The 461,373-nt window shown below is 70.3% G+C and carries 374 protein-coding genes, 5 tRNA genes, 3 rRNA genes, 1 other RNA gene, 8 pseudogenes and 2 riboswitches (2 of these 393 cut by a window edge); of the genes and pseudogenes, 223 read left to right on the top strand and 168 right to left on the bottom strand.

The annotated features are described in order from the left end of the window. From OG798_RS24220 to OG798_RS24195, 6 genes are all read right to left on the bottom strand, one after another. On the bottom strand, window positions 1-95 hold the 5' end (the start) of the coding sequence (locus tag OG798_RS24220; RefSeq protein ID WP_121415879.1) for a serine hydrolase domain-containing protein. Its footprint begins 1,078 nt before the window's first position; only the first 95 of its 1,173 coding nucleotides appear in the window; it begins with the start codon at window positions 93-95; the stop codon falls past the left edge of the window. A gap of 67 nt (window positions 96-162) precedes the next feature. Continuing rightward, the gene (locus OG798_RS24215; RefSeq protein WP_054233059.1) at window positions 163-624 is read right to left on the bottom strand and encodes an organic hydroperoxide resistance protein; all 462 of its coding nucleotides are present in this window, start codon (window positions 622-624) and stop codon (window positions 163-165) included. A gap of 124 nt (window positions 625-748) precedes the next feature. Beyond that, a complete protein-coding gene (locus tag OG798_RS24210) occupies window positions 749-1,228 on the bottom strand; it encodes a MarR family winged helix-turn-helix transcriptional regulator (protein WP_095854176.1) in 480 nt (159 codons plus the stop codon). Window positions 1,229-1,238: 10 nt separating this feature from the next. Beyond that, window positions 1,239-2,000 (bottom strand): energy-coupling factor ABC transporter ATP-binding protein, encoded by a 762-nt coding sequence (locus tag OG798_RS24205; RefSeq protein ID WP_095854177.1) that lies wholly within the window; start codon window positions 1,998-2,000, stop codon window positions 1,239-1,241. Further along, window positions 1,988-2,749: a cobalt ECF transporter T component CbiQ gene (gene cbiQ / locus OG798_RS24200; protein WP_095854178.1), complete on the bottom strand. Its 762-nt coding sequence runs from the start codon at window positions 2,747-2,749 to the stop codon at window positions 1,988-1,990. The genes OG798_RS24205 and cbiQ overlap by 13 nt, the downstream gene beginning before the upstream one ends. 1 nt (window position 2,750) lies before the next feature. Then, window positions 2,751-3,794, bottom strand: a complete 1,044-nt coding sequence (locus tag OG798_RS24195; protein ID WP_095854179.1) for an energy-coupling factor ABC transporter permease — start codon at window positions 3,792-3,794, stop codon at window positions 2,751-2,753. Window positions 3,795-3,998: 204 nt separating this feature from the next. Here OG798_RS24195 and OG798_RS24190 point away from each other — a divergent pair, with 204 nt between their 5' ends. Continuing rightward, a complete protein-coding gene (locus tag OG798_RS24190) occupies window positions 3,999-4,355 on the top strand; it encodes an SsgA family sporulation/cell division regulator (protein ID WP_067376306.1) in 357 nt (118 codons plus the stop codon). A 25-nt stretch (window positions 4,356-4,380) separates the two neighbouring features. Here OG798_RS24190 and OG798_RS24185 read toward each other — a convergent pair whose 3' ends face one another. The 4 genes from OG798_RS24185 to OG798_RS24170 form a co-directional block, all read right to left on the bottom strand. Continuing rightward, window positions 4,381-5,226: a DMT family transporter gene (locus OG798_RS24185; protein WP_328757655.1), complete on the bottom strand. Its 846-nt coding sequence runs from the start codon at window positions 5,224-5,226 to the stop codon at window positions 4,381-4,383. Beyond that, window positions 5,223-5,729, bottom strand: coding sequence for a YbaK/EbsC family protein (locus OG798_RS24180; RefSeq protein WP_267062089.1), 507 nt, complete (start codon window positions 5,727-5,729; stop codon window positions 5,223-5,225). The genes OG798_RS24185 and OG798_RS24180 overlap by 4 nt, the downstream gene beginning before the upstream one ends. 206 nt (window positions 5,730-5,935) lie before the next feature. Beyond that, window positions 5,936-7,606: a penicillin-binding transpeptidase domain-containing protein gene (locus OG798_RS24175; protein WP_097225625.1), complete on the bottom strand. Its 1,671-nt coding sequence runs from the start codon at window positions 7,604-7,606 to the stop codon at window positions 5,936-5,938. Window positions 7,607-7,703: 97 nt separating this feature from the next. Next, window positions 7,704-9,344 (bottom strand): penicillin-binding transpeptidase domain-containing protein, encoded by a 1,641-nt coding sequence (locus tag OG798_RS24170; RefSeq protein WP_267062088.1) that lies wholly within the window; start codon window positions 9,342-9,344, stop codon window positions 7,704-7,706. A 436-nt stretch (window positions 9,345-9,780) separates the two neighbouring features. Between OG798_RS24170 and OG798_RS24165 the strand changes: the two genes are divergently transcribed. From OG798_RS24165 to OG798_RS24145, 5 genes are all read left to right on the top strand, one after another. Next, the gene (locus OG798_RS24165; RefSeq protein ID WP_328757654.1) at window positions 9,781-12,654 is read left to right on the top strand and encodes a PKD domain-containing protein; all 2,874 of its coding nucleotides are present in this window, start codon (window positions 9,781-9,783) and stop codon (window positions 12,652-12,654) included. A gap of 159 nt (window positions 12,655-12,813) precedes the next feature. After that, a complete protein-coding gene (locus OG798_RS24160; RefSeq protein WP_095854185.1) occupies window positions 12,814-13,305 on the top strand; it encodes a DUF2975 domain-containing protein in 492 nt (163 codons plus the stop codon). Then, the gene (locus OG798_RS24155; protein ID WP_054237256.1) at window positions 13,305-13,526 is read left to right on the top strand and encodes a helix-turn-helix domain-containing protein; all 222 of its coding nucleotides are present in this window, start codon (window positions 13,305-13,307) and stop codon (window positions 13,524-13,526) included. Before OG798_RS24160 ends, OG798_RS24155 begins: the two co-directional genes overlap by 1 nt. 3 nt (window positions 13,527-13,529) lie before the next feature. After that, complete coding sequence (locus OG798_RS24150; protein WP_257039417.1) at window positions 13,530-13,934, top strand: transposase family protein; 405 nt, start codon at window positions 13,530-13,532, stop codon at window positions 13,932-13,934. Window positions 13,935-14,108: 174 nt separating this feature from the next. Further along, window positions 14,109-14,324, top strand: coding sequence for a hypothetical protein (locus OG798_RS24145; RefSeq protein WP_095854186.1), 216 nt, complete (start codon window positions 14,109-14,111; stop codon window positions 14,322-14,324). A gap of 61 nt (window positions 14,325-14,385) precedes the next feature. On the opposite strand, the gene OG798_RS24140 is transcribed toward OG798_RS24145, so the two are convergent. Continuing rightward, entirely contained in the window at window positions 14,386-16,125 is a 1,740-nt protein-coding gene (locus tag OG798_RS24140; RefSeq protein ID WP_095854187.1) for a dolichyl-phosphate-mannose--protein mannosyltransferase, read from the bottom strand. 94 nt (window positions 16,126-16,219) lie between these two features. Here OG798_RS24140 and rsmI point away from each other — a divergent pair, with 94 nt between their 5' ends. The 11 genes from rsmI (at window position 16,220) to OG798_RS24085 (ending at window position 30,612) form a co-directional block, all read left to right on the top strand. Then, window positions 16,220-17,077 (top strand): 16S rRNA (cytidine(1402)-2'-O)-methyltransferase, encoded by an 858-nt coding sequence (rsmI, locus tag OG798_RS24135; RefSeq protein WP_095854188.1) that lies wholly within the window; start codon window positions 16,220-16,222, stop codon window positions 17,075-17,077. Between the two features lie 200 nt (window positions 17,078-17,277). Further along, window positions 17,278-17,697 carry a hypothetical protein gene (locus OG798_RS24130; protein ID WP_095854189.1) on the top strand — a complete coding sequence of 140 codons (420 nt, stop codon included), beginning with the start codon at window positions 17,278-17,280 and terminating at the stop codon, window positions 17,695-17,697. Between the two features lie 68 nt (window positions 17,698-17,765). Continuing rightward, window positions 17,766-18,638, top strand: a complete 873-nt coding sequence (locus tag OG798_RS24125) for a TatD family hydrolase (RefSeq protein WP_267062063.1) — start codon at window positions 17,766-17,768, stop codon at window positions 18,636-18,638. A gap of 190 nt (window positions 18,639-18,828) precedes the next feature. Then, window positions 18,829-20,223, top strand: a complete 1,395-nt coding sequence (locus OG798_RS24120) for a ubiquitin-like domain-containing protein (RefSeq protein WP_323138730.1) — start codon at window positions 18,829-18,831, stop codon at window positions 20,221-20,223. Window positions 20,224-20,347: 124 nt separating this feature from the next. Next, window positions 20,348-21,289, top strand: a complete 942-nt coding sequence (gene rsmA, locus OG798_RS24115) for a 16S rRNA (adenine(1518)-N(6)/adenine(1519)-N(6))-dimethyltransferase RsmA (protein ID WP_121415900.1) — start codon at window positions 20,348-20,350, stop codon at window positions 21,287-21,289. Then, window positions 21,286-22,233 carry a 4-(cytidine 5'-diphospho)-2-C-methyl-D-erythritol kinase gene (locus tag OG798_RS24110; protein WP_267062060.1) on the top strand — a complete coding sequence of 316 codons (948 nt, stop codon included), beginning with the start codon at window positions 21,286-21,288 and terminating at the stop codon, window positions 22,231-22,233. Before rsmA ends, OG798_RS24110 begins: the two co-directional genes overlap by 4 nt. 121 nt (window positions 22,234-22,354) lie before the next feature. Further along, entirely contained in the window at window positions 22,355-23,752 is a 1,398-nt protein-coding gene (locus tag OG798_RS24105) for an acyltransferase family protein (RefSeq protein ID WP_267062058.1), read from the top strand. A 108-nt stretch (window positions 23,753-23,860) separates the two neighbouring features. Continuing rightward, on the top strand, window positions 23,861-25,669 hold the full coding sequence (locus tag OG798_RS24100) for an ABC-F family ATP-binding cassette domain-containing protein (RefSeq protein WP_095854193.1): 1,809 nt from the start codon (window positions 23,861-23,863) through the stop codon (window positions 25,667-25,669). A gap of 238 nt (window positions 25,670-25,907) precedes the next feature. Then, window positions 25,908-27,785, top strand: coding sequence for an outer membrane protein assembly factor BamB family protein (locus tag OG798_RS24095; protein WP_328757653.1), 1,878 nt, complete (start codon window positions 25,908-25,910; stop codon window positions 27,783-27,785). Between the two features lie 91 nt (window positions 27,786-27,876). Further along, entirely contained in the window at window positions 27,877-29,679 is a 1,803-nt protein-coding gene (locus OG798_RS24090) for an outer membrane protein assembly factor BamB family protein (RefSeq protein ID WP_121415903.1), read from the top strand. A 225-nt stretch (window positions 29,680-29,904) separates the two neighbouring features. Beyond that, complete coding sequence (locus OG798_RS24085; protein WP_121415904.1) at window positions 29,905-30,612, top strand: helix-turn-helix transcriptional regulator; 708 nt, start codon at window positions 29,905-29,907, stop codon at window positions 30,610-30,612. Window positions 30,613-30,765: 153 nt separating this feature from the next. On the opposite strand, the gene OG798_RS24080 is transcribed toward OG798_RS24085, so the two are convergent. The 3 genes from OG798_RS24080 to OG798_RS24070 form a co-directional block, all read right to left on the bottom strand. Then, entirely contained in the window at window positions 30,766-31,275 is a 510-nt protein-coding gene (locus OG798_RS24080; RefSeq protein ID WP_095854197.1) for a hypothetical protein, read from the bottom strand. A gap of 213 nt (window positions 31,276-31,488) precedes the next feature. Further along, entirely contained in the window at window positions 31,489-31,797 is a 309-nt protein-coding gene (locus OG798_RS24075; RefSeq protein WP_095854198.1) for a hypothetical protein, read from the bottom strand. Between the two features lie 20 nt (window positions 31,798-31,817). Continuing rightward, window positions 31,818-33,497, bottom strand: a complete 1,680-nt coding sequence (locus tag OG798_RS24070; protein WP_183127297.1) for a sodium:solute symporter family protein — start codon at window positions 33,495-33,497, stop codon at window positions 31,818-31,820. Between the two features lie 153 nt (window positions 33,498-33,650). Here OG798_RS24070 and galT point away from each other — a divergent pair, with 153 nt between their 5' ends. The 3 genes from galT to galK are packed head-to-tail and all read left to right on the top strand — an operon-like array spanning window position 33,651 to window position 36,825. Next, entirely contained in the window at window positions 33,651-34,715 is a 1,065-nt protein-coding gene (gene galT / locus OG798_RS24065) for a galactose-1-phosphate uridylyltransferase (protein WP_095854199.1), read from the top strand. Then, window positions 34,712-35,674, top strand: coding sequence for a UDP-glucose 4-epimerase GalE (galE, locus tag OG798_RS24060; protein WP_095854200.1), 963 nt, complete (start codon window positions 34,712-34,714; stop codon window positions 35,672-35,674). The genes galT and galE (OG798_RS24060) overlap by 4 nt, the downstream gene beginning before the upstream one ends. Window positions 35,675-35,682: 8 nt before the next feature. Further along, window positions 35,683-36,825 (top strand): galactokinase, encoded by a 1,143-nt coding sequence (galK, locus tag OG798_RS24055; RefSeq protein ID WP_121415907.1) that lies wholly within the window; start codon window positions 35,683-35,685, stop codon window positions 36,823-36,825. A gap of 100 nt (window positions 36,826-36,925) precedes the next feature. Here galK and OG798_RS24050 read toward each other — a convergent pair whose 3' ends face one another. After that, window positions 36,926-37,381, bottom strand: coding sequence for a GNAT family N-acetyltransferase (locus OG798_RS24050; RefSeq protein WP_183127299.1), 456 nt, complete (start codon window positions 37,379-37,381; stop codon window positions 36,926-36,928). A 256-nt stretch (window positions 37,382-37,637) separates the two neighbouring features. Here OG798_RS24050 and OG798_RS24045 point away from each other — a divergent pair, with 256 nt between their 5' ends. Then, entirely contained in the window at window positions 37,638-38,405 is a 768-nt protein-coding gene (locus OG798_RS24045) for a response regulator transcription factor (protein ID WP_328757652.1), read from the top strand. Here the strand turns inward: OG798_RS24045 and tamR are convergent. Then, window positions 38,364-38,861: a MarR family transcriptional regulator TamR gene (gene tamR / locus OG798_RS24040; RefSeq protein WP_060901813.1), complete on the bottom strand. Its 498-nt coding sequence runs from the start codon at window positions 38,859-38,861 to the stop codon at window positions 38,364-38,366. The genes OG798_RS24045 and tamR overlap by 42 nt on opposite strands. An 89-nt stretch (window positions 38,862-38,950) precedes the next feature. Between tamR and OG798_RS24035 the strand changes: the two genes are divergently transcribed. After that, a complete protein-coding gene (locus OG798_RS24035; RefSeq protein ID WP_328757651.1) occupies window positions 38,951-39,760 on the top strand; it encodes a trans-aconitate 2-methyltransferase in 810 nt (269 codons plus the stop codon). A 4-nt stretch (window positions 39,761-39,764) separates the two neighbouring features. Continuing rightward, window positions 39,765-40,136 carry a glyoxalase gene (locus OG798_RS24030; RefSeq protein ID WP_121415910.1) on the top strand — a complete coding sequence of 124 codons (372 nt, stop codon included), beginning with the start codon at window positions 39,765-39,767 and terminating at the stop codon, window positions 40,134-40,136. Here OG798_RS24030 and OG798_RS24025 read toward each other — a convergent pair. Continuing rightward, window positions 40,133-40,813, bottom strand: a complete 681-nt coding sequence (locus OG798_RS24025; RefSeq protein WP_054233024.1) for a TetR/AcrR family transcriptional regulator — start codon at window positions 40,811-40,813, stop codon at window positions 40,133-40,135. The two genes, OG798_RS24030 and OG798_RS24025, sit on opposite strands and share 4 nt — an antisense overlap. Then, window positions 40,810-41,820, bottom strand: a complete 1,011-nt coding sequence (locus tag OG798_RS24020) for an acyl-CoA desaturase (RefSeq protein ID WP_095858004.1) — start codon at window positions 41,818-41,820, stop codon at window positions 40,810-40,812. Before OG798_RS24020 ends, OG798_RS24025 begins: the two co-directional genes overlap by 4 nt. 341 nt (window positions 41,821-42,161) lie before the next feature. Between OG798_RS24020 and ppc the strand changes: the two genes are divergently transcribed. Then, the gene (gene ppc / locus OG798_RS24015) at window positions 42,162-44,906 is read left to right on the top strand and encodes a phosphoenolpyruvate carboxylase (protein WP_097225634.1); all 2,745 of its coding nucleotides are present in this window, start codon (window positions 42,162-42,164) and stop codon (window positions 44,904-44,906) included. A gap of 74 nt (window positions 44,907-44,980) precedes the next feature. On the opposite strand, the gene OG798_RS24010 is transcribed toward ppc, so the two are convergent. From OG798_RS24010 to OG798_RS23975, 8 genes and pseudogenes are all read right to left on the bottom strand, one after another. Next, window positions 44,981-45,478: a hypothetical protein gene (locus tag OG798_RS24010; RefSeq protein WP_328757650.1), complete on the bottom strand. Its 498-nt coding sequence runs from the start codon at window positions 45,476-45,478 to the stop codon at window positions 44,981-44,983. A gap of 130 nt (window positions 45,479-45,608) precedes the next feature. After that, window positions 45,609-46,205, bottom strand: coding sequence for an aminoacyl-tRNA hydrolase (gene pth, locus OG798_RS24005; protein ID WP_095858005.1), 597 nt, complete (start codon window positions 46,203-46,205; stop codon window positions 45,609-45,611). Between the two features lie 96 nt (window positions 46,206-46,301). After that, window positions 46,302-46,892 (bottom strand): 50S ribosomal protein L25/general stress protein Ctc, encoded by a 591-nt coding sequence (locus OG798_RS24000; RefSeq protein WP_095854207.1) that lies wholly within the window; start codon window positions 46,890-46,892, stop codon window positions 46,302-46,304. Between the two features lie 163 nt (window positions 46,893-47,055). Then, complete coding sequence (locus OG798_RS23995) at window positions 47,056-48,030, bottom strand: ribose-phosphate diphosphokinase (RefSeq protein WP_095854208.1); 975 nt, start codon at window positions 48,028-48,030, stop codon at window positions 47,056-47,058. 149 nt (window positions 48,031-48,179) lie between these two features. Further along, window positions 48,180-49,628, bottom strand: a complete 1,449-nt coding sequence (glmU, locus tag OG798_RS23990) for a bifunctional UDP-N-acetylglucosamine diphosphorylase/glucosamine-1-phosphate N-acetyltransferase GlmU (protein WP_097225636.1) — start codon at window positions 49,626-49,628, stop codon at window positions 48,180-48,182. 126 nt (window positions 49,629-49,754) lie between these two features. Then, window positions 49,755-49,830, bottom strand: a tRNA-Gln gene (locus tag OG798_RS23985). A 14-nt stretch (window positions 49,831-49,844) separates the two neighbouring features. Further along, window positions 49,845-50,234 (bottom strand): annotated as a pseudogene (locus OG798_RS23980) (hypothetical protein); the annotation flags it as partial. 192 nt (window positions 50,235-50,426) lie between these two features. Next, window positions 50,427-50,897 (bottom strand): annotated as a pseudogene (locus OG798_RS23975) (hypothetical protein); the annotation flags it as partial. A 168-nt stretch (window positions 50,898-51,065) separates the two neighbouring features. On the opposite strand from OG798_RS23975, the gene OG798_RS23970 reads away from it, so the two are divergent. Further along, a complete protein-coding gene (locus tag OG798_RS23970) occupies window positions 51,066-52,373 on the top strand; it encodes a sensor histidine kinase (RefSeq protein ID WP_121415913.1) in 1,308 nt (435 codons plus the stop codon). A gap of 209 nt (window positions 52,374-52,582) precedes the next feature. Here the strand turns inward: OG798_RS23970 and OG798_RS23965 are convergent, their stop codons facing one another. Continuing rightward, window positions 52,583-53,116 (bottom strand): SUKH-3 domain-containing protein, encoded by a 534-nt coding sequence (locus tag OG798_RS23965; RefSeq protein WP_121415914.1) that lies wholly within the window; start codon window positions 53,114-53,116, stop codon window positions 52,583-52,585. Window positions 53,117-53,198: 82 nt separating this feature from the next. Beyond that, the gene (locus tag OG798_RS23960) at window positions 53,199-53,708 is read right to left on the bottom strand and encodes a YwqJ-related putative deaminase (RefSeq protein ID WP_095854213.1); all 510 of its coding nucleotides are present in this window, start codon (window positions 53,706-53,708) and stop codon (window positions 53,199-53,201) included. 228 nt (window positions 53,709-53,936) lie between these two features. On the opposite strand from OG798_RS23960, the gene OG798_RS23955 reads away from it, so the two are divergent. The 3 genes from OG798_RS23955 (at window position 53,937) to OG798_RS23945 (ending at window position 58,771) form a co-directional block, all read left to right on the top strand. Beyond that, the gene (locus OG798_RS23955; protein ID WP_095854214.1) at window positions 53,937-54,923 is read left to right on the top strand and encodes an SMI1/KNR4 family protein; all 987 of its coding nucleotides are present in this window, start codon (window positions 53,937-53,939) and stop codon (window positions 54,921-54,923) included. Window positions 54,924-54,930: 7 nt separating this feature from the next. Beyond that, on the top strand, window positions 54,931-57,696 hold the full coding sequence (locus tag OG798_RS23950) for an SUKH-4 family immunity protein (RefSeq protein WP_328757649.1): 2,766 nt from the start codon (window positions 54,931-54,933) through the stop codon (window positions 57,694-57,696). Window positions 57,697-57,883: 187 nt separating this feature from the next. Continuing rightward, a complete protein-coding gene (locus tag OG798_RS23945; protein WP_328757648.1) occupies window positions 57,884-58,771 on the top strand; it encodes a cellulose-binding protein in 888 nt (295 codons plus the stop codon). A gap of 9 nt (window positions 58,772-58,780) precedes the next feature. Here the strand turns inward: OG798_RS23945 and OG798_RS23940 are convergent, their stop codons facing one another. The 3 genes from OG798_RS23940 to OG798_RS23930 all read right to left on the bottom strand — a co-directional run bounded on the left by OG798_RS23940 (window position 58,781) and on the right by OG798_RS23930 (window position 62,660). Beyond that, window positions 58,781-60,391, bottom strand: a complete 1,611-nt coding sequence (locus OG798_RS23940) for a sodium/solute symporter (protein WP_121418451.1) — start codon at window positions 60,389-60,391, stop codon at window positions 58,781-58,783. Window positions 60,392-60,423: 32 nt separating this feature from the next. Further along, window positions 60,424-60,921: a DUF485 domain-containing protein gene (locus OG798_RS23935; protein ID WP_121415917.1), complete on the bottom strand. Its 498-nt coding sequence runs from the start codon at window positions 60,919-60,921 to the stop codon at window positions 60,424-60,426. Between the two features lie 224 nt (window positions 60,922-61,145). Beyond that, on the bottom strand, window positions 61,146-62,660 hold the full coding sequence (locus tag OG798_RS23930; RefSeq protein ID WP_443053828.1) for an MFS transporter: 1,515 nt from the start codon (window positions 62,658-62,660) through the stop codon (window positions 61,146-61,148). A 388-nt stretch (window positions 62,661-63,048) separates the two neighbouring features. Here OG798_RS23930 and OG798_RS23925 point away from each other — a divergent pair, with 388 nt between their 5' ends. Both OG798_RS23925 and OG798_RS23920 read left to right on the top strand, forming a co-directional pair. Beyond that, entirely contained in the window at window positions 63,049-63,837 is a 789-nt protein-coding gene (locus tag OG798_RS23925) for an ABC transporter ATP-binding protein (protein WP_067376193.1), read from the top strand. Further along, entirely contained in the window at window positions 63,834-66,401 is a 2,568-nt protein-coding gene (locus tag OG798_RS23920) for an ABC transporter permease (protein ID WP_095854218.1), read from the top strand. Before OG798_RS23925 ends, OG798_RS23920 begins: the two co-directional genes overlap by 4 nt. A 109-nt stretch (window positions 66,402-66,510) precedes the next feature. Here the strand turns inward: OG798_RS23920 and OG798_RS23915 are convergent, their stop codons facing one another. Further along, the gene (locus OG798_RS23915) at window positions 66,511-67,968 is read right to left on the bottom strand and encodes a DUF2079 domain-containing protein (protein ID WP_328757647.1); all 1,458 of its coding nucleotides are present in this window, start codon (window positions 67,966-67,968) and stop codon (window positions 66,511-66,513) included. A 346-nt stretch (window positions 67,969-68,314) separates the two neighbouring features. Here OG798_RS23915 and mfd point away from each other — a divergent pair, with 346 nt between their 5' ends. Beyond that, window positions 68,315-71,845: a transcription-repair coupling factor gene (mfd, locus tag OG798_RS23910; RefSeq protein ID WP_328757646.1), complete on the top strand. Its 3,531-nt coding sequence runs from the start codon at window positions 68,315-68,317 to the stop codon at window positions 71,843-71,845. A gap of 32 nt (window positions 71,846-71,877) precedes the next feature. On the opposite strand, the gene OG798_RS23905 is transcribed toward mfd, so the two are convergent. Further along, complete coding sequence (locus tag OG798_RS23905; RefSeq protein ID WP_121415920.1) at window positions 71,878-72,462, bottom strand: TetR/AcrR family transcriptional regulator; 585 nt, start codon at window positions 72,460-72,462, stop codon at window positions 71,878-71,880. A 164-nt stretch (window positions 72,463-72,626) separates the two neighbouring features. Between OG798_RS23905 and OG798_RS23900 the strand changes: the two genes are divergently transcribed. After that, window positions 72,627-73,535 carry an SCO6745 family protein gene (locus tag OG798_RS23900; RefSeq protein WP_121415921.1) on the top strand — a complete coding sequence of 303 codons (909 nt, stop codon included), beginning with the start codon at window positions 72,627-72,629 and terminating at the stop codon, window positions 73,533-73,535. Window positions 73,536-73,679: 144 nt separating this feature from the next. On the opposite strand, the gene OG798_RS23895 is transcribed toward OG798_RS23900, so the two are convergent. After that, window positions 73,680-73,868 carry an Rv0909 family putative TA system antitoxin gene (locus OG798_RS23895; protein ID WP_121415922.1) on the bottom strand — a complete coding sequence of 63 codons (189 nt, stop codon included), beginning with the start codon at window positions 73,866-73,868 and terminating at the stop codon, window positions 73,680-73,682. 163 nt (window positions 73,869-74,031) lie between these two features. Here OG798_RS23895 and OG798_RS23890 point away from each other — a divergent pair, with 163 nt between their 5' ends. Then, complete coding sequence (locus OG798_RS23890; protein WP_121415923.1) at window positions 74,032-74,757, top strand: HNH endonuclease family protein; 726 nt, start codon at window positions 74,032-74,034, stop codon at window positions 74,755-74,757. A 143-nt stretch (window positions 74,758-74,900) separates the two neighbouring features. On the opposite strand, the gene OG798_RS23885 is transcribed toward OG798_RS23890, so the two are convergent. Together OG798_RS23885 and OG798_RS23880 are read right to left on the bottom strand one after the other, a co-directional pair. After that, window positions 74,901-75,059: a hypothetical protein gene (locus tag OG798_RS23885; RefSeq protein WP_179436544.1), complete on the bottom strand. Its 159-nt coding sequence runs from the start codon at window positions 75,057-75,059 to the stop codon at window positions 74,901-74,903. Between the two features lie 111 nt (window positions 75,060-75,170). Next, window positions 75,171-75,623, bottom strand: coding sequence for a MarR family winged helix-turn-helix transcriptional regulator (locus OG798_RS23880; protein ID WP_095854225.1), 453 nt, complete (start codon window positions 75,621-75,623; stop codon window positions 75,171-75,173). Between the two features lie 62 nt (window positions 75,624-75,685). Between OG798_RS23880 and OG798_RS23875 the strand changes: the two genes are divergently transcribed. Next, complete coding sequence (locus OG798_RS23875) at window positions 75,686-76,054, top strand: VOC family protein (RefSeq protein ID WP_020549970.1); 369 nt, start codon at window positions 75,686-75,688, stop codon at window positions 76,052-76,054. Between the two features lie 664 nt (window positions 76,055-76,718). On the opposite strand, the gene OG798_RS23870 is transcribed toward OG798_RS23875, so the two are convergent. Continuing rightward, a complete protein-coding gene (locus OG798_RS23870) occupies window positions 76,719-77,093 on the bottom strand; it encodes a GNAT family N-acetyltransferase (protein WP_328757645.1) in 375 nt (124 codons plus the stop codon). Window positions 77,094-77,308: 215 nt separating this feature from the next. On the opposite strand from OG798_RS23870, the gene OG798_RS23865 reads away from it, so the two are divergent. Then, window positions 77,309-77,818 carry a GNAT family N-acetyltransferase gene (locus OG798_RS23865; protein ID WP_267062041.1) on the top strand — a complete coding sequence of 170 codons (510 nt, stop codon included), beginning with the start codon at window positions 77,309-77,311 and terminating at the stop codon, window positions 77,816-77,818. A 373-nt stretch (window positions 77,819-78,191) separates the two neighbouring features. On the opposite strand, the gene OG798_RS23860 is transcribed toward OG798_RS23865, so the two are convergent. After that, a complete protein-coding gene (locus OG798_RS23860; RefSeq protein ID WP_254650787.1) occupies window positions 78,192-78,584 on the bottom strand; it encodes a hypothetical protein in 393 nt (130 codons plus the stop codon). A 316-nt stretch (window positions 78,585-78,900) separates the two neighbouring features. Between OG798_RS23860 and OG798_RS23855 the strand changes: the two genes are divergently transcribed. Both OG798_RS23855 and OG798_RS23850 read left to right on the top strand, forming a co-directional pair. Continuing rightward, window positions 78,901-79,854 carry a hypothetical protein gene (locus OG798_RS23855; protein WP_095854230.1) on the top strand — a complete coding sequence of 318 codons (954 nt, stop codon included), beginning with the start codon at window positions 78,901-78,903 and terminating at the stop codon, window positions 79,852-79,854. Window positions 79,855-79,887: 33 nt separating this feature from the next. Next, window positions 79,888-81,609, top strand: a complete 1,722-nt coding sequence (locus OG798_RS23850; protein WP_121415925.1) for an insulinase family protein — start codon at window positions 79,888-79,890, stop codon at window positions 81,607-81,609. 49 nt (window positions 81,610-81,658) lie between these two features. On the opposite strand, the gene OG798_RS23845 is transcribed toward OG798_RS23850, so the two are convergent. Beyond that, window positions 81,659-82,027, bottom strand: a complete 369-nt coding sequence (locus OG798_RS23845; protein ID WP_183127303.1) for a hypothetical protein — start codon at window positions 82,025-82,027, stop codon at window positions 81,659-81,661. 104 nt (window positions 82,028-82,131) lie between these two features. Then, a complete protein-coding gene (locus OG798_RS23840; RefSeq protein WP_095854232.1) occupies window positions 82,132-82,848 on the bottom strand; it encodes a hypothetical protein in 717 nt (238 codons plus the stop codon). Window positions 82,849-83,236: 388 nt separating this feature from the next. Between OG798_RS23840 and OG798_RS23835 the strand changes: the two genes are divergently transcribed. The 4 genes from OG798_RS23835 (at window position 83,237) to OG798_RS23820 (ending at window position 87,022) form a co-directional block, all read left to right on the top strand. Continuing rightward, entirely contained in the window at window positions 83,237-84,064 is an 828-nt protein-coding gene (locus OG798_RS23835; protein WP_121415926.1) for a glycoside hydrolase domain-containing protein, read from the top strand. A 226-nt stretch (window positions 84,065-84,290) separates the two neighbouring features. Beyond that, on the top strand, window positions 84,291-84,932 hold the full coding sequence (locus tag OG798_RS23830; protein WP_097225646.1) for a hypothetical protein: 642 nt from the start codon (window positions 84,291-84,293) through the stop codon (window positions 84,930-84,932). Window positions 84,933-85,213: 281 nt separating this feature from the next. Next, entirely contained in the window at window positions 85,214-85,873 is a 660-nt protein-coding gene (locus OG798_RS23825; protein ID WP_095854235.1) for a SurA N-terminal domain-containing protein, read from the top strand. Between the two features lie 162 nt (window positions 85,874-86,035). Then, window positions 86,036-87,022, top strand: a complete 987-nt coding sequence (locus OG798_RS23820; protein WP_121418454.1) for a nucleoside triphosphate pyrophosphohydrolase — start codon at window positions 86,036-86,038, stop codon at window positions 87,020-87,022. A 58-nt stretch (window positions 87,023-87,080) separates the two neighbouring features. On the opposite strand, the gene OG798_RS23815 is transcribed toward OG798_RS23820, so the two are convergent. Next, window positions 87,081-88,292, bottom strand: coding sequence for a globin domain-containing protein (locus OG798_RS23815; RefSeq protein ID WP_097225648.1), 1,212 nt, complete (start codon window positions 88,290-88,292; stop codon window positions 87,081-87,083). 146 nt (window positions 88,293-88,438) lie between these two features. Here OG798_RS23815 and OG798_RS23810 point away from each other — a divergent pair, with 146 nt between their 5' ends. The 9 genes from OG798_RS23810 (at window position 88,439) to OG798_RS23770 (ending at window position 99,556) form a co-directional block, all read left to right on the top strand. Beyond that, window positions 88,439-89,722, top strand: coding sequence for a cytochrome P450 family protein (locus OG798_RS23810; RefSeq protein ID WP_097225649.1), 1,284 nt, complete (start codon window positions 88,439-88,441; stop codon window positions 89,720-89,722). Window positions 89,723-89,959: 237 nt separating this feature from the next. Further along, window positions 89,960-90,901, top strand: coding sequence for a LysM peptidoglycan-binding domain-containing protein (locus OG798_RS23805; protein ID WP_328757644.1), 942 nt, complete (start codon window positions 89,960-89,962; stop codon window positions 90,899-90,901). A 183-nt stretch (window positions 90,902-91,084) separates the two neighbouring features. Next, window positions 91,085-91,248, top strand: a riboswitch (cyclic di-AMP (ydaO/yuaA leader). Window positions 91,249-91,252: 4 nt separating this feature from the next. Beyond that, a complete protein-coding gene (locus tag OG798_RS23800; protein ID WP_121415929.1) occupies window positions 91,253-91,963 on the top strand; it encodes a LysM peptidoglycan-binding domain-containing protein in 711 nt (236 codons plus the stop codon). Between the two features lie 337 nt (window positions 91,964-92,300). Further along, window positions 92,301-93,587 carry a phosphopyruvate hydratase gene (gene eno / locus OG798_RS23795; RefSeq protein ID WP_060897729.1) on the top strand — a complete coding sequence of 429 codons (1,287 nt, stop codon included), beginning with the start codon at window positions 92,301-92,303 and terminating at the stop codon, window positions 93,585-93,587. 101 nt (window positions 93,588-93,688) lie between these two features. Then, on the top strand, window positions 93,689-94,165 hold the full coding sequence (locus OG798_RS23790) for an FtsB family cell division protein (RefSeq protein ID WP_095854241.1): 477 nt from the start codon (window positions 93,689-93,691) through the stop codon (window positions 94,163-94,165). An 83-nt stretch (window positions 94,166-94,248) separates the two neighbouring features. After that, window positions 94,249-94,785 carry a DUF501 domain-containing protein gene (locus OG798_RS23785; protein ID WP_054237267.1) on the top strand — a complete coding sequence of 179 codons (537 nt, stop codon included), beginning with the start codon at window positions 94,249-94,251 and terminating at the stop codon, window positions 94,783-94,785. A 319-nt stretch (window positions 94,786-95,104) separates the two neighbouring features. Further along, on the top strand, window positions 95,105-96,046 hold the full coding sequence (locus tag OG798_RS23780; RefSeq protein WP_097225651.1) for a Ppx/GppA phosphatase family protein: 942 nt from the start codon (window positions 95,105-95,107) through the stop codon (window positions 96,044-96,046). 489 nt (window positions 96,047-96,535) lie between these two features. Then, on the top strand, window positions 96,536-97,936 hold the full coding sequence (locus OG798_RS23775) for an NAD(P)/FAD-dependent oxidoreductase (protein ID WP_261687652.1): 1,401 nt from the start codon (window positions 96,536-96,538) through the stop codon (window positions 97,934-97,936). Between the two features lie 318 nt (window positions 97,937-98,254). Next, window positions 98,255-99,556, top strand: coding sequence for an SAM-dependent methyltransferase (locus OG798_RS23770; RefSeq protein ID WP_095858009.1), 1,302 nt, complete (start codon window positions 98,255-98,257; stop codon window positions 99,554-99,556). 72 nt (window positions 99,557-99,628) lie between these two features. Here the strand turns inward: OG798_RS23770 and OG798_RS23765 are convergent, their stop codons facing one another. Next, window positions 99,629-102,157, bottom strand: a complete 2,529-nt coding sequence (locus tag OG798_RS23765) for an ABC transporter permease (protein ID WP_097225652.1) — start codon at window positions 102,155-102,157, stop codon at window positions 99,629-99,631. Between the two features lie 145 nt (window positions 102,158-102,302). Continuing rightward, window positions 102,303-103,073: an ABC transporter ATP-binding protein gene (locus OG798_RS23760; protein WP_054237271.1), complete on the bottom strand. Its 771-nt coding sequence runs from the start codon at window positions 103,071-103,073 to the stop codon at window positions 102,303-102,305. A gap of 413 nt (window positions 103,074-103,486) precedes the next feature. On the opposite strand from OG798_RS23760, the gene OG798_RS23755 reads away from it, so the two are divergent. From OG798_RS23755 to OG798_RS23740, 4 genes are all read left to right on the top strand, one after another. Further along, window positions 103,487-103,569: transfer RNA gene (locus OG798_RS23755), tRNA-Leu, on the top strand. A 417-nt stretch (window positions 103,570-103,986) separates the two neighbouring features. Further along, window positions 103,987-105,495: a hypothetical protein gene (locus OG798_RS23750; protein ID WP_267062032.1), complete on the top strand. Its 1,509-nt coding sequence runs from the start codon at window positions 103,987-103,989 to the stop codon at window positions 105,493-105,495. A 249-nt stretch (window positions 105,496-105,744) separates the two neighbouring features. Beyond that, window positions 105,745-106,929 carry a 4-hydroxybenzoate 3-monooxygenase gene (locus OG798_RS23745; RefSeq protein ID WP_328757643.1) on the top strand — a complete coding sequence of 395 codons (1,185 nt, stop codon included), beginning with the start codon at window positions 105,745-105,747 and terminating at the stop codon, window positions 106,927-106,929. A gap of 197 nt (window positions 106,930-107,126) precedes the next feature. Next, a complete protein-coding gene (locus tag OG798_RS23740) occupies window positions 107,127-108,005 on the top strand; it encodes a Bax inhibitor-1/YccA family protein (RefSeq protein ID WP_328757642.1) in 879 nt (292 codons plus the stop codon). Window positions 108,006-108,112: 107 nt separating this feature from the next. Here OG798_RS23740 and OG798_RS23735 read toward each other — a convergent pair whose 3' ends face one another. After that, window positions 108,113-108,343, bottom strand: a complete 231-nt coding sequence (locus OG798_RS23735; protein WP_054237274.1) for a DUF4287 domain-containing protein — start codon at window positions 108,341-108,343, stop codon at window positions 108,113-108,115. Window positions 108,344-108,446: 103 nt separating this feature from the next. On the opposite strand from OG798_RS23735, the gene OG798_RS23730 reads away from it, so the two are divergent. Next, on the top strand, window positions 108,447-108,758 hold the full coding sequence (locus OG798_RS23730; RefSeq protein ID WP_079065410.1) for a hypothetical protein: 312 nt from the start codon (window positions 108,447-108,449) through the stop codon (window positions 108,756-108,758). A 75-nt stretch (window positions 108,759-108,833) separates the two neighbouring features. On the opposite strand, the gene OG798_RS23725 is transcribed toward OG798_RS23730, so the two are convergent. The 3 genes from OG798_RS23725 to OG798_RS23715 all read right to left on the bottom strand — a co-directional run bounded on the left by OG798_RS23725 (window position 108,834) and on the right by OG798_RS23715 (window position 112,502). Next, window positions 108,834-109,619 carry a hypothetical protein gene (locus OG798_RS23725; protein WP_095858011.1) on the bottom strand — a complete coding sequence of 262 codons (786 nt, stop codon included), beginning with the start codon at window positions 109,617-109,619 and terminating at the stop codon, window positions 108,834-108,836. A gap of 285 nt (window positions 109,620-109,904) precedes the next feature. Next, a complete protein-coding gene (locus OG798_RS23720) occupies window positions 109,905-111,125 on the bottom strand; it encodes an acetyl-CoA C-acetyltransferase (protein ID WP_075027325.1) in 1,221 nt (406 codons plus the stop codon). A 351-nt stretch (window positions 111,126-111,476) separates the two neighbouring features. Further along, complete coding sequence (locus OG798_RS23715; RefSeq protein WP_177324017.1) at window positions 111,477-112,502, bottom strand: SGNH/GDSL hydrolase family protein; 1,026 nt, start codon at window positions 112,500-112,502, stop codon at window positions 111,477-111,479. Window positions 112,503-112,645: 143 nt separating this feature from the next. On the opposite strand from OG798_RS23715, the gene OG798_RS23710 reads away from it, so the two are divergent. Further along, on the top strand, window positions 112,646-114,040 hold the full coding sequence (locus tag OG798_RS23710) for a cystathionine beta-synthase (RefSeq protein WP_054237278.1): 1,395 nt from the start codon (window positions 112,646-112,648) through the stop codon (window positions 114,038-114,040). A gap of 459 nt (window positions 114,041-114,499) precedes the next feature. On the opposite strand, the gene OG798_RS23705 is transcribed toward OG798_RS23710, so the two are convergent. The 4 genes from OG798_RS23705 to OG798_RS23690 all read right to left on the bottom strand — a co-directional run bounded on the left by OG798_RS23705 (window position 114,500) and on the right by OG798_RS23690 (window position 117,244). Further along, the gene (locus tag OG798_RS23705; RefSeq protein ID WP_095854247.1) at window positions 114,500-114,937 is read right to left on the bottom strand and encodes a hypothetical protein; all 438 of its coding nucleotides are present in this window, start codon (window positions 114,935-114,937) and stop codon (window positions 114,500-114,502) included. Between the two features lie 98 nt (window positions 114,938-115,035). Then, window positions 115,036-115,704: a carbonic anhydrase gene (locus OG798_RS23700; protein ID WP_095854248.1), complete on the bottom strand. Its 669-nt coding sequence runs from the start codon at window positions 115,702-115,704 to the stop codon at window positions 115,036-115,038. Between the two features lie 131 nt (window positions 115,705-115,835). Continuing rightward, window positions 115,836-116,348 carry a cysteine dioxygenase gene (locus OG798_RS23695; protein ID WP_095854249.1) on the bottom strand — a complete coding sequence of 171 codons (513 nt, stop codon included), beginning with the start codon at window positions 116,346-116,348 and terminating at the stop codon, window positions 115,836-115,838. After that, a complete protein-coding gene (locus OG798_RS23690) occupies window positions 116,345-117,244 on the bottom strand; it encodes an amidohydrolase (RefSeq protein WP_267062029.1) in 900 nt (299 codons plus the stop codon). The genes OG798_RS23695 and OG798_RS23690 overlap by 4 nt, the downstream gene beginning before the upstream one ends. 185 nt (window positions 117,245-117,429) lie before the next feature. On the opposite strand from OG798_RS23690, the gene OG798_RS23685 reads away from it, so the two are divergent. Continuing rightward, window positions 117,430-118,434, top strand: coding sequence for a LacI family DNA-binding transcriptional regulator (locus OG798_RS23685; RefSeq protein WP_095854251.1), 1,005 nt, complete (start codon window positions 117,430-117,432; stop codon window positions 118,432-118,434). Between the two features lie 411 nt (window positions 118,435-118,845). Here the strand turns inward: OG798_RS23685 and OG798_RS23680 are convergent, their stop codons facing one another. From OG798_RS23680 to OG798_RS23665, 4 genes are read right to left on the bottom strand one after another with little or no spacing between them, the layout of a single operon-like run. Next, the gene (locus OG798_RS23680) at window positions 118,846-119,778 is read right to left on the bottom strand and encodes an ABC transporter substrate-binding protein (RefSeq protein WP_095854253.1); all 933 of its coding nucleotides are present in this window, start codon (window positions 119,776-119,778) and stop codon (window positions 118,846-118,848) included. 14 nt (window positions 119,779-119,792) lie between these two features. Next, complete coding sequence (locus OG798_RS23675; RefSeq protein ID WP_075027332.1) at window positions 119,793-120,464, bottom strand: ABC transporter permease; 672 nt, start codon at window positions 120,462-120,464, stop codon at window positions 119,793-119,795. 1 nt (window position 120,465) lies between these two features. Beyond that, window positions 120,466-121,107, bottom strand: coding sequence for an ABC transporter permease (locus OG798_RS23670; RefSeq protein ID WP_095854254.1), 642 nt, complete (start codon window positions 121,105-121,107; stop codon window positions 120,466-120,468). Continuing rightward, the gene (locus OG798_RS23665) at window positions 121,104-122,153 is read right to left on the bottom strand and encodes an ABC transporter ATP-binding protein (RefSeq protein ID WP_328757641.1); all 1,050 of its coding nucleotides are present in this window, start codon (window positions 122,151-122,153) and stop codon (window positions 121,104-121,106) included. The genes OG798_RS23670 and OG798_RS23665 overlap by 4 nt, the downstream gene beginning before the upstream one ends. 142 nt (window positions 122,154-122,295) lie before the next feature. On the opposite strand from OG798_RS23665, the gene OG798_RS23660 reads away from it, so the two are divergent. From OG798_RS23660 to OG798_RS23650, 3 genes are all read left to right on the top strand, one after another. Then, window positions 122,296-123,990, top strand: a complete 1,695-nt coding sequence (locus tag OG798_RS23660; protein WP_328757640.1) for an aromatic amino acid ammonia-lyase — start codon at window positions 122,296-122,298, stop codon at window positions 123,988-123,990. A gap of 125 nt (window positions 123,991-124,115) precedes the next feature. After that, window positions 124,116-124,949 (top strand): MurR/RpiR family transcriptional regulator, encoded by an 834-nt coding sequence (locus OG798_RS23655; protein WP_261687714.1) that lies wholly within the window; start codon window positions 124,116-124,118, stop codon window positions 124,947-124,949. Between the two features lie 105 nt (window positions 124,950-125,054). Beyond that, entirely contained in the window at window positions 125,055-125,624 is a 570-nt protein-coding gene (locus OG798_RS23650) for a hypothetical protein (protein WP_097225659.1), read from the top strand. A gap of 23 nt (window positions 125,625-125,647) precedes the next feature. Here OG798_RS23650 and OG798_RS23645 read toward each other — a convergent pair whose 3' ends face one another. The 6 genes from OG798_RS23645 to OG798_RS23620 all read right to left on the bottom strand — a co-directional run bounded on the left by OG798_RS23645 (window position 125,648) and on the right by OG798_RS23620 (window position 129,789). Beyond that, a complete protein-coding gene (locus OG798_RS23645) occupies window positions 125,648-126,022 on the bottom strand; it encodes a hypothetical protein (protein WP_054231414.1) in 375 nt (124 codons plus the stop codon). A 66-nt stretch (window positions 126,023-126,088) separates the two neighbouring features. Further along, entirely contained in the window at window positions 126,089-126,598 is a 510-nt protein-coding gene (locus tag OG798_RS23640) for a roadblock/LC7 domain-containing protein (RefSeq protein ID WP_095854258.1), read from the bottom strand. Between the two features lie 38 nt (window positions 126,599-126,636). After that, window positions 126,637-127,368, bottom strand: coding sequence for a hypothetical protein (locus tag OG798_RS23635; protein ID WP_067376518.1), 732 nt, complete (start codon window positions 127,366-127,368; stop codon window positions 126,637-126,639). A gap of 125 nt (window positions 127,369-127,493) precedes the next feature. After that, window positions 127,494-127,892 carry a hypothetical protein gene (locus OG798_RS23630; protein ID WP_054236907.1) on the bottom strand — a complete coding sequence of 133 codons (399 nt, stop codon included), beginning with the start codon at window positions 127,890-127,892 and terminating at the stop codon, window positions 127,494-127,496. 318 nt (window positions 127,893-128,210) lie between these two features. Next, the gene (locus OG798_RS23625; RefSeq protein ID WP_328757639.1) at window positions 128,211-129,563 is read right to left on the bottom strand and encodes a diaminopimelate decarboxylase; all 1,353 of its coding nucleotides are present in this window, start codon (window positions 129,561-129,563) and stop codon (window positions 128,211-128,213) included. Between the two features lie 73 nt (window positions 129,564-129,636). Then, entirely contained in the window at window positions 129,637-129,789 is a 153-nt protein-coding gene (locus OG798_RS23620) for a hypothetical protein (RefSeq protein WP_267062026.1), read from the bottom strand. 112 nt (window positions 129,790-129,901) lie between these two features. On the opposite strand from OG798_RS23620, the gene hutU reads away from it, so the two are divergent. The 4 genes from hutU to hutI are packed head-to-tail and all read left to right on the top strand — an operon-like array spanning window position 129,902 to window position 135,355. Continuing rightward, entirely contained in the window at window positions 129,902-131,575 is a 1,674-nt protein-coding gene (hutU, locus tag OG798_RS23615; protein WP_095854260.1) for a urocanate hydratase, read from the top strand. Next, window positions 131,572-132,801: an allantoate amidohydrolase gene (locus OG798_RS23610; RefSeq protein ID WP_095854261.1), complete on the top strand. Its 1,230-nt coding sequence runs from the start codon at window positions 131,572-131,574 to the stop codon at window positions 132,799-132,801. The genes hutU and OG798_RS23610 overlap by 4 nt, the downstream gene beginning before the upstream one ends. Then, a complete protein-coding gene (locus tag OG798_RS23605) occupies window positions 132,792-134,132 on the top strand; it encodes a formimidoylglutamate deiminase (RefSeq protein ID WP_095858013.1) in 1,341 nt (446 codons plus the stop codon). Before OG798_RS23610 ends, OG798_RS23605 begins: the two co-directional genes overlap by 10 nt. A gap of 35 nt (window positions 134,133-134,167) precedes the next feature. Then, window positions 134,168-135,355 (top strand): imidazolonepropionase, encoded by a 1,188-nt coding sequence (gene hutI, locus OG798_RS23600; protein WP_267062025.1) that lies wholly within the window; start codon window positions 134,168-134,170, stop codon window positions 135,353-135,355. Window positions 135,356-135,419: 64 nt separating this feature from the next. On the opposite strand, the gene OG798_RS23595 is transcribed toward hutI, so the two are convergent. Together OG798_RS23595 and OG798_RS23590 are read right to left on the bottom strand one after the other, a co-directional pair. Next, window positions 135,420-136,937 (bottom strand): RICIN domain-containing protein, encoded by a 1,518-nt coding sequence (locus tag OG798_RS23595; protein WP_121415940.1) that lies wholly within the window; start codon window positions 136,935-136,937, stop codon window positions 135,420-135,422. 217 nt (window positions 136,938-137,154) lie between these two features. Continuing rightward, on the bottom strand, window positions 137,155-138,075 hold the full coding sequence (locus OG798_RS23590) for an RNA polymerase sigma factor SigF (RefSeq protein ID WP_373558983.1): 921 nt from the start codon (window positions 138,073-138,075) through the stop codon (window positions 137,155-137,157). 239 nt (window positions 138,076-138,314) lie between these two features. Here OG798_RS23590 and OG798_RS23585 point away from each other — a divergent pair, with 239 nt between their 5' ends. The 6 genes from OG798_RS23585 (at window position 138,315) to OG798_RS23560 (ending at window position 143,880) form a co-directional block, all read left to right on the top strand. Next, entirely contained in the window at window positions 138,315-138,683 is a 369-nt protein-coding gene (locus OG798_RS23585) for an STAS domain-containing protein (RefSeq protein ID WP_054236877.1), read from the top strand. 291 nt (window positions 138,684-138,974) lie between these two features. After that, window positions 138,975-139,490, top strand: coding sequence for an ATP-binding protein (locus tag OG798_RS23580; protein WP_121415941.1), 516 nt, complete (start codon window positions 138,975-138,977; stop codon window positions 139,488-139,490). Between the two features lie 181 nt (window positions 139,491-139,671). Continuing rightward, window positions 139,672-140,400: an LPXTG cell wall anchor domain-containing protein gene (locus OG798_RS23575; protein WP_267062024.1), complete on the top strand. Its 729-nt coding sequence runs from the start codon at window positions 139,672-139,674 to the stop codon at window positions 140,398-140,400. Between the two features lie 53 nt (window positions 140,401-140,453). Next, on the top strand, window positions 140,454-141,407 hold the full coding sequence (locus tag OG798_RS23570) for a COG1470 family protein (RefSeq protein WP_095854267.1): 954 nt from the start codon (window positions 140,454-140,456) through the stop codon (window positions 141,405-141,407). A 26-nt stretch (window positions 141,408-141,433) separates the two neighbouring features. Further along, entirely contained in the window at window positions 141,434-142,558 is a 1,125-nt protein-coding gene (locus OG798_RS23565) for a hypothetical protein (protein WP_267063848.1), read from the top strand. 59 nt (window positions 142,559-142,617) lie between these two features. Further along, entirely contained in the window at window positions 142,618-143,880 is a 1,263-nt protein-coding gene (locus OG798_RS23560; RefSeq protein WP_328760070.1) for a hypothetical protein, read from the top strand. Window positions 143,881-143,978: 98 nt separating this feature from the next. Here OG798_RS23560 and OG798_RS23555 read toward each other — a convergent pair whose 3' ends face one another. Beyond that, entirely contained in the window at window positions 143,979-145,475 is a 1,497-nt protein-coding gene (locus OG798_RS23555) for an oligopeptide:H+ symporter (protein ID WP_095854269.1), read from the bottom strand. Between the two features lie 492 nt (window positions 145,476-145,967). On the opposite strand from OG798_RS23555, the gene OG798_RS23550 reads away from it, so the two are divergent. Then, window positions 145,968-146,645, top strand: coding sequence for a response regulator transcription factor (locus OG798_RS23550; protein ID WP_018566970.1), 678 nt, complete (start codon window positions 145,968-145,970; stop codon window positions 146,643-146,645). A 245-nt stretch (window positions 146,646-146,890) separates the two neighbouring features. Beyond that, window positions 146,891-148,171, top strand: a complete 1,281-nt coding sequence (locus tag OG798_RS23545; protein WP_095854270.1) for an ATP-binding protein — start codon at window positions 146,891-146,893, stop codon at window positions 148,169-148,171. A gap of 25 nt (window positions 148,172-148,196) precedes the next feature. Here the strand turns inward: OG798_RS23545 and OG798_RS23540 are convergent, their stop codons facing one another. After that, entirely contained in the window at window positions 148,197-148,748 is a 552-nt protein-coding gene (locus OG798_RS23540; protein ID WP_267062023.1) for a GtrA family protein, read from the bottom strand. A gap of 252 nt (window positions 148,749-149,000) precedes the next feature. On the opposite strand from OG798_RS23540, the gene OG798_RS23535 reads away from it, so the two are divergent. Genes OG798_RS23535 through OG798_RS23525 form a run of 3 tightly spaced genes read left to right on the top strand, consistent with a single transcriptional unit; the run spans window position 149,001 to window position 151,923 of the window. After that, on the top strand, window positions 149,001-150,161 hold the full coding sequence (locus OG798_RS23535; RefSeq protein WP_095854272.1) for a 5-(carboxyamino)imidazole ribonucleotide synthase: 1,161 nt from the start codon (window positions 149,001-149,003) through the stop codon (window positions 150,159-150,161). Further along, window positions 150,158-150,688 (top strand): 5-(carboxyamino)imidazole ribonucleotide mutase, encoded by a 531-nt coding sequence (purE, locus tag OG798_RS23530; protein ID WP_075027355.1) that lies wholly within the window; start codon window positions 150,158-150,160, stop codon window positions 150,686-150,688. Before OG798_RS23535 ends, purE begins: the two co-directional genes overlap by 4 nt. 5 nt (window positions 150,689-150,693) lie before the next feature. Then, entirely contained in the window at window positions 150,694-151,923 is a 1,230-nt protein-coding gene (locus OG798_RS23525; RefSeq protein ID WP_328757638.1) for a dipeptidase, read from the top strand. Here the strand turns inward: OG798_RS23525 and OG798_RS23520 are convergent. Beyond that, window positions 151,863-153,002 carry an alkene reductase gene (locus OG798_RS23520; protein ID WP_267062021.1) on the bottom strand — a complete coding sequence of 380 codons (1,140 nt, stop codon included), beginning with the start codon at window positions 153,000-153,002 and terminating at the stop codon, window positions 151,863-151,865. The genes OG798_RS23525 and OG798_RS23520 overlap by 61 nt on opposite strands. Window positions 153,003-153,061: 59 nt before the next feature. On the opposite strand from OG798_RS23520, the gene OG798_RS23515 reads away from it, so the two are divergent. Then, a complete protein-coding gene (locus OG798_RS23515; protein ID WP_267062020.1) occupies window positions 153,062-153,421 on the top strand; it encodes a MerR family transcriptional regulator in 360 nt (119 codons plus the stop codon). Between the two features lie 60 nt (window positions 153,422-153,481). On the opposite strand, the gene OG798_RS23510 is transcribed toward OG798_RS23515, so the two are convergent. Further along, window positions 153,482-153,850 carry a VOC family protein gene (locus OG798_RS23510; RefSeq protein WP_097225667.1) on the bottom strand — a complete coding sequence of 123 codons (369 nt, stop codon included), beginning with the start codon at window positions 153,848-153,850 and terminating at the stop codon, window positions 153,482-153,484. Window positions 153,851-153,954: 104 nt separating this feature from the next. Between OG798_RS23510 and OG798_RS23505 the strand changes: the two genes are divergently transcribed. After that, complete coding sequence (locus OG798_RS23505) at window positions 153,955-154,452, top strand: CGNR zinc finger domain-containing protein (RefSeq protein WP_095854277.1); 498 nt, start codon at window positions 153,955-153,957, stop codon at window positions 154,450-154,452. A 205-nt stretch (window positions 154,453-154,657) separates the two neighbouring features. Here OG798_RS23505 and OG798_RS23500 read toward each other — a convergent pair whose 3' ends face one another. Continuing rightward, window positions 154,658-156,001 carry a UDP-glucose dehydrogenase family protein gene (locus tag OG798_RS23500; protein ID WP_095854278.1) on the bottom strand — a complete coding sequence of 448 codons (1,344 nt, stop codon included), beginning with the start codon at window positions 155,999-156,001 and terminating at the stop codon, window positions 154,658-154,660. A 175-nt stretch (window positions 156,002-156,176) separates the two neighbouring features. Between OG798_RS23500 and OG798_RS23495 the strand changes: the two genes are divergently transcribed. Next, window positions 156,177-157,334: an acyl-CoA dehydrogenase gene (locus tag OG798_RS23495; protein ID WP_054236893.1), complete on the top strand. Its 1,158-nt coding sequence runs from the start codon at window positions 156,177-156,179 to the stop codon at window positions 157,332-157,334. A gap of 92 nt (window positions 157,335-157,426) precedes the next feature. Here the strand turns inward: OG798_RS23495 and OG798_RS23490 are convergent, their stop codons facing one another. The 3 genes from OG798_RS23490 to OG798_RS23480 form a co-directional block, all read right to left on the bottom strand. Beyond that, on the bottom strand, window positions 157,427-157,987 hold the full coding sequence (locus OG798_RS23490; RefSeq protein WP_267062019.1) for an SMI1/KNR4 family protein: 561 nt from the start codon (window positions 157,985-157,987) through the stop codon (window positions 157,427-157,429). Window positions 157,988-158,035: 48 nt separating this feature from the next. Then, window positions 158,036-158,674, bottom strand: a complete 639-nt coding sequence (locus OG798_RS23485) for an HAD-IA family hydrolase (RefSeq protein ID WP_097225669.1) — start codon at window positions 158,672-158,674, stop codon at window positions 158,036-158,038. 151 nt (window positions 158,675-158,825) lie between these two features. Then, on the bottom strand, window positions 158,826-159,371 hold the full coding sequence (locus tag OG798_RS23480; RefSeq protein WP_054236896.1) for an acyl-CoA thioesterase: 546 nt from the start codon (window positions 159,369-159,371) through the stop codon (window positions 158,826-158,828). Between the two features lie 119 nt (window positions 159,372-159,490). Between OG798_RS23480 and OG798_RS23475 the strand changes: the two genes are divergently transcribed. After that, a complete protein-coding gene (locus OG798_RS23475) occupies window positions 159,491-160,777 on the top strand; it encodes an LCP family protein (RefSeq protein ID WP_328757637.1) in 1,287 nt (428 codons plus the stop codon). A 74-nt stretch (window positions 160,778-160,851) separates the two neighbouring features. Here OG798_RS23475 and OG798_RS23470 read toward each other — a convergent pair whose 3' ends face one another. Then, the gene (locus OG798_RS23470; RefSeq protein WP_435864185.1) at window positions 160,852-162,354 is read right to left on the bottom strand and encodes an LCP family protein; all 1,503 of its coding nucleotides are present in this window, start codon (window positions 162,352-162,354) and stop codon (window positions 160,852-160,854) included. Window positions 162,355-162,480: 126 nt separating this feature from the next. On the opposite strand from OG798_RS23470, the gene OG798_RS23465 reads away from it, so the two are divergent. After that, complete coding sequence (locus tag OG798_RS23465) at window positions 162,481-163,521, top strand: glycosyltransferase family 2 protein (RefSeq protein ID WP_121415949.1); 1,041 nt, start codon at window positions 162,481-162,483, stop codon at window positions 163,519-163,521. 88 nt (window positions 163,522-163,609) lie between these two features. Here the strand turns inward: OG798_RS23465 and OG798_RS23460 are convergent, their stop codons facing one another. The 4 genes from OG798_RS23460 to OG798_RS23445 all read right to left on the bottom strand — a co-directional run bounded on the left by OG798_RS23460 (window position 163,610) and on the right by OG798_RS23445 (window position 169,832). Continuing rightward, complete coding sequence (locus tag OG798_RS23460) at window positions 163,610-165,397, bottom strand: LCP family protein (RefSeq protein WP_328757636.1); 1,788 nt, start codon at window positions 165,395-165,397, stop codon at window positions 163,610-163,612. A 141-nt stretch (window positions 165,398-165,538) separates the two neighbouring features. Next, a complete protein-coding gene (locus OG798_RS23455; protein WP_095854285.1) occupies window positions 165,539-167,281 on the bottom strand; it encodes an LCP family protein in 1,743 nt (580 codons plus the stop codon). 244 nt (window positions 167,282-167,525) lie between these two features. Then, entirely contained in the window at window positions 167,526-168,848 is a 1,323-nt protein-coding gene (locus tag OG798_RS23450; RefSeq protein ID WP_267062016.1) for an LCP family protein, read from the bottom strand. 228 nt (window positions 168,849-169,076) lie between these two features. Beyond that, window positions 169,077-169,832, bottom strand: a complete 756-nt coding sequence (locus OG798_RS23445) for a TIGR03089 family protein (protein ID WP_054236903.1) — start codon at window positions 169,830-169,832, stop codon at window positions 169,077-169,079. Window positions 169,833-169,961: 129 nt separating this feature from the next. Here OG798_RS23445 and OG798_RS23440 point away from each other — a divergent pair, with 129 nt between their 5' ends. After that, window positions 169,962-171,296, top strand: a complete 1,335-nt coding sequence (locus OG798_RS23440; RefSeq protein ID WP_328757635.1) for a peptidoglycan recognition protein family protein — start codon at window positions 169,962-169,964, stop codon at window positions 171,294-171,296. A gap of 120 nt (window positions 171,297-171,416) precedes the next feature. Continuing rightward, a complete protein-coding gene (locus OG798_RS23435; RefSeq protein ID WP_121415952.1) occupies window positions 171,417-172,499 on the top strand; it encodes a sugar phosphate nucleotidyltransferase in 1,083 nt (360 codons plus the stop codon). A gap of 300 nt (window positions 172,500-172,799) precedes the next feature. Here the strand turns inward: OG798_RS23435 and OG798_RS23430 are convergent, their stop codons facing one another. From OG798_RS23430 to OG798_RS23415, 4 genes are all read right to left on the bottom strand, one after another. Continuing rightward, entirely contained in the window at window positions 172,800-173,813 is a 1,014-nt protein-coding gene (locus tag OG798_RS23430; protein WP_095854290.1) for a DNA-3-methyladenine glycosylase family protein, read from the bottom strand. Window positions 173,814-173,864: 51 nt separating this feature from the next. Next, window positions 173,865-175,364 carry a coenzyme F420-0:L-glutamate ligase gene (locus OG798_RS23425; protein WP_413253546.1) on the bottom strand — a complete coding sequence of 500 codons (1,500 nt, stop codon included), beginning with the start codon at window positions 175,362-175,364 and terminating at the stop codon, window positions 173,865-173,867. Next, window positions 175,268-176,227, bottom strand: coding sequence for a 2-phospho-L-lactate transferase (gene cofD / locus OG798_RS23420; RefSeq protein ID WP_095854292.1), 960 nt, complete (start codon window positions 176,225-176,227; stop codon window positions 175,268-175,270). The genes OG798_RS23425 and cofD overlap by 97 nt, the downstream gene beginning before the upstream one ends. A 62-nt stretch (window positions 176,228-176,289) precedes the next feature. After that, window positions 176,290-176,781 (bottom strand): cysteine dioxygenase, encoded by a 492-nt coding sequence (locus tag OG798_RS23415; RefSeq protein ID WP_054229209.1) that lies wholly within the window; start codon window positions 176,779-176,781, stop codon window positions 176,290-176,292. Between the two features lie 706 nt (window positions 176,782-177,487). On the opposite strand from OG798_RS23415, the gene OG798_RS23410 reads away from it, so the two are divergent. The 3 genes from OG798_RS23410 (at window position 177,488) to OG798_RS23400 (ending at window position 183,123) form a co-directional block, all read left to right on the top strand. Continuing rightward, entirely contained in the window at window positions 177,488-177,751 is a 264-nt protein-coding gene (locus OG798_RS23410) for a WhiB family transcriptional regulator (protein WP_003975777.1), read from the top strand. 186 nt (window positions 177,752-177,937) lie between these two features. After that, a complete protein-coding gene (locus OG798_RS23405) occupies window positions 177,938-181,615 on the top strand; it encodes a glycosyltransferase family 2 protein (RefSeq protein ID WP_328757634.1) in 3,678 nt (1,225 codons plus the stop codon). Next, entirely contained in the window at window positions 181,612-183,123 is a 1,512-nt protein-coding gene (locus OG798_RS23400) for a DUF5719 family protein (RefSeq protein WP_328757633.1), read from the top strand. Before OG798_RS23405 ends, OG798_RS23400 begins: the two co-directional genes overlap by 4 nt. 80 nt (window positions 183,124-183,203) lie before the next feature. Here OG798_RS23400 and OG798_RS23395 read toward each other — a convergent pair whose 3' ends face one another. Continuing rightward, the gene (locus OG798_RS23395) at window positions 183,204-183,653 is read right to left on the bottom strand and encodes a metallopeptidase family protein (protein ID WP_095854295.1); all 450 of its coding nucleotides are present in this window, start codon (window positions 183,651-183,653) and stop codon (window positions 183,204-183,206) included. Window positions 183,654-184,005: 352 nt separating this feature from the next. Between OG798_RS23395 and OG798_RS23390 the strand changes: the two genes are divergently transcribed. The 8 genes from OG798_RS23390 (at window position 184,006) to OG798_RS23350 (ending at window position 193,205) form a co-directional block, all read left to right on the top strand. Further along, window positions 184,006-184,380: a DUF3499 domain-containing protein gene (locus OG798_RS23390; protein WP_054229213.1), complete on the top strand. Its 375-nt coding sequence runs from the start codon at window positions 184,006-184,008 to the stop codon at window positions 184,378-184,380. Window positions 184,381-185,238: 858 nt separating this feature from the next. Further along, window positions 185,239-186,600: a phosphomannomutase/phosphoglucomutase gene (locus OG798_RS23380; RefSeq protein ID WP_095854297.1), complete on the top strand. Its 1,362-nt coding sequence runs from the start codon at window positions 185,239-185,241 to the stop codon at window positions 186,598-186,600. A 361-nt stretch (window positions 186,601-186,961) separates the two neighbouring features. Further along, window positions 186,962-187,132: a Trm112 family protein gene (locus tag OG798_RS23375; protein WP_075027380.1), complete on the top strand. Its 171-nt coding sequence runs from the start codon at window positions 186,962-186,964 to the stop codon at window positions 187,130-187,132. A 79-nt stretch (window positions 187,133-187,211) separates the two neighbouring features. Continuing rightward, window positions 187,212-188,339, top strand: a complete 1,128-nt coding sequence (locus OG798_RS23370) for an SIS domain-containing protein (RefSeq protein ID WP_095854298.1) — start codon at window positions 187,212-187,214, stop codon at window positions 188,337-188,339. Window positions 188,340-188,423: 84 nt separating this feature from the next. Beyond that, window positions 188,424-189,575, top strand: a complete 1,152-nt coding sequence (gene manA, locus OG798_RS23365) for a mannose-6-phosphate isomerase, class I (RefSeq protein WP_328757632.1) — start codon at window positions 188,424-188,426, stop codon at window positions 189,573-189,575. A gap of 141 nt (window positions 189,576-189,716) precedes the next feature. Beyond that, window positions 189,717-190,697, top strand: a complete 981-nt coding sequence (locus tag OG798_RS23360; RefSeq protein ID WP_328757631.1) for a cation diffusion facilitator family transporter — start codon at window positions 189,717-189,719, stop codon at window positions 190,695-190,697. Between the two features lie 336 nt (window positions 190,698-191,033). Beyond that, window positions 191,034-192,491, top strand: a complete 1,458-nt coding sequence (ahcY, locus tag OG798_RS23355) for an adenosylhomocysteinase (protein ID WP_054230216.1) — start codon at window positions 191,034-191,036, stop codon at window positions 192,489-192,491. Between the two features lie 99 nt (window positions 192,492-192,590). After that, window positions 192,591-193,205: a hypothetical protein gene (locus OG798_RS23350; RefSeq protein WP_328757630.1), complete on the top strand. Its 615-nt coding sequence runs from the start codon at window positions 192,591-192,593 to the stop codon at window positions 193,203-193,205. A gap of 28 nt (window positions 193,206-193,233) precedes the next feature. Here the strand turns inward: OG798_RS23350 and OG798_RS23345 are convergent, their stop codons facing one another. After that, complete coding sequence (locus tag OG798_RS23345) at window positions 193,234-194,244, bottom strand: RDD family protein (protein ID WP_328757629.1); 1,011 nt, start codon at window positions 194,242-194,244, stop codon at window positions 193,234-193,236. Window positions 194,245-194,363: 119 nt separating this feature from the next. Between OG798_RS23345 and OG798_RS23340 the strand changes: the two genes are divergently transcribed. The 4 genes from OG798_RS23340 to rrf all read left to right on the top strand — a co-directional run bounded on the left by OG798_RS23340 (window position 194,364) and on the right by rrf (window position 201,166). Continuing rightward, window positions 194,364-195,371 (top strand): stage II sporulation protein M, encoded by a 1,008-nt coding sequence (locus OG798_RS23340; RefSeq protein WP_328757628.1) that lies wholly within the window; start codon window positions 194,364-194,366, stop codon window positions 195,369-195,371. A 613-nt stretch (window positions 195,372-195,984) separates the two neighbouring features. After that, a 16S ribosomal RNA gene (locus OG798_RS23335) occupies window positions 195,985-197,510 on the top strand. 318 nt (window positions 197,511-197,828) lie between these two features. After that, window positions 197,829-200,952: ribosomal RNA gene (locus OG798_RS23330) — 23S ribosomal RNA — on the top strand. A gap of 97 nt (window positions 200,953-201,049) precedes the next feature. Further along, window positions 201,050-201,166: ribosomal RNA gene (rrf, locus tag OG798_RS23325) — 5S ribosomal RNA — on the top strand. Together the 16S, 23S and 5S rRNA genes form the textbook arrangement of a ribosomal RNA operon. Window positions 201,167-201,274: 108 nt before the next feature. Here the strand turns inward: rrf and OG798_RS23320 are convergent. From OG798_RS23320 to OG798_RS23300, 5 genes are read right to left on the bottom strand one after another with little or no spacing between them, the layout of a single operon-like run. Next, entirely contained in the window at window positions 201,275-202,585 is a 1,311-nt protein-coding gene (locus OG798_RS23320) for a DUF58 domain-containing protein (protein WP_328757627.1), read from the bottom strand. Next, a complete protein-coding gene (locus OG798_RS23315) occupies window positions 202,585-203,574 on the bottom strand; it encodes an AAA family ATPase (protein ID WP_328760069.1) in 990 nt (329 codons plus the stop codon). Before OG798_RS23315 ends, OG798_RS23320 begins: the two co-directional genes overlap by 1 nt. Then, window positions 203,574-204,764, bottom strand: a complete 1,191-nt coding sequence (locus OG798_RS23310) for a DUF4350 domain-containing protein (RefSeq protein ID WP_328757626.1) — start codon at window positions 204,762-204,764, stop codon at window positions 203,574-203,576. The genes OG798_RS23315 and OG798_RS23310 overlap by 1 nt, the downstream gene beginning before the upstream one ends. Beyond that, entirely contained in the window at window positions 204,761-205,507 is a 747-nt protein-coding gene (locus OG798_RS23305; RefSeq protein ID WP_267062008.1) for a DUF4129 domain-containing protein, read from the bottom strand. The genes OG798_RS23310 and OG798_RS23305 overlap by 4 nt, the downstream gene beginning before the upstream one ends. 4 nt (window positions 205,508-205,511) lie before the next feature. After that, window positions 205,512-206,873 carry a hypothetical protein gene (locus OG798_RS23300; protein WP_267062007.1) on the bottom strand — a complete coding sequence of 454 codons (1,362 nt, stop codon included), beginning with the start codon at window positions 206,871-206,873 and terminating at the stop codon, window positions 205,512-205,514. 140 nt (window positions 206,874-207,013) lie between these two features. On the opposite strand from OG798_RS23300, the gene mtnA reads away from it, so the two are divergent. The 7 genes from mtnA to OG798_RS23265 all read left to right on the top strand — a co-directional run bounded on the left by mtnA (window position 207,014) and on the right by OG798_RS23265 (window position 215,925). Then, entirely contained in the window at window positions 207,014-208,159 is a 1,146-nt protein-coding gene (mtnA, locus tag OG798_RS23295) for an S-methyl-5-thioribose-1-phosphate isomerase (protein WP_095854309.1), read from the top strand. An 8-nt stretch (window positions 208,160-208,167) separates the two neighbouring features. Beyond that, complete coding sequence (mtrA, locus tag OG798_RS23290) at window positions 208,168-208,857, top strand: two-component system response regulator MtrA (RefSeq protein ID WP_015659998.1); 690 nt, start codon at window positions 208,168-208,170, stop codon at window positions 208,855-208,857. Between the two features lies 1 nt (window position 208,858). Continuing rightward, a complete protein-coding gene (mtrB, locus tag OG798_RS23285; protein WP_095854310.1) occupies window positions 208,859-210,967 on the top strand; it encodes an MtrAB system histidine kinase MtrB in 2,109 nt (702 codons plus the stop codon). After that, a complete protein-coding gene (locus OG798_RS23280; RefSeq protein ID WP_095858018.1) occupies window positions 210,957-212,792 on the top strand; it encodes an LpqB family beta-propeller domain-containing protein in 1,836 nt (611 codons plus the stop codon). The genes mtrB and OG798_RS23280 overlap by 11 nt, the downstream gene beginning before the upstream one ends. A gap of 208 nt (window positions 212,793-213,000) precedes the next feature. Continuing rightward, window positions 213,001-213,966: a ComF family protein gene (locus OG798_RS23275; RefSeq protein ID WP_121415963.1), complete on the top strand. Its 966-nt coding sequence runs from the start codon at window positions 213,001-213,003 to the stop codon at window positions 213,964-213,966. A 313-nt stretch (window positions 213,967-214,279) separates the two neighbouring features. Continuing rightward, a complete protein-coding gene (hpf, locus tag OG798_RS23270) occupies window positions 214,280-214,972 on the top strand; it encodes a ribosome hibernation-promoting factor, HPF/YfiA family (RefSeq protein ID WP_373306561.1) in 693 nt (230 codons plus the stop codon). Window positions 214,973-215,178: 206 nt separating this feature from the next. Beyond that, entirely contained in the window at window positions 215,179-215,925 is a 747-nt protein-coding gene (locus tag OG798_RS23265) for a response regulator (RefSeq protein WP_095854312.1), read from the top strand. Between the two features lie 45 nt (window positions 215,926-215,970). On the opposite strand, the gene OG798_RS23260 is transcribed toward OG798_RS23265, so the two are convergent. Together OG798_RS23260 and OG798_RS23255 are read right to left on the bottom strand one after the other, a co-directional pair. After that, window positions 215,971-217,146, bottom strand: a complete 1,176-nt coding sequence (locus OG798_RS23260) for a winged helix-turn-helix domain-containing protein (protein ID WP_261687166.1) — start codon at window positions 217,144-217,146, stop codon at window positions 215,971-215,973. Window positions 217,147-217,884: 738 nt separating this feature from the next. Further along, window positions 217,885-218,463, bottom strand: a complete 579-nt coding sequence (locus OG798_RS23255) for a GNAT family N-acetyltransferase (protein ID WP_121415965.1) — start codon at window positions 218,461-218,463, stop codon at window positions 217,885-217,887. Window positions 218,464-218,707: 244 nt separating this feature from the next. Here OG798_RS23255 and secA point away from each other — a divergent pair, with 244 nt between their 5' ends. Then, on the top strand, window positions 218,708-221,524 hold the full coding sequence (gene secA / locus OG798_RS23250; protein ID WP_267062006.1) for a preprotein translocase subunit SecA: 2,817 nt from the start codon (window positions 218,708-218,710) through the stop codon (window positions 221,522-221,524). A gap of 166 nt (window positions 221,525-221,690) precedes the next feature. Here the strand turns inward: secA and OG798_RS23245 are convergent, their stop codons facing one another. Then, complete coding sequence (locus OG798_RS23245) at window positions 221,691-222,269, bottom strand: Rv3235 family protein (protein WP_097225688.1); 579 nt, start codon at window positions 222,267-222,269, stop codon at window positions 221,691-221,693. A gap of 369 nt (window positions 222,270-222,638) precedes the next feature. Between OG798_RS23245 and OG798_RS23240 the strand changes: the two genes are divergently transcribed. Together OG798_RS23240 and OG798_RS23235 are read left to right on the top strand one after the other, a co-directional pair. After that, complete coding sequence (locus OG798_RS23240) at window positions 222,639-223,154, top strand: DUF6912 family protein (RefSeq protein ID WP_054229599.1); 516 nt, start codon at window positions 222,639-222,641, stop codon at window positions 223,152-223,154. Window positions 223,155-223,202: 48 nt separating this feature from the next. Further along, window positions 223,203-223,874, top strand: coding sequence for an HAD family hydrolase (locus OG798_RS23235; protein ID WP_095854317.1), 672 nt, complete (start codon window positions 223,203-223,205; stop codon window positions 223,872-223,874). A gap of 172 nt (window positions 223,875-224,046) precedes the next feature. On the opposite strand, the gene OG798_RS23230 is transcribed toward OG798_RS23235, so the two are convergent. Next, on the bottom strand, window positions 224,047-224,613 hold the full coding sequence (locus OG798_RS23230) for a DJ-1/PfpI family protein (protein WP_054229601.1): 567 nt from the start codon (window positions 224,611-224,613) through the stop codon (window positions 224,047-224,049). Window positions 224,614-225,224: 611 nt separating this feature from the next. On the opposite strand from OG798_RS23230, the gene OG798_RS23225 reads away from it, so the two are divergent. From OG798_RS23225 to OG798_RS23210, 4 genes are all read left to right on the top strand, one after another. After that, entirely contained in the window at window positions 225,225-230,165 is a 4,941-nt protein-coding gene (locus OG798_RS23225; RefSeq protein WP_121415967.1) for an NAD-glutamate dehydrogenase, read from the top strand. 261 nt (window positions 230,166-230,426) lie between these two features. After that, the gene (locus OG798_RS23220) at window positions 230,427-230,933 is read left to right on the top strand and encodes a GtrA family protein (protein WP_097225690.1); all 507 of its coding nucleotides are present in this window, start codon (window positions 230,427-230,429) and stop codon (window positions 230,931-230,933) included. Window positions 230,934-231,038: 105 nt separating this feature from the next. Then, complete coding sequence (locus OG798_RS23215; RefSeq protein ID WP_328757625.1) at window positions 231,039-233,957, top strand: bifunctional glycosyltransferase/CDP-glycerol:glycerophosphate glycerophosphotransferase; 2,919 nt, start codon at window positions 231,039-231,041, stop codon at window positions 233,955-233,957. Further along, window positions 233,954-235,105 (top strand): glycosyltransferase, encoded by a 1,152-nt coding sequence (locus tag OG798_RS23210; protein ID WP_267062003.1) that lies wholly within the window; start codon window positions 233,954-233,956, stop codon window positions 235,103-235,105. The genes OG798_RS23215 and OG798_RS23210 overlap by 4 nt, the downstream gene beginning before the upstream one ends. Window positions 235,106-235,202: 97 nt before the next feature. Here the strand turns inward: OG798_RS23210 and OG798_RS23205 are convergent, their stop codons facing one another. Beyond that, window positions 235,203-236,027 (bottom strand): ABC transporter ATP-binding protein, encoded by an 825-nt coding sequence (locus OG798_RS23205; protein ID WP_257039678.1) that lies wholly within the window; start codon window positions 236,025-236,027, stop codon window positions 235,203-235,205. A gap of 1 nt (window position 236,028) precedes the next feature. Further along, window positions 236,029-236,940 (bottom strand): ABC transporter permease, encoded by a 912-nt coding sequence (locus OG798_RS23200; RefSeq protein WP_095854321.1) that lies wholly within the window; start codon window positions 236,938-236,940, stop codon window positions 236,029-236,031. A gap of 171 nt (window positions 236,941-237,111) precedes the next feature. Here OG798_RS23200 and OG798_RS23195 point away from each other — a divergent pair, with 171 nt between their 5' ends. The 3 genes from OG798_RS23195 to OG798_RS23185 all read left to right on the top strand — a co-directional run bounded on the left by OG798_RS23195 (window position 237,112) and on the right by OG798_RS23185 (window position 239,845). Continuing rightward, the gene (locus OG798_RS23195; protein WP_267062002.1) at window positions 237,112-237,768 is read left to right on the top strand and encodes a TetR/AcrR family transcriptional regulator; all 657 of its coding nucleotides are present in this window, start codon (window positions 237,112-237,114) and stop codon (window positions 237,766-237,768) included. Window positions 237,769-237,978: 210 nt separating this feature from the next. After that, complete coding sequence (locus OG798_RS23190; RefSeq protein ID WP_267062001.1) at window positions 237,979-239,172, top strand: sensor histidine kinase; 1,194 nt, start codon at window positions 237,979-237,981, stop codon at window positions 239,170-239,172. 25 nt (window positions 239,173-239,197) lie between these two features. Further along, the gene (locus OG798_RS23185; RefSeq protein ID WP_095854324.1) at window positions 239,198-239,845 is read left to right on the top strand and encodes a response regulator transcription factor; all 648 of its coding nucleotides are present in this window, start codon (window positions 239,198-239,200) and stop codon (window positions 239,843-239,845) included. Between the two features lie 49 nt (window positions 239,846-239,894). Here OG798_RS23185 and OG798_RS23180 read toward each other — a convergent pair whose 3' ends face one another. After that, the gene (locus OG798_RS23180) at window positions 239,895-240,827 is read right to left on the bottom strand and encodes an ADP-ribosylglycohydrolase family protein (protein ID WP_328757624.1); all 933 of its coding nucleotides are present in this window, start codon (window positions 240,825-240,827) and stop codon (window positions 239,895-239,897) included. A 4-nt stretch (window positions 240,828-240,831) separates the two neighbouring features. Then, window positions 240,832-241,446 carry a TetR/AcrR family transcriptional regulator gene (locus OG798_RS23175; RefSeq protein WP_095854325.1) on the bottom strand — a complete coding sequence of 205 codons (615 nt, stop codon included), beginning with the start codon at window positions 241,444-241,446 and terminating at the stop codon, window positions 240,832-240,834. A gap of 117 nt (window positions 241,447-241,563) precedes the next feature. On the opposite strand from OG798_RS23175, the gene OG798_RS23170 reads away from it, so the two are divergent. Further along, the gene (locus OG798_RS23170; RefSeq protein ID WP_267061997.1) at window positions 241,564-242,520 is read left to right on the top strand and encodes an oxidoreductase; all 957 of its coding nucleotides are present in this window, start codon (window positions 241,564-241,566) and stop codon (window positions 242,518-242,520) included. A 66-nt stretch (window positions 242,521-242,586) separates the two neighbouring features. Here the strand turns inward: OG798_RS23170 and galE (OG798_RS23165) are convergent, their stop codons facing one another. The 3 genes from galE (OG798_RS23165) to OG798_RS23155 form a co-directional block, all read right to left on the bottom strand. After that, window positions 242,587-243,567: a UDP-glucose 4-epimerase GalE gene (galE, locus tag OG798_RS23165; RefSeq protein WP_095854327.1), complete on the bottom strand. Its 981-nt coding sequence runs from the start codon at window positions 243,565-243,567 to the stop codon at window positions 242,587-242,589. Between the two features lie 67 nt (window positions 243,568-243,634). Further along, complete coding sequence (locus tag OG798_RS23160; protein WP_267061996.1) at window positions 243,635-245,230, bottom strand: glycosyltransferase family 2 protein; 1,596 nt, start codon at window positions 245,228-245,230, stop codon at window positions 243,635-243,637. A 55-nt stretch (window positions 245,231-245,285) separates the two neighbouring features. Then, complete coding sequence (locus OG798_RS23155) at window positions 245,286-246,566, bottom strand: glycosyltransferase 87 family protein (RefSeq protein WP_267061995.1); 1,281 nt, start codon at window positions 246,564-246,566, stop codon at window positions 245,286-245,288. A 108-nt stretch (window positions 246,567-246,674) separates the two neighbouring features. Here OG798_RS23155 and OG798_RS23150 point away from each other — a divergent pair, with 108 nt between their 5' ends. Next, window positions 246,675-248,204 carry a glycosyltransferase family 39 protein gene (locus OG798_RS23150; protein WP_267061994.1) on the top strand — a complete coding sequence of 510 codons (1,530 nt, stop codon included), beginning with the start codon at window positions 246,675-246,677 and terminating at the stop codon, window positions 248,202-248,204. A 53-nt stretch (window positions 248,205-248,257) separates the two neighbouring features. Here OG798_RS23150 and OG798_RS23145 read toward each other — a convergent pair whose 3' ends face one another. Continuing rightward, the gene (locus OG798_RS23145; RefSeq protein ID WP_121415972.1) at window positions 248,258-248,773 is read right to left on the bottom strand and encodes a MarR family winged helix-turn-helix transcriptional regulator; all 516 of its coding nucleotides are present in this window, start codon (window positions 248,771-248,773) and stop codon (window positions 248,258-248,260) included. Window positions 248,774-248,897: 124 nt separating this feature from the next. On the opposite strand from OG798_RS23145, the gene OG798_RS23140 reads away from it, so the two are divergent. Further along, the gene (locus OG798_RS23140; protein ID WP_095854330.1) at window positions 248,898-249,311 is read left to right on the top strand and encodes an organic hydroperoxide resistance protein; all 414 of its coding nucleotides are present in this window, start codon (window positions 248,898-248,900) and stop codon (window positions 249,309-249,311) included. 27 nt (window positions 249,312-249,338) lie between these two features. On the opposite strand, the gene OG798_RS23135 is transcribed toward OG798_RS23140, so the two are convergent. The 9 genes from OG798_RS23135 to OG798_RS23095 all read right to left on the bottom strand — a co-directional run bounded on the left by OG798_RS23135 (window position 249,339) and on the right by OG798_RS23095 (window position 266,726). Then, window positions 249,339-250,949: a hypothetical protein gene (locus OG798_RS23135; protein ID WP_095854331.1), complete on the bottom strand. Its 1,611-nt coding sequence runs from the start codon at window positions 250,947-250,949 to the stop codon at window positions 249,339-249,341. Window positions 250,950-250,995: 46 nt separating this feature from the next. Beyond that, window positions 250,996-252,366 carry a hypothetical protein gene (locus OG798_RS23130; RefSeq protein WP_328760068.1) on the bottom strand — a complete coding sequence of 457 codons (1,371 nt, stop codon included), beginning with the start codon at window positions 252,364-252,366 and terminating at the stop codon, window positions 250,996-250,998. A gap of 8 nt (window positions 252,367-252,374) precedes the next feature. Next, window positions 252,375-254,585, bottom strand: coding sequence for a bifunctional glycosyltransferase/CDP-glycerol:glycerophosphate glycerophosphotransferase (locus tag OG798_RS23125; protein WP_328757623.1), 2,211 nt, complete (start codon window positions 254,583-254,585; stop codon window positions 252,375-252,377). A gap of 4 nt (window positions 254,586-254,589) precedes the next feature. Then, window positions 254,590-256,827 carry a bifunctional glycosyltransferase/CDP-glycerol:glycerophosphate glycerophosphotransferase gene (locus tag OG798_RS23120; protein ID WP_267061991.1) on the bottom strand — a complete coding sequence of 746 codons (2,238 nt, stop codon included), beginning with the start codon at window positions 256,825-256,827 and terminating at the stop codon, window positions 254,590-254,592. A 163-nt stretch (window positions 256,828-256,990) separates the two neighbouring features. Continuing rightward, entirely contained in the window at window positions 256,991-259,270 is a 2,280-nt protein-coding gene (locus tag OG798_RS23115; RefSeq protein WP_267061990.1) for a bifunctional glycosyltransferase/CDP-glycerol:glycerophosphate glycerophosphotransferase, read from the bottom strand. Between the two features lie 149 nt (window positions 259,271-259,419). After that, the gene (locus OG798_RS23110) at window positions 259,420-260,328 is read right to left on the bottom strand and encodes a carbohydrate ABC transporter permease (protein WP_121415976.1); all 909 of its coding nucleotides are present in this window, start codon (window positions 260,326-260,328) and stop codon (window positions 259,420-259,422) included. After that, window positions 260,325-261,665 (bottom strand): carbohydrate ABC transporter permease, encoded by a 1,341-nt coding sequence (locus OG798_RS23105; protein WP_095854336.1) that lies wholly within the window; start codon window positions 261,663-261,665, stop codon window positions 260,325-260,327. Before OG798_RS23105 ends, OG798_RS23110 begins: the two co-directional genes overlap by 4 nt. Before the next feature lie 7 nt (window positions 261,666-261,672). After that, entirely contained in the window at window positions 261,673-263,106 is a 1,434-nt protein-coding gene (locus OG798_RS23100; protein WP_328757622.1) for an ABC transporter substrate-binding protein, read from the bottom strand. Between the two features lie 200 nt (window positions 263,107-263,306). Then, entirely contained in the window at window positions 263,307-266,726 is a 3,420-nt protein-coding gene (locus tag OG798_RS23095; RefSeq protein WP_328760067.1) for an FHA domain-containing protein, read from the bottom strand. A gap of 477 nt (window positions 266,727-267,203) precedes the next feature. On the opposite strand from OG798_RS23095, the gene OG798_RS23090 reads away from it, so the two are divergent. The 4 genes from OG798_RS23090 (at window position 267,204) to OG798_RS23075 (ending at window position 272,908) form a co-directional block, all read left to right on the top strand. Continuing rightward, window positions 267,204-268,979 carry a serine/threonine-protein kinase gene (locus OG798_RS23090; RefSeq protein WP_097225702.1) on the top strand — a complete coding sequence of 592 codons (1,776 nt, stop codon included), beginning with the start codon at window positions 267,204-267,206 and terminating at the stop codon, window positions 268,977-268,979. 135 nt (window positions 268,980-269,114) lie between these two features. Next, the gene (locus OG798_RS23085) at window positions 269,115-270,356 is read left to right on the top strand and encodes a serine/threonine-protein kinase (protein WP_267061986.1); all 1,242 of its coding nucleotides are present in this window, start codon (window positions 269,115-269,117) and stop codon (window positions 270,354-270,356) included. Between the two features lie 523 nt (window positions 270,357-270,879). After that, on the top strand, window positions 270,880-271,986 hold the full coding sequence (gene prfB, locus OG798_RS23080; RefSeq protein ID WP_099941657.1) for a peptide chain release factor 2: 1,107 nt from the start codon (window positions 270,880-270,882) through the stop codon (window positions 271,984-271,986). Between the two features lie 313 nt (window positions 271,987-272,299). Further along, window positions 272,300-272,908, top strand: coding sequence for a hypothetical protein (locus OG798_RS23075; RefSeq protein ID WP_095854341.1), 609 nt, complete (start codon window positions 272,300-272,302; stop codon window positions 272,906-272,908). Window positions 272,909-273,121: 213 nt separating this feature from the next. Here OG798_RS23075 and OG798_RS23070 read toward each other — a convergent pair whose 3' ends face one another. After that, window positions 273,122-273,313 (bottom strand): hypothetical protein, encoded by a 192-nt coding sequence (locus tag OG798_RS23070; protein ID WP_121415978.1) that lies wholly within the window; start codon window positions 273,311-273,313, stop codon window positions 273,122-273,124. A 366-nt stretch (window positions 273,314-273,679) separates the two neighbouring features. Here OG798_RS23070 and ftsE point away from each other — a divergent pair, with 366 nt between their 5' ends. The 10 genes from ftsE (at window position 273,680) to OG798_RS23020 (ending at window position 281,686) form a co-directional block, all read left to right on the top strand. Further along, window positions 273,680-274,369 (top strand): cell division ATP-binding protein FtsE, encoded by a 690-nt coding sequence (ftsE, locus tag OG798_RS23065; RefSeq protein WP_075029043.1) that lies wholly within the window; start codon window positions 273,680-273,682, stop codon window positions 274,367-274,369. Window positions 274,370-274,400: 31 nt separating this feature from the next. Then, entirely contained in the window at window positions 274,401-275,318 is a 918-nt protein-coding gene (ftsX, locus tag OG798_RS23060) for a permease-like cell division protein FtsX (RefSeq protein WP_095854343.1), read from the top strand. Between the two features lie 67 nt (window positions 275,319-275,385). Further along, window positions 275,386-276,552, top strand: coding sequence for a S41 family peptidase (locus OG798_RS23055; protein ID WP_095854344.1), 1,167 nt, complete (start codon window positions 275,386-275,388; stop codon window positions 276,550-276,552). A gap of 85 nt (window positions 276,553-276,637) precedes the next feature. Then, on the top strand, window positions 276,638-277,180 hold the full coding sequence (gene smpB / locus OG798_RS23050) for an SsrA-binding protein SmpB (protein ID WP_054229635.1): 543 nt from the start codon (window positions 276,638-276,640) through the stop codon (window positions 277,178-277,180). A gap of 105 nt (window positions 277,181-277,285) precedes the next feature. Then, window positions 277,286-277,673, top strand: a transfer-messenger RNA (tmRNA) gene (gene ssrA, locus OG798_RS23045). A 174-nt stretch (window positions 277,674-277,847) separates the two neighbouring features. Further along, a complete protein-coding gene (locus OG798_RS23040; RefSeq protein ID WP_097225703.1) occupies window positions 277,848-278,465 on the top strand; it encodes a contact-dependent growth inhibition system immunity protein in 618 nt (205 codons plus the stop codon). Between the two features lie 62 nt (window positions 278,466-278,527). After that, on the top strand, window positions 278,528-279,001 hold the full coding sequence (locus tag OG798_RS23035; RefSeq protein ID WP_267061985.1) for a hypothetical protein: 474 nt from the start codon (window positions 278,528-278,530) through the stop codon (window positions 278,999-279,001). 264 nt (window positions 279,002-279,265) lie between these two features. Next, window positions 279,266-279,454, top strand: a complete 189-nt coding sequence (locus OG798_RS23030; RefSeq protein ID WP_267061984.1) for a DUF397 domain-containing protein — start codon at window positions 279,266-279,268, stop codon at window positions 279,452-279,454. A gap of 24 nt (window positions 279,455-279,478) precedes the next feature. Beyond that, window positions 279,479-280,216: a hypothetical protein gene (locus OG798_RS23025; RefSeq protein WP_328757620.1), complete on the top strand. Its 738-nt coding sequence runs from the start codon at window positions 279,479-279,481 to the stop codon at window positions 280,214-280,216. A gap of 75 nt (window positions 280,217-280,291) precedes the next feature. After that, the gene (locus OG798_RS23020) at window positions 280,292-281,686 is read left to right on the top strand and encodes a hypothetical protein (RefSeq protein ID WP_267061982.1); all 1,395 of its coding nucleotides are present in this window, start codon (window positions 280,292-280,294) and stop codon (window positions 281,684-281,686) included. Between the two features lie 6 nt (window positions 281,687-281,692). Here OG798_RS23020 and OG798_RS23015 read toward each other — a convergent pair whose 3' ends face one another. From OG798_RS23015 to OG798_RS22985, 7 genes are all read right to left on the bottom strand, one after another. Beyond that, on the bottom strand, window positions 281,693-284,635 hold the full coding sequence (locus OG798_RS23015; RefSeq protein WP_267061981.1) for a glycoside hydrolase family 3 protein: 2,943 nt from the start codon (window positions 284,633-284,635) through the stop codon (window positions 281,693-281,695). 11 nt (window positions 284,636-284,646) lie between these two features. Beyond that, window positions 284,647-285,660, bottom strand: coding sequence for a LacI family DNA-binding transcriptional regulator (locus OG798_RS23010; RefSeq protein ID WP_095854350.1), 1,014 nt, complete (start codon window positions 285,658-285,660; stop codon window positions 284,647-284,649). Then, window positions 285,660-287,942, bottom strand: coding sequence for an alpha-xylosidase (gene yicI / locus OG798_RS23005; protein WP_121418461.1), 2,283 nt, complete (start codon window positions 287,940-287,942; stop codon window positions 285,660-285,662). The genes OG798_RS23010 and yicI overlap by 1 nt, the downstream gene beginning before the upstream one ends. 11 nt (window positions 287,943-287,953) lie before the next feature. After that, window positions 287,954-288,775, bottom strand: coding sequence for a carbohydrate ABC transporter permease (locus OG798_RS23000; RefSeq protein ID WP_121415983.1), 822 nt, complete (start codon window positions 288,773-288,775; stop codon window positions 287,954-287,956). After that, window positions 288,772-289,740, bottom strand: a complete 969-nt coding sequence (locus tag OG798_RS22995; RefSeq protein WP_267061978.1) for a carbohydrate ABC transporter permease — start codon at window positions 289,738-289,740, stop codon at window positions 288,772-288,774. The genes OG798_RS23000 and OG798_RS22995 overlap by 4 nt, the downstream gene beginning before the upstream one ends. Continuing rightward, window positions 289,737-291,032, bottom strand: a complete 1,296-nt coding sequence (locus tag OG798_RS22990) for an ABC transporter substrate-binding protein (protein ID WP_095854353.1) — start codon at window positions 291,030-291,032, stop codon at window positions 289,737-289,739. Before OG798_RS22990 ends, OG798_RS22995 begins: the two co-directional genes overlap by 4 nt. Window positions 291,033-291,152: 120 nt before the next feature. Beyond that, window positions 291,153-292,508, bottom strand: a complete 1,356-nt coding sequence (locus OG798_RS22985; protein ID WP_095854354.1) for an MFS transporter — start codon at window positions 292,506-292,508, stop codon at window positions 291,153-291,155. A gap of 83 nt (window positions 292,509-292,591) precedes the next feature. Between OG798_RS22985 and OG798_RS22980 the strand changes: the two genes are divergently transcribed. The 6 genes from OG798_RS22980 to OG798_RS22955 all read left to right on the top strand — a co-directional run bounded on the left by OG798_RS22980 (window position 292,592) and on the right by OG798_RS22955 (window position 302,265). Then, a complete protein-coding gene (locus OG798_RS22980) occupies window positions 292,592-293,620 on the top strand; it encodes a LysR family transcriptional regulator (protein ID WP_267061976.1) in 1,029 nt (342 codons plus the stop codon). Between the two features lie 1,404 nt (window positions 293,621-295,024). Further along, on the top strand, window positions 295,025-295,906 hold the full coding sequence (locus OG798_RS22975) for a hypothetical protein (RefSeq protein WP_267061975.1): 882 nt from the start codon (window positions 295,025-295,027) through the stop codon (window positions 295,904-295,906). Further along, on the top strand, window positions 295,906-298,116 hold the full coding sequence (locus tag OG798_RS22970) for a glycosyltransferase (protein ID WP_095854356.1): 2,211 nt from the start codon (window positions 295,906-295,908) through the stop codon (window positions 298,114-298,116). The genes OG798_RS22975 and OG798_RS22970 overlap by 1 nt, the downstream gene beginning before the upstream one ends. Further along, the gene (locus tag OG798_RS22965; protein ID WP_328757617.1) at window positions 298,113-299,429 is read left to right on the top strand and encodes an acyltransferase family protein; all 1,317 of its coding nucleotides are present in this window, start codon (window positions 298,113-298,115) and stop codon (window positions 299,427-299,429) included. Before OG798_RS22970 ends, OG798_RS22965 begins: the two co-directional genes overlap by 4 nt. 195 nt (window positions 299,430-299,624) lie before the next feature. After that, on the top strand, window positions 299,625-301,004 hold the full coding sequence (locus tag OG798_RS22960) for a nitrate/nitrite transporter (protein WP_095854358.1): 1,380 nt from the start codon (window positions 299,625-299,627) through the stop codon (window positions 301,002-301,004). Between the two features lie 100 nt (window positions 301,005-301,104). Continuing rightward, window positions 301,105-302,265: a uroporphyrinogen-III synthase gene (locus OG798_RS22955; RefSeq protein ID WP_267061974.1), complete on the top strand. Its 1,161-nt coding sequence runs from the start codon at window positions 301,105-301,107 to the stop codon at window positions 302,263-302,265. Here the strand turns inward: OG798_RS22955 and OG798_RS22950 are convergent. Then, window positions 302,214-302,771, bottom strand: coding sequence for an anthrone oxygenase family protein (locus OG798_RS22950; protein WP_095854360.1), 558 nt, complete (start codon window positions 302,769-302,771; stop codon window positions 302,214-302,216). The genes OG798_RS22955 and OG798_RS22950 overlap by 52 nt on opposite strands. Window positions 302,772-302,949: 178 nt before the next feature. Between OG798_RS22950 and OG798_RS22945 the strand changes: the two genes are divergently transcribed. From OG798_RS22945 to OG798_RS22920, 6 genes are all read left to right on the top strand, one after another. After that, window positions 302,950-303,537, top strand: coding sequence for a CGNR zinc finger domain-containing protein (locus OG798_RS22945; protein ID WP_095854361.1), 588 nt, complete (start codon window positions 302,950-302,952; stop codon window positions 303,535-303,537). A 313-nt stretch (window positions 303,538-303,850) separates the two neighbouring features. Continuing rightward, the gene (locus OG798_RS22940; RefSeq protein ID WP_054229655.1) at window positions 303,851-304,387 is read left to right on the top strand and encodes a sigma-70 family RNA polymerase sigma factor; all 537 of its coding nucleotides are present in this window, start codon (window positions 303,851-303,853) and stop codon (window positions 304,385-304,387) included. Window positions 304,388-304,425: 38 nt separating this feature from the next. Then, window positions 304,426-305,214 carry an anti-sigma factor family protein gene (locus tag OG798_RS22935; protein ID WP_179436550.1) on the top strand — a complete coding sequence of 263 codons (789 nt, stop codon included), beginning with the start codon at window positions 304,426-304,428 and terminating at the stop codon, window positions 305,212-305,214. A gap of 83 nt (window positions 305,215-305,297) precedes the next feature. Next, window positions 305,298-307,724 (top strand): HelD family protein, encoded by a 2,427-nt coding sequence (locus tag OG798_RS22930; RefSeq protein WP_095854363.1) that lies wholly within the window; start codon window positions 305,298-305,300, stop codon window positions 307,722-307,724. Window positions 307,725-308,148: 424 nt separating this feature from the next. Further along, on the top strand, window positions 308,149-309,570 hold the full coding sequence (locus OG798_RS22925) for an NAD-dependent malic enzyme (RefSeq protein WP_097225712.1): 1,422 nt from the start codon (window positions 308,149-308,151) through the stop codon (window positions 309,568-309,570). Window positions 309,571-310,012: 442 nt separating this feature from the next. Further along, a complete protein-coding gene (locus OG798_RS22920; RefSeq protein ID WP_007382399.1) occupies window positions 310,013-310,294 on the top strand; it encodes an HU family DNA-binding protein in 282 nt (93 codons plus the stop codon). Window positions 310,295-310,503: 209 nt separating this feature from the next. Here the strand turns inward: OG798_RS22920 and murA are convergent, their stop codons facing one another. Further along, a complete protein-coding gene (gene murA, locus OG798_RS22915; protein WP_054229659.1) occupies window positions 310,504-311,850 on the bottom strand; it encodes a UDP-N-acetylglucosamine 1-carboxyvinyltransferase in 1,347 nt (448 codons plus the stop codon). 280 nt (window positions 311,851-312,130) lie between these two features. On the opposite strand from murA, the gene OG798_RS22910 reads away from it, so the two are divergent. From OG798_RS22910 to OG798_RS22850, 13 genes are all read left to right on the top strand, one after another. Continuing rightward, window positions 312,131-312,706: a YqgE/AlgH family protein gene (locus tag OG798_RS22910; RefSeq protein ID WP_054229660.1), complete on the top strand. Its 576-nt coding sequence runs from the start codon at window positions 312,131-312,133 to the stop codon at window positions 312,704-312,706. Window positions 312,707-312,736: 30 nt separating this feature from the next. Further along, complete coding sequence (locus OG798_RS22905) at window positions 312,737-313,033, top strand: DUF3039 domain-containing protein (RefSeq protein WP_075029065.1); 297 nt, start codon at window positions 312,737-312,739, stop codon at window positions 313,031-313,033. Window positions 313,034-313,295: 262 nt separating this feature from the next. After that, on the top strand, window positions 313,296-314,615 hold the full coding sequence (locus OG798_RS22900) for an extracellular solute-binding protein (RefSeq protein ID WP_257039426.1): 1,320 nt from the start codon (window positions 313,296-313,298) through the stop codon (window positions 314,613-314,615). A gap of 4 nt (window positions 314,616-314,619) precedes the next feature. Then, window positions 314,620-315,564 (top strand): carbohydrate ABC transporter permease, encoded by a 945-nt coding sequence (locus OG798_RS22895; RefSeq protein ID WP_267061973.1) that lies wholly within the window; start codon window positions 314,620-314,622, stop codon window positions 315,562-315,564. Between the two features lie 2 nt (window positions 315,565-315,566). Then, window positions 315,567-316,415 carry a carbohydrate ABC transporter permease gene (locus OG798_RS22890; RefSeq protein ID WP_435864088.1) on the top strand — a complete coding sequence of 283 codons (849 nt, stop codon included), beginning with the start codon at window positions 315,567-315,569 and terminating at the stop codon, window positions 316,413-316,415. A gap of 1 nt (window position 316,416) precedes the next feature. After that, entirely contained in the window at window positions 316,417-318,057 is a 1,641-nt protein-coding gene (locus OG798_RS22885) for a beta-N-acetylhexosaminidase (RefSeq protein WP_328757614.1), read from the top strand. A 280-nt stretch (window positions 318,058-318,337) separates the two neighbouring features. Next, entirely contained in the window at window positions 318,338-319,231 is an 894-nt protein-coding gene (locus OG798_RS22880) for an FAD binding domain-containing protein (RefSeq protein ID WP_054229664.1), read from the top strand. Then, complete coding sequence (locus OG798_RS22875) at window positions 319,228-320,862, top strand: 2Fe-2S iron-sulfur cluster-binding protein (RefSeq protein ID WP_328757613.1); 1,635 nt, start codon at window positions 319,228-319,230, stop codon at window positions 320,860-320,862. The genes OG798_RS22880 and OG798_RS22875 overlap by 4 nt, the downstream gene beginning before the upstream one ends. Beyond that, window positions 320,859-323,165: a xanthine dehydrogenase family protein molybdopterin-binding subunit gene (locus OG798_RS22870; protein WP_095854369.1), complete on the top strand. Its 2,307-nt coding sequence runs from the start codon at window positions 320,859-320,861 to the stop codon at window positions 323,163-323,165. Before OG798_RS22875 ends, OG798_RS22870 begins: the two co-directional genes overlap by 4 nt. After that, complete coding sequence (locus OG798_RS22865) at window positions 323,162-323,329, top strand: hypothetical protein (protein WP_179436551.1); 168 nt, start codon at window positions 323,162-323,164, stop codon at window positions 323,327-323,329. Before OG798_RS22870 ends, OG798_RS22865 begins: the two co-directional genes overlap by 4 nt. 219 nt (window positions 323,330-323,548) lie before the next feature. Next, window positions 323,549-324,727, top strand: coding sequence for an SUKH-4 family immunity protein (locus tag OG798_RS22860; protein WP_095854370.1), 1,179 nt, complete (start codon window positions 323,549-323,551; stop codon window positions 324,725-324,727). A gap of 191 nt (window positions 324,728-324,918) precedes the next feature. Further along, window positions 324,919-325,428 (top strand): SigE family RNA polymerase sigma factor, encoded by a 510-nt coding sequence (locus OG798_RS22855; protein ID WP_095854371.1) that lies wholly within the window; start codon window positions 324,919-324,921, stop codon window positions 325,426-325,428. Window positions 325,429-325,489: 61 nt separating this feature from the next. Then, entirely contained in the window at window positions 325,490-326,203 is a 714-nt protein-coding gene (locus tag OG798_RS22850) for a hypothetical protein (protein ID WP_267061969.1), read from the top strand. A gap of 122 nt (window positions 326,204-326,325) precedes the next feature. Here the strand turns inward: OG798_RS22850 and OG798_RS22845 are convergent. Continuing rightward, window positions 326,326-326,397: transfer RNA gene (locus tag OG798_RS22845), tRNA-Cys, on the bottom strand. Window positions 326,398-326,615: 218 nt separating this feature from the next. Between OG798_RS22845 and OG798_RS22840 the strand changes: the two are divergent. From OG798_RS22840 to OG798_RS22830, 3 genes and pseudogenes are all read left to right on the top strand, one after another. Continuing rightward, window positions 326,616-328,090 (top strand): annotated as a pseudogene (locus tag OG798_RS22840) (MFS transporter). Between the two features lie 256 nt (window positions 328,091-328,346). After that, complete coding sequence (locus tag OG798_RS22835; protein WP_095858029.1) at window positions 328,347-330,146, top strand: DEAD/DEAH box helicase; 1,800 nt, start codon at window positions 328,347-328,349, stop codon at window positions 330,144-330,146. 431 nt (window positions 330,147-330,577) lie between these two features. Further along, window positions 330,578-331,222 carry an IclR family transcriptional regulator gene (locus tag OG798_RS22830; RefSeq protein ID WP_328757612.1) on the top strand — a complete coding sequence of 215 codons (645 nt, stop codon included), beginning with the start codon at window positions 330,578-330,580 and terminating at the stop codon, window positions 331,220-331,222. 33 nt (window positions 331,223-331,255) lie between these two features. Here OG798_RS22830 and OG798_RS22825 read toward each other — a convergent pair whose 3' ends face one another. Beyond that, on the bottom strand, window positions 331,256-332,077 hold the full coding sequence (locus tag OG798_RS22825) for an alpha/beta fold hydrolase (protein ID WP_095854375.1): 822 nt from the start codon (window positions 332,075-332,077) through the stop codon (window positions 331,256-331,258). A 57-nt stretch (window positions 332,078-332,134) separates the two neighbouring features. Here OG798_RS22825 and OG798_RS22820 point away from each other — a divergent pair, with 57 nt between their 5' ends. Both OG798_RS22820 and OG798_RS22815 read left to right on the top strand, forming a co-directional pair. After that, window positions 332,135-332,641, top strand: coding sequence for a MarR family winged helix-turn-helix transcriptional regulator (locus OG798_RS22820; protein ID WP_328757611.1), 507 nt, complete (start codon window positions 332,135-332,137; stop codon window positions 332,639-332,641). Window positions 332,642-332,932: 291 nt separating this feature from the next. Further along, on the top strand, window positions 332,933-333,721 hold the full coding sequence (locus OG798_RS22815) for a S16 family serine protease (protein WP_267061966.1): 789 nt from the start codon (window positions 332,933-332,935) through the stop codon (window positions 333,719-333,721). A 59-nt stretch (window positions 333,722-333,780) separates the two neighbouring features. Here the strand turns inward: OG798_RS22815 and OG798_RS22810 are convergent, their stop codons facing one another. From OG798_RS22810 to OG798_RS22780, 7 genes are all read right to left on the bottom strand, one after another. Next, window positions 333,781-333,969: a hypothetical protein gene (locus OG798_RS22810; RefSeq protein ID WP_095854378.1), complete on the bottom strand. Its 189-nt coding sequence runs from the start codon at window positions 333,967-333,969 to the stop codon at window positions 333,781-333,783. Next, entirely contained in the window at window positions 333,966-334,583 is a 618-nt protein-coding gene (locus tag OG798_RS22805; RefSeq protein WP_267061965.1) for an ArsR/SmtB family transcription factor, read from the bottom strand. The genes OG798_RS22810 and OG798_RS22805 overlap by 4 nt, the downstream gene beginning before the upstream one ends. A 77-nt stretch (window positions 334,584-334,660) precedes the next feature. Next, window positions 334,661-335,677 carry a glycine betaine ABC transporter substrate-binding protein gene (locus OG798_RS22800; protein ID WP_413253545.1) on the bottom strand — a complete coding sequence of 339 codons (1,017 nt, stop codon included), beginning with the start codon at window positions 335,675-335,677 and terminating at the stop codon, window positions 334,661-334,663. After that, window positions 335,674-336,615 (bottom strand): ABC transporter permease, encoded by a 942-nt coding sequence (locus OG798_RS22795; protein ID WP_121415994.1) that lies wholly within the window; start codon window positions 336,613-336,615, stop codon window positions 335,674-335,676. The genes OG798_RS22800 and OG798_RS22795 overlap by 4 nt, the downstream gene beginning before the upstream one ends. A 38-nt stretch (window positions 336,616-336,653) precedes the next feature. Next, window positions 336,654-337,931 (bottom strand): betaine/proline/choline family ABC transporter ATP-binding protein, encoded by a 1,278-nt coding sequence (locus OG798_RS22790; RefSeq protein ID WP_328757610.1) that lies wholly within the window; start codon window positions 337,929-337,931, stop codon window positions 336,654-336,656. Then, the gene (locus tag OG798_RS22785; RefSeq protein ID WP_267061963.1) at window positions 337,924-338,571 is read right to left on the bottom strand and encodes an ABC transporter permease; all 648 of its coding nucleotides are present in this window, start codon (window positions 338,569-338,571) and stop codon (window positions 337,924-337,926) included. Before OG798_RS22785 ends, OG798_RS22790 begins: the two co-directional genes overlap by 8 nt. A 20-nt stretch (window positions 338,572-338,591) precedes the next feature. Next, entirely contained in the window at window positions 338,592-339,062 is a 471-nt protein-coding gene (locus OG798_RS22780; RefSeq protein ID WP_095854383.1) for an Lrp/AsnC family transcriptional regulator, read from the bottom strand. 123 nt (window positions 339,063-339,185) lie between these two features. Here OG798_RS22780 and hppD point away from each other — a divergent pair, with 123 nt between their 5' ends. Continuing rightward, on the top strand, window positions 339,186-340,331 hold the full coding sequence (gene hppD / locus OG798_RS22775; protein WP_267061961.1) for a 4-hydroxyphenylpyruvate dioxygenase: 1,146 nt from the start codon (window positions 339,186-339,188) through the stop codon (window positions 340,329-340,331). A 20-nt stretch (window positions 340,332-340,351) separates the two neighbouring features. Here the strand turns inward: hppD and OG798_RS22770 are convergent, their stop codons facing one another. Further along, entirely contained in the window at window positions 340,352-342,007 is a 1,656-nt protein-coding gene (locus OG798_RS22770) for a tetratricopeptide repeat protein (protein ID WP_328757609.1), read from the bottom strand. 92 nt (window positions 342,008-342,099) lie between these two features. Here OG798_RS22770 and OG798_RS22765 point away from each other — a divergent pair, with 92 nt between their 5' ends. Beyond that, window positions 342,100-343,506 carry an FAD-binding oxidoreductase gene (locus tag OG798_RS22765; RefSeq protein ID WP_267061959.1) on the top strand — a complete coding sequence of 469 codons (1,407 nt, stop codon included), beginning with the start codon at window positions 342,100-342,102 and terminating at the stop codon, window positions 343,504-343,506. An 80-nt stretch (window positions 343,507-343,586) separates the two neighbouring features. Here OG798_RS22765 and OG798_RS22760 read toward each other — a convergent pair. Together OG798_RS22760 and OG798_RS22755 are read right to left on the bottom strand one after the other, a co-directional pair. Continuing rightward, window positions 343,587-343,862, bottom strand: a pseudogene (locus tag OG798_RS22760) (aldo/keto reductase); the annotation flags it as partial. Window positions 343,863-343,897: 35 nt separating this feature from the next. Further along, a complete protein-coding gene (locus OG798_RS22755; protein ID WP_097225723.1) occupies window positions 343,898-344,371 on the bottom strand; it encodes an SsgA family sporulation/cell division regulator in 474 nt (157 codons plus the stop codon). Between the two features lie 255 nt (window positions 344,372-344,626). Between OG798_RS22755 and OG798_RS22750 the strand changes: the two genes are divergently transcribed. Continuing rightward, a complete protein-coding gene (locus tag OG798_RS22750) occupies window positions 344,627-346,240 on the top strand; it encodes an RDD family protein (protein WP_328757608.1) in 1,614 nt (537 codons plus the stop codon). A gap of 129 nt (window positions 346,241-346,369) precedes the next feature. Beyond that, window positions 346,370-347,047 carry an RDD family protein gene (locus tag OG798_RS22745; protein ID WP_095854389.1) on the top strand — a complete coding sequence of 226 codons (678 nt, stop codon included), beginning with the start codon at window positions 346,370-346,372 and terminating at the stop codon, window positions 347,045-347,047. Window positions 347,048-347,110: 63 nt separating this feature from the next. On the opposite strand, the gene OG798_RS22740 is transcribed toward OG798_RS22745, so the two are convergent. Next, window positions 347,111-347,440 (bottom strand): hypothetical protein, encoded by a 330-nt coding sequence (locus OG798_RS22740; RefSeq protein ID WP_095854390.1) that lies wholly within the window; start codon window positions 347,438-347,440, stop codon window positions 347,111-347,113. 508 nt (window positions 347,441-347,948) lie between these two features. Here OG798_RS22740 and OG798_RS22735 point away from each other — a divergent pair. Both OG798_RS22735 and OG798_RS22730 read left to right on the top strand, forming a co-directional pair. Continuing rightward, entirely contained in the window at window positions 347,949-350,294 is a 2,346-nt protein-coding gene (locus OG798_RS22735) for an immune inhibitor A domain-containing protein (protein WP_328757607.1), read from the top strand. 121 nt (window positions 350,295-350,415) lie between these two features. After that, a complete protein-coding gene (locus OG798_RS22730; RefSeq protein WP_267061956.1) occupies window positions 350,416-350,757 on the top strand; it encodes a hypothetical protein in 342 nt (113 codons plus the stop codon). A 40-nt stretch (window positions 350,758-350,797) separates the two neighbouring features. Here OG798_RS22730 and OG798_RS22725 read toward each other — a convergent pair whose 3' ends face one another. Together OG798_RS22725 and OG798_RS22720 are read right to left on the bottom strand one after the other, a co-directional pair. Beyond that, on the bottom strand, window positions 350,798-351,382 hold the full coding sequence (locus OG798_RS22725; RefSeq protein WP_267061955.1) for an isochorismatase family protein: 585 nt from the start codon (window positions 351,380-351,382) through the stop codon (window positions 350,798-350,800). A gap of 274 nt (window positions 351,383-351,656) precedes the next feature. Continuing rightward, window positions 351,657-352,985 carry a nicotinate phosphoribosyltransferase gene (locus tag OG798_RS22720; RefSeq protein WP_328757606.1) on the bottom strand — a complete coding sequence of 443 codons (1,329 nt, stop codon included), beginning with the start codon at window positions 352,983-352,985 and terminating at the stop codon, window positions 351,657-351,659. A 119-nt stretch (window positions 352,986-353,104) separates the two neighbouring features. Here OG798_RS22720 and clpS point away from each other — a divergent pair, with 119 nt between their 5' ends. The 7 genes from clpS to OG798_RS22685 all read left to right on the top strand — a co-directional run bounded on the left by clpS (window position 353,105) and on the right by OG798_RS22685 (window position 358,141). Next, window positions 353,105-353,422: an ATP-dependent Clp protease adapter ClpS gene (gene clpS / locus OG798_RS22715; RefSeq protein WP_054229692.1), complete on the top strand. Its 318-nt coding sequence runs from the start codon at window positions 353,105-353,107 to the stop codon at window positions 353,420-353,422. Window positions 353,423-353,520: 98 nt separating this feature from the next. After that, the gene (locus OG798_RS22710) at window positions 353,521-354,126 is read left to right on the top strand and encodes a DUF2017 domain-containing protein (protein ID WP_067379761.1); all 606 of its coding nucleotides are present in this window, start codon (window positions 353,521-353,523) and stop codon (window positions 354,124-354,126) included. 425 nt (window positions 354,127-354,551) lie between these two features. Beyond that, a complete protein-coding gene (locus tag OG798_RS22705) occupies window positions 354,552-356,012 on the top strand; it encodes an amino acid permease (protein ID WP_095854395.1) in 1,461 nt (486 codons plus the stop codon). Window positions 356,013-356,111: 99 nt separating this feature from the next. Then, on the top strand, window positions 356,112-356,534 hold the full coding sequence (locus OG798_RS22700) for a Mov34/MPN/PAD-1 family protein (protein ID WP_095854396.1): 423 nt from the start codon (window positions 356,112-356,114) through the stop codon (window positions 356,532-356,534). Window positions 356,535-356,670: 136 nt separating this feature from the next. After that, window positions 356,671-356,772: a putative leader peptide gene (locus OG798_RS22695; RefSeq protein ID WP_312638615.1), complete on the top strand. Its 102-nt coding sequence runs from the start codon at window positions 356,671-356,673 to the stop codon at window positions 356,770-356,772. A gap of 122 nt (window positions 356,773-356,894) precedes the next feature. Further along, complete coding sequence (locus OG798_RS22690) at window positions 356,895-357,173, top strand: MoaD/ThiS family protein (protein WP_054229696.1); 279 nt, start codon at window positions 356,895-356,897, stop codon at window positions 357,171-357,173. A gap of 17 nt (window positions 357,174-357,190) precedes the next feature. Continuing rightward, window positions 357,191-358,141 (top strand): PLP-dependent cysteine synthase family protein, encoded by a 951-nt coding sequence (locus OG798_RS22685; protein WP_095854397.1) that lies wholly within the window; start codon window positions 357,191-357,193, stop codon window positions 358,139-358,141. A 301-nt stretch (window positions 358,142-358,442) separates the two neighbouring features. On the opposite strand, the gene OG798_RS22680 is transcribed toward OG798_RS22685, so the two are convergent. Continuing rightward, window positions 358,443-358,928, bottom strand: a complete 486-nt coding sequence (locus OG798_RS22680; protein ID WP_095854398.1) for a type II toxin-antitoxin system PemK/MazF family toxin — start codon at window positions 358,926-358,928, stop codon at window positions 358,443-358,445. A gap of 260 nt (window positions 358,929-359,188) precedes the next feature. Between OG798_RS22680 and OG798_RS22675 the strand changes: the two genes are divergently transcribed. Continuing rightward, window positions 359,189-359,941 carry an MBL fold metallo-hydrolase gene (locus OG798_RS22675; RefSeq protein WP_095854399.1) on the top strand — a complete coding sequence of 251 codons (753 nt, stop codon included), beginning with the start codon at window positions 359,189-359,191 and terminating at the stop codon, window positions 359,939-359,941. A 59-nt stretch (window positions 359,942-360,000) separates the two neighbouring features. Here OG798_RS22675 and OG798_RS22670 read toward each other — a convergent pair whose 3' ends face one another. From OG798_RS22670 to OG798_RS22660, 3 genes are all read right to left on the bottom strand, one after another. Then, window positions 360,001-361,065: an MBL fold metallo-hydrolase gene (locus tag OG798_RS22670; protein WP_328757605.1), complete on the bottom strand. Its 1,065-nt coding sequence runs from the start codon at window positions 361,063-361,065 to the stop codon at window positions 360,001-360,003. Window positions 361,066-361,253: 188 nt separating this feature from the next. Further along, on the bottom strand, window positions 361,254-361,649 hold the full coding sequence (locus OG798_RS22665) for a nuclear transport factor 2 family protein (protein WP_328757604.1): 396 nt from the start codon (window positions 361,647-361,649) through the stop codon (window positions 361,254-361,256). A gap of 249 nt (window positions 361,650-361,898) precedes the next feature. Then, window positions 361,899-362,345 (bottom strand): Rrf2 family transcriptional regulator, encoded by a 447-nt coding sequence (locus tag OG798_RS22660; RefSeq protein WP_095854402.1) that lies wholly within the window; start codon window positions 362,343-362,345, stop codon window positions 361,899-361,901. Window positions 362,346-362,664: 319 nt separating this feature from the next. On the opposite strand from OG798_RS22660, the gene OG798_RS22655 reads away from it, so the two are divergent. Further along, window positions 362,665-363,363: an SDR family NAD(P)-dependent oxidoreductase gene (locus OG798_RS22655; protein WP_328757603.1), complete on the top strand. Its 699-nt coding sequence runs from the start codon at window positions 362,665-362,667 to the stop codon at window positions 363,361-363,363. Window positions 363,364-363,440: 77 nt separating this feature from the next. On the opposite strand, the gene OG798_RS22650 is transcribed toward OG798_RS22655, so the two are convergent. Together OG798_RS22650 and OG798_RS22645 are read right to left on the bottom strand one after the other, a co-directional pair. Then, window positions 363,441-364,691, bottom strand: a complete 1,251-nt coding sequence (locus OG798_RS22650) for a PTS transporter subunit EIIC (RefSeq protein ID WP_267061951.1) — start codon at window positions 364,689-364,691, stop codon at window positions 363,441-363,443. A gap of 230 nt (window positions 364,692-364,921) precedes the next feature. Continuing rightward, entirely contained in the window at window positions 364,922-366,211 is a 1,290-nt protein-coding gene (locus OG798_RS22645; protein ID WP_097225730.1) for a PTS transporter subunit EIIC, read from the bottom strand. A 174-nt stretch (window positions 366,212-366,385) separates the two neighbouring features. On the opposite strand from OG798_RS22645, the gene OG798_RS22640 reads away from it, so the two are divergent. The 4 genes from OG798_RS22640 to rdgB all read left to right on the top strand — a co-directional run bounded on the left by OG798_RS22640 (window position 366,386) and on the right by rdgB (window position 368,624). Then, a complete protein-coding gene (locus OG798_RS22640; RefSeq protein ID WP_030569190.1) occupies window positions 366,386-366,619 on the top strand; it encodes a glucose PTS transporter subunit EIIB in 234 nt (77 codons plus the stop codon). A 117-nt stretch (window positions 366,620-366,736) separates the two neighbouring features. Beyond that, entirely contained in the window at window positions 366,737-367,471 is a 735-nt protein-coding gene (rph, locus tag OG798_RS22635) for a ribonuclease PH (protein ID WP_095854406.1), read from the top strand. A 123-nt stretch (window positions 367,472-367,594) separates the two neighbouring features. After that, window positions 367,595-367,987, top strand: a complete 393-nt coding sequence (locus OG798_RS22630) for a hypothetical protein (protein WP_095854407.1) — start codon at window positions 367,595-367,597, stop codon at window positions 367,985-367,987. A 34-nt stretch (window positions 367,988-368,021) separates the two neighbouring features. Further along, complete coding sequence (gene rdgB / locus OG798_RS22625) at window positions 368,022-368,624, top strand: RdgB/HAM1 family non-canonical purine NTP pyrophosphatase (RefSeq protein ID WP_121416005.1); 603 nt, start codon at window positions 368,022-368,024, stop codon at window positions 368,622-368,624. Between the two features lie 42 nt (window positions 368,625-368,666). Here rdgB and OG798_RS22620 read toward each other — a convergent pair. The 3 genes and pseudogenes from OG798_RS22620 to OG798_RS22610 form a co-directional block, all read right to left on the bottom strand. Beyond that, window positions 368,667-368,750: transfer RNA gene (locus OG798_RS22620), tRNA-Leu, on the bottom strand. Window positions 368,751-368,785: 35 nt separating this feature from the next. Further along, complete coding sequence (locus tag OG798_RS22615; RefSeq protein WP_443054194.1) at window positions 368,786-369,253, bottom strand: HNH endonuclease; 468 nt, start codon at window positions 369,251-369,253, stop codon at window positions 368,786-368,788. A gap of 15 nt (window positions 369,254-369,268) precedes the next feature. After that, a pseudogene (locus OG798_RS22610) lies at window positions 369,269-369,806 on the bottom strand (HNH endonuclease); the annotation flags it as partial. Window positions 369,807-369,856: 50 nt separating this feature from the next. Between OG798_RS22610 and OG798_RS22605 the strand changes: the two are divergent. Then, on the top strand, window positions 369,857-370,579 hold the full coding sequence (locus OG798_RS22605) for a hypothetical protein (protein ID WP_328757602.1): 723 nt from the start codon (window positions 369,857-369,859) through the stop codon (window positions 370,577-370,579). 16 nt (window positions 370,580-370,595) lie between these two features. On the opposite strand, the gene sugE is transcribed toward OG798_RS22605, so the two are convergent. The 3 genes from sugE to OG798_RS22590 form a co-directional block, all read right to left on the bottom strand. Further along, the gene (sugE, locus tag OG798_RS22600; RefSeq protein ID WP_095854410.1) at window positions 370,596-370,916 is read right to left on the bottom strand and encodes a quaternary ammonium compound efflux SMR transporter SugE; all 321 of its coding nucleotides are present in this window, start codon (window positions 370,914-370,916) and stop codon (window positions 370,596-370,598) included. A 29-nt stretch (window positions 370,917-370,945) separates the two neighbouring features. Next, window positions 370,946-371,023, bottom strand: a riboswitch (guanidine-III (ykkC-III) riboswitch). Between the two features lie 69 nt (window positions 371,024-371,092). After that, window positions 371,093-371,395: a GroES family chaperonin gene (locus OG798_RS22595; RefSeq protein WP_187285621.1), complete on the bottom strand. Its 303-nt coding sequence runs from the start codon at window positions 371,393-371,395 to the stop codon at window positions 371,093-371,095. 148 nt (window positions 371,396-371,543) lie between these two features. After that, the gene (locus OG798_RS22590) at window positions 371,544-371,882 is read right to left on the bottom strand and encodes a DUF3618 domain-containing protein (protein ID WP_121416007.1); all 339 of its coding nucleotides are present in this window, start codon (window positions 371,880-371,882) and stop codon (window positions 371,544-371,546) included. Window positions 371,883-372,029: 147 nt separating this feature from the next. On the opposite strand from OG798_RS22590, the gene bcp reads away from it, so the two are divergent. After that, complete coding sequence (bcp, locus tag OG798_RS22585) at window positions 372,030-372,497, top strand: thioredoxin-dependent thiol peroxidase (RefSeq protein ID WP_067379715.1); 468 nt, start codon at window positions 372,030-372,032, stop codon at window positions 372,495-372,497. A gap of 32 nt (window positions 372,498-372,529) precedes the next feature. On the opposite strand, the gene OG798_RS22580 is transcribed toward bcp, so the two are convergent. Further along, complete coding sequence (locus OG798_RS22580) at window positions 372,530-375,013, bottom strand: transglycosylase domain-containing protein (protein WP_328757601.1); 2,484 nt, start codon at window positions 375,011-375,013, stop codon at window positions 372,530-372,532. 209 nt (window positions 375,014-375,222) lie between these two features. Here OG798_RS22580 and OG798_RS22575 point away from each other — a divergent pair, with 209 nt between their 5' ends. The 4 genes from OG798_RS22575 (at window position 375,223) to OG798_RS22560 (ending at window position 378,839) form a co-directional block, all read left to right on the top strand. Continuing rightward, window positions 375,223-376,023, top strand: a complete 801-nt coding sequence (locus OG798_RS22575; RefSeq protein WP_179857121.1) for an ABC transporter permease — start codon at window positions 375,223-375,225, stop codon at window positions 376,021-376,023. Window positions 376,024-376,138: 115 nt separating this feature from the next. After that, window positions 376,139-376,915 carry an ABC transporter permease gene (locus tag OG798_RS22570; RefSeq protein ID WP_328760065.1) on the top strand — a complete coding sequence of 259 codons (777 nt, stop codon included), beginning with the start codon at window positions 376,139-376,141 and terminating at the stop codon, window positions 376,913-376,915. Window positions 376,916-376,921: 6 nt separating this feature from the next. After that, the gene (locus tag OG798_RS22565) at window positions 376,922-377,923 is read left to right on the top strand and encodes an ABC transporter ATP-binding protein (RefSeq protein ID WP_179436553.1); all 1,002 of its coding nucleotides are present in this window, start codon (window positions 376,922-376,924) and stop codon (window positions 377,921-377,923) included. 10 nt (window positions 377,924-377,933) lie between these two features. After that, entirely contained in the window at window positions 377,934-378,839 is a 906-nt protein-coding gene (locus tag OG798_RS22560; protein WP_095854415.1) for a DUF1707 SHOCT-like domain-containing protein, read from the top strand. A gap of 111 nt (window positions 378,840-378,950) precedes the next feature. Here OG798_RS22560 and OG798_RS22555 read toward each other — a convergent pair whose 3' ends face one another. Then, entirely contained in the window at window positions 378,951-380,285 is a 1,335-nt protein-coding gene (locus tag OG798_RS22555) for an SGNH/GDSL hydrolase family protein (RefSeq protein ID WP_328757600.1), read from the bottom strand. A 296-nt stretch (window positions 380,286-380,581) separates the two neighbouring features. Between OG798_RS22555 and OG798_RS22550 the strand changes: the two genes are divergently transcribed. The 3 genes from OG798_RS22550 (at window position 380,582) to OG798_RS22540 (ending at window position 384,227) form a co-directional block, all read left to right on the top strand. Next, window positions 380,582-382,009 (top strand): DUF445 domain-containing protein, encoded by a 1,428-nt coding sequence (locus OG798_RS22550; RefSeq protein WP_095854417.1) that lies wholly within the window; start codon window positions 380,582-380,584, stop codon window positions 382,007-382,009. Between the two features lie 94 nt (window positions 382,010-382,103). Further along, complete coding sequence (locus OG798_RS22545) at window positions 382,104-383,597, top strand: MFS transporter (RefSeq protein ID WP_328757599.1); 1,494 nt, start codon at window positions 382,104-382,106, stop codon at window positions 383,595-383,597. A gap of 123 nt (window positions 383,598-383,720) precedes the next feature. Beyond that, complete coding sequence (locus tag OG798_RS22540; protein ID WP_328757598.1) at window positions 383,721-384,227, top strand: hypothetical protein; 507 nt, start codon at window positions 383,721-383,723, stop codon at window positions 384,225-384,227. A gap of 91 nt (window positions 384,228-384,318) precedes the next feature. On the opposite strand, the gene OG798_RS22535 is transcribed toward OG798_RS22540, so the two are convergent. Together OG798_RS22535 and OG798_RS22530 are read right to left on the bottom strand one after the other, a co-directional pair. Then, window positions 384,319-384,849 (bottom strand): levansucrase, encoded by a 531-nt coding sequence (locus OG798_RS22535; RefSeq protein ID WP_095854419.1) that lies wholly within the window; start codon window positions 384,847-384,849, stop codon window positions 384,319-384,321. A 16-nt stretch (window positions 384,850-384,865) separates the two neighbouring features. After that, entirely contained in the window at window positions 384,866-385,399 is a 534-nt protein-coding gene (locus OG798_RS22530) for a DUF2269 family protein (RefSeq protein WP_328757597.1), read from the bottom strand. A 185-nt stretch (window positions 385,400-385,584) separates the two neighbouring features. On the opposite strand from OG798_RS22530, the gene OG798_RS22525 reads away from it, so the two are divergent. Then, entirely contained in the window at window positions 385,585-386,610 is a 1,026-nt protein-coding gene (locus tag OG798_RS22525; protein ID WP_328757596.1) for a GlxA family transcriptional regulator, read from the top strand. Window positions 386,611-386,672: 62 nt separating this feature from the next. Here the strand turns inward: OG798_RS22525 and OG798_RS22520 are convergent, their stop codons facing one another. Both OG798_RS22520 and OG798_RS22515 read right to left on the bottom strand, forming a co-directional pair. Next, window positions 386,673-386,975 (bottom strand): hypothetical protein, encoded by a 303-nt coding sequence (locus OG798_RS22520; protein WP_075029125.1) that lies wholly within the window; start codon window positions 386,973-386,975, stop codon window positions 386,673-386,675. Between the two features lie 98 nt (window positions 386,976-387,073). Beyond that, a complete protein-coding gene (locus tag OG798_RS22515) occupies window positions 387,074-391,183 on the bottom strand; it encodes a discoidin domain-containing protein (RefSeq protein WP_328757595.1) in 4,110 nt (1,369 codons plus the stop codon). A gap of 545 nt (window positions 391,184-391,728) precedes the next feature. Between OG798_RS22515 and OG798_RS22510 the strand changes: the two genes are divergently transcribed. Beyond that, window positions 391,729-392,904: a hypothetical protein gene (locus tag OG798_RS22510; protein ID WP_267061938.1), complete on the top strand. Its 1,176-nt coding sequence runs from the start codon at window positions 391,729-391,731 to the stop codon at window positions 392,902-392,904. Window positions 392,905-392,915: 11 nt separating this feature from the next. On the opposite strand, the gene OG798_RS22505 is transcribed toward OG798_RS22510, so the two are convergent. Next, the gene (locus OG798_RS22505) at window positions 392,916-393,149 is read right to left on the bottom strand and encodes an HNH endonuclease (RefSeq protein ID WP_267063843.1); all 234 of its coding nucleotides are present in this window, start codon (window positions 393,147-393,149) and stop codon (window positions 392,916-392,918) included. A gap of 174 nt (window positions 393,150-393,323) precedes the next feature. Between OG798_RS22505 and OG798_RS22500 the strand changes: the two are divergent. Further along, window positions 393,324-394,049, top strand: a pseudogene (locus OG798_RS22500) (NF041680 family putative transposase); the annotation flags it as partial. Between the two features lie 8 nt (window positions 394,050-394,057). On the opposite strand, the gene OG798_RS22495 reads toward OG798_RS22500, so the two are convergent. From OG798_RS22495 to OG798_RS22485, 3 genes are read right to left on the bottom strand one after another with little or no spacing between them, the layout of a single operon-like run. After that, the gene (locus tag OG798_RS22495; RefSeq protein WP_267061937.1) at window positions 394,058-394,963 is read right to left on the bottom strand and encodes a DUF6339 family protein; all 906 of its coding nucleotides are present in this window, start codon (window positions 394,961-394,963) and stop codon (window positions 394,058-394,060) included. Next, complete coding sequence (locus OG798_RS22490) at window positions 394,960-395,934, bottom strand: hypothetical protein (RefSeq protein ID WP_267061936.1); 975 nt, start codon at window positions 395,932-395,934, stop codon at window positions 394,960-394,962. Before OG798_RS22490 ends, OG798_RS22495 begins: the two co-directional genes overlap by 4 nt. Beyond that, a complete protein-coding gene (locus tag OG798_RS22485) occupies window positions 395,931-398,021 on the bottom strand; it encodes a helix-turn-helix domain-containing protein (protein WP_267061935.1) in 2,091 nt (696 codons plus the stop codon). The genes OG798_RS22490 and OG798_RS22485 overlap by 4 nt, the downstream gene beginning before the upstream one ends. 321 nt (window positions 398,022-398,342) lie before the next feature. Here OG798_RS22485 and OG798_RS22480 point away from each other — a divergent pair, with 321 nt between their 5' ends. The 5 genes from OG798_RS22480 to drmB all read left to right on the top strand — a co-directional run bounded on the left by OG798_RS22480 (window position 398,343) and on the right by drmB (window position 410,687). Further along, on the top strand, window positions 398,343-398,735 hold the full coding sequence (locus OG798_RS22480) for a hypothetical protein (RefSeq protein WP_267061934.1): 393 nt from the start codon (window positions 398,343-398,345) through the stop codon (window positions 398,733-398,735). 128 nt (window positions 398,736-398,863) lie between these two features. Further along, a complete protein-coding gene (locus tag OG798_RS22475) occupies window positions 398,864-403,663 on the top strand; it encodes a DEAD/DEAH box helicase (protein ID WP_267061933.1) in 4,800 nt (1,599 codons plus the stop codon). Then, on the top strand, window positions 403,660-405,576 hold the full coding sequence (locus OG798_RS22470; protein ID WP_267061931.1) for a UvrD-helicase domain-containing protein: 1,917 nt from the start codon (window positions 403,660-403,662) through the stop codon (window positions 405,574-405,576). The genes OG798_RS22475 and OG798_RS22470 overlap by 4 nt, the downstream gene beginning before the upstream one ends. Continuing rightward, window positions 405,573-408,827 (top strand): helicase-related protein, encoded by a 3,255-nt coding sequence (locus tag OG798_RS22465; RefSeq protein ID WP_328757594.1) that lies wholly within the window; start codon window positions 405,573-405,575, stop codon window positions 408,825-408,827. The genes OG798_RS22470 and OG798_RS22465 overlap by 4 nt, the downstream gene beginning before the upstream one ends. Before the next feature lie 3 nt (window positions 408,828-408,830). Further along, complete coding sequence (drmB, locus tag OG798_RS22460) at window positions 408,831-410,687, top strand: DUF1998 domain-containing protein (protein WP_267061929.1); 1,857 nt, start codon at window positions 408,831-408,833, stop codon at window positions 410,685-410,687. 221 nt (window positions 410,688-410,908) lie between these two features. Here the strand turns inward: drmB and OG798_RS22455 are convergent, their stop codons facing one another. The 5 genes from OG798_RS22455 to OG798_RS22435 all read right to left on the bottom strand — a co-directional run bounded on the left by OG798_RS22455 (window position 410,909) and on the right by OG798_RS22435 (window position 418,254). Beyond that, a complete protein-coding gene (locus OG798_RS22455; protein ID WP_267061928.1) occupies window positions 410,909-412,150 on the bottom strand; it encodes a DNA cytosine methyltransferase in 1,242 nt (413 codons plus the stop codon). A gap of 97 nt (window positions 412,151-412,247) precedes the next feature. Continuing rightward, a complete protein-coding gene (locus OG798_RS22450; RefSeq protein WP_267061927.1) occupies window positions 412,248-413,219 on the bottom strand; it encodes a DNA cytosine methyltransferase in 972 nt (323 codons plus the stop codon). Beyond that, complete coding sequence (locus OG798_RS22445) at window positions 413,216-413,617, bottom strand: very short patch repair endonuclease (RefSeq protein ID WP_267061926.1); 402 nt, start codon at window positions 413,615-413,617, stop codon at window positions 413,216-413,218. Before OG798_RS22445 ends, OG798_RS22450 begins: the two co-directional genes overlap by 4 nt. 54 nt (window positions 413,618-413,671) lie before the next feature. Next, window positions 413,672-416,554, bottom strand: coding sequence for a Z1 domain-containing protein (locus OG798_RS22440; protein WP_267063842.1), 2,883 nt, complete (start codon window positions 416,552-416,554; stop codon window positions 413,672-413,674). 119 nt (window positions 416,555-416,673) lie between these two features. After that, window positions 416,674-418,254, bottom strand: a complete 1,581-nt coding sequence (locus tag OG798_RS22435; protein ID WP_328757593.1) for an ATP-binding protein — start codon at window positions 418,252-418,254, stop codon at window positions 416,674-416,676. Between the two features lie 395 nt (window positions 418,255-418,649). Here OG798_RS22435 and OG798_RS22430 point away from each other — a divergent pair, with 395 nt between their 5' ends. After that, complete coding sequence (locus tag OG798_RS22430) at window positions 418,650-419,126, top strand: hypothetical protein (protein WP_328757592.1); 477 nt, start codon at window positions 418,650-418,652, stop codon at window positions 419,124-419,126. Between the two features lie 110 nt (window positions 419,127-419,236). After that, window positions 419,237-419,569 (top strand): hypothetical protein, encoded by a 333-nt coding sequence (locus OG798_RS22425; RefSeq protein ID WP_328757591.1) that lies wholly within the window; start codon window positions 419,237-419,239, stop codon window positions 419,567-419,569. Window positions 419,570-419,634: 65 nt separating this feature from the next. On the opposite strand, the gene OG798_RS22420 is transcribed toward OG798_RS22425, so the two are convergent. Both OG798_RS22420 and OG798_RS22415 read right to left on the bottom strand, forming a co-directional pair. Further along, entirely contained in the window at window positions 419,635-420,333 is a 699-nt protein-coding gene (locus OG798_RS22420) for a substrate-binding domain-containing protein (RefSeq protein ID WP_328760064.1), read from the bottom strand. 944 nt (window positions 420,334-421,277) lie between these two features. After that, window positions 421,278-422,297, bottom strand: coding sequence for an SEC-C metal-binding domain-containing protein (locus OG798_RS22415; protein WP_328757590.1), 1,020 nt, complete (start codon window positions 422,295-422,297; stop codon window positions 421,278-421,280). Window positions 422,298-422,494: 197 nt separating this feature from the next. Between OG798_RS22415 and OG798_RS22410 the strand changes: the two are divergent. After that, a pseudogene (locus tag OG798_RS22410) lies at window positions 422,495-423,357 on the top strand (class E sortase). A 170-nt stretch (window positions 423,358-423,527) separates the two neighbouring features. Here the strand turns inward: OG798_RS22410 and OG798_RS22405 are convergent. Next, window positions 423,528-424,934: an MFS transporter gene (locus tag OG798_RS22405; RefSeq protein ID WP_328757589.1), complete on the bottom strand. Its 1,407-nt coding sequence runs from the start codon at window positions 424,932-424,934 to the stop codon at window positions 423,528-423,530. Window positions 424,935-425,067: 133 nt separating this feature from the next. On the opposite strand from OG798_RS22405, the gene OG798_RS22400 reads away from it, so the two are divergent. From OG798_RS22400 to OG798_RS22385, 4 genes are all read left to right on the top strand, one after another. Then, window positions 425,068-425,595, top strand: a complete 528-nt coding sequence (locus tag OG798_RS22400) for a winged helix-turn-helix transcriptional regulator (RefSeq protein ID WP_328757588.1) — start codon at window positions 425,068-425,070, stop codon at window positions 425,593-425,595. A gap of 75 nt (window positions 425,596-425,670) precedes the next feature. Further along, complete coding sequence (locus tag OG798_RS22395) at window positions 425,671-425,988, top strand: DUF6412 domain-containing protein (protein ID WP_121416016.1); 318 nt, start codon at window positions 425,671-425,673, stop codon at window positions 425,986-425,988. A 186-nt stretch (window positions 425,989-426,174) separates the two neighbouring features. After that, window positions 426,175-426,882, top strand: a complete 708-nt coding sequence (gene yidC / locus OG798_RS22390; RefSeq protein WP_121416017.1) for a membrane protein insertase YidC — start codon at window positions 426,175-426,177, stop codon at window positions 426,880-426,882. Window positions 426,883-427,018: 136 nt separating this feature from the next. Continuing rightward, window positions 427,019-427,876: a fumarylacetoacetate hydrolase family protein gene (locus tag OG798_RS22385; protein ID WP_060898963.1), complete on the top strand. Its 858-nt coding sequence runs from the start codon at window positions 427,019-427,021 to the stop codon at window positions 427,874-427,876. Window positions 427,877-428,170: 294 nt separating this feature from the next. Here the strand turns inward: OG798_RS22385 and OG798_RS22380 are convergent, their stop codons facing one another. Beyond that, a complete protein-coding gene (locus OG798_RS22380; RefSeq protein ID WP_328757587.1) occupies window positions 428,171-428,659 on the bottom strand; it encodes a heme-degrading domain-containing protein in 489 nt (162 codons plus the stop codon). Continuing rightward, complete coding sequence (locus OG798_RS22375; RefSeq protein WP_097225749.1) at window positions 428,656-429,750, bottom strand: Gfo/Idh/MocA family oxidoreductase; 1,095 nt, start codon at window positions 429,748-429,750, stop codon at window positions 428,656-428,658. The genes OG798_RS22380 and OG798_RS22375 overlap by 4 nt, the downstream gene beginning before the upstream one ends. 48 nt (window positions 429,751-429,798) lie before the next feature. On the opposite strand from OG798_RS22375, the gene OG798_RS22370 reads away from it, so the two are divergent. The 10 genes and pseudogenes from OG798_RS22370 to OG798_RS22325 all read left to right on the top strand — a co-directional run bounded on the left by OG798_RS22370 (window position 429,799) and on the right by OG798_RS22325 (window position 439,663). Next, window positions 429,799-430,947 (top strand): ROK family transcriptional regulator, encoded by a 1,149-nt coding sequence (locus OG798_RS22370; RefSeq protein WP_097225750.1) that lies wholly within the window; start codon window positions 429,799-429,801, stop codon window positions 430,945-430,947. A 223-nt stretch (window positions 430,948-431,170) separates the two neighbouring features. Then, window positions 431,171-432,241, top strand: coding sequence for a hypothetical protein (locus OG798_RS22365; RefSeq protein ID WP_328757586.1), 1,071 nt, complete (start codon window positions 431,171-431,173; stop codon window positions 432,239-432,241). A 48-nt stretch (window positions 432,242-432,289) separates the two neighbouring features. After that, complete coding sequence (locus OG798_RS22360; RefSeq protein ID WP_095854452.1) at window positions 432,290-433,048, top strand: GntR family transcriptional regulator; 759 nt, start codon at window positions 432,290-432,292, stop codon at window positions 433,046-433,048. A 202-nt stretch (window positions 433,049-433,250) separates the two neighbouring features. Continuing rightward, entirely contained in the window at window positions 433,251-434,375 is a 1,125-nt protein-coding gene (locus OG798_RS22355) for a TIGR03364 family FAD-dependent oxidoreductase (RefSeq protein WP_095854453.1), read from the top strand. A 5-nt stretch (window positions 434,376-434,380) separates the two neighbouring features. Continuing rightward, a pseudogene (locus OG798_RS22350) lies at window positions 434,381-435,061 on the top strand (HAD family hydrolase); the annotation flags it as partial. Between the two features lie 125 nt (window positions 435,062-435,186). Then, the gene (locus OG798_RS22345) at window positions 435,187-436,080 is read left to right on the top strand and encodes an ATP-binding cassette domain-containing protein (protein ID WP_328757585.1); all 894 of its coding nucleotides are present in this window, start codon (window positions 435,187-435,189) and stop codon (window positions 436,078-436,080) included. Between the two features lie 99 nt (window positions 436,081-436,179). After that, on the top strand, window positions 436,180-436,959 hold the full coding sequence (locus OG798_RS22340) for an HAD-IIA family hydrolase (RefSeq protein ID WP_054235562.1): 780 nt from the start codon (window positions 436,180-436,182) through the stop codon (window positions 436,957-436,959). 126 nt (window positions 436,960-437,085) lie between these two features. Continuing rightward, window positions 437,086-437,682: a hypothetical protein gene (locus tag OG798_RS22335; protein ID WP_097225756.1), complete on the top strand. Its 597-nt coding sequence runs from the start codon at window positions 437,086-437,088 to the stop codon at window positions 437,680-437,682. Window positions 437,683-437,695: 13 nt separating this feature from the next. Continuing rightward, window positions 437,696-438,361 (top strand): class F sortase, encoded by a 666-nt coding sequence (locus OG798_RS22330; protein ID WP_095858042.1) that lies wholly within the window; start codon window positions 437,696-437,698, stop codon window positions 438,359-438,361. Between the two features lie 285 nt (window positions 438,362-438,646). Beyond that, a complete protein-coding gene (locus OG798_RS22325) occupies window positions 438,647-439,663 on the top strand; it encodes a glycoside hydrolase family 6 protein (protein WP_095854460.1) in 1,017 nt (338 codons plus the stop codon). Between the two features lie 94 nt (window positions 439,664-439,757). Here the strand turns inward: OG798_RS22325 and OG798_RS22320 are convergent, their stop codons facing one another. The 3 genes from OG798_RS22320 to OG798_RS22310 all read right to left on the bottom strand — a co-directional run bounded on the left by OG798_RS22320 (window position 439,758) and on the right by OG798_RS22310 (window position 444,251). Beyond that, entirely contained in the window at window positions 439,758-441,695 is a 1,938-nt protein-coding gene (locus OG798_RS22320; protein WP_121416022.1) for a kelch motif-containing protein, read from the bottom strand. Beyond that, window positions 441,692-443,686, bottom strand: coding sequence for a glycosyltransferase family 2 protein (locus OG798_RS22315; protein ID WP_267061910.1), 1,995 nt, complete (start codon window positions 443,684-443,686; stop codon window positions 441,692-441,694). Before OG798_RS22315 ends, OG798_RS22320 begins: the two co-directional genes overlap by 4 nt. A gap of 491 nt (window positions 443,687-444,177) precedes the next feature. Next, window positions 444,178-444,251, bottom strand: a tRNA-Lys gene (locus tag OG798_RS22310). A 206-nt stretch (window positions 444,252-444,457) separates the two neighbouring features. Between OG798_RS22310 and OG798_RS22305 the strand changes: the two genes are divergently transcribed. From OG798_RS22305 to OG798_RS22265, 9 genes are all read left to right on the top strand, one after another. Further along, the gene (locus OG798_RS22305; protein WP_121418474.1) at window positions 444,458-445,852 is read left to right on the top strand and encodes a peptidoglycan-binding protein; all 1,395 of its coding nucleotides are present in this window, start codon (window positions 444,458-444,460) and stop codon (window positions 445,850-445,852) included. 165 nt (window positions 445,853-446,017) lie between these two features. Beyond that, window positions 446,018-447,178: an SPFH domain-containing protein gene (locus OG798_RS22300; RefSeq protein WP_328757583.1), complete on the top strand. Its 1,161-nt coding sequence runs from the start codon at window positions 446,018-446,020 to the stop codon at window positions 447,176-447,178. A gap of 154 nt (window positions 447,179-447,332) precedes the next feature. Continuing rightward, window positions 447,333-447,986: a lytic polysaccharide monooxygenase auxiliary activity family 9 protein gene (locus OG798_RS22295; RefSeq protein ID WP_097225759.1), complete on the top strand. Its 654-nt coding sequence runs from the start codon at window positions 447,333-447,335 to the stop codon at window positions 447,984-447,986. Between the two features lie 138 nt (window positions 447,987-448,124). Beyond that, complete coding sequence (locus OG798_RS22290; RefSeq protein WP_257016783.1) at window positions 448,125-448,625, top strand: DUF3592 domain-containing protein; 501 nt, start codon at window positions 448,125-448,127, stop codon at window positions 448,623-448,625. A gap of 26 nt (window positions 448,626-448,651) precedes the next feature. Next, complete coding sequence (locus tag OG798_RS22285; protein ID WP_267061909.1) at window positions 448,652-450,316, top strand: AMP-binding protein; 1,665 nt, start codon at window positions 448,652-448,654, stop codon at window positions 450,314-450,316. Window positions 450,317-450,651: 335 nt separating this feature from the next. Continuing rightward, complete coding sequence (locus OG798_RS22280; RefSeq protein ID WP_382126315.1) at window positions 450,652-451,848, top strand: MFS transporter; 1,197 nt, start codon at window positions 450,652-450,654, stop codon at window positions 451,846-451,848. Next, complete coding sequence (locus tag OG798_RS22275) at window positions 451,802-455,008, top strand: type I polyketide synthase (protein ID WP_328757581.1); 3,207 nt, start codon at window positions 451,802-451,804, stop codon at window positions 455,006-455,008. Before OG798_RS22280 ends, OG798_RS22275 begins: the two co-directional genes overlap by 47 nt. Continuing rightward, the gene (locus tag OG798_RS22270; RefSeq protein ID WP_328757580.1) at window positions 455,005-460,689 is read left to right on the top strand and encodes a MupA/Atu3671 family FMN-dependent luciferase-like monooxygenase; all 5,685 of its coding nucleotides are present in this window, start codon (window positions 455,005-455,007) and stop codon (window positions 460,687-460,689) included. Before OG798_RS22275 ends, OG798_RS22270 begins: the two co-directional genes overlap by 4 nt. A gap of 6 nt (window positions 460,690-460,695) precedes the next feature. Continuing rightward, window positions 460,696-461,373, top strand: partial view of a M18 family aminopeptidase gene (locus OG798_RS22265; RefSeq protein WP_095854468.1) — the 5' portion only. 615 nt of this gene lie beyond the right edge of the window; the window shows 678 of its 1,293 coding nt (coding positions 1-678); the start codon lies at window positions 460,696-460,698; the stop codon falls past the right edge of the window.

The following is a 461,373-nucleotide window of genomic DNA, read 5'->3' as shown; positions in this document are numbered from 1 at the left end:
ACCGCCGCACCGCGCTCCCCGAGCGTCTCGAAGTTACGCGCGAACGCTTCCCTGACCGGCTCGAAGCCCTCGGCCACTTCGCCGTTCACGTTCACGTCCGTACTCCCTGTCGCCCGGCCACCCTCAACAGTGGTTGCAACACACACGCGGAAGGCTCGATTCCTAGCCGAGCAGGATCGTGACCTCGATGTTGTTCCGGGTCGCGTTCGAGTACGGGCAGACCTCGTGCGCCGCGTCCACGAGCTTGGTCGCGACGTCCTGGTCGAGGACGGGCAGCGAGACGCTCAGGGCGACCGCGAGGCCGTAGCCGCGCTGCTTGTTGGGTCCGATGCCGACCTTCGCGGCGACGGTGGAGCCGGTCAGGTCCAGTCCGGCGCGGCGGCCCACCAGTACCAGCGCGTTGTGGAAGCAGGCGCTGTACCCGGCCGCGAAGAGCTGCTCGGGGTTGGTGCCGTTGCCGTCACCGCCGAGCGCGGGCGGCATCGCGACCTTCAGTTCGATCTGGCCGTCCTGGCTGGTGACATAGCCGTCCCGGCCGCCGTGCGCGGTGGCCTCGGCGACGTACATGATCTTCGTCGGACGAGTGTCGACAGCGGTGTCGCCGACAGCGGTGCCATCGATCATGGCGGGACCTCCCCCAGGACGGAAAACACAGAAGCGTGCAAGTACATCGTGCACAAGGTACCGGCCGGTACGGAAGGGTGATCACCAGGGGGTAGAAACCGTCGGTAACCCCTGCCCGGGCAGGTCAGCGCCCGCGCCCCGCCGCACCCTCCGCGCGCTCGGCCAGCCCCCACAGCTCCTGCCGCAACCTGGCCACCTCGTCCCCGGCGAGGCCGGTCGACGCCAGCAGCGCCCGCGGTACGCCCGCCGCGCGCTCCCGCAGCGCCTCACCGCGCCCGGTGACCGCCACCAGCACCGACCGCTCGTCGCGCGGCGAGCGGTCACGGCGGACCAGACCGGCCGACTCCAGGCGCTTGAGCAGCGGCGACACCGTGCCGTAGTCCAGCCGCAGCGCGCCCGCCAGCTCCTTGACCGTGGTCTCGCCGCGCTCCCAGAGGAACAGCAGGACGAGGTACTGCGGGTAGGTGAGGCCCAGCTCCTCCAGCAGCGGGCGGTACGCGGCGGTCACCGCGCGCTGGGCCGCGTACAGCGCGAAGCACAACTGGTCGTCGAGGAACAGCGACCCGGCCGATCCGAAGTCCTCTTGGTCCCCTTGTTTCGTCACGCGCCCATTGTCACGGAGTACGCACAGCTGTCGAGCGCGGATCGAAACCGAAGGGCAGCTCCAGGCGGTGGGTGCGCATCAGCTCGTCGTCGGAGAGCAGCTCGCCGGTCTTCCCGTCCGCCGCGATCACGCCGTCGCTCAGGATCAGCGCCCGGGGGCACAGTTCGAGGGCGTACGGCAGGTCGTGCGTGACCATGAGGACGGTCACGTCCAACGACCGCAGGATGTCGGCGAGTTCGCGGCGCGAGGCCGGGTCGAGGTTGGAGGACGGCTCGTCGAGGACGAGGATCTCCGGCTCCATCGCGAGGACGGTCGCGACGGCCACCCGGCGTCGTTGCCCGAACGACAGATGGTGCGGGGGGCGGTCGGCGAAGTCCGCCATGCCGACCCGCTCCAGGGCCGTACGGACGCGTTCCTCCAGCTCGGCGCCCTTCAGGCCCGCCGCGGCCGGTCCGAAGGCGACATCCTCCCGCACGGACGGCATGAACAGCTGGTCGTCCGGGTCCTGGAAGACGATGCCGACCTTGCGTCGGATCTCCGCCATGTGCCGCTTGCCGACCGGGAGTCCGGCCACCGTCACGGTCCCGGCGCCGCCGGTCAGGATGCCGTTGAGATGGAGGACGAGGGTGGTCTTGCCGGCGCCGTTCGGGCCGAGCAGCGCGACGCGCTCGCCACGCCCGACGGTGAAGTCGACGCCGAAGAGGGCCTGGTGGCCGTCCGGGTAGGCGAAGGCCAGTCCGGCCACTTCCAGAGAGGGGGTCACAGGGTCCATCCCAGCAGGCAGACGACAAGGGCGGCGAACGGGAGGGCGAGGGCGTACGACCACTGCGCCCGGGACGCGGTCACCTCGTCGATGACCGGCATCGAACCGGCGTACCCCCGGCTCACCATGGCGAGATGGACGCGCTCCCCGCGCTCGTAGGAGCGGATGAACAGCGCGCCCGCCGACTTCGCGAGGACGCCCCAGTGCCGTACACCCCGGGCCTCGAAGCCCCGTGACTCCCGCGCGATCCGCATCCGCCGCATCTCGTCCGTGATGACATCGCCGTAGCGGATCATGAAGGAGGCGATCTGCACGAGGAGCGGGGGCAGCTTCAACCGCTGGAGCCCCAGCAGCAGTTCGCGCAGTTCGGTCGTCGAGGCGAGGAGCACGGAGGCGGCGACGCCGAGGGTGCCCTTGGCGAGGACGTTCCAGGCGCCCCACAGGCCGTTCACGCTGAGCGACAGACCGAGGACGTCCACCCGCTCGCCCTGCGCCACGAACGGCATGAGCACGGCGAAGGCGACGAACGGGATCTCGATCAGCAGCCGCTTGAGCAGGAAGGCGGCCGGCACCCGGGCCTGGTACGCCACCGTGGCCAGGAGCGCGGCGTACAGCGCGAAGGCCCACATCGCCTCGCGCGGGGTGGAGACGACCACGACGACGAAGGCGAAGGTCGCGGCGAGTTTGGTGTGCGGGGGCAGGGTGTGCACGGGGGAGTGCCCGTGCCGATAGAGCCGGTGGGCGTGGCCCGCGCCCACCTCAGGCCACCTGCGAGGGGGAGACGTCGGCGGTACGGCGCCTGCGCACCGCCCAGAAGATCCCGCTGCCCGCGACGACGGTGACGCCGACGCCGATCACGCCCGCGAGGCCGCCGGAGATCCGGGCGTCGGAGATGTCCTTGACGCCGTACCCGGCGAGCGGGGAGTCCTCGGTGTGGTGCTTCTTGGTGTTCTTGTCGATGCCCTGGTCCTTGGCGACCTTCTCCAGGCCGTCGGGGCTCGCGGAGGCGTAGAAGCTGACGAAGCCCGCGAGGACGAGGGAGGTGACGAGGCCGACCGCCCACACCTTGCGGCGGGAGGTCCGGGCGGCCACGGGGACGGCGGCGGGCGCGGGTGTGTCGACCAGTTCGCCGCCGACGCGCAGCTTCAGCCGCTGCTGCAGACCGCGCGCCCCGTACACGAGGTCCGGTCGTACGGCGATGACCGCGCCGACCGTGAGAGCGGTGATGGTGGCCTCGCCGATGCCGATGAGGACGTGCACGCCGATCATCGCGGTGGCGACCTTGGAGATCGGGACGTCGGTGGTGCCGCCGAGGGCGTAGATGAGGGTGAAGGCGACGGCGGCCGCCGGGACGGAGAGGAGCGCGGAGACGAAGGCCGCCACGGTGATGGAGCGCTTCTTGCGCGGCAGGACCTTCACCAGGCCCCGGAAGACGGCGTACGAGACGACCGTCGTGACGATCGCCATGTCGGTGATGTTCACACCGAGTGCGGTCAGGCCGCCGTCGGCGAAGAGGATGCCCTGCATCAGCAGGACCACGGAGACACAGAGGACCCCGGTGAAGGGGCCGACGAGTATCGCCGCGAGCGCGCCGCCCAGCAGATGTCCGCTGGTCCCGGCGGCGACCGGGAAGTTCAGCATCTGTACGGCGAAGATGAAGGCGGCGACCAGGCCGGCGAGCGGCGCGGTCTTCTCGTCGAGTTCGCGGCGGGCGCCCCGCAGGCTCACGGCGATGGCGCCGGCGGCGACCACTCCGGTGACCGCGGAGACCGGGGCATTGATGAATCCGTCAGGCACATGCACCGTTCGATGATAGTGCCTTGTTGCGAACGGCTTGCAAGAGCGAGCTGTCCATGAATAGCGGCGAGGCGGCGATGCATGGCGGGGGCTGATCCGGGAACCCGGTGAGTATGGGACTCCGTGGGCGAAATCTCCGAAATGTGCGACATTGGAGAGGTGACGGATTCATATATTCCACACAGGTAACGCAGCGCAAGGAGTCGGTTCATGTCTGCCGTCGAACAGTACGCACGCGCCCACATCGTCACCGACACGGCAGACTCCTTCGAGGACGAACACCAGGCCGTCCCGGTGGCCCTGAGCTACGACCCCGATGCTGATCCCCGCCAGGTCCACATGACGCTGCCCGGCCCCCACGAGTGGGCCTTCCCCCGGGAACTCCTCGAACGGGGACTGCGCGGTCCGGTCGAGTCCGGCGACGTACGTGTGTGGCCGTGCGGCCGGGTGCAGGCGGTCGTGGAGTTCCACTCCGCGCAAGGCGTGTCGGTGGTGCAGTTCGACTCGAAGGTTCTGATCCGCTTCCTACGCCGCACGTACACCGCGGTGACCCCGGTGGCTCACTGACGGTCGGTCCACCTCGCGCGCGGCATCAGCCCGCGTGCAGCATCAGACCGATCCCCACCACCAGCAGCCCCGCCGCCGCGATTCGCGGCGCCCCGAACCGCTCCTTGAAGAACACCGCCCCGATCGCCGCGCCGACGATGATCGAGGATTCGCGCAGGGCGGAGATGGGAGCCAGCTCCGCGCGCGTCTGTGCCCACAGCACCAGCGCGTACGCCGCCACGGACAGCACCGAGCCGAGCAGCCCCAGGGCGGCGAAGGGCCGTAGGGCGGGGATGAGCCGGGAGCGCAGGCGGTAGGCGGCGTACGCCGGGATCACGACCCCTTGCACCGCCATCAGCCAGGCGATGTACCCGAGCGAGGAACCCGAGGCGCGTACGCCGAGTCCGTCCACGACGGTGTACGCGGCGATCGACACACCGGTGGCCAACGCCGCGCCGATGGCGGCCCAGTTGGGCCGCCGCCCGCGCATCCCCCACAGCGCGACCCCCGTCAGCCCCGTGCACGACACGGCGATCCCCGCCGCCGCCCACGCGTTCGGCACCTCGTGCGCGAACACGGCCGCGAGCACGGTGACGACCAGCGGGGCGGTCCCGCGGGCGATCGGATAGGCCTGCCCGAAGTCGCCCAGCCGGAAGGAGCGCATCAGCAGGGCGTAGTACAGGACGTGGATCGCGGCCGACACGAGCAGATACGGCCACGCCCCGGCCGCCGGCACCGCCATGAACGGCATCAGCGCCACCCCGATCAGCACCCCGCCGCCCGCGATCAGCGTGAACCCGACGAGTTTGTCGGTGATGCGGTGCGCGATCGCGTTCCAACTGGCGTGGGTGACCGCGGCGAGCAGCACCGCCGCGGTGACCAGCGGGGTCACAGGTGCTGCTCGCGCACGTCCACCAGCGTGCCGCCCGCATGCGCGACCAGCGTCTTGGGGTCCATGGGGAACACGGTGTACGGGGTGCCGGCCGCGGCCCACACCACGTCGTGGTCGAGCAGCGAACGGTCCGCGAGCACCCGCGTCTTCGTACGGTGGCCGAAGGGCGGCACCCCGCCGATCGCGTACCCGGTCGTCTCCCGTACCAGCTCGACCCTGGCCCGCGTCACCTTCCCGGCCCCGAGCTCCCGCCGCACGAGCTCCAGATCGACCAGCGACGCCCCGTCCATCAGCACGAGCACCGGCACCCCGTCCGCGGCGAAGATCAGCGACTTGCAGATCTGGCTCAACTCGCACCCGATCGCGGCGGCGGCCTCTGCGGCGGTACGGGTCGCGTCCGGGAAGCGGCGGATGCGCGGCAGCAGATCAGCGAGGCCCAGCTCTCTCAGGGCCTCGGCGAAACGGGGGTGGGCTCCGGACTCTTCGGCGGCATCGGTCGTCATGGGCGGCACGCTATCGGTCGGTGTAGGAGGCACGCGAGCGAGTTCCAGCTCGACCGACATCGTTCCCTGGGCCGACCTGTTCCCCGCCCGGACAGGCCTTGGCCCACCGCCCGGACAGGCCTTGGCCCACCGCCCGGACAGGCCTTGGCCCACCGCCCGGACAGGCCTTGGCCCACCGCCCGGACAGGTGCCAGTCGCCCGCCCGGCTAGCTTCCCGCCTTCAGGAGGGCCGCCACGATTGGGCCCGCCGTGTCGCCGCCGTGGCCGCCCTGTTGGACGACGCCCGCCGCGGCGAGGTCGCCCTTCCACGCGGTGAACCAGCCGTTGGGCTTCTTCTGGCCGTCGACCTCCGCGGAGCCGGTCTTCGCGCCGTAGTCGGGGCCGAGGCCGGACATCGCCTCGGCGGCGGTGCCGTACGCCGCCGTGTACTGCATGAGTTCGCGGAGCTGGGCGAGGGTGGTGGCGGAGAGGGTGCGGGAGGCCGTCGCCAGCTTGCGGTTGTCGACCGTCGGAGACACCAGGTACGGCTGGTGGAAGGCGCCCGTCTTGACCGTGGAGGCGACCGAGGCCATGTTCAGCGGGTTCATGCGGACCCCGCCCTGGCCGATCAGCGAGGCCGCCATCTGGGCCGCCGACTGGACCGGGACCGAGCCGTCGAAGGACGGGACGCCGATGGCCCAGTTGTTCATGGACAGGCCGAAGTACTGCTGCGCCTGGTTCGTCAGGTCGGAGTTCGACAGTTTCTTGGCCTGGCTGATGAAAGCGGTGTTGCAGGAGCGCGCGAAGCTCGCCTTGAACGTGCCGCCCTTGATCTCGAACTTGTCGTCGTTCTGGAACTTCCAGCCGCCGTACGTCACGTACTTCGGGCACGGGTGCTGCTTGTCGGCCGAGGCGAGCCCCTTGTCGATGAGCAGCGACGACGTGATGACCTTCATGGTGGAGCCGGGGGCCAGCGAGCCCTGGAAGGCCGTGTTGAAGCCGTGGCTGGTGTTGGCGACCGCGAGGATCTCGCCCGTCGAGGGGCGCATCAGGACCACGGACGCCCGGTCCTTCTTGGCGACCTGCTGCTCGGCGTCGGCCTGGAGGGTCGGGCTGAGCGTGGTCTTCACGGTCCCCGGGGTGCCCTCGCTGAGGGTCACCAGGGTCTTGTCGGGGGTCTTCTGGGTGCCCTTGGTGGCGGCCTTGCGGACCACGCGCAGTTCGATGCCCGCCTTGCCGCCGGCGATCTTTCCGTACTTCTCGCGCAGCCCGTCCAGCACCGTGCCCAGCGAGGGGTACTTGGCCGTGGTGATCTCGCCGCCGTCGCGGTCGAGGGCGGTGACCGGGGGAGTGCCCGCCGGGCCGGTGACCAGGCGGTCGCCGTCCTGGAGGTCGGGGTGCACGACCGACGCCTTCCAGCCGACCAGCGCCGCACCGTCCTTGGCGCGCCGCACGACGGTCAGCTTCGAGTCGTACGCCAGGGGCTTGCTCTTGCCCTTGTACGTGACGGTGGCCTTGACGGAGAAGGGGACGGAGGACCCGGACGCCGTGCCCGGCGTGAGCTTGACGCCGGTGATGTGGGCGTCCTTGCCGTAGCCGGTCAGCAAGGTCGTCGCGGCCGCCGAGTCGTCGGTGGCCGCGGCCGCCTTCGCGACGTCACCGCTCTGCCAGGCGGTCAGGAACCGCGTGGACAGCGCCGTGACCTCGGCCGCCGACGGCGGACCGGTCTTCACGGCCTTGCGGGCGGCGGTCTCCGACGTGCGGTCCTCGGCCGACGCCCCGCCGCCGTACAGGCTGTAGGCGCCGAACGCCCCGCCGACGACGACCACCGCGATCAGCCCGCCGACCACGGCGGGCTTCGTCTTTCGTCGCTCGGCGACGCGCCTTCTGTTCCCCACAGCTCTCGATCCTCCGCCTGTTCCCCAAGTCCCCCGGCACCCTCATGCTCCTCAACGAGAACCCCCACCCTAGGGTCCCGCCCTGTCAAGGGTGACTTCAGCCGCCCGTTCGTAGCACAGCTGCGACGATCGGACCGGCCGCGTCCACCCCGTGCCCGCCTCCCTGGGTCATCGCGGCGGCCGCGATGTCGTTCCGATAGCCGGTGAACCAGCTGTTCGACTTGGACTGGGCGTCGACCTCGGCGGAGCCGGTCTTGGCGCCGATGTCGCCCCTGAGCCCCGCCATCACCTGGGCGGCGGTGCCGCTGGTCGCGGTGAGGTTCATCATCGCGCGCAGTTGCGCGGACGTACTGCTGGGCAGGCCCTTCGCCGTCGCCAGTTCCCGGTCGTCGAGCTTGGGCGAGACGATGACCGGCTGCCGGAAGGTGCCCGTCATCGCCGTCGCCGTGACCGACGCCATGTTCAGCGGGCTCATCTGGACCTGGCCCTGGCCGATCGCGTTCGCCGCGCGGTCCGGGCCGCCGGAGGCGGGGATGTTGCCGTCGAAGGAGGGGATGCCGGTCTTCCAGTTGTTCTGGCCGAGGCCGAAGCGCGTCTGTGCCTCGGTCGTCAGGGACTCGTCCGTGAGCGGCTTCTCGTCGATCAGTTTCACGAAGGCCGTGTTGCAGGACCGCATGAAGCTGTTGGCGAGGCTCGCCTTCTCGTTCGGTGCGAGGTTGGTGAGGTTGTGGAAGGTCTGGCTCTGCCAGGTCGCGGTCGGCGGGCAGGGCGCCGGGCCGTTCATGGTGGTCACGCCGTTGTCGATGAGCATCGCCGCGGTGATGATCTTCATCGTGGAGCCGGGGGCCAGGGTGCCCTGGAAGGCCGCGTTGAAGCCGTCCGCACGGTGGTTGGCGACCGCCAGCACCTCACCGCTGCTCGGCTGCACGGCCACCACGGACGACTCGGCGTACCGGGAGACCGCCTTCTCCGCCGCGGCCTGCGCGCTCGCGCTGAGGGTGGTGCGCAGCTTGCCGGCCTTGCCCTTGGCGAGGGTCACCAGGGCAGTGTCCCCCGCGCCCTCGGTCGCGTGATGGATCGCCAGCTCGACTCCGGCCGTACCGCCCGCCGTGTCGCCGTACTTCTCGCGCAGCGCGTCCAGGATCGGTCCCAGCGAGGGGTACTTCTCCTTCGTCAGGACAACGTTGTTCCGGTCCACGGCCTCGATGGGTGGGCTCGCCGACTCGCCCGTGACCAGCGTGTCTCCTTCCTGCAACTCGGGATGCACGACGGACGGCTTCCAGTCGACCAGCGCCTTCCCGGTGGTCTCGCCGCGTACGACGGTCAGCCGGGAGTCGTACGCGAAGGGCTTGGACTTCCCTTCGAACGACACCGTCGCTTTGACGGAGAACGGCACGGTGGTTCCCGTCACCGCCCCCGGGGTGATCCTCACACCGGTGACGTGTGCGTCGTCGCGGTAACCGGCCAGCAACTCCTGTGCCTTCTGGGCGAAGTTGGTGTACGCGGCGGCCTTGGCGGCGTCCCCCTGCTCCCAGGCGGCGAAGAACTTCGTCGAGGCCTCCTTGACCTCCGCGCCGCTCGGCGGCCCCGTCTTCACGGCCGCGGGTCCGCCGCTCCCCGAGCCCCCGCCCTCGCTCCCGCTGAGTGCCGACATCACGTTGAAGGCGCCGTATCCGGCACCCCCCACCATCACGGCGAACACACTGCCGATGACGGCAGCCTTTGCCCCCTTGCGCATCGCGCGAAACCCTCCCCGTGGACCCCTCTCCCGAACTTCTGAACGCGTTCAGAAAAGTCGGTCTGCAGGGCACTGTATGCGGGAGGAGTGGTGGATGGGGCGGAGATTCTCCGAATCGTTAGACCGGGCATTCAGTTACGTACGTGAACGCGGGTCAATGACCAGTACGGGCCGGTCTTGGGCAAGGCAAGGGTGGATCATGGACGTTTCTTGAGGAGGGGGCTGACACGATGGCGGCTGCGTGTCAGCGCTGGAGTGAACGACTGCGACGGCCAACTGGTGGACCTCCAGGGACCGTTCACCCTCAACCGGCATTCTCGTCACGCGCTCGGTCGGTCGACGTCGGTCGACGACTCGGCACTGCACCTCAGCACTGCACCTCAGCACGCCGCCCCGGGGCTCACCGCCCTCACCGCGAACGCTTCGTGGAGACCTCATGCATAGACCTCGCCCCGCTGTCGGGGTGTCCGTGGCCGTGCTCATCGTGGCGGGGGTGATGAGCGGCGGGGGTACCGGTAGGGCGTCGGCGGACCCGGGTTCGGCCGGGACGTTGTACGTGAACCACGACGTGGCGTGCAGCGACACGGGCGCGGGCACACAGAGCGCGCCCTTCTGCACGGTGCAGGCGGCGGCGGACGTGGTGGAACCGGGGCAGACGGTCCGGATCGAGTCGGTGGACGATCAGACGTACTCGGAGTCGGCGACCTTGACCAGGTCGGGCACCAAGGACGCCCCGATCACGTTCACCGGGGCGCCCATCAGCGCGGGCGGCTCGTGGGCGGAGCTCGCGTCCACGGGCTCCGCGCCGGCGCTGACGCTCAAAGCGGTGCACGACGTACGGGTCGAATACCTGGCGGTCCGGTACCGCGGCGGAGACGGGGTGGCGGTGACGGACTCCGAAGGCGTCGACCTCGACCGGCTGTCGTTCCCCCGCCCCGCAGTGCGGGCCCCGGGCGCGGGGACCGCGGTGACCGTGGACGGCGCCTCCTCGGACGTGACCGTGTCGCGGAACTGGATCGGCGACGGATACGCCTTCGGCGTACAGGTGGAGCCAGGAGCGGCGCGGGTCACCGCGACGACCAACGTGGTGACCACCCCGCGGCTCGGCGGGATCGCGGTGACGGGGGCGTCCGGCGCGAACGTGACGAGCAATACGGTCATCGCGCCCTGCGCCACCGGAATCTCGCTGGGCGGCGGGAGCTCCGGGGTGGTGGAGAACAACGTGGTCGCCTCCACGACGGCGAGGCAGAGTGACACGTGCCCGGCACCCACCGCTCCGCTCTACACGGTGTCGGCCGACTCGGCGGCTCAGGTCACCGGTGACTACAACGTGGCGGCGAACGGTGCGCCCGGTGGCACCCGGCCGCGCCCCGAGTACTCCTGGGCGGGCGCTCCCTACTCGACCACCGCGGCACTGCGGGACGCGACCGGGCAGGGTGCGCACGACATCGACGGGCTCAACATGCTGTCCCTGACAGCGCCGAACGAGCACTCCGTCCTCATCGACTCGGCCGACGCAGACGCGCCCGGCGAGCTCTCCACCGACATCAACGGCGCCTCGCGCATCGACGACCCGCTCGTCGCCGACACCGGCACCAGCGCGAGCACCCGCCCCGACCGGGGCGCCATTGAGCGGCAGGACACCATCTACTTCCGGGTCGGCGACACGCCGTCGCCGACGATCGGGCTCGCACCGTTCGTCACCTCGCTGAGGACCGATGGCGCCACCAGTTCGTGGGGCGAGGCATTCACGTACTCGGTCGACTTCGGCGACGGCGGCGCCCCGGCCACCGGCGCCGCGGGCGCCCCGGTCACCCACACCTACACCACGCCGGGCAGGTACACCCCGAGCATCACGGTGACTGATACCGACGGGTCGAGCCGGACAGGGCAGTACGTCCCGGTCCTGGCGGCTACGGCCACACCGCCCGCCGCGTCGCTGTCCGGCGTTGCGGACACCACGAGCGACGGGCAGGTCAACGCGGGGTATGCGCGGTTCACCGTTCCGGAACCGGCGGACGTGTGGGAGATCGCGTACCGGTCCCTGACGTTCGGCGACGGCAGCCAGCAGAACCTGGCCAACGGCGCGCAGGAGGTGCCGCACCAGTACCCCACCCCCGGCACCTACACCGCCACGCTGACGCAGACGGACCAGCTCGGCCGGACCACTACCGCCAAGGCGACCTTCCACGCCGCGGACGCCTTCGTGGCCATGACCCCCGAGTTCGACACCGAGAAGACGATCGCCGCGCACGGCGTCCTGAAGCTCTCGGCGGCCACCGTGCGGGCCGACTCCGACGGCGTGGACGCGGCTCAGCTGCAGATCGTCACCAGTGCGGCCAAGGCGAGCGGCTCTCTGACCCTCTACACCCACGGAACCACCCGCCCGGGCACCTCCAGCATCAACTTCGAGCCCGGCCGGAGCGCCCGCAACGAGGCGACCGTCAAGGTCACCCCGACCGGTTCGGTCGACATCTACAACGGCAGCTCCGGCGCGGTGACCGTCAACGTAGCCACCGTCGGTCTTCAGTCGCACGCGCAGTTCGCCGAGACCTACCACCCGGCCACGCCCGTCCGGCTGCTCGACACCCGGGGCGCCACCGGCGGCGTCACCGGACCGGTCGCCGGCGGCCACTCGGTCACGCTGACGGCCGCCGGCACCCACGGCGTCCCGACCGGGGCGAGCGCCGTGGTCCTCAACGTCGGGGCGACCACCACCAAGGCGTCCGGCAGCCTCACCGTCTCCACCCACGGCGACTCCGGCTCCAGCGTGACGGGCCCGTACTGGACCACCGGGCAGACCGCCTCCGCCCAGATCGTGCTCCCGCTGGTGGACGGCAAGGTCGTCCTGCGCAACACCAGCAGGTCGTCGGCGAACCTGATCGCGGACCTCGTCGGCTGGTACGGCCCCACCGCGAGCGGTTCGCAGTTCCAGCCGGTCACCCCGGTGCGGATCCTCAACACCCACACCGGCGCCGGAAGCGGAAGGATAGCCAGGCTCGGTGCCCACGCCACGCTGAAGCTCAAGGTCACCGGTGCGCACGGGGTCCCTGCGAGCGGTGTGAGCGCCGTGGACCTCAACCTCACGGTGCCAGCGCCGTCCGGCACCGGCTACCTCATCGCCTACGCCGACGGCACCTCCCGCCCCAGCGTGCACTCGGTCGACTTCACGACCAAACACACCGTGGCCAACCGCGCGCTGGTCAAGGTCGGCACCAACGGCGAGATCGACCTGTACAACGCCGGCTCCACCTCTGTCGACATCTACGCCGACCTCCTCGGCGACTACGCCACCCACCCGGCGGGCTGACCGCCCGACGACCACCACCAACGACGACGGCGACGACAGCGCGGCTCTCGAGGCCAGACAGAGGCAGTCGACGGCCTTTCGCGTACGTCCCGACCCAGCCCTTGTTTCACCTATCGAATTTCGATAGATTCCCATCGCAACTCGATGGGGAGATGGGTCATGGGAAAGCTGACAGTGCGCGCGCTGCGCGCCGTGCTCGTGGTGGTGCTCACCGGCACCGTGTTCGTACAGGCATTGATGGTGTGGGCGTTGGTCAGCGGGAGTGACCCGGAGGACGGGTCGCTCCCGCTGACCCCGCTGCGCGTGATCACGATCCTGGGCATCGGGGCGGCCCAGGTCGCCCTGGTCTGTGTATGGCGACTGGTAACGATGGTGCGACGCGGAACCGTGTTCTCCCACGCCGCCTTCCGGTACGTGGACGGCATCATCGGCGCGATCGTCGCGGCTGCTCTCGTGTGGTTCGCGGTCACGGCCGTCAATGCGCCCGGCCAGCGGGACGACCCGGGCGTCACCCTCATCATGGGCGGGATCGGCGTGGCCATCCTGGGAGTCGCGCTCATCGTGCTCGTGCTGCGGATGCTGCTCGCCCAGGCCGTCGCCCGCGACGTCGAAGCGGCGCAGATGCAGGCCGAGTTGGACGAGGTGATCTGATGCCGATCGCCGTCGACATCGACGTGATGCTGGCCAGGCGGAAGATGTCCGTGGGCGAGCTCGCGGACCGCGTAGGGATCACGCCCGCCAACCTGGCGGTACTCAAGAACGGCCGCGCCAAGGCGGTGCGCTTTGCGACGCTCGCCGCGCTTTGCGAGGTGCTCAAGTGCCAGCCGGGCGACCTGCTTCGCTGGGAGGCCGAGGACACCGCGGGCGAATGAACCGTGCCTGCCGACGCGTCATCGCCGATTCCGCTGGAGCGTCTGGCCGAGGTGCCCGACCCTCGCGATCCGCGCGGCGTACGGCACGCTCTGGTCGTCATGCTTGCGCTGACCGCGTGCGCGGTTCTGACCGGAGCGACCTCCCTGCCGGCGGAGGCGACGGTGCGTCGGCTGCTGGGCCGCATCGACGGTGACGCGTTGGACCGGGCGGTGGGCCGGTGGCCGGCCGACCGGCGCGCTGGCGCCGACGGCCGGCTGCGCGCAGTGGCGGTCGACGGCAAGACCCTGCGCGGAGCGGCCAGGGCCACGGGCCGCAAGATTCATCTACTCGCCGCACCAGCGACGCCATGCACACCCAGCGCGAGCACGCCGGCTACCTGCTCGGCCGAGGCGCGCAGTACATCGTGATCGCGAAAGGGAACCAGAAGAAACTCCACAAACAGCTCAAAGCCCTTCCCTGGAAGCAGATCCCGCTGCAGGGCCGGACGGCGCGGGACGGATTTGAGGGCGCCGGAAGCTACCTGGGCACCTCTCAGGCTGCTCGTTATCGTGGAGCGTCACACACTCACTCGGGGGGCGTCTGTGATCGAGCTCGGCGTGCTGTTTGGTCTGTTGGTGGCAGCGGTACTGGTCCTGCTCTTCGTGCTCCTGCGCCGAAGGAACGGCAGCACGGAGAACGTCGACGGCCGCCTGATCGAGCAAGCGCGGCGGCTGCAGGCGTACAACGACAGGGTCTCCTACAACGCCGCCTCAGTGCACAGCTCTTCGCCCACCATGACCGACCACTACCGTCCCTGACCCGATGGGGGACTACGGAGGGCGCGGCAGACTGCCGCGCCCTCTTGGTGTGTCTGTGCAGCTAGACCCAGGTGTCCAGCCACATCCGGGAGCGCCACTGGTCTATGGGGATCGCGGTGCCCGTGTACAGGGGCCAGAAGTAGATGAAGTTCCAGGCGATCAGGAGGACCAGGACGCCCGCGCTCGCCGCGCCGATGACGCGGCGGCGTTCCGTGGAGCCGGGTGGGCCGAGGATCGCGCCGATCATCATGGCGACCGCCAGGCACAGGAACGGGACGAAGATGATGGCGTAGAAGAAGAAGATCGTGCGCTCCTGGTACATGAACCAGGGGAGGTAGCCGGCCGCGATGCCGCAGGCGATCGCGCCCGCCCGCCAGTCGCGGCGGAAGGCCCAGCGCCACAGGACGTAGACGATCGCGAAGCAGGCGGCCCACCAGAGGAGGGGCGTGCCCAGGGCCAGGACCTCGCGGGCGCACTTGCCGCCCGCGTCCGCCGGGCAGCCGTCCTTGCCGGGCAGCGGGGACTCGTAGAAGTACGAGACAGGGCGGCCCAGGACGATCCAGCTCCACGGGTTCGACTGGTAGGTGTGCGGGGACGAGAGGCCGACGTGGAACTCGTACACCTCGTGCTCGTAGTGCCACAGGCTGCGCAGCCAGTCGGGCAGGAAGGCCCAGCTGCCGCCCTTGCCGTCGGTCGCGGCCCAGTTGCGGAAGTAGCCGCCCTTGCCGTTCGTGGGGGAGAGGATCCAGCCGGTCCAGGAGAGGAAGTACGTGGCGATCGCCACCGGGACCGTCGCGAGGAACGTGATGCCCGTGTCGTGCTTGAGGGCCGCCACATACGGGTGTCGGGCGCCCGCGACCCGGCGGGCGGCGACGTCCCACAGGACCGCCATCACGCAGAACGCGAAGAGGATGTACAGGCCGCTCCACTTGGTGCCGAGGGCCAGGCCCAGCATCAGACCGGCCGTCCAGCGCCAGGGGCGCCAGCCGAGGCGGGTGGACTCGGCGATGTGTGCGTCGGGGCGTACGAGACCGTCCGGGTCCGTGGGCAGGGCGGCCGCCAGTCGGGCGCGCGCGCGGTCGCGGTCCACGATCAGACAGCCGAAGGCCGCCAGCACGAAGAACATCAGCACACCGTCGAGCAGCGAGGTGCGGCTCATCACGAAGTGCAGCCCGTCCACCGCCATCAGCGCGCCCGCGAGACAGCCCAGGAACGTCGAGCGGAACATCCGGCGCCCGATCCGGCACAGCAGCAGCACCGACAGCGTGCCGAGCAGCGCCGTCATGAAACGCCAGCCGAACGGGTTGAAGCCGAACATCCATTCGCCGAGCCCGATGACGTACTTGCCGACCGGGGGATGCACCACATAGGCGGCGTCGGAGGGAATGCCGACGTGCCCGTTGTTCTGCAGGATCAGGTCATTGGCGTTCTTGTCCCAGTTGACCTCGTACCCGCGGTGGATCAGTGCCCAGGCGTCCTTGGCGTAGTACGTCTCGTCGAATATCACCGCCTTCGGGCTGCCCAGGTTCCAGAACCGCATCAGCCCCGCCATCAGGGTCACGAGCAGCGGGCCGCCCCAGCCCGACCAGCGCGTGATGCGCTCCGCGATCTCGTGGCGCAGCCCGAACGCAGCCCAGATCCGGGGGCTGGGCTCGGCGTACGGCGGCACGAGCCGATCACGCACATCGCTTCTGGGCGGCGCGTTGTATCCGAAGCGGCGCAGCCGCTGCTGCCACGACGGCCGCCGTTCTTCGGTTGCCTGGCCCTGCCGGGTGTCCGTGGAGGACGCGGTACTGGTCACCGCGCCATCGTAGGGAACAGGTCTGTGGGAGTCCCGTGCACGGGCCTAATGGGTGGATGCGGCCGCCGCCGAATGCCCCTGCGAGGATGGAACCGTGACAGGAACCCTTGTTTTGGCCGGCACCCCCATCGGCGACGTGGCCGACGCCCCGCCCCGGCTCGCCCAGGAGCTGGCGGGCGCGGACGTCGTCGCCGCCGAGGACACCCGCAGGCTGCGCCGGCTGACCCAGGCGCTGGGCGTGCAGCCCACCGGGCGCGTGGTGTCGTACTTCGAGGGGAACGAGGCCGCCCGCACGCCCGAACTCGTCGAGGCGCTGGTCGGCGGGGCGCGCGTGCTGCTGGTGACCGACGCCGGGATGCCGTCCGTCTCCGACCCCGGGTACCGGCTGGTCGCCGCGGCCGTCGAGAAGGACATCAAGGTCACCGCCGTACCCGGCCCGTCCGCCGTGCTCACCGCGCTCGCGCTGTCCGGGCTGCCCGTCGACCGGTTCTGCTTCGAGGGATTCCTGCCGAGGAAGGCGGGCGAGCGGCTGTCCCGGCTGCGGGAGGTCGAGGGCGAGCGCCGCACGATGGTCTACTTCGAGGCCCCGCACCGCCTCGACGACACCCTCGCCGCGATGGCCGAGGTCTTCGGGGACGGGCGGCGGGCCGCCGTCTGCCGCGAGCTGACCAAGACGTACGAGGAGGTCAAGCGCGGACCGCTGGGCGAGCTGGCGGCCTGGGCCGCCGAGGGCGTACGCGGGGAGATCACGGTGGTGGTCGAGGGCGCGCCGGACAAGGGCGCCGAGGAACTGGACGCGGGCGAACTGGTACGCAGGGTGCGGGTGCGGGAAGAGGCGGGAGAGCGTCGCAAGGAGGCCATCGCGGCGGTCGCGGCCGAGGCGGGGATTCCCAAGCGCGATGTCTTCGATGCGGTGGTCGCGGCAAAGAACGCGGCGCACAGCGCCCCATAGAAGAGCAAAGGGCCTGCACGGAAAGCAAAGCTCAGGCCGTGTCTCGGCGGCATTCCGACAAGGAAAGGCCAAAACGACTCCAATAGTCGACAGGCCTGATGCGTTCCCGCGCGGAGAAGCGTCCACTGGTTGAAGGGACGTACCCGTCCCTCGCCCCCGCCGACCGGGGGCGCTTGTCCAGCGGAACAGCAGGAGCTGGCATGAGTGAGATCGCAGGGCAGACCGGCAACCGCAGCGCGGCGACCGCCGTCGTCAACGAGTCGTATTCCTTCGCATGCATGCGCTGCGGGCACGGCTGGGAGCAGTCGTTCGAGATAGAGCACCACCGCGACGCCGAGGGCGGCGAGTTCGTGATGTACGTGGCGGACGGCCATGTCGTGCCGTCGCCGCTGAGCCGGCCCTCCTGCCAGAACTGCGACGGACACGTGGTGCGCATCATGCGCGCAGGGCAGGTGTCCTCCGTCCAGAACTCCATGCACCAGCACACGCACCGCCCGGTGCCGGTCCACCCCGAGCAGGCCCACGACGAGGCCGTCGACCAGCCGGCCGTGCCCAGGGAACCCCACCACTGGCACCTCTCCGACCTGCTGCACCCCTTCCACCACCGCAAGGCGGGCTGATCGCGGGAGCGCGGTGACCTCGCCCGGGTGAGGTCCGGTCCGGCATGCCCCTTTCGTAGGATCGGGGCATGTCCTCCGACAAGACCGAAGCACCTCCGCTCCCCGAGCCGCTGCGCGTCCCCGTCGCCGACTCGCACACCCACCTCGACATGCAGTCCGGCACCGTCGAGGAAGGCCTCGCCAAGGCCGCCTCGGTCGGCGTGACCACGGTCGTCCAGGTCGGCTGCGACCTGAAGGGCTCCCGCTGGGCGGCCGAGACCGCCGCCGCGTACGAGGCCGTCCACGCGACCGTCGCCCTGCACCCCAACGAGGCGCCCCGTATCGTGCACGGCGACCCCGACGGCTGGTCCCGCCAGGGCGCGCGGCAGCCCGGCGGCGACGGCGCCCTGGACGAGGCCCTCGCCGAGATCGACCGCCTCGCCGCCCTGCCCCAGGTCAAGGGCGTCGGCGAGACCGGGCTCGACTACTTCCGTACGGGCCCCGAAGGCAAGGTCGCCCAGGAGCGCTCCTTCCGCGCCCACATAGAGATCGCCAAGCGGCACGGAAAAGCCCTGGTCATCCACGACCGGGACGCACACGCCGACGTGCTGCGCGTCCTGAAGGAGGAGGGCGCGCCCGAGCGGACCGTCTTCCACTGCTACTCCGGCGACGCGGCGATGGCCGAAATCTGTGCCCAGGCCGGGTACTACATGTCCTTCGCCGGAAACATGACCTTCAAGAACGCCCAGCCACTGCGCGACGCGCTGGCCGTGGCCCCCCTGGAGCTCGTCCTCGTCGAGACCGACGCGCCCTTCCTGACCCCCGCCCCGTACCGCGGACGGCCTAACGCGCCCTATCTCGTTCCGATCACGGTGCGCGCCATGGCGGCCGTACGGGGCATCGACGAGGACACGCTGGCGACGGCGCTCGCGGCGAACACGGCGCGGGCCTTCGGTTACTGAGGGATAACACTTCCGGCCATTGTGCGAGGTCACACCTCAGGGCAGTGTCGCGACACAGCGTAGCCGCGTTGCTTTGGAGAGTGACGACCGCTCCGCTAGGTTCTGGTCGCCCACCCGTCTCCCGCCACCACCCTGAACGAGCCCTCCGGGCACCCCTCTCACTCCGCCGGATCTCCTGGAGCGTGTCGTCGTGAGCAACTCGCCCAAGTCGCAGTACGAGACGTATGGCCTGACTGGAATGTCGTTCGTGGACCGAGGAACTGGTGAGCAGCCGTCGTACGGTGCCGGAGGCCCGGACCGCGGCGGCTACGTGGACACCTACCGGCCCGCGTACGAGGCACTGGCGGTGTCCGAGGCGCCGACCGAGCCGATACTGCCCCGGCAGACGCCCACGTTGGTGCAGACGCAGGCGCTCGGGGATTCGGGGGAGGGGCCCCGGTCCGGCGGGCGGGCCGCTGCCCGGCGCGCCGCCCGGCGCCGGCGCGCCGCCGAGCGTCCCGACCCGCTGCGGCTGCTGCCCCAGGCGCTGGTCGTCGCCTTCCTCGCCGGCGGCGCCTCCGCCTTCGTCGCCAGCGACAAGGCCATCGAGCTCAGTGTCGACGGGAAGGAGCGCACGCTGCACACCTTCGCCGACGACGTGACCGAACTGCTCGCCGAGGAGGGCGTGCGCGTCGGCGAGCACGACGTGGTCGCGCCCGCCCCCGGCACCGGGCTGACCAGCGGTGACGAGATCGCGGTCCACTACGGGCGGCCCGTGCGGCTCACCCTCGACGGACAGCCGCACGAGGTGTGGACGACGGCGCACACGGTGGACGGGGCGCTCCAGCAGCTCGGGGTGCGCGCCGAGGGGGCGTACCTGTCGACCTCGCGCTCCCAGCGCATCGGCCGTCAGGGCCTCGCGCTCGACGTCCGCACCGAGCGGACGGTGACGATCATGGCGGACGGGCGGGCCCGGACGATCCGGACGAACGCGGCGACCGTCGGCGAGGCCGTCGAGGAGGCCGGGATCACCCTCCACGGCGAGGACACGACGTCCGTCCCGCCAGGGAGCTTCCCCCGGGACGGACAGACGGTCAGCGTGATGAGGATCACCGGCACCCAGGAGGTCCGCGAGGAGGCCATCCCCTTTCTGACGACACGGACGAACGACCCCTTGCTGTTCCGTGGCACCGAGGTCGTCGACCGGGCCGGGGAGCCCGGGGCCCGGCGGGTCACCTACCTGCTGCGGACCGTCAACGGGGTCAGGCAGAAGCCGCGGAGGGTCGGGGACGAGGTGGTCCGGGAGCCGCGTGGACAGGTGGTGCGGGTCGGTACGAAGCCGCGGCCCGATTCCATGCGGGATGCGGACCGTCTGAACTGGTCCGGGCTCGCGGCGTGCGAGTCCGGCGGTCGCCCCGGCGCCGTGGACCCCTCAGGCACCTACGGCGGCCTGTACCAGTTCGACACCCACACCTGGCACACGCTCGGAGGGTCCGGGCGGCCCCAGGACGCGCCGGCCGCGGAGCAGACCCGCCGGGCGAAGAAGCTGTACATCCGCCGGGGCACGAGCCCGTGGCCCCACTGCGGAGCCCATCTCCACGACTGACGGGCGCGCAGCGCCCCTTCAGGAGCGCGGGGAACTGCGCGATCGCCCCCACTCACCCGCAGTCGAACCATGCACCCGGGGTCTGGGAAAACGGCTCACGCCGTCGCACCCGTACGCTTGGGGCGTGAACAGCCCCACCCCCGACGCCCTCCTGGGCCCCGCCGACGTCCGCGAGCTCGCGGGTGCCCTCGGCGTGCGGCCCACCAAGCAGCGCGGCCAGAACTTCGTGATCGACGCCAACACCGTGCGCCGCATCGTGCGCACCGCCGGCGTGCGGGCCGACGACGTGGTCGTCGAGGTCGGCCCCGGCCTCGGCTCGCTGACCCTCGCGCTGCTGGAGGCGGCCGACCGGGTCGTCGCCGTGGAGATCGACGACGTACTCGCGGGGGCGCTCCCGGCGACCATCGCCGCCCGTATGCCGGCCCGCGCCGACCGCTTCGCACTCGTGCACTCCGACGCCATGCACGTGGACGAGCTCCCCGGCCCCGCCCCCACCGCCCTCGTCGCGAACCTCCCGTACAACGTCGCCGTCCCCGTGCTGCTGCACATGCTCGCCACCTTCCCGACCATCGAGCGCACGCTGGTGATGGTGCAGGCCGAGGTCGCCGACCGGCTCGCCGCCGACCCCGGCTCGAAGGTGTACGGCGTGCCGAGCGTCAAGGCCAACTGGTACGCCGACGTGAAGCGGGCCGGCTCCATCGGACGGAACGTCTTCTGGCCCGCGCCGAACGTCGACAGCGGCCTCGTGTCGCTCGTCAGGCGCGCCGAGCCCATCAGGACCACGGCCTCCAAGCGCGAGGTCTTCGCGGTCGTCGACGCCGCCTTCGCCCAGCGGCGCAAGACGCTGCGCGCCGCCCTCGCCGGGTGGGCCGGTTCCGCGGCCGCCGCCGAGGTCGCGCTCGTCGCCGCCGGGGTCTCACCGCAGGCCCGCGGGGAGTCGCTGACAGTGGAGGAGTTCGCCCGTATCGCCGAGAACAAGGCCGAGAACAAGGCCGAGAACAAGGCCGAGGGCAAGGCTGAGAACGCCGAGAGCAAGGCCGAGAACAAGGAGAGCGCTCAGCCGTGACGGAGTCGAAGACCGAGCCCACGACGCACACGGGCAGGGTCACGGGCACGGACGTCGTGACCGTACGTGTCCCCGCCAAGGTCAACGTCCAGCTCGCCGTCGGCGCCGCCCGCCCCGACGGCTTCCACGACCTGGCCAACGTCTTCCTCGCCGTAGGGCTGTACGACGAGGTCACCGTGACGCCGGCGGACGAGCTGCGGATCACCTGCGAGGGCCCGGACGCCGACCAGGTCCCCCTCGACGCCACGAACCTGGCGGCCCGCGCGGCCCTCGAACTCGCCCGCCGGTACGGCGTCGAACCGGGGGTCCACCTCCACATCGCCAAGGACATCCCCGTCGCGGGCGGCATGGCGGGCGGCAGCGCCGACGGCGCCGGCGCGCTGCTCGCCTGCGACACCCTGTGGGGGACGAACGCCTCCCGCGAGGAACTCCTCGACATCTGCGCCGAGTTGGGCAGTGACGTGCCGTTCAGCCTGGTGGGCGGGGCGGCGCTGGGTGTCGGACGGGGCGAGCAGCTGCGGACGCTCGAGGTCGGCGGGACCTTCCACTGGGTCTTCGCGATCGCCGAGCGCGGGCTGTCGACCCCGGCGGTCTTCCGGGAGTTCGACCGGATGAACGAGGGTGTGCGGATCCCGGAGCCTGTCGCCTCGCAGGAGCTGCTCGACGCGCTGGCCAAGGGGGACGCCGGGGCCCTCGCCCGCGCCGTCTCCAACGACCTCCAGCCCGCCGCCCTCTCCCTCTTCCCGACCCTCGCCGACACGCTCGCCGCCGGGCGGAACGCCGGTGCGCTCGCGGCCCTGGTCTCCGGCTCGGGGCCGACCACGGCCTTCCTCGCGGCGGACGCCGAGTCCGCGCGGGCGGTCGCCGACGCGCTGCGCGCCTCCGGCACCTGCCGGACGGTACGGGTCACCGACGGCCCCGCCCCCGGCGCGACGGTCGTCTGACCGCACGGGCACGTCACGGGCACCCAGTACTCAGCGGCACGTCACGGGCACCCGGTACTCAGAGGCGAATTGAGTACGGGCGCGCTGACGCCGTAGCGGCGGACGGCGCGACCGTACTCGTATGGCATCAAGCGCTCACGCCCTCGCCGCGGCCACACCCGCCTCGCGCGACAAGTACGTCGACCTGCTGCGGGTCGCCTCCCTCGGCACGGTGGTGCTCGGGCACTGGCTGATGGCCGCCGTGTCGGTGCGCGGCGACGGACGGGCCGAGGTCGGAAACCTGCTCGCCGTGGAGCCCCGCCTCCAACTGCTCACCTGGGCCCTCCAGGTCATGCCCGTCTTCTTCTTCGTCGGCGGCTTCTCGCACGCGCTGTCGTACCGCTCGCTGCGGCGCAAGGCCGGGGAACACGGAGAGAACGGAGAGAACGGGGAGCAGGGAGAGAACGGAGGAGGGGCTCTCTACTCCGTGTTCCTGCGCGCCCGGTTGCAGCGGCTGCTGCGGCCGACCGTGGTGTTCATCGGCGTGTGGGGAGCGCTCGCGCTCGCTCTGCAACTCGCGGGCAGAAAGGGCGGGTTGCTGGACGTGTCGCTGCGACTCGTCGCCCAACCGCTGTGGTTCATAGGGATCTATCTGGCGATGGTGGCCTTCACCCCGCCGCTGCTACGGCTGCACGAGCGGTACGGGTGGGGCGCGTTCGGCGGGCTCGTCGCCGCGGCCGGGCTCGTGGACCTGCTGCGGTTCGGGTTCGGGGTGCCGTACGTCGAGTTCCTGAACTTCGCCTTCGTCTGGCTCGCCGTCCACCAGCTCGGATTCCTGCGCGCGGACGGGAAGCTGCGACGCCCCTACCTCCTCGCGGGCGCCGGGCTCGCCGGGGTGGTGCTGCTGGTGGCGTACGGGCCGTATCCGCTGTCCATGGTGGGGATGCCCGGCGAGAAGATCTCCAACATGGCGCCGCCCACCTTCGCGCTGCTGTGCCACGGGCTGTGGCTGGTCGGCGGGGTGGAGTCGCTGCGGGGCCCCGCGCGGCGGTGGCTGCGCCGGCCACGGGTGTGGCGTGCGGTCGTCGCGGCGAACGGCGTGTCCATGACCGCCTTCCTGTGGCACCTCACCGCGATGCTCGGCGTGTACGGGGCGCTGCTGGCCCTCGGCGTACGGCTGCCGGAGCCCGCGACGGGGGTGTGGTGGGCCCAGGTGCCGGTGCGGGTGGTGGTGGCCGGTGGGGTGACGGCCCTGCTCGTCACCGTGTTCCGGAGGTTCGAACAGCCCTCCGCCGTGGTCCTGGGGGAGCCGGGGGTGTCGCCCGCGGGCGCGCGGCCGGCCGCCGTGCTCGGCGTGACGCTGTGCCTCTTCGGGGTGCTGGGGCTCTCCATGGTCGGGTTCGGCGGGTTGCTGGAAGGGCGTACGGCGGTACTGATCGCGGTGCGGGTGACGGCTCCGGTCGCCGTGGCGATGACACTCGTGGGGTGGCTGCTGGTGGAGCGGGCGGGACGTGGGCGGCCTGCGGCCGCGCCCGCGTAAATATGCGGGGCGGTGCGTTGTCCGCCGAAGCACCCACCCGTGTGGCTCGGGAGGTGAGGGAGCCGGACTACCCTTGAGGGTCGATCGTCCCCCTTGTTCAGGAGAGAAATGGCCGTCAACCTGGTCAATGTCGAGTCCGTCAGCAAGGTGTACGGCACCCGTGCCCTGCTCGACGGAGTCTCCCTCGGCGTCAGCGAGGGCGACCGGATCGGTGTGGTCGGGCGGAACGGCGACGGCAAGACCACCCTCATCCGCATGCTCGCCAAGCTGGAGGAGGCCGACACCGGCCGTGTCACGCACTCCGGCGGGCTGCATCTGGGAGTGCTGACCCAGCACGACTCCCTCGATCCCACCGCCACCGTCCGGCACGAGGTCATCCGTGACCTCGCCGACCACGAGTGGGCGGGCAACGCCAAGATCAGGGACGTCCTGACGGGACTGTTCGGCGGCCTTGACCTGCCGGGGTTCCCACAGGGGCTCGACACGGTGATCGGCCCGCTCTCCGGCGGTGAGCGCCGCCGTATCGCGCTCGCCAAGCTGCTCATCGAGGAGCAGGACCTGATCATCCTCGACGAGCCCACCAACCACCTGGACGTGGAGGGCATCGCCTGGCTCGCCCAGCACCTGCGGGAGCGGCGGTCGGCGCTGGTGTGCGTGACCCACGACCGGTGGTTCCTCGACCAGGTCTGCACCCGTATGTGGGACGTGCAGAAGGGCGCGGTGTACGAGTACGAGGGCGGGTACTCCGACTACGTCTTCGCGCGCGCGGAGCGTGAGCGCATCGCCGCCACCGAGGAGGTCAAGCGGCAGAACCTGGTGCGCAAGGAGCTGGCCTGGCTGCGGCGCGGCGCCCCCGCCCGTACCTCCAAGCCGCGCTTCCGCGTCGAGGCCGCCAACGAGCTGATCGCGGACGTGCCGCCGCCCCGCGACAAGAGCGAGCTGATGAAGTTCGCCAGCTCGCGCCTGGGCAAGACGGTCTTCGATCTTGAGGACGTGACGGTGCAGGCGGGCCCGAAGGTCCTGCTCAAGCACCTCACCTGGCAGCTCGGGCCCGGCGACCGGGTCGGGCTCGTGGGTGTGAACGGAGCCGGCAAGACCTCCCTTCTGCGCGCCATGGCCGAGGCCGCCCGCAGCGAGGGGGAGACGCAGCCCGTCGCCGGGCGGATCAGCACCGGCAAGACCGTCAAGCTCGCCTATCTGTCGCAGGAGGTCGCCGAGCTCGACCCGACCTGGCGGGTGCTGCAGGCCGTGCAGGCCGTCCGTGACCGGGTCGACCTGGGCACGGGACGCGAGCTGACCGCGGGGCAGCTCTGCGAGACGTTCGGCTTCAACAAGGAGAAGCAGTGGACGCCCGTCGGGGACCTCAGCGGTGGTGAGCGGCGGCGGCTTCAGCTGCTGCGGCTGCTCATGGACGAACCGAACGTCCTCTTCCTCGACGAGCCCACCAACGACCTCGACATCGAGACGCTGACCCAGCTGGAGGACCTGCTCGACGGCTGGCCCGGCTCGATGATCGTGATCTCCCACGACCGGTTCTTCATCGAGCGCACGACGGACAACGTGTTCGCGCTCCTCGGTGACGGCACCCTGCGGATGCTGCCGCGCGGGATCGACGAGTACCTGGAGCGGCGCAAGCGCATGGAGGAGGTCGCCGCGGCCGCCGTGCTCGCCGCCGCGCCCGCGCCGTCCGCCAGGGCCGCCTCCTCCGCCGACGCCCGCGCCGCGAAGAAGGAGCTGCAGAAGATCGAGCGTCAGCTCGACAAGATCTCCGAGAAGGAGAGCAAGCTCCACACCCAAATCGCCGACAACGCGACGGACTTCGAGAAGGTCGCCAAACTCGACGCCGAACTGCGTCAGTTGATCGGTGAGCGCGAGGAACTGGAGCTGCGCTGGCTGGAGCTCGCCGAGGACGCGTAAGCCCCTGGCAGGTGGCGCGCGCGTCCCGTGAAGGGGGCGTGAAGGCGCATAACGAGGGCATCACGGGCCGGTCCTCCCTTGGGAACAGGGGGAGTACCGGCCCCTTGTTCGCGGTCTCCAGAGTGATAGAAAGGTCCGTCTGAGAACAGTCTGAGAACCACCGGTGTGGCGCGAAATCGGCGCCGCCGACCGCGCCGCCGGTGGGGCGCCACATCAGTGAACTAGGGGGAACGCGCTGATGAGTCAGCCGCCGAGTGAGCCGCCGCAGGGTGGCTTCGGAGCACCGCAGGACCAGCCACCGACGCCGTCGACGCCACCGGTTCCACCGGCGGCACCGGCGCAGGGAGGGTTCGGCGCACCCCCCAACACGCCCCAGGGCACGCCTCCTCCGCCCGCCGGTCCGCCGGCACCCGGTTACGGATATCCGCAGCAGCCCGGGCCCTACGCCCAACCCGGCCCGTACGCACAACCGCCACAGCAGCCGACGGGCCCGTACGCACAACCGCCGCAGCAGCCGGGGCCGTACGCCCAGCCCGGCCCGTACGCGCAGCCCGGCCCGTACGGTCAGCAGCCCGCATACGGTCAGCAGCCCGGATATGGGTCCGGGTACGGCTACCCGGGCCAGGCGCAGTATCCCGGCGGCCCCGGCGGCCCGGGTACCCTTCCGCCTCCTCCCGGTGGTTCCAATAGTCCCTTCAAGGGCCGCCCGGCCATGGTCGTCGGCGCCGCCGTGGCCGCGCTGCTCGCCGTCGGCGGGACGGTCTGGGCCGTCAGCGGCGGGGGCGGCGACGACGGCAAGAAGCCGGTCGCCCAGGACAGCAAGGGCGGGAAGGCCTCCTCTTCCGCCGATCCGGTCAACCCCGGTGACGGCAGCGGCAACGGTGGCGGGGACCCCGAGAACCTCAACGCGGGCCGCCAGGCCGGTGAGGCGAAGGTGCTCTGGTACAAGCAGGCGCCCGACGCGCCCGGTTCCGGCGCCGACGCCCCCGGCCTGTGGATCACCGACAAGGCGGCGGTGAAGGCCGCGTACACGCAGGTGTTCGCGTACAACGTCGGGGACGGCAAGCCCAGTTGGGACCCGATCACGTTCCCGCAGCCGATCTGCGCGGTCACCCCGCAGAAGACGTCCGACGACAAGGTCGTCGTGGCGTACAAGAGCGGTGCCGGCGACAACGCCAAGTGCAACCAGCTCCAGCAGATAGACCTCGACTCCGGGGCCAAGGGCTGGAGCGGCAAGGTCGCCGACGGAGCGCTCTTCGACAGCACGCTCACCATCGAACTGTCGGTCACCGGCAAGACGCTGATGGTCGGTCGCTCGCAGTCCGGCACGGCGTACGACATCACCAGCGGCAAGAAGCTCTGGGACAAGAAGAACTACGGCCAGGCCTGCTACCCGGCCGCGTTCGCGGGCGGCGCCAAGCTGCTGTCCGTCGCCTCCTGCGGTGCCGCCACCGACACCGAGCACGACGAGGTGCAGCAGCTGGACCCGGCCACCGGCAAGGCCAAGTGGACCACGAAGATACCCAAGGGCTGGACGGTCGAGCGCACGTACTCCGCCGACCCCGTCGTCATCTACATGACCAACAAGGACCAGAAGAAGGTCAACGTCACCACGTTCAAGGACAACGGTGCCGTCCGCTCGCAGCTCAAGAGCAGCGACGCCTTCAGGCCCGAGTGCGGTTTCGCCATCCTCGACCGCGACCTGACGGGCTGTTTCGGCACCGCCGCCGACGCGAACACGCTCTATCTGCCGACCGACGCGAAGAGCGGCGCCAACGAGATCGTCGCCTTCGACCTGTCGACCGGCAAGGAGAAGTGGCGCGTCAAGTCTCCGGCCGCCGAGTCGATGCTGCCGCTGAAGATGGACGGCACGCGGCTGATCGCGTACGTCGAGCCGTCGTACGACGCCGGTGGGCAGATCGTGTCGATCCCCACTACCGGAAGCAGCCACAAGACCACCAAGCTGCTGCAGAACCCGCAGGGCACGGCGTCGGTGGAGAACGGCTTCTTCTCGAAGGCGGTCGACTACGTGGACGGGCGCTTCTACATCTCCACCACCCGGCTGACGGGCAACGACCAGTCGAAGGAGAAGTTGATGCTGGCCTACGGCAAGTGACGGACGCTCACGCCACCTTCGCCCCGTTCGCCACCTTCTTCGTCTCGCGCATCTCCGTCCCCAACGCATCCGCATCCGAGGTAGACACGTCATGAGCCAGCCGCCGCCCCCACCACCGCCGAACCAGCCGCCACAGGATGGCTTCGGCGCGCCGCAGGACCCTCCGCCGGGTGGGTTCGGTGCGCCGCAGGCTCCGCCGCCGGGTGGGTTCGGTGCGCCGCAGGCTCCGCCGCCGGGTGGGTTCGGCGCCCCGCAGCCTCCGCAGGGTCCCGGTTACGGCTACCCGCAGCAGGCACCCCCGCCGGGGCCCCCGGCCCAGCCGGGCTACGGCTACCCCGGCCAGCAGCCCGCGCAGCCCCCGGGACCCCCGTACGGCTACGGCTATCCGCAGCAGCCGCCGACCTACCCGATGCAGCCGCAGGTTCCCCAGGGCGGGGGCGGCGGGCGGAAGCCGAACAGCCAGGTGGTCATCATCGTGGCGGCCGTCGTGGCCGTCGCGCTGATCATCGGCGGCGGGGTCTGGTACGCGAGCTCCGGCAAGGACGACAGCAAGAACAACTCCTCCGGTACGAGCGGCGGCACTGGAGGCAAGGGCGGCTCGGGCGGCGACAAGACCACCGGTTCCACCGGCAAGGAGAAGGTCCCCGCCAACACCGGCTCCAAGGTCCTCTTCCAGGTCCCCGCGCCCGCCGTGCCCGCCGAGACCAGCGTGTCCACCGTCGGCTCCTGGCTCACCGACAAGGTGTACGCCAAGAGCGGCGACGCCGAGATCAATGGCTACGACCCCGACTCCGGCGCCAAGGCCTGGACGATCAAACTCCCCGGCCCGGTGTGCACCGCCAGCCGCCACACCACCGACGCCGGCCGGACCGCGATCGTCTACGAGCCCGCCATGCCGACCAAGGCGAAGCCTTCCCACGGCTGCAGCGAGGTCTCCGCCCTCGACCTCGCCGCGGGCAAGCTGCTGTGGACGAAGTCGGTCAAGTCCGGTGACCAGAAGATCAGCCTCAACAACGTCACCACCAGCGCGAACACCGTCGCCGTGGGCAGCACCAGCGGTGGCGCCGCGTTCGACATCTCCACCGGCAAGGCGCTGTGGGCACCCAAGCCCACGGACAGCTGCTACGACGCCGGGTACGGCGGCGGCGACAAGCTGGTCGCGGTCCGCAAGTGCGGCGAGTACGGCAGTACGCGGCAGTTGCACATCCAGACCATCGACCCGACGTCCGGGAAGGTGATCTCGGAGTACAAGATGTCGCCCGGCATCGAGTACGCGAGCGTCGTGTCGACCGACCCGCTGGTCGTGGCCGCCGACGTCGGCGACTCCGCCGGTGACGGCAGCGGCATCTCGGACTTCTTCTCCATCGACAACAAGACCGGCCGGCTGCGCACCAGGATCTCCGCGCCGGGCAAGACCTACGCCGCCAAGTGCGACGGCATCACCAGGATCGAGGGCTGCGCGAAACTGGTGGTCGGCAACGACAGGCTCTACATCCCGACCGAGCAGCACGACGGCGGCCAGTCCGGCCGGATCAACGAGATCGTCGCCTTCGACCTGGGCACCGGCAAGCAGACCGGCCAGCGTGCGGACGCGGGCGACGGCTACGACATCTCCCCGCTGCGCATGGACGGCGGCAACCTCCTCGCGTACAAGCGTCCGCCCTACGACAAGGGCGGTCAGATCGTGAGCATCGACGGCACCTCCTTCAAGGAGACCAAGCTCCTGGAGAACCCGGCGACCGAGGCGATCCGCGACGCGGAGACGAGCATGCTCCCGGACTACGCCGAGATCCTTTACAGCGAGGGCCACCTGTATATGTCCGCGATCTACGCCCACAAGCCGTACAGCACCTCCCAGAAGGAGTACCTGGCGATCGCGTTCGGCACGCAGTAGGTCAACTTCTTTTGACCATGGCCCCGTCCCAGCTCAGGGACGGGGCCGTTCGCTTACCCCTCATCACTCCCGAATGCGAGGAATTTCGATATTCCGGGGCACTTCTCACCAGTAGGGGAAGCGCAACGTCGAACAAGCGTGTAGCTTCCGGGGGATGGAGAGCCGGGGGGCTCCTAATCCACGGGGAACCAGTGGGGATGCTTGGGGGGACTGGGGGGTTGCTCGATGGGAGTGCGGCTCATGGTGGTCGACGACCACCGACTGCTCGCCGAGGCGTTGGCCTCGGCGTTGAAACTGCGGGGGCACCGGGTGCTTGCCGCGGCGGCGCCCGCCGCGGGAGCGGCGGAGCTGGTGATCACCAGGGCACCGGAGGTGTGCCTGATCGGCACGGCGACACCCGCCGAGCCGGGAATCTTCGACCCGGTGATCAGGATCAAGCGGGAGCGTCCGCAGGTGGCGGTCCTGGTTCTGGGGCCGGTCCCGAACCCGCGCGGCATCGCCGCCGCGTTCGCCGCGGGCGCGTCGGGCTACGTACGCCACGACGAGCGGATAGAGGGAGTCGAGCGCGCCATCATGAAGGCGAGGGCGGGTGAGGCGGCGGTCGCCCCCGCCCTGCTCCAGGGCGCCTTCAGCGAGCTGCTGAACCCCGCCGCCCAACCGGACGACGAGGGCCAGCGGCTCCTGCAGATGCTCACCCCACGCGAGGTGGAGGTCCTGGTGAGGGTCGCGGACGGGGAGGACACGAGGCTCATCGCGGCCGGTATGGGGATAGCCCCGTCGACCGCCAGGACCCATGTCCAGCGGGTGCTGATGAAGCTGGGGGTGGGGTCGCGGCTGGAGGCGGCCGCCCTGGCCGCGCGGACGGGGCTGCTGGACCGGGCGGGGCCGGTGACGGCGGTGCTGGGGAGTACGCAAGACCCTCGGCCCACGTAGTCACCCTGTCGAGGGTGTGGCGGGTCGATCGAGTGCCCAAAAAGCGTTGGGTTCGACGGTGAAGTACCGCCGAACCCAACGCCACGACGCCACACGCTCAGACCGCGATGTCAACCGTGTGAGTCACCGACACGGTGCACGGTGAACGACCGGTCACGTGCACGCCGCGGAGAGCTGCGCGTCGGTGGCGAGCACCGCGTTCAGCGCCGCGGTGATGTTGGCCGGGACGGGCGGGTTGGCCGCCAGCGCGGCGGCGAGGACCTTCAGGTCCGCCTGCAGTTGCACGGCGAGGGCCGCGCAGGTCCGCTGCGTCGGAGGCGCTTCCGGGAGGCACCCGGCGGCGCGGAGCCGTGCGACCGTTTCCCCGGCTGCGGAGACTGCCGCCTGGGCCGCGGCGACGTTGGGCGTCGGCGTGGCGGCCAGAGCCGTCGCGGCGGCCTGCAGGTGCGTGGTGAGCTCACCGCTCAGAGTGGCGCAGAGCGGCGGGGTCGTCGGGGGCGTCGTCGGAGGCTTCGGGGGCTTCGGGCCCTTGGACTCCTGGACGATGGGCGTGACGGGCTGCGGGTCCGTAGCCGCCATTGCCGCCGGGGCTATGACCAGGGACAGGGATGCCAGGGCCGCGGCCGACGCGACAGCGGATCCGAAGCGCTTGAAATGGAACATTCCACGCCTTTCTTTGTGTGTGAGTGAGGAAGCCGGGGAGGTATCCCCGAGTTCAGGAGGCCTCGCGGCGTGGCCACCGGCAACTCCATTTGTCCTATTCACTCCGGGTCGTGACGGCGGCCGAGGCCCTCGCCGGGAAGAAAGGTGCAGGTCACAGGCGCGTGGAGGAGATGATGTGAACGGGGCTGCCCTCTACTGTGAACGGGCGACCACCTAGAGCGATCGTTCCTCGTCGGACAACGGCACGGGCGGTGCCAGCGGGCGTAGCCACAGCCACAGCAGGAAGAAGATGCCGAGGGCGAGCATGCCGAGGCCGGTCCAGAGGTTGATGTTGACGCCCTGGGCCTTGGCGAGTTCGGCCTTGGAGGCGGTCAGGCCCGCGAGGGTGACGATGACGCCGTAGACGACGAACAGGCCGCCGATGATGGTGCGGATGTCGAAGAGGCGGGTCGCGGTCGCGGACTGCTGCTCCAGCTCCGTGACCTCGCGCTGGACATCACGGTCCGAATAGTGGTCGGACATGGTTGCTCAGGCCTCCTGCGTCAGAACGAGAACGGGATGTAGCAGGCCGCCGCCAGGATCAGCGCGCCCCAGCCCAGCAGTGCCGGCCTGCGGTACCACGCGTCGTCGCCCACGGCCGGCGGCTCGGCCATGCCGGGGGAGACGGTGCCGTAGACCAGGCCCTGGAGGTCCTCCGCCGGTTTGGGTGCCGTGAAGAGGGAGACCGCGACCATCACCACCGCGCCGGCCACGAAGCCCGCGATCGCCGAGACGAAGTTGGCTCCCTGGTCGGAGGGGATGGCGATGATCCCCTGCTTGTAGATGACGAAGTAATTGACCATCGCCGCCGTCGTGCCCGCCAACAGGCCCCAGAAACCCGACTTCGCCGACGCGCGCTTCCAGAACATGCCGACGATGAAGGCCACGAACATCGGCACGTTGAAGAAGGAGAAGAGGGTCTGCAGATAGGCCATGATGTTGGAGAAGGACGACGCCAGGAACGCCGTGCCGATCGACGCCAGGACGCCGATCACCGTGATCAGGCGGCCGAAGCGGACGTAGTAGGAGTCCTCCCGGTCGGTCACGACGTACCGCCGCCAGATGTCCGACGTGAACACCGTGTTGAACGACGAGACGTTGGCCGCCATGCCCGCCATGAAGGCCGCCAGGAGCCCCGTCACCGCGATGCCCAGCACGCCGTTCGGCAGCAGTTCCTGCATCAGGTACGGGACCGCGTCGTTGTACTGGAGGTTCGAGCCGTTCGTGCCGATCCTGGGCACCAGGACCGCCGCCACCAGGCCCGGGATCATCACCAGGAAGACGATGAAGATCTTGGGGAACGCCGCGATGAGCGGGGTGCGCTGGGCCGCCGACAGGTTCTTCGCCGAGAGCGCGCGCTGCACCTCCGCGAAGTTCGTCGTCCAGTAGCCGAAGGAGAGGACGAAGCCGAGTCCGAGGACGATGGTCAGCCAGTTCGCGCCCAGCGGGTTCACATGACCGATGCCCGTACCGCCCCAGGCGGTGGTGAAGTCACTGCCGTGCGTCTTGTCGAGCGAGTGGGTCAGACCGTCCCAGCCGCCGACCCGCTTCAGACCGAGCGCGGCGATGGGGATCAGGGCCGCGAGGATCACGAAGAACTGCAGCACCTCGTTGTAGATCGCCGAGGACAGGCCGCCGAGCGTGATGTACGCCAGGACGAAGAACCCCGCGATCACGATCGCCACCCACTGCGGCCAGCCGAGCAGCGCCTCGACCACGATCGCCAGTGAGTACAGGTTGACGCCCGCGATCAGGATCGCCGCGAAGGCGAACAGGATCGAACTCAGCAGGTGCGCCGCCTTGTCGAAGCGCAGGAGCAGGAACTCCGGGACCGAGCGGACCTTCGAGCCGTAGTAGAACGGCATCATCACCAGACCCAGGAACACCATGGCGGGGATCGCGCCGATCCAGTACCAGTGCACGGTGTAGACGCCGTACTGCGCGCTGTTCGCGGCCATCCCCAGGATCTCGGTCGCGCCGAGGTTGGCGGAGATGAACGCGAGGCCGGTGATCCAGGCGGGCAGTGACCGCCCGGAGAGGAAGAAGTCGAGGCTGGTTTTGACCGAGGCCTTGGCGGCGAAACCGATGCCGAGCACGACGACGAAGTAGATGCCGAGGATCGTGTAGTCGAGCCCGTTCGTGGGGAGCCGGAGCCCTGCGGCGAGGTATGTGGGGGCATGCATGCCCGTATCCATGCCCCATGAGTCCCACGATGCTGCCCAAGCTTCACAGACACCCCCCAAACCCCCGCAGGCATTGACGTCCCTGTTGCTTTGTGGTTTGTTGTGTTCGGTTCTGTTTGATGGTTGGGTGTGGTGTGGATGAGGAGTCCAGCGGTGAAGAAGACCTCGACCCGGCTTGCTGACGGTCGTGAGCTGATCTACTACGACTCGGGCGACAACACGGTGCGCGACGCGGTGGACCGACGCCCGCTGGAGCCCACCGTCACCAGCTCCCAGGTGCGCCGCGACCCGCTCCTCGGCGACTCGGTCGCGATCGCCTCGCACCGCCAGGGGCGTACCTACCACCCCCCGGCGAACGAGTGCCCCCTGTGCCCCTCGCAGGGCGGCCGGCTGAGCGAGATCCCGGACTCCTCGTACGACGTGGTCGTCTTCGAGAATCGTTTCCCCTCGCTCGCCGGCGACTCCGGACGCTGCGAGGTCGTCTGCTTCACCTCCGACCACGACTCGTCCTTCGCCGACCTCACCGAGGAGCAGGCGGGGCTCGTCCTGGAGGCGTGGACGGACCGCACGGCGGAGCTGTCCCACCTCCCCTCCGTCGAACAGGTCTTCTGTTTCGAGAACCGCGGCGAGGAGATCGGCGTCACCCTCGGCCACCCGCACGGGCAGATCTACGCCTACCCGTTCACCACCCCGCGTACGGCCCTGATGCTGCGCTCGCTGGCCGCGCACAAGGAGGCCACCGGCGGCCAGAACCTCTTCGACGACGTCGTCGCACGCGAACTGGCCGAGGGCGACCGGATCGTCCTGGAGACCGAGAGCTGGGTCGCCTTCGTGCCGTACGCCGCGCACTGGCCCTACGAGGTCCACCTCTATCCCAAGCGGCGGGTGCCCGACCTGCTCGGGCTCGACGAGGAGGCGCGCACAGAGTTCCCCCAGGTCTATCTGGAACTCTTGAGGCGCTTCGACCGGATCTTCGGTGACGGGGAGCCTCCGACGCCGTACATCGCCGCCTGGCACCAGGCGCCGTTCGGCGCGCTGGCGGAGTTCGAGGGTGTGAGCAGGGACGACTTCGCGCTTCACCTCGAGCTTTTCACCATTCGCCGCACTTCCGGCAAGCTGAAGTTCCTCGCGGGTTCCGAGTCCGGCATGAGCGTGTTCATCAACGACGTGCCGCCGGAAGCCGCGGCCCAGCGACTACGAGAGGTAGCGAGTTCATGAGTGGGAAGTATCTGGTCACGGGTGGCGCGGGTTATGTCGGCAGTGTGGTCGCGCAGCATCTGATCGAGGCCGGTCACGAGGTGACGGTCCTCGACAACCTGTCGACGGGCTTCCGCGAGGGCGTCCCGGCCGGGGCTTCCTTCATCGAGGGCGACATCCGCGACGCCGGCAAGTGGCTGGACCCCTCGTACGACGCCGTGCTGCACTTCGCCGCGTTCTCGCAGGTCGGCGAGTCCGTCGTGAAGCCCGAGAAGTACTGGGACAACAACGTCGGCGGCACCATGGCGCTGCTCGCGGCGATGCGCGAGGCGGGCGTGCGCAAGCTGGTCTTCTCCTCCACGGCCGCCACGTACGGCGAGCCGGAGCAGAGCCCGATCGTCGAGTCCGCGCCGACGAGGCCCACCAACCCCTACGGCGCCTCCAAGCTCGCCGTCGACCACATGATCACCGGCGAGGCGGCGGCCCACGGACTGGGCGCGGTGTCGCTGCGCTACTTCAACGTGGCCGGCGCGTACGGGGCGCAGGGCGAGCGCCACGACCCCGAGTCGCACCTCATCCCGCTCGTCCTCCAGGTCGCGCAGGGACGGCGGGACGCGATCTCCGTGTTCGGCGACGACTACCCGACGCCGGACGGCACCTGCGTCCGCGACTACATCCACGTGGCGGACCTGGCGGAGGCGCATTTGCTGGCCGTCGAGGCGGCCACCGCCGGTGAGCACCTCATCTGCAATCTCGGCAACGGCAACGGCTTCTCCGTCCGCGAGGTCATCGAGACCGTCCGCCAGGTCACGGGGCACCCGATCCCCGAGGTCGTGGCCCCGCGCCGGGCCGGGGACCCGGCCGTACTCGTCGCCTCGGCGGCGACCGCGCGCGAGCGGCTCGGCTGGAACCCGTCCCGCGCGGATCTCGCGGGGATCGTCGCGGACGCATGGGCGTTCGCTCAGAACAAGGAGCGGTAGGTAATTCGGTGGGCGTTCGCGAGGGGTTCGAGGAGCTGTACGGGACCGCACCGGAAGGCGTCTGGGCGGCGCCGGGGCGGGTCAACCTGATCGGCGAGTACACGGACTTCAACGAGGGGTTCGTGATGCCGCTCGCCCTGCCGCACACGGCGGTGGCGGCGGTGTCCCGGCGCACGGACGGGGTGCTGCGGCTGCACTCCGCCGACATCGAGGGCCCGGTCGTCGAACTGCACGTCGACGAGCTGGCGCCGCTGACCAACACCAGCTGGGCCGCGTATCCGGCGGGCGTGGTGTGGGCGCTGCGCGAGACGGGGCATGCGGTGACGGGCGCGGACGTGCACCTCGCCTCGACCGTGCCGACGGGGGCGGGCCTGTCCTCCTCCGCCGCTCTGGAGGTCGTGACGGCGCTGGCCCTCGACGACCTGTACGAACTCGGCCTCACCGGGCCCGAACTGGCCCGCATCGCCCAGCGCGCCGAGAACGACTTCGTCGGCGTGCCCTGCGGGATCATGGACCAGACGGCGTCCGCGTGCTGCACCGAGGGGCACGCCCTGCACCTCGACTGCCGCGATCTGTCCATCCGGCAGGTCCCCTTCGATCTGGCCTCCCAGGGGCTGGAGCTGCTGGTCGTCGACACGCGGGTGAAGCACGCGCTGGGCGACGGGGCGTATGCCGAGCGGCGCGAAGGGTGCGAGGAGGGCGCGCGGCAGCTCGGGGTCTCGCATCTGCGGGATGTCGCGTACGAGGAGCTCGACGCGGCGCTCGCGCGCCTGTCGGACGAGCGCGTACGCCGATACGTCCGCCACGTCGTCTCCGACGACCACCGGGTGGAACGGGTCATCGCGCTGCTGGACGCCGGGGATGTCCGGGCCATCGGTCCTGTCCTCACGGACGGGCACGCCTCGCTCCGGGACGACCTGCGGATCTCCTGCGAGGAACTGGATCTGGTGGTCGCCACGGCCAATGCCGCGGGGGCGCTGGGTGCGCGGATGACCGGGGGCGGCTTCGGCGGCTCGGCGATCGTGCTGGTGGAGTCGGCGGATGTGGACACGGTGACGAAGGCGGTGACCGAGGCGTTCGGCTCCGCCGGTTATACGGCTCCCCGGGTCTTTCCGGCGGTGCCCTCGGCGGGCGCCCGGCGTCTGAGCTGACCCCGGGGTGCGGTTTTCGTCTGCGGGCCGTGGGGGCTGGGCGCGCCCACGCGGCGGAGCCGCATGATGTGACAGCCCCGCGCCCCTAAAGGCAAAGGCCTCAGGGCAACTGCTTGGTCAAGGTGTATTCCGTGATCCCCGGCGGGTAGTCGGGGATCACGCATACGACCTCGTAGCCGTGTTTCCTGTAGAACTCGGGGGCCTGGAAGTCCCAGGTTTCCAGGCGGGAGTTGCGGCAGCCGCGCTCCTCGTGGGCGAGGCGCTCGGCCTCGGCGAGGAGCCGGCCGCCGAGGCCCGCGCCGCGGTGGGGCGCGTCCACCCAGAGGTACGTCACGTGCAGCCACGTCGTCCAGGTGTGTCCGACGAGCCCGCCCGCGAGCGCCCCGTCGGCGTCCAAGGCCCAGACGTGGAGCGGAAGTTCCCGTTCGGCAGGGGTGCCGCGCAGAGCGCGGAGGATCGGAGACGCCTGTGTGTTCGTGTCGCGCAGTCGCCGGCGGAGCAGATCACGCCGGTCTTTGTCGTCTCCTGTCTCCATACGAAACATACGGCTCACCATAAACGCGCTGGCCAATCAGTTCTGCAAATTGCCTTCCGCTGCCCGCCCCCGGTCGTACCCTGTGAACAGCGCCGGTGGGGGCCGGTGCTGATCAGGGGGCGAGACAGTCGGGTACGACGCCCGAAGTGGGGGTAGCAGTTCCAGCACGGCGGCGGCCGTGCGGCTGCGGCACCCCGTGTTCCGAGTTCGAGCGGGCTCGGGATCACTTCGGGTGTCGTACCTGCGCCGGTCCGTCCCCCGACCAGTGGGGGTATCAGTGGTTCGCATCCGTGTCCTGGTCGTCGACGACCACCGCATCTTCGCCGAGTCGCTCGCCGCCGCCCTGGCCGCCGAGCCCGACGTCGACGTGTCCGCCGCCGGCAGCGGCCCGGCCGCGCTGCGCTGCCTGGAGCGGGCGTCCGCGGAGGGCCGCAGATTCGACGTGCTGCTCGTCGACGCCGACCTGGGCGGCAATCTGCCCGGCGCCCGTCCTGCCGTACCGGTCCAGGAGGGCAACGAGGACGGGCTCGTCGACGGCATCTCGCTCGTCGCGGGCGTCCGTTCGGGGCAGCCGAGCGTGCGCATCGTCGTCCTCGCCGAGAAGGACGATCCGCGCCGCGCCGCCCTCGCACTGCAGGCCGGCGCCTCGGGGTGGGTCGCCAAGGACTGTTCCCTGTCGCGGCTCCTGACCGTCATACGGGGTGTGCTGCGCGACGAGACGCATCTGCCGCCCGCCCTGCTCACCGGCGTCCTGCGGGAGTTGACCGCCGCGCGCAAGCACCGCACCGAGAGCGAGCGGCTGGTCGAGTCGCTCACGCCGCGGGAGCGGGAAGTGCTGCGGTGCATGGTCGCGGGGCTGGGGCGGAAGGCCGTCGCGGAGAGGTTGTTCCTCTCCCCGCACACCGTCCGGACCCATATGCAGAACGTGCTGGGGAAGTTGGGCGTCCACTCGACGCTCGCCGCGGTCGCCGTCGCCCGCCGGGCCGGGGTCGGGCCCGTCGACCTAACCGGGGATGTTGTCGAACGGGGCGGTCAGCTGGCGTAGCAGGGACGCGAGTTCACCGCGCTGCGCCCTGCTGAGCTCGGCCAGGATCGCGCGCTCCTGGTCGAGGAGTCCGGCCAGCGCCTGGTCGGCACGGTCGCGTCCCTCGTCCGTGAGGCGCACGAGTACGCCCCGGCGGTCGCTCGGGTCCGGGAGGCGCTCCACCAGGCCCTTCTTCGTCAACCGGTCGATGCGGTTGGTCATCGTGCCGGACGTGACGAGCGTCTGTGTGAGCAGCTGGCCGGGGGAGAGCTGGTACGGGGAGCCCGCGCGCCGCAGTGCGGTCAGCACGTCGAACTCCCAGGGCTCCAGGCTGTGCTCGGAGAACGCCAGCCGTCGGGCGCGGTCCAGGTGCCGGGCGAGCCTGCTCACCCGGCTGAGTACCTCGAGCGGTTCCACGTCGAGGTCAGGGCGCTCCCGGCGCCACGCTGCGACCAGCCGATCGACCTCGTCCTCCATGACGATCAGTGTAGTGGTTGTGTCGACATGAAGTCTCTTGATATCAAGTCTCTTGACGTCGAGATAAGTGTGAGGGGAAAGTAGCAGACATGACCACTCCCACCTGGGACCCCGCCCAGTACCTGCGCCACGCCGGCCACCGCGCCCGCCCGTTCATCGACCTCCTCGCCCGGGTCCCCGACCTCCCCGGCACCCCGCCCCGCATCGCCGACCTCGGCTGCGGCCCCGGCAACGTGACCGTCCTCCTCGCCGACCGCTGGCCCACCGCGCGCATCACCGGATACGACAACTCCCCCGAGATGCTCGCCAGGACACAGCCGTACGAGGGCCCCACGGCCGGCGGCGGACGCCTCGACTTCGCCCACGCGGACGCGGCGACCTGGGCGCCCACCGAGACGTACGACCTGATCGTGTCCAACGCGGCGCTGCAGTGGGTGCCCGGGCATCTGGAACGGTTCCGCGACTGGGTCGCCGCGCTGGCGCCCGGCGGCACCTTCGCCTTCCAGGTTCCCGACAACATCGACGCGCCCCTGCACGCCCTGATGCGCGAGCTCGCCGCCTCCGCCCGCTGGAAGGACCGCCTCGAAGACGTCCTGCGACACGAGGACTCCGTCCACGAACCGCTGGTCTACCTGGACCGGCTGGCCCGCCTCGGCTGCGAGGCGGACGTCTGGCAGACGACGTACGAGCAGATCCTGACCGGTGAGGACCCGGTACTGGACTGGGTGAAGGGCACAGGGCTGCGCCCGGTGCTGACGGCCCTCGCCGACGACCCGGAGGCCCGCGACGCCTTCGTCACCGAATACCGCGACCTGCTGCGCGACGCCTACCCGACGGCCCCGTACGGCACGGTGCTGCCCTTCCGCCGCCTGTTCGCCGTGGCGCACAAGGGAGCGTGAGCGGATGCTCGCCGCCGTCGACCACGTCCAGCTCGCGGCCCCGCCCGGCTCGGAGGACTCCCTGCGCGGGTACTACATAGAGGTTCTCGGCATGACCGAGATCCCCAAACCGCCCGTCCTCGCCGCCCGCGGCGGCTGCTGGTTCCGCGCGGGGGCCGTGCAGCTGCACCTGGGGATCGAGCAGGACTTCCGGCCCGCGAAGAAGGCCCACCCCGGGCTGCGCGTCACCGGCATCGAGGCGTTCGCCGCCCGCCTGCGCGCCCACGAGGCCGAGGTCACCTGGGACGACAACCTCCCCGGCCACCGCCGCTTCTACTCCGAGGACCCCGTCGGCAACCGACTGGAGTTCCTGGAGCCACTCGGATCCGCGGCCTAGGACTTGCGATGCCCGATCAAGCGCGGCTTCGGCTCCAGACCGTCCAGGCCGTGCCAGGCCAGGTTCACCAGATGGGCCGCCACCTCCGCCTTGCGGGGCTTGCGGACGTCCAGCCACCACTGGCCCGTCAGGGCGACCATGCCGACCAGGGCCTGGGCGTAGAGGGGAGCCAGTTTCGGGTCGAAGCCGCGCAGCTTGAACTCGCGGCCCAGGATGTCCTCCACCTGGGTGGCGATGTCCGAGATCAGCGACGCGAAGGAACCCGTCGACTGGGGAATGGGCGAGTCGCGGACCAGGATCCGGAAGCCGTCCGTGTACTCCTCGATGTAGTCCAGCAGGGCGAATGCGGCCTGCTCGCACAGCTCGCGGGGGTGACCGGCGGTGAGGGAGCCGGTCACCATGTCCAGCAGACGGCGCATCTCGCGGTCCACCACCACCGCGTACAGCCCCTCCTTGCCGCCGAAGTGCTCGTAGACCACCGGTTTGGAGACGCCGGCCTTCGCCGCGATCTCCTCCACCGACGTCCCCTCGAAGCCCTTCGCCGCGAACAGGGTGCGACCGATCTCCAGCAGCTGCTGACGGCGCTCCGCACCGGTCATGCGGGTGCGGCGCGCACGCCGCGGCTTTTCACTGCTGCTCGGGGTGCTGCTGGAGTCGGTCGCCACGCCGTCAATCATGCCGCTTCAGCGGTTTCCGTCTTGCCTCGGGAGGCGGACCCGTCCGTGTTGCGCTTCGAATCGATACGCGAGCGTGACGGCCAGCGCACGTCGTACGCCCAGCCGAGCTGCTCGCACCAGCGGATGATCCGCGCCGAGGAGTCGACCTGGCCGCGCTGCACGCCGTGCCGCGCCGAGGTCGGGTCGGCGTGGTGCAGGTTGTGCCAGGACTCACCGCAGGAGAGCACGGCCAGCCACCACACGTTGCCCGAGCGGTCCCGCGACTTGAAGGGCCGCTTGCCCACCGCGTGACAGATCGAGTTGATCGACCAGGTGACGTGGTGCAGCAGCGCCACCCGGACGAGCGAACCCCAGAAGAAGCCGGTGAACGCGCCCCACCAGGACATCGTCGCCAGACCACCGATCAGCGGGGGGAGAGCGAGAGACAGCAGCGTCCAGTAGATGAACTGGCGCGAGATCGCACGGATCGCCGGGTCCTTGATCAGGTCCGGCGCGTACTTCTCCTGCGGGGTCCGCTCCTCGTCGAACATCCAGCCGATGTGCGCCCACCACAGGCCCTTCATCAGGGCCGGCACCGTCTCCCCGTAGCGCCACGGCGAGTGGGGGTCACCCTCGGCGTCGGAGAACTTGTGGTGCTTGCGGTGGTCGGCGACCCAGCGAACCACGGGGCCCTCGACCGCCAGCGAACCGGCGATCGCCAGCCCGATCCGCAGCGGACGCTTCGCCTTGAAGGAGCCGTGCGTGAAGTAGCGGTGGTAGCCGATCGTGACGCCGTGGCAACCCAGGTAGTAGAAGAAGACCAGCAGGCCGATGTCCAGCCAGCTCACCCCCCGGCCCCAGGCCAGCGGCACCGCTGCCACGAGGGCTACGAACGGAACAGCGATGAAGAGAAGCAGCGTGATCTGTTCGAGTGACCCCTTCCGCTCGCCACCCAGCGTGGCGGCGGGGAGCGAAGCGTCGTCGGGCGACCGCGGGGCGTCGTCGATCACGTCGGAACTCGTGGGCATGAGCATCCCCTTGTGGGGTTCGAGGGCGGGGGAGATGGCCGGTTACGGGATCTCAGAGTCCTCCTGCCAGCTGACGGGAGGCCCTACGCATCCGTAACTTACGGCGTCGTAAGTATGGCAGCGCGCAGCCCGGCGGCAAGAGCCCAACAGCCTGCGCGTCCGCATGGACACCTATCCTTGGATTCGGTCGGACAGCGCGGTCCGTTCTGTTTTCTTCCCGGATGCCACGTCCCTAAGCGGCACCCCGCCGCGCGACCACCATCCGGGTTCCCTCCCTGACGAGCTTCAGACGAGCTTCCACACTCTTCAGCCGAGCTTCCACACTGCAAGGAGCCGCACCTGTGAGCAGTGCCGACGACCAGACCACGACGACCAGCAGCGAGCTGCGCGCCGACATCCGCCGCCTGGGCGACCTGCTCGGTGAGACCCTCGTCCGTCAGGAGGGCCCCGAGCTCCTGGAACTGGTCGAGAAGGTCCGCCGCCTGACCCGCGAGGACGGCGAGGCAGCCGCCGAGCTGCTGCGCGGCACCGAGCTGGAGACCGCGGCCAAGCTGGTCCGCGCCTTCTCCACGTACTTCCATCTGGCGAATGTCACCGAGCAGGTGCACCGCGGCCGCGAGCTGCGCGCCAAGCGGGCCGCCGAGGGCGGACTCCTCGCCCGAACGGCGGACCGGCTCAAGGACGCCGACCCCGAACACCTGAAGCAGACCGTCAAGAACCTGAATGTCCGCCCGGTCTTCACCGCCCACCCGACGGAAGCCGCCCGCCGTTCGGTCCTCAACAAGCTGCGCCGTATCGCCGCACTCCTCGAGACCCCCGTCATCGAGGCCGACCGCCGCCGCTACGACACCCGGCTGGCCGAGAACATCGACCTGGTGTGGCAGACGGACGAACTGCGCGTGGTCCGCCCGGAGCCCGCGGACGAGGCCCGCAACGCCATCTACTACCTGGACGAACTGCACGCCGGCGCGGTCGGCGACGTCCTGGAGGATCTCACCGCGGAGCTGGAGCGCGTCGGCGTGCGGCTCCCGGACGACACCCGCCCGCTCACCTTCGGCACCTGGATCGGCGGCGACCGCGACGGCAACCCGAACGTCACCCCGGCCGTCACCTGGGACGTCCTGATCCTCCAGCACGAACACGGCATCAACGACGCCCTGGACGTCATCGACGAACTCCGCGGCTTCCTCTCCAACTCCATCCGCTACACCGGCGCCACCGAGGAACTCCTCGAATCCCTCCAGAGCGACCTGGAGCGCCTCCCCGAGATCAGCCCCCGCTACAAGCGCCTCAACGCCGAGGAGCCCTACCGGCTCAAGGCCACCTGCATCCGGCAGAAGCTGGAGAACACCAAGCAGCGCCTCGCCACCGGCACCCCGCACGACGAGGGCCGCGACTACCTCGGCACCGGCGAACTCCTGCGCGACCTCACCCTCATCCAGACCTCGCTGCGCGAGCACCGCGGCGCCCTGTTCGCCGACGGCCGGATGAACCGCACCATCCGCACCCTGGCCGCCTTCGGCCTCCAGCTCGCCACCATGGACGTACGCGAGCACGCCGACGCCCACCACCACGCCCTCGGCCAGCTGTTCGACCGCCTCGGCGAGGAATCCTGGCGCTACGTCGACATGCCCCGCGACTACCGCGCCAAGCTCCTCGCCAAGGAACTCCGCTCCCGTCGCCCGCTCGCCCCGACCCCCGCACCCCTCGACGCCGCCGGTGAGAAGACCCTCGGCGTCTTCGGAACGGTCAAGAAGGCCCTGGAGATCTTCGGACCCGAGGTCATCGAGTCGTACATCATCTCGATGTGCCAGGGCGCCGACGACGTGTTCGCCGCGGCCGTACTCGCGCGGGAGGCCGGCCTGCTCGACCTGCACGCCGGCTGGGCCAAGATCGGCATCGTCCCGCTCCTGGAGACGACGGACGAGCTGAAGGCCGCCGACACGATCCTCGAGGACATGCTCTCCGACCCCTCCTACCGCCGCCTCGTGGCGCTGCGCGGGGACGTCCAGGAGGTCATGCTCGGCTACTCCGACTCCTCGAAGTTCGGCGGCATCACGACCAGCCAGTGGGAGATCCACCGCGCCCAGCGCCGCCTGCGCGACGTCGCCCACCGCTACGGCGTACGCCTGCGTCTCTTCCACGGCCGCGGCGGCACCGTCGGCCGCGGCGGCGGCCCCTCCCACGACGCGATCCTCGCGCAGCCCTGGGGCACGCTGGAGGGCGAGATCAAGGTGACCGAGCAGGGCGAGGTCATCTCCGACAAGTACCTCGTGCCCTCGCTCGCCCGCGAGAACCTGGAACTCACGGTCGCAGCCACCCTCCAGGCCTCCGCCCTGCACACCTCCCCCCGCCAGTCCGACGAGGCACTGGCCCGCTGGGACGCGGCCATGGACGTCGTCTCCGACGCCGCCCACAACGCCTACCGACGACTCGTCGAGGACCCGGACCTCCCGGCGTACTTCTTCGCCGCCACCCCCGTCGACCAGCTCGCCGACCTGCACCTCGGCTCGCGGCCCTCCCGCCGCCCCGACAGCGGCGCCGGTCTCGACGGCCTGAGGGCCATCCCCTGGGTCTTCGGCTGGACCCAGTCACGGCAGATCGTGCCCGGCTGGTTCGGCGTCGGCTCCGGCCTCAAGGCACTGCGCGAGGCAGGCCTGCGGCAGGAAGGGGACACCGTGCTCGACGAGATGCACGAGCAGTGGCACTTCTTCCAGAACTTCCTCTCCAACGTCGAGATGACCCTCGCCAAGACCGACCTGCGGATCGCCCGCCACTACGTCGACACCCTCGTCCCCGACGACCTCAAGCACGTCTTCGCCACCATCGAGGCCGAACACGAGCTGACCGTCCGCGAGGTACTGCGCGTGACCGGCGGCAAGGAGCTCCTGGACACCAACCCGGTCCTCCAGCAGACCTTCTCCATCCGCGACGCCTACCTGGACCCGATCTCCTACCTCCAGGTCGCGCTCCTCAAGCGCCAGCGCGACGAGGCCGCGGCCGGCGCCGAGCCGGACCCGCTGCTCTCGCGCGCGCTGCTCCTGACGGTCAACGGTGTGGCGGCCGGACTGCGCAACACCGGCTGACGCCCGAGGGATACATGCAGAAGCGGTGCCCCGCGTTCGTACGAACGCGGGGCACCGCTCATTTCAAGACCAGGTCACAGAACCAGGAACGTGGCCGTCAGCTGCGCGATCCCCGCCCCCGCCAGCACCCACGCCGCCCGCCGCAGTCGCAGGCCACCCGCCACCACCACCGAGGCGAGCAACAGAGCGCCACCCAGCGGGACCCAGGCGTAGAGAACGCCCGCCGGACCACTACGGACGACATCACTGATGCCGGGTTTCACGGTCACCGTGTACGTCCGGCCCTTGCGCACCGCGACCGCCTCGTCGATGGTGACGTGCGCTCGCGCCCGCGACCCCGTCGAGGTCGGCGCGTACGTCCCCGTACAGACATCGCCGGAGCACTCGGTCACGGTCATCGTCCCCTGCTCCCGGCCCTTGCTCAGCATCACGTGCTGGGCCGTGCCCCAGGAACCCCAGACGCCCGCGATCAGGATCAGCGCCGCGACCGTACCCATCGCCGCGAGCCGCCCGAACCGCAGCGCCGGATGTGCGCTCCGACGGGAGCCTCGATGTGCGGCGACGGCAGGCATGGCGGCGATCCTTGGCCATGGCTGCGCGCCCGGTCAACTCCGGCCGGTTCCGACGGGCGACAAGTCGGCAGTTGTACGCGTACATCGACCGCCTCGGAGATCACCACGGAGGACCACCCCGGAGAACCGCTCAGGAGTTGTACGTGCCCTGTGCCCGCTCCAGCCCCTCGATGACGAGGCACTCCACGGCGTCCGAGGCCCGGTCCACGAAGTAGTCGAGTTCCTTGCGCTCCGCCGAGGAGAAGTCCTTCAGGACGAAGTCGGCGACCTGCATCCGCCCCGGAGGCCGCCCGATGCCGAACCGCACCCGGTGGTATTCGGAGCCCATCGCCTTCGTCATCGACTTCAGCCCGTTGTGGCCGTTGTCGCCACCGCCGAGCTTCAGGCGCAGGACGCCGTAGTCGATGTCCAGCTCGTCATGGATCGCGACGATGTTCGCCGTCGGCACCTTGTAGAAGTCCCGCAGCGCGGTCACCGGGCCGCCGGACAGGTTCATGTACGACATCGGCTTGGCCAGGATCACCCGACGGTTCGCCGGACCCGGCGGGCCGATGCGCCCCTCGATCACCTGCGCCTGTGCCTTGCCGGCCCGCTTGAACCTGCCGCCGATCCGCTCCGCCAGCAGGTCGGCGACCATGAAGCCCACGTTGTGCCGGTTCATGGCGTACTCGGGGCCGGGGTTGCCGAGGCCCACGATCAGCCAGGGGGCGCCCGCATCGGTCGTCATGTCGGTGTCTCCCATGTGTCCTTGATACGCGGCAGCCGCCGCTCCTGAGGGGAGCGGCGGCTGACACAGATGAAGATTCCGGGGGAATCAGGCCGATCAGGCTTCGGCGGCCTCGGTGCCCGCGGCCTCGCCCTCGGTCGGCTCCTCGGCCTGGGCGGACAGGACCTGCAGGACGACCGCGTCCTCGTCGATCGCCAGCGTGGTGCCCTTGGGCAGCGGGATGTCCTTGGCGTGGATGGAGGCACCGGCCTCCAGGCCCGCGATGGAGACGGTGACCGACTCCGGGATGTGGGTGGCCTCGGCCTCGACCGTGAGGGTGTTCAGCACGTGCTCGAGCAGGAAGCTGCCCGGGGCGAGCTCGCCCTCGGTCTGCACGAAGACCTCGACGGTGACCTTCTCGCCGCGCTTCACGAGGAGCAGGTCGACGTGCTCGAGGAAGCCCTTGATGGCGTCGCGCTGGACGGCCTTCGGGATCGCCAGCTGGGTCTTGCCCTCGATGTCCAGGGAGAGCAGGACGTTCGGGGTGCGCAGGGCGAGCAGCAGCTCGTGGCCCGGCAGCGTGATGTGGACGGGCTCGGCACCGTGACCGTAGACCACGGCGGGAACCTTGCTGTCACGGCGGATGCGGCGGGCGGCGCCCTTGCCGAACTCGGTACGGGTCTCGGCGGCGAGCTTGATCTCGGACACGTGCACTCCTCGTAGAAATCTGGGGAAGGTGGTCACCCGGCCAAACAATCGGCCTGCTACGAAGAGCGCGTCGATAACGGACCGCCGCACAAAAAAGTGCGGCCTCCCTCGCCGAGCAACTTGGGCAGTCTACTCGGCAGGGAGGCCACACCCAAAAGGATCTTTACTGCTCCTCGAACAGGCTCGTCACCGAGCCGTCCTCGAAGACCTCACGGACCGCGTTGGCGATCGTCGGCGCGATCGACAGGACCGTGATCTTGTCGAGCTCCAGCTCGCCCGGGGTCGGCAGGGTGTCCGTGAAGACGAACTCGCTGACCTTGGAGTTCTTCAGACGGTCGGCCGCCGGGCCGGAGAGCACACCGTGCGTGGCCGTGACGATGACGTCCTCCGCGCCGTGCGCGAAGAGGGCGTCGGCGGCGGCACAGATCGTGCCACCGGTGTCGATCATGTCGTCGACGAGGACACAGACGCGGCCCTTCACGTCACCGACGACCTCGTGGACGGTGACCTGGTTGGCGACGTCCTTGTCGCGGCGCTTGTGCACGATCGCCAGCGGGGCGTCCAGGCGGTCGCACCAGCGGTCGGCGACGCGCACCCGGCCGGCGTCCGGGGAGACGACGGTGAGCTTCGACTTGTCGACCTTCGCCCCCACGTAGTCCGCCAGGATCGGCAGCGCGAAGAGGTGGTCGACCGGGCCGTCGAAGAAGCCCTGGATCTGGTCGGTGTGCAGGTCGACCGTGAGGATCCGGTCGGCGCCCGCCGTCTTCATCAGATCGGCGATCAGACGCGCCGAGATCGGTTCACGTCCACGGTGCTTCTTGTCCTGCCGCGCGTAACCGTAGAAGGGCACGATGACGGTGATGCTCCGCGCGGAGGCCCGCTTCAGAGCGTCGATCATGATCAACTGCTCCATGATCCACTTGTTGATGGGAGCCGTGTGGCTCTGCATCAGGAAGCAGTCGGCGCCGCGCGCGGACTCCTGGTAGCGGACGTAGATCTCACCGTTGGCGAAGTCGAAGGCCTTCGTCGGGACAACCCCGACACCCAGCTTATGGGCGACCTCCTCGGCAAGCTCGGGGTGGGCGCGGCCGGAGAAGAACATCATCTTCTTCTCGCCGGTCGTCTTGAACCCGGTCACAGCACTGTCTCCTCAGAGGTGTCTCAGCTGGGGTGTGAGGAGTCTTCTCAACCGGAGTGCGAGAAGCCTTCTCAGCTGGGGGTACGGGTGCGCATTTATGCGGGTGTGCACTTATCACGGTACGCCGTGTCAGACGCACCTGATTCCGGTCAGGCTTCGCCCTCCGGCTCCCGGGAGGCCGCCTCGGCCGCCTTCGCGGCCGCGCTTCCGGGACGCTTGCGGGCCACCCAACCCTCGATATTCCGCTGCTGGCCACGGGCCACGGCCAGCGAACCGGGGGGTACGTCCTTGGTGATCACGGAGCCCGCCGCGGTGTACGCGCCGTCCCCGACCGTGACAGGAGCCACAAACATGTTGTCCGAACCGGTACGGCAGTGGGAGCCCACGGTGGTGTGGTGCTTCTCCTGCCCGTCGTAGTTCACGAAGACGCTCGCCGCACCGATGTTCGAGTACTCGCCGATCGTCGCGTCGCCCACGTAGGACAGGTGCGGGATCTTGGTGCCCTCGCCGATCGTGGCGTTCTTCGTCTCCACGTACGTGCCGATCTTGGCCTTCAGGCCGAGGCGCGTGCCCGGACGGAGGTACGCGAACGGGCCCACGCTCGCCTGCGGCCCGACCTCGGCCCTGTCGGCGACGGTGTTGTCGACGCGGGCCCCCGCGCCCACCGTGGTGTCCTTGAGGCGGGAGTTGGGTCCGACCTCTGCGCCCTCGGCGAGGTGCGTGGCGCCCTGGAGCTGGGTGCCCGGGTGGACGATCGCGTCCTGCTCGAAGGTGACCGTCACGTCGATCCAGGTCGAGGCGGGGTCGACGACGGTCACTCCGGCGAGCATGGCCTCGGTGAGCAGCCGGTCGTTGAGGATGCGGCGGGCCTCGGCGAGCTGGACGCGGTTGTTGATACCGGCGATCTCTCGGTGGTCGCCGGCGACGGCCGCCCCGACCCGGTGCCCGGCCTCGCGCAGGATCCCGAGGACGTCGGTCAGGTACTCCTCACCCTGGCTGTTGTCCGTCCGCACCTTCCCGAGCGCGTCCGCGAGGAGCTGCCCGTCGAAGGCGAAGACCCCGGAGTTGATCTCACGGATCGCGCGCTGCGACTCGTTCGCGTCCTTGTGCTCGACGATCGCGGTGACCGCGCCGCTGGCGCCGTCCCGCACGATGCGGCCGTAGCCGGTGGCGTCGGGGACCTCGGCGGTGAGCACCGTGACGGCATTGCCGTCGGAGGTGTGGGTGGCGGCGAGCTGCCGCAGGGTCTCGCCGCTGAGCAGCGGGGTGTCGCCGCAGACCACGACGACCGTGCCGTCGACGCCGCCGCCCAGCTCCTCCAGGCCCATCCGGACGGCGTGGCCGGTGCCGTTCTGTTCGGCCTGTACGGCCGTCCGTACGGCGGGGTCGATCTCGGCGAGGTGCGCGGTGACCTTCTCGCGGGCGTGACCCACCACGACGACCAGGTTCTCGGGCTCCAACGCGCGTGCGGCCGCGAGTACATGGCCGACGAGGGAGCGGCCGCACAGTTCGTGCAGGACCTTGGGTGTGGCCGACTTCATACGGGTGCCCTCACCCGCTGCGAGAACGACGACGGCTGCCGGAGGATTGGCGCTCACGGATATGCCCTTCGGCTTCGGATGGCTGGGGTGTGGACATCCGCAGGATACCGGGGCGTATCAGCAGTGACATGAGAGCGGGCCCTGACAGAGCTGTCAGGGCCCGAACCAAGGCCTTGTGTGCTGTGGCTCCCCCGCAAGGATTCGAACCTTGTCCTACTGGTACCAAAAACCAGTGTGCTGCCAGTTACACCACGGGGGATGGCCCTTGAGACCTTACCCGAGTCGGGTCTGAGTCTGGGCCACGATTCTGCCCCACCAACCTTCAATGCGGCAGTAGAGCTCGGCTCCCTGCAGAACCCGGACGACGAGGCAACCGCGGTACGCGTCGCCGACGTTCTTGCGGACGGTCTTGGGGTTGTGCTTCTTGAGCGTCGTCGGCTGGAGGGCGGCGGCGTCGATGTCGACGAGGTCGGCCCAGTACCGCTCGGCGGTGGCCACATCCGCGGTCTCGTGGATCATGACGCGGAAGCGCAGCCGTTCTCGTGGCACGTCCAGCAGATCCAGCCACGCGAGGTAGACCTGAATCACTCCGGGGTCGCTGTTGATGAAGATGACGGATTCCCGGCGTTGGTACGGTTTGCTCTTCTGTCCCTCGGCCCAGTAGCCCGCGACGAGGCCACGGCCCGACGGGTACGGGGGTTGCTGACCGCCGGCCTCTGACCCCACCGACGCGCCGAGGGCATGGCGGCGTCGGCAGCCGACCGTGGCCCTGGGGCTGGAAGCGGTCCCGGCGAAGGTCGAGGGGTTGCGCGGCGCCCGTCCGGCACCGCACACGCGCCCCGGACGGCGACCTTAGAGGGCGACCCCGGCCATGAACAGTTCCCGGTCGGACAGTTCTCCGATGGACTCGGCAGCCTGTCGCTTGGTTTCCTCGCGTACCCGGTCCTGCTCGGCGCGCAGTCGTGCGAGCCCCGCGTTCATGCGGGCTCGCTGTTCCTCCGGGGTGCAACGGGGTTCCGGGTGGGGCAGATCCCGCACCCACAGCGAAACCGAACTTTTCGAGCAGCCCAGCTCGGCCTGGATCTCGTTGTACGTCCAGCCCTGCCCCCGCAGCTCACGGGCCCTGTCCCGCAGGTCGTCCTTCGCGTTCGGGCGCTTGGTCCACTCCGGGGGCGGCTCGCCCGTGACGAGGCGTTGGAGGGTCTCCTTGTTGTGGACCTGAAGCTCGTCCCGGATCTGCCGGAGGCTGAGTCCCGCCCGGCGCAGCGCGATCGCTCGTTCGCGCAAGGTCTCGAAATCCGCGTACTTGTTCTGTGGATGTGCCATGGGCATACCGTCCGGGCGGAATGTGATCTTCCGTGGACGAACGGTGAGTGAATCAGCAGTTCGAGGGATATTGGTGGGTTTCGCTTCTGTTCGATTGCGGGGTGTGGTGTAGGCCAGGAGGTGAAAGTCACCGGAAATGGGGCGGGGTGCGAACGTAGGCTGGGAGGCATGACCACGACGGGGGAAGAGCACACCGCGGCCGGTACCGGGCCGTGGTGGTGGGTCAGATGGCGTAGTGCCGTGTTGGACGCGAGTCTCGCGTCGGCGTCGGCGGTGGAGTGCGCGATCGAGGGGATTCCGTTCGCGCGCGACGCGGGCGTGCCGGTTGCGGTGGGCGTGGGGTTCGGGCTGGTCGCCGGCTTCGTGCTGCTGTTGCGCCGGCGCTGGCCGATCGCGGTCGTGCTGGTGTCGATCGCCATCACGCCCGCCCAGATGGGGTTCCTGATGGGACTCGTCGGGCTGTACACGCTCGCCGCGTCCGAGCTGCCGCGCCGGATCATCGGGGCGCTCGCGGGGATGTCCTTCGCGGGGATGCTGATCGTCACGTTCGTGCGGGCGCACCAGGGCATGGTGCGCGGGGACGTGACGATGGGGGACTGGTTCGTTCCGTTCGTCTCCATCACGACCGCGATCGGGATGACCGCGCCGCCCGTCCTGCTCGGGCTGTACGTGGGGGCGCGGCGGCGGCTGATGGAGAGCCTGCGGGAGCGGGCGGACTCGTTGGAGCGGGAGTTGCAGCTGCTCGCCGAGCGGGCCGAGGAGCGGGCGGAGTGGGCGCGCAACGAGGAGCGGACGCGGATCGCGCGGGAGATGCACGACGTGGTGGCGCACCGGGTGTCGTTGATGGTGGTGCACGCGGCGGCGCTGCAGGCCGTGGCGCGGAAGGATCCCGAGAAGGCTGTGAAGAACGCCGCGCTGGTGGGGGACATGGGGCGGCAGGCGTTGACGGAGTTGCGCGAGATGTTGGGTGTGTTGCGTACGGGGGACGGGGTGTCGTCCGTGCGGGTGCGGGCGGTGCCGTTGGCGGCCGTGGGGGTGGCGGCCGCGGCGGCGGCTTCGCGGGCGGTCGATGACGGGGCCGAGGGGCCGAGTCTTGCCGAGCTGGACGAGTTGGTCGGGCAGTCGGCGGCTGCGGGGATGGTGGTGGATCTCTCGGTGGAGGGTGACACCCGGGGGTATGCGGCGGAGATCGAGCAGACGGCGTACCGGGTGGTTCAGGAGGCCCTGACCAACGTGCACAAGCATGCGGCGGGGGCGAAGACGCATGTTCGGCTCGCTCATCGGGACGCGGAGATCGCGATGCAGGTCGAGAACGAGTGTCCGCCGGAGCCGGGGTCGGCGTCGGCCATGCATCTGCCCAGCGGTGGTAACGGCCTGGTGGGTATGAAGGAGCGGGTTGCCGCGCTGGGGGGAGTGTTCGTGTCCGGGCCGACGGATTCGGGTGGGTTCCGGGTGTCGGCGGTGATCCCGGCGTAGGCCCTTCGGGGGGCGCGGTTGTTGGCTGCGGGTGGGTGGGGGTTGAGCGCGCAGTTCCCCGCGCCCCTGGGGGCGGGGCTGCGCCCCGGCCCCCCGCATCGGGCTGAACGGTCTCGTCCTCGAACGCCGGACGGGCTGAGGGCTTTTAGGGGCGCGGGGAACTGCGCGACCAGCCCCCACCGGCCCGCAGTCGAGGAACCCTCCCGCGGTCAGCCGGCCGTCAGGCGGACCGGGGCGATGCCGGACAGGAGGGTGGTGAGGGCGGAGTCGATCTCGGGGCCCAGGTACCAGTCGCCGGTGTGGTCGAGTGCGTAGACGCGGCCCTCGGAGTCGATGGCGAGCAGGGCGCGGGAGTCGGACTCCTCGCCGAGGGGGCAGACCTCGGTGTCCAGGGCGCGGCCGAGGTCGCCGAGGGTGCGGGCCATGTGGAGGCCGTGCAGGGGGTCGAAGTGGAGCGCGGTCGGCGCCAGCTGGCGGCCGGGCCCGGAGGGCTTCACGTGCAGACCGCCGAATTCCGCCCACGCCTCCACCGCCGCGGGGAACACGGCGTGCCGGTGCCCCGCGGACGACTCGTGGCCCCGCAGCGCGTCGGCCCAGTACTCGGCCTGCTTTATGTCCCAGCGCCCGGGCTGCCACCCGGCGGAGCGCAGCGCGGCGTCCACGGGTACGGGGAAACGTGGTGAGGGTCCCCCCTGCTCGAGCGGAGCCGAGAGCTTGGGGGAGGAGGAGCGGTCGGCGTGCATCTGCCCTTCGTTCGTCGAGGGTCGGGACATCGGCGCGCTGGCGGGGGCGCCGTCGTACGTACGGGTGCGGGGATGGGGGAGTTCAGGAGTCGCCGGTCGTCGCCGTCGGGTCGACGACGCGGACGCCGAAGTGGTCGCTGAGCGCCGTGCAGGCGCGGCAGGGCGCGGCGAAGCTGCCGTGCAACGGGTCGCCGTCCTCGCGGATCCGGCGTGCGGTGAGTTTGGCCTGTTTGAGGGCTTTGCGTGCCTCGCCGTTGGTCATCGGCTTGCGGGCGGCGCGTTTGCTGCGGGTGGCGTCGACGGTGGCGATGTGCCGGGAGATGAGGATCGCCTCGGCGCAGCGGCCGGTGTAGCGGTCGCGTTGCGCGCTGGTGAGGGTGTCGAGGAAGTCCTGGACCAGCGGGTGAAGGGCGGGCGGCTGGTCGCCGCGGGCGGCGGTGCCGGTGAGGGTGGCGCCGCGTACGGAGAGGGCGGCGGCGACGGTGGGAAGTATGCCGTCGCGGCGGTGCAGGAGGGTGGGTGCGTGGGCTGCCTCGGCACTGCTCCAGCCGACGCGCGGGTCCCCGGACGTGCCCGTATGTGTCGCGTTCATGATCGTTCTTCCCTCCCGTGCATCCCCCGATGCGGCTACAGACTGCCAAATGGCATGGCGGGTGCGGTAGCTGGGGCGCGCGACACGCCCGGGCTTCGTCATACCGTCACGGCGGGGTGACGGCAGGTCACGGAACCGGAGGCCCGGTGACCGGTGTCTTCCAACCGCATAGGCTGTCGATATCCGCGATCCAAACAGCTATTGAGAACGCCGCAGGGGGCAACCGCCATGACGACAGGTCGGCTCGGGCAGCAAGCCGCGCCGCCGAACGCGGCCTACGCCGGGCAGGTCGTGCATTTCCCGGATCCGGTCCGGGCCGCTCGCCACCCCAGGGGTGTACGGGTCGACGCGCACGGCTACCCCGACTTCTCACCGTACGCGCGTGCCGCCGCGGAGATCGCCGAACCCCCGGAGGGTTTCGGCGTGGACGAACTGCGGTTGACGGACTATGTGTCGGCGAACGCCGCGCTCGCCGCCGCGGGGCACGATCTGTGGGACACGATTCCGCCCGTGGCCACTCCGCATGGCTGGACCTGGCATCACGTGCGGGGCACGCGGCGCCTGGAGCTCGTCCCCGTGGAGGTCAAGGCGCTGTTGCGGCATCACGGCGGCATCGCGACGGCGGCCGTCGATCACGGCAAGCGGGGGACGCGTCCGTTGCAGGACACGCGGCCCGCGCACTTCGGGCTGCCGAAGTCGTCGGTCGCGGTGAGCGAGCAGCAGGTGCTCGGGGTCGAGGAGGATCTCGGCTATCGGCTGCCGGGTGCCTATCGGTCCTTCCTGAAGGCCGCGGGCGGGTGTGCGCCGGTCGGTGCCGCGCTCGACGCGGAGCTGGGTCTGCTGGTGGACCAGCCGTTCTTCACGGTGCGCGAGGAAGCCGCCGTGAACGACCTCGTCTACATCAACAAGTGCCTGCGCGACCATCTGACCAAGGACTATCTGTGCGTCGGATTCGTGCAGGGTGGCCTGCTCGCCGTCAAGGTGAAGGGTGACGCGATCGGGTCGGTCTGGTTCTGCGCGTACGACGATGCCCGCGACCAGGACGCCTGGCCGCCGGCCGAGCGCGTGCAGCGGCTGTTGCTGCCCTGCGGCGCCGACTTCGACCAGTTCCTGTCTCGACTCGCGGGCAATCCGCCGGAGTTGGAGACGGTGGCGAACCTGATGGTGGACGGTGGCTTCGCGCGCGCCGTTCCTGTCTCTTCCCTGGGGGAGTGAACGTCCGATGGTGACCTTCGCGCAGGCGCAGGAGCGCGCGGAAGAGTGGATCAACGGCGAGGTGCCCGGGTACCAGCACCGTGAGGTGCGGGTGCGGGAGTTCGAACTCGGGTTCGTGGTGTGGGCCGAGGACCGAGTCGACGGTCCGCGTTCCGACGGGGGCGCGCAGCGGCTCGTCATCGCGCGGGACAGCGGGGAGGCGACGCTCTGGCCCGGGCTGCCGGTCGGTGAGGTGATCCGCCGGTACGAGGAGGAGTACGGGGTGCCGCAGGCGTCCCCGGAAGTGGCCCCGGCGCCTCCGGCCCGGGTCGATCTGAACCAGACGTCGTTCTTGCTGAGCCCTCCGGAGTGGTTGCAGGAGGCGGCTGACAAGCTGGGCATTCCGGATCGGCGGGCGGGTGCGACGGCCGGCGGTGCCAACGGGGCGGGTACCGGGGCCGGCCTCGGTGCGGGTTCCGGTGCGGGTTCCCACGCGGGTTCTCATGCCAACGGGGCTTCCGCTGCCGGTGGTTCGACGACGCCTTCTCCCTCCTCTCACTCTTCTCCCTCCTCTCACTCTTCTCCCTCGCCTCACCCTTCGGTCTCGTCCCCTTCGGACGCGCCGCCGTGGCCCGCCGCCGCGGCCGGTGACGAGCGGGACGCGGGTCCGCGGGATGCCGTGGGGGCGCCGGGCGTGCCCGCTTCGGCGACTCCGTGGGCGGGGACGGACACCGCCGGGGACGGGGGCGAGGACCGTTCCGTGCCGTTGCCGGCGACGGTGTTCGCGCCGCAGCTGACCGACGCCGACGACAACGCGGGTCCGGGTGCGCCGCCCGGTGCGACCCCGGACGCCAAGACGGCTCTGATGTCGGGCGGCAGTCAACTCCCGCGCACGGCGCAGGCGCCCGCGGTCGACGACCGCACGGCCCCGCCGGCGTACGGCTATCCACAGACAGGCCCGGGTGCGCCGGGCATGCCGGGCACGCCGCCTCCGGGCGTGCCGGTTCCTGCTGGTCCGGTTCCGGGTGGTCCGGTTCCGGGCGGTCCGCAGGGCGCGCCCCCGCCCGGTGCGCCCGGGTACGGGTACCCGCAGGGGCAGGCCCCCGTCGCGCCGCCGCGGCCGCTGCCGCCGAACGCCGGTGACATCGCCGACGCCGCGACCAGCAAGGCGCAGGCGCCGCCGAGGGGCGCGCGGGGTGGTGGCGTGAGCGCGCCGCCTCCGCCGAGCGCCCCGGGCGTACCGGGTGTGCGGCCCGGGAGCGCCCCGCCGCCTCCGCCTCCGCCGCCGTCGTCCGGGCCCGGTGCTCCGGGCACCCCGGCGGGCGGGTACGTACCGACGCAGCTCGTCTCGCAACTCGGCCCGAACGGGCCCGGAGTTCCTGGTGCGCCTGCCGCCCCCGGTGCTCCGCAGCCTCCGGGTGGTACGCCTCCCGGGGGTGTTCATCACGCCGCGACCATGCTGGCGGGTCCGCCCGCGGGCGGGCCCGGCGCGCCCCAGCCTCCCGGTGCGCCCGGTGCACCTGGTGCGCCCGGTGCTCCGCAGCCTCCGGGTGGTACGCCTCCCGGGGGTGTCCATCACGCCGCCACCATGCTCGCCGGTCCTCCGGCCGGTCCTCCGGTCGGCCCTCCGGTCGCCGGTCCCGGCGTACCGCCGCCCCCGCAGGCCCCCGGCATGCCTCCGGGCGCGCCGCAGCCGATGCCGGGACAGCCCATGCCCGGTCAGCCCATGCCTGGTCAGCCCATGCCGGGACAGCCGATGCCCGGTCAGCCGATGCCCCCGGGGCAGCAGCCTCCGGCGTACGGCTACCCGCAGGCCGGTCAGCCGACCGTCGGGCCGGGGTATCAGGCCGTCCTGCGTTACCGCGCGCAGGACGGTTCCGAGCAGCAGTTGATCCGGCGCTCCGCGCCGGGGACCCCGCACCCGGAGTGGCAGATCCTGCACGAGCTGCGCGCGATGAACGTGCCGCCGCAGCAAGTCCTGGAGCTGCACACGGAGTTGGAGTCGTGCGAGCTGCCGGGCGCGTACTGCGCGCGGATGATCCGGGAGAGCTGGCCGCAGGCACGGATCACCAGCATCGCGCCGTACGGCACGGATCACGCGAGCCGTCAGCAGGGCATGCACCAGCTCCTCGCGCACCAGGGCGAGTTGCACCAGGTGGCGGACGGTCCCGCGCGTCCGGCGCCGGTGCGGGCGCCGATTCCGCCGGTGCAGCCCGCACCGCCGGTTCCGCCGGAGGCGATCGGGCAGGAGCTGGCGGCGGCGTTCGGGCCGGGTCTGTTCCGGTTCGACCAGGCCGCGGTGTCGCGGCAGGGTGTGCCGAACATCGTGGCGCACACGCTGGTGGTGGCCGGACTGCCGGTCGACATGGGCCCGTTCTTCTGGGCGCAGGCGCAGCCCGGCCGTCCGGTGCCGACGCTCGCCGAGCTGGCGCAGGAGCGTGGGGTGCAGCCGGCCGCGGACGCGGGCTCGTACCTCGTCATGGGCAGTGACTTCGGCAAGGCGATCTGTGTCCAGTACGGCACGGCGAACATCGTGGCCGTGCCGGTGGAGGCGGGCCCGGGCGGTGCCTCGGTGCCGCCGCAGTTCGTGAACACGGGGCTGCCCGAGTTCGCGCGCTGTCTGGCCCTGCTCGGCCGGATGTGGCGGCTGCGGTTCGGGCTCAACCAGGAGCAGGCGGGCCGCTGGACCGTGGACTTCCAGGCGCAGCTCGCCTCGCTCGACCCGGCGGCGCTCGGCTCGCCGGAGAGTTGGTGGTCGGTGTTGCTGGAGCAGATGTGGGACGGCTTGCTGTGATGCGCCGCTGAGTGCCCGTCAGGGAGCCGAAAGGGTTGGACCCGGTCGTATGACCGGGTCCAACCCTTTTTTTACGCGGCTGACCGCTACGAATGCGCGGAGTGTCGCGTTATGAACACTTACGCCTGATCCACCAAGATATGCGCCAAATCGTGTTGTACGTCGCACAGTGGAGAGGGGACCGGGGATGAGCAGCGCATCGGTGTCGCCGCACGGCTTCGTGGCCGTACGGGGGCGCGGTTACCGTCCCGAGCAGGTCGACGCGTACTTCGCTGCGCTCTCGCGGGTCCGCGACACCGCCTGGGAACGGGCCGCCCGGCTGACCGTCCTGGCCAAGGAGATGGACGCGGAGGTCGGGCGGCTGCGGGAGGTCGTGGCGCGGCTGGCCCCGCAGACGTACGAGACGCTCGGCGAGCGCGCCTGCCGGATTCGCGAGCTCGGTGAGGAGGAGGCCGCGGCGGTGCGCGAGAACGCGCGGAGCGCGGCCCGGCTGGCCGTCGAGGAGGCCGAGGCGGAGGGACGGCGGCTGCGTGAGGCGGCGCAGGCGTACGCCGACGAGGTGCGCGGCGAGGCCGAGGAGCGCGCCCGGCACCGTCTCCTCGCCGCCCGCGCCGAGGCCGACGAGATGCGGATCGCCGCCCGCCGCGCGGTCAAGGAGGGCCGGGGGGAGGCGCTGGCGGCACTGCGCGAGGCGCGGCAGCGCACGGAAGGCTTCCTCACCCAGCAGGAGAGGGAACACGCAGAGCGCTGGGAGGAGGCGGAGTGTGCGGCGGTGGAGCGGGCGGCCGCGCTCGACGCGCACCACGTGGAGCGAGGGGCGCGCGCCGAGGCCGCGTTGGCCGAGGCCGAGCGTGCTTTTGCCGAGGCCGAGGAATTCGCTCGGCACGGGCAGGAGGACGCGACGGCGCGGGCGGCTGAGGTGTTGGCCGAGGCTCGTGTTCGTGAGGAGCGGATCGGTCGGGAGACGGATCGGGTGCTGCGCGAGTACGGGGAGCGGTGGGACGACGTACGGGCACAGATGGAACAGGTGCGTACGAGTCTCATGACGCTGATGGGGCGGGCACCGGTGGAGTAGCGCTGCTCCTTACGGCGTTCTCCGTACCGCCCCCGCCAGGATCCACCCTTCCACCGCCTCGTACTGTCTGCGCTGTTCCTCCGCCTTGCGGCGCCCGGAGATCACCGTCCCCAGCCACCCGTAGGCGAAGCCCAGGGGAATGGACACGAGGCCGGTGGTGGTGAACGGGAACCAGTTGAAGTCGGCCTCGGGGAAGGCCGAAGTGGGGGAGCCGGAGACCAGGTTGGTGCCGGTCATGAGGATCAGGACGGTCAGCGTTCCGCCGATGAGGGTGCACAGGAGGCCCGTGCGGGTGTAGCGGCGCCAGAAGAGGCCGTAGACCAGCGCGGGCGCTATGGCCGAGGCGCCCAGGCAGAACGACAGCGTGACCAGGGGTTGCAGGCTGCGGTGCTGGACGAAGGTGGCGAGCAGGATCGCCGGTGCGCCGACCGCGAGCGCGGAGACCCGGGCGAGGGTCATCTCGCGGCGCGGGGACAGCTCCCGGATCCGCCCGGCGAACACGTCGTGGGCGAGGGAGTTGGCGCAGGCGAGGATCATCCCGGCGACCGAGGCGAGGAGCGTGAGGAAGATCGCCGTCGTCACGGTCGTGAAGAGGAGGGTCTCGGCCGTCGACACGTCCGGTCCGAACGCGGCCCTGGATCCCAGCAGGTAGGCCGTGTTGCCCTGCGGGTCGGCACCCGCGATCACGGACCGTCCGATCAGCGCCGTGGCCCCGAACCCGACGACCGTGATGACCAGTACGAACACGGCCACGCAGGGCACCGCCCAGGACATCGAGCGGCGGACCTGACGGGCGCTGCCCGCGGTGTACATGCGCATGGTGATGTGCGGCAGGCAGGCGCCGCCGAGGACCACGGTCAGCTCCGAACTGATCATGTCGATACGGGGGTTGGGTCCGCCCGCGAACTGCAGGCCGGAGTGCAGGAACGCGGTCCCGACACCGCTGTTGCGGGCGGCGGTGTCGAACAGGGCCCCGGGGTCCCAGCCGAAGCGCTGCAGGATGAGGGCGGAGACCACGGTGCCGGAGCCGAGCAGCATCACGATCTTCAGGATCTGGATGAGGGCGGTGCCCTTCATGCCGCCGATCGCCGCGTAGCTGATCATCAGTGTGCCGAGGCCGATGATGCAGCCGGTCTTGAGGGAGTCGCTGGAGAAACCGAGGATGAAGGCCAGCAGATCGCCCGCGCCGGCGAGTTGGACCAGCATCAGCGGCAGCAGGGCGACGAGGGTCGCGGCGCACGCCGTGATGCGTACCGCGCGCCCCGGCATCCGTCGTGCGAGCGCGTCGCCCATGGTGAACCGGCCCGCGTTGCGCAGTGGTTCGGCCAGCAGGAACATCAGCAGCATCAGCGACAGGGCGGTGCTGAGGGCGAGGACGACACCGTCGTACCCGGCGAGGGCGATGACGCCGCCGGTGCCGAGGACGGTCGCGGCGGAGATGTAGTCCCCGGCGATGGCGAGGCCGTTGCGCATCGGCGACAGGGAGCCGTAGCCCGTGTAGAACTCGTCGAGGTCGTCGCGGTCCGGCCCGGTCATCACGCACAGCAGCAGCGTGATCGTGGCGACGGCCGTGAACGCCACCAGGGACATGGCCCGCGCGGAACTGCTGAACCCGACCATGCTCGTCAGGGCGGTCACCTCGGACACCTGGCTCATCGGGCCGCCTCCCGCTTCGCGTCCAGCTGGGTCTGCCGGCGGATCCGGTCCGCGATCGGGTCGACGCGCCGGCGCGCGGTGTACTCGTACAGCCCGATCGCCAGGCAGGTCACCGGCACCTGGAGCAGGCCGAGCAGCAGTCCGGTCGGCAGTCCGCCGGAGACTTCGCTCGCCATCAGCCCCGGCGCGAACGCCGACAGGAGGAGGAAGAGAGTGAAGTAGCCGAGCGCGGTGAGTGTCGCGACCCGCCGTTGCCGGCGGTAGGCGCCCCGCAGGACGCGGATGTCGCTGTGCCGGCCGAGCGCGTGGTGACGCGGTTGTCTCCTTCTCTCGGGCTCGGGTGGCTGGGGCTGCGGTTGCCAGGGATAGGTGAGGTGCGAGGGGGATGTGTGGTGGGGGAACGGGTGCGGGGACGGGTGCGGCGGTGGGTAGAGCGGGTCGTACGGCGGCCGGTGCCGCCTCTGGTACTCGGGGGACGAGAACGCGTCTTGCATCCCGTGATCTCCTTGCGTGGCTCGGGCCCGGTGCGGACCGCAGGGAGTTGGGGGGTGGGCGAGGCACGCACGCTACTCGCAGGTAGCCGGTATGCGTGAGGCTTTCACCAAACTGAGCGGTCGGTATGCGCTTACTTCGGCGGTCCGGGGTGTTGTCCGCGTTTACATCGGGAGTTCACCGACAGTTCCACTCCGGCCCTGCCACCCAGGGCGGCAGGGTCTCCTCAGTCCCCGGGATTCTTGATGACCGGAAAGCGCCGCGGTGCCACGAACAGCAGGACCAGGAAGGCGAGTGCGGCGGCGCCCGCCGCGCCGAGGTAGACGGCGTGGACCGCGTCGGCGACCGCGTGGCGCACATGTTCGGCGGGCGCGCCCGAGTCCAGCGCCCGCGTCACCGCGTCCAGGTCCCCGGCGCCGCCGAGCCGCGCGGCCAGCACCCCGTTGGCGATCGCGCCGAACAGGGTCGCGCCGATGGTCTGCCCGGTCTGGCGGCAGAAGAGGACCGACGCTGTCGTCGTGCCGCGTTCCTCCCAGCCGACCGTCGACTGGACGCCGATGATCAGGGGGAGTTGGAAGAGGCCCAGGGCGCCGCCCAGCAGGAACATCAGCAGGGCCGGCTGCCAGGGCTCGCCGGGGTAGGGCAGGAAGGGGAAGGCGAGCAGGATCAGGGTCGCGGCGGCGATGCCGAGCATCGCGGTGTTGCGGAAGCCGATCCGCCCGTAGACGTGCTGGCTCAACGCCGCCGACACCGGCCAGCTCAACGTCCACACGGAGAGCACGAATCCGGCGGCGACGGGCGCGAGGCCCAGGACCGCCTGCGCGTACGTGGGCAGGAACACCGTGGGGGCGACCATGAGCAACCCCAGTGCGCCGAGCGCCAGGTTGACGGCCGCGATCGTGCGGCGCCGCCACACCCACCCGGGGATGATCGGCTCGGTCGCCCGGCGCTCGATCACGACCACGGCACCGATCAGCGCGAGTCCCGCACCGAACAGGGCGAGCGACGGGGCCGACAGCCAGTCCCAGGCGACCCCGCCCTGCACCAGCGCGGTGAGCAGCACACCGCCGCAGGCGAAGACGGCCAGCGCGCCCGCCCAGTCGATCCGGGGGCGGCGGCCGGAGGACTCCCGTACCGGCTCGTGCAGATGGCGGACGATCAGCCACAGTGCCAGCGCGCCGATCGGCAGGTTGATGAGGAAGATCCAGCGCCAGTCGGCGTACGCGGCGAGCACCCCGCCGAGGGAGGGGCCCGCGATCGCCGAGGTCGCCCACACCGTGGACAGCTTGGCCTGGATCTTGGGGCGCTCCTTGAGCGGGTAGAGGTCCGCGGCGAGCGTCTGCACCGTGCCCTGCAACGCGCCGCCGCCCAGACCCTGCACGATCCGGAAGGCGATGAGCGCGGCCATGTTCCAGGCGGTGGCGCACAGCAGCGAGCCGAGGAGGAAGACGGCGGCGCCCGCGACGAGGACCGGCTTGCGGCCGAAGGTGTCGGAGAGCTTCCCGTACACCGGCAGGGTGACCGTCACCGCGAGCAGATAGCCCGAGAACAGCCAGGAGAAGACGGAGAAGCCGCCGAGGTCGCCGACGATCTGCGGTACGGCCGTGGAGACGATGGTGGAGTCGAGCGCGGCCAGCGCCATGGAGAGCATCAGGGCGGCGACGACGGCACCCCTGCGGCTGCGCGAGGCCGGCGGGTGTTCCGTCGCCGTGGCCCGTATTCCGGTGTCCCCCTGGCCCACTGGAGCGCCTCCCCTGATCGGTTCCCCCTGCAACTATCCGCCGTCCCCCACCCTCTCACTTGACCTTCACGTAGCGGGAGGGTGGACGCTGACTGGGACCGAGGGTGGAGGCAACCCCGAGAGGGACTCCACCGAAGGGTGGACTGCCCCTAGGGGTCTCTCCCCACTAGGGCTCGGGGGGCGTTCGTACCGGCGGAGGACGAGACGGGGCGCGGCCGTCCTTAACCTGGCTTTATGCCGCTGAGGGCGGTGGACCGGACCCGCGGGGGTGGGGTTTTCCCCCGTAGAAGACTGCGCTGGGCACCAGCGCGCCGGACCACCCCTCGCCACCAGACTTACCGACGTAGCGAAGAGCACTTCATCCGCTGACCGACATAGGAGATACACCGTGACATCGGCTGTGACCATTCCCAGGCACGGGGGCACTGGAGGGCGTACGGCCGTTGCCGCACGGGCGCGGCAGGTCGTCAAGGCGTACGGGTCCGGGGAGACCCGGGTCGTCGCCCTGGACCAGGTCGACGTGGACATCGCGCGGGGGCAGTTCACCGCGATCATGGGCCCCTCGGGGTCCGGCAAGTCCACGCTGATGCACTGCCTCGCCGGACTCGACACCGTCACCTCCGGCCAGATCTACCTCGACGAGACCGAGATCACCGGGCTCAAGGACAAGAAGCTCACGCAGCTGCGCCGGGACCGGATCGGGTTCATCTTCCAGGCGTTCAACCTGCTGCCGACGCTGAACGCGATAGAGAACATCACGCTGCCGATGGACATCGCGGGCCGCAAGCCGAACAAGGGCTGGCTCGACCAGGTCGTGGAGACCGTCGGACTCGCCGACCGGCTCAAGCACCGGCCCAGCCAGCTCTCCGGCGGCCAGCAGCAGCGCGTCGCGGTGGCACGGGCACTCGCCGCGCGGCCCGAGATCATCTTCGGGGACGAGCCGACCGGAAACCTCGACTCCCGGGCGGGCGCCGAGGTGCTGGGCTTCCTGCGCCGCTCGGTGGACGAGCTCGGCCAGACCATCGTGATCGTGACGCACGACCCGGTGGCGGCCTCGTACTCGGACCGCGTGCTGTACCTCGCCGACGGCCGGATCGTCGACGAGATGTACCAGCCGACGGCCGATCAGGTCCTCGACCGCATGAAGGACTTCGACGCGCGGGGGCGTACGTCATGACCGTCCTGAAGACCTCGATGCGCAACTTCTTCGCGCACAAGGGGCGGATGGCGCTGTCGGCGGTCGCGGTCCTGCTGTCCGTGGCCTTCGTCTGCGGCACGCTGGTGTTCACCGACACCATGAATACGACGTTCGACAAGCTGTTCGCCGCCACCTCCTCCGACGTGACCGTCTCGCCGAAGACGGCCAAGAGCGACAGCACCCCGCAGAACGGCAGGCCCGACTCGCTGCCCGCCTCGGTCCTGGAGCGGGCCAAGAAGGCGGAGGGCGTCAAGTACGCCGAGGGCGCCGTCAGTTCGATGAACGTGACCGTCGTCAACAGCGCCAACAAGAACATGGGGTCGAGCACCGGGGCCCCGACGATCGCCGGCAACTGGACGCGCAACGACCTGCGTTCGATGGAGATCACCTCCGGTCACGCCCCGCGCGGGCCGACCGAGACGATGGTCGACGCCGACACCGCCGACAAGCACCACCTGAAGCTCGGCGACGAACTGCGCACCATCGCCGTCACCGGTGACTTCAAGGCCAGGATCGTCGGCATCGCCACCTTCAAGGTGACCAACCCCGGTGCCGCCGTCGTCTACTTCGACACCGCCACCGCCCAGCGCGAACTGCTCGGCACCACCGGCCGGTTCACCAACATCAACCTCTCCGCCGCCACCGGTGTCACCGACGACACGCTCAAGCAGAACGTCATCTCCTCGATCGGCGCCGGCGCGTACAAGGTGCAGACACAGAAGGAGTACTCCGACGAGAACCGCTCCGGCGTCGGCTCCTTCATGAACGTCATCAAGTACGCCATGCTCGGCTTCGCCGGGATCGCCTTCCTGGTCGGCATCTTCCTGATCATCAACACCTTCTCCATGCTGGTCGCCCAGCGCACCCGCGAGATCGGCCTGATGCGGGCGATCGGCTCGTCCCGCAAGCAGGTCAACCGGTCCGTCCTGGTCGAGGCGACCCTGCTCGGCATCTTCGGCTCGATCCTCGGCGTCGGCGCGGGCGTCGGCCTCGCGATCGGCCTGATGAAGCTCATGTCGGCGGCGGGCATGGACCTGTCCACCCGCGACCTGACCGTCAAGGCGACGACCCCGGTCATCGGACTCGTGCTCGGTGTCGTGGTCACCGTCCTCGCCGCCTATCTGCCCGCCCGCCGGGCCGGCAAGGTCTCCCCGATGGCCGCACTGCGCGACGCCGGTACACCGGCGGACGGCAAGGCCGGTCTCGTCCGCGGCATCATCGGCCTGGTCCTCACCGGCGCCGGAACCTTCGCGCTCTTCACGGCGGCCCACGCCGACAAGGCGACCGACGGCTCGCTGGTGCTGGGCGCGGGAGTCGTCCTGACCCTGATCGGGTTCGTCATCATCGGCCCGCTGCTCGCGGGCGGTGTCGTCCGGGTCATCAGCGCGGTGCTGCTGCGCTTCTTCGGCCCCGTCGGACGGATGGCGGAGCGCAACGCGCTGCGCAACCCGCGCCGCACCGGAGCCACCGGCGCGGCCCTGATGATCGGCCTCGCCCTCGTCGCCTGCCTGTCGGTCGTCGGCTCGTCCATGGTCGCCTCCGCGACCGACGAACTCGACAAGTCGGTCGGCACCGACTTCATCATCCAGGGCAACCAGCGGATCGTCCCGCAGGCGGCGAAGGCCATCGAGACGACACCCGGACTGTCCCACGTCACGCACTACCGGGACATCGAGGCCAAGCTCACCACCCCCGACGGATTCTCGGACAGCGACGGCGTCACGGCCGCCGACCCCACCTACGCGCAGGACCTGCACCGCAAGACGACGGCCGGTGAACTGACCGCCGCCTACGGCAAGGACTCCATGTCCGTCGGCTCGGAGTTCGCCACCAAGCACCACGTGAAGCTCGGCGACACCCTGACCGTCGCCTTCAAGGGCGGCAGCACGGCGAAGCTCAAGGTCGCCGCGATCACCGACGACGACGTGGTCATCGACCAGGGCGCGCGGTACCTCAGCACCCAGACCATGCGGAAATACCTCCCGGCCAACCGGATCCCGCCGGACCAGATCATGTTCGCCAGCGCCAAGGACGGCCAGGAGAAGCAGGCGTACGCGGCCCTGAAGAAGTCCATGGAGCAGTACCCGCAGTACCAGGTCCGCGACCAGACCGACTACAAGCAGGAGCTCAAGGACCAGATCGGCCAGCTCCTGAACATGGTCTACGGCCTGCTCGCCCTCGCGATCGTCGTCGCCGTCCTCGGCGTGATCAACACCCTCGCCCTGTCGGTGGTGGAGCGGACGCGCGAGATCGGCCTGATGCGCGCCATCGGGATGTCCCGCCGCCAGCTGCGCCGCATGATCCGCCTGGAGTCGGTCGTCATCGCCCTCTTCGGCGCGCTGCTCGGCCTCGGCCTGGGCATGGGCTGGGGTGCCACCGCCCAGAAGCTCCTCGCCCTGGAGGGCCTGAAGGTCCTGGAGATCCCCTGGCCGACCATCATCGGGGTCTTCATCGGCTCGGCGTTCGTGGGCCTGTTCGCCGCCCTGATCCCGGCGTTCCGGGCGGGCCGGATGAACGTACTGAACGCCATCGCCACCGACTAGCCGGCGGCAGCAGCCGCCGCGAAGCCACCGTATACGGGGGTTACGGGGGACGGGCCCGGCCCAGGAGGACATCACCTCCTGGGCCGGGCCCGCGGTCGTACGCGGCGCCTCAGGTCCGCCGCTCCAGGAGTACGTAGCCGTAGGCGGCGCCCACGACGTCGTACGCGGCGCGGGGGTGCAGACGGGCGGCGTACGCCTGGACGTCCCGGATCGCGTGGTCGGAGTCGTCGAGGGCGATGAAGTCCGGGGTGACGCCACCGGTGTCGCCCGTCCAGAAGACCCGGCAGCGCGCGACGAGCCGACTGCTCGGGCCGACGTTCGCCTCGACACTCGCCCCGTCCGGGACACGCGCCAGCAGCCGTTCCACGGCACCCACGCGCGCGGGCTTGCGATACGCGGCGGACTCGCCCAGCACCGACAGCGGGAGCGAGGTCGTCAGCGCGAGCGCGGCCGCGACCACGGCCGTGGGCAGGTGCAGCGCGTACGAGCGCAGCCACGGGCGCGGGCTCCAGCGGGCCCGGGAGAGCGCGTCGGCGAGGGCGAGGGACAGGACCGGCATCAGGACGGCGCTGTAGTGCCAGTCCGTGCCCCAGTAGTGCGGGTCCGAGGAGAGGAAACGCCAGCCCAGGGTCGGCAGGGCGACCAGGAGGAGCGGGGAGCGCAGGGCCAGCAGACCGGTGGTGGGGATCAGCAGCCAGGCGAGGGTGCGGAGTTTGGTGCCCACGCCGTCGAGGGGATCACCGCCGGCCTTGTTCCAGTAGGAGTAGGTGTCCGCGGTGTTGAAGGCAGGGATCACCACCGTGAAGGTGAGCAGCGCGGCCAGCACTCCGAGGACGGCGACCCCGAGCGCGCACAGGGCCGTACGCGGGGCGGGCTTCCGGGCCCGCACGGCCACGACCAGGGCGATCGCGGCCAGGGTGAGCCCGAGGTCCTCCTTGACGAGGACCAACGGGAACGCCCACAGCAGGGCCGCGCGCCACCGTCGCTCCAGGACCGCTTCCAGGGCGAAGGCGATCAGCGGGACGGCGAAGCAGATCTCGTGGAAGTCGAAGTCGACGGCGCGCTGGATCCCCCACGACAGCCCGTACGCGAGACCCAGCGCGAGTCCCCGGGAGCGGCCGAGGAGCCGGGCGGCGCCACGGGTGACCGGGACCGCGGACAGGGCCAGCAGCGCGGCCTGGGCGACGAGGAGGGTGACCGGGGTGGGGAAGAGACGGTACGCGGGCGCGAGGAGGGCCATGACCGGGCTGAAGTGGTCGCCGAGGAGGTTGCTGCCCGGGCCCCTGAGATCGGCGACGGGGGCGCGCAGGTGGGCGTAGGCGCGGACGGCCTGCTCGAAGATGCCGAGGTCCCAGGAACGGGTCGCCAGATGCCGCCAGCGGCAGACCGACAGGGTCGCGTACGCGGTGAAGAGCAGGACCGCCAGGAGCTGGGGGTCGCGGGGGCGTCGGTCACGGGCGGGGACTGCCGTGACCGGCGCGGGTATGGGGGCGCTGTCGGTTCCTGGGGCGGTGTCGGCGGCGGCGGTGGCGGTGTCGGTGTCGGCGGGGGTCGGGTTCGAGCTCATGCGGCTCCCGGTACGTGATCACGTGTCACGGGGTATACGCCGGGGACGTGGGATGTGGTTGACGGTTGGGGGTGGGGTGTGGTGCGGGTCACTCCCCGTGGGGTGGGCGGGGGCTGGGTTGTTTGGCTGCGGGGCGGTGGGGGCTGGTCGCGCAGTTCCTCGCGCCCCTGAGGGCGGGGCTGCGCCCCGATTCCCCCGACGGGCCGTCGAACCGGGACCGGGGCCGGGGCCCGTCCACCTCTTGCGTCTCACAGGGAGCGCGGCGCCGTCGTAGGCTGGACAACCCCGGCCCGTCGAGACGTGTCGGGCGGTTCGCGTTGCCCTCTCTCCGGGATGGAAGCCCTTCATGAGCCTGCACGGTCTGCTCGACGCCGTCGTCAAGGACGCCGCCCTCGCGGAAGCGGTGAAGGCCGCCACCGACGGCAACCGGATGCACATCGACCTGGTCGGCCCGCCCGCCGCCCGCCCCTTCGCGGTGGCGGCCCTGGCCCGCGACGCCGGCCGCCCCGTACTGGCCGTGACGGCGACGGGACGCGAGGCCGAGGACCTGGCCGCGGCGCTCAGGTCCCTCCTCCCGGCCGACACGGTCGCGGAGTACCCGTCGTGGGAGACGCTCCCGCACGAGCGGCTCTCCCCCCGCTCCGACACCGTCGGCCGCCGTCTCGCCGTGCTGCGCCGCCTCGCGCACCCGCACCCCGACGACCCCGAGACCGGCCCGGTGTCGGTCGTCGTCGCCCCCGTGCGCTCGGTGCTGCAACCGCAGGTCAAGGGCCTGGGAGATCTGGAGCCTGTCGCGCTGCGGACGGGCCAGAGCGCAGACCTGGGCGGGATCGTCGAGGCGCTCGCGGCAGCCGCGTACTCCCGGGTCGAGCTCGTCGAGAAGCGCGGCGAGTTCGCCGTACGCGGCGGCATCCTGGACGTCTTCCCGCCCACCGAGGAGCACCCCCTGAGGGTGGAGTTCTGGGGCGACGACGTCGAGGAGATCCGTTACTTCAAGGTCGCCGACCAGCGCTCCCTCGAGGTCGCCGAGCACGGACTGTGGGCGCCGCCCTGCCGCGAGCTGCTCCTGACGGACGAGGTGCGGGAGCGGGCGGCCCGGCTCGCCGAGGAACACCCCGAGCTGGGCGAACTGCTCGGCAAGATCGCCGAGGGCATCGCCGTGGAGGGAATGGAGTCACTGGCTCCGGTCCTCGTCGACGACATGGAACTGCTGATCGACGTCCTGCCCAAGGGCTCGATGGCCGTCGTCTGCGACCCGGAGCGGGTGCGGACGCGGGCCGCGGACCTGGTGGCGACCTCGCAGGAGTTCCTGCAGGCGTCCTGGGCGGCGACGGCCGGGGGCGGCGAGGCCCCCATCGACGTCGGCGCGGCCTCCCTGTGGGCCATCGCGGACGTCCGCGACCGGGCCCGCGAGCTGGACATGATGTGGTGGTCGGTGTCGCCGTTCGCGGCCGACGAGGAGCTGGACGCGGACACCCTCAAGCTCGGCATGCACGCGCCCGAGACCTACCGAGGCGACACGGCCAGGGCGCTCGCCGACACCAAGGGCTGGCTCGCGGACGGCTGGCGCACGGTGTACGTCACCGAGGCGCACGGCCCCGCCGCCCGTACCGTCGAGGTCCTCGGCGGCGAGGGCATCGCGGCCCGCCTCGACGCGGAGCTGACCGAGCTGACGCCCGCCGTGGTGCAGGTCGCCTGCGGTTCGATCGACTACGGCTTCGTGGACCCGGCGCTCAAGCTCGCCGTCCTCACGGAGACCGACCTCTCCGGCCAGAAGGCGGCCGGCAAGGACGGCGCGCGCATGCCGGCCCGCCGCCGCAAGACCATCGACCCCCTCACGCTCGAAGCGGGCGACTACATCGTGCACGAGCAGCACGGTGTCGGCCGCTACATCGAGATGGTGCAGCGGACCGTCCAGGGCGCGACGCGCGAATACCTGGTGGTGGAGTACGCCCCGGCCAAGCGCGGCCAGCCCGGCGACCGCCTCTACATCCCCACCGACCAGCTGGAACAGATCACCAAGTACGTCGGCGGCGAGGCCCCCACCCTGCACCGCCTGGGCGGCGCCGACTGGACGAAGACCAAGGCGCGCGCCAAGAAGGCGGTCAAGGAGATCGCGGCGGACCTGATCAAGCTGTACAGCGCGCGCATGGCGGCCCCCGGCCATGCCTTCGGTTCCGACACCCCTTGGCAGCGCGAACTCGAGGACGCCTTCCCGTACGCGGAGACCCCCGACCAGCTCACGACCATCGCCGAGGTCAAGGAGGACATGGAGAAGACGGTCCCGATGGACCGCCTGGTCTGCGGCGACGTCGGCTACGGCAAGACGGAGATCGCGGTCCGCGCGGCCTTCAAGGCGGTGCAGGACGGCAAGCAGGTCGCGGTCCTGGTGCCGACGACGCTGCTGGTGCAGCAGCACTTCGGGACCTTCTCCGAGCGCTACTCGCAGTTCCCGGTGAACGTCCGCGCCCTGTCCCGCTTCCAGACCGACACGGAGGCGAAGGCCGTCCTGGAGGGCTTGCGGGACGGCGCGGTGGACGTCGTCATCGGCACCCACCGGCTGTTCTCCGCCGAGACCAAGTTCAAGGACCTGGGCCTGGTCATCGTCGACGAGGAGCAGCGCTTCGGCGTCGAGCACAAGGAGCAGCTGAAGAAGCTGCGCGCCAACGTGGACGTCCTGACGATGTCCGCCACCCCCATTCCCCGTACGCTCGAAATGGCGGTGACGGGCATCCGGGAGATGTCCACGATCACCACCCCGCCGGAGGAACGGCACCCGGTGCTGACCTTCGTCGGCCCCTACGAGGAGAAGCAGATCGGCGCGGCCGTCCGCCGCGAACTGCTGCGCGAGGGCCAGGTCTTCTACATCCACAACCGGGTCGAGTCGATCGACCGGGCGGCGGCGCGGCTGCGTGAGATCATCCCCGAGGCGCGTATCGCGACGGCGCACGGCCAGATGGGCGAGCAGGCTCTGGAGCAGGTGGTCGTCGACTTCTGGGAGAAGCGGTTCGACGTGCTCGTGTCGACCACGATCGTCGAATCCGGCATCGACATCTCCAACGCCAACACGCTGATCGTGGAGCGCGGCGACAACTTCGGCCTCTCGCAGCTGCACCAGCTGCGCGGCCGGGTGGGCCGAGGCCGTGAGCGCGGCTACGCCTACTTCCTGTACCCGCCGGAGAAGCCTCTGACGGAGACCGCGCACGAGCGGCTCGCGACCATCGCCCAGCACACGGAGATGGGCGCGGGCATGTACGTGGCGATGAAGGACCTGGAGATCCGCGGCGCGGGCAATCTGCTCGGCGGCGAGCAGTCGGGTCACATCGCGGGCGTCGGCTTCGACCTGTACGTCCGTATGGTCGGCGAGGCGGTCGCGGACTACCGGGCCTCCCTGGAAGGCGGAGTCGAGGAGGAGCCGCCCCTGGAGGTCAAGATCGAGCTTCCGGTCGACGCGCACGTCCCGCACGACTACGCGCCGGGTGAGCGGCTGCGCCTGCAGGCCTACCGCGCCATCGCCTCCGCCAACACGGAGGAGGACGTCAGGGCCGTACGCGAGGAGCTCACCGACCGCTACGGCAAGCTGCCCGAGCCGGTGGAGAACCTGCTGCTGGTCGCGGGCCTGCGGATGCTCGCGCGGGCGTGCGGCGTCGGCGAGGTCGTGCTTCAGGGCAACAACATCCGCTTCGCACCGGCGGAGTTGCGCGAGTCCCAGGAACTCCGCCTCAAGCGGCTCTACCCGGGCACGGTCATCAAGCCGGCCGCCCACCAGCTCCTGGTGCCCCGCCCGAAGACGGCGAAGGTGGGCGGGAAGCCGTTGGTCGGGCGGGAGTTGCTGGGGTGGACCGGGGAGTTCCTGGCGACGATTCTCGGGTCCTAGGGAGCGAACGCCAGGCTCACGCCGACGGTGTCTCACGTCGCCGGTGGCTGGAACAGCATTCCCGTCAGGGTGCGGAAGACCTCCTCGGGGTCCTGGTCGCCGACCACGGCGTCCAGGTTGTGGCCGAGGAGCAGCGTGGCGAAGCCGTGGGCCAGGGACCAGGCGGCGACTCCGGCGAGGCGGGGGTCGGTGCCGGGTTCCGGCGCCCGGCCGGAGACGGCCTGGCGCAGGCGGTCCGCGGTCAGGGCGCGGGCCGTGGTCAGCTCCAGGTCGTTCTCGCGCAGCAGCTCCGGCGTGAACATCACCTGGAAGTGCGCGGGGTGCTCACGCGCGAAGCGTACGTAGTGGACGCCCGCGTCCCGTAGGTCCGTGGCCTCGGCGAGCCCGGCCGACAGCAGCGCGTGGCCCTCGGCCGCGATCGCCGTGAGCAGGCCGGTGCGGTCCTTGAAGTGGTGGGCCGGAGCCGCGTGCGAGACGCCTGCCCGGCGGGCCAGGTCGCGCAGACTCAGCGCGGACGGGCCTTCGGCGGCGATGACGTCGAGCGCGGCGCTCAGGATCGCGCGACGCAGATCGCCGTGGTGGTAGGGGCGTTCGGGAGTGGTCTTCGCGGTCTCCATGGTCGTCAGCGTACGCGGAATCTAGGCATTGACAAGTTTGACGGGTTCGGGCAATCTTGTCAGTGTCAAGTTGTCGCAGGGGTGGGAACGGGACGAGGGGGTTCGTCATGTCGGAGCACGGTAGTGAGGTGGCCGGGATGGTTCAGGGGGACGGGGCTGTCGGTATGGAGACCGGGATCGGGGCGGCGGTAGGGGGCGAGGTCGGGATCGAGCTCGGCGAGGTGCGTCGGCTGTGGCACCTGCTGGAGCCCCTGCACGCGGTGCTCTACTACGCGCCGGAGGTCTTCGAGGAGTCGGCCGCGCTCGGGTACGCCGGGTCGGCGGAGGACCGCTGGCCGACCTACTTCCCCTTCCGCGCCGCGCCGTTGGGGGCGGTCGGGAGCGAGCGCGTGTCGTCCGCCTTCTACAGCTTCAGCCCGCGCATGGTCGCCGCGCACATGGACTCCGCGTGGGACACCGCGAGCCCCGCGGACGTGCTGAAGGCGAGGGAGCGGGGCATGGACCGGGCGTACCGCGCGATATTCGGCGACCGCGCGGCGAGCCCCGAACTCGTCGAGGGCGCAGGGCTGTTGCGCCGTGCCGCCGAGGCCGCGAACACCGCGGGCCGGCCCATGGCCGCGGCCAACGCGGAGCCGGCGTGGCCGGCCGCCCCGCACCTCCAGCTGTGGCATGCGGCGACGATCCTGCGCGAACACCGCGGCGACGGACACCTCGCGGCGCTGCTCGTCGCCGGGCTGGACCCCGTCGAAGCGCTCGTGTCCTTCGCGGCGATCGGTGCGGCCTCCGTCGAGCGCTTCGAGAGCCGCGGCTGGAGCCCGCAGGAGTGGAGCGCCGCCCGTGAACGCCTCGTCGCGCGCGGCCTCGTGACCGAATCCGGCACCGCCACACCCGCGGGCCGCGAGCTCCGCGCCGAGGTCGAACGCCACACGGACGAACTGGCCGCCGCCCCCTGGCTCGCCCTCACCCCGGCCGAGCGGAGCCGACTGACCGAGCTGCTCGGCGAGTTCTGGGTCGCGGTGCTGGGCTCGGGGCTGCTGCCTTCGGAGTCCACGTTGGGGATCGGGAAGGTGTGAGGGGAGGGCGTGAGGATGTGCGTCGCCGGGCGACGCGCGTGAAGCCGCCCGCGGGAGTGGGGCTTCGCGGACGGCCTCGGTGTCACGGTCGATCGGTGGGCGCGTCGTGCCTCGGGCGTCTGCGCGGCTACGGCTGATCGGGGTCTACGGCCGATCGGGCCGGTCGGTCGGTTCGCGGTCCATGCCCATCGCGCCCTCGATCCTCTGCTGGGCGTCGTCGACTTGGTCCGTGTACTTGTTGCCCGTCTTCTCGTTGATCTCCCGTTCCCCGGCGTCGGACATGTCCTTGCGCTTGGACTTCGCCTGATCCTTGAATCTGTCGAAGATGCCCATGCGGGAACTCCTTCCGGAGGTATGTCACCACCGACGATACGCCCGGTGTGCACCTATTGCCCGTTGGGGGAGGGTATGGGGTGGGCATGCTCGCCGCTACCGTGGGCACCAGGGAATCGCGCCCTGTGCGGGGCGGACCCGGGGAACAAAGGGGAGGGGCGTCGTGGTGCGTCTGAGGGGTGGGGCGGCGGCTGCCGCACTGGTGCTGTGCGTCGTCGGCGCGGGGGTCAGCGGCTGCAAGAAGGAGACCACGGGCTCCGCCGGCCCGCAGGGCACGGCGGCCGGCGGCGCCGCGCTCACCGCTGTGGACTCGCTGACCGTCAAGGGGCGCGCGCCCAAGACGGGCTACAGCAGGGAGAGGTTCGGCACGGCCTGGGCCGACACGGACTCCAACAAGTGCGACACCCGCGACGACATCCTCAAGCGGGACCTGAAGCACGTGAAGTTCACCGGCGGCACCTGCAAGGTCGTCTCCGGGGCGCTCGACCCGGACCCGTACTCCGGCAAGGAAGTGACGTACAAGCGCGGTCGCAGCCTGGTGGACATAGACCACCTCGTCGCACTCTCGGACGCCTGGCAGAAGGGCGCCAAGTACTGGGACGCGAGCAAGCGGATAGCGCTGGCCAACGACCCGCTCAACCTGCTGTCCGTCGACGCGAGCACCAACCGCAGCAAGGGCGACGGCGACACTGCGACCTGGCTCCCGCCCAACAAGGGGTACCGCTGTACGTATGTGGCCGCGCAGGTGGCCGTGAAGAAGAAGTACGGGTTGTGGGTCACCGGCGGGGAGAAGGCCGCGATGAAGAAGGTGCTCTCCGAGTGCCCCGGCCAGAAGCTTCCCGCGGGCGGCAATCCGACCCAGGCGCCGAAGCGGTTCACCGCCAACTGACGCCATTTCATACCGCCCGGCGCAAGGGCGACATGATGCACCTTGTTCCCTGGCCGCGCGGATCTGGCGTGGGTCGTGGAAGCGGACCTGCCGGATACTTGCCGGTCGAGCAATTCTCAGGGTCCCGAGCGGAGGCCGCGTGATCAGTCGCTGATGTTGACGGTCGCGCACTCCTCGATACCGAGATCGGTCAACACGGCCCGAAGTCGTTTCGCCGCCGGGCCGGGGGCCAGGCCGGCCCCGATCTCCAGGTCGAGACGGCAGCCTCCCATGCCGTAGCCCGCACCCGTTATCTGGCTCATCGCAGAAGAGGGTGTAGTCGGGGTCTGTCGGTTTTCGAGGTCGCCGGTACGGATTTTCACGCTCGGCTGCACTCCTGTCCGGGCACGACGAGACGTGCGCCGGGGAACGAGCTATGCACCGTCGTTGCCATCGCGCAGGGAATGGATCATGCTCTGCAGGATCCGGAACGCGCCTGACTGCTCGGTCTCGGTCATGCCGGCCAGCATTCTGACCTCGACGGACCGGACCGCTACGGTCGCCTTCTCGAGGCTCCGTCGGCCGCGAGGCGTGAGCCGCGCGGGAAGAACCTTCCCGACGGGTGCCTCTGCGGGCCTGGTCACGTAGCCCTCTCGTTCCAGGGCCTGGAGCAGCACGTTCATGGTCTGTCGTGTCACGAACGCGCCCCGCGCGAGCTCGGAGTTCGACAAGCCCGGTCGTTGAGCCAGCAGCTCGAGACAGGAGTAGTGCGTCACGCTCATCCCGAGCGGCCGCAGCACCTCCTCCATGGCTGCGCGGAGGGCGCTCGACGCCTCTTTCAGCAGGTAGCCCAGTGACGTCTCCAGGTCCACACCGTCTTGATTCATGTCAGGATTCTGACATAGGTTGAGCTGTGTCAGAAAGCTGACACGAAAAGAGGAGCATCATCATGCCCGCCACCGGCCCCGACTTCATCTCGCTCCAGGCGCGCGACCTCGACGCTTCGCAGGCGTTCTACGAGCAGTACCTCGGCCTCGTCCGCTCGCAGGCCGGACCTCCGCACGCCGTCGTCTTCGAGACGAAGCCGATCGCGTTCGCACTCCGCGACGTCGTTCCCGGCACCGATCTCGCATCCGTTGCTCAGCCCGGCATCGGTGCCGCGATCTGGCTCCACGCCACCGACGTCCAGGCCATTCACGATGCTCTCGTCGCCGACGGTCACACCATCGTCTCCGCACCGATCGACGGCCCCTTCGGTCGGACATTCACCTTCGCCGACCCCGACGGCTACCAGGTCACTCTCCACGACCGCGCCTGACCGACCAAACGCCACCGGACGATCACCGAGGAAGCGGTGTGGGATCGGTACACGTGGGTCGAACAGTGAGCATCGCCGTGTCCGTCGGCGTCCGTCCGGTGGCCGGACTGATTGCGGCAGTAGACGGATGACGGGGGATGGTCGTGGGAGTGGGCGCGGGTATGCCTTTCTTCCCGTTCGTCGGCGTCGTTGAGAACCTCGGATTGACTCAGGTGCCGGCCGTAATGGTGAAGTCACTGGAGCCACAGGTCGATGGAGGAGTATCGACGGGGACTGACACCGGGTTCGGCTGTGCGGAGCACGTCTGGAGCAGCCAGTGCAGGGCAGTCCGGAGGAGTCGAACGCACGTTCAGTAGGCTCGTGTTGCCCGGATGCCCGGATGCCCGGATGCCCGGATGCCCGGATGCCCGGATGCCCGGACGCCCGCTGTCCGAGAGTCGAGTGATTCCATGAGCGACGACGTCCTCTCGGTCATTCCGACCAACCCGTACTGGCAGCCCGAACGGGCGGCGGCCGCCCATATCTGACCCATTCGTCACCCCGCCTCAGCGAATCTGTGTCGCTGCCCAAGGTCCCGAGGTGAGGCGGGCTCGGCGGATGGTGCCAGTGATGGGCGGCCGCGCCGAACCACCGTCCCCGCCCGGCAGGCATCCGACGCGGACGGCTACAGAGCCGCTTCCAGGGTCACCGACTGGGACGCGAAGCCGTTGCGCTCGTAGAAACGAATCGCCTCGGCGTTGCTCGCATAGGCCGTCACCTGTGCCGATCCGGCGCCCGATTCCTTTGCCCAGGACCGGAATTCGTCCACCATGCGTCTGCCGATCCGGTCGCGCCGGTATGCGGGGCGCACATACATGCTCACCAACGTCGCGACCTTCATCGGTCTCATCGCGGAGGGCTTCACCAGCGTGCCCGTGAGATGGCCGACCACTTCGCCGCCGTCGCGATCGACGACGCAGTCGGTTCGGGTCCGCCAGACCGGACGCGAAACGCTGCGGTCCGTGCTCGCGAGGCCAGTTGATGTCGACGCCCGGGTCACGGGTACCAGCGTCCTCCGCGAACAGCGCGCTGCTGCAGGCGACAAGCCCCTTGATGTCGGCTTGTTCGGCCCTGCGGACGATCACCTCATGCCGTTCATCACTCATGGGCTGTGACGCTGGCGGCGGGTACTGACATGGCTGAGTGCGTCCATGGGGGAGGGTGAGGGGCCGCGGGGAAAGGGTCTCGACCGGTTCCCTCCGCGACAATGCGTCAATGCGCCGCATCCGAGCAGTCCACATCGACGAACTGCCCCTACTCCAGGACATCGAGCGCGCCGCCGGGCGGTGTTTCGCCGACATCGGCATGCCGGAGATCGCCGACGACGAGCCCCTCCCGCTCACCGACCTCGCCCACTATCAGCAGGTCGGCCTGGCCTGGGTCGCGGTTGACGAGGTCGACAGGCCAGTGGCGTACCTCATCGCGGAACACGTCGACGACAACCTGCACATCGAGCAGGTGTCGGTGCACCCGGACAGTGCGCGGCGCGGCATCGGACGGTCGCTGCTGGACCATGTCGGTCACCGGGCCGGGGCGGACGGGATACCTGCTCTGACCCTCACCACCTTCGCCGACGTCCCCTGGAACGCGCCCTACTACGTGCGCTGCGGTTTCACGTTCCTGGATGACAGTGCGCTCGGTCCCGGGCTCCAGGACATCCGCCGACGCGAGGCCGCCCACGGTCTGGAGCGCTGGCCGCGGGTCTGCATGCGCCGGCGTCTGTGACCTCCGGGTTCGTTACGCCTCTGCGGCGAACAGTTCTTCCGCGGTGGTGGCCGTGAGGGCCCGGTCGAACCAGGTGCCCAGCAGTTCCAGGTCGGTGCAGCCGGTGATGCGCTCGCGGGCGGCCTCGGGGATGTCGATGGCGCGGAGGTCGAGGATGCGGAGGATGTCCTCGGCTCGGCCTTCTGTACGGCCTTCAGGTGCCTCCAGAATGCGCGGCTCTGGGTGTCGCCCAGGCCGACCTCGGTGTATTCCGCCCAGTCCTGCGCGGTCTCGCCTCCGATGGTGGCGAGCGCCGTCGCCTCCGGTATGAGAATGGGGTCGGTTCAGTCCCCCGGGTGAATACGCCTCGGCTCCGTGCGATGCGTGGTCGAGGTCAGCGCGTCACCGGCAGAGCCGTCGCGAACCGGTGGCCGTCGGCGCGGGTCTGGACCGGGAAGTCGACCTTGAGGGCGCCCTCCTGGCCCTCGACGGTCAGGTGGGTGACCACCTTGAGGCCGAGGAAGGTCTTCTTGGGCGCGCTCGCGGTGACGTACGGGCGCGGGAGGTTCATCAGCAACTTGCCCGGCTTGCCGCCGCGGTTGCCGTCGAAGAACAGGATCCGCTGGTTCGTCAGGACGAGGTACATCGGGCGCGGGGTGACCGTCGCCATCACCGTTCCCGCGCTGAGTACGCCGACCACCGCCGCGGTGAGGGCCTGTTTGCGCACCGAGACCGTTCCGATGCCGGCCAGACTCGTGAGTTCGACCTGCTCGCCCTGGAGCAGCAAGGGGGCCGAGGCCTCGAGCAGTTATCTGGCGCGACGGGCGTTGAGTGCCACGGGTGGGGCTCCTGGTGAGGGTGGGGCGACTGCGACGGTGAGGTGGCCGTGGCGGTGACAGGGACGGCATGGATTCTTCCAAGCCACCGGAAAGGCGGAAAGTCACCTCCCACAAGGCGAACTCAAGTTCGAGTCATGGCTCGGTCAAGATCAGTCATCGAAGGGTCAAGTCAACGCCCGTATGCACCGTTTGGGCCTTGTGTTCCCACAACCTCCCCACACCTGGGCGAAAACCGTCTCCAACCCGCCACTTACCATCCGCTCCATGTCGACCGACGCGTCCCTCCCACCCCCCGACTTCGAACTCGCCTCCGCCTTCCCCGAGGTCGGCTGGCTGCGGCAGGCCACCGCCGCGCGGGACTGGGCGGGAATCAGGAGGTACGCCGACGGACTGCCGCAGGGCACCGACCGGGCGTTCCTCGTCCGGGTCGTCGCCGAGGTGCCCGGCGTCGAGCACTTCCTGCGGGAACTCGTCGCCGCCGCCCCCGACGACGTACTGGCCCTCACCACGCTCGGGACCCGCGAGATCGAGATCGGCTGGGAGATCCGGAGCAGCGCGCGCGCCGAGCACGTCAGCCGGGAGCAGTTCCGGCAGTTGCACGAGCATCTGCGGCAGGCCGAGCGGCTGCTCATCCGGGCCACCGCCCTCGACCCGTCCCACGACGCGGCCTGGGCCGCGCGCCTGACCACGGCCATGGGACTGCAGCTCGGGCAGAACGAGGCGCGGCGAAGGTACGACCGACTGGCCGCGTACCACCCGCACCACTTGACCGGACAGGCCCGGCTGCTTCAGCAGCTGTGTCCCAAGTGGAGCGGGAGCTGGGAGGCGGCACACGGGTTCGCCCGCGAGTGCCTGCTGAATTCGCCCGAAGGGTCGCTCAGCGGTGGTCTGGTGGCGGAGGCGCACCTGGAGCGCTGGCTCGATCTGCCCTCCGCGGGGAGTGAACGGACCGACTATCTGCGCCGGCCGCACGTCCACGCCGAACTCGTCGAGGCCGCCGAACGGTCCGTCCTGCACCCGTACTACCGACCCGCGTACGGGTGGGTCACCATCCAGGGCGTCTTCGCCGCGCTCTTCTCGCTGATCGGCGACACCGCACGCGCCGCCGCGCACTTCCGCGCCCTGGGCAACCTGGCCTCCGACTACCCGTGGAGTTACCTCGGCAAGCCCGCGGACGCGTACGTCAAACACCGTTCCGCCGCCCTCGGAAGAGGCTGAGTGGATGCCGAACAAGACAGGCAGAGGCAGACGATGAGCCAGGGCATCCATCACACCGAGGTCGACGGCATACCCACCCTCTTCGCGTACGCCACCGGGCCCATGCGTGCCGGACTGGTCTTCCGCGTCGGTGTCGCCGACGAGACGCTCGCCGGGGCCGGGATCACCCACCTGGTGGAGCACCTGGCGCTGCACCGCCAAGGCCTGGCCGACTACCACTTCAACGGCGCGACCAAGGCCGCGTTCACGCACTTCCACGTGGAGGGCGCCGAGCACGAGATCGTCGCCTACCTCGACGGCGTGTGCACATCCCTCCTCGATCTGCCCATGGAGCGGCTGGAGACCGAGAAGGAGATCCTGCGCACCGAGGAGGCGAGCCGGGAGCCCGGACAACTGCCGCTGTGGCGGTACGGGGCCCAGGGGTACGGGCTGGTCAGCTATCCGGAGTGGGGCGTACGGGGGGTGCGGCCGGACGACGTACGGGAATGGGCCGGGACCTGGTTCACCCGGGACAACGCCGTGCTGTGGATCGCTGGGGAGCGGCTGCCGGCCGGGCTCTCGCTCAAACTGCCCGCCGGTCAGCGGCGCCCGATGCCCGCCGTCACCTCCGCCCTCCCCACCGCCCCCGCCTACTTCTCCGACGGCAAGGGCGGCGTCCTGCTCGACGCCGTCGTCACCGACACCACCGCCGCCCGGCTCTACGCCGGTGTCCTGGAACGCGAACTCTCCCGCTCCCTGCGTCAGGAGGGCGGCTACTCCTACACGGCGGCCAGCGACTACACCTCGCGCCGGGACGGTTTCGCGACCGTCACCGCCTTCGCGGACGCGCTGCCCGCCAAGCAGGACGCGGTCCTCGGCGGGTTCGTCGACGTGCTCGCGGGCCTCCAGGTGGGCCGGATCGCGCAGGCCGACCTGGAGGCCGTACGCGGGCGCAGCGACGCCACGCTGACCGCGCCCGACGCGGCCGTACGGCGGCTGCCGGGCGCGGCGGAGGAACTGCTCGCCCACCGTCCGCCGCGCGGGCTCGACGAACTGCGCGCCGAGCTGTGGGCGATGACACCGCAGCATGTGCACGCGGTGGCGCTGGAGGCCGCCGGGACGGCGTTGCTGCAGGCTCCCTCGGGGCACCGGGCCGACTGGGCCGGATACACGGCGGCCCCGACCACGTCGTCGTACGCCGTCACGGGCACGCGGTTCGAGGCCGTACGCAAGGACGGGCCGGCCATGGTCGTCGGGGGCGAGGGGGTCAGCCTGACGGCGGGGGGCGAGGCGGCCACCGTGCTCTATCGCGCGTGCGCCGCCCTGCTCAGCTGGCCCGACGGCGGGCGCCGGCTCATCGGCACCGACGGGCTGTCCGTGGAGGTGGAGCCGGGGGAGTACGGGATCGACGCGCACACCATGGCGACCATCGACGCGGCGGTGCCTCCGAGCGCGGTGGTGCGGCTGCCGCCCCGGCAGCAGCGGCAGCGGCAGTCGGCGGGTGCCGCTTCGGCGGGGGATGCCAGGGGATCCGCCGGTGCGGTTCAGCGGAAGACGGTGGCGCGGCGTACCGGCGGGCAGACGGCGATGCTCGTCATCTTCGGGCTCCTCGCGGGGCTGTGGTCCCTCCTGGCCCTCTCGTACACCGTCTTCGGCTTCTCGGACCCGGAGACCAGCACCGGGGAATGGGCCGCCCTCACCGTCTTCCTGTGGGCCGTCGGGGCGCTGCTGGCCTGGCCGGCCGTCAGGGTGGTGCGAAGCACCCGGCGGGGGTGAACCACCCGGCGCCTCGACCCCGTACGGGGACGCGGGTCTCCGGGTGACCTCAGCGCAGATACGGGTTGCCCGGCGCCGGACCCGGGAAGGGCCCCGGCACCAGACCCGCGTTCGCCGCGGCGTACTTCGGCGTGCGCTTGTCGAACAGCGCGAACAACAGCAGGCAGACCGCCATCGCCAGAGTGAAGATGACGACCGCGCCGAAGATGAGATCGCCCGCGTCCGACTCGATGGTCGTCCACAACAGCGTCACCAGCTCGTACAGCGCGAACGCGGAGAAGGCGCCCCAGTCCGAGCCCCGGCCGCGGCGGATCGCCACATACAGGAACGGCACCCACACCAGCAGCCCCAGCGACACGATCACCAGAACCGACCACGCGAGCCGCTGCGCCCAGCCGGCTTCCAAGCGCTTGCCCATGCCCATCACACCCCCCGAGCACTCACCAGCGCCCTACGAGCCCCCCCGAGATGTTTCCCGGGCTCCGAGAAACATCTCGGGGTGTCATGTTCCCACCCGATGGGTCATGCGTGCTGGTGTTCGCCCTTCAGGGACGTCACGATCCGGGTCGCCAGCTTCTTCGCCGTGGCGGCGCCGTTGTCGTGCCCGTCCGTGGACATGACGCTGACGACGTCGGTGCCGGCGCGCACGGCGATCAGGGTCGTGCCGTTCTCCCAGGCGCTGTCGGTCAGGGTGATGGTGTACGCGGCGTCGCCCAGGCCGGGCGTGGTGGCGCCGGTGACCTTCACCTTGGTGTGCGTGTCGGAGTCGGTGAAGGTCGCGCACGTGGTGGCGATCTTCTCCAGGTTCGTCAGCACGGTCGTTGAGGTCGTTCCGCGGAAGGTGTCGATCTCCTGGGCGATGTCCTCGGACGTGTTCTTGCTGACGTAGTCGTTCTGGGCGAAGGACACCCCCGAGTCGCCGGTGATCGTTATCCAGCTGGTGCCGCCCAGCAGGGAGCAGTCCGGCTTCGGCGCGGGGGAGGAACTCGGGGCGGTGTACGTGGTGCCGGAGTCCCGTGCACCGCTGGGGTCGACCGCGAAACCGGTGGCGAAGAAGGACGCGGGCGCCAGCGCCTTCTTGAGTTGCGCGCCTGTCAGCAGACCGGCGTTGGGGTCCTTGGCCTGCTTCGTCTTGGCGGACGAGGGCTGAGCGGTGGTTCCGGAGGAGCAGGCCGCCAGGGCGAGCGGGAGCACGGCTGCGGCGAGCAGGGCCTTGGCCGTGCGAGAGGGGTGACGCATCGGGATGTCTGAGTCCTTCTTTGAGAAGTGGTGCTGTTGAACCGAGCGGACTCTATGGGTGCACAGGCCATGCACAGCCACCGGGGTACCAAAGATCGGTAAAAGAGGGGCTCGATCGGGCCGGGGTTCCATGGACTCTCCATGTTTTGCCGTGGCTTGAGGGATTCTTGTGGCGATTGAGATACGAGGTTTCCCGATCAAGGGGGTGGCGTCGGTTACGGTGCGATCCGCCCCGCGCGCCGGGGGTCGGTCACCCTCTCTCGTCGGTGAGCCGGGATGGGCGCCGACGGGGCCCAACTGTCTTGAAGTGTCTTGATTCGATCTATATGACCGCATGTTCTGCGCGCTCCGCGCGCCGTGACGTGCGCGTGTCATGAATGGGGTGGGGATGTCCAGCCATCGGATGTCTAAGAAGGGCCGTTACATCGCTTGGGCGACGGCAGGCGCGGCCGTGGTCGCCGGGGCCGGGATCGCGGCGCAGACGTCCATGGCGGCGACCACCTGGCCCGCCCAGCGGACGTTCACGGGCCGGGCCTTCGACACCTGTGCCGCACCCTCGCTGACGGCGATGAAGGCCTGGCACACCGGCTTCTACGGAGCCGCCGCCGTCTACATCGGCGGCAAGAACCGCGGCTGCAGCCAGCCCAACCTCACCGCGTCCTGGGTGAAGTCGGTCAGCACCCTGGGCTGGAAGCTCATCCCGCTGTACGTCGGCGCCCAGCCGTCCTGCCAGACCGGCTCCAACCCGGAGAAGCTCACCGCCACCAACGCCGCCTCGCTCGGCGCCACCGACGCCGCGGACGCGGTGGCCAAGGCGTCCGCGCTGGGCATGAAGGCGGGCAGCCCGATCTACCTGGACATGGAGTCGTACGACATCACGAACGCGGCGTGCAACAAGGCCACGCTGACCTACGTACGCGCCTTCGACAAGGCGCTGCACGCCAAGACGTACCGGACCGGGTTCTACGGCTTCACCAGCTCCAGCGCCAAGGCCATCGCGACCGCGACCGACAAGACGGACCTGCCGGGCAACCTCTGGTACGCGCTGTGGGACAAGGCCAACACGACGACCTCGGACTGGCCGTGGGGTTCCACCCAGTTCACCGGCCACAGCCGCGCCCACCAGTACATGGTCAACAGCAAGGAGACCATCGGCGGTTACACGATCACCGTGGACCGCGACGCCTGGGACGCGCCGGTCGCCATCACCGGCTGACCCGAGACCACCCACGGCCTCGAGTTCGCGGACGACGTGCTCCTGATCCTGGTGTCGATGGTCGGCGCGGCGGTGCACGCCTGGACGGTCTGGCCCCGGCGCGTCGGGTACCAGCGGCGCACCGGCCGGACCGGCGGGACCGGCCGCACGGGTCGCATCGGCCGCACGGGCCGCACGAAAGCAACGGAAGCGCGGAAGACCGAAGAAGCGGAAGTACGGGAACCACGTGGTCAAGCGGGTCAGGCAGGTGCCGCAGGCGCAGCGCGCGAAGGCGGCGCGCGACGCCACGCAGGAGTCGAGGCTCGGCGCCGGTGTGCGGGCGGTACTCCAGTGGCCGCGTGTGCTGGGCGGCAGAGGTGTCGCGATGGTGGCGGGTGCCGTGATCGTCGCGGTCGCGGTCGCCGTCACCGGCTACTTCCTCTCCCGCACCGACACGAAGCGACAGGCGCCCGACACCCGGGCCCGCCACTACAAGGACGTCGACGCCTGCCTGCTGACCGGCAAGGACGGGATCACGGCCGGGACCACGGCGGCCGAGGTCTGGCAGGGCATGCAGGACGCGTCCCTCAAGACGCACGCGCGTGTGAGCTACGTCCCGGTGACCGGTGAACAGTCCGCGGCCAACGCGCGGCCCTACCTCAACGGCCTGCTCCAGCGGTCCTGCGACGTGGTCGTCGCGACCGGAAAACCCGAGGTCACGGCGGCCACGCAGACCGCCCCGCAGTACCAGAAGGTCGACTTCGTGCTGGTGGGGGACGCCGGAGCCGATTCCACGGGCGCCAAGAACATCACCGTGACGCGCGTCGGCGACGGACTGCGCGCCGAGGTCGCCGGGGTCGTCGAGCGCGAGGTCAAGACGCGCGGTTAGCCGGGGCCGGTACGACAGGACGCGATCCGCCGTACGCCCCGACGGGCCGGTCGTGCGACCGGACTTGATCGGTCGCACGAGTTGATCTGATCGGTCGTACGAGCGCATGTGAACGGTCGTACGAGCGGACGGTGGCCGTCCCGCTCGTCACGTCGGCCGCGCCGGTATCTGAAGTCTCCGCGAATCGTTGGTCGAATGGCTGGCCGAGAGCCGGGCCACTGCCTACCATCGATCACCGCAAGACTTTGTGCACCGTCGCACAATCTCCTCGGGAGGTTTCCTTGCACCGCCGCCGTCGCACCGTGTTCGTCCTCTCCGCCGCGATCGTCGCAGCGGCCCCCCTTCTCACGGCGTGCGGTGGCGAGGCGCACGCAGGCGCCGCGGCCGTCGTCGGTGGCCGTCGGATCACGGTCGCGCAGTTGGAGAGCCGGGTGAACGAGGTGCGCTCGGCACAGCGGGCCGCCGTCAAGGACGAGGCCCAGTACGAGCAGGTCGTCGCCAAGACCGGCAGCCTCGGCCGCGACACCCTGCGCACCATGGTCCTCGACCAGGTTCTCGACCGGGCCGCCAAGGACGCGGGCGTGAGCGTCACCCGCGCGGACACCCAGCGGATGCGGGCGACGCTGGAGGGCCAGGCGGGCGGTGCGAAGGCGCTGGAGACGGCCTGGCTGCAGCAGTACGGGGTGGCTCCCCAGCGTCTCGACGACAACCTCCGTACCGAGATCGAGGCCCAGAAGCTCGCCGCCGCGCTCGGTGCCGACATGAACACCACCGACGGCAAGGCCATGTTCTGGAAGGCCATGTCCGACGCGTCCAAGAAGCTGAACGTCGATCTGAACCCGCGCTACGGCGCCTGGGACGTCCAGAAGAGCAGCCGCGTCGATGTGAAGACGCCCTGGCTGCGGGAAGTCACGTCGACGGGGACGCAGCAGACGGCGTAGTAGGTCGGTAGGTCAGTAGTCAGTAGGTCGGTGAGAGCCCAGTAGGTCATGGGGCAACGCCGGGTACTGGCCTGGGGACGGGGCTGTGGATAAACGGGTCGGTCGCCTCCCGGCCTGTGGATAACTCCTGGGGGCGTCGGTGGCGTGGGTTACGTTCGTGGGGTGAACGCAACCAGCTCCGACGCCACCGCCCCGGTTCCCGACCCCGGCCGTATCGTCCTGCTCACCACCAGCCACCGCGTCGCCCCCGGGCTGCTGTCCTGGCCCGCCTGGCAGGTGCTGCGCGCCGCCGACCAGGTGCTGTGCGCGGACGGCGCACATCCGCAGCTGCCCTATCTGCGTGAGGCGGGCATCACCGTCGACGAGGCTTCCCCCGATGCCCAGGACCTGGTGGACGCCTGCGCCGGTGGCCGCACGGTGGTCGTCGTCGCCACCGGGGAGGGCGAGCCGCGCCTCACCGACGGCCTGGCCCGCCTCGCCGGCTCCGGCCGCATACAGATGCCCGACCTGGAGCTGCTCCCGGCCTCGTACGACCTGCCGGGCGCCCGCCTTCTCGACCTCGTCCAGGTCATGGACCGCATCCGCGTCGAGTGCCCGTGGTCGTCCCAGCAGACCCACAAGGGCCTCGCGAAATACGGGATCGAGGAGGCGTACGAGCTCGTCGAGGCGATCGAGGAGGGCGACCGGGACGAGCTCAGGGAAGAGCTCGGCGACGTGCTGCTCCAGGTCGTCTTCCACGCCAGGATCGCGGAGGAGGACGCCGAGGCTCCCTTCTCCATCGACGACGTGGCCGGCGGCATCGTCGCCAAGCTGATCCACCGCCACCCGCACGTGTTCGGCGACGAGACGGCCACGACCCCCGAGGAGGTCAAGGAGCACTGGCTGCGCACCAAGGCCGAGGAGAAGCGGCGGACGTCCGTGACGGAGGGGATACCGCTGGGCCAGCCGGGCCTGGCCCTCGCGGCGAAGCTGGCATCGCGCGTGCGCACGGCGGGACTTGAGGTCGAACTCCCCCGAGGCGAAGGCGTCGGCTACGAACTGCTGGCCGTGGCCGCCCACGCGGAGGCCGAGGGAGTGGACCCGGAGGCGGCCCTGCGCGCGGCGGCGCGGGCCTACCGGGACGCGATCCGGGCGACGGAGACGGGCTGAGGAAGCGGAAACGGGGTGGGAGAGGGGGAGGGGAGGGGGAGGGGGAGGGACCCCAGGGCTACGTGTGGGGGGCGCGGCTTGTCGGGTTGTGCCAGTTGGGGTGGGGGCGGTCCAGGAGCCACTCCGCGGGGCCCAGCGGGCGGGGGCGGCTGGGGTCGGCGGGTGGGAGGAGGTCGTGGAAGATCTGTTCCGGCGGGGTGCCGAGGGCGGGAAGGGCCTCGGCGATCTCTTCGACGAGCTGGGGCGGCCCGGCGAGATAGACGTCGTGGCGGGCCCAGCCTGCGCGGTTGCCCAGCGCGGTCAGCAGGCGCTCGGTGGCCTGGGCCTTGGGGCGGCCGGGTGCGGGGGTGATGAAGGTGACGCCGAGGCGGGGTAACCGGGACTGGAGTCGTTCCACGGCCGACCGGTCGTAGAGGTACGAGGTGTCGCGGGCCACGAGGAACAGCCGGGCCTCGTGCGTGGCGTCCAGTTGCTGGAGCAGCGCCTTGACGGGGGCCCATCCGGTGCCGGCCGCGATGAGGGTCAGCGGCCGTTCCACCGGCGCCCGCAGGGTCAGGGCGCCGCCGGGTGCGCCGAGCCGCAGGACATCGCCCTCCCGGGTCTGGCGGACCAGGGCGGTGGACAGCACCCCGTCCTCCACGCGGCTGACGTGCAGGTCGACGGTGTGGTCGGCGCGGGGCGCGTTGCCGAGCGAGTACGGGCGCCAGATGCCCGGCAGATGGGGGACGCTGACGCTGACGTACTGGCCGGGGGAGTAGCGCAGCCGCTGGTGCGGGCGGAGGGTCAGTACGACGAGGTCGTCGCCGTGCCGGGTCCGGGACACGACCTCGGCGTCCCACCAGGGCGGTTCACCCTCGTGCTGTGCCTCCCACGCGCCTTGGAGCATGACGTTCGTGATCGCCCCGTACGCCTCGGCCCAGGCCTTCTCCGCCTCCGCGCTCCAGGCCGACCCCGCGACGGCGGCGAACGCGGCGATCAGGCTCGCCCCCACGGCGGCGTAGTGCTCCGGCTCGGCCAGGTACTTCCGGTGGTCCCGTCCCAGCTCCCGCAGGTACCCCGGCAGCGTCGGATCCTCCAGCCGCTCCATCACATATGTGAGTGCCGCGAACAACCGGTCCCGCTGTCGCTCCATGTCCTCCGGGAAGTCCAGGGGGAAGAGCCCGCGGACATCCGGGTTGTGCCGGAAGAGATGCGAGTAGAAGTACTTGACCGCGAACTCGGCCCGTCTCTCGACGACCGCGAAGCTGGATCTGAGTATTTCGGGGTCCACGGCGCGAATTTAGGGAGGAGGCGAGCCGTGGAGTCAAACAGCAGTCGATTTCGGGATAGCCCGGGATGAATGGGGCGCGTTCTGCATCGCCCCCACACGCATACCGCCCCCACCCCGCTCCCCCTCCCTCCGGATACCGTCAGGGAGTGACCGATCAGCCGCCGCCGTTCAGCCCCGCCCCGGAACTCTTCACCTGGGAGTTCGCCAGCGACCCCTACCCCGCGTACGCCTGGCTGCGGGAGCACGCCCCCGTGCACAGGACGCGGCTGCCGAGTGGGGTGGAGGCCTGGCTGGTGACGCGGTACGCGGACGCCAAGCAGGCGCTCGCCGACACGCGGCTCAGCAAGAATCCGGCGCACCACGACGAACCCGCCCATGCGAAAGGGAAGACGGGTATTCCGGGGGAGCGCAAGGCCGAGTTGATGACGCATCTGCTGAACATCGACCCGCCGGACCACACCCGGCTGCGGCGGCTGGTCTCGAAGGCGTTCACGCCGCGACGGGTGGCCGAGTTCGCGCCGCGCGTGCAGGAGCTCACCGATCAACTGATCGACCAGTTCGCGGCGAAGGGTTCCGCGGACCTGATCCACGAGTTCGCGTTCCCGCTCCCCATTTACGCCATCTGCGACCTGCTGGGCGTGCCCCGCGAGGACCAGGACGACTTCCGGGACTGGGCGGGGATGATGATCCGGCACGGTGGCGGACCGCGGGGCGGGGTCGCGCGGTCGGTCAAGAAGATGCGCGGGTATCTGCTCGAGCTCATTCACAAGAAGCGGGAAGGCCTTCCCGACACGCCCGCGCCCGGTGAGGACCTCATCTCCGGTCTCATCCGCGCGTCCGACCACGGCGAGCACCTCACGGAGAACGAGGCCGCCGCCATGGCCTTCATCCTGCTCTTCGCCGGGTTCGAGACGACCGTCAATCTCATCGGCAACGGCACGTACGCCCTCCTCACCCACCCCGAGCAGCGCGCGCGCCTGCAGAAGTCCCTCGCCGCCCGTGAACGCGAACTCCTCGAGACCGGCGTCGAGGAACTCCTCCGATACGACGGGCCCGTGGAACTGGCCACGTGGCGGTTCGCGACCGAGGCCGTGTGCATCGGCGGTCAAGGCATCGCGCCCGGCGACCCCGTCCTCGTGGTCCTCGCGGCTGCGGACCGTGACCCCGCGCGGTTCGAACGGCCGGACACGCTCGACCTCTCCCGCCGTGACAACCAACACCTCGGCTACGGCCACGGCATCCACTACTGCCTCGGCGCCCCGCTCGCCCGCCTGGAGGGTCAGACCGCGCTCGCCACCCTCCTCACCCGTCTCCCCGACCTCCAACTCGCGGGGGATTCGGCCGATTTGCGCTGGCGCGGCGGGCTCATTATGCGCGGATTGCGCACGCTTCCAGTGGAGTTCACGCCTCCGGTACCGGTCTCGCGATAGCGGGCGACCATACACCTACGGGCGCTCAAACCTGACGCGTACTCAACTCTGTGATCTTCACGTGATCTACGCTGCATCGACTTGTGACAAGCGTTCGGGTGCGGATACGTTCACTCGTCAACGCGACTCACACGTCGCGTAGTCACCTGCTGTCACGTGAAAGGCTTCCGCATGCTCTCCGGGAACGGCCGCCATCGTCGCCCCCGTCAGGCCCCAGCCCTCATCGTCGCGGCAGGAGTGACCGGATCCGCCATCGCGATCCCGTTGCTCGGTGCCACCAGCGCGAGCGCGGCCGACGGCACCACGTGGGACCGGGTCGCCGAGTGCGAGAGCGCCGGCCAGTGGAGTGCCGACAGCGGCAACGGGTATTACGGCGGGCTCCAGATCAGCCAGGCGGACTGGGAGAAGTACGGCGGTCTCGCCTACGCGTCGAGCGCCGACGAGGCCAGCCGCTCGCAGCAGATAGCCATCGCCGAGAAGCTCCTCGACGACCGGGGCCTCAGCGCCTGGCCGACCTGCGGACCGCTCTCCGGGCTGAGCAAGCACTCGGGCGACATCCTGGTCGACACGGGCGTGGCGAACGACTCGTCCAGTACATCGGACTCATCTGGTTCATCCGATTCGTCCACTTCGTCCGCGACTTCGACTCCGTCCGGCTCTTCCGGCTCTTCCGGCTCTTCCGGCTCGTCCGGCTCGAAGTCCGATTCGTCTTCGTCCGGTTCGTCCTCGAAGGCGACCGAGAACACGACGAAGGCCGACGCCGGCGGTGACACCCAGGGGGCGGACGGCTCCGACACGGAAACGACGAAGAGCGACGACTCGGGCAACTCCGGCCAGGGCGGCGACTCTTCCGGTACGTCCGAGAACGCGACGACCGGTGCGGGGCGCCACCGTGGCGGCACCGCGGACGAGAACACCACCGACAGCGCCGTGGACGGCCGTAGCGACGACTCCTCCGGGCGGCACGCCTCGCGAGGCGCCGGCGCCTCCCGCGAGGCCGTCGACGGCTCCTACGTCGTGCGCGCCGGAGACAATCTCTGGACCATCGCGGACGCCCTTGACCTCGAAGGCGGATGGGCCGAGCTGTACGACGCGAACAAGAAGACGGTCGGCGTCGACCCGAACCTCATCCTTCCCGGTCAGAGCCTTGCAGTTGGTGCTGAATCGGGCGAAAAGTAGGGGCAGTTCGCGTCATGGTTCGCTGTGTAATGTCCGGTTTGGCGCGAGTGAGAGATGGATCTCAAAGGCCCTGATCGTCTTTGGAATTCAGCCGATCGCCTGCTTACGGTCGTCACCGCTCGCCACAGCGGGCCCCGATGGTCGTCAACGCCGAATCCTGCCAACGGCCGTACGGGAACAGTCGACGCGTCAGCGCCGTAGGCAGGAGCGGGGGACCCAAGGTATGCGCCGCGCCCGGTAGTTGACCGGGAGCGGCTTGGGGTGAAGCCGAGCGCTCAGAGCGCACGGCCGGGCACTCACCCGCCCGAACCCGACAGCTCACCTCGCAGGCGTCGGTGAGGGGATCTCTCCATGCTGTTTTCCAGCAAGGGCAAGCACCGCCGTCCGTCCAAGGCCACGCGTGTCGCCACGCTCGCCGGCGTCACCGGTGTCGCCATCGCCGCTCCGCTGATGGCGGCCGGCAACGCCTCCGCCGCCACCGCCTCCCAGTGGGACGCCGTCGCCCAGTGCGAGTCCGGCGGGAACTGGTCCATCAACACCGGCAACGGCTACTACGGCGGTCTGCAGTTCTCGGCCTCCACCTGGGCCGCGTACGGCGGCACCGCGTACGCCGCGACCGCCAACCAGGCCTCCAAGTCCCAGCAGATCACCGTCGGCGAGAAGGTCCTCGCCGCGCAGGGCAAGGGCGCCTGGCCGACCTGTGGCACGGGCCTGTCGAGCGCCGCGTACACCGGCGGTGCGAGCGCCCCGTCGACCTCGTCCTCCTCGAACAGCTCCTCGTCGAACAGCTCGCCGAGCACCAGCACCACCACCCGCTCGACGGACACCGCGGCCTCCCGTTCGGCGTCGCGCCCGGCCGCCGAGAAGACCGTCTCCACCCCGACCGGCAAGAAGGTCAAGAAGGGCGACGGCGAGTACAAGGTCGTCAAGGGTGACAGCCTCAGCTCGATCGCCGAGAAGAAGCAGGTCAAGGGCGGCTGGCAGCAGCTGTTCAAGCTGAACAAGGACATCGTCGAGGACGCCGACTTCATCTACCCGGGTCAGCGCCTGCACCTCAGCTGATGATCGGCAGCTTCACCTCGGCTGAATGACAGGTCCCGCATAAAAGGGGTCTCCACACTGGAGACCCCGGTGAGGGTCACCCCCGTCCCCACGGGCTCCCCGCTCCGGTGCGTGTTCCCCCGTACGCGCCGGAGCGGGGTCTTTCGTCTCCAGCACTTCGCGCCGAGCATTTCGTACCCGGATTTCCGTACCCGTTTTTGTTCCGTTCTGGAACAATGTGTACGTTCAGTTCTGCCCAAGGGGTGGGCGACCGGCTGGCCGATCCCCCCGGGGCGGTTAGGCTCATGTCGCGAAGCCATCACAGGCTCCGCGTACCCGCGTCACATCCCAGAAGGAGATGCTCGTGCCGTCCATCGACGTCGTCGTAGCCCGGGAAATCCTGGACTCCCGAGGCAACCCCACGGTCGAGGTCGAGGTCGGCCTCGACGACGGCAGCACGGGTCGTGCCGCCGTTCCGTCCGGCGCGTCCACCGGCGCCTTCGAGGCCATCGAGCTCCGTGACGGTGACCCCAACCGTTACGGCGGCAAGGGTGTCGAGAAGGCCGTCCTCGCCGTCATCGAGCAGATCGGCCCGGAGCTCGTCGGTTACGACGCCACCGAGCAGCGCCTGATCGACCAGGCGATGTTCGACCTGGACGCCACCGACAACAAGGGCTCGCTCGGCGCCAACGCCATCCTCGGCGTCTCGCTCGCCGTCGCGCACGCCGCCTCCGAGGCGTCCGACCTCCCCCTCTTCCGCTACCTGGGCGGCCCGAACGCGCACCTGCTGCCCGTTCCGATGATGAACATCCTGAACGGCGGCTCGCACGCCGACTCCAACGTGGACATCCAGGAGTTCATGATCGCCCCGATCGGCGCGGAGTCCTTCTCCGAGGCCCTGCGCTGGGGTGCCGAGGTCTACCACACCCTCAAGAAGGTGCTGAAGACCAAGGGCCTGTCCACCGGCCTCGGCGACGAGGGCGGCTTCGCCCCGAACCTGGAGTCGAACCGCGCCGCGCTCGACCTCATCCTCGAGGCCATCAAGCAGGCCGGTTACATCCCCGGCGAGCAGATCGCGCTCGCGCTCGACGTCGCCGCGTCCGAGTTCTACAAGGACGGCAAGTACGAGTTCGAGGGCAAGTCCCGCTCGGCCGCCGAGATGACCGAGTACTACGAGGAGCTCGTCTCCGCGTACCCGCTGGTCTCCATCGAGGACCCGCTGTACGAGGACGACTGGGCCGGCTGGAACGTCATCACCGAGAAGCTGGGCGACAAGGTCCAGATCGTCGGCGACGACCTCTTCGTCACCAACCCGGAGCGCCTGGCCCGTGGCATCGAGGAGGGCTCCGCGAACGCCCTGCTCGTCAAGGTCAACCAGATCGGCTCGCTGACCGAGACCCTGGACGCCGTCGAGATGGCCCAGCGCAACGGCTTCAAGTGCATGATGTCCCACCGCTCCGGTGAGACCGAGGACGTCACCATCGCCGACCTCGCCGTCGCGGTGAACTGCGGCCAGATCAAGACCGGCGCCCCGGCCCGCTCGGACCGCGTCGCCAAGTACAACCAGCTGCTGCGCATCGAGGAGATCCTCGACGACGCCGCGGTGTACGCCGGCCGCAGCGCGTTCCCCCGCTTCAAGGGCTGACACCCGCGGAGGGTCAAGCCTTAGCCAGTCGTACGTACGTCCCCGTACCCGGTCCCGTACCGTGTCCGGGGACGTACGCGCGTGTGAACGGGAGGCGGGACATGGCCGTGAAGGACCGGGACCGGTTCTCCACCGCGACCAGGCTGAAGCTGCTCGGCGAGCAGACGGCGGCCCGGGTCTACCGCTCGCAGACCAAGCGCCAGGCCCGCCGCTCACGCCTGACCGGCCGCGCCGCGCTGCTGGCTCTCGTACTCTGTTCTCTGATCGTGGCCCTCGCGTACCCGATAAGGCAGTACGTGTCCCAGCGCGCCGAGATCGCCGATCTGGAGCGACAGCAGGAGCAGGCCCGCGCCCGGGTCGAACAGCTGCGTGACCTCAAGGCGCGTTGGCAGGACGACGCGTACGCGAAGCAGCAGATCCGGGAACGGCTGCACTATGTGATGCCGGGCGAGACCGGATACGTCGTGATCGACCCGGACGCGGCGAAGCAGTCGCGTACGGATCTGGGGGTGGCAGCCCGCCCCTGGTACGCCAACGTCTGGGACGGCGTCGACAAGTCGGACCAGTCCGACCGGTGACCTGATGGCCGGTGACCTGACGACCGGTGACCTGACGACCGGTGAACCGGTGAATTGAAGAAGAAAGAGACTTGAGCACAGGCATGGAAACGCCCCCGCCGCCCACCCCGCGCACCGAGCCGACCGACGCGGACGTCGAGGCCTTCAAGCAACAGCTCGGCCGGCCACCGCGCGGGCTGCGGGCGATCGCGCACCGCTGTCCCTGCGGTCAGCCGGACGTGGTGGAGACGGCGCCCCGGCTGCCGGACGGTACGCCGTTCCCGACGACGTACTACCTCACGTGCCCGCGCGCGGCCTCCGCGATCGGCACGCTGGAGGCCAACGGTGTCATGAAGGAGATGACGGACCGGCTGGCGACCGATCCCGAGCTGGCCGCCGCGTACCGGGCCGCCCACGAGGACTACATCGCGCGGCGCGACGCCATCGAGGTGCTGGCGGGCTTTCCGAGCGCCGGTGGGATGCCGGACCGGGTGAAGTGTCTGCATGTGCTGGTGGCGCACTCGCTGGCCGCGGGGCCCGGGGTGAATCCGCTGGGCGACGAGGCGATCGCGATGCTGCCGGAGTGGTGGCGCAAGGGTGCGTGCGTGGTGGCGGCGGAGCCGCCGTCCGAGGGGGAGTGAAGGGGCTGCGCCCCCTCTTCCCGGTGCGTGTTCTGTCTGCGGGTGGGTGGGGGTTGAGCGCGCAGTTCCCCGCGCCCCCCAGGGCGGGGCTTCGCCCCGATACCCCGTCTGCGCCGAGTGCTTTGTCCGCGGACCGGTGGGGGCTGGGCGCGCAGTTCCCCGCGCCCCCCAGGGCGGGGCTTCGCCCCGGATCCCCATACGCCCGGAGCACTTTGTCTGCGGGCCGGTGGGGGTTGAGCGCGCCGTTCCCCGCGCCCCTGAAGGGCCGGGGCCGGTCGCGCGTCGTCGAAACGAATTCACGAGCAGGAGACAACAACCGATGACCAGGGTCGCCGCCATCGACTGCGGTACGAATTCGATCCGCCTCCTCGTCGCTGACGCGAACCCGGTGACGGGGGAACTCGTCGATCTGGACCGCCGGATGACGATCGTCCGGCTCGGCCAGGGCGTCGACCGCACCGGACGCCTCGCCCCCGAGGCCCTGGAGCGCACCTTCGCGGCCTGCCGCGAGTACGCGGCGATCATCAAGCGGCACGGCGCGGAGCGACTGCGCTTCGTGGCGACCTCCGCCTCCCGCGACGCGGAGAACCGGGACGATTTCGTACGCGGCGTGCTGGACATCCTGGGTGTCGAGCCCGAGGTCATCACCGGCGACGAGGAGGCCGAGTTCTCCTTCACCGGCGCGACCAAGGAACTGACGGGCCGGGACGACCTCGCCAGGCCCTACCTGGTCGTGGACATCGGCGGCGGGTCCACCGAACTGGTCGTCGGTGACGACCACGTGCGCGCCGCCCGCTCCGTGGACATCGGCTGCGTACGGATGACCGAGCGGCACCTCGTGCACGACGGGGTCGTCAGCGACCCGCCGACCCCCGCCGAGATCGAGGCCATCCGCGCCGACATCGAGGCGGCCCTCGACCTCGCCGAGCGGACGGTCCCGTTGCGCGAGGCCCACACGCTCGTCGGCCTCGCGGGTTCGGTCACCACGGTCGCGGCCGTCGCGCTGGAACTCGCCGCCTACGATTCGGCCGCCATCCACCACTCCCGGATCCCGTACGAGAAGGTCCGCGAGATCACCGAGCGGCTGTTGGTCTCCACCCACGCCGAGCGCGCCGCGATCCCTTCCATGCACCCGGGGCGCGTCGACGTCATCGCGGCCGGTGCCCTCGTCCTGCTCGCGATCATGGAGCGGATCGGTGCGACGGAGGTCGTGGTGAGCGAGCACGACATCCTGGACGGGATCGCGTGGTCCATCGCGTGAAGGGCTGACCGGACGGGGCCGAGGGGTGCCGTTTCCGGGTGCGGCTCTTGAGGTGAGGGAGCCTTTACTACCTGCCGGTAGCCTCCCTTGAGCAGGTCGGATAACGTATGAGCGCGCCCAGGGGGCCATTCGGGCCCTCTCGGCGACACGCCGCCGGAAAACTTCGTGAAGTTCTTCACAAGGAATTCGGGCCACTGGGGGGACGATGAGCCCCCTTGAGTGCTCTTAGGGGGCTCACCAGGCTCGGGAGGGTGCTCAACGGAGTGTTCCGGGAGTGTTTCCGGCGGGTGAAGTGGAGGGGTGGTTCGACCGGTTCGGACACCCGGAGCGGCAGCTCACGCGGTGTTGACAACGGTCGCCACTACACGGTGGTTCCCCCTCGCCGCCATGACTTGGGTCACGTGAGCGGCGCAGTGTAGCAGAGGCCCCACCCAAGCTTGTGAAGGGGCGCACGAGCGACCCTCCAGGGGCGGGTGGATACTCGATGGCATGAGCACCACGGAGCGTCCCAGGATCCTCGTAGTAGGCGGTGGGTACGTAGGCCTGTACGCAGCTCGGCGCATTCTCAAGAAGATGCGCTACGGCGAGGCGACCGTCACGGTCGTTGACCCCCGGTCGTACATGACCTACCAGCCCTTCCTCCCCGAAGCCGCCGCCGGCAGCATCTCCCCTCGGCACGTCGTCGTCCCGTTGCGACGCGTCCTGCCCAAGGCGGAGGTCCTCACCGGCCGGGTCACCACCATCGACCAGGACCGCAAGGTCGCCACGATCGCCCCCCTCGTGGGCGAGGCGTACGAGCTGCCTTTCGACTACCTCGTCATCGCGATGGGCGCGGTCTCCCGCACCTTCCCGATCCCCGGCCTCGCCGAACAGGGCATCGGTATGAAGGGCATCGAGGAGTCCATCGGCCTGCGCAACCACGTCCTCGAGCAGCTCGACAAGGCTGACTCGACCACGGACGAGGACATCCGCCGCAAGGCGCTCACCTTCGTCTTCGTGGGTGGTGGCTTCGCGGGTGCGGAGACCATCGGCGAGGTCGAGGACATGGCCCGCGACGCGTCGAAGTACTACACCAACGTGTCCCGCGAGGACATGCGCTTCATCCTCGTCGACGCCGCGGACAAGATCCTTCCCGAGGTCGGCCCCAAGCTCGGCCAGTACGGCAAGGAGCACCTGGAGAGCCGTGGCGTGGAGATCTACCTCTCCACCTCCATGGACTCCTGCGTCGACGGCCACGTCGTGCTGAAGAACGGCCTCGAGGTCGACTCCAACACCATCGTGTGGACGGCCGGCGTCAAGCCGAACCCCGTCCTCTCCCGCTTCGGTCTGCCGCTCGGCCCGCGTGGTCACGTGGACACCCAGACCACCCTCCAGGTGCAGGGCACGGACTACATCTGGGCCGCCGGCGACAACGCCCAGGTGCCGGACGTCGCCGCGCGCAAGGCCGGGGTCGAGAACGCCTGGTGCCCGCCGAACGCGCAGCACGCGCTCCGTCAGGCCAAGGTGCTCGGCGACAACGTGGTCTCCGGTATGCGGGGCTTCCCGCAGAAGGAGTACTCGCACGCCAACAAGGGCGCTGTCGCGGGTCTCGGCCTGCACAAGGGCGTCGCCATGATCGTCATGGGCAAGATGAAGATCAAGGTCAAGGGTCGCCTGGCCTGGTACATGCACCGCGGCTACCACGGGCTGGCGATGCCGACGTGGAACCGTAAGATCCGCGTCTTCGCCGACTGGACGCTCGCGATGTTCCTCAAGCGTGAGGTCGTCTCGCTCGGTGCGATCGAGACGCCTCGTGAGGAGTTCTACGAGGCCGCGAAGCCGGCTCCGGCTCCGGCTGCCGCCGCGGCTCCGGCCGTCGCCAAGACCGAGGAGAAGGCCAAGGCCTCCTGACCTCCGGTCACCTGTTCGTCCCTGAGGGACCTTCCGCCATCCGTGGTGCGGGAGGTCCCTTCGGCGTTGTTCGGCCGCGGGCCGGTGGGGGCCGGGCACGCCCACGCGGCAAAGGCGCACCATGCCTCAGCCCCGCGCCCCGGAAAGCCTCGGGGCGCCCGGCTTTCCGGAGCGTGCGACCCTCTCACCCCCTCGAAAGAACGTGGCGAGTACAAGTATTTTGCTCAGCTGTAACGCGGAAGGGGGACTGCGCGCGAGGCCAGTTGGTGTTTACGTGGTGTTGGAGCGTTCGGGAGTTTTGTCTCGGAGGTGTACGCCATGCAGGACGCCGCGCCGCGGCTGAAGAGCCTTGTCGAACAGTTGGTGGGGGCCTCGCTCCCGATCCGCATCCGCGCCTGGGACGGCTCGGAAGCGGGCCCTCCCGGCGCCCCCGCCGTCGTCGTGCGCAACCGGCGCGCCCTGCGCCGGCTGCTGTGGAAACCGGGTGAGGTGGGGCTCGCTCGGGCCTGGGTCGCCGGGGACCTGGGGGTGGAGGGCGACCTCTACACCGCGCTCGACCTGCTGTCGGGGTTCATCTGGGACCGGGGCGAGGACGCGCGGGGCCTCGCGGAGGCTCTGCGCGATCCGGAGGTACGGGCCGCCGTCCGCGGACTGGTGAAGATGGGCGGCCTCCCGTTGCCGCCCAGCCCGCCCCAGGAAGAGATGCGCAGGCGCCGCCGCCACCTCCACACCAAGCGCAGCGACCAGCGCGCCATCAGCCACCACTACGACGTGGGCAACGACTTCTACGAGATCGTCCTCGGGCCCTCGATGGTCTACTCGTGCGCCTACTGGGAGGACGGCGGCACCCTCGAGGACGCCCAGCGCGACAAGCTGGAACTCATCGCGCAGAAACTCGATCTGAGGCCGGGGCAGCGGCTCCTCGACGTCGGCTGCGGCTGGGGCTCGATGGCGATCCACGCCGCCCGCGAGCACGGCGTGAGCGTCGTCGGGGTCACGCTCTCGCACGAGCAGGCCGCGTACGCCCGTAAACGGGTCGCGGACGAGGGGCTGACCGACCGGGTGGAGATCCGGGTGCAGGACTACCGGGACGTCGCCGACGGGCCGTACGACGCGATCTCCTCCATCGGCATGGCCGAACACGTGGGCGCCGAGCGCTACCTGGAGTACGCCGAGGTGCTGTACCGCCTCCTCAAGCCGGGCGGGCGGTTGCTCAACCACCAGATCGCACGGCCGCCCCGGCGGGACGAATCGGCGTACGACGTCGACGAGTTCATCGACGCCTACGTCTTCCCGGACGGCGAGCTCGCGCCCATCGGCACGACCGTCACCCAGCTGGAACGCGCCGGGTTCGAGGTCCGCGACGTCGAGTCGATCCGCGAGCACTACGCCCTCACGCTCCGCCGCTGGGTCACCAACCTGGAGGCGCAGTGGGCGCGGGCCGTGGCGCTCACCGGTCCGGGCCGCGCCCGTGTCTGGCGTCTGTACATGGCGGCCTCCGCGGTCGCCTTCGAGCGCAACCGCATCGGCGTCAACCAGGTACTGGCGATCAGGACCCCCGAGCCGTCCGGCGCCTCCGGAATGCCCCTGCGGGCCAGAACCTGGAACCCGGCCCACTGACAGTGGCCCGCCGACGACCGGGGCCCCGTTCCGATCCGGAACGGGGCCCCGACGTTCGTAACCGGTTCTCCGCTACTCCGACTTGATCGCCGACAGCATGTTCAGGCGGGACGCCCGGCGGGCCGGCCACAGCGCGGCCAGCACGCCGACCGTCCCCGCGAGGAGCAGGAAGAGGGCCATCCGGTCCCAGGGCAGGACCAGTTCGTACGTCGACATCCTGCTGCCGACGAGCTCGCCGGCCGCCCAGCCGAAGAACACGCCCAGGCCGATGCCGAGCACGCCGCCGAAGAGCGAGATGACCAGGGACTCCAGGCGGACCATCCGCTTGATGCCCTTGCGGTCGAGGCCGATCGCGCGAAGCATCCCGATCTCCTGGGAGCGCTCGAAGACCGACATGGCCAGGGTGTTGATGACACCGAGGACGGCGACGATGACCGCCATGGCGAGCAGGCCGTAGAGCATGTTCAGGATCAGGGTGAACATCTGCGCGATGCCGTTGGAGATGTCCTTCTTGTCCTGGACCTGGACGGCCGGGTTGTTGCCGAGGGCCTTCTCCAGCTTGTTCTTGGTCGCGTCGGACGTGCCGCCGGCCGTCTTCAGCATGACCTGCATGTCGGCGACGTCCGTCAGGTGCGGGGCGAGCGTCGCGTTGTCGACCATGATGCCGTTGATCATCAGGTTGCCGTGGTAGATCCCGGCGACGGTGAGGCGCTGCTTCTTGCCGTCCTCGTAGGAGACCGCGAGGTTCGAACCGGCCTTCCAGCCGTGCGACTTGGCGGTGTCGTCGTCCACGACGACCTGCGTGCCGCCGACCTTGAAGGCGCCCTCGTCGAGCGTGAGGTCGGTGAGCTTGGCGATGGACTCGCCGTTCACGCCCGCCAGCAACTCGGACGTGCCGTCGATGCGCGAGGGGGAGGTGCGCAGGGGGCTGGTGTCGGTGACGCCGTCGAGGTCGGCGAGGGTCTTCGCGACGTTCGGGGAGAGGGGGACGCCGTTCGCCATCGACACGACGTAGTCCGCCTTGATCGCGGAGCTGGCCATCTTGTCGATCGACTTCTGCAGGCTGCCCGCCATCACCGTCATACCGGTGATCAGGGTGAGCCCGATCATCAGGGCGGAGGCGGTGGCGGCCGTACGGCGGGGGTTGCGCACCGAGTTCTGGCGGGCGAGCTTGCCGGAGACCCCGAAGACACGGAGCACCGGTGCCGCGGCCGCGATCAGGGGACGGGAGAGCAGCGGGGTCAGCACGAAGACACCGATGATGAGGAGGACCGCGCCGAGACCCATCGGGGCCTGGCCGTCCGAGCCGCTCATGGTCGTCGCGTACAGGACGACGGCCACGCCGGCCGCGGCGAACAGGGCGCCGATCGTGTTCCGTACGACCAGGGACTTCGTCGTCGCCTGTGCGTGCACGCTGCTCATCGCGGCGACCGGCGGGATCTTCGCGGCGCGACGGCCGGGCAGCCAGGCGGCCAGCATGGTGATGAGGATGCCGACGAGCAGGGCCGTGGCGATCGTGCCGGGCGAGATCACCAGCGGGCCGTCCGGGACGGTGGCGCCGAGCGAGCCCATCAGCGAGCGCATGCCCGCGCCGATGCCGATGCCCGCGAGCAGACCCGCCACCGCGGCGACCGCGCCGACGACGAAGGCCTCGACGAGCACGGAGCGGGTGACCTGGCGGCGGGAGGCGCCGACGGCGCGCAGCAGGGCCAGTTCCTTGGTGCGCTGGGCGACCAGCATGGTGAAGGTGTTGGCGATGATGAACGTACCGACGAACAGCGCGATGCCCGCGAAGACCAGCAGGCCCGTCTTCATACCGCTCATCGCGGAGGCGATCGCGCTCGCCTGGTCGTCGGCGAGCTGCTTGCCGGTGGTGGTGGAGGCGACGCCCTTCGGGATGACCTGGTCGAGGGCGGTGCGCAGGGCGGTCTGGCTGGTGCCGGACGCGGCCTTGACGTCGATCTCGTCGTACTCGCCGACGCGGTGGAAGAGCTGCTGCGCGGTCGCCGTGTCGAAGAGGGCGAGGCTGCCGCCGGCCGCGACGTTGCCGTCGTCGGTGGTGAAGACGCCGGCGACGGTGGGCTTGAGGACGGGGCCGTCGACGGACAGCCGTACGGTGTCGCCGACCTTGTAGCCCGCGCGCCTCGCGGTCTCCGAGTCGATCGCGACCTCGTTCTCGCCCTTGGGCGCGTGGCCGCTGGTCAGCGGGTAGCGGGCATCCTTGGTGCCCCAGTAGTTGCCGCCCTGCGACTGGAAGCCGCTGCCGACGAGTTTGCCGTTCTTGTCGGCTATCGCGGTGAAGCCGGTCACGACGCCCATGGTGGTGCCGGCGCCGGGGGCCTTGGAGGCCTTCTCGAGCAGTGCCTGCGTGAGCTTCTGCTCCTTGCCGACCTTGTCGCCCTTGTCGTCCTGGGTCTTGGGCTGGATGGCGACGTCGACCTGGTCGAAGCCCTTGGCGGAGCTCTTCTGGTAGGCGTCGGAGATGGTGTTGGTGAAGACCAGGGTGCCCGATACGAACGCCACGCCGAGCATTACGGCGAGCACGGTCATCAGGAGCCTGGCCTTGTGCGCGAGCACGTTGCGCAAGGCGGTTCGGAACATGGGGTTTCTCAGTCCAGGAGGGTGAGGCGGTCGGCAGGCGGAGGGTGTGGCGGTGTCTGCGGTGAGTCCGTCGGCTGCGGGCGGGTGGGGGCTGGGCGCGCAGTTCCCCGCGCCCCTTGGGAGCGCCGGCGCGCGGCCTTCTCGGTCAGCTGGTGCGGCCCTTGGCGTCGAACTGCTTCATGCGGTCCAGGACGGAGTCCGCCGTCGGTCCGTACACCTCGTCCACGATCCGTCCGTCCGCGAGGAAGACCACGCGGTCCGCGTACGCCGCCGCCACCGGGTCGTGGGTCACCATCACCACGGTCTGCCCCAACTCCCGTACCGAGTTGCGCAGGAAGCCCAACACCTCCGCACCCGAGCGCGAGTCGAGGTTCCCGGTCGGCTCGTCGCCGAAGATGATGTCGGGCCGGGAGGCGAGCGCGCGGGCGACGGCGACGCGCTGCTGCTGGCCGCCGGAGAGCTGGGAGGGCCGGTGGCTGAGGCGGTCGGAGAGACCGATCATCGTGATGACCTTGTCCAGCCACTCGCGGTCGGGCTTGCGGCCCGCGATGTCCATCGGGAGGGTGATGTTCTCCAGGGCCGTCAGCGTCGGCAGCAGGTTGAACGCCTGGAAGATGAAGCCGATCTTGTCCCGGCGGAGCTTGGTGAGCTGCTTGTCCTTGAGGGAGCCGAGCTCGGTCTCCCCGATGCGCACGGAGCCGGAGGAGAAGGTGTCGAGGCCCGCCACGCAGTGCATCAGCGTGGACTTGCCGGACCCCGAGGGGCCCATGATCGCGGTGAACTCGGCCTGCCGGAAGTCGACGGAGACCCGGTCGAGGGCGACCACCTGGGTCTCGCCCTGTCCGTAGACCTTCGACAGTTCCGTGGCGCGGGCGGCCACGGTGGTGGCCCGGTCGGCGAGGGGCGTGCTGGTCACGGGAGGGTGCTCCTGTCGGGACGACGGCGTTTCTGGGGACGTGTCCCATCCTCGCGGCCGTTCGGCGCCTCGGAGTCAGCCGCTGTTCCGGTTCCGGGGGCAGCCTCGGGTCGGACCGCGGACGGTCTTGTCATACCTGGGGATGAGGGCGCGCCCTGAGTGCTCCCTGAGTGCTTCCCGAGCGCCGTCCGGGTACGACTCCTGCGGGTGCGTCCGTTCGGACGGTGAAATTCCGTCATTCCGTATACGCGGGTCTGTGCCGCCCGAAAGGCTATTGGCAAGTGCGGATGGCCCGTACCGGGGGCTGATGCACCCTCAGACGTCAATAAAATAAGACAACATCGGTTCGCTCGCCCACTGTTCGAGGGATGCGCCCCGATAGGCTCGGATCCTCAATGCGGAGCCCATGGCCTGCCCGGATGGTGGAATGCAGACACGGCGAGCTTAAACCTCGCTGCCCCTCGCGGGCGTACCGGTTCAAGTCCGGTTCCGGGCACCTCCTCTCATATGACACCTGAACTGACAAAACGGCAGAAGGCCCCATACCTCTTTCGTGTCGCGGGAACACCGCGGGAACGCATCGCGTTCGTCCTTCACCTCGACGGCCGCCGTTTCGCGGGTTCCTGGAATCGCGTCGACCGCGACCTGGTCGCGGCGAAATGGAGCCCCCGGCGGCGAGGCGCTCCCGCTGCCGCGCGCCGTCGTCGCCAACGGCGACTTCGAGCAGTGCCGACGGTTCCACGTCCACCGTGAACACCGGCGCATCAGCGCGACGCTCTTCAGGGGCAACTCGGCATCGCGGCATGACCGTTCGAGCTTCGCCCACAGGAAAAAACACGGCCCTTATGATCTCCATCTGACATGTCATGTTCCGAACGGAGGCATACTCCGTTCATCCGATGGAAGGGTGCGTGTGGCACTCATACGGACACTCAGACCGCTGGCGGTCCTCGCGGCGACGGCAGCCCTGTTCGGCGGGCTCACGGTGCAGGCCGCGACCGCGGACGATCCCGTGGTGTCGAAACTGACCCTGGGCGCCGACCAGTTCAAGATGACCGACACGAGCTACGAGTCGGCCACGAACAACCTCTACAACAACGTCCTGACGAACCACGTCGACCTCACGGACGTCGTCACCACCGACTTCACGAAGAACTCGTCCGGGGCCACCGACACCTGGATGAATCTGCGTTCCATGCGCGCGTGCGCCGGCGACGAGACGAAGGCGCTGCCGCCGGTGACCAAGAAGGTCGCCTGGTGCTGGTCCTCGGCGCATGCCGACGACAACACGCCGCGCTGGTTCCCGCAGGGCATGAGCACCACCGGAACCGCCGACGGGGGTGACGGCGCCATCCAGGGCAAGCACGTCACAGCGGTCGCCTGGCACTACAAGACGTTCAAGACCGACTCGGCCGGCGACCTCGAGGCCAACGACGGCTGCAAGACGAACAACCTGCTCAAGCTCACCTTCATCGACAGGGACACCGGCAAGTACCGCCACGTCCTGCTCGCCGAGCCGACCAGCACCTCGTCCAGCGCCTCGAACTTCAAGTTCGTCACCGGTCACGGCGGCGGCATCGCCTGGTACGCGAACTACATCTACGTCACCGACACGGCCCACGGCATCCGGGTCTTCGACATCAACAAGATGGCGAAGGTCGACACCTATGGCTCCGGCCTCAACTCGTACGGGGTCAGCGGCGGCACGTCCAGCGCCTGCGGTTACCCGTACGTGCTGCCCGAGGTGCACTACTACCAGCAGTCGGGCACGCCGGACTCGTGCGCTACCGACGCGGGCGACGGCACGCCCGACGCGCAGCAGCTCTGCTACTCCTGGCTCTCCCTCGACAAGACCGGCGGCAGCCCCTACAAGCTGGTCACGGGCGAGTGGTACGGCTCGGCGGCAGGCGCCCGCGTGGTGCGCTACCAGCTCAACCCGACGAGCGCCTCGACCTACCCGGGGCTGCTGAACATGTCCGGCGGCAAGACCGTGATCCAGGACGCCTACACGCTCCCCGGCTACTGGGGTCTGCAGGGCGGCATGACCTGGACCGACAGCGCCGGCCTGCTGAACTTCGCCTTCAGCAAGGGCTGCGGCACCAAGCCCGCGGTGTTCTCCCACACCTGGGTGGGTGACACCCGGGCTGTGACCAGCTGCGCCTCCGGCGGCAACTGGGCGGTCGGCTCGCCGCAGGCCCTCAGCTACTGGCCAAAGCTCGACGCCACCCAGGTGGACGAGCTGTGGGGGCTGACGGAGGGCATCTGCGCCGGCACCTCGCTGCGGGCCTCGTACCCGTACGAGTTCCCGGCCGTCTCCGAGAACGGCAACGCCTGCGACGGCTACAACGGTACGGACAATCTGTCGCTCCGCTCGGTCTTCGCCGTCGGTTTCACCGACTCGGCTGTCCAGAACCTGCATTGACGTACGGCGGGCACGCCTGACGCACACCGGGGCGGGACCCGGACCCAGGCGCCGCCCGGCGCTCCGGGCCCGCTCCGGATTTCTTCGTGAACCGTTGACAGTGAGCGTGTGCGATCGGAGACTTCTGCGAAGATGGTGAAGTAAATTTCACCAGACGAACAAGCTGGGCAAGACGAGCAACAACCGTGCGGCGGAGTCGAACACCGCGAACACGTCGTGGGTTGAGCGGAACACGAAGGGGTGTGCCGGATGCGTACCACCGTCGGAATCATCGGAGCCGGGCCGGCCGGCCTGCTGCTGGCGCGGTTGCTGCACAACGCGGGGATCGACTCCGTCGTGCTGGAGAGCCGCGACCGGGCGTACGTCGAGCAGCGCCAGCGCGCCGGGATCCTGGAGCAGGGGACGGTGGACGTGCTGCGGGCCGCCGGGGCCGGTGGGCGGATGGACCGGGAGGGGCTGCGGCACGACGGGATCGAGCTGCGGTTCGCGCGGGAGCGGCACCGGGTCGACTTCCCCGCCCTGACCGGCGGCAGGTCCGTGATGGTGTACGCCCAGACGGAGGTCTGCAAGGACCTCATCGCGCTCCAGATCGAGGAGGGCGGCCCGCTGCTCTTCGAGGCCGAGGCGCTGGCGGTGGAGGGGGTGGAGAGCGAGCGGCCACGGGTCCGCTTCCGGCGCGAGGGGCACGAGGGGCACGAGGACGTGCTGGAGTGCGATTACGTCGTCGGCTGCGACGGGTTCTGGGGGGTGGCCCGGCGGGCGATACCCGCCGAGCACTCCCGTGTATTCGAACGGACGTACCCCTTCGGCTGGCTCGGGATCCTCGCCGACGTGCCGCCCTCCCACGACGAACTGGTCTACGCCCGCCACGACCGCGGCTTCGCCCTGCTCAGCATGCGCTCGCCCGCCGTCTCCCGGCTCTACCTCCAGGTGCCCGAGGGCACGGACGCCGGTTCGTGGGCGGACGAGGAGATCTGGGACGAGCTGGAGCGGCGCTTCGAGACCGCGGACGGGTGGAGTCTGGAGCGCGGAACCATCACCTCCAAGTCCGTCACCCCGATGCGCAGTCACGTCCACGAGCCCATGCGGCACGGGCGGCTCTTCCTCGCCGGGGACGCCGCCCACATCGTTCCGCCGACCGGCGCCAAGGGACTGAACCTCGCCGTCGGCGACGTGGTGACGTTCGCCCGCGCGTTGGTCCACCTGGAGGAGACCGGATCGGCGGAACGTCTCGACGCGTACTCCGAGACCTGTCTGCGCCGCGTCTGGCAGGCCGAGCGGTTCTCGTACGACATGACCACCCTGCTGCACCGCGCCCCGGACGCGACCCCCTTCGAGGACCGCGTCCAGTTGGCCCGGCTGCGCCGTATCGCCACCTCGCGGGCGGCCGAGACGGACCTGGCGGAGGGTTACACCGGGTTTCCTCTGGACTGATCGCCGCAGAGTGCCGAGACCCCGCCAGGCAGGGCGTAAGGGGCCTGTCACGGCTTGGTACCAGTGCGCGCGGGCCGGGAGACACACGCGTACCTTGGCAGCGTGAGGGAAAGATCCTCCCCAAGCAGTAGGGTCAATCCTTTGCCTACCCATTACCCTTGAGCCAAGGCTACGCACGGTGGCCATGGAGGAGTGAAATGAGGAGCAGCAACCCGGTCTTCTCGCGACGGGGGTTCAGCCGCGACAACGGCTACGCGGGATTCAACGCGGCGCCGCAGGCCGGGGGACCCGCTGTCGGCACGCAGGCCAATCCGTACGCGCAGGGTGGCAACCCCTACGCGCAGAACCCTTACGCCCCGCAGGACCTCCAGCAGGGTGCCCCGCCGCAGGCCCCGGTCTCCACCGGCCGGATGACGATGGACGACGTCGTCATGCGCTCGGCCATGACGCTCGGCACCGTCACTGTGGGCGCGATCCTCGCCTGGGCGCTGCTTCCGGTGTCCAGCACCAGCTATGGGCTCGCCATCGGCGCCGCGCTCGTCGCGTTCGTCCTCGCGATGGTGCAGTCCTTCAAGCGCACGGCCTCGCCCGCGCTGATCCTCGGTTACGCCGCCTTCGAGGGCGTCTTCCTCGGGGTCATCAGCGAGATGTACAACAGCCGGTGGAGCGGCGCGCCCTTCCAGGCCGTGCTCGGCACCATGGCGGTATCCGGAGCGACCCTCCTCGTCTACAAGGCGGGCTGGGTCCGGGTGACCGCGCGGTACGCGCGCATCGGTATGACCATCGCGATCGCCTTCGTGGTCGTCACGGCGGTCAACCTGCTGCTCGTCGTCTTCGGCGTAGCCAACGACGGCGGACTGCGCAGCATGGGCCCGCTGGGCGCGATCGTCGGCATCCTGTCGATCCTGATCGGCGCGTTCTTCCTGACCCTCGACTTCAAGCAGATCGAGGACGGCATCGCGTACGGCGCGCCGAAGGAGGAGGCCTGGCTGGCCGCGTTCGGCCTGACCATGACCCTCGTGTGGATCTACGTCGAGATGCTGCGGCTGGTCGCCATCTTCAGCGGCGACGACTAGTCGACCCCGCCGGCCGAACGGGCCGGTGACCGACCTGAAGGGCCCGCGAACCGACGGTTCGCGGGCCCTTTGCCATGGGGATGCCTGGTCCTGGTGGTGGTGCGCGCTCAGAGCAGTTTGCGCGCGGCCCTCCTCAAGTCGTACTCATGAATGATCGCCTTGGCGTGGCCGTACGCGAGGTTGTGCTCGGCGCGGAGCCAGCTGACCTTCTCCTCGAAGCGGAAGAGAGCGGGGCCTTCGTCGACGGTGCGCAGCCAGTCGGACACTTCACGACCGGTGCAGTGGGGAATGCGGGCGAGCAGATTGCGGTGGGTCTCCTGGGAGAACACTTGGGACATCGGCGCCTCCGGACGCAATGGGGTGTAAGCCGGTCCTTCACGCCACGGTGCCTGAGGGTTCGGTTGTTGGCAACAGTCCCGTCGCGGCGCGTAGTCTCGCGGCGTGCTTGATACGACGCCGCTGACCCGAGCCGTGGACCACTTCGCCGACCGGTTGCGGGCCGCACCGCAGAGCCGGCTGCAACGGGGGGCCGCCGCGGAGGCGCTGGGGCTGGCCAGGGAGTTGGCACGGTGGGCGCAGCGTGTGGAGGACCCCGCGGCTGAGCCCTTGGAGATGCCGGACGCGGGGATGTTCGCCGTCGCCGATCAAATCACCGTCGCGGCGCACGATTTGGCGGTCGTCCTGAGGGACGAGGGGGAGCTCGCGGAGGCGTTGATGTTGGTGGAGGAGGCGCAGAAGAGAGCCGGGGTGTGAAGCCGGTACAGGGCCCCGCAGGGACCTACAGGGACCTAGGGACCTAGGGACCTAGGGACCTAGGGACCTAGGGACCTACAGGGACGCTATGACCCTGTCCGCCAGGATGTAGATGCTCTCCTCGCCGCAGGCGAAGGTCAGGGCGTAGGCGCCGGAGACGCCGGAGCCGCCGAGGAGGACCGCGGATTCGCCGGCGCGCAGGGCCGCGGCCAGCCGTTCCGCGGTTTCGCGGTGGCCGGGGGTCATGCACAGGGTCGTACCGTCGGCGAAGACGTAGACGTCGAGGGTGCCGAGCGGGCCGGGGCGGACGTCCGCCAGCTCCGTGCGGGACTCGGCGAGCTCCTCCAGGCAGGACACCGTGCGCTCGTGGTCGTTCACGACGGGTGACTGGACCGGGACGAAGTCCGGGTGCGAGGGGTGACGGCGGCGGGCCGCGGCCAGTTCGGGCGAGTCACCCGCGTACTCGTCGGCGTCGAGGCCCGCCTCGGTGACCGGCTCCAGGGGTTCCAGGCTCAAGAAGTCCGCCTCGCGGGGCATGAACAGTTCGCTGTCGGGCAGACCGAGTAGCGAGGGCGCGTCCGAGGCGTCACGCGCCTCCTGGGCGGCCCAGAACGCCCGTGCCTCGGCGAGCTCCCGCTCCCGCTCCTCGGCGAGCGCCTCGGCGACGGCAGCGCGTATCTCGTCCGTGTCCGCGGCCGAGCGCGCCGCAGGTACGAGGCCGTGCGTGAGGGCCGTGGCGCGGCTCTCGGCCAGCTCGTTGTGCAGGGCCGCGATCTGCCGGCGCAGACCCTGCAGGGTGCGCAGAACGGCGACGCCCACGGCCGCGGTCGCGGCGGTGGTGAGCAGCAGAGCAATTGGCATGGCGCTCACTGACGTACTCCCGGTTCAAAGTCGACCCCCCGACTTCCTACATCAGCTTGAAGGGCGGACCATCCCGTTGTCAGTGCGTAACGTCACGAATGGGACAGGACTTTGGCCCCGGGGTTTAGTCGCGCAGTGGCTCTGACCTGCGTAAATCGCTCTCGAAGGGGAGATAGGTCACATCTTGGGGGGGATTGGATCACAAATCGGCCCAGAGTCCCGGTGGTTACTGGGCTCTGGGCCGATTCGGTCACGCTGGGCTCAGCGTTGGTCACCCGTGCGGAACTAGCTGAGGCGCTCGATGACCATCGCCATGCCCTGGCCGCCGCCCACACACATCGTCTCCAGGCCGAACTGCTTGTCGTGGAACTGGAGGGAGTTGATCAGCGTGCCGGTGATGCGGGCGCCGGTCATGCCGAAGGGGTGGCCGACGGCGATGGCGCCGCCGTTCACGTTCAGCTTCTCCAGCGGGATGTTCAGGTCGCGGTAGGAGGGGATCACCTGGGCGGCGAAGGCCTCGTTGATCTCGAAGAGGTCGATGTCGTCGACGGTCAGGCCGGCGCGCTGGAGGGCCTGCTTGCTGGCCTCCACCGGGCCGAGGCCCATGATCTCGGGCGAGAGGCCGGTGACGCCGGTCGACACGATGCGGGCGAGCGGGGTGAGGCCGAGCTCGCGGGCCTTGGTGTCGGACATGATCACGAGGGCGGCGGCGCCGTCGTTGAGGGGGCAGCAGTTGCCGGCCGTGACCATGCCGTCGGGGCGGAAGACGGGCTTGAGGCCCTGGACGCCCTCCAGCGTCACGCCCGCGCGCGGGCCGTCGTCCTTGCTGACGACCGTGCCGTCGGGGGTGGTGACCGGGGTGATCTCGCGCTCCCAGAAGCCGTTCTTGATGGCTTCCTCGGCGAGGTTCTGGGAGCGGACGCCGAACTCGTCCATGTCCTGGCGGGTGACGCCCTTGATGCGGGCGAGGTTCTCGGCGGTCTGGCCCATCGCGATGTAGGCGTCCGGGACGAGGCCGTCCTCGCGCGGGTCGTGCCAGGTCGAGCCCTCGGACTGGGCCACGGCCTCGGTGCGGGCCTCGGCCTCCGCGAAGAAGGGGTTGCGCGTGTCGGGGAGGGAGTCGGAGTTGCCCTTGGTGAAGCGGGAGACCAGCTCGACGCCGGCCGAGATGAAGACGTCGCCCTCGCCGGCCTTGATGGCGTGCAGGGCCATGCGGCTCGTCTGGAGGGACGAGGAACAGTAACGGGTGATGGTGCAGCCCGGGAGGTGGTCCATGCCCATCTGCACGGCGACGATGCGGCCGAGGTTGTTGCCCTGCTCGCCGCCGGGGAGGCCGCAGCCGAGCATCAGGTCGTCGATGTCCTTGGGGTCCAGCTCGGGGACCTTGGCGAGGGCGGCCTGAATGATCGTGGCGGTGAGGTCGTCCGGGCGGAGGTCCTTGAGGGAGCCCTTGAAAGCGCGGCCGATGGGGGAACGGGCGGTCGAGACGATCACGGCTTCGGGCATCACGGCTCCATGGGCGCTATGGGGTGGACAGGCAGGGCTGCTTGGGAAGTTACCCGCCCGTACCGCCCGGGTCACCGCTCCGACGGTGTGACTAGGACCGCATTTCTAAGCGCTTGCTTTCCTCACCTCGGTTGCTGGAGCCATCCAGAGGCACGGGATTCCGGGGCGCAGCCCCGCCCTGAGGGGCACGGGGAACTGCGCGACCAGCTCCCACCGGCCGGTAGCCGAAGAGCGTCGGGCGGACGCAAGATCCGGGCGCAGCCCGCCCTGGGGGGCGCGGGGAACTGCGCGACCAGCCCCCACGCGCCCGCAGCGGCAGGACACCCCCCTCACCCCCCGGCGCCCGCCGCCTCACGCGGACGGCGTCGGCGCGGGAGCCGGGTCCGTGGCGGGGACACGCCGGCGCCGACGGCGCTTGAGGAGGGCCCACGGGCCCCGCGGCCCCGTGGGCATGGCGGCCGTGACCTCCGTGCCCGGCTCGGACGCCGCCTCCGCCGCGGCCCGCGCGACCGGCAGGAAGCCCTCGCGACGGGAGACGTCCGGGCGTTCCTCCTCGGCCGGCCAGAGGCCCAGCGCCGCACAGACGGTGGGAAGGACGGCCATCGCCGCCGTCGCGTACCCCTCCGCCGAGGGGTGGTAGTTGTCGGGGCCGAACAGCTCGCGCGGATTCGCCTCGAACTCGGGCCCCAGCAGATCGCCCAGCGAGACCGTACGGCCGCCCTGCTCGACCGTGCCGATGGTCTGCGCGGCGGCGAGCTGGCGCGAGGCGCGGCGGGCCAGCCAGCGCAGCGGCTGCTGGACCTGCTCCACCGTGCCCAGGTCGGGGCAGGTCCCGACGACCACCTCGGCCCCCGCCGTACGCAGCCGTCGCACCGCGGCCGACAGATGGCGGACCGACCGCGTCGGCGGCATCCGATGGGTGACATCGTTGGCGCCGATCATGATCACGCAGACGTCCGGCACCCGCGAGGTGTCCGCGAGGGCGACCGCGACCTGCCGGTCGAGGTCGTCGGACTGGGCGCCGGGCAGTGCGACATTGCACATCTCCACGGGGCGCTCGGCGACCGCCGCGAGCCCGGACGCCAGCAGCGCGCCGGGCGTCTGGCGGGCCCGGTGCACGCCCTGCCCGGCCGCCGTCGAGTCACCCAGCATCGTCAGCCGCAGCGGCGGCCCGTCCTGCACGGCGTACGCGTACCCGTAGAGACCGTCGGCGCGGGGCGCGTGCGCGTGCCCGTTGCCCACATGGCGCTTCGCCAGCTGCACCTCGGCCAGTACCACTCCGACCGCCGCGGCACCCACTAACCCGATCCCGCCGCCGCCGTACGCGGCGCCCGCCGCGATCCGCCGTGCCACCCTCGCCCTCGACAAGCTCGACATACGTCGCCGCCACCTCCTTGTAGCCGTACAAACACTGCTTGCCCCGTGGAGCAGGTCGGCCAATCTCAACGGCGAGTGAACCGTCACCCAGGGCCTTAGGCTGACGGGACCATTCCTGTTAAAACGCAGCTCCGGAGACAACGGTGCAATTCCACGACTCGATGATCAGTCTCGTCGGCAACACCCCGCTGGTGAGGCTCAACAACGTGACCGCAGGCATCCAGGCGACCGTCCTGGCGAAGGTTGAGTACTTCAACCCCGGCGGGTCCGTGAAGGACCGCATCGCCCTGCGCATGATCGAGGCCGCGGAGGAGAGCGGCGCCCTCAAGCCCGGCGGCACGATCGTCGAGCCCACCAGCGGAAACACCGGGGTCGGGCTGGCCATCGTGGCCCAGCAGAAGGGCTACAAGTGCATCTTCGTCTGCCCCGACAAGGTGAGCACTGACAAGATCAACGTGCTGCGCGCGTACGGCGCCGAGGTCGTCGTCTGCCCCACGGCCGTCGACCCGGAGCACCCGGACTCGTACTACAACGTCTCCGACCGGCTGGTCCGTGAGACGCCCGGCGCCTGGAAGCCCGACCAGTACTCCAACCCGAACAACCCCCTCTCGCACTATCACTCCACCGGCCCCGAGCTGTGGGAGCAGACGGAGGGGAGGATCACCCATTTCGTGGCGGGCGTCGGCACCGGCGGCACGATCTCCGGGACCGGGCGCTATCTGAAGGACGCGAGCGACGGCAAGGTCAAGGTCGTCGGCGCCGACCCGGAGGGGTCCGTGTACTCGGGCGGGTCCGGGCGGCCGTATCTCGTCGAGGGCGTCGGTGAGGACTTCTGGCCGACAGCGTACGACCGTACGGTCGCGGACGAGATCGTGGCCGTGTCCGACAAGGACTCCTTCCAGATGACGCGGCGGCTCGCGAAGGAGGAGGGGCTGCTCGTCGGCGGCTCCTGCGGGATGGCCGTGGTCGCCGCGCTGCGGGTGGCCGAGCGGCTCGGACCCGACGACGTCGTGGTCGTGCTCCTCCCCGACAGCGGGCGCGGTTACCTCAGCAAGATCTTCAACGACGAGTGGATGGCCGACTACGGGTTCCTGGAGGACTCCGGCCCGAGCGCGCGCGTCGCGGACGTGCTCAACGACAAGGTGTCCGGCGCCATCCCCTCCCTCGTCCACATGCACCCGGACGAGACGGTCGGCGAGGCCATCGAGGTGCTGCGCGAGTACGGCGTCTCGCAGATGCCGATCGTCAAGCCGGGCGCGGGGCACCCGGACGTGATGGCCGCCGAGGTCGTCGGGTCCGTCGTCGAACGGGAGCTGCTCGACGCCCTGTTCACCCAGCGGGCCTCGTTGCAGGACCCGCTGGAGAAGCACATGTCGGCGCCGCTGCCGCAGGTCGGCTCCGGCGAACCGGTCGGCGACCTGATGTCCGTGCTCGGCAGCGCCGACGCGGCGATCGTGCTCGTCGAGGGCAAGCCCACCGGTGTCGTCAGCCGCCAGGACCTGCTGTCCTTCCTCGCCAAGGGCGGCGCCAAGCAGTAGGCGCCGACGGGCCGCCCGCGGGCAAGAAGGCGCCGGTCGGGGCGATTTCCGCAGGTGGCAGGAGGATATTTCCTGAAGTTCCCCTCCTGAGCGGGATCTTCCTGTCTTTCGGCAGGGAACTTCGCGGAAGTGGTACGAGCGCGTCACGTCCGCGCAGCACCCGCTTAACACGGGTCCGGCACATTAGTGGGTGTCGGCAGGGCGGGAGCGGCTCCCCGCCCCGGCCGACGCCAAAACGGCGCCAAGGACCTCCGGAGCGGCTCCCGGACCTCCATGGACGCCACGGACGCGCAAGCCCGGCCCTGACCCGGCCCGCGTCCCTCGCGGGGACCGCCGTCGTCCCGCCCCCCGGTAACGGGGGTGCGGCGGTCTCCGCGCAACACGTGAGAAGGGCCCGGCACCAGTCAGGTGCCGGGCCCTTTCCCGTGTGTACGCCGCGATCCACCGACGCTCCAGGCCCTAGTCCTCCCAGTCGGAGTCCGACCTGCCCCTGCGGCGGCCGAAGAAGTTCGGGGTGACGCGCGCGGCCTGGACCACGTTGACGCCCACGATGCCGGCCCAGGCGACCATCAGGCCGGGCAGATGCGCCGCGCCGCCGCCGATCGCCGACAGCGGGACCGCCAGGACCAGCGACACGATCCCGAATCCGAAGCGCTCCCCCCACGAGTCGGTAGTCCCCTGCGGGGAGCGCGTACCGCGGGCCACCACCATCTGCTGCTCGGCCAGCTGCCGCCGTACCCGGCGGTCCACCGCGCCGTCGACACGCTGTTCGACCTTCTCCAGGAACGAGTCGACGAGCGCGGACTCGTACTCCTCGCCCAACTCCCTGCGCGCGTGCAGGGTGGCGTCGAGTTCCTTCTTCAGTTCGGCGTCGCCGCCCGCTTCCCTACCGGTCATGCTGTTCACGTTACGGAGCGACGACCCCCGTGGCACTGGGGATAGCCCCCCTGTTGGGGCTGGGCTGCACCCCCGACCCGACATCCGCCGGACAGGCCCTAGGGGAGGAGAGTGACCAGGCTGGAGTCGAGGTCGAAGCGGGCGGCGGCCACATGCGCCGTGGTGAAGGCCGGATCCGCCCGGATCGCGTCCCGGACCCAGGCCGCGTGTGCCCGCACGGTGTGGTCGGCCCAGTCCCCGGGAACCGCCCGGGTACGGAGCGCCGCGGGCGTGATCTCGTCCACCAGAAGGGCGAGATGGCCGGGCACGGGTGGTGCCCCGGTACGGAGGTGTTCGAGCGTCGCCGCCACGGCCCCGCAGCGCTCGTGCCCCAGCACCAGCACGAGGGGAACGCCCAGCTCCTCCACCCCGTACTGGACGGATGCGAGGACCGCCTCGTCGAGCACCTGCCCGGCGGTCCTTATGCAGAGCAGGTCCCCGATCCCCTGGTCGAAGACCAGCTCGGGCGGGACACGGGAGTCGATGCAGCCGACGACGACCGCGAACGGGTGCTGCCCGGCGGCGAGGACATGCCGCCGGGCGCGCTCCTCGTGGGGATGACGGGGCTGCCCGGCGGCGTACCGCCGGTTGCCCGCGAGAAGTTCGTCGAGCGCCGCGCGGGCGGTCGCCGGCCGGGAGCGGGGCGCGGCGACGGCCGGGGTCGACGCGGTGGTGGTCAGTACGGAGGCGGTAGTCGCCGCCAGAAAGGCCCTGCGGTTCGGGGGCATGACGCTCCCTCAGGAGTTGTGCTTGTAACGCTCATTCACCGTACGCACACATGCACTCACCCTGAGTGTCGATTTAATGATCCTTGGTCGAATCGTCGTCGGATCATCGCTGCCGCGATACCGCCCCTTGATCAGGCGGCGGAGCTGTCCACGGGAAGGTCCAGGGGGCGCAGTTCGTCCGCGTACGAGACGGAGATCCGGCGCATCAGGCCGTCCTCGGTGATGTCGTACTGGCCCAGGCGCCACAGCGGCGGCGAGTACGCGTGGATCGACACCGCGTCGTCGGTGGCGCCGGTCAGGCGGTGGATGTGCTCGGGGCCGAAGCAGAAGGACTCGCCCGCGCCGACGGTGACGGACGGATGGCTGCCGCCGATGCGCGGGTTGGACTCGGTCAGCGAGCCCTGCACGACGCCGACCGCGCCGGAGGATATGTCGTGGTCGTGCCAGCCGGTGTCGTTGCGCCGGGTCCAGCACAGCAGCCAGACGTCGACGTACTCGTCGCGGTACAGAGACGCGTAGTGCCGCTCCTCGTCGGAGAACGCGACCTGTTCGCGCCAGAGTTCGGGGCGGGTGGCGAGGTCGTCGACGAGGGCCTGGAGCTCGCGCTTGTCGAGCGTGCGGTCCGGCAGGGCCTCGTACGTCATGGGGTGGCTCCCTTCAGGAGGCGGGCGGGGTTGACGGTGCGCAGGGCGTGGACGGCGGCGGCCGCGCCGAGGTCGGGGACGGTGGGCGAGGCGTAGGGGCGGTCGCTGCCGCTGACGACCACGTCGATGCCGACGGCCCGCACGAGCGCGTCCACGGCGCGCGTCCCGTACGAAGAGGTCTCGTAGAAGGCGTCGAAGTCGACCTCGCCCCGCCCGCCGCCGCGCGCCGCGAACCGTTCGCCGTGCAGCGGGGCGAGTCCGGCGAGGGCGGCGAAACAGACGCGCAGGCGGGGGTGGCGGGGGCGGCCGAAGGCGCGGAAGGCGAACCAGGACGCGTGCATCTGGTGGACGTACGGGACCAGCGCGGGCCACCAGGGCGGGGTGCCGGGAGTGGGCGGGGCCGTGCCCGGGTGGACGAACAGCGGCTTGTCGTGGCGGGTGAGGACATCGAGGAGGGGTGCGCAGAAGTCCCAGCCGGCCGCGTCCAGCAGGGCGGTGGCGGGGAGTTGGAGGCCTGCGCAGCCCCGGCGGAGTTCGCGCTCGACCGCGTCCGGGGCTGTTTCCGGTTCCGACAGGCAGGGTGAGGCCCAGACGCCGAAGGGGGCCGGGAGCGCGAGGGCGCCGTCGTGGAAGGCGGCGAGCAGCGGGGCGGCCTCGGCGGGCGGCAGGTGTTCGATGCCGAGCGGGCTGGAGAGGGAGACCAGGGCCAGGTCCAGGCCGTCGGCGTGGGCGAGTGCGGTGCGGGCCGCGACGTCGTGGTCGGCCGGGTCGACCTCGTACGGCGGCTCGCCCGCCAGGTGCAGGGTCCAGCCGTCGAGGTACGGCGGTGCGGTGCGGGTGCGCAGCAGCTCGACGAAGGCGGGCGGCCAGATGTGCTGGTGGACGTCGGTGGGCACGCGGCGGTCCTCGGGTCCTCGGTCTTCGGGGAGGGATGGGGTGGGCTGACTGGTCTGAGCATGGTTAACCGCTTCACTTATGCGGTTAACTTAAACGGTTAACAAGCCTTTCTGTCAACCATGCGCCCCTGGGTGGAGGGCGCCGCATGCCCACGATGCGGACGTGTCCCGGTAGGCTTCCCGGCATGGCCAGGCCCAATAAGCGCACCACCCTCCGGGAGGTGGCCGAGGCCACTGGTCTCTCCACCGCCGCCGTCTCCTACGCCCTGCGTGGCAAGCACGTCTCGAAGGAGACGGAGGAGCGGGTGCGCAAGGCCGCCGCCGAGCTCGGCTACGAGGCCGACCCCATCGCCCGCGCCCTCGCCAGCGGGCGCACCAGCATGGTCGGGGTCCTCGCGGGCGACCTCCAGGACCTCTGGCAGCAGCAGCTGATGGCCGCCATCGGCCGGGAGCTGCTGGCCGGTGACCGCTACGCGCTGATCCTCGACGCGGGCGGTGACCCCGACCGTGAGCTGAAGCTCGCCAAGCAGCTGCGCGACCAGCGTGTCGACGCGTTGCTGGTGTCGCCGGTGAATCCCTCGGCCGAGGGGTGGGCGGCGATCGCCGACGCGTTGCCGGTGGTGGCCGTCGGGGACTCGCTCAGCACGGCCCGTACCGCCGGGCAGGTCATCTTCGACAACCGGGCCGGCATCGATTCCGTCCTGGAATATCTGTACGGGCTCGGCCACCGCCGGGTGACCGTGCTGACCCCGACCCGGCCGAGCACGCCCGACCGGCCCGCCGACGTGTACGTCCGCGAGGCCGCCGAACGGCTCGGGCTGCGTGCCGAACTGGTTCCGTGCCCGCAGGAGTTGGGCGAGGCCACGGTCGTCGCCCGACGCCTTCTGGACGGGCCCCGGCCCGCGACCGCCGTCTTCTGCTTCTCCGACTCGCTGGCGTACGGGGTGTACGCCGCCGCCGCCGAGGCCTCGCTCTCCGTCGGCCGGGACGTCTCGGTGGTCGGCTTCGACGACCACCCCGTGTCCCGGGTCCTCACCCCACCGCTGACCACGGTGGACTGGGGTCTCTCGGAGATCGCCGCGGAGGCGGCACGTCTGACCGTCGCGGCGATCGAGGGGAAACGGGTCCGGAAGAAGCGGATCCTTTGCGCGCCGAGGATGAGCGAACGGGGCTCAGCGGTCCGGGTATAGCCCCACAGGGTCCTCGCCCCCGCCGCCCCTACCCGTCCCATCCCTACCTGGGGACTCCGCCCCCAGACCCCCGCACGGCCTGAACGGCCTCGTCCTCAAACGCCGGACGGGCTGAAGATGCGGACCGGGACGAGAGAGACACGACCTCCGACCTCGCCCCTGAAGGGGTGCCGGGGCGCAGCCCCGTGCCCCAGGGGCGCGGGGAACTGCGCGACCAGCCCCCGCCGGGCGGCAGCCGAACGACTACAGGCAACCGGGGATCCGGGGCGCAGCCCCGGCTCCCGGCCTCGCTCTGGAACGCCGGTCGGCCCAAGGCTTTTAGGGGCGCGGGGAACTGCGCGACCAGCCCCCGCCCACCCGCAGCCGAAGAACCCATCCACTGGGGCTGGGTCGTAGCCCCGAGGGAGGGGATCACGTCAGCTTCTTGCTCTTCAGCCAGGTGTTGGCGACCGCGTCCGGGTCCTTCTTCTCCTTGTCCACCAGGCGGTTGAGCTTGGTCAGTTCCTCGGAGGTGAGGACGTTGCCGAGGGTGGCCAGGGCCTTGCGGACCTTCGCGTCGGCCTTGCGGGAGGCGATGAGGGGGACGATGTGCTGGGAGGGGATCAGGTTGAGGGGGTCGGTGAGGACGACCCAGCCGTTCTCGATGACGTCCACGTCCGTGGTGAAGACGTTGGCGACGTCGATGTCGCCCTTCTTCAGGGCGCCCTTGACCAGCGGGCCCGAGGAGTCGAGGGACTTGAACTCCTTGAACTCCACCCCGTAGCGGTCCTTGAGGCCCACGACACCGACGACCCGCTTCTTCATCTCGGCGGCGGCACCCAGGACCAGTTTGCCGTTGGCCTTGCGCAGGTCGGCGAGGGAGGTCAGACCGTACTTGGCCGCCGTCTCCTTGGTGACGGCGAAACTGTCGCGGTCCTCGGCCGCCGCGTAGGGGAGAACCTCGAGGCCGCTGGGGAGCACGGTCGTCAGCGTGTTCTGCATCGCGCCGGCCTCGGTGTCCGTGGCCTTGTCGTCCAGGTACAGGAGCAGGCTGCCCTGGTATTCGGGGAGGAGATCGATGTCGCCGCCCTCCAGCGCGGGCACGACGATCTCGCGTGAGCCGAGGTTGGGGCGGACCTTCGTCTTGATGCCCGCGGCGCCCAGGACACCCGCGTACAGGTAGCCGAGGATCTGGTTCTCGCTGAAGTTGGCGGTGCCGATGGTCACGCCGCCGGCGCTGGATCCGGAGCCGCCGCCGCTGCCGGCGCCGGAACTGTCCAGCGAGGTGATGCCGCTGCTGCAGGCGGCCAGGGCGGGGACGGAGGCCGCGGCGAAGAGGCCGCCGAGCAGAGTCCTACGGTTCATGGTTCTTCGGCTCCTCAGTGGGCGGCGGTACGGCGGTGACGGAACAGGTAGCGCTGGAGTCCGGCCAGCGCGAGGTCGAGCACGACGGCGACGATCGCGACCAGCGCCGCCCCGCCGAGGACCTGGACGAGGTCGCGCTGCGCCAGGCCGTCGAAGACGTACCGGCCGAGGCCGCCGAAGCTGACGTACGCGGCGATCGTGGCGGTGGACACCACCTGGATGAGGGAGAGGCGCAGGCCCGTCATGATCAGGGGGAGGGCGAGCGGGATCTCGACCTGGAAGAGGACCTGGTGGCCGCGCATGCCCTGGCCCCGCGCCGCGTCCTTCACCTCCGGGTCGACGGCGCTCATGCCGGCGTAGGTGTTGGTGACGATGGCCGGTACCGCGAGGACGACCAGGGCCACGTACACCGACCACAGCGACAGGCCGCTGACCAGGAAGACCAGGACGACCAGGCCCACGGTCGGCAGCGCCCGGCCGAAGGAGGACAGGTTGATGGCGAGGAAGGCGCCCTTGCCGGTGTGACCGATCAGCAGGCCGAGCGGGAGCGCGATCGCGGCCGCGATGAGGGTGGCGAAGAGCGAGTACTCCAGGTGCTCGGCGATCCGGTGCGCGATGCCGTCGGTGCCGGCCCACTGATCGCCGCTGACCAGCCACTTGGCGAGGTTCTTGAAGAGTTCGTACATGTCAGGCTCGCCGCCTCGTCCACGGAGTGAGTACGTACTGGACCGCGACCAGCAGCGCGTCCGCGACCAGCGCGAGCAGCAGGGTCAGGACCACGCCGACGATCACCGGCGTCGGGAAGTTGCGCTGGAAGCCGTCCGTGAAGAGCTGGCCGAGTCCGCCGTCGCCGATGTAGGTGGCGACGGAGACCAGGGAGATCGACATGACCGTCGCGATCCGTACGCCCGCCATGATCACGGGGAGGGCGAGCGGGAGTTCGACGGTGAGCAGGGTCCGCAGCGGGCGGGTGCCCATCGCCTTGGCGGCTTCCTTGGTCTTCACGGGGACCGAGTCGAGGCCCTCGACCGTGTTCCGGAGCAGGACGACCAGGGTGTAGACCGTCAGGCCGATGACCGTGGTGGTGCGGGTCAGGCCGCTCACCGGGAGCAGGAGGACGAAGATCGCGATCGACGGGATCGTGAAGAGGACGTTCGAGAGGCCGAGGAGCACGCCGCGCAGGGCGCGCACCCGGTGGGCCACGACGGCCAGCGGGAGGGAGATCAGCAGGCCGAAGAAGACGGCCAGCAGCGCGGCCTGGAGGTGGGAGAGGGCGAGGGAGGTGAGGTCGTGGGTGTGGTCGCCTATCCAGGACCAGTCGACGGTCATATCGCCACGCTCGCGGTGCCGTGGGTGCCGTGCGCCTTGCTCGCGTGCTCGTGGATGTCGTCGCGGGAGGTGACGCCGGTGAGCGCGCCCTCGGTGTCTACACGTGCCACCAGTCCGGTGGGCGAGGCGATGGACTCGTTGAGCGCCGCCAGCAGGGAGTCGGTGTCCTCGAGCGGCCGTACGGGGAGTTCGGCGTCGTCCGCCGTCGCGCGCCAGTGCCGCGGCTTGCGGGCCTCGTCGAGGACGAGGGTCCAGGCGCCGCCCTCGGGGGCCGGGCCCTGCGGTACGTCGGCGAGGTGCTGGAGCGAGAGGAGCTTCAGGCCCCGCTCGGCGCCGAGGAAGTCGGCGACGAAGTCGTCCGCGGGGCGGGCGAGCAGGTCGGCCGGGGTCGCGCACTGCACCAGATGGCCGCCGGTGCGGAAGATCGCGATCTGGTCGCCGAGCCGGACGGCCTCGTCGATGTCGTGAGTGACGAAGACGATGGTCTTGTTGAGCTCCTTCTGGAGGCGGAGCAGCTCGTCCTGGAGCTGGGTGCGCACGACCGGGTCGACCGCGCCGAAGGGCTCGTCCATGAGCAGGACGGGCGGGTCGGCGGCGAGCGCGCGGGCCACGCCGACGCGCTGCTGCTGGCCGCCGGAGAGCTGGTGCGGGTAGCGCTTGCCGGCGTCGGCGGCGAGGCCGACGGTCTCCAGGAGCTCGGCCGCCCGCGCCCTGGCCTTCTTGCGGCCCCAGCCCAGCAGCAGCGGCACGGTGGCGATGTTGTCGAGCACCGTGCGGTGCGGGAAGAGGCCGGCCTGCTGGATGACGTACCCGATGGAGCGGCGCAGTTCGGCCGCGTCCTGTTCGAGGACGTCCTTGCCGCCGACGCGGATGGTGCCGGAGGTCGGATCGACCATCCGGTTGATCATCCGGAGGGTGGTGGTCTTACCGCAACCGGAAGATCCGACGAGGACGGTCACGCCGCCTTCCGGCATCTCCAGAGAGAGGTCGTGGACTGCGGTGGTGCCGTTGGGGAAGCGCTTGTGGACCGTGTCGAACTGGATCATGAGGTGTCCCTTGCCCGGTCTGCATATCGTCATGCAGAGTTCTCTGTACCTGAATAGGTTGTCAACGGTCCGGTGTTAATCGCTGGTTACTTATGGCCACCAGGCAAGATCCAATGTCCGGATTGAGGGGAGTTTTTGCTCTATGTCGTCTCGGAATGCGGACACGTCGAGTGAGGTGGTGGCCGGCCTCACCGCCGGTCTCGTGGTGCTCGACGGGTGCAGCACCGGTGTCACCGACATCGTGCGGCTCGCCGACGGGGCCGCGCGGCCCGTTCCCGGCACCGAGGCGATGAAGCGCGTCGAGCAGTCCTGGGACGCCGCCCGGCAGATCGCCGCCACCGGTCGCGTCTACGGGCGCTCCACCGGCGTCGGCGCCAACCGGAACGAGGACGTGCCGACCGAGGCCGCCGCCGAGCACGGGCTGCGCCTGCTGCGCAGCCATGCCGGTGCCATCGGCGAGGAGCTCCCCGCGCGCCAGGTCCGGGCCATGCTCGCCGTCCGCGCCAACCAGCTCCTGGCGGGCGGAGCGGGCCTGCGGCCCACCGTCGTCACGGCACTGTGCGAGGCCCTGGAGACCGGCGCGTACCCGGTCGTGAACGAGTTCGGGTCGGTGGGTACGGGGGACATCGCGGCGCTGGCCCAGCTGGGGCTGGCGCTGGTGGGGGAGCATCCCTGGCGGGGGCCGGAGCAGGGCATGCCGCCCCAGGTGCAGGCTCCGTCGGTCCAGGCCCAGGTGCAGGCTCCGTCAGCCCAGGCCCAGGCGCAGGCTCCCTCGGTCCAGCCCCAGGGGCCGTCGCCGCTCGGTCTCGGGGAGAGGGTGACGTCCTTCGGGGAGGAGGTGTCGTCCGTCGGGCGGGGCCTGCCCCCCGAACCCCAGCCCCTCGACAACAACGACGCCCTCGCCCTCATCAGCAGCAACGCCCTCACCCTCGGGCAGTCCGCGCTCGCCCTGGACGAACTGCGGGGGCTGATCGAGGCCACCCAGGTCGTCGCCGCGCTGTCCCTGCTGGCCGTCGACGGATCGCACGAGGCGTACGCGGCGCCCGTGCACGCCGCGCGCCCGCACAAGGGCTCGGCCGAAGTCGCGCGCCGGATGCGGGAGTTGATCGGAGCGGCGGACCGGCCCACCCCGCCGCTCGGGCGGATCCAGGACCCGTACGGCTTCCGGTGCGTCCCGCAGATCCACGGGCCCGCGCAGGACGCCGCGGACGCCCTTGAAGGGGTCCTGGTCATCGAGATCAACGCCGCCGCCGAGAACCCCCTCATCTCGCCCGAGGACATGGCCGCGTACCACCACGGCGGCTTCTACCAGGCCCAACTCGCCCTCGCCCTCGACCACTTCAGGCTCGCCGTCACCCAGGTGGCGCGGCTGTCGACCTCCCGGCTCTCCACCCTCAACGAACCCGCCTACACCCGCCTGCGCCCCTTCCTCGCCGACCACGAGCCCGCGTCCTCCGGCGTGATGATTCTGGAGTACGCCGCCGCGGCCGCCCTCGGCGACCTGCGCGCCTTCTCCGCGCCCGCCTCGCTCGGCCACGCTGTACTCTCCCGGGGCGTCGAGGAACAGGCGAGCTTCGCCTCGCTCGCCGCACGGCAGACACTGCGGGCGTGCGGTGCCTACCGTCTCGTCGTGGGCTGCGAACTGGTCTCCGCCGTACGGGCGCTGCGCCAGCGCGATCTGCGGCCCGACCCGGAGCTGCCGGTCGGACGGGCGATGGAACTGGCCGAGTCCGTGCTCGGCCTGGACCAGACCGACCGGCCGCTGACGGACGACGTGACGGCGGCGGCCGCGCTGCTCGACCGGTTCACGGACATCTGGAGGGGGAGCGAGTCATGAGCGTGGACAGGAGCACGGACGTGAGCGCGGAGGCCAAAGCCGGCGTGAAGGCCGACGCGAATGCCGGCATGAAGGCTGATGCGAAGGCTGATGTGAAGGCTGGCGTGAATGTCGACGAGAGCGTGATGGACAGTCCCGCCGGGCGCCTGCAGGCGCTCTTCGAGGGGCACCGGCTGACGCCCACCCAACGGCGCATCGCGCACAGCATGGTGCGCAGCGCCGCCGACGTGCCGTTCCTCTCCAGCGTCGAACTCGCCGAACTCGCCGGGGTCAGCCAGCCCTCCGTCACCCGCTTCGCGGTCGCGCTCGGCTTCGACGGCTATCCGGCGCTGCGCAAGCACCTGCGCGAGGTCGCGCCCACCGAACAGACGGCGGCCCCGGGCTCGTACAACGAGTACCAGCAGGCCGTCGAGGCCGAGATCGAGAACCTGAAGCACCTCGCCGAGGTGCTCGCCGACCCGCGCCCGGTGCAGCGCGCGGGACGGCTGCTCGCCGCCTCCCGTCCGCTCCCGGTGCTCGGGCTGCGCGCCGCCGCCTCCCAGGCGTACGGCTTCGCGTACTTCGCCGCCAAGGTCCACCCGGACGTACGGCTGCTGCACGAGGGCGGCACCATGCTGCACGACCGCATCGACGCGGCCGTCCACGCCGGAGCCACCGCCCTGCTCTGCTTCGCGCTGCCCCGCCACCCGCGCGAGGTCGTGGACTCGCTCGCCTACGCCAAGGAGGCCGGGCTGACGGTGGTGACGGTCGCGGACTCCGCGTTCGCGCCGGTCGCCAAGGTCTCGGACCTCCTCCTGCCCGCCGCCGTCGGCACCGGGCTCGCCTTCGACACGGCCTGCTCCCCGATGCTCCTCGGGCGCGTCCTGCTGGAGGCGATGTGCGACGACATCCCGGACGCCCAGACGCGGCTGGAGGAGTTCGACGCGCGGGCGGCGGCCAGGGGCCTGTTCGTGGAGTAGTCACGGTTCGGTGGAGCGGCCCCGCTTCTCAGACTCGTCTCACCTTCGCTCGTTAGCGTGCGCGCCCAAAGACGCTGAAGACGTAAGGCACGGGAGGCGGAGAACGTGGCGCGCGGAGGACAGGGGTTGGCTCGGGTGGCCGTCGTGGTGAGAGCCGGGGCGGCACCACTGTGGTGGTTCGGTGTGTTCGCGGCCGGTATCGGGGTGCTGTTGCCGGGGCTGACCGGACGCCGGATCGGGGTCATGGCCGGGGCCGCGCTGTTCATCCTCGCGGCCGTCGTGGTGGCGTACACCCGCAGGAAGCGGTACGCCGCACTCGTCCGCTCGGCCGCACGCGCGAGCAAGCAGGACGTGCTCCAGGACCGGGCCGTGACGGTACGCAACTGGCGCCGGGGCCACCGCTGGTGGCTGCTGCTCGCCTTCGTGGCCGCGCTCGGCAGCTCCTTCGCGGTGCCCGCCGCGGGCGGCATGCTGCTCGCCGGTGCGGGCGTCGGGCTGTGGCTCAAGGCCGGCTGGCTCGGGCGCCGGGAACGCGCCGAGGAGGCGCTGATCTGGGTGCGCGTCGACTGGCTCGGCCGACGTGCCGGGGCTCCGGCCGGAAAGCCGGTCAAGGCATGCCGGAGCACCGGAGTGGCGGCCGGCGACGCCGCGCCCGGCGGAGCGCGACGCCGCTGACCCGAGGCGGCGACAGGGGGTCGCTACACCTCGAGGTCCGCCTCGATCCTCTTCAGCTGGTGCCGGGCCATCGCCAGGTTGGACCGTTTGGCGTCGAGCACCAGGTACAGGAAGAGGCCGTTGCCGCCGCGCCCCTTGATCAGCCGGATCAGGTGGTACTGGTCGGACAGCGTGATCAGGATGTCCTCGATCTCGCCCTTCAGCCCGAGGTGCTCCATGGTGCGGATCTTGGCGCGGACCACGTCGGTGTTGCCCGCCGCCGCCACGGTGAGGTCGAAGCCCTTGCTGCCGCCGATCGTGCCCAGCGCCATTCCGCTGGTGTAGTCGACGAGGGCGGCTCCGGTCGCGCCCTCGATCGAGGCGAGTGCTTCCTTCAGCGCGGTTTCGGTGTTCGTCATGGTGTGGTTCTTCCTTTCGGCTTGTCGGTCCGACTTTTCGGCCCGACCTTCGGTCCGACTTTTCGGTCAGCTTTCCGATGCGGTGGGGGTGTTGGGGGCGGGGGTCGGGGGCGTTCGGGGAGTGCCGCGCGCTGTACGGGTGCGCGTCGGCATGGAGGCGGGCCGTGTGGGAGCCCGCGCCGGGGTGACCGGTTCGCCGCGCGCCGTCGCGGCCTCCACGAGCTCGCCGATCCGGGTACCGGAACGGCGCCCCTCCAGATGCAGCCGGCCGACGTTGACCCGGTCCTGGGCCAGCAGCGTCAGCACGGCGGAGCCACCCGCCGCGTAGGTCGCCACATAGCCGTCGACGCCGCGCACCAGCAGCTCGCGGAACTCGCCCTGCCCGGTGGCGTCCGCCATCCGCACGGCCACCCCCAGCGCGGCCGCGGTGAGCGCGGCCACGCCCTCGGGCTCCACTCCGGGTGTGTCGTGGGCGAGTACGAGTCCGTCGACGCTGGCCGCCAGCGCACCGGTCAGCTGGGGCACGCGGGCCCTCAACCGGTGCAGCTCGTCGAGGACTTCGGGTTCCGCCGCCATCAGCAGTCTCCTCTCGGCACGCTGTCGCAGCGCGCGGATCACAGGGCCTCCAGCGCGTCTCGGAGCCGGCGCAACAACGCGACGTCGGGATCGGCGGAAGACTGGGTGAGCACTTTGGGCAACGGCGCACGCTCCGGCGCGTTCGCCGCCGTGACGAGCCCGGCCGCGGCCAGCCGGCGGACGTCGACGAGGGTGTGGAACGCGGGCCGCCCCAGGGCGAGCGAGATGTCCGACGCCGTCCGCAGCCCGTCCACCCGGCCGAGCACGGCCCACTGGCGCAGAGGGACCGACGGTTCGGCGGCGCGCCGGGCGCGTGCCAACGGGGCGGTGTCCGTCGCCGGGTCGGGCCAGACCCGGTGCAGCAACTGGCGGCGGCGCAGCGTCTCACGCTCCACCGCGGCCACGGGCACGGGACGCACGGGGCCGAGCCAGTGCGCGGCCCCGTACCGGAACCGGGCCGGAGTGCTGCTCGGACCCAGCACGAAGTACGCCGCGTCGTACAGCGCCCCGAGATGGCACAGCTCCAGCGCGCCCTCGGCGATCCGCCCGCGCTCGACCAGGAACCGCCCGACCCGCCGCCGCGCCCCGGCCTCGGCGACTGCCTCCCGCCAGGACTCGGCCGCCAGCACTCCGCGCGCGGTGAGCAGTACGTCGAGCGAGGGGGTGGCGGGGCTCTCGGCGTGCACGACCTCTCCGTCACAGAGATAGAGCACCCCGCGCTCGCGCACCAGCACGCCGGTGGCCCGCTCGGCGGCGAGTCGGCTGAGCATGGGCGAGAGGCCGACGGGGACCGCCGCCCTGTCGTTGTCGTTGCTGCTGTCGTTGTTGCGGTCGTGGTCCTGGCCGCTGTCCTTGTGCACGGCGAGTTCGAGTGCGGGCGGTGTTCTGACCGTCGTCATCCCAGTACCAGCCGTCCGGCCATCTCGCCGAGCCGGATCCGGGCCAGCGCGAGATTGCCGTCCGCCCGGTCCAGCCACAGATGCAGGAACACGCTGCTGTCGAACGTGGTCCTGACGAACCGCAGCAGGTGGTAGCTGTCACGGTTGCTGACGATCAGGTCCTCGACCGGGGTCTCCTGCTCGGACCAGTCGGACCCGTCGGACGGGGCGAACGCCTTGTGCTCCGCGGCGAGCCGGGCGAGCTCGGCCGCCTCCGCCGCGGTCGTCTCGTGGTCACCGCCCGGGGCGTCCCCGACCGTGCCCAGGGCCAGCCCGCTGGTCCAGTCGACCACCGCGGCGCCCCGGGCACCGGGCAGTCGCATGGCTTCCAGTAGGCACTCGTCGATTCCGGGCACCACGTATCCCCTCCCGCCAAAGGGTTCGGCCGAGTGACGCCGAAGTTACGCAACGTGTGCGCGACGGGTGAGCGATCTGGCATTTTCCTGTGGAACATGCGCGCGGTGACTAAGGTGGGTCAACTGACCATATTTTCCGTCCTCTTGAGGCTGTTCGGATGCCGGTCAGGGCGTTGCGAAGGCGTGCCAGGGGGCGCTCGCAGGTCCGCAGGGGTGCGCGTCGAGGCCACGCACGCCGTGTTCTATTTCGGGGTGCCAGGTGCCAGGTGCCAGGTGCCAGGTGCCAGGTGCCAGGTGCCAGGTGCCGGGCGTCGGGGGCTACAGCGCCGTGAGTGCCGTCGGCCGCGCGCCGCCCGACTCCGCGACGATCTCCTCGACGCCCTGCTGCTCCCGTACGACCGCGAACCGCACGTCCGTACCCCCGTTGCCGTTGCCGTTGCCGTTGCCGCCCTCGACCGACGCGAAGCCGTAAACGCCCGGCCGGGCCAGGGAGTTGTACGCGTAATGGTGGGCGAAGTAGTACGCGCCCGTGTCCAACGCCGCCGCGTAGTCGCCCTGTTCGAGCAGCGGGAGCGCGCGCCCCTCGGCGAGCAGGTCGCCCGCGAAACAGGCGGGCCCCGCGATGTCCTGGACGACGTCCGGCCCCGCCTTGGGGCGCCCCAACGCGTCGTACGCGGCGATCCGCAGCGGCCAGGACCCGGGCGCGTACACCGTGCGGGTCGCGATCTGCACCCCGGCGTGCGTCACCGCGACCGGCCGGCCTCCGGCGGACTTCGCGTACTCGACCCGCGCGACCACGGTCCCGTGTTTGGCCAGCAGCGACCGCCCGAACTCGGTGACCAGTCCGTACCGCCCGTCGAAGAGCCCCGGCACCGCCTCGGCGAGCAGCCGTGCGTACTGCGCGTACGTCGGGGTCGTGACGTCGGAGCCGAAGTTGACCGGCAGTCCGCCGCCGATGTCGAGCGTGTCGATCTGCTGCCGCCCGACACGCCGGTTGATCTCCTCGGCGAGCGCGTACGTCTCCGCGATCCCCCGTGCCATCAGTGAGAGCGGGATGCCCTGCGATCCGGTGTGCGCGTGCAGCCGGGTCAGCCACGGACGGTCGGCGTACGCCTGGACGATCCACTTGCGGGCGCCCTCGTCGCGCAGCGCGACCCCGAACTTCGAGGTCGGCGTCGCCGTGGACAACGCCTCGATGGAACCCCCGCCGACCTGCGGGTTCACCCGGATTCCGATGGGGGAGCGGGGGTGCGGGGATCCCGCGGGGGCGCCGTTCGGCCCGCCCGGCAGGTCCCCTACCAGGCCGTCGATGCGGTCCAGCTCCTGCGGATTGTCCGCGTTGACGGCGATGCCCAGCGCCAGCGCCTCGCGCAGTTCGGCGATCGTCTTGGCGGGTGAGTCGAGCACGGTCTCGGAGGGTGGCACTCCGGCCGCCCGTGCCAGGGCGAGCTCGCCGGGGCTCGCGACCTCCGCGCCGATGCCGTGCTCGTGCAGCAGTCGCAGTACGGGCACCAGCGGGGTCGCCTTCACCGCGAAGGCGTGCAGCACGGGCGTGCCCGGCGCCGCCACCGCGTCGAAGGCGGCCCGCAGCTCCGCCACCGAGGCCTTGATGCCGGGAACGTCGAGGAGGGCGATGATGGGGGCCTCGGGCCCCAGCAGTCCATGCTCCACGGCGGCCCGGACGGCATCGTCGCGCCGCGCCACGCGATCGGAGCCGGACTCGCCCCCGCCCGCCGAAGGCAACTCACCCGAACGTGCCCCGCCCGCCGAAGCCCCACCCGAAGGCGCCGCCGCCGAAGGCGTCCCGGTCGACGGCGTCCCCGTCGAAGACGCCCTGGTCCCTGCTGCCCCATCGCTCACTGAATCCTCCGTCGTGTCCCTGTCTGCGCCCATACATCCCAGCCAAACATCCGCGCCACGCCCCCGCTGGCCCACTCATCTATTGACTAGCTCTATTCAAGAAGCGAGGATGTGAATATCTACTGCAACAGTCCGCTAGGAGGCAGACCATGTCAGGACCCCGCCCCGTCCGAGCGCCGCGCGGTACGGAACTGAGTGCCCTGGGATGGCAGCAGGAAGCCGCCCTGCGGATGCTGCAGAACAACCTCGACCCCGAGGTCGCCGAGCACCCCGACAAGCTCGTCGTCTACGGCGGCACCGGCAAGGCCGCCCGCGACTGGCGCTCCTTCGACGCCATGGTCCGCACGCTGCGGACCCTCAAGCAGGACGAGACGATGCTCGTCCAGTCCGGCCGTCCCGTCGGCGTGATGCAGACCCACGAGTGGGCCCCGCGCGTCCTCATCGCCAACTCCAACCTGGTCGGCGACTGGGCGAACTGGGAGGAGTTCCGCCGTCTGGAGGCCCTCGGCCTCACCATGTACGGCCAGATGACCGCCGGCTCCTGGATCTACATCGGCACCCAGGGCATCCTCCAGGGCACCTACGAGACCTTCGCCGCCGTCGCCGCCAAGAAGTTCAACGGCACGCTCGCGGGCACCATCACCCTGACCGCGGGCCTCGGCGGCATGGGCGGCGCCCAGCCGCTCGCCGTGACGATGAACGACGGCGTCGCGATCTGTATCGACGTCGACCCGCGCGCCATCGAGCGCCGCATCGAGCACCGCTACCTGGACGTGAAGGCCGACTCCCTGGAGCACGCACTCCAGCTCGCCGTCGAGGCCCGTGACCAGCGCAAGCCGCTCTCCATCGGCCTCCTGGGCAACGCCGCCGAGCTGCTGCCCCGCATGCTCGCCGAGAGCGCCCCCATCGACATCGTGACCGACCAGACCTCGGCCCACGACCCGCTGGCCTACCTCCCTATCGGCATCGACTTCGACGACATGGCTGACGCGGCCGCCAAGGACCCGGCGGGCTTCACCACCCGCGCCCGGGAGTCCATGGCCAAGCACGTCGAGGCGATGGTCGGCTTCATGGACGCGGGCGCCGAGGTCTTCGACTACGGCAACTCGATCCGCGGCGAGGCCCAGCTCGCCGGGTACGAGCGGGCGTTCGCCTTCCCCGGCTTCGTCCCCGCCTACATCCGCCCCCTCTTCTCCGAGGGCAAGGGCCCCTTCCGCTGGGCGGCCCTCTCCGGCGAGGCCTCCGACATTCACAAGACCGACAAGGCGATCCTCGACCTCTTCCCGGAGAACGAGTCCCTGCACCGCTGGATCAAGCTGGCCGGCGAGCGCGTCCACTTCCAGGGCCTGCCCGCCCGTATCTGCTGGCTCGGCTACGGCGAGCGCGACAAGGCCGGCGAGCGCTTCAACGACATGGTGGCGTCCGGCGAACTGGCCGCGCCCCTGGCCATCGGCCGCGACCACCTCGACTGCGGCTCCGTCGCCTCCCCGTACCGCGAGACCGAGGCCATGCTCGACGGCTCCGACGCGATCGCCGACTGGCCGCTGCTCAACGCCATGGTGAACGTCGCCTCCGGCGCCTCCTGGGTCTCCATCCACCACGGCGGCGGCGTCGGCATGGGCCGCTCCATCCACGCCGGCCAGGTGTCCGTCGCCGACGGCACCAAGCTGGCCGGCGAGAAGATCCGCCGCGTACTCACCAACGACCCCGGCATGGGCGTCATCCGGCACGTCGACGCCGGGTACGACATCGCCGAGTCCGTCGCCCAGGAGCGCGGCGTGCGCATCCCGATGCGCGAAGGCGACGAGGGCGGCGCCGCGTGACCTTCCACAGCATGTGGGCGGAGCTGCTGCCGATCGGCCGCAGCTCCGCCTCCGGCGGCTACCGCCGCTTCGCCTGGACCGGGGCCGACATGGACTGCCGGGCCTGGTTCCGGGCGCAGGCCGAGTCCCGCGGGCTGCGCTACGAGCTGGACCGCAACGGCAACCAGTGGGCCTGGCTCGGCGACCCCGCCGAGGGCGACGCCGTCGTCACCGGCTCCCACCTGGACTCCGTGCCCGACGGCGGGGCCTTCGACGGGCCCCTCGGCGTGGTGTCCTCCTTCGCCGCCCTGGACGAACTGCGCGCCCGGCAGGCGGAGTTCACCCGCCCCCTCGCCATCGTCAACTTCGGCGACGAGGAGGGCGCCCGGTTCGGGCTCGCCTGCGTCGGCTCCCGGCTGGCCGCCGGACAGCTCACCGTCGAGCAGGCGCACCGGCTGACCGACGGCGACGGCATCACGCTCCCGCAGGCCATGGAGCGCGCCGGATACGACCCCGACACCATCGGTCCCGACCCCGAGCGCCTCGCCCGCATCGGCGCCTTCGTCGAACTGCACGTCGAGCAGGGCCGCGCCCTCGACCTCAGCGGCGACCAGGTCGGCATCGCCAGCGCCATCTGGCCGCACGGCCGCTGGCGCTTCGACTTCCGGGGCGAGGCCAACCACGCGGGCACCACCCGGCTCGTCGACCGCCGCGACCCGATGCTGTCGTACGCCGAGACCGTGCTCGCCGCCCGCCGGGAGGCCCAGCTCGCCGGTGCCGTCGCCACCTTCGGCAAGATCTCCGTCGAGCCGAACGGCGTGAACGCCATCCCCTCCCTCGTGCGCGGCTGGCTCGACTCCCGCGCCGCCGACCAGGCGACCCTCGACACGGTCGTCACCGGCGTCGAGAAGGCCGCCCGCGAGTACGCGGAGGCCCAGGGCGTCGAACTCGACGTCGTCCGCGAGTCGTTCACCCCCGTCGTCGAGTTCGAGCACGCCCTGCGCGACGAGCTCGCCCGCATCCTGGGCAAGGACGGGAAAGAGGCTGCGGGACTCACGGTTCCCGTCCTGGGCACGGGCGCCGGACACGACGCCGGAATCCTCTCCGGGACCGTCCCGACCGCCATGCTGTTCGTACGCAACCCCACGGGTGTCTCGCACTCCCCGGCCGAGTACGCCGCCGAGGACGACTGCGTGGCCGGGGTGACCGCACTCGCCGACGTACTCGAAGGGCTGGCCTGCAGGTGACGCAGACGTACTGGCTTGAACACGCCTGGCTCGACACCCACGTCGAGCCGGGCGTGGCCCTGGACGTGAGCGACGGGCGGATCACCGCCGTCCGCGAGAACACCGCCACCCCGCCCCCCGGCGCCGAGATCCTCCGCGGACTCACCCTCCCCGGTCTCGCCAACGCCCACTCGCACGCCTTTCACCGCGCCCTGCGCGGCACCGTCCAGGTCGGCTCCGGCACCTTCTGGACCTGGCGCGAGATCATGTACTCCTTCGCGGACCGGCTGACCCCGGACACCTACCACGCGCTCGCCCGCACCGTGTACGCGGAGATGGCGCTCGCGGGCGTCACGGCCGTCGGCGAGTTCCACTACGTGCACCACGCCCCCGGCGGCACCCCGTACGCCGACCCGAACGCGATGGGCGAGGCGCTCATCGCGGCCGCGGGCGAGGCCGGCATCCGGATCACCCTCCTCGACACGGCCTACGTGTCCGCCGGCTTCGGACAGCCGCCCAACCACCACCAGCTCCGCTTCTCCGACGGCAGCGCGGAGGCCTGGGCGGAACGCTCTTCACTTCTCAAGGAACGTGATCACGCACGGATCGGTGCGGCCATCCACTCCGTACGGGCCGTGCCCGCCGGACAGCTGGCGACGGTCGCGCGCTGGGCCGAGGAGCGGCGGGCCCCGCTGCACGTGCATCTGTCGGAGCAGACGGCGGAGAACGACGCCTGCCAGGCCGCCCACGGGTGCACCCCGACGCGGCTCCTCGCCGACCACGGCGTGCTCGGCCCCCGCACGACCGGCGTCCACAACACGCACCTCACGGACGAGGACATCGCGCTGCTGGGCGACTCCCGGACGGGCACGTGCATGTGCCCGACGACGGAACGGGACCTGGCGGACGGCATCGGCCCCGCCGTCGCCCTCCAGCGAGCCGGCTCGCCCCTCTCCCTCGGCTCCGACAGCCACGCCGTCATCGACCTCCTCGAAGAGGCCCGCGCGATGGAGCTGAACGAGCGCCTGCGCACCCGCACCCGCGGTCACTGGACGGCGGCCGCCCTGCTGCGCGCCGCCTCCGCCGACGGCCACGCGGCCCTCGGCTGGCAGGACGCGGGCATCCTCGAAGCGGGCGCGCTCGCCGACTTCACGACGATCGCCCTCGACTCGGTCAGAACAGCGGGACCGGTGCCGCGCCTGGGCGCCGAGACGGCCGTATTCGCGGCGACGGCGGCCGACGTACGGCACACGGTCGTGGGTGGCCGGCACGTCGTACGCGACGGGGCGCACGCTCTTGTTCCCGATGTGCCGCAGGCCCTCGCGCAGGCAGTCGAAGCCCTGCGCGCCTAGAGACGACCGCCGAACCCCGCCCCCACGAGGACGCCATGAGCAGCACCACCGGCACGACCACCGTCATCACCAACATCGCCAGTCTGGTCACCAACGATCCCTCCCTCGGTGACGGATCCCCCCTCGGTCTGATCCAGGACGCGGCCGTCGTCATCGAAGGCGACCGCATCGCGTGGACCGGTGACTCAAGAAAAGCACCCGCCACTGACAACCGGGTCGACGCCGGTGGCCGGGCCGTGATTCCGGGCTTCGTGGACTCCCACTCGCACCTCGTCTTCGCGGGCGACCGCACCCAGGAGTTCAACGCCCGCATGTCGGGCCGCGGCTACACGGCGGGAGGCATCCGCACCACCGTCGCCGCCACCCGCGCCGCCAGTGACGAGGACCTGGAGCGCAACCTCACGCACTACCTCCACGAGGCCCTGCGCCAGGGCACCACCACCTTCGAGACCAAGTCGGGCTACGGCCTCACCGTCGAGGACGAGGCCAGGGCGCTGCGTATCGCGGCGGCGCACACCGACGAGGTCACCTACCTCGGCGCGCACATCGTCTCCCCGGACTACGCCGACGACCCTGCCGCGTACGTGGCCCTGGTGACCGGCGAGATGCTCGACGCCTGTGCCCCGTACGCCCGTTGGATCGACGTCTTCTGCGAGAAGGGCGCCTTCGACGGCGACCAGGCCCGCGCGATCCTCACCGCGGGCAAGGCGAAGGGCCTGCACCCGCGCGTCCACGCCAACCAGCTCTCGTACGGCCCCGGCGTCCAGCTCGCCGTCGAACTCGACGCGGCGAGCGCCGACCACTGCACCCACCTCACGGACGCGGACGTCGAGGCCCTGGCGAACGGCCGCACGGTCGCGACCCTGCTCCCCGGCGCCGAGTTCTCCACCCGCGCCGAGTGGCCGGACGCCCGCCGCCTCCTGGACGCGGGCGTGACCGTCGCCCTCTCCACCGACTGCAACCCGGGCTCGTCCTTCACCTCCTCCGTCCCGTTCTGCATCGCGCTGGCGGTACGGGACATGGGGATGACCCCGGACGAGGCGCTCTGGTCGGCCACGGCGGGCGGCGCGGCGGCCCTGCGCCGCACGGACATCGGCCGCCTCACCGTCGGCGCCCGCGCCGACCTCGCCCTCCTGGACGCGCCCAGCCACGTCCACCTCGCCTACCGGCCGGGCGTACCGCTGGTCACCGGCGTCTGGCGGTGCGGCGCACGCGAGGTCTGACGCCGGGGTCACGAGTCCGAGGCCGCGAGGCCGGGGTCACGGCGCCGGGGTCAGGACGCCGGGGTCACGAGGCCCCCGCCCGCCACCGCTGACTCGTGCCCCCGTCGAGCGGCAGCAGGGACAGGCCGTCCCCGCCGCTCGGCGTGACCGCGGTCTCGAGGGCGATGGACGGGCGGATCACGCCGTCGTCGTCCACGGTGAACCTCAGGTTCTGGCCGTGGCTGCCGTCGATCGAGTCGCAGTCCCAGATCCCGACGCCGTTGTCGACGGAGCCGCGGCTGTCCAGACAGAGGTCGGAGTCGGCGTACGACTGCAGGACGCCGCGCCCGGAGTCGACCCGCCACCGCTGGGTGCGGGCCGAGGTGCAGGGGGCCGTGACGACGTCCGTGCCCTGTGTCAGATCGCCGTCGCGGATGTCCAGGCACAGGCCCGAGGCGAGGTTCACGACCTGGGCGTAGTTGCTGCCCGGCGGGTAGGTCGGGGTGGGCGTGGGGGACGGCGTCGCACTGGCCGATCTCGAGGGGGAGGGGCTCCGCGTCGGGGAAGTCGGGGAAGGGGACTTGCTGGTCGCGGAGGGCAGCGGGGCCGGGGGCGAGGGGGTCGCCGAGACGGTCGCCGTCACCGTCACCTGCGGCACGCTCGACGGGGTGGTGACCGAGCCCGCCGTGTTCTGGGACGGCGAGCCGCCCGACGACAGCACGACGAACAGCAGCGGCACCAGGGCGACGCCGAGGGCCGCCGCCGAGGTGAGGACGAAACGGCGGGACGGCGGCCAGGGCCCCGACGAGGCGGTGACGCCGGGCCGGGGTTCGCCCGCCTCGCTCACGACGTACGCCGTGCCCGCCCACGGGAGCAGTCCCTCGGCCAGGGCGGTGCGCGGATGGTCGCGCAGGGCGGACAGCTCCTCGTACGCCGTCGTGCAGTGCGCGCAGTGCGCCATGTGGGCGTGCAGATCGGGGCTGGAACGGGGGTTGTCCGGCCGTAGCGACTCCTCGATCAGCCGTCGGAAGTCCCCGCAGCGCGGGTCGTCGGAGGCGGCGAGCCGGGACTTCAGACAGGCCTGGCCCAGGGCGTGCAGCGCGGGCTGCGCGCCGTACGTCACGTCCTCACGGGTGAGGCCGAGCAGGACGGCCGCCCGGTCGGCGGGTTCCTCTTCCACGACCCCGTACCAGAGCAGGCCCTGGGTGCGGGACGGGAGGGACTGGAACGGGGCGAGCATGGGCGGCACGGGCCCGCCGGGGCCGGCCGCGCTCAGCACGAGGAGCAGACCGGGGTCGAGGCCGGCGGCCCGTTCGTCCCTCGCCCACGAGGCGGCCACCTGTCCCGCCAGCAGCAGGAGCCGGTGGCGCCAGGGGACGCTCGGGTTCGAGCCGCGCGCCGTCTCCTGGGCCGCCAGGGTGAATGCCTGCGCCGCGAGCTGCCGTGCGGCCGACTCGCTGCGGGTGCACAGGCGGGCGTAGGCGAGGACGGACGGGCGGTGCCGTTCGCGGAGCTCCTGGAGGGCCGGATACGCGCTGGGGGTGTCGGCGCTCAGCAGTTCGGTGAGCCGCGTGTCGGACGCGCCCGCGTCGTCCTGAGCCATGTGCCGGCCTCCTCGTGCCCCGTGCGGTCACTCGCTCCCGTCCTGACATACCAGCCAGTTTGGAGTGCTCATAGTGACGGGGGTGGCCCTTTGAGGAAAGAGGGAGGAAGGAGGCGCATGAAAAAAAGCGGCCCGGCGCCGTCGGCGCCGGACCACTCTGAGCTGAAAAGCCGGACCACTCCGTGCTGAAAAGAGGTGCCGGAGGGGGCGGGGAGTGTCACTCCTCGACCGTCAGTCCCTTCCGCAGTCGCACCAGCGTCCGCGACAGCAGCCGCGACACATGCATCTGCGAGATCCCGAGCTCGTCACCGATCTCGGACTGGGTCATGTTGGCGACGAAGCGCAGCGAGAGGATCTGCCGGTCGCGCGAGGGGAGTTCGGCGATCAGGGGCTTGAGGGACTCCACATACTCGATGCCCTCGAGGTCGTGGTCCTCGTAGCCGATGCGGTCCGCGAGCGCGCCTTCGGAGTCGTCCTCCTCGGGCTGGGCGTCCAGCGAACTGGCCGTGTAGGCGTTCGAGGCGGCCATGCCCTCGACGACCTCGTCGTTGGTGATGCCCAGGCGCTCCGCCAACTCGCCCACCGTGGGCGCCCGGTCGAGCTGCTGGGCGAGTTCGTCGCCCGCCTTGGCCAGGTCGAGACGGAGTTCCTGCAGTCGGCGCGGTACGCGCACGGACCAGGAGGTGTCGCGGAAGAAACGCTTGATCTCGCCGATGATGGTTGGCATCGCGAAGGTGGGGAACTCGACGCCGCGGCTCAGTTCGAAGCGGTCGATCGCCTTGATCAGGCCGATCGTGCCGACCTGGATGATGTCCTCCATCGGCTCGCTGCGGGAGCGGAAGCGGGAGGCGGCGAACTTGACCAGCGCGAGGTTGAGCTCGACCAGCGTGTTGCGCACGTACGAGTAGTCGTGGGTGCCTTCTTCGAGGGACTCCAGCCGCTTGAAGAGGGTCTTGGACAGGGCCCGTGCGTCCACCGGTCCCACCTCGTCGTACGGGGGGATCTCGGGAAGTCCGTCGAGTCCGTCGAGTCCGCTGGTTCCGGTTTCGTCGAGACGCTCCGGGCGTTCCAGAGAAGGTGTCGACGTCGCCGTCTGGGTCTGCGATGCGTCGAGCCGGGGTGACATGGTGTCCTCCATCGTTCTCGGCATATGGCCGCCGATGCCAATGCGTGCACTGCGGTGTGCGGGCGCCTCCAAAGCCGGCCGTGTCGAATAGGTGTCGCTACTAGCCCTACCCGCTTTCGCGCGTCGCCCGCAAGTGCGTTGCGCGATGAAATGTCCATTTTCAGGGGGTTGTTCGGGTGTCGGGGATCGTGAGGAAGGCGTAGTGTTCGAGTGCGTACATCAGCAGTCGCGACGCTCGGGAGAGAGACGGCATGGACCGCCAGACGGTCGGCAGCGCACAGTCGGGCCGGCTTCTAGTCGAGGTGCGGGAAGAGGGCTCAAGCGCCGTCGTGACCCCCGCGGGTGAGTTGGATCACCACACGGCTGAATTGTTGCGTGAGCCACTCGAGGACTGCCTTGACAAGGGGCATTCGCGACTGGTCGTGGACTGCTCGCGACTGGAGTTCTGCGACTCCACCGGGCTGAACGTGCTGCTCGGTGCCCGGCTGAAGGCCGAGGCCGCGGGGGGCGGAGTCCATCTGGCGGGGATGTTGCCGGTGGTGGCCCGGGTCTTCGAGATCACCGGGGCCGAGGCCGTCTTCACCGTCCACGAGACGCTCGATGCGGCCCTGGCCGACTAGCCGGGGCGGTCGGGGCCCCGCCTCGGCATGCTCCGCAGTGCCCCCTGCGATCGCAGCATCGCCCGCGTCACACGATCCCCGTCGTGCAAAGGGGGTGTTCCGACGGAACGGTCGGGCAGGAGACAACCTGACTATGTCGGCAACAATCGGTGGGAACGTCGTAGGTGATCGTCGTAGATACGTAGATATTCGTCCGGACGCCCTGAGTGCGGAAGCACCCGCGGCGCGTACCACATGCTGAGTACCGAGTCTTGAATCGTGAAACTGGTGAATCGGTGAGGTGAAGCGCTGATGAGCACCACCCGGCCTTACTCGCCGGGCGACCGCGGCCCGGAGTCGGGCGACGGCGGCGCTTCCGGGATGCCTGGGGGCGGCGGCCTGGCCGTCCCGTCCGGGGGGCGTCAGGCCCGCAGACTGAGCTTCGACGACGAGAGCGGCGTCGTGCCGCTGGCCCGCGACTTCGCCCGCCAGGCGCTGCACGCGTGGGGCTGGCTGCCCGCCGCGAGCGCCGACCGGCGGGCAGCCGCCGAGGACGTCCTGCTGGTCGTCTCCGAACTCGTCACCAACGCCTGCCTGCATGCCGAGGGCCCGGACGAGCTGCGGATCTCCTGCAACAACAAGGTGCTGCGCGTCGAGGTCTCCGACCGTGGCGCGGGCCAGCCCGCCCCGCGCACCCCGCACCGCGCCGGCCGCCCCGGCGGCCACGGCATGTTCATCGTGCAGCGGCTGTGCCTGGACTGGGGGGTCGTACGCACTCCGGGGGTCACGGGCAAGACGGTGTGGGCGGAACTCGGAGCGCCCGCGTAGCCCCACCCGATCCCGGGTGCGACTCCCACCTCGGGTTACCCCCGGTTCGAACCCTTCTTCGTACGTTGCCGAACGCGCGCCGGATCTCCTCGGATCCGGCGCGCACTTTGTCTTCCCTCCACAAGGCACCGGGCGTACCTTGACGGCCGATCTGATGTTCCGTCAGGAATGAGGCCCCGAGGTGTCGTACCGGACGTACCAGAAACGAACCGCCGCGCTCGCGTTCGCCGCGGCCCTGGCCGGCTCGGCGGTGCTGATGGCCGCCCCCGTCGCCGAGGCCAACGTGGTGAACGTCAACTACCAGTGCAAGACGCCGATCGGGGACAAGAGCGCCGTCTCGCCCATCGACATCAAGAGCGTCAAGAGCGGCAGCGGCTACAAGCTCACCATGTCCTGGCAGAAGGGCGTCTCCTCCAGCCCGGTGGAGCTCGGCAAGGGCGCGATGAGCCCGAGCGCCGTGATCAAGGTGGGTGGCGCGGACACCGGCACGGTGGCCGTCAGCGGCCCCGCCAACGCGGCCGCGATCCCCGCCAACACCCCCATCAAAATCAGTGACTTGTCGGGTACGTACACGCCGGAGAAGACCGGCAAGGTCACCTTCACCGCGGGCGTACTCACGATCAAGGCGCTCGGCACGACGACCACCTGCACCCCCACGAACAACCCCGGGCCGTCGCTGACCCTCGACGTCACGGCGGCGGGCGGCGGGTCGGGAAGCGGCGGATCCAGCGGATCCAGCAGCTCGGGCGGTTCGACGGGCTCGACCGGTACCGACTCCGGCGGCCAGCTCCCGCAGACCGGCCCCGCCGACTCGGCGATCGCCCTCGGCACGCTCGGCGGCACGGTGCTGCTCGCGGGCGCGGCGGGCACGCTGTGGCTGACCCGCAGGCATCAGACGAACCGCCGCTGAGGGCGCCACGCCCCCGTACGACGGTACGACCGTACGACCAGCAGGAGCCGCCGATGCCGTACGCCCCCGTCCTCCGCTGTGCCGTCGCCGTGCTGCTGTCGGCCGCCGCCGCCCCGGTGGCCGCGGCCGACGACGGCTGGTCCCTCGCGCCGTCGGCGAGCGCGCCGGGCGGACGGCCGTACGTCTACGCGGAGGGTGCGCCCGGCACGGTGCTGCAGGACTCCGTGTCCGTGCTCAACCCGGGCGCGCGGCCCGTGACCGTGCGGCTGCGAGGCGCGGACGCCGACAACACCGCGGACGGCGACCTCACCGTGCGCGCCGCCGGGAAGTCCACGGACACGGGCGCGTGGATCGCCTTCGCGGGAGAGCGGGGCGGCCGCCGGGTCCCGGTGCGCGCGCTCTCGCTGCGGGTGCCCGCGCACACCCGGGCCGACGTGCCGTTCACCGTGAGTGTCCCGGCGGGCGCGACGCCCGGCGACCACCCCGGCGCGGTCGTGGCGGGCGCCGGCGGCCGGTCCTCGGCGGTCCGGGTCCAGCTGCGGGTCGGCGGTCCCGCGGTGTCGGCGCTCACCGTCGAGCACGTCGCCGTGCACGGCGGGCGCATCTCGTACGAGCTGGTCAACCGAGGCAACACCGTGCTCACCCCGAAACTCGCGGTACGCGCCGACGGCGTCCTCGGCCGGGCCCTGGACCGCGCCCCGCGCACCCTGCCCCTCGACCTCCTGCCCGGCCGTCGCGTCACGCTCACCGAGCCCTGGCGCGATCCCCCGGCGCTGGACGCGGTCGACGTACGACTGACGGTGACGGCGGCGGGCGGGGCACGCGCCACGGGGTCCGCGTCGGTGCGGTTCGTGCCGTGGGGCGCGCTCGCGGCCGCCGCCGGGGCGGCGCTCGCGGCGCTGGGCGCCTGGTGGGGCGTACGACGGCACAGGCGTCGTACGGCGGCGGACGGCGGGACGAGTGAACGGCCGCGTACGGAAGTCGAGTGGACGGGAGCGGTGTCGTGAGCGGTGTCCTGAGCGGCAAGGCGCGGATGTCGGCGCTGGTGGCGGCGCTCGCGCTCGTCCTGGCCCCGCTGGCGGGACCGGTGTCCCCGGCGTCCGCGGCCGGGAAACCCGGCGTGAGCCTGTCCAAGTCCGAGGCGGGGACGGGCGGTTCGATCACCGTGACCGGCAACGGATGGCGGCCGAAGACCCTGCTGATGATGCTGATCTGCGGGCAGGCCGTGCCGTCCCGCGGGGTGATCGGCGGCACCAACTCCTGCGCCAACGCCGACGGCCGGGCCGTCACCACCGACGCCCAGGGCCACTTCAGCAAGGAACTGCCGGTCACCGAGCCGCCCGAACCGTGCCCGTGCGTGGTGCACGTCGCCACGGTCACGGGGGAGAAGGCGGAGGCCGACGCGATCTTCATGGTCGCCGGGCACTCGGTCGAACCACTGCCGAAGGAGGTGGGCGGGGGACGCCTCTCGGTGCTCACCGACACCCGCCTCGACGGGTCGAGCGGGCTGCTGACCTGGTTCGGCGCGCCGCCCTCTCGCGGGCTCGTCTTCACCGTCGGCAACATCGGCACCGCCGCCGTCAAGGACCCCGTGTTCCAGATCGGCACCTCCCACGGCGTGTTCGCGCCGCAGTGGGAGGAACAGGACTGGCGCGGCACGATCGCACCCGGCAAGAAGGCGCAGATCAAGCTGCCGGTCGAGCTCGCGGCCGGGGCGCACGGCGACTACACGGTCTCGCTGCGGTACGGCGGCAAGGTCCTCGCCGAGCAGCCCTGGGGGGTGGGCCGTCCCTGGGGGGTGACCCTCTTCTGGATCCTGCTCGCCGTGGTGGTGCCGGCCGCGGTCTTCCGGGTCGGGATGGCCGTGGTGGACCGGGTGCGCCCGCACAGGTCGGCGGGGCGGGCGGGGCGCCATCGGAGCCTGCGCCTGCCCGAACTCGCCTCCCGTGTGCCGAGGCCGGCCCCGTTCCGCATGGCCGAGGCGAGCCCGTCCCGTGTGCCCGGAGCGAGCGCGTCCGCGGCCACATCCGTGCCGCCCGGCACTACTACCAACCCGACCCTGCCGTGGTTCACGCCGGACAACGTTCCGGGGACCGCGGCGAACGGTCAGCTCTCCGCACCGCACGACACCGGTCCGACGACGAAGGGGAACACGTGAACAGGCGACGGAGAGTTGTGCCCGGAGGCCGCAGAACGAGCGCGGCCGGGGTCGCGCTGATGCTCGGCGGCGCGGGCATCCTGGTGGGCGTGGCCGCGGGCCCCGCCCAGGCCGCCGAGGTGTCCTACGCGACCAGATGCGTTCCGCCTGCGGCCTCGGGTCTTGATCCCGTCGAGGGCACCACCAAGGTGGAGATCACCGCGCCCGCGACGGCGCGTGTGGGCGACGAGGTCACGGTGGTCTGGAAGTTCACCCAGGCCGCCTCCAAGAACCCCGACCTCATCGACCTCCCGGCCAACTCGGTCCAGCCGAGCGGCACCCTCAAGGCGGCCGGTGCGCAGACCGCCGACCTGGCGATGCAGGGACCTCGGGAGAACCCGGCCATCCCCAAGGGCGGGGCGATGGTGCTCTCCGACATGAAGGGCACGCTGAAGCTGACGACGCCGGGCGAGGTGACGCTGACACCGGATGCGTACAGCATCAACGCCTTCTCGACGGACACGAAGTGCGCACCGACCCAGACGGTGGGGCCCGCGGCGACCATCGAGGTCACGGGGTCGTCGACGACACCTTCGTCCACACCGACGACGACACCTTCCACCACGCCCTCGACGACTCCTACGACCACTCCCTCCACCACGCCGTCGACGCAGCCCACCGGATCGTCGTCGGCGAGTCCCAGTGACAGTGGCCAGACCGACTTCACCGGCAAGGAAGTCTCCGTCCCCTACGCGTGCAAGACGCCCATCGGGGACAAGAACGCCACCTCTCCCGTGCAGATCGACGCCAAGAAGAACGGCGGGAGTTTCGACCTCACCGTCCAGTTCAAGAAGTCCGTGATGGACAGCCCGGCCGACATCCCGGCGGACTCGGTCAAGCCGTCGATGGAGGTGGCCCTGGGCGGCTCGGACAAGGGCACGGTCCATGTCGAGGGGCCGACCAACTCCCAGGCGATCAAGTCGGGCGACCCGATCGAGATCCCCGACCTCACGGGCACGTACAAGCCGGGCGCGAGCGGGCAGTCGACGCTGTCCCCGGGCGTGCTGACGATCAAGGCCCTCGGTACGACGACGACCTGCACCCCGACCAAGTCGGAGGTCTCCCTGACCCTGGACACCACACAACAGGCGGGCGGCGCGTCGGGCGGCGACTCCTCGGGCTCCTCGGGCAGCTCTTCGGGCGGCACGTCCTCCAGCGGCGGCCTCGCGCAGACGGGCGCCGACGACCACGGCACCCTCAGGGCACTCGGCCTGGTCGCGGGGACGGTGATCCTGCTGGGCGGAGCGATCTTCACGTTCATGCCGCACCACCGCACACGCTGAGCCGGGCGGCGACGGGCCCTCCGTCCGCACCCGCCAACGCCGAAGGGCCGCCGCACCCCAAAGGATGCGGCGGCCCTCCAGTAAGCCCTGGACGTGCGTCAGTGGACGTCGCCCATCAGGACCTTGACCTTCTTGCGGTACATCCACACCGCGACACCGGCGACCACGGCGAGCGTGGCCTCCAGGGCGACGATGCCCGTCTTGTTGAGGTCGACGTTGGCGATGGACAGCAGACCCGTCGTGGCGTCACCGGCGGTGACGGCCAGGAACCAGACACCCATCATCTGGGAGGCGTACTTCGCGGGAGCCATCTTCGTGGTGACGGAGAGGCCGACCGGCGAGAGCGTCAGCTCACCGACGGTCTGCACGAAGTAGATCGCGACCAGCCACATCGCGGCCGCCTTGTGACCGCCCTCGGCGATCGTCAGCGGAGCCAGGAACAGGAAGAACGAGGCACCGATCAGGATCAGACCCGACGCGAACTTGGTGGCCGTGCTCGGCTCCTTGCCGCGCTTGTTCAGCGCCAGCCACGCCCAGGCGAACACCGGCGCGAGCGCCATGATCATGACCGGGTTGACGGACTGGTACCAGGAGACCGGGAACTCCCAGCCGAAGATCGTGTTCTCGGCGGAGGAGTCGGCGAAGATCGACATGGTCGAGCCGCCCTGGTCGTAGATCATCCAGAAGACGGCCGCGGCGACGAAGAACCAGATGTACGCAGACATCTTCGACTGCTCGGCGCGGTCGAGGTCCTTGTCCCGCTTGATCCGGGCGATGACCAGGACCGGGATGATCAGACCGGCGATGGTGATCGGGACCAGCAGCCAGTTCAGGGTGTAGTGGCCCGAGAAGCCGACGATGCAGTAGAAGACCACCGCGACGGCCGCCCACAGCGCGGACTTGCGCAGCGTCGCGGCCTTCTCCTCGGCCGACAGCGGCGTGGGGACCTCGTGCGAGCGCGGGTTCAGGTGACGGCCGCCGAGCAGGTACTGGGCCAGACCCAGCGCCATGCCGAGCGCGGCGAGCGCGAAGCCCAGGTGCCAGTTGACGTTCTCGCCGACGGTGCCGATGACCAGCGGAGCGGCGAAGGCGCCGACGTTGATGCCGATGTAGAAGAGCGTGAAGCCACCGTCACGGCGCGGGTCGTCCGGACCGTCGTAGAGGTGACCGACCATCGTGGAGATGTTGGCCTTCAGCAGACCGGAACCGATCGCGACGAGCCCGAGGCCGCCGTAGAACGTGCCGGACGACGGCAGGGCCAGCGTGAGGTGGCCCAGCATGATGATGACGCCCGCGACGGCGACCGTCTTGCGGGGGCCGAGGACACGGTCGGCGAACCAGCCACCCGGCAGGGCGAGCAGGTACACCAGCGACAGGTACACCGAGTAGATCGCGGTCGCGGTGGCCGCGCTCAGGTGCAGGCCGCCCGGTGCCACCAGGTACAGCGGGAGCAGAGCCTTCATGCCGTAGTAGGAGAATCGCTCCCACATCTCGGTCATGAAGAGAGTGGCCAGTCCGCGGGGGTGGCCGAAGAAGGTCCTCTCGGAACCGGGGGTGCCCGGAGTCGCCGAGTCCTTCGTCAGGCTGGACGCCATGGTCGTTCCTTGCTGGTCGGGACGCGCTGCTTGAGCGTTACGCGCCCGGTGGGGGGCGGCCGGCACCGGCGGGGCTCGACCGTCCTTCCCCACGCCCACGGGGAGTCCGCTCCGGATTGCGAAGCGGTGGACGGCGACCACCGGGATCCACGCCCGTCACGCATGTGATGCGCTCGGGCCCGGCCACAGGTCATTCCTTTCGAGGCTGGCGAACACCAGCCCGCACATGAAAGAGACCTTCAGCGTCAAGTACGCGCCAAAGGTCCCCTACTGGTGCTACAGGCGTCTGGTCACCATACGACATGTCAATGTGGCATATGGAAGGACTTGAGACATGGATCACAGGTAATAATGGAACCACGGACACCTATTCGAAGGTGTCAGGCAAGATCGCTTCCCACAGCCGCAGGCAAGAAACCGTACAGCCCCAGGTAAGAATTACGGTTGGCGATCACACCACAGGCGCTGTCCGCGGCGGACTACCATCACCCCATGACCCGTGTACTGCTCGCCGAGGACGACGCGTCCATCTCGGAGCCATTGGCCCGTGCCCTGCGCCGGGAGGGTTACGAGGTCGAAGTGCGCGAGGACGGACCCACCGCGCTCGACGCCGGAATGCAGGGCGGCGTCGACCTGGTCGTCCTGGACCTGGGCCTGCCCGGTATGGACGGCCTCGAAGTGGCCCGCCGCCTCCGCGCCGAAGGCCACACCGTCCCCATCCTCATCCTGACCGCGCGCGCCGACGAGGTGGACACCGTCGTCGGTCTCGACGCGGGCGCCGACGACTACGTCACCAAGCCCTTCCGCCTTGCCGAACTGCTCGCCCGTGTCCGGGCCCTCCTGCGGCGCGGCGCCGCGGAGCCGCAGCAGCCGCCCGCCACGCACGGGGTGCGCATCGACGTCGAGTCGCACCGGGCCTGGATGGGCGACGAGGAACTCCAGCTCACGGCGAAGGAGTTCGACCTGCTGCGGGTCCTCGTCCGCGATGCCGGCCGGGTCGTCACGCGTGACCAGCTGATGCGCGAGGTCTGGGACACCACGTGGTGGTCGTCCACCAAGACCCTCGACATGCACATCTCCTGGCTCCGCAAGAAGCTCGGCGACGACGCGGCGAACCCCCGCTACATCGCGACGGTACGAGGAGTCGGCTTCCGCTTCGAAAAGAGCTGAGGCCCGCGGGAGCGGGTGGCGGGGGGACAGGGGGCGGCTCCGGGCGGGCCGGGGATGCGGGGCCCCAGGGGCGCGGGGAAGTGCCCGCCCAGCCCCCACCGGCCCGCATACAGGCAACGACCCCACCGCACCTCACCCACCCGCGCCCGAAGAACTCCGGCGATACCCGAGCGCCTCCCCTGCCCCAGCCGAGCGCAGCGTCAAGGCACACTGGTCCACGTACAGCCACCCGCCCGGAGGACCCCGTGCGTCGCCGTCTCATCCAGTCCACGCTCGCCGTCGTGCTCGTCGTGATCGCCGTCTTCGGCGTGTCCCTCGTGATCGTCGAGACCCGCACGATCAGCAACAGCGCCCAGGAACGCGTGGACTCCGAGGCCCTGCGCCTGGCCAGCATCGTCGACAGCCGCATCCTCGGCGACGAGCACATCAACGCGGAGATCCTCAAGAACCAGGTCGCGGAGGACCGGTACGCCGTGATCCGCATCCCCGGCCAGGCCCCCCTCGAGCTCGGCCTCCAGCCCAGCGGTGACGTCATCCACTCCACGGCCAAGGGCGAGGAGGGCGAGACGGTCACCGTCCAGGAGCCCCGCTCGGCCGTGACGCGCGAGGTCGGCCGCACCCTCCTGATCATCGCGGCGGTCGCGCTGCTCGCGATCGTCGCCGCGGTCCTGCTGGCCGTACGGCAGGCCAACCGCCTCGCCTCCCCGCTCACCGACCTCGCGGAGACCGCGGAGCGGCTCGGCTCCGGCGACCCCCGCCCGCGCCACAAGCGCTACGGCGTCCCGGAGCTGGACCGTGTCGCCGACGTGCTGGACGGCAGCGCGGAGCGGATCGCACGGATGCTCACCGCCGAGCGCCGCCTCGCCGCGGACGCCTCCCACCAGCTCCGTACGCCGCTGACGGCCCTCTCCATGCGCCTGGAGGAAATCACCCTCACGGATGACCTGGACAACGTGAAGGAGGAGGCGACGATCGCCCTGACCCAGGTCGAGCGCCTCACGGACGTGGTGGAGCGGCTGCTCACCAACGCCCGCGATCCCCGTACCGGCTCCGCCGTCACCTTCGACCTCGACGAGGTCATCAAGCAGCAGCTGGAGGAGTGGCGCCCGGCCTACCGCAGTGCGGGCCGCGCCATCGTCAGCTCGGGCAAGCGGCATCTGCAGGCCGTCGGCACCCCGGGCGCGGTCGCCCAGGTACTGGCCGCGCTCATCGAGAACTCGCTCATGCACGGGGGTGGCACGGTCGCCCTGCGCACCCGTGTCACGGGCAACCAGGCCGTCGTGGAGGTCACGGACGAGGGCCCCGGTGTCCCCACCGACCTGGGCGCCCGCATCTTCGAGCGCACGATCAGCGGGCGCAACTCCACGGGCATCGGCCTCGCGGTCGCCCGCGACCTCGCGGAGGCGGACGGGGGCCGTCTGGAGATGCTCCAGGCACAGCCGCCGGTGTTCGGCCTGTTCCTCTCCCGCACCCCGCTGAAGAGACCACCACTGGTGGACGACGACGAGGAACGAACGGTCAGGTAGCCCCGCCGGACAGCCCCCGGAGGGCTCAGTTCGCCCGGGCTCGTGCCCGGGACCGTCGAGGCTCCGGCTCCTCGTCGAGGATCGCCTCCGCGCTCTCCAGGACCTCACGCGCCTCGTCCGGGACCGTACGGAACACCCACGTGCGGTACGACCAGAACCGGAACAGCGTGGCGACGCCGATGCCGAGGAACTTGAAGATGTTGCTCTGCAGCGGGCTGTCCCAGCCGAAGCTGTACGTCGCCACGTACAGCACACCGTTCTCGATGACCAGCCCCACCGCGCTGAACAGCACGAACAGGCCCATCTCCTTGGTGCGGCCGCCCCGGTCGCGGTCCCGGTACGTGAAGTAGCGGAACCCGATGTAGTTGAAGACGATTGAGACGATCGTGGCGATGACACTCGCCCGCACGACCTGCAGCCCGGTCGCGCTGCGCACCAGGTTGAAGGTCACCAGGTTGACGAGAAGCCCCGCTCCGCCGACTGCCCCGAACTTCGCGATCTCCCGGAACAGCTGGTCGAACCGGCGGCGAACCGCGCTGCGGGGCCGTACGTGAAGCCCCGAAGAAGCACTGCCCATGGTGTCGCCAGCCCCCGTAGGTCGGACATCGGTCGAAAAATTCAACCCAGCCACTCTAACCAGCGGGCCGCCCTCGTGCCTGTGGAGGGCCTCACGGGACCGGAAAGAGCGGGCCACAGCGAGGGAAAACCGGGCCGCGGCCGGGATCACAGTCGGGATCGCAACCGGGGCCACGCCGGGATCTCGCCGGGATCACGGCCGGACCGCAGGCGTGGAAACCGGCCCCCATGGCGCGACCGATACCCTTGCAGCGTGACGTTCCCGGTAGTCGGCATGGTCGGCGGGGGCCAGCTCGCTCGTATGACACACGAGGCGGGCATCCCGCTCGGCATCAAGTTCAAGCTCCTCAGTGACACCCCTCAGGATTCCGCGGCGCAGGTCGTCGGCGATGTCGTCATCGGCGACTACCGCGACCTCGACACGCTGCGTGAGTTCGCGCGGGGCTGCGATGTGATCACCTTCGATCACGAACACGTACCCACCGAGCATCTGCGTGCCCTGGAGGCGGACGGCATCCCCGTCCGCCCCGGCCCGGACGCGCTCGTGCACGCCCAGGACAAGGGCGTGATGCGCGCGAAGCTCGACGAGATCGGCGTGCCGTGCCCACGGCACCGGATCGTGACCGACGTCGAGGACGTCGCCGCGTTCGCGGCGGAGGGCCTCGCCGAAGGGGCCGAGGGCGATGGTTTCCCGATCATCCTCAAGACGGTCCGCGGCGGCTACGACGGCAAGGGCGTCTGGTTCGTCCGGTCGATCGAGGACGCGGCCGAGCCCTTCCGGGCCGGCGTGCCCGTCCTCGCCGAAGAGAAGGTCGACTTCGTACGGGAACTCGCGGCGAACGTCGTCCGCTCCCCGCACGGCCAGGCGGTCGCGTACCCCGTGGTCGAGTCCCAGCAGGTCAACGGGGTCTGCGACACGGTGATCGCCCCCGCGCCCGGCATACCGGACGAGCTGGCCCTGCAGGCCGAGGAGCTCGCGCTGCGCATCGCCAAGGAACTCGGTGTCGTCGGTCACCTGGCCGTCGAGCTCTTCGAGACCCCCGACGGCCGCATCCTGGTCAACGAACTGGCCATGCGCCCGCACAACTCGGGCCACTGGACCCAGGACGGCGCGATCACCTCACAGTTCGCCAACCACGTCCGCGCGGTCCTGGACCTCCCCCTCGGCGACCCGCGCCCGCGCGCCAAGTGGACGGTCATGGTCAACGTCCTGGGCGGCGACTACCCGGACATGTACTCCGCGTACCTGCACTGCATGGCCCGCGACCCCCAGCTGAAGATCCACATGTACGGCAAGGACGTGAAGCCCGGCCGCAAGGTCGGCCACGTCAACACCTACGGCGAGGACCTGGACGACGTCCTCGAGCGCGCCCGCCACGCAGCCGGTTACCTGAGAGGCACGATCACCGAATGAGCCCCGTCGTAGGCATTGTCATGGGGTCGGACTCCGACTGGCCCGTCATGGAAGCGGCCGCGCAGGCGCTGGACGAGTTCGAGATCCCCTACGAGGTGGATGTCGTCTCCGCGCACCGCATGCCGCACGAGATGATCACGTACGGCGAGCAGGCCGCGGAGCGCGGGCTCAAGGCGATCATCGCGGGCGCGGGCGGGGCGGCCCACCTGCCCGGCATGCTCGCGTCCGTGACCCCGCTGCCCGTCATCGGCGTGCCGGTCCCGCTGAAGTACCTCGACGGCATGGACTCGCTGCTGTCGATCGTGCAGATGCCGGCCGGCGTCCCGGTCGCGACCGTCTCCGTCGGCGGCGCGCGCAACGCGGGCCTGCTGGCCGCCCGGATGCTCGCCGCGCACGACGAGGAACTCCTCACCCGCATGCGGGAGTTCCAGCAGGAGCTGAACGACCAGGCCACCGAGAAGGGCAAGCGGCTGCGCGCCAAGGTCGAGGGCGCGGGCGGCGGCTTCGGCTTCGGCTCCGGGAAGTGACGCCCATGGCCTCCTCCACGTCGTCCTCCACGTCGTCCGCCACGTCCACGGCACCCCTCGCCGAGGCCCGCGCCCTCCTCGCCGACTTCCCCGTCGTCGACGGCCACAACGACCTCCCCTGGGCGCTGCGCGAACAGGTCCGCTACGACCTCGGCGCCCGCGACATCGCCGCCGACCAGAGCGCCCACCTGCACACCGACCTGGCCCGGCTGCGCGCGGGCGGCGTGGGCGCGCAGTTCTGGTCGGTGTACGTCCGCTCGGACCTGCCGGGCGCGGTCACCGCGACGCTCGAACAGATCGACTGCGTACGGCGGTTGATCGACCGTCACCCCTCCGACCTGCGGGCCGCGCTGACCGCCGCAGACATGGAGGCGGCGCGCGCGGAGGGCCGTATCGCCTCCCTGATGGGCGCGGAGGGCGGCCACTCCATCGACAACTCCCTCGCCGTGCTGCGGGGGTTGTACGCGCTGGGTGTGCGGTACATGACCCTCACCCACAACCACAACATCGCGTGGGCGGACTCGGCGACCGACGTGCCCGCCGTCGGCGGTCTGTCGGCCTTCGGCCGTGAGGTCGTGCGGGAGATGAACCGCGAGGGCATGCTGGTCGACCTCTCGCACGTCGCGGCGACGACCATGCGGGACGCGCTCGACACGAGCTCCGCGCCGGTGATCTTCTCGCACTCCTCCTCGCGCGCGGTGTGCGACCACCCGCGCAACATCCCGGACGACGTCCTGGAGCGGCTGCCCGCCAACGGGGGAGTGGCGATGGTGACGTTCGTACCGAAGTTCGTCCTCCAGGCGGCGGTCGACTGGACGGCCGCGGCCGACAAGAACATGCGCGCGAACGGCTTCCACCACCTCGACACCACCCCTGACGGCATGAAGATCCACCGCGCTTTCGAGGAGTCCCACCCGCGCCCCGTCGCCACGGTGTCGACGGTGGCGGACCACCTCGACCACATGCGCGAGGTCGCCGGCGTCGACCACCTCGGCATCGGCGGCGACTACGACGGCACGGCGTTCACCCCGGACGGCCTCGACGACGTCTCCGGCTACCCGAACCTGATCGCCGAGCTGCTGGACCGCGGCTGGTCGAAGACCGACCTCGCCAAGTTGACCTGGCAGAACGCGGTACGGGTGCTGGGTGCCGCGGAAGACGTGGCGCGCGGTCTTCAGGCCACCCGCGGTCCGTCCGTCGCGACGATCGAGTCCATCGACGGCGACGGGGCCTGAGCGTCCAGGGCGGGGTAGTCGGTGTAGCCGTCCGCCCCGCCCACGTACATCAGGTACCGGTCCCGGACCGGGTTGAGCGGGGCGCCCAGGCGCAGCCGTCGCACCAGGTCCGGGTTGGCCAGGAACGGGCGGCCGAGGGCGACCAGGTCGGCGCCGGCCGCCAGCATGTCCCGGGCGGCCCGCGTCACGGCCTCGGTGGTGAGGTCGGTCAGGACCGGGTTGCCGATCAGGACGCCGGGCCAGTCGGCGCGGATCCGCCGGTACACCGTCGTGTCCGGGTCGGCGTGCACGAGGTGCAGATAGGCGAGGTCCAGGTCCTTCAGCCGGGCCAGGAGCGCGGGGTAGAGGGCTTCGGTGTCGTCCTCCCGCACGCCGTTGACGGTGCTGCCGGGGGAGATGCGCACGCCCACCCGGTCGGCGCCGATCGCGTCGGCCACCGCCTCGGTGACCTCCGCCGTGAACCGCACCCGTCGCCCCGCCGGGCCGCCGTACCCGTCCGTCCTGCGGTTGGTGTTGCCGGCCAGGAACTGGTGCAGCAGATGCCCGTTGGCCGAGTGCACCTCGACGCCCTCGAAGCCCGCCGCGACGGCGCGGCGGGCGGCCGCGGCGAAGTCGGCTGCGGTGGCGCGGATGTCGTCGCGGGTCATCTCCCGGGGCACGACGGCGGGCCGGTGCCCCCGCGGAGTGAAGATCGTCTCCGGCAGCGGCACGGAGGAGGGCGCGACCGGGGTCAGGCCGGTGGTCGCCGGATGGCTGACCCGCCCACCGTGCTGGAGCTGCAGGAACATGTGCCCGCCCGCCGCCCGCACCGTCTCGGTGACCCGCCGCCACCCGGCCTCGTGCCGGTCGGTGTGGATCGCGGTGATGTTCGGGTACGTCTGGCCGACCGCGTTCGGTGTCGACGCCTCACCGATGAGCAGACCGGCCGTGGCGCGCTGGGTGTAGTGGGTGACCATGAGCGGCCCCGGGGTGCCGTCCGCCTCCGCGCGGTTGCGGGTGAGCGGGGCCATCACGAGGTGGTGGGGGAGCCCGAGCCGGCCGAGCCGGGCCGGGGCCAGGAAGTCCGTCGTCCGTGTCATGACCGTACGCTAGAACCCGACACTGATGTCAGATTCAAGTCCCGGACGGCGGAGGCGGCATGCGGATCGGTGAACTCGCCCGGCGCACGGGCGTGAGCGAGCGGTCGCTGCGCTACTACGAGGCCCAGGGGCTGCTGGCGTCCGAGCGCACGCCCGGCGGACACCGCGCGTACCCGGAGGCGGCCGTCGACCGGGTGGTACGGATCCAGGAGCTGTACGCGGCCGGGCTGCACAGCACGAAGATCCGGCAGCTGCTGCCGTGCATGCGCGACCAGGACGGCGGGCCCTCCGCGATCGCCACCCCGCGGCTGGTCGCCGATCTCACCGCGGAACGCGACCGCATCGACCGGATGATCGCCGACCTGGTCCGCTCCCGGGAGACGCTGGACGAGGTGATCGACGCGGCAGGGGACGCCTGACCGACGTACGTAGGCCCCCTTGGCCTTGGCGTCGGCCTCGCCCGCTTCTCCCGCTCGTCCTCAGCGGGCGCAGAGACAGAAGGGGTGCCCCGCCGGGTCGGCGTACACCCGCCAGGTGCGCGAGCGGTCCTCGGTGTCCAGCGGCTTCGCGCCCAGCGTCAGCACCTCCTTCTCGGCCGCGTCCAGATCCTCCACCACCAGGTCCAGGTGGAACTGCTGCGAGCCGTCCGGCGCCGGCCACCGCGGCGGGACGAAGCCGGCCGCCTGCTGGAAGGCGAGCGCCTGACCGCCCGGCACCTTCAGGTCCACCCACGAGCTGTCCCCGGGGTCCTCCTCCACGCTGCCGCCGAGCACCTGCGCGTAGAACCCGGCGAGCGCGCGCGGGTCGGAACAGTCCAGGACGACGACACCCAGCTTGGCGAGAGCCATGACTTCCTCCGATGGGTTACCAACGACACCGACGAGTTACCGCAAGACCTCATCAAGAGGTAACGGTTACTGCATGCTGCCGCATAGGAGGTAACGTCGCAACCATGAATGACCGTGCGCCCGCACCCGGCGGTCTGGCTCTGATCCAGTCGCTGGTGAACACCCTGGACATCGAGTCGGGCGCGGACTCGCTGGACACCGCCGACGGCCGGGCGCCCTTCGGCCTCGCGGAGGGCGACGCGGAGGCGGCCCGCGAACTGCGCGAGTCGTTGCGCGCGGTCTGCCTGGCACACGCGGGCCACCCGGCGCACCGCGCGGTGACCCCCCTCGGCGAGCTGCTGGCCCGGGCCCCGCTGCACGTGACGGTCGACCAGCACGACGGCGCGGCACGGCTCGTCCCCGCGGGCGCCTCACTCGCGTCGCGCGTCGCGGCGGCCCTCGCGGACGCGCTCGTCGAGGGCACCTGGCTGCGGCTGAAGGCCTGTGAGGCACCGACCTGCCACTGGGCGTACTACGACCGCTCCCCGGCGGGCCGCGGCCGTTGGTGCTCGATGTCGGTCTGCGGGGCGCGCGCGAAGATGCGCCGCTACCGCGCGAAATAGCCCGTCCGTACGCGCGATCCGTACGCGTGAAGTGGGACAACCGGCCGCACCGGTCGCCGGGAGCGTGGAGAATGGGTGACGACGGCGGTCCGGCCGACTGAGCCTCGGCCGGACCGCCGTCACCTGCGAAGCGCTACGGGGGTCACCCGCGAAGCCCCACCGGGGCCACTACTAGGGACTAGGGGCTACCAGGGACTGTCCGGCCCTAGGCGGTCGGGCGGCCCATCGCCCGGTACGTCCATCCGGCCCGGCGCCACACCTCGGGGTCGAGCGCGTTGCGGCCGTCCAGGAGCACCCGGGCCGAGGCGGCCTCGCCCAGCACCGCCGGGTCCAGCTCGCGGAACTCCCGCCACTCGGTCAGGTGCAGAACGACGTCGGCGCCGCGCACGGCCTCGACGGCGGAGTCGGCGTACCCGAGCGTCGGGAAGAGCCGCTTGGCGTTCGCCATGCCCTTCGGGTCGTAGACGGTGACCTGGCCGCCCTGGAGGTGGATCTGCCCGGCGACGTTCAGCGCGGGCGAGTCCCGGACGTCGTCCGAGTCGGGCTTGAAGGTCGCGCCGAGCACGGCGACCCGCTTGCCGAGGAAGGATCCGCCGCCCAACGCCTCCCGGGCCATCTCCACCATCTGGCCGCGACGGCGCATGTTGATGGAGTCGATCTCGCGCAGGAAGGTCAGCGCCTGGTCCGCGCCGAGCTCACCGGCGCGCGCCATGAAGGCGCGGATGTCCTTCGGCAGGCACCCGCCGCCGAACCCGATCCCGGCCCGCAGGAACTTCTTGCCGATCCGCTCGTCGTGCCCGATGGCCTCGGCCAGCAGGGCGACATCGCCGCCGGCGGCCTCGCAGACCTCGGCCATGGCGTTGATGAAGGAGATCTTGGTCGCGAGGAAGGAGTTCGCGGAGGTCTTCACCAGCTCGGCGGTCGGGAAGTCGGTGACGACGAAGGGCGAGCCCTCGGAGACGGGCGTCGCGTACACCTCGCGCAGGATCTTCTCGGCCCGCTCGCTGCGCACGCCGGCCACGAGACGGTCGGGGTGCAGCGTGTCCTGGACGGCGAAGCCCTCACGCAGAAACTCCGGGTTCCAGGCGAGCTCGGCGTCCTCGCCGGCGGGGGAGAGCTCGGCGAGCGTGCGCGCCAGCCGCTCCGCGGAGCCCACCGGCACGGTGGACTTGCCGACGACGAGGGCGGGGCCCAACAGATGCGGGGCGAGCGTCTCGAAGGCGGCGTCGACGTACGACATGTCGCACGCGTACTCCCCGTGCTTCTGCGGCGTGTTCACGCAGACGAAGTGGACGTCGCCGAACTCCCCGACCTCGGCCCAGTCCATGGTGAAGCGCAGCCGGCCGGTGGATCCCTCGATGCCCGCCACATGCTTGCGCAGCAGCTCCTCGAGCCCCGGCTCGTACATCGGGACCTCGCCCCGCTGCAGCATCTCGATCTTCTCGGGGACGACATCGAGCCCCAGTACCTCGAACCCGAGCTCGGCCATGGCCGCGGCGTGGGTGGCGCCGAGATAGCCGGTGCCGATCACGGTGATCTTGAGGGCCATGGGTGCTCCTGGGATGAATGGGCTCGGTGCGCTGCCCGAGCATAGTCGGGGCATGTTCGGCCCCCTCATCGGGCAGGTTCCCCCCTGTCGCCAAGCTCACGTATCCCTCCCGTGGGCGGACCCCTAAAATTTGGGTTACTTAACGGTAATTAGCGTCTTTGGAGCGTGAGAGACCTTGGCCGGATCGGCTGATTTCGACCTGTACCGCCCGTCCGAGGAGCACGACATGCTCCGTGACGCGATCCGCTCCCTGGCCGAGGCGAAGATCGCGCCGTACGCGGCCGTGGTGGACGAGGAAGCCCGTTTCCCGCAGGAGGCCCTGGACGCCCTGGTCTCCTCCGACCTGCACGCCGTGCACGTGCCGGAGTCGTACGGCGGCGCGGGCGCCGACGCGCTCGCCACGGTGATCGTGATCGAGGAGGTGGCGCGTGTCTGTGCCAGCTCCTCCCTGATCCCGGCCGTGAACAAGCTGGGCTCGCTCCCGGTGATCCTCTCCGGTTCCGAGGCTCTGAAGCAGAAGTACCTGACCCCGCTCGCCAAGGGCGACGGGATGTTCTCGTACTGCCTCTCGGAGCCGGACGCGGGCTCGGACGCCGCGGGCATGAAGACGAAGGCGGTCCGTGACGGCGACGACTATGTCCTCAACGGTGTGAAGCGCTGGATCACCAACGCGGGCGTCTCCGAGTACTACACGGTGATGGCGGTCACCGACCCCACCAAGCGCTCGAAGGGCATCTCGGCCTTCGTCGTGGAGAAGTCGGACGAGGGCGTCTCCTTCGGCGCCCCCGAGAAGAAGCTCGGCATCAAGGGCTCCCCGACGCGCGAGGTCTACCTCGACAACGTCCGCATCCCGGCCGACCGCATGATCGGCGAGGAGGGCACCGGCTTCGCCACGGCCATGAAGACCCTGGACCACACCCGCATCACGATCGCCGCGCAGGCGCTCGGCATCGCGCAGGGCGCCCTCGACTACGCCAAGGGCTATGTCCAGGAGCGCAAGCAGTTCGGCAAGGCGATCGCCGACTTCCAGGGCATCCAGTTCATGCTCGCCGACATGGCCATGAAGATCGAGGCCGCCCGCCAGCTGACGTACGCCGCGGCGGCCAAGTCCGAGCGCGGCGACAAGGACCTCACCTTCCAGGGCGCCGCGGCCAAGTGCTTCGCCTCGGACGTGGCGATGGAGGTCACCACGGACGCCGTCCAGCTCCTCGGCGGCTACGGCTACACCCGCGACTACCCGGTCGAGCGCATGATGCGCGATGCCAAGATCACCCAGATCTACGAGGGCACGAACCAGGTCCAGCGCATCGTCATGGCCCGCAACCTCCCGTAACCCACCCCGCACCACGAACTCGAGGGGCACCCCGCCGGGGTGCCCCTCGTTCTCGTCCTCGGTCGGCCGACGCACGCGCCGGTTCCGCGCCCCTACTCCGCGTCGAACCATTCCTTCTGCGCGGCCCAGTGCCCGACCCACCCCGCGAACCCCGGTGCGGAGGTCGTGAACCCGAACTCGGCGCCGAAGGGAACGGCGCCCTCCCCGGTGATGTGCCAGATGTGCCCCCGGTGCGGGCCCGTGACGACGAGATGCCAGTTCATTCCGCACCCGTCGGTGCCCAGCACGACGGACCCGTGGTCGAAGACCCGCTCGACGACCGGATCGATCTCCTCGGCCGGCCTCGGGTCGTCCTCCCACAGCCACGCCTCCGTGAGCGGGAACGGTCGGGTCAGGTCGCGCCCCTGCCCGTCGTCGCCCCAGTCCCCGGGCAGCTCGGCCAGGGACACCAACCCGTACTCCGGCGGCCCGGAGTACGACCCGTCGGTCACCTCGGCGACGAACGTCCGGTACGGCTCGGGCAGCACGATGTCGTGCGCCGACTCGAAGGCGTGCACCGCCGCCCAGCCGAGCGCCGACTCCCCGCCGTCGGCCACGTCGAACGCCCTCCGCAGCGCCGCGAGTTCCTCCGGGGTGGCCTGATCGTTGTTCATGCGGTCATGGATACCAGCCGGCTCCGACAGCGCCCGGTGCGGTCGGCCTCACAGGCCGTTCAGGGCGGTCCGCAGATCCTCCGGCGTGCGGTAGTGGACGGTCCGCATACCGAGTGCGGCGGCGGCCTCCACGTTCTCCAGGGTGTCGTCCACGAACAGGCAGCGCTCGGCCGGGACGCCGGCCCGCTCGACGGCGATGTCGTAGATGCGCCGGTCGGGCTTGGCGATGCCCACCCGCGCGCTGCTGACCACGTGGTCGGCGAGGTCCGTCAGACCCAGGGACTCCAGGTCCTCCTCCAGCTGGACCGAGGTGTTGGTGACGAGGACCAGGGGCATGTGGGTACGGGCCCGGCGCAGCAGCGCCACCACCGCCTCGTCGGCGTGGAACGGCGAGCGTGTGAGCGCCGTGCTCAGCTCCACCGCCGTCCCGTTGGCCACCAGCCCGGTCAGGCCCCGCAGGATCGACTCCGACCACTCGTTCGGTGTGATCCGGCCCAGCACCAGCGGAAGCACCGTCTCCGGTGCGAAGGCCACCTTCATGGTGGTGCCCTCGGCCAGCCCGGCGGCGCGCTCCAGCGCGTACAGGTGGGCCGGTTCGTAGACGCGGATCACGTTGTCGACATCACACAGCACCGCGTCGAAGGGGCGTCCGTCGGAAGCGGACGGGGTGGCGGGGGAGAGGGTCATGACGTCACCCTGACATCCGCCCGGGAGCTACCCTCGGCCAGGGCCACCGGCCGGGGTGACTTCCCGGCCCGGTCCTCGGACGTCCAGCATCGCCGGACCCCTGCTTGCCCAGGCCCTCGCGTCCCTACCTGTCCAGCCCCTCGCATCCCGACTAGTCCAGCCCCTCCGCCGCCCGCTTCTCCCGCAGTTCCATGATCGCCCGACGGCGTGCCAGCCGGTGGGTGCGCCGGATCTGGGCCTCCTGGTAGCGCCGCTCGTCGCGCTCGGTCTCCGGGAGGACGGGCGGCACGCGCCGCGGCTTGCCGTCGGCGTCGACCGCGGCGAAGACGAGATAGGCCGAACCGACCTGCTGGGGCGGCGTCGACTCGTTCCAGCGCTCGGCCAGCACGCGCACGCCGACCTCCATGGACGTCCGCCCCGTCCAGTTCACCTGGGCCTTCACATGGACGAGGTCACCGACGCGGACCGGCTCCAGGAAGACCATCTCGTCCATGGAGGCGGTGACGGCGGGCCCGCCGGAGTGCCGCCCGGCCACCGCGCCCGCCGCGTCGTCCACGAGCTTCATGATCACTCCGCCGTGCACCGTGCCCAGAAGGTTGGTGTCGTTGTGGGTCATGATGTGGCTGAGGGTGGTCCGGGACGCGAAGGTCGGCTTGCCCGGTATGTCGGATTCCGGGTTGGGCGCCAGGTCTGTCATGCCGTCCACCCTATGCGGGGGCGTGCGAGGGTCGCTTTGCATCAGCTCTGCAACAGGCGTGACCCAGATCTCCCCGGTCTCTTGTTAGGCACACCGTGCGGACCTGCAAACTGGTCCGCATGAACGATTGGCCCGACGGGTGGTCCGACAGCAACCGCAGCGACCGTTACGGACGCGGCAGCGCAGGCGCTCAGCCTGAGGGCGCCCGCGTCATGCGGCAGGTTCAGCGTGGCCCGGGAACGCCCGGTCCGCGCCCGTCCGCCCCGCCGTACGGCGGGGTGCCCCAGCAGCCGACGTACGACGACGGCCAGGGGTATGACAACGGGTACGACTCCGGTTACAACACCGGGCACGTCTACGGTTCGCCGGGCGGCCCCGGTGGTCCGCAGGGTCCCGGCGGTCAGGGCGGCCGTGGCCCGCGCCCGGCGCCGAACTGGCGCCGGCGGATCAAGTGGATAGCCATCACGCTGGTCACGCTGCTGGTCGTGGTCTCCGTGGGCACCTACTTCTGGGCCGACTCCAAGCTCCACCGTGACGTGGATCTCTCGCAGGTCATCGACCGGCCCGACACGGGCAAGGGCGCCAACTACCTGATCGTCGGCTCCGACAGCCGCGCCGGCATGTCGGCCGAGGAGAAGAAGAAGCTGCACACCGGGTCCGCCGAGGGCAAGCGCACGGACTCGATGATGATCCTGCACGTCGGGGACAACGGCGACACCCTGATCTCCCTCCCCCGCGACTCGAACGTGACGATCCCGACGTACAAGGGATCCGCGTCCGGCAAGACCTTCCCCGGCACGGGCCGCCAGGTGAAGCTGAACGCGGCGTACGCGGAGGACGGGCCGACGCTGCTGGTCCGCACCATCGAGTACAACACCGGCCTGCACATCGACCACTACGTGGAGATCGGTTTCGCCGGGTTCGCGAACATCGTCGACTCGGTCGGCGGTGTGGAGATGACCCTCGACCAGGGCTTCAAGGACAAGTACTCGGGCGCCGACTTCAAGGCGGGCAAGCAGACACTCAACGGTGAGCAGGCCCTCGCCTTCGTCCGTACCCGCCACGCCTTCGCGGCCTCGGACCTGCAGCGCACCAAGAACCAGCAGAAGTTCCTGTCCGCCCTGGCCCACCAGGTCGCGACCCCCGGGACCATCCTGAACCCCTTCAAGCTCTACCCGACCATGGGCTCCGGCCTCGACAGCCTCACCGTCGACAAGGACATGAGCCTGTGGGACCTCGCCAGCATGTTCTGGGCGATGAAGGGCGTGACGGGCGGCGACGGCAAGTCCATGAACATGCCGATCTCCGGTTCCACGGGCGGCAACCTCGTCTGGGACAAGGCCAAGGTCAAGACGCTGGTGGACGAGCTGAAGAACGACCAGACGGTGACGGTGTCGAGCAACTGACCCGCACCACCACGAAGGGCCCCGCCGGACGATACGGCGGGGCCCTTCGGGTGTCCCGTGGACGCGTGCGTCACCTACGTACACACCACCTGATCTCCCGTCACCACCCGGGTCTCCCCCTGGTAGGGATCCTGCACCCGGACCCGTGTGACCTCCTTGAAGTCCGCCCCGGCGATCACCTTCAGCAGCGGTCCCCGCCCTTTGACCTCGCGCAGCTCGCTGCCCGGGAGCGCGGCGGCGAGGGACTTCGCGGAGCGGTCCCAGCGCGGGTCGTAGACGATGACGCTGTGCCGGGCGCCGCGGTCCTGGGCGTTGACCGGGTGGCCCGTCGTGCGGAACCCGGTGGCGGCCAGGGCGCTGTCCATGCGTTTGCCGAGGCCGTCCGTGGGCGTCCCGTTCTCCACCTGGACCTGGATCTGCTTCGGCTCCACCTCGACGCGCACGGTCTTGGCGTGCGCGACCTTGTGCGGGGGAGCGAGCGGCTTGTCGTCGCGCAGTGACTGGAAGAGCGCGCCGGCCTTGTTGTCGTCCCACTTCAGTGTGGAGCCGATGCCCTTGACGGCGTAGGCCATCTGTCCGATCGGCACGGTCGTGAACTCGGAGGAGGAGGGGGAGAAGTTCCGCATCGCCCGGCCGAGGTCCAGCAGCTCGTCCGTGCCGAACCCCTGGTCGGCGCGGACCGAACCGAGCACGGCCCGGGTGACATCACGGAACTTCATCGGGTTCAACAGCACCCCCGACGACGTGGCCCGCTCGATCAGCGCCGCCAGGAACCGCTGCTGGCGCTGCATCCGGCCGATGTCGGAGGCGCCGTCGACATGCCGGGACCGTACGTACTGGAGTGCCTGCCCGCCGCTCAGCGTGTGCGTGCCGGCGGTCAGGTCGAGTCCGGTGTACGAGTCCTTGAGGGGCCCTGCGGTGCAGATGCTCACGCCGCCGAGCACGTCCACCGTCCGCATGAAGCTGGTGAAATCGACCTCCAAGTAGTGGTCGATCTTCACATGGGTCATGTTCTCGACGGTGCGCACGGTCAGCTGCGGGCCCCCCTCCGCGTACGCCGCGTTGAGCTTGAGCTGGTGGGGGCCGTGCTCGGCGCCGGTGGTCTGGTCGGTGTGCGCGGGCACCTCGGCGTACGAGTCGCGCGGCAGGCTCACGACGCTGGCCCGCTTCCGGTCGGCGGCGATGTGCACGATCATCATCGTGTCGGTGCAGTGGCAGGGGGCACCGCCCAGACGGTATTTCCGCCGCTCCTCCTCCGTGATCTTGTCGCGGCCGTCGGTGCCGACCAGCAGCACGTTCATGCCGTGGCCCCCCGCGGGGCGGTTCTTCATGTCCTTGAAGGGGTCGACCCGGGCGATGCCCTCGCCCAGGCTGGTGACCACCGCGTGCCCGATGCCCGCCGAGGCGAGGACCACCACCGAGATCGTGGTGACCACCCGCATGGCCCAGCGCGGCTTTTTCCTCCGTACGGGGGGCCGTACGGTGGACCGCTCCGGAGGCCGCCGGGAGCGGGGCGGCTGCGGGCGGCTCTGGGGGCGGGGCTGCGGGCGTGCGGGGGAGCGGGGCGGCGTGGGCAAGGGGGACACCTCCGCGGGGGTGAACGTGGGGATCCGTGAGCACCGTAGGGCCATACGATCTGCTGCCCGGCCCGCGGACCGGGCGGCGCGCGCCCGTGTCCCCCATTCGCGGTAACGTGACGTCCGATGAGCGAGAAGTCTGACGTGCGGCCCCCCGCCGTTTCTGTGATCATGCCCGTCCTCAACGAGGAGCGGCATCTGCGCGGGGCCGTCCAAGCGATCCTGGCGCAGGAGTACGACGGCGAGATGGAGGTGGTGATCGCCATCGGTCCGTCCTCGGACCGTACGGACGAGATCGCCGCCGAACTCGTACGCGAAGACCCGCGCGTCCACACCGTCCCGAACCCCACCGGGCGCACCCCCGCCGCGCTGAACGCGGCGATCAAGGCGTCCCGGCATCCCGTCGTCGTCCGCGTCGACGGGCACGGCATGCTCTCCCCGAACTACATCGCGACCGCCGTGCGCCTCCTGGAGGAGACCGGCGCGCAGAACGTCGGCGGCGTCATGCACGCCGAGGGCGAGAACGACTGGGAGCACGCGGTCGCCGCCGCGATGACCTCGAAGATCGGGGTCGGGAACGCCGCCTTCCACACGGGGGGCGAGGCCGGCTCCGCCGAGACCGTGTACCTCGGTGTCTTCCGGCGCGAGGCCCTGGAGCGCCAGGGCGGCTACAACGAGGAGTTCATCCGCGCCCAGGACTGGGAGCTGAACTTCCGGATCCGGGAGGCGGGCGGCCTCATCTGGTTCTCGCCCGAGCTGCGGGTGTCCTACCGGCCCCGGCCCTCGGTCAAGGCGCTCGCCAAGCAGTACAAGGACTACGGGCGCTGGCGCCATGTCGTCGCCCGCTACCACGAGGGCTCCATCAACCTGCGCTACCTCGCCCCGCCGACCGCCCTGTTCGCGATCGCGGCGGGTGTCGTGGTGGGCGTGGCGCTGACGCCCTGGGGCTTCGTGATCCCCGGCGGCTATCTCGCGGCGATAGCCGCGGGTTCGCTGCCTGCGGGCAAGGGGCTGCCCCTGAAGGCCCGCCTGCAGATCCCCGTCGCCCTCGCGACCATGCACATGTCGTGGGGCTTCGGCTTCCTCACCAGCCCGAAGGCGCTGGCGAAGAAGGTCATCGCCTCCCGCCGCCCGGCGGTACTCGGCTCCACGGAGCCCGCCAACTGAGCCCCATTCATAAGTAGTTGGGCCCCTCTCGACATCGAGAGGGGCCCAACCGCTTTCTGCCGACCGGCCTACGGCCAGGTGCGGTTTCCTACGACCAGGTGTAGTCCTTGTTGACGTGCATACAGGCGTCGGTCTTGGCGCCGTTGAGCACGTCCGCGGACTCCGGCGTCGTGTTGTCCTGTGCCTTCGCCTTGTACGCCGTGCCCTCGCGCCAGTCGGCGCCGACCACGAGCGTGACGCCCGAGACGTCCGTCGACTTCTTCACCGCGCTCAGCGGGACCCCCAGCGCCTTGGCGACCGCTTGGGCGTCGCCCTGCAGATCGGCGCTCGGGTAGCGGATCACCGTCGTCTCCTCGGCGGTGGCCGTCGAGGTGTCCGCCTCGGCCTTGGTGAAGCCCTTGCCGACGAGCAGCTGGGACACCGTGCGCGCGCGTCCGCCGACCGGGCCCAGCGCGGCCGTGCGGGTGCCGTTCTGCACGATCACACCGATCTGGTCGTCCGCGGCGGCCGGGTCCGTGGAGGCCTTCACCGCGGTCGCCGTCTTCTTCTTGTCCTTGCCGTCGAGCGCGATGTCCTCACGGACGAGACGGAACAGCTGCTCGGCCTCGACCGGCTTGGGCTCCACGCGGTTGCTGTCCGACACGGCCCACTGCCAGGGCATCGTGGTCATCGTGATGCGCTTCGGCTCGACCTTCTTGAGCTCGTTGCCGAGGTCGTAGAGCTTCAGCGGGCTGCCCAGGCCCTTGTCGACGGTCAGCGCCTTGGTGGCGGTCTCCGCGAGGCTGCGCAGCTTGCCGGGGTTGCTGATCGTGGCGTTCTCGCGCAGCTGGCGGACCATCGAGTTCATGTACTGGTGCTGGGCCTTGGTCCGGCCGATGTCCGTGTTGTCCTCGAAGCCGTACCGCGTCCGCAGCCACGCCAGGGCCTGCGTGCCCTTGACGGGGGTCGTGCCCTTCTTCAGCTTCAGCCCGGAGCCGTGGCCCTGGCTGTCCTTGGAGTAGATGTTGGCGTCCACGCAGACCGGGACGCCGCCGATCGCGTCCGCCATCGACACCACACCCGAGAAGTCGATCTTTATGAAGTGGTCGATGTGGATCTTGGTGAGCTTCTCCCAGGTGGCCACCGTGCAGCCCGGACCGCCGCGCCCGAGTGAGGTGTTGGTCATCAACAGCCCGACGGTCGCCGGGTAGACCTTCTTGGTGTCCGGGTCCGTGCACTTGGGCATCTTCAGCAGAGTGTCGCGCGGCATGCTGATCACCGACATGTTGCTGCGGTCGGCGGAGAGGTGCAGCAGCATCTGGACGTCCGCGAGCGGGGTACCGCCGAAGGTCTCCTTGGCGCCGCCGAGGGACTGGTTCTCCTTGGTGTCCCGGGCGTCCGAGCCGATCAGAAGGATGTTCAGGGGGGTCTGCCCGGCCGCGTTCGCCTTGCTCTTGGCCGCCCGGTCCTTCTCGTCGCCGAGGTTCAGGTCGTCCTTCTTGATGTTGGCGCTCAGGTGCTGGTAGTAGAGGTAACCGGCGCCCGCCGTGCCAAGTATCAGAAGCGCCAGGACCGACGCCGACCAGCGCAGTATGCGGCGTCTGCGCCGTGGGTGCCCGCCGTCGCCGCTGCCGCGCCGACGCCCGCCGCCACCGCCGTGCCGACCCTGCCCGCGCGGTTCGCCCGACGCGTCGTCGCCGTCCTTGTCGACCGGACGCCCGTCGCGTCCGGCCCCTCGGCCGTCGGCGTCGGCAGAATCGCCGCCTCTGCCGCCGGAAGCTCCGCCTCCGTCGGTGGGATCGCCGTTCTCGTCGTACAGGCTGTCGTCCCAGCCCAGATCGTCGGCCTGTCGGACACGTGGTCGAGCCCCCTCCCCACGCACACCGCTTCGCGCCATCTCCCTGCCCCTCCCCACCCTGCGCCTGACAAACGGGTCCGTCCCGCGCCCGATCGGACGCGTACGTCTGGCCGGACACCCCTTGCGTCCGGCCCGGACGCCCCCGCGCCCTGTTAGACGTCTGACAGACCCGTTAGGTCATCAACTGGCGCACACTGTCTTGTCCGCCGTGGACTTGTCGACCTCGGGCGCCTTGGTCGGAGTGGTCAACGACACCCCTGCGCCCTTGAAGTCCTTGCCCAGGGTCAGCACGATCGCGGGCAGACCCTGTGAGTTCTTCTCGCTCTTGCCAGGCTTCAACGCCGAAGCGGACAGCCCCATGAGGTCCGCCAGTTTGCGCGCCTGATCGGCCTGGTCGGGAGCGTACTCCAGGGTCGTCTTGCTCAGTGTTGCGTCGGCGTTACCGAGCTGGCTGGACTTGAGCACGCCCTCAGTATTCTGCAGCCAGTTAAGAGTCTCCTGTGCGCTGCCGGCGGGGGCGCCGCCGTTGTAGATGTCGACGCGGATGTCGGCGGCGGCGGAACGGGTGCCCTTGAGGCGGGCGGCGACCTCGGCCTTCTCCTTCTTCTCCTTCTGCTTCACGGCGGTGAAGGAGACGTCGCCCTTGATCGCGTCGAAGACCGCGGGGGCCTGCGACTGGTTGACGACGACGGTCGCCTTGACCTTCTCGGCGGGGTTGTCGAGGACCGGCACCGTGGTGAAGGTGATGTTCTTCGTGGGCACCTTCTTCAGCTCCAGGGCCACGTCCTTGAGGGTGCTGACCTTTCCTATGCCGGTGTCCACCGTCAGTGCCTTCGTGGCGGCCTCGGCCAGGCTGAACAGCTTGGCGGGGTTGCTGAGGGTGTCGCCGGAGGCCATCTTGCGCATCAGGGAGCCCAGGAACTGCTGCTGCACCTTGATGCGGTCGAGGTCGCCCTGGTTGCCGAAGCTGTGCCGGGTGCGGACGAAGGCCAGTGCCTGCTCGCCCTCGACCGTGGACTTGCCCGCGGGCAGCTTGAGGTGCGACTCCTTGTCGTTGACGGCGTGCGCCACGCACACGTCGACGCCCCCGACCGCGCTGGTCAGCGTCTTGACCGCGTTGAAGTCGGCCATCATGAAGTGGTCGACCGGGATGCCGGTGACGGCCTTGACCGTACGCATGGTGCAGCCCGGGTCGCGGCCGTCCTGTCCCAGGCTGGTGTTGAAGCGGACGTTCTGCGTACCCGGGACGACCTTGGTGGTGCCGTCGGGCTGCTTCGTAGGACAGTCCGGGACATCGACGATCAGGTCACGCGGAATGCTCAACGCGGTCGCGTTCGTACGGTCCTTGGAGACGTGCAACAGGATGTTGGTGTCGGCGTGCCCGACGCTGCCCGCGTCGCCGTACCCCTCGTTGCCCGCACCCGTGCGCTTGTCGGTGCCGATGATCAGGATGTTGAAGGCCTCGTCCTTGCTGAAGCCCTTCTTGCCCGCGCTGCCGACGTCCGTCGTGCTGACGTTGCCCTCAAGGTGCTTGAGGTAGAGATACCCCGCTGCGGAGACGGCGACCAGCACGAAGGCCATCGAGCCGCCGGTCCACAACAGTATCTTCTTCGCCTTCGACTTCTTCGGCTTCGTGCGCCCCTTGCGACGGCCGGGCGGTGGCTCGGCCGGCGCGCCACGGCGCCGCCGCGGCCCGGGCACATCGGGGCTGGGCGTCGGCGGACTCTCCCGTTCCGGCGCCCGGCGCGCGCGTGTCCCCGCTCCCGGTCCCGCGTTCGCGGGGCTGCCCCGACGCGGTCTCGGGACTCCCGACTGCGGAGCGGAAGGGGTCAGTCGCAGTTCGTATTCACCGGTGTTCGGGTTGAGTACCCACTGGTCTGCGGGGTCGATGTTGTCCGCCCGCCCACGGCCTTGCGCGTCCACGGTTGTCTGAATCCTCCGTCGGGGCCACGCGGCGCCCTTCCCCCTCAAAGAGCGCTCGGGTCTCGGTCAGCAGTGCGCGACCCCCAGGACGGACCTCGTGGCCGGGTGCACCGGATCGCTCACACTATCCGGCCGGTTCGGGGTCAAGCGACGGTGGTGACAAATTCCACGTTCCTACAACTGGGCAATCCGCCCTATTTCTCAGAGACTTCTCAGCTCCGCAGTTCCCGCCTTGGCGCACGCTTTACCCGCAGGCGTCCTCGGCTGCCGTGTTACCGCGAAAAGTCGGCGCGGATGTGGGAGCCTCGGGCCGCTTTCCCCTCGACTTCCCGTTGCCGTGCGACTCCTCTTCGTAGTCGAATGCCGAGTCGTACGTACCTTCGCGACCACCCTCGTACGAGTTCTTGCGTTTCGCAGGGGAATCCGTCGGATGGTCCGTCGGAAGACTCGTCGGAACGCCGCTCGGTGGGGCCGTCGGAAGGCCGCTCGGCGGGTCTGACGGAAGGTCCTTCGCGACCGTCACCGGAGCGTCCGCGCGCAGCAGGGCGAAGAGTTTGTCGGCCGCGGGTTTCACCAGCTGGTCGCGATTCGCGTTGTAGACGTACGACGTTCTCGGCACCGTCAGGAATTGGACACGTTCCGTGGGGATATTGCGCATGCCACGGACCAGGTCGTACAGCCCCCGCAGGCTCGCCAGATCCGGGTCCGTGGTGAGCGAGGAAGTGGCCGCGTCGAGCATGGGATAGAGCCGTGCCGGATTGAGCAGGACATCGTTGCTCTGCACCTTGTTGACGAGCGCGCCGAGGAACCGCTGCTGGCGTTCCATCCGGTCGGTGTCGCTGCCGTCGCCGATGCTCTTGCGGGCGCGGACATAGCCGAGGGCCTGTTCGCCGTCGAGCACGACCTTGCCCGCGGGCAGCTTCAGCTTGGCCGCCTTGTCGTCGATGGGCTCCTTCAGGCACACCTCCACGCCGTCCACGGCGTCGACCATGTCCTTGAACCCGTGGAAGTCGACCACCATGTGATGGTCGACACGGATGTTCGTGAGCTTCTCGACGGTCCGGATCGTGCACGCCGAACCGCCCACCTCGAAGGCGGAGTTGAACATCGCGAACATGGGCTGGGTACGGGTGCCGTCCGGACGCCGGCAGCTCGGCACGTCCACCATCAGGTCGCGGGGCAGGGAGACGGCGGTGGCGCTCCGCCGGTTCGCGGACAGGTGCAGCAGGATCGTGGTGTCGGAGCGCTCGGTCCCGGAGTCCCGGCCGTACTTCTTGTTCCCGTCCCCCGCCCGCGAGTCCGACCCGATCAGCAGGATGTTCTGCGCGTCGCGCACCAGCGCGGTGGGCCGCTCCTTCTCGTAACGGGCGAGCTCGGCGGCGGCTTCCTCGTCAGCCGTGATGTTCCGGCTCAGCTTCTCGTACGCGACCAGGCCGACGCCGACGGCACCGAGGACCACGACGGCGACACCGAGCGCCGAGTACTGCACCCAGCGTCGCCGTCGCCGTCGTGCGAGTCCGGCACCGGTGGGCGAAGCCCCCGCTCCCGGCCCTGTCCTGTCGGTCACGTCGGAGTCCACCCCTCATGGCGAGCGAGCGTGCGGTGCTCCTACGACCATGGCTCGGAGACCCTGCGACGGCGGCAGATAAGGGGCCGAACGGGTGACGGGATCCGTCAGGGGCGCGGGGCCCCGGCAGGCACGGATCCGCGGCGGGACGGCAGGCGCGACCGGCCCCCACGAGCCCGCCCCGACAGGCGACCGGCCCCACGGGCCGGCCCGGACGTTGACCGGCGACTACCGAACCGTCGAAGTCACCCGCTCACTCTCGATCCGCTTGGCCAACGCGTCCTCGCCCAGTCGCTCCAGATGACGACAGAGCACCACGGACCCCCCGGAGGCGAGCGGCGCGTACAACCCCGCGCTCAGCCCCTCCCAGGTGTCGTACGGCAGCGCGGACAGGATCCGCGACCCGGGCCCCGTCAGATCCAGCGAGGCCGCCTCCGCCCGGGCCCGCTCGACGACCTCGGCCCCCGTGTGCTCGGCCCCGGCGACGATCAGCGCGGCCTCCTCGGGGTCCACCGGCGCGTACGGCTGGAAGCGGTCGCCCTGGCTCGGCACCTCGACGGCGTAGTCGGCGTATCCGGCGGGCGGTGTCGGGAAGCGGCGTCCCAGCGGCGCGAGCGAGAGGGCGACGCGCTCACCGGAGCAGGCGAGCCCGGCCTCGAGTGCGTCGGGCCCCGCGACGACGAGGTCGGCGGCGCCGGGGTCGCCCCCGACATCCGCGACGACCCCCACCGAGGAACACGCGAGCAGCCACACCGCCGTCTGCCAGTGCGCGGGCAGCAGCAGCGCCACCCGGTCGCCGGGCTCGGCGGACAACTCACCCTGGAGGAGGTTGGCGGTCTTGGCCACCCAATTGGCGAAGGTCGCGACGGACAATTCGACACGTTCGCCCGTGGCGTCGTCGTAGAAGGTCACCAGGGGGCGCGCGGGGTCCGCGGCGAGCGCGGATCGCAGCAGGTCGGCAGGGGTGCGGTCGGTGGCGTTCACGCGCGCAAGCGTACGCGGGGGCGCCCGGCGGGACGCGGCATCCGCGCCACCGGTTCGGCCGAGCGCGACCCGACGGTCCGTCAAATCCGCAATGGACAGATATGTATGACTATGTCCACGATCGGGGGCATGCATGGAATCCTTGCTTCCTCGGTCGGCGTCACCTGCGCGGCCGCACTCACCCTTCCGCTGGCCCTGTCCGCACCGGCGCAGGCCCGACCCCAGGCGGCGAGGACCGAGCCCGTCGCGCCGGGCAGTACCCAGTCCCTCCCCCTGGTCCCGCTCTCCGGCGACCGCTCGCTCGGACCCGCCGCGCCCGAACAGGGCCTCGGCAGACGGAGCGTACGGACGTTCTCGCTGGTCGGGGTCGTCTGGGACGATCCCGACACCGAACTGCGCGGTCGCGTCCAGGTCCGTACCCGTGCCACCGGAGCCAACCGCTGGTCCGGCTGGCAGGACATCGAGACCCACAACCACGAGCACGCGGCCGACCCGGACACCGCCGAGAGCGGCTCGGGCCGGGTGCGCGGCTCCACGGCGCCCCTCTGGGTGGGCGACTCGGACGGGGTCGAGGTCCGCGTCCAGGCGCAGGTGGACGAAAGAGCCACGGCGGGCGGCGAGTCGCCGCTCCCCAGAGGCATGCACCTCGAACTCGTCGACCCCGGCGCGGAACCCGCGCCCCGGGGCGCGCTGACGGGCGACGGGAGCGCGGGCGCGGAGAGCGCCGAGACGTACGCCACCTTTGCCACCAACGCCGAGCTCGCCCCGTTCGGCGCGACGGAGATCCCGGCACTGTCCAGGGCCGAGACCGAGCGCGAGTTCGCGGCCCTCCGCAAGGGCGCGCCGCACGCGGAGCCGTACATCGGTGAACGCCCGAGCATCGTCACCCGGCGTGGCTGGGGCGCGGACGAGAGCCTGCGCGAAGGCGGCTTCGTGTACACCAAAAAGGTGAAGGCCGCCTTCGTGCACCACACGGCCTCGGGCAACAACTACAGCTGCTCCCAAGCTCCTTCGGTCATCCGCAGTATCTACCGCTACCACGTAGTGAGCAGCGGATGGCGCGACATCGGCTACAACTTCCTCGTGGACAAGTGCGGCAACATCTACGAAGGCCGCGCCGGGGGCGTGGCGAAGCCCGTCATGGGTGCCCACACCCTCGGTTTCAACAACAACACGATGGGGATCGCGGTCCTCGGCACCTTCGGCTCCACCAAGCCGTCCGCCGCCTCGGTGACCGCCATCGCGCGGCTCACGGCATGGAAACTCGGTCTCTACGGAGCCGATCCGCGCGGCAAGACATACCTGAAGTCCGGCGGTGGCAATCTCTACCCAAAAGGTAAGAACGCACGACTGAACGTGATCTCTGGTCATCGGGACGGGTTCGCCACGGACTGCCCGGGGAGTCTCCTGTACGGCAAACTCGGCTCGGCCAGAACGGCCGCGGCCAGCTACCAGGGCCGCTGAGGTCTGCGCGGAGCCATCGAGGACAACCCCACTGCCGTCGAAGGCCTCTTACCACGGACTGCATACACTGGCCGGCCGAAACATCCTTCGGCCGGTCCTGGCAGGAAGCAGAGACGACAGGTGACAGAAGCGATCCTCCTGGTCGGGGGCAAAGGCACCCGCCTGCGCCCGCTCACGGTGAACACCCCCAAGCCGATGGTCCCGGCGGCCGGGGTCCCGTTCCTCACGCACCAGCTGGCGCGGGCGAGAGCGGCGGGCGTCGAGCACATCGTCCTGGCGACCTCCTACCTGGCCGAGGTCTTCGAGCCGTACTTCGGCGACGGTTCCGGGCTGGGCCTCCACATCGAGTACGTCACCGAGGAGGAGCCCCTCGGCACGGGCGGCGCGATCCGCAACGTGGCGGCGCGCCTGCACTCCGGCCCCGACGAGCCGGTCCTGATCTTCAACGGCGACATCCTGACGGGCCTGGACATCAGGGCCCTGGTGGCGACCCACGAGACGACCGGCGCGGACGTCTCCCTCCACCTCACCCGTGTCGAGGACCCGCGGGCGTACGGCCTGGTCCCCACGGACGCGACAGGCCGCGTGACGGCCTTCCTGGAGAAGCCCCAGACCCCCGAGGAAATCGTCACCGACCAGATCAACGCCGGGGCGTACGTCTTCCGCCGTTCGGTCATCGACACGATCCCCGCAGGCCGCCCGGTCTCGGTGGAACGCGAGACCTTCCCCGACCTCCTGGCCACCGGAGCCCACCTCCAGGGCATGGTCGACTCCACCTACTGGCTCGACCTGGGCACCCCGCAGGCCTTCGTACGCGGCTCCGCGGACCTCGTCCTGGGCCGTGCCCCCTCCCCGGCGGTCCCGGGCCGCTGCGGGGACCGTCTCGTGCTGCCCACGGCCAGGGTCGCCCCCGACGCCAAGCTGACCGGCGGCACGGTCGTCGGCGAGGGCGCGCGCATCGGCGAGGGCGCCCGCATCACGGGCAGCACGATCCTGTCCGGCGCGGTCGTCGAACCCGGCGCCGTCGTCACCGACTCCCTCATCGGCACCGGCGCCCACATCGGCGAACGCACCATCCTCTCCGGGACGGTCATCGGCGACGGCGCGGTGGTCGGCCCCGACAACGAACTCCGCGAGGGCGTAAGAGTCTGGTGTGACGCCAAGATCCCGGCGGGGGCGCTCCGCTTCTCGTCGGACCAGTAGACCGTCCAGATCGGCTGCGGCTGGGTGGGGGCTGAGCGCGCAGTTCCCCGCGCCCCTGAAAGCCTCGGTCCGCACGGCGTTGCGAGGCCAGGGCCGGGGCGGGAGCCGGCCCGAAATCCAGACCCCACCCACCCCGGCCCGCTTCTTTCAGCCTGTCCGGCGTTTGAGGACGAGCCCTTCGGGCGATGCGGGGGTCCAGGGGGCGCAGCGCCCCTGGTGGGGTTGAAGGGGCGGAGCCCCTGGGGGATGGGACGGGTAGGGGCGGCGGGGGCGAGAAACTCTCGGCCCGCACCGGGACGACTACAGCCGCCCGATATCCCCCCGCGGCATCCGCGGAACCCGCCGCGCAGGCACCCGCCCCGACAACAGAATCAACCGAGCCGCCCGATGCCGCTGCCCGGCATACGGCTCCAACAGCGCAAGCATCACGGAGTCGTCCGCATCCCGATCCCCCGCCAGCGCATACCCCACGATCCCCGGCAGATGAAGATCCCCCACGGTCACCGAATCCGCCGCACCATGACTCCGCTGCACGGTCTCCGCCGAAGTCCACGGCCCAATCCCGGACACCAACTCCAACCGAGCCTGCGCAGCCCCCGGCTCCATCCCCACCGCCTCCTCAAGCCGCCCCGCCACCCGAACGGCCCGCAGAATCGTCGACGCCCGCTTGTTGTCGACCCCGGCCCGATGCCACTCCCAGGAGGGAATCAGCGCCCACGTCCGCGGCTCCGGCATGACGGACATCCGCTCCGGCGCGGGCCCCGGCGCAGGCTCCCCGAATTTCCGTACGAGCAACCGCCACGCCCGATACGCCTCGTCCGCCGTGACCTTCTGCTCAAGAACGGACGGAATGAGCGACTCCAGCACCAGCCCGGTGCGCGTCAGCCGCAACCCCGGCCGCCGATGCCGCGCGACGGCGACCAACCGATGACGAGGCTCGAAGGCATCGGGATCGTCGGCCGCGCCGAGCATCTCGGGGAGCTGTTCGAGCAGCCATTCGCTCCCCGGCCCCCACGCCTCGCCCCGCACCACCCCACCCCGCGCCGAGACCCGCAACGTCCCGGCCCCGGCGGGCGTCCGGCTGGCCCGCCACACGGCCCCGTCCGGCGTCGCACGGAAGGTCGGATCGCCGGGTCCGCGGCGCAGCGGCCCGAGCACGAGCCCGAGATCGACCGGCCAGGGCGGCGTCCAGGTGCGCGTACGCCCAGGTGCGACGGCCTGTCGAGGCACCCCGCCGGAGGCATCCGCGGGCACGGCGACATGCCCGCCGCGCACAGTCGTACGCGTCGGCCGAGGAGCGAAACGTCCAGCCACGAAAGGGGTCCTAGGAAACTCGGGGTGCCCTACGAGAGTAGGCGCTTGGTCTCACCGCACCTCGACAAACGCCCCGGCATCCCGCTCGGGCCGAGCCCGAGGCTCCTCCGCCGCATGTCCGACCGCCACGGCCCCCATCGGATCCCACCCCTCCGGCAGCTCCAGCACGTCCCGTACGACATCGCGGCAGAACATCGTCGACGACACCCATGCGGACCCGAGCCGCTCCCCGGCGAGCGCGACGAGGAAGTTCTGCACCCCCGCGCCGACGGCGACCACGAACATCTCCCGCTCGGCCCCGTCCCGCCGCGGATCGTCGTACGTGTGCGACCCGTCCATGACGAGACACGGCACCACGAGGTAGGGAGCGTTGCGCAGCACATCACCGCGCCGCACCCGCTTGGCGATCGACTCCTCGCTCTTCCCGTCCCGCCGCAGATCCGCGATCCACGCGTCGCGCATGGCGTCGAGCAGCCGCGTACGCGACTCCTCGGACTCCAGGAGCACGAACCGCCAGGGAGTGGTGTGATGCGGCGCGGGAGCGGTGACGGCCGCGGCCACGGCCCGCCGCACGGCGCCCGGATCCACCGGCTCGTCGGTGAAGGCCCGTACGGTACGCCGCTGGGTCACGGCCTCCCGTACGGCCTCCGACGTGCCGAGCCGGAACATGTCGTCGCGCGCGCCCCGCACCATCGCCCGTGTCCCCTCCCCGTCGTCCTCGGCCACCACGTGGGGCAGTCCGCGCACGACGGCGACGGGCAGCCCGGAGGCCTTGCCCTTGACCAGGTCACCGGCGGCGGCGAGCTCGTCGGCGGTGGCGACGACGGTGGCGCTCAGCGGATTGCCGTGCGCGTCGGTGCCGCCACGCAGATCGTCCAGCACCCGTACACCCGCGGCGCCGATGGCGACATCGGTGAGCCCGGTGCGCCAGGGTCGCCCGAACGTGTCGGTGATCACGACGCCGACGTCGACCCCGAGGGTGTCGCGCAGCTCGTCCCGGATGGCCCGCGCGGACGCGTCGGGATCCTCGGGCAGCAACAGGACGGTGCCCGCCGGGGTGTTGGAGGCGTCGACCCCGGCGGCGGCCATCACGAGCCCCTGCCGGTTCTCGACGATCCGCAGAGCCCCGCGGCGCGCCACGACCCGTACGGTCTCGGCGTCGATGGCGGCCTCTCGGTCGGTGGCCTCGATCAGGCGCCCCTCGGCCTTGGACACGATCTTCGAGGTGACGAGGAGAACGTCCCCGTCGACCAGCCCGGGCTCGGCGACGGCGATCAACTTGCCGAGGTCGTCACCCTGTCGCACCTCGGGGAGCCCGGGCAGCGCCCAGACCCGGTAACCGGGAGAGGCGACGGAGGCGTCCCCCTCCTGGTCGCCCGCGCGCCCTTGTCCGGGAGCACGTTCGGGAACATCGTCCGGAACTTGTTCCGGAGAAGCCGGAGAGAGCCGAGCGCTCACGACTCCCGCACCTCCTCCGCCAGCGTCAGCGCCTCGCGCGCCATCTGCGCCGCGGTGTCCAGGTCGGACATCATCAGCGGCACGGCCCGGCACCGGATCCCGGCCGCCTCGACCTGCTCCACGGCGGACGCGTCCACCGTGTCGACGAGCCAGCCGTCGAGGAGCCCCGAGCCGTAGTGCTCGGCGACCGCCGTGGCCGTGGACTCGACGCCGACCGCCGCCAGCACCTTGTCGGCCATGCCCCGCACGGGCGCGTCGCCGACGATGGGGGAGAGGCCCACGACGGGCACGCCCGCGTCGGCGATGGCCTCCCGGATGCCGGGCACGGCGAGGATCGTGCCGATGGACACGACCGGGTTGGACGGCGGGAAGAGGATGACGTCCGCCTCCGCGAGGGCTTCCAGGACACCCGGTGCGGGCTTGGCCTGCTCGGCGCCGACCGGCACCACGGCCTCGGCCGGCACGGAGGCCCGCAGCCGCACCCAGTACTCCTGGAAGTGGATCACCTTGCGCTGTCCGTCGATCTCGACGGCGACATGGGTCTCCACGCGGTCGTCGGACATGGGAATCAGCCGGACGCCCGGTTTCCAGCGGTCGCACAGGGCTTCCGTGACCGCGCTGAGCGGATAGCCCGCGCTCAGCATCTGCGTCCGCACGATGTGCGTCGCGAAGTCGCGGTCGCCGAGCCCGAACCACTCGGGCCCGACCCCGTAGGCCGCGAGCTCCTCCTTGAGGTGGAAGGTCTCGTCGGTCCGGCCCCAGCCCTGTTCCTCGTTGATGCCGCCGCCGAGCGTGTACATCACCGTGTCGAGGTCCGGGCAGACCTTCAGGCCGAAGAGATGGATGTCGTCGCCGGTGTTGCCGATGACCGTGATGTCCGCGTCCGGCACGGCCCGCTGGAGACCACGCAGGAACCGGGCACCACCGATACCGCCTGCCAGAACCACAATGCGCATGGGGTTCAGTCTGGCAGGCGGGTACGACAACGCGTGAGGCGGTTACGAGACCGCGGGCGCTCTCAGGCCGTGACGACGGCGGGGGCGCACTGGGCCGAATGCATCGGCATCTCGGTAAGACCCGGGTAGTAAACGTGCAGGCTCACGGCCGGTTCCAGGGAGTCGTTCACGACCTCGTGGATGTACCCCGGCGCGAACACCCGCTGGGATCCTGCCCCCAACGCGCGGGTGTCGCGCTCCGTGCGCTCGGTCAACGCGCCCTCCAGGACGGTGAGTACGCCGGAGGAGCGCCCGTGGTCGTGGAGTCCGCTGCCCTGTCCGGGCACCCAGGACAGCAGCCACACCTCGTAGCCGGGTCCGGTGCGCAGCCGGTGGTACCAGCGGGAGGTCGCGTCGTACTGGACGAGGTGCTCCCACTGGGAGCGGTCGGCGGCGATGGAGCGGGCCAGGCCGACGAACTCGGACACGGTGGCGGGGTGCTCGCGCGGCGGCTGGAGCAGGTGCGGTACTTCGAGGATGTCGCCGGCGATCTGGAGGTCGCTGTCGCTGTTCATGGGTGCGGTGGTTCCTCGGCGGAGAGCTGGGGTGTCGCGGGGCCATTTCCGTCCGGGTCGCGGACGGGGAGGGTGCCCTGGTACGGGCGATCGCCCCGGAAGCGGGGCGGGGATTCGCCTCAGTGGCGGCGAGGCAGCCGGAGCGCGGTACGGCTCAACAGCTGGGACAGCAACAACAGCTACAGCGAGCGCGGGCAGCACCGTGGGACCCGGCGGTGCGGGTCGAGACGAGTGCCAAGTTCGCGAGCATGCCCATAAGGACATCGGTTCACACCTCGACTGTCAACTTACTGTCCGCTATGTGGGAAATGTTTCACCTCATCCGGTTCATCTGTATGGCGAAAGGTTTGCTCTGGAGCCACCCCGGACACATGGCGCACAACCGGGCGCGCAAACCTCGATGCGATCCCGTGATCCAAATGTGATCCGGTTCGCTTCGGAGTCCGTGTCGGAACGAGATCGAACTTCTGGGCGTCCTTCCCAGTGGCGGGTCGGGAGTCCGGGCGGGCCCTTTGGGGTTGTCAGGGTTTATGCCGATTTGAACACTTTCCGCATAGCCTTGGTTCCGCAGAGTGAATAAGGGGCCCAATAGCAGATCTCGGCTTGACTGGCCCGGATCGGCACACTTGTAATTTCACTCGTGTCGTTCAGCCGAAATCGGTAACGGCAGCATCACGGGGACGCGAAAGACAGACGAGGGGCGCACATGACCGAGCTGGTGCAGCAACTGCTGGTCGACGACGCGGACGAGGAACTCGGCTGGCAGGAGCGCGCGCTGTGCGCCCAGACCGACCCCGAGTCCTTCTTCCCCGAGAAGGGCGGCTCCACCCGCGAGGCCAAGAAGGTCTGTCTCGCCTGTGAGGTCCGCTCCGAGTGCCTGGAATACGCGCTCGCCAACGACGAGCGGTTCGGCATCTGGGGCGGTCTGTCCGAGCGCGAGCGCCGCAGGCTGAAGAAGGCCGCCGTCTGACCGCACGGCGCGCACCCCTCGTACCGATACCGGCAGGTAAGAACGGCCCGTCGCAGGTGGGTTATCCACAGGCGGCGGGCCGCTGTGTTGCCCAGCCGTTAGTGTGGGCCCTCGTCCGAGACGTCCCGCTGTCCCCGCCGGACACAGGCGTCCACCGCAGTCCATCGAACCGGGGCCCGTACCTCGATGTCCGTGCACAGCCATTCGGCAGTCCCACACGACGCCGCCACACCTGAGTTTCCGCGCCACGTGGTGACCGCGGTCCTCGTCTCCCACGACGGCGCCCGCTGGCTGCCCGAAGCGCTCGCCGGGCTGCTCGGCCAGGAGCGCCCGGTGCAGAACGCCGTGGCGGCCGACACCGGCAGCGCGGACGACTCCGCCCAGCTGCTGACCGACGCACTCGGCGCCGACCGGGTGCTGCACCTCGCCCGGCGCACCGGCTTCGGCCAGGCCGTCGAGGAGGCCACCCGCGGCGCCGGCGTGCTCACCCCGGACGACCTGCCCTATCTGAAGCGCCCCAGCGGCTGGGACCCGGTCACCCGGACCTGGCGCGACGACGCCTACGACATGCCGGATCTCCCGCACGGCGAGCCGGAGCAGTGGCTCTGGCTGCTGCACGACGACAGCGCTCCCGAGCCCGACGCCCTGGCCCAGCTGCTCCGGGTCGTGGAGAGCGAGCAGGAGCTCGGCAGGGAAGTCGCCGTGGTCGGCCCCAAGCTGCGCGGCTGGTACGACCGGCGAGCGCTCCTGGAGGTCGGCGTCACCATCGCCAACTCCGGCCGCCGCTGGACGGGCCTGGACCGCCGCGAGCAGGACCAGGGCCAGCACGACCACGTCCACCCCGTGCTCGCCGTGTCCACCGCCGGCATGCTGATCCGCCGCGACGTCTACGAGGAACTCGGCGGCTTCGACCGCCGACTGCCCCTGATGCGTGACGACGTCGACCTGTGCTGGCGCGCCCAGGCCGCCGGACACCGCGTCCTCGTCGCCCCCGAAGCGGTCGTCCGGCACGCCGAGGCCGCCTCCCGCGAGCGCCGCACCGTCGACTGCGTGGGCCGCACCGCCGCCTCCCCGCACAAGGTCGACAAGGCGGGTGCCGTCTACACCCTCCTCGTCAACGCCCGTACGGCACAGCTGCCCTGGATCCTGATCCGGCTCGTCCTCGGCACCCTGCTGCGCACCGTCGCCTACCTCGTGGGCAAGGTCCCCGGACAGGCCGTCGACGAGATCCGCGGCCTGCTGGGAATCCTGCTGCGCCCCGAGCGGATCCTCGCGGGCCGCCGCAGACGCGGTCGCCTCCAGGTCGACAAGGGCGAACTGCGCCCGCTGTTCCCGCCGCCCGGCGCCACTGTGCGCGCCACGGTCGAGCAGGTCGCGGGCAACTTCATGGGCAGCGACGACCCCGACGCCACCACCGGCGCCGGACGGCACGGCGGCGCCGTCGAGTCCGGACCCGGCGGCGACGACGCCGACTTCCTGCAGATCGAGCAGTTCGCCCGGCTCAAGCGCATCGCCCGCAACCCCGGCCCGATGCTCTTCCTGGTGCTGCTGTTCGTCTCCCTCCTGGCCTGCCGCGGCCTGCTCGGCAGCGGGTCGCTCGCGGGCGGCGCGCTGCTGCCCGCGCCCGCCGACGCCTCCGAGCTGTGGTCGCGCTACGTCGACGGCTGGCACCCGGTGGGCGCCGGCGGCACGGAGACCGCGCCGCCGTACCTCGCGCTCGTCGCCCTGCTGTCCTCCCTGCTCCTCGGCTCCACCGGGCTCGCGGTCACCGTGCTCCTGGTGGCCTCCGTCCCGCTGGCCGGCTTCGCCGCGTACTTCGCCTCGCGCCCCCTCGTCGAGTCGCGCCTGCTGCGCGCCTGGGCGTCGGTGGCGTACGCCTTCCTGCCCGCCGCCGCCGGCGCCCTCGCCGGCGGCCGCATCGGCACCGCCGTCCTCGCGATCCTGCTGCCGCTCATCGCGCGCGCAGGCATCGCCGCCAGCGGGCTGGCCCACTCCTCCGGCGCGCGCGGCAGCTGGCGCGCCACCTGGGCGTACGCCCTCCTGCTGACCTTCACCACGGCGTTCACGCCGATCGTGTGGCCCATCGCGCTGGTCCTCGGAATCGCCCTCCTCGTAGTGCGCCGAAGGGAAATCACCGCCTACGGGCCGCGCTTTCTGGCCCAGCTCGGCACCCCGCTGCTGGTCCTCGCCCCCTGGTCGCTGACCCTGCTCCCGTTCGGCTTCTTCAAGGAAGCCGGGATGCCCTACGGCGCGAGCGCGGCCTCCGGGCTCGACCTGCTCGGCGCCAGCCCCGGCGGTCCCGGCACGGTCAGCGGACTGATGCTCATCGGCATCGTGCTGGCGGCACTGGCCGCCCTGATGCGCGGCGAGCGGCAGCGAGCGGCGTGGGCCGCCTGGGGCGTCGCCCTGGTGGCGCTCGTCTTCGCCGTGCTGTCCAACAAGTCGGCCTGGGCGGGACCCGCCACCCTCGTCTACGGCCTCGCACTGCTTGCCGCCGCCACCATCGGCGCCGACGGGGCACGCGCGCGGGTGGCCGAGCAGAGCTTCGGCTGGCGCCAGCCGGTCGCCGCGCTCATCGCGTTCGCCTCGGCCGCCGCCCCGCTGCTGCTGGCCGCCGGATGGGTCCTCGGCGGCGCCGACGGCCCCGTGGAGCGCCGCGACCCGGTGCAGGTACCCGCGTTCGTCGCCGAGGAGAGCGGCACCCGCGACCAGGCCCGCACCCTCGTCCTCGACAGCGACTCCGGCGCCCGCGTCGGCTACACCCTGGTCCGCGGCTCCGGCGCCCGCATGGGCGACGGCGAACTCGCGGCCGAGGGCGGCGAGAACAAGAAGCTCGACAAGGTCGTCGCCAACCTCGTCGCGGGCTCCGGCGCCGACCAGGCCGACCAGCTCGGCGGCTTCGCCGTGCGCTACGTCCTGGTCCGCAAGGGCGCGCCCCGCGAGATGAGCCGCGTCCTGGACGCCACCCCGGGCCTGACCCGGCTCAGCCAGCAGGACGGCAGCGCCCTGTGGCGCCTGGACAGCCAGGTCTCGCGCGCCTCGATCGTCCCCAAGTCCGGCGAGGCCCTGTCCATCGCCGCCGGGCCGGTCGAAGTGCACACCACCATCCCCTCCGGGGGAGAGGGCCGCGTGCTGCGCCTCGCCGACACGGCCGACGTGGGCTGGACGGCGACCCTGGACGGAAAGCCGCTCACCCGCACCAGCGTCGACGGCTGGGCGCAGGGCTTCGAACTGCCCGCGAGCGGCGGCAGGCTGGACGTCACCTTCGACGCCCCGATGAGCCACACCGGCTGGCTGTGGGCCCAGGGCGCGCTCGCCGTCGTCCTGGTGGTCCTCGCCCTGCCCGGGCGGCGCCGTGACGTCGACGACGACCTCCCCGACGAGCCGGTCGTCCCCGCCCAGGACGTCACGGGCGAGGGCCGCCGCGCCCGCCGCCTGCGCGCCCAGGCCGAGGCCGAGGCGGAGCAGTCCGACCAGGCCGTCCAGGAAGAGGGCGCCCTTCCTCCTCCGGAGGAGGAGGCCGAGCAGACGCCCGTATCGGTCCCGCAGCAGCAGGCGTACGACGAGTGGGACGCATCGACCTACCCGGGCGCCGAGTACGGCACCTACGGCGGCGAGCAGTACCAGGGCCAGCAGCAGTACCCGGCGGGCACCTACGAGCAGCAGCCGTACCAGGCGGACCCCTACCAGGCGGGCCAGTACGACCCGTACGCCTACGGGGGCACGGCACCGTACGACCCGATGCAGACCTACCAGGGCTACGACGGGACCGGCCAGGGCTACGACGCCGCCTACGACCCGAACACGCCTCCGCAGCCGCCGCACGGCACCGACAGTGAGCGCCCCGACGGGAGCCAGCAGTGAACCGCACCACCCTGTCCCTGATCGCCGGCGCGACCGCGCTCGCCGCCGTCACCGGATTCGCCTCGCTCAACGCGCCGGCCGCCTCCGGCGACAACACCGCCAAGGCGGCCACCCAGCAGCCCGTGGAGCGCACCAGCCTGCTCTGCCCGCAGCCCAGCACCTCCGAGATCGCGGAGACGTCGTACACGTCGTACACGCCCGTCACCCAGGGCGCCGCCGACAGCGGCAAGGCCGAACTGCAGGCCGCGGCCGTGGAGTCGGCGGACTCCACGAGCGGCAAGAAGACCGGCAAGAAGACCGGTAAGAAGACCGTGAAGCCCGCCCTGAAGCCGGCGGAGCCCGGCAAGCCGGCCACCGGTGAAGGCTCCGGAGCCGAGCCGCCCGCCCTCGTCGGCACCGCCGAGGGCAAGTTCGCGCCCGGCTGGACCGTCCAGGAGACCACCGCGGTCGCCGCGGGCACCGGCCGCGGTCTGCTCGGCACCAACTGCACCGCTCCGGACACCGAGTTCTGGTTCCCGGGCGTCAGCACCGCCACCGGCCGCACCGACTATGTGCACTTGACCAACCCCGACGACTCGGCGGCCGTCGTCGACGTCGAGCTGTACGGCAAGGACGGCACCCTCAAGTCCACGGTGGGCGAGGGCATCACGGTCCAGCCGCACGCCAGCGAGCCGATCCTGCTGAGCACGCTCGCGAGCGGGCAGCAGACCGACCTCACCGTCCACGTGACCGTCCGCAGCGGCCGCGTCGGCGCCGCCGTCCAGGCACTGGACGACAAGATCGGCGGGGACTGGCTGGCCGCCTCCACCGACCCGGCGGGCAGCCTCGTCATGCCGGGCATCCCCAAGGACGCCACGGCCGTACGGCTGGTCGCCTTCGCGCCCGGCGACCAGGACGCCGACCTGAAGGTCCGCCTCGCCTCGCCCTCGGGCCTGATCACACCGGCCGGGAACGAGACGCTGCACGTGAAGGCCGGCATGACCGCGGCGGCCGACCTCGGTGACGTCACGCGCGGCGAAGCGGGCTCCCTGGTGCTCACCTCCACCGGAACCTCGACGCCGGTCGTCGCGGCCCTGCAGGTGGTGCGCGGCAAGGGCAGCAAGCAGGAGATGGCGTTCATCCCGGCCACCAGCCCGGTCGGCGGGCGCGCGACGGCCGCCGACAACAGCTCCAAGGGCACCACGCTCGCCCTGTCCGCCCCCGGCCAGAGCGCCCAGGTCAAGGTCACCGCGTCCGCAGGCAGCGAGGGCGGTACGGCGGCGACGAAGACGTACACGATCAAGGGCGGTACGACCCAGGACGTCGACGCACCGGTCCCGGCCGGTCTCAAGGGGACATACGCCCTGACGGTCGAGCCCGTCTCCGGAGGCCCCGTCTACGCCTCCAGGACCCTCGCCTCCGCCCAGGAGGGCGTCCCCGGGTTCACGATCCAGACCCTCCCGGACGACCGCGGGACGGTGGCGGTACCGGAGGCGGACCAGGATCTGTCGGTACTGCTGAAGAAGTGATCCCGTACGGGTGATCCACCGGGTCCTCGAGGGGACCCGGTGGCGTCGCGACCGTGCTCCCGGAACTGCTCGGGCGGGCCTCAGTCCTCGCCGTAGCGCGGGTCCACCGTCTCCGGTGTCAGCCCCAGCAGCTCCGCGACCTGCTCCACGACGACCTCGTGCACCAGCGCCGCGCGCTCGTCGCGGCCCTTGGTGCGGATCTCGACCGGGCGACGGTAGACGACCACGCGCGCGGGATGGTCCTCGTACGCCGGGATCGTGCCTCCCAGGGGCACCGCCTCGTCGCTCCAGCCCTCGCCGGAGCCGTCGAGGCGGGGCACCTCGAGGACCATGAAGTCGATGTCGGCGAGTTGGGGCCAGCGCCGCTCCAGCCGCTCCACGGAGTCCTGCACCAGGTCCGCGAAGACCTCGGCGCGGCTCGCGGCGAGCGGCACCTGGGGCGGCGCGACGGGGCCGCGCATGCCCCTTCCGTGGCGATCACGACGGCGGGGCCCGGGTGCGGCGGCGGTGGGCGGTACGGGGGTGTCCATCACTGACGAAGAGTAGTCCCCACGAGGTCCGCGTGCCCGGCCCCCACGCGGCTGCCCGCGGCCCGGGGCAGGAAGCCCGGCGCACGTTCCGGATGTCGCAGGATGACCATTCCAGCCAAGCTTGGGCTCGATTCCGTATCCCTCCAGGACCGTCGCTCACATGGCAATTGACGTGGTTTGCGCCAAGTGGTGACCGGATTCAGGTCCGTTCGGCATCTCGCCGCGGGATGTCGCCCCAGGTCAGGACGGGCGGTCCGAAGGCTTGTGTGGGCGGCCTCACAGCACGACACGGTGGGGTGACCTGGGGGAGAGTCGTCGCGGCCCGCTCAAGAGTGCGGTACCGTCCAACGTCGTGAGCCCTGTACGTCGCTGTTCGCGAACCGCTTGCGGCCGCCCCGCCGTCGCGACGCTGACGTACGTCTACGCCGACTCGACCGCGGTCCTCGGCCCGCTCGCCACCTACGCCGAGCCCCACTGCTACGACCTGTGCGCCGAGCACTCCGAGCGCCTCACCGCGCCGCGCGGCTGGGAGGTCGTCCGGCTCGCCGACGCCTCCGCTCCCTCCCGCCCCAGCGGTGACGATCTGGAAGCGCTCGCCAACGCGGTGCGCGAGGCGGCCAGGCCGCAGCAGCGCGCCGCTGAGGCCGGTGGCGGCGCCCGCTCGGCGGACCCGATGGAGGTCGCGCGCCGCGGCCACCTACGGGTGCTGCGCTCGCCGGACAACTGAGCGCCCGCCCCCTCCGTACCCAGGGTCGCCCCCGAACTGCCTCCCTCGGCTCCACTGAGTCGTGCGCGCCCCTTGACGAGGGCTTGTCGCGGACACGACGATTCCCTCACCCGCGAGAAAACGCTTTCCGCATCGCGGAACCCTCCGCACGGCGGAATCCGGGGAGGCGCCCGTGTACGTCCAGGAACTGGAACCCGTGGCCGACTCGCCCGGCCTCTCCGCCCTCGTGGCGACCCTGCCCGTCGTGATCGTCCTCGTCCTGCTCGGCGGCGTCCGCATGAAGGCGCACCGGGCCGGGCTCATCGGCCTCCTCCGCCACCGGTCGTCACCCTCGCCCAAGTCGCCGCCCAGTTCGCCGCCTCGAACTACGTCTCCGCGCAACTCGCCGACATCGGCGCGTCCTTGGCGGGCGCCGCCGCCCTGGACGTCGTCACCCCCCGAGGGCAAGCCGGTCGGGAGGCAATGTCCTCACGCTCCCGCTCGTGTCGACCGGCGGCACCCTCGTCCTGCTCGCCGGACTGTGCACGGCCGTCGTACTCCGGGCGCACGCGCGCGTGGCGGTCGAGGAATGGGCGGCGACGGTGCGCGAGTCGGGGCCGTGACGGCGACCTGCTGCGCAAAGTGCTCCCGTGGAGCGCCGGGCTGCTGTTGATCACGTGTCTGATCGTGCTGGGCCAGAGCTCACCGGTCCTCGACTGGATGCTGCCCTGACGGCCGGATTCGAGCCCGTGCGTTACCCCCAGGTGACAGTTGGGGCTCCCAGATGACGGGTGAGCGTCCGATCGGCCCCTTCACGGCGGGCTGTCAGCCGGTACGGGTAGTTTGGGGCGACCGATGTGGACTTCTGGAAGGTTGGCCGTGACTGCTGATCTGTCGCAGCTCGTGAAGGCGTACGACGTACGCGGGGTGGTCCCGGACCAGTGGGACGAGTCGATGGCCGAGCTGTTCGGGGCGGCCTTCGTCCAGGTGACCGGAGCGGACGCCATCGTGATCGGACACGACATGCGGCCCTCGTCGCCCGGCCTGTCGCGCGCCTTCGCACGCGGGGCGGCGGCACGCGGTGTCGACGTGACCGAAATCGGCCTGTGCTCCACCGACCAGCTGTACTACGCGTCCGGTGCGTTCAACCTGCCGGGCGCCATGTTCACGGCCTCGCACAATCCCGCCCAGTACAACGGCATCAAGATGTGCCGCGCGGGCGCCGCCCCGGTCGGCCAGGACACCGGCCTGGCCGAGATCCGTGAACTCGTCGAGTCCTGGCTCGACTCGGGCCTCCCGGCCTCCGACGCGACACCGGGAACGATCACGCAGCGTGACACGTTGGAGGACTACTCGGCGTACCTCCGCTCGCTCGTCGACCTGACCGACATCCGCCCCCTGAAGGTCGTGGTCGACGCGGGCAACGGCATGGGCGGGCACACGGTGCCGACCGTCTTCGCGGGCCTTCCCCTCGACCTCGTACCCATGTACTTCGAACTGGACGGCACGTTCCCGAACCACGAGGCGAACCCGCTGGACCCGGCGAACATCGTGGACCTCCAGCACCGCGTGCGCGAGGAGAGCGCCGACATCGGCATCGCCTTCGACGGCGACGCGGACCGCTGCTTCGTCGTCGACGAGAACGGCGACCCGGTCTCCCCGTCCGCGATCACCGCCCTGGTCGCCGCCCGCGAACTCGGCAAGCACGGCGGCGGCACGGTCATCCACAACCTCATCACGTCCTGGTCGGTGCCCGAGGTCGTCCGCGAGCACGGCGGCACCCCGGTCCGCACCCGCGTCGGCCACTCCTTCATCAAGGCCGAGATGGCCCGCTCCGGCGCGATCTTCGGCGGCGAGCACTCCGCGCACTACTACTTCCGTGACTTCTGGAACGCGGACACGGGCATGCTGGCCGCCCTGCACGTCCTCGCCGCCCTCGGCGGCCAGGACGGCCAGCTCTCCCAGCTCGTCGCCGAGTACGACCGCTATGTCGGCTCCGGCGAGATCAACTCCACGGTCGACGACCAGGCGGCCCGCCTCGCCACGATCAAGGCCGCGTACGAGGGCCGCGAGGGCGTCACCATCGACGAGCTCGACGGTCTGACCGTCACCTTGGACGACTCGTGGTTCAACGTCCGCCCCTCCAACACGGAGCCCCTCCTCCGCCTGAACGCCGAGGCGAAGGACGAGCCGACGATGGCGAAGCTGCGGGACGAGATCCTGCACATCATCAGAGGCTGACCCTCCCCCCGGGTGACTGGTCGCGCAGTTCCCCGCGCCCCTAAAAGCCTCGGCCCGCACGGCGTTGCGAGGCCGGGGCCGGGGCGGGGGCCGGGTCCGAAAATCAAACCCCACCCACCCTGTCCATCCCACCCCCCGGCCCGCTTCTTTCAGCCTGTCCGGCGTTTGAGGACGAGCCCTTCGGGCGATGCGGGGGTCCGGGGGCGCAGCGCCCCTGGCGGGGTGGAAGGGGCGGAGCCCCTGGGGATGGGACGGGTAGGGGCGGCGGGGGCGAAATCACCACGTCCACACACCCCGGCACCCCACCCCCCACAGCGGTACGCTGACCAGGCCGCATCCACCCCGTTCGAAAGGACACCCCATGCCGCTCGAAGCCGGCCTCCTGGAGATCCTCGCCTGCCCGGCCTGCCACGCCCCGCTCAAGGAGCAGGAGAGCGAGTTGCTCTGCACGGGCCAGGACTGCGGCCTCGCCTACCCCGTCCGCGACGGCATCCCCGTACTCCTCGTCGACGAGGCCCGCCGCCCCGGTTAAACCCCTACCGGCGACACCCACCCCACAGGCGAATCAGGCGACAGAGGCAACACACCGGCGATCGGGAGGCTGCCGACCCATGCTCGACGAATCGCTGCTCGACGACCCAGAAGCGCTAGCCCGCGCCGACCGTCGCGAGCTGCTCCGGGGCGCCGCGGAGGCCGGCGCCCGTGTGCGTACCGCAGTCCGGCACGCCGCGGAAGCCGGAATCGCGGAACTGAAGCCGGACGGCCGCCCACGCGCCGTCCTGATCGCCGGCCCCGGCCTGGCCGCCACCGGCGTCGCCGAACTGCTCGGCACCCTCGCCGGAGCCAGCTGCCCCATCACCCGGCTCACCCCCACCGGCGTCGCCCCCGCATCCGGCGCCCTCCGCTGGGAACTGCCCGGCTGGGCAGGCCCGGTGGACCTCCTGCTGATCGCCACCCCCGACGGCAGCGAACCAGGCCTCGAACTCCTCGTCGAGCAGGCATACCGGCGAGGCTGCTCCGTCGTAGCGGTGGCCCCCGCCGGCACCCCGATCGTGGAGGAGGTGCAGGGCACGCACGGCCTGTTCGTACCGATGGCGACCGCCCCGTACGAGCCGACCGAACCCTTCGCGGCCTCCTCCCCCGGCGTCCTGTGGGCCCTGCTCACCCCGTTGCTCGTGCTGCTGGACCGCACCGGCCTGGTCTCCGCCCCGCCCGAGGCGCTGGAGAAGGTCGCCGACCGCCTGGACCGCGTCGCCGAACGCTGCGGCCCGGCCATCGCGCCCTACGGCAACCCGGCCAAGACGCTCGCCGCCGATCTTGCCGAAGTACTCCCGGTGATCTGGACGGAAGGCACCTCCGCGGGCCCCGCGGGCCGCCGTTTCACCGCCGCGCTCGCGGAACTCGCCGGCCGCCCCGCCATCACCGCGGAACTCCCCGAGGCACTCGCCGCCCACAGCGTCCTGCTCTCGGGCGCGCTGGCCGCGGCCGCCGACCCCGACGACTTCTTCCGCGACCGCGTCGAGGAGCAGCAGGTCCTCCACGCACGCGTGGTCCTCCTGCGCGACCGCCCGGCCGGCGGCCTCACCGCCGCCCCGGCCGCCCGCGAGCTCGCCCTCAGCCACGACACCGCTCTCAGCGAACTCGAACCGGAGGAGGGTCCCGAACTGGAGACCCTCGCGGAGCTGATCGCCGTCACGGATTTCGCCGCCGTTTACCTGGCGCTCGCTTCAGGGGCCTGATCTTGTAGCCAGGCATCCCGGGTCGGCCTCGGCCGACCCGGGACCCTTGACCAGCGCAGCGCACGTACGGAGAGAACGACACACATGGACCGCCTCGAAAACACCGTCCGCCCCTACGCCTGGGGCTCGACCACCGCCATCCCGCGGCTGCTCGGCGTCGAGCCGACCGGTGAACCGCAGGCGGAGATGTGGATGGGCGCCCACCCGGGCGCACCCTCCCGCACGGCGCGCGGCCCCCTCGACGAGGTCATCGCCGAGGACCCCGAGAAGGAACTCGGCCGCGCGGCCGTCGCCAAGTTCGGCCCCCGCCTGCCGTTCCTGCTCAAGATCCTCGCGGCGGGCGCGCCCCTCTCCCTCCAGGTGCACCCCAACCTCGAGCAGGCGAAGGAGGGGTACGAGGACGAGGAGCTCCGTGGCGTCCCGATATCGGCCTCGCACCGCAACTACAAGGACGCCAACCACAAGCCCGAACTGATCTGCGCCCTCACCGAGTTCGACGGCCTGTGCGGCTTCCGCAACCCCGACGAGACCGCCGAACTGCTCGCCGGCCTGGACGTCGACTCCCTCAAGCCGTACGTCGACCTCCTGCACGCCCACCCGGAGGACGCGGCGCTGCGCGAGGTCCTGACGGCGGTGCTGAGCGCGGACCCCGACGACATGGCCCACACGGTCACCGAGGTCGCGGCCGCCTGCGCCCGCCTCGGCGGCGCTTACGCCCCTTACGCCGACCTCGCCCACCACTACCCGGGCGACCCCGGCGTGATCGCCGCGATGCTCCTCAACTACGTCCAGCTCCAGCCCGGCGAGGCGTTGTTCCTCGGCGCCGGTGTCCCGCACGCCTACCTGAACGGTCTCGGCGTCGAAATCATGGCCAACAGCGACAACGTCCTGCGCTGCGGCCTGACCCCCAAGCACGTCGACGTCCCCGAACTCCTGCGCGTCGTCCGCTTCGAGGCGGGCGACCCCGGCGTCCTGCGCCCGGAGGCGTCCCCGGACGGCGAGGAGGTCTACACGACCCCCATCGACGAGTTCCGCCTCTCCCGGTACGCCCTCGCGGAGGGCGCCGCCCCGCACGACCTCACCCGCGACACCCCGCAGATCCTGCTCTGCACGTCGGGTTCCGTACGCGCCGACGGCAACATGCTCGCCCCCGGCGAGTCGGTCTTCGTACCAGCGGGCGAAAAGGCAGAGGTGTCCGGTTCCGGCACGATCTTCCGTGCGACAGTGGTGGCCTGACGAGGCGACTGTGGCGGCCAGACGTACCGCCGTCGAACCGGGCTGCAACAATGGCCCACCGCAAAGGGCGGGCAAAGCCCGGACCGGCGTACGAGCGTACGAACGGGGCCCGGACGGCGGACGAAGGGACAGCAGGAGCACATGAGCGCTTCAGGCGGCACCAGGGCGATCGTGGCGGCACTCGGCGCCAATCTCGCGATCGCGGCATCGAAGTTCGTGGCGTTCGCGTTCAGCGGTTCGTCCTCGATGCTCGCCGAGGGCGTCCACTCGCTCGCCGACTCCGGCAACCAGGCCCTGCTCCTGATCGGTGGCAAGAAGGCCCAGCGCGAGGCGACCCCCCAGCACCCCTTCGGGTACGGCCGCGAGCGCTACATCTACGCCTTCCTCGTCTCGATCGTCCTCTTCTCGGTCGGCGGCATGTTCGCCGTCTACGAGGGCTACGAGAAGATCAAGCACCCGCACGAGATCGAGCACTGGTACTGGCCGGTGGGCGTCCTGGTGTTCGCGATCATCGCCGAGGGCTTCTCCTTCCGTACGGCCATCAAGGAGTCCAACGAACTGCGGGGCACGCACTCCTGGTCGCAGTTCATCCGCCGCGCCAAGGCCCCCGAGCTGCCGGTCGTCCTCCTGGAGGACTTCGGCGCGCTCATCGGTCTGGTCCTCGCCCTCGGCGGCGTCGGCCTCGCCCTGCTCACGGGCGACGGCGTCTGGGACGGTATCGGCACGCTCTGCATCGGCATCCTGCTCATCTTGATCGCGCTGGTCCTCGCCGCCGAGACCAAGTCCCTCCTGCTGGGCGAGGCCGCGGGCATCGAAGAGGTCAAGAAGATCGAGGCCTCGATCGTCGACGGCCACACGGTCACCGGCATCATCCACATGCGCACGCTCCACCTCGGCCCGGAGGAGCTCCTGGTCGCCGCGAAGATCGCCGTCCAGCACGACGACACGGCCGCCGAGGTCGCCACCGCGATCAACGCCGCCGAGTCCCGCATCCGCGCCGCCGTCCCGATCGCCCGCGTGATCTACCTGGAGCCGGACATCTACAGCGAGGTGGAGGCCGCAAAGGGCCCGAACCCCGAAGCGACCCCCGGGGGCCCCGCCCAGACACCTTCCGAGCACTGACCCACCCGGCACTCACCCCCTGGCACTCACCCGCCCGAAGACGAGCCGCACACCTTGTCCGCAACGATCGTCGGCCGGAGGCGGACTGGGGCGGCCCGGGGCGACCGGTGTAGCTTGGGGGCTGAGCCAGACGTCGCTGCTGATGGCGGTCGGGCGGTCCCACCGCGGACCGGCCGAGGGAGAGAGGGCCTCCGACGGACTGCGCTGCGCGCACCAGGCACTCCTGTGCCCTGCTGCGGGGCACGTCCGTGCCCTGCTCGGGCATGCGTATGCCCCGCGCCGCGCAGACAGCCGTATCCACCTCGCCCCAATCCAGACCCCGAGGAGCAGCTCGTCATGACGACTGTCGACAACCGACAGGACTTCAAGGTCGCCGACCTCTCCCTGGCCGAGTTCGGCCGCAAGGAGATCACCCTCGCCGAGCACGAGATGCCCGGCCTGATGTCGATCCGCAAGGAGTACGCCGCCACGCAGCCCCTCGCGGGCGCCCGCGTCACCGGCTCCCTGCACATGACGGTGCAGACCGCCGTCCTCATCGAGACCCTCGTCGCCCTCGGCGCCGAGGTCCGCTGGGCCTCCTGCAACATCTTCTCCACCCAGGACCACGCCGCCGCCGCCATCGCGGTCGGCCCGAACGGCACGCCCGACAACCCGCAGGGCGTCCCGGTCTTCGCCTGGAAGGGCGAGACCCTGGAGGAGTACTGGTGGTGCACGGAGCAGGCTCTGACCTGGCCGAACACCCCCACCGGCGGCCCGAACATGATCCTGGACGACGGCGGTGACGCCACCCTCCTCGTCCACAAGGGCGTCGAGTACGAGAAGGACGGCAAGGTCCCGTCCGTCGACACCGCTGAGTCCGAGGAGCACCGCTTCGTCCTCGAACTCCTGCACCGCACCATCACCGACGGCTCGCAGAAGTGGACCCAGCTCGCCTCGGAGATCCGCGGCGTGACCGAGGAGACCACGACCGGTGTCCACCGTCTCTACGAGATGCACCGCGACGGCACCCTCCTGTTCCCGGCGATCAACGTGAACGACGCCGTCACCAAGTCGAAGTTCGACAACAAGTACGGCTGCCGCCACTCCCTGATCGACGGCATCAACCGCGCCACCGACGTCCTCATCGGTGGCAAGACCGCAGTCGTCCTCGGCTACGGCGACGTGGGCAAGGGCTGCGCGGAGTCCCTGCGCGGCCAGGGCGCCCGGGTGATCATCACCGAGATCGACCCGATCTGCGCCCTGCAGGCGGCGATGGACGGTTACCAGGTCACGACCCTCGACGAGGTCGTCGACAAGGGCGACATCTTCGTCACCACGACCGGCAACAAGGACATCATCATGGCCTCGGACATGGCCAAGATGAAGCACCAGGCGATCGTGGGCAACATCGGTCACTTCGACAACGAGATCGACATGGCCGGCCTCGCGAAGATCCCGGGCATCGTCAAGGACGAGGTCAAGCCGCAGGTTCACACCTGGAAGTTCCCCGACGGCAAGGTGATCATCGTTCTGTCCGAGGGCCGCCTGCTGAACCTGGGCAACGCCACCGGCCACCCCTCGTTCGTGATGTCCAACTCGTTCGCGGACCAGACCCTGGCCCAGATCGAGCTGTTCACCAAGCCCGACGAGTACCCGACCGACGTCTACGTGCTGCCCAAGCACCTCGACGAGAAGGTCGCCCGCCTCCACCTCGACGCCCTCGGCGTCAAGCTCACCACGCTCCGCCCGGAGCAGGCCGCGTACATCGGCGTAGAGGTCGAGGGCCCGTACAAGTCGGACCACTACCGCTACTGAGCACCCCGCCGAGCAGCGGTACCACCGCTCGGCGTACGGATGTCAGCAGGCCCCTGCCCCCGTGGCGGGGGCCTGTCCCCGATGAGGACCTGAACGCCCATGCCACGCGGTCGCTATTCGCTCCATGATCCGCACGATCACACCCCCCTCGCCGAAGAACACTTCCACTGCGCGCCCGGCCCCTCCGGCTGGCGCTACGTCTCGCAACTGACCACCCCCTCCGGCGACCACGCCGGCTCGGTCGACCTCGCCCTCGACGAGCTCGGCCGCCCCATCCGTCTCGAACTGCACGCCGCGAGCTGGCAGGTCCGTGGCGCCGCCCTCGACGGCGTGACCTGGGTCCGCACCGACCCCACCGGCACCGAGGCCACCGAAGGCAATGTCCGCGCCCACGCCTTCACCGGCACATCCCCCGCCTTCCTCGTCGCCACCGCCCGTCTGCTGCGCCTCACCCCCGATGCCTCCGCAACCCGCGTACGCCTCGTCGCCTTCACCGACCCGGTCCTCGCCCCGCGCACCGTCGACCAGTCCTGGGCCTTGATCTCGAGAGAAACACACGCCACTGACAACGGCCCCTTGACCGTGGACGACTACCAGGTCACAGCCCTGGACACGGGGGAGCAGCACGCCGTACACCTCGCGGGAGACGTGGTCCTGGCGGCGCCAGGCGTGGAGCTCGAGCACCTCGAATCACCGCCGTCGGTCTTCGCCTGACGACGCCGGGACACCGTTCGGAGCGGGTTCAGGCGGGCGGCGCGAATCCGGTCGACGGGCGTTCGACTGGCTCGTCCCGCGGTGCCGCGGGCGGCGGCGCCTGCCGCGCCGACGCTGCCGGGGACGCCGACGGATACGGGTCCCGCGCCGAAGCGGGCGAGGAGGCACCCGCCTGCGGATAGACCTGCGGATAGGAGTGAGCGCCTGACTGCCCCAGGACAGGGCCGCCGCCCGCGCCGGGCGTCCCTCCGACGAACCCACCCGGGCCCCCGGGCACCGCAGGAGCGCTCCCGCCGCCGAAGGCCCGCCGAGCGTCCCGCGCCTGCCGTTCCTGCACCACGGCCGCCAGATAGGCGGCCGCCGGCACCCCCTGCGGCGCCGGAGCCCCCGTACGGGCGGCCAGATCGGACGCGAGCCGCTCCGCCATCGTCCCGCCGACCTGAGGGTCCAGCTGCCGCATCCGCGTCAAGTACTGACGAATGGCCAGCCACAGGCCGTCCGGCACGGCCGACAGATCAAGTCCGGAGAACCGCCCCGCCAGCCAGGGCGGCGGCGGAGGCACGAAGGCCGTATGTCCGACGGGAATCCGTTCCCGCACGACGAGGGTCCCCGCGAACACGTCACCGAGCCGCCGCCCCCGAGCCGACACGAGCGAGGCGATGCACGCGATGATCCCGAACGTCATCAGAATCTCGACCACACCGATCGCGCCACGCACCAACGCGTGCCGGAACCGGATCGGCCCCCCGTCGTCCCGCACCACCCGCAGCCCGAAGGCCAGCTTCCCCAGCGAGCGGCCGTGACTCAGCGTCTCCACCGCGATCGGGCCGCCCACCAGCAGCAGAACGAAACTCGCGATCGACACCGCGATCCGCGCCGCATCGTCCAAGGCCGCCGTCGCGGCCAGCAGGCCGATGGTGACGATCAAATAGGCGGTCATCGACACGGCCAGATCGAGCAGCACGGCCAGCGCCCGGCTCGGCAGTTTCGCGGGGCGCAGCTCCAGCGCCACCGCCTCGCCCGTCACTAGCTCACTCACAGTCGCCGTCCTTCCCCTGACCTGCCCTGAGAACGGTCAGTCTGCCAAGCTGAGGGCGCATCGCGCCGCAGTACGACAAGCTGACACGCAGTACGAGAGGACGAGGAGCAGCAGAACCGATGGACCTCGACGTCTTCGTGTCCGCCCACCGCGCCGAGTGGGACCGTCTCGATGCTCTGCTGCGCCGCCAACGCCGGCTCACCGGAGCCGAGGCAGACGAACTCGTCGCCTTGTATCAACGTACGGCCACGCATCTCTCCCTGATCCAGTCCAGCGCGCCGGATCCGCAGCTCACCGGTCGTCTGAGCCAACTGGTGGCACGCGCGCGTGGGGCCGTGACAGGCAATCGCCGCGCCTCCTGGCGCGATGTCACCCGCTTCCTCACCCAGGGTTTCCCGGCGGCGGTATACCGCTCCCGCCACTGGTGGGTCCCCACGGCGCTCCTGTCGACCCTGGTCGGCGTCGTCCTTGGGTGGTGGATAGGCACGCACCCCGAGGTCCAGTCTTCGATCGCGGCCCCCAGCCAGCTGCGCCAGCTCACACGCCCCGGCGGCGAGTACGAGACCTACTACTCGAGCCACCCGGCCGCGTCCTTCGCGGCCCAGGTCTGGACGAACAACGCCCAGGCCGCGGCGATGTGCCTGGTCCTGGGCATTTTCCTGGGGCTACCGGTTCTCTGGATCCTCTTCCAGAACATGCTCAACCTCGGCGTGGGCATAGGCCTGATGTCGTCGGCGGGCCGCCTCGACACCTTCCTGGGCCTGATCCTTCCGCACGGCCTGGTGGAACTGACCGCTGTCTTCGTGGCCGCGGGCACCGGTCTGCGACTGGGATGGACCCTGATAGACCCGGGCCCCCGCTCGCGCCGTACGGCACTCGCCGAAGAGGGCCGCGCCGCTCTCGGCATGGCGATCGGCCTGGCTCTGATCCTCTTCGTCTCGGGCGCCATCGAAGGCTTCGTCACCCCGTCCGGTCTCCCCACCTGGGCCCGTGTCGGCATAGGCATCGCCGCTGAACTGGCCTTCCTCGCGTACGTCTATGTCCTGGGCGGTCGCGCGGTACGGGCCGGCGACACCGGTGACGTCGACGAGTCCGAGCGCAGCGCGACTCTTCCGACGGCCGCCTGATGTGCGTTCATCCCCGTTGACCTGCTAGTCTCCTCTTCGCCGCACAGGAGCCGTTGACACGGAGCCGGTGGGGAGGTAGATTCGAACAGTTGCCTAGAGCTGGACAAGTCCAGACGGTGGCAGTTAGGATCTGCCAGCTTCTTGTGAATGCAATTCCCGAGAAGCACCTCCGATTATTCAGGACTGAGTGGCCGGTAAGGCCGGTCAAAAACTTCTGATAAAGTCGGACTCGCCGAAAGAGAGCCGGAAGGCAATCAAATAGGCAAAGGCCCCTCCAACGGCCACTGGAAATGAATTCCGACCGGAAACGGAACGGAAAACGGATCTGGTAAGGTTGGAAACACCGAAGGGAAGCGCCCGGAGGAAAGCCTGAGAGAGTCTCTCGGGTGAGTACAAAGGAAGCGTCCGTTCCTTGAGAACTCAACAGCGTGCAAAAAATCAACGCCAGATATGTTGATACCCCGTCTCCGGCCGATCGGCTGGGGCGAGGTTCCTTTGAAAAAGTCCTGCCGGGCACTGCCTGGCAGGCGCACAGCGAGGACGCTGTGAACCGGGGGGATTATTCCTCTCCTCGGTTCCGCTCTCGTGGTGTCGTCCCGATTACGGGAAAACATTCACGGAGAGTTTGATCCTGGCTCAGGACGAACGCTGGCGGCGTGCTTAACACATGCAAGTCGAACGATGAAGCCCTTCGGGGTGGATTAGTGGCGAACGGGTGAGTAACACGTGGGCAATCTGCCCTTCACTCTGGGACAAGCCCTGGAAACGGGGTCTAATACCGGATAACACCTGCCCGGGCATCTGGGTGGGTTAAAAGCTCCGGCGGTGAAGGATGAGCCCGCGGCCTATCAGCTTGTTGGTGAGGTAGTGGCTCACCAAGGCGACGACGGGTAGCCGGCCTGAGAGGGCGACCGGCCACACTGGGACTGAGACACGGCCCAGACTCCTACGGGAGGCAGCAGTGGGGAATATTGCACAATGGGCGAAAGCCTGATGCAGCGACGCCGCGTGAGGGATGACGGCCTTCGGGTTGTAAACCTCTTTCAGCAGGGAAGAAGCGAAAGTGACGGTACCTGCAGAAGAAGCGCCGGCTAACTACGTGCCAGCAGCCGCGGTAATACGTAGGGCGCAAGCGTTGTCCGGAATTATTGGGCGTAAAGAGCTCGTAGGCGGCTTGTCACGTCGGGTGTGAAAGCCCGGGGCTTAACCCCGGGTCTGCATTCGATACGGGCTAGCTAGAGTGTGGTAGGGGAGATCGGAATTCCTGGTGTAGCGGTGAAATGCGCAGATATCAGGAGGAACACCGGTGGCGAAGGCGGATCTCTGGGCCATTACTGACGCTGAGGAGCGAAAGCGTGGGGAGCGAACAGGATTAGATACCCTGGTAGTCCACGCCGTAAACGGTGGGAACTAGGTGTTGGCGACATTCCACGTCGTCGGTGCCGCAGCTAACGCATTAAGTTCCCCGCCTGGGGAGTACGGCCGCAAGGCTAAAACTCAAAGGAATTGACGGGGGCCCGCACAAGCAGCGGAGCATGTGGCTTAATTCGACGCAACGCGAAGAACCTTACCAAGGCTTGACATACACCGGAAACGGCCAGAGATGGTCGCCCCCTTGTGGTCGGTGTACAGGTGGTGCATGGCTGTCGTCAGCTCGTGTCGTGAGATGTTGGGTTAAGTCCCGCAACGAGCGCAACCCTTGTTCTGTGTTGCCAGCATGCCCTTCGGGGTGATGGGGACTCACAGGAGACTGCCGGGGTCAACTCGGAGGAAGGTGGGGACGACGTCAAGTCATCATGCCCCTTATGTCTTGGGCTGCACACGTGCTACAATGGCAGGTACAATGAGCTGCGAAGCCGTGAGGCGGAGCGAATCTCAAAAAGCCTGTCTCAGTTCGGATTGGGGTCTGCAACTCGACCCCATGAAGTCGGAGTTGCTAGTAATCGCAGATCAGCATTGCTGCGGTGAATACGTTCCCGGGCCTTGTACACACCGCCCGTCACGTCACGAAAGTCGGTAACACCCGAAGCCGGTGGCCCAACCCCTTGTGGGAGGGAGCTGTCGAAGGTGGGACTGGCGATTGGGACGAAGTCGTAACAAGGTAGCCGTACCGGAAGGTGCGGCTGGATCACCTCCTTTCTAAGGAGCACTTCTTACCGATCCCTCCGGGGTGAGGTCAGAGGCCAGTACATCGGCGAATGTCTGATGCTGGTTGCTCATGGGTGGAACGTTGATTATTCGGCATCTTCAGTCATCTCAGGCTGTGAGTACTGCTCTTCGGGGCGTGGAAAGCTGATCATGAGTGGCGGGGGTGCCGGGCACGCTGTTGGGTGTCTGAAGGTACGGCCGGTTATCGGCTGCCTTCAGTGCCGGCCCCAGTGCACTCGAACCGGAAGGTTTGGGGTGATGGGTGGTTGGTCGTTGTTTGAGAACTGCACAGTGGACGCGAGCATCTGTGGCCAAGTTTTTAAGGGCGCACGGTGGATGCCTTGGCACCAGGAACCGATGAAGGACGTGGGAGGCCACGATAGTCCCCGGGGAGTCGTCAACCAGGCTTTGATCCGGGGGTTTCCGAATGGGGAAACCCGGCAGTCGTCATGGGCTGTCACCCATACCTGAACACATAGGGTATGTGGAGGGAACGCGGGGAAGTGAAACATCTCAGTACCCGCAGGAAGAGAAAACAACCGTGATTCCGGGAGTAGTGGCGAGCGAAACTGGATGAGGCCAAACCATATGCGTGTGAGACCCGGCAGGGGTTGCGTATGTGGGGTTGTGGGATTTCTCTTTCACGGTCTGCCGGCCGTGAGACGAGTCAGAAACCGTTGATGTAGGCGAAGGACATGCGAAAGGTCCGGCGTAGAGGGTAAGACCCCCGTAGTCGAAACGTCAACGGCTCGTTTGAGAAACACCCAAGTAGCACGGGGCCCGAGAAATCCCGTGTGAATCTGGCGGGACCACCCGCTAAGCCTAAATATTCCCTGGTGACCGATAGCGGATAGTACCGTGAGGGAATGGTGAAAAGTACCGCGGGAGCGGAGTGAAATAGTACCTGAAACCGTGTGCCTACAAGCCGTGGGAGCGTCGCGCATTGAGTTTACTCAGTGCGTCGTGACTGCGTGCCTTTTGAAGAATGAGCCTGCGAGTTTGCGGTGTGTTGCGAGGTTAACCCGTGTGGGGAAGCCGTAGCGAAAGCGAGTCCGAATAGGGCGATTTAGTAGCGCGCTCAAGACCCGAAGCGGAGTGATCTAGCCATGGGCAGGTTGAAGCGGCTGTAAGAGGTCGTGGAGGACCGAACCCACCAGGGTTGAAAACCTGGGGGATGACCTGTGGTTAGGGGTGAAAGGCCAATCAAACTCCGTGATAGCTGGTTCTCCCCGAAATGCATTTAGGTGCAGCGTCGTGTGTTTCTTGCCGGAGGTAGAGCACTGGATAGGCGATGGGCCCTACCGGGTTACTGACCTTAGCCAAACTCCGAATGCCGGTAAGTGAGAGCGCGGCAGTGAGACTGTGGGGGATAAGCTCCATGGTCGAGAGGGAAACAGCCCAGAGCATCGACTAAGGCCCCTAAGCGTACGCTAAGTGGGAAAGGATGTGGAGTCGCAGAGACAACCAGGAGGTTGGCTTAGAAGCAGCCACCCTTGAAAGAGTGCGTAATAGCTCACTGGTCTAGTGATTCCGCGCCGACAATGTAGCGGGGCTCAAGCGTACCGCCGAAGTCGTGTCATTGCAGCAATAGGGCCAACGCCCGCTGTGATGGGTAGGGGAGCGTCGTGTGCCGGGTGAAGCCGCGCCGGAAGGCAGTGGTGGACGGTTCACGAGTGAGAATGCAGGCATGAGTAGCGATACACACGTGAGAAACGTGTGCGCCGATTGACTAAGGGTTCCTGGGTCAAGCTGATCTGCCCAGGGTAAGTCGGGACCTAAGGCGAGGCCGACAGGCGTAGTCGATGGATAACCGGTTGATATTCCGGTACCCGCTGTGAAGCGTCAAACATTGAACCAGGCGATGCTAAGTCCGTGAAGCCGCCCCGGAGCCTTCGGGCAAAGGGGAGTGGTGGAGCCGACGGACCAGACCTGCAGTAGGTGAGTGATGGGGTGACGCAGGAAGGTAGTCCATCCCGGGCGGTGGTTGTCCCGGGGTAAGGGTGTAGGCCGTGTGATAGGTAAATCCGTCACACATTAAGGCTGAGACCTGATGCCGAGCCGATTGTGGTGAAGTGGATGATCCTATGCTGTCGAGAAAAGCCTCTAGCGAGTTTCATGGCGGCCCGTACCCTAAACCGACTCAGGTGGTCAGGTAGAGAATACCGAGGCGTTCGGGTGAACTATGGTTAAGGAACTCGGCAAAATGCCCCCGTAACTTCGGGAGAAGGGGGGCCATCACCGGTGATCGGATTTACTCCGTGAGCTGGGGGTGGCCGCAGAGACCAGCGAGAAGCGACTGTTTACTAAAAACACAGGTCCGTGCGAAGCCGTAAGGCGATGTATACGGACTGACGCCTGCCCGGTGCTGGAACGTTAAGGGGACCGGTTAGTCACTCTTCGGGGTGGCGAAGCTGAGAACTTAAGCGCCAGTAAACGGCGGTGGTAACTATAACCATCCTAAGGTAGCGAAATTCCTTGTCGGGTAAGTTCCGACCTGCACGAATGGCGTAACGACTTCTCGACTGTCTCAACCATAGGCCCGGTGAAATTGCACTACGAGTAAAGATGCTCGTTTCGCGCAGCAGGACGGAAAGACCCCGGGACCTTTACTACAGTTTGATATTGGTGTTCGGTTCGGCTTGTGTAGGATAGGTGGGAGACTTTGAACTCTGAGCGCCAGCTCAGGGGGAGTCGTCGTTGAAATACCACTCTGGTCGTGCTGGATGTCTAACCTGGGTCCGTGATCCGGATCAGGGACAGTGTCTGATGGGTAGTTTAACTGGGGCGGTTGCCTCCTAAAGAGTAACGGAGGCGCCCAAAGGTTCCCTCAGCCTGGTTGGTAATCAGGTGTTGAGTGTAAGTGCACAAGGGAGCTTGACTGTGAGACCGACGGGTCGAGCAGGGACGAAAGTCGGGACTAGTGATCCGGCGGTGGCTTGTGGAAGCGCCGTCGCTCAACGGATAAAAGGTACCCCGGGGATAACAGGCTGATCTTCCCCAAGAGTCCATATCGACGGGATGGTTTGGCACCTCGATGTCGGCTCGTCGCATCCTGGGGCTGGAGTCGGTCCCAAGGGTTGGGCTGTTCGCCCATTAAAGCGGTACGCGAGCTGGGTTTAGAACGTCGTGAGACAGTTCGGTCCCTATCCGCTGCGCGCGTAGGAATATTGAGAAGGGCTGTCCCTAGTACGAGAGGACCGGGACGGACGAACCTCTGGTGTGCCAGTTGTCCTGCCAAGGGCATGGCTGGTTGGCTACGTTCGGGAGGGATAACCGCTGAAAGCATCTAAGCGGGAAGCCTGCTTCGAGATGAGTATTCCCACCCCCTTTGAGGGGTTAAGGCTCCCAGTAGACGACTGGGTTGATAGGCCGGATCTGGAAGGCGGGTAACCGCTGGAGGTGACCGGTACTAATAGGCCGAGGGCTTGTCCTCAGTTGCTCGCGTCCACTGTGTTGGTTCTGAAACCACGAACAACCCCATTCCCAGGGCCACTGGGTTTGGTGCGGTAGTTTGACAAGTTTCATAGTGTTTCGGTGGTCATAGCGTGAGGGAAACGCCCGGTTACATTCCGAACCCGGAAGCTAAGCCTCACAGCGCCGATGGTACTGCAGGGGGGACCCTGTGGGAGAGTAGGACGCCGCCGAACTAATTGTAGGGAGAACCCCCGTACCGGGAAATCGGTACGGGGGTTTTCTGCGTTCAAGATCTTTTTTTGGGGCCTCTCGAATCGAGAGGCCCCTTTTTTTGTGCCGGCTTACAGCCGTCCTGCCGCCTTGAGTGCCAGATATGCGTCCGCGAGGGCAGGCGCCAGGTTGTCCGGAACCGCGTCGACGACGGTTACTCCGTGGCGCTGGAGTTGTTCGGCCGTGCGATGGCGTTCCGTCTGGGCCTGGGCCGCGGCTGCCGCCTCGTACACCGCCTCGGCGCTTCCCCGAGCCGTAGCCATGTGCGCGATGTATGGGTCGGCCACTGAGGCCACGAGGACTGTGTGGCGGTGGGTGAGACCGGAGAGTACGGGGAGCAGGCCCTCTTCGATGGGAGCCGCGTCGAGGCTGGTCAGCAGCACGATCAGGGAGCGGCGAGGGGCCGTGCGGAGGGCCGTGGCGGTGAGGCCGCGGCCGTCCGTTTCGACGAGCTCCGGCTCCAGGGTCGCCATCGCGTTGACCAGGGAAGGGAGGACGTCGCCGGCTGAGCGGCCCTGGACCAGGGCGCGTACTCGGCGGTCGTACGCGAGGAGGTCCACGCGGTCGCCGGCCCGGGAGGCCAGGGCGGCCAGGAGGAGTGCCGCGTCCATGGAGGCGTCCAGACGCGGGGCGTCGCCCACGCGACCGGCCGAGGTTCTGCCCGTGTCGAGGACCAGAAGGATGTGGCGGTCGCGCTCGGGACGCCAGGTGCGTACGGCGACCTTGGTCTGGCGGGCCGTGGCGCGCCAGTCGATGGAACGGGTGTCGTCACCGGGGACGTACTCGCGCAGGCTGTCGAATTCCGTCCCCTCGCCGCGGGTCAGGACGCTGGTACGGCCGTCGAGCTCGCGTAGGCGGGCCAGTTTGGAGGGGAGGTGCTTGCGGCTGGTGAAGGGTGGCAGGACTCGTACGGTCCAGGGCACCTGGAGGCTGCCTTGGCGGGAGAAGAGACCGAGGGGGCCGTACGAGCGGATGGTGACGCGGTCCGCCTGGCGGTCGCCTCGACGGGTGGGGCGCAGGCGGGTGGTCAGGCGTCGACGCTCGCCGGCGGGGACCGTCAGGCGGTGGCGGGAGCCGGCCACCTCGGTGCCCGGCTCCCAGCTGCTGGGAGGCCAGGCGTCACGGAGGCGGGCGCGCAGGAGGCGGCCGGAGGGATTGGTGACGGTCAGGGTGACATCGGCGGTCTCGCCGAGGCGTACGGAAGTGTCGCCGGAGCGGGCCAGGCCGAGGCGGCGCACGGGTGCGGCCAGGGCCGCGTCGCAGGCGCAGGCCAGGGCCAGAGGAGCGTTCACGGCGAGGATGCCCGTCCAACTGGGCTCCCAGATGCCGACGGGGAGTGTGCCGAGGGCCGCCAGCAGGGCGGCGCGTCCGGTGAGTGCCATCAGCGGGGGACGGGGACGTGAGCGAGGATCGCGTTGATGACCGAGTCGGCCGTCACGCCCTCCATCTCCGCCTCGGGGCGGAGTTGGATGCGGTGGCGGAGGGTGGGCAGGGCCAGGGCCTTCACGTCGTCGGGGATGACGTAGTCGCGGCCGGTCAGCCAGGCCCAGGCACGGGCGGTGGCGAGGAGGGCGGTCGCGCCGCGCGGGGAGACGCCGAGATTGAGGGACGGCGATTCGCGGGTGGCGCGGCAGATGTCGACGACGTAGCCGGTGATTTCGGGGGAGACCGATGTCTTGGCCACGGCAGCGCGGGCGGCTTCCAGGTGGGCCGGGCCCGCCACGGGGCGTACGCCGGCGGCGCGCAGGTCTCGCGGGTTGAAGCCCTCGGCGTGGCGGGTGAGGACGTCGATCTCGTCCTGACGGGACGGCAGAGGGATCGTCAGTTTCAGGAGGAAGCGGTCCAGTTGGGCTTCGGGCAGAGGATACGTTCCCTCGTACTCGACCGGGTTCTGGGTCGCGGCGACCAGGAACGGCTCCGGGAGCGGGCGGGGGGTGCCGTCGACCGTGACTTGACGCTCCTCCATCGCTTCGAGGAGGGACGACTGGGTCTTGGGCGGAGTGCGGTTGATCTCGTCGGCCAGCAGGAGGTTCGTGAAGACCGGGCCGGGCTGGAACGAGAACTCGGCGGTGCGGGCGTCGTAGACGAGTGAGCCGGTGATGTCGCTCGGCATCAGGTCGGGAGTGAACTGGACGCGCTTGGTGTCGAGTTCGAGCGCGGATGCGAGCGCGCGGACGAGCAACGTTTTGGCGACTCCGGGGACTCCTTCTAGTAGAACGTGTCCGCGGCAGAGGAGGGCGACGACGAGGCCGGTCACGGCGGGGTCCTGGCCGACCACGGCTTTGGCGATCTCGGCGCGCAGGGCTTCCAGGGAGGAGCGGGCGGTGCCCGGATCCCCGGCGTACCCGGCGTTGTCAGTGGTCGGGGCCATCATGGACGGCGTACCTCTCTTTCGAGGGCGTCGAGTTGGTCGGCGAGGGAGATGAGGGCCGCGTCGTCGCTGGGCGGCGGGCCGAAGAGGAGGGTGTGCAGGGCCTGTCCGTCGCCGTCGAGACGGGCGGACAGGGCGGGGAGCAGTGCCTCGGGCGCGTGCGCCTGAGCGGGGGATACACCGACGAGGGGGGCGAGTCGGGTGCGGGTGGTGGAGCGCAGAGCGGCGCCCGCGCGGTCGCGGGCGTTGGCCTTGCGGTAGAGGCGTGCGCGGCCTTCGACGGTTTCGGAGGCGCGGATCGCGACGGGGAGGCGTTCGGGTACGAGGGGGCCGAGTCGGCGTGCCCGCCACAGGGCGGCCAGGCCTGCCGCGATGAAGAGCTGAAGGGTGCCCCAGAGCCAGCCCGAGGGGAGCAGGTCGAGGAAGGTCTTTTTGCCCGCGTCGGTGGCCGAGGTGTCGGAGAGGGAGGGGAGGTACCAGACCAAGTGGGGGCGGGAACCGAGCAGTTGGAGGACGAGCGAGGCGTTGCCCTGCTTGTCGAGACGGTTGTTGTAGAGGATGTCGGGGGCGCCGATGACGACGGTGTCGCCGTTCCCGGTGGCCGCCGGGATGCGCAGCAGGGTGGGCAGGCCGTCGCTGGGGTAGCAGACGTCGGCGCCGGGGTCGCTGGTGCTGTAGCGGATGCCGCCGGTGTCGGCGCTGCCCGCGCGGCGGGCGGCGGGCAGGTCGCAGTCGGGGGCGAGCGTCGAGTGGAAGCTGATCGCGGGATCGGCGGTGGCTCCGGGGGCGAGGGTGCCGAGGGAGGGCGAGTCGGGGGCGATCAGGATCGTGCGGCCACCGGAGTTCTTGGTCGCCGCGCGGAGGCCGGCCTGCTGATGGTCGGTCAGCAGGTCCGGGGCGGCGACGAGGAGCGTGGTGTCGGCGCCGGTCGCGGCGCGGGCCTCGTCCAGGGTGGTGACCACGCGCGTGGAGACCCCGCGGTCGCCGAGGAGTTCGGCGGTGGCGCGGCTGCCGTAGGGGTCGGCGGAGCGTGGGTCGAGGCGGCCGTGCTGGGCGCCGGAGCGGATCGCGGCGATCGCGACGGCGGCCGCGAGCAGGATCACGACGGCGAGGACGATGCCTCGGGTGCGGGTCCACACCTGGCGGGCGGTGGGCGAGGCCGAGGTGGACGTGAGGGTGGCCTCGGTCATGAGGCGGCCCCCTGGCGGCTGTTGTGGTCCGTGCTCTGGGCGCTTCTGGTGAGTACGGGTTTGGTGCGCTCGAGGTCGCGGTCGAGTTCGGTGAGGCGGTGGTATGTGTCGGAGCCCGCGGACCGGCCGCCGTATGTGACCTCGTCGAAGTCCCGGGCGGCGGCGCGCAGTCGGTCCGTGTGGGAGGGCAGTGTGCGGCCCGCTTCGGCGGCGGCCTCGTCCGCGGTGCGGCCCGGGCGTGGGTCGAGCAAGGCGCGTTCCTCGAGGGAGCGCACGACGGCGCGCATGCGTTCCTGGACGGCTTGGTTCCAGTGGCCCTGGGCGGCGTGTGCTTCGGCGGCCGCGCGGTGTTCGGCGGCGCTGCGGGGGCGGTCGTCGAAGAGTGCGGCGGAGGAGGTGGGGGTGCGGTGCGGGGTGCCGAGGCGCCACCAGAGGGCGGCCACGACTGCCAGCACCGCCACCACGATGACGACAAGTCCGAGCGTGCCGCCGGGAGTCGCCGTGGAGGCGGCGCTGAACAGTTTGTCGACCCAGTCCCAGAAGGCGTTCAGAGCGCGTTGCACCGGGCTGGGGTCGTTCTCGTGGTACATCCGTTTGGACAGTTCGCGCTTGGCCGCCTCCCGCGCGGGGTCGCGCGGGATCGTCACCGGTGGTTCGTCGTCGCGCGGCAGCGCGAGTACGGCCGTGGCGCCGGTGCGTGGCAGTGCCAGTACCGCTGTGAGAACTCCCCCCGCCGGACTCACCCCATCAGCTCCCCGGAGTGGGGCCGGGGGTGGTGGAGCCGTATTCCTGGACACCGGCGGCGCGTGCCAGGTCGAGGTCGAGGGCCTCGCGGCGGATGCGCTGGTCGATGTAGAGGAGCACGGTGACGCCTGCGGAGATCGGGAAGGTGATCATGGAACCGATCACCGAACCGATTCCGCTGACGATGAGGAACGTCCAGCCGGGGCTGCCGCTGCTGCCAAGGAAACCGGCGACGCCGTCGCCGCTCAGGGCGGAGGCGATGAGCGCGAAGGGGATCACGATGATCGACGCCACGATGTTGGCGATGATCGTGGCGAGCAGCTGGATGCCGAAGACGCGCCACCAGGAGCCGCGGACGAGCTTCGCGGAGCGGCTCATCGACTTCAGGACGCCCTGCTTCTCCAGCATCAGGGCGGGCGAGGCGAGCGAGAAGCGGATCATCAGCCAGAGGGCGACGACGCCCGCGCCGAGCCCGCCGAGGACCGCGAGTGCGGCGCCCGCGCTGCTCGAGCCGGCGACGGCGATGAGCAGGCCAGGAAGAGTGCCGACGGTGATGATCGCGATGGCGATGAGCGGCAGCAGGAAGGTCAGGGCGAACAGTTTCGGCAGCCGGGGTCTGGCGTCGCGCCAGGCCTCGGCGGTGGTCACCGACTTGCCGAGCACCGCGCGGCTGGTCACGGAGGTGAGCAGGGCCGTGGCGACGATGGTGCCGAGCAGGCCGATGAGCACGACGACGCCGGAGCTCAGCAGGGTGTCGCCCAGGGCGCGGCTCAGCTCGCCGGCGGTGGCGCTCGGGTCGTTGAGGACGTCCGTGCTCGCGCTGTCGTCCAGGACCAGGCCCTGGAGCAGGATGACCGCGATCTGTGTGACGACGGCGACGGTGAGCGAGATGCCCAGGACGGTGCGCCAGTAGGTCCGCATCGTGGAGACCGCGCCGTCGAGGATCTCGCCGACGCCGAGCGGGCGCAGGGGGATCACACCGGGCTTGGCGGCGGGCGGCGGGCCGCCCCAGTTGCCGCCCCAGCCACCGGGACCTCCTGGGCCTCCGTAGCCACGGCCGGGGCCTCCCCAGCCGCCGTAGCCGCCGCCCTGGCCTCCGTAGCCTCCCGCGCCCGGGGGCTGCTGGCCGCCCCAGCCGGGGCCGGGGGGCGGTGGCGGCGGGGCCTGGCTGGGGCCCTGCGGGCTGGGAGCGGACCACTGGCCGGGCGGGGGCTGCTCCTTGGACCACTTCGAGGGCGGCTCCGGCTGGTTCGCGCCACCTTGGTCCGCGGGCTGCTCCGGGGGCTCGGCGGCGCCGGAGTTGTCCGGCTCCTGCCCGTCGGAGGGGGCAGATCCGGGCGAGGCCCAGCCCGGAGTGTCTTTCATCGTCGCTCCTTCACGGTGCCCGTCCGCGGTCGCGGCGGCAGGTTGGCAGCCATCGTGCCACGGTGTGCCCGGCATGGGACCGGCCCTCGTATGGGGTGGACACCTTCAATTGTCCGCCTGCTACGGGGCAGACTGGGCGGATGGCTGATCAGTACGCGCAATTCCGCGAGGGCGACGGGCTACTGGGGATACCGGCGATCCGCTGGGACGAGCCGCCCGAAGGGCCGGTGCTGGTCCTTCTCGACCAGACACGGTTGCCGGCCGAGGAGGTCGAGCTGGTGTGCACGGACGCTCCCGCGCTGGTGGAGGCGATCCGCACGCTGGCCGTGCGAGGGGCGCCGCTGCTGGGTATCGCCGGGGCGTACGGAGTCGCGCTCGCCGCCGTGCGCGGCTTCGACGTGGACGATGCCGCCCGGGCGCTGGCGGGCGCCCGGCCCACCGCGGTGAACCTCGCTGTCGGTGTGCGCCGGGCGCAGACGGCGTATCGTGCCGCACTCTCCGGCGGCGGTGATCAGCGGCGGGCCGCGGGGGCGGCGCTGGAGGCGGCGCGGGCGCTGCACCGGGAGGATGCCGCGGCCAGTGCTCGGATGGCCGAGCATGGGTTGGCGCTGCTCGACGAGCTGCTGCCGGGTGGCGGGCACCGGATTCTGACGCATTGCAACACCGGGGCGCTGGTGTCCGGCGGGGAGGGTACGGCCTTCGCCGTGGCCCTCGCGGCGCATAGGGCGGGGCAGCTGCGGAGGCTGTGGGTGGACGAAACGCGTCCGTTGCTGCAAGGTGCTCGCCTGACGGCTTACGAGGCGGCGCGCAACGGAATGGCGTACACCTTGCTCACGGACAACGCGGCGGGATCACTGTTCGCGGCGGGGGAGGTGGACGCGGTGCTCATCGGGGCCGATCGGATCGCTGCCGACGGTTCGGTGGCGAACAAGGTGGGGAGCTATCCGCTCGCGGTGCTGGCCCGGTATCACCATGTGCCTTTCATTGTGGTGGCGCCGGTGACGACGGTGGACCCGGACACCCCGGATGGAGCATCCATCGAGGTCGAGCAGCGTCCCGGTCATGAAGTGACCGAGGTCACAGCACCCCAGGTGCCGGTGGCGGGAGTGGAAGCGGGAGGCGGGATACCGGTGGCACCCCTGGGGACCCAGGCGTACAACCCGGCATTCGATGTGACGCCCCCCGAGTTGGTGACGGCGATCGTGACCGAAGAGGGCGCTGTGTCGCCCGTGACAGCAGAGGCACTCGCTGAGCTGTGTGACAGGTCACGCCAGGTAACGATTTAGTTAATGGGATGATGTCGTTTATGAAGGGACGAGTCCTTGTCGTCGATGACGACACCGCACTGGCCGAGATGCTCGGCATTGTGTTGCGTGGTGAAGGTTTTGAGCCGTCTTTCGTAGCCGACGGCGACAAGGCGCTGGCCGCTTTCCGTGAGACCAAGCCCGATCTGGTGCTCCTGGACCTGATGCTTCCCGGCCGGGACGGTATCGAGGTGTGCCGCCTGATCAGGGCGGAGTCCGGGGTGCCGATCGTGATGCTCACCGCGAAGAGCGACACCGTCGATGTCGTGGTCGGCCTCGAGTCCGGCGCCGACGACTACATCGTGAAGCCGTTCAAGCCAAAGGAGCTGGTGGCGCGGATCAGGGCGCGGCTGCGTCGTTCCGAGGAACCGGCGCCCGAGCAGCTGGCTATCGGCGATCTTGTGATCGATGTGGCCGGTCACTCTGTGAAGCGGGACGGGCAGTCGATCGCCCTGACGCCGCTGGAGTTCGATCTGCTCGTGGCACTGGCCCGCAAGCCGTGGCAGGTGTTCACGCGGGAGGTGCTCCTCGAGCAGGTGTGGGGCTACCGGCACGCGGCGGACACTCGGCTGGTCAACGTCCATGTCCAGCGGCTGCGCTCCAAGGTCGAGAAGGACCCGGAGCGGCCGGAGATCGTGGTGACCGTCCGTGGTGTCGGTTACAAGGCCGGACCGAGCTGACATGTCCCGGGACAGTGCCGCTTCGGCGCCCGGTGAGACGGGGGTCCGTTCGGGGCGGCCTGTCGGCCGGAAGGTGACGGGCTCCCGTTGGGGACGTTTGTTGGAGGGCGGGCTGCTGCAAGGCGGAGTCCAGGGCAGCCCGGTCCTTCGGTTGTTCATGCGCTGGGTGCGCCGTCCGTTGCTGCCCGTGATGCGGCTGTGGCGGCGCAACATCCAGCTCAAGATCGTCGTCACGACGCTGCTGATGTCGCTGGGTGTCGTGCTGCTGCTCGGCTTCGTGGTCATCGGGCAGGTGCGCAACGGACTGCTGGACGCCAAGGTCAAGGCCTCGCAGAGTCAGGCCACGGGTGGCTTCTCGGTGGCCAAGCAGAAGGCGGACGCGGCTGTCACGGCCAATGGCGACGACGGTTCGAGTACGGACGGCCGTCCGTCCAAGAACGTCAGCCAGTGGATGAACGACCTCGTCGTCTCCCTTTCCAGTGGCGGCCAGGGCGCCTTCGACGTGGTGACGCTCAGCTCCACCGTGGCCGGCAACGGCGGTGCCGGGCGGGGTCCGCGTGCCTCGGGTGACGTCGATCCGACCGTGAGCATCCCGGAGAACCTGCGCGCCCGCGTCGACAGCAACACGATGGCGGCCCAGAGCTACACCAGGGTCGTCTACAAGGACGGCAAGGAGTCGCAGGCCGCCCTGGTCATCGGCAAGCAGGTCCTCGACCCCAACGGAGACGCGTACCAGCTCTACTACCTCTTCCCGCTGACGCAGGAGGAGAAGTCGCTGAGCCTGGTCAAGGGGACGCTCGCGACGGCCGGACTGTTCGTCGTGGTGCTTCTGGGGGCCATCGCCTGGCTCGTGGTGCGCCAGGTCGTCACTCCGGTGCGGATGGCGGCCGGGATCGCCGAGCGGCTATCCGCCGGGCGCCTGCAGGAGCGGATGAAGGTCACCGGCGAGGACGACATCGCGCGGCTCGGCGAGGCCTTCAACAAGATGGCGCAGAACCTTCAACTAAAGATCCAGCAGCTGGAGGACCTGTCGCGGATGCAGCGACGGTTCGTGTCCGACGTGTCGCACGAGCTGCGTACGCCGCTCACGACCGTCCGGATGGCGGCCGACGTCATCCACGACGCGCGCGTGGACTTCGATCCGGTGACCGCTCGGTCGGCCGAGCTGCTCGCCGATCAGCTGGACCGGTTCGAGACGCTGCTCGCGGACCTGCTGGAGATCAGCCGGTTCGACGCGGGTGCGGCGGCGCTGGAGGCCGAGGCGATAGACCTCCGGGAAGTCGTACGGCGTGTCGTCAGCGGTGCCGAGCCGCTCGCCGAGCGCAAGGGCTCGCAGATACGTGTCGTCGGCGACCAGCAGCCGGTGGTCGCCGAGGCGGATCCCCGGCGGGTGGAGCGGGTGCTGCGCAATCTCGTCGTCAACGCCGTGGAGCACGGCGACGGCAAGGAAGTGGTGGTCAAGCTCGCCACAGCGGGTGGGGCGGTCGCCATCGCGGTGCGTGACTACGGCGTCGGCCTCAAGCCCGGAGAGGCGACCCGGGTCTTCAGCCGCTTCTGGCGTGCCGACCCGGCACGCGCGCGTACCACCGGCGGCACGGGGCTCGGGCTGTCCATCGCCCTGGAGGACGCCCGGCTGCACGGCGGCTGGCTGCAGGCGTGGGGTGAGCCGGGCGGCGGTTCGCAGTTCCGGCTGACGCTGCCGCGAACCGCGGACGAGCCGCTGCGGGGGTCTCCGATACCCCTGGAGCCCATGGACTCGCGGCGTAATCGTGGACTTAATGACGCGGGACTGCCCTCCGGCGGCGGCGACAAGCTCGCCACGGTGCCGATGCAGGCCGCGGGTGGGAAGGCGGCGCCGCCCATGCAGCGGACGTCCGTGGTGCCGCGACTGGCCGGGGCGTCGCCCACGGCCGATCCGACGGCGCTGCCGGGCAACGGCGCGCGTGTGGTGCCGAGGCCCTCCGGGGCCGTGCGGCGGCTGGACGACATGCCCGCCGCGGGTGGGGAACGGAGCGTGCAGGAGCGTGGCCGGGACGGCGGCGGGCCTGAAGAACTCGGACAAGCAGAGCCCGAGGAACTCGGGCAAGGGGAGGCATTTCGTGGTCGCTGACCGCGAGGGGAGCGGCCGTCGGCGTCCCGCGCGCGTGGGGGTGTACATCGGTTGCGGTGCACTGCTGCTGACCGGGTGCGCCTCGATGCCGGACAGCGGGGATCTGCGCGGGGTCGAGTCCACGCCGAGGCAGGACTCGCAGGTCCGCGTCTTCGCGCTGCCGCCCCGCGAGGACGCCCCGCCGGCGGAGATCGTGCAGGGCTTCCTGGAGGCACTGACCAGTGACGACGCGCGGTACGAGACGGCGCGCAAGTATCTGACGGCGAGCGCCCGCAAAACGTGGGATCCGTACCGCTCGACGACCGTCCTCGCGGACGGGCCCAACCCCGAGTCGGAGCACTCGGGCACCAGGGAGGGCGACGACTCGTACACGCTCTCCGGCAGCAAGGTCGCCACGGTGGACGAGCAGCACGCGTACGCGCCGGACGCCGGTTCGTACCGGACGACGGTGCACCTCACGCTGCAGAAGGACACCAAGCAGTGGCGCATCGACGCGCTGCCGCAGGGCGTGGTGATGGGTAACTCCGACTTCCAGCGCAACTACGTGTCCGTCAACAAGTACTACTTCGCCTCGAATGTGACCTCCGGATCGGGTGGACCGCTGGGGACCGTCGCCGACCCCGTCTATGTGCGGAACAAGGTGGACCCGATGACGGAGATGGTCCGGTCGCTCCTGAAGGGGCCCACGCGCTGGCTGGATCCGGTGGTGACGTCGAGCTTCCCCTCCGACACGGAGCTGAAGAAGGGCGTCACGTCGCTGTCGCCCGACGACCGCAACAGGGTGACGGTCCCGCTGAACAAGAGGGCCGACCGGGTCGGAGAGACCCAGTGCAACAAGATGGCGACCCAACTCCTCTTCACGCTCCAGGATCTGACGCCCACGGGCGTCGACGAGGTGGAGCTGCAGCGGTCGAACGGTTCGCAGTTGTGCGTGGTCACCGAGAGCCGGGCGGAGACCGTCGCTTCGCACGGCACGGCCAAGCACCCTGAGTACGAGTACTTCATCGACGCCAAGCAGCGGCTCGTACGGCTGCCCAGCGGTAACAGTGACAAGCAGCCCGAGCCGGTACCCGGTGCGCTGGGAGTGGGCGACAAGAAGCTGCGGTCGGCCGCGGTGTCGCGGAGCGAGGACAGCGCGGCCGGCGTGTCGGCCGACGGGAGTTCGCTGTACGTCGGATCGCTGGTGTCGGGCGCCTCGCTGGGAGACGCGGTGCTGCACAGCCAGGGGGCGAAGGCGGACGACCGACTGACGACGCCCAGTTGGGACGGACAGGGCGACCTGTGGGTGGCCGACCGCGATCCGAAGAACTCGCGACTGCTCCTGCTGGAGAAGGGCGCGGGTACTCCGCTGGCGGTCACCGCGCCCGGCATCGACGGCCGTGTCCAGGCGGTGCGGGTGGCCGCCGACGGGGTGCGGATCGCGCTGATCGTGCAGAAGGACGGCAAGAGCTCGCTGCAGATCGGGCGCATCCAGCGTGACACCGAGACCGGCGGACGGCCTCTCGTCTCGATCCTCGAGCTGCGCTCCGCGGCGCCGCAGCTGGAGGAGGTCACCGCCATGTCGTGGGCCGGGGACAGCCGGCTCGTCGTCGTCGGGCGCGAGTCCGGCGGGGTGCAGCAGATGCGCTACGTCCAGGTCGACGGCTCCACTCCGGTGGGCACCGCACCCTCCGCGCTGACGGGGGTGAAGGAGGTCGCCGCGTCCGAGGACGAACGGCTGCCGCTGGTGGCGCACTCGGAGGAGGACGGGATCGTGCGGCTGTCGTCCGGGGAGCAGTGGCAGAAGATCGTCAAGGACGGCACGGCACCGGTCTATCCCGGGTAGCGGCCTCTCTCTTCCACGTACGGACCTGCCGGGCCTCCCTTTTCGGGCAGGCCCGGCTGCCGTACGGGGTGGATCTGGCCGTCGTACGGGGTGGACCTGGCCGGCATTGCGCACCGGGTCCACCGGACGGGTGATGGCCGTGGAGTTGTCCACAGGCGGTTGTCCACAGGGGTGGCCGGTCGGCCCGCGCGTTGGCACAGTGGTGGGCATGCGGGGGTGGTGGCAGGACCTCACCGATCTGGTGCTGCCGGCCGAGTGCGGAGGCTGCGGAAGGCCTCGCACGGTGCTCTGCCCGGAGTGCCGTGCCGCCCTGAGCGGGGCCGCGCCGCGCCGGGTGCGACCGGATCCGGAGCCGCCCGGGCTGCCGGTCGTGCACGCGGCGGCCCCATACGAGGACGAGGTGCGCGCGACGCTCCTCGCCCACAAGGAACGGGGGGCACTGACACTTGCGAGACCTTTGGGGACGGCCCTGGCGGGGGCTGTACGGGCAGGACTGGGGCACCTGCGCCTCCCGGTCCCGGAGGGGCTGCCCACGGCCTGGGACGGGTGCCTGAGGGGCGGCAACGGACAACTGCGGCCCGGGGGTGGTCAGGCGAGCGCGCCGCTTTCCGGCACAGGTTCTCTGCTGCTTGTTCCCCTGCCGTCCTCGCGGCAGGCGGTGCGGGCGCGCGGCCATGATCCGGCGCGGCGGATCGCGCTCGCGGCGGCGGGGGAGCTGCGGCGCACGGGGACACCGGCCCGGGTGCTGGCCGTGCTGCGGCAGCGGCGCGCCGTGGCCGACCAGGCGGGGCTCAACTCGCGGCAGCGACTGGACAATCTCGCGGGCGCCCTGGAGGTGGCAGCCGGAGGTGCCCGGCTGTTGGCGGGCGGGGGCCGGGTCGTGCTCGTGGACGACCTGATGACGACGGGCGCCTCGATGACGGAGGCGGCTCGTGCTGTACGGGCGGCGGTGGCGGAGATCGATCCATACCTGGACATCCCATACCTGGACATCGATGCATGCGTCGCGGAAGCGGGGGAAGCAAGGGGGGAACGGATGACCGAGGCAACGACAGTGGATACCGACCGGACACAAGGAGCTCGGGGAATGGCGGGTGTGAGCGGAGTCGACGACATGATCTGCGCGGCTGTGGTCGCGGCCCCGCCGGACTCTTTCGAAATAAACCGGAACTGACCGGGGTCTTCCATCGTTGCAGGTAATGACCAGGTCAATTCACCTGAACGGAGGTACGCCGCAGTAGAGGGTGACGACATCCGTCCAGGCGAGATATGTTCGGTTGTGAGGCAATGGCGCAGGCCGTACCTCGCCCATCCGAATGTCGTGCTGCGGGTTTCTGAATCACCCGTAGCGATGGGGTGTAGATCTTGCCCATGGGGGAGGAGGAGGTGAAAGTCACCAAGTCCGAGGTTCCGGCACTCACCGGGGCCTGGTGCAAAAGGGAGACGCTCCGCCAGTGCAGCGGAGCAATCCGGGAACGGAGTTCTGCGTGGACATCGTCGTCAAGGGCCGCAAGACCGAGGTGCCCGAGCGGTTCCGCAAGCACGTGGCCGAGAAGCTGAAGCTGGAGAAGATCCAGAAGCTCGATGGCAAGGTGATCAGCCTCGACGTGGAGGTGTCCAAGGAGCCCAACCCTCGGCAGGCCGACCGTTGCGACCGAGTGGAGATCACGCTTCACTCCCGCGGTCCGGTGATCCGGGCGGAGGCGGCGGCAAGTGACCCGTACGCGGCACTCGACCTGGCGGCGGACAAACTCGAGGCCCGTCTGCGCAAGCAGCACGACAAGCGCTACACCCGCCGCGGCAACGGCCGGCTCTCGGCCGCGGAGGTCGCCGACCACGTCCCCGGCGCCGCGACGCTCAACGGGAACGGGACCGTCGTCCACGAGGACGACACGGACAGCGTGCCGACGAAGAAGATCGGCTCCCTCGAGGTCATGGGCGAAGGCCCCCTCATCGTTCGCGAGAAGACCCACGTGGCCGCCCCGATGACGCTCGACCAGGCGCTCTACGAGATGGAGCTGGTCGGGCACGACTTCTATCTCTTCGTCGACTCCGAGACGAAGGAACCCAGTGTCGTCTACCGGCGGCACGCGTACGACTACGGCGTCATCCACCTCAGCACGGACCCCATGGTCACCCAGGCCGGACCGGACGCGCCGGGCGGTGCGCTCGGCGGCTGATCCGCCCCGATGACGGCTGAGCCGGTGCCCCTGGAGCGCGCGTGCGCCCCCAGGGGCACCGGTGTGCGACTACTTCGCGACCCGCTCTGTCACCCCACTGTCGTCCGGGCATGGAATCATGGCCGAACCGGCCCCAATTGGTGGGTCGTTGCCTCGGATCGGCGATGGCACAGGAACGCAGGCCACGGCCTTCAGGGGGAGGAACGATGGCGGACAGCTTCGGACCGATGCGTGACGGGGATGCCGACGGCGGCGTCGTCGGCATAGGCCCGGACGCGGGCTCTTCACGCAAGGAGCCCATTCGGGTCCTCGTCGTGGACGACCATGCCCTCTTCCGCCGCGGCCTGGAGATCGTGCTCGCGGCCGAGGAGGACATCCAGGTCGTCGGCGAGGCGGGTGACGGGGCGGAGGCGGTCGACAAGGCGGCGGACCTGCTTCCCGACATCGTGCTGATGGACGTACGTATGCCGAAGCGGGGCGGCATCGAGGCGTGCACCTCCATCAAGGAGGTGGCTCCGAGCGCGAAGATCATCATGCTGACGATCAGCGACGAGGAAGCCGATCTCTACGACGCGATCAAGGCGGGCGCCACCGGTTATCTCCTCAAGGAGATCTCCACGGACGAGGTGGCCACGGCCATTCGCGCGGTGGCGGACGGACAGTCGCAGATCAGCCCGTCGATGGCGTCGAAACTTCTCACCGAGTTCAAGTCCATGATTCAGCGAACGGACGAGCGCCGACTCGTGCCCGCGCCGCGGCTCACGGATCGCGAGCTGGAGGTTCTCAAGCTCGTCGCGACCGGGATGAACAACCGGGATATCGCCAAGGAGTTGTTCATCTCCGAGAACACCGTGAAGAACCACGTGCGCAACATCCTGGAGAAGCTGCAACTGCACTCCAGGATGGAAGCGGTGGTCTACGCGATGCGGGAGAAGATCCTCGAGATCCGGTGAGTCTGCGTAAGGCTGGTCAGGTTGGCCTCGGGTTGGCCGGTCAGGTCAGGCCAGTGCGCGGGTGAGTTCCTTCGCGAGGGGCTCGCGGAGGTCCGGGGCGTCCACCCGCTCCACGCGTACGTTCGTGCAGTCCACCCAGCTCGCTGCCTCCAGGAGGGCCTGGGCCACGGCAGGGACCGCCTTGGCGCCGTCCAGCGTGACCTGTTTGGCGACCAGGGTGCGGCCCTCGCGGGCGGGGTCCACGCGGCCGACGAGCCGACCCCCGGCGAGGACCGGCATCGCGAAGTAGCCGTACACCCGCTTCGGCTTGGGCGTGTAGGCCTCGAGACGGTGGGTGAAGCCGAAGATCCGCTCCGTGCGGGCCCGCTCCCAGATGAGTGAGTCGAACGGGGACAGCAGCGTCGTACGGTGGCGGCCGCGGGGCGGTGTCTCCAGGGCGGCCGGGTCCGCCCACGCGGGCTTGCCCCAGCCCTCCACCGTCACCGGGACCAGGCCCGAGTCCGCGATCACCGCGTCGACCTGCTCGCCCTTGAGACGGTGGTAGTCGGCGATGTCCGCGCGCGTGCCGACGCCCAGGGACTTGCCGGCCAGGCCGACCAGGCGGCGCAGGCACTCCGTGTCGTCCAGCTCGTCATGGAGCAGGGCCTCGGGGACGGCGCGCTCGGCGAGGTCGTACACGCGCTTCCAGCCGCGGCGCTCCGTGCACACCACCTCGCCGTACATCAGCGCGCGCTCTACGGCCACCTTGGTGCCCGACCAGTCCCACCACTCGCTGGTCTTCTTCGCGCCGCCCAACTCCGTGGCCGTGAGGGGGCCTTCCGTGCGGAGCTGCTTGATGACCTGGTCGTAGGTGCCGTCCGGCAGGTCGTGGTTCCAGTGCGGGCGGGAGCGGTAGGCGCGGCGGCGGAAGGCGAAGTGGGGCCATTCCTCCACGGGGAGGATGCAGGCGGCGTGGGACCAGTACTCGAAGGCGTGGGTGTCGGTCCAGTAGGCCTCGTCGACGGTTTTGCGGCCTACCGCGCCCAGGCGGGCGTACGGGATGAGTTCGTGGGAGCGGGCCAGGACGGAGATCGTGTCGAGCTGGACCGCGCCGAGGTGTCGCAGGATGCCGCGGACGCCGGCCCTGCGGTCGGGGGCGCCCAGGAAGCCCTGGGCCCGTAGGGCGATGCGGCGGGCTTCTTCGGCGGAGAGGTCGGTGGTGGGACGCGGGAGGCTCGTCATGTTCCACACCGTAGGCGGTGCCACTGACAGTGGACTCGCCCCCGCCGCCCCTACCCGTCCCATCCCAGGGGCTCCGCCCCAGCCCCCGCCAGGGGCTCCGCCCCCGGACCCCGGCGGGGCTGCGCCCCTGCACCCCGCCAGGGGCTGCGGCCCTGGATTCCGGCGAGGTTGCGCCCCTGCGCCCCGGCAGGGGCTCTGGCCCCGGACCTCGGCGGGGCTCCGGCCTTGGACCTCGGCAGGGCACCGGCCTTGGACCTCGGCCGGGTTCCGCCCCTGGATTCCGGCGGGGTTGCGCCTCTGCACCCCGGCAGGGGCTCTGGCCCCGGACCTCGGCGGGGCTGCGCCCCTGTCCCCCGGCCTGGCTGCGCCCCTGTCCCCCGGCCTGGCTGCGCCCCCGCACCCCGGCAGGGCTCCGCCCCTGTCCCCCGGCAGGGCTCCGCCCCTGTACCCCGGCAGGGCTCCGCCCCCGCACCCCGGCAGGGCTCCGCCCCCGGACCCTTCGAACCGCCCGTGGGGCGTTGCCTCTGAAATCCGAGAGGGGCTGTGTTTCGTGGGCTGCGGTGGGGCTGTTGTTGCAGGTCACCGCAGGGCTTCGCGGCGCACCCTGGCAGGGGCTGCGCCCCCGCATCCCACCGGGGCTGCCTCCCCGACCTCTGCGGAGCTGGCGTCCTCGCATCGAAGGGTTTTGCCCCAGCCCCAGCCCCGCCAGGGCGGTGCACCCTTCTGGGGCGACAGTCTTTACGGGGTGACGGGTGGGGCGGGCAAGTACGGGGCCGTTGAGGCCAGGCCCAGGTCTGAGGGGAGTAGGGAGCCGATCCAGCAGTCTCGGCGTACGCCCTTGTTGTTGAGGGCGGAGCGGAGGGTGCCTTCCAGGGTGAAGCCGGCGCGTTCGGCGACCGCGCGGGAGCCCTTGTTGCCGACCTCGGCGCGCCATTCCAGGCGGTCGACGGCGAGGCTCGTGAAAGCCCAGCGGGCGGCGGTGAGGGTGGCCTCGGTGATGTAGCCGTTGCCGCGGTGCTCCTTGGCAGCCCAGAAGCCGACCTCGCCGACGCCCAGGGAACGCATGCTGATGGAGAGCATGCCCGTCAGGTGCCCCGACAGGAGGAAGGCACCGAAGGTGAACATGGAGCCGTCCGCCCAGCCGTCCGGCACTATCTGGTCCGTGAAGCCCGTCGCGTGCTCGCGGAGATAGGGCGAGGGGATCGTGGTCCAGCGCTGGATGTCGGGGTCCTGGACGGCTTCGTACACCAAGTCGGTGTCGTGCGAGTCCACGGCGCGCAGGAGCAGCCGGTCGGTGTTCAGCGTGACGGGGTCCATCGGCCGATTCTGCTAGGGCCACCGAAAGGGCGCCATTCCTTTGCGGCGAGTGACGGTTCGGTTACTTTTCGCAGCGCGGGCACGGCACCTTCCGCCACCCCTGTCCGTTGTCGTAGTGGCTGTCACTGGCAGACCTCCCGGCGCGGTGGGGTCCTCGCTTACGATGGCCGTTGCTCAAGCTGTGATTTGAATCTGACATTGAACCCGACCGTCCCAGGCCCGACCGGCAAGGAGACAAACCCCCGTGTCCGTCCTCTCGAAGATCATGCGTGCAGGCGAAGGCAAGATCCTGCGCAAGCTGCACCGCATCGCGGACCAGGTCAACTCCATCGAAGAGGACTTCGTCGACCTCTCCGACGCCGAGCTGCGCGCCCTCACTGATGAGTACAAGCAGCGGTATGCGGATGGGGAGAGCCTGGACGACCTGCTCCCCGAGGCCTTCGCCACCGTGCGTGAGGCCGCCAAGCGCGTCCTCGGACAGCGTCACTACGACGTGCAGATGATGGGTGGCGCCGCGCTCCACCTCGGCTACGTCGCGGAGATGAAGACCGGCGAGGGCAAGACCCTCGTCGGCACGCTGCCCGCGTATCTGAACGCCCTCTCCGGAGACGGCGTTCACCTGATCACGGTCAACGACTATCTGGCCGAGCGCGACTCCGAGATGATGGGTCGCGTCCACAAGTTCCTGGGTCTGAGCGTCGGCTGCATCCTCGCCAACATGACGCCGGCCCAGCGCCGCGAGCAGTACGCGTGCGACATCACGTACGGCACGAACAACGAGTTCGGCTTCGACTACCTCCGCGACAACATGGCCTGGTCGCAGGACGAACTCGTCCAGCGGGGCCACAACTTCGCGATCGTCGACGAGGTCGACTCCATCCTCGTCGACGAGGCCCGTACGCCGCTCATCATCTCCGGCCCGGCCGACCAGGCCACCAAGTGGTACGGCGACTTCGCCAAGCTGGTCACCCGGCTGAAGAAGGGCGAGGCCGGCAACCCCCTCAAGGGCCTCGAGGAGACCGGGGACTACGAGGTCGACGAGAAGAAGCGCACCGTCGCCATCCACGAACCCGGCGTCTCCAAGGTCGAGGACTGGCTGGGCATCGACAACCTGTACGAGTCGGTGAACACGCCGCTGGTGGGCTACCTGAACAACGCCATCAAGGCCAAGGAGCTCTTCAAGAAGGACAAGGACTACGTCGTCATCGACGGCGAAGTCATGATCGTCGACGAGCACACCGGCCGTATCCTTGCCGGCCGCCGCTACAACGAGGGCATGCACCAGGCGATCGAGGCGAAGGAAGGGGTGGACATCAAGGACGAGAACCAGACGCTCGCCACGATCACCCTGCAGAACTTCTTCCGCCTCTACGGCAAGCTCTCCGGCATGACCGGTACGGCGATGACCGAGGCCGCCGAGTTCCACCAGATCTACAAGCTCGGCGTCGTCCCGATCCCGACCAACAAGCCGATGGTCCGCAAGGACCAGTCGGACCTGATCTACCGCACCGAGGTCGCCAAGTTCGACGCGGTGGTCGACGACATCGCCGAGAAGCACGAGAAGGGCCAGCCGATCCTCGTCGGTACGACGTCGGTCGAGAAGTCCGAGTACCTTTCGCAGCAGCTCTCGAAGCGGGGCATCCAGCACGAGGTGCTGAACGCGAAGCAGCACGACCGTGAGGCCCCGATCATCGCCCAGGCCGGCCGCCGGGGCGCTGTGACCGTCGCCACGAACATGGCCGGTCGAGGCACGGACATCAAGCTCGGCGGCAACCCCGATGACCTCGCCGAGGCGGAGCTGCGTCAGCGTGGCCTCGACCCCGAGGAGCACATCGAGGAGTGGGCCGCAGCCCTCCCCGCCGCCCTGGAGAAGGCCGAGCAGGCCGTCAAGGCGGAGTTCGAAGAGGTCAAGGAGCTCGGCGGGCTCTACGTGCTGGGCACCGAGCGTCACGAGTCGCGTCGTATCGACAACCAGCTGCGCGGTCGTTCCGGCCGTCAGGGCGACCCGGGCGAGTCCCGCTTCTACCTGTCGCTCGGTGACGACCTGATGCGGCTGTTCAAGGCCCAGATGGTCGAGCGCGTGATGTCGATGGCCAACGTGCCGGACGACGTGCCGATCGAGAACAAGATGGTCACGCGCGCGATCGCCTCCGCCCAGTCGCAGGTCGAGCAGCAGAACTTCGAGACGCGCAAGAACGTTCTGAAGTACGACGAGGTGCTCAACCGGCAGCGTGAGGTCATCTACGGCGAGCGCCGCCGCGTCCTGGAGGGCGAGGACCTCCAGGAGCAGATCCAGCACTTCACGGACGACACGATCGACGCCTACATCGCGGCCGAGACCGCCGAGGGCTTCGCCGAGGAGTGGGATCTTGACCGGCTGTGGGGCGCCTTCAGGCAGCTCTACCCGGTGAAGGTCACCGTCGACGAGCTGGAGGAGGCGGCCGGCGACCGTGCCGGTCTGACCGCCGAGTTCATCTCCGAGTCCATCAAGGACGACATCCGCGAGCAGTACGCGGCTCGTGAGGAGCAGCTCGGCTCCGAGATCATGCGGGAGCTGGAGCGGCGGGTCGTCCTGTCGGTCCTCGACCGCAAGTGGCGCGAGCACCTCTACGAGATGGACTACCTCCAGGAGGGCATCGGCCTGCGCGCCATGGCGCAGAAGGACCCGCTGGTCGAGTACCAGCGCGAGGGCTTCGACATGTTCTCCGCCATGATGGACGGCATCAAGGAGGAGTCCGTCGGCTATCTGTTCAACCTGGAGGTTCAGGTCGAGCAGCAGGTCGAGGAGGTCCCGGTCGGGGACGCCGCGCCGTCGCTGGAGAAGAAGGAGGACGTCGTGCCCGCGGGTGCGCGTCCCGAGATCCGCGCCAAGGGGCTCGACGCCCCGCAGCGTCCCGACCGGCTGCACTTCTCCGCGCCGACCGTGGACGGTGAGGGCGGCATCGTCGAGGGCGACTTCGCCAACGACGACGACGAGCCCGTGCGTTCCGAGGCGGACGGCCTCACCCGCGCGGAGCGCCGCAAGCAGCAGAAGAGCAACGGGCGGCGCCGCAAGAAGTGACCGATCGGCTCGCGAGAGCCGATGAGAGCTGAGAAGCGGTGAAGGGCCGGGCACCTGTGGGTGTCCGGCCCTTTGCGTTGCTCAGTGGGGGCTCAGGGGCTCGTGGGAGTTGCCCGTGGGGGTTCAGGGGTCCGTGGGAGTTTGTCAGTGGGGGTTCAGGGGCTGCTCAGTCGTCGGCCGGGCGGGGCATGCGGGGGCCGCCCAGTTCCACCGCCGTGCAGCGCCAGCGGAGGTCGGGGCCCTGTTCCAGGCGGAACGCCATCGCGCGGAGCCGGTCGCCCGCGCCGATGCGGGCGAAGGCCTCGATCGCGCCGGGCCGTGCCACGTAGTAGCCGATGTCGCGGACGACCGGGCGGGTGCCGCGGGTGCGCAGGGGGCCGCGTTCGGCGAGCCAGGCCAGCTCGTCATAGGCCCGGCCCGCGGTGTGGCGCAGCATGCAGTGGACGGGGCGTTGGCCGCTGAGCACGGCGAGGAGGCGGTCGGCGAAGAGGTCGGTGGGGCGGGGCTGCGGCGGCGGCGACGGCCGTGGGTGGTCGGCCGGTGGGGGCAGGAGGAGGGTGCGGGATGCGGCCTCCGCCGGGGGTGCCTGCGGTGCAGGCGCCTGCGGTGGGCTGTCTCCTGGGGCCGGGCGGGGTGCGCCCGCGCCCGGGGTGCGCGGTGGGGTCGTGCCGGGGCGGCGGGTGTCGTGGCGGCCGGGTGGGCGGGTGCCCGGGCGGCGCTTCGTCCTGGTCATCACCTTGTTCATGCGTCGTCCCCGTTCATGCGTCGTCCCGTTCGGCGTCGGTCCCGCTCGCCGCGACCGGTTGATACCGGGCGGTAACTTCGTGTTGGGGATCTTCTACGAGGGAGGAGCGGGTCCCCGCAAGGACGCCGGGCGCGCGCCGCGGAGGCGGGAAGGTTCACCTATCAGAGTGAGCGGGAGGGGTGGGAGGCCTGGCGGTGAAGGGATGTTCCGGGTGAATCGCGGGCCGGGGGTGGACGCCGTACGGGGGAGGGACCGGGACCCGAAAGGGGACGCCCGCACGTATCCTGAAGGCCTTCCCGGGAGGCGCGGGACCGCCCTTCCGGGAGCCCTCCGACCCGGGAACCCTCCCGACTACGAAAGCGGCCAGTCATGCGCGTCTACGTCCCCCTGACCCTCTCCGGTCTCGCCGAGGCGTACAAGACGGGGGAGCTGGCGGCGGGACCGGTCGTCGCGTACGCCGTCACGCCCGCGTTGCGCGAGTGGTACCTCTCCGACGACATCGAGGAGCTCGAGTACGCGGCGCTGAACCGGGCCGCGCTGGCCTCGCTGCGGCTGCTCGCGGGGGAGCCGGGGGCCGTGCGGCGGCGGGTGGTCGTCGCGGTCGACGTTCCCGACCGGGCCGCGGTCGCCGATCCCGACCGGGGGCTCGATCCGGTGGCGCTCGGTGAGGTGCGGGTGTCGGGGCCCGTGGCCCTGTCCAAGGCGGCCGCGGTGCACGTCGACGCCGATGACGCCGGGGAGGACGTCTCGGCCGCCGTGGACGCGCTCGGGGCGGCCGATCACGGGGACGACGACGCGCAGTTCATCGTGGACGGGGCCGAGGACCACGAGTTGTTGTGGTTCGCGACGCAGGAGATTCCCAACCTGGTGGGGCTGGAGGACTGAGCCTGCGCCCCGCAGGGCGTTGTCAGTGCGGGCGGGTAGTTTCTTGGTATGGGGAAGCAGGGCGCAGCAGCGCACATCGTGTGGGACTGGAACGGGACGCTGTTCCACGACAACGCCGCGATCATCGGGGCGACGAACGCGGCGTTCGCCGAGTTGGGGTTGGAGCCGCTCACGCTCGAGCGGTACCGGGAGTTGTACTGCGTGCCGGTGCCGAAGTTCTACGAGCGGCTGATGGGGCGACTGCCGACCGATGCCGAGTGGGAGGTCATGGACGACACCTTCCATCGGTACTACGCGGAGCACCGCGTGACGTGCGAGCTCACCGAGGGGGCGTCGACGTTGCTCGCGGACTGGCGGTCGGCGGGGCGCAGCCAGTCGCTGTTGAGCATGTATGTGCATGAGGAACTGGTGCCGCTGGTCAGGGGGTTCGGGATCGAGCCGCACTTCGTGCGGGTGGAGGGGCGGATCGGGCCGTCCGGCGGCAGCAAGGCCGAGCACATGGTCCGGCACATAGGCTCGCTCGCGGGCGTGAACCCGGAGCGCACGGTGGTGATCGGGGACGCCGCCGACGACGCGGTGGCCGCGCTGCACGTGGGGGCGCGGGCCGTGCTCTACACCGGCGGTTCGCACAGTCGCGCCAGCCTCGAAGGGGTCGGCGTGCCCGTGGTGGACAGCCTGGAGGAGGCGGTCGAGGAGGCCGAGCGACTGATGGCGGCGTAGGCCTGTCGTCCGAGCTCACTGCCCGGGGTGTGCGGCGGCTCCCGGGGTGTGCGGCACCCCTCGTCGGCGCGGTGCACCTCGTCGGCGGGGCAGCCGCGTATCCGGCTCAGATCTCGCCGGTGCTGAGTCGCGTACCCGGCTCACACCTCCCACGTCACCGCCCCCGAGGCGTTCAGCCCACCGGTGCCTTCGCCCTCAGCACCTTGAGGAACTCGCGCATCCAGGCTGGGTGGTCCGGCCAGGCGCGGGCGGACACGAGGGTGCCGTCGACCACCGCCTCCGCGTCCTGGAAGGTCGCTCCGGCGGCCTGCATGTCTAGTTCCAGTGCCGGGTACGCGGTGACGCGGCGGCCACTCAGGGCGTCGGCGGCGGCCGTGAGGAGCGGGCCGTGGCAGATCTGGGCCACGGGCTTGTCGGCGTCGAAGAAGGACTTGAGGATCTTGCGGAGTTCGGGGTCGTTGCGGAGGTACTCGGGCGCGCGGCCGCCCGGGATCACCACGGCGGCGTACTGGCCGGGGTCGACCTCCGAGAACGCGAGATCGGCGGGCCAGGTGTAGCCGGGCTTCTCCGTGTACGTGTCGAAGCCGGGTTCGAAGTCGTGGACCACGAAGCGGAGCTGCTTGCGGGTGGGGGCCGCGATATGGACCTCGTAGCCCTCCTCGCGCAGGCGCTGGTAGGGATACAGGACCTCCAGTGATTCCGCCGCGTCGCCGGTGACCATCAGGATCTTCGGTGTCATGTCGGTGCCGCTCCCTTCGGTGGAGCTTGGGTGGAGCTTCAGCGGGGCCCCAGCTCTATTCCGCCTCCGCCCCGCCGTTCTCGTCAACGGGGTGCCCCAGGAGAGGGTTACCGGAGGACTGCACGTTCCCGTCCCTTTCGTCCCTGTGCATACTGTCAAAGTTCCACCCCCGGTTTTGTACACATACGGCTCATGACGGGCCCCGGGTAGGGAGCGATAGCCTGGTGGCGTGATCAGCGCGATATCTCGCGGGGGCCCAGTTGCCCCTGCCTCGCGCCCGGAGCGCACGGACGACATCCGTGACCGGGCGGCGATCGCTGATCTTCACGGGCGGGACGGAGCGGCGACCGCGGCAAGCACCAGCGGAAACGCGGGCGCAAGCGGAATCGCGAGCGTCCTCCGTAGGCCGCGGACACCCCGGGGACGGACGACGCGGAGATCAGCGTCACAGTCGCCGAGGGTGCCGAGAATGGCCGATACACCCCCGCTCATCTCTCCATGCGGCATAGCGTCGGACCAGACCGGACACCCCGCGTCACGGCGTTACGTCGGAGAAGAGACCGTACTTCCTTCTACGTCACGCAACGGCGCGCGACAGGAGCCAGAGGACAATGCAGACCAAGCTGGACGAAGCCAAGGCCGAGCTGCTCGAGAGGGCTGCCCGGGTAGCTGAGAACAGCCCGGTCGGGGGGCACCTACCGACTGGGACGACGAGCGAGGGCACTCCGGACAAGGACACCGTGCTCGCGTTCCTCCAGCGCTACTACCTGCACACAGCCCCGGAGGACCTGACCGACCGCGACCCGGTCGATGTCTTCGGAGCAGCCTTCTCCCACTACCGACTGGCCGAGAACCGCCCCCAGGGCACGGCCAACGTCCGAGTGCACACGCCCACCGTCGAGGAGAACGGCTGGACCTGCAGCCACTCCGTCGTCGAGGTCGTGACCGACGACATGCCCTTCCTCGTCGACTCGGTCACCAACGAGCTGTCCCGGCAGGGCCGCGGCATCCACCTCGTCATCCACCCGCAGTTCGTCGTACGGCGCGATCTGACCGGCGAGCTCATCGAGGTGCTGCCCGGTCGGCCCACCCTCGAGGGTCTGCCGCACGACGCGCACGTCGAGTCCTGGATCCACGTCGAGATCGACCGCGAGACCGACCGTGCCGACCTGAAGCAGATCACCGCCGATCTGCTGCGCGTCCTGTCCGACGTCCGCGAGGCCGTCGAGGACTGGGAGAAGATGCGCGACGCCGCGCTGCGCATCGCCGAGGAACTGCCCACCGAGCCGACCGCCGACGACCTGCGCGACCAGGAGGTCGAGGAGGCCCGTGAGCTGCTGCGCTGGCTCTCGGACGACCACTTCACCTTCCTGGGGTTCCGCGAGTACGAGCTGCGCGACGACGACTCGCTGGCCGCCGTCCCCGGCACCGGACTCGGCATCCTGCGCTCCGACCCGCAGCACGGCGGTGACGACAGCCACCCGGTCAGCCCGTCCTTCGAGCGGCTGCCCGCCGACGCCCGCGCCAAGGCCCGTGAGCACAAGCTGCTCGTCCTCACCAAGGCCAACAGCCGCGCCACCGTGCACCGGCCGTCCTACCTCGACTACATCGGCGTGAAGAAGTTCGACGCCGAGGGCAACGTCGTCGGTGAGCGGCGCTTCCTGGGCCTGTTCTCCTCGGCCGCGTACACCGAGTCCGTGCGCCGCGTCCCCGTGGTCCGCCGCAAGGTCGAGGAGGTCCTCAAGGGCGCGGGCTTCTCGCCCAACAGCCACGACGGCCGCGACCTGCTCCAGATCCTGGAGACCTACCCCCGCGACGAGCTCTTCCAGACGCCCGCCGACGAGCTGCGTGCCATCGTCACCAGCGTCCTCTACCTCCAGGAGCGGCGCCGGCTGCGCCTCTACCTGCGCCAGGACGAGTACGGCCGCTACTACTCGGCCCTCGTCTACCTCCCGCGCGACCGCTACACCACCGGGGTGCGCCTCAGGATCATCGACATCCTGAAGGAGGAGCTGAACGGCACCAGCGTCGACTTCACCGCCTGGAACACCGAGTCGATCCTTTCCCGGCTGCACTTCGTGGTCCGGGTCCCGCAGGGCACCGAGCTGACGCAGCTCAGCGACGCCGACAAGGACAGGCTCGAGGTGCGGCTCGTCGAGGCCGCCCGCTCCTGGGCCGACGGTTTCGCCGAGGCGCTGAACGCCGAGTGCGGCGAGGAGCGCGCGGCCGAGCTGCTGCGCCGCTACGGCAGCGCCTTCCCCGAGGGCTACAAGGCCGACCACACCCCGCGCGCCGCGGTCGCCGACCTGGTCCACCTGGAGAAGCTCACCCGCGACCGAAGCAAGGACTTCGCGCTCAGCCTGTACGAGCCGGTCGGTGCCGGTCCCGGCGAGCGTCGCTTCAAGATCTACCGCACCGGCGAGCAGGTCTCCCTCTCGGCGGTCCTGCCGGCGCTCAACCGCATGGGCGTCGAGGTCACCGACGAGCGCCCGTACGAGCTGCGCTGCTCGGACCGTACGACGGCCTGGATCTACGACTTCGGGCTGCGCCTGCCCAAGTCGCTGAACGGCAACGGCGACTACCTCGGCGACGACGGCCGTGAGCGCTTCCAGGAGGCCTTCGCCGCCACCTGGACCGGCGAGGCCGAGAACGACGGCTTCAACGCCCTCGTACTGAGCGCCGGGCTGTCCTGGCGGCAGGCGATGGTGCTGCGCGCGTACGCCAAGTACCTGCGCCAGGCGGGCTCCACCTTCAGCCAGGACTACATGGAGGACACCCTCCGAAACAATGTCCACACCACCCGGCTGCTGGTCTCCCTCTTCGAGGCGCGGATGTCGCCGGAGCGCCAGCACGCCGGTGTCGAGCTGACCGACGCGCTGATGGAGGAGCTGGACGCCGCTCTGGACCAGGTGGCCAGCCTGGACGAGGACCGGATCCTGCGCTCCTTCCTCACCCTCATCAAGGCGACCCTGCGCACCAACTTCTTCCAGGAGGCGCTGGGCGGCAAGCCGCACGAGTACGTCTCCATGAAGTTCGACCCGCAGGCCATCCCGGACCTGCCGGCGCCGCGACCGGCGTACGAGATCTGGGTGTACTCGCCGAAGGTGGAGGGCGTGCACCTGCGCTTCGGCAAGGTCGCACGCGGTGGTCTGCGCTGGTCCGACCGGCGCGAGGACTTCCGGACGGAGATCCTGGGCCTGGTCAAGGCGCAGATGGTGAAGAACACCGTCATCGTGCCCGTCGGCGCCAAGGGCGGCTTCGTCGCCAAGCAGCTGCCCGACCCGTCCGTGGACCGTGACGCCTGGCTCGCGGAGGGCATCCGCAGCTACCGAACCTTCATCTCGGCGCTGCTCGACATCACCGACAACCTGGTCGCCGGTGCGGTCGTGCCCCCGGTGGACGTGGTCCGGCACGACGGGGAGGACACCTATCTCGTCGTCGCCGCCGACAAGGGCACCGCGACCTTCTCCGACATCGCCAACGAGGTCGCCGAGAGCTACAACTTCTGGCTCGGGGACGCCTTCGCCTCCGGCGGCTCCGCCGGTTACGACCACAAGAAGATGGGCATCACCGCGCGCGGTGCCTGGGAGTCCGTGAAGCGGCACTTCCGGGAGCTGGGCGTCAACACCCAGACCGAGGACTTCACCGTCGTCGGCGTCGGTGACATGTCCGGTGACGTGTTCGGCAACGGCATGCTGCTCTCCGAGCACATCCGCGTGGTCGCCGCCTTCGATCACCGGCACATCTTCCTCGACCCGACCCCGGACGCGGAGACCTCGTACGCCGAGCGGCGTCGCCTCTTCGAGCTGCCGCGCTCGTCCTGGGCCGACTACAACACCGAGCTGATCTCGGCCGGCGGCGGAGTCTTCCCGCGGACCGCCAAGGCGATCCCGGTCAACACGCACGTCCGCGAGGCCCTCGGCATCGAGCACGGTGTCACCAAGATGACCCCGGCCGACCTGATGAAGGCGATCCTCCAGGCGCCGGTCGACCTGCTGTGGAACGGCGGCATCGGTACGTACGTCAAGGCGTCCGTCGAGTCGCACGCGGACGTCGGCGACAAGGCCAACGACGCCATCCGCGTCGACGGCGCCGACCTGCGCGTCAAGGTCGTCGGCGAGGGCGGCAACCTCGGTCTGACCCAGCTGGGCCGGATCGAGTTCGCGCAGCACGGCGGCAAGATCAACACCGACGCCATCGACAACAGCGCGGGCGTGGACACCTCCGACCACGAGGTGAACATCAAGATCCTGCTCAACGCGGTCGTGACCAACGGCGATCAGACGGTCAAGCAGCGCAACAAGCTGCTCGCCGAGATGACCGACGAGGTCGGCGCCCTGGTCCTGCGCAACAACTACGCGCAGAACGTGGCGATCGCCAACGCGCTGGCCCAGTCGCCGAGCATGCTCCATGCCCAGCAGCGCTTCCTGCGCTTCCTGGTCAGGGAGGGTCACCTCGACCGGGCGCTGGAGTTCCTGCCCAACGAGCGGCAGATCCGTGAGCGGCTCAACTCCGGGCAGGGCCTGACCGGTCCGGAGACGGCCGTGCTCCTCGCGTACACGAAGATCACGGTCTCCGACGAGCTGCTCGCCACCTCGCTGCCGGACGACCCGTACCTGCAGAGCCTGCTGTTCGCGTACTTCCCCACCGCGCTGCGTGAGAAGTTCCGCGAGCAGATCGAGGCGCACGCGCTGCGCCGCGAGATCGTGACGACCGTCCTGGTCAACGACACGGTCAACACGGGTGGTACGAGCTTCCTGCACCGCCTCCGTGAGGAGACGGGCGCGTCCCTGGAGGAGATCGTCCGGGCGCAGACGGCGGCCCGCGCGATCTTCGAGTCGAGCAAGGTGTGGGACGCGGTGGAGGCGCTCGACAATGTCGTCGCCGCCGACGTCCAGACCAGGATCCGGCTGCACTCGCGCCGTCTCGTCGAGCGGGGCACGCGCTGGCTGCTCAACAACCGGCCGCAGCCGCTCCAGCTCGCCGAGAACATCTCCTTCTTCCGCGAGGGGGTCGCGCAGGTCTGGGGCGAGCTGCCCAAGCTGCTGCGCGGTGCGGACCTGGAGTGGTACCAGCAGATCTTCGAGGAGCTGACGGGCGCCGGCGTCCCCGAGGAGCTGGCCACGCACGTGGCCGGGTTCTCCTCGGCCTTCCCGACGCTGGACATCGTCGCGGTGGCCGACCGCATGGGCAAGAACCCGATGGCCGTCGCCGAGGTGTACTACGACCTCGCCGACCGCCTGAACATCACCCAGCTCATGGACCGCATCATCGAGCTCCCGCGTGCCGACCGCTGGCAGTCCATGGCCCGCGCCTCGATCCGCGAGGACCTGTACGCGGCCCACGCGGCGCTCACCGCGGACGTGCTCGCCGTCGGCAACGGCACCTCGACCCCGGAGCAGCGCTTCAAGGCCTGGGAGGAGAAGAACGCCGCGATCCTGGGCCGCGCCCGCACCACCCTGGAGGAGATCCAGACCTCCGACTCGTTCGACCTGGCGAACCTGTCGGTGGCGATGCGCACGATGCGGACGCTTCTGCGGACGCACTCGTAGATCGCGGTGACGCACGCGTGGGTCGCTGTGACCCACGCGTAGGGCACCTCTGGGTGCGCTTGACTCACTCGTGAGTGCACTTGTTTCACTCGATCGGATGTACGTCGATGGGGGCAGCCCCGGCCGGGACGGCCGGGGCTGCCCTTGTTTGTGCAGGTAGGTGCAAGCGCCTTGGCCGCCCTCTTGCCTCGCTCTTGCGGATCTCTCGGGGAAACCGGAACTGGAATTTACCTATTGCTGATAAAAGGGACAATTGTGACTGTGAACCTCTCCGAGGGGCGGGCCCGTGTAGGCCGGCAGGCCCCCGCACCTCCCCAGCCCGCACCAGCCGCCACTCCTCCCGGGGCGATCGAAAGGACCCGGCGGATCGTCCTCGAAGTGGTGAAGTTCGGAGCCGTCGGCGGTAGCGGTATCGCAGTCAACTTCCTGGTCTTCAACCTTCTCCTGCACGGTCTGAAGTGGGCCCCGATGGCCGCCACGGTCATCGCCAGCTGTGTCGCCATGGGCAGCAACTACCTCGGCTTCCGCTTCTTCGCCTACCGTGACCGGGCCTCGCGCACCCGACGCCAGATCGCCCTGTTCTTCGCCTTCAGCGGCATCGGCGTCATCATGGAGAGCGCGCTGTTCTACATCGGCTACCACGGTCTGGGCATGGACACCCCGCTCGGCTCCAACCTGGCCAAGGCGCTGTCGATCGTGCTGGCCTCGGCGTTCCGTTTCCTCGTGTACCGCACCTGGGTGTTCGAACAGGTGAAACACAGCCGCTAGACAGCCGCTCGCACCCCTTTGCGGGCGATCGGCATCTGCCTGGGTGATACGCAAATGGACTAGATCGCCTAGGTTGAACCATCAGGAATGTCTAGCATTAATAGGATGAGTGTGGATTACCCCTGCCCGCCAGCAGAAACAGCAGCCGTGCCCGCCGTGTCCGTGGTCGTGATCGTCTACAACGACGCGTCCCGGCTGACGACGGCCGTGCGCTCCGTTCTCGACCAGACCCTGCGCAGTGTCGAGGTCGTCATCGTCGACGACCGCAGTACGGACGGCTCGTACGACGTGGCACAACGACTGGCCGCCGCGCACCCGGACCGCGTCCGGGCCTTCAGACTGCCCGAGAACAGCGGCGGCTGCGGCGCCCCCCGCAACCACGGCATCCAGCAGGCCCGCGGCGACTACGTCCTCTTCCTCGACAGTGACGACGTCCTGGGGCGCAACGCCTGCCGCAACATGCTGGAGGCCGCCGAGTCCACCGGCGCGGACCTCGTCTCGGGCCTGTGCGTGCGTGTGCACGTCGACTCGCGCACCGGCAAGGAGGTCAAGTGGTACCCCTGGCTGTACGACCGCACCCGCACCCTGGAGTCCATCTCCGAGCTGCCCGACCTGCTGGTCTTCGACACGCTGTCGACGAACAAGTGCTACCGCAGGCAGTTCCTGCTCGATGAGGGCCTCGAGTTCCCGGTCGGGATCCACTACGAGGACCTGCTGTTCTCCGCGCAGGCCTACGTGGCCGCGCAGCGCATCACGCTCATCCCGAACCGGGTGTACGACTGGCGGATCGTAGACAAACCGGTGAAGTCGGCCGCCAAGTCCATCAGCAACCGGCGTGACGAGATCGCCAACTTCACGCACCGCATGGAGATCCACCGCCGGGTCGACCAGCTCCTCGCCGACCACGGCCTGCTGGAGCTGAAGTTCGCCAAGGACGTCAAGTGGCTCAAGCACGACCTGGTGCTGCACCTGCGCGAGCTGCCCTTCCGTGACGAGACCTACCGCCAGGAGTTCGCGCAGATCGCGCGCACCTACCTGGAGTCGATCGACCGTGTCGCCTTCGACGAGATCGAGCCGATCCACGCCATCTGCGCGTACCTCCTCCACGAGGCCGACTGGGACAACCTGCTGCCCGCCGTGGACACGCTCAGCAACCGCGACAAGATCTCCTCGCCGCTCGTCGAGCACGAGGGGCGCGTGTACTGGTGCGCCGAGCACATCGAGCACGACGCCTTCGCCCGGCACGTCCTGGACGTCACCGAGCTCGGCTACCACACCAAGCCGGTCGAGAAGATGTTCCTGCGCAACGCGCTGACCGGATACGCGGAGAGCGACGGCACCGTCCGGCTGGCCGGGCGCATCACCAACCCGCTCGGCGTGATCCCGCCCGACGCCCGGCTCTCCGCGCAGCTGGAGTTCTACGCCCGCCGTCCGGGCGTGCGCTTCCAGACCTTCCGCTTCCCCGTGGCCACCGTGCGGCACGAGGGCGAGGCCATCGCCTGGGAGGCCTCGGCCGACCTCGCCAAGGGCCTGCGCCCGCTCGGCATCGTGGACGCGGTCTGGGACGTACGCCTCCACCTCGCCGTCGCCGGTGAGGGCGAAGGCGCGGGGACGGTCCGCACCACGACCCGGCTCACGGCCTCCGAGCCCGAGCTGGCCCAGGGGCACCTGCCCGTCCGGCCCCGCCTGACCCGGCTGGTCGCCGACCGCATCGAGCCCGAGGTCTCCTCCCGCGGCCACCTCTCGTTCCGGCTCGTCCCGGACAAGAAGGCCAACGAACTCGTCCAGCGCGGTGTGCAGGGCCCGACCGGGCGGCTCGCCAAGACCGGCTACCGCAAGGTCAAGGCGCTGCGCAAGGAACTCGCCTCCGGCGACACCAAGCTCCGCGTCTACCACGACGTGTTCAGCCGCCTGCCCGTCAAGAAGGGTCTCGTCGTCTTCGAGAGCCACCTGGGCCGGCAGTTCAGCGACAGCCCCAAGGCCATCTACGAGGAGATGCGCCGCCAGGGCCTCGAGTTCGAGGCCGTGTGGGCCTACGCGGACAGTCCCCAGGGCTTCCCCGACGACGCCACCCTCGTACGCCGCTGGTCGCTGCCGTATCTCAAGGCGCTCGCGCAGGCCGAGTTCTGGGTCGACAACCAGAGCTACCCGCTGAAGGTCACCAAGCGGCCCGAGACGACGTACATCCAGACCTGGCACGGTTCGGCGCTCAAGCGGATGGGCTTCGACGAGCCGGAGTGGAAGCTCAAGTCCCGTGAGGAGCAGGCCGAGCAGCAGCGCACCCTCGACCGCTTCGACCGCTTCCTGATCCGCTCCGAGCACGACGTGCGCACCCTCGCGCGGGCGTTCCGGCTCCAGGAGCGGACGCTGCTGCGGGTGGGCTACCCGCGCAACGACGCGCTCGTCCAGGCCAAGGAGCACGAGGAGGCCACCGGGCAGCGGGAACGCGGCGCACTGGCGGCCGAGTTCGGCATCCCGCAGGACAAGCAGATCCTGCTGTACGCGCCGACCTTCCGTCAGCGCGGCGGCAAGCGCCGGTTCGAGCTGCCCTTCGACGTGGAGCGCTTCGCCGACACCTTCGGCGACCGCTATGTCCTCCTGGTGCGCTCGCACTACCTCAACCACGTCGTGCTGCCGCCCTCCGTGCGCGGCCGGGTCATCGACGTGACGAACTACCACGACATGACCCCCCTGCTGGCGCTCGCCGACGGTCTGATCACCGACTACTCGTCCGTGATGTTCGACTACTCCCTTCTCGACCGCCCGATGTTCTTCTTCACGTACGACTACGACGAGTACGTGCACGAGGGCCGCGGGACCTACTTCGACCTGCTGGAGAGGGCCCCCGGCCCGGTCGTCCGCACCGAGGACGAGCTGCACGCGGTCCTGGACTCGCTGGAGGAGCAGAAGGTGAAGTACGCGGCCCCGCGCGAGCGGTTCGTCGCCGACTTCGGCGAGTTCGACCAGGGCAACGCCGCGCAGAGCATCGTCGACCAGTTCTTCTCCCAGTGGAGGCGCGCGTGACCGCGTACAGCGAGCGGGACGTCTTCTTCGTCTCCAACAGCGTCGACGAGCTCGGCGGCGTGACCAGCTGGTCGCACCAGATGGCCCGGCTGTTCACCGAGCGCGGCCACCGCGTCCACGTCATCGGCATCACCGAGCCCGCGGTCGTCCAGGAGCTCGGCGAACTCCCGTACCCCACCACGACGTTGTACGACGTCCATCCGCCGCGCGTGGGCTCCGCGCGCGGCATCAAGGGGCGGCTCAACGTCGCCGAGCGCAGGCTGCGCGCCGAACGGGCGGCGGGCATGCGCGAGCAGGCCGCCAAGCTGACCCGGCTGTTCCGGGCCGCGCGCCCCGGCGCCGTCGTGATCGTCACGCAGGTGTGGGCGATGGAGTGGGTGGAGCTCGCCGACACCACCGGCCTGACCGTCATCGGCATGAGCCACGAGTCCTTCGCGTACTCGAAGGCGACCTCGCGCTTCGGACGGGTGCAGAAGCACTACAAGGACGTCGACCGGATGCTCGCGCTCACCCGCGAGGACGCCGACCTGTGGATCCGTCAGGGCCTCGACAACGCGTCCTTCATGCCGAACCCGATCCCCTTCATGCCCGAGGTGCCCTCCTCGCGCACCGAGAACGTCGTCGTCAGCATCGGCCGGCTCTCGGACCAGAAGGGCATCGACATGCTCCTCGACACCTGGGCCGAGGTGGCGCCCCGCCATCCCGACTGGACCTTGCGGATCTTCGGCTCCGGCGAGGACGAGGAGATCCTCAAGAAGCAGTGCACCGCCCTGGGCCTCGACGACTCCGTGGAGTGGATGGGCCGCACCAGCGACGTACTCGGCGCCCTGCGCGGCGGTTCCGTCTTCGTCCTGTCCTCCCGCGGCGAGGGCTTCCCCCTCGCCCTCATGGAGGCCATGGCGACCGCGCTGCCGTGTGCCGCCTTCGACTGCGCTCCCGGCGTCCACGAGATCGTCCAGGACGGCGAGGACGGTCTCCTGGCGGCCCTGGGCAACACCGGGGAACTGGCCCGCCGCCTCGACGCCCTGATGTCCGACAAGGACCTGCGCGACCGCATGGGCGAGGCGGCCCGCGTCAACATCCAGCGCTACACGACGGACGAGATCGTCCGCAGGTGGGAAGACCTGTTCACCTTCTTGGAGAGGTGAGCGGAGGCGCCCCAAAAGGGGCGCGGGGAACTGCGCGCTCAGCCACACACAACCCGTAGCCGACAGCGCGCAGTTCCCCGCACCCCCGTAGTCGCCCCTACTTCCCCGTGAACTTCTCGTACTCCTTGAGCACGTCCTCCGTGGGCCCGTCCAAGCGAAGCTCACCGCGCTCCAGCCAGAGCACGCGGTCGCAGGTGTCCCGGATCGACTTGTTGTTGTGGCTCACCAGGAACACGGTGCCCGCGTGCTTGCGCAACTCCCGGATCCGCTCCTCGGAGCGCTTCTGGAAGGAGCGGTCCCCCGTGGCCAGGGCCTCGTCGATCATCAGCACGTCGTGGTCCTTGGCCGCCGCGATGGAGAACCGCAGCCGCGCCGCCATCCCGGAGGAGTACGTCCGCATCGGCAGGGTGATGAAGTCGCCCTTCTCGTTGATGCCCGAGAAGTCGACGATCTCCTGGTAGCGCTCCTTGACCTGCTCGCGGGACATGCCCATGGCGAGCCCGCCGAGGTAGACGTTCCGCTCACCCGTGAGGTCGCCCATCAGGGCCGCGTTGACGCCGAGCAGCGAGGGCTGACCGTCGGTGTAGATCTTGCCGTTCTCCACGGGAAGGAGGCCGGCGACCGCCTTGAGCAGGGTGGACTTGCCCGAGCCGTTGGTGCCGATCAGACCGATGGCCTCGCCGCGGTAGGCGGTGAAGGACACGTCCTTGACGGCGTGCACCTTGCGTACGCCCGCGGCCTTCTCGGTCTGCTTGCGCCGCAGCATGCGGTTGAGCGCGGCGGTGGCGCTGCCCCGTCCCGCACCGGTGCCGTTGACCCGGTAGACGATGTCCACGTGGTCGGCGACGACGGTGGGGACGAGCGCGCCGACGCTGCCGGCCGCATCCTGGGGCCGGGCGTCCTGCGTGAGGGTGTCAGCCATGTCAGCCACGTCCGTACGTCTCCTCGGCCTTCCAGAAGTAGATGAAGCCGCCGACTCCGGCGAGCAGTGCCCAGCCGGTCGCCAGCGCCCACACGTGGTGCGGCAGCTGGTGGGCGTGGAAGCTGTCGATCAGCGCGTAGCGCGTCAGGTCGATGTAGACGGCGGCCGGGTTGCTCTCCAGCGCGACCATCGCCCAGTGCGGCATGTGGCTGTGCTTGAGCGTCGAGGCGATGCTCCACATGACACCGGAGACGTACATCCAGGTGCGCAGCACGAACGGCATGAGCTGTGCGATGTCCGGCGTCTTGGCTCCCATCCGCGCCATGATCATCGCCACGCCCGCGTTGAAGACGAACTGCAGCGTCAGGATCGGCACGACGAGCAGCCACGACGCGCTCACGGGAATGCCGAAGCAGAGCAGGATGACGACCAGCGCGGCCATCGAGAACAGCAGCTGCTGGAGCTGCTGGATGGCGTACGACACCGGCAGCGCGGCCCGCGGGAAGTGCAGGGCTCGGACCAGGCCGAGGCTGCCGGAGATCGCCCGGGTGCCCGCCATGATCGAGCTCTGTGTGAAGGTCCAGATGAAGACGCCGGTGACCAGGAACGGCACGAAGTCGGGCACGCCGTGCTTGGTGCCGAGCAGCACACCGAAGATGAAGTAGTAGACCGCCGCGTTCAGCAGCGGGTTCGCCACCTGCCAGACCTGGCCGAGCTTCGCCTGGCTGTACTGGGCGGTGAGCTTGGCGGTGGCGAAGGCGGTGATGAAGTGACGCCGTGCCCAGAGCTGGCGGACGTACTCCGGCAGGGTCGGGCGGGCGCCACTGACGGCGAGGCCGTACCGGGCGGCGAGCGCCGCGGGATCGTCGGTGGGGGGAACCGACGTCGGCGGTGTGTGGAGGACCTGGCTCACATCCGCTGCTTTCGCTCGGGGGGTGGGATGCGCGGGCCGTCCTTGACGTTTCTTAACTGCCGCTTTGCCAGCTACTTACGTCGGGACGGGACCGTATCGTCGCAACGCGAGACTATGGCTTCTTGACGTCGGAACGCAACCGTTTCGTCGTAACGCCCTATGCTGGAAGGCATGACGACGAACGCCGACACCACGAGTGCCGCCGCGAACGCGGGGAGTGCCGCCGGGAAGGCCCCGCGTCGTAGGGCTCCGGCGGGGGCGGCCGTGCTGCGCGAGGACGTGACCGAGGCGATCCGGGCCGCCGTCTTCGAGGAGCTCGCGGCCGTCGGCTACGCCCGGATGTCCATCGAGGGCATCGCGCGCCGCGCGGGCGTCGGCAAGACGGCGGTGTACCGGCGATGGCGTTCGAAACTGCACCTGGTGCTCGACGTGGTCTCCGCCATAGCGGTCCAGGGGCTGCCCGTCCCCGACACGGGCTCCCTGGAGGGCGACCTGCGCCTGCTGTACGAGGTCACCTCCCGTGCGCTGCGCCACCCCGTGGCCGGCCAGATCATCCCGGACCTCCAGGCCGAGGCGGCCCGCAACCCCGACATCGCGGACGCCATGCAGAAGGCGCTGCGAGAAGGCCAGCAGGGTGTGGCGAGCGGGATCGTCGCGGCGGCGGCCGCGCGGGGCGAGGTGCGCGAGGGGATCGATCAGGAACTCGCGCTCGACCTCATGTCGGGCCCGCTGTACTGGCGGGCGGTGGTGGTCCGCGGGCCCAAGCTGCCGAAGGGGTACCTGGCGAGCCTGGCCGGGGCCACGGCGGCGGCGCTGCGGGCGTTGTGAGGACGCCTGTCCGACGGGCGGGCATGGTGCGGGCACCTGTCCGACGGGCGGGCATGGTGCGGGCACCTGTCCGACGGGCGGCGAGTTCGGGCGCCTTTCGAAGCCGCTCAGGCGGCGTGCTGGCCCTCCTCACGGCCTTTGAGAAGGGTGCTGCACATCGCCCGGTCACCTGTTCGCCTACGGGGACTGCCGTTCGCCTAACCTGTGGCCATGCGAGAGACGGTGCGGCAGGCGGCGCGGGCCACGGCCGGTCTCGTCATGTCCGCCGCGCTGGCCTTCGGCACGATCCTCTTCATCACCGTGCTGCTGATCACGGCCACGCTGACGCTCGCGGTCGTCGGCGCCGGGCTGCTGCCTGAGACGGTGCTGCTGATCCGGCGGATCGCCGGGGCCAAGCGGAACCTGGTGGCCCAGTGGACGGGCAAGGTGATCCCCGAGGCCTACCAGCCCATCGAGGGCCCGCTGCGGCAACGACTGCGCACGGCGGTCCGCGGCCCCGGCACGCTCGGCGACTTCCGCTGGATGATCTGCCACTACGTCTACGGCTTCCTCGGACTGCTCACCGTCCCGCTGTGGCTGCTGGGCCTGCCCGTCGACGGCGTACGACAGGGGCTGCTCGGCCGTTCCCCGCTCGTCCTGCCGCTGATCGGCCGGCTCGCGGACCTCGACGCCGCCTGGTCCACCGCCCTGCTCGAACCCTCCCCGGAGGCGCTGCTCGCCGTCCGGATCGAGGAGCTGACCGAGACCCGCGCCGGTGCGATCGCCGCGCATGGCGCCGAACTGCGTCGCATCGAGCGCGACCTGCACGACGGCACCCAGGCCCGGCTGGTCTCCCTGTCGATGCGCATCGGTATCGCCAAACGGGCCTACGAACGCGACCCGGAGACCGCACTCAAACTTCTCGAGGACGCGCAGAGCCAGGCCGAGGAGGCGCTGACCGAGCTGCGCCACGTCGTCCGCGGCATCCACCCGCCGATCCTCACCGACCGGGGACTGGCCGGCGCCGTACGGGCGCTCGCCGCGAGCAGCGGGCTGGACGTCACCGTCGTCGTGGACGGCTTGGAGGACGGGGCGCAGAGCGGGTCCCGGGCCCCGGCGGCGGTCGAGGCGGCGGCGTACTTCGTGGTCGCCGAATCGCTGACGAACGCCGCCAAGCACAGCGGATCCGAGCGCGCCGAGGTGCGGCTGGTGCGCAACCGGGGCGGCCTGAGCGTCCGGGTCGCCGACGAGGGACGGGGCGGAGCCGGGGGCACCTCCCAGGCTCTCGGCTCCGGCGGAGAGGCGGGTGGCTCCGGGCTGCTCGGGATGCAGCGACGCGTGGCCGCGCTCGACGGGACCCTGCTGATGACCAGCCCCGTCGGGGGGCCGACCGTGATCGAGGTGGAGCTGCCGTGCGTGTGGTGACCGGGACAGTGGAGACGAGGCCGCCGTGCGTGTGGTGATCGCCGAGGACAACGCCCTCCTGCGGGAGGGGATGGTGCTGCTGCTGACCTCCGCCGGGCACGAGGTCGTGGCCGTCGCGGGCAGCGGCCCCGAGGTGCTGCCGGCGCTTCTCGAGCACCGGCCGGACGTCGCCGTGCTGGACGTCCGGATGCCACCGGGCTTCCGCGACGAGGGCCTGCGCGCGGCCCTGGAGGCCCGCAAGGAGATGCCCGGCCTGCCGGTGCTCGTGCTCTCCCAGTACGTCGAGGAGTCGTACGCCGCCGAGCTGCTCGGCGGTGGTGCGAGCGGGGTCGGCTATCTGCTCAAGGACCGGGTGGGCCGGGTCGACGAGTTCCTCGACGCGCTCGACCGGGTCGCGACGGGCGGTACGGCTCTCGACCCCGAGGTCGTCACCGAGCTCCTCACCCGGCGTCGTGACGACCCGCTCGACACGCTCACGCCCCGCGAGCGCGAGGTCCTGAAGCTGATGGCCGAGGGCCGCGACAACACGACCATCGCCAAGACGCTGGTCGTCACGGAACGCGCCGTCAGCAAGCACATCGGCAACGTCTTCCTGAAGCTGGGCCTGCCGCCGAGCGACAGCGGCCACCGCCGGGTGCTCGCGGTACTGGCGTACCTCAACAGGGACGCGTAAGCCGTACCCGGTACACACCGGGTACGCGTCGGCTCCCGGCGGCCGGCACTCACCCCGCCAGCCGCCGGGCCAGCCCGACGAGTTCGGCCGCCCTCAGCACCCGCCCGCCGAACCCCGGCAACGGCACGTGCAGCGCCGCCACCCACGGTCCAGGAATCCCGTCCACCCCGTAGACGGCTCCGGCCAGCCCACCCGTGACGGCGGCGACGGTGTCCGTGTCGCCGCCGAGATCCACGGCGGCCCGCACGGCGTCCTCGTACGAGCCCGTGCTGCGCACCGCCCACAGGGCGGACCCGAGACAGGGCCACACCGCGCCGTTGAACTCCGTGGCCTGATCCGGGTGCCAGGCGTCGGCGAGGACGACGGCGTACCGAGCCCGGTGGTCGGGATGCACGGCCTCCAGGACGTCCGGTACGGCGGTGACCGGATCGCCGCCGTCGAGCGCGACCCGGATCAACTCGTGGAAGATCGCGGTGCCTTCCCACGCCGCGCGGTCGCCGTGGGTGAGCGCGGCGATGCGGCGGCCGGCCTCCATGGTGGCGTCCCGCCCCTGTCGCGCGAAGTACACGGCGGACGTGGCCGCCCGCATCAACGCCCCGCTCCCGGCCGCGCGTTGGCTGACCTGGAAGTGCAGGGCCGCGGCGAGGTCCCAGGGGTCTTCGCCGGTGAGCACGGCCTCGGTCTGCAGGCCGATGTCCTTGGGGTCGGCGGCGGCCCAGCGCCGGAATCTGCGGAAGATGTCTGGGAGTTCGAGGGCGTCGTGGTCCGTCAGGGACTCGCCGACGAGCACCGCCATCTGGGTGTCGTCGGTCGCCTCGCCCGGGGCCCAGCCGCCCCCTCCGCACATTTCCCCGCCTTGCCCGGCGACGGGGAAGCGGGCCGAGAACGCTCCCTCGGGCCCGAACTCGAAGGGCGCGCCGAGGGCGTCTCCCACGGCGGAGCCGAGAACGGTGCCGACGGCGCGTTCTTGAGGGCGGGGCACGGGATCAGCGCGGTGCGGGGGAGTCCGGGGCACAGCCGCGGAGGGTGTGGGCGATGACGTGTTCCAGGTCCCTGTCCAGGGTTGCGCTGGGCAGGGTGACGCTGACCGCGAGCCGCGCGAAGCCGTTGAGGGTGCTGAAGATCGGGATGGCGATGGTTTCCAGGGGTCCTTCGCGGACCTCGCCCCGGCGCTGGGCCTCCGTGATGAGTTCCGCGGCCAGGCCCCCTATGCTCTGGGCGGCCTTGACCAGGGCCTCGGACGCCTCCGGGTCGTGCTTGACGGCGAACATGAGGTCGAGGAGTTCCGCGTTGGCGGTGGCGAAGCCCACGTAGGTGCGGGCCAGGGCGCCGAGCCGGTCGGCGAAGGACTCGCCCGCGGTCTCCTGCGACGCGGTCAGGGTGGCCAGGAGCCGTTCGAAGCCGGCCAGGGCCAGCGCGTCCAGCAGGGCCTGCTTGTCCTTGAAGTGTCGGCTCGGGGCCGCGTGGCTGACGCCCAGGTCGCGGGCCAGTTCGCGCAGGGACAGGGCGCCGGGGCCCTTCTCCTCGAGGGTTTCCTCGGCGCGGGTCAGCAGTGCGGCGCGCAGGTCTCCATGGTGGTAGCGGCGAGGGCGGGTCTGCATGCCCGACAGTCTATCCGGTATGTAACCGGCGACTACATTGTTGGCGCTGTCAGCTTTGTTGGCATCGTCATCATTGTTGTCGTTGACATCATTGTTGTCGACGTCTACATTCAGGGCATGGCTACCAAGCACTCGGCTGACCAGAACAGCAAGTGGAACGCGGGCGACATCGGTGACCAGCGCGGCCGCACGGCCGTGGTCACCGGCGCCAACAGCGGGCTCGGCATCGCCACCGTCGACGCCCTCGCCCGGGCCGGCGCCCATGTCGTCCTCGCCGTGCGGGACCCCGAGCGCGGCGAGGCGGCCGCCCGCACCGTCAACGGAAGCGTCGAGGTGCGCCGACTGGACCTCGCGGACCTGGCGTCCGTGCGCGAGTTCGCCGCGTCCTGGCGGGGCGAACTCGATCTGCTGATCAACAACGCGGGCGTCATGAACATCCCCGAGGCCGGCACGAAGGACGGCTTCGAGATGCAGTTCGGGACCAACCACCTGGGGCATTTCGCCCTGACGAACCTGCTGCTGCCGCACCTCACCGACCGGGTGGTCACCGTGTCCTCGGGGGCGCACAAGATGCCCGGCACCCGTATCCACTTCGAGAACCTGAACCTGACCGGCGAGTACTCGCCCGTCGCCGCCTACAACCAGTCCAAGCTCGCCAATCTGCTGTTCACCCTGGAACTCCAGAGCCGGCTGGCCGCCGCGGGTTCGTCCGTACGGGCCCTCGCCGCGCACCCCGGCTGGGCCGCCACCTCTCTCCAGGGCCGGGACGCCAGTGTGCTGCGGCGCACGCTGATGGCGGTGGGCAACCGGTTCATCGCCCAGGACAACAGGGCCGGCGCCCTGCCGACGCTGTACGCCGCGACGCAGGACCTGCCCGGCGCCAGCTATGTGGGACCCGACGGGCTCGGCGAGATGCGCGGCGCGCCGACACTGGTCGGCCGCTCGGCCGCGGCCAGCGACCCGGTGTCCGCGGTCCGCCTGTGGGCGGCCTCCGAGGAACTGACCGGCGTCACCTTTCCCCGGCTGGAATCCGAACAGAGCCAGAGCCGGACCCCGCAGACCGTCTCCGTCTAGGTCCGGTCCGCCGGACAAGGCCTGGGCGGACAAGGCCTGGGCCGACAGGATCTGGGCCGACAGGCGCTACGAGCGCGCCGCGCCGGGGTGCAGTCGTACCCACCCCGCCCATGCCGACGTGATCATGTCCTGCACGTCGTACTTCGCCGTCCAGCCCAGTTCCACCGCGATGCGGTCGGCGGAGGCGACGACGCGCGCCGGGTCGCCGGGGCGGCGCGGTGTGGTGACCGCGGGACGGTCGTAGCCGGTGATCGCGTTGATCCGGTCGATCATCTCGCGGACGGAAACGCCTTCCCCGCGGCCGATGTTGAGGGTCAGGTCCCGCCCGGGGGAGGCCTCGAGGGCGCGGGCCGCCGCCACGTGGGCCTCCGCCAGGTCCACCACGTGGATGTAGTCCCGAACGCACGTCCCGTCGGGCGTCGGGTAGTCGTCACCGAAGATGCGCGGCGGCGCGTCCTCCGTGAGCTTCTCGAAGACCATGGGGACGAGGTTGAAGACACCGACATCGGCGAGTTCGGGGGTCGCCGCCCCCGCCACGTTGAAGTAGCGCAGCGACGCCGTGGAGAGGCCCGTGGCGCGGCCCGTCGCACGGACCAGCCACTCGCCCGCCAGCTTCGTCTCGCCGTACGGGCTCATGGGTGCGCAGGGGGTCTCCTCCGTCACCAGGTTGACGTCCGGCATCCCGTAGACCGCGGCGGAGGACGAGAACACGAAGGAGCCGACGGACGTCGCCGTCACCGCCTCCAGGAGAACCCGCAGGCCCTCGACGTTCTCGCGGTAGTAGTGCAGCGGGAGGTCGACGGACTCACCGACCTGCTTCTTCGCCGCGAGGTGGACCACGCCGGTGATCGCGTGCTCCTCGATGGTGCGGGCCAGCAGCTCGGCGTCCAGCGTCGAGCCGACCACCAGCGGTACGTCGGAGGGGACCCGCTCGGCGATGCCCGTGGACAGGTCGTCGTAGACCACGGCCTGCTCGCCCGCGTCCCGCATCGCGCGCACCACGTGCGCCCCGATGTAGCCGGCGCCGCCGGTGATCAGCCAGGTCATGAACGGTCGTCCCCTCGGGAGTGTGATCGGTGTGAGGTCGGTGTGAGATCGATGGGTCGGTGTGACATCAGTGAAGCAGGCGCTTGAGCCGGCGGCGTACCACGTCGGTCATCCCTCGTAGTCCGGGCGCCAGACGCAGCGCCAGCGCCCCCGCGTGGGTGCGGTACGGCTGCACCAGCAGGACGCCGTACCGCAGGTTGGGGATCGCGCGGCGGCGCAGCAGGCCCCCGCCGCCGACCGCGTGCGCGGTGACGTCCCGGCTCGAACCGTCACGGTAGTGGACCCGCAGCCGCAGGTCCCAGGTGCCCGAGCCCAGCGCCGACAGGTCCACCGGCAGCTCGCCCGACCAGGTGGCCCTGTCCGCGTCCGGTGTCAGCTCGACCGGCAGGCTCAGCCCGATCCGGCCCTCGTCCCGGTGCGTGAACTCCACGTCCGCCGAGGCCGGACCGGCCTCCGCGAGCCGTCCGTACAGGTCGTGCAGGCGCAGCCGCAGCCGTGCCGCACGCGCGTGGGGACGCAGTTCCGCGTCGACCGCGGCGGGCAGCACCTGCGGAGGGCGCTGCAGGTAGTGGTCCAGCGTGACCTGCGGGAGGTCGTCCGACCAGACGGGCGTGCCGTCGGCGGCGCGGGCGTACGGCGGCCGCAACTGGGCCGGGCGGGCGGCGAGTTCCTTGAGGCGCGGCAGGTCGCGGGGCTCTTCGGAGGCGAGCACGACACGGGCGATCAGCCGGCCGGGGGCGGTCGGGTTGACGGTGAAGTCGCTTGCGTCGAACGTCGACAGGTACGTGCGCGTGAGCTCCCACCAGGACCGCCGGTAGTCGGCGTCGCGCAGTTCCAACTCGCGGACGTACATGCGCAGTTCATGGTCGAGGAACTTCGCGTTGGCGGCCCGGGCGAGCTGCTTCTCACCGGCGCCGAACAGGATCTCGTAGGCCGTGCGGTGCGCCTCGGTGCGGGAGCGCCAGTTCTCGATGTCCGCGCGGTCCAGCGAGATCGACAACTGCTGGGCGCCGCGCCGCACATGCCACACGTACACCGTGTCGGGGATCAGCGCGATGCGCGGCCCGGCGGCCAGCACGCGCGCGGTGAACACGAAGTCCTCGTAGGGGTGACGGCCCTCGGGGAAGCGGATCGCGTGTTCACGAAGGAAGTCGGTTCGGTACAGCTTGTTGACGCACAGCGTGTCGTGGACCAGACGGGGCCGCTGCGTCGGGTGGGGGATCAGCGCGGGCTTCGCGTAGAGGTCGCGCTCCCAGGGGACCTCGCGGCCCGAGGGCAGTTCGCGGCGTACGCACAGACCCGCCGCGACCTCCGTGCGCTGTTCCCGCGCCGCTTCGAGCAGCGCGTCCACGGCGCCCGGCGGTAGCACGTCGTCGCTGTCCAGGAACATCACGTACGGAGCGGTCGCCGCGTCGATCCCGTCGTTGCGGGGGCTCCCGCAGCCGCCGCTGTTCTCCGAGCGGCGTATGACCTTCACGCGCGGCTCATCGGCGGCGAGGCGGTCGAGGAGGTCGGCGCTGCCGTCGGTCGAGCGGTCGTCGACGGCCAGCACCTCCCGGACGGCCGGCCCCTGAGCGAGTGCCGAACGCACCGCGTCCGTCACGTGGTCGGCGTCGTTGTAACCGATGACGACGACACAGACCTGCGGGTCGTGAGGTTTCATAGGATCCACGGGACGAAATCGTAGGACTTGACAGTAATTTTCCTTTAAGAGGTACTTAGTGTCTGGTCCGGAAGACGACAGGAATCGGGTGGGGGTGCCGTTTCTGCGCGTCGTTTTTCGGCCGATCCACCACGAGCACGGGAAGTCCGGAGTGCCAGAGTCGGGTGAAGGACAGCACCGCCGCGGCCGCCAGCAGACCGTTGCGGATGAGCATGAGCAAACAGCCCGTCCAGGTGCTGTCGATGACCTCCCCGTACAGGGCGGGGTAGGCGACGGAGCTGACCGCCGTCGCCGCGACGACGAGCGCCGCCACCGGGCGCTGTGTGGTGTGCCGCGAGGTCAGGCACACGGCGGCCAGACCGAGCAGCCACACCATGTACTGGGGGCTGATCACCCGGCTCGTCACCGTGAACATCAGCACGGCGGCGAGTGCGGCGTCGCAGGGGGTCGCCGCCGTCCAGTGCCGTGCGCGCACCCGCCACAGCAGCAGCAGCGCGAAGGACACGGCCGTCAGGGCGAGCGAGAGGGTCGCGACGGTGTGGACGTAGGGGCCCACGAACTCCATCGCGCCGTACTGGTAGCGCACGCTGCCGGGCCAGCCCGCGTGGCGCGCGAAGCCGAGCACGGTGCCGCCGAGCGACTCGATCTGCACGCCCCGGCCGCCCTGCTGGCGCAGGAAGTCGAAGGGGTCGCTGAAGGCCGTCGCGAGGACGGCGAGCAGGGTGACCGCCGCGAGCGCCGCCGACGTCCAGGCCTCCCGGGTCGTACGGCCCCGGGGCGTGCCGATGAGGGCGAGCGCGGGCCAGACCTTCACCAGGGCGCCGAGCGCGGCGAACGCGCCGCCCGCGCGCGGGGAGCGCTTCATGGCCAGCAGGGAGACGACGGCGAACGCCGTGACCTGTACGTCGTAGCGGGCGAGCGGGATGTGCAGGAGCAACGGCAGGCTCAGCGTCCACAGCGCCGCGCCGCGCAGGCTGCGGCCGGGTCTGCTGCCCGCGCGTGCCAGGGCCAGCGCGATCACGGCGTCCGCGAGGAGCGTCAGGGCCACGAAGGCCTGCAGGTACGTCAGGCCCGGCAGCAGCCCGGGCGAGAGCAGTACGGGGCCCGCGCCCGGCGGGTACTGCCACAGCCGGTCGCCCACCGGATAGGCGCCGTGCGACAGGGTCTCGTACCAGCGGAAATAGAGGTGACTCGCTTCGCGGGTGACCCCGCCGCTGCCCAGCACGGAGAGGTTGTCGTGCGCGAGCAGCCACAGCATCAGGGCGCGGGTCGCCATCCAGGCGGCGGCGAGGGGGAGCAGACGGGATCGGCCTCGGGGGCTCAGGTAAGCGCTCATCAAGCCCGGATCGTAAGCTCTCGGATGCCTCACGAGAGCCGATATGACATCAAAGGTTAACGAAGATTAGTTAATAGTAAGAAATGGGACATGGGGGTAAGCGTGTTAATGAAACGGTCCGGTGACGGCCGCCAGGAGGCTGCGGAGGCCTCGGGGGTCTCGGTCGAGCCCGTGGCGCGGGTCGTCGCCGTGGTGCTGCCCGTGCTCGTCATGCTCACGCTCGGGCTCTGGAGACTCGACCGCGGGGGCATGTGGCGCGACGAGGCGGCCACCTATCAGGTCGCGCGGCGCTCGGTTCCGCAGATCTGGCATCTGTTGCACCACGTCGACGCGGTGCACGGCCTGTACTACCTCTTCATGCATCTTGTCCTCGCCCCCGTCCCGGGCGAGGTCGCCCTGCGTCTGCCCTCGGTCGTCGGCGCCGCCGCGACCGCGGGTCTCGTCGGCGCGCTCGGGGTCCGTCTGTGCAACCCCCGTGTCGGCCTCTGGGCGGGACTGCTGTACGCGGTCACCCCCCTGACCGGGCATTTCGCCCAGGAGGGCCGCTCGTACGCCCTGGTCGCGGCCGGGGCGACGGCGGCGACCCTGCTCCTCGTGCGGGCTCTGCGCGGGGGGAGGGGCTGGTGGGCGTACGGCGTGACCGTCGCCGTCACCTGCCTGCTGCACGAGTTCGCCGTGTTCCTCCTGCTCGCGCACGGGACGACCCTGGCGCTGACGCGGATGCCGTGGCGGGTGTGGTGGCGATGGGGCGTCGCGGCGGGGGGCACGTTGCTCGTCCTGGCGCCGCTCGCGCTCGTCTCCCACCGGCAGTCGGCGCAGGTGGCATGGCTGGCGGTGCCGAACCGCAAGAGCGTGGACCACCTGACGCACGCGTTCCTCAGCCAGGCCCAACTGGTGTTCGTGCCCTACGTGTTCCTGATCGCACTCGCCCTGTGGCGCCCGTTCCCGCGGCGCGGCGAGGTGAACCTCGTGTCGGTCGCCCTGCCGCTGCTGCTGGTCCCGCCGGCGGTCCTGATCGCGGTCTCCCGCTTCCGGCCGCTGTACGACGAGCGGTATGTGCTCTACGCGCTGGCGGGGGCGCCGCTGCTGGCCGCGGCGGGGGCGGAGCGGCTGACCGGGTGGGTGTCCCGGCTGCCGAGCGCCGCGGCTCCCCGCCTCGTCGCCCTCGCCGGTGTCCTCGCCATCTCCCTCGTCCTCGCCGTCCAGTTCCCCCTGCTCCGCAAGGACCGCGACCCCGCACACCGTCCCGACAACCTCGCCGCCGTCTCCGCCGCCGCCGGCTCCGAACTACGGCCCGGCGATCCGGTGTTGTACATGCCGTCGCTCACACGTCGTTCGGCGCTGGCCTACCCGGCGGGCTTCCGCGGGGTGCGCGACGTCGCCCTGAAGACGTCCGCCATGGCGTCCGGGACGCTGTACGGGACCGAAGTGGGCCCGCGCGAACTGCGCAGCCGGCTCGAGCGGCTCGACCGGGTGTGGCTGGTCTGCGAACCGTTCGTGTTCCGGCCGAACTGGCATCCGGACACCTCGGTCGCGACCGAGGAGACCAAACGCGCCGTACTCGCCAGGGAATTCACCCTGCGCGAGCAGATCGTCCGCAGGGGTGTCACCCTTCGCCTGTACGTACGCCACCGTTAGGACCCGTCGGGTGTACATACGCCACCGCTAGGACCTGTCCCGCGGATCGGACCCTAGGGAACGTCCGCGCCGGCCGCGTCCAGGGCCGCCGGGTCGAGCACCGCCGCGTCCAGCGCCGCCGTGAGCCGGTCGAGCCGCGCCTGCAGCTCCCGGATCTCCTCGAGGTGCGCACCCGTCGCCGCGGCGATCCGGCGCGGCACGCGCAGCGCACGCTCGCGCAGGGCCGTGCCCTCGTCCGTGAGATGGACGTGCACGGAGCGCTCGTCCACCGCACTGCGCTCCCGCCGCACCAGACCGGCCGTCTCCAGCCGCTTGAGCAGCGGGGACAGCGTCCCGGAATCGAGCCGCAGATGCTCGCCGACCTTCTTCACGGGCAGCTCGCCGTGCTCCCACAGCACCAGCATCACCAGGTACTGGGGGTAGGTGAGCCCGAGGTCCTTGAGGATCACCCGGTACACGCCCCCGAAGGCGCGCGAGGCGGCGTTCAGGGAGAAGCAGATCTGCTGGTCGAGACGGAGGTAGTCCCCGTCGGACGGGGCCTGGGTGCTCGGGGTCGGCATGGCGGTCATGACTCCAGGATAGCTCTTGCCCATCATTAAATTGTGCACAATTGAATTGCGTGCTCTAATTGAGGCCGTGAGGCGGTCGGACCGGCCGCCCCGGCAAGACCTTGACTTGAGAGGGATGGTCCCCATGGACGCGCTCTACACCGCTGTCGCCACCGCCACCCACGGCCGCGAGGGCCGCGCCGTCAGCTCCGACGGCAAGCTCGACCTGCAGCTGGCCGTCCCGGTGGAGATGGGCGGCAACGGCCAGGGCACCAACCCCGAGCAGCTGTTCGCCGCCGGCTACGCCGCCTGTTTCGCCAGCGCCCTCGGCCTCGTCGGCCGCGCCGCGAAGGTCGACGTCAGCGAGGCCGCGGTGACCGGCGAGGTCGGCATCGGCAAGCAGGGTGAGGGCTTCGGCCTGGCCGTCACGCTCCGCGTCGAGCTCCCCGACTCCGTGGACGAGGCCACCGGCCGCAAGCTCGTCGAGCAGGCCCACCAGGTCTGCCCCTACTCCAACGCCACCCGCGGCAACATCCCGGTCGAGCTCGTCATCGAGTAGTACGGGATCCAGTACGGGATCTTGTGATCACGCGTGACCCCCGTGCCCCTTCAGGGGCGCGGGGGTCACGCGCGCGAGGACCTCACCCGTGCGTCGGCTCCAATCCACCACCGTCGCCTCCTGCGGCACCCGACTCCACCGCGTCAGCAACAGCCACCGCACGTGATACCGCCGCACCACCGCGGAACGCCGCGCCCGCGTCGACGCGGGGTCGAGGTACCCCCGGACGGCCGCGAGCCGCCGCACCCGCTCCCGTTCGTCCAGTCCCGCGTCCGGCCACACGGGCGCGGCGAGGTTCGGGCCGTAGCCCGGGATCAGACGGGCGGCGTAGTACCCGTCGGCGATCACCACCTCGCCGGGCTTGATGTGCCGCGCCGCCCAGTCGTACGAGGGCCAGCGCGGCGGCTGGTCGAAACTCACCGGATCGAGTGAACGCGGTACGACGGCACCGGCCTGCACCGTGAGGAAGCCGACGCAGGCGCCGACGGCCGCCACCGCCCCCAGCGCCCGCCGCCACACCGGCCACGGCCGCGCCGCCGCCAGCTCGATCGCGAGCGCGAACTGCGGCGCCAGGAGCGCGAGTCCCAGGATCCTGCCGTAGGTGTAGTGCCCGCTGACCCAGCCGTACGCCACCACCAGGCAGTCCAGCGCGAACATCAGCACCAGTGGGTCCCGCCAGGAGCGTCGCGCGCGCAGCCACAGTGCCGGTACCCCGATCAGTGCCAGCCAGAAGTGCTCGGGCACCCCCTCGTACAGCCGCCGGTGCATCGCGTCCATGCTGTGGTCCCCGGGCAGCGCGAGGACGTCGAAGTACGGCCAGAGGTGGGCGACCATCAGTGCCGCCGCCCCCATGATCGCCCACCGGGCCGCCACGGCCGCCCGCCATCCCCGCTGCCACCCGGCCACGAACGCCACCGCCCCGAGCGCCGCCGCCGACGCGGTGATCGGATGGACGAGCAGGATCAGGCCGTAGAGGACGCCGAGCCCCTTGTACCCGGACAGACTCCGCAGCCCGCTCGGGCCGACGTACCGGACCGGGCCGCAGATCCCTCCCGCGAGCGTGCCCGTGAACGCCCAGGCCCAGAAGGTGAGTCCGATGGCGAACGTCGACGGATAGCCGAGGTTGCCCGTCAACGACATCAGCCCGAGGTAGCCGCTCGACCAGGCCCGCTCGGTGCCCCACAGCAGCACCATCGCGAGCAGCGCGCACACCGGTGCCCAGGGGCGGCGGGGCGCCAGGACGCGCACGAAGCGGCCGATCCCCGTGAGCAGCACCAGCAGGTTCAGCGGCGCCGAGAGCCGGACCACCTCCCAGCCCGCGAGGCCCGTCAGCCGGGCGAAGGCGCCCTGGGCCACGGTGTACGGCGAGTAGAAGGGGCTGCCCTCGCCCGGCAGGTCCGCCGTCGGATGGGCCGGATGCAGGAGGTTCGCCTTGAGGCGCTCGACGACCGCCGCGTGCTGGCCGAAGTCGCAGCACATCGGCACCCGCCAGGAGGCGAGGCACAGCACCAGCCAGAACAGTCCGCCGAAGACCTGGTAGGGCGTGGGGCGCCAGGGGGTGCCGCCGCGCAGCGCGGTCGCGCCGCGGGCGGTCCGCCGGACGGGGAGGCCGACCTCGGCCTGAGCTGTTCGGGTCATTTGTCGTATATGCCCACCGAAGCCAATGGCTTTGCCGAACTTCACCTCATCGAGCGACTCCGGCGTCCAGCTCGGCGCCCGTCCCGGCGCCCATGGCGGTGTTCGGCCCCGCGTCCGTCCGAAGCGGGCCCGGCACCGTGTCGAGCCCCCGCACCCGCGGCCGTACGACCTGTTCCAGCAGCAGCGGAAGTCCCACCACCGGCAGCACCCACGCCAGCACGATCAGCCGGTCGCCGTAGATGTTGATGTCGGGCTGTCCGGCCTGGTCGAGGACGCCGGTGAGCGCGCCCGCGACCAGGAACACCCCGAAGGCCGGACGCTGCCGCAGCGCGCCCCAGGCCCCGGCCTGCAGGGCCGTCGGGAAGAACGGCTGCCCGAGCTCGCGACGCAGCGACTCCACCCAGAAGTTGACCTCCAGGTCCAGGAACTCCGGCCACGGGCGGCTGCGGTCGGGCCGGGAGAAGTGGGCCGTGAGCAGGTCCTGGAGGGACTCCGACTCGGACGGGTAGCCCAGCACCTTGGCCGCGAGCAGGGTGACGGCGACTCCGCAGGCCGCGACCACCCCCACCTCGCGCAACGGCCGCGCGAGCCTCCGCAGCGGTTGCCGTAGTCCGCCGCGCCGGATGCCGAGCACCGCGCAGGCGCCCGCCAGGCACAGCCCGAGGAACAGCGCCTGCGCGTGCTTGACGGCGAAGAGCGCGGCCAGGGATCCGCCGACCAGCGCGGTCGCGGCCCGCGTCCGGCCCTCCAGAGCGAGTGCGCAGCCCCACAGCGCGGCCAGTGTCAGGGCCAGCAGCAGGCCCTCGGGCATGGGCCGCATGGCGGTCGTGCCGCACGGCAGGACGTAGAAGAGGGCCTGTCCGGTCAGCGCGGCGACGGTGGGGGCGCGCAGGGTGCGCAGTACCAGGAAGGCGAGTACGCCCCCGGTGACCGTGATGAGGACACTCGACGTCCACAGGCCCCACTTCACGCCGAGGACGGTGATGAAGGGGACCAGGAAGACCGGGTAGCCGGGGCGCGCCTCGAAGATCCGTATGAAGCGCGGCGGCATGAACGGCACGGTGTGGCCCGCCGTCTGCCCGGCGCTCAGCCGCTTCGACACCCACCCCCACTGGTCGCGCCGGCACTCCTCGACGACCCGCCCGGCGGGGCTCGGCTCGCGGAAGTGGACGACGTCGACGCTCTGGTCGCGGCGCGCGAGGGACGCCCGGCCGGCGCAGGCGTAGTCGATGGTGGCCGCGGCCGCCTCGTGCTTGCTCGCGCCGCGCAGACTCAGGGCGTACGAGAGGTAGTTCTTGGTGTCGGGGGTGTCGCGGCCGGTGACGTTCGCGAGCTGGAGCAGGGCGAAGGCGGCGGCCAGGACGACCACCCAGAACCGAGGCGGGCGCGGCTTCACGAACGGGCCCACGACGGTCATGAGGGCGCTCACGACGACGTGAGGACGTGGTGTCCCGCCTGCGCGGGCACCACCGCAACCGCCACCGGGTGCGCGACGCGCTCGCCGAGCATCAGCGTCCGTACCACCCGCTCGGCCGCCCGCCCGTCGTCGAACGCGCAGAACCTCGTCCGGAACCCGGACCGCAGCCGTGCCGACTCCTCGTCCCGCCAGGCCCCGGACGCGAACAGCCACGCCAGCTCCCGGTAGGAGCGGGCCACATGGCCCGGCGCGTCGGCCGTGATGTCGAAATACGCGCCCCGGCTCGCGGCGTACGCGCCCCAGTCGTCCGCGTGGATCACGATCGGCCGGTCCAGGTTGGCGTAGTCGAACATCAGGGCCGAGTAGTCCGTGACCAGCACGTCGGAGGCGAGCATCAGGTCCTCGACGTGCGGCTCGTCGGTCGCGTCGAGCACGACCCCGCGCCGGTGCAGCTCGGACAGGCCCATCCCGCGCGAGGGGCCGTCCGTGAGCGAGGGGTGCAGCCGTACGAGGAGGGTGTGGCCCTCGCCGAGGTCGTCGGCGAACCGGGCGAGGTCGATCCGGTCGACGAGTCCGCCGCGGACGTAGTCGCGGCGCGTCGGCGCGTACAGCACCACCCGGTGGCCGGCCGGGATGCCGAGGCGGGCGCGGACCGCCGCACCGTCCTCGGGCCGGGCCCGTACGAGGACGTCGTTGCGGGGGCTGCCGGTGCGCAGCGAGGTGAAGTGGCAGGGGTAGGCGCGGTCCCAGACCAGTTCGGAGTGGCGGTTGGCGACCAGGCTGTAGTCCCAGCGGTCGGCGCGGCGCAGCATCTGCGGCACGTCGAAGCCGTGCCGGGCACCTGGCTTGTCGCGCAGGTCGGCTCCCATGTACTTCAGCGGGGTGCCCTGGTGGGTGTGCACATGGACGCTGCCCGCGCGCTTGACCAGGGTGCCGGGCCAGTTGACGTTGTTGACCAGGTACGTGGCGCGGGCGGTGACCCGGCGGTAGCCGAGCGAGTCCGGCAGGACGTACTCGACGCCGGGCGGCAGCAGCGGCGCCTGGTCCTCGCGCACCACCCACACCCCCCGGACGTGCGGGGCGAGTTCGCGCGCCGCGTGGTAGATCGCGCCCGGGTCGCCGAGCACCCCGCGGTGCGAGAACGCCGAGTACACCGCGAGGTCCGGGTCCAGCGGCCGGTGCTCGTGCGCCGCGGACCAGCCGCTCTTGACCCGGGTGGCCGCCACCTTGCGCACCTGGAGCCCGCGTCGGCCGAGTTCCGCGCCGAGTCGGCCGGACTGGCGCCGGGCGAGGTAGGTCACGTAACCGCCCTGGAGGACGCGCAGTTCGCGCGGCACCGGGCCGCCGCCCTTGTGCTTGCGGAAGAGGGCGGCCGTACGCCGGAAGAACTCGCCCTTGTCGGACGCGGGCAGCCGGTCCGGCTTGGCGAGGATGTCCAGACAGTGCTCGCCCATCTTGCGGTGCAGGAACGGGCGCCAGCTCGACAGCCGCGGGCGGGAGTCGACGAAGGCGAAGACCCGCTCGTACTGGTCGTGGATGTCGAAGTGCTTGCGGCTGGTGGTGGACAGGATGTTGCCCTGGCGGCGCTGCCGGTAGTTCAGGCAGATCCGGTCCAGGGTGGCGATCCGCTCTGCGCTGAGCAGGACCGGGAACGTCCAGGGGGTGTCCTCGTAGTAGCCGGGCGGGAAGGTGAAGCCCTCCCGCTCGACGAACGCGCGGCGGTGGACCTTGTTCCACACGACCATCAACAGGTCGAGGATCTCCGGGTGTTCGGCGGCCGTGAAGCAGCCGTCGCCGCCCTCGGCGAGCACCTGCGCGAGGACGTTGCGGCGCGTACCGCCCCACCAGTAGGTGCGCGCGTAGTCGAAGACCAGCACATCGGGGTCGGCCGTCTCGTCGAGGCGGTCGGCCATGGCACGCAGGGCGCCCGGCGTGAGGGTGTCGTCGCTGTCGAGGAAGAGGAGGTAGTCCCCCGTCGCGTACGGCATTCCGGCGTTGCGGGCGCGGCCGAGGCCCACGTTCTGCGGCAGGTGCAGCACCCGCAGGCGCGGTTCGCGGGCCGCGTACTCGTCGAGGATCGCGCCGCAGCCGTCCGGCGAGCAGTCGTCGACCGCGATCACCTCGATGTCGGTGTACGACTGATCCAGGACCGAGTCGAGGCACTCGCGCAGAAAGCCCTGCACCTTGAAGACGGGCACGATGACGCTGAAGCGGGGCACGTCGTCAGCTCCTTACGAGGGTGGACGCGGCGGGGGCCGGAAGGCGCTCGGCGAGGGGGATCACCGGGGGGATCGCCTCGGGCGGCCGGCCCAGCAGCACTCTGCGCACGACCCGCTCGGCGGCCTGCCCGTCGTCGAACTGGCAGAAGCGCTCACGGAACGCGGCCCGCAGGGCTCGCGAGGAGTCGTCCGCGTAGGAGCGGTCACGGAAGGCCCCCGCGAGCTCCGCCGGGGTGCGCACCACCGGGCCCGGCGGTGCCTCCATCAGGTCGAAGTAGACGCCCCGCGTCTCCCGGTAGACCTCCCAGTCGTCCGCGTACACGACGATCGGGCGGTCGAGGTTGGCGTAGTCGAACATGATCGACGAGTAGTCCGTGATCAGCGCGTCGGCGGCCAGACAGACGTCCTCCGAGGACCGGTGCCGGGTCACGTCGATGATCCGGCCGCTGCTTCTGCCCCTGCCCTCGTCGTAGAAGTAGTGGGCGCGCAGCAGCACGACGAACTCGTCGCCGACCTCCTCGCAGAAGGCCTCCAGGTCGAGCCGGGACTCGAAGCCGGTGCTGTAGTCGCGGTGCGTGGGCGCGTAGAGGAGGGCGGTCTTGCCCTCCGGGACGCCCAGCCGGGCGCGGACGCGGGCCACGTCCTCGGCGGTCGCCGTGTAGTAGACGTCGTTGCGCGGATAGCCGTACTCCAGGGCCTCGTACGTGCCCGGGAAGGCCCGCTCCCACATCTGGGTGGAGTGCCGGTTGGAGGAGAGGTTGTAGTCCCAGCGGTCCATCCGGGCCAGCAGCTTGGCGAAGCTGCCGGTCGCGGCGGCCACGATCGGATACGTCGACTGGTCGACGCCCATCGTCTTCAGCGGCGTGCCGTGCTGGGTCTGCAGATGCACGCTGCCGGGCCGCTTGACGACACCGTCCGCGAAATTGGCGTTGTTGACCAGGTACTTGGCGCGGGCCAGCACCTCCCAGGCGCGCGGGCTGCCGATCACCGCGTGGTCGACGCCGTCCGGTACCTGGTCCGCCGCGTCGGCCTCGACCAGGAACACCGAGCGCAGATGCGGGGCGAGTTCGAGGGCCTTGGCGTGGATCGCGGCCGGGCTGCAGGCGTAGCCGCGGCCCCAGTAGGCGCAGTACACGACGAGGTTCTCGTCGAGGGGGAGGCGCAGTTGCGCGGCGTACTGCGCGCGGGCGCTCAGCCGACGGGGGCGCGGCAACGTCCCCCAAGCTCTCGACTTCGCTCGACCGGGGGGGACCCCCATTCCCGCCCTCGCCATCCGCCGGCTGACGCCGCGCAGCGCGCGGAAGGCGCTGTACGCCCCGGCCGCCAGGAGCCGGTACTGCACCCCGATCCGGCCCGGCGGCGGCCGGAACCCGGCGGGCCGGTGGCGCCGGTAGAGCCGGCCCGCGCGCCGGAAGAAGGCCCGGCGCCGGTGCAGCGGAAGCCGCTGCGGATGGGCGGCGGACTTCAGCACCGCCGCGAAGAGGTCACCGAACAGCGCCCGCGACCGCTCCACGGACAGCTTCTCCTCGGCCGCCCGGGTGAGCACCAGGTCGACCTGGTCGAGGAGCTGGAACTGGTGCTCGCCCGGCGTGTTCAGGCGGCTGCCCTGCCGTCGCAGCCGATGCCGTACGACGACCTGGCGCAGCACCGCCAGCCGCCCGGCGGCGACCGTCACCAGGCCGCCCCAGCCGAGATCCGTGAAGTGCCCCGGGGGGAAGGCGAGGCGCCGCTCCCGCAGGAACGCCCGGCGGTAGGCCGCGCTCCACGCCGGAAGGCCCGCGCCGGTCAGCCGCGGCGCCCGGTCCGGGGTGAACACCCCCTCCGGGGCCTTCGGGAGGGGCGGTGTGCTGGTCTCGACGTCCCACCAGTGGACGCGTTCGTGTCCGAAGTAGAGGACGTCCGCCTCCTCGGGCTCCCTCTGGAGTTCGTGGTCCAGGGCGGCCAGCGCGCCCGGCACCAGGACGTCGTCGCCGTCGAGGAAGAGCAGATACGTGCCGCTCGCCGCCCCGGTCCCGGTGTTGCGCGCCCCGCTCAGTCCGTCCGCGGGCGGTGAGTGGACCGGGGCGACCCGGGAGTCCCGCGCGGCGTACCCGGCGGCGACCTCGCCCGCCGGGGAGTCCGGCCCGTCGCAGACCGGGATCAGCTCGAAGTCGCCGAAGGACTGGTCGAGGACCGAGTCCAGTGCGAGGGCCAGTCGTCCGGCGACTCCATGAGTGGGGACGATGATGCTGAAGCGGGGCATTCTGCTCTTTCTCTGCTTACTTCTCTGACTGCTTCTCTGGTTGCTTCTGGGGCTACTGCTGGGGTGCCGGTGGGTGTCAGCGCCCGGGCCGCCCGGCGGGGCGCCAGGTGACGGGTCTCGTCGGTGTGGGCCGGGAGGGGCTGGAGGGCATGCCTGCTCCGGTTCAGAGGGTCTCGGCGACGGGGACGGGGGTGCCGGGCGCGGGCGCGGGCGCGGGCACGGTGGCCAGGGGGGTCCGGGGACGGGCGGCGGCGGCCGACGGGACCGGGTGGCGCTGCGCGGGCGGCAGCACCCGCGGCCGCCCGGCGCTCTCGCCCAGCACGACATGGCGTACGACCCGCTCGGCGGCGCGCCCGTCCTCGTACGGGCAGAACCGCTCGCGGAACGCGGTCCGCAGCTGGGTCGAGCGGGAGCCGCGCCAGTGGCCGGTCGCGAAGATGTCGATCAGCTCGTCCTCGCTGCGCGCGACCGCACCCGGCGGGAAGTCCCGCAGGTCGAAGTAGGTGCCCCGGGAGGCCTGGTACGCCTCCCAGTCGTCCGCGTGGATCACGATCGGCCGGTCCAGGACCGCGTAGTCGAACATCAGGGAGGAGTAGTCGGTGACCAGCGCGTCCGAGGCCAGGCAGAGTTTCTCGATGCTCGGGTGGTCGGAGACGTCGATGAGCCGGGCCCCGGAGCGGTTGCTCAGCGCGGCGGCGTACGAGTGGTGGGCGCGGGTCAGGACGACGAACCGGGGGCCGAGCCGGCGCAGGACGCGCTCCAGGTCGAGGGCGAGCCGCTGGGTGCGGCGGTAGTCGCGGTAGGTCGGCGCGTACAGGACGGCGACCGTGCCCTCGGGGATGCCGAGGGACTGCCGCAGCCGGGTGACGTCCGTCGAGGTCGCCCGCTGGAACACGTCGTTGCGGGGGAGGCCGTACTCCAGCGTCGTGTACGCGGCGGGGAAGACGCGCTCCCAGATCAGGGTGGAGTGGCGGTTGCCCGACAGGCAGTAGTCCCACTTGTCGGCGTTGCGCAACAGCTCGGCGAAGTCGGTGTCACGGGCGGCCGCCGGGCGGTCCTGGAGGTCGAGGCCCATGTACTTGAGCGGGGTGCCGTGCTGGGTCTGGATCATGATCTGGCCGGGGCGCTTGACCAGCCGGCGGTCGAAGTTGACGTTGTTGACGAGGTACTTGGAGCGGGCGAGCGCCGTCCAGTACGCCGTCGTACCGGGCCGCAGGCGGCGCGTCGAGGCCGGGATCGTGTGGTGGTGCTCGGGGTGCGCGATCCACGCCGTACGGATGTGCGGGGCGAGTTCACGGAACGCGGACTCCAGGGCGCCCGGGTTGCAGCCGTGGCCGCGCCCCCAGTAGCTGGAGAAGACGGCGCGGTCGGCGCGCAGCGGCAGGCGGAGCTGGACGCGGTAGTGGAACTGGAGGGCGCCGCCGCGGACCTTGCGCAGCAGTCCCTTGACGCCACGCAGTGCCTTCTTGTGGGTGCTCGTGGCCAGGCCGAGCAGGCGGTACGTGCGGTGGTTGCCGAGCCGGACCAGGGCGTGCCGGAGGCGGGTGCGGGGGCGGACGGGGGCGCCCGGGGCCCGGTAACGGCGGTAGTGGGTGCGGGCCTTGCGCAGGAACTCGGCGCGGGTGCCGCGCGGCAGTCGGCCCCGCTTGGAGAACACCGTCGAGAGGTGGTCGACCATGCGGCGGAACAGGACCGGACGCCAGCGTGCCAGCTCCGGGTGCGCGTCGAGATGCGCGAAGACGCGGTCGTACTGCTCGAAGATGTCGAAGTGCTTGCGGCTGCTGGTGCCGAGGATGTTGCCCTGACGGCGCTGGCGGTAGTGCACACAGACCCGGTCGAGGGTGGCGATCGTCTCGGCGGAGATCAGCGCCGGGTAGGTCCAGGGGGTGTCCTCGTAGTAGCCGGGCGGGAAGGAGAGACCCGCGCGCTGCACGAACTCCCTTCGGTACGCCTTGTTCCAGACCACCATCAGGACCCTGAGCAGTTCCGGCCGGTCGTCGAGCCGGAAGGGCGCGGGCCCCCGCTCGCTGAGCTGCTCCGCGAAGCGGTTGCGGACGATGTCCCCGTTCCAGTAGGTGCGCGCGTAGTCGTAGACCAGGACATCCGGTTCGGAGGTCTCCTTCAGCCGGTCGGCGATCGCGTGCAGGGCGTCCGGGGTGAGGGTGTCGTCGCCGTCCAGGAAGAGCAGGTAGTCGCCGGTGGCGTGTTCGAGACCCGCGTTGCGGGCGCGGCCGAGGCCCACGTTCCCCGGCAGGCGGACGGGACGGACCCGGGAGTCACGGGCGGCGAACTCGTCGATGATCGCGCCGCAGGCGTCGGGCGAGCAGTCGTCGACGGCGATCAGTTCGAGGTCCGGATAGGACTGCTCCAGCACGGATTCGAGGCATTCGTGCAGGTACGCCTGAACCTTGTACGCGGGGACGATGACACTGAACCTGGGCAAGGGACATCCATGGGTCGGCGCGGGCATACGGCCCGGCAACGGCCGAAGGAGTGACTTGGTTACGCCAGATGTGGCATACGGGGGATTCTGGGTGAACGCCGAGGGGCGAGCCGGTGTCCGGCTCACCCCTGATGTGGTTGTTTGTCCGACTACTTCACCGCGCCCGCCATCACCCCGGACACGAACTGACGTTGGAACGCGAAGAACACGGCCAGCGGGATGACCATCGAGATGAAGGCGCCGGGCGCCAGCACGTCGATGTTGTTGCCGAACTGGCGTACCTGGGTCTGGAGCGCGACCGTGATCGGCTGGCTGCCCGCGTCGGAGAACACCAGCGCGACCAGCATGTCGTTCCACACCCACAGGAACTGGAAGATGCCGAGCGAGGCGATCGCGGGACCGCCGAGCGGCATCACGACCCTGAGGAACAGGCGCAGTTCACCCGCGCCGTCGAGCCGGGCCGCCTCCAGCAGCTCCCGGGGGATCTCCGCGAAGAAGTTCCGCAGCAGGAACACCGCGAAGGGCAGACCGAAGCCCACATGGAAGAGGATCACCCCGAAGATCGTGCCGAAGATGCCGAGCTTGCCGAAGAGTTCGGCGATCGGGATCAGCGCCACCTGCACGGGGACGACCAGCAGACCGACGACCGCGAGGAACCACCAGTCGCGGCCCGGGAACTCCATCCAGGCGAAGGCGTAGCCCGCGAGCGCGCCGATGACGACGACGAGGACGGTCGCCGGGACGGTGATCAGCACCGTGTTCCCCAGTGAACCGGTGATGTCACCGTTCTCCAGGAGCTTCTGGTAACTGTCCACGGTGAGCTGGGAGGGCTCGCTGAAGACCTTCCACCAGCCGGACGCGCTCATGTCCTGTGGTGTGCGCAGCGAGGACAGCAGCAGCCCGATCGTCGGCACCAGCCAGAACAGGCCGACGAGGAGGAGGAAGACCCGGACGATTCCGCCGCTGACACCGCTCGCGAGCCGTGAGCCGAGCGACTGCCTGGCCTTGACGCCGGTGACGGGCGCGGTCTTCGTGAGACCGCCGGCTTGGGTGGTCATCGTCGTACCTCCCGCCGCAGACGACGCACGTTGAACCACACCACGGGGATCACGAGCAGCAGCAGGAACACGGCGATCGCGCTCGCGATGCCCGGCTGGTCCTCGGAGAAGCCCTTCCGGTACAGCTCCAGGGCCAGCACGTTCGCGTCGTCCTGGGAGGAGCCCGGCGGAATGATGAAGACCAGGTCGAAGACCTTCAGCACGTTGATCATCAGCGTGACCAGGACGACGGCGAGGACGGGCGCGAGCAGCGGCACGGTGACCCTCCGGAACACCTGCCACTCGTTCGCCCCGTCCACCCGTGCCGCTTCGAGGAGTTCACGCGGCACGCCCGCGAGCCCCGCCGCGATGAGCACCATGGCGAAGCCGGCCCACATCCAGACGTACGCGCCGATCACGGCCGGGGTGACGAGCGACGGGCCGAGCCAGTCGACGCCGTTGTACGGCTCACGGAAGTTGCTCGCCGGGAGCCGCAGTTGAGCCCCGTCGGCCTTCTCGGAGAGCGTGAAGGTGCCGTCGCCCCGCACCTTCGCCGCGTCGACGACCTTGCCGTCCTTCACCGCCTCGATCTTCATGCCCGGGTAGCCGAGTTCGCCCGGGTCGACCTGGCCGAGCCTGCCGACGCCCTTGCCCCGGGTGAAGTCCTGCCAGGCGGTGCCGGTGACCTTGCCGGGCTCGGACGGTGCCTGTACGGCCTTCTTCGCGCCGCCCGGCATCTTGTCGGGGGCGACGCCGACGAGGGGAAGGGTGACGGACTGCCCGGCGTGCACGGCCTGTTGGGTGAGGAAGCCGCCCTTCTCCGGCTGGAGCGGCGACTGCCGTCCCGGGTGGGCGTTCGGGAACGCCGACGACTCGGCGAAGGTGTCGTGCACCCCCACCCAGACCGCGTTCGCGACCCCCTTGTGCGGGTCCTGGTCGTACACCAGCCGGAAGATGATCCCCGCGGCGAGCATCGAGATCGCCATCGGCATGAAGACGACCAGTTTGAACGCCGTGCCCCAGCGGACCCGTTCGGTGAGGACCGCGAAGACGAGACCGAGCGCGGTCGCGACGGTGGGCGCGAACACGACCCAGATGACGTTGTTCTTGAGGGCGGTACGGATGCCGTCGTCGGTGAACAGCGCCTTGTAGTTGTCGACCCCGGCGAAACCGTCGCCGGACTGGTTGAGGAAGCTGCGGATCAGCGAGTACCCGATCGGGTAGACCACGAGCGCGCCGAGCAGCACGAGACAGGGCAGCAGGAACAGCACCGCCACGGCCCTGCGGGTGCCGGTCACGCTCTTGCGTGTGCGGACCGGAGGAACCGGTGCGGTTCCTCCGGTCGTTGCCGACGTCATCGCCGGATCAGCTTCCGCTGCCGTACGCCGCCGCCGCGTCCTTCTCCAACGTCGCCTGGGTGCTCGCGACGTCGGTCGGGTTCTTCAGGAAGTCCTGGAGGTCCTTCCACTCACCCTTGCCGGGGGTGCCACCGAAGGCCTGCGGGGCCTGGTCGGACATGTCGAAACGGAAGTCGTCGCCCGACGCGATCAGGGACTTGGCGATCTTCTGCTGCACCGCGTTCGGGTACGCCGCGTTCGGCACGTTCTTGTTGGGGGAGAGGTAGCCGCCCAGCTTGGCCTGGATCGTCGCCGCGTCCGGGGAGGCCAGGAAGGTGGCGAGCGCCTGCGCCGCCTTGGAGTCCTTCAGGATGACGGCCGCGTCGCCGCCGGAGACCACGGGCGCCGCGCTGCCCACGGCAGGGAACGGGAACACCTTCGCGTCCGTGCCCACCTTGGCCTTGGTCTCGCCGATGTTGACCTGTGCGAAGTCGCCCTCGAAGACCATGCCCGCCTTGGGCTGGTCGCCGCCGGTGAAGGTCTGGGTGACGGAGTTCGGGAACTCCGTCTGCAGGGCACCGTTCGCGCCGCCCGCGATGTAGTTCTTCTTGCCCCAGATCCCGGCGAGGGTGGTGAGGGCCTGCTTGACGGACGGATCCGTCCACTTGATCTTGTGCTGGCTCAGCTGGTCGTACTTCTCCGGGCCCGCCTGGGAGAGATACACGTTCTCGAACCAGTCGGTGAGGGTCCAGCCGTCGGCGCCGCCGACGGAGAACGGGGTGACACCGGAGTCGTAGACCGTCTGCGCGGTCGTCAGCAGGTCCTGCCAGGTCTGCGGCTCCTTCGCGCCCGCGTTCTCGAAGACCTTGGCGTTGTACCAGATCAGCGACTTGTTGGCGGCCTTGTAATACACGCCGTACTGCTTGCCGCCCACCTTGCCGATGTCCTGCCAGCCCTGGGAGTAGTTCTTGGCGAGTTCGGCCAGGGCCTCGGGGCCGAGGGGCTTGGCCCACTTCTTGTCGACGGCCTGTTTGATGGCGCCGGGCTGCGGGAGCAGCGCGACGTCCGGCGGCTGGCCGCCCGCGATCTTCGAACCGAGGAAGTTGATGATCGGGTCCTGGGCCGCCACGAAGGTCACCTTCGCGCCGGTGCGCTTCTCGAACTCGGCGAGGACCGTCTTGAAGTTCTTCTGCTCCTCGCCGGTCCAGACGGCGGCGACTTCGAGGCTCTCGCCGTCGAGCTTGGGGAGGGCGACGGTGTCGCCGCTCGCACTGGCACTGCTCGTACCGCCGTCTTCCTTCTTGTCCTTGCCGCCTCCGCCACACGCGGTGAGGGCGAGCGCGACGGCGACGGCGGCTGCGGCGGCCTGTGCGGCCCTGTGTGATCTGCGGTGGTGTGCGGCTCTGCGTGACCTGTGCGTCGAGTGGTTGGGCGACTTGTGTGTACGAAGAGCTCTGTGCATCACTGCCCCGTTCTCGTTCTTCGTCGAACGTCCGGCGCTGTCCCGTGCGCTCTGGTCTACGCCTGGGGCATCGAGGGCGGCAAGAGCGCCTGCGCCGTCAAGTGGGTGATCGTGACTGGGTCGTGACGTCGGCGGCTGTGCGAACGCGGTGCGGACTCTGTGTGCGTGAGGGTTGAGTGGCGCGTACGGCCGTCGAAGACCTACAGCAACGACGGCATCTCCACCGCCGCCACCGACCTCGCCGCCCGCTCGAGCGCGCTGGCAAGCAGGGCCAGGTCCGTGGGGCCGTTGCCGAGTTCGCGGACCGGGCGGCGGGCCGGGGGGTCGCCCATGCGGTGCCATTCGAGCGGGACGACCGTGGGGCGGAGGGTGGCCGTGCGGGGGATGCGGCCGGTGACCCGGCCGGCCTGGAAGGGCGTGAGGCGACCGTCGGGAGTGGACAGACGGCCCCGGCCGGGGGCGGGTTCGTCCGCGCCGGGGGACACCGAATCGAGGGAGATACGGAGCGAGGCGGCGCGGCCCAGTTCGGTGGTCGCCGTGCGGCCGTCGTCCGCGGCGGCCGCCACGAGGTGCACACCGAGGCGGTCACCCTCGCGGGCGACGGCCTCGAGAGCCCGTACGACCGAACCGGCCGCCGGTCGTCCCGGGGAGCCCAGCGCGGGGGAGAGCAGCGCGTCCAGGTCGTCGATGATGACGAAGAGACGGGCCAACGGGGGGCCCGGATCCGTCCGTTCGCGGGCAGCCGCCGGGCGCAGCCGCAGGGTGGAACTGGGGGGCGTATCGAGATCCGCGGCGCCGGAGGCGGAGGGGGAGGTGGAGCCGGGCTTCGCTCCCGGGGCGGGTTTGGGGGTGCGCTGGGCGACCATCCGGCCCGACAACTCGCCGCGCGTGTGCCACTCCGCGAAGCCGAGCCGGCCCAGGAGCTCGGCCCGCCGCTTCAGTTCGGCGCTGAGTGCCTGGGCGAACTCCCGCATCCGTACGGGGTCGTTGGCGGTGAGGTGGGTGGTGACGTGGGGCAGGTCCGTACAGACCCGCAGCCCCTCCGCTCCTTGGCCGGCGCCGTGGCCCCCGGTGCTGTCCCGCCCGTCCATCAGCACGATCCCGAGCCGGTCGGGGCGCTCCGCGGCGGCCAGGGACGCGGCGATCGCGCGCAGCAGCTCCGTACGACCGCTGCCGGGCGGGCCCTCGATCAGCAGGTGCGGGCCCTCGGCGGGGAGGTCCACGGCGACCGGGCCGCGCGGGCCGGCGCCGAGGACGGCCCGGCCGCGGCCGCCGAGCGCCTCCGTGTCGTCCGCCGCGTCCGCCCAACGCGCCATGAGTGACGCCGGGGTGGCCCGGGCCAGTCCCAACTCGTCCAGCAGACGGGCCGCTTGCGGGAGCGGCGCGGACACGCGCGCGTGGCGGTCGGCGTGCGCCCCGTCCGTGCGGAGGGGGGCGAGTGCGCGTGCGAAACGCTCCGCCCAGGCCAGTGACACCGCGTCCACCGCGGCGACCGTGCCGTGCCCCACGGGCCCGTCGGAACCCACCCGCATCAGCCGCAGCGCCGTCGCCACATCCCCGCTGAGCAGCGCGACCGCCCCGCACTCCCGGAACGCCGGTGACGCCTCGCAGGCCGCCTCGTACGTCTCCGTCACCGGGGACGCGGGCGACGCCGACACGGTCTCGGCCAGACACACCACGTGTATGCCCGCCCGCGCGCCCTCGTGCGTCAGCCGCAGCACCGCCTCCCGTACGTCGGCGCCTCCGGGGTCCCCGTCCACGACGAGCACGGTGAACGGCCCCTCGAAGTCCCGGTCGACGCCCGTCGGGTCCTCGTCGCGGGCCCAGGACGGGCGCCGTGCGCCGCCCCGCGCGTCCACGGGGGAGCGATCGGCCTTGTCGTACGCGCCCCGGGCGCCGCCCGTTTCCGTCAGCTGGTCCTCGAGGCGGCGCAGGAGCTCGTCCGTGCGGGCCGTCGCCTGTTCACGGTCGTAGGCGAGGAGGAGACGGCAGTCCTGGCCGTGGGTGGGGCGCAGATGCGGGAGCCAGCCGAGCCAGGACCACTCGGCGGTGCGCTCCTCCACAGGGCGGGAGCGGTCCGCGCTGATCAGGACGATGTCGAGGGCGTCGGGGGAGTGCAGCGCGGCGAGCTGGGCGACCACCGAGCGGGCCAGCCCGGCCAGCCGCGCCCGCGGCCCCGCCAGGCCCAGCGAGCCGACCTCCCGCAAGCCCACGGTCACCGGCACCGCGGGCACCAGTCCCGAACCGTCGGGGGCCGCCCGGTCCGCCGTGCCCAGCCGCACCGTCAGCGTCTCCGGGTGGCCCGGGCCGCGCTCCCACAGCCGCGGTCCCGGACCCAGCGCGGTGAGCAACAGCGTCGCGGGATCGGGCCAGCTCTCCGGGGCCTGCGTGGGCAGGGAGGCCGCCGCCAGGAACTCCGCCGCCTCGTCATCCCCGTCCGTGTCGTACGGATCTCCCGGTCCGGTGCCCGGCAGCTCGCCCCGGCCGCCGGTCAGCCGACGCGCCCACGCGCCGAGCCCGCTCCGCTTGCGCACCCCCGGGGGTACGTCCGTGCCCCGCGTGGGCGTGCCCTTGCGGGTGCCCGGCTCCGGACCGGCCGCGGCCCGGGACGTGGCTCCGCCCCCCGACGTGTCGGGGCCGGACGGCCGCGCGGGCCTGCTCTCGATCCGGGGTGCCCGGCCCTGCTCGGGCACGACCGGGCCGTGCTCCTGTGCTCCGGGGACGCCGCCCGCGGCGCCCCACTCCGCCGATCCGAAGCCGTGATGTGTGTCACCGACGGGCGGCACGGGCAGCGCGCCGGCGCCTGAGGCGCCCCCCACGCGCGCGTGGGGCACGACAGGAGCGGAAGGACCGGCGGGGGCAGCGGGACCGGTGGGGGCGGCGGAGGACGACGAGGGGCCGGGGCCGGTGGGCGGCTCCGGGCGGGTGGCCGTACCGGTGAGGGTCGTGACCCTGACGTGGCCCTCCCCGTCGGGCGTCGTGCTCACCGGATCCGCGCCACCGGGCGGAGCCAGTCGCAGGGAGGACTCGCCGACGCGCAGCAGCGCGCCCTGCCCGAAGCGGACCGGGCGGGTGCCGACCTGGGTGCCGTCCAGCGTCGTGCCGTTCGTCGAGCCCAGGTCGGCGACCGAGACGCGGCCCTCGGGGGTGACCGTGACCGCGCAGTGCAGGCGGGAGACGTCGGGATCGTCCAGCGGGACGTCCGCGTCGGCGGAGCGGCCGATGTCGATCCGGCCGCCGTGCAGCAGGTGGACGCCGCCCGCGTCGGGGCCCGCGACGACATGGAGCCGGGCCGCGACCCCGTCCACGTCAGGACCGGGTTCGGCGGGGCAGCCCAGGGACAGCACGGCGCCGTCCGTCAGGGGCGGCTCGCCCAGCGTGCAGCGCTGGCCGTCGAGGCGCTCGGCGCCCGCGTACAGCACGACGGGACCCCCGCCGAGCTCTCGGCCGCGGTCGTGCTGGCCCGCGCCCTCACCGCCGACCGCCGAGGCCAGACCCGCCGCCACCGCTGCCAACGCCGTCCCGGCGGGAGCGGTGACCAGCACATCGCAGGCCGCGGCTCGCCCCCGCGGCTCCGAGGGCGAGCCCAGCGGGTCTACGACGGTCAGCCGGATCTGCATCGCCGCCAGCGGTCCCTTCCGCGCAGGCACCCGCGCGGAGGGCGAGGCTGTGCCGCGGTCCCCCACCGCAGATTCCCCCACCGCACACGGGCACATCGGCCAGTACTGAAGGCATCCTCGCACCTGTCACTGACAACACGCCCGTCACCTACCGGCAAGTGATCTTGATTGGTCGGCTCTGCCCGTAAAAGTGCCTGACCAGTACCCGACCGGTGCCCGCTTGAGATCGGTCACGTCGCCCCCGAGGGCGCCGATCGGCAACCAACTGCCGAATGCGAGCGTCTTTCCATCGAACATGTGCAGGAACGCGTACGTAAGCGCTTATGCGAAGCACAGGCGCTTATGGGAAGCAGTGGGAAGCACAGGAAGACGACAGTCCGGTGCCATCTGTCTCGGCACTACAGTGGGGCGGAAACCGCCGTAGCACGTTGACGACGGCGGACGGACCAGGCAAGCAAGCAACAGGGAGCGCATGACGTGCGGCCGGTAGGGAGCAAGTACCTCCTTGAGGAGCCGCTTGGGCGCGGCGCCACAGGCACTGTCTGGCGAGCCCGCCAGCGGGAGACCGCGGGCGCCGAGGCGGCCGTCGCCGGCCAGCCCGGCGAGACCGTGGCGATCAAGGTCCTCAAGGAAGAGCTCGCCAACGACGCGGACATCGTGATGCGGTTCCTCCGGGAGCGCTCCGTCCTGCTGCGCCTGACCCACCCGAACATCGTGCGGGTACGGGACCTCGTCGTCGAGGGCGACCTGCTCGCCCTGGTCATGGACCTGGTCGACGGCCCCGACCTGCACCGCTATCTGCGCGAGAACGGCCCGTTCTCGCCCGTCGCCGCCGCCCTCCTCACCGCCCAGGTCGCCGACGCGCTCGCCGCCAGCCACGCCGACGGCGTCGTGCACCGCGACCTGAAGCCCGCGAACGTCCTGCTCAAGCAGGACGGCGGCCAGATGCACCCGATGCTCACCGACTTCGGCATCGCCCGGCTCGCCGACTCCCCGGGCCTCACCCGGACCCACGAGTTCGTCGGCACGCCCGCGTATGTCGCGCCGGAGTCCGCCGAAGGACGCCCGCAGACGTCCGCCGTCGACATCTACGGCGCAGGCATCCTGCTGTACGAGCTGGTCACCGGGCGTCCCCCGTTCGCCGGCGAGTCCGCCCTCGAAGTGCTGCACCAGCACCTGAGCGCCGAGCCGCGCCGCCCCTCCACGGTCCCGGACCCCCTGTGGACCGTCATAGAGCGCTGCCTGCGCAAGAACCCGGACGAGCGGCCCAGCGCCGAGAACCTCGCCCGCGGGCTGCGCACCGTCGCCCAGGGCATCGGTGTGCACGCCAACTCCGCGCAGATCGCCGCCGCGGAGGGCGTGGGCGCGCTGCTCGCCCCCGACCCGGCGCCGGCCGCGGTGCCGGGCGTGCCCGGCGCGGCCGACCCCACGCAGGTGCTCCCGCACAGCGCCCCGGGGGCCTACGACCCGAACGGCGCGACCAGCGTCCTGCCGCACACCGGCGCCCCCGGCATGTCCGGCGCCGCCGACCCCACCGCCGTACTGCCGCACCGCGGCGCCGCCGACCCGACCGCCGTCATGCCGCCGGTGCCCCCGCACCAGCCCGGGCAGCCGGGACAGCCCGGGCAGCCGGGTCAGGGCGAGGACCCGCACCCCTGGCAGAGCCAGCTGCGCGCGGCCCGGGACCGCAACGAGCAGACCCAGGTCCAGTACCTCGACCCCGACCAGGACCCGCTGCGCCGCCGTCCGCAGCGGCAGGTCGCGCGCCCGCAGCAGCGGCCCCAGCAACAGCAGCGCCCGCCGCAGGGACAGCAGCCGCCGCCCGGATACGGGTATCCGCAGCAGCAACAGCCGCAGCAGTACGCGCCTCAGCAGCAGCCCCAGCAGCCGCCGCAGCGCCGTCAGCGGCAGCAGCAGCCGCAGGGGTACGCCCCCGCGCCCCAGCAGCAGCCGCAGCGGTACGCGCCCCCGCCGCAGCAACCCGAGGCACCGGCGCCCCGGCAGTCGCGCGAACCGCGGCAGCGCAGCGCCAACCCGATGAAGATCCCGGGACTCGGCTGCCTCAAGGGCTGCCTGTTCACGATCGTCATCCTGTTCGTGGCCGCGTGGCTGATCTGGGAGTTCAGTCCCCTTCAGAGCTGGATCGGGACCACCCAGAGCTTCTGGGACGAGCTGCACGACGGGTTCAAGTCCGTGACGAACTGGATCGGGGATCTCGGCGGAGGCTCTTCCGGCGGCTCTTCCACCAACTAGTTCCCATAGTTCCCGTTAGCTCCCATGCGACTCTGGGGATTTGTCGACATCTGACGGGTGATTTCCGTCTCCGGAGTGAAGGTTGGCTCTTCGGACGCGTACTTTTAGCGGCAACACGCGTCAGTAGGAGCAGTCTTGGCACGGAAGATCGGCAGCCGGTACACCGCCCACCAGATTCTGGGGCGGGGCAGCGCCGGCACGGTGTGGCTCGGTGAGGGACCTGAGGGGCCCGTCGCCATCAAGCTGCTGCGCGAGGACCTCGCGTCCGACCAGGAGCTGGTGGGCCGCTTCGTACAGGAGCGCACGGCTCTGCTCGGGCTCGATCACCCACATGTCGTGGCGGTACGGGACCTCGTCGTCGACGGCAATGACCTCGCGCTCGTCATGGACCTCGTACGGGGCACGGATCTGCGCACCCGGCTCGACCGGGAGCGGCGGCTGGCGCCCGAGGCCGCGGTCGCGATCGTGGCCGACGTCGCGGACGGGCTGGCGGCGGCGCACGCGGCCGGGGTCGTGCACCGGGACGTGAAGCCGGAGAACGTGCTGCTGGACATGCAGGGTCCGCTGGGCCCGGGTGGCTCGCACCCCGCGCTGCTCACGGACTTCGGTGTGGCCAAACTCATCGACTCGCCGCGGCGGACGCGGGCCACGAAGATCATCGGGACGCCGGACTATCTCGCGCCCGAGATCATCGAAGGGCTGCCGCCGCGGGCCGCCGTCGACATCTACGCCCTGGCGACGGTCCTGTATGAGCTCCTTGCCGGGTTCACGCCCTTCGGGGGCGGGCATCCCGGGGCGGTGCTGCGGCGGCACGTGACGGAGACCGTCGTACCGCTTCCCGGTATCCCCGAGGAGCTGTGGCAGCTGATCGTGCAGTGCCTGGCCAAGGCGCCGGCGTCGCGGTTGCGGGCCTCCGAGCTCGGGGCGCGGTTGCGGGAGCAGCTGCCGCTGCTGGCGGGGATGCCGCCGCTGGACGTCGACGAACCGGACGGGGAGTCGGCGGAGGACGTCCCCGAGGGGGGCGAGACGGCGGAGCCGACGGCGCCGGCCTCGCGGGTGCGGCGGGGGGCGGTGCCGTTGGTGCCGGGGGCTGCGCCGGACTCCAACCGGGACACGCACACCTCGATGCGGGTGCCGGGGCCGGACGAGCTGGCGGGTGGGGCGCGCGGGACGGCTCGGGCGCCGCGGGCGGCGGGGGCGCCTCGGCCGGGGTCGGCTCGGCACCGGGCGTCGGCGCGGCGACGTCGGATCACGTTGGGGGTGGCGGGGGTGGTTCTTGTCGCCGCGGTGGGGGTCGGTACGTGGCTGGCCACGTCGGGTGACGATGCGGGGGCGACGCCGCACGACACGAAGAACTCGGCCCCCGCGTCCCCCTGACCCCCGCTCCGACCTGGGGCTCCGCCCCGGACCCCGGGGTGTTCGGCTGCGGGTGGGTGGGGGCTGGTCGCGCAGTTCCCCGCGCCCCTGGGGGCTGGGGCTTCGCCCCTGCCCCCCCGGCCGGAAGTTGCTTGGCTGCGGGTGGGTGGGGGTTGAGCGCGCAGTTCCTCGCGCCCCTGGGGGCTGGGGCTTCGCCCCTGGCCCCGGGCCGGTGGTTCTTCGGCTTGCGGGCCGGTGGGGGTTGAGCGCGCAGTTCCCCGCGCCCCTGAGGGGCGGGGCTTCGCCCCTGGCCCCCCGGCCGGAGGTTGCTTGGCTGCGGGTGGGTGGGGGTTGAGCGCGCAGTTCCTCGCGCCCCTGGGGGCTGGGGCTTCGCCCCTGGCCCGCTGGGCTGGTGGGTCTTTGCCCGTGGGCCGGTGGGGGCTGGTCGCGCAGGTCCCCCGCGTCCCTGGCCCCCGGAGGGGCCTGCGCTGCCCCCGTCGGACGAGGGGCAAGCCTCGCTTGCGGCAGCCGTTACGCTGGAGGCGTGGCAGTCGTCGATGTATCCGAAGAGCTCAAGTCCCTCTCCTCGACCATGGAGTCGATCGAGGCCGTCCTGGACCTCGACAAGCTGAGGGCAGATGTCGCCGTGCTCGAGGAGCAGGCGGCCGCGCCGTCCCTGTGGGACGACCCGGACGAGGCGCAGAAGATCACCAGCAAGCTGAGCCACCTCCAGGCGGAGGTCAGGAAGGCCGAGGCGCTGCGCGGGCGTATCGACGATCTGAGCGTGCTCTTCCAGATGGCCGAGGAGGAGGACGACCCGGACACCCGTGCCGAGGCCGAGTCCGAGCTCGTCGCCGTCAAGAAGGCGCTGGACGAGATGGAAGTGCGGACGCTGCTCTCCGGGGAGTACGACTCCCGTGAGGCCGTCGTCACCATCCGTGCCGAGGCCGGCGGCGTGGACGCCTCCGACTTCGCCGAGAAGCTCCAGCGCATGTACCTGCGCTGGGCCGAGCGCCACGGGTACAAGACCGAGCTCTACGAGACCTCGTACGCGGAAGAGGCGGGCATCAAGTCCACCACCTTCGCCGTCCACGTCCCGTACGCGTACGGGACGCTCTCCGTGGAGCAGGGCACCCACCGCCTCGTGCGCATCTCGCCGTTCGACAACCAGGGGCGCCGTCAGACGTCCTTCGCGGGTGTCGAGATCCTGCCCGTCGTCGAGCAGACCGATCACATCGAGATCGACGAGTCCGAGCTGCGCGTCGACGTGTACCGGTCGTCCGGCCCCGGCGGCCAGGGCGTGAACACCACCGACTCCGCGGTGCGCCTCACCCACCTCCCCACCGGCATCGTCGTCTCCTGCCAGAACGAGCGGTCGCAGATCCAGAACAAGGCGAGCGCGATGAACGTGCTCCAGGCCAAGCTGCTCGAGCGGCGCCGCCAGGAGGAGCAGGCCAAGATGAACGCCCTCAAGGGCGACGGCGGCAACTCCTGGGGAAACCAGATGCGTTCGTACGTCCTGCACCCCTACCAAATGGTCAAGGACCTGCGGACCGAGTTCGAAGTCGGTAACCCCGAGGCCGTTTTCGGCGGGGAGATCGACGGATTCATCGAGGCCGGAATTCGCTGGCGCAAGCAGCAGGAGAAGTAGTTCGAGGTATCAACATCACCTCGATGCCTCTTTGTCGACAAGGCAACTGCCGCCCATCGGGCGGCAGTTGCCTTTTGTGTGGGGGGATTCTGGGTTTTACGTCACAGTCACATGTCCGCACGGCAGGCAAATGTCACTGATCCGGACATCGCGTACGCAACGACCTTGACGTTGCTGTGAAAACTGGGAATGGTGACGCGTGGCATGCGTATCTCCGGGGCGCATGTGAACCGGGGGGCTGAGAGAGCCACCTGTGACGCCGTGGCCCCGGGCGCTGCTCCATTGACGATCAGCTACTGGGGGTAGCAAACATATGACCAAGAAGACGCGTATCCGCGTGGCACGCATAGCAGCCGGTGTGGTGATCGCCGCCGGTGCTTCGCTGACTGCCGCGGGTGCCGCCTCGGCTCTCGACATCAACGTCGGTGTCACGGTCGACGGAGACCCGAGCGCCACTCCGACCGTCACGGGCATTCCCACCGGCACGGCCACCCCGACGACGACGCCGGGCACGCCCACGCCGCCGGAGACGCCCACCATCCCGGCCACGCCGACCGGCCCGGCCACGCCCACCACCACGCCGCCGACGGACGAGCCCACCGACCCCACCGAGGACCCCACCGAGCCCACCGACCCGACGGACACCCCGACGGACGGTTCCGGCACCGGCACCGGTGGCAATGACAGCAACCCCGACGGCGGCGCCAAGCCCGTCGAGCAGGGCAAGGGTTCCTCCGGTCTGACCGACACCGGCGCGAACACCTCGTCCGACACCTCCGCCCAGGGCAAGAAGGGGCAGCTGGCCGAGACGGGTGCCGCCGAGACCACGTTCCTGCTGGTCGGCGCCGCCACGATGATCGCGGGCGGTATCGGCTTCCGTCTGCTGCCGCGCCTCGCGAGCGGCCGCGGCGCCGCTGCCTGACGCAGCTGCGCACAGCACAAGAACACAGCACGAGAGGGGCCCGGAGCAGCTTGCTCCGGGCCCCTCTCGCGTCAAGCACATCAGCGATGCTCGGGGTGGTTCACAAGGTGACCGACCATCTCAGATGGTGGACCACCATGACGAACGCCATCATGAACGCCACGATGGCCACCTGAGACGGTGACTGAGGTCACACCGCCGCTCTCGCGAGACTCACACCGTCTGGTGCGCCAGCAGCGCCATCGCCGCGATCAGCACGGCGAGCAGCGCGATCAGCGCCATCGGGTTCAGTCCCGCGAAGGGGCTCTCCTGCTGCAGCCGCTCCCGGTTCGCGCGGCAGACCGGGCAGCGGCCCTCGCTGACGGGCGCCGCGCAGTTCGCGCACACCAATCGGTCGTACGTCATGCGCTTGCCCTCCTTGCGCCGTCCTCCGCCGTTTACATAACGCTGCGGGGAACGCAACCGTTCCCCTTCCACTGTGCCAGGTTCCGCGGGAAACGGCGCGGCTCGCCTTATCCTGCCCTGTGCTCCGCGGGTTAGGCGGGGAAACGGGCGCTTCCGGAGAGGGGACGGCGTCGGGTTCGCGGCTGCCGGCCGGTGGGGGCCGTACGGGCCCGTACAAAGGCCCGTACAAAAGGGCCCCGCCAAAGATCTGTACAAAAACGCACAAGCCCCGCACAACCCCCGCGCAACCCTGACCGGCGACTGCGCTCGTGCACCCGGTTCGCGTATGGTCACGCTCACCTACCCCCGGCGACCCGTGGTGCATCCGTGATCCGATTCGACAGTGTCTCCAAGGTCTACCCCAAGCAGACCCGCCCCGCTCTCAGGGATGTCTCCCTGGAGGTCGAGCGTGGTGAGTTCGTGTTCCTCGTGGGGTCCTCCGGCTCCGGAAAGTCCACCTTCCTGCGGCTGATCCTCCGCGAGGAGCGGACCAGCCACGGCCAGGTGCACGTCCTGGGCAAGGACCTCGCGCGCCTCTCCAACTGGAAGGTGCCGCAGATGCGCCGCCAGCTGGGGACCGTGTTCCAGGACTTCCGCCTGCTGCCGAACAAGACGGTCTCCGAGAACGTCGCCTTCGCGCAGGAGGTCATCGGCAAGTCCCGCGGCGAGATCCGCAAGTCCGTGCCCCAGGTGCTCGACCTCGTCGGGCTCGGCGGCAAGGAGGACCGGATGCCCGGCGAGCTGTCCGGTGGTGAGCAGCAGCGCGTGGCCATCGCGAGAGCCTTCGTGAACCGGCCCAAGCTCCTCATCGCGGACGAGCCGACCGGCAACCTCGACCCACAGACCTCCGTCGGCATCATGAAGCTGCTCGACCGCATCAACCGGACGGGCACCACTGTGCTGATGGCGACGCACGACCAGAACATCGTGGACCAGATGCGCAAGCGCGTCATCGAGCTGGAGCAGGGCCGCCTCGTCCGCGACCAGGCGCGCGGCGTCTACGGCTACCAGCACTGACGACGGTCCACGGAAAGGCTTAGCAGACGCCATGCGCGCCCAGTTCGTTCTGTCGGAGATCGGTGTCGGTCTCCGTCGCAATCTGACGATGACCTTCGCGGTCGTCGTCTCGGTCGCCCTCTCCCTCGCCCTGTTCGGCGGTTCGCTGCTGATGAGCGACCAGGTGAGCACCATGAAGGGCTACTGGTACGACAAGGTCAACGTCTCGATCTTCCTCTGCAACAAGAGTGACGCGGAGTCCGACCCCCACTGCGCCAAGGGGGCCGTGACCGCCGAGCAGAAGGACCAGATCCTCGGCGACCTCAAGAAGATGGCCGTCGTCGAGAAGGTCTCGTACGAGTCGTCGGACCAGGCGTACAAGCACTACAAGGAGCAGTTCGGCGACTCCCCGCTGGCCAGCTCCCTCACGCCGGACCAGATGCAGGAGTCGTACCGCATCAAGCTGAAGGACCCGCAGAAGTACCAGGTCATCGCGACCGCCTTCGACGGCCGTGACGGCGTGCAGTCCGTGCAGGACCAGAAGGGCATCCTGGACAACCTCTTCGGGCTGCTCAACGGCATGAACTGGGCCGCGCGCGCGGTGATGGCGATGATGCTCGTCGTCGCCCTGATGCTGATCGTCAACACGGTGCGCGTCTCGGCGTTCAGCCGGCGCAGGGAAACCGGCATCATGCGGCTCGTGGGCGCCTCCGGGTTCTACATCCAGGCGCCGTTCATCATGGAGGCCGCGGTCGCCGGACTGATCGGCGGGGGCGTCGCCTGCGGATTCCTCTTGGTCGCACGGTATTTCATCATCGATCACGGCCTCGCGCTGTCCCAGAAGCTGAATCTGATCAACTTCATCGGCTGGGACGCCGTGCTCACCAAGCTGCCGCTCATCCTCGCGACGAGTCTGCTGATGCCCGCGCTTGCGGCGTTTTTCGCGTTGCGCAAGTACCTGAAGGTGTGACGCATGCCAAGGGGGCCGTACTGCCAACCAGCGGTACGGCCCCTTGCGTTGTCCTAGACTCACCGCCATGTCAGGCCGAGACCTGTTCTGCCAGCCCCGCCGCGCAGGCCGCGGGGCCGCCCTGACATTGCTTTTCGCGAGTGTCCTCGTCGCGGGGGCCGCGACCGGGTCCTTCGGTGATCCTGACCGGAAATCCCCGTCTCCCTCGGCGCGTTCGACGCCGACGGCCCACCGCGAGACGGTCACCGACGCCGCCGCCGAGGCGATGGCCGACGGCAAGTCCCCCATGGAGGCCGCCGAGCGGGCCGTCAGCCGCAGCGGGGACCGCTGGGGCGCCGTCTACTCCCAGGGCGAGTACGAGGAGTTCGAGGAGGCCCTCGACGGCCAGTACACGGGCGTGGGGCTGTGGGCCCGGCGCGAGCGTGACGGCCGGATCGAGGTGACCCGGGTGCAGAGCGGCTCGCCCGCGGCCGCCGCCGGGATCCGCACGGGCGACCGGCTGCGCAGCGTCGACGGCGAGAAGGTGGACGGCCGGCCGGTCACCGAGGTCGTCGCGTTACTGCGCGGGGACGCGGACGCCGCCGCCGCCGGTACGAAGGTCTCCCTCGGTCTGGAGCGCGGCACACGCGCGTGGAGCGAGACGGTGCGCCGGGCGAGGCTGTCCACGGACTCCGTGACCGTCCGAAGGCTCCCCGGCGGCGTCACCGTGATCAAGGTCGCCGCCTTCACCAAGGGCGTCGGTGACGCCGTGCGGACCGCCGTCGAGCAGACCCCCGAGCACGCCGGGATCGTCCTCGACCTGCGCGGCAACTCCGGCGGACTGGTCACCGAGGCCGTCACCGCCGCCTCCGCCTTCCTCGACGGCGGCCTCGTCGCCACCTACGACGTCAACGGCGCGCAGCGCTCCCTGCACGCCGATCCCGGCGGCGACACCACCAGACCCCTGGTCGCGCTCGTCGACGACGGCACGATGAGCGCGGCCGAACTGCTCACCGGGGCCCTCCAGGACCGCGGCCGTGCGGTCGTCGTGGGCTCCAGGACCTTCGGCAAGGGCTCGATCCAGATGCCGAGCCGGCTGCCCGACGGCTCCGTCGCCGAGCTGACCGTCGGCCACTACCGCACCCCCGCCGGGCACGCCGTCGACGGGCGGGGCATCACCCCCGACCTGGAGGTGGACGCGGAGGCCCTGGAGCGGGCGGAGACCGTACTCAGCGGTCTCGGCGACCCTTCGTAGTCACCGGCTCGATGCTCTTGTAACTCGGTGCTCTTGTAATCGGCTTTCCCCCGGACCCCCCTGTAGTGCGAAAATGGTCAGCACTATGAGCAAGGGAATGTACGTACCGAAGGAGTCCCAGCCCAAGCAGGGCGGAGGGGCCGCGAAGGCCAAGGACGGCAAGCGCAAGATCGTCGCGCAGAACAAGAAGGCTCGGCACGACTACGCGATCATCGACACCTACGAGGCCGGGCTCGTCCTGACCGGCACCGAGGTGAAGTCGCTGCGCCAGGGACGCGCCTCGCTGACCGACGGCTTCGTCCAGATCGACGGGAACGAGGCGTGGCTGCACAACGCCCACATTCCCGAGTACAGCCAGGGCACCTGGACCAACCACACGGTGCGCCGCAAGCGCAAGCTGCTCCTGCACCGCGAGGAGATCGACAAGCTGGCGTCGAAGTCGGAGGAGACGGGTCACACGATCGTGCCCCTCGCCCTGTACTTCAAGGACGGCCGCGCCAAGGCCGAGATCGCGCTCGCCCGCGGTAAGAAGGAGTACGACAAGCGGCAGACCCTGCGTGAGAAGCAGGACCGCCGGGAGTCGGACCGCGCGATCGCGGCGGCGAAGCGGAAGCAGCGGGGCGAGTAGCCACGGGGAATACGGTGGCATCGACGTGCGTTGGTCACGTACGATGGGATCTGCACCCCACAGCGGGTGCGCAACCCTCTTCGGAGGGGCTTGAAAACACAACATGGGGATGATCGGTTTCGACAGCGGATGTCGAAGCAGGGGAAGCGTGTCGAGGAAGCGACAATGATCTCGTTAACCATATGTCGCAACCAATAATCGCCAATTCCAAGAGCGATTCCCAGTCCTTCGCCCTCGCTGCCTAATAACAGCGACTGAAGGACCCTAAATGGGTGTCAGCCCGGGGGTGTTCCCGACCCGGACCCTGGCATAATCTAGGGAACTAAACCATCGAGCCCGGTCACGGGGTTCGATGGGAAATCAAACAGTGGCTGGGCCCGTCGGCGACTTGTTCGCGTGATCACCGGGGCCGAGAAAATCGCAGCGAACTGCACACGGAGAAGCCCTGATTCTGCACCGGTGGACGCGGGTTCGATTCCCGCCATCTCCACGATCAGGAGGTCCTCCCGGACCTCCACATCCCATGTGGGCAAAGGCCTCGTCGCTTTCGAGCGGCGGGGCTTTTGTCATGCCTGCCTGTGGTGATCGCCGCACCCGGCCGAGTCTGCGGTGGCCGTGGCCGTACTGACCGGTCTGGCCGTCCAGCCAAAGTAAGGAGTGGCAGGCAGTGGAGCGCTTCACCGCATTCGATTTCGGTGTCTCATGGGTGATGAGTTTCTTCCACCAGGACGGGACTCATGACGGGGACACGGCCGCCGACATCGTCGCGAAACACCTCTCGGAATCGGCCGACGAACTGGTCCTGGCGGTCCGCCGCGACGCCCGGACACTCCTCGACAACCTCCCTTCGGAGACGCTCGAGGTGCTGTGGACGGCCGGAGCGCAGTACATGGCGAGCTTCGAGGGGACCTCGGGATCGGAGTGGACGCGGACGGTCATCGGCCTGTGTGATGCCCGGCTCGCCGCGAAGGCGGATGTACGCCCGCTCACCGGGGCCGACGTGGAGGACGGCTGGGGGTGTCGGGACGCCGTCGTCGCTGAGATCGAGCGGGCGGAGTTCCTGGCCGTCGAGGTGCGCGAGGCGCTCGTCGACTGCGCTCGCCACTGCACTCCGGACCTGGCGTTCCGGGTGCTGCTGAGGGCTGTAGTGAACGCCCCTGGCGGGTCACTGTCCCCGGAGCAGTACACGAGGATGGAGACCATCGGATCGGCCCTCCACTACGGCGAGTTCGTGGTGGACTCCGCCGAGTTCCTGGTCGAAGGGGAGCCGCCGTCACCGGTATGAGCCTATGATCCGGCGAATTCCTACTGACCCGATGCCTGACTCCGTAAAGGACCCACCTGCCCGTGTTCCTGCTCCGTCTCCTCCCTCCGCTGCCCCGCGAGATATCCCTCGCCGTTGTCGGGCTTGTCTTCGGGCTGTTCCTGGCTGTGCACGGTGCCCTGCAGGCCTATGCCGAGGCGACCGGCGTCCCCGGCACGGTCACTCTCACCGACTGCACGCCGGCGACCGGTGGCTTGAGTGACCTGTGGCAGGACGGCTGGGCCTGCGAGGGCTCGTTCGCCGCCACCGACCACACCGTCAGCATCAGCAGCGTCGCCGTCGACGGGGTCATCGACACCCGCCCGGCCGACGGCACCCTGGCCGCCCTCGTCGACAGCTCCGGCGACCACACCGCGACCCGCGACGGCTCCGGCAGTTGGAAGATTCCGACGCTCACCGGCGTCGTCATCCTCGGCTTCACCGCTTGGCGGATCCGCTCCGTCAGGGCCCTGTTGCGCCTGCGCCGAGCCGTACGGACCGCCGAGTCGGCTACCTGACGGCTGGAGGGGCAGGGCCGTGTCCGTCACCTCGTCGGGGAGCTTCCAGGACGTGGCCTGTTCGCGAAGGAGGGTTCGGGCCCGGCCCAAGCTGCGGGCATGTCGGGGGAGGCGCCACTCGATGTCCCGGGGGAGCGCGGAAGGGGAGGGGCATGCCGACCCCGGCAAGGTCAGCTGCCTGGCACAGGTGCATGGCATGATCCGCATGCAGGCCTTCGGAGTTGAGGAGTCGGCAGCGTTCATCAGGAAGGTGGCAGAGGAGCTATGAGCGAACCGTTGGCATGGTTCAAGTCCAGCTACAGCGACTCCCAGGGCGGCGAATGCCTCGAAGTCGCCGTCTGCGCCCACACCACCCACGTCCGTGACTCGAAGCTCGGCGCTGGAAGCCCCCGCTTCGCGGTGCCGGCGGACGCCTGGGCCGCGTTCCTTGCGTACGCCGCCCGCGAGGCCTGAGGCGGAGCGGCCGGTGACGGCGGCATGAGCATCGGTCACGAACCGCGTCACCTCCTCGTCCGTGCCCTCGGCGCCCCGTCCCCGCTGTACGGGACGGACGCGGGACCCCTCGCGGAGGTCGCCGACTTCACACAGAGCGTGTCGGTCGACTCACTCGGACTCCCCGACGAGTCGGCTCGCGAGCTGCTGTCCTGGTCACTGACGCGCCCACCCGGCGGGTTCACCGCACGCCCGGCCTTGCGGAAGCACGTCGAACGGGGACTGGAGCTTGCCCGGGCGGTGGCGAGGCATCTGGGGCCCGCATGGGTGGTGCGGTACTGGGACGAGCGGCAGGACAGGGCGAAGTTAGTGTGCTGGGGATGCGGACGTCTGGACTGGGCCCTTGAGGAGCACGGCGAGCCCCCGCACCCGCTCCACATCGTGGTCGAAGGCGAGTTCAAGTGGTACCCGCTCCGCGCGGAGGGGTTCGGGGACTTCGCGCCGGACGGTCCCGTCGGCAGCCTCCATCTGTCCGAGGAACTGGTGGCCGATCTGTACGCGTGGGCGAAGAGCATCGACACCACGGTGAACCTGGACCTGCGGGACCGGGAGGACGGTAAGTACGACGACGAGTGGGAGCGGCTGTTCCACGCAGGGACGGAGCTGGCGAGACGCGTCGCGCACGAGCTCGGCCCTGCCCGGAAGGTGACCTACAAAGGCCTGGCGAACGGTGGTCCGGCCGCCATGACGTCGGTCACCTGGCACGGCGACCGGGACGTGTGAAAGTCCGCTGAACACGGCCGGTGAAGTGCGGTTCGTGTGCGACGTGAGAGACCTGAACGGCTGGAGGGGACGACTGTGACGGGACGGCAGGAGCCGTACTACGTGGAATACGACGCGGACTTCGGACTCAGTGGGCTCGCCGAGGCGTTCACGCTCTCGCCCGCTCCGGAGGACACCGGCGCGGCACTCGGGCTCGTCACGGCGAAGCTCGACGCGTATGACCGTGAGTGTCCCGTGGGCAGCGTCGACCATCTCAGCGCGGATGAGCGGAGCATCCTCGGCTATGACACCAGCCACGACGACTGGGGGTACGCCGAGGAGCTGCGCGAGGACGTGCGCGGGCTCGTCGAGTCCCCGCTGGCGGACGAGGCGATCCAGGCCGTGTGGCGAGCGGCCGCCGGGGGCGGGTGGGATCCCGCGGCGCACGGCATGAGCGCCCGTGACTGGCTGCGGCGCATCGACGAGACCTGCGCCGCACGCCCGCCCCGGAAGATCCCCGGGCGGCGCCCGGCACCTTCCTCGTGGTGGGGCGCCTGGCGGCCGGCGGCCGACGAGGCGCGTGACGACGTCGTCGCGGAGATCGCGGAGATACGGTCCTGTCGCGAGCGGTCGGCCGGTCCCCTCCCTTCCCCCGACACCCTGTCGGCCCTCGAAGAGGTGGCCGCCCGCGTGGATCCCGATCTCGGCTTCCGGCTCTTCCTCCGCGCACTGAAGGTGCACTCCGTGCGGATAGAAAAGGCGCGGTACGACCGGCTCCAAGCGCTCGGTGAGAGGTTCGGCCACCCCGCTGCGCTCATCGACTCCGGTCTCGACATCGCGTGGCCGCCCATCGACACCGCCCGCCGCGATGCCACCTGGGACTTCGGGTTCTCCCACCTCGCGGGGCAGGCCCATCAGGACTGGCGTGAAAGCCGGGAGGAGATCCGGAAGACGGTCGCGGGCGACGACATCGGGCAGACCCCGGGCTCCGAGGCGGCGGTCCTCCTGGAGGACACGCTCCGGCTGCTGCGGTCCGCACTGCCCGACGCCGCGGTCACCGCCCTGTGGGCCGGGGCCTCGAACAGCCCGGGGAGTACCGACGGCCGGGACTGGCTTCGGCTGATCGCGGACGTGTGCCGGGAGCGGCTGAGGGAGGCCGCCCCCGCGTACACACCCGTGGTGGCGCCCGCCCGCACCGAACTCGCCGACCCGGTGCTGCGGGAAGTACGGGAGACGGCGCTCGCGGTGGCGGACAAGGTCGTCAGCCCCCACTGGCATCCTGTTCCCGCCGCGGACGTCATGGACGCGCTGGAACACGTGGTCACCCGGATCGATCCCGATCTCGGGTTCCGCCTGTTCCTCCGCGTCCTGCGCACGCTGTCCGTGTCCCTCACACAGGAGCAGTACGACCGGTACAAGGCGATCGGCGAGCGCTTCGGGTACGGCGAGTATCACGTCTCCGACGTGGACCACCTGATCGAGGCCGGCTGACCCGCCTCAGCGCAGGGTGAACGTGGACAGCCGCACACCCCCGCTCAGCACCAGATACACGCCCGTACGCCCCTTCGCCGCGCCGGTGAGGGCGGCGTTGACCGTCGTGTAGTCGTACGGGGATGCCGTGCCGCCCGTACGAGCGGTGCCGACGAGCGGGCCGGTCGGCGAGCCCAGCCGGACCTCGACCGTGCCGGGCGAACCGGCGACGCGTGCGCTGAACTCGGAGGCACCGGAGCCCAGTTCGGTGTCCGCGAACTTCAGCCAGGCCCCGTCGGCCGTCGCGCCCACCGCCGTCCCGCGCGCCTTCGACTCATCGACCAGACGGACGGAACCGGGTGAGTAGTCGTCGAAGTTCTCCGCCCGGGTCACCTTCGTGAGGTCCCGGGCCGGGATCGTCTCGCCCCGTACCGTCCATGACGTCCGGGAGCGGATGTCGGAGGACGAGGCGCCGACCAGGACGTCGTACGTGCCGCTCTCCACCACCCACTTCGAGCGGGTGACGTCCCAGTGCGCGAGGTCCGACGGTCGTACCTTCAGTCGGACCGTCTTCGTCTCGCCCGGCTTCAGGGACACCCTCGCGTACGCCTTCAGCTGCTTCAGGGGCTGCTTGTCCCTCGATGCCCGCTGGTGGGTGTAGAGCTGGACGACCTCGTCGCCCGCCCGCTCGCCCGTGTTCGTGACCGCCACCTCGTAGCCGCCGGCCACCCTTTTCAGCGCGCCGTAGCGGAACGTCGTGTACGACAGGCCGTAGCCGAAGGGATAGAGCGGCCGCCCCTTGAAGTACTGGTAGGTGCGGTCGGACTTGATGATGTCGTAGTCGAGGATCGAGGGGAGGTCCGATGCCGACCGGTACCAGGTCTGGGTGAGGCGGCCCGCCGGGTTCGTGTCGCCGTAGAGGACGTCGGCGAGCGCGTTGCCCGTCTCCTGGCCCGCGTGGGTGGTCCACAGGAGGGCCGGGACCTCCTTCTGGAGGGTGCCGAGGGTGGTCGGGTAACTGTTCTCCACGATCACGACCGTCTTCGGGTTCGCCGCGCGCACCGCCCTGACCAGGGCCTCCTGTGACGGGGCCAGGCCCATGTCCGTACGGTCGTGGGCCTCGCGGCCGTTGATCGCGGGCATCGAGCCGACCACGACCACCGCCGTGTCCTTGCCCCGCACCGCGGCCACCGCCGCGTCCACACCGCTGCGGACGACGTCCTTGGAGTAGTGGGCGGCCCCCGACTTCTCGACCAGGCCCAGGGTGCCGTCGGGTCCCGTCGGGCCGAGGTAGACCGGGTTCGACCACCAGGACTCGGTGGTCTCGTATCCGGCGTACCGGAGCAGGTACGTCCCGTCGTCCTGCTGCTCCAGCTTGAACTGCTGCTGGACGTACCAACCGTTGGGCTGGACCTGGTCGTTGACGAAGTTCGACCAGTTGTAGCCGACGTACTTGCCGTTGGCGGCCGAGCGCAGGGTCACGATGCCGGAGCCCCAGTCGAACGCGTCGAACTGGGCCGCCACCCCTGTGTCCGTGCTCTCCCGCAGGGCTCCACCGGCCTGCGACACGCCCGCCGTCACGTACTTCCCCGTCGCCGTGTCCTTCAGCGCGATGCGGTCGACGCCCTCGCTGCTCCCCACCGAGGTGCCCAGCTTCGAGGCGATGCCGTCGGCGGGCGTGACCGCGTACGGCAGCGTGCCCGAGTACCAGTCCGTGTAGAGGGTGTCGGCGAGCGGGCCGACCACGGCCACGTTCTTCGCCGAGGTCTTCAGGGGCAGTACGCCGTCGTTGTTCTTGAGCAGGACCGCGCTCTCCGCCGCCGCCTCGCGGGCCAGTTTCTGGTGGGCCGGGCTGTTGATGACCGACTGGTCGATCGAGCCGTACGTGCCGCCGTTCGGGTCGAACTCGCCGAGCCGGACGCGGACGGCGAGGAGGTGGGAGACGGCCGTGTCGACGTCCGATTCCTTCAACAGGCCCGTATTCAAGGCCGACTTGATGGCCGTGGTCGTCGGGGCCGAGTCGCCGTTGTTGTCCGTGAAGCTGTCGATGCCCGCCTTGAGCGCCGCCGCGTCGCCCTCGGCGAGGGTGGGGTAGTACTGCTGGTCTCCGGTGAGATTGCCCGGGGCGAAGGCGTCGGTGACGTTCAGGAGATCTCGGGAGGACCACGTCCGTACGACGTCGTCCAGGTCCGGGTTCACCGTGTCGGGGCGGCCGTTGACCAGGTTGTACGACGCCATCACACCCGTCGTCGCGTCCGCCTCCACCGCCGGTCTGAACGCCGCCTCGTCGTACTCGTGCTGGACGCGCGGGCGCAGGTCCGAGGACGTGGTGGTGCGGTTCACCTCGTTGTTGTTGGCGAGGTAGTGCTTGAGGGTGGGGGCCGTCTTGAGGTGGTCGGGGTCGCCGCCGGTCAGACCCTCGCCGTACGCCGTGGAGATCGAACCGGTGAGGTACGGGTCCTCGGAGTAGCCCTCCTCGTTGCGTCCCCAGCGCGGGTCGCGCAGGAGGTTGACCACGGGCGCCCACAGGTTGAGGCCCCAGCCGTCGGGGCGTTCCTGCTGGAAGCCGCGCGCCTCGTCGCCGACCGCCGAGCCGACCTGCTGGATCAGCGCCGGGTCCCAGGTGGAGGCGAGACCGATCGCCTGCGGGAAGACGGTCGCCCTGCCGAGCCAGGCGACGCCGTGCAGGGCCTCGGTGCCGGTGCGGAAGGACTGGATGCCGAGGCGGGGGATCGCGGGCTCGTACTGGTGGAGGAGGGAGATCTTCTCGTCGAGGGTCAGCCTCCCGAGCAGGTCGCTCACACGTTCGGTGACGGGGAGGCGGGGGTTGCGGAAGGCGTACGTGGGGTCGTCCGCCCCTGCCGGAGTGATGGCTGTCAGACCGGCGGTCAGCGCCAGCGCCAGGACGAGGGAGGCCCGCTGTCTTCTCCTGCCTTCTCTGCTTCTCTTGCTTCTCTTGCCTTTCCTCATGTCACGGCTCCTCAAGGGGTGAGCGTGCGCGGTGCGGTACTCGCGCGTTCCGTCAGCCGGGGTGCGAGGAGCGTGGCCTCGGGTACGTCGGTGCCGCCCAGCTTCTTCATCAGCAGTTCCACCGCCCGCGCGCCCACCTCGGTGGACGGGATGGCGACGGAGGTGACGGGGACGCGGACGTTCTCGGCGAGCTCGTCCGGGCAGATCGCGGTGACGGAGAGGTCGACGGGGACGCGCAGACCGAGCTGTTCGAAGGCGTCGATCAGCGGTTCCAGGACCGGTTCGTTGTGCACGACGACGCCGGTGAGCGCCGGCTGTTCGCGCAGGAGCCGTTCGGCGACCCGGCGGGCGGCGGCGGGCGAGGCCTCGCAGGGGTGGACGGAGGACGCCAGCCCGTTACGGTCGGCGGCGGCGGTGAAGCCCTCCACCACGCGCTGGGCGAACGCCGTCCCCCGTACGTACACCTCGGGCGGCGACCCGACGAGCGCCACGACCCGGTGCCCCAGCCCCGCCAGCCGCTCGACGCACAGTTCACCCGCCGCCTTGAAGTCCAGGTCGATGCAGGTCAGCCCGGCGGGCCCGGCCGGGAACCCGATGAGGACCGAGGGGCGGTCCAGGGCGCGCAGCAGCGGCAGCCTGGGGTCGTGGAGCTGGACGTCCATCACGATCAGCGCGTCCACCAGCGCGGTGTCCGCGACCCGCCGCAGCCCCTCCTCGCCCTCCTCCTGCGTCAGCAGCAGGACGTCGTGATCGTGTTGCCGCGCCGCCGTCACCACCGACACCGCGAACTGCATCACCACCGGCACATGGATGCCCGCCCGCAGCGGCACCACCAGCGCCAGGACGTTGGACCGGCTGCTCGCGAGGGCGCGCGCCCCGGCATGCGGGCGGTAGCCGAGTTCGCGAATGCTGGCCTCGATGCGCTGCCGGGTCTCCTCGGAGATGGGGCGCTTGCCGCTCAGGGCGTAGGAGACGGTACTGGGGGAGACCCCGGCGTGCCGCGCCACATCGGTGATCTTCACCATCAGGCCGGCTCCACCGTGAGGAACCCGGTCCCCGCCTGTGCCCGCGCGGTCCGCTCCCCGGAGGCCAGCCCCCAGGGTGCCGAGGGATCACTGCAGGACGCCCGGAGCGTGTCCCCTTCCCGTACGACGGTGAAGGTCACGTCGCCGACCGGCACGGTCACCTGGGCGCCCCGCTCCAGGCCGTACGCCCTGAGCGTGACCCCGTCGGCGTGCGCGTAGTCGGGCCGGTCGTCCACCGCGCCCACCGGGATCACCGCGCCCGGCCGGACCAGCAGCGGCACGCTCAGGAAGCCGTGCCGCTCGCGCACCCAGCGCGGACCGGTCACCGTGCGCCCCGTGAGGAAGTGGGTCCAGGTGCCGTCCGGGACGTAGTAGGAGACGTCTCCCTCGTCGCTGAAGACGGGCGCGACCAGCAGGTCCGGGCCGAGCATGTACTGCCGTTCCAGGTGCGCGCACCCCGGGTCGTCGGGGAACTCGAGGACCATCGCCCGCATCATCGGCACGCCCTCCGCGTGGGCGGCACGGGCGGCCTCGTACAGATAGGGCATGAGGCCGAGCTTCAGCCGGGTGAACAGCCGCAGCACGTCCACGGCCTCCTCGTCGAACAGCCACGGCACCCGGTAGGAGGACGAGCCGTGCAGCCGGCTGTGGGAGGAGAGGAGCCCGAAGGCGATCCACCGTTTGAAGAGAGCGGGTGTAGGTGTTCCCTCGAAGCCGCCGATGTCGTGGCTCCAGAACCCGAACCCCGACATGCCGAGGCTCAGCCCGCCGCGCAGCGACTCCGCCATCGACGCGTACGTCGCCTCGCAGTCGCCTCCCCAGTGCACCGGGAACTGCTGGCTGCCGGCGGTCGCCGAGCGGGCGAAGACGACGGCCTCCGCCTCGCCCCGGTGCTTGCGCAGCACTTCGAAGACGGTGCGGTTGTAGAGGTAGGTGTAGTAGTTGTGCATGCGTTCCGGGTCGGCGCCGTCGGCGTACGCCACGTCGACGGGGACCCGCTCGCCGAAGTCGGTCTTGAAGCAGTCGACGCCCTGGGCGAGCAGCGCCTCCAGTTTCGAGGCGTACCAGTCGCGGGCGGCCGGGCTGGTGAAGTCGACCAGCGCCATGCCCGGCTGCCACAGGTCCCACTGCCACACACTGCCGTCGGGCTTCCTGAGCAGATGACCCAGGGCCTTGCCCTCCGCGAAGAGCGGGGAGCGCTGTGCGATGTACGGGTTGATCCACACGCAGATGTGCAGACCCTTGTCCTTCAGCCGCGTCAGCATGCCTTCCGGGTCGGGGAAGACGCGCGGGTCCCACTGGAAGTCGCACCAGTTGAACTCGCGCATCCAGAAGCAGTCGAAGTGGAAGACGGACAGGGGGAGTTCGCGCTCCCGCATGCCGTCGATGAAGGAGGTGACGGTGGCCTCGTCGTAGGAGGTGGTGAAGGACGTCGACAGCCACAGGCCGAAGGACCAGGCGGGCGGGAGGGCCGGGCGGCCGGTGAGCCGGGTGTACTTGCGCAGGATGTCCTTCGGGGTCGGCCCGTAGATCACGTAGTACGTCAACTGCTGTGTCTCGGCGCTGAACTGGACCCGGGAGACCGCTTCCGAGGCGACCTCGAAGGAGACACGGCCCGGGTGGTCGACGAAGACCCCGTAGCCCGCGTCCGTCAGATAGAAGGGGACGTTCTTGTACGCCTGTTCCGTCGCCGTACCGCCGTCGGCGTTCCACATGTCCACGACCTGGCCGTTCTTGACGAGCGGGCCGAAGCGCTCGCCGAGGCCGTAGACCTGGGTGCCGACCCCGAGGTTCAGCTGCTCGCGCAGATAGTGGGCGCCGGCCGTGTCCCGCATGATGCCCATGCCCTTGGGGCCGCTGGTGGTGAGGACGCGGCCGTGGGCGAGGAAGTCGACGTGCCAGGGGGTGGTGCGGGCGACCCGGACGGACAGGGCGCCCGCGGTGAGGGTCGCGTGCGCGTCGTCGTACTCCACGGTGGGGGTGCTGCGCTCTTCCGGAGGACATCCACCGGACCCTCGGACGCTCCGGTGGAGCTCGAAGCGGGGGCCGCGCGGTTCCTCGCCCTGGAAGTGCGTGAACGTGACGCCGATGACGTCCGGCATCGGCGCGTGCGCGCTGATCGTCACGACCGGTCCCTTCAGCAGGTCGCCGCGGTGGCGGATGGGCTGGGTCGGCGCGTGGATGTCGAGGGTTCCGTCGGACGCGCTGACGTCGAGGACCTCGACCGGGTGGGCCGCGGTGACGCCCTCGCGCAGCAGCCAGTAGCCGTCGGTGAACTTCACGCCCACACCCCTTACTTGACCGCGCCCACGGCGATGCCGCGGGTCAGTGTCCGCTGGAAGACGAGGAAGAAGACGATCGCGGGGAGCACGCCCAGGAGGGCCGCCGCGTTGGTCATGGTCGCGTCCATCAGGCGTTGGCCCTGGAGGACGCCGAGCGCCACCGACACCGTCTGGTTGTCGTTGGAGATCAGCATGACCAGCGGCAGCAGGAACTCGTTCCAGGTCCAGATGAAGAAGAAGACCAGGAGGACGCCGATGGTGGGGCGGCTGACGGGGACCACGATCCGCCACAGCACCTGCCACTTGTTCGCCCCGTCGATCCGGGCGGCCTCGATGATCTCGCGCGGGAACTGCCCGAGGACGGAGGACAGGAGATACGTGCCGAAGGCCGCCTGGACGACGGTGAACACGATGATCACGCTGAGCCGGGTGTCGTAGAGGCCCGCCTGCTTGCTCAGGTAGTAGATCGGGTAGACCAGCGCCTCCTGCGGCAGCATGTTCGCCAGCACGAAGAAGGCGAGGACCCAGGTGCGGCCCTTGATGCGGCCGATGCCGATCGCGTACGCGTTCAGGACGGACAGCACGGCGGCGCCGATCGCCACCGAGCCGGAGATCAGGATCGAGTTGACGAGTTTCTGGCCGTAGTCGACGCGCTGCCAGAAGTCCTTGAGGCCGTCGAGGTAGAGGCCGTGGGGCAGGCCGAGGGGTCCGTTCGACGCGTACTCGGCGGGGGACTTGACCGCGTTGATCGCGACGATGCCGAAGGGCAGCACCATGAACAGGGCCGCGATGATCAGGGCCACGAGGACGGGATAGCGGCGTACGGCGGTCATGCGCGGAGTCCTTCCTCGGCGTCCTCGGCGCGGGTCTGGAGCTTCAGGCCGATCAGGGCGAGTACGAGGATGATCACGGTCAGCACGGTGGAGATCGCGGCGCCGTAGCCGACCTGGGTCTTCTCGAAGAAGGTGGTGAAGGAGAAGTAGGACGGCACGTCGGTCGCGCCGCCGGGACCGCCCTTGGTGAGGACGTACACCGCGCCGAACACCTTGAGCGCGGCGATCGTGCACCAGAGGAGGACGACGTAGATCTCCGGGCGGATCTGCGGCAGCGTGATGTGCCCAAAGCGGCGCCACCAGCCCGCGCCGTCCAGCTCCGCCGCCTCGTACAGCTGGGGGTCGACGCGTTGCAGCCCCGCCATGAAGACGACCAGCGGGAAGCCGATCTGCACCCAGACCATCACGCCCATGACGCTGTAGAGGGCGAGGTCGGGATCGCCCAGCCAGTCCCGCTGGAGCGAGCCGAGGCCCACCGCCTTCAGGAGTGCGTTCAGGGAGCCGTTGTCGGGGGCGAGGATCCAGCTCCAGACGATGCCGGCGACGGCGATGGGCAGGACCTGGGGGAGGTAGAAACAGGCGCGCAGGACGGCGGCGACCTTCGTGCCGAAGTGCTTGCCGACGAAGTCGAAGAGGGCGGCGGCCAGCACGAGCCCGAGGACCGTCGGTACGGCGGCCATGGCGACGACCATGAACAGGCTGTGCCGGAAGGACGCCCAGAACTCGGAGTCGTCCATCAGCTCGCGGTAGTTGGCGAGCCCCGACCACTTCGGCGAGCCGACGCCCTGCCAGTCGGTGAAGCTCACGCCGGTGTTCATCAGGAACGGCACGACGATCACGGCGAGGAAGGCGAGGACGCCGGGGAGCAGGAAGAGGGCGTAGGAGGAGTGGGGGCGGCGCGGGCGGTCTGTGCGGCTGCGCTGCCGCCGGACCACCCGTCCGTCCCGTTCGACGGTGACCGTCATGTCTTCGGCGCGCCCTTGTCGTACGCCGTCTGCAGCGCGCTCAGATAGGCGTCCGGTTTCTCGCTCCCCGTGATCAGCTTCTGGGTCTCGGAGACGAGGACGTCGTAGAAGCCGGCGACCGGCCAGTCCGGGTAGAAGGCCAGACCGTCCTTGCCGGAGAGCGTGTTGAAGTCGGCGATCAGGGTCTTGGCCTTCGGGTCGGTGATGGCGGCGGTGTCGGCGCCCACCGGGACCCCGCCCTTGTTGCCCAGCAGGTTCTGGATCTTCTGCGACATGGTGATGTCGATGAAGTCGTAGGCGAGGTCCTTGTTCTTGGCGCCCTTGGGGACGACCCAGAGGTTGCCGCCGGAGCCGAGGGTGAGGTTGCTGCCGGGCCAGAGGAAGGTGCCCCAGTCGAACTTGTTCTCCGTCTGGAAGCGCCCGTACCACCAGCTGCCGCTGAACAGGATCGGGCTCTTGCCCTGGATGAAGGAGACGCCCGCGTCCTCGGCCTTGAGCGAGGTGGACTTCTTGCTGATGTAGCCCTTCTTCACCCAGTCGGCGAAGGTCGTGGCGGCGTACGTCCAGGCGGCGTCGTGGAAGTCCGTCTTGCCCTTGTAGAGCTCGTACTTGTCGACCCACGAGCGGTCGGCCTTGGAGAGCGCGAGCTGGTACAGGTACTGCTGGGCCATGTACTCGGCGCCCGCGTTCGCCAGCGGGGTGATGCCCTTCGACACGAACGTGTCCATGGCGGCGGTGAGCTGGTCGAGGGTGGTGGGCTCCGCGATGCCGTACTGCTTGAAGAGATCCTTGTTGTAGAACACCATCGTGTACTCGGCGTAGTTGGGCACGCCGTACCACTTGCCGGAGCCCATGACCCCGCCTGTGTCGTACTGGCTGGTGGTGCGCACGCCCGCGCTGAGCTTCTTGTCCCAGCCGCGCTGGGTCGCCTCGGCGGTCAGATCGGTGAGCAGCCCCTGCTTGGAGAGCAGCCCGGCCGTCGCGTTGCCCTTGTTGTACTCCATGATGTCGGGCGCGTCGTTCGAGTTGAGGACCATCGGGGCCGTCTTCTGGATCTGCTCGAAGCCCTTCTCCTCGAACTTCACCTTGACGCCGGGATGCTTCGCCTCGAACTCCTTGATGGCCTCGTTCCAGGCCACGCCCATCGCGCTGTCCGGCCCTTCGTAGTGCCACAGTTTCAGCGTCTTGCCGTCCGAGGAACCGCTGTCCGAGCCGCCGCAGGACGCCAGCAGCAGGGAGCCCGCCAGGGCCACCGCCGCCGTCGCCACCGCACGCCTTCGTGTCGTCGACATCCATTGCCTCCGGGGGAGTTGGATGGGTTTCGGGACCGTCACGCAGCGTTCGTCGAATCGTTTCGATGCGTGACGTCGAAGCGCTTCGACGGGGGAAGGTATGTGGGGGTCCCGGGTGCGTCAATGGGGTGCGTCGGAATTGGGGCCGAGGGATTGGCGGCGGTTCGGCGGGTCGGACGCCGGTGGGATCGTGAGGGAGATCGCGAGCGCGCTTCCCGCCGCTGCGATCGGCACCCCGTATCCCGCCGTCGCCGATATGTGTTCGACCAGCCAGCCGCCGGTCGCCGAGCCGCAGGCGATCCCGCCGAGCAGGCCGGTCACCGCGAGGGTCATGCCCTCGTTCAACCGGCCTTCGGGAGTGCGCCGCTGGACGAGGGCCATGCCGGTGACCATGGTCGGCGCGGTCGCGGCCCCGGCGAGCAGCAGTGCGCCCGCGAGGGCCGGGAGCGAGCCGGTCAGGGAGGCCGCGAGCAGGGGGAGGGTCATGAGGGCCGTCATGACCGCGAGGCACGACGGATGGCGCCGCTCGGCCGGACCGGCCGGCTTCCGCGCCCCGTACAGCAGCCCCGCCACGCACGACCCGGCCGCCTGGAGGGCGAGCACCGCGCCCGCCGCCGACCGATGCCCCTGTGCGTCCGCGAAGGCGATCGTGACGACCTCCATCGAACCGAAGACGGCACCGGTGGCGAGGAAACAGAGGAGCAGGGGCGGCATTCCGGCGGCCAGGAGAGGGGACCTGGAGGGCGTACGGGGCTGGGGCGGCGGCTCCGTCGAACGCTGGGCGGCGAAGATCAGCACGCCGGTCATCATCAGCACGCCGCCCACCAGCGTGCCCGCCTCCGGGAAGAACGTCCCGCACAGGAAGGCCGCGCACACCGGGCCCAGCATGAAACACAGCTCGTCCGCGGCCTGTTCGAAGGAGTTCGCGGTGTGCGCGGCGGCCGGGTCGTCCCGCAGGAGGTGGGCCCAGCGGGCGCGTGACATGCCGCCCGTGTTGGGGGTGGTGGCCGTGGCGGCGTACGCGGCGAACAGGGTCCAGTCCGGCGCCCCGAAGCGCACGCACAGCAGCAGCGCGACGCTTCCCAGCAGGGCGAAGGCCGTGGCCGGCACCGCGATCCGGGCCTGGCCGTGGCGGTCGACGAGCCGTGCGGTCCAGGGCGCGACCAGCGCGGTCGCCGCGAGGCCGGTCGCCGTCACGGCACCGGCGAGGGCGTACGAGCCGCGCGAGCCCGCGATCATGATCACCGCGCTGACGCTGAACATCCCCATGGGGAGCCGGGCGAGCAGGTTCCCGACGGTGAAGGCGCGGGTGCCGGGGATGGTGAAGAGGCGGTGGTACGGGGTTGTCCGGCGGTGCGGGGCCTTCTGGTGGCGTGGGGCCTGCCGGCGACGGGGGCGGAAGTCGGCGATCACCAGGCTGTCGCCGGTGGCGGTGAGCAGGAGCGGGAACGCGTGCTCGGAGGGCTGTTGCGGCATGGGCCAACCGTCGCCGGGTGTGGGGTGGACGGTCCAACACCTACTCCGTGGCCATTGACGCACCTGCGTTGTAAGTTCGCGTGATGCCTGCCCCTGCCGACCGCTCTCCCGACCGCTCTCCCGGCTTCTCTTCCGGCCTCCCCCATCGCCATCTCGACCCCCGACTCCTGCGCGGGTTCCTCGTCGTCACCGAGGAGTTGCACTTCACGCGGGCCGCCGCCCGGCTGTACGTCGCCCAACAGGCCCTCAGCCGTGACATCCGGCGACTGGAGCGCGAACTCGGGGCGGAGCTGTTCGTGCGCACGACCCGGCAGGTGACGCCGACCGCCGACGGTGAGCGACTGGTGCCGTACGCGCGGCGGGTGCTGGAGGCGCAGGACGCGCTGCTGTCCGCGTTCGCGGGGGACGGACCGGAGCGGCCGCTGCTCGTCGACGTCAACTCCCCGGGTCTCGTCTCCGGCCGCGTCCTGGACCGGGCCCGTGCGCTCGCGCCCGAGTGCGAGCTGATGGCCCGCTTCGAGAGCGGGCTCACCGGCGCGGCGGGGGAGATCCTCGCGGGACGCCTGGACGCGTCGTTCGGACGGTTCGCGGGGCTCGATCCGGCGGTCCGGGCGCGGCTCGAACAGCAGCCCGTACGGTACGAGCCGATGGCCGTCGTGCTGCCCGAGGACCATCACCTCGCCGGCCTGGACGCGGTGCCGCTCGACGCGCTCGCGGGCGAGACGGTGTACGCCGGGGCGGGGAATCCGCGGACGCGGGAGTGGACCGACTTGGCGCTTCACCTTTTCGAGGGACGCGGTATCGCGCTGGCGCCCCCTGCGCCGGTGGCTGTCGGAGCCGATGAGTTCCGGCGGGTCATGGCCAAGAAGCGGAATCCTGTCCTCGCTGTGGTGGATTTTCCGGCCATGTCTGAAACCGTGCGGAAACCGCTTGTTGGACCTGTTCCGTTGTCACCCGTGTCACTGGTGTGGCGAAAGGGACTGGTGCACCCCGGGATCGATGCCCTTCGACGAGCCGCCGGCGAGCTGGCTGCCGAGGAGGGGTGGCTGCGGCGCCCTGCGGACGGTTGGATTCCGGCCAGCGATGAGCTGGTGATGGCGGGGCAGGATTGACGCATAAACACACGGGTCTTCCACATGCGCTACATTCATGGTCCGGGTGCAGTGTGGTAAAGGGGGGCGCTCGGGGCGGGTGGGGGCTCGTTCCGAACGACATATACGTAATGCCCGGAGTCGTGCGCGCACCCGAAAACTGTCCCTGGGGGGATGTGCGTGCACGTGGAGAAGTGGCGAAAAGACGCCCAACCCGATCATCGAGATGGCGATCAGGTGGACGGGCGTGGAACCAGGGAGTCGGCCGCGCCGACCGCCCCGGCGGGGTCCGGAGAGTCGGTGGTGTGGCCCGAGGCCGCCCGTGCGACGTCGACGTGGCCTCAGATCGCGGGCGCCGCCGCCGTGGGGCTCGCCGCGGAAGCGGAATCCGACACCGATGTCGAACGCGGTGTCGAAAGAGAGCCTGGAGCTGGCGGCGAAGACCGACCGGGCGCCGATACGAGAGCTGACGCGGAACGTGGATCGGGTGCGGAACGTGGATCGGGCGCAGAGGGTGCGTTCGGCGCGGGCCGGTTGCCGGGTGCGGGCCGGCCGTCCGGTTCTGAGGGGTTGTCCGGTGCGGGCAGATCGTCCGGTTCTGAAGGGCCGTCCGGTGCGGGCCGTTCGTTCGGTGTCGGTGGTCGGGCTGGGGTTGAGCGACGGTTCGATGTGGACCGTCGGGTGAGCGCGGACGACGACGCGCGCGCCGACCGCCCCGGCGCGGAGCGCCATGACGAGGCGAACCATAAAGAAGGGGCTCCCCTCGGGGCCGAGGCGGTCGGCCGCGCTGGGTCGGACCGTCGCGCCGGGGTTGCCGACGTGGCGGTCGGATCGGCCGGCGCTACCGGTGCGCCCGACCGGGCCACTGGACCGGACGGCGTTGCCGGAGTCCCCGATCAGCCTGCCGGGCCGCGTGACCGGGCCGGGGTGGATCTGCGCGCCGAGGCGCCCGACAAGCCTGCCGGACCGCGTGACCGCATTGCACCGGATCAACTTGCCGGGGTGCCCGATCAGCCCGCCGGGCCGCGTGACCGTGCCGGAACGGATCTGCGTGGCGAGGCGCCCGACAAGCCCGCGGGACCGCGTGACCGCGTCGTACCGGATCAACTCGCCGGGGTGCCCAACCAGCCCGCCGGGCCTCGCGACCGTGCCGGAGCCGATCGACGCGTCGGCAAGGACGATCGGCCGGCCACGGGTGGCTGGCCGGACGCGCGCAGGCGCCCCGATACCCTCGGCCGATCCGACACCTTCGGCCGACCTGACACCCTCGGTCGGCCCGAGACCTTCGGTCGACCTGACATCCTCGGCCGACCTGACACCCCCGGTCGACCCGACACCCTCGGTCGATCCGACACGTCCAGCCGATCCGACGCGGTCGGCCGATCCGACACGCCCAGTCGGCCCGAGACGGGAGGCTGGCCGGTTGTGGATCGTAGGGCGGACACGCTCGGGCGGGGCCATGTGGACGGTCGGCCGACCGTGGGTCGTGGGGCCGACGCGCCCGGCGGGTCCGCTGCCGCGTCCTGGGAGCAGTCCGGTGAGCCGGGACACACCCACGATCCGCACGAGGTGACGGTTCAACTCGACGGAGTCGGACGGCGGAAGACGGAGGCGTGGCTGGTTCAGCAGGCCAAGGACGCCCCGGGCGTCCAGGACGGCTCGGACGGCCCGGTGTTCGTCGACGAGTCCGGCCGCCGCAGCCGCAGGTTCCGTCGGCTCGGCATCCTCGTCGGCATCGCCTGCGCGGTGTACGCCGTCGTCATCGTCGCCACCCTCCTGTCCGGCAACTCCAACGCGCCCTGGCTGCCGGTGCCCGGCCAGCAGGACGACACGCCGGCCGGGAAGGTCGACACCTCGCCGCTGCCCACCGACTCGGTGTCGCCGTCCGGTTCGAGCAGCGCCGCGCCCGGCGCGAGCGCCTCGGCGAGCGACGGTACGGCCCCCGCACCGGGCGTCAGCCCGACACCGGGCGCCTCCGCGAGCGCCACCGACCCGGGCACGTCCGCGGACACGAAGCCCTCGACGTCCGCCACCACCAGGCCGAAACCGAGCACCAGCACCACCAAGGACCCCGTCATCCCACCGTCCCTCCCGGTGTCCGGCTCGCCCGACCCCAGCCCCTCCGAGGACGGCGCCGCCTCGCCGAGCCCCTCGGAGAGCGCGGTCGGCGCCGGCGGCACCGGCACGGTCGCCGACAGCCCCGTAGAACCGGGCCCCATCGCCTCCGAGCCCGGCATCACCAGCTCCTCGTCCCCGGAGAACCCGGTGAGCCCGGCGACCCCGCAGAACCTGGAGAACATCCTCTGATGGCATCCCGTACCCACGCGCACGGGCCCGCTCCCCGTGCGCGGCGTCCGGCACCCAATGTCCGGCGCCGACGGCTGCCCATGCGCTGGCTGCTGCCCTCGCTGCTCCTCGTCGCCATGCTGGCGATGCTGATGCTGCGCGGCTATGTGCACAGCGAGATCCTCGCCGACCACCGCATCCAGCCCGAGGCCGCCACCGACAAGGTGCCGGACAAGATCCTCGACGGCGGCCCGGTCATCGACACCCGCGGTGGCCGCACGAACAGCCTGACCGTCCCCGACCACCGGCTCGTCCTCACCTTCGACGACGGCCCGGACCCCACGTGGACCCCCAAGGTCCTCGACGTCCTGAAGAAGCACCACGCCCACGCCGTCTTCTTCGTCACCGGCACCATGACCTCGCGCTATCCGGAGCTGGTGAAGCGCATGGTCGAGGAGGGCCACGAGGTCGGCCTGCACACCTTCAACCACCCCGACCTCTCCTTCCAGTCCACGAAGCGCATCGACTGGGAGCTCTCCCAGAACCAGCTGGCGCTGGCCGGCGCGGCGGGCATCCGCACCTCGCTCTTCCGGCCCCCGTACTCGTCCTTCGCGGACGCCATGGACAACAAGTCCTGGCCGGTGACGGAGTACATCGGTACGCGCGGTTACATCACCGTTGTCAACAACACCGACAGCGAGGACTGGCAGAAGCCCGGCGTCGACCGGATCATCCGCAACGCCACGCCCAAGGGCGGCAAGGGCGCGATCGTCCTGATGCACGACTCCGGCGGCGACCGCCACCAGACCGTGCAGGCGCTGGACAGGTTCGTGCCGGAGCTCCAGGAGCGCGGGTACCGGTTCCAGAACCTCACCGAGGCCCTCGACGCACCCAGCGCGCACACCCAGGTCACCGGCCTCGAACTGTGGAAGGGCAAGGCCTGGGTCTACCTGGTGCGCGCCTCCGACAACGTCACCGACGTCCTGGTCGTCGGCATCGCGATCATCGGCGTACTCGTCTTCGCCCGCTTCGGCATGATGCTCCTGCTGTCCGCCCTGCACGCCCGCCGGGTGCGGCGCAAGGACTTCCGCTGGGGTTCGGCGCCGGTCACCGAACCGGTGTCGGTGCTCGTGCCGGCGTACAACGAGGCCAAGTGCATAGAGAACACGGTCCGTTCCCTGATGGCGGGCGAACACCCCGTCGAAGTGCTCGTCGTCGACGACGGTTCGAGCGACGGCACGGCGCGGATCGTCGAGGACCTGCTGCTGCCGAACGTCCGCGTCGTGCGCCAGCACAACGCGGGCAAGCCCGCGGCCCTCAACCGGGGCCTGGCCAACGCCCGTCACGACATCGTCGTGATGATGGACGGCGACACGGTCTTCGAACCGTCCACCGTCCGTGAACTCGTCCAGCCGTTCGCCGACCCGAGCGTCGGCGCGGTCGCGGGCAACGCGAAGGTCGGCAACCGCGACTCCCTCATCGGGGCCTGGCAGCACATCGAGTACGTGATGGGCTTCAACCTCGACCGCCGGATGTACGACATCCTCGGCTGCATGCCGACCATCCCCGGCGCGGTCGGCGCCTTCCGCCGCTCCGCGCTGGAGCGGGTCGGTGGCATGAGCGAGGACACGCTCGCCGAGGACACCGACATCACGATGGCCCTGCACCGCGACGGTTGGCGGGTCGTCTACGCGGAGAAGGCGCGCGCGTGGACGGAGGCGCCGGAGTCCGTCCAGCAGCTCTGGTCCCAGCGCTACCGCTGGTCGTACGGCACGATGCAGGCGATCTGGAAGCACCGCAGAGCGGTCGTCGAACGGGGCCCGTCGGGCCGCTTCGGCCGGGTGGGCCTGCCGCTGGTCTCGCTGTTCATGGTCCTGGCCCCGCTGCTGGCCCCGCTGATCGACGTCTTCCTGCTGTACGGGCTCGTCTTCGGCCCGACGCAGAAGACGGTCCTCGCGTGGCTGGGCGTCCTCGCCGTCCAGGTGGCCTGCGCGGCGTACGCCTTCCGCCTGGACCGTGAGCGCATGAGGTACCTCATCTCGCTCCCGCTCCAGCAGATCCTCTACAGGCAGTTGATGTACATGGTCCTCCTCCAGTCCTGGATCACCGCGCTCACCGGAGGCCGGCTGCGCTGGCAGAAGCTGCGGCGCACGGGCGTCGTGGAGGCACCGGGAGCGATCCCGCGGCAGCGGACGGCACAGAGCGGGAACGATCGGAGGCCGGTCGCATGACCACGCACGAGTACACGGCGGGTGCGACGCCGCCGCTGGGATCGGCCCGGGTCCACCCCGAACCGGCACCATCGCCGACTTCCGCGCCGACATCCGAGCCGACACCCACCCCGGGATCAGCCCCGGGATCGGCCGCGCAGTCCGCTCCCGCGCCCAAGAAGCCCGGCCGTGACCGCTACCTGGACCTGCTGCGTTCGATCGCCCTGGTCCGTGTGGTCGTCTACCACCTCTTCGGCTGGGCCTGGCTGACGGTTCTCTTCCCTTCCATGGGCGTGATGTTCGCGCTGGCCGGCTCGCTGATGGCCCGCTCGCTCGGCCGCCCGGCCCTCGGTGTGATCCGCGGCCGCATCCGCCGCCTCCTGCCGCCCCTGTGGGCGTTCAGCGTGGTGGCACTCGCGTTGATGTTCGCGGGCGGCTGGAACGTGCTGAAGGACCCGGACAACGGCGGCACCTGGGGCCTCGTCAAGCTGATCGACTACGCCATTCCGATCGGCGCCCCGCCCTTCCCCTGGCACGTCGGCTCCAAGTCCGGCCTGCTGGAGGACACCTGGGCGGTCCAGGCGGCGGGCCCGCTCTGGTACCTGCGCGCCTATCTGTGGTTCGTGATCGCCTCGCCCCTGCTGCTGTGGGCCTTCCGCAGGATGCCCTGGGCGACGCTGCTGGCCCCCCTCGCCCTGACGGCGGTCCTCGGCACCGGCCTGGTCACCATCCCCGGCGAGACGGGCAACGCGATCTCCGACTTCACGGTCTACGGCGGCTGCTGGGTCCTGGGCTTCGCCCACCACGAGGGCGTCCTGCAACAGGTCCCCCGCTATCTGGCGGTCTCCTGCTCGGCCCTGCTCATGGCATTCGGGCTGTGGTGGGCCTCGGGACACCTGGGCCCCGACGGCTGGGACCTGAACGACATCCCCCTCGCCCAGGCGGCCTGGTCCTTCGGCTTCGTGGTCATCCTGCTCCAGTACTCCCCGTCCTGGCAGGAACTCCCCGGCCGGCTGGCCCGCTGGGACAAGCTGATCACCCTGTCCAACAACCGGGCCGTCACGATCTACCTCTGGCACAACATGCTGATCATGGCCACGGTCCCGATCATCGACCAGGCCTACAGCCTCCCGTTCATGCAGAGCGCCGGCGCGGTGGCCGCGCTCGACTCCTCGTACATGGTGTGGATGTTCCTCCTGGTCTGGCCCCTCATCGGCCTGACGATCCTGGCCTTCGGCTGGATCGAGGACATCGCCGCCAAGCGCAGCCCGAGGCTGTGGCCCGACGGCGCGAGGAGGAAGAAGGCCGCCTCGCGGGGGAGTCACCGGGTCTAGACGCAGGCAGGGGGCGACGGCACCCCGGACGTCCTCACCCGGACGTCCTCACCGTCGCCCCCTCGCTCTCGTGAGAGCAACGTTCCTTTCCGGTCACTCACAGCCACAGCGTCGAAACGCGTCCTCCCTACCTTCGGGACTCAGTCAGTCGTTGTACGACACCTGGGCACCGCACCGGAGAACCGTGGAGGCGTCATGACAGCCCCTAGTACAGCCCCCGCACCGAGCAGGGGAGGCCGCTGGATCCAGGAGTGGGACCCGGAGGACGAGACCTTCTGGAAAGAGACGGGTGAGAAGGTCGCCCGGCGGAATCTGCTCTTCTCCGTGCTCTCCGAGCACATCGGGTTCTCGATCTGGACCATGTGGTCGGTGATGGTGCTCTTCATGGGCCCCGAGTACGGGCTCACCCCGGCCGACAAGTTCATGCTCACCTCGATGGTGACGCTGGTCGGAGCCGTGGTGCGGGTGCCGTACACCTTCGCGGTGGCGATCTTCGGCGGCCGGAACTGGACCATCGTCTCGGCGAGCCTGCTGCTCGTCCCCAGCGTCGCCGCCTTCGCGGTGATGAAGCCGGGGACCTCCTTCACCACCTTCCTGCTGGTCGGTCTGCTCGCCGGCATCGGCGGCGGCAACTTCGCCTCCAGCATGACCAACATCAACGCCTTCTTCCCGTTGAAGAAGAAGGGCTGGGCGCTCGGTCTCAACGCGGGCGGCGGAAACATCGGCGTGCCCGTCATCCAGCTCGTGGCGCTCGCGATCATCGGCGCGAACGGCGGGCCGAGGGTCCTGCTGGGGATCTACATTCCGCTGATCGTCGTGGCCGCCGTGCTCGCCGCCGTCTACATGGACAACATCGCGTCCGTGAAGAACGACACCGGTGCCGCCAAGGACGCCGCGAAGGACGCCCACACCTGGATCATGTCCTTCCTCTACATCGGCACCTTCGGGTCGTTCATCGGCTACAGCTTCGCCTTCGGACAGGTGCTCCAGAACCAGTTCGGCCGCACTCCGCTGCAGGCGGCCTACGTCACCTTCATCGGCCCGCTGCTCGGCTCGCTGATCCGGCCCGTGGGCGGCTGGCTCGCCGACCGCTACGGCGGCGCGCGCATCACGCTGTGGAACTTCGTCGCCATGGCCGGCGCGACCGGTGTCATCGTCGTCGCCTCCACCCAGAAGTCACTTCCCCTGTTCACGATCGCGTTCATCGCGCTGTTCGTGCTCACCGGGCTCGGCAACGGCTCGACGTACAAGATGATCCCGGGCATCTTCCAGGCCAAGGCCGTCGCCAAGGGCCTCGAAGGGGAGGCGGCGGCCTCCTACGGGCGGCGGCTGTCCGGCGCCTCCATGGGCCTCATCGGCGCGGTGGGCGCGCTCGGCGGCGTCGGCATCAACCTCGCCTTCCGGCAGTCCTTCCTGTCCTACGGCTCCGGCACCGGCGCCTTCGTGGCCTTCCTCGCCTTCTACGCGCTGTGCTTCCTGGTGACCTGGGCCGTATACCTTCGCGGCCCCGCCACCCAGACCCGTACGGCCACTGCCGCAGAGGCGAAGCCGCAGCTCAGCTACGTCGAGGTCTGACGTAACACGGGTGACATCAAGGGGTACCGAGCCTGTCACGGGGCGTTGACAGGCTCGGTCAGCCGTATCCGCACGAAGCCCCCAGCGCGAGACGAGAGCCATGGACGACGAACAGCAGCGACCGGTCGGGCAGGACTGCGGCCCCCTCGCGGGGTTCACCGTGGGTGTGACGGCCGCGCGTCGGGCCGACGAACTCGGGGCTTTGCTCCAGCGACGCGGCGCCGTCGTCCAGCACGCGCCCGCCCTGCGCATCGTGCCGCTCGCCGACGACAGCGAACTCCTCGCCGCCACCAAGGAGCTGATCGACCAGGCGCCCGACATCGTGGTCGCCACCACCGCGATCGGCTTCCGCGGCTGGATCGAGGCCGCCGACGGGTGGGGGCTCGGCGAGGCCCTGCTCGGTCGGCTGCGCGGGGTCGAACTGCTCGCGCGCGGCCCCAAGGTGAAGGGCGCCGTACGGGCCCAGGGACTGACCGAGGAGTGGTCGCCCTCCTCCGAGTCCATGGCCGAGGTGCTCGACCGGCTCCTGGAGGAGGGCGTCGAGGGCCGCCGTATCGCCGTACAGCTGCACGGCGAGCCGCTGCCCGGGTTCGTGGAGTCGCTGCGGGCAGCCGGAGCCGAGGTCGTGGGGGTTCCCGTCTACCGGTGGATGCCGCCGGAGGACATCGGGCCCGTCGACCGGCTCCTCGACGCCGCCGTCACCCGGGGCCTGGACGCGCTCACCTTCACCAGCGCGCCCGCCGCCGCCTCCCTGCTGTCCAGGGCCGAGAGCCGCGGTCTGCTGCCCGAACTCCTCGCCGCCCTCCACCACGACGTCCTGCCCGCCTGCGTCGGCCCCGTCACCGCGCTCCCTTTGCAGGCGCACGGCATCGACACCGTCCAGCCCGAGCGCTTCCGGCTCGGCCCCCTCGTCCAGCTGCTCTGCCAGGAACTCCCCGGCCGGGCCCGTACGTTGCCCATCGCCGGCCACCGGGTCGAGATCCGCGGCCACGCCGTGATGGTCGACGGAGCGCTGCGGCCCGTACCGCCCGCCGGGATGTCGCTGCTGCGGACCCTGTCCCGCCGCCCCGGCTGGGTGGTCGCCCGGGCCGAGCTGCTGCGGGCGCTGCCGGGCGCCGGGCGGGACGAGCACGCCGTCGAGACGGCCATGGCCCGGCTGCGTACGGCACTTGGCGCGCCCAAGCTCATCCAGACCGTCGTCAAGCGCGGCTACCGACTCGCGCTCGACCCGGCCGCCGACTCCAAGTACGCCGACGTGTAGGTGCGGTGGCGGTACAGGAGCAGGGCGCGGGTGAGGCAGGCCAGGGCGAGCGTCGACAACAGGGCCCGTACGACGTTCCAGGCGACCCAGGTGTCCTCGAACCGCCGGCGCACGGCGGCCGGGTCGGCGATCGTCGCGGGGTTTCCGGCGTCCGCCAGACGGTTGTTGAGCGGGATGTTCACGGCGACCGTGAACAGGAAGGCCAGCGCGTACGCGGCGAGGGCGGCGAACACCCACCACCGGTGGGGGGACTTCCGCGACTGCCAGGCGGAGACCGCCGTGAGGACCAGCGCGCCCATGAAGCTCAGGAAGAACACCGGGTTCTGGATCACGTCGTTGACGTTCTGCATGACCTCGACGAAGACGCGGTCGTCACTGCGGGCCAACGACGGCATGACGTCGCAGGCGAAAATGTAGAAGACCCCGGCGATCAGGCCCATCGCGACCGTGGCCGCACCCAGGACACCTCCGGCGGTGGTACGCCGCCCCGTGCTGTTCTCTGTCATGCCATCGAGTCAACCGGCGTGGTCCTGCACCGGACATGGCCGAGGCGCGCGGTCTCATAAGCGGACGTCCACCCCCTGACCGGCACAGGTCTTCCGGTCGCGGGTGCAGCCATGCACTGTAGGGGGTACGACCCCTACCGACCCCTCACGGCGGTAACCCCAAGGCGGTGACAGGCACATGGCATCGGGCATGGCCACGGCCTCGTACGAGCTGAGATTCGACTCCGGGCGGATCTGCCTGGACCTCCTCGCGACCACCCACCCCGAGGAACGGCTGGACTCGGTGGACCGGCTGCGCGCCTGGATCACCCGCTCCGGGCTCGTTCCCGCGGGCACCCCGCTCCCGGCGGCCGACATCTCCTGGCTCGTGGGCTTTCGCGAACTACGCGGTCATGTCGCCCGGTTGGTCCGCGGTGAGCTGGACGCGCGGCCCGCCGACGCCGCGCTCGCCCGCGTCAACGCCGTCGCGCTCGCCGCCCCGCCCGCCCCCTGGGCCGTACGCGCGGACGACGGCTCGCTGCGGCGCCGGCTGCACACCCCGCCCGGCCGCCCCGGGTTGCTCGCCGTCATCGCCCGCGACGCCCTCGAACTGCTCACCGACCCGGTGGCGCGCGCGAGCCTCAGACAGTGCGAGGGGGACAACTGCCCGATCGTCTACCTCGACACCTCCCGGGGGCGGCGCCGGCGGTGGTGCTCCAGCGAGGTGTGCGGAAACCGGGAGCGGGTGGCCCGGCATCGGCGCCGGGCGGCCCTCGCCCGCGCGTGAACCGTGCAGGACACGCGTGAATCGTCTATGACACGCGTGAATCGTGTATGAAACGCGTCACAGCGTCCCGGTCTCGGCGACGCGATCCGGAGCCTCCGGTTCACCCCTATGTGATGTGTCGATCGCTTGAAGTGATCAACAAACTTCCTTCACAACTATTCCAAGAAATATGTCCCATCTCTTTGAACGCACGCACGCCCAGACACGTACTCCGGGACGAGCGACCGACTGGGGGATCCCCCGGACACCGGAGGTAGGCGTGCGCAAGGATTCCGCCGTGGCTGATGAACGAAGGTCAAGGGCCCGACATCGCATGAATCCGTCTGCGTCGGCTTCGTCGAACGAACCCGACGAGGAGCTGATGCGTGCGCTGTACCGGGAACACGCGGGTCCGTTGCTCGCGTATGTGCTGCGGCTGGTCGCGGGGGATCGGCAACGTGCCGAGGACGTTGTGCAGGAAACACTCATCCGTGCCTGGAAGAACGCCGGTCAGCTCAATCGGGCGACCGGTTCGGTACGACCCTGGCTGGTGACGGTCGCCCGGCGCATCGTCATCGACGGCCACCGCAGCCGGCAGGCCCGGCCGCAGGAGGTGGACCCGTCACCGCTGGAGGTCATCCCCGCGGAGGACGAGATCGACAAGGCGTTGTGGCTGATGACACTGTCGGACGCGCTGGACGACCTGACCCCTGCTCACAGGGAGGTTCTGGTCGAAACGTACTTCAAAGGGCGTACGGTCAATGAGGCGGCCGAGACGCTCGGCATACCCAGCGGCACCGTGCGCTCCCGGGTGTTCTACGCCCTGCGGTCGATGAAGCTGGCGCTGGAGGAGCGGGGGGTGACGGCATGAACGCATACGGGGGTTACGGAACAGGCGGTCCAGGAGCCATGCAGGGACCACGGGGACAACAGAACCCCGGTGACAACATTCACGAAACCGTCGGCGCCTACGCCCTCGGTATCCTCGACGACGCCGAAGCGACGGCGTTCGAGGCCCATCTCGCCACCTGCGAGTGGTGCGGCCAGCAGCTCGACGAGCTCGCCGGGATGGAACCGATGCTCGCCGCGCTCGCGGATCTGCCCGCCTCGCAGGGCACGCCCGCCATCGGCGATTCGCTGGCCGCCCGCCCGAGCCCACAGCTCGCCGAACGACTGGTCGACGAGGTGTCGGAGCGACGCGCGGTCAAGCGCCGGCGCGGCCTCTACCTCGTGGCGGCCGCGGCCGCGCTGATCATCGGCGGCCCGCTGACGGTGATGGCCGTCAACGGCGGCGGCAGCACCACCACCGCGTCGCCCGGCATGGCGATGGCCACCAGCCCGGCCAAGGCCGCCTTCGACGTCATGACGGACAAGAAGTCGGCCACGGACCCGAGCACCAAGGTCAACGCCGTCGTCGCGATCGAGAAGAAGGACTGGGGCACCCACGCCGTCCTCCAGCTCAAGAACGTCAAGGGCCCGCTGAAGTGCTCCCTGATCGCCGTCGGCAAGAACGGCGAGCGCGAGACGGTGACCTCCTGGTCGGTCCCGAACTGGGGCTACGGCATCGCGAACGCCAAGACGGAAGAAGGGAAGAACCCCCTCTACGTCCACGGCGGCGCGGCCTTCAACCCGACCGAGATCGACCACTTCGAGGTCATGACCTTCGACGGGAAGCGGCTCGTCGAGGTGAACGTGTGAGCGATCTCAGAGCGCGCACGTAGCCTCACGGGGTCCCCTTCGCGTACGGTTGACGGCTGCCCAGCACGTCAGAAGGGGGCCCGGTGGCCGCTCAGGCTCAGCAGGAAACCGCGCTCGACCAGATCCACGATTCCGCACAGGACGATTCCGTACGGGATCGTGAGATCAGCGTCGAGCAGCAACATCTGGACCGGGTGTACCGGCGCCTCGAGGAGAAGATCCACGAGGCGGAGTTCCTGATGAACGACGCCGCCCAGCGCGGCCAGGTCGGTACACCGGGGGCGCTCGCGGAGCGCGACGCCCAGGTGTTCCGCGCGGGGATTCATCTGAATCGCCTGAACAACGAGTTCGAGGACTTCCTCTTCGGCCGGATCGACCTGCTGCTCGGGAAGGACGGCAAGAAGGGCCCGGACGGCGCCTACACGGCCGTCGAACCGGCCGAAGGTGTCGTACAGGTGGACGAGGCCGGCCAGTACGCCTCCATCGCCGAGACGCTCCACATCGGCCGCATCGGGGTGCTGGACGCGGACTACGCGCCGCTGGTCATCGACTGGCGGGCGCCCGCCGCGGCCCCCTTCTACCGCTCGACACCGGTCGACCCGGGCCGCGTAGTACGCCGCCGGGTCATCCGCTCCAAGGGCCGCAAGGTCCTCGGCGTCGAGGACGACCTGATGCGCCCCGAGCTCAAGGCCACCCTCGACGGCCGGGAACTCCCGGTGATCGGCGACGGCGCCCTGATGGCCGCGCTCGGCCAGGCCCGCAGCCACACCATGCGGGACATCGTGGCGTCCATCCAGGCCGAACAGGACCTGGTGATCCGCGCCCCCGCCGCGTCGGTGACCTACGTGGAGGGCGGCCCCGGCACCGGCAAGACGGCCGTGGCCCTGCACCGGGCGGCCTATCTCCTCTACCAGGACCGCCGCCGGTACGCGGGCGGCATCCTGATCGTCTCCCCGACCCCGCTCCTGGTCGCCTACACCGAGGGCGTGCTGCCCTCCCTCGGCGAGGAGGGCCAGGTCGCCATCCGCGCCATCGGCTCCCTCGTCGACGGCGCGGAGGCCACCCTGTACGACTCTCCGGCCGTCGCCCGCGCCAAGGGCTCGTACAGGATGCTCAAGGTGCTGCGGAAGGCCGCCAGGGGCGCGCTGGAGACGCCCGGCGGCAGCCCGGGCCGGTCCACCGCCGCCGGGGACCGGTCGGAGCAGCTCGCCTTCGGCGAGGAGGCCGCCCCGGCCCCCACGGGTACCCCCACCCGCCTGCGTGTCGTCGCCTTCGGGCGGCGCCTGGAGCTGGAGGCCGCCGAGCTCGACCGCATCAAGCACAACGCGCTGAGCGGGACCGCGCCGGTGAACCTGCTGCGCCCGCGCGCCCGCAAGCTGCTGCTGGACGCGCTGTGGGCGAAGTCCGGGGCCGGTACGCGGCACACGGACCCGGAGCTGGCCGCCGAGCTGCGGTCGTCCTTCGACGAGGACGTCGCCTCCGAGGACAGCTTCATCGACTTCCTGAACGCGTGGTGGCCCGAGCTGACCCCACGGGGCGTCCTGGCCGCCATGGCCGACGAGCGGCGCCTCGGCCGCTGGGCGCGCCGGATCCTCAACCCCGGCGAGGTGCGCCGGGTCGCGCGCTCGCTCAAGCGGGACGGGCTGTCCGTCCACGACGTGGCGATGCTGGACGAGCTCCAGGCGATCCTGGGGATGCCCGTCCGGCCCCGCAAACGCCGCGAGCTGGACCCGCTGGACCAGCTCACCGGTCTCGAGGAGCTCATGCCCGTACGCGAGGAGTCGCAGCGCGAGCGGGCCGAGCGGCTGGCGCAGGAGCGCGTCGAGTACGCGCACGTCATCGTCGACGAGGCGCAGGACCTCACGCCCATGCAGTGGCGGATGGTGGGCAGGCGCGGCCGGCAGGCCACCTGGACCGTCGTGGGCGACCCGGCGCAGTCCTCGTGGTCGGACCCCGACGAGGCCGCGGAGGCCCGTGACGAGGCCCTGGGGAGCCGTCCCCGGCGCCGCTTCACCCTCACCGTCAACTACCGCAACCCCGCCGAGATCGCCGAGCTGGCCGCCAAGGTCCTCGCCCTCGCCATGCCCGGCTCCGAGTCCCCCTCGGCCGTACGGTCCACCGGGGTCGAGCCGCGTTTCGTGGCGACGGGCAACGCGGGCGCCGGCGTACGGGACTCGCTCGCGCAGACCGTGCGCGCCGAGGCCGCGCGTCTGCTGGACCGGGTGGACGGCACGGTGGGCGTCGTGGTGGCCATGAACCGGCGCGAGGAGGCCGCCCGCTGGCTCGCCGGGCTCGGCGAGCGGGTGGTGGCGCTCGGGAGCCTGGAGGCGAAGGGACTGGAGTACGACGCGACGGTGGTCGTCTCGCCGGCGGAGATCGCCGACGAGTCGCCCGCGGGTCTGCGGGTGCTCTACGTCGCCCTCACCCGGGCCACGCAGCAGCTGACGATCGTCTCCGGCGACCGCGACGAACCCGACGCGAACGGGGTGCCGGATCTGCTCAGGGACTGACCCCCGCGGGGGCCGACGCCCCGAATGAACTCTCGGGGTGGGAATTGCCTTACGGGGATCGTTTGTTACCGTGGATGTGACACCGGCCCGATCCAAGCCCCCGGGCCCAACCTTCGTCGCTACGAGCGACCACTTGCCGCGAGGCGAGCATGGCGGGTCGGTGTCACTGAACGAGGAGAGGCTCACGTCACCTGACGTGAGCCTCTTTCGTTGTCCTGCTCTCGTTGGCCGATCGTTTCCCGTGAGGTTCACGTACTCTCGTATGGTGGAAGTAGTCTTCCGAAATCGCCCGCCTTACCTGAGAACAAAACGTTCGCAATCCGGGGCGGCTACCACGTACTGAGGGGTAGGTGCGACGATCGGACGGCATACCCGCGAGACAGCGCGACCCAGCAGTACACGGTGAAAGCAGAGGAAGTCGGCCATGGCAACGGCGCCCAGCGTCTCCTACTCGATTACGGTCCGACTGGAGGTGCCCGCGAGCGGAACCGCGGTCTCCCAGATCACCACGGCCGTAGAGTCCCACGGAGGCTCGGTGACCGGCCTCGACGTGACCGCCTCAGGCCACGAGAAGCTCCGGATCGACGTCACCATCGCGGCGAGCTCCACGGCCCACGCCGACGAGATCGTCCAGCAGCTGCGCGGTATCGAGGGCGTCACGCTGGGCAAGGTCTCCGACCGTACGTTCCTCATGCACCTCGGCGGCAAGATCGAGATGCAGTCGAAGCACCCGATCCGCAACCGTGACGACCTGTCCATGATCTACACCCCGGGCGTGGCCCGCGTGTGCATGGCGATCGCCGAGAACCCCGAGGACGCCCGCCGCCTCACCATCAAGCGCAACTCCGTTGCGGTCGTGACGGACGGCTCGGCCGTGCTCGGCCTCGGGAACATCGGCCCCAAGGCCGCCCTCCCGGTCATGGAGGGCAAGGCGGCCCTCTTCAAGCGCTTCGCCGGCATCGACGCCTGGCCGCTGTGCCTGGACACCCAGGACACCGACGCGATCGTCGAGATCGTCAAGGCCATCGCCCCCGGCTTCGCGGGCATCAACCTGGAGGACATCTCCGCGCCGCGCTGCTTCGAGATCGAGGCCCGGCTGCGCGAGGCCCTCGACATCCCCGTCTTCCACGACGACCAGCACGGCACCGCGATCGTCGTCCTCGCCGCCCTCACCAACGCCCTGCGTGTGGCGGGCAAGGGCATCGGTGACATCCGGGTCGTCATGTCCGGCGCGGGCGCGGCCGGTACGGCCATCCTGAAGCTGCTCATCGCCGCGGGCGTCAAGAACGCCGTCGTCGCCGACATCCACGGTGTCGTGCACGCGGACCGCGCGGACCTCGTCGACGCGGCCCCCGATTCGCCACTGCGTTGGGTCGCCGACAACACCAACCCCGAGGGCCTCACAGGCACGTTGAAGGAGGCCGTGCGCGGCGCCGACGTGTTCATCGGCGTCTCCGCCCCGAACGTGCTCGACGGCGACGACGTGGCCGCCATGGCCGAGGGTGCCATCGTGTTCGCGCTCGCGAACCCCGACCCCGAGGTCGACCCCGCAATCGCCCGCCAGACCGCGGCAGTTGTCGCCACCGGCCGCTCCGACTTCCCCAACCAGATCAACAACGTGCTGGTCTTCCCGGGCGTCTTCCGCGGCCTCCTGGACGCCCAGTCCCGCACGGTCAACACCGAGATGATGCTGGCCGCCGCGGCCGCGCTCGCGGACGTGGTGACCGAGGACGAGCTGAACCCGAACTACATCATCCCGAGCGTCTTCAACGACAAGGTCGCGGGCGCGGTCGCCGGAGCGGTGCGCTCCGCGGCGAAGGCGGCGGGTGTGACAGCGGCGGAGTAGGGCACTCGGCGCCGGTGCGGGCGTCGCCGGGGGCTTGCCGCCCCTCGGATCCGGCGGTGTGACTTGCTGTGACGATCGCCACGACGGCGGCGCGTCGGCGCGTCGCGGGATGCGGGGTCCCTGGCCGCCCTCTAGGGTGGCGGCCAGGCTCAGGCCTCCCAGGCCCTGCGGTCCGCTGCCGGGAGCGGACGGAGCGTCACCACACTGAGGCAGTGGCGCTTTTCGTGTGACTCCCAAGGGTGTTCGTGTGACTCCCAGGGGTGCCGGATTGGCTTTCCCGCCGCAGGTGGGGGCAGGATGCGTCTTCGGGCGCGAGGGTCTGGCTACGGACCCGGGTCCGGGGACCGACCGAGGGCCCTGGCAGCATCGGCTTCGCCGCATCCAACATGCGGCTCCGCCGCGTGGCACGCCTCAACGGCAAGAAGAACACGGGAGTAACAACATGAACCGCAGTGAGCTGGTGGCCGCGCTGGCCGACCGTGCCGAGGTGACCCGCAAGGACGCCGACGCCGTTCTGGCCGCGTTCGCCGAGACCGTCGGCGAGATCGTCGCCAAGGGCGACGAGAAGGTCACCATCCCCGGCTTCCTGACCTTCGAGCGCACCCACCGTGCCGCTCGCACCGCGCGCAACCCGCAGACCGGCGACCCGATCCAGATCCCGGCCGGCTACAGCGTGAAGGTCTCCGCGGGCAGCAAGCTCAAGGAAGCGGCCAAGGGCAAGTAAGCCGCGTCCGTGTGCCACGGGACGGCGCACGAACCGCAGTAACGCCAATGGGGCGGCCCCCTTGACCGGGGGGCCGCCCCATCGTCGTACGCACGCCTGGAACCGCGACACGGGCGCCGACCGAGCCGTCCGGGCCCCGGACGGCCGTGTCAGCCGAGCGCGGGCCGTGTTGCCCGAGCGCGGGCCGTGCTGTCCGCGCGCCTGCCGTGTTATCCGAGCGCCTTGCCCGGCAGTTCCACCTTGGCGCCGAGTTCCACGAGCTTCTCCATGAAGTTCTCGTAGCCGCGGTTGATCAGGTCGATGCCGTGGACGCGGGAGGTGCCCTGGGCCGCGAGGGCGGCGATCAGGTACGAGAAGCCGCCGCGGAGGTCGGGGATGACCAGGTCGGCGCCCTGGAGCTTGGTCGGGCCCGAAACGACGGCCGAGTGCAGGAAGTTGCGCTGGCCGAACCGGCAGACCGAGCCGCCGAGGCACTCGCGGTAGAGCTGGATGTGCGCGCCCATCTGGTTCAGCGCGGAGGTGAAGCCGAGGCGGGACTCGTACACCGTCTCGTGGATGATCGACAGCCCCGTGGCCTGCGTCAGGGCGACCACCAGCGGCTGCTGCCAGTCGGTCTGGAAGCCGGGGTGGACGTCCGTCTCCAGGGCGATGGACTTGAGTTGCGAGCCCGGGTGCCAGAAGCGGATGCCCTCGTCGTCGATCTCGAACGCGCCGCCCACCTTGCGGTAGGTGTTCAGGAACGTCATCATCGAGCGCTGCTGGGCGCCGCGGACGTAGATGTTGCCCTCGGTCGCCAGCGCCGCGGAAGCCCAGGAGGCGGCCTCCAGGCGGTCCGGGAGGGCCGCGTGGGTGTAGCCGCCGAGCGAGTCCACACCGGTGATGCGGATCGTCCGGTCGGTGTCCATGGCGATGATCGCGCCCATCTTCTGCAGTACGCAGATGAGGTCCTCGATCTCGGGCTCCACGGCGGCGTTGGACAGCTCGGTGACGCCCTCCGCGAGCACCGCCGTCAGCAGCACCTGCTCGGTCGCGCCGACGGACGGGTACGGCAGCTGGATCTTCGTGCCGCGCAGCCGCTGCGGAGCCTCCAGGTACTGGCCGTCCGCCCGCTTCTCTATCCGCGCGCCGAACTGCCGCAGCACCTCGAAGTGGAAGTCGATCGGCCGGCCGCCGATGTCACAGCCGCCGAGACCCGGGATGAACGCGTGCCCCAGACGGTGCAGCAGCGGGCCGCAGAAGAGGATCGGGATACGCGACGAGCCCGCGTGGGCATCGATGTCGGCGACGTTCGCGCTTTCCACGTGCGACGGGTCGAGGATCAGCTCGCCCGGCTCCTCACCCGGTCGGACCGTCACGCCGTGCAGCTGCAGCAGCCCGCGCACGACGCGCACGTCGCGAATGTCGGGGACATTGCGCAGTCGGCTCGGAGCGCTGCCCAGCAGGGCGGCGACCATGGCCTTCGGTACGAGATTCTTCGCACCGCGGACACGGATCTCGCCCTCGAGCGGGGTTCCGCCGTGGACAAGCAGTACATCGTCAGAGCCGTTGACGGTCATGTATCTCGCGTTCCGATGAGTTGGGCAGGAATATGCGTCGGCAGGCCGGTTGGGCGGGAGCCGAAGAGCAAGGGTAATCGCCGCCCACCCCCCTTAAGTAAGCCCAAGGACCGCCCAGGAACGTCATAGCTTTGCCACAACACGAACCGTTCCGAATCGGGCACACGGGGTCACCGGTGACGGTGTGCGCGGGGGACGCTTCTCTGCGCCCTGAGCTGCATTCACTCGGGTACGGGTATTGGGTCCCCCTACCCGGGGAAGATGCGGGATCATGTCTGGCATGACCGAGGTGTCCTCGCTCACAGGGCGGCTGCTCGTGGCCACGCCCGCCCTGGCGGACCCGAACTTCGACCGCGCGGTGGTGCTGCTCCTCGACCACGACGAGGAGGGCTCGCTCGGTGTCGTCCTCAATCGGCCGACCCCGGTGGACGTCAGCGACATCCTGGAGGCCTGGGCCGACCTGGCCGGGGAACCCGGCGTCGTCTTCCAGGGCGGCCCGGTGTCGCTGGACTCGGCGCTGGGCGTCGCGGTGATCCCGGGCGGCGTCGCCTCCGGGGAGCGCGCGCCACTCGGCTGGCGGCGGGTGCACGGCGCGATCGGCCTCGTCGACCTGGAGGCCCCACCGGAACTCCTCGCCTCGGCCCTCGGCTCCCTGAGAATCTTCGCCGGGTACGCGGGCTGGGGCCCCGGCCAGCTGGAGGACGAACTGACCGAGGGCGCCTGGTACGTGGTGGAATCCGAACCGGGAGACGTCTCCTCCCCGTCCCCGGAGCGCCTCTGGCGCGAGGTCCTGCGCCGCCAGCGCAACGAACTCGCGATGGTGGCGACGTATCCGGACGACCCTTCACTCAACTGATGTCCGCGACCTTAAGTACCCTTGGCTCTCATGAGCACTCTTGAGCCTGAGACCCAGCCCCAGCGAGGCACTGGGACGGGGACCCTCGTAGAGCCGACGCCGCAGGTGTCGCACGGCGACGGGGACCACGAGCGCTTCGCCCACTATGTCCAGAAGGACAAGATCATGGCGAGCGCCCTCGACGGCACGCCCGTCGTGGCCCTCTGCGGCAAGGTGTGGGTCCCGGGCCGTGACCCGAAGAAGTACCCCGTGTGTCCCATGTGCAAGGAGATCTACGAGTCCATGGGCGCCGGCGGCGACAAGGGCAAGGGCGGCCAGGACAAGTAACGGGCCACGCCGAGGACCGGCGGCCCGACGATCACAAGGCCCTCGGGGCGCGTTCCGGCGCGCCCCGAGGGCCTTTGTGTCGTGTGCGCAGGCGGTCTTTGCGGTCTTTGCGCCGGGTGCCGTTGCGCATGGTGCGCCCCGTGGTCACAGAGTGGTGGAGACCTCTTGTGGACATGTTCATGTAGTCCATAGCCTCCGGTGTGTTGTGCAGAGCGAAACCGCCATTGCGTATGCTGCAACGCTCCCCATCGGAGGATGCTCGATGAAGCTCTCTGTGAAGCTGCCCGTGAAGCTCCCCGCCCGAACGGCCGTCGCCCTCGCCGCCCTTGTCGTCGCCACCGCCTGCGCCCCCCAGACCTCCGACAACTCCTCCTCCGGGAAGGACGAGAAGACCGGCACACTGCGGGTCTGGCTCTTCCAGGAGGTCAACAACGGGCCGAAGGAGAAGGTCGTCGACGCGGCCGTCAGCACCTTCAAGAAGGCACACAAGGACACCAAGGTCACCATCGAGTACATCCCCGTGGAGACCCGCGCCCAGCGCATGAAGGCCGCCTTCAACGACCCGAAGAGCGCCCCCGACGTCATCGAGTACGGCAACACGGACACCGCCGGCTACGTCAAGGACGGCGGACTCGCCGACGTCACCGAGGAGTTCACCGACTGGAGCGAGGCCAAGGACACCGACCCGACCGCCAAGCAGTCCGTGACGGTGGACGGGAAGATCTACGGCGCCCCGTTCTTCGTCGGCGTCCGCGCCCTTTACTACCGCACCGACATCCTCAAGGACCTCGGCCTCGAAGCCCCCACGACCCAGGCCGAGTTGATCACCACCGCCAAGAAGATCCGCGCGGCCGATCCCGACCTCTACGGACTCGTGGTCGGCGGCGCCTACACGTACGGCGCGATGCCCTTCATCTGGTCCCAGGGCGGCGAGATCGCCCAGGGCAAGGGCGGCTCCTACGCCGCGACCATCGACAGCGCGGCCGCCCGGAAGGGCATCAAGGCCTACACCTCGCTGTTCGGCGCCGACAACTGTCCCGCCGCCAAGTGCGCGGGCATGACCGGCAACGACACCGTCACCGCGTTCTCCTCCGGCAAGGCGGGCATGGCCATCGGCGGCGATTTCAGCCACGCCGCGATCGAGGCCGGGAAGATCAAGGGCAAGTACGCGGTCGTGCCGTTGCCCGGTGTGAAGCCTGGCTCGGTGGCACCGGCGTTCGCGGGCGGCAACAACATCGGCGTCCTGAAGAGCACCTCGCACCGCACCCTCGCCGTCGACCTGATGGAGCAGCTGGCGAGCAAGAAGACCCAGAGCGAGCTCTTCGACGCCATGGGGTTCCTGCCCACGTACACCGACGTGCGGGACGCGGTCGCGAAGAAGCAGCCGTTCGTCGCGCCCTTCGTGAAGACCCTCGCCTCGGGCGCCAAGTTCGTGCCCGCCTCGGCCGCCTGGTCCCAGATCGACGCCTCGCTCGTTCTGCCGACGATGTTCCAGGAGGTCATCAGCGGCAAGAAGGATGTCTCGGCGGCCTCGAAGGACGCGGCGAAGAAGATGAACGACGCGTTCAGCTCCGTGGGGTGAGCGGATGACCACGCAAGAGGCCGTCGCCCAACCGGTCACGGTCGCGAAGGCCGTGGCCACCCTCCCCGGCCGCCGGCGCGCCCGCTGGACCCCCTGGCTCTACCTCGCCCCCGCCCTCGTCGTCCTCGGAGCCCTGCTCGTCTACCCCATCTACCAGCTCGGCCTGATCTCGCTCCTGAAGTACACCCAGGCACAGGTCAGCGGCGGCGAACCGACCGCCTTCGAAGGGTTCGGCAACTACACCACCCTCTTCGCCGACGACCAGTTCTGGCAGGTCCTGATCGCCACGCTGGTGTTCGCGGCGGCCTGCGTGCTCTCCACCCTGGCCGTCGGCTGCGCCCTCGCCGTGCTCCTCACCCGCGTACGGGCCCTGCCGAGGCTCGCCCTGATGCTGGCCGCGCTCGGCGCGTGGGCGACCCCGGCGGTCACCGGGTCCACGGTCTGGCTGTTCCTGTTCGACCCCGACTTCGGGCCCGTCAACCGGGTCCTCGGAATCGGCGACCACTCCTGGACGTACGGGCGCTACAGCGCCTTCGTACTCGTCCTGCTCGAAGTGGTCTGGTGCTCCTTCCCGTTCGTGATGGTGACGGTCTACGCGGGGATCCGCGCCGTACCGTCCGAAGTGCTGGAGGCGGCCGCCCTGGACGGCGCCTCGCAGTGGCGGATCTGGCGCTCGGTGCTCGCCCCGCTGCTCCGCCCGATCCTGGTGGTCGTCACCATCCAGTCGGTCATCTGGGACTTCAAGGTCTTCACGCAGATCTACGTGATGACGAACGGCGGCGGCATCGCCGGGCAGAACCTCGTGCTGAACGTGTACGCCTACCAGAAGGCCTTCGCCTCCTCGCAGTACGGCCTCGGCTCGGCGATCGGCGTCGTCATGCTGGTGATCCTGCTGGTGGTCACGCTGGTGTACCTGCGGCTGCTGCGCAGGCAGGGGGAGGAACTGTGAGCCTGATACCCGGCTTCGTATGGCGTCCCCGGCGCCCCTGGCGGCTCGCCGCGGAGGCGTCCGCGCTGCTGATCGCGGTGGTCGTCGCCTTCCCCCTCTACTGGATGGTGCTCGGCGCCTTCAAACCGGCCGGGGAGATCGAGTCCACCGAGCCCCGGCCGTGGACGCTTTCGCCCTCCCTGGATTCCTTCCGGCGCGTCTTCGGGCAGCAGGAATTCGGCCGTTACTTCGTCAACAGCCTTGTGGTGGCGGGGTCCGTGGTCGTCGTCTCGGCGCTGATCGCGTTTCTCGCGGCGACGGCGGTCACCCGATTCCGCTTCCGTTTCCGGACCACCCTGTTGATCATGTTCCTGGTCGCGCAGATGGTGCCCGTCGAGGCGCTGACGATCCCCCTCTTCTTCCTGATGCGGGACTTCGGCCAGCTGAACACGCTGGGCTCGCTGATCCTGCCGCACATCGCCTTCTCGCTGCCGTTCGCGATCTGGATGCTGAGAGGTTTTGTGAAGGCGGTTCCCGAGGCGCTGGAGGAGGCCGCGTACATCGACGGGGCGAGCCGTACGCGATTCCTCTGGCAGATCCTTTTCCCGCTCGTCTTCCCGGGGCTGGTGGCCACGAGCGTCTTTTCCTTCATCTCGGCCTGGAACGACTTCCTGTTCGCCAAGTCCTTCATCATCAGCGACACCTCGCAGTCCACCTTGCCGATGGCCCTCCTCGTCTTCTACAAGCCCGACGAGCCGGACTGGGGCGGCGTGATGGCGGCGTCCACGGTGATGACGATTCCCGTACTCATCTTCTTCGTACTCGTACAGCGACGCCTGGTCTCCGGCCTCGGCGGAGCGGTGAAGGACTGACGTGAACGATGTGATTCCGGCGCCCCGCGCCGTCGAGGGCCCCATGCGCTGCGGGGTAGAACTCGACGCTGAGACCACCCTGTGGGCCGCTCCCGGCACGGACACCACGGAGCGCTGGCTGCGCGCCACGCTCGGCGCCGCGCTCGGCCTGCCGCTGCGACCAGGGCCCCAGGACGCCCGCAACGCCGTACGGCTGCTCCTCGACGACACCCTGGAGCCGGAGGCGTACAAACTCAGCGTCGTCGTCAACTGGGGCATCGAGATCCGGGGCGGCGGCGCGGCCGGGGTCTTCTGGGGTGCGCAGACGCTGCGTCAACTCCTCGGCCCCGACGCCTTCCGCCGCGCCCTCGTCCGGCCGGGGAGGACGTACGGAATCGCGCACCAGATCATCGAGGACGCCCCTCGATTCCCCTGGCGCGGTGTCATGCTGGACGTCTCCCGGCACTTCATGCCCAAGGACGGCGTCCTGCGTCACCTCGACCTCATGGCCGCCCACAAACTCAATGTCTTCCACTTCCACCTCACCGACGACCAAGGCTGGCGTGTCCAGATCAAGCGGTATCCGAAGCTGACGGAGGTCGGATCCTGGCGGGCGCGCACGAAATTCGGCCATCGTGCCTCGCCCCTGTGGGAGGAGAAGCCGCACGGGGGCTTCTACACGCAGGACGACATCCGCGAGATCGTCGCGTACGCGGCCGAGCGGCATATCAGTGTCGTCCCCGAGATAGACATCCCGGGGCACTCGCAGGCCGCCATCGCCGCGTATCCGGAACTGGGCAACACCGACGTCATCGACACGACCTCCCTGACCGTCTGGGACACCTGGGGCATCTCCAAAAACGTACTCGCCCCCACTGACAACACCCTGCGCTTCTACGAGGGGGTGTTCGAGGAACTCCTGGAGCTCTTCCCTGCGGACGCCGGCCCGTTCTCGGGGTTTGTGCACATCGGCGGCGACGAGTGCGCCAAGGACCAGTGGAAGCAGTCGCCGACCGCGCAGGCGCGCATCGGGGAACTGGGGCTCGCGGACGAGGACGAGTTGCAGTCCTGGTTCGTCCGGCACTTCGACAACTGGCTCTCCGCACGCGGGCGCCGGCTGATCGGCTGGGACGAGATCCTGGAGGGCGGGCTGGCCGAGGGGGCGGCGGTGTCCTCGTGGCGCGGCTACCAGGGCGGCGTCACGGCCGCCCGCGCCGGCCACGACGTGGTCATGTGCCCCGAGCAGCAGGTCTACTTGGACCACCGTCAGGCCGCGGGCCCGGACGAGCCGGTGCCGATCGGATATGTCCGCACCCTGGAGGACGTCTACCGCTTCGAACCCGTTCCACCCGAGCTCACCGAGGCGGAGGCACGGCATGTGCTGGGCACTCAGGCGAACGTGTGGACCGAGGTGATGGAGGACCCTGCGCGCGTGGACTACCAGACCTTCCCCCGGCTCGCGGCCTTCGCCGAGGTCGCCTGGAGCGCCCTGCCCGCCCCCGCCGAGCGGGACTTCGCCGACTTCGAGCGGCGGATGGCCGCCCACTACGGGCGACTTGACGCCCTGGGCGTGGCCTACCGCCCGCCCACGGGCCCCCTTCCGTGGCAGCGGCGCCCAGGTGTGCTCGGACGTCCTATCGAGGGGGCGCCCCCAAACGTGTGAGGTGACCCCCGACCGGCGTGTCACGGCCCGTTCGCCCCGACGCAGTGGCCCCACAAGGCAAAAGGCACCCAAGGGCCACCGAAGAGTGGCAATTCGTACTGACCGGCGATGCCGTAGGAAAACGGACCATCTCCCTGGTGAGGGGGCGAATGCCTCCTAGCGGACCCCCGCGTCGAGGGCCGGGGAAGATGTGCCAGAGTTGCCACGTCCGCCCTGTCAGCACGTACCGTACGCGCAACACAGGTGGGACCAGGTGGGGCAGCGGGAAGGGGCAGCCGGTTTGACCACGCACGCACCGCAGGCGGCGCAGGCCGTGACGCTGCCCGCCTCGCTCGACGAGGCAGTGGCGGCGCTGGCCGCCATGCCCGCCGCCGTCCCCGTGGCCGGCGGCACCGACCTCATGGCCGCCGTCAACTCCGGACAGCTGCGGCCCGCCGCGCTCGTCGGACTCGGCCGGATCAGCGAGATCCGCGGCTGGCAGTACCAGGACGGCCACGCGCTGCTCGGCGCCGGCCTCACCCACGCCCGCATGGGGCGCCCCGACTTCGCGGCCCTCATTCCGGCGCTCGCCGCCGCCGCGCGCGCCGCGGGACCGCCGCAGATCCGCAACGCGGGCACCCTGGGCGGCAACATCGCCTCGGCGGCTCCCACGGGGGACGCGCTGCCCGTGCTGGCCGCCCTGGAAGCCACGCTGATCATCGCGGGCCAGGGCGGAGCCCGCCGTGAGATTCCGGTGTCGCACCTGCTCGCGGGCATGGAGATGCTCCGCGGCGGCGAACTCATCGGCTACGTGCGTGTGCCGCTGCTGCACGCGCCGCAGGTCTTCCTGAAGGCGACCGGACGCACCGGCCCCGGGCGCGCCATCGCGTCCGTGGCGCTCGTCCTGGACCCGGCGCGGCGCGGAGTGCGATGCGCCGTGGGCGCCATAGCGCCGATGCCGCTGCGGCCCCTGGACGCGGAGGCGTGGGTCGCCCAGCTGATCGACTGGGACAACAACCGGGCGATCGTGCCGGAGGCGCTCAACGCCTTCGGGGAGTACGTCGCCGCGGCCTGCATTCCCGATCCCGTCCCGGCCGAGGACGGCTCCGTACAACAGCTTCCGCCCGCCGTACTGCACCTGCGACGCACCGTCGCCGCGCTGGCCCGACGAGCACTGGGGAGGGCACTGTCGTGACCGACGACCAGCACGGAGAGAGCACTCCGCGGACCAGCGGCAGGTGGGACCCCCTCCCGCAGGGGGACTACGACGACGGCGCCACCGCCTTCGTCAAGCTCCCCGAGGGCGGAATCGAAGCCCTTTTGGCGGAACGTGAGACGCCTCTCGCGGCGCCCGGCCACGGCTATGTGCCCCCCCGGATCACCACGACGCCCCCGGCGGCCGACCCCGGGGCGACGGGCACCTGGGGCGCGCCGGCCGAGGCCGTCCAGTGGCCGGACCCCAACGCTGCGCACCAGGAAGCCGTACGCCACGAGACCGGGCGCCAGGAGTCCGGGCATCAGCAGGCCGCGCACGACGGGTTTTCGTACCACCCCGGCGCCACCGGGCAGTGGGACTTCGGGGAGGCCACCCGGGAGGGTGCCTCCTCCGGTCATCACCCGGCCGACGCGCCTGGACACGACGTCACCGGACAGTGGTCGATCCCGGTCGCCGTGGGTGATCTTCCGGACGAATCGGGCGAGTTCACCACGTCGGCCCTGGTCGAGCAGTGGGGCGGCACCCCGCCCGCCACGCTCCCCGGCGGTGCGGCGGCGCCCTGGGCGACCTCGGAGATCGGCGAGCCGTGGTCCGCCGCACCGCGCGCGGCGACCCCCGAGGCCCCGGGGGCCTCTGAGGGCCCCGTGGAGCCCGCGCGGCACACGCATGCGGAATCGGCCGCCGAGGCCGCCCAGGCGGCCGCGCAGGCCGCTCACGAGGCTCCTGAGCCGGTCGCCGGGCCCACGCCCGCGACGGCCGAGGCGTACGGGACCCCGGACGGGGCCGGACCGGACTCCGACCCGGCCATGCGGACTGCTCGGGCAGCGGTCCCGGAGGACTCCTCGGAGTACCGTTCGGAGCATCCTCCCGAGCACCCTTCGGAGCACCCCGAGACCCCGGCGCCGGACGCCGCCGGTGCGGAGGCGGGCGACCCCGACACCTCTGCGCCTCCCCCGCACGACGAACACCCCCTGGCCTCCTACGTCCTGCGCGTCAACGGCGCCGACCGCCCCGTGACCGACGCCTGGATCGGCGAGTCGCTGCTCTACGTCCTGCGCGAGCGCCTCGGCCTCGCGGGCGCCAAGGACGGCTGCTCGCAGGGCGAGTGCGGAGCCTGCAACGTGCAGGTGGACGGGCGGCTCGTGGCGTCCTGCCTGGTGCCCGCCGTCACCGCCGCGAGCAGTGAGGTGCGTACGGTCGAAGGCCTCGCCGCCGACGGACAGCCCTCGGACGTGCAGCGCGCCCTCGCCAAGTGCGGCGCGGTGCAGTGCGGTTTCTGCGTCCCGGGCATGGCCATGACCGTGCACGACCTCCTCGAGGGCAACCCGGCCCCCACCGAACTCGAGACCCGCCAGGCGCTGTGCGGCAACCTGTGCCGCTGCTCCGGCTACCGCGGGGTCTTGGACGCCGTACGCGAGGTCGTCGCCGAACGCCAGGCGCACAGCGCGGGCGCCGCCGAGGCCACACCGGACGCGGACGAACCGCGCATCCCGCACCAGGCGGGGCCCGGCGCGGGCGGCGTCAACCCCTCGGCGTTCGAGGACCCTTCTCCGTACGACTCCCAGGCGCCGTATGAGCAGCCGTACGGCCAGGACGGAGGCCAGGCGTGAGCAACGAGACCGCGACCGCGACTTCCGCGGCACCCGAAACCGGCCCCGAGCCGCTGCCGCACGGGCTCGGCGTGTCGCTGCCCGCCGCTGAGGCCCGCGCCAAGACGGAGGGCACCTTCCCGTACGCGGCCGACCTGTGGGCCGAGGGCCTGCTGTGGGCGGCCGTGCTGCGCTCGCCGCACCCGCACGCGCGCATTCTGTCCATCGACACCAGCCACGCGCGCGAGATGCCCGGCGTACGGGCGGTCATCACCCACGAGGACGTGCCCGGCTCCGCCCTGCACGGCCGCGGCCGTGCGGACCGCCCGGTGTTCGCCTCCGAGGTCGTACGCCACCACGGCGAGCCCATCGCGGCCGTCGCCGCCGATCACCCGGACACCGCGCGGATGGCCGCCGCGGCCGTCATCGTCGAGTACGAAGTACTCGACCCGGTGACCGACCCGGAGCAGGCGTTCGAGGCCGAACCCCTGCACCCCGACGGCAACCTGATCCGGCACATCCCGCTGCGCCACGGCGACCCGGACGCGGTCGGCGAGGTCGTCGTCGAGGGCCTGTACCGCATCGGCCGCCAGGACCCGGCCCCGATCGGCGCCGAGGCCGGACTCGCCGTGCCCCGCCCGGACGGCGGCGTCGAGCTCTATGTCGCCTCCACCGATCCGCACACCGATCGCGACACCGCCGCCGCCTGCTACGGCCTGGAGCCCGAGCGGGTGAAGGTCGTCGTCACCGGAGTGCCCGGCGCCACCGCCGACCGCGAGGACCAGGGCTTCCAGCTCCCGCTCGGCCTGCTGGCCCTGCGGACCGGCTGCCCCGTGAAGATCACCGCGACCCGCGAGGAGTCCTTCCTCGGCCACGCCCACCGGCACCCCACCCTCCTGCGCTACCGCCACCACGCCGACGCCGAGGGCAGGTTGGTGAAGGTCGAGGCGCAGATCCTGCTCGACGCGGGCGCCTACGCCGACACGTCCGCCGAGTCGCTGGCCGCCGCGGTCTCCTTCGCCTGCGGTCCCTACGTCGTCCCGAACGCCTTCATCGAGGGCTGGGCCGTGCGCACCAACAACCCGCCCTCCGGCCATGTGCGCGGCGAGGGCGCCATGCAGGTCTGCGCCGCCTACGAGGCGCAGATGGACAAGCTCGCCAAGAAGCTCGCCCTCGACCCCGCCGAACTGCGCCTGCAGAACGCGATGGCCACCGGGGACGTGCTTCCGACGGGCCAGACGGTGACCTGCCCGGCCCCGGTCGCCGAACTGCTCCAGGCCGTACGCGACTACCCCCTGCCCGCGCTCCCCAAGGACACCCCCGAGGACGAGTGGCTGCTCCCGGGCGGCCCCGAGGGAGCGGGCGAACCCGGTGCCGTACGCCGCGGGGTCGGCTATGGCCTCGGCATGGTCCACATGCTCGGCTCGGAGGGCGCGGACGAGGTCTCCACGGCCACGGTCAAGGTCCACGACGGTGTCGCCACGGTGCTGTGCGCGGCCGTCGAGACCGGCCAGGGCTTCACCACCCTGGCCCGCCAGATCGTCCAGGAGACCCTCGGTATCGACGAGGTGCACGTGGCACCGGTCGACACCGACCAGCCGCCCGCGGGCCCCAGCTGCCGCGGCCGCCACACCTGGGTGTCGGGCGGAGCGGTCGAACGCGCCGCGAAGATGGTCCGTACGCAGCTCCTGCAGCCCCTGGCGCACAAGTTCGGCATGTCCACGGAGCTCCTCCAGATCACCGACGGCAAGATCACCTCCTACGACGGTGTGCTCTCGACGACCGTCACGGAGGCGATGGACGGCAAGGAGCTGTGGGCCACCGCGCAGTGCCGCCCGCACCCGACCGAGCCGCTGGACGAGGCGGGCCAGGGCGACGCCTTCGTGGGCCTGGCCTTCTGCGCGATCCGCGCGGTGGTGGACGTGGACATCGAACTGGGCTCGGTACGGGTGGTGGAGCTCGCGCTCGCCCAGGACGTCGGCCGGATCCTCAACCCCGCCCAGCTCACGGCCCGCATCGAGGCGGGCGTGACCCAGGGCGTCGGTGCCGCGCTCACGGAGAACCTCCGCACCGCCCGCGGTCTGGTCCGCCACCCCGACCTCACCGGTTACGCCCTCCCGACCTCCCTGGACGCCCCCGACATCCGCATCGTCAAGCTCGTCGAGGAGCGCGACGTCGTCGCCCCCTTCGGCGCGAAGGCGGCCAGCGCGGTGCCGGTCGTGACGTCCCCGGCGGCCGTCGCGGCCGCCGTACGGGCGGCGACGGGCCGCCCCGTCAACCGCCTCCCGATCCGTCCGCAAGCCGCCGTGGTGACCACGTCATGACCACCCCCGAGCCGACGACCCGCGACTTCGAGCCGACGACGACCCACGACCCCGAGCAGCCGCGCTACGAGCCCCCGCCGAGCGTCGGGAAGCTGGCGCTGTGGGTCCTGCTGTTCGTCGTCGCGGCCGTGGTGGTCGTCCTGGGCGGCCTGTACCTCACCTGAGCCGGGCGGCGGCCGCGGCTGATCGTCGGTGTCGGCCACGACCGGGCGCCCCCCGATGGCTTGAACCCGCGTGTTTCCGGGCCGTGCGCCCTGCGTGCCTGCGGGTTTCCGGCGTTGTCAGTGGGGCGGCGTATGGTTCTCGGTCAGTGGGGAAGTGCCGCTGGGCGGCGGCGAGTTCCCCGCGGGAAGCACATATGCGTTCACATGCGCGGGGGAGCCATGAGCACGACTGACACCGATGTCGTCGGCGCGATCACGCTGACCGAGGACGAGCTGGATCCATACATCACGCACACGGACACACGGCAGTGGCTGACGGGGCCCGGGCTGCCGGCCGAGGGCACGCTGCTGAGCTTCGGCGCCCTGCGGGAGCACGGGCTGCGCAGGGTCGCCGACCTGGCCGGTGACGCCGACAAACTCGCCACGGAGCTCCAGGACCAGCTGGTCGTGGGAGCCCTGCGGACCTTCGACCGGGACCTGGAGTCGATCGTCCTGGACGGGGCGACGGGGAAGGTCGCCACGACGTACTTCTTCTCCGACCCGGCTCTGATGGACCTCGCGCCCCTGGCCCCCTCCCTGGAAGCCCTGGTGCGCTTCTCGGCGGCGACGGAGGAACTGACGGCGTCCCGCGGACGGTTCGCCTCCCACGAGGGCCGGTTCGGCCCGAAGGCGGTCACGGAGGCCTCCGAGTCCCTCGCCGCGGTCTTCGAGGCGGGCGCCGGCGGCGAAGTGGCGCCGTACTGGCGGATGGCCGCCCTGATCCGCCCCCTCGCCCGGATCGCCGGCCCCGGCGAGGGCCTCGTCCTCGACCTGCCCAAGCGGCTGCTGGACGAGGAGTTCGGCGCGGGCGCGATCATGCGCTTCGAGGACGTCGACTTCCCGCCCGCGCTCGTGCACGAGCCGACCCGTCGCTTCCTGCGCGAGACCGGCCTGCCCGAGGACGGCCTCCTCTTCCAGCTGGACACGGAAGTGCCCCTGCCGGCCCTCGCCGACTACTACGCGGACCAGCGCCCCGACGACTTCTCCGCCGACGAACTCCCTCCGACGGCCGACCGCCTGATACGCCTCGGCTACCTCATCGAGGACACCAGCCTCGTGGTGGACGGCACCACGGGCGCGGTCCTCGCCTGGAGCGAGCCGGACATCACCCTGCGCCCCCTCAACGCCGACATCTCCACCCTCGCCTTCACGCTCTGGCTGCTCCACCGAGAGAAGGCCCTCGACGCGACCCACGACCTCACCGACTCCTACGAACAACTGGCCGCCACCATGGCCCAGACCCTCGCCACGGTCGACCCGATCGCCTGCGACCCCACCCCCACGCTGGAGGGCGACGACGGCTGGCGCTACTGGCCGGAGATATTCGAGGACGAGGCGGGCGGCACCCTCCACGGCTGAGACGGGTGCGGTTCGCTTCGAGGGACGCCTGATCAGGGAACCGTGCCGGCTCCGCGCGACCCTGCTCAGGCCCGACGCCGACGTCGCCGAAGGGAAGTTCGCCTGACGCGGCCAGATTTCTGCTTCTCGGGGTGGGACGTAACCCCGCGGCCACAGCGTCTTCAGAGTGTGGACGACGAACAGGATCTCGGATGAAGCGCCGGTACGAAGAGGAATTCATGGCGTTCGCCGCTGCGCGATCCGCACCTCTGTTTCGCTCTGCGTGCGTGCTCACCAGCGGTGATGTGCACCTCGCGGAGGACCTGGTGCAGGACACGCTGGGCCGGACGTATGCCAACTGGCGCAAGATCGCGCAGGTGGACGACCCGGCGGCCTACACCCACACCGTCCTCGTACGGACCTACCTGTCCTACCGCCGCCGGCGCAGCAGCTCCGAGCAGCCCACCGACACCCTGCCGGACTCCGGTGCCGCCACCCAGCACGACGCCACGCTGCGGGTCACGTTGCTCGATGCTCTCGGCCGGCTCTCCGCCCGGGACCGGGCCGTGCTGCTCCTGCGCTACTGGGAGGACCGCAGCGTCGAGCAGACCGCCGCGATCCTTCAGGTCCGGCCGGGCGCGGTACGCAACCAGAGCATGCGCGCGCTCGCCCGGATCCGGGACCTTCTGGGCCACGAGCTGTCCGAACTCGTCAGCCCCTGACCCCGGTGCCGCGGCACCTACCTCGCCCTCTTCACCGACCCCCGAAACACGGTGACCCGTCATGCCCATCGAAGAAGACTTCACCGAAGCCCTCCGCACCACCCTCCTGACCTTCGAGCCGCCCAACACCCCGTCGCTTCTGCAGGCCGGCGTCCGCAACGGCCGGCGCAGGCGCCGCCGCCGCGCCACGGCCGTCGGCGTGAGCGGAGCAGCCGTACTCGCGCTCGTCGGGCTCGGCGCGGCGGTCGTTCCCGGACTGCTGTCCGACGGGCGAACGGCCGACCACACGATCGCCCGACCGGCGGCCTCGGCAACCACCGGCTCGGCCACGGCATCCGCCACCCCGAAGCCGACCTTCACCGGCACACTGCCCGTCGACCGCGCGCTCGCCACCCTGACCGCGCTGCTGCCGACCGGCCTGACCCATTCGAGCCCGCCCGGCGGCCGGCAGTCCGGGCAGCTGTGGGTGGACGACGGCCACGGCAAGTCGCTGCTCGAGGTGCACGTCTCCCGGCAGACCTCCGCCAGCGCGATCCGCAGCCACGTCTTCGCCGGCACGAAACCCTTGGCCGACGGCACCCTGATCAAGTCCCGGCAGGCACCACCCGGAACGGACCCCGGGCACGAGACGGTGAACGTGCTGCATCCCGACGGGCTCTACGTCACCATCATGGAGTGGCAGGCACCGAGCCAGAACGGCCCCGCGACCCGTACCACGCCGATCCTGACACCGGCCCAACTGCGGGTCATCGCAACCAGCTCGCAGTGGCAGTAACGCCCGCAGCGGCCGGGGTCGACGGTCTGCGGCCAACCGAGACGGGGACTGACACGAACGGCAGCTGGGTCGGTCCTCCCACGGAGGACCGACCCAGCTGTATGCCCTGGTCAGGGCATGGGAGGCCGTGGCGGGAATTGAACCCGCGTAACTCGCTTTGCAGGCGAGCCCCTGAACCACTCGGGCACACGGCCGTTCTCAGGTGCGGCACGGCTCACTCGTTCCGAACCTGATGGGTTGAACGTAGGCGGGGCGGAGGGTGGGCTCAAGAGATGCGGGAGCGCTGCAACGGGACTGCCATACGCCGTTCATGAACGCCGGTTCCCGGACCTGCGGCGTACGACCAAAGGCCCAGGTGATCACGGTCTTTGGACAGGAGTCACTGTCAGTGGTGGCCCTTACGCTGGCGGCCATGACAGCGCTGGAAGCACGCGATGCCGCGGCCGCCCCGCCCGAGGGCAAGGGGGAGGGGGGTGTGCTGAGCCGTCCCTATCGGGCGCTCAGCATCGGGATCGTGTTCGTGGAGCTGCTGATCGCCTTCGAGGCGACGGCCGTCGGGACGGCGATGCCCGTCGCGGCGCGGGAGCTCGACGGGGTGTCGTTGTACGCGTTCGCGTTCTCGGCGTATTTCACGACGAGCCTGTTCGGGATGGTGTTCGCCGGACAGTGGGCGGACCGCGACGGGCCCCTGGCGCCGCTGACCACGGGGATCACGGCCTTCGCGGCGGGACTGCTGCTGTCCGGGACGGCCGGGACCATGTGGCTGTTCCTTCTCGGGCGGGCGGTGCAGGGGCTCGGCGGCGGGCTGGTCGTCGTGGCGTTGTACGTCGTCGTGGTGCGGGCCTACCCGGAGCGGCTGCGCCCGGCGATCATGGCGGCGTTCGCGGCGAGCTGGGTGATTCCGTCCGTGGTCGGACCTCCCCCACTGCCTTAAGGGCGTGGGAGGTGCCCCCAATCGCGGGCACGGTCACCGAGCACCTGGGCTGGCGCTGGGTGTTCACCGGGATACCGGTGCTGGTCGTGTTTCCGCTGGCGCTCGCGCTGCCGCGGATACGCCGGCTGTCGTCCGGGCGGTCGGCGGACGCGGGGACCGCCGGGCGCGTGCCCTTCGAGCGGCGGCGCATCCGGCTGGCGCTCGGGATCTCGCTCGGCTCCGGACTCCTCCAGTACGCCGCCCAGGACCTCGACCCGCTCTCCCTCGTCCCTGGCCTCGCGGGCGCCGCGCTGCTCGTCCCGGCCGTCCTCGGGCTGCTGCCGCGCGGCACCTACCGGGCGGCGCGCGGGCTGCCGTCCGTGGTGCTGCTGCGCGGGTTGGCGGCCGGTTCCTTCATCGCCGCCGAGTCCTTCGTGCCCCTCATGCTGGTCACCCAGCGCGGCCTGTCGCCGACGCTCGCCGGGTTCTCCCTCGCGGCGGCCGGCGGGACCTGGGCGCTGGGGTCGTATGTGCAGTCGCGGCCACGCACGGAGCCGTACCGGGACCGGCTGATGTTCCTCGGGATGGTGCTGCTCGCGGCTGCCGTCGCCGCCGTGCCCAGCGTGCTGATCCCCGCTGTGCCCGTGTGGACCGTCGCCGTCGCCTGGGGGTTCGGCTGCTTCGGGATGGGGCTGGTGATCGCCTCGACCAGCGTGCTGCTGCTGCGCCTCTCGACGCCGAAGGAAGTCGGCTCCAACTCCGCCGCGCTCCAGATCTCCGACGGCCTCTCCACCATCGTGCTCCTCGCGGCGGGCGGCGCGGCGTTCGCGGCGCTGGGCGGCGGCAAGGTCGCGGCGACGGCCACCGCGACGGCCGACGGCTCCCACCCCACCGCGTTCGCCGCCGTGTTCCTGCCGATGGCCGGGGTGGCGTTGGTGGGGGCCTGGGTGACGACGCGCTTGCGAGAGCGGTGATCCGGAAAGAGAGCGGTGCTCCCGTCCGGTCGAGTGCGGTCGTCGTGAACCGGTCGGCCTCGTACTACCTGGTCATCGACGTGGCGGCCGATGTGGAGCGCGACATCAAGGTGATCGGTGGGCGGTTGTGGGGTTTGTGAGGTGGGTCCCATCCATGGGTGACCCGGCGTCGTCCGCGCGTTGACAGCTCCGGGGCGCCGGTAGGGTGGCCCGGTTGTCATACGTAGCCGAGCCGCTCGACCCCACCACGGAGACCGTGACTACCACCGCCGCCAGCGCATCCACCTCGCACCACCTCTCACCCGCCTTCCCCGGCCGCGCCCCGTGGGGTACCGCCAGTAAGCTGCGTGCCTGGCAGCAGGGGGCGCTGGAGAAGTACATCCAGGAGCAGCCCCGCGACTTCCTGGCCGTCGCCACGCCCGGCGCCGGCAAGACGACGTTCGCGCTGACGCTCGCGTCCTGGCTGCTGCACCACCACGTCGTGCAGCAGGTGACCGTGGTCGCGCCGACCGAGCACCTGAAGAAGCAGTGGGCGGAGGCCGCCGCGCGGATAGGGATCAAGCTGGATCCCGAGTACAGCGCCGGTCCGCTCAGCAAGGAGTACCAGGGCGTCGCCGTGACGTACGCGGGTGTGGGCGTGCGGCCCATGCTCCACCGCAATCGCGTCGAGCAGCGCAAGACCCTCGTCATCCTCGACGAGATCCACCACGCCGGTGACTCGAAGTCCTGGGGCGAGGCCTGTCTCGAAGCGTTCGAGCCCGCCACGCGGCGGCTCGCGCTCACCGGTACGCCCTTCCGGTCCGACACCAATCCCATCCCCTTTGTGACGTATGAAGAGGGGAACGACGGGATTCGGCGCTCTTCCGCCGATTACACCTACGGGTACGGATCCGCGCTGGGCGACGGGGTCGTGCGGCCCGTCATCTTCCTCTCCTACAGCGGCAACATGCGGTGGCGCACGAAGGCGGGGGACGAGATCGCGGCCCGGCTCGGCGAGCCGATGACCAAGGACGCCATCTCGCAGGCCTGGCGCACCGCGCTCGACCCGCGCGGCGAGTGGATGCCCAGTGTGCTGCGCGCCGCCGACCAGCGCCTGACCGAGGTCAGGAAGGGCATCCCGGACGCGGGCGCGCTGGTCATCGCCTCCGACCAGGACTCCGCGCGCGCGTACGCCAAGCTCATCCGTGAGATCACCGGGACGAAGGCGACCCTCGTCCTGTCCGACGACACCGGCGCGTCCAACAGGATTGACGAGTTCAGCCACAGCGAGGACCGGTGGATGGTCGCCGTCCGCATGGTGTCCGAGGGCGTCGACGTGCCGCGGCTCGCCGTCGGCGTGTACGCCACCACCATCTCCACGCCCCTCTTCTTCGCGCAGGCCGTCGGCCGTTTCGTGCGGTCCCGGCGGCGCGGCGAGACCGCCTCCGTCTTCCTCCCGACCGTCCCCGACCTCCTCGGCTTCGCCAACGAGATGGAGGTCGAGCGCGACCACGTCCTCGACAAGCCCAAGAAGGAGGGCGAGGAGGACCCCTACGCCGAGTCCGAGCAGGAGATGGACGAGGCGAACCGGGAGCAGGACGAGGACACCGGGGAGCAGGAGCAGTTCTCCTTCGAGGCGCTGGAGTCCGAGGCCGTCTTCGATCGAGTGCTGTACGACGGCGCCGAGTTCGGGATGCAGGCCCACCCGGGGAGCGCGGAGGAGCAGGACTACCTCGGGATTCCGGGGCTGCTCGAACCCGACCAGGTGCAGCTGTTGCTCCAGAAGCGGCAGGCGCGGCAGATCGCGCACAGCCGCAAGAAGCCCGACGAGGAGGCCGACCTCCTCGAACTGCCCGCCGAGCGGCGGCCCGTGGTCTCGCACAAGGAGATGCTGGAGCTGCGCAAGCAGCTCAACACCATGGTCGGCGCGTACGTCCACCAGAGCGGCAAGCCGCACGGCGTGATCCACACCGAACTGCGCCGCGTGTGCGGGGGGCCGCCGAGCGCGGAGGCGACGGCGGGTCAGCTGCGGCAGCGGATCGCCAAGGTGCAGGAGTGGGCCACCCGTATGCGGTGACGCTGGGCGCTGTGCCTGGGAGGTCGTGGTTCGTGGGGCGCTTGTTGTGTTTCGGCTGCGGATCGGCTGTGGCTGATCGCGCCCACGCGGCGGAGCCGCACGATGTCAGCGCCCCGCGCCCCTTTCAGGGGCGCGTTCTTGTGCGTGCGCGCTGTACGTACGAGGACAAAGGATCCGTAAACGGGAAGAGTTCGTACCAGGTCGTGACCGGATTCTGGACGGAGACTTCCGCTGAGCGAACCGGCTCGCTACTGTCCCGCTACGCACACGCCCCGTGGCAGCGCCGCCGCGGAGCGCAGCCGTGTAGCGACTCCGCCCGGGAAGAGCCCGGGTCGTCAGCCGACGGCGGCCTCTGAAGCGCGTCGCCGACGGGACTCGGAGACGCAACCGCCGCGAGGGGCCGCCGACCTCACCACTAAGGAGTGGGCGTCGTGACCGCGGAGACCTCTCAGACGCTCGACCGGGGACTGCGTGTCCTCAAGCTGCTCGCCGACACGGACCACGGGCTGACCGTCACCGAGCTTTCGAACAAACTGGGCGTCAACCGGACCGTTGTGTATCGCCTGCTCGCCACGTTGGAACAGCACGCGCTCGTACGCCGGGATCTGGGCGGCCGCGCCCGGGTCGGCCTCGGGGTACTGCGGCTGGGGCGCCAGGTGCATCCGCTGGTACGGGAGGCCGCGCTGCCGGCGCTGCGCGCGCTGGCCGAGGACGTAGGGGCCACGGCCCATCTCACGCTCGTCGACGGCACCGAGGCGCTCGCCGTCGCCGTCGTGGAGCCGACGTGGACGGACTATCACGTCGCCTACCGCGCCGGGTTCCGCCATCCGCTGGACCGGGGCGCCGCGGGCCGCGCGATCCTCACCGCCCGGCAGCCCGGGGAGGCGGACGCCCCGGGATACACGCTCACGCACGGGGAGCTGGAGGCGGGCGCGAGCGGGGCCGCCGCTCCCCTGATAGGGGTGACCGGGGTCGAGGGCAGCGTCGGTGTCGTCATGCTCGCGGACTCCGTGCCGGAACGGGTGGGGCCGAGGGTCGTGGACGCGGCGCGAGAGGTCGCGGACGCACTGCGCTGAGACCCCACCCTCCGTGGCGGGCGGCGGGGTGGCTCAGGCGGGCAGGCCGCTGAGCCACTCCAACAGGAACTTGGTGAAGACGCGGGGCTGTTCCATGTTGGCGTAGTGGGCGGTGCCCTCGATGGTGATGGTGCGGCCGTCGGCGACGGAGTCGACGAGGCGGTCGGCCATCGCGATCTGAGCGGCCGCGTCCAGGGCGCCGTTGATGGCCAGGACGGGAACCGTGATGCTCTTGGCGCGCGCCGGGATGTCGGTCACGGGGACGGACCGGTCGGGTTCGTCGGGCGTGTGCTTGGAAATAGTCCCCCGCGCCATTTCCCGTACCCGCCGTACGAGTTCCGGGTCGACCTCGTCGAGCGTGCGATGCGGGCCGGCCACGACCGAGGCGAAGACGTCGACCCAGCCGTCGATGTCGCCGGCGGCCAGGGTGCCGCCCCAGCGGTTCATGATGTCCAGGGTCCAGGCGTCGGTGTCCTCCGGGTCGGTGATCCCGGCGCCGCTGACGACGAGCGCGCGGACGAGGTCCGGGTGTTCCAGCGTGGTGTCGACCGCGGTGGCCCCGCCCATCGACATTCCGACGAGGACCACGGGGCCCGTGTCGAGGTGGCGCAGGAGGGCGGCGAGGTCGTCGGTGGGGCGGAAGGGCTTCGTGGCGTTGGCGGACCGGCCGTGGCCGCGGGCGTCGGGCGCGATCACCCGGTGGCCGGCCGCGAGGAGCGGCACCAGGTCGTCCCACATGCGGTGGTCGGTGAAGCCGCCGTGCAGCAACACCAGCGGGGGACCGGTACCGACGTCGCGATAGGCGAGCGGACCGTCGGCGGACTCGAACATGAACACCTGTGCGGCATCAGTCATGACAACTAAGGTGTCATGTTGGGGTCGACTTGGCAACCAAGGTGTCATCCTGTGTCCGTGACCCACACCAGCAAGCCCGACGCCCCCGGTGAGCCCGACGACTCCCAATCGCTCCCGCCCGACGACCTCGCCCCCCGCCTCTACGAGGTGTTCGCCGTACTGGGGCCCCTGTACCGGCGCGTGAGCCGCAAGGTGGAGCTCAACGAGCCGATCGAAGGCCTGTCCATCGGCGTGCGCGCCGTCCTGGATCTCCTGCGTGCGCAAGGACCCCTGACGGTCCCTCAGATGGGTCGCGCGCAGGCGCTCAGCCGTCAGTTCGTGCAGCGGATGGTCAACGAGGCGGCGGCCCACGGCCTGGTCGAGGCCGTCGCCAACCCCGCGCACCAGCGGTCCTCGCTGATCCGGCTGACCGACGACGGCCGTACGGCCATCGACGCGGTGATCACCCGCGAGAGCGCGCTGCTGAAGCGGGTGGGCGGTGACCTCACCGGCGCGGACGTGGAGAGGTGCGTACGGGTGCTGACGCGCATGCTGGAGGTCTTCGAGGACGTGGACGTCAACTGACGGCCGGCCCCGAAGGGCGCAGGAAGCCACGGAATCCACACCGGAGCTCGTGCCGCGCAGCGGCACAGCACTCGGTGAGGAAGGCCAGAATCTCCCTGCTTCAGCAGGGGGAGCAAGTCAATTCGCCGAGGACATCACAGCCAGCCCTTCGTCCTCGACGACGGTCATCTGCCGGTGCCGCGCACCCCGGGCATCGGGGCCGAGCCGCTGCCGGAGGCGCTGTGCCGCTTCACCAGCACCCGGCGGGACCTGTACGGAGGTCGCGCCGAGCGGTGACGTTAGATTGGTCCCGTGCTCTCTCGCCTCACACGCCTCCAGGCCATCACCGTCTGCGCCGTTCCCGTCGTGGCCCTGCTCGCCACGGCGGCGTTCGCGCCGCTGCCGTTCTCCGTGGCGCAGCCCGGGATGACGGCGAACGTCCTGGGCGAGAACAAGGGCGACCCCGTGATCACGATCAGCGGAGCGCCCACCCGGACGACGAACGGGCAGCTGCGGATGACGACGATCGAGGCGACCGGGCCGGACGCGAGCGTCAGCCTGGGTGACGTGATCGACGGCTGGTTCCGTACGGACCGGGCCGTGATGCCACGCGACTCGGTCTACCCGAGCGGGAACTCCGTCAAGGAGATCGAGCAGCACAACGCGGACGAGATGAAGAAGTCCCAGGACACGGCCACCGAGGCGGCCCTGTCCTATCTGCACGAGAAGAACGACGTGAAGGTCACGCTCAAACTGGCCGACGTCGGCGGGCCCAGCGCCGGACTGCTCTTCACGCTCGGGATCATCGACAAGCTGGACGGCGACGGGAGCGGCGGCGACCTCACGGGCGGTCGCACCGTCGCGGGTACGGGGACGATCGACGCCGACGGCAAGGTCGGCGCGGTCGGCGGGGTCGCCCTGAAGACGCAGGCCGCCCGGCGCGACGGCGCGACGGTCTTCCTGGTCCCGAAGGCGGAGTGCTCGGACGCCAAGTCGGAACTGCCCAAGGGGCTGCGACTGGTTCCGGTGACCACGCTCAAGGGCGCGGTCGACGCGCTGGTGTCCCTGGAGAAGGGGAAGGGCTCGGTCCCCAGCTGTTAGTCGTCAGCTGTTAGTCGTCCCAGCTGGTAATTGTCCCAGTTGTTGGTCGGCAGGCCGCGTCAGTGCGCGACGGCGACGCGGGGTGCGGCGGCGAGCCGCAGGCCGACCTCCACGAGGGTCCAGCCGAGGCGCGTCCGCAGTTCGCCGGGGCGGCGGGCGGAGGCGGTGAGGTGGTGGGTTTCGGCTTGGGCTCGGAGCTCGGCGGCGCGCTGGTGGTGCAGGGCGAGGTGGGTGTCTGGGTGCGTCATGGGTGCGTCTCCGTTCGGTCCTGCCTGACAGGGAAGGCGTGGGTGTGGATGCGGACCTGCTCCGCGTCGGGGTCGTCCTCGGCGCCGGCGAGGGGTCGGTAGCTTTCGAGCAGGTCGTGCATCTTTTCGGTGAGTTCGCGGGCCTGCCCGGACGTCAGTCGTAGGGTCCAGTCGCTCATGTCGCTGGCCCGGTACCAGTCCTCGGACCAGTCGTCGCGCGTACCCAGCCAGGTCGACAGCTCACGCGTGTGCGTGGTCGCGACCTCGTGCAGGTACATGTCGGCCGCTCCGCGGACCGTCGGGTCGCCGTCCTTGAGCAGGTTCGCGTCGAAGTACACGCCCTGGTCGACGGCCTGCCACCAGCGCTCACGGCCCTTGCCCCGCTCGGGTGCGTCCTCGACGAAGCCGTGCGCGGCCAGCTGCCGCAGGTGATAGCTGGTAGCCCCGCTGGACTCGCCCAGCCGCTCGGCGAGCATCGACGCGGTGGCGGGCCCCCGCTGCCGCAGCGCGTACAGCAACTGCATGCGCAGGGGGTGGGCGATGCCGCGCAGCGTGCGGGCGTCGAGGGTGCGGACCTGTCGTTCCTCGGGCAGCGGTTCCTCGGGCAATTCCATGCATCCAAAGGTAGCGTTGCAAAGAAGTGGTTGCAAGGGTTTCTTTGCAACCACTTCTTTGGAAGCCGTCGCCCCGCTCACCCGCCCTTGACGAACCCCTCCTGCTTCATCCAGTCCAGCGCCACCTGATGCGGATCCTGCCCGTCGACGTCCACCTTGGAGTTCAGGGTCTGGGCCATGTCGTTGTCGAGCTTCTTGGTGATCGGGTCCAGGACCTGGGCGATCGCCGGGTACTTCTTCAGGGCCTTGGAGTTGATCACGGGCGCCGCGTTGTAGTTGGGGAAGAACTTCTTGTCGTCCTCCATCACCGCCAGGTTCATCGACTTGATGCGCCCGTCGGTCGTGAAGACCTCCCCGTACGTGCAACTCCCCTTCGCCACCTGGGTGTAGATGATCCCGGTGTCCATCTGCGTGATGTTCTTCGCGGGCAGACTCATCCCGTACGCCTTCTCCATGCCCGGCAGCCCGTCGGCCCGGTTGGCGAACTCGCTCTCCACGCACAGCGTGACCGCGCCCGGGTTCGACTTGGACAGCGCGGCCACGTCGGAGAGCGTCTTGGTGCCGTACTTCTTGAAGTTGGCCTGGTTCATGGCGAGGGCGTACGTGTTGTTGAGCGCGGACGGCGGCAGCCAGGTCAGCCCGTTCTTCAGGTCGGCGTCGTGCACCGCCTGCCACTGCTGCTGCGGGTTGGGGATGGGCTTGCTGTTGCCGAGGTACGTGATCCAGGCGGTGCCCGTGTACTCGTACATCCCGTCCGCGTCCCCGCCCTTGACGGCCTCCCGCGCGCCGATCGAACCCTGGATGCCCGTCCGGTCGAGGACGTCCGCGCCGGCCGCCTGGAAGGCGATGCCCATGATCGCGCCGAGGATCAGCTGCTCGGTGAACTCCTTCGACGTCACCGTCAGATGGGCGTCCTTGAGCGGCTGCCCCTGCCCGATCGAGCCGGGCGCGACGTTGTCGACCATGGGGGAGCCGCTGGTGAGCCCGCACCCGGCGGCCAGGACCATCGCCCCGGCCAGCACCGGACCCGTGCGTCTCGCGGCGGGTGCGGGACCCGTACGTCTCGCGGCGGTTGCGGGACCCGTACGTCTCATGAGTCCGCCTCCAGTCCGCGCGGCCTGAGCAGCAGTTCGACCAGGGAGGCGAGCCAGTCCACGAGCAGGGCCAGCGAGACCGTGAGGACCGAGCCGAGGACCAGGACGGGCATGCGCTGGGTGGTGATGCCGGTGGTGATCAGGACACCGAGGCCGCCGCCCCCGCCGAAGGTGGCGAGGGTCGCCGTGCCCACGTTCAGGACCAGGGCCGTCCGTACGCCCGCGAGGATCAGCGGCACGGCCAGCGGGAGTTCGATGCGGGTCAGCACCCCCAGGGGGGACATCCCGATGCCGCGGGCCGCCTCCAGCAGGGTCGGGTCGTTGGCCTTCAGGCCCGCGATCGTGTTGGAGAGGACCGGCAGGATGGCGTAGACGGTGATGCCGATCAGGGCCGCCCGCTGGCCGGTGCCCAGCCAGATGACCAGCAGGGCCAGCAGGCCGATCGCTGGCGTGGCCTGCCCCATGTTGGCGAGCGTCATCGCGACCGGGGTCGCCTTTCGGAACGCCGCCCGGGTGAGCAGGATGCCCAGCGGGATCGCGATGATCAGCACGAAGAAGGTGGAGATCGCGGTCAGCCGGATCTGCTGCCACAGGGCCTTCGACACCTGGCCGTTCGACAGCGCGTTCTCGGAGATCGGGTCCAGCCGGGCCTGCTGGAACCAGAGCCAGGTGGCCAGCAGCACGGCCGCGAGGACCAGGGGCAGGAAGGTCAGCTTCTGCCAGGTGATCCGGCGCTTGAGGACGACCTTCGGAGGTGGGGCCTCCCCCTCGACTCCGCCTTCACCGCCCCCGGGAAGGCCTTCGGGAAGGTCCTCGGGGAAGTCCCCGGAGTCCGGCGAGAACTCGCCGTCGTCCCGGAACGCGAGCCCCTTCACCTCGTGCTCGCCCTCGGGCCGCTCCCTGCGCTGTTCCTTGCGCCGTTCCTTGGAACGCTCCATGGGCCGTTCCTGGGGCCGTTCCTCGGGCGGGGGAGCGCTCACGCCTTCGCCTCCCCGCCGCCCACACCCTCCTGCTCGAAGTGGGTCTGCTGGGCGCGCGCCTCCTCCAGCTCGTGCTGGTGCTCCATCGCCTCCAGCCGGTCCGCCTCCAACAGCTCGTGCACGGAGTTCATCAGCGTCTCCATGTCGACGACACCGGTGAACTCGCCGCGCCGCCCGGTGACCGCGACCCGGCCCGTGTTGTCGATGAGCACCGCCTCCAGCGCGTCCCGCAGCGTGGCGTCCCGGGTCACCGTGTCGTGCACCAGCGTGCCCGCCCGCGCCAGCGAACCCCTGGCCCGCATCAGGTCGCCGCGCCGCAGCCACTTGTAGGGGCGGCCCCGCCGGTCGAGCAGCAGGATCTCGTTCGTGCCGCTGCTTCTGAGCTTGTTGAAGATCTCCTGGAGCGGGTCGTCCACGGTGACCGTCGGCCAGTCGGTGATCTCCACATCCCGTACCCGGGTGAGGTTGAGCCGTTTCAGCGCCGCGCCCGCGCCCACGAACCCCGACACGAAGTCGTCGGCCGGGTTGGTGAGGATCGCCTCCGGGGTGTCGAACTGCGCGATGTGCGAGTGCTCGCGCAGCACCGCGATCCGGTCACCGAGCTTGATCGCCTCGTCGAAGTCGTGGGTGACGAAGACGATCGTCTTGTGCAGCTCGCGCTGGAGCCGGATCAGCTCGTCCTGGAGGTGGTCGCGGGTGATCGGGTCCACGGCGCCGAAGGGTTCGTCCATCAGCAGCACGGGCGGGTCGGCCGCGAGCGCCCGAGCCACGCCCACACGCTGCTGCTGGCCGCCGGAGAGCTGGCGCGGATAACGTCCCTGGAACTCGGCCGGGTCGAGGCCGACCAGGTCCAGCATCTCCTCGACGCGCGCCCTGACCCGCGACTTCGACCAGCCGACCATCTTCGGTACGAGGGCGATGTTCTGGGCGACCGTCATGTGCGGGAAGAGCCCGGACGCCTGGATGGCGTAGCCGATCTTGCGGCGCAGCTTCACCGGGTCCATGTCGGTGACGTCCTCGGCGTTGATGCGGATGCGGCCGCTGGTCGGTTCGATCAGCCGGTTGATCATCTTGAGCGTGGTGGACTTGCCGCATCCCGACGGGCCCACGAAGACGACCAGCTCGCCCGCCTTGATCTCCATGTTGACGCTGTCCACGGCGGGTTCCCGGCTGCTGGGGTAGCGCTTGGTGAGGTTCTCCAGCTCGATGGTGGCACCGGTCGTGGAGGTGTGCGCGCCCTCCGGTGGCCCCGCGGCCTCGGTCGTCTCAGGCACGGATCCCCCTCGGAATGGTCAGCCGACCGATGAGGACGTAGGCGGCGTCGAACAGCAGCGCGAGGATGATGATCCCGATCGTGCCCGCGAGTACCTGGTTGAGCGCGTTCCTGCTGCCCAGGGACGCGAGGCCGCGGAAGATCTCGTTGCCGAGGCCGGGGCCGGAGGCGTACGCCGCGATCGCCGCGATGCCCATCAGCATCTGCGTGGAGACCCGGATGCCGGTGAGGATCGGCGGCCAGGCAAGCGGCAACTCGACCTTCAGCAGCCGGGCCGGACCGGACATGCCGATGCCCTTCGCCGCGTCCACCAGCGCGGGGTCGACCCCGCGCAGACCCACGATCGCGTTGCGCACGATCGGCAGCAGCCCGTACAGCGTCAGCGCGATCACCGTGGGCGGCACGCCCAGGCCCACGATCGGGATCAGCAGACCGATCATGGCGAGCGAGGGGATGGTCAGGATGGTGGAGGTGGTGGTCGTGGCGACGCCGCCCGCCCAGCCGCTGTGATAGGTGACGACGCCGATCACCACACCGACGAGCGTCGCGACGACCATGCACTGGAAGACCACGCTGGCGTGCTGGTACGTGTCCGTGAGCAGCTGCTGATGGCGGCTGCTCAGGTACTGCCAGAAGTTCACGCCACCTCCCCGGCCGTCGGTCAGTGCTCGCTCGCCGCCTGCTCCACCAGCGGGATGATCCGCAGCGGAACGGGGTTCTCCATGACGATCGCCGTGGAGGCCCGGACGATGCCATCAAAACCGACGACCCGGTCGATCACACGTTGGAGATCGGCGTTCGAGCGGGCCACCAGGCGGCACAGCATGTCGCCGCTGCCGGTGGTCGTGTGCAGCTCCAGCACCTCGGGGACGGTCGCCAAGTGCGCCCGTACGTCGGTGCCTTGTCCCTGCCTGATCTGCAGCGTCGCGAAGGCCGTGACGGGGTAGCCGAGCGCGGCCGGATCCACCTGCGGACCGAATCCCCGGATGACTCCATTCGATTGAAGGCGGTCGAGCCGGGCCTGCACGGTGCCACGCGCGACCCCGAGCCGCCGGGACATCTCCAGCACGCCGATGCGCGGCTCCTCGGCCAGCAGCACGATGAGCCGGCCGTCCAGGTGATCGATCGCCATGCCGTCCTCCCGGGGTGGTCATCATGTACAGAACGCCCGCCGACATGGACGTTTTGCTGAGCACATTGTCCAGCTCTCCCGCAAACTATTGCGCACCTTGTGGAACGGAGAGAGTCTGCGGCCATGACGCAGACCACACACCTCACTCCCGACACCGCGCGGCAGGCAGACCCCTTCCCGGTCAAGGGAATGGACGCGGTCGTCTTCGCCGTCGGCAACGCCAAGCAGGCCGCGCACTACTACTCCACGGCCTTCGGCATGCGGCTGGTCGCCTACTCCGGACCGGAGAACGGCAGCCGCGAGACGGCTTCGTACGTCCTCGAGAACGGCTCGGCACGCTTCGTCCTCACCTCCGTCATCAAGCCCACCACCACCTGGGGCCACTTCCTGGCCGAGCACGTGGCCGCGCATGGCGACGGGGTCGTCGACCTCGCCATCGAGGTCCCGGACGCGCGCGCCGCGTTCGCGTACGCCGTCGAGCACGGCGCCCGCCCGCTCGCCGAGCCGTACGAGCTCAAGGACGAGTACGGCACGGTCGTCCTCGCCGCGATCGCCACGTACGGCGAGACCCGGCACACGCTCGTCGAGCGCACCGGTTACGACGGCCCGTACCTCCCCGGGTTCACCGCCGCCGCCCCGATCGTCGAGCCGCCCGCCCACCGCACCTTCCAGGCCATCGACCACTGCGTCGGCAACGTCGAACTCGGCCGCATGAACGAATGGGTCGGCTTCTACAACAAGGTCATGGGCTTCACGAACATGAAGGAGTTCGTGGGCGACGACATCGCGACCGAGTACAGCGCCCTGATGTCGAAGGTCGTCGCCGACGGCACGCTCAAGGTCAAGTTCCCGATCAACGAGCCCGCCATCGCCAAGAAGAAGTCCCAGATCGACGAGTACCTGGAGTTCTACGGCGGCGCGGGCGTCCAGCACATCGCGCTGAACACCAACGACATCGTGCAGACCGTACGCACCATGCGCGCGGCCGGGGTCCAGTTCCTGGACACGCCCGACTCGTACTACGACACCCTTGGCGAGTGGGTCGGCGACACCCGGGTGCCCGTCGACACCCTGCGCGAGCTCAAGATCCTCGCCGACCGCGACGAGGACGGCTACCTGCTCCAGATCTTCACCAAGCCGGTCCAGGACCGGCCGACCGTCTTCTTCGAGATCATCGAGCGGCACGGCTCGATGGGCTTCGGCAAGGGCAACTTCAAGGCTCTCTTCGAGGCGATCGAGCGGGAGCAGGAGAAGCGCGGCAACCTGTAGGAATCATCTGCGGATATCTGTCAGTGTGACGCCGTGCGCCGCGGTGCCGGCGCCGGAGCCGGCACCGATGCCGATGCCGGCGCCGAAGCCGATGCCTGTGGCCTGGGTCGACGAGTCGCCCGCGGGGCCGCTGGATTCGCCGGGTTCGCCGGGCTCGCTGGGTTCGCCGGGCTCGCCGGATTCACGGCAGTGCCCGGCGGCCCCGCCGCGCCCTCCGGTTCCGCCGGGGTCTCGTCCTTCGGCTCGGGTGGCGGCTCCGCGGGCGGTTCGCCGAGGGCGGCCAGATCCTGCCGGGCCTGGGGGGCGAGGACGGGGGAGAAGTACGGGTTGATCTGGAGGGACTCCGCGAGGTGGCGGCGCGCGGGCGCGAGCAGACCCAGCTCGCGTTCGATCTGCCCCCGGTGGTAGACGTACAGCGCGCTGCGGACGCCGCCGCCCTTCGTCTTGTCCGTCGCCGTCGTCGCGAACTTCAGCGCCTCCTCGTCCTCCTCCGCCCGGTGCAGCGCCCACCCCAGCGCGTCCGCGACGGCGACCCCGGGCTGGCGCGCCCACTCCTCGCGCAGTAGGCGCACCGCTTCCTCCGGATCGCCGTGGTCCGCCTCGAACAACCCGAGGACCAGCTCGTTGTCGACACCGGCCGCGGCGTCGGTGCGCACCCGCTCCCGCAGCAGGGCGTACTGCGTCTGTGCCGCGTCGCGCGCCCCCAGCGTCTCGTACAGCTCGCCCAGCTCCAGCGCGTACCGCGGATCGGGCTCCTGGGCGAGCGCCGTCTGGTACGCACGCAGCGCCTCCGCGCTGCGCCCGAGTGCCGCCAGCGCACGCCCCTGCCCGGCGAGCGCGCCGTGCTGGTCGGGGTCGATGCTCAGCGCGGCCTCGTAGTAGCGCAGCGACTCCTCGCGGTCCCCGCGCTCCCAGGAGAGCCGGCCCGTTTGCGCCAGCCAGGTCGCCCGCTCGGCCGGAGCGGTGGCGGCCGCCGCCGCGTCCGCGAGGGAGGCCACCGCGTCCTCGCGCCAGCCGCGGTCCCAGTACACCTGGGCGGCCTCGGCCAGCACCGGCGGCCCGTGGTGCAGCCCCTGGAGCTTCTCCAGCGCGCTGCGGCTCGCCTTGTAGTCACCGAGGCCGCTGCAGGAGTCGATCAGCAGCGGATACGCCGTCCACCGCTTCGGCGCCAGTTTCAGCGCCTCCTCGGCCCACTTCCGTCCGGCCCGGAAGTCGTTGCGGGCGTTGGCGAGCGCGGCCAGCCCCTCCACCGCCGTCACATTCCCCTTCGGCTTCGTCTCCAGCGACGTGCGCAGCGCCTGCTCGGCCTTCGGGAAGTACGCGGGCGTGGCCGTCCGCCGCCCCTGCTCCACATACGCCGCGCCGAGCACCGCCCACGACCGCTCGTCGCGCGGATGGACGCGCAGATGGGCCTCGTGGTCGCCGATGAGGGCCACCAGATCGGGCAGCGCGGCGGGCACCCCGGCCCCCACCGCCGTCGCCGCCCGCGCCGCCGGACCCGACGCCGGCGGCGCCGCGGTCGGCCGCTGCGAGGGCAGCAGCACCAGCACCCCGCCGAGGACGACAGACCCCGCCACCAGGCCGATCAGCACGTACTTGGCGACGGAGGGACGCCGCCCGGAGGGCCCCTGGGGCGTGAGCCCCGTGAGCACCGGCTGTCGCTCTTCGATCTCCATGCCGCTCACTGTGCGTCAATACGAAGACCACACCCCGGCACGCCAAGCCCCGCGCGGATGGGGTTCACACCGATGGCCCCGAGTGCGACGCTGTGATCATGAGCCGTATCGAAGCGCCGCGCGACGAAGTCACCGGCAACCTCGTGGACCGCCTGCTGAGCGGCCTGCCGGCCGAGGCCGTCCTCATCGACCCGGACATCACGGCCTCGTACGCGAACGACATGGCGAGCTTCTGCGAGGCGGGCACCCCCGCCGTCGTCGTCCTGCCCCGTACCGTCGAACAGGTCCAGCACGTCATGCGGATCGCGACCGAGCTGCGTGTCCCGGTCGTCCCGCAGGGCGCCCGCACCGGCCTGTCAGGCGCCGCCAACGCCTCCGACGGCTGCATCGTGCTGTCGCTGGTGAAGATGGACCGCATCCTGGAGATCAACCCGGTCGACCGGATCGCCGTCGTGGAACCCGGCGTCATCAACGCCACCCTCTCCCGCGCCGTGAACGAACACGGTCTGTACTACCCGCCGGACCCCTCCAGCTGGGAGATGTGCACGATCGGCGGGAACATCGGCACGGCCTCCGGCGGCCTGTGCTGTGTGAAGTACGGGGTGACGGCCGAGTACGTCCTCGGCCTCGACGTGGTGCTGGCCGACGGACGGCTCATGTCCACCGGCCGCCGTACGGCGAAGGGGGTCGCCGGGTACGACCTCACCCGCCTCTTCGTCGGATCCGAGGGCTCGCTCGGCATCGTCGTACGGGCGATCCTGGCGCTCAAGCCGCAGCCGCCCCAGCAGTTGGTGCTGGCGGCGGAGTTCGGATCGGCGCGGGCCGCCTGCGACGCCGTGGTCCGGATCATGGAGGGCGGGCACGTCCCCTCCCTCCTCGAACTCATGGACCGTACGACGGTCAAGGCCGTCAACGACCTGGCCCACATGGGTCTCCCGGAGACCACCGAGGCGCTCCTCCTCGCCGCCTTCGACACCCACGACCCGGCCGCCGACCTGGCCGCCGTCGGCGCCCTGTGCGAGGCCGCGGGCGCGACGCAGGTGGTCCCCGCGGAGGACGCGGCGGAATCCGAACTGCTCCTCCAGGCGCGGCGGTTGTCGCTCACCGCGCTCGAAGCGGTCAAGGGCACCACGATGATCGACGACGTGTGCGTGCCGCGCTCCCGGCTCGGCGACATGCTCGAAGGCATCGAGCGCGTCGCCGAGAAGTACTCCCTGACCATCGGTGTCTGCGCGCACGCGGGCGACGGCAACACCCACCCCACCGTCTGCTTCGACGCCGACGATCCCGACGAGTCGCGGCGCGCCCGCGAGTCCTTCGACGAGATCATGGCCCTCGGTCTGGAACTCGGCGGCACCATCACCGGCGAACACGGCGTCGGAGTCCTGAAGAAGGAGTGGCTGGCCCGCGAGCTCGGCCCGGTGGGCGTGGAGATGCAGCGCGGCATCAAGGCCGCCTTCGACCCCCTGGGCATCCTGAACCCGGGCAAGGTGCTCTAGGACACCGCCTCGGCCGTTCCCGTGGGCCGAGTGCGGTCGTCCCCGTCACCCCCGTCACCCCCGTCACCCCCGTCCCCGCCCTGGTGAAGACGGTCCAGGAGGGCCAGTTCGTCCTCGGTCAGCCGCAGGGCGCCGGCGGCCACGTTGGCGGCCAGGTGGTCCGGGTCGCCGGTGCCGGGGATGGCCAGTACGTGCGGTCCGCGGTGCAACGTCCAGGCCAGCCGGACCTGCGCCGCGCTCACCCCGTGGGCCCGTGCGACGGCCCGCACCTCGGCGGCGTCGGCACCCCGCGCGCCCGCCGTGCGCCCGACCCCGGCGATCGCGTAGAACGGGACGAACCCGATCCCCTGCTCGCCGCTGCGCTCCGGCAGGAACAGGGGTGCGAACGGGTTCACTCGCCGTCCTTCGACTCGTCCGACGGCCACGGGTCGCGCAGCCACAGGTCGTCGGCCGGGGTCGGGGCCAGCAACTCGGCGAGGCCCTCGTCGAGGCCGAGCCGATCGGCCTCGAAGCCCGGCGGGACCGCCCGCAGGGTGCGCTCCAGCCAGGCGGACACCCGCGCGGTGGGCGCCTCGAGGAGGGCGTCCCCGTCCGGGGAGCTGAGCGCCATCAGGACGACGCTGCGGCCCGCGACCTTCGTCGGCCACACCCGTACGTCGCCGTGCCCGCACGGCCTGAACACCCCCTCGACGAGCAGTTCACGGGCGAAGGTCCAGCCGACGGGATGGTCGGAGCCGATGTGGAAGGTGATCTGGACGGCGTACGGGTCCTCGGAGCGGTAGGTGAGCCGGGCCGGTACGGCGATGCTGCGTTCGGCCGACAGGACGAGGTTGAGCTCGAGTTCGCTTTCCACCACGGTGTGCATGTCGATGCGCTTCCTTTCGGGTACGGGGCCCGCAGAGCGGGCCCGTACGAGTGGAGAGCGCGATCACGCCGAACCATTACGCGGGTTCGAAGAAGCTTTTTGGCGGGCGTTCCGAGGCCGTGTTCCGGGCGGCGATCGCTTGTGGCGGAACCTTGCCCGAAAGAGGTGGGTACGGCGGGAGCGCCGCTGACAGGCGCGCCCGTCTGATAGATGTGGAACCCCCAAAAACCCCCGAGCAGATACGGGACGACGGACATGAGCGCCCCAACCCCGGCCCCCGGTGACGACCGGCCCCGTGAAGGGTATTACCCGGACCCCTCCATTCCTGGATATGTCCGGTACTGGAACGGTGCCTCCTGGGTACCGGGTACGAGCCGTCCCGCGCCCTCCGACGGCGTACCGCTCACGCCGCCGTCCGGTACCCGGCCGACGGCCTCCGTTCCCGCACCCGCTCCGGCCCCCGCCGAGGAGACCGGCCCGCACTTCTTCGACGAGGACCCGCGCCCCGCCGCCGAGCCGCGCCGGGTGAGCCCGGCCGAGGCACAGCACGGCAACAGGCCCGAGCCCGCGGCCGCATGGGGCGCCGACCGCTCCCAGCAGTCCGGCTTCGGCGGCGAGCAGGACCGCCGGGTGTCCTGGGGCGCGCCTCCGACGGCCGACCCGCGGCTGGCGCGCGCGGCCGAACCGGGCGACGCGGTCGTCCAGCCGGACGGTGAGTCGGCCCGCGCCGACGGCACGGCGACGATCCCGCCCGCGGACCGGGGCGACGCCGCGCAACTCCCGGCGTCCGGCGGCACCGTGCGGTTCCGTCGCCCGACGGGACCGGCAGGGGCCACCGGCGCCGAGGGCGCGTCCGCGGCCCCGGCGAGCGGCGCGCAGTTCGCCGGCACCGGTCACCCCGACGGCGCCGCGGAACCCGCGCCTTCCGAGGGCACCATGATCTTCCGCCCGTCCGCCCCGCGCACGGGGCCGCAGCGCGGGGCGCAGGCGGGGGGCACGGCTCCGGCCACCGGCGCACTGGGGGCGGACACGCCCGCGGCGGACGGCCCGGCGGGGGCCGGGGGAGGCTTCGGCGCCGGGCAGGCCGCCCAGGCCGCGGCGGAGGCTGCGGCCCAGTCGGCCCACTCCGCCGCCGCGCGTCAGCCGGCCACCCCCGCACCCTCCACGCCCTCCAGCCCCTCCGCTCCCTCCGTGCCCCAGCAGTCCACCGGCCCCGCCGCCACGCCCCTCACCAGTGGCCCCGGTGGGGGACAGCCGTCCTGGGCCCAGCAGGTGCACCGGCTCGCGGGTGACCCGGGCGCCGACGGGCAGCCCGTCGTGCCGTGGAAGCCGCCGGTGGACGACGTGTTCCAGGCCGCCGCCCGCAGACAGTCCGAGGCGCGTCCGGCGAGCCTCGGCAGACGGCTGCTGGCCCGGATCGTGGACACCGCGGTCCTGGCGACCGTCACCGCCGTGGCCGCCGTACCGCTGGGCACCAAGGCGATCGACCACATCAACGAGAAGGTCGACGCGGCCAAGCGATCCGGCCAGACCGTCACGGTGTGGCTGCTCGACGGCACGACCACGGGCTACCTCGGGATCGTCCTGGCCGTCCTGCTCCTCTTCGGCGTCCTCTACGACGCGCTGCCGACCGCCAAGTGGGGCCGCACCCTCGGCAAGAAGGTGTGCGGCATCGAGGTCCGGGACATCGAGGGCCACGAACCCCCGTCCTTCGGGCGGGCCCTGCGCCGCTGGCTCGTGTACGTGGTCCCCGGCGTCCTCGTCATCGGTGTCGTCGGCGTCCTGTGGTGCCTGTTCGACAGGCCCTGGCGCCAGTGCTGGCACGACAAGGCGGCCCACACCTTCGTGGCCGCCTACGACAGGACCTAGCCGCCCGTACGCCGTCGTGGTGGCCTGACTCCCCGCGCGGCGGCGCGGCGGCGCGGCCGCCGGGAGTCCGGTCCCCCGGACGGCCGCTCGCCGGATGCGCGGTGGCGGGGTTCGCGGTCGACTCGGGCCATGAGCAGCGAACCGCCGCCCCCGGGTTCGGGTCAGCCACCGGACGAGGATCCGTTCAAGAAGCAGCCCCCGCCCGCCGAGGGCGGCGGCTCCCCCTACGACGGCTCCTCGCCGCCCACACCGCCCCAGGGCTCCCCGTACGACTCCCCGTACGGCGACCAGCCGCCCCCGCACGGCGGCGGCGACCCGTACGGGCCCGGCGGCCCCTACGGCGGCGACCCGCTGGCCGGCATGCCCCCGCTCGCCGACAGCGGCAAACGCACGGTGGCGAGGATCATCGACATGATCCTGGTGGGCATCGTGGTGTGGCTGCTGTCCTGGGCCTTCGGGGTCATGCAGTACAACATGAACGCCGACAAGATCGAGTACAGCAGGGGCTTCGGGCAGTCCGTGATCGCCGCGGTGCTCTACGTCGGCTACGACACCATCATGATCAGCAGATCGGGGCAGACCCTCGGCAAGAAGCTGTTCAACCTGAGGGTGGCCAACCTCGACAACGGCTCCACGCCCTCCGTGCAGAGCACGCTGGTCCGCTCGCTGGTGCTGTGGATCCCGTTCGCGTTCTGCTGCGCGTGCATCTGGACCGCGATCGCGGGCGGTTGGAGCTACTTCGACAAGCCCTACAAGCAGGGCCTGCACGACAAGGCGGCCAAGACGGTGGTGGTCAGCACGGGCTGACATACGCGATCAGCCGCACTCCGCGAGGAGACGGCTGATCGGGAGAGCGGCGGGTTCGTGGAATCACGGGCCCGCCGGTTCGCGTACGGCGGAGACTGCCGCCGACGACACGGACGACACGGACGCGGCGACGGACGCGGTCTCGCGCTGTGCGGGCACCCGCTCCTGAACGGGGGCCTGCGCGGGAGCCGGTACGGCGGCCATGGAGCCGGAAGGCACGCGCTTCGGCAGCGGAACCGTTACGGCGACGAGCAGTCCGAGAGCGAGTGCCGAGAGGGTGATCACCGCGATCCCCAGGCCCGAACTCGTCTGAGACAGCAGCAGCATGGCGAGGGTGGAGAAGATCACGGTGCAGGAACCGTAGGCGAGCTGTGCGGCGGTCGGACGAGGCATGGCGATTCCTCGGGGTGGGGGTTCTCCCCCCGTGCCTCTCGCGATGGGGGAGGATGCGGACAACAACGGGACCGGACGGCGACCGGGACGATCGACCACGGGAGTGGGGCCGCCGGTCAGGGTGGGGCTGCGAATCGTGGGACGACAACGGTGTCGACTTGCCAATCCGTTGACATTCCAACGCTCCGCCAATCGACTCTATTCGCCTGCATGCCCGAGTGGAACGTCCGGTAAGCGTGACCTTACCCACGGTGCCGGAGCACAGGGGGCGCACGGAGTCATCGCGTCCACCAAGTGGACGGACGGACGCGCCCGTTGAGGGGGCCGAACACGGTCCGGATACCGAACTGCCGCTCCGCATAGTGCAGTTGCCAGGTTCAAGTCAAGATCTGTCTTTTCTTTGGTAACTCCGGTCAAATGTCGTCACTTGACACGCGTATACGCGCGCGGACCTCCATCACCCCGGGATCCCCCCATCCGCGCGAACGGACGCAGGGGAGGACTTCAAGTGACCAGCAGACCATGGACGTTCAGAGCGGCCGCGGTGGGTGTCGCCCTCGCGGCGGCCACCGCCACGTTCTCGACGTTCGCCGTTGCGCAGGCAGATGATGCCGCATCGGCGGCGGCCTCGGCGAGCGCGAACCGCCACGAGCCCCAGCCGGCCGGCAACGAGGCCGAACACGACCTCGACGGCCCGCTCAGCAAGACCCAGGAAGCACAGCGCGAAGAGGCCCTGAACCAGGTCATATCCGGGGACGCGAAGGTCCAGGACTGGAACGGTTCGCAGGTCGTCAAGCTCAAGGGCAAGAACAAGTACGTCGAGCTCGGCCGCGAGAAGACCGACAAGATCTTCACGATCCTGGTCGAGTTCGGCGACCAGGTCGACAGCCGCTACGGCGGCACCGTGGGCCCGCTGCACAACCAGATAGCCCAGCCCGACCGCACCCAGGACAACAGCACGGCCTGGCAGGCGGACTACAACCAGGCGCACTTCCAGGACCTCTACTTCGGCACCGGCAAGAACACCGAGTCGCTGAAGAAGTACTACGAGAAGCAGTCCTCGGGCCGCTACTCGGTCGACGGCGAGGTCACCGACTGGGTCAAGGTCCCCTACAACGAGGCCCGCTACGGCTCCAACAAGGCGTCCACGGGCGCCTGGTACGCGGTCCAGGACGGTGTCACCGCCTGGGTCGCCGACCAGAAGGCGGCCGGCAGGTCCGACGCGGACATCAAGGCGGACCTGGCCAAGTACGACCAGTGGGACCGCTACGACTACGACGGCGACGGCAACTTCAACGAGCCCGACGGCTACATCGACCACTTCCAGATCGTGCACGCCGGTGAGGACGAGTCCGCGGGCGGCGGCGCGCAGGGCGAGGACGCGATCTGGGCGCACCGCTGGTACGCGTTCGGCACCGACGCGGGCGCCACGGGTCCGGCCGGCAACAAGCTGGGCGGCGCCGCGATCGGCGACACCGGCATCTGGGTCGGCGACTACACCATCCAGCCGGAGAACGGCGGACTCGGCGTCTACGCGCACGAGTACGGCCACGACCTCGGTCTGCCGGACGAGTACGACACCACCAACTCGGCCGAGAACTCCACGGGTTTCTGGACCCTGATGTCCTCCGGTTCCTGGCTCGGCACCGGCAAGAACGCCATCGGCGACCTGCCCGGTGACATGAACTCCTGGGACAAGCTGCAGCTCGGCTGGCTGAACTACGACACGGCCAAGGCCGCGACGAAATCCAAGCACAAGCTGGGTGTCGCCGAGTACAACACCAAGAACAAGCAGGCCCTGGTGGTCTCGCTGCCGGACAAGGCGGTCACCACCGAGATCGTCGCCCCGGCGCAGGGCTCGACCCAGTGGTGGAGCGGCAGCGGCAACGACCTCAAGAACACGCTGACGCGTTCCGTCGACCTCACCGGCAAGTCGTCGGCCGCCCTCACGCTCGACGGCTGGTACGACATCGAGGCCGACTTCGACTACCTCTACACCGAGGTCTCGACCGACGGCGGCGCCAACTGGACCGCGCTCGACGGCACGGTGGACGGGCAGCCGATCCCGCGCGACGGCAGTGGCAAGCCCGCGTTGACCGGCACGGTGGACGCGTACAAGAAGTTGTCGTTCCCGCTCGACGCCTACGCGGGCCAGAAGATCGACCTGCGTTTCCGCTACCAGAGTGACGGCGGCGTGGCGCTGAAGGGGTTCACGGCCGACGAGATCGCCGTGACCGCGGACGGTTCGGCGCTCTTCTCGGACAACGCCGAGACCGCGGACGCCGCGTGGACCGCCGCCGGCTTCTCCCGCGTCGGCGCGTCCTTCACCGACGACTACGCGCAGTACTACATCGCGGAGAACCGTCAGTACGTCTCGTACGACAAGACCCTCAAGACCGGCCCGTACAACTTCGGCTTCTCGAAGACGCGTCCGTCCTGGGTCGAGCACTACCCGTACCAGAACGGCCTGTTGATCTGGAAGTGGGACACCTCGCAGAAGGACAACAACGTCAGCGCGCACGCGGGCTCCGGGCTGATCCTGCCGGTCGACTCGCACTCCACCGCGCTGAAGTGGTCCGACGGAACGCTGATGCGCAGCCGGATCCAGTCCTACGACTCGCCGTTCAGCCTGTACCGCACGGACGGTCTGACGCTGCACAACGCGGACGTCGCGACGAAGATCCCGTCGAAGCCGGGGGTGCCGGTCTTCAACGACCACACCAGCACCTACTACGACACGACGGCCCCGACCGCGGGTGTCAACATCACTGACACCAACACCAAGATCAAGATCGTCAAGGAGGCCCGTGACGGGTCGACGATCTCGCTCGAAGTGGGCCCCGCGGTGAAGTAACCGGTATTTACGCAGGTCAGAAGCGTATCGGCGGCGACCCCCTGGCGGGTTGCCGCCGATCGTGTTTAGGTGCGTCCTGTGGATTTCTTATTGACACCGGTGCGCACGGGGGTGTGACTGCATGGCCGCAGGAGGTTTTTGCAAGCTGCCGAACGGCAGCGTGGTAGTGGCGCTGAACCTGCCCAGCCCGGCGGGCCCGGGCCCCGGCTCCGTGCGCTTTCTGGTCCTGGCCCAGAACCGCGCCCGCGCCCTGACGCGCCTGCGCAACCTCGGCCTGCGCGCGGTCTACCTCCGCGGGAACGCGGCCCCGCCCACCCCCGACGAGATCACCGCCGTCCTGCACCACCCCGACGGCCTCATATGGCGCACCACCCCGGACAGCGGCGTCCAGGGCCCCGACCTCACCCAGGAACTGTGGCGCCCGTTCAAATCCCTCCTGAGACGCCCGGCGCCCCAGGTATGACCGGCAACGGGCGGCCCGACAGCGAGGTCGGCCAGGACGGCTAGACGACCGGCTTTCCTGTCAGGTCCACGCCTGCTGCTCGGAGTTCTTCGAGGGCGCGGTCCGTGGTTTCCTCGGAGACTCCGGCCGTGAGGTCCAGAAGGACCTGGGTGCGGAAGCCGCTGCGGACGGAGTCCAGGGCGGTGGCGCGGACGCAGTGGTCGGTGGCGATGCCGACGACGTCCACCTCGTCGATCTCGCGGGCGCGCAGCCAGTCACCCAGCGCGACCCCGTTCTCGTCGGCGCCCTCGAAACCGCTGTAGGCCGCCGCGTACGCGCCCTTGTCGAAGACGGCGTCGACCGCGCCGGAGGCGACCGCCGGAGCGAAGTTCGGGTGGAACCCGACCCCCTCCGTGCCGGCCACACAGTGCGCGGGCCAGGAGTGGACGAAGTCGGGATTGTCGGCGAAGTGGCCACCGGGAGCGATGTGGAGGTCACGCGTGGCGACGACATGCCGGTAGCCGGCGGGCGCCTGCCCGATCAGCTCCGTGATGGCGGCGGCCACATCGGCGCCTCCGGCCACCGCGAGGCTGCCCCCCTCGCAGAAGTCGTTCTGCACGTCTACGACGATCAAGGCGCGGCGCATGGTCGGTGTCCTTCGACTGTGTCGACTATGGGATCGGTGAATGTGACAGGGGGTGTGCGGGACCGGCCTGTGGAGCCGAGCCTAGAGACTTCACGTGCGGCGCGGGAGGGGGCAATCGGTTACGGCCTGTCGCGGCGGCCGGTGCGGTGTGCGTGTTGCCGTTGCATTCCCGCTGACCGCCCGTTCATTCGTGTTTCCCCAAGGGTGGCCGGAGCCGGCCGGAGCGCCGCCCGCGCGCGCTCCGGCGCACCCCGCGCACACCGAGGGGGCCGTATCAGATGTACTCCGTCGGAATGACCGGTTCCCCGCGCGAGAGCTGTGTCGCCGACAACGGCAGGTTGGCGAGGGAGGTCGCGTGCCGGTCGCGTACGGCGTCGAGGGGCTCGCGGGAGAGGACCTGCCCGCCCTTGACGAGCTCCACCAGCAGTTGTCGGTCGGCGAGCTCCACGGGGACCGCCCCGGTGCCGATCACCTCGGCCTCGGCGACCCCCCGCTCGTCGAGCCGGCGCGCGGCCCACTTGCGCCCGCCGATCGAGGTCTTGCCGCCGGTGGACCTCTTGGCCACGGCCTCCAGCGGAGCCTTCGGGTCCGCCGACTCGGCGCGGGCGACCAGCTTGTAGACCATCGAGCAGGTGGGATGGCCGGAACCCGTCACCAACTGCGTACCGACGCCGTACGCGTCGACGGGCGCCGCCGCCAGCGAGGCGATCGCGTACTCGTCCAGGTCCGAGGTCACGATGATGCGCGTGTCCCTCGCGCCCAGCTCGTCCAGCTGCTGCCGCACCCGGTGCGCGACCAGCAGCAGGTCCCCGGAGTCGATCCGTACGGCCCCGAGCTCCGGCCCGGCGACCTCGACCGCCATCCGTACCGCCTCCGTGACGTCGTACGTGTCCACGAGCAGCGTCGTCCCCCGGCCCAGCGAGTTCACCTGGGCCTGGAAGGCGTCCCGCTCCCGGTCGTGCAGGAGGGTGAAGGCGTGTGCGGAGGTGCCGACGGTCGGGATGCCGTAGCGGAAGCCCGCCGCCAGGTCGGAGGTGGTCGCGAAGCCCCCGACGTACGCGGCCCGCGCCGCCGCCACCGCGGCCAGTTCGTGCGTCCGCCGGGCGCCCATCTCGATCAGCGGCCGGCCCCCGGCGGCGGAGGCCATCCGGGAGGCGGCGGCCGCGATGGCCGAGTCGTGGTTGAGGATGGAGAGGATCACCGTCTCCAGGAGCACGCACTCCGCGAAGGACCCCTCGACCCGCAGGATCGGCGAGCCCGGGAAGTACACCTCGCCCTCGGGATAGCCCCAGATGTCCCCGCCGAAGCGGTACGAGGCGAGCCACTTCAGGGTCGGCTCGTCCACGATGGCGTTCTCGCGCAGGAAGCCGAGGACGTCGGCGTCGAAGCGGAGGTTCTCGACGGCGTCGAGAACCCGCCCGGTGCCCGCCACGACGCCGTAGCGCCGCCCCTCCGGCAGCCGCCGCGTGAAGACCTCGAAGACCGAGCGTCGCTCGGCGGTCCCCGCGGCCAGTGCGGCCTGCAGCATCGTCAGCTCGTACTGGTCCGTGAAGAGCGCCGTCGAGGGAACGTCCACCGGCAGCCCAAGGTCCGCTGTGTTCATAAGCCTGGATGGTACCCCCATCTCGTCACTCTGACGATTTATGGCGGCCGTTGTATTCCGGTTGTATCCCGTTGTATTCCGGGGGTCCATTTGTGCGGGCCCCCCTCTCTGGTGGCAGCATGGGCCGTGTGACCGCTCCCGCACCCCTAGAGATCGAAAAGACCGAGTCGGCGGAGGAGGTCTTCGCCGTACCCGAGCCCGACGTCCCCTGGGTCACCATCGTGCACAACGACCCGGTCAACCTCATGAGCTATGTGACGTATGTCTTCCAGACGTACTTCGGCTACACCAAGGACAAGGCCACCAAGCTCATGCTCGACGTCCATCACAAGGGCCGTGCGGTCGTCTCCAGCGGCACGCGCGAGGAGATGGAGCGCGACGTACAGGCCATGCACGGCTACGGTCTGTGGGCCACCCTTCAGCAGGACCGGAAGTAGCGGGGCCGGAAGTCGTCGGACCGGCAGCCGTCGGACCGGCAGCAGCCCGAGCCCTCCCTGTAAACCGCGAGCAGGACCGGAAGTAGCGAACTCACTCCATGCCAGGACACTTCGAACCGCTCCCCGGCGGCGGCGCGGCCGTCGCGCTCGACGAGGTCGAGATCTCCATCATCCGCTCCCTCGCCGTACAGCTCCTGGAGCTCATCGGGCCCGGCCCCGCGGAGAACGCCCCCGACGACCCGCTCGCCGAACTGTTCGCGGAGGGCCCCAGCGAGCCGCCCTCCGACCCCGTGCTCCAGCGCCTCTTCCCGGACGCCTACAGCGGCCCCGACGTCGAGGCGTCCTCGCCGGAACAGGCGGAGGAGCAGCGGGCGTACTCCTCCGAGTTCCGCCGCTTCACCGAGAACGACCTGCGCGCCGGCAAGCGCGAGAACGCCCTCGCGGTGATCCGCTCGCTGGACGCCCTCACCACGGCGGGCGACGGCGGCGCGGTCCTCAAGCTCTCCCCCGGGGAGTCCGAGCAGTGGCTGCGCGCCCTCAACGACCTGCGCCTGGCGATCGGGGCCCGGCTCGACGTCGTCGACGAGGAGGACACCGACCTCCTCTACCGCCTCCCGGACGAGGACCCGCGCAAGCCGATGGTGATGGCGTACCTGTGGCTGGGCGGTCTCCAGGAGACGCTCGTCGAGACACTGATGTCCTGATCGTCGATGCCCTGATCGTCCGTCGAGATGCCCCGATCGGACGCTGCGACGCCCTGATGGGGCGCCGAGCGGGGAAACGGTCGTATGCCCTGGTCAGGGGTTGGTTCAGGGTTCGATCGGTGTTCGCTCAGAGGACGCTCAGATCCGGATAACGATCCCGTCACCGTCGTGGCCTGGTATGCACAGGTGAGTGCCGTTTGTCCGCTTCTCCCTGTGGCGTGCCTTACATCACCCGCGGGCTGCCCATGTTGCGGCCGTGATAAATCTTCACGACCGCCCGACAGGACACCACCCATGTCCGGTCGGGTGCGCCACCGAGCCGGCGACCGCCGGCCAGGCACAGCTCCATCACATCCGGGGGGATCGGAACCCGATCCGAAGCCAAGTGACTGGCTCGGACCGGCATGGAGAAAGGCGCACCACACATGACCTCATCGCAGGTCGACAAGACCGACGAGCCGCGTTTCGGCAGTGAGGCCGTGGGCGGCGACGCCCCCGAAGAGGGGTACGAGCGCGGGCTCGGCAGTCGCCAGGTCCAGATGATCGCGATCGGCGGCGCCATCGGCGTCGGCCTCTTCCTGGGCGCCGGGGCGAACATCGCCAAGGCGGGGCCCAGCCTCATCTTCATGTACGCCCTCGCGGGCGTGATCATCTTCTTCATCATGCGGGCGCTCGGCGAGCTGCTCCTGTACCGCCCGGTCTCGGGCTCCTTCGCGGAGTACTCCCGCGAGTTCCTCGGCCCGTTCTTCGGCTACTTCACCGGCTGGACGTACTGGCTGATGTGGGTGGTCACCGGCATGGCGGAACTCACCGCCGCCGCGATCTACGTCCACTACTGGTTCCCGTCCATCCCCCAATGGGTGACGGCACTCGTCTTCCTGATCGTCCTCTTCGTGGCGAACCTGATCTCGGTGAAGCTCTTCGGAGAGATCGAGTTCTGGTTCTCGATGGTCAAGGTCACCGCCCTGATCGGCATGATCGTGATCGGCCTCGGCGTCCTCACCTTCGGCTTCAGCTCGGCCGGTGACACGGCCTCCGTCGCCAACCTCTGGCAGTTCGACGGCTTCTTCCCCAAGGGCATCGGCTCGTCCCTGATGACCCTCCAGGGCGTCATGTTCGCCTACCTCGCCGTCGAGCTCGTCGGCGTCACGGCGGGCGAGTCCGAGGACCCGGAGAAGACCCTCCCCAAGGCGATCAACACCCTCCCCTGGCGCATCGCGCTCTTCTACGTCGGCGCGCTCACGGTCATCCTCTGCGTCGTGAAGTGGACGGAGTTCGCCCCGGGCGTCAGCCCCTTCGTCGAGGCCTTCGCGAAGATCGGCATCCCGGCCGGCGCCGGCATCGTCAACTTCGTGGTCCTGACCGCCGCCCTGTCCTCCTGCAACTCCGGCATGTACTCCACGGGCCGCATGCTGCGCACCCTGGCGGACAACGGCGAGGCCCCCAAGGTCTTCAGCAGGCTCTCCTCGACCAAGACCCCGGCGCTCGGCATCACCGTCTCCATGCTCTTCATGGGCATCGGCGTGATCCTGAACTACGTCGTCCCGGAGAAGGCCTTCGGCTACGTCACCTCCGTGGCCACCGCCGCCGGCATCTGGACCTGGCTGATGATCCTGGTCAGCCACATCCTCTACCGCCGCGCGGTCGACGCCGGACGCCTGCCCGCCTCCTCCTTCCCGGCCCCGGGCGGAGCGAAGTGCAGCTGGATCGCGGTCGTCTTCCTGCTGTTCGTCACGGGCCTCATCGCCTACGACGCCGACTCCCGCGTCTGCCTGTACGTGATGGCCGGCTGGGCCGCGGCCCTGGCCGTCGGCTGGTGGGTGCTCAAGGCACGCAACCCCCAGGTCACCGAGCGCCGCGAGCCGGCGTTCGAGAAGGTCGGCTGACCTTCCCGGTTCGGCACGGCCGACCTTCCCGGTTCAGCATGTGGGCCGCCCCGTACCACGCCTCGGTACAGGGCGGCCCTTCTGCTTATCCTGACCGACATGCTGACCATCACCCAGGCCCTCGTCGACCAGATCGTCGCGCACGCGCGCCAGGACCACCCCGACGAGGCGTGCGGCGTCGTAGCGGGCCCGGCGGGCTCGGGCCGCCCCGAGCGCTTCATCCCGATGCTCAACGCCGCCCGCTCGCCCACGTTCTACGAGTTCGACTCCGGCGACCTGCTGAAGCTGTACCGCGAGATGGACGACCGCGACGAGGAGCCGGTGATCATCTACCACTCCCACACGGCGACCGAGGCATACCCCTCCCGCACCGACATCTCGTACGCCAACGAGCCCGGCGCGCACTACGTCCTCGTCTCGACGGCGGACGCGGACGACGCGGGCCCCTTCCAGTTCCGCTCGTACCGGATCGTCGAGGGAGAGGTGACGGAGGAGGAGGTCACGGTCGTGGACGCGTACTGACGCCGCCCCGACCGCGCCCCGACGCTACTCCGATCCTTTGCTCCGGCACCGCTCCGATCCCGGACTTCGGGCAGAATTCATCCACCATCTGAGATCACACTCCGGGACCCGGACCGGGAATCGATACGATGAGCCCATGGTTTCCCAGGACGTGAGCGACAAGACGCCGGGCATGCTGCTCGTGGCGCGGCTGCACGTCGACCTGTGCAGGCTGCAGAGCGCCATCTGTACGCGCTGAACCCTGCCGCCGTACGGCCGTGAGCCACGGCTCCGCGGGGCCGCCACCGGCGTCCCCCTGCCCTTCCCGCGCCGCCGCGCGCCCACCGATCTGACTTTTCCTTCCGACAGGAGCCCGCAACCATGGCCATCGAGGTCCGCATCCCCACCATCCTCCGCACCTACACCGGCGGCGAGAAGGCCGTCGAGGGCGGCGGCGCGACCCTCGCCGAGCTCTTCGCCGACCTCGAGACCCGGCACGCGGGCATCCAGGCCCGGATCGTCGACGACGGCCAGCTGCGCCGCTTCGTCAACGTGTACCTGAACGACGAGGACGTCCGCTTCCTCGACGGCATCAACACCAAGCTCACCGACGGCGACAACGTGACGATCCTGCCGGCCGTGGCCGGCGGCATGGTCTGATCGGCTGCTGATCGCTGATGCGCTACGACTCCCCGCTCGCCGCGGTGGGCAACACCCCTCTGGTGCGCCTGCCACGCCTTTCGCCGTCCGCCGACGTCCGGATCTGGGCGAAGCTGGAGGACCGCAACCCGACGGGCTCGGTCAAGGACCGCCCGGCCCTCCACATGGTCGAACAGGCCGAGAAGGACGGCCGGTTGACGCCGGGCTGCACGATCCTGGAGCCGACGAGCGGGAACACCGGCATCTCGCTGGCCATGGCGGCGAAGCTCAAGGGCTACCGCATGGTGTGCGTGATGCCGGAGAACACCTCTCAGGAGCGGCGGGACCTGCTGGCCATGTGGGGCGCGGAGATCATCTCCAGCCCCGCGGCCGGCGGCTCCAACACCGCCGTGCGCGTCGCGAAGGAACTGTCGGCCGAGCACCCCGAATGGGTGATGCTCTACCAGTACGGGAACCCCGACAACGCGGGCGCCCACTACGCGACGACGGGCCCCGAAATCCTGGCGGACCTCCCCTCCATCACGCACTTCGTCGCCGGCCTCGGCACGACGGGCACCCTGATGGGCGTCGGCCGCTACCTCCGGGAGAACAAGCCGGACGTGAAGATCGTCGCCGCGGAGCCGCGCTACGACGACCTGGTGTACGGCCTGCGCAACCTGGACGAGGGGTTCGTTCCCGAGCTGTACGACGCGTCGGTCCTCACCTCCCGCTTCTCGGTCGGCTCCGCCGACGCGGTCACCCGCACCCGTGAGCTCCTCCAGCAGGAGGGCATCTTCGCGGGCGTCTCCACCGGGGCCGCGCTGCACGCCGCGATCGGCGTCGGCAAGAAGGCGCTCGCCGCCGGGGAGTCCGCCGACATCGTCTTCGTCGTCGCCGACGGCGGCTGGAAGTACCTGTCGACGGGCGTCTACACCGCCGCGACCACAGAAGAAGCCATCAAAACCGTCCAGGGCCAGCTCTGGGCGTAGGCCGTACGGGCGGCGGCGCGGACGGTTTTCGCCCCCGCCGCCCCTACCCGTCCCATCCTCCTGGGGCTCCGCCCCAGACCCCGAGGGGTGGTCTTTCGGCTGCGGGCCGGTGGGGGCTGGGCGCGCAGTTCCCCGCGCCCCTAAAGGCCTTCAGCCCGTCCGGCGTTTGAGGACGAGGCCGTTCAGGCCGATGCGGGGGTCTGGGGGCGGAGCCCCCAGGAAGGGATGATGGGGGTCCCCCCTGCTCGAGCGAAGTCGAGAGCTTGGGGGAGGGTAGGGGCGGCGGGGGCGAGGGACGGGCTCAGCCGGCCAAGTAGCGGACCTGGTCCCAGAGGACCGGATCCACCACCCCCACCCGCCGCCGGAACTCCCACAAGGGCACCTCACGCAGCTCGTCCGTCTCCAGGAAGCTCGCCCGCCCATGGGCATCGCCGACGGCACCCGGCGGCAACGGAATCACACCGGCCCGCTCGTCGTGGTACTTGCTCGTGATCTTCGCGACGGTCACCCGCTCGCCCCGCACGGCCAGCACCAGACACGGCCGGTCCTTCTCCCCGGGCCCGTCCTCGTACGGAACCCTCGCCCACCAGATCTCCGCCGGCCGCGGCCGAGGCACCCGGGGCCGCTTCCGCCCCCCGGCCGGCGGCCGCCCGGGCGGCCGGGTCCGACCGGCGGCCCGGCCCGGGCGGCGCTCCCGGCGTCCACGGCGCCCCCAGCCGTCCACCAGCGTCGCGACCAGCGCGAGCAGCACCACGGCCGCCAACGCGAGCCACCAGGACGTGTCCATACCAAAGAAGGTACCGGCGCGCACTCCGCCCCGCCCCCCGCCCGCGGAACCGAGGCATCCGACCTCCGGTCGACCATCCATCCGAACCGGTGACACCACAGGTGAGTTCGCCCACAACAGCCCCTGGTGGAGGAGCGACCCGCCCTTTTGCGCCTTACGCTCGACGGACCGCACGACCCCCGTTCCCGTATCTGCACCCGAGTACCTGCACCCCGCATCTACTCTCTGCACTTCCTGTCAGCGCGGAGGTTCCAGCTCTTATGAAGCTCACCGTCGTCGGCTGCTCGGGGTCGTTCCCGTCCGCGGAATCGGCCTGCTCGAGCTACCTCGTCGAGGCCGACGGCTTCAGGCTGCTTCTCGACATGGGCAATGGTGCCCTTGGCGAGCTGCAGCGCCACTGCGGTCTCTACGACCTCGACGCGATCTTCCTCAGCCATCTGCACGCCGACCACTGCATCGACATGTGCGCGTACTTCGTCGCGCGCTACTACCGCCACGACGGCGGCCGCTGCGACCCGCTCCCCGTCTACGGACCCGAGGGCACGGAACAGCGACTGACCACCGCGTACGCGGACACTCCCACCGCCTCCTCGATGAGCGAGGTCTTCGACTTCCACACCGTCAAACCGGCCACGTTCGAGATCGGCCCGTTCACCGTGCACACGGAGCGGGTGCGCCACCCCGTGGAGGCGTACGCCATCCGCATCGAACACGGCGGGAAGTCGCTGACGTACTCCGGGGACACCGGCGTCACCGACGCGCTGGACGAACTCGCCCGGGACACCGACCTGTTCCTCTGCGAGGCCGCGTTCACGCACGGCAAGGAGAAGATCCCCGACCTCCACCTCAACGGCCGCGAGGCGGGCGAGAGCGCCGACCGCGCCGGCGCCCGTCGCCTGCTGCTCACCCACATCCCGCCGTGGACGGACCCCGCGGTCAACCTCGCCGACGCACGCGAGGTCTTCGACGGTCCGGTGGAACTGGCGATGCCGAGGGTGACGTACGAGATCTAGATCCTGGGGAGGCAGTCCGTGCGGGCGGCCCCAGGGCCTGTCCGGGCTGCGGACAGCGGTCAGTCGTGGACCGTCATTCCGAAGCCGCCGTCGAGGCGTATCGACTCCATCAGCATGAAGGCGTTGCTCTCGGTGAAGACGTCGGCGGCGGCGAGGGTCCCGGTGTACTTGGTCACGACAGGGCGTGAGGCGACCGCGATCACCTCGTCGAGGTAGGTCTTCACCGCGGCCCAGGTGTTGTTGCCGTACTTGACGAAGTACGGCGTCGCGTCGACCGTCGTGAGTGCGCGGCGGATCTCCGCGTCGAGGTCGTCCATGTAGGCCTGGTGGATCTTGAGGTCGTGCCGCGTCCCCAGCCGGCCGAGGTGGCCTCCGATGAAGGTGGTCCACGGGTACTTCAGGGCCTTGGCCGGCGCCAGCAGCGAGCCCGGGATGTCCTCGTTGATGTTGAGGTTCGCGAACGGCACCCAGCCGGGCAGGGCGACGTCCACGAGCATCAGCGTGTCGTGGTCGGGCAGGTGGATGTAGATGTTGTCCGGGGTGTGGTTGGCGCCGTGCCATGCGAGTTCGATGCGCTCGCCGCCGATGTGGAGCACCCGGTGGTCGTCGAAGGTCTCCTCGGGGGCCGGCTTGTTGGGGTCGTTGTCCCGTATGAGCAGTCTGCGGGTCTCGGAGTGCCCGATCCGGGTCACCCGTCGGCCGAAGATGCCCGACCCGCCCGCGTGGTCGGAGTGGTGGTGCGAATAGATCAGGTGCGTGACCTTGTTGGTCAGCCCGTTGGGCTTCGTCACGTCGTCGATCGCGCGCTGGATGTTGTGGCCGAGCGACGGCGGCGCGTCGAGGAGCACCACGCCGTCGCGGGTGGTCAGGAAGGCCGAGACGTAGGTTCCGTCGGTGACCCAGTACAGGTTCCGTTTGATCCGTCCGACGTAGTAGCCCTGGCTGTTGATCGCCGGGCCGAGCGACGACCGGGGGACCGGGGCGTAGTCGGGCAGGTCGGTGGCGTCGGCGGCGATGGCCGGTGAGCCCAGTGCCGTGTCCGCGACGACGGAGCCGATCGCGGGTACCGCGGCGAGGGCGGCGGCGCGCGCCAGGAGGCTTCGGCGGGTGGCGTGGGTGTCCATGTTCCGGACCTCTTCTCTGCAAGTTCGCTGCAAGGCACATGACTTGCTTGACGGAGCAACCATAGAGCCATTTGATTGCTTGGGCAAGGAATCTGGCTTTCTCGTGGACGCCGCGGGCCGACTTCCGCCGGCTGCTGTCGGCCTGTGCCGGCCGGCGGCGTCCGGGGTCTGCAACTACGGCTGTGGAATCAGAAGTTCGTGCTGGCGAGCGCGTTCAGGAAGACCTGCGGGTTCCAGTACTCCCGGTAGTTCACGATGAGACCGTCGCGGAAGGTCACGAAGGTTGCGTAACTCATGTTGTAGGGATTGCCGTTGGACGCCACGCTGCCCTTCACGCTCCACTGCGCGATCGCCACGTTCTCGTCGTCGGTCGGATAGACGCGCACCGCCGGGATCTCCCGCACGTCGATGACGTCGGGGTAGCCGCGGAGGTAGTCGAAGAGGGCCTCGCGCCCCTCGATACGCGCCGGCGCTCCCTCCGGGGCGAACGGGAATTCGGCGACGACATCGTCGGCGCACAGGTCCGTCCAGGCCTTCATGTCCTTTGCGAGGAAGGTGTCGAGGCTGCGCCGCAGCAGGTCCACAGCCGAGGGGTGTTGCTCATCTTGCGCTCCGATCGTGGAGGGCGTCCGCCGGGAGGGGCGGCTGCCTGGGGGATTGACCGTGATGGACCGCAGGGTTCGCCGAGTCGGGGAGCATCGCACGCGCACTCATGACTCGGGCGAGCGGGATTCGTCACCCCGTCGGCCCGGCGGATGCCCGAGAGTAGCACTGTGTAAGTGACACAGCGACACTTATTTCCAAGCGGGACCACGGGTCACCCCGTCGGGCGCTCACCATTCGAGCGGCATCGTGAACTTTCCGAGACGGGCGACCGCGTCGGCGAGTTCCGCGATCGTGGTGTGGTCCAGTTCCGCCTCGAATGCCTCACGAGCGCGGATCAGAGCAGGCTGGAGGGCGTCCACGATGTTGCTGCCGACCGCGCAGTCGGCCGGCGGCGGCGTGCGGTGCATGGTGAACAGCCGGGTGTCCTCCACCGCCTCGTACACCTCAAGCAGCCGCATCTCCTCGGCCGGCTTGGCCAGGAGTGCGCCACCGCCCGCCCCGAGCTGGGACTTGGTGAGACCCGCGCTGCTCAGCCGGGAAAGCAGGCCCCGGATCACGACAGGACTCGTATGGGCCGAGTAGGCGAGGTCTTCGGAGCGCAGGGGCTTGTCGCCGCTGACCGCGAGGGCGACCAGGGCGTGGACGGCGACGACGAAGCGGCTGCTGGTAGGCATTGCGGTCCCGAAGTGTGTAAGGGGGGCAGGTGCACACGCGTCCGCACCGGCCCGTACCCGGGAGGTGCCGCGGCGTGTGGCGCTATCACGTCCCACTATGCCGCAGCGACGGCGGGCCCGAGCCGGTCACCGCTGCGTCCGGCGGCTGGTCGGTTTCCGGCGCCTCTGGTATCCGCGGCTTGCCGTGTGGCCGACAGCGGCACTTGCCGTGCGGCCGACGGCGGCGCACAATTGCTTGGCGGAGCAAGCTGTTGTGTGGGTGCCGCGCTCGTGGCCACCGCAGTCCACCGACCGGCGTCGCGAAACGAGGAGATGAACCATGGCTGATGTCTCGACCTCACGGGTCGCGGTGGTGACCGGCGGGGACGGCGCGATCGGCGGGGCGATCGTCCGTGAACTCGCCCGGCTGGGCCACCGCGTCGTGGTGCTGGACCGCGCCGGCGACATCGCCTGCGATCTCGGTGTGGAACAGGACGTACGGAGGGCTGCCGCCGAAGTCCTCGAGACGTACGGCCGGGTCGATGTGCTCGTCCACTCGGCCGCCGCGAGCGACCTGGTGGAACTCGACACCGTCGACCTCGCCACCTGGCGACGGATCCAGGCCGTCAACGTCGAGTCGGTTCTGCTGTTGTCCCAGGCCTTCATCCCCGGCATGCGGGAGCGCGGGTTCGGTCGGATCGTGCTCATCACCTCCGACACCGTATGGAAGCCGCCCAGCGCCGACCTGCTCGGCTACATCACCAGCAAAGGGGCTCTCACCGCGTTCGGACGCACCCTGGCCGTCGGGCTGGGCAAGGACGGTATCGCCGTGACGTCCGTGGCTCCGGGGCTCACCCGCACCCCGGCGACCGCGTATCAGCCCGACGAGGCGTTCGTCATGGCCGAGGCGACACAGGCACTGCCCCGTCCACTCGTCCCCGAGGATGTCGCGGCGACCGTGGGTTTCCTGGCCTCCGAGGCCGCGGAGGCGCTGACCGGCCAGGTTCTGACCGTGGACGGCGGCAGCCTGCTGCGATGAGGGCGCGGGCGTGACGAAGGCCCCCGTGGCCCAGCGATAGCCGGGCTGCGGGGGCCTTCGTCACATCGTGGCGGGCCTCACGCCTTCGTGAGGTCCTCGAGCTCCTCTTCGGGCTCGCGGCCCGGCGTGGGGAGGTTCCACCTAATGATCGCGAAGCGGAAGACCGCGTAGTAGATCACCGCGAAGACCAGGCCGATCGGGATGATCATCCAGGGTTTGGTGGCCAGGTTCCAGTTCAGGAAGTAGTCGATGGCGCCGGCCGAGAAGCTGAAGCCATGGTGGACGCCCAGGGCCCAGGTGACGGCCATCGACAGGGCGGTCAGGACCACGTGGATCACGTACAGGACCGGCGCGATGAACATGAACGCGAACTCGATCGGCTCGGTGATACCCGTGACGAAGGAAGTCAGCGCGAGCGACATCATCATGCCGCCGACCGCCTTGCGTCGCTCGGGACGCGCGCAATGCGTGATCGCCAGGGCGGCGGCCGGGAGCGCGAACATCATGATGGGGAAGAAGCCCGTCATGAACTGGCCGGCGGTCGGGTCACCGTGGAAGAAACGCGGCAGGTCACCGTGCCACACGGCACCGGCGGAGTCCTTGTAGGAGCCGATCTCCTGCCAGGCCACGGTGTTCACGAACTGGTGCATGCCGACCGGGAGCAGCGCGCGGTTGATCGCGCCGAAGATGCCCGCGCCGACGGCGCCGAGGCCGGTCATCCACTGGCCGAAGTCGGTGATGACGTTGCCGATCGGCTCCCAGACCAGACCGAAGAACACGCCGACGGCCGTGCCGATGAAGGCCATCAGGATCGGGACCAGGCGGCGGCCGTTGAAGAAGCCCAGCCAGTCGGGAAGCTTGGTGCGGTGGAACCGCTGCCAGGTGACGGCGGCTATCAGGCCCATGATGATGCCGCCGAGGACCTTGGGGTCGTTGTACGTTGCGGCGACGTCCGCGCCCTTGGTGACCTTGGCGTCGGTGATCGGGAACGCGGTGAGTACGTTCTTGTAGACCAGGAAGCCGACCAGCGCCGCCAGCGCCGTGGAGCCGTCGGCCTTCTTGGCGAAGCCGATGGCGATGCCGACGCAGAACAGCAGCGGCAGGTTGCTGAACACGGCGTCGCCGGCGGTCATGAACACGGCCGCGACCTTGTTCCAGCCGAGGCCGTCCTTGCCGAACACGTCGGGCTGCCCGAGGCGGAGCAGGATGCCCGCCGCCGGCAGCACGGCGATCGGGAGCTGCAAGCTGCGGCCGACCTTCTGCAGGCCCTGGAACAGACCGGATCCCCGCTTCTTCGCGGGTGCCGCCGTTGCGCTGGCGGTGCTCATAGTTCCTCCATGTGCCGGTGCTGCCGGGGGACGGGAAGGGGCAAAGAATGGGGCGGGCAGCATCCGCGTGGTCTACACCACTCAGTGGTGTAGACCTGTTGTAGCACGGTGAAGGTGAGATAAGGAACCCACGAATTTTGTGGCCCGGGCCATAAGGGGAGGAATCGGTTCCGGACACGACGAAGCCGCGCCCCGAAGAGGCGCGAGCCCACGGCCCGTGAACGAACCGCCTACGGCTTGGTCGTGTCCTCGTGCTCCTCCTCCGGCTCCCTGCCCGGAGTCTTCAGATCGAACTTCGTGATCGCGAACCGGAAGATCACGTAGTACACGACCGCGAAGCACAGCCCGATCGGCACGATCGCCCACGGCCTGGTCGCCAGATGCCAGTTGATGACGTAGTCGATGACCCCGGCGGAGAAGCCGAAACCGTCATGCACGCCCACCCCCCAGGTCACCGCCATCGACACTCCCGTCAGCAGCGCGTGGATCACGTACAGCACGGGCGCGACGAACAGGAAGGAGTACTCGAGCGGTTCCGTGATGCCCGTGACGAACGAGGTCAGCGCGACCGACAGCATGAGCCCGCCGACCTCCTTACGGCGCTCGGGCCGGGCGCAGTGCGTGATGGCCAGCGCCGCCGCGGGCAGCGCGAACATCATGATGGGGAAGAAGCCGGACGTGAACTGCCCGGCGTTCGGGTCGCCCGCCAGGAACATGGTGATGTCACCGTGCACGACCGTCCCGTCCGGCGCGGTGTAGCTGCCGAACTGGAACCAGACGGGCACGTTCAGGAACTGGTGCAGACCGACCACCAGCAGCGCCCGGTTGGCCACGCCGAAGACACCGGCACCCCAGGAGCCCAGTCCCACCAGCCAGTCGCTGAAGTGCTCGAGGCCCCGCCCCACCGGCGGCCAGACCCACAGACACAGCACGGCGAACGCGATGGCCACGAACGCCATGACGATCGGCACCAGCCGCCGCCCGTTGAAGAACCCGAGCCAGTCGACCAGCCTCGTGCGGTGGTAGCGCTGCCAGATGTACGCGGTCATCAGCCCCATGACGATGCCGCCGAAGACCCCCGGATTCTGGTACGTGAACGGGGCCACGGAGGCATCGGCCGCCTGGCAGCCGATGTTCGTGAGAGCCTTCGCCCCGCCCGGGCAGCTCACCGGGAACTGGCGCAGCACGTTGTAGTAGACGAGGAAACCGGCGACCGCCGCGAGCGCCGTCGACCCGTCCGACTTCTTCGCCATGCCGATGGCCACGCCCACACAGAACAGCAGCGGCAGCCCGAGCGAGCCGTCGAGCAGCGCGCCGCCCGCACCTCTCATGATCTTGGAGACGTTGTCCCAGCCGAGCCCCTCGGCGCCGAATACACCAGGCTGGCCGAGCCCGATGAGAAGGCCCGCGGCCGGCAGCACGGCGATCGGCAGCTGGAGGCTGCGCCCCATCTTCTGCAGCCCCTGGAACAGCTTGTTCCAGCGGGCCCGTGCGGGCGCGGGGGTGCTGTCGGCACTCATGGGCGTCCTCCGGACGGGGCCGGGTTGGCGACCGCACGCCCACTGGTGTAGACCAGTCGGCGAACGGTTGCGCTGTCGTGAACGCCATCATTCGGTACGCGCGACATGGCCGCTCGCAAAGATGGGCCAACTGTGGGTTACTGCGACAAAGCGGTTCGGATCAGGGAGTAGGACATGGCCACGAAGGCTGAGAAGATCGTCGCCGGGCTCGGCGGCATCGACAACATCGAAGAGGTCGAGGGCTGCATCACCCGCCTGCGTACCGAGGTCGTGGACCCGAGCAAGGTCGACGAGGCCGCCCTGAAGGCCGCCGGCGCCCACGGCGTCGTCAAGATGGGCACCGCCATCCAGGTCGTCATCGGCACCGACGCCGACCCCATCGCCGCGGACATCGAAGACATGATGTGAACCGATGTGAACCGATGTGAGCCGAAGGGGCACCCTTGAGCCCCCTACCTCACCCTTGAGGGGCCGCTTCCGCAACCGGAGGCGGCCCCTCAGCCGTATGCGACTAGGCTCAACGCCATGTCTCGAATCGACGGCCGCACCCCCGAACAACTGCGCCCCATCACCATCCAGCGCGGCTGGAGCAAGCATGCCGAGGGCTCCGTCCTCGTCTCCTTCGGCGACACCAAGGTGTTCTGCACCGCCTCCGTCACCGAAGGCGTCCCGCGCTGGCGCAAGGGCAGCGGAGAGGGCTGGGTCACCGCCGAGTACTCCATGCTTCCCCGCGCCACGAACACCCGCGGAGACCGCGAGTCGGTCCGCGGCAAGATCGGCGGCCGTACGCACGAGATCTCCCGCCTCATCGGCCGCTCCCTGCGCGCCGTCATCGACTACAAGGCGCTCGGCGAGAACACCATCGTCCTCGACTGCGACGTCCTCCAGGCCGACGGCGGCACGCGCACGGCGGCCATCACCGGCGCGTACGTGGCGCTGGCCGACGCGATCACCTGGGCGCAGGGCAAGAAGCTGGTCAAGCCCGGACGCAAGCCCCTGACCGGCACGGTCTCCGCCGTCTCGGTCGGCATCGTCGGCGGGATCCCCCTCCTGGACCTCTGCTACGAGGAGGACGTGAAGGCCGACACCGACATGAACGTCGTCTGCACCGGCGACGGACGCTTCGTCGAGGTCCAGGGCACCGCGGAGGCCGAGCCCTTCGACCGCAAGGAGCTGAACGCCCTGCTCGACCTCGCCGTCGCCGGCTGCGACGAGCTCGCGGCGATCCAGCGGGCGGCCCTCGAGGCAACCGCGGGATAATCCTTCGCGTTCTTAGGGGTACGGGCGTACGGTCCAGCCGTGCGCCCCCGTCGGCCCCGCACGGGCCGAGCCGACCGCGTCACGGGGTCGACCACATGTTTGTCCACGGGGAGGGACCGTTCCATGGCCGCGCGCCACCGACGCCGCACAGCCGCATTCGCCGTTACCGCCGTACTCGTCGCCCTGCCGGCGGCGGTGGGCTGCGATGCCGTCAACAAGGCCCTGGACTGTGTCCAGACCGCCGACTCCATCGCCGACAGCGTCACCAACCTCCAGCAGGCCGTGGAGAACGCGGCGAACGACCCGACACAGACCGACGAGTCCCTCAACGCGATCGAGAACAACCTCGACAAGATAGGCGACAAGACGGACAACGCCGACGTCAACAAGGCGGTCGACGACCTGAACAAGGCCGTCGGCAACGTCCGTACGGCCATCAAGAACGGCGACAACACCCCCGACGTCAGCCCGGTCACCGACGCGGCCGGAGAACTGACCAAGGTCTGCACGCCGTAACGAGCAACTCTCCGGCCCTTGGATACTGGTCCCCATGACCCGCCTGATCCTCGCCACCCGTAACGCCGGAAAGATCACCGAGCTGAGGGCGATCCTCGCCGACGCAGGTATCACCCACGACCTCGTCGGCGCGGAGGCCTATCCGGACATTCCCGACGTCAAGGAAACCGGCGTCACCTTCGCCGAGAACGCCCTCCTCAAGGCCCACGCCCTGGCCCAGGCCACCGGCCTGCCCGCCGTCGCCGACGACTCCGGCCTCTGCGTGGACGTCCTGAACGGCGCCCCCGGCATCTTCTCCGCCCGCTGGGCGGGACGGCACGGGGACGACCGCGCGAACCTGGACCTTCTCCTCGCCCAGCTCTCGGACATCTCCGACGAACACCGGGGCGCCCACTTCGCCTGCGCGGCGGCGCTCGCCCTGCCGGACGGCACGGAGCGCGTCGTCGAGGGCCAACTGAGGGGCACCCTGCGCCACACCCCCACCGGCACCCACGGCTTCGGCTACGACCCCATCCTCCAGCCGGAGGGCGACACCCGAACCTGCGCCGAACTCTCCCCCGAGGAGAAGAACGTGATCAGCCACCGGGGGAAGGCGTTCCGGGGGCTGGTGCCGGTGGTTCGGGAGTTGTTGGGCTGAGACACGGGGAGGGGCCGCCTCGCCGGACGGCCCCCCTGTGTGTGCGGCCGATGGGATTCGAACCCACATGGGCGCAAGGCCCAGAGGCACCTAAAACCTCCGCTTATACCATTCAGCAACGGCCGCGTGCGAACCCATGCTACCGGTGATGCGGTGCCCGTCTATGTTCGACGTCGGTTTCCGCCCCTGCACCACGTGCTGGTGATCGCGTGACAGTTGGGGCACAGTATCCGCAGGTTCTCGCGCCGGTCGTCGCTCCAGTCCCCGTTGATGTGATCGACCTCCAGCGTCATTGGCTCGCCGAGCCACTCAGGGCCGGTCCCGCACTCGGCGCATTCTTCGGGTACGCCAATTTCGCGAAGCGCTCGGCGAAGCAGCGCCGTTCGCGTGCGGCGGTTGCCGCTGTGTTTGACGAGCAAGTCCTCCGGTCGCTTCAGAGGTGTCGGGCCGGGTTTCCCGCGCTGATGAGCCTGCCCCAGGAAGTGGGAGGTGTCGATGCCGTATGCGGTGGTCAACTGCGGAAGCAGCGCGCGCAGCCGTGAGTTGTCCGGGCGTTGCAGTAACCGGAGAACGCCTGCGATGGAAATGGACTCGGTGACTGCTTGGCGCAACTCACTCTCACTCGGCAGGTCCTGCGGCCCACGTCGGCGATTGCGGGGGAAGTGAGAGGTGTGGTCGACCTCCAGGGGCAGTGGGTGCCCACGCCAGAGCGGTTCCGTACCGCAGCGCGCGCAACGCTCGGGTACTCCCAGGGCTGTCAATGCCCATTTGAGGCGGTCGCTGGGGATGCGCCGGGCGGGAGTGGCCGTCTGTACTGCGAGCAAGGCCTCCGGGGTCCGCGTACGTCTGGTCTGGCCACGCCGGGACGGTGCCTGGAAGTGCGAGGTGTCGATGTCATACGCCTTGATCCGGCGGCTGATATGCGTGTGGTAGCCGCCGACCACCTCAAGTCCGAGTCGGCGGAGCACCTCGCACATGTTCGTCGAGGCCGTAACCGCCGCCTCAAGGACCTCTTTCGTCCACCGCACGCCTTCGCGCTCGAAGTGTGAGATGTCGACCCCCAGCTTCTTCATTGCGCTCGTACACGTATCGCCGCGTCGAACTCTTCGGGTCCACCTCCAGTTTCATCAGCGCCTCCGACAACGTCCGCGACGAACTGGCCGCCGCCTCCAGGTGCTGGATCTCGTTCTGACGCGGCCCTGCGGGATGTGGTCGCGGGTAGCGTGCGGTGGGTGGGTGTGAAGTTCGATGTGGGTGCCGAAGGGGCGGCCTTCGAGGGTCGGGCGGGGGTCTGGCGGTTCGTCGAGGGCTTTGCCCGGTCCTGGCGGGAGCCGATCCGTGCCGGTGACGGCTGCTCGTACGAGGAGTTGGCCGATGCCGAGTACCGGCTTCGATCGCCGCTGCCCATTGCGCTGTGGGATGCGTACGGGCTGCTCGGGAGGCGTGCGGACCTGACCAGTGTGCAGGATCGGCTGCTTCCGCTGGAGCAACTGCGCATCGCCGAAGGTGCTTTGGTGTTCCGGTTGGAGAACCAGGCGGTCGCCGAGTGGGCCGTTCTCCAGGAGGACCTGGAGAAGGACGATCCGCCCGTGGTCTTCCGGCGCACGGACGGCAGCGCACCTGACTGGTCCCGCTTCCTCGACCGCTTCTCCCTCGCCTGCGTCGAGATGGTGCTGTCCGAGTCCGTACTCGCCCACGACGAGGACCGCGCGGACAATCGCCCCCTCGGAGCGAGCGAAACCCTCGACGCGCCGCCGGCGGGATTCGAGCGGCTGTCCTTGCCCGACTACCCGATGTGGGCCCTCGACGCAGGCGTGGTCCGCTGGTTCTCGTCCCCCGACGCCGTGCTGCGGGTGGACGGCGGTGACTGGCTGTGGGCCCTCGGCCGGTCCGCGCCCGCCCTGGATGCGGTCCGCGCGCTTCTCCCCGGTGACTGGATCAACCGGCCGTGGTGAGGAGCCCGGCGCCCGGTCAGTGCCCCGAGGTCACCTTCAGGCCCACCACGGCCACCAGGAGCAGGCAGACGAAGAAGATGCGGGCGGCGGTCGCCGGTTCGCCGAGGACGAGCATGCCCAGTACCGCCGCGCCGGCCGCGCCGATGCCGACCCAGACGCCGTAGGCGGTGCCGATGGGGAGGGACTTGGCGGCGTAGGAGAGCAGGACCATGCTCGCGATGATGCCCGCGCCGGTGAGGACGCTGGGGACGAGGCGGGTGAAGCCGTCGGTGTACTTCATGCCGATCGACCAGCCGACTTCGAGCAGACCGGCGACGAGCAGCAGGATCCAGGCCATGAGAGGCACCTCCGTGAGTGATCAACAGGGGTGCGTCGTCTTTGCCTGGGAGCTTTTCGCTCTCCGCCCGGTACGGCGCGTCTCGTCGGGGTCCTTCCAAGGCCTTCCACGGTAGCAAAGCACAGGCAAAAGGGGCTGGTGACCATGGTCACCAGCCCCGTCAGGTCAGCTACGCCCTACAAATACAAGCCGGTCGAGTCCTCGGAGCCCTCGAAGCGGTCCGCCGCCACGGCGTGCAGATCGCGCTCGCGCATCAGCACGTACGCGATTCCCCGCACCTCGACCTCGGCCCGGTCCTCGGGGTCGTAGAGGACACGGTCGCCGGGTTCCACCGTCCGTACGTTCTGTCCGACCGCGACGACCTCGGCCCAGGCGAGGCGCCGCCCGACGGCCGCCGTCGCGGGGATCAGGATGCCGCCGCCGGAACGCCGCTCGCCCTCGGCGGCGTCCTGCCGCACCAGCACGCGGTCGTGCAGCATCCGGATGGGCAACTTGTCGTGGTGGGGGGTCTGCTTGTCCCGATTGGCGCTCACGTCCCGAACCTACCTGCCTTTGAGCCGTCCGTACGCAGCCGGGTCGCGCCCGGCCGGGTCGAGTCGAGCCGATCGAGCCGGGGTCGAGCCGTTGTCAGCGCTTGCGTCGTCGTGAGCGCGTCACCACCAGGCCCACGACCCCGACCGCGACGAGCGCGAGGGGCACGATGCGCTCCAGGCGTGGCGCGCCGTCCTCGGTGACGAACTGCCCCTTCGCATCGCCGACCACCCGGTTGACGCCGACGTAGGCGCGGCCGAGCGTGTGGTCGATCTGGGAGGCGACCTTGGCCTTGGCGTCCCCGACGATCGTCTTCGGGTGGACCCGCACGCCGATCTCGTCGAGCGTCTCGGCGAGTGTTTCGCGGCGGCGCTTGATGTCCGCCTCGATCTGCGCCGGAGTCCTGGTATCCGACGTTCTCGACGTATCCGACACCGCGCTGCCTCCGTGGTCGTGTTCTTGAGCTTTGTCTCTGTGCCGCCGACAGTCTGTCAGCTCGGGCCGCCGCTCACCCCTCGGCACCCCCCATTACGCTCGTTCCCGTAGTTCCCTAAGCATTCACCCCGGCCACGTGAGGTACCGATGAGCGAGCGACTCCAGCCCGGCGACACCGCCCCCGCCTTCACCCTGCCCGACGCCGACGGCAACGAGGTCTCCCTCGCCGACCACAAGGGCCGCAAGGTCATCGTCTACTTCTACCCGGCCGCCCTGACCCCCGGCTGCACGAAGCAGGCCTGCGACTTCACGGACAACCTCGACGTGCTGGCCGGTGCCGGGTACGACGTCATCGGCGTCTCCCCGGACAAGCCCGAGAAGCTCGCCAAGTTCCGCGAGAAGGAGTCCCTGAAGGTCACCCTGGTCGGCGACCCCGACAAGACCGTCCTGGAGGCGTACGGCGCCTTCGGCGAGAAGAAGCTGTACGGCAAGACGGTCGTCGGCGTCATCCGCTCCACGGTGATCGTGGACGAGGAGGGCAAGGTCGAGCGGGCGCTGTACAACGTCAAGGCGACCGGCCACGTGGCGAAGATCATCAAGGATCTGGGGATCTGAGGATCCGAGTTCCCGCGGGTCGCTGTTGCGGGTCACTGTTTTCGTGACGTCAGTCCGCTCAGTGGCCCCGCTCCCGCGGTCGTCCCCGCCGTACCGCCGCCGTCCGTGCTCCCGCCCGACGGGGCCGCGGTGTCGCCACCGGTGGTGGTGCCCGCGTCCGTCGTGCCGCCGGTGGTCGTCCCGTCGGTCGTGCCGCCCCCGGTGGTGGTGCCGCCGTCGGTCTGGCCCTCCGTCTGGCCTTGGGTCTCACCTTCCGTCTGGCCCTGGGTCTGGCCCTCCGTCTCCCCCTGGGTCTGGCCCTGCGTCTGATCCGAGGGCGGGCTCTGGGAGGCCGTCCCGCCGGTGGTCCGGCCCCCGTCGTCCTCGTCGCCGGTGCCGGGGGACTCGTCGGTGGGGCCGGTGCTCGGGAGCTCCTGCTCCTCCGCGCCCGGCTGGAGCTGGAGGTCGAAGTCCTTCGCGCCGCTGCCCTTGAGCGCGGCCTTCGTGTACTGCGCCCAGATCTGCGCCGGATAGCCGCCGCCGTTGATACGGGGCTGGCCGAGGGCGCCGTACAGCGACTCGTGGGTGCCGGTGTCGGGGTCCTGGCCCATGACGGAGACGACGGTGGCGAGGTCGGGGGTGTAGCCCGCGAACCAGGCCGCCTGGTCCTCCTCCGCGGTGCCGGTCTTGCCCGCGGCGGGCCGGCCGGCGGCCAGCGCGGCGGTACCGGTGCCACCCTCGACGACGCTCTGCAGGATGGACGTGGTGGTGTCGGCGGCCTCCCGGGGCACCGCCTGCTCGGTGTCCTGCCTGGGCAGGCTCACGGCCGACGTGCCGTCCTTGGTGACCTTCTCGACGAGCGTGTACGTGCCGTGCCGGCCGTGGTTGGCGAGCGTCGCGTACGCCTCCGCCATGTCGAGGACGCTGGCCGTGGACGGGCCGAGCGCGATGGACGGGGTGCCGGTCAGGTCGGGGGTGGTGGAGGGGATGCCGAGGGCTTCGGCGGTCTGCTTGACCCTGACGGGGCCCACGTCGACGGCCATCTGCGCGTACACGGCGTTGACGGACTTGTCGGTGGCGGTGCGTACCGTGATGGGCCCGTACGAGAGCTTGTCCTCGTTCTCGGGCGCGTACGAGCCGCCGTTCCAGCCCTCCACGGGGCGCTTGTTGGTGCCGTCGTAGACCGTGTTCGGGGTGATCGCGCGGCCGTCCTGCGTCAGCGAGGCGTTCTGCACGGCCGAGGTGAAGACGAACGGCTTGAAGGTGGAGCCGACCTGGTAGTCACGGCGTGTCGCGTTGTTGACGTACTGCTTGGTGTAGTCGATGCCGCCGTACATCGCGACGACCTTGCCGGTGGCCGGGTCGATGGAGACGCCGCCGGCGCGGACGTACCGGTCGACCTTGCGGTTCTTCTTGTCGAGGTTCGACATCACCTGGTCGTCGACGGCCTTCACGAAGGCGTTCTGCCGGGACTTCTGGAGCGTGGTCGTGATGCGGTAGCCGCCGGTGGTCAGGGTGTCCTCGTCGATGATCTTGTTCGAGACGAGGTAGTCCTTGACCGCCTGCACCAGGTAGCCGCGCTGGCCCGACATGGCGGCGGCGACCACGTCCTGCTTGGGCTGCGGGAACGTGACCTTGGCCCGGTCCGCCCGGGTCAGCCAGTTCTTCTTGACCATGCCGTCGAGGACGTAGTTCCAGCGGGCGAGGGCCGCGGACTTGTTCTCGGGGTGCGCGACCACGTCGTACTGGCTCGGCGCGTTCAGGAGCGCGGCGAGGTAGGCGCCCTGACCGATCGTCAGGTTCTTGGCGTCGACGCCGTAGTACGCCTGGGCGGCGGCCTGGATGCCGTACGCGTTGCGGCCGTAGTAGCTGGTGTTGAGGTAGCCCTCGAGGATCTCGTCCTTGCTCTTCTGGCGGTCGAGCTTGATGGAGATGAAGAACTCCTTCACCTTCCGCGTGGCGGTCTGCTCCTGGCCCAGGTAGTAGTTCTTCACGTACTGCTGGGTGATCGTCGAACCGGACTGCCTGCCCTTGCCGGTGGCGGTGTTCCAGCCGGCGCGGATCATCGCCTTGGGGTCGACGGCCGACTCGGTGTAGAAGTCGCGGTCCTCGGCGGCGAGCGCCGCGTGCTGGGCGTCCTTCGAGATCTGAGTGAGTGTCACGTTCTCGCGGTTGACCTCGCCGTCGCGGGCGAGCTGGCTGCCGTCCGCGTACAGGTAGACGTTGCTCTGCTTGGTCGCGGCGGCGTTCGCGGGCGGGATCTTGACCAGGTAGTAGCCGAGTGCGAACAGGCCGATCGCGAGCAGTATCACGCCGAGGAACGTGCCGAGCACCATCCGCCAGGTCGGGATGAGCCGCCCCCAGCCCGTCCGCTTCCGCCTGGGCTTCTTCCCCGGCTTGCCCGGCGTGGCCGTCCCACCCGGATCGCCCGGTGTGCCGTCGCTGCCCGGTCCGCCCGGTGCCGCTTGAGGCGCCGGTTCCGGTTCCTTCGGGGCCCAGCCCTGGCTGCTCTGCTGCGGCTGCGGCTTGTCACTCATCTGTTCGCCGGACTCCTGTTTCGCATCGTACGTTCCCGTACGCCCTCATACGCCTGGTGCGCCCCCTGATGAAGACTGTCGCACCAAGCGTTCCGTTCCCGGATCCCGGCACGTGTCGCGCCTGAAAATGCCTGGCAGACGAAGCCGGGCGGGGCTAGGCTCCTGCGCTTCGGCCACAACGGCCCTTTTGGCGCAAGGAGGACATCCTCGTGGGGACAGGGCGGTTGTACACGGCCGTCGCGGTGGGCGGGTTCCGGCGCTACGCCACTTATCGGACGGCGACGGCGGCGGGGGTGTTCACCAACACCGTCTTCGGGCTGATCCTGGCGTACGTCTTCATGGCCCTGTGGGACGAGAAACCGCACCTCGGCGGCTATGACCAGGCCCAGGCGCTCACCTATGTGTGGCTCTCCCAGGCGCTGCTCATGGCGATGGCGACGATGGGCGGCGGCTTCGAGGACGAGTTGATCGAGCGCATCCGTACGGGTGACATCGCGATCGACCTGTACCGGCCCGCCGACCTCCAGCTGTGGTGGCTGTCCCAGGACGCGGGGCGGGCCATGTTCCATCTGCTGGGGCGCGGAGCGGTGCCCCTGGCGTTCGGCGCGCTCTTCTTCGAACTGGCGCTCCCCGCGGACCCGCTGACCTGGATCGCGTTCCTGATCGCGGTCGCGCTCGGGACAGTCGTCAGCTTCTCGCTCCGCTACCTGGTGGCCCTGTCCGCGTTCTGGCTGCTCGACGGGGCGGGCGTGGCGCAGATGTCCATGATCGCGGGTGTCTTCTGCTCGGGGATGCTGCTGCCGCTGAACGTCTTCCCGGGCGCGCTGGGCGAGGTCGTACGCGCCCTGCCCTGGTCGTCCCTGGTCCAAGGCCCCGTGGACGTCCTGCTCGGCACGGCGGACCCCCTCGGCACGTACGCCTTCCAGGCGTCCTGGGCACTGGGGCTCCTGACCCTGGGCCGACTGATCCAGTCGGTGGCGACACGGAGGGTGGTGGTGCAGGGTGGCTGACTCGACGGAGGTACCGGAAACCGCGCGGGGTTCCGGGGAGCGGGTGGCTTCGGCGCTGCTGGGGGCGCCGCAGGGGACGTGTGCCCGAGTGCGGGACGGATTCCGCGCCTACCGGATGATCGCCGGGATGTGGATCCGCTCCACGATGGCCTACCGCGCCTCCTTCGTGATGACCACCTTCGGGAACTTCGCGGCGACCGCCCTCGACTTCGTGGCCGTCCTGCTGATGTTCTCGCGGGTCGACCGGCTCGGCGGCTACAGCCTGCCCGAGGTCGCCTTCCTGTACGGCGTCTCGGCCACCTCCTTCGGGATCACGGACCTGGTGGTCGGCTCGATGGATCGGCTCGGGCGCCGGGTGCGCGACGGCACCCTCGACACGCTCCTCGTACGCCCCGCCCCCGTACTCGCCCAGGTCGCCGCCGACCGCTTCGCGCTGCGCCGCCTCGGCCGGGTCACCCAGGGGCTGCTGGTCCTCGCGTACGCGATCGCCGTGCTCGACATCGACTGGACGCCGCTCAGAGTGCTCATGGTCCCGCTGATGCTGCTCTGCGGCGCCGCCATTTTCGGGGCCGTGTTCGTGGCGGGCGGAGCCTTCCAGTTCATCGCGCAGGACGCCTCCGAGGTGCAGAACTCCTTCACGTACGGCGGCACCACGCTCCTGCAGTACCCGCCGACCGTCTTCGCCAAGGACCTGGTGCGCGGGGCCACCTACGTGCTCCCGCTGGCCTTCGTGAACTGGCTGCCCGGGCTGTACGTGCTGGGCCGGCCCTATCCGCTCGACCTGCCGACCTGGATCGCCTTCACCCCGCCCCTGATCGCGGCGGGCTGCTGCGCGCTGGCGGGCGTCGCCTGGCGGGCGGGACTTCGTTCGTATCGCAGCACGGGGAGTTGAACCGACATGGAAACAGGCCTGATGGCGGACCCGGTCAGGGATCCGGTGGGCGACTTCATCGAACTCGACGGCGTCGAGAAGGTCTTCGACGTCCGCAAGAAGACCGGCTTCCTGCGCAGCGAACGGCGCCAGGTGCGGGCGGTGGACTCCCTCTCCTTCACCGTGGCGCGCGGTGAGATGGTCGGCTACATCGGCCCGAACGGCGCGGGCAAGTCGACCACCATCAAGATGCTCACCGGCATCCTCACCCCGAGCGCCGGCCGGCTGCGGGTGGCGGGCATCGACCCGTCCCGCGAGCGGACCCGGCTCGCGCAGCGCATCGGGGTCGTCTTCGGGCAGCGTACGACCCTGTGGTGGGACCTTCCGCTGATCGACTCCTACCGGCTGATGCACCGCATGTACCGGATCCCGGACGCCCGTTACCGCGAGAACCTCGACCGCTGTGTCGAACTCCTCGACCTGGAAGCCCTGTTGGACGTGCCGGTGCGCCAGCTCTCGCTGGGGCAGCGGATGCGCGGCGACATCGGGGCGGCGCTGCTGCACGACCCCGAGGTCCTCTACCTCGACGAACCCACCATCGGCCTCGATGTGATCAGCAAGGCCAAGGTCCGTTCCTTCCTGCGGGACCTGAACGCCGAGCGCGGCACGACGGTGCTGCTGACCACGCACGACCTCAACGACATCGAGCAGCTGTGCCGGCGGGTGATGGTCATCGACCACGGGCGGCTGATGTACGACGGGCCGCTGACCGGGCTGCACGAGGTGGGGGAGAGCGAGCGGACCCTCGTGGTCGACCTGGAGCGGGAACTCCCGCCGATCGAGGTGGACTCGGCGCGGGTGGTGAAGGTGGAGGGGCCCCGGCAGTGGCTCGCCTTCCCCGCGGCGGCGTCGGCGGCGGAGCTGGTGGCGCGGATCGCGGCCGAGTTCCCCCTGGTGGACCTCTCGGTGCGGGAGCCGGACATCGAGGCGGTCATCAGCCGCATGTACGCGGAGAAGGCTCTCTCGTAGGCTGAGTCCCATGACCGAGGATGCGCCTTCCAGGGGAAGCGACGACCAGCGACCGACGCCGCCGGACCCCGGATCCCCGAGCCCGGAGCTGCGGGCCTCCGACGCCGATCGTGAACGAGTCGCCGAACAGCTGCGGGACGCCCTCGCGGAGGGCCGCCTCGACATGGAGGAGTTCGAGGAGCGGCTGGAAGCGACGTTCAAGGCACGGACGTACAGGGAACTGGCGCCGCTCACCCGCGATCTGCCGGGCGTGCACGCCGTGGCGCCGGTCTCGATGGTCAAGCAGCCCGAAGAGAACGGGAGTTGGGCGGGGCGGATCGTCGGCGGCGAGGGCTCGTCCTCGTGGGGTGTCGCGATCCTGTCGGGCTTCGAGCGCAAGGGCCGCTGGACGGTCCCCAAGCGCTTCAACTCCTTCGCCTTCATGGGCGGGGGTGAGATCGACCTGCGCGAGGCGAACTTCGCGGACCGCGAGGTCGTCGTCAACGTCGTCGCCGTCATGGGCGGCGTGAACGTCATCGTGCCGCCCGGCGTCGAGGTCGTCGTCCGTGGCATCGGCATCATGGGCGGGTTCGACCACCGCGAGGAGGGGCGGGCCGGGGACCCGGGCGCCCCGCGCGTGATCGTCACGGGCTTCGCGTTCTGGGGCGGCGTCGGCGTGGAGCGCAAGCTGACCCGCGCCGAGCGGCTGCGCCTGAAGGAGGAGCGCCGCCAGGAGAAGCTGGAGCGCAAGAGCGCCCGCAAGGAACTGGAGGGTTCACGGCGGGACGGCCTCGGCGACATGTTCGACGCCCTGGACGACGCCCACGACCTCGTCCGCGAACGCCACGAGGAACGCAGGGAGCGCCAGGAGGAGCGCCGGGAACGCCACCGGGAGCGCCGGGACGAGCGGCACCGGCGGAGGCACGGAGGCTGGTGAATCCCGGGCAGGTGGAGCGCCCCTTTTAGGGGCGCGGCTGTGACATTGTGCGGCTCCGCCGCGTGGGCGCGACCAGCCACGATGGCGCCGCAGCCGCAAAGCGACCGGACCCTACAGCTCCGCAGGCGCCGCCCCCTTCAGATCCCCGAGCTCGAACACCTCCGCCATCCGCTCGTACCCCTTGTCACTGGGGTGCAGATGGTCCCCGGAGTCGTAATCGGCCCGCAGCCGCCGCGGATCGTACGGATCCCGCAACGCCTTGTCGAAGTCGACGACGGCGTCGTACACCTTCCCCGCCCGGATCTCCGCGTTGACGGCCCGCCGTACGGCGTCACGCGACCGCGAGTACCCGCGGTGCCCGCCGAAGGGCATCAGCGTCGCCCCGACGACCCGCAGCCCGCGCGCATGCGCCCGCCGCACCATCTCCCGCAGCCCGTCGGTGACGGTCACCGGATCGACCTGGCCCTGGTTGCGCAGGATGTCGTTGACGCCGAGGTCGATGACGACGGCCTTGACGTTCGTACGGCCGAGCACGTCGCGTTCGAGACGGTTCAGGCCGCTCGGGTTGTCGGCGGGCCGGCCGAGCCCTTCGGCCAGGACCTGGTTGCCGCTGATGCCCTGGTTGACGACGCTGTAGCGAGGCACGTCCCCGGTGCCGGCCGCGGTGCGCAGCCGGTCGGCGAGGACGTCCGTCCAGCGGTGGTTGGCGCCCTCCGTGGAGGTGATGCCGTCGGTGATCGAGTCGCCCAGGGCGACGACGGTGCCGACGGATTCGTCGCTCAGTACGTCGAGCGCGGTGAGGTAGCGCCAGTGCGGGGTCTGCTCGGTGTACGCGGTGGCGGTCAGGTCCTCGGTGCGGTCGCCCTGGGCGGCGTAGGAGATCTGCCGTGCGTGCGGGTGGTAGGTGACCGGGCCGGACGGGGTCGGGGAGTACGTGGTCACGAGGACGTCGGAGTCGCGCGGGATGCGCACGCGCACGGCGTCGCTCATGATCTGCGCTCCGGCCGGGACGGTCACGGTGGTGCTGCCGGAGAAGGTGAGGCGGCGCATGGTGTCGGCCACCGCCGCCGCGTCGTTCTCGGCCGCGGCGACGGCGATCGAGGCGTGCGTGATGTTCAGCGGCTGCTGTCCGTAGAGGTTGGACAGGGTGATGCGGGCCTCGGTGCCGCCGACGTCCGTGTGCACGACGTTGCGCAGGGAGCGGCCCGCCATGCCGTTCGTCTCGGTGCCGGGCTCGGCTCCGGCGGGGGAGGCCGACCAGGTGCCGACCCAGGTGCCGGCGGAGGCGGGGGCGGCCGAGTCGCGCGGGGCGCGGTTGTCGGCGGTGGCGTTACGGGTGCCGCCGGTGCCGTCGTCGGCGGCGACACCCACGTATATGGCTCCGGATATGGCCACGATCATGGCGAAGACGGCGGCCAGCAGGGCATAACCATGACGCTTGGTCATGCGGTGCGTGTCTCCTCGGGCGAGGGGAGCCCGAGGCTCCGAAGTGATGATCACATGATGGGGTACGGGGTAGGGAGGAAAACGACGGGACCCCCCTCCCGCGGCCTCGAACAACCCGGAGACGCCCCCGAGGTGCCCCTGAGACGCCCCCGAGATTTCCCGGCGACGGCCCCAGGATTCCCCTGAGTTCCCCCCGTCCGAACAGACGCAGGGAACTCCTGTTCCGTTCCGGGAGTCGGTCAGGAAGGGACAATGTGTACGGAGCCCTCGGACGGCTCGGCGAACGGGTGGAGTGAATGGAACGAACAGAACCGGAAGACGCGGGCGCCGAAGGGCGGTCCGCCCGGCCCGGCGCCCCCGGCCACCACGCGACGACCGCCGTCGACCAGGCCGAACGCACGACGACCGGCCCCGGCCGGGAGCGGCGCGCGACGACCGCCCCCGGCCCGACGAACCGTGCGATGACCTCGTTCAGCCCCGCCGACGAGGAGAAGCGCCGCGGTGTCCGCCAGATGAAACTGACGGCCACCGGCCTGCTGCTCTTCGTCGCCCTCGTGTACGTCCTCGCGACATGGGCGTCCCACGAGGGCGCCGGAGCCTGGGCCGGCTATGTCGCGGCCGCCGCCGAGGCCGGCATGGTCGGCGCGCTCGCCGACTGGTTCGCGGTCACGGCCCTCTTCCGCCACCCGCTCGGCCTGCCCATCCCGCACACCGCGATCATCCCCACCAAGAAGGACCAGCTGGGCGTCTCGCTCGGCGAGTTCGTCGGCGAGAACTTCCTCTCCTCCGACGTCGTACGACAGCGTCTGCGCGCCGTGGGCATCGGCAGCCGTCTCGGTGCCTGGCTCGCCGAACCGGAGCACGCCGACCGGGTCACCGCCGAGCTCGCCGCCGCGCTCAGAGGCGCCCTGACCGTGCTGCGCGACTCCGACGTGCAGGCGGTGGTCGGAGAGGCGATCACCCGCCGCGCCGACGCCCAGGAGATAGCGCCCGGCATAGGGAAGATGCTGGAGAAGATCGTCGCGGACGGCGGCCACAAGCGGGTCGTGGACCTGATCTGCATCCGCGCCCACGACTGGCTGGTGCTCCACGACGAGCAGGTCATGGACGCGATCCAGGGCGGCGCGCCCGGCTGGACCCCGCGCTTCGTCGACAAGAAGGTCGGCGAGCGGGTCTACAAGGAGTTGCTCCGCTTCGTCACCGAGATGCGCGACGCCCCCTCCCACCCGGCCCGCGGCGCCCTCGACCGCTTCCTCACCGACTTCGCCTGCGACCTCCAGTCCGACACCGACACCCGCGCGCGCGTGGAGCGCCTGAAGGGCGAGGTGCTCGGCCGCGGCGAGGTCCAGGACCTGATCGCCTCCGCCTGGACGGCCGTACGATCCATGATCGTGTCCGCCGCCGAGGACGAGCGCAGTGAGCTGCGGCTGCGCGTGCGGGCCTCCCTGCTCTCGCTGGGCGCCCGCATGGCCACCGATCCCAAGCTCCAGGCCAAGGTCGACCGGTGGGTCGAGGGCGCGGCGGTGTACGTGGTCACGACGTACCGGACCGAGATCACCTCCCTCATCACCGACACGGTGGCCGGCTGGGACGCCGAGCACACGACCAGGAAGATCGAGGCCCACATCGGCCGTGACCTGCAGTTCATCCGGATCAACGGCACGGTGGTGGGCTCGTTGGCCGGGTTGCTGATCTATACGGTGTCGCGGATCGTGGGGGCGTAGATCCCTCTCGGGAGGGCGTGACCGCACTCGGGCGGGCGTAGGCCGTGCCCCGGAGGGAACCCGGGCAGGCGTCGCTCGACGAGGAGGGAGCCTCATGTCCACCGTTGAGGAGAAGGGCCGGGGGGAAGGCCGGGATCAAGCCGGGGGCCGGGTCACCAGCGCCGTTCCCGCCCGTCTCGACCGTCTCCCGTGGTCACGCTGGCACTGGACCGTGGTGATCGGCCTCGGCACGGTGTGGATCCTCGACGGCCTGGAAGTCACGATCGTCGGCAACATCGCCGGACGCCTCTCCGAGCCCGGCAGCGGCCTGCCGATCACCTCCGCGCAGGTCACCGGCACCGCGGCCGCCCTCTATGTCGCCGGCGCGTGCGTGGGGGCGCTGTTCTTCGGCCGCCTCACCGACCGCTTCGGCCGCAGGAAACTGTTCATGGTCACCCTGGCGGTGTATCTCGGGGCCACGGCCCTGACCACCGTCTCCTTCGAGCCCTGGTGGTTCTTCACCTTCCGCTTCTTCACGGGCTTCGGTATCGGCGGCGAGTACGCGGCCATCAACTCCGCGATCGACGAGCTGATCCCCTCCCACTACCGTGGCCGGGTCGACCTGATCATCAACGGCAGCTTCTGGCTGGGCGCGATCGGCGGCTCCCTGCTGTCGATCGTCGCGCTGGACACCGCCCTCTTCCCGGCGAACATCGGCTGGCGGCTGACCTTCGCCCTCGGCGTGGTCCTCGGCCTGGCCATCCTCGTCGTGCGCCGCAATGTCCCGGAGAGCCCACGGTGGCTGCTGATCCACGGCAGGCAGGAGGAGGCCGAGCAACTGGTGGCGTCGGTGGAGGAACGGGTCCGCGCCGACCTCGGCGGCCGCGAACTGCCTCCCCCGACCGGGGAGATCACCATCCACCAGCGCAAGACCGTCGGCTTCCTCGCCATCGCCCGCACGGTCCTCGCGACCTATCGCAAACGCGCCGTGTTCGGCCTCTCCCTCTTCATCGGCCAAGCGTTCCTCTACAACGCGATCACCTTCGGCTTCGGCGCGATCCTGACCAAGTTCTACGACGTCCCGACGGGCTCCACCGGCTACTACTTCGCCGTGATCGCCCTCGGCAACTTCCTCGGCCCGCTGCTGCTCGGCAAGCTCTTCGACACGGTCGGCCGCCGCCGGATGATCTCGTCGACGTATCTGCTCTCCGGGTTGCTGCTGTTCGGCACGGCCTGGCTGTTCGGCCGGGGCTCGCTGAGCGCGGTGACCCTGACGGCCTGCTGGTGCGTGGCCCTCTTCTTCGCCTCGGCGGGCGCGTCGAGCGCCTACCTCACCGTCTCCGAGATCTTCCCCATGGAGACCCGCGCGATGGCCATCGCCTTCTTCTACGCCATCGGCACGGCGGCCGGCGGCATCAGCGGACCGCTGGTCTTCGCGGACCTCACCCAGTCCGGCGTGGTCGGCGACACCGTGCTGGCCTTCCAGATCGGCGCGGGCCTGATGTGCGCGGCGGGCCTGGTCGCCGCGTTCCTGGCGGTGAACGCCGAACGGCGCTCGTTGGAGGACATCGCCGCCCCGCTGTCGACGGTGGCACCCGCCGACTCTTGAGTACGGGAACGGAGTTCGGGCCGAGTGCGGAAACCGAGTTCGGGCCGAGTACGGGAACTGAGTACGGGAACCTGAGTACGCGTACTCTGTCGGGCCGCCGCCCGGGCGGCAACCCTCGTACGCATGACCGAGAAGCTGTTAGGCCCTCTGCGAACGCGCCCCTGGCCGGAACGCTGGCTGACGCGCGTGCTCGGCGCCGCCCTCTCCGGCGCGGCGTACCTCCTCTGCCTCCCCTGGGACCTGCGCAACCGCCCCGGGGCGACCGGGGCGATCACCGAAACGACCTCGGTGACCGTCCTCGGCGCCGTCCTCCTCGGCGTGACCCTGCTGCTCCTGGCCGCCTACCTCGGCCGCCGGGACGCGTTGGCCTGGCCGTTGCTGCTGGTGGCGGGACCACCGGCAGCACTCATGTACCTCTCCTTCCACTCCCACCCGGAGCCCCCGGACGCGGCGGTCTGGCCGCTCACCTGGGCGTTCTTCACGCTGGTTGTCGCGGCGGGGGTGCTGATCGCGACGGCGGTGGCGAGGCGGTACCGGGCGGCGGACTGGACGAGTTCCTCGGGCTCCGGGGACTCAGGGGACTCCTGGGACTCGCCGGACGAGGCGCTCAGCCTCGCCCGGTGGTGGTGAACGCCCGGCGGGGGAGGACTCACGGACCGTTGAAGTGACGATTCACGGACCGTTGAAGTGGCGACGATTCACGGCCCGTGGAAGGGACGGTTCACGGACCGTAGAAGTACCGCGAGCCCTTCTCGATGAAGTGCGTGGCGTAGACGCGCCCGAGGGCCGGCTTGCCGCGGTACATGCCCACGTACGGGCGGGAGCTGTCGACCACGACAGGCCGTGTCATACAGGCGAACCGGACACGCTGGCGCTCCTCCGCCCATCGCACGGCGGCCGGGTCGACACGGTCGCTGACCAGGACGGGGAACGCGCCGACCCCGTTCTGCAGACCGACGGGCAGGCCGCCCTTGGTGTCCTTGGCGTACTTCGTCACCTGCTCGGTGAAGCCCTCGACGACGGGCACGGTGATCTCCGGAACCGCCGCGGCCACGGTGAACAGATACAACTTCGTCGCCATCCAGCGCAGCCGGAAGTCCGACCGTCGCCCCACCAGCACGGGCACCCCGGCCCAGTCCTCCCAGCGGGTGGCGCACCCGTCGGCCGTCAGCCGGCCCTCCAGGGTGGCGAGGTAGGCCGCCGGGGCCGAGGGCGTCGACGGATCGTGCGGTCCGTACACCTGTCCATGCATGAGCCGGATCCTAGGGCTAGGCGCCCGTGGTGGACCCCGGTCGGACAATCATCAGGATCGTGACGATGGCCCAGAGAAGGTTGAAGAGCCCGGTGAACATGGCGAGCCGGGCGGTGTCCCGCGGGCCGACACGGCCGGCTCCGGCGTTCGCCGCACCTTCCCCGCCCGCCCCCACGCCTTGTTCTATGCGTTCCTCCACGTCCTCCACGCCCTCTATGCCCTCCATGAGCGCGGTCTGCCGGGGCAGGACCAGCGCGGCGAGGACGACGGCGGCCAGGGTCGTCAGCGCGATCGAGACGATCAGCCAGGTGTCGCCGAGCACGCCCATGTTCTTGGCCGTGGCGAACCCGAACACGGGCACGGCGACGCCGACCGTCGCGTACAGGCGGCAGATGCGGTGCAGCACCCGCACGGTGGAGAGGGCCTGTGCGTCTGCGGGCTCGGCGAGTGCCTTGCGCGCGCTGGGCGGGAACATGCTGGCGGCGACGGTGACGGGCCCGACGGCGACGATCGCGGCGAGGACGTGCACGGCGAGTAGGAACTTGTTCACGGGCTGACGCTAGGGGCGCGCGCGATCTTGCAGAAGCGGCACTTCTGCCAGGGTCCAACGGATTCTCGCCAGCCGCAGTGCCACGGAGAATCGGTGCCCCGAACGCAGCCCTACGACGCTGTAGGCACCCTGCGAGGCAACGAGCCCCCCTTGGCGACAATCCGCTGTATGCCTACGCTCTGGCCATGCACACCGTAGCCGTACTGGCGCTCGACCAGGTCATCCCGTTCGACCTCTCCGCCCCGATCGACACCTTCGGCTGGGCCCGGCTGCCGGACGGCCGGGAGCCCTACCGGATCCGGGTCTGCTCGCCGACGGCGGACGAGGAGGTGAGCGCGGGCCCGTTCACGATCCGCGCCCCCTACGGCCTGGAGGCGCTGGCCGAGGCCGACACGATCATCCTGCCCGGCGTCGCCGACCCGGCCGCCCCGCTCCCGCCGGGCGTGACGGAGGCGCTGCGCGCGGCGGCCGCGAACGGCACCCGGATCGCCTCGATCTGCGTGGGCGCCTTCGTCTTCGCCGCCACCGGCCTGCTGGACGGGCTGCGCGCCACCACCCACTGGGTCGCGGCGCAGGACCTGGCGGCCAGGTACCCCGCCGTGACCGTCGACCCGAACGTCCTCTACGTCGACAACGGCCAGTTCCTCACCTCGGCGGGCGCGGCCGCCGCCCTCGACATGTGCCTGCACATGATCCGCAACGACCACGGTTCGGCGGTCGCCGCGCACGCGGCCCGGATGTCGGTCATGCCGCTCGAACGGGAGGGCGGCCAGGCCCAGTTCATCATCCACGACCAGCCCCCGGTGCCGGCCGGCACCACGATGGAGCCCCTCCTCGCCTGGCTGGAGGAGAACGCGGAGCGTGAGCTGACCCTGGAGGACATCGCCGCCCACGCCGGCATGAGCACCCGTACGCTCAACCGCCGCTTCCGCGACCAGACCGGCACCACACCGCTCCAGTGGCTGCACCGCGCCCGGGTCCGCCGAGCCCAGTACCTCCTGGAGACGACCACGTACCCGGTCGAACGCATCGCGACCCAGGCGGGGTTCGGCTCACCGACGGCGTTCCGGGAGCGGTTCAAGCGGGTGGTGGGAACGAGCCCGTACGCGTACCGCCGCGCGTTCCAGAGCACGGGACCGACCCCGGACCCGGTCCCAACCTCAGTCCCGGTCCCGGTCCCGGAATCCGTGTCCGCTGCCGCGGCCTCGTAGGCCCTCAGACCCTCAAGCCCTCAAGCCCTCCGACCCTCGGGCCCGTGGTGCTCTGCGCTTGCTCAAGCCCGCCGGTCGGCCACGGCCCACGAGGCGAGGGCCACGGCCCCGGCGACGCCGAACACGGAGGGCCAGGCGCCCACCTTCTTGGCCAGCGGGTGGGACCCGGCGAAGGCGGCGACGTACGCGACGGTCAGCGCCCCGGCGGCCTTCCCGCCCGCCTGCCGACGCCACTGCTGCGCGGCCGTGGCCCCGGCGGCGGCCAGCACCACCCCGCCGAGCTGCCGCTTCTTGGTCCACCGGGCCACGCCGTACCCGCCGATGAGCCCACCCGCGGCCACCGCCGCGGCCGGTACCTTCGCCATTGCTGCCTCCCGCTCCTGCCTGCGTCTTTCGAACAAACCGAGGCTAACGCGCACGAACGGACGCCCGACGACCGCCCCGCCTCACCCCTGCCTCCGCCCTACCCCCGGGCGACCGTGCGGGGACTGTTGTAGGCGGACACGCTGAGCGCCGGACGGGTCGACGGCAGCGCGTGAGCCGGCCAGGACAGGGTGACCGTCCGTGATTCGCCGGGCAGCAGCCAGAGGTAGTTGTCGCTGTACAGCGTCGGCAGGACGCGCTCACCGCTGTGATCGTCCAGCAGTGACAGCCGGACCATCGGGGCGAGGGCCGACCCACGGTTCTTGACGACAGCGGTCAGCTCACGTCGGGCACCGGTACCGGTACCGGAGTGCGACACGCGCGTGATCGAGGCCGAGAGCCTGACCCGCGGGAGGTCGTTGAGCGCCTTCATCGCGGCCGGGGTCCGATGGCGCCAGTAGGTGTTGGTCGAGACGGTACGACCCGTGTGGTCCTCGAGGGTCAGGCGCAGCAGGTGCAGATCGGGCAGGTCGTCGGTCCAGTCCACGGCGAAGGCGGTTGTGGTGGAGGCCGACGCGACATCGACCACGGCCTTCCTGGTCCCGCCGATCCGGCGACCGGCGAGGTCGTGCAGCCGGGCGGTGACGGTCGCATCCTCGACCTTCCCGCGCGTGTGGTTCACCACGAGGAGCTGCCACTTCAGCGGGTCGGCCTGGACGTGCAGGGGCTCGCAGGCGGTGCGGGCACCGTAGTAGGTGCCGTTGACGTCGAAGTCGTAGTCGTAGGTCTGCCAGACGGTGCTGTGCCAGGCGGGGTGGGACATCCACAGCATGAGGCCGCTGGCGTCGTCCCATAGGTGGGCGTTCCACGCCTCGAACATGCTGCGCGCGTTCTCGTAGTTGACGAACTGCGCCTTGCCGGCGAAGTCGTCGAGGTCCGTCGCGGTGCCCAGGCGCGCCTCGATCGCCGCCCGGTACTGCTGCGGAGCCTGATTCCCGTGCTCACTCCAGTCGTGGTAGTACCACGCTCCGCCGATCGGCCACTCCTTCTCGTCGCCCACCAGGTTGCGCATGCTCTCGGCGGTGGAGACGACCGGCATGCCGATCTCGGTGTGGAATCCGAAGCTGTTGCTGCCGTAGGTCGACGGGTCGTAGTACTTCTCGGGCTCGACCCAGTTGTAGGGGCCGCCGCCGGTGATGATGCCTCCGGCGGAGTTGTTCTGGTAAAGGATGCCGGGGGCCTGCTGCTCGACGGCGTCGCGCATGCCCTTGTCGATGGCGGCCGGCGGGTCGCCCTCGTTGGCGCCGCACCACACCACCACGCAGGGGTGGATGCGGTAGCGCAGTACGGTGTCGCGCGCGATCGCGTTGAACGCGTCATGGTCCGGCGGGTCCATGGCCCAGGCATTGGGGAAGTCGTTCCACACCAGGATGCCGTGTTCGTCGCAACTGGCGTAGAACTCCTCGCGGTTGATGCTGCCGACCCAGTTGCGGATCATCGTGAAGTTCATGTCGCGATGCATGCGCACCGCCGCGTCCATCCGCTCGGCCGGCATCCGCCGCAGCAGTTCGTCCCAGCCCCAGTTGCCGCCCCGGGCCAGCACCCGTACGCCATTCACGCTGATCTTCAGCGGCACCGGGCTGTTGTCCACGGACTTCACATCCGTCCAGGTGTCACCGTCAGACGACACCTGGATGACGTACGTCTTCGGGTAGGCCTGCTCCCACAGGATGGCCACCCGGTCGAAACTCTGGGCGGAGCCCAGGTCGACCTGGATCCACTGGTGGTCCTCGTACTGCGACGACCACCGGCTGTCGGGGCTGCCGTCGGTCGCGGCGGCGGCCGGATGGTCGGACTCCTCCGTGGAGGCCGTGGCCGCCTTGTGCAGCGCCAGGTCGGTGCCCGGACGGGAACTGTCGATCACCGAAAGGGACCAGAGGGAGTTGCCCCAACTGGTGTGGCGCACACCGCAGTTGATCCGGACGAAGCGGGCCGTATGGGCGGTGAAGTCCTCCACCTGCAGGCTCGCCCGGTCGGTGTTGAACGGCAGCGGTACGGCGGTGTTGTCCACGGACTTCACGTCCGTCCAGGTCGAGTCGTCCGTGGACACCTGGACCACGTACGTCCGGGCGTAGGCCTGCTCCCACACGAGGTCGACGCCGTCGAGGGACTGCTGGGAGCCCAGGTCCACGCGGATCCACTGGTCGTCCTGGTAGGCCGAGGACCAGCGGGTGCCGGGGTCACCGTCGGTGGCGTTGCCGGGGCCGTGGTCGTCGCCGTCCGTCGTGGAGGAGGTGGCGCTCGCGTGCAGGGCGAGGTCGGTACCCGGCCTGCCGCTGTCGGTCACGGACAGGGTCCACAGCGAGTTGCCCCAGTCGGTGGCCCGGGTCAGGCACCTGACCCGCACATAGCGGGCCTGCTGCCTTCCGACCGCCAGCGACTGGGTGCAGGCGTCGCCGGACGAGGTGAAGGGCAGCGGCACGTCGTACTCGTAGCCGAACTGGCGGATACCGAAGCGGGTGGTGCGCCGGTCGCTCTCCGCCCCGTCGACCGAGGCGGCCAGGGTGAGGTCGTGAAGGGCGGGACTGCCGAGCCCGTTGGGCCACCACAGCGCGGGGTTGCGCAGCCGCAGCCGGCTGAAGGCGTCCGGGGCGAAGATGACGTCGACGCTCCGGCCCGCCAGCACGGTGACGGCCTTGGAGACACGTATGTCACCGAAGGACGCGGAGACGGTCGTGGTGTGCTCGACCGCATCGGCGTTACGGACCGGGACGGTGAGGGTGACTTCGGCGACGGAGGTGTCGGGCAGGTCCGGCAGAACCGTGTCCACCCGGGGGTCGCCGATGACCACAGGCCCCGTGGATCTCAGCCGGACATGGTTCCAGATCCCCGAGACCCGGTCCCGTACGGCAGGCATCCAGTCCCACCCCGAAGCGGCCAGATACGTGGGCGAGTTGAGGTTCATCTGACCCGCACCCGCGTCCACCCAGGACTCACCGGCGGGACCCTTGTCCCCCGGGCTGCCGGGGACGGGCATCGGCGTGATCTTCACCGCCAGCGCGTTCCGGCCCTTCTCGGCGATCCACTCCGTCACGTCATGGGCGGAGCGGGCGAACGGGTAGGTGAGCCCTCCCACCTGGTGGCCGTTGAGCCAGATGTCGGCCTGATGGTTGATGCCGTCGAACTCCAGCCAGACCCTGCGGCCATGCCCGGTGCGCAGACCGGACGGCAGGTCGAAGTCACGCTTGTACCACCAGGAATGGCGGGAGAGCGCCTCAGGGATGTGCAGATTGTTCAGACCGGCGACCGGGTCCGGGAGCTTTCCCTGATCGACGAGTGACGCGAGGACCGTGCCGGGCACGGTGGCGGGCAGCCAGCCGCTGGTGTCCACGGTCGGCTTCGACAGATCGGGGCCCTCGCCGTCGGCCCAGTCGTCCAGGGTCAGCCGCCAGCCGGACTCCAGCGGCACCGTGCCGTCCGCCGCGACGGCCAGCCCGGGAGCCTCGCCGTGGTGGGTTCCCCAGTCGGTCCAGCCGGTGACCGCGGGACGCCGCCCGCCGGCCGTGCCGTACACCTCGAAACCGTTCAGCCCGAGCGGATTGGGACTGGACCGCCGCTGAGCCGTCATCCGCACCCACCGCGCCGTCACGGACCGGGCCAGCGGAATGTCCACCACCCCGCCCGTACCGGCGGTCGTGCGGTACACGCTCGTCCAGGAGCTGCCGTCCCTGGACGTCTCGACCACGAAGGCGAGCGCGTAACTGGACAGGATCTCCTTGCCGGTGGTGCCCTGGGCCGGGTTGCCGGTGGCCGGAGGCGTGAAAACCGGATCGCTCGCGTCGGCCTCGAAGGTGAGCCGAACCCGCGTCACCTGGCAGTCGGCCTCAAGATCCACCGAGATCCACTGCGGATCGTCCCCCGCCGCCGCGCGCCATCCGCTTCCCCGGACCCCGGGCGCCGCGAGACGGTCGACCACGAACTCGCCCGGAGTCGGCGCGTAGTCCGTCGAGGAGACCCGGACGGGGCGGTAGGCGGCGAGTTCACCAGACGGCGCTGCCGCGGTGAGCGCGTCGCTGCGCCCGGCAGCCGTGCTCGTCACCGGGAACAGAGCGCTTAGACCGAACCCGCCGAGAAGAGTCGAACCCGTAGTGACCACCGACCGCCGGGAAGGACCGGAAGGATCCCGCGGCGCATGTGACTGACCTGCCATGAACGTGAGTCCCATCAGAAAACAGCGCGGCCGACGAACACGCGGAGGCGCCGGAGCCGTTGGCATGACAACGTTGCCAGAGTGTCTGACAACGTTGCCAAAGGTGGCCGCGCGCCCAAGCTCCTGTCAAGACCTCGCACACGATCACTGTTGCTCCGACGCGGTCACGGCCCACTGAGCGCAAGTCGCCCCAGGGGCGGGGGAGTCATGAAGCAAGTCGCGGAATTTCCGGCGTGCCGACCCAAGGTCCTCTGGTTCGGCAGACGACCTTGAGTTGAGAAACGTCCTGCCAGGGGCTTCACGGCCACCCGCGGCCGGGGGCTCCAGTGCGACCTGGCCATGCGCCCGGATCGCAACACCGGGCAGATGCGCTCCCAAGCGAACGGCCGGAGGGAGTAGCGCTGTGGGCGCTACGAGCAGAAGGCACGTTCTCGCCCTGGCTGCCAGTTGCTCTGTCGGGCCGGGGCCGTCGTCAGCCATTGCGCGAACAGTCCCTGGCCAGGCATGATGCCCCGCGTCATTCGTGCGGCAGGGGTGGAACAGCTGTGAACCAGGAAGCCCGCAATGGCGGAGCGGAATCATCGGGAATGGTCGGCCGAGTCCGCTATCGGGCTTCGTGGCAACAGTCCCTGCCATTGGGCCTGGTCCTCGGCGCCGCCGTGCTGATGCAGTTGTCGAACCCCTTGCTGTGGACGCACCAACGGCCCGGGCTGCCCGGCCTGCCGTTCGAGTCGTGGGTCCTGGCCATGGTGCTGCCGTTCTTCATCACGCTCGAACTGTGGGTGCTGAGCCGCTACGTCGGGGTAACCCTGACCCCTGAGGCGGTCGTCGTCCACAACCTGCGGCGCCGGACCATCCCGTGGACCAACGTGGCCGAGGTCGCGGTCGAGCCGTTCACCGGCGGACGGCGGGTGGTCCTCTACGAGACGGATGGACGCCGCACCCCGCTACGAATGCCCAGCTCCAGTTTCCTGTCCCGCGACCGCCGGTTTGACGACAAGGTCGCGACCATCCGAAGCTGGTGGCTTGCCAACGGCGGCGCGGCCCAAGTCGAAGACACAGCTGGTGAACTCGGCGCCTGGGGGTATACCCACGGTCGGCTGCCCGAGCGACTGGGCATGCGACCTGCGCCAAGCCGGTCGGTGCCCACGGTCCTGCTGCTCGGCTGGCTTGCGGCTGATGCGGTGATGGCGGGGTTCGTCGAGGGGCCCGGCGCTGATCACTCGACGCTCCTTGGCCGCACGCTCGGCGCACTCGTCGCGATCTCGCTGCTGCTGGGCGCGGGCTTCCTGAGCTTCGGCAGAGGCGTCATCCTTACTCCCGACCACCTGGTCATACGAGGGCTGCGGCCCCGAACCGTTCCCTGGGACGAGATTCAAGGGATCGCCGTCGAGCGCCACCGCGGCGGGCGCAGGCTAGTCATCCTTGAAGCGAGCAGTCGCCGAACGCCATTGCCAGTACCGCGTGTTGGACGCGTGCTCTGGGACTCGGACTTCGAAGCGAAGATCCAAACGCTATGTCACTGGTGGCGCACCCACGCGGAGATTGGCCCGACCCCGACCGAAGCGGCGCTCCAACCCTCGGACCAGCCACCGCTCCTTCCCTACCGCGGACCGCGTCTGTGGCAGAAGGGAGTGTTGGCCCTGGCCTGCATCGTCCTCGGCTACGAGATCCTCCTGTCAATTCTAGTCGGATCTCTGTTCCTCACCGTCGGTCAGTGAAAAAACCTCACTCACTCCCGATAAACGGGCGGCGCATTCCTGTACGTATGCCCGGTGGGACTCGTCCAATTGGCAACCCCGGTATGCGGATCCCGCGTCACCCTCCACCCGGGATGGTGAGTCTTCAGCCGATGATGCCGCCGACACAACGGCTGAAGATTCTCAGGAACCGTCAGCCCACCCGCCTCAGGACGCTCGTGATCGAACGGCTCGACGTGATCGACATCGCAGCGATGCGCAGGCATCCGACAACTGGGAAAGGCGCAGTACCGGTCGCGCGCGATGACCTGCCGCTCGGCATCAGCCGTGGGCCGATAGGTTGTCGGATCGACCTTCACCAGCAGCCCACTACCAGGATCCGTAATGAGCCTCCGCCGCGCCGACCTCCTGTGCGGTGCCCGACTCCTCGACGTTGTCACGGGCGCTCATGCTCCGGCCCGAAGGGCGGACGGCCCCGCCGGCACGGCGGCGTCCTCACCTTCGCCAAGCCCGACAGCTGTCACGAGCCCGACGTCACCGCGGTCACGGACACCACCCGCTACGGCAAGGCCCAAGCGATCGCCTGGGACCGAATGCACCCAAGGCTCACTCACCGCGGCCCCTGGCTGGACCACGCCCAAGAGGAACTGCCCGTTCTGCACGGCACGTTGATCCGTCTCAAGGTCGAGCGCCTGCCGGGCGACCGTGACCCGAAACCGGTCTGGCTGTGGTGCTCCGCCGCTGCCGCCACCAGCGCTCAGGTGGACCTGTGGTGGCAGTCCTTCCTACGCAGATTCGATCTTGAGCACACATTCCGGCTGATGAAACAGACGCTCGGGTGGACCGCCCCGTAGGTCCGTCATGCCGACACCGCCGACCTGTGGACCTGGCTCGTCATCGCCGCCCACACCCAGCTCCGCCTCGCCCGTCCCCTCGCCGAAGACCTCCGCCGCCCCTGGGAACGCCGCACCGAACCCCGCCGCCTCACTCCCGCCCGCGTCCGCCGCGGGTTTCGCAACCTCCGACCGACCACGGCCTGCCCGGCAGCCGCACCGAAACCGTCCCGCCCCGGCCCGGGACGACCACCCGGTTCGAAGAACACCGACCGCGCCAAGCGTCACGACGTCGGCAAGACCGTCAAGGAACACCAGGCCCGCCGAGGATAAACGTCAAGCTAAGCGTCCGCCGCCCCGGACCGGGCCCGGTCACGCAACGGCGCCTCCGCGGCGAATCGCTCGAACATCCGCGACAGGACCTCGCAGGAGGAACGCCGGGCAGTGCCGTCGTCCGGCCCTCCGGGAAGCCGGTCCCAGGGAACAGCCGGGGCCGATTCCGCATCGTCGATCCAGTCGGTGAGCGCGTGGTGGTCGGGCGCCTCGTCCGGAGCGATCACCTCGTACATGAGCGTGCTGCCGGCCGTATTGACTGCCGTACAGAGCGCGTTGACCCGATCCCCGAGTCGTGTGGCTCCCTCGTCGGCCAGCCCTTTGAGGACCCGCACCAGGGCCAGTGCGGTGGGCTTGTGATCGATGACAGCGAGCCGGAGCGCTGTGTTGGTCATGTCCTGATTGCGGCAGGCGATCTCCGCGGGGGTGTAATCGGGCCCGTCACGGAACATCTCGGCGGCCCACCACAGTCGGGCGAAGGCTTGGCTGTAGTGAGGACCTACGAACCTGGCGCTGTTGACCTTCCTGAGCGCGCCGTCGCCGGACTCCCCGGACGGCATGTGCCGCCACAAGACGAAGTCCGGCGCGACGGCCAGGGCCAGGAAGTTCCATAGACCGGGGTTCGCCGCCTCGGCTCGGGTCATCCGCAGGGTCGCGTGCAGCCGAGGCGCCAGCCAGGCATCGGCGTCGGTCCGCGCCGCATCGAACCTGTGCATCGCCTCCTCGACGATCTCCCGTACCGGGGCGGCGCTCCACCGGACGGAGTCGCTCTCGATCGGCGTGCTCGCCCGGAGAATCGCCACCTGCGGCAGGCCGTCCTGTCCCGCGCGTACCCCATGAGTGAGGAAGGCCGTGGCGAGGTGACCGGGGAGCAGCGCGAGCCGTTCGGGGGGCTCGATGCGGTGTCGGCTCATCGGCTCACTTCCTGGGCACGGGTTACGGCACGGATGGCCGCCGTCAGATTCTTGGGCACCTGGCCGCGTCTTCCGGCTGCGAACTGAATCCGCGACTGGACCTCTGCCCACCCTCGGCCGTCACCTCGACGGCTGTGGGCCTCGCCCAAGGCCTCGGAGAGGGGCAGCCCGGGAAACACCTCGGGAAGCATGGAGCGCAGCACCGACTCCCGCCATCCACCAGGAAAGCGCGGGGTGCCGTCCTCGTCGAATTCGAGGTCGCTCAGCGCGGAGTGGAACATCGTCGCCCAGGCCTCTCCCGCGATCTGCGCGGCCACCAGTCCCGCGGCTGCCTTCTCCAACGGGCCACGAGCGCCGGACAGCAGCTCGGGAAGCCCCTCGAAGGACGTGTTGAGCAGGACGGCCGGCACGTCTCCGGTGGTGTCGATCAACCAAGGCGCATCCATGAACGGACGCAGCCACTCCTGCGGCCCGTCTCGGAAATCCTCCTCCACGATCTCCAGGTCGCGTTGTCTGGTGGGAGTACGGGCAAGCAGGTCCACGATCCAGGGCGTATCAGTGGTACCGAGAACACGCCCGTCGACTCCACCATGACTGCCGACAACGCTCACGTCCAGGACAGCGCGCGCCACATGAGTGGAGCGGCGCACTCGGACCTCGCCTCGCCAGTGGGTGTCGTCACGACGGCGTTCCAGGCGACTCACACTGCGGGTGTTGGTGGCTCCCTCGGACAGTACGGCGACGCAGGTGACTCCAGACCAGGGCCCGTCGGCCAATTCGTCCATGGGTAGGGAGACTTCGAGATCGAGGACGCCTTCAGTCCAGTCGTCACGCTCGATCTGATGGAGAGCGACGACCTGATCTCGTTGGGAGATCAGCGAGAGCTGCAAAGGCTTCCCGTCTATGCTCGCCCCTCGGACGGTGACCTCGATCTTCCCCACCAAGGTCGGGTACGCGTACACGGTGCTCACGCCGAAGCCTCCCGTGCCTGCTGGATATCCACGATCACACCGGCCATGGCGGCGGCCACCGGGTGGCTGCCGACAGCCGTGACGCCACCGAAGCGAGCCGACCGTACATCCGGATCGATGAGCAGCTTGCCGTCGACCACCTCGCAGTTTTCCTTCGCGGACAGCTCCGCCCACTCCAATGAAGGCCGCCCCCCTGATCGCACATCGAACTTGACCACCGGCAGTAGCTGCCAGCGGTCGTCGCGTTGCGGGACGATCAGCGTCACGTCCAAGGTCCAGGCCCCGTCTCTGTCCACCTTCCCGACGACCCGGTCCACGAGCGGGTGTCCCTGGCCACGACGACCGCTCACTGCGGCGGGCGCATCCAGGCGCAGCAGCTTCCGGAGGACCTCAGGGCCGGTCGAACCCTGACCGGCAGTCCGGCGGCCGATCACGCCCCGCAACGCTGCGTCCATGGCCGCGTTGAACTCGGTCAATCGCCGAGGCGCGTTGGCATAGTCGGCGGTGAGTTCCTCCGTCGCCCCCCACCTGTCGTGCTCCGGCGGCTCGGCGGCTCGTAGGAACGCCTCGGCGGCGTGGGTCGCCGCGCCGTCGTCGCCAGTGGCGAAACCGGCGAGCAGGACGGCTTGGAAGGGGTCCACTCCCGGCCGCAGGCCGCGAGGACGTCGGGCCGTGACAGTCATCCGGGTGCCGCGCATGCAGGTGATACGGCTGTGTACCTCGTCCTTGTCGGCGGCAGGAGTGACCAGGAGTACGGCACGGTGGCTGTGTCCTTCAGCCCTGCGCCCGGCGGCCCGCAGCGGCGGGACGACAAGGGCGACCTCCACGGCGGCGACCTGTCCGGTGGCCGTGAGCTCGTCGACCGTCTCGCCGTCGATGTACGCCCGGAGCGCGTGGGCCAGCGCCGGGTGCCGATCGAGCGGATCGACCCGCTGCTCCGGAACTACGAATTCACCATTGCGAAGAGCGCGGACCGAGGCTTCCAGCATGGCCGACGTCGAACGGCCGGAGGTCATGGCGGCCCAGAAATTGTCGGCCAGCGCCCGACTGAGGGCCCCGTGCAGGTCCTCCAGAGTGTCGTTGTTGCCGGCCGCGTCGTGAGCGCCGACGACGAGGAAGGAAGTTCCCGGATCGTCGCTGTCCCGATCGAGTCGCAGATCGGCGACCACCCGCTCGTCCGCCCACCAGGAGCGGGAGACACCTTCGTGCTCCTTCTCCGTGTCCGACTCACCGAGCCAGGCAGGCCCGGCGTAGGCGACTCCGTCGACCTCCCGCCAGGGAAGGTCGAGACGTCCGACCACCCGGCGGGCCGTCCGCCCCTCATACGTCTCGGACAGGGTGCTGTTGATCAGCACCAGCCCGAGCCGACTGGCTGCCCACAGGGTGGCCTTTCCCAGCCCGTACGAACCACCGGCCCGTTCGTTGCTTTTGTGACTGTCGAGCTGCCGGCGGACCACAGCGGCGTACCGGCCGTCCCCATACTCGGGTCCAGTCAGCCCCGAGGCGTTGTAGTCGTCCACCCGGAGAAGCAGAAGAGAGGAGTCTTCGCGCAACGCCCGCAGCCCCTCGGCGAGGACCCGGCCGACCTTCTGCCTGGACTGTGCCGCCGCTGCGTAGTGGGGCTCCAGCTCGTCCCACTTCAGCGCGGAGAGGAAGGAGTGCAGATGTTCGCCGGTCAGCTCGTGCAGGGTGAAGCGCACCCGCACCGGGCGTCGCGGGTCCAGCCGCTCGTCCAGGGAGTTCTGTGTGACCTCCCGGGCCAGTACGGCCAGGTTCGCGTCGAAGGCGAAGGCCGCCGCGTTGCCGTACTCCCGACCGCCGTCGTGATGGGCGATCCGGTGATACCAGCTGATCGGTCGGGCCGATCCGGCATCGGCGTCCCTGGTGACCAGGGTGGCGACGTCCGTCTCCAGGATCTCGGCGATCCTGACCATCATCTCCGCCCGCGGCTGTGCCCTGCCGGTGACCCACGCCGACACCGCCGCGCGCGTCAGGTCCAGCCGCTTGGCGAACTCCGCCTGCGAGATCCCCTTGCGGCGCAGCTGGCGCCCAAGCCACAGGCCGAAGTCCTCGGTGTCGTCCTCCATAGCCCCACTTCCCCATCGGTTCCGGGCAGCGCCACGGTAGCACCGTGGTTGACGCAGCCGACACTGTCAAATTTCAATAGACGTGTGCGATCGATTCGAGCGCCAGCGGAGTGGATTGAATTTTCTTCCGATCTTCAGATCGGCAGACGAACCGCATGCTACGGTTCTCTTGGGTAACTCCCCACGCGGTCAAGGCCGTTGAGGATGCGCTTGCCCGAGGGGGTGCCGAGCTCTGCCCTCAGACCAGTTGCACAGCTTTCTTTGCATGCGTCATCCAGTCACGGGCGCTCGTTGGCGCGCGCCCACAGGGAGGGGACCCACATGAACGACGATGAGGCCTGGATGGCGTGGTTCATCAAGGAGTACGACAAGACGGAGGACCCCGATCTCCGCGCCGAGCTTCTGACGTGTCACGGTATCCACCCCCAGATTCTGGCGTCGGAGCGGCGGCGTCTCGCCCGCCGCGCGCAGAGTCAGCCCACGGAGCAGCAGACGACCACCCCCTTCGTCCCGCACGTGCCCCGCACGTCCCGTGCCCGTGCCACTCGCCGCCCCACCACCCCTCGGCGCGTCGGTAGCCCCCGCACCTACCGGATCAAGGTCACCCGCACCAAGAAGATCCGCACGGCCAAGCGAACCGCGACTGTCGTGACCGTGACGACGACCTTCACCACGGTCACGACCGTCACCACGGTCACCACCATCAACAGCTGATCCCCCCTCTGCTTTTCTCGTAAGCTGTCCTGATTTGCTTCACCGGGGGTGCCGGCGTCATGCATCGGCACCCCCGTATCCCCCCGCGCGTCCTCGGTTCGTTTTCTCTCATTCGAGACAGGTGCCTCATGGCCGACCGGCAGCTCGCCGACCCTACGCTCCCGCCCGTGATCGACACCGTGATCCGACAGTCCTCGACCGTCCTGAAGACGTATCAGGTCGACCCGGGGCTGATACAGGAGCACGCCAACGGTGAGCGCCGTATCACGCAGGGCGGTTACGGCGAAAGGCAGTTGCTCGAACTCGTCCAGAACGCGGCGGACGAGATCGCGGCATCACCCGGCGGCAAGCTGCACGTCGTCCTGACCGAAAACCACCTCTACTGCGCGAACGAAGGCACCCCGGTCACGCCGGAGGGCGCCGAGACGATCCTGCGCATGAGTGTCTCGCGCAAGCGCGGCGGGCAGATCGGCCGCTTCGGCGTCGGCGTCAAGTCCGTGCTCTCCGTGAGCGACTCACCCCAATTCTTCAGCGGGAACGGTGCCTTCGGTTTCGGCTTCGACCGGGACTGGTCCGCCGCCGAGATCGCCCAGGCCATCGGCCGGCAGGGCGACATCGGAATGGACACCCCGGTGCTCCGTATGGCCCGGCCCCTCGATGTCGAGCAGGAGCGTGCCGACGACAACGTGCTGGACAAGCTCCTGCGCTGGGCCACCACCGTCGTCCGCCTGCCCCTGATGCCCGGTGCCGCAGAGCGTCTCGGACGGGACATCAGCGGGTACAGGAGTCGCAGCGGGCGGGTGACGGAAGCCTTCCCTGCCCACTTCCAGCTGTTCTCCTCCCACGTCGGCCAGGTACTCCTGCACGACGAGCGCACCATGCCCCCCGCACGCCGGGAGATCTCGATCGAACCCGAGGGCATCCACCGCACCCTCAAGGAAGTGGCACGCGGCGCCAAGCAGACCACCGAGCAGTGGAAGGTGTTCTCTGTCGCCCACTCCCCCACCGACAAGGTCGTGGATAGCGCTGGCGAGTTGCACAACCGGCCGGTGCTCGAGATCTCTTGGGCGGTGCCCGAATACACCGTCCGCAACGGCCTGTACACCACGCCCGTTGGTAAGGGGTCGTTCTGGGCGTTCTTCCCGACCAAGTACGAGGTGTCGCTGACCGGCATCCTGAACGCCCCGTGGAAGACCAACGAGGACCGCCAGCACCTTCTCGACGGCAGCCCCTTCAACCGGGAACTGCTGCAGGTCGCGGCCCGGTTGGTGATCGATACCCTGCCCCGGCTCGTGCCCGCCGAGGACCCTGCCGCATACCTTCCCCTGCTGCCGGGCCGCACCAAGGAGAAGCTCAACTGGGCCGACGAGCATTTCCTCCGGCAGTTCTGGGACATGGCTGCCCAGCGCCCCTCCCTGCCCGACCAGAACGGCGAACTCCAGGTCCCTCACGACCTGTTCATCACGCCGTCGAATCTTGACAAGGAATGGGTCCGGATCTGGTCGGAGTACAGAGGCCGCCCCACCAACTGGGTGCACGCATCCGTCGACGCCTCCGACACCGCCCTCCGCCGCGGCAAGATGATGCACATCCTGGACGCGGCCGGGAAGACACCCGAGAACGTCAAGGACTGGCTCGAGGCGCTCGTCGCCGACGGCTCCGCGGAGGCCTCGTGCCACGCCATCGAGATCCTGTCGCTGATGGTGCTCAAGGATCAGGCCGGACACTCCCGCGGGAACTTCTCGCTCACCCCCGAGGCCCGCAAGGCTCGGATCGTGCTGACCGAGGAGCACGGGGTCGTCGCCCCCGTTGCCGGTGAGATCTTCCACCGGACCTCCGCCGACACGCTTCGCGATGACATGGTCTACGTTCACCCGTCGATCTCCGAGCGCCCCGAAATGGCCCGGCATCTGCACAACATCGGCATCAGGGTCGCCGATGCGCAGGGACGGTTCGAGGGCGTCCTCGATCAGGGATTCGACAACTACGACAACAACGCGTGGTCGAACTTCTGGATCCTGCTGCGCAGCGCCGGCGGCAGCGCGCAGGTCAACCGCATTCGTGCCAAGGTGCCCAAGCCGCTGGAGACGTTGCGCGTCCGTACCCTGGACGGTCGGTACAGGCCGATGCGCGACTGCCTCCTGCCCGGACCGGTGGTGCCCGACGACGGGAGCCGCGACAAGGCCATCGCCGTCGACCTGGACTTCCATGAGAGCGACAGACCGGTCTTCCGCGACCTTGGGCTGTTCGACCGTCCCACCGGCGGATACCGGCCCCACGAGGAGACGTGGTTCGAGGAATACCGGCAGGTCATTCACGACCAGCACCTCCGCAGTCTGCCGAGCACCGCCCCCCGACCCAGCATCTCCCGCCTCTCCGTCGAGGGTGGTGCGACGTTGGGACCGCTGCACCTGCTGCCCGCGCTGTCCGAGGAGGGCCGCGCTGCCTTCGTGGCGGCTCTGCCGGCATCCGACATCTCGCGGCACTGGCAGATGCAGTACGGAACTACCGCCAACACCCGCAAGGCCGTCATGTCCCCGCTGCGCTGGATGATCTCCAAGCATGGCCTCGTGAAGACCTCCTTGGGACTGACCCGGGTGTCCGAGGCCGTCGGTCCCCAGCTCAAGGATTTCCGTGCTGTCCTCCCTGTCGCGGAGATCGCGGAGGAGGCGGCGCGGAGGCTCAACATGCCCACGACCTCCGACGAGGTGCCCACCCGGCGCTGGAGCAAGCTGTTGGATCTGGTGCTCCAGAGCGAGGACGATGCGTTCATCGGGCGCGCGTACGCACTGCTGCACAGGGTCGGCTTCGAGTTCCCGGAAGATGTGCTCACCCGCTGCCGGGTGGGATCCTCCTGGGAAGGACGCCCCGACAACGAGATCGCCGTCGCGACGAACGCGGTCGAGTTCAAGGAACTCATCCGTGAGCGACTCCCCGCGCTCCTGGTCACCGACAAGGCGGACGTGGCCACGGCGAAGGAGATGATCGAGGGTTGGGGCATGCTCAAGGTCTCCGACGTCATCAGCAGAGAGATCGAGCCCGTCAAGACCGGGCGGGCCGTGTCCCTGTTCGAGGAGTTCACGACGGTCAAGGCGCGCCTCGGTCAGGCAGGCAGCAGCTACAAGATCCAACGCTGCTCCGAGCTTGAGCAGGTGGTGCGCACGCCCATGGGCAGCAAGCGGAAGCCGCTCAAGTTCGCGAGGAAGGGCCAGACCCTTTTCGTACTGGACTCCCTCGACCGGCTGCAGGTTCTGCAGGCCGCCGATGAGGAGTTCAAGTGGGGCTTCGGCTTGGCCGGCTGCAGCCAGGCTCTCGCTCTCCAGGACAGGCAGGAGCAGGACCAGGCTCTGCTGGGGCGGCTGCGCGCGGTGCGGGAAAGCGAGAGCGTCATCGACAAGATCGCTCTGCTGATCGGTGAGGAGGCCCTGCGTGGCGAACTTCCGCCCGGGCTCATGGAAAGCGAGATTCAGGAGCAGGGCGCCGAACCGAGTCCCCGACGCATAGCCGAGATGGCCTTCAACGCCCACGGCGAAGCGATCCTTCGGGTCCACTCCCGGGATCTCGCTCTGGACTTCCCCACCCGCGCCCCCAGCTCCTTCACCGGGAACACGAAGGCCTTGCGCTTCGTCACCGACCTCGGGTTCCCGGACTCCTTCGCGGGTGCCCAGGTGCCCTCGCTGGAGCCCCGTCTCGAGGTCGACGGTCCGTCCGAGTTCCCTTCCCTGCACCCCTACCAGGAGGAACTCGCGCAGGCGCTGCTCGCTCTGCTGGAGAACTCGATGCCCCAGCGCGGCATGCTCAGCCTGCCGACCGGGTCAGGCAAGACACGTGTCACAGCGGAGGGAGTGATCCGGTGGATCCGTGATCGGAAAGATCTGCCCGGTCCGGTCCTGTGGATCGCCCAGACCGAAGAGCTGTGCGAGCAGGCCGTGCAGAGCTGGAAATTCGTCTGGTCGAAGGTGGGTCCCGAGCTTCCCCTGGTCATCAGCCGGCTCTGGGCCTCGAACGAGGCGACCCCCGTCGACGGACGTCCGCACCTGGTCGTCGCCACCGACGCCAAACTGGACAGCTGCCTGGAAAAGGAGGACTACGCCTGGCTGAGGGAGGCTGCCGAACTCGTCATCATCGACGAGGCGCACACCGCGATGTCCCCGCGTTACACACGGCTGCTCGAACAGCTCGACCTCACGCACCGCCGCACCAGTCGTCACCTGATCGGACTCACCGCGACCCCGTACCGGAACAACGAGGAACTGACCCGGCTGCTTGTGCAGCGGTTCGGCAACCGCCTCGACACCGGCGTCTTCGACGGCGATCTGTCCGTCGCCATCAAGGGGTTGCAGCAGATCGGTGTCCTGGCCCAGGTCAAGCACCGAGAACTAGTGGGCGCCGACATCGCGCTGACGGCGGACGAGCGTGCCCAGTCCGAGAAATTCTCCACCTTGCCCAAGGGCGCCGAGCAGCGGCTGGCCGAGGACCACGGACGCAGCCAGCGCATCGTCGACGAGATCGCCGCCATGCCCTCCGACTGGCCGGTGCTGGTGTTCGCCACCTCCGTGGCTCACGCCAAGCTACTGGCCGCCAAGCTCGGTGACCGGGACATCAAGGCCGCCGCGATCGACTCGACCACGCCCCCCAATGAACGTCGTAAGCAGATCGACGACTTCCGCAAGGGCAGGATCCAGGTCCTGACCAACTACGGCGTGCTCACCCAGGGCTTCGACGCACCGGCCACCCGCGTCGTGGTCGTGGCTCGCCCGACGTACAGCCCGAACATCTACCAGCAGATGATCGGACGCGGTCTGCGCGGCCCGAAGAACGGTGGCAAGGAGAGCTGCCTGATCCTGAACGTGCGGGACAACATCACGAACTTCGGCGAGGAACTCGCCTTCACCGAGTTCGAGTACCTGTGGAGCGAGGGCCAGTGACCGTCACCCCGCTCACCGAGCATCGACTCACCGACGCGCAGCAGGCCGTGGTGGACCAGCCCTGGGACGCCCGGGTGCTGGTCACGGCCGGTGCCGGCGCCGGCAAGACGCACACCCTCGTGCGGCGGCTCGACGTGTTGGTGGAGCGCGAGGAACTGGAGGCCGGGGAGATCCTGGTGCTCAGCTTCTCCCGTGCCGCCGTGCGCGAACTCACCGAGCGGATCGAGCGGCATGCCGCCGCCGCGCAGCGGATTCGTGTGCACACCTTCGACGCCTGGGCTGCAGCTCTGCTCAACCGCGCCTACCCGGACACGGACTGGGGGACGTACACCTTCGACGAGCGCATCGAGGCCGCCACCGAGGCGATCGACAAGGGGGCGGTCGAGGGCGGCGAGTACTTGCCCGCCCATGTGGTGATCGATGAGGTTCAGGACCTCGTGGGTGTCCGTCGGGAGATGGTCGAGGCACTGCTCGACCGGTTCCAGGAGAACAGCGGCTTCACCGTGGTGGGTGATTCGGCTCAGGCGGTGTACGGATTCCAGGTGTCCGATCCGGATCAGCGGGCCGAGGAGACCGACCGCTTCCTGGCCTGGGTGCGCGCCACCTTCGGTGAGGACCTGGTGGAAATCCATCTGGGCGACAACTTCCGGGCCCGCAGCGAGGCTGCCCGAATGGCCCTGCCCTACGGTGCCCAGTTGCAGCGGCTGCCCCGCGATCGGGCCGAGTCCGCCGCCGAGGCCGAGCGTATCCACGGCGACCTGCGTGCTCTGCTGCTCTCGGCACCGAACTTCGGGAGCCTGGAGGACGAGTTCGTGCGGGCAGCACTGCGCGACTATCCCGACACCACCACCATCCTGTGCCGCGACAACGGCCAGGCATTGACGTTGTCCGACATGTTGGCCGACGCCGATGTCCCCCACACACTGCAGCGGTCGGCGCGCGAGCGCTCGGCCCCTGTGTGGATCGCCGAACTCCTCGCCTCGACCGGCGCGTCCACTCTGAGTCGGGAGCGCTTCGAAGAACTGCTGGTCGACCTGAAGGGCCCAGCCGGCAGCACACCGGAGGCGCTGTGGCGGTCGGTGCGCAAGGTAGCGCGGGGCAGCGGCCGCGGCACCCTCGATGTCGTCGGGCTGCACCGGGCGCTCGCCGAGGGCCGGCTGCCCGACGAGCTCACCGCGGCCCAGTCGTCATCCCTCGTGATCTCGACCGTGCACCGGGCCAAGGGCCTGGAGTTCGACCGGGTCCTGATCGTCGAACCACGCGTGCTGAAGGAGCCGGCCCAAGTCCGGAAGAAGAAGTACGACTACGACCCGGCGGCGGAAGCCCGGCTGCTGTATGTGGCCATGACCCGGACCCGGGATGATCTGTACGTCCTGGACGCCCCCAACTCGTGGCTCCTCCGTAAGGACAAGAGGATCGACCGCTGGTACCTGGGTGGTCGCAGCACCTGGGCCCGCAACGGCATCGAGATGATCGGCTCGGACGTGTCCCACGAGCAGCCTCCGGGCACGGAGGGAATTCACCAGGACGCTGCGGAGGTGTCGCGGTACCTCCTGGCCGACGTCACCGCCGGTGCCGAGGCGGAACTCGTGCTGCTGCACGGCATCCCCGTCGCCGCCGACCAGTCCCCACCGTACGCGGTGGTGGTCGGTGGCCGACAGATCGCGGTGGTGTCGGAGCGCTTCCGCACCGACCTGCACCGAATGCTGCGCCGCACCGCGCACTCTGAGGTCGATCGCTGGCCGCCGCTGATCACCGGTCTCCGGGTCGAATGCGTGGAGAGCGTGGCGGGCATTCCTGCGGCGACCGAGGCCGCCGGGCTGGGTACACACGGCGCGTGGGTCGCACCCCGGTTGTGCGGTCTGGGGCGCTTCCAGTGGTACGCGGACGGACGGGAAGGGAACGAAGGATGAGCAGGTCGACTCACCAAGCACATTACGAGGTGCGCGACTCGCTCGTCGGCGCCCTGCGGCAAGACCTGCTCGGCCCCGTGGGTGGTCCGGACGAGGTTCTCACGGACGATGCGCCGATCACCATGTACCCGGTCGGTGTGCTCTTCCCGCGCTCGCAGGCGGACCGGTCCGGTATCTCGCCCCAGAGCGGTCCGGCCGAACAGGGGGATCTGGAGTTCGAGCGGGACGGGCCCGACGCGGTGCCACTCGGCACCCGTCGGGACCCCGAGGAAGGCCCCGGCGATCTGGGCGTCTCGCTGGCAAACGTCCGGATGCCGTCGTCCATCGGTTTGACATTCGCCGTGGACCCGACCGAGTCCGCGCGGATTCGGTTGACCGTACACGCTGCCGTCTATGCTCCCGAGGACTCCGAGGGGAATCCGGTGTCCGCGAAGCGGACCGAGGCCCGAAGCACGAAGGCCCAGCGGGAACATTGGCGCCGTTCCGCCCTGCGGATCGAGCCCGTCGACGTGGACGTCACACAGCCCGGCCTGCTCAAGCCCTTCGACCTCCATCCCGGGCTGGAACTGCGTGTGCTGGTCCGCCCCCGGTCCGAGTCGGACCGGACGGTGACCGTGACGGCCACGGTCGTCAACAGTCTGAAGGTCGGCCAGTTCGACCTCCGGGACGCGCACTGCTTCTACCAACCGGAGCTGATCGTCACCGCTGAGGACGGCAGCAGCCCGGTGTTCGTGGCACGGCCGACCGCTCTGGACGCGGTCGACTCGGAACATGCGCTGAGCCGCCTCCTGTACCGCCATGCGCCGAGCTTCGCCACCGGCCATGGCTGTGCGGCGCATTGGGACTGGCCGCCACCCCCGGTGGGATCCGTATCGATCGATCCTCCGGCCGTCACCACCCTGCGGACCGAGTTCGTCCCCTCCCAGGAGGTGTTGCTGACGGACTCCAACCCGGAGATCGACGACAAGGCGCTGACCATGTACCGGCTGGGAACCGACCCGACCCACGAGGTCGTCTCGGCCCTTCGCACCTTGCTGAGCGGATACGAGCGGTGGATCGAGACCCAAGAGGGTCAGGCCCGCCTGTTGCACGACACGGAACACGGCAAAATCGCGGCCGAACAGGTCCAGCTCTGCCGGCGAGCACTGCGCCGGATGCGCGAAGGCGTGGATCTGCTGGAGGACACGGAGCAGCCGAACATTCTGCGCGCGTTCCGGCTGGCGAACCTCGCGATGGCCGACCAGCGGGCACGTACCGCGTGGATCAAGGGCGGCAGGTCGGGCGAACCGGATAGCCAGGCCGGGCGGTGGCGGCCCTTCCAAATCTCCTTCATCCTGCTCTGCCTGGCCGGGATCGTCGCTCCGGACCACGACGACCGAAAGGTCTCCGACCTGCTGTGGTTCCCCACAGGTGGTGGCAAGACGGAGGCGTACCTCGGCCTGATCGCCTTCACCACCTTCCTGAGGCGCCTGCGGGACGGGGAGGACGGGGCCGGCGTCACGGTGCTCATGCGGTACACGCTCCGACTACTCACCCTCCAACAGTTCGAGCGCGCAGCGGCGCTCATCTGCGCGATGGAACTACTGCGGGCAGCCGATCCGGCGAGCCTGGGGCACGAGGAGATCTCCATCGGCATGTGGGTGGGTCGTTCGGCGACCCCCAACACGCTGGCCGTCGCCACGAGCAAGCTGGCCGATCTCGTGCGCAACGAAAATTTCCAGTTGGAGACCGAGAACCCGGTCCAACTGCGCAACTGCCCTTGGTGCGGCGAATCGTTGCGGGCGGCGGACTACTCGGTCGATGAGGACGCCGTACGCATGACCGTCAACTGCCCCTCCGGCACGTGCGACTTCCACTGGGGAGGGCTGCCGGTACACCTCATCGACGAAGCCATCTACGCCCATCGACCGACCTTGGTCATCGCAACGGTCGACAAGTTCGCCTCGATGCCGTGGCGACCCGCGTCGGCGGCCCTGTTCAACCGGGACGTGGACGGAGTGCGACCGCCCGAGCTCATCGTCCAGGACGAGCTCCATCTGATCTCGGGCCCGCTCGGCACGCTGACCGGCCTGTACGAGACGGCCGTGGACGCCTTGGCGGATCGTCCCAAGGTCGTCGCCTCGACTGCGACCATTCGACGCGCCGACGAGCAGGGCACCCGACTGTTCGCCCGTTCGGTGGAGCAGTTTCCGCCCTCGGGCCTCGACTCCCGGGATTCCTGGTTCGCCGTGGAGACGCCACGGGAGCGGAAGGCGGCCCGCCGCTACGTCGGCCTGCTGACCTCCAGCACCAGCCAGGCCACCTTGCTGATCCGGGTGTACGCGTCGCTGCTCCATCGGGCTCACACCCATGATGCTCCGCCTGAGGTGAAGGACGCGTATTGGACCCTGATCGGCTACTTCAACAGCCTGCGACTGCTTTCGGCGGCGGAGCTCCAGGTCCTCGACGACGTCCAGGAGCGTCTGGGACACCTCGCACTGCGTGACGGAGTCAAGGTACGCCGCGCCGACGCCCTCACGGAGTTGAGCAGCCGGGCGAATTCCAGCGACATCTCCCGCCGGCTCAAGGCCGTGGAACGACAGCTCCCGATGCCGGACGTACTCGACGTGCTGCTCGCCACCAACATGATCTCCGTGGGAGTCGACGTGGACCGACTGGGGCTGATGGCAGTGATGGGTCAACCGCAGACCACTGCGGAGTACATCCAGGCGACGAGCCGGGTCGGCCGGCAACATCCCGGTCTCGTCGCGATCATGCTCAACTCCGCTCGCTCACGGGACCGTTCGCACTACGAGGACTTCCAGAGCTTCCACTCAGCCCTGTACCGCGAGGTGGAGTCCACCAGCGTGACCCCCTTCTCCGCCCGGGCCCGCGACCGAGGACTGCACGCCGTGGTGGTGGCTCTGGCCCGGTTGATGCTGCTGGCCGCACGGGACAACGACGCCGCATCACGCGTAGAGGACTTCGTGATGGACCTCCGCGAGACCGTCGGTGCCCTCCTGCTCGACCGGGTGGCGGCGGTCGAGCCGGCCGAGCTCGAGTCCACCACAGCGGCCTTCGAGGACTTCGTCGGATGGTGGGAGGACGAGGCGCTGGCCAGCCCGAACCTCGTGTACGAGGCTCCGCGTGGCTCCCGCGTGCCCGCTCTGTTGGCCAATTACGACGACGAGTCGCCCGAGGCCTCGCCGTGGAAGACCCTGTGGAGTCTGCGCGACGTCGACGCTTCGTCCACCTTCTTCGAGGAGCGCTGAAGCATGAGCCCCGTCCCGCCTCGCACTCGTCGCCGCGGCCTCCCGTCGACCCCGGCCCGTACCGCCCGCAAGCTCGGAGAGATCCGCCGGGCCCAGCTCATCACGACGTACGGTGTCGGAGCCATGATCGCGGTGGAGAACGAGTCCTTCCTCGTCCGCGGCATCGACTCGTGGGACATCTCCGAGGCTCCCGTCATCTCGGAGCCCCGTCTGGCCTGGCAGTTGGGCGTCTCCGGCTTCCGGATGCCACCGGCTCCCGATCCCGACAAGGCCCGGGACGGCGTACGGGCAGTGCGCTTCCCGGAGATGTACTCATGCCCCAACTGCCATCAACTGCAGCCCTTCCGCAAGTTCAACTCGCCCGCCGGCCGGGCCGAGTGCTCGACCTGTCAGGAGAACCTGGTCCCGTCCCGCTTCGTGATCGCGTGCACGCACGGCCATCTGGAGGACTTCCCCTACTGGAAGTGGCTCCATAGGGGCAACCGGACGACATCCGGGGCCTGCGGGGGGCAACTGACGTTCCGGGCCGACGGCTCGACCGCATCGCTGCGTGCCGTGTTGATCGGTTGCAGTTGCGGGGTGGAGGAGGTGTCCATGGAGGGGTCGTTCCGACGGCAGGCCCTCAAGGACCTCGGCATCCGGTGCGCCGGCCGTAGCCCCTGGCTCAAGGACGCTCCAGCCGTGAGCTGCCAGGAGCCACCGCGCACCCTCCAGCGCGGTTCCTCCTCGGTGTGGTTCCCGGTCATGTACTCGGCTCTGTCCATCCCCCCGTGGAGCCAGGGCATCGCCAAGCTCGTCGCGCCGTACTACGAAGTCTTCAAACATGAGGATGCCGCCTCGATCCAGGCGTACGTGCGCATGCAGAAACTGCTGCGTCACCACCCGGAGTACACCGGCAACGACGTGGTGGCCGAGGTCGAGCGGCGGCGCGCGGCCGAGGCCGCCGCGACGGAGCCGGCCGATGGAACGGAGATTGCCAAGCGCGCACGCAACTACCGGCAGGAGATCTACGAGGGCGAGTACCAGAGCCTGTCCACGCCGCACCCCGAAGTCGCGGACCAGGAGCAGGAGTTCGTCTGCGAGCCCCCCACCACCCCGATCGGCGCTCTGCTCTCGTCCCATGGCTTGGCTCAGGTGATGCTGATCAAGCGACTGCGCGAGGTTAGGGCACTGCAGTCGTTCCGGCGCGTGGAGGAACCGAGTCCGGCGGACTCCCCACTGCGCGAGGCCGCGATCTCACTGGACCGGCCGAGTTGGCTGCCGGCTTTCGAAGTGAGCGGTGAAGGGGTGTTCGTTCGTCTCGACCCTGAGCGGCTGCGAGTCTGGGAGCAGGAACCGGGGCAAGTCGCTCGCGCCACCCTGATCCGGGAAAATCACGAGAGGCTGCTGGCAGCACGTATCGGCGACTCGGACAAGCCGGTTCCGCCCTCACCCGCCACGCCCCGTTTTCTCCTTCTGCATGCCCTGGCACACATATTGATCAACGAATGGAGTCTGGACGGCGGTTACCCGGCAGCTTCCCTTCGCGAGCGGATCTACGGCGAGGAAGGCATGGCAGGCGTACTCGTCTACACGGCCACCAGCGACTCCGCCGGCAGCCTCGGCGGCGTCGTCGCCCAGGGTGAACCGGACCGTCTCGAAGCCTCGCTCCGGGCTGCCCTGCACAGAGCGAGCTGGTGCTCGAACGACCCCCTGTGCATGGAGTCCGAGTCGAGCGGCGCGGACAGCCTGAACATGGCCGCCTGCCATGCCTGTCTACTGCTCCCCGAGACGAGCTGCGAGAACAACAACATCCTGCTCGACCGGGCAGCCCTCGTCGGGACACCGGACGGTCGAGTGCCAGGCTTCTTCACTCGCTGACGCCCTGGCGGTCCGGGGCCGGCACGTACACCGGCCAGGCGAGAGGGGCTTGGCCGTACACTGCCCTCTTCCCGTCGGGCCTGCTGAGGAGCGTGCCCCCGAGGATTCGGTGGAGCGCCTGGCGGACCATTTCGCGGAGCTGTTCGCGGACGCGCCCGTACGAAGGAAGGAAGAGAGCGAGGAGGGCCCGGAGGAGGAGTGATCCGCCTTTCGTCCTAGTCCTACAGGTGGGGAGGGCGCCAGGACTTCAGCGCCTCGATGGCTCGTTCCTTGCGGCTCTCGTCCAGCTCCAGTGCCGTGCACAGGACGTGCACGGCCAGGAGCGGCGGGATCGCGTTGCCGATCTGCTGCGCGACGTCGGTGCCTCGCCAGGGGTACTCGGCCGGAAAGGTCTGCAGGAGTCCGGCCTCGCGGAACGTGAACCGCTCCTGTTCCGGACCCAGTTCGGGCTCACCGTCCGCGTTGTAGCCCTTGAGGTCGTGCACTGTGTTTCGGCGCACCTTGCCGGTGACCGTGGCCGCCGGCGCGTCGGAGGCGCGGAGTCCTCGCTTCTTGGGATCACCCCCCGACCCGTAGTTGGAGCGGACGACGAAGTCCGTTGAACGCGAGTCCTTGAGCGCGTCGCCCATGGAGACCCATGGCTTCACCGAGTGGGAGGCCGGGGCACCGAAGAGCGGGCTCTGCGGGAGGGCAGGTGTCTGCACCTCGGATTCCTCCACCGCGGAGAGGCGCTTCGCCCCCTTGCGATAGCGCTGATGCGTCAGCGGCGGGAACTCGACACTGCGGCCTCTGCCAGCCCCCCGGTAACGGGCGATCAGCACCGCGCGACGACGTGTCTGTGGCACCCCGTATTCCTCGGTGTGCAGCATCTCGCAATCCGCGTCGTACCCGAGCTCGCGAAGGATCTCGCGGTACTTCTTCCATACGGGGAGGACGGTTGGGACCTGCTCCAGTACCACAACCTCATAGGGATCGGACTTGAGCTTCTTCTCGACGATCCACCGAAGCGGTTGGAGCACGAGTCCGGTGCGCTCGTCGGCCCATTCCAGGTCGACGGCTCTCCGCTCCACCTCCGCCCATGCCTTCTCCAGCTTCCCGACGGTCGTGCTGTCTCCCACGAGCTGGGCCAGGTCCAGCACCTCGTCGAGGGCTTTGTGTCCCTCCCGGTTACCCGCCACCGAGTAGGTCTGGCAGGGCGGACCTCCGGTGAGGACGCGGGCAGAGCGAACCTCGGGGTCGAGCGGGTTCAGCTTCGCCACGTCGCCCACCTCGGTGGTGCGTAGACCGGCGGCGTGCCGGGTCGCGCGGGTCGATTTCTCCCACTCCACACCGATAGCGCGTACTCCGAGCATCTCGGCTGCGATGTCCAGGCCACCCGGCCCCGCGAAGAGATCGACGATCACGGGTGGATCCTGGTTCGCGTTCATGAACGCGTCCGCGTCCGGATGTGGTGCTCGGGTCATGGGGTGCAAGTGTAGCCGGCCGGGCGTCCTGCGTTTGCGGGTATCAGGCAGACCTTCTGGCGCCCGCCATTTCTGCCCTGACCAGGAAAATCTTCGTTCAGGAACGGAGCGCGTGGGCTATGGCCAAGCCCAGTGCCTCGCCCACCGGCGGCGGGGAGGCGTGGCCGACCTGCCGGTAGCGGGCCGTCTTCTTTCCGGTGATCTCCCAGTCCTTCGGGAAGCTCTGGAGCAGGGCTGTCTGGTCCACCGTCAGCCGCACCATGTGGTCCTTGCCGAGTTCCGGCGTCCACGTGAAGTCCCGTCCGGGGATCTCATCGCCCAGCGAGTGGCCGTTCACCCCCATTTTCTCCCACTTCCGCTTGGTTCCGGCCGGGCCCAGGTCGGCCCCACCGCGATTCTTCGACCCGCCGACCAGCGTCGGAGCCACGGTGGCCGCCTGGGCCGCCCATCGGTCGGCGTCTTTCCAGCCACGCGACCGCATGGAGGGTGCCAGGGCTTCGCCGGCCGACACATGATCCGTCACGGTCCGAGAGGGCGGCCGAAAGGCCGGGAACCACCGCTTCTTGAGCGCCACCAGCACTCCCTGCTTGCGGTCCTGCGGCACTCCGAAGTCGGCGGCGTTGAGGACGAACCAGCTGAACTCGTAACCGAGATGATCCAGTTCGGCGCGGGCGAACTCGCGGAAGTCGTGGAACCTGTCGGAGTCCGCGAGGGCGGGCACGTTCTCGACGACCATGGCCCGAGGCTTGACCGCGTGGGCGAGGTAGACGGCGGCCTTCAGCAGCCGCTCCTCCTCTCCCGACTCGGTCCGTGCGGCAGTGGCATTGGACTTCACCCGCGGCAGTCCCGCGGACAGCAGGTCCACGTCATAGCTCTCCGGGTGCTCGCTCGGGTCGAGGTCCAGAAGGTCCCCTTGAAGCACGTTCCAGTGCGGTCGGTTGGCCCGTAGGGTCCGGCAGGCATCAGCGTCCTCGTCCAGGAGCAGTGTCGGCTCGAAGCCGGCCTGCTCCAGTCCCAGGGCCAGTCCACCCGCCCCGGAGCACACGTCCACAAAGGTCAGCCCGCTCATCGATTCGTCCCCCGTCCCCGTTGGGCTCTGCGTCGCGTCACCGCCGCCGCGACGCGCAGGGCCACATCCTCCGGCGCTTCATGCTCCCAGAACCGCAGGACCTCCCACCCGGCGGCCACGAGGTGCTCGGTGGTCTCCGCGTCACGCGCCATGTTGCGGTCCAGCTTGTGCCGCCACCACTCTGCGTTCGACTTCGGCTGCGTCGCGTGCTCGGGACAGCCGTGCCAGAAGCACCCGTCGATCAGAACGGCCACCTTGGCCCGGGTGAAGGCCACGTCGATGCGCCGCCGCGCCATGCCCGGCACGGGGTACTCCACGCGATAGCGCAGGCCCGCCGCGTGCAGCAATTGCCGCACGGCCAGTTCGGCGCTCGTGTCCTTGCTGGCCTGTCGGGACATGCGTGCGGAGACGCCGGGAGAGGAGGGCCTTACGTTGTCCACTGCTGTCGAGCCTCAAGAACGTACGTCGTCTCGGTCGATGACCACTGCATCCTGCCGGCTCGAGTCGATCGCACGGAATCGGACCAACGGGCGCTCGGGTCCCACCGACGACTTCGGGGCGACGAAGGAGAAGGCCATGACGAGGTCACCAGGGGCCAGTGCCCCGTCGGAGGCGAGTCGGGGCTCGGACTCGGCCACCGGGTAGAGCAGCAGTGCGCCTCGACGCGGGCGGACGTGCTGCTCGACCGTCGTGCTCCCCGTCGTCTCGACGGCGCCTGCGATGCGCAGGGCGGCGGCGCGGTGCTTGGGTTCACTGAGCGCGCCGAAGAGCGAGCCTCGCCGGCGGGTACGGCGGGCCGGGGTGAACGGGCCGTGCCCCAGGATGCGAGCCTCCACGCGCCTGGCGGAGGTCTGCAACGGAGTGATCACGAGCCAGTCGTCGATCGTCGTCTCCTGCTGCCCTGTCTCCAGCAGGAACTCCAGGTGCGGCGAGAACTGGCTCGGAATCGACCACCGCAGGTCGCACAGGACCTTCATCAGCGTGTCGTGCGAGACCGTCCCCACGCGCGCTTCGTACTCGGGGCCGTCCCCGACCGACAGGCGCACCGGGTCCTGACTCAGCGCGGCGAGCACAGGCTCCCAGCACTCGGTGTTGTGGGCCATTCCCTCCGAGGTCTCCGGGTAGGCGGTCGGCTCCACCCAGGTCCCGGGCGACCGCACCTCCACCAGCTCCGTATTGAACATCTTGTTCCGAGCCGACGGCTTCACCCATGGCAGATGCTGGGACACCAGGGGTGGGATCTGGGCGGGGGTGACCTGGGGGCGGCCGTCCACCAAGGGCGCGTAGCGGGCCAGCTCGGCGCGGAAGAGCTCCTCGTCTCGGCAGATCGCCTCGAAGGCTTCGTACAGGTCGACGGTCTTCGCGTTGCGGCCCTTGCCGAGCTGTTCCTCGCGGCCGATGTACAGCCGCACCAGGTCCCGGTACCCGGGCCGGAAGCCGAACCAGCGGCCCATCTGCATCAGGGTGTCCGCCTGCTGCGTCGTGCGGCGGTAGTACGTGATCGTCAGGCCCTCGACCGTGAAGCCGCGGGACAGCTTGGTGCCGCCGACGAGGATCTTCCAGACGTTCGGAGTACGGGCGAAGTCCAGGTCGGGCTGGGCGTAGTCGCGCTCGCTGTCGCCGTTGACGACCATGACGGGGCTGCCGCCGCGATTGATCAGTTGGATGGTGCTGGAGACGTACGGTTTGAGGTCCGCGTACGTCGCGGGGGTGGGCAGGGAGCCGTCCGCGTGGGGGCGGAAGTCTCTCTCGAAGAGGGCTGCCAGGCGCGTACGGCCCTCCGGGCCTGTGTGCGCGGAGTTGCGCCACATGGTCTCGATGCGCTCGGCGAGTGCGGCGTGCTCGGCCATGCGGACCGATTCGTGCACGAGCATCGTGTGGTGCCGGAAGTCGCCGGGGACACCGTGCTTCTCGCGGTAGGCCTTCAGAGCGCCCGTGAGGATGAAGGCGTCCAGGGCTTCCTGGAGGAGGTCGCCCGTAGAGTCGGAGATGCCTCGGACGTGTTTCCTCTCGGCCTCGCCCTCGCCACCGTCGAAAGTGTCCAGGTCATGGAAGTCCTGAACGCCCATGTAATCGCTGGGGCGGGGAAGGGAGATCAGGAAGTCGCGAGGGAAGAGGTCTTCCTCGTCACCCGGGTCGATGAACACGTTGGCGAAGGGAGTCGCGGTGTAGCCGACGTACTGGGCGCGCGGCAGGAGCTTGAGGAGCTTGCTGATCTGGCCGTTGATCGCGGTACGGGTGACCTTGCCGTCCTCCCACTTCTTCGGGTCCGTCGTGTTCACCGAAGCCTGGTCGGACTCGTCGTCGATGATCAGGGCCGGTATCTCGCCGAGGATCGGGCCCATCTTCTTGAGGTCCTTGACCAGCTTCTCCAGCACCGACTTGTTCTTCTTCACGACCATGACGCGTGCGCGGGCCGTATGCAGGTTCGCCGGGTCGTACAGGGGGCGGGTGCGGTCCGGCTTCTCGAACTCCAGGGCGCTGATACCGCGCTCCAGTGCCATGTAGTCGCGGTCGCGAGAGGTCAGACGCTCGATGTCGAAGGCGCCGAGCGTGGAGGGACGAGCGCCGAACGAGACGAACTTCGCGGGCCACTCCTCGTCGTCCTGGTAGTCGATGCCGACCAGGGCGTCAAGGTCCTTCGGGTCGGCGGCGCCCAGGATGTTCTCCTGGCCGATCAGTTCCATGTCGAGACGGCGCTGGGTCTGGCCGCGCAGCAGGTTCAGAGTGCCGCCCAGAACAATGACCAGGCGGTAGCCCGCGTCGATGGCCTTGGCGATGACGCCGGTGAAGTTGGCGGTCTTGCCGGACTGGACGTAGCCGACGACCAGTCCGCGCGCGCCGTAAGGGTCCTCGCGGGTGGGGTCGGCAAGCCGCTCCACGACCGCATGGGCGGCCTCGTCCAGGCTGGAGACCGCCGCGTCGTTCAACTTGCGGCGCAGCAGACGCTCGTACGAAGCCCAGTAAAAGGAGCGGTTCGCCGCCTGCTCCCGGGTGTACCAGGGCTGGAACTCGCGGCTGATGGTGACCAAACCCGGTTCCTTGTGGACCGGGACGGCCGCGTCGAGCGCCTTGCGCAGATCCGCGCCGAACGCGAGCTTGTCGTAGACCTCGGCGCGGCGCCCCGGGGTGCGCGGCGCGGTGGCCGACCACGTGGGGGACTCTTCGAAGTCCCATGCGGTGAGCTTGCGGCGCCAGAGGGCGAGCAGCTCGTCGCCGGGGTCCGCGGCCAGGATGCGGTCGTGGAAGCCGGTCGCGTCCGTGTCCGCCGGTTCGTCGGCGTCGGCGAGCGCGAAGGCGAGCTTGGCGAAGTTCTTGGGGCCGCGTCGGCTCATCGCGTCGAGGACCTCGCCGTGGAGGTCGGTGAGGCGATCGGGAGCGGGTGCGTTCTCGGTGGTCACGGCGGTTGGGCAGCCTCTCTGGTGTACGGGAAGATGCGGGGGCGAGGGGTGGACTAACGCTCGTCGCGAGCGAGTTCCGCCCGTACCGCGGTGATGAGCACGCTGTTCCACAGGGCGACCTTGTCGGTCTGGTTGGCCCAGACCCGCTCCTTCTGGAAGATCTCGTTGAGCATCAGATAGAGAAGGCTCTTGAGGACCGGGGCGTCGTTGGAGCCCCCGCGCCGGCCGCCGTTGAAGGCGTGCCTGTAGTCCTTGTTGAGGAAGACCAGGCGCTCCTTGTGGTCGATCGTGAAGACCAGTTCGGCGGAGTCGATGCCGGGCGGCACGTCGAGTCTGGCCCAGGTGAAGGTGATGGGGTCGTCGCCCTCCAGCTGCGGCAGTTCGTCCCGCAGCGTCCGCTTCAGCTTCGGGTCGATGCCCTTGCCGGGCGGGATGACGGCCATGCGCTTGACCTCGGTACGCCGCTTGGCGGCTTCGCGGTAGGTCGTCTCCGCCTCACGGATGTATTCGGTGAAGCTGTGGCCGGCGGTGGAGTCGGCCGCTTTCTCAAGCCCTCGGGCGAACGCCGGGGTGACCTGGACGCCGTCCTTCTTGACGGTCAGGGCGAACACGTCGTTGGGCTCGGGCGGCAGGTCCACGGCGATCCGGGCGAGAGCGAGGTGGCCCTCCGGGCTGCGGGTGTCGTTCCAACCGCCGGCCTGGACGAGTCGGTCGTTGCGGTAGAGGTAGAAGCCCTGGCGCTCGGCGAGCGGGCCGATGCCTCGATAGGCGACCAGGGGAGACTTGGGCGGCCATATGTGCGCGGTGAGCGCGACGTCGCCGACGCCCTCGACAGGCGCGACGTACGTACGGGGATAACCCGGGCGGCCCGGGACCCGATAGCCGAACGGGTCGATGTGCTCCACGCTCCGGTGGTCGAGTTCCTCCCGGGTGTGGACATCCTCGACGACGATGTCCACGTGGAAGCCATCGCGGGCGAGGAAGCGATGGAGGTGGAGACCGAGGTGGGTCTCGAGCCGTTCGATCGCGTCATTGAGGTAGCGGTCGGTCTGACCGGTGGTGATGGTCTCGAACGCGCGGACCTGGTCCCAGCGGACGATCGTGCCGTGCCAGCCGATGACCCCGTCGTAGCGGTCGACCAGGCTCTGGCAGTACGTCGCATCGACGATGTCGCAGGTGAAGTCGGCCTGCGCGCGGGCGGTGAGCCAGCGGCGGCCGGCCGACGGGCTGCTCTTGGTCCGGCTGATCACGGTGAGCGCATCGGCGTGCGAGAGGGAGGCGGCCTTCAGCCCGGCGCCGAAGTGCCCGAGGGCCCCGGCGGCGTACTTCTCGCGCCCGCCGACGGTCATCGCCGTGTCCAGGCTCGTCTCGTCCATGCCGTGGCCGTCGTCGATGACGAGCAGGCCGACGAGGCGGTCCCGTCCGCCGAGCTCACCGGTGTCCCGTAGGAAACTCACGACGACGTTGTGGGCTCCTGCGTCGATCGAGTTGTCGATCAGGTCGGCGATGGCCGCCTCGAAGCCGTAGCCCTGGTGCGCGAGCGATTCAAACGACCTGGCCGCCGGGGGGAGCCGCTTGCTTCCGCTGGTGGGTACGTCGAATTGCCAGTCCGAAGACGGTTGGTAGGGCGGCATACAGGTGTTCCTCGCGGGCCGGGACATGCCGGGGGATGCGAGCGGGCATGCCAGTTCAGCTGGTTGCATGTGACGTTAGCGTGAGCGAGTTGTGAAGGAGTAACGGGATCAGAACAAATGCGCTCGATGTCCCTGGACGCGTTCCAAGGGGTGAACCGCGGGAGGCGTGACGCCGGCATCGTCGCGTCCGACGGTGGATGCGTCCAGAGTCGGGAGGTGCTCCTCGTGGCGGTGGGATCGAGGCGACGTTCGCCCCGGCTTCCCGGGCGCTGGACACGGGGCTCCAGTACTGGTCCGGCGGTCGCTGTCCTTGTCGTTACTGCCCAAGGTGGTACGTGATTTCGGTGAACGCCTTCACGGCGTCTATCGGGTCTATTTGTGGAGGGGGACCGGCTATGCGTGTGGGGATTACCGGGCATCGGGGTTTGAGTCGAGACGTTGAGCGGCAGGTTCGGCGGCTTCTTGAGGTGTCTGTTCGTGAAATCGATGCGGCTGAACTGGTGGGGGTCTCGTGCATCGCGGATGGTCCGGATGTGTGGTTCGCGGAGGCGGTGCTGGAGCATGGCGGAGAGCTCGAAGTCGTCGTTCCCGCTGAGCAGTACCGCGAAGGTCTCCCGGAAAGTCACTGGCCGGTCTACGACGAGTTGATGCGTCGTGCGGCACTGGTGCACCACACGGGTATGACGGCGTCGGACTCGGAAGCGCACATGCTGGGCAGCGAGATCCTGGTGGGCTTGGCCGAGGAACTGTTCGCTGTCTGGGACGGGAAACCGGCGTGGGGGTACGGGGGCACTGCCGATGTGGTGTCCTACGCCGAACGGAACGGGGTCCCGGTCCGCGTGCTGTGGCCGGAGGGCGCCACACGCGAGTAGGACCGGATCAGGTGGCGTAGGAGGGACTAGAGGGGGACGATCGAAGTGTGGGGCAGAAAACTCGTAACCCCGCAAGTTCGGAGATCCATACATCACCGAAGGCGACAACCATGAAAATGGCAAAGCGCAACCTTAGGCGGTGCTTCGGCGTTCTCGCCTCGCTTCTCCTCGTCTCGATGGCGTTCTCACCAACCGTTGCCGAGGCCGCTGTTGTCCCGCAGACGGCAACATTGAAGACGTCAGTCGTGGACACCCTGAGCCCTACCGCGCAACAGGACCATCGCCGGGACTATCTGCGAGGTTACCGTGCAGGCTATTACGACGGTTCGGGCGACTACGGCTGCTATCTGCATGTGCCCTCGGTCGGAGGCTCGAAGTGGTACCAGTCGGGTTACAGGGTCGGATACAAGGCGGGTTGGAAGAACCACCACTGTGTCGCCTGACAAACCCGGGGTCCAGGCGGTGAGTTGGCAGGCTGGTCCGCAACTTGGGCAACAGACACAGCGGCTCAGCCCCACCGTCCCCTTTCAATAGCCCATTCAATGACCGCGCCCCGGCACCGAGCCACGTGAAATCCCGAGGCTAACTGGGGCGACAGAGCAGTGGTTTGGCCAGTTCGGCGCAGGGGCGGTCGCCGTGGGAGCGGATGATGTCCTTGCCGACCTCGTTGGCGAGGTAGCGCAGGAATCCCGCGGCGAGGGAGTTCGCGGGCGGCTCTCCGTAGGTGTACGCGTACTCGGTCTGCCAGTACGGGTAGGCGCCCTCGTCCGCGCCTTCGAGGGTGGCCGGGTAGCCAGATGTTCCTGATCTGTTTCAGGGACAGGTCCTGGACGCCGGCGTCCTTGTTGACGACCAGGGTGAACAGGGACAGGGCGACGGGTCTGGGGAGTAGTTGTGGACGGCCGTCGCTCTTGGGGCCGTCGCTGAAGGCCAGCCGGTCGCCCAGTCCCTGGCTGCCCGTCGGTTTGGTCTTCCCGCCTGCCGCGGCGAGGGTGTCGAGCCCCGACACGCTGCCGTGGAACGTGTCGGCGGTGATGGGTATGAAGGCGTCGGGGCAGGTCCTGTGGTACTCCTTCGCCGCCTCCTGGAGCACTGGCGCGAACGCGGTGGAGCCGGACAGGGTGAGGGTCCCGGTGGCGCAGTCCAGTGGCGCGGCCGTGGCATCGTGCCTGGTGAACGTGAGGATGGACTGGACGGCGCTGACCATGACGAGGAGGGCGAGCACCCACCTGACCGGCTCGAGGCGAACGGGTAGTACTCGGTCTTCTTGATCTTCCCGCGGCGTACTCCGCCCACGATGCTCGCGACGACCTCGGGCTCGGGGAACTCCTCGTCCGTGAAGCTCTCCTCGCGTTCCAGGACCGCCAGCACCTTGTAGTGGTCGCCGCGGTTCAGTTTCACCTTGGGTAGTTCGATGACGCCGTCGGTGACCCCGAGGCCGGGGACGTGCGGTGTGGAGTGCTGGTCGTCGCTGCTCGGCGTGAAGAAGCCGCGCAGTTCGTTGCGGCTGAGTTCGGTCACGACCATGCCGACGACGCGGCGGCCCCGGCACTTGACCTGGATGCCCGCGTGGCCCCGGTCGGGCGCCAGGTAGCTGTTCTCCACGATGGGAGCCCAGCCGCTGTTCTCGATCCGCAGCAGCACGAACGACGGGTCACGCAGCGGCGCACCGTTGGTCCGCTGCATCTGCTGAAGCACCCCGGCGTACGGTAAGGCGCGTTCGTCCCGGGCGGTCGTGTCCATCTGGACCCGGTAGCCGAGCCGTTTGCGGCCGACGAGGACGAACTCCCACAGCGCCGCGATCCCCGGAAGGGCCAAGCCCAGTACGGCGAACCCGAGTTGCCAGGAACCGTTCACGGTCGACTCCCGCGGAAGTAGGGGCTGGGAGGGCCATGGTCGCGGGCGGGTCCCCGGGCTACCGGGGGTGCTCAGATCGTTGCGATTGTTTTCACCGGGGCGTCACCTGGGACACCTGGGGTTTGCCGGGCGCAGCGACGTCTGTCGAGTGAGCGACGTCGGTCGAACGGGGCGACGACAGTCGAACGGGACGACGGCACGGCTTCGGGAGCCGGGAGGGCAAGCCGAAGGCGTCCGGTACCCCCGGCCCCGAGGCCGGGGGGCCAGGGGAGAGCCGGGGGGAACAGAGTCGCGTTACTCGGCGGTGGGTCCGTGGCACTCCCCATAGCCCCGCTCCGACCCGCACCAGCACTCGACGCTCTGCTGCGGCGGCCACGCCACCGCCAGCCCCCGGGCCGCCAGCGTCGTCGCGTACTGCGGGAGCAGGGTCGCGTCCGACGGGGAGGAGGCCTCCGAGGCGGCGAAGGCCTCGTAGGACGGGACGGTTCCCGTGACGATGCCGAGGTTCGGGGTGCCGGAAGTCGCCAGTTCCCGTAGCGACGCCTCTATGGTCGCGAGGTGTTCGTCGTGGGACGGGTACTCCGAGGTGAGGGTGGGGTACGCCGTCAGGAGTTCCGTCAGTTCGGTGGTCGGCCAGTGCAGGATCGCCACCGGGAACGGGCGGGACAACGCCTCCCTGAACGTGCCCAGTTCCGCCCTGAGACGGGAGATCTCCGCCTGGAGTTCGGCGGGGTTGTCCGAGCCGAGGGACCAGACGCGCTTCGGGTCGTGGAGTTCGTCCAGGGAGACCGGGGACGAGTGGAGGGTGTCGGCCAGGGCGTCCCAGTCGTCGTGGGCCGCGCCCAGCATGCGGCGGACGCGGTGGCGGCCGAAGAGGAGCGGGTGGGTGGCGTACGGGGGCTCCGACGTCTCCGTGAGGAGGAGCTGCGCGGCCTGGGTGAACGTCTCCTGCGCCGCTTCCAGCTCGTCGTGGGACTCCAGGGCCTCGGCCACGATCACCCAGGGGGCCGGGTCCCGGGGAGACGCGGCGCGGATGCCGTCGATGATCGCCCGGGCCTCGGCCTCGTGGCCGTACTCCCACAGGTTCGAAGCCTTGAGGGCGCGGACCAGGTGGGGATGCTCCAGGGGGGTCGAGGACGACAGCAGGCGGTCGTAGAGCGCGGTGGCTCCGGGGCGGTCGCCGGCCAGTTCGAGGTGGGCCGCGGCCTGCACGAGCAGGTGTTCGGCGTCCTCGGGGTAGAGGCCTGCGGTCCGCTCCAGGCGCGCTGCTTCGGCGTTGTGGTCGACGTGCTCGGCAGACGTGTCGGGGCGCATGGGGGACACCGTACTGCCGATGCCGTTCGGGGGAGAGATACCTGCAGGCCAGAGGGCGGGATCTCTTCGCTGCCCTTGGGGGCCGACGAACGGTTCGGGCGGTCATGGGGCTGGTGAGTTCGGGGCGCAGCCCTTATCTTGCGGGCCCGGTCAAGGAGGCAAGGCAGTCGAGGCGGTCGAGGAGACGAGGCATCGGTATGCGGGCTCCCGGCATCGTGCGGCGCGGCCTCGGGGTTTCCGGCGTCGTGGATCACGGCACTCGGCGGAGGCGGGCCGCGTACCGGCGGGTGGTGTGGGGCGGGGGCGAGGTTCTCGTCACCGTCGGCCTCATTCTCCTGCTTCTCGTCGTGCATCAGCTCTGGTGGACCAATCGGCAGGCCCGGGAGGGCGCCGAGAGGAAGGTCCAGGCATTGGAGAGGGAGTGGGGGAGCGGGGAGGGGAGGGGAAGGGCGACGGGCAGGAGCAGGGGGCGGGGGTGTCGGGTGCGGGGAGTGGTTCGGGTGGCTCGGCGGGGGGTGGCGCGTCGTCCGGGGGTGGTTCCGGGGCGTCCGGCGGGGGCGGTTCCGGGGCGTCCACCGAGAGTGGGCGGGCTCAGGGAACGCCCTGGTCGTCCCAGGCGTACGCCGTGCTCTCCATTCCCCGGCTCGGTCTTCGTGTGCCGGTCGCGGAGGGGGTCGGCAAGCGGGATGTCCTCAACAAGGGGTACGTCGGGCACTACCCGCACACCCAACAGGCCGGGCAGGCGGGGAACTTCGCGCTCGCGGGGCATCGGAACACTCATGGGGAGCCGTTCCGGTACATCAACCGGCTGCGGCGGGGGGACGAGATCGATGTCGAGACGGCGGCGGGGCGCTACGTCTACGTCGTCGACAGGACGCTTCCGCAGACCTCCGCGAATGACGGAGGGGTCATTCGGGAAGTGCCGCGCAGTACCGTTCGGCCCGCCTACGGGTACAGCGCGCCGGGGTACTACATCACCCTCACCACCTGCACGCCCGAGTACACCTCCCGGTATCGACTCGTGGTGTGGGGGAAGTTGACCTCGATGCGCCCGCGTTGACCACGGTCACCGTCCCGTGCGGGGAACGGTTCCGTGCGGGGAACGGTCTCGTGCGGGAACGGCCCCGTGCGGGAAACGGTTCCGTGCGGAGATCCGTTCCGTCCGAGGGAACGGCCCCCGCCCGGGAATCCGTCCCCTCCCTCCGAGGAACCGCCCCCGCCCGGCAAGCGTCAGACCCGGTCCCGAAGGGCCAGCACGCTCGCGCCCGCCACCAGCGCCAGCCCCGCCGAGACCGCGATCGCGATGTCCGCGCCGTGCGCGAGCCCGCCCGTGGAGGTGACGATCGCGATGGTCAGGGCCACGCCCGCGCACGAGCCGATGTAGCGGAACGTCTGCTGCGCGCCCGAGCCCATCGCGGCGCGGGTCGCGGGGACGGACTCGACCGCGACGAGCGGCAGCGCGGCGTTGAGGAGCCCGCTGCCGACGCCGGAGACGAGGAAGCCGGGCAGCAGACGGGTCCATGAACCGGCGTCGAGCGCGCCGAGCATCGTCAGGACGCCGACCGCGTGCAGCGCGAAGCCGAGGGCGAGTTGGTGGCGCGGGGAGACCCGGCCCGCGAGGCGCCGCACCTGCAGCGCGACCCCGAAGGACAGCCCGGACCAGAGCAGGAACAGCCACGCCGTGTCCAGCGCGGACAGGCCCAGGGTCTGCTGGAGCAGCGCCGGCAGGAAGCTGAACAGGCCGATCACCGCGAGGCCGGTGAACAGACCGCTCGCGGAGGAGGCGAGGAAGCGGCGGTGGCGGAGCAGGGAGAGGTCGATCATGGGTGTACGGGTTCGGTGTTCGACGAACACGAACGCCGTCGTCAGGACGACGAACGCCGTCAGCAGGAGGCCCACCGACGGGCGCAGCCAGCCGTCCCGGCCCAGGGTGAGCGCGGCCACCAGGGCGACCAGCGCCAGGCCGAAGGTGAAGGCGCCGGCCAGGTCGGGGCGACCGCCTCGGGAGGCCCGGGACTCGGTGAGGGTCCGGGTGCCCAGCAGGGCGACCAGGAGCGCGGCGGCGCCCAGGACGGCGTACGCGATCCGCCAGTTCAGGGTCTGGGCGATCGCACCGGCGAGCAGCGGGCCCAGGGCTATGCCGCCGCTGACGAACGCGCCCCACACGCCGGTCGCGTGCAGCCTGCCGCGGGCGGTCGGGAAGGCGTGGACGAGCAGGCCCAGGCTGCTGGCGAGGATCGCGGCGCTCGCCGCGCCCTGCGCGACGCGGGCCAGTGTGAACAGCCAGGTGGAGGTCGCGAGCGCGCCGAGCGCGGTGGTGATGCCGAGGGCGACGGTGCCGGAGAGGAAGATCCGGCGGCGGCCGTAGTCGTCGGCGAGGCTGCCCGCGACCAGGAGCAGTGCGGCGAGGCCCAGCGGGGTGCCGTTGAGCAGCCAGGCCTGGGCGGAGACGGGGGTGTGCAGCGCGGCGGCGGTGTCGGGGAGCGTGACCATCGGCGCGGTGTACGTCATCAGGGCCACGGCGGTGGCGGCGCTGGTGACGGCGAGGGTGGCGGTCGCCCGCGGGGGTGTCTCGAGGTGTGTGCCGGGGGGTGCCGAGGACGCCTTCGCGGTGGTGGCGTGATCGAGCTGGGACATGGTCTGCCCTTCGGGCTCCGGAGTGGATCGGTGGAAGGGCAGGTTCAGTCAATGAACCATCCCCGTGGGTCGACCGTAGCATCTTGGGTTCGTTCATTGAACCGACTGGTCGAAAAGTGGCTACAGTGGGGCCATGGCTCTCGGCAAGGACTACGTGACGCAGGAGTGCTCGATCGCCAGCGCGCTCGAGATCGTCGGCGAGCGCTGGACGCTCCTCGTCGTGCGCGACGCGCTCTACGGCGTACGGCGCTACAACGACTTCCTCGTCCACCTCGGCATCCCGCGCGCGGTTCTCGCGTCCCGGCTCCAGGCGCTGACCGCCGAGGGCATCCTCGAGAAGCGCCGCTACCAGGAGTCGCCGCCGCGCGACGAGTACGTCGTCACCGACCGCGGCATCGCCCTGTGGCCGACCCTGCGCTCGCTCGGGCGGTGGGGCCGCGAGCACCGCGGCGAGGCGCCGCTGCGTTACTTCCGGCATGCGACCTGCGGTACGGAGCTCGGCTCGTACGGCGAATGTGCCACGTGTGGAACCGTCGTACCCGTCCCGGACGTCGAAATGGTGCCGGGACCCGGACTCGATCCGGACCCGGCGGATCCGGTCAGCCGGGCGCTGCTCAAGCCGAGGCGGCTGCTGGAGCCGATCGACACCGGTCACGCATAAGATCGACACCGGTCACGCGTAAGCAGGTACGGGGGACGTGAGCCCGCGTACGAGAGGGCGAGAGGAGGGTGGTCCGTGGTCCGGAGTTCGGCGCACGTACGCCCTGTCGCCCTTCTGCTCGTGCTGCTCCTCGAACTCGCCGTGCTGGACGCCGGCAGCCTCCCGGCAGCCGTCGCCGTCGCGTTCACCGTGACCGCCGCGGCCGGGGCCGCGCTGGCCGTCTGCGCCCTCATCGGCTCGCGCAGCGCGTCCGCCGTCCCGCGTACGCGGGTTCGTACGGCGATCCGTGACCGTGAGCGCCGTACGGCGTTCCTGCCCCAACGTGATCCCGACGCCTCGGGGCGTCCGCGCCCCCGAGCGCCCGGGCGGGCCCTCCTGACGGCCGCCGCGTAGGGATCCCAGCAGGAACTCGCCAGAACTCGCCAGTCGTACAACCCCTGTCTGCGTACCCCGTGCGGGTCGTCATGCCGACGCGTCATTTCTCATTCCGGCACGACGAGACCCCCGGAGGGCTCATCCATGTCCACCTCCATGTCCGCCTCCATGTCCACCTTCATGTCTGCTTTCACGCCCGCACCCATGTCCGCTTTCGCCGGGCTGGTCGAGCGGCTCGCCGATCTGCTCGAACCGCTGTTCCACGCTTCCGCTGCCGCCGCCGCGATCGTCCTGTTCACCGCGCTCGTACGACTGTTTGTGCATCCCCTGTCCCGGGCGGCGGCGCGGGGACAGCGGGCGCGTGCCGCGTTGCAGCCGCGGATCGCCGAACTGCGCAAGAAGTATCGGAAGGATCCCGAGAGGATGCGGAAGGCGGTGCTGGAACTGCACGAGAAGGAGAAGGTGTCGCCGCTGTCCGGGATCCTGCCCGGGCTCCTTCAGCTGCCGGCCTTCTTTCTTCTCTATCACCTGTTTTCCAGTTCCACCGTCGGCGGTGAGGCCAACGAGCTGCTGAGCCACCAGTTGTTCGCCGCGCCGCTCGGCGGGCGGTGGCTGGACGTGCTCGGGGGCGGTGGGGTGTTCGGTGCCGCCGGGCTTGTCTACCTCGCTCTGTTCGTGGTGGTCGGCGCGGTCGCCGTCTTCAACTATCGGCGTACGAAGCGGACGATGGCCGCCTCGGCGCCTGCGGCCGACGGGGCGGAGGTGCCCGGCCTCGGTGCGGTGAGTGCGTTTGTGCCGTTCCTGTCCTTCTTCACACTCGTCACCGTGGCCGTGGTGCCGCTGGCCGCCGCGCTGTACGTGGTGACCAGTACGGCTTGGAGTGCTGTGGAGCGTGCGGTCCTGTATCCCTGAGGGTGTGGCGGCGGTGCGGCGGCGGTCCAGTCCGTGAACGGGGTATTGCGGACTGGACGCGCAGCTTGGAGGATCGACCAGTCCTCCGATGGCTGCACCCGTCGGTGGCTGCCCGCGATCGAGGGAGACTGTGATCATGAAGCTGCTGCGAGTCGGTACGGCGGGATCGGAGCGGCCCGCGCTGCTCGACGCCGAAGGGATCCTCCGGGATCTGTCGGGAGTCGTGCCGGACATCGACGGGGCGCTGCTCGCCGACGACGCGGCGCTCGGGCGGGTCCGTGCGGCCGCCGAGTCGGGGGAACTGCCCGTGCTGGACGCGGACGGGCTGCGCGTCGGGCCGCCGCTCGCCCGGATCGGCAAGATCGTCTGCATCGGGCTCAACTACCACGACCATGCCCGCGAGACCGGGGCCGAGCCGCCTGCCGAGCCGGTGATCTTCTTCAAGGCGGCGGACACGGTGGTCGGGCCGGACGACACCGTGCTCGTGCCGCGCGGGTCGGTCAAGACCGACTGGGAGGTCGAACTCGCGGTCGTCATCGGGCGTACCGCCCGCTATCTGGAGTCGCACGAGGAGGCGCTCGCGCGTGTCGCCGGGTACGCGGTGGCGCACGACGTCTCCGAGCGGGAGTTCCAGATCGAGCGCGGGGGGACGTGGGACAAGGGGAAGAACTGCGAGACGTTCAATCCGCTGGGGCCGTGGCTGGTGACGGCGGACGAGGTTTCCGACCCGCAGGATCTTTCGCTGAAGCTGTGGGTGAACGGAGAGCTGAAGCAGGACGGGACCACGGCCGAGCAGATCTTTTCGGTGGCGGAAGTGGTCCGGTACGTCAGTCAGTTCATGACGCTCTATCCGGGGGACGTCATCAATACGGGGACGCCGGCGGGGGTTGCGTTGGGGCAGCCGGAGCCGAAGCCGTATCTGAGGGCCGGGGATGTGGTGGAGTTGGAGATCGGGGGGTTGGGCAGGCAGCGGCAGGAGTTCAAACCCGCGTAGGTGCGCCGCCGGGGTGGGCGGGGGTGTGTTGTCGGGTGCCGGTTCGTCGTGGCTGGTCGCGCAGTTCCCCGCGCCCCTAAAAGATTGCGCAGTTCCCCGCGCCCCTGAAAGCCTGCGGTCACCTGTGCTGCCAAGGTTCCGCAGTTCCGCGCGTCCTCTGAAAGATTGCGCAGTTCCCCGCGCCCCTAAGGACTTGCGGTCACCCTCGCTTTCAAGGCGACGCAGTTCCCCGCGCCCCTGAAAGACTGCGCAGTTCCCCGCGCCCCTGAGGAGACAGGGGCGCGGGTGTGGGGCTTAGCTTCCCAGGAACTGGTGGAGCGCCTTGATGACCATGGCGTGGTCTTCCAGTTGGGGGAGGCCCGAGACCACCACCGTGCCGATGACGCCCGCGCCCTCGACCGTGAGGGGGAACGCGCCGCCGTGGGCCGCGTAGGTGTCGGGGTCGAGGCGGGAGGACGCCTCGAAGGTGGTGCCCTTGGCGCGGAAGCGGGTGCCGACGAGGAGCGAGGAGCAGCCGTAGCGCTCGACGACGCGGCGCTTGCGGTCGATCCAGGCGTCGTTGTCCGGGGTCGAACCGGGCAGGGCGGCGTGGAAGAGCTGCTGGCCGCCGCGGCGGATGTCGATGGCGACCGGAGCGGCGGCCTCACGGGCCATGCTCACGAGCAGGGTGCCCAGCGTCCACGCGTCGTCGTACGTGAAGTGGGGGAGCACCAGCTGCCGCTCCTGGGACTCCAGTTCCGTGATCTGTTCCGCGAGCAGCCGCGCGGTGTCCTCGGTGCTCACAGGGACACCACCGTGCCCTCGGTGGCGGAGCGGCGGGCCGCCTCCAGGACGTCGAGGGCGGCCGCGGCCTCCTGCGCGGTGACCGGGTTCGGGGCGCCGTCGCGGAGGGCGGCGGCGATGGCCGCGTAGTACGCGGGGTACGCGCCCGGGAGCGTGGGCTCGGGGCGGCCGCCACCCGTGAGCGGGGACTCGCCGGAGCCGACGCGGCCCCACAGGGACTCGGGCTCGACACCCCACTCGGCGGTCGCGTCGGGACGCTTGCCCTCGCGCAGGTCCGCCTCCTGCGGGTCCAGGCCGTGCTTCACGTAACCGGCCGCGGAGCCCAGGACGCGGAAGCGCGGGCCGAGTTGGGCGGTCGTCGCGGAGACGTAGAGGTGGGAGCGGACACCGTTCGTGTGCGTGATCGCGATGAAGGTGTCGTCGTCGGTCTGGGCGCCGGGGCGGCGGACGTCCGTCTCGGCGTACACCGAGGCCGCGGGGCCGAAGAGGACGAGGGCCTGGTCGACGACGTGGCTGCCGAGGTCGTAGAGGAGACCTCCGATCTCTGCCGGGTCGCCGGACTCGCGCCAGCCGCCCTTGGGCTGCGGACGCCACCGCTCGAAACGGGACTCGAAGCGCCATACGTCGCCCAGCTCGCCCTCGTCGAGCAGCTTGCGGAGGGTCAGGAAGTCGTTGTCCCAGCGGCGGTTCTGGAAGACGGAGAGGAGCAGGCCGCGCTCTTCGGCCAGCGCGGCCAGCTCGCGGGCCTCCGCCGCCGTACCGGCGAGGGGCTTGTCGACGACGACCGGCAGGCCCGCCTTGAGGGCGGCGGTCGCGAGCGGGACGTGGGTCTTGTTCGGGGAGGCGATGACGATCAGGTCCAGCTCGTCGGCGCGCGCCCAGAGCTCTTCGGGCGTGGCGGCGAACGAGACTCCGTCGCCGAACTCGGCGCGTGCCTGCTCCTGCCGCTCCGGGTTCGAGGTGACGATCGTGTCCAGGGCCAGGCCCTCGGTCGTGGCGATCAGCGGGGCGTGGAAGACGGAGCCCGCGAGGCCGTAACCGATGAGGGCCACGCGGAGGGGGGTGCCAGTCGTGCCAGTCGTACCAGTCATGACGTCCACTTTCACAACGCTGTTGCCAAAGTGCAAGCGCGGGGGACAATGGCGTACGTGAACAGGACCAACGCCGAGTCGGGAGTCAATCTGCTCGCCCTGCGCAGCCACAACGCCGCGCTCGTGCTCGATCTGCTGCGCACGGCCGGGGAGGGCGGTATCAGCCGGCTCGAACTCGCCGAGCGCACCGGGCTGACCCCGCAGGCCGTCAGCAAGATCACCGCTCGGCTGCGGGCGGACGGGCTGGTGGCGGAGGCGGGGCGCCGCGCGTCGACCGGCGGCAAGCCGCGGACCGTGCTGCGGCTCGTGCCCGAGGCCGGGCATGCGATCGGGCTGCATCTCGACCGCGACGAGGTGACGGTCGTGCTGTGCGACCTCACCGGCGCGGTGGTCGCCGAGCGGCGGGTTCCGCTCGATCTGGGGGCCGGGGCGGAGGCGGTCGTCGAGTCGGCGGCGGGGGAGGTCGAGGCGCTGCTCGCGGGGGCGGGGGTGTCCGTACTGGGCGTGGGCGTCGCCCTGCCGGGGCCGCTCGACCATGCCCGGGGTGTGCTGCATCGGGTCACCGGGTTTCCCGAGTGGGACGGGTTCCCGTTGCGGGACGCGCTGGCGGGGCGGCTCGGGGTGCCCGTGGTGGTGGACAAGGACACGAACGCGGCCGCGTTGGGGATCGCGGTGGTGGGGAGGGAGAGCGGCGTCGGGAAGACGGGGGATGTGTCCCCCGGCCCCCTCGAATCCTTCGCCTATCTGCACCTCGGTACGGGGCTCGGGGCGGGGCTCGTGATCGGTGGGGGCGTGCACCGGGGGGCGCGTACCGGGGCGGGGGAGTTCGGGCATCAGGTCATCCAGCTGGACGGGCCCCCGTGCGGCTGCGGCAACCGTGGCTGCATCGAGGCGTTGTGCCTCGCCGCGGTGGACCGTGGTGCCATGGGTGAGGCGGCGCGGGTGCTCGGGGTGGGCGCCGCGAATCTGGTGGGGCTGTTGGACATCGACCTCGTGCTGCTCGGCGGGCGTACCGTCGCCGCGCATGAGGAGGCCTTCGTACGGGGTGTCGGTGCCGTTCTTGAGGAACGGGCCCGGCTGGAGGGCGTGGACGACGGGGCGATTCCGGTGCGGGTGGCGCCCGGTGGGGCGCGTGGGGTCGCGGAAGGCGCGGCGCAGTTGCTGCTGGCGCCGCTGTTCGGGCGCGGGGAGGACTGAGCGGCTCGGGTGTTCAGGGCGGTTCCCCGGCCGGGTGACTCGGCCGTTCGGGGGGACTTCGGGGGCCGGGCGGGGTGTGTCGCGGGCGTGGCGGGGCGGTGGGCGCAGGCCGGTGTGGGACGGTCACGGGGCCGTTGCCCTGTACGCCGTTGCCCTCACCGCCCGACGCTTGCGACCCCTTTCCCGACCCCTTCCCGCCGCCCTTGATCGGCAAAGGCCCCTCATGCGACTGCGCAAGACCAGCCCCTTCGCCCTGACCGCCGTTGCCCCCGCCCTGGGGCTCGGGCTCGCACCGCCGGCCGCCGCCCACGCGCTCACGCCTCTCGGGCCCACCGCGAGCCCCCGCCCCACCTGCGCCGCGCCCGACACCCGGGCCTTCCCGATCAAGACCCGGATCCACGACGGGCCGGACGCCTACGACGTCGGCGGCGACTTCCGGACCTGGTACATCGACCTGACCAACACCACCGCGCACACCTGCGGAAACATCCACCCGATCGTCGTGCTCGTGGACAGCAAGCGGGTGTTGCGGCCGGAACAGGCGCGGCTGGAGTTCTACGAGGGGGAGCGCACGCATCCCGTCGAGTTCGAGAAGAGCGACCAGGACGAGAACGTCGGGGCGTTCGACGACGGGTTCCCGGGGTTCACGGTCGGACCCGGCCGGACGCTCACCGTGAAGGTCAGGCTCTCCGTGACCTCCGACGCCGCCGTGCCGAACGACGTCGTCGCCAACGCGGCCGTGGTGCAGCGCCACAACAACGACGGGGACTGGGTCGGGGAGTCGAACGCGTACCGCTTCCGGATCGACGACGAGAGCAGGAAGAGCGACGGCGACGTTGTGGAGGCCGGGGGCAACGGGGGCACTGGGGATGGCGGAGGTAATGGGGGCACTGGGGACGGCGGCGACGGTGGGGGCGGCGATGGCGGAGGTGACGGCGGAGGCGGCGGCGGTACGAGCGCGGCTCCCGACGCCAGCGCCACCGCCGCCGGCAACAGCAGTGGCAACAGCACCGGCAGGAGCACGGACGGCGTCACCGGCACGGGCACCGGCACCAGCAGCCCCACCGGTACCGGAGACGGTGGTGGCGGCGGTCGTGACGGCGGTGACAGCGACGGTGACGCCGCGGGAAAGGAACGGGACGGGTCCTCGGCGGCGGACGACGGGTCCTCGTCCGCGGACGAACTGGCCATGACCGGGCCGCGCGAGGCCGCCCTGGCGGTGGGCGTCGTCCTGCTCGCCGCCGGAGGCGTGCTCCTTGTGGCCTCCCGCTGGTCCCGGTTCCGGCGTCGCTGAACCCTCCCACCGGCGCAGCGCCCGTACCGCATCTGGGACCATCCCCCCGTGGACTACCCGAACGACCAATCGCCCGGCGCCCCCGTCCGCTCCGGCATCCCGGAGCACGGCCGTATCCCGAAGTACTACGCGGTCAAGGCGCACATCGCCGTGCTGATCGAGGAGTTGGGCGAAGGGGGGCTGCTGCCCACCGAGCGCGATCTCGCCGAGACGTACGAGGTGGCCCGCGAGACCGTACGGCAGGCACTGCGGGAGTTGCTGCTCGAAGGCAAGCTGCGGCGGCAGGGGCGCGGCACGGTCGTCGCGGGGCCGAAACTGGAGCAGCCGCTCTCCCTCGCGAGCTACACCGAAGGCGTACGGCGGCAGGGGCGCACCCCCGGTCGTACGCTCATCTCGCTCGACCGCTTCCCGTGCCCGCAGGCGCTGGCCACCGAGGCGGGGCTGACGCGCGGTGAGCCCGTCTGGCACATGGAGCGCGTGCTGCTCGCCGACGACGAGCGGGTCGGTCTGGAGAGTACGTACGTCGCCGTGGCCCGGGTGCCCGACCTCGACCGTGACTTCGACCCCGACTCCTCCTTCTACGCCTACCTCCACGACCGGCTCGGCATCGCGTTCGGTGACGCGGACGAGCGGATCGAGACGGTGCTGGCGACGCCGCGCGAGGCGCTGCTCATCGGTACGCCGCCCGCGCTGCCGATGCTGCTGATCCACCGGGTCTCGCGGGACACGAAGGGGCGGCCGCTGGAGCGGGTGCGGACGCTGTACCGGGGGGACCGGTTCTCGTTCACGGCGCACCTGGGCAGGTGACGTTCACCGCGTACCCCGGCAGGTGACGTTCCGCGTACCTCGGCAGCTGACGCGCGGCGGGCCGGGGCGGGCTCGGGCTCGTCCTTTCGGTCAAGTAGTGTCACGAGAAGATAACGGGTCTAGCCCAAACGTGATGGGCGGTTCACCATCTGGTTGCTGTCCGGACCCCTTCGATTCCCCCTTCCCGAGGAGCGTGGCCGTTGTGAGAGTGATAGTCGTCGGAGCCGGCGTGGTGGGTACCCTGCACGCCTGGCACGCAGTGGAACGCGGCCACGAGGTCGTACAGATCGAGCGTGAGGCGGAGGCCCGCGGGGCCTCGCTGCGCAACTTCGGGCAGATCTGGGTGAGTGGTCGCGCCGGAGGAGAGGAGCTGGAGACCGCCCTGCGGGCGCGGGAGCTGTGGGAGGGGATCGGGGCACGCGTCCCGGGCGTCGGCTTCCGGGCGTGCGGATCGCTGACCCCCGTGCGCAACCCGCGCGAACTCGCCGTCGCCGAGGCCGCCCTGGCCCGCGAGGACGCCGCCGCCCGCGGCTACAAGCTGCTCGCCGCGGACGAGGCACGCGCCGTGAACCCCGCCCTGCGGGGTGCCTTCGAAGCGGCCCTGTTCTGCGAGCGCGACGCGGCCGTCGAGCCGCGCACGGCCCAACTCGCTCTCCGCGCCGAGCTGTCGAAGTCCCCGAACTACACCTTCCTGCCGGGGCGCGAGGTCCGTGACGTCGTGGGAGAGCACGCCGTGCGCGACGACCACGGGGACGTCCACACCGGTGACGTCGTCGTGCTGTGCACGGGCGCCTGGCTGGGCGGTCTCGTACGGGAGCTGGCCGGGCCCGAGCTGCCCGTACGGCGGGTGCGGCTGCAGATGATGCAGACCGAACCGCTGGGCGAGCCGCTCACCACCTCCGTCGCCGACGCCGACAGCTTCCGGTACTACCCCGCGTACCGCAGCCCCGCCCTCGACGACCTGGACGCACACCAGCCGCAGGCCCCGATCGCCGCCGCGCACCGGATGCAGCTGCTCATGGTGCAGCGCGCGGACGGCGGGCTGACCATCGGCGACACCCACGAGTACGAGCACCCCTTCGCCTTCGACACCCTCGAAGACCCCTACGAGCACCTCACCGAGGTCGTCGAGTCCTTCCTCGGCCGCCCGCTGCCGAAGATCCGGCGCCGCTGGGCCGGGGTGTACGCGCAGTGCACCGACCCGAGCCGAGTCGTGCACCGGCAGCGGGTGCGGGACGGGGTGTGGCTGGTCACCGGGCCCGGCGGGCGCGGCATGACCTGTTCGCCCGCCATCGCCGAAACGACCGCCAACGAGCTGGGATGGTGAAAGAAATGACCGAGGACATACGACTCGTCGTGCTCGACATGGCGGGCACCACCGTCGCCGACGGCAGCCTGGTGGAGCAGGCCTTCGCCGTGGCCGCCGGGGAGCTGGGCGTCGAGCCCGGGTCCGCCGACCACACCAGGAAGCTCGACCACGTCAGGGCCACCATGGGCGAGTCCAAGATCTCCGTCTTCCGGCACCTGTTCGGCGAGGAGTCCCTCGCCCGGCGGGCCAACGCCGCCTTCGAGAAGGCGTACGGGGAACTCGTCGACGGCGGGCGCCTCGCGCCGATCGCCGGGGCGCGCGAGGCGATCGAGGAGCTCCGGGCGGGCGGCCGTACCGTCGTCCTGACCACCGGGTTCGCCCGCGTCACCCAGGACGCCATCCTCGACGCCCTCGGCTGGCAGGGGCTGGTGCCGCTCACGCTGTGCCCGGCCGACGCCGGAGGCCGCGGGCGGCCGTACCCCGACATGGTCCTGGAGGCCTTCCTGCGCACCAAGGCGGCGGAGGGCGTCCAGCAGGTCGCGGTCGTCGGCGACACCTCGTACGACATGCTCAGCGGCGTACGCGCCGGGGCGGGCGTGGTGGCCGGTGTGCTCACCGGGGCGCACGGCGACGAGGTGCTGCGCGCGGCCGGGGCCGGCCATGTGCTCGGCTCGGTGGCCGAACTTCCCGCCCTGCTCGACGGACCCACCGGAGGCGGACCGCTCGCTGGAGACGACCCGCTCCCCGGAGACGAACGGTTCCCTGGAGACAACCCGCTCCCTGGAGACAACCCGCTCCCGGGAGCCGATCCGCGTCCCGGAGCCGGGCGGTGAGCGGCGGCAGCGGCATCCGATTCGACCGGGTGTCCGTCGCGTACGACGGCACCACGGTCCTCGACTCCCTCGACCTCACCGTCGAGCCCGGCGAGGTGATGGCGCTGCTCGGGCCGTCCGGGTCCGGGAAGACCACCGCGCTGCGGGCCGTCGCCGGGTTCGTGCGGCCCGCCTCCGGCCGGGTGTTCATCGGCGACCGGGACGTGACCGCGCTGCCGCCCCACCGGCGCGGCGTCGGCATGGTGGTGCAGCAGTACGCGCTGTTCCCGCACATGCGGGTCGAGGACAACGTCGCCTTCGGGCTCAGGGCGCAGAAGGTCGCCAAGGGCGAGATCCGCGGACGGGTCGCCGAGGCGCTGGAGATGACCGGGATGGCGGCCTACGCCCGGCGCCATCCGCGGGAACTGTCCGGCGGGCAGCAACAGCGGGTCGCCATCGCGCGGGCGCTCGCCATCCGGCCCGGCGTCCTTCTCCTCGACGAGCCGCTGTCCGCGCTCGACGCGCAGCTGCGGTCGGGGATGCTGGCCGAACTCTCCCGGCTGCACCGGGAGTTGCCCGACATGTCGATCCTGTACGACAAGGCCACCGACGCCGCCGGGAAGCCCACCACCTTCGCCCTCCCGTACGCCGCGGGACTCGTCACCAAGGCCCCGCACTCGGAGAACGGCAGGAAGCTCCTCGACTTCATGCTCTCCGCCAAGGCGCAGCAGCAGGTCAGCGAGATCGGCGGCGGTTTCTCCGCGCGCAAGGACGTCAAGGCCACCGACGCGAACGCCATCGCCCTGACCAAGCTCATGGACGGCGTCGCGCTCTTCGAGCCGGACTGGGCCGACATCGACAAGAACCTGACCTCGTACGTCGAGGACTGGAAGACGGCCACGGGAAGCTGACACTCCACCCTGACTAGGCTGGGGGCGTCGGCACAGCGTCGTTCCGGCGCCCCCGGATCGTGTGCGTACGTACGCCAGGACGGCAGGAGAACCAGCACCATGGCAGAGCGCAAGCCCATCGAGTCGTGGCTCACCGACATGGACGGCGTCCTCATCCACGAGGGTGTGCCGATCCCCGGCGCGGACGCCTTCGTCAAGAGGCTGCGGGAGTCCGGGAAGCCGTTCCTGGTGCTCACCAACAACTCGATCTACACCGCTCGTGACCTGCACGCCAGGCTGCGGCGCATGGGCCTGGACGTGCCGGTCGAGAACATCTGGACCTCCGCGCTCGCCACCGCCAAGTTCCTGGACGACCAGCGGCCCGGCGGCACCGCGTACGTCATCGGCGAGGCGGGCCTGACCACGGCGCTGCACGACATCGGGTACGTCCTGACCGACCACGAGCCGGACTACGTGGTCCTCGGCGAGACCCGTACGTACTCCTTCGAGGCCATGACCAAGGCGGTCCGGCTGATCAAGGGCGGCGCCCGGTTCATCGCCACCAACCCCGACGAGACCGGCCCGTCCGCCGAGGGCCCGCTGCCCGCGACCGGTGCGGTGGCCGCGCTGATCACCAAGGCGACCGGCAAGCAGCCCTACTTCGCCGGCAAGCCGAACCCGCTGATGATGCGGACGGGGCTCAACGCCATCGGGGCGCACTCCGAGACCAGCGCGATGATCGGCGACCGGATGGACACGGACGTCCTGGCCGGCCTCGAGGCGGGCATGGTGACCTATCTCGTCCTCACCGGGCTGACCACCCGCGAGGAGATCGAGCAGTACCCCTTCCGGCCCTCCAGGATCGTGGACTCGATCGCGGACCTCGTCGAGCGGATCTGACGCCGCCCGGGCCGGGGGCCACCGGCCCGCGCCAAACCTTTCGAGACCCGTTTGGAGCAGTCGGGGGCGTCTGAGGATGCGTCCGGCGGCCCGGCGGGGGAGTCTCCAGGTATCTGGAGGTTCACGATGGGTTCATGTCGACTCGCTCTCTGTGTGCGACTCACTCTCTGTGCCGGTGCGGCGTACGCGGCGGCGTTCACTCCCGCCGCGTACGCGGCCGACGGCGGCGTCTCCGTCTCTCCCGTGTCCCCGGCCCCCGGCAGCGACGTCCAGCTGCGGGCGCTGGGCTGTACGGGGACGACCGGTACCGCGGTCTCGACGGCGTTCGTCGCGGACGCGCGGCTCACCGGCCAGGGCGGGGTGCTCGTCGGCGACACCCGCGTCCGCTCGTCGGCCACGCCCGGTGCCTACGAGGTCAAGGTCAGCTGTGACGGCCGCCAAAACCGGGTGACCGGCACGATCACGGTCACCGCGTCGGGCGGCCCGAGCTCCCTGAGGTCCGCCCTCGCCGTCCCGACCGGCCTGGCCCTCCCGACCGGCCTGGCCTCGCCCGTCGCCCCCGTGCACGCGGGCGGCGGCGGCACCGCGCACTTCGCCTCCGTGGACGCCCGCTCGTCGAGCCCCGGCACCAAGCAGGCGGTGATCGGCCTCGTCCTCGCGAGCGCCGCCGCGGTGGCGGTCGCGGTCCGCAGCGCGCGCCGGGGCCACGACACCCGAGACTGACATGTCCGACGACATGCCCGAACACGGGCGTTCCTCCGGCGCCGGCCGGCTGGTGACCGGTGTCGCCTGGGCGGTACTGCTGCTCGGGCTGTGGCTGTGGGGCCGCGACCTGACCGACGTACGGCAGGGGATAGCGGCGCCGACGACGGGGGACATCGCGGCGGTCGGACGACCGCCCGAGGTACGGCTGCCACCCGCGCTGAAGCCGCTGACGAGCGCGGCGCCGCAGCGCATCGACATTCCCTCGATGGGGGTGCAGGCGCCGGTCGTGCGCCGCGGGCTCGACGGGCAGGGGGCGATCGATCCGCCGCCCTTCGACCAGCCGGGCGTGGTCGGCTGGTTCGCCGCCGGGGTGCGGCCGGGGGCGGCCGGGACCGCGCTGTTCGTGGGGCACGTCGACACCAAGACCCGGCCCGCGGTCTTCTACAAACTCAGCACGGTACGGCCGGGGCAGACGGTCCGGGTGGTCCGCGACGACGGGACGGTCGCCGAGTTCACCGTGGACGACGTGCAGGTCTTCCCGCGCGACCACTTCGACGCCCGACAGGCCTACGGGCCACGGGAGTCGGGGCGGGCCGAACTGCGGCTCGTCACCTGCGGCGGCACCTTCGACCGGGTGAGCCGCACCTACACCGCGAACGTGGTCGTGTCGGCGTACCTCACGGGCCACGGACGATGAACCGGTGACCGGTTCCACCTGGCCCGGTCGGCGGCCCGCTCCCCCCCGGAGCCGCCGACCGGGCTGGTCCTCGACCGCGCGCGCACGGGCTGCGGGAGTAACCCGGCGGTCGGCGCGGGAGGTTCTGGGTCCGTTTGAGGCAACTCTAGAACGTATGAGCGTTCTGGCCTAGGACCCGTCCCCGGGGCTGTAACAGCTCACCGACAAGGGGCGGGCGATCTCGTGGGCGAGGCGCCACCTATGTCACGATTGACCCCAAGGACAGTGCACCCGAGGGGGAGTTGCATGTACGGCAGCAAGGGGGCCGGGGCTCGGGCGTCCGTCGCGGTGGTGGGGGCGTTGCTGGTGCTCGCGGGGTGTTCCTCCGGGGGCGGCGGCGACAAGAGCGACGGTTCCGGTTCCAAGGTCACACAACAGCCCAAGAACTCCGACCCGTTCTGGGTCAACCCGGCGGGCAACGCGGCCGAGCAGGTCGCCGCGTACGTCAAGGCGGGCAAGAAGGGCGACGCCGAGCAGATCCGCAAGATAGCCGAACAGCCGACCGGCGAGTGGATCGGGCCGGAGAATCCCGAGCAGGAGGCGCGCGGCTTCACCGAGGCGGCGCAGCGGGCCGACCGGGCGGCCATCCTGGTCCTCTACAACATCCCGCACCGCGACTGCGGCCAGTTCTCGCAGGGCGGCGCGGCGGACGGCGACGCCTACAAGGCCTGGATCGACGGGGTCGCCCGCGGCATCCAGGACCGGCCCGCCACGGTGATCCTGGAGCCGGACGCCATTCTGCACCTGGTCAACCAGTGCACTCCGGCGCAGTTCCAGGAGGAGCGGTACTTCCTCCTCGAGACCGCGGTCACCAAGCTCAAGGCCCTGAAGAACACGAAGGTGTACCTCGACGCGGGCAACGCGGGCTGGGGTCACCCCGACCAGATCTTCCAGCCGCTGAAGCGGGCCGGCATCGACAAGGCCGACGGCTTCTCCGTCAACGTCGCCAACTTCTACTCGACCAAGGACTCCATCGCGTACGGCAAGCAACTGTCCGCGAAGGTCGACGGCAAGCACTACGTCATCGACACCAGCCGCAACGGAAACGGCCCCTACACGGCCGGCGACGAGGACGAGAACTGGTGCAATCCGCCGGGGCGGGCGCTGGGCGAGACCCCGACGATCAAGACCGCCGATCCGCTCGTCGACGCGTATCTCTGGGTCAAGCGGCCCGGTGAGTCGGACGGTGAGTGCAAGGGGGGGCCGAAGGCGGGCGACTGGTGGCCGGAGTACGCACTGAAGCTGGCCAAGTCATCCAACTGACGCCAATTCCCCGCGCCCTTCTTTTAGGGGCGCGGGGAACTGCGCGACCAGCCACAACGAACCCGCAGTCGAAAACGGCCCAACCAGCGGAGCGCTACGGCACCTTGACCCACTGCGCCTTGCTCGGCGTCCCCTGGTCGTCCGTCACGAACAGCATGTACCAACCGGACTCCACGAGATTCCGGTTCTTCGGCACCGTCACCGTGACCCCGTTCTTCGTCTTCTTGAAGTCCAGCGCGATGGAACGCTGATCGACATCGGTGACGTGCGTGGACGCGCTCGGCCGGATCAGCCGGGCCGTCCTGATGGTCGACGCGTGCTGCGAGGTGAACGTCGCCGAGCCGCCGCGCGCGATCGTCTTCGGGCCGCCGGTCAGATCGGGCCGCGAGTCCCGGTAGAGGTACGGCGGCGTGTAGATCTCGATCCGCTGCTCGAACGTGGCCGGTTTGGTGTTGGCCTTGTCCGCGTAGAGCGAGTTGGAGCCGAAGAACATCACCCGGCCGTCGGGCAGCAGGATCGAGCCCGAGTGGTAGTTGCGGCCCACCAGCGGATCGGCGACCCGGTCGAACGTGTTCGACTTGGTGTCGTAGATCCGCGCCTGGAGGATGTTGGAGTCGCTGCGCCCCCGGTAGTCCTCGGAGCCGCCGGAGACGAGGACGGTGTCGTCGGGCAGGATCGAGGACTGTGGGTAGCGGGTGCCCTTCTCCAGTTCGGGCCCGTCCACGAACCTCGGGTTCTTGTCCTTGAGGTCGATCAGCCGGGTCTTCTTGCTGGACAGCTTGGACTCGCCGACCCCACCGCCGCCGATCACCATGTACTTCTCGTCCTGCGCGGGCGGCAGCAGCACCGTGCCGGACGTCTCCATCATGTTGGGGTCGCTCAGGCCCCGCAGCTTGGAGAACTTGTTGGTGGCCACGTCCCAGATGCCGGGGTCGCGGCCCACGTTGTCCGGTCCGTAGCCCGCGTTCGAGCCCGAGTAGAACATCTCGCCGTTCTGCATCAGGGAGATCGCCGGGTAGGTCGGGAACTGGCGGATTCCCTTGGTGTACGTCCATTTCTTGGTCTTCGGGTCGAACACCTCGTTCTTGCCCGGGACCAGCTGGCCGATCTCGTCCAGACCGGAGAGGCTGAGGATCTTGCCGTCGCTCATGGTGGTGAGCGTCGGGTACCAGCGGGCCTCGTTCATCGGGTCGACCTTGATGTACTGCTCGGCGACCGGATCGAACTCGTACGCGTCCCGGATGCCCTGGAAGTCCTTCTTGTCCAGGGCGAGCTTCTGCGCGATGCCGTAGGTGTTGCGGGCGTCGGCGCCGGTCAGACCCTGGATGCGGTAGTTGTCCTGGGTGCCCGTCTCGTACTTCTGGCCGCTCTGCTGTGCCTCGACGTAGATACGGCCGAGGCCCGGGTCGTTGCGCAGGAACCTGCCGGTCGCCTTGTCGAAGACCTTCGTCGCGCGCGGGACGAGCACCGGGTCCTTGGAGACGAACGTCTTGCCGTTCTCCTTGCCCGTGAACTTGGTACCCGCGGGCAGCGTGATCGGCTGGTCCGGGTTCTCGTTGTGGACGACCATCAGGCCGCCCGCCTTGGTGACGTCGCCCTTCAGCGTCTCGTACCGCTTGGTGCCGCCCGCGATCAGCAGATTGCCGTTGGCGAGCTGGGTGTGGCCCGTGCAGAACAGGTCGGCGGGCGTCGGGATCTTCTTGATGGTGCCCTTGACCGGGTCCCAGATCCGCGTGTCGAACTTCTTCGCGTCGAAGTTGTCCTGGTTGTTGCCCGAGCCCGCGATCAGCAGGATCTTGCCGGTGTGCAGCAGGGCCGCGTGGATGGTGTTCTGTCTGTACTCCTCGGGGAACTGGATGATGTCCCAGTGCCCGTTCTCGGCCTTGTACTCGGGCTTGTTGATCGTGTAGTCGTGGTATTTCTCCGTGCTGAAGCGGTACACCCACGGCCCGTTCATCCCGGCCAGCGCGAGCACCACCGCCCCGCCTATCGCAAGACGACGAGCACGGCGGCGACGGGCACCGTCTTTCATTTTTTACGTCCCCCAAGGGAAATCTGCATGGTCTGGTCATTGCCCGCGCCGCTGCCGCCGCCCTGTCCCTGCGCCGCCGCCCAGCTGGGCTTGTGCTGCGGGGCGTGCGGAGCATGCGGCGTGTGCTGCTCCTGCTGGGGCGCCGAGGCCTGAGCGGGCAGCGGCACCGTCTCCTCGGGTGAGGCGGGCGGCACCGACGGCTTCTTCTTCGCCTGGCGCAGGGCCCACTGCCAGGCGAGGATCGGCGAGGCGGTGATCAGCAGGGCGAAGCAGGCCCAGGTGATCATCGCGGGGTGGGAGTGCCCGAGCAGGAGTCCGGCGACGATCGAGCCGGCGAAGACCAGGATGAAGAACAGGTGGATCCGGAAGGTCCCCAGCAGTGTGTCGGGGCTGGCCGAATCCCCCTTGGGGGTCACCACGAACTTGCTCTTGCGGCGCAGCACCGCGTCCATCAGCGAGCGGGCGTAGATCGGCGCGGAGAGCGCCGACATGATCATGCCCGCCACGCCGCCCGAGCCCTCGGGCTCGTGCGGGGAGACGTTGTGCCGGCGGTTCCACACGTACAGGCCGATCTGCAGCGCGGAGGCGTTGCCGTACAGCATCAGCCAGACCGTCGGGTCGATGTTCACACCGGATGCGCCCAGGCCCAGGAAGAGTGCGCAGCTGAGGGCCGCGAGGATCCAGTTCAGGGCGGACATCGGGTAGAAGATGATCATCATGGTGTAGTTGAAGAGCTTGCTCGGCGGCAGCGAGAAGAAGCCCTTCCAGTACTGCTTGAGGATCGTCTCGTACGTGCCCCGGGACCAGCGCAGCTGCTGGGTGAAGAAGTCCGTCCAGGCGTTCGGGCCCTCGCCGACCGCGAGGACGTCCGGGGTGTACACCGAGCGCCACTTCCTGCCCGTCGCCGGGTTCTTGGCGCGGTGCATCTCGAAGCCGGTCGCCATGTCCTCGGTGATCGAGTCGTACAGACCGCCGATCTGCTTGAGCGCCTTGATGCGTACGGCGTTGGAGGTGCCCACGAACATCGGCGCGCCGTAGCGGTTGCCGGCCCGCTGGATCAGCGCGTGGAAGAGGAACTGCTGGGACTCGGCGGCCTTGGTGATGGGGTTGTCGTAGTTGCCGTAGACCTGCGGGCCGATGACGAAGCCGATGTCGGGGTCGCGGAAGAAGCCGAGCATCCGCTCCAGGTAGTTGGGCAGCGGCACGTGGTCGGTGTCGACCGAGGCGAAGAAGTCGTACTCGTCGCCGTGCGCCTCCAGCCAGGCGTTGTAGTTGCCGTGCTTGGTCTTGGCGCGGTGCGGGCCCTTGGCCTGGTTCCACTTCGCGACGCCCTTGCGGGAGAAGTGGTGCACGCCCAGGCGCTTGCAGACCTCCTTCACCTCCGGGTCGTCACCCTCGTCGAGGAGCCAGATGTGCAGAAGGCCCCGGTGGCGCAGCTTGACGGCCGCCTCCAGGGTCTTGGTCACCATGGCGAGGGGTTCCTTGCCGGGGACGAACGAGGTGAGGAAGGCGACTCTGGTGCCGGTCTCCGGGACCACCGGGATGGGGTCGCGGGCGACCAGGGTGGCGTGCGCGTTCGACAGCACGTTCATGCAGCGGAAGAACTCGATCAGACCGATCGAGACCAGCATCACGATGTCGAGCACCGGCAGGAAGTCGTAGGCCGGGTAGTCGCGTTCGGTCCAGTGCTCCGGCTGGAGCAGCCAGCCCAGCAGGATCAGCGACAGCAGCGGCGCGGCGCCCAGCATCAGGGCGGCTCGTACGCGGTGCGGCTCCTGGGACAGCAGCGAGCGGTACTGCACCTTGTACGGCTTGTTCGGATCGGGCTGTGTGAGGGGACCCGCGAGCCGGCTGTAGTGCTCGTAGTCGTATCTCGGCAGGGTCTTCTTGATCCTGCGGAAATTGCTGCCGGTCCGGTGCGATGGCATCCGGAGCTGGGTCGTCTCAGACGGGTCGAAGTTCTGCCGGGCGCCCGTCGGCGTCGACGTCATGAGTCATTCCCCCCGCACGCACGTCCAGGTGCGTGTTCGTCGGTTCTAGTCGCCCGTTCGAGTCCCCCTTGACCGTCACGGACGCATGCTGGCAGGTCGGCATCCCCACATGCTCCACACAAGGGAGACATAGAAATGCGACCTTCCGGTTGCATGATGCCCCCCTCGGCATCGGTTCATGAACGGGGCCCCCAACCCCCCATGGACGCAACCGGCCATACCCCCAACTGTCAGGTATCGACAGTCCCTTGAAGCCCAGGGTTCTACGGCGTTCATCATGATCGCAAGATGCGAAACGCGGTGTTAACCGGTCATACGCGCTAATTGGGACGCGTGTACGAAGATGGGGTCACCGCCCCATACGCCGGGCGCATATGCCCGGCCCGTATGCGCCCCTATGTGACTCTTTGCGCCGGTTGTGCCCGCGGGAAGCCCGCCCCGCCCATAAGCCGAAGGGCCCCTCACGTCGGTGAGGGGCCCTTCGGTGTCGGTGCGCCGCCAGGGACTCGAACCCCGGACCCGCTGATTAAGAGTCAGCTGCTCTAACCAACTGAGCTAGCGGCGCCTGCTGACCCGAGAACTCTACTCGACCGGGGAGGGTGCTCCGGACCACGAGGGTGTCGTGAAGTGAGCGGTCGGGTGTCCCGAACCGGTCGGAAATGGTTCCTGTACATCATTCGGACCGTCAACATGCGACAAGAGGTGACAGTTGCGAAACTGACGACTGTGCAGAAGCGCGGAGACATGGACCTGTGGTGTGAGGGGAATCTCATGGAGGCTCCGGTATTCGAGGAATTCGATCCCGTGAGCGACTGCGACTGCCCCGGATGCGTGCACTGGCGGCGCGTCATGCCCCCTTCCGCACTGCCCGGGCCCGTGGGACACCCGGCGGCGCGGGGCGCGCTGCTGCTGGCCGCGGCGGCGGGCGCCGTCCTCGCCGCGGGCCAGCCGGTTCCGGCCGTGGCCGCCGCGCACGGACCCGCCCGGCCGGGCGACCCCCGAGGTGACGAGCCCGACACCCCGCAGGGCACCAAGGCCCCGCTGCACGGCCTCGGCGAGGGCCCGACGGTGCCCGCGAAGCCCGGGGCGGGGGGCGAGCTCCCCGCGACCACCCGGGCGGCGATCATCAACCGGGCCAAGAAGTGGGTCGCCTGGCAGGTGCCGTACAGCAATACCGCGTACTGGCCGGACGGATACCGGCAGGACTGCTCGGGCTTCGTCTCGATGGCCTGGAACCTGCCGGGAAACGAATGGACGGGCAGCCTCGGCACGTTCGGCGTACGCATTTCACGCGACCAGGTGCAACCCGGCGACATGCTCCTCTTCCATAATGCGGCGGATCCGCAGAACGGCTCGCACGTCGTCCTTTTCGGCGGCTGGGCGGACTACACCCACACCTATTACCTCGCCTATGAACAGACCCGCCCGCACACCCGCGGGCAGTCCACTCCGTACGCCTACTGGAGCAACTCGGACCGCTATGTTCCCTACCGCTACAAGGGGCTGGCCGAGGGGACGAGCGGCGCGGCAGCCTCGGCGTCGGGGGCGAGGGACAGCCGCTACCCGGGCCGGTCCTTCTTCGGACCCGGTGCGGACAACCCCCATGTCACCCGGCTGGGCCGGCTCCTCGTGGAACGTGGCGCGGGCCGCTTCTACTCGACCGGACCCGGACCGCGCTGGTCGGACGCGGACCGGCGGGCCACCCAGGCGTTCCAGCGGGCGCAGGGCTGGCGGGCCACGGACGCGGACGGGCTGCCCGGGCCGCGGACCTGGTCCTACCTGGTGGGGAGGAAGGGCAGGGACATTCCGGCGGCGGGAAGGTCCGTGCCGGGGACCCCGGTGGCGGGCGGACCGGGGACGAAGGGATTCTCGGCCCCGTCCGTTCCCATCATCCCCTCCATCCCCTCCATTCCCTCCGACCCCTCGGTGCCGGGCTATCCGGGGCGCGGGCTGTTTCGGCCCGGCGCCGACAACGAGTTCGTCACCCGGCTCGGCGAGCAACTCGTGAAGAAGGGGTTCGGCACGTACTACACGTCGGGCCCGGGGCCGCGCTGGGGCGAGGCGGACCGGCGGGGCGTCGAGGCGTTCCAGCGGGCGCAGGGCTGGCGCGGCGGCGCGGCGGACGGCTGCCCGGGGCCGGAGACCTGGCGCCGGCTCTTCTCGTGAAGGGCCAGGTCGCAGGGCTCGCGGCACGGCTCGTACCAGGGCTCGTACCAGGCAACGCGTCAGGCAGCACACCAAGGCTCGCACCAGGCATCGCACCACGGCTCGCACCAGGGCTCGTCACCCGGCCGGGATCACCCTTCCACGCGCGGAGGCATGGAGGCAGCTATGAGTACGACGACTTCACCCACCCCGGAGTCGGGGGGGACGCCGGAGGGCGGCGGCGCCTCCCGGTCCGCCCGGCTCATCCACAACGAGGCGACCACCGAGATCCCCGTCCATCTGCTCTTCCGTGACGACCCCGAGCCGGTGTCCGTGCCGCTCTCGCCCGCCGTGGTGGGGCGGCGGCGTGGCACGGGCGAACAGCCCCGGATCCGGCGCCCCGTGCTGGGCCGGGCCCCGCGCCCGGTGCCGGAGGTCGACCCCGAACTGGTGGAGCGCCCCGCACGGGTGCTGCCCGGAGTGGCGGGTGTGCTGGCCGGGGCCTGCGGGGTGGCCGGATGTGTACTCACCACTTGGTGGTCGGGTGTGCTGCCGCACAGTGCGGGGAGGGTGATCGGGCTGCCCTGGTACGCGGGGGCCGGGCTCGGCCCCGCGCAATGGGCCGCGTACGCCGGGGCCGGCGCGCTCGGGCTGTTCGGGTTCGGCGGGCTCTCCCGTGGCCGGACCGGGCGTGCCTGGGTGCTCGGCCTCTTCGGCCGCTACCGGGGCACGGTCCGGCGCACCGGGCTGTTGTGGATCAACCCGGTGGTGCTGCGGCGCCGGGTCGACGTACGACTGCGGCACTGGCGCAGTGAGCCGATGTCGGTGGTCGACGCGAACGGGGTCGCGCTGCGGGTGGTGGTGCTCGTGGTGTGGCGGGTCAAGGACACCGCGCAGGCCGTGCTCGGTGTCGAGGACCATGAGACGTATCTGCGCGAGTGTGTGGAGGCGGCGATGTCGCGGTTGCTCTCGCAGTTGCCGGCCGAGGCGCCGCCCGCCGTCATCAAGGACGTGGCGACCCTGCGCAACACGGACGCGGTCGGTGAGGCGCTCACCGGGATGATCGCCGCGGACGCCGCGCCGGTCGGCCTGGAGGTGTTCTCGGCGCAGCCGACCCGGATCGAGTACGCCCCCGAGGTCGCGGCCGTGATGCAGCGCCGCCGGATCGCGACCCTGGACGCCCAGCACCGCGACACCGTGCTCACCTCCGTCGTCGACTCCGTCGAGGACACGGTGACCCGGCTGACCATGCGCGGGCTGGTCGAACTCGACGACTGCGAGCGCAAGGCGCTGGTGAAGGACTTGACGGTGGCGTTCTACACGGGGCGCAGGGACTCCTCGCCGTGACGGGGACCGACCGCGGGGCCGTGACGGGGACCGAGAGCTTGGTTATTGGTCTGGACATGTTCAAGTCGCGGCAATAATCTGGGACTTGGTCTAGACCTGAAAATCGCGCGCACGGCTCACGAGAACCTCCCCCACGTCCTCCAGGAGCGGCAGCATGCGCATACGGACGACCAGGATCCCTGCGGCAAGGGTCCGTACCGGCAGGAAAGTCAAGCTCTACGCCGCTGTCGTGGGCCTCGCCACGGCGGGCACGTTCGTGCTCTCCACCGGCGGAGCCGGCGCCCACGGCTACACCGACCAGCCCCTCAGCCGGCAGAAGTTGTGCGCCGCCAACGGCGGCAGTGTCGCCAATTGCGGTGACATCCAGTGGGAGCCGCAGAGCGTCGAGGGCCCGAAGGGCTTCCCGGCGGCGGGTCCCGCGGACGGACAGATCTGTTCCGCGAACCACACCAACTTCAGCCAGCTCGACCAGCCCAAGACCCCTTCGGGTGCGGCCTGGCCGACGACCAAGGTCACCGGCGGGCAGAGCTACGCCTTCCGCTGGCAGTTCACGGCCGTGCACGCCACGACCGACTTCAAGTACTTCGTCACCAAGTCCGGCTGGAACCAGAACCACGCACTGACCAGGGCGGACCTGAACACCACCCCGTTCCTGACCGTCCCGTACAACGGGCAGCGCCCGCCGTCCACGTTCAGTCACACCGGCACGCTGCCCTCCGGGCTGAGCGGTCACCACGTCATCCTCGGCGTGTGGACGATCGCCGACACCGCGAACGCGTTCTACTCGTGCGCGGACGTCACGTTCTGAATGTTCTGAGCGCGTGTGGACCGGAAAAGTTCTGAGCCTCTCTTGAGGAGCTCGCGCACCCCCCACGGGTAGGTTCCACGCACGTCGACATGACCATGACGGCGTGCGTGGAGCTGTACCGGACAACGGGGGAATGTCATGGACGTCTTCTTCTATCTGGTGCCGGCGGTGATCATGGCCGGTGCGATCTTCATGGCGGTCGTGGTGGTCCGCAGGTCGCTGGACATCAACCGGGCGTGGAACAGCGGGCTGATCGCGGAGGGGCGCTGTCTGCGGGCGTACACGACGACCAGTGGCGGCGGCGCTGACACATCCGTGTCCACGACCCTGCACCACGTGTACGAGTTCATGACGCGCGACGGCCGCACGGTCCGCTTCGAGGAGCCGAACGGCCCGGCGACGATCGTCGAGGGCGACATCGTCCCCGTCCACTACATCGCCGAGCGTCCCGAGAAGGCGACGGCTCACGCGCCGAGCCGGGGCGTGCTGGCGGCGGGCGCGGTCTTCACCCTGGTCTTCTGCACGGTGATCGTCCTCTTCTGCATCGGCTTCATGGTGGGCATCCACGAGTTCTTCTCGATGTGGGACTCGGCCGGGAGCGGCGGAGACGACTTCGAAGGCACGGGCCTCCCCTTCTGACGGCACGTCAATTATCGTGCGCCCCCATGGGGTCCATGAGGCGTACCGTCGCGGAACTCGTACAGGAACGGTGGGGCGACCACCGGCCGGGACTGTGGTTCGAGGGGCGGGTGCTGAGTCACCACCAGGTGGCCGCGGGCGCGGCGGCGCGCGCGGCGCTCCTCGCCGACCTGCTGCCGCCCGGCGCAGCACCGCACGTCGGGGCGCTGCTCGACAACACCCCCGAGTATCCGCTGTGGTTGAGCGCGGCGGCCCTCTCCGGTGCCGCCGTGGCCGGGATCAACCCGACCCGGCGCGGCCCCGAACTGGCCCGCGACATCCTGCACACCGAGTGCCGTGTCCTGGTCACCGAGCGGACCCACCTGCCCCTCCTCGACGGCCTCGAACTGCCCGGCGTACGCGTCCTGGTCACCGACACCGAGGCGTACGAGGAACTCCTCGCGCCGTACGAGGGCGCGAAGCCGGACGCGGCGCCCTCCGCGTCGGCGGACGCCCGCCTCCTCCTCTACTTCACCTCCGGCTCGACCGGCGCCCCCAAGGCCGCGATCTGCACCCAGGGCCGGCTGGCCGCCGCCGGGCGCTCGCTCGTCGACCAGTTCGGGGTGCGCCCGGACGACACGCACTACATCTGCATGCCGATGTTCCACGGCAACGCGGTGATCGCCGACTGGGCGCCCGCCCTGGCGGCGGGCGCCGGGATCGCGCTGAGGCGGCGGTTCTCGGCGTCGGGGTTCCTCGCGGACGTACGGGCCTGCGGGGCGACGTACTTCACCTATGTGGGCCGCGCGGTGCAGTACCTGCTGGCCACGCCCGCCCGCGGCGACGACCGCGACAACCCGCTGCGGATGGGCTTCGGGACGGAGGCCGGGGCCGTGGACGCGGCCGCCTTCGAGGAGCGCTTCGGGGTGCGGCTGGTGGAGGGGTACGGCTCGTCCGAGGGCGGCGCCGCCATCCAGCGGACGCCCGGCGCCCCGACGGGAGCGATCGGGCGGGCGGCACCCCGCGACGACCTCGCGGTGGTCGACCCGGGGACCCGGACCGAATGCCCGCCCGCCGTCTTCGCGGAGGACGGGAGGCTTCTCAACGGGGACGAGGCGATAGGGGAGTTGGTGAACCGCGGGCCCAACCCCTTCGAGGGGTACTGGCGCAACCCCGCCGCGGACGCCGACCGTCGCCGCGACGGCTGGTACTGGACCGGCGACCTCTTCTACCGCGACACCGCCGGCTTCCTCTACTTCGCCGGGCGGGCGGACGACCGGCTGCGCGTCGACAGCGAGAACCTCGCCGCCGCGATGATCGAGAACATCCTCGCCCGTCACGAGGGGGCGGCCGCCGTGGCGGTGTACGCGGTCCCCGACCCGGTGGCGGGGGACCAGGTGATGGCGGCGATCGCGCCGCGCGAGGGGGCCGGCTTCGACCCGTCGGCCTTCGCGGCCTTCCTCCTCGCCCAGCCCGACCTGGGGACCAAGATGGCACCCCGCTTCGTCCGGATCGTGACGCGGATGCCGGTCACCGCCACCAACAAGATCCACCGGGTGGGGCTGCGCCGCGAGGGCTTCCGCTGCGCCGACCCGGTGTGGTGGCGGCCGCCGGGGGAGTCCGCGTACCGCAGACTGCGCGCGCCGGACATCGAGGGGCTGCTGGCCGAGTACCGGGCGCGCGGACGCGAGAAGTTGCTGCCGACCGGTTAGGTTCCGGGCGAGCCTTTCGCGCGGGGGCTCGCCGGCCGGAACTTTCGGCGGCCCGGCGGACGTCCCGTCTCAGGGAGTCCGGGGGAAGAGGAATCCCCTCCGTCCCACGGGGGGAGGATGCCCCCGGACACGTGTGCCGTCCGCGCCGAGGAAAGAGGGAACATGCGTCACCTGATCCGGGTCGTGAACATCGCCGATGCCGCACCGCCACGCGGCGGACGGGGGCGGGCGGCGGTCCGGGGACGGCTCGTGGCGCGGCACCGGTGACGGCCGAGGGGCGCTACCGCGTCCTGGTCACCGGCTACTCCGTCTCCTCGTACGGCACCTTCCTCAACATGGTGGCGCTCAACCTGTTCGTCTACGCCACCACCCACAGCGCCCTCGCCATCGGACTGTTCATGGCGGTGCGGCTGGGCGCGGGGTTCCTGGCGGGGACGGTCGCTGGACGCGTGCAGGCGCGGTTCGGGGTCAAGCCGGTCATGCTGTGGGCCAATATCGCCCAAGCCGTTGTCATGTTCCTGCTGGTAGTGACGCCGGACGGGGGACTGCGGACCGGCGTGCTGTTCACGGTGTCCGCGGCCGTCGGGGCGTGCAGCACCGTGTTCATGGTCGCGCTGCGCAGCTCCATCCCCGACCTGGTCGGCGCGGACCGGCGCGCCTGGGCCAACTCGCTGATGGTGGGCGGCCGTTCGCTGGCGATGGTCGCCGGGTTCGCCTCGTCCGGTGTGGTGGTGCCCTGGCTCGGCTTCACCGCCGCGTTCCTGGTGGACGCGGCGAGCTTCCTGGTGTGCGCGGCGGCGGTCGCGTGGCTGCCGGGCGTCGAACGCGCCCCCGAGCCCCCGCGGGCACCCGACGAGCCCCGCGAGAAGCGCGGCGTGTGGGCCGCGATGACGGCGCTGGCCACCGTGCCCGCCCTCGGCCTCATGATGTGCCTGCGCACCGTCGACGCCCTCGGCTCCTCCTCGCACAACGCGGCCCTGCCCGTCTACTCCAGCACGCTCCACCCGGACGACCCGGCCGCGTTCGTCAGCCGCTTCTGGCTGTTCTGGGCGCTGGGCAACGTCCTGGCACAACAGGTCATCCAACGCTGGGCCAAACGCTCCGGACGGGCCGTCGGCGCGCTCGGCTTCGGCCTCGGCACCATCGTCATGTCCTCCGCGTTCATCCTCGGCTTCGCCGGGTTCCCGATGGCGGCGACCGTGCTGATCGCCCTCGTCGCGGGCGCCGCGGACGGGCTCACCGAGGTGTCGTACACCTCGCATCTGCAGACCTTGCCGGAGACCCTGCGCGGCCACGCCTTCGGGCTCACGGCGACGGTCGAGAACCTCGGCTTCGGGATCGGCATGATCGGTGTGTCGGCGGCCCTCGAATCGTTCTCCGCGTTCACCGTCGTGGCCTGGTCGCACGGCCTCGCCATCGTGGTCGCGGGGATCTACCTGCTCCGGTTGTACGCGGTCCACGGCGCCGGCAAGGAGGGGACGAGCGGTGCGTACGGCAGTCGTCGGGATGGCGCTGAGGTTTCCGGGAGCTGACGCCCCCGACGGGTACTGGCGGGACATCCGGGCGGGCGTGACGCACGTACGGCGGTTCACCGACGCCGAGCTGGCGGCGGCCGGGTTCGCCCCCGAGGAGTACGGCGCGCCCGACTTCGTGGCCGCGAGCGCCCCGCTGCCCGGCATCGACGGCTTCGACGCGGCCTACTTCGGGATGAGCGCCCGCGAGGCCACGGTCACCGATCCCCAGCAACGGCTCTTTCTGGAGTGCGCCCACCACGCCCTGGAGGACGCGGGGTACGCACAGCCGCGCGCCGGGGTGCGGATCGGGGTGTGCGGGAGCACCGGCTACCGGCTCCACTCGCTGCACAGCTATCTCGCCAACAACCTGCGGGAGGAGGCGGGTTCGGGGGACTGGCAGCGGCAGAAGCAGGCGCAGGTCGGCAACTACCCCGATTTCGCGGCCCCTCGGGCGGCCCACCGGCTCGCACTGACGGGCCCGGCCCTGAACGTGGCCACGGCCTGCTCCTCGTCCCTGGTGTCCGTCCATCTCGCCTGCCAGGCCCTGCACTTCGGCGACGCGGACCTCATGGTCGTCGCCTCGGCCGCCCTGCACGTGCCCCAGGTCACCGGGCACCGGCACGTACGCGGCTCGACGATCTCGCGCTCCGGGACCGTGCGCCCCTTCGACGCCGACGCGGACGGCACCGTCGGCGGCAACGGCGTCGCCGCCGTCGTCCTCAAACCGCTGGAGAGGGCGCTCGCCGACGGCGACACCGTGTACGCGGTGATCGCCGGGTCCGCCGTCACCAACGACGGCGCCGACCGGGCCGGGTTCGCCGCGCCGGGCTCCACCGGCCAGCGCGACGCCGTGCTCGGCGCGCTGCGCGCGGCCGGGGTGCCCGCCGACTCCATCGGCTATTTGGAGGCGCACGGCACCGGCACGCTCAAGGGTGACCCGATCGAGTTCGCGGCCCTCACCGAGGCGTTCCGGCTGCACACCGACCGCACCGGCTTCTGCGCGCTGGGCTCCACGAAGTCGGCGATCGGCCACCTGGACAGCGCGGCCGGGCTGGCCGGGCTGATCAAGGCGGTGCTGGTGCTGCGCCACGGGGAGATACCGCCGCTGGTGAACCACACCCGCCCCAACCCGGCCCTGGACGTGACCGGGAGTCCCTTCGTCCTGCCCACCCGCCCACGGCCCTGGCCCGCCGAGGAGGGCCGCCCGCGCCGGGCCGGGGTGCACTCCATCGGGATGGGCGGGACGAACGCCCACGTGATTCTGGAGGAGGCGCCGACCCCGGCCCCCCGCCCGCCGGACCGCGGGCAGGCCCCCGCCCTGCTGCCGTTGTCCGGCCACACCCCCGAGGCGCTCCTCGCCTCCGCCGGGGCCTTCCGCGACCACCTCACCGAACACCCCGGGACCGACCACGCCGACCTGCTCCTCAGCACCGCGCTCGGGCGACGGCACCTGGAACACCGACTGGTGGTCACCGCCCCGGCCGACGACACGGCGACGGCGCTGGACGCCTTCGTACGGGGCGAGGCGGGGGCGTACGCGCACGGCGTCGCCGGGGCGGAGGCGGACGGTGGACCGGTGTTCCTCTTCACCGGCCAGGGCAGCGGGTACGACGGGATGGGCGCGGTGCTCGCCGAGCGGTTCCCGGTGGTGGCCCGCACGTTGGAGGAGTGCGCGGGGATCCACCGGGACGAGACGGGGGAGGAGGGGTTCCTCGACCGGTTGCTGGGCGGCGCCGACGGTGGTCCCGCGGAGGGAGCGAGAGCCCGGGGCCCGGAGGGAGTGCGGGCTCGGGGCCCGGAAGGAGCGCGGGTCTGGGACACCGCCTTCGCGCAGCCCGCGCTCTTCGCCCTGCAGGTCGCGCAGGCGAGGCTGTGGCGGCGGTTCGGTGTCGAACCGGTCGCGGTGGCCGGGCACAGCGCCGGGGAGTACGCGGCCCTGTGCGTGGCCGGGGCGCTGACGCTGGAGGACGGACTGCGGCTGATCTGCAGGCGGGGGCGGCTGATGCGCGACGGCACCCCGGCCGGGGGCATGCTCGCGGTGTTCGCCGCCGAGGACGTCGTACGGGGGCTGGTCACGGAGGTCGACGGCCTCGAACTCGCCGTGGTCAACGGGCCCGGGCAGTACGTCGTGGGCGGACCGCCCGAGGCGGTGGCCGCCGCCCGCGCCCGGCTCGCGGAACGCGGCACGCCCGCGGAGCCCCTGCCGGTGGACCGCGCGTTCCACACCGCCCTGCTCGACCCCGTCCTGGCGGACTTCCGGGACGCCTGCGGAAAGGTACGGCCGCGGCCCACCAGGACCGAGTTCGTGAGCGGCCTTGACGGGGTCCGGCACCCGGTGGGCTGGCTGCCGGACGCCGACCACCTCGTGCGGGGGACCCGACGGCCGGTGGACTTCGCCGCCGTACTGCGCACGCTGGAGCGGACACCCGGGCCGCCGGTCCATCTGGAGATCGGCCCCGACGCGTCCCTCACCGGGCTCGTCCGGCGAGCCCGGCCGGACACCCCCGCCGTCCCCACCCAGCGCCGCGGCGACCGTGGCCTCGGCACCCTCTGGGCGGCCGTGGCCCGGCTGCACTGCGCGGGCCACCGGCTCGACTGGGCGGCCCTGCTCGACGGCAGCGACGCCCGCCGGATCCCGCTGCCGCCGTATCCCTTCCAGCACCGGTCGTACTGGACAGGACCGCCGCCCACCCCCTTGGCCGACGACCGCAGGACGGAGCACGGCATGACCGAACAGGCCGTACTGGAAAGGGTGCTGGCGCTCAGCGCCCGTCATCTCGGATACGCGCCGGAGGAGATCACCGCGGAGCGGACGTTCGTCGGGCTCGGCGCGGACTCGCTCCAACTCATAGGAATGGTGCGACAGTTGGAGGCCGAGTTCGGGGTGGAGATCGGGATGCGGGAGATCCTGGAGGAGGCGGGGACCCCACGGCTCGCGGCCCGGTTGATCGCGGAGCGGACGGGGCGGGGCGCGGTCTCGGCCTCCGCGGACGTCACCCCGGACGACGAGCCCGTGCACGTCACCCCCGACGAGGAACCCGTCTACGCCACCCGTGCCGAGGTCGAGGAACTCGCCCGCCAGATACGCCAACTCGCCGAGACCCAGACCAGGATGCTCGGTCAGCTCTCCGAGGCCGTGGCCCTGCTCGCCGAGGGCCGCAAGGAGGTCGGAGGATGACCACGGTGCGGACCAGCCCCGCGTCGCAGGCGAGCGCCGAGGCCGTCGCCCGAACCGTCGCCGTCTCCGGACGGCTCGACGAACTCCTGACGGCGGCCCGACACCGCACCGAGCCGCCCGCCGGGCAATCCGCCGAACCGCCCGTCGGGCAACCCGCCGAGCCTCCCACCGGGAAACCCGCCGAGCCCCCCTCCCACCACGGCCCCCACGTCACCCTCCCCCCTGACTCCGGCATGTCCGGCACCGGTGCGAGCGAGGCCCAGCGGGCCCATGCCGACGACCTGGTCCGCCGCTTCACCGAGCGGACCCGCACGTCGAAGGAGCTGGCGCAGCGGCACCGAACGGTGCTGGCGGACAGCCGGGCCGTGGTCGGCTTCCGGCGGGCGACGAAGGAGATGCAGTACCCGATCGCGGCCCGCTCGGCGCACGGGGCCCGGCTGACGGACGTCGACGGCAACGACTACACCGACATCACCATGGGCTTCGGCGCGCTGCTGCTCGGCCACGAGCCCGCCCCGGTGACGGAGGCCGTCCGCCGGCACCTCGCCGACGGACTGCGCCTCGGTCCGCGCTCCGAGGACACGGGCGTGGCCGCCGAACTGCTCGCGGAGCTCACCGGCATGGAGCGGGTAGCGTTCGCGAACTCCGGCACCGAGGCCAACTCCGCCGCCCTGCGGCTCGCCCGCGCGGCCACCGGACGCGACCGCGTGGTCATGTTCCGCGGCTCCTACCACGGCCACATCGACTCGGTCCTCGGCCGCCCGGGCCCCGACGGCCGCCACGCCGTCCCCGTCTCGCGCGGCATCCCCGCGAGCGCGGTGTCCGAACTCCTCGTCCTCGAATACGGCAGCCAGGAGAGCCTGGACGTCATCGACGAACTCGGCGACACGATCGCCGCGGTCCTCGTCGAACCGGTCCAGTGCCGCAACCCCGCCCTGCGCCCCGTCGCCTTCCTGCGCGCGCTGCGGGAGCTGACCGCCCGGCGCGCCATCGTCCTCCTCTTCGACGAGATGCTCACCGGCCTGCGCCCCCACCCCCGCGGCGCCCAGCACCACTACGGCGTCGTCCCCGACCTCGCCACCTACGGCAAGGCCCTCGGCAGCGGTCACCCCATCGGCGCGATCGCGGGCCGCGCCGACCTCATGGACGGCATCGACGGCGGCTTCTGGCGGTACGGGGACGACAGCCGCCCGACGCGCGACACGACCTTCTTCGGCGGTACGTACATCCAGCACCCCCTGTCGATGGCCGCCGCCCGCGCGGTCCTCACCCACCTCAAGGAGCGGGGCCCGGAGCTCCAGCAGACGCTGAACGCCCGCACCGACGCGCTCACCACCGACCTCGACGCCTTCTTCCGCGCCGAGGAATTCCCCCTGGAAACAGCCCACTTCGGGTCCATGTTCCGCTTCACCCACCGCGCCGACATGGAACTGCTCTACCACCACCTCCTCCTGCGCGGGATCTACGTCTGGGAGTGGCGCTCCTTCTACCTCTCCACCGCGCACACCGACACCGACGTCGAACGGATCACGGACGCGGTGAAGGACTCACTGCGGGAGCTGCGCGCGGGCGGCCACTTCCCGACGACGGCCCGACGCAGTCGACGTCACAGCCGCGGCGAGGCCGCCGAACGCCCCGCCCCCGACTTCGGTGTCTACTTCTTCGGCGACCACCCCGACGGCGAGGACAGCGCCCAGGCCTACGAACGGCTGATAGAGACCGCACGCTTCGCCGACACCCACGACTTCAGCACGCTCTGGCTCCCCGAACGCCACTTCCACTCCTTCGGCGGCCTCTTCCCCAACCCGTCCGTCCTGGCCGCCGCGCTCGCCCGGGAGACCCGCCGCATCCGTCTGCACGCGGGCTCGGTGGTCCTCCCGCTGCACGACCCCGTGCGGATCGCCGAGGAGTGGGCGGTGGCCGACAACCTCTCCGGCGGCCGGGTCGGCATCGGCTGCGCGAGCGGCTGGCACGCGAGCGACTTCGCCCTGCACCCCGACCGCTTCACCGACCGCACCGCGATCGCCTTCCAGCACCTGGAGGACGTACGGCGGCTGTGGCGGGGCGAGAGCGTCGCGCGCCGTACCGGCGAAGGGCACCCCATCGACGTACGCCTGCATCCGCGGCCCGTGCAGGAGCTGCCGCCGATGTACCTGGCGACGTCCGGGCGGCGTGCCTCGTACGAGGAGGCGGCCCGCCGCGACCTCGGGATCGTCACCAACCTCATGAACCAGACGGTCGAGCAGCTCACGGCGAACATCCGCCACTACCGCCGGCTGCGCGCCGAGCGCGGCCTCGACCCCGACGCGGGCCGCGTCACCGTCCTGCTCCACACCCACCTCGCCGAGGACCACGCCGCCGCCCGGGCCGCCGCGCGCGAGCCGATGAGCCGCTATCTGCGCTCCTCCCTCCAGATGCGTTCCGCCGCGAGCGCCCTCGGCGGCCGCCCCGAGGACGTGGCCGACGCGAGCGAGGCCGACCTCGCCTACCTCTTCGACCGCGCCTACGACCGCTACTGCGACCAACGGGCCCTCATCGGCTCGCCGGACACCTGCGCGGCCACCGTCGACGCGCTGCGGGCCGCGGGGGTCGACGAGATCGCTGCCCTGGTCGACTTCGGGCTACCGACCAAGGAGATGCGGGCGGGCCTGGAGCAGCTGGACGCCCTGCGCCGCCGCTACCACGAGCCCCCGACGGAGCCGAAGAAGCCGAAGAAGCCGAAGAGGCCCGAAGAACGGCGGGCTCCCGCGACCCCGGCTCAGCGCCGTCTCTGGCTCGCCGCCGCACTGATCGCCAACCCGGCCGCGTACAACGAGATCCAGGGCGTACGGCTGCGGGGTCCGCTGGACGTCGAGGCGCTGCGGACCGCCGTGGACGGCCTCGTCCGCCGCCACGACGGGCTGCGGACCGCGTTCGTGGCCGGGGGAGACGGGGTCTTCCAGGTCGTACGGGAGGACCGGGACCGGGGATGTCCGGCGCTGACCGTCGACGACGTCCGGGGCCGGGACGCCGACGAGGTGATCCGGGCCGCCCTGCGCGAGGAGAGCACCCGCGCGTACGACCTCGCGTCGGGTCCGCTGTTCACGCCCCGGCTGCTGCGGCTCGCCGACGACGACCACGCGCTGATCCTCGGCATGCATCACCTCGTCACCGACGGCCACTCCGCGGGGCTGGTCGCCGCCGACCTCGGGGAGTTCTACCGGGCGGCGGTGGAAGGACGCGCGCCCCGCTTCGAGCGGGCCGCCGGGAGCACACTCGACACGATCGCGGTGACCGGGACAGCGGACGACCTGGACTGGTGGCGCGCCCACCTCGGGGACGGGCCGGGCGCGCCCGCGCTGCCCACGGACCGGCCGCGCACCCGCACCGTCGCCGGACGCGGCGGGGCCGTGGGGCTGCGGCTAGGCCCGGAGCGGGCGGGGCGGCTGCGGGAGTGGAGCGGGCGGCAAGGGGTCACCCTGTTCGCGACGCTGCTCACCGCCTGGCGGATCGTGCTGCGCCAGTACGCCGGACAGGACGACTTCGTCATCGGGTCCACCTTCGGCCGCCGCACCCCCGAGACGCGGGACACCGTCGGCTTCCACGTGTCCCTGCTGCCCCTGCGCGGGACCCTGACCGACGGCACGACACTCACCGACGCCGTACGCGCCACCCGGGACACGCTCTTCGCGGCCGACGCCCGCCAACACGTCGACCTGGACGCCCTGTCGGCGGCCCGCCACCCCGACCCGGGCAACCCGCGCCCCCTCGTCACCGTCTCCGCCGACCTCGACACCGCGCCCCTGACCGCTCTCGCCCTGCCGGGCCTGCGCGCCACCCCCCTCGACGGCGGCACCGAGTCCGCACCCCTCGAACTCGCCCTCATGGCGACCCGGCTCCCCGACGAGGACCTCGACCTGCGCCTCCGCTACGACGCCGACCTGTTCGACGAGGCGACGGCACGGGGGTGCCTGGACCGTCTGGAGAGCGTGCTGAGCGGCCTGACGGCGGGCGCCGCGGAGACGGTCGGCGACCTGACACCGGGTTCCGACACCCCAACCGTCCCCGACGGCGCCCACCGTCTCCGTACCCTCTGGCAGCACACCCTCGGCCCGGTCGGTGATCTCACCCCGGACGCCAACTTCTTCGAACTCGGGGGGAATTCGATCGGCGCGATCAGACTGGTGAACCGGGTCCGGGACAGCTTCGGCGTGGAATACCCCTTGGCGGACTTCTTCGCCGACGCCACGCTGGGGGCGATGACCGCCCGGCTCGCGTCACCCCGGGGCGTGACCGTGGTGGACACGGCGCCCGTCAGCGACCAGCAGGCCCGCATGATCGCGGGCGTCCTGAACATGCCCCGCCCCGAGGTGTGGAACATCCCGACCCGGATCCGTTTCACCGGCCCCCTGGACGTGGCCGCCCTGCGCACCGCGGTGGCCGGGCTGCTCGACCGACACCACGGACTGCGGTGCCGCTTCGTACCCGGAGACCGGCAACCGGTCCCGTCGTACGGAACGGACGACGGCACCGGCTGGCGGCAGGAGGTTCTCGACGTGCCGCCCCCGGCGCTGCCCGTCGAGGACCTCACCGGCATCGCCGACGAGTCCGAACGGCTCGCGCGCGCCGAGGAGTTGTGCCGGGAGGCCGCCGCGACGCCCATCGCGGTGACCGGCGGTGTCCCGCCGGTCCCGCCGGTCCTGCCCGTCCTGCGGCTGCTGCGGGTCGCGCCCGACCGGTGGACGCTGATGTTCGTCGTGCACCACATCTGCGTCGACGGCTGGTCCCTCTCCCTTCTCCTGGGCGAGCTCGCCGCGCTCTACACGGCCGCCGCCGAGGGCCGCCCGCACGGCCTGCCCGAACCGGCGGGGCAGTGCACGGACTACGCCCGCTGGCAGCGCGAGCACGCCGACCCCGCCGAGGAGGCCCGCAGGACGGCGTACTGGACCCGGTATCTGGAGGGGATCCCGGCCGCGGTCGAGATCCCCGGCGACCGGGCCCGGCCCGCCGTACCGAGCGGACACGGCGGCACCCTGCGCGGAACCGCCTCCGGTGAGCTGCGCAGGGCCGTCGAGGAGTTGGCCGCAGCGCGGCACACCACTCCCTTCGGGGTCGCGGCCGCGGCGCTCGGCGTGCTGGTCGCCCGCCGGTCCGGGGTGCGGGACATCGCGATGGGCACGCCGTACGCCCACCGCGAACGCAGCGCGTTCGAGTCGATGGTCGCGCTGACGTCGACCGGCGTGGTCGTACGGGTGACGCCCGACCCGGACGAGACGCGCGGCGCCCTCGTGGAGCGGACCGGTGCCGGCGCCCTGGAGGCGACGGCCCACGTCCTGCCGACCGCGCGGATCGTGCGCGCCCTGCGCGAGAGCGGTGCCCGCGCGGTGCCCGAGCGCTTCCCGCTGACCATCGCCTTCCAGAACTCCCTGGACACGGACATCGAGATCCCCGGACTCGACGTCGAGGTCGACGACCTCGCCCCGCCCGTGTCCCGCGGTGACCTCTCCTTCGGTCTCGCCCCGCGCCGCGACCCGGCCAAGGGCTACCGCACCTTCCTGGAGTACTCCGCCGATCTGTGGGACCCCGCCACGGCTCAGGAGCTGCTCGACGACTGGCAGGCCGTCCTCGCCGAGCTGTGCACTCGGCCGGACGCGCCCGTCGCTTCACTCCTCAACCCTCTCCAGCCCCTCCGAAAGGCGTGAGCGCCCATGTCCCCCACACATGACCGCAGTCACAGCGACGATCTGCTCTCCTTCGTCCGCTCCAGCCCCTCGCCCTACCACGTGGTCGCGAACGCGGCCCAGCGCCTGGAGAAGGCGGGCTTCCAGGAGCTGCGCGAGACGGACGACTGGACGGCCGGTGCCGAGGGCGGCCGGTACGTCGTCCGCGCCGGAGCGCTGCTTGCCTGGTACGTCCCCGCGGGCGCCCCGGCCCGCACCCCGTTCCGGATCGTCGGAGCCCACACCGACTCCCCGAACCTGCGGATCAAGCCCGAGCCCGACACCGGCTCCGCGGGCTGGCGGCAGATCGCCGTGGAGATATACGGCGGCGTCCCGCACAACACCTGGCTCGACCGCGACCTCGGCATCTCGGGCCGACTGACCCTGCGCGACGGATCCAGCCGCCTCGTCTGCGTCGACCAGCCGCTGCTGCGCGTACCCCAGCTCGCCATCCACCTCGACCGCAGCGTCAACGAAGGTGTCGCGCTCGACGCGCAGCTGCACATGACCCCGCTGTGGGGCCTCGGCCCCACCCGGCCCGGCGCCCTGCTCGCCCGGGTCGCCGCCGAGGCGGACACCGACGTCGCCGAGGTCCTCGGATGGGACCTGATGCTGCACGACATCCAGCCGCCCGGCTATCTCGGCGCCGACGAGGAGTTCCTCGTC

This window comes from Streptomyces sp. NBC_00271 (assembly GCF_036178845.1).
In the GTDB taxonomy this organism is placed as follows: Bacteria; Actinomycetota; Actinomycetes; order Streptomycetales; family Streptomycetaceae; genus Streptomyces.
This window is presented reverse-complemented; position numbering and strand designations above follow the sequence as displayed.

Bases quoted from the DNA above. Each gene is read 5' to 3' on its own strand.
- yidC (WP_121416017.1), top strand. From the start codon at position 426,175: ATGTCCGCTTTCGCCGGGCTGGTCGAGCGGCTCGCCGATCTGCTCGAA.
- OG798_RS23150 (WP_267061994.1), top strand. From the start codon at position 246,675: ATGAAACGGTCCGGTGACGGCCGCCAGGAGGCTGCGGAGGCCTCGGGG.
- OG798_RS23715 (WP_177324017.1), bottom strand. From the start codon at position 112,502: ATGTCGAGCTTGTCGAGGGCGAGGGTGGCACGGCGGATCGCGGCGGGC.
- OG798_RS22900 (WP_257039426.1), top strand. From the start codon at position 313,296: ATGAAGCTCTCTGTGAAGCTGCCCGTGAAGCTCCCCGCCCGAACGGCC.
- OG798_RS22285 (WP_267061909.1), top strand. From the start codon at position 448,652: ATGGGGTCCATGAGGCGTACCGTCGCGGAACTCGTACAGGAACGGTGG.
- OG798_RS23735 (WP_054237274.1), bottom strand. From the start codon at position 108,343: ATGTCCCAAGTGTTCTCCCAGGAGACCCACCGCAATCTGCTCGCCCGC.
- OG798_RS23320 (WP_328757627.1), bottom strand. From the start codon at position 202,585: ATGGCACTCACCGGACGCGCCGCCCTGCTGGCGGCCCTCGGCACACTC.
- OG798_RS24025 (WP_054233024.1), bottom strand. From the start codon at position 40,813: ATGATTGACGGCGTGGCGACCGACTCCAGCAGCACCCCGAGCAGCAGT.
- OG798_RS22555 (WP_328757600.1), bottom strand. From the start codon at position 380,285: ATGACCAAGCGTCATGGTTATGCCCTGCTGGCCGCCGTCTTCGCCATG.
- OG798_RS22720 (WP_328757606.1), bottom strand. From the start codon at position 352,985: ATGAACACAGCGGACCTTGGGCTGCCGGTGGACGTTCCCTCGACGGCG.
- OG798_RS22710 (WP_067379761.1), top strand. From the start codon at position 353,521: ATGCCAGGACACTTCGAACCGCTCCCCGGCGGCGGCGCGGCCGTCGCG.
- OG798_RS23260 (WP_261687166.1), bottom strand. From the start codon at position 217,146: ATGACGAGCCTCCCGCGTCCCACCACCGACCTCTCCGCCGAAGAAGCC.
- OG798_RS23350 (WP_328757630.1), top strand. From the start codon at position 192,591: ATGCCACGCGGTCGCTATTCGCTCCATGATCCGCACGATCACACCCCC.
- pth (WP_095858005.1), bottom strand. From the start codon at position 46,205: ATGACGACCGATGCGGGCGCCCCCTGGCTGATCGTGGGCCTCGGCAAC.
- hppD (WP_267061961.1), top strand. From the start codon at position 339,186: ATGACGCAGACCACACACCTCACTCCCGACACCGCGCGGCAGGCAGAC.
- OG798_RS24155 (WP_054237256.1), top strand. From the start codon at position 13,305: ATGCCGATCGCCGTCGACATCGACGTGATGCTGGCCAGGCGGAAGATG.
- OG798_RS23485 (WP_097225669.1), bottom strand. From the start codon at position 158,674: ATGACCCTCTCCCCCGCCACCCCGTCCGCTTCCGACGGACGCCCCTTC.
- OG798_RS22990 (WP_095854353.1), bottom strand. From the start codon at position 291,032: ATGTCGACGACACGAAGGCGTGCGGTGGCGACGGCGGCGGTGGCCCTG.
- OG798_RS22290 (WP_257016783.1), top strand. From the start codon at position 448,125: ATGGACGTCTTCTTCTATCTGGTGCCGGCGGTGATCATGGCCGGTGCG.
- OG798_RS24085 (WP_121415904.1), top strand. From the start codon at position 29,905: ATGGGAGTGCGGCTCATGGTGGTCGACGACCACCGACTGCTCGCCGAG.
- OG798_RS23945 (WP_328757648.1), top strand. From the start codon at position 57,884: ATGAGCAGCGCATCGGTGTCGCCGCACGGCTTCGTGGCCGTACGGGGG.
- OG798_RS24125 (WP_267062063.1), top strand. From the start codon at position 17,766: ATGTCCTCCGACAAGACCGAAGCACCTCCGCTCCCCGAGCCGCTGCGC.
- OG798_RS23440 (WP_328757635.1), top strand. From the start codon at position 169,962: ATGCATGGAATCCTTGCTTCCTCGGTCGGCGTCACCTGCGCGGCCGCA.
- OG798_RS22370 (WP_097225750.1), top strand. From the start codon at position 429,799: ATGGCGTACGTGAACAGGACCAACGCCGAGTCGGGAGTCAATCTGCTC.
- mtnA (WP_095854309.1), top strand. From the start codon at position 207,014: ATGGCTGATCAGTACGCGCAATTCCGCGAGGGCGACGGGCTACTGGGG.
- OG798_RS22895 (WP_267061973.1), top strand. From the start codon at position 314,620: ATGACCACGCAAGAGGCCGTCGCCCAACCGGTCACGGTCGCGAAGGCC.
- OG798_RS22705 (WP_095854395.1), top strand. From the start codon at position 354,552: ATGACCTCATCGCAGGTCGACAAGACCGACGAGCCGCGTTTCGGCAGT.
- OG798_RS23585 (WP_054236877.1), top strand. From the start codon at position 138,315: ATGGACCGCCAGACGGTCGGCAGCGCACAGTCGGGCCGGCTTCTAGTC.
- OG798_RS23915 (WP_328757647.1), bottom strand. From the start codon at position 67,968: ATGAGCTCGAACCCGACCCCCGCCGACACCGACACCGCCACCGCCGCC.
- ftsX (WP_095854343.1), top strand. From the start codon at position 274,401: ATGCGCGCCCAGTTCGTTCTGTCGGAGATCGGTGTCGGTCTCCGTCGC.
- OG798_RS23645 (WP_054231414.1), bottom strand. From the start codon at position 126,022: ATGACGAACACCGAAACCGCGCTGAAGGAAGCACTCGCCTCGATCGAG.
- mfd (WP_328757646.1), top strand. From the start codon at position 68,315: ATGAGCCTGCACGGTCTGCTCGACGCCGTCGTCAAGGACGCCGCCCTC.
- OG798_RS23215 (WP_328757625.1), top strand. From the start codon at position 231,039: ATGAGTGTGGATTACCCCTGCCCGCCAGCAGAAACAGCAGCCGTGCCC.
- OG798_RS23015 (WP_267061981.1), bottom strand. From the start codon at position 284,635: ATGAGGAAAGGCAAGAGAAGCAAGAGAAGCAGAGAAGGCAGGAGAAGA.
- OG798_RS22445 (WP_267061926.1), bottom strand. From the start codon at position 413,617: ATGTCCCGACAGGCCAGCAAGGACACGAGCGCCGAACTGGCCGTGCGG.
- OG798_RS23415 (WP_054229209.1), bottom strand. From the start codon at position 176,781: ATGAACAGCGACAGCGACCTCCAGATCGCCGGCGACATCCTCGAAGTA.
- OG798_RS23190 (WP_267062001.1), top strand. From the start codon at position 237,979: ATGCGAGAGACGGTGCGGCAGGCGGCGCGGGCCACGGCCGGTCTCGTC.
- OG798_RS23370 (WP_095854298.1), top strand. From the start codon at position 187,212: ATGCTCGACGAATCGCTGCTCGACGACCCAGAAGCGCTAGCCCGCGCC.
- OG798_RS23195 (WP_267062002.1), top strand. From the start codon at position 237,112: ATGACGACGAACGCCGACACCACGAGTGCCGCCGCGAACGCGGGGAGT.
- OG798_RS22335 (WP_097225756.1), top strand. From the start codon at position 437,086: ATGGGTTCATGTCGACTCGCTCTCTGTGTGCGACTCACTCTCTGTGCC.
- OG798_RS23160 (WP_267061996.1), bottom strand. From the start codon at position 245,230: ATGAAACCTCACGACCCGCAGGTCTGTGTCGTCGTCATCGGTTACAAC.
- OG798_RS23070 (WP_121415978.1), bottom strand. From the start codon at position 273,313: ATGACGTACGACCGATTGGTGTGCGCGAACTGCGCGGCGCCCGTCAGC.
- OG798_RS24080 (WP_095854197.1), bottom strand. From the start codon at position 31,275: ATGTTCCATTTCAAGCGCTTCGGATCCGCTGTCGCGTCGGCCGCGGCC.
- OG798_RS22540 (WP_328757598.1), top strand. From the start codon at position 383,721: ATGACCGAGAAGCTGTTAGGCCCTCTGCGAACGCGCCCCTGGCCGGAA.
- OG798_RS23170 (WP_267061997.1), top strand. From the start codon at position 241,564: ATGGCTACCAAGCACTCGGCTGACCAGAACAGCAAGTGGAACGCGGGC.
- OG798_RS23570 (WP_095854267.1), top strand. From the start codon at position 140,454: ATGCCGTACGCCCCCGTCCTCCGCTGTGCCGTCGCCGTGCTGCTGTCG.
- OG798_RS23800 (WP_121415929.1), top strand. From the start codon at position 91,253: ATGCTGTTTTCCAGCAAGGGCAAGCACCGCCGTCCGTCCAAGGCCACG.
- OG798_RS22865 (WP_179436551.1), top strand. From the start codon at position 323,162: ATGACCACCCCCGAGCCGACGACCCGCGACTTCGAGCCGACGACGACC.
- OG798_RS22375 (WP_097225749.1), bottom strand. From the start codon at position 429,750: ATGACTGGTACGACTGGCACGACTGGCACCCCCCTCCGCGTGGCCCTC.
- OG798_RS22315 (WP_267061910.1), bottom strand. From the start codon at position 443,686: ATGACGTCGACGCCGACGGGCGCCCGGCAGAACTTCGACCCGTCTGAG.
- smpB (WP_054229635.1), top strand. From the start codon at position 276,638: ATGAGCAAGGGAATGTACGTACCGAAGGAGTCCCAGCCCAAGCAGGGC.
- OG798_RS22450 (WP_267061927.1), bottom strand. From the start codon at position 413,219: ATGAGCGGGCTGACCTTTGTGGACGTGTGCTCCGGGGCGGGTGGACTG.
- OG798_RS22520 (WP_075029125.1), bottom strand. From the start codon at position 386,975: ATGGCGAAGGTACCGGCCGCGGCGGTGGCCGCGGGTGGGCTCATCGGC.
- ahcY (WP_054230216.1), top strand. From the start codon at position 191,034: ATGACGACTGTCGACAACCGACAGGACTTCAAGGTCGCCGACCTCTCC.
- OG798_RS23785 (WP_054237267.1), top strand. From the start codon at position 94,249: ATGGAAACGCCCCCGCCGCCCACCCCGCGCACCGAGCCGACCGACGCG.
- OG798_RS22685 (WP_095854397.1), top strand. From the start codon at position 357,191: ATGCGCTACGACTCCCCGCTCGCCGCGGTGGGCAACACCCCTCTGGTG.
- OG798_RS22925 (WP_097225712.1), top strand. From the start codon at position 308,149: ATGGCAACGGCGCCCAGCGTCTCCTACTCGATTACGGTCCGACTGGAG.
- OG798_RS24030 (WP_121415910.1), top strand. From the start codon at position 39,765: ATGCTCGCCGCCGTCGACCACGTCCAGCTCGCGGCCCCGCCCGGCTCG.
- OG798_RS23775 (WP_261687652.1), top strand. From the start codon at position 96,536: ATGAGCACCACGGAGCGTCCCAGGATCCTCGTAGTAGGCGGTGGGTAC.
- OG798_RS23935 (WP_121415917.1), bottom strand. From the start codon at position 60,921: ATGCAAGACGCGTTCTCGTCCCCCGAGTACCAGAGGCGGCACCGGCCG.
- OG798_RS22640 (WP_030569190.1), top strand. From the start codon at position 366,386: ATGGCCACGAAGGCTGAGAAGATCGTCGCCGGGCTCGGCGGCATCGAC.
- OG798_RS22655 (WP_328757603.1), top strand. From the start codon at position 362,665: ATGGCTGATGTCTCGACCTCACGGGTCGCGGTGGTGACCGGCGGGGAC.
- clpS (WP_054229692.1), top strand. From the start codon at position 353,105: ATGGGCCGTGTGACCGCTCCCGCACCCCTAGAGATCGAAAAGACCGAG.
- OG798_RS22965 (WP_328757617.1), top strand. From the start codon at position 298,113: ATGACCACGCACGAGTACACGGCGGGTGCGACGCCGCCGCTGGGATCG.
- rdgB (WP_121416005.1), top strand. From the start codon at position 368,022: ATGACCCGCCTGATCCTCGCCACCCGTAACGCCGGAAAGATCACCGAG.
- OG798_RS24130 (WP_095854189.1), top strand. From the start codon at position 17,278: ATGAGTGAGATCGCAGGGCAGACCGGCAACCGCAGCGCGGCGACCGCC.
- OG798_RS22950 (WP_095854360.1), bottom strand. From the start codon at position 302,771: ATGACAGAGAACAGCACGGGGCGGCGTACCACCGCCGGAGGTGTCCTG.
- OG798_RS22955 (WP_267061974.1), top strand. From the start codon at position 301,105: ATGGACGACGAACAGCAGCGACCGGTCGGGCAGGACTGCGGCCCCCTC.
- OG798_RS22940 (WP_054229655.1), top strand. From the start codon at position 303,851: ATGAATCCGTCTGCGTCGGCTTCGTCGAACGAACCCGACGAGGAGCTG.
- OG798_RS23960 (WP_095854213.1), bottom strand. From the start codon at position 53,708: ATGAACGCGACACATACGGGCACGTCCGGGGACCCGCGCGTCGGCTGG.
- OG798_RS23255 (WP_121415965.1), bottom strand. From the start codon at position 218,463: ATGGACCCCGTCACGCTGAACACCGACCGGCTGCTCCTGCGCGCCGTG.
- OG798_RS23770 (WP_095858009.1), top strand. From the start codon at position 98,255: ATGCAGGACGCCGCGCCGCGGCTGAAGAGCCTTGTCGAACAGTTGGTG.
- OG798_RS24160 (WP_095854185.1), top strand. From the start codon at position 12,814: ATGGGAAAGCTGACAGTGCGCGCGCTGCGCGCCGTGCTCGTGGTGGTG.
- OG798_RS24165 (WP_328757654.1), top strand. From the start codon at position 9,781: ATGCATAGACCTCGCCCCGCTGTCGGGGTGTCCGTGGCCGTGCTCATC.
- OG798_RS22545 (WP_328757599.1), top strand. From the start codon at position 382,104: ATGTCCACCGTTGAGGAGAAGGGCCGGGGGGAAGGCCGGGATCAAGCC.
- OG798_RS23175 (WP_095854325.1), bottom strand. From the start codon at position 241,446: ATGCAGACCCGCCCTCGCCGCTACCACCATGGAGACCTGCGCGCCGCA.
- OG798_RS23025 (WP_328757620.1), top strand. From the start codon at position 279,479: ATGAGCATCGGTCACGAACCGCGTCACCTCCTCGTCCGTGCCCTCGGC.
- OG798_RS22945 (WP_095854361.1), top strand. From the start codon at position 302,950: ATGGCATCGGGCATGGCCACGGCCTCGTACGAGCTGAGATTCGACTCC.
- OG798_RS24075 (WP_095854198.1), bottom strand. From the start codon at position 31,797: ATGTCCGACCACTATTCGGACCGTGATGTCCAGCGCGAGGTCACGGAG.
- OG798_RS22800 (WP_413253545.1), bottom strand. From the start codon at position 335,677: ATGAGACGTACGGGTCCCGCAACCGCCGCGAGACGTACGGGTCCCGCA.
- OG798_RS22455 (WP_267061928.1), bottom strand. From the start codon at position 412,150: ATGACCCGAGCACCACATCCGGACGCGGACGCGTTCATGAACGCGAAC.
- OG798_RS23740 (WP_328757642.1), top strand. From the start codon at position 107,127: ATGAGGAGCAGCAACCCGGTCTTCTCGCGACGGGGGTTCAGCCGCGAC.
- OG798_RS23395 (WP_095854295.1), bottom strand. From the start codon at position 183,653: ATGGACACCCCCGTACCGCCCACCGCCGCCGCACCCGGGCCCCGCCGT.
- OG798_RS24180 (WP_267062089.1), bottom strand. From the start codon at position 5,729: ATGACGACCGATGCCGCCGAAGAGTCCGGAGCCCACCCCCGTTTCGCC.
- OG798_RS23580 (WP_121415941.1), top strand. From the start codon at position 138,975: ATGAGCACCACCCGGCCTTACTCGCCGGGCGACCGCGGCCCGGAGTCG.
- OG798_RS22560 (WP_095854415.1), top strand. From the start codon at position 377,934: ATGACCGAGGATGCGCCTTCCAGGGGAAGCGACGACCAGCGACCGACG.
- OG798_RS23510 (WP_097225667.1), bottom strand. From the start codon at position 153,850: ATGGCTCTCGCCAAGCTGGGTGTCGTCGTCCTGGACTGTTCCGACCCG.
- purE (WP_075027355.1), top strand. From the start codon at position 150,158: ATGAGCCCCGTCGTAGGCATTGTCATGGGGTCGGACTCCGACTGGCCC.
- OG798_RS22325 (WP_095854460.1), top strand. From the start codon at position 438,647: ATGTACGGCAGCAAGGGGGCCGGGGCTCGGGCGTCCGTCGCGGTGGTG.
- OG798_RS23765 (WP_097225652.1), bottom strand. From the start codon at position 102,157: ATGTTCCGAACCGCCTTGCGCAACGTGCTCGCGCACAAGGCCAGGCTC.
- OG798_RS23030 (WP_267061984.1), top strand. From the start codon at position 279,266: ATGAGCGAACCGTTGGCATGGTTCAAGTCCAGCTACAGCGACTCCCAG.
- OG798_RS23230 (WP_054229601.1), bottom strand. From the start codon at position 224,613: ATGACACCGAAGATCCTGATGGTCACCGGCGACGCGGCGGAATCACTG.
- OG798_RS23555 (WP_095854269.1), bottom strand. From the start codon at position 145,475: ATGGCGTCCAGCCTGACGAAGGACTCGGCGACTCCGGGCACCCCCGGT.
- OG798_RS22330 (WP_095858042.1), top strand. From the start codon at position 437,696: ATGCCCGAACACGGGCGTTCCTCCGGCGCCGGCCGGCTGGTGACCGGT.
- drmB (WP_267061929.1), top strand. From the start codon at position 408,831: ATGAGCCCCGTCCCGCCTCGCACTCGTCGCCGCGGCCTCCCGTCGACC.
- OG798_RS23745 (WP_328757643.1), top strand. From the start codon at position 105,745: ATGCGTACCACCGTCGGAATCATCGGAGCCGGGCCGGCCGGCCTGCTG.
- OG798_RS23790 (WP_095854241.1), top strand. From the start codon at position 93,689: ATGGCCGTGAAGGACCGGGACCGGTTCTCCACCGCGACCAGGCTGAAG.
- OG798_RS22495 (WP_267061937.1), bottom strand. From the start codon at position 394,963: ATGAGCCGACACCGCATCGAGCCCCCCGAACGGCTCGCGCTGCTCCCC.
- OG798_RS23300 (WP_267062007.1), bottom strand. From the start codon at position 206,873: ATGAAAGACACTCCGGGCTGGGCCTCGCCCGGATCTGCCCCCTCCGAC.
- OG798_RS22550 (WP_095854417.1), top strand. From the start codon at position 380,582: ATGGAACGAACAGAACCGGAAGACGCGGGCGCCGAAGGGCGGTCCGCC.
- OG798_RS23970 (WP_121415913.1), top strand. From the start codon at position 51,066: ATGACCACGACGGGGGAAGAGCACACCGCGGCCGGTACCGGGCCGTGG.
- OG798_RS22855 (WP_095854371.1), top strand. From the start codon at position 324,919: ATGAAGCGCCGGTACGAAGAGGAATTCATGGCGTTCGCCGCTGCGCGA.
- OG798_RS22690 (WP_054229696.1), top strand. From the start codon at position 356,895: ATGGCCATCGAGGTCCGCATCCCCACCATCCTCCGCACCTACACCGGC.
- OG798_RS24090 (WP_121415903.1), top strand. From the start codon at position 27,877: ATGAGCCAGCCGCCGCCCCCACCACCGCCGAACCAGCCGCCACAGGAT.
- OG798_RS22475 (WP_267061933.1), top strand. From the start codon at position 398,864: ATGGCCGACCGGCAGCTCGCCGACCCTACGCTCCCGCCCGTGATCGAC.
- OG798_RS23835 (WP_121415926.1), top strand. From the start codon at position 83,237: ATGTCCAGCCATCGGATGTCTAAGAAGGGCCGTTACATCGCTTGGGCG.
- OG798_RS23135 (WP_095854331.1), bottom strand. From the start codon at position 250,949: ATGACCCGAACAGCTCAGGCCGAGGTCGGCCTCCCCGTCCGGCGGACC.
- OG798_RS23225 (WP_121415967.1), top strand. From the start codon at position 225,225: ATGCAGACCAAGCTGGACGAAGCCAAGGCCGAGCTGCTCGAGAGGGCT.
- OG798_RS22300 (WP_328757583.1), top strand. From the start codon at position 446,018: ATGAGTACGACGACTTCACCCACCCCGGAGTCGGGGGGGACGCCGGAG.
- OG798_RS22680 (WP_095854398.1), bottom strand. From the start codon at position 358,928: ATGGACACGTCCTGGTGGCTCGCGTTGGCGGCCGTGGTGCTGCTCGCG.
- OG798_RS23595 (WP_121415940.1), bottom strand. From the start codon at position 136,937: ATGGCTCAGGACGACGCGGGCGCGTCCGACACGCGGCTCACCGAACTG.
- OG798_RS23640 (WP_095854258.1), bottom strand. From the start codon at position 126,598: ATGGCGGCGGAACCCGAAGTCCTCGACGAGCTGCACCGGTTGAGGGCC.
- OG798_RS22795 (WP_121415994.1), bottom strand. From the start codon at position 336,615: ATGGAGCGTTCCAAGGAACGGCGCAAGGAACAGCGCAGGGAGCGGCCC.
- OG798_RS23565 (WP_267063848.1), top strand. From the start codon at position 141,434: ATGTCGGCGCTGGTGGCGGCGCTCGCGCTCGTCCTGGCCCCGCTGGCG.
- OG798_RS22595 (WP_187285621.1), bottom strand. From the start codon at position 371,395: ATGCTGCACGACCGCGTGCTGGTGCGGCAGGACGCCGCCGAGGGCGAG.
- OG798_RS22465 (WP_328757594.1), top strand. From the start codon at position 405,573: ATGAGCAGGTCGACTCACCAAGCACATTACGAGGTGCGCGACTCGCTC.
- OG798_RS23635 (WP_067376518.1), bottom strand. From the start codon at position 127,368: ATGCTCAGCCGACTCGCCGCCGAGCGGGCCACCGGCGTGCTGGTGCGC.
- hutU (WP_095854260.1), top strand. From the start codon at position 129,902: ATGTCAGGACCCCGCCCCGTCCGAGCGCCGCGCGGTACGGAACTGAGT.
- OG798_RS22740 (WP_095854390.1), bottom strand. From the start codon at position 347,440: ATGCCTCGTCCGACCGCCGCACAGCTCGCCTACGGTTCCTGCACCGTG.
- OG798_RS22860 (WP_095854370.1), top strand. From the start codon at position 323,549: ATGAGCACGACTGACACCGATGTCGTCGGCGCGATCACGCTGACCGAG.
- OG798_RS23695 (WP_095854249.1), bottom strand. From the start codon at position 116,348: ATGACGTACGAGGCCCTGCCGGACCGCACGCTCGACAAGCGCGAGCTC.
- OG798_RS22485 (WP_267061935.1), bottom strand. From the start codon at position 398,021: ATGGAGGACGACACCGAGGACTTCGGCCTGTGGCTTGGGCGCCAGCTG.
- OG798_RS23010 (WP_095854350.1), bottom strand. From the start codon at position 285,660: ATGGTGAAGATCACCGATGTGGCGCGGCACGCCGGGGTCTCCCCCAGT.
- OG798_RS24205 (WP_095854177.1), bottom strand. From the start codon at position 2,000: ATGGACCCTGTGACCCCCTCTCTGGAAGTGGCCGGACTGGCCTTCGCC.
- OG798_RS23950 (WP_328757649.1), top strand. From the start codon at position 54,931: ATGGTGACCTTCGCGCAGGCGCAGGAGCGCGCGGAAGAGTGGATCAAC.
- OG798_RS22385 (WP_060898963.1), top strand. From the start codon at position 427,019: ATGAAGCTGCTGCGAGTCGGTACGGCGGGATCGGAGCGGCCCGCGCTG.
- OG798_RS22435 (WP_328757593.1), bottom strand. From the start codon at position 418,254: ATGCCGCCCTACCAACCGTCTTCGGACTGGCAATTCGACGTACCCACC.
- hutI (WP_267062025.1), top strand. From the start codon at position 134,168: ATGAGCAGCACCACCGGCACGACCACCGTCATCACCAACATCGCCAGT.
- OG798_RS24035 (WP_328757651.1), top strand. From the start codon at position 38,951: ATGACCACTCCCACCTGGGACCCCGCCCAGTACCTGCGCCACGCCGGC.
- OG798_RS23140 (WP_095854330.1), top strand. From the start codon at position 248,898: ATGGACGCGCTCTACACCGCTGTCGCCACCGCCACCCACGGCCGCGAG.
- OG798_RS22320 (WP_121416022.1), bottom strand. From the start codon at position 441,695: ATGAAAGACGGTGCCCGTCGCCGCCGTGCTCGTCGTCTTGCGATAGGC.
- OG798_RS22565 (WP_179436553.1), top strand. From the start codon at position 376,922: ATGGAAACAGGCCTGATGGCGGACCCGGTCAGGGATCCGGTGGGCGAC.
- OG798_RS23105 (WP_095854336.1), bottom strand. From the start codon at position 261,665: ATGACGTCGGCAACGACCGGAGGAACCGCACCGGTTCCTCCGGTCCGC.
- OG798_RS23900 (WP_121415921.1), top strand. From the start codon at position 72,627: ATGGAGACCGGGATCGGGGCGGCGGTAGGGGGCGAGGTCGGGATCGAG.
- OG798_RS23725 (WP_095858011.1), bottom strand. From the start codon at position 109,619: ATGCCAATTGCTCTGCTGCTCACCACCGCCGCGACCGCGGCCGTGGGC.
- OG798_RS23130 (WP_328760068.1), bottom strand. From the start codon at position 252,366: ATGACCGTCGTGGGCCCGTTCGTGAAGCCGCGCCCGCCTCGGTTCTGG.
- OG798_RS24100 (WP_095854193.1), top strand. From the start codon at position 23,861: ATGGCCGTCAACCTGGTCAATGTCGAGTCCGTCAGCAAGGTGTACGGC.
- OG798_RS23515 (WP_267062020.1), top strand. From the start codon at position 153,062: ATGCGGATCGGTGAACTCGCCCGGCGCACGGGCGTGAGCGAGCGGTCG.
- OG798_RS22480 (WP_267061934.1), top strand. From the start codon at position 398,343: ATGAACGACGATGAGGCCTGGATGGCGTGGTTCATCAAGGAGTACGAC.
- OG798_RS23670 (WP_095854254.1), bottom strand. From the start codon at position 121,107: ATGACCGTCGACTGGTCCTGGATAGGCGACCACACCCACGACCTCACC.
- OG798_RS23265 (WP_095854312.1), top strand. From the start codon at position 215,179: ATGGCGGACAGCTTCGGACCGATGCGTGACGGGGATGCCGACGGCGGC.
- OG798_RS22970 (WP_095854356.1), top strand. From the start codon at position 295,906: ATGGCATCCCGTACCCACGCGCACGGGCCCGCTCCCCGTGCGCGGCGT.
- OG798_RS23845 (WP_183127303.1), bottom strand. From the start codon at position 82,027: ATGGGCAAGCGCTTGGAAGCCGGCTGGGCGCAGCGGCTCGCGTGGTCG.
- OG798_RS22755 (WP_097225723.1), bottom strand. From the start codon at position 344,371: ATGCACACCGTGGTGGAAAGCGAACTCGAGCTCAACCTCGTCCTGTCG.
- OG798_RS22980 (WP_267061976.1), top strand. From the start codon at position 292,592: ATGCCTGCCCCTGCCGACCGCTCTCCCGACCGCTCTCCCGGCTTCTCT.
- OG798_RS22505 (WP_267063843.1), bottom strand. From the start codon at position 393,149: ATGCCTGCGCATCGCTGCGATGTCGATCACGTCGAGCCGTTCGATCAC.
- OG798_RS23205 (WP_257039678.1), bottom strand. From the start codon at position 236,027: ATGGCTGACACCCTCACGCAGGACGCCCGGCCCCAGGATGCGGCCGGC.
- OG798_RS23620 (WP_267062026.1), bottom strand. From the start codon at position 129,789: ATGTATGGGCGCAGACAGGGACACGACGGAGGATTCAGTGAGCGATGG.
- OG798_RS23895 (WP_121415922.1), bottom strand. From the start codon at position 73,868: ATGGGCATCTTCGACAGATTCAAGGATCAGGCGAAGTCCAAGCGCAAG.
- manA (WP_328757632.1), top strand. From the start codon at position 188,424: ATGGACCGCCTCGAAAACACCGTCCGCCCCTACGCCTGGGGCTCGACC.
- murA (WP_054229659.1), bottom strand. From the start codon at position 311,850: ATGACCGTCAACGGCTCTGACGATGTACTGCTTGTCCACGGCGGAACC.
- OG798_RS23340 (WP_328757628.1), top strand. From the start codon at position 194,364: ATGGACCTCGACGTCTTCGTGTCCGCCCACCGCGCCGAGTGGGACCGT.
- OG798_RS23490 (WP_267062019.1), bottom strand. From the start codon at position 157,987: ATGAACAACGATCAGGCCACCCCGGAGGAACTCGCGGCGCTGCGGAGG.
- OG798_RS24050 (WP_183127299.1), bottom strand. From the start codon at position 37,381: ATGGTGAGCCGTATGTTTCGTATGGAGACAGGAGACGACAAAGACCGG.
- OG798_RS22515 (WP_328757595.1), bottom strand. From the start codon at position 391,183: ATGGCAGGTCAGTCACATGCGCCGCGGGATCCTTCCGGTCCTTCCCGG.
- OG798_RS22745 (WP_095854389.1), top strand. From the start codon at position 346,370: ATGAGCAGCGAACCGCCGCCCCCGGGTTCGGGTCAGCCACCGGACGAG.
- OG798_RS23155 (WP_267061995.1), bottom strand. From the start codon at position 246,566: ATGAGCGCTTACCTGAGCCCCCGAGGCCGATCCCGTCTGCTCCCCCTC.
- OG798_RS23100 (WP_328757622.1), bottom strand. From the start codon at position 263,106: ATGCACAGAGCTCTTCGTACACACAAGTCGCCCAACCACTCGACGCAC.
- OG798_RS23240 (WP_054229599.1), top strand. From the start codon at position 222,639: ATGCGCGTCTACGTCCCCCTGACCCTCTCCGGTCTCGCCGAGGCGTAC.
- OG798_RS23245 (WP_097225688.1), bottom strand. From the start codon at position 222,269: ATGAACAAGGTGATGACCAGGACGAAGCGCCGCCCGGGCACCCGCCCA.
- OG798_RS23375 (WP_075027380.1), top strand. From the start codon at position 186,962: ATGCCGCTCGAAGCCGGCCTCCTGGAGATCCTCGCCTGCCCGGCCTGC.
- OG798_RS22270 (WP_328757580.1), top strand. From the start codon at position 455,005: ATGACCACGGTGCGGACCAGCCCCGCGTCGCAGGCGAGCGCCGAGGCC.
- OG798_RS22525 (WP_328757596.1), top strand. From the start codon at position 385,585: ATGCACACCGTAGCCGTACTGGCGCTCGACCAGGTCATCCCGTTCGAC.
- OG798_RS22670 (WP_328757605.1), bottom strand. From the start codon at position 361,065: ATGGACACCCACGCCACCCGCCGAAGCCTCCTGGCGCGCGCCGCCGCC.
- OG798_RS22340 (WP_054235562.1), top strand. From the start codon at position 436,180: ATGGCAGAGCGCAAGCCCATCGAGTCGTGGCTCACCGACATGGACGGC.
- OG798_RS23310 (WP_328757626.1), bottom strand. From the start codon at position 204,764: ATGACCGAGGCCACCCTCACGTCCACCTCGGCCTCGCCCACCGCCCGC.
- OG798_RS23705 (WP_095854247.1), bottom strand. From the start codon at position 114,937: ATGACCGGTAGGGAAGCGGGCGGCGACGCCGAACTGAAGAAGGAACTC.
- OG798_RS23965 (WP_121415914.1), bottom strand. From the start codon at position 53,116: ATGCACGCCGACCGCTCCTCCTCCCCCAAGCTCTCGGCTCCGCTCGAG.
- OG798_RS22850 (WP_267061969.1), top strand. From the start codon at position 325,490: ATGCCCATCGAAGAAGACTTCACCGAAGCCCTCCGCACCACCCTCCTG.
- OG798_RS23550 (WP_018566970.1), top strand. From the start codon at position 145,968: ATGACCCGTGTACTGCTCGCCGAGGACGACGCGTCCATCTCGGAGCCA.
- OG798_RS22675 (WP_095854399.1), top strand. From the start codon at position 359,189: ATGAAGCTCACCGTCGTCGGCTGCTCGGGGTCGTTCCCGTCCGCGGAA.
- OG798_RS23000 (WP_121415983.1), bottom strand. From the start codon at position 288,775: ATGACCGCCGTACGCCGCTATCCCGTCCTCGTGGCCCTGATCATCGCG.
- OG798_RS22695 (WP_312638615.1), top strand. From the start codon at position 356,671: ATGGTTTCCCAGGACGTGAGCGACAAGACGCCGGGCATGCTGCTCGTG.
- OG798_RS23850 (WP_121415925.1), top strand. From the start codon at position 79,888: ATGAGCCAGGGCATCCATCACACCGAGGTCGACGGCATACCCACCCTC.
- OG798_RS22770 (WP_328757609.1), bottom strand. From the start codon at position 342,007: ATGGAGATCGAAGAGCGACAGCCGGTGCTCACGGGGCTCACGCCCCAG.
- OG798_RS23095 (WP_328760067.1), bottom strand. From the start codon at position 266,726: ATGCAGATCCGGCTGACCGTCGTAGACCCGCTGGGCTCGCCCTCGGAG.
- OG798_RS23885 (WP_179436544.1), bottom strand. From the start codon at position 75,059: ATGAGCCAGATAACGGGTGCGGGCTACGGCATGGGAGGCTGCCGTCTC.
- OG798_RS22730 (WP_267061956.1), top strand. From the start codon at position 350,416: ATGGCCGCAGGAGGTTTTTGCAAGCTGCCGAACGGCAGCGTGGTAGTG.
- OG798_RS22580 (WP_328757601.1), bottom strand. From the start codon at position 375,013: ATGAGTGACAAGCCGCAGCCGCAGCAGAGCAGCCAGGGCTGGGCCCCG.
- OG798_RS22780 (WP_095854383.1), bottom strand. From the start codon at position 339,062: ATGGCGATCGATCACCTGGACGGCCGGCTCATCGTGCTGCTGGCCGAG.
- OG798_RS23560 (WP_328760070.1), top strand. From the start codon at position 142,618: ATGCTCGGCGGCGCGGGCATCCTGGTGGGCGTGGCCGCGGGCCCCGCC.
- OG798_RS23475 (WP_328757637.1), top strand. From the start codon at position 159,491: ATGAACGATTGGCCCGACGGGTGGTCCGACAGCAACCGCAGCGACCGT.
- OG798_RS23505 (WP_095854277.1), top strand. From the start codon at position 153,955: ATGAATGACCGTGCGCCCGCACCCGGCGGTCTGGCTCTGATCCAGTCG.
- OG798_RS23315 (WP_328760069.1), bottom strand. From the start codon at position 203,574: ATGGCCCCGACCACTGACAACGCCGGGTACGCCGGGGATCCGGGCACC.
- OG798_RS22825 (WP_095854375.1), bottom strand. From the start codon at position 332,077: ATGACTGATGCCGCACAGGTGTTCATGTTCGAGTCCGCCGACGGTCCG.
- OG798_RS24070 (WP_183127297.1), bottom strand. From the start codon at position 33,497: ATGCATGCCCCCACATACCTCGCCGCAGGGCTCCGGCTCCCCACGAAC.
- OG798_RS22365 (WP_328757586.1), top strand. From the start codon at position 431,171: ATGCGACTGCGCAAGACCAGCCCCTTCGCCCTGACCGCCGTTGCCCCC.
- OG798_RS24170 (WP_267062088.1), bottom strand. From the start codon at position 9,344: ATGCGCAAGGGGGCAAAGGCTGCCGTCATCGGCAGTGTGTTCGCCGTG.
- OG798_RS23405 (WP_328757634.1), top strand. From the start codon at position 177,938: ATGTCCGTGCACAGCCATTCGGCAGTCCCACACGACGCCGCCACACCT.
- OG798_RS22425 (WP_328757591.1), top strand. From the start codon at position 419,237: ATGAAAATGGCAAAGCGCAACCTTAGGCGGTGCTTCGGCGTTCTCGCC.
- OG798_RS22420 (WP_328760064.1), bottom strand. From the start codon at position 420,333: ATGGTCAGCGCCGTCCAGTCCATCCTCACGTTCACCAGGCACGATGCC.
- OG798_RS23110 (WP_121415976.1), bottom strand. From the start codon at position 260,328: ATGACCACCCAAGCCGGCGGTCTCACGAAGACCGCGCCCGTCACCGGC.
- OG798_RS24190 (WP_067376306.1), top strand. From the start codon at position 3,999: ATGTCTGCCGTCGAACAGTACGCACGCGCCCACATCGTCACCGACACG.
- cofD (WP_095854292.1), bottom strand. From the start codon at position 176,227: ATGCGCATTGTGGTTCTGGCAGGCGGTATCGGTGGTGCCCGGTTCCTG.
- galE (WP_095854200.1), top strand. From the start codon at position 34,712: ATGAGTGGGAAGTATCTGGTCACGGGTGGCGCGGGTTATGTCGGCAGT.
- OG798_RS23465 (WP_121415949.1), top strand. From the start codon at position 162,481: ATGAGCGAGAAGTCTGACGTGCGGCCCCCCGCCGTTTCTGTGATCATG.
- OG798_RS23500 (WP_095854278.1), bottom strand. From the start codon at position 156,001: ATGGCCCTCAAGATCACCGTGATCGGCACCGGCTATCTCGGCGCCACC.
- OG798_RS22440 (WP_267063842.1), bottom strand. From the start codon at position 416,554: ATGAGCCGACGCGGCCCCAAGAACTTCGCCAAGCTCGCCTTCGCGCTC.
- OG798_RS22920 (WP_007382399.1), top strand. From the start codon at position 310,013: ATGAACCGCAGTGAGCTGGTGGCCGCGCTGGCCGACCGTGCCGAGGTG.
- OG798_RS23275 (WP_121415963.1), top strand. From the start codon at position 213,001: ATGCGGGGGTGGTGGCAGGACCTCACCGATCTGGTGCTGCCGGCCGAG.
- OG798_RS23865 (WP_267062041.1), top strand. From the start codon at position 77,309: ATGCGCCGCATCCGAGCAGTCCACATCGACGAACTGCCCCTACTCCAG.
- OG798_RS22535 (WP_095854419.1), bottom strand. From the start codon at position 384,849: ATGCATGGACAGGTGTACGGACCGCACGATCCGTCGACGCCCTCGGCC.
- OG798_RS22400 (WP_328757588.1), top strand. From the start codon at position 425,068: ATGGCTCTCGGCAAGGACTACGTGACGCAGGAGTGCTCGATCGCCAGC.
- OG798_RS23720 (WP_075027325.1), bottom strand. From the start codon at position 111,125: ATGCCCGAAGCCGTGATCGTCTCGACCGCCCGTTCCCCCATCGGCCGC.
- OG798_RS23875 (WP_020549970.1), top strand. From the start codon at position 75,686: ATGCCCGCCACCGGCCCCGACTTCATCTCGCTCCAGGCGCGCGACCTC.
- OG798_RS23235 (WP_095854317.1), top strand. From the start codon at position 223,203: ATGGGGAAGCAGGGCGCAGCAGCGCACATCGTGTGGGACTGGAACGGG.
- OG798_RS22995 (WP_267061978.1), bottom strand. From the start codon at position 289,740: ATGACGGTCACCGTCGAACGGGACGGACGGGTGGTCCGGCGGCAGCGC.
- OG798_RS22645 (WP_097225730.1), bottom strand. From the start codon at position 366,211: ATGAGTGCCGACAGCACCCCCGCGCCCGCACGGGCCCGCTGGAACAAG.
- sugE (WP_095854410.1), bottom strand. From the start codon at position 370,916: ATGGCCTGGATCCTGCTGCTCGTCGCCGGTCTGCTCGAAGTCGGCTGG.
- OG798_RS22660 (WP_095854402.1), bottom strand. From the start codon at position 362,345: ATGCCTACCAGCAGCCGCTTCGTCGTCGCCGTCCACGCCCTGGTCGCC.
- OG798_RS22630 (WP_095854407.1), top strand. From the start codon at position 367,595: ATGGCCGCGCGCCACCGACGCCGCACAGCCGCATTCGCCGTTACCGCC.
- OG798_RS23410 (WP_003975777.1), top strand. From the start codon at position 177,488: ATGACCGAGCTGGTGCAGCAACTGCTGGTCGACGACGCGGACGAGGAA.
- OG798_RS23655 (WP_261687714.1), top strand. From the start codon at position 124,116: ATGGACAGTCCCGCCGGGCGCCTGCAGGCGCTCTTCGAGGGGCACCGG.
- OG798_RS23780 (WP_097225651.1), top strand. From the start codon at position 95,105: ATGACCAGGGTCGCCGCCATCGACTGCGGTACGAATTCGATCCGCCTC.
- OG798_RS22985 (WP_095854354.1), bottom strand. From the start codon at position 292,508: ATGCCGCAACAGCCCTCCGAGCACGCGTTCCCGCTCCTGCTCACCGCC.
- OG798_RS23680 (WP_095854253.1), bottom strand. From the start codon at position 119,778: ATGAACCGTAGGACTCTGCTCGGCGGCCTCTTCGCCGCGGCCTCCGTC.
- OG798_RS23675 (WP_075027332.1), bottom strand. From the start codon at position 120,464: ATGTACGAACTCTTCAAGAACCTCGCCAAGTGGCTGGTCAGCGGCGAT.
- OG798_RS22570 (WP_328760065.1), top strand. From the start codon at position 376,139: ATGATCGCCGGGATGTGGATCCGCTCCACGATGGCCTACCGCGCCTCC.
- OG798_RS22280 (WP_382126315.1), top strand. From the start codon at position 450,652: ATGGTGGCGCTCAACCTGTTCGTCTACGCCACCACCCACAGCGCCCTC.
- OG798_RS23665 (WP_328757641.1), bottom strand. From the start codon at position 122,153: ATGATCCAGTTCGACACGGTCCACAAGCGCTTCCCCAACGGCACCACC.
- OG798_RS22650 (WP_267061951.1), bottom strand. From the start codon at position 364,691: ATGAGCACCGCCAGCGCAACGGCGGCACCCGCGAAGAAGCGGGGATCC.
- OG798_RS23685 (WP_095854251.1), top strand. From the start codon at position 117,430: ATGGCCAGGCCCAATAAGCGCACCACCCTCCGGGAGGTGGCCGAGGCC.
- OG798_RS23940 (WP_121418451.1), bottom strand. From the start codon at position 60,391: ATGGTCGGGTTCAGCAGTTCCGCGCGGGCCATGTCCCTGGTGGCGTTC.
- OG798_RS23840 (WP_095854232.1), bottom strand. From the start codon at position 82,848: ATGCGTCACCCCTCTCGCACGGCCAAGGCCCTGCTCGCCGCAGCCGTG.
- OG798_RS23540 (WP_267062023.1), bottom strand. From the start codon at position 148,748: ATGGGCAGTGCTTCTTCGGGGCTTCACGTACGGCCCCGCAGCGCGGTT.
- OG798_RS22430 (WP_328757592.1), top strand. From the start codon at position 418,650: ATGCGTGTGGGGATTACCGGGCATCGGGGTTTGAGTCGAGACGTTGAG.
- OG798_RS23120 (WP_267061991.1), bottom strand. From the start codon at position 256,827: ATGCCCCGCTTCAGCATCATCGTCCCCACTCATGGAGTCGCCGGACGA.
- OG798_RS23955 (WP_095854214.1), top strand. From the start codon at position 53,937: ATGACGACAGGTCGGCTCGGGCAGCAAGCCGCGCCGCCGAACGCGGCC.
- OG798_RS24020 (WP_095858004.1), bottom strand. From the start codon at position 41,820: ATGCCCACGAGTTCCGACGTGATCGACGACGCCCCGCGGTCGCCCGAC.
- OG798_RS22805 (WP_267061965.1), bottom strand. From the start codon at position 334,583: ATGGAATTGCCCGAGGAACCGCTGCCCGAGGAACGACAGGTCCGCACC.
- OG798_RS23480 (WP_054236896.1), bottom strand. From the start codon at position 159,371: ATGACAGACCTGGCGCCCAACCCGGAATCCGACATACCGGGCAAGCCG.
- OG798_RS23590 (WP_373558983.1), bottom strand. From the start codon at position 138,075: ATGGAGGACACCATGTCACCCCGGCTCGACGCATCGCAGACCCAGACG.
- OG798_RS23525 (WP_328757638.1), top strand. From the start codon at position 150,694: ATGGCCTCCTCCACGTCGTCCTCCACGTCGTCCGCCACGTCCACGGCA.
- eno (WP_060897729.1), top strand. From the start codon at position 92,301: ATGCTCGTGCCGTCCATCGACGTCGTCGTAGCCCGGGAAATCCTGGAC.
- OG798_RS22405 (WP_328757589.1), bottom strand. From the start codon at position 424,934: ATGTCCCAGCTCGATCACGCCACCACCGCGAAGGCGTCCTCGGCACCC.
- OG798_RS24105 (WP_267062058.1), top strand. From the start codon at position 22,355: ATGGCATCAAGCGCTCACGCCCTCGCCGCGGCCACACCCGCCTCGCGC.
- OG798_RS22700 (WP_095854396.1), top strand. From the start codon at position 356,112: ATGCTGACCATCACCCAGGCCCTCGTCGACCAGATCGTCGCGCACGCG.
- OG798_RS22935 (WP_179436550.1), top strand. From the start codon at position 304,426: ATGCAGGGACCACGGGGACAACAGAACCCCGGTGACAACATTCACGAA.
- OG798_RS24215 (WP_054233059.1), bottom strand. From the start codon at position 624: ATGATCGATGGCACCGCTGTCGGCGACACCGCTGTCGACACTCGTCCG.
- OG798_RS23905 (WP_121415920.1), bottom strand. From the start codon at position 72,462: ATGGAGACCGCGAAGACCACTCCCGAACGCCCCTACCACCACGGCGAT.
- OG798_RS23660 (WP_328757640.1), top strand. From the start codon at position 122,296: ATGTCGTCTCGGAATGCGGACACGTCGAGTGAGGTGGTGGCCGGCCTC.
- OG798_RS22810 (WP_095854378.1), bottom strand. From the start codon at position 333,969: ATGACGCACCCAGACACCCACCTCGCCCTGCACCACCAGCGCGCCGCC.
- OG798_RS22415 (WP_328757590.1), bottom strand. From the start codon at position 422,297: ATGCGCCCCGACACGTCTGCCGAGCACGTCGACCACAACGCCGAAGCA.
- OG798_RS23360 (WP_328757631.1), top strand. From the start codon at position 189,717: ATGAGCGCTTCAGGCGGCACCAGGGCGATCGTGGCGGCACTCGGCGCC.
- OG798_RS23145 (WP_121415972.1), bottom strand. From the start codon at position 248,773: ATGACCGCCATGCCGACCCCGAGCACCCAGGCCCCGTCCGACGGGGAC.
- galE (WP_095854327.1), bottom strand. From the start codon at position 243,567: ATGACCTGGCTGATCACCGGCGGCGCCGGCTACATCGGGGCGCACGTG.
- OG798_RS23920 (WP_095854218.1), top strand. From the start codon at position 63,834: ATGACCGTCCTGAAGACCTCGATGCGCAACTTCTTCGCGCACAAGGGG.
- OG798_RS22960 (WP_095854358.1), top strand. From the start codon at position 299,625: ATGACAGCCCCTAGTACAGCCCCCGCACCGAGCAGGGGAGGCCGCTGG.
- OG798_RS22910 (WP_054229660.1), top strand. From the start codon at position 312,131: ATGACCGAGGTGTCCTCGCTCACAGGGCGGCTGCTCGTGGCCACGCCC.
- OG798_RS23700 (WP_095854248.1), bottom strand. From the start codon at position 115,704: ATGCCCCCGAACCGCAGGGCCTTTCTGGCGGCGACTACCGCCTCCGTA.
- rph (WP_095854406.1), top strand. From the start codon at position 366,737: ATGTCTCGAATCGACGGCCGCACCCCCGAACAACTGCGCCCCATCACC.
- mtrA (WP_015659998.1), top strand. From the start codon at position 208,168: ATGATGTCGTTTATGAAGGGACGAGTCCTTGTCGTCGATGACGACACC.
- OG798_RS22725 (WP_267061955.1), bottom strand. From the start codon at position 351,382: ATGCGCCGCGCCTTGATCGTCGTAGACGTGCAGAACGACTTCTGCGAG.
- bcp (WP_067379715.1), top strand. From the start codon at position 372,030: ATGAGCGAGCGACTCCAGCCCGGCGACACCGCCCCCGCCTTCACCCTG.
- OG798_RS24095 (WP_328757653.1), top strand. From the start codon at position 25,908: ATGAGTCAGCCGCCGAGTGAGCCGCCGCAGGGTGGCTTCGGAGCACCG.
- OG798_RS23880 (WP_095854225.1), bottom strand. From the start codon at position 75,623: ATGAATCAAGACGGTGTGGACCTGGAGACGTCACTGGGCTACCTGCTG.
- OG798_RS23520 (WP_267062021.1), bottom strand. From the start codon at position 153,002: ATGACACGGACGACGGACTTCCTGGCCCCGGCCCGGCTCGGCCGGCTC.
- tamR (WP_060901813.1), bottom strand. From the start codon at position 38,861: ATGGAGGACGAGGTCGATCGGCTGGTCGCAGCGTGGCGCCGGGAGCGC.
- OG798_RS22305 (WP_121418474.1), top strand. From the start codon at position 444,458: ATGGAGGCTCCGGTATTCGAGGAATTCGATCCCGTGAGCGACTGCGAC.
- OG798_RS22750 (WP_328757608.1), top strand. From the start codon at position 344,627: ATGAGCGCCCCAACCCCGGCCCCCGGTGACGACCGGCCCCGTGAAGGG.
- OG798_RS23055 (WP_095854344.1), top strand. From the start codon at position 275,386: ATGTCAGGCCGAGACCTGTTCTGCCAGCCCCGCCGCGCAGGCCGCGGG.
- OG798_RS22295 (WP_097225759.1), top strand. From the start codon at position 447,333: ATGCGCATACGGACGACCAGGATCCCTGCGGCAAGGGTCCGTACCGGC.
- OG798_RS22905 (WP_075029065.1), top strand. From the start codon at position 312,737: ATGAGCACTCTTGAGCCTGAGACCCAGCCCCAGCGAGGCACTGGGACG.
- OG798_RS24010 (WP_328757650.1), bottom strand. From the start codon at position 45,478: ATGCCTGCCGTCGCCGCACATCGAGGCTCCCGTCGGAGCGCACATCCG.
- OG798_RS23460 (WP_328757636.1), bottom strand. From the start codon at position 165,397: ATGGCGCGAAGCGGTGTGCGTGGGGAGGGGGCTCGACCACGTGTCCGA.
- OG798_RS23075 (WP_095854341.1), top strand. From the start codon at position 272,300: ATGACCAAGAAGACGCGTATCCGCGTGGCACGCATAGCAGCCGGTGTG.
- OG798_RS23855 (WP_095854230.1), top strand. From the start codon at position 78,901: ATGTCGACCGACGCGTCCCTCCCACCCCCCGACTTCGAACTCGCCTCC.
- mtrB (WP_095854310.1), top strand. From the start codon at position 208,859: ATGTCCCGGGACAGTGCCGCTTCGGCGCCCGGTGAGACGGGGGTCCGT.